Annotated in this window: 418 protein-coding genes, 6 tRNA genes, 3 rRNA genes, 13 pseudogenes and 1 riboswitch (1 of these 441 running past the window's edge); of the genes and pseudogenes, 138 read left to right on the top strand and 302 right to left on the bottom strand. The window is 37.3% G+C overall.

The features are described 5' to 3' along the window. Positions 1-295: 295 nt before the first annotated feature. From ACF3N8_RS05175 to ACF3N8_RS05130, 10 genes are all read right to left on the bottom strand, one after another. On the bottom strand, positions 296-739 hold the full coding sequence (locus tag ACF3N8_RS05175; RefSeq protein ID WP_009384942.1) for a DNA starvation/stationary phase protection protein: 444 nt from the start codon (positions 737-739) through the stop codon (positions 296-298). A gap of 87 nt (positions 740-826) precedes the next feature. Then, positions 827-1,711: a ribokinase gene (gene rbsK / locus ACF3N8_RS05170; RefSeq protein ID WP_026049020.1), complete on the bottom strand. Its 885-nt coding sequence runs from the start codon at positions 1,709-1,711 to the stop codon at positions 827-829. A gap of 19 nt (positions 1,712-1,730) precedes the next feature. Further along, on the bottom strand, positions 1,731-2,123 hold the full coding sequence (locus tag ACF3N8_RS05165; protein WP_238094272.1) for a DUF393 domain-containing protein: 393 nt from the start codon (positions 2,121-2,123) through the stop codon (positions 1,731-1,733). A gap of 588 nt (positions 2,124-2,711) precedes the next feature. Continuing rightward, positions 2,712-4,142 (bottom strand): Na+/H+ antiporter NhaC, encoded by a 1,431-nt coding sequence (gene nhaC, locus ACF3N8_RS05160; RefSeq protein WP_238101103.1) that lies wholly within the window; start codon positions 4,140-4,142, stop codon positions 2,712-2,714. Positions 4,143-4,373: 231 nt separating this feature from the next. Then, positions 4,374-5,744 carry an EVE domain-containing protein gene (locus tag ACF3N8_RS05155; RefSeq protein ID WP_009384946.1) on the bottom strand — a complete coding sequence of 457 codons (1,371 nt, stop codon included), beginning with the start codon at positions 5,742-5,744 and terminating at the stop codon, positions 4,374-4,376. A gap of 76 nt (positions 5,745-5,820) precedes the next feature. Then, entirely contained in the window at positions 5,821-6,801 is a 981-nt protein-coding gene (locus tag ACF3N8_RS05150) for a YeiH family protein (RefSeq protein WP_009384947.1), read from the bottom strand. A gap of 88 nt (positions 6,802-6,889) precedes the next feature. After that, positions 6,890-8,206, bottom strand: a complete 1,317-nt coding sequence (locus ACF3N8_RS05145) for a LysM peptidoglycan-binding domain-containing protein (protein ID WP_238102120.1) — start codon at positions 8,204-8,206, stop codon at positions 6,890-6,892. Between the two features lie 150 nt (positions 8,207-8,356). Beyond that, on the bottom strand, positions 8,357-9,295 hold the full coding sequence (gene manA / locus ACF3N8_RS05140; protein WP_009384951.1) for a mannose-6-phosphate isomerase, class I: 939 nt from the start codon (positions 9,293-9,295) through the stop codon (positions 8,357-8,359). A 369-nt stretch (positions 9,296-9,664) separates the two neighbouring features. Beyond that, a complete protein-coding gene (locus ACF3N8_RS05135; RefSeq protein WP_009384952.1) occupies positions 9,665-10,354 on the bottom strand; it encodes a FadR/GntR family transcriptional regulator in 690 nt (229 codons plus the stop codon). Positions 10,355-10,428: 74 nt separating this feature from the next. Continuing rightward, positions 10,429-11,100 (bottom strand): NAD(P)-binding oxidoreductase, encoded by a 672-nt coding sequence (locus ACF3N8_RS05130; protein ID WP_009384953.1) that lies wholly within the window; start codon positions 11,098-11,100, stop codon positions 10,429-10,431. A gap of 126 nt (positions 11,101-11,226) precedes the next feature. Here ACF3N8_RS05130 and ACF3N8_RS05125 point away from each other — a divergent pair, with 126 nt between their 5' ends. The 3 genes from ACF3N8_RS05125 (at position 11,227) to ACF3N8_RS05115 (ending at position 13,454) form a co-directional block, all read left to right on the top strand. Further along, positions 11,227-11,538: a helix-turn-helix transcriptional regulator gene (locus tag ACF3N8_RS05125; RefSeq protein WP_009384954.1), complete on the top strand. Its 312-nt coding sequence runs from the start codon at positions 11,227-11,229 to the stop codon at positions 11,536-11,538. Beyond that, positions 11,531-12,442, top strand: coding sequence for a cation diffusion facilitator family transporter (locus ACF3N8_RS05120; protein WP_277876249.1), 912 nt, complete (start codon positions 11,531-11,533; stop codon positions 12,440-12,442). The genes ACF3N8_RS05125 and ACF3N8_RS05120 overlap by 8 nt, the downstream gene beginning before the upstream one ends. A gap of 109 nt (positions 12,443-12,551) precedes the next feature. Then, positions 12,552-13,454 (top strand): hypothetical protein, encoded by a 903-nt coding sequence (locus tag ACF3N8_RS05115; protein WP_009384956.1) that lies wholly within the window; start codon positions 12,552-12,554, stop codon positions 13,452-13,454. Positions 13,455-13,655: 201 nt separating this feature from the next. Here the strand turns inward: ACF3N8_RS05115 and ACF3N8_RS05110 are convergent, their stop codons facing one another. The 21 genes from ACF3N8_RS05110 to ACF3N8_RS05010 form a co-directional block, all read right to left on the bottom strand. Beyond that, positions 13,656-14,501, bottom strand: a complete 846-nt coding sequence (locus ACF3N8_RS05110; RefSeq protein WP_238102116.1) for an HAD family hydrolase — start codon at positions 14,499-14,501, stop codon at positions 13,656-13,658. A 209-nt stretch (positions 14,502-14,710) separates the two neighbouring features. Further along, entirely contained in the window at positions 14,711-16,513 is a 1,803-nt protein-coding gene (gene glmS, locus ACF3N8_RS05105; RefSeq protein ID WP_009384958.1) for a glutamine--fructose-6-phosphate transaminase (isomerizing), read from the bottom strand. 517 nt (positions 16,514-17,030) lie between these two features. Continuing rightward, positions 17,031-18,383 carry a phosphoglucosamine mutase gene (glmM, locus tag ACF3N8_RS05100; RefSeq protein WP_392450360.1) on the bottom strand — a complete coding sequence of 451 codons (1,353 nt, stop codon included), beginning with the start codon at positions 18,381-18,383 and terminating at the stop codon, positions 17,031-17,033. Positions 18,384-18,415: 32 nt separating this feature from the next. Next, positions 18,416-19,348: a YbbR-like domain-containing protein gene (locus ACF3N8_RS05095; RefSeq protein WP_238102114.1), complete on the bottom strand. Its 933-nt coding sequence runs from the start codon at positions 19,346-19,348 to the stop codon at positions 18,416-18,418. A gap of 1 nt (position 19,349) precedes the next feature. Beyond that, a complete protein-coding gene (cdaA, locus tag ACF3N8_RS05090; RefSeq protein WP_392450357.1) occupies positions 19,350-20,156 on the bottom strand; it encodes a diadenylate cyclase CdaA in 807 nt (268 codons plus the stop codon). A 120-nt stretch (positions 20,157-20,276) separates the two neighbouring features. Further along, positions 20,277-20,349: transfer RNA gene (locus ACF3N8_RS05085), tRNA-Lys, on the bottom strand. A 4-nt stretch (positions 20,350-20,353) separates the two neighbouring features. Then, positions 20,354-20,428 (bottom strand) — tRNA-Gln (locus ACF3N8_RS05080). A 10-nt stretch (positions 20,429-20,438) separates the two neighbouring features. After that, positions 20,439-20,522: transfer RNA gene (locus tag ACF3N8_RS05075), tRNA-Tyr, on the bottom strand. 21 nt (positions 20,523-20,543) lie between these two features. Further along, positions 20,544-20,619, bottom strand: a tRNA-Val gene (locus tag ACF3N8_RS05070). A gap of 6 nt (positions 20,620-20,625) precedes the next feature. Beyond that, a tRNA-Glu gene (locus tag ACF3N8_RS05065) sits at positions 20,626-20,697 on the bottom strand. A 1-nt stretch (position 20,698) separates the two neighbouring features. Further along, positions 20,699-20,773 (bottom strand) — tRNA-Asn (locus tag ACF3N8_RS05060). Positions 20,774-20,786: 13 nt separating this feature from the next. Continuing rightward, positions 20,787-20,901, bottom strand: a 5S ribosomal RNA gene (gene rrf / locus ACF3N8_RS05055). 116 nt (positions 20,902-21,017) lie between these two features. Continuing rightward, positions 21,018-23,941, bottom strand: a 23S ribosomal RNA gene (locus ACF3N8_RS05050). A 236-nt stretch (positions 23,942-24,177) separates the two neighbouring features. Then, positions 24,178-25,727 (bottom strand): 16S ribosomal RNA (locus tag ACF3N8_RS05045). Together the 16S, 23S and 5S rRNA genes with 6 tRNA genes alongside form the textbook arrangement of a ribosomal RNA operon. 465 nt (positions 25,728-26,192) lie before the next feature. Then, complete coding sequence (locus ACF3N8_RS05040) at positions 26,193-27,257, bottom strand: Mrp/NBP35 family ATP-binding protein (RefSeq protein WP_017176748.1); 1,065 nt, start codon at positions 27,255-27,257, stop codon at positions 26,193-26,195. A 447-nt stretch (positions 27,258-27,704) separates the two neighbouring features. Next, positions 27,705-29,153, bottom strand: a complete 1,449-nt coding sequence (locus tag ACF3N8_RS05035; RefSeq protein ID WP_238100907.1) for an MDR family MFS transporter — start codon at positions 29,151-29,153, stop codon at positions 27,705-27,707. A gap of 76 nt (positions 29,154-29,229) precedes the next feature. Next, positions 29,230-29,694: a SepA family multidrug efflux transporter gene (locus ACF3N8_RS05030; RefSeq protein ID WP_009384825.1), complete on the bottom strand. Its 465-nt coding sequence runs from the start codon at positions 29,692-29,694 to the stop codon at positions 29,230-29,232. Positions 29,695-29,763: 69 nt separating this feature from the next. After that, the gene (gene sdrM / locus ACF3N8_RS05025) at positions 29,764-31,092 is read right to left on the bottom strand and encodes a multidrug efflux MFS transporter SdrM (protein WP_009384828.1); all 1,329 of its coding nucleotides are present in this window, start codon (positions 31,090-31,092) and stop codon (positions 29,764-29,766) included. Between the two features lie 131 nt (positions 31,093-31,223). Further along, complete coding sequence (locus tag ACF3N8_RS05020; protein ID WP_009384830.1) at positions 31,224-31,913, bottom strand: hemolysin III family protein; 690 nt, start codon at positions 31,911-31,913, stop codon at positions 31,224-31,226. Positions 31,914-31,929: 16 nt separating this feature from the next. Further along, positions 31,930-33,117 (bottom strand): UTP--glucose-1-phosphate uridylyltransferase, encoded by a 1,188-nt coding sequence (locus ACF3N8_RS05015; RefSeq protein WP_009384831.1) that lies wholly within the window; start codon positions 33,115-33,117, stop codon positions 31,930-31,932. 92 nt (positions 33,118-33,209) lie between these two features. After that, positions 33,210-33,725 carry a metal-dependent hydrolase gene (locus tag ACF3N8_RS05010; RefSeq protein WP_009384833.1) on the bottom strand — a complete coding sequence of 172 codons (516 nt, stop codon included), beginning with the start codon at positions 33,723-33,725 and terminating at the stop codon, positions 33,210-33,212. 177 nt (positions 33,726-33,902) lie between these two features. Between ACF3N8_RS05010 and ACF3N8_RS05005 the strand changes: the two genes are divergently transcribed. Continuing rightward, positions 33,903-34,163, top strand: a complete 261-nt coding sequence (locus tag ACF3N8_RS05005; protein ID WP_009384835.1) for a hypothetical protein — start codon at positions 33,903-33,905, stop codon at positions 34,161-34,163. A gap of 319 nt (positions 34,164-34,482) precedes the next feature. Here ACF3N8_RS05005 and ACF3N8_RS05000 read toward each other — a convergent pair whose 3' ends face one another. The 6 genes from ACF3N8_RS05000 to ACF3N8_RS04975 form a co-directional block, all read right to left on the bottom strand. Next, complete coding sequence (locus tag ACF3N8_RS05000; RefSeq protein ID WP_009384837.1) at positions 34,483-35,445, bottom strand: iron ABC transporter permease; 963 nt, start codon at positions 35,443-35,445, stop codon at positions 34,483-34,485. Continuing rightward, the gene (locus tag ACF3N8_RS04995; protein WP_026048990.1) at positions 35,442-36,473 is read right to left on the bottom strand and encodes an iron chelate uptake ABC transporter family permease subunit; all 1,032 of its coding nucleotides are present in this window, start codon (positions 36,471-36,473) and stop codon (positions 35,442-35,444) included. Before ACF3N8_RS04995 ends, ACF3N8_RS05000 begins: the two co-directional genes overlap by 4 nt. Before the next feature lie 5 nt (positions 36,474-36,478). Then, positions 36,479-37,465, bottom strand: a complete 987-nt coding sequence (locus ACF3N8_RS04990; RefSeq protein ID WP_238100910.1) for a Fe(3+) dicitrate ABC transporter substrate-binding protein — start codon at positions 37,463-37,465, stop codon at positions 36,479-36,481. Positions 37,466-37,528: 63 nt separating this feature from the next. Next, complete coding sequence (locus ACF3N8_RS04985) at positions 37,529-38,593, bottom strand: alanine racemase (protein ID WP_238102148.1); 1,065 nt, start codon at positions 38,591-38,593, stop codon at positions 37,529-37,531. Position 38,594: 1 nt separating this feature from the next. Further along, the gene (locus tag ACF3N8_RS04980; protein ID WP_009384844.1) at positions 38,595-40,355 is read right to left on the bottom strand and encodes an IucA/IucC family siderophore biosynthesis protein; all 1,761 of its coding nucleotides are present in this window, start codon (positions 40,353-40,355) and stop codon (positions 38,595-38,597) included. After that, on the bottom strand, positions 40,339-41,523 hold the full coding sequence (locus tag ACF3N8_RS04975; RefSeq protein WP_392450352.1) for an MFS transporter: 1,185 nt from the start codon (positions 41,521-41,523) through the stop codon (positions 40,339-40,341). The genes ACF3N8_RS04980 and ACF3N8_RS04975 overlap by 17 nt, the downstream gene beginning before the upstream one ends. 103 nt (positions 41,524-41,626) lie before the next feature. Between ACF3N8_RS04975 and ACF3N8_RS04970 the strand changes: the two genes are divergently transcribed. Beyond that, the gene (locus tag ACF3N8_RS04970; RefSeq protein ID WP_392450351.1) at positions 41,627-43,597 is read left to right on the top strand and encodes an IucA/IucC family protein; all 1,971 of its coding nucleotides are present in this window, start codon (positions 41,627-41,629) and stop codon (positions 43,595-43,597) included. 249 nt (positions 43,598-43,846) lie between these two features. Further along, entirely contained in the window at positions 43,847-44,992 is a 1,146-nt protein-coding gene (locus ACF3N8_RS04965; protein WP_009384850.1) for an MFS transporter, read from the top strand. Positions 44,993-45,225: 233 nt separating this feature from the next. Here ACF3N8_RS04965 and ACF3N8_RS04960 read toward each other — a convergent pair whose 3' ends face one another. Beyond that, positions 45,226-46,749, bottom strand: coding sequence for a BCCT family transporter (locus tag ACF3N8_RS04960; protein ID WP_392450349.1), 1,524 nt, complete (start codon positions 46,747-46,749; stop codon positions 45,226-45,228). Positions 46,750-46,883: 134 nt separating this feature from the next. Between ACF3N8_RS04960 and ACF3N8_RS04955 the strand changes: the two genes are divergently transcribed. Beyond that, positions 46,884-47,876, top strand: a complete 993-nt coding sequence (locus ACF3N8_RS04955) for an MsnO8 family LLM class oxidoreductase (protein ID WP_017176753.1) — start codon at positions 46,884-46,886, stop codon at positions 47,874-47,876. Between the two features lie 122 nt (positions 47,877-47,998). Here the strand turns inward: ACF3N8_RS04955 and ACF3N8_RS04950 are convergent, their stop codons facing one another. The 41 genes and pseudogenes from ACF3N8_RS04950 to ACF3N8_RS04750 form a co-directional block, all read right to left on the bottom strand. After that, on the bottom strand, positions 47,999-49,330 hold the full coding sequence (locus tag ACF3N8_RS04950; protein WP_009384856.1) for an RNA-binding domain-containing protein: 1,332 nt from the start codon (positions 49,328-49,330) through the stop codon (positions 47,999-48,001). A 119-nt stretch (positions 49,331-49,449) separates the two neighbouring features. Further along, positions 49,450-50,223, bottom strand: a pseudogene (locus ACF3N8_RS04945) (ATP-binding protein); the annotation flags it as partial. Between the two features lie 520 nt (positions 50,224-50,743). After that, complete coding sequence (locus ACF3N8_RS04940) at positions 50,744-50,938, bottom strand: hypothetical protein (protein ID WP_009384858.1); 195 nt, start codon at positions 50,936-50,938, stop codon at positions 50,744-50,746. After that, a complete protein-coding gene (locus ACF3N8_RS04935; RefSeq protein WP_238102152.1) occupies positions 50,922-51,758 on the bottom strand; it encodes a hypothetical protein in 837 nt (278 codons plus the stop codon). Before ACF3N8_RS04935 ends, ACF3N8_RS04940 begins: the two co-directional genes overlap by 17 nt. Before the next feature lie 840 nt (positions 51,759-52,598). Next, entirely contained in the window at positions 52,599-52,991 is a 393-nt protein-coding gene (gene rpsI / locus ACF3N8_RS04930; protein ID WP_009382744.1) for a 30S ribosomal protein S9, read from the bottom strand. Positions 52,992-53,010: 19 nt separating this feature from the next. Continuing rightward, a complete protein-coding gene (gene rplM / locus ACF3N8_RS04925; RefSeq protein WP_009382745.1) occupies positions 53,011-53,448 on the bottom strand; it encodes a 50S ribosomal protein L13 in 438 nt (145 codons plus the stop codon). A gap of 213 nt (positions 53,449-53,661) precedes the next feature. Further along, entirely contained in the window at positions 53,662-54,465 is an 804-nt protein-coding gene (truA, locus tag ACF3N8_RS04920; RefSeq protein ID WP_009382747.1) for a tRNA pseudouridine(38-40) synthase TruA, read from the bottom strand. Between the two features lie 3 nt (positions 54,466-54,468). After that, complete coding sequence (locus tag ACF3N8_RS04915) at positions 54,469-55,275, bottom strand: energy-coupling factor transporter transmembrane protein EcfT (RefSeq protein ID WP_009382748.1); 807 nt, start codon at positions 55,273-55,275, stop codon at positions 54,469-54,471. After that, positions 55,265-56,131, bottom strand: a complete 867-nt coding sequence (locus ACF3N8_RS04910; RefSeq protein WP_009382749.1) for an energy-coupling factor transporter ATPase — start codon at positions 56,129-56,131, stop codon at positions 55,265-55,267. The genes ACF3N8_RS04915 and ACF3N8_RS04910 overlap by 11 nt, the downstream gene beginning before the upstream one ends. Continuing rightward, entirely contained in the window at positions 56,128-56,937 is an 810-nt protein-coding gene (locus tag ACF3N8_RS04905; protein ID WP_238102153.1) for an energy-coupling factor transporter ATPase, read from the bottom strand. The genes ACF3N8_RS04910 and ACF3N8_RS04905 overlap by 4 nt, the downstream gene beginning before the upstream one ends. Before the next feature lie 378 nt (positions 56,938-57,315). Then, complete coding sequence (gene rplQ, locus ACF3N8_RS04900) at positions 57,316-57,684, bottom strand: 50S ribosomal protein L17 (protein ID WP_009382752.1); 369 nt, start codon at positions 57,682-57,684, stop codon at positions 57,316-57,318. A gap of 16 nt (positions 57,685-57,700) precedes the next feature. Next, on the bottom strand, positions 57,701-58,645 hold the full coding sequence (locus ACF3N8_RS04895; RefSeq protein ID WP_009382754.1) for a DNA-directed RNA polymerase subunit alpha: 945 nt from the start codon (positions 58,643-58,645) through the stop codon (positions 57,701-57,703). A gap of 75 nt (positions 58,646-58,720) precedes the next feature. Then, on the bottom strand, positions 58,721-59,110 hold the full coding sequence (gene rpsK / locus ACF3N8_RS04890; RefSeq protein ID WP_009382756.1) for a 30S ribosomal protein S11: 390 nt from the start codon (positions 59,108-59,110) through the stop codon (positions 58,721-58,723). Positions 59,111-59,133: 23 nt separating this feature from the next. Beyond that, positions 59,134-59,499 (bottom strand): 30S ribosomal protein S13, encoded by a 366-nt coding sequence (rpsM, locus tag ACF3N8_RS04885; RefSeq protein WP_009382758.1) that lies wholly within the window; start codon positions 59,497-59,499, stop codon positions 59,134-59,136. Positions 59,500-59,521: 22 nt separating this feature from the next. Next, positions 59,522-59,635 (bottom strand): 50S ribosomal protein L36, encoded by a 114-nt coding sequence (gene rpmJ / locus ACF3N8_RS04880; protein ID WP_002482634.1) that lies wholly within the window; start codon positions 59,633-59,635, stop codon positions 59,522-59,524. A 31-nt stretch (positions 59,636-59,666) separates the two neighbouring features. Next, on the bottom strand, positions 59,667-59,885 hold the full coding sequence (gene infA, locus ACF3N8_RS04875; RefSeq protein ID WP_001118443.1) for a translation initiation factor IF-1: 219 nt from the start codon (positions 59,883-59,885) through the stop codon (positions 59,667-59,669). A 217-nt stretch (positions 59,886-60,102) separates the two neighbouring features. Next, positions 60,103-60,753 carry an adenylate kinase gene (locus ACF3N8_RS04870; protein WP_009382762.1) on the bottom strand — a complete coding sequence of 217 codons (651 nt, stop codon included), beginning with the start codon at positions 60,751-60,753 and terminating at the stop codon, positions 60,103-60,105. An 18-nt stretch (positions 60,754-60,771) separates the two neighbouring features. Continuing rightward, positions 60,772-62,067 carry a preprotein translocase subunit SecY gene (gene secY, locus ACF3N8_RS04865; RefSeq protein ID WP_238101687.1) on the bottom strand — a complete coding sequence of 432 codons (1,296 nt, stop codon included), beginning with the start codon at positions 62,065-62,067 and terminating at the stop codon, positions 60,772-60,774. Next, positions 62,067-62,507, bottom strand: coding sequence for a 50S ribosomal protein L15 (gene rplO, locus ACF3N8_RS04860; RefSeq protein WP_009382766.1), 441 nt, complete (start codon positions 62,505-62,507; stop codon positions 62,067-62,069). The genes secY and rplO overlap by 1 nt, the downstream gene beginning before the upstream one ends. 16 nt (positions 62,508-62,523) lie before the next feature. Then, positions 62,524-62,703 carry a 50S ribosomal protein L30 gene (rpmD, locus tag ACF3N8_RS04855; RefSeq protein WP_009382768.1) on the bottom strand — a complete coding sequence of 60 codons (180 nt, stop codon included), beginning with the start codon at positions 62,701-62,703 and terminating at the stop codon, positions 62,524-62,526. 16 nt (positions 62,704-62,719) lie between these two features. Continuing rightward, complete coding sequence (rpsE, locus tag ACF3N8_RS04850; protein ID WP_009382770.1) at positions 62,720-63,220, bottom strand: 30S ribosomal protein S5; 501 nt, start codon at positions 63,218-63,220, stop codon at positions 62,720-62,722. 20 nt (positions 63,221-63,240) lie between these two features. Then, complete coding sequence (rplR, locus tag ACF3N8_RS04845) at positions 63,241-63,603, bottom strand: 50S ribosomal protein L18 (RefSeq protein WP_009382772.1); 363 nt, start codon at positions 63,601-63,603, stop codon at positions 63,241-63,243. A gap of 31 nt (positions 63,604-63,634) precedes the next feature. Further along, complete coding sequence (gene rplF / locus ACF3N8_RS04840; RefSeq protein ID WP_009382774.1) at positions 63,635-64,171, bottom strand: 50S ribosomal protein L6; 537 nt, start codon at positions 64,169-64,171, stop codon at positions 63,635-63,637. Positions 64,172-64,199: 28 nt separating this feature from the next. Beyond that, on the bottom strand, positions 64,200-64,598 hold the full coding sequence (gene rpsH, locus ACF3N8_RS04835) for a 30S ribosomal protein S8 (RefSeq protein ID WP_009382776.1): 399 nt from the start codon (positions 64,596-64,598) through the stop codon (positions 64,200-64,202). 32 nt (positions 64,599-64,630) lie between these two features. Further along, positions 64,631-64,816: a type Z 30S ribosomal protein S14 gene (locus ACF3N8_RS04830; protein WP_009382778.1), complete on the bottom strand. Its 186-nt coding sequence runs from the start codon at positions 64,814-64,816 to the stop codon at positions 64,631-64,633. A gap of 22 nt (positions 64,817-64,838) precedes the next feature. Continuing rightward, a complete protein-coding gene (gene rplE / locus ACF3N8_RS04825; protein WP_017176754.1) occupies positions 64,839-65,378 on the bottom strand; it encodes a 50S ribosomal protein L5 in 540 nt (179 codons plus the stop codon). A 22-nt stretch (positions 65,379-65,400) separates the two neighbouring features. Continuing rightward, positions 65,401-65,721, bottom strand: a complete 321-nt coding sequence (gene rplX, locus ACF3N8_RS04820) for a 50S ribosomal protein L24 (protein ID WP_009382784.1) — start codon at positions 65,719-65,721, stop codon at positions 65,401-65,403. Positions 65,722-65,757: 36 nt separating this feature from the next. Then, on the bottom strand, positions 65,758-66,126 hold the full coding sequence (gene rplN, locus ACF3N8_RS04815; protein WP_009382786.1) for a 50S ribosomal protein L14: 369 nt from the start codon (positions 66,124-66,126) through the stop codon (positions 65,758-65,760). Positions 66,127-66,155: 29 nt separating this feature from the next. Then, positions 66,156-66,419 (bottom strand): 30S ribosomal protein S17, encoded by a 264-nt coding sequence (gene rpsQ, locus ACF3N8_RS04810; protein ID WP_009382788.1) that lies wholly within the window; start codon positions 66,417-66,419, stop codon positions 66,156-66,158. 25 nt (positions 66,420-66,444) lie between these two features. After that, a complete protein-coding gene (gene rpmC, locus ACF3N8_RS04805; protein ID WP_009382790.1) occupies positions 66,445-66,654 on the bottom strand; it encodes a 50S ribosomal protein L29 in 210 nt (69 codons plus the stop codon). Then, a complete protein-coding gene (rplP, locus tag ACF3N8_RS04800; RefSeq protein WP_009382791.1) occupies positions 66,644-67,078 on the bottom strand; it encodes a 50S ribosomal protein L16 in 435 nt (144 codons plus the stop codon). Before rplP ends, rpmC begins: the two co-directional genes overlap by 11 nt. 2 nt (positions 67,079-67,080) lie before the next feature. Continuing rightward, on the bottom strand, positions 67,081-67,734 hold the full coding sequence (gene rpsC, locus ACF3N8_RS04795; RefSeq protein WP_238101689.1) for a 30S ribosomal protein S3: 654 nt from the start codon (positions 67,732-67,734) through the stop codon (positions 67,081-67,083). A 23-nt stretch (positions 67,735-67,757) separates the two neighbouring features. Then, positions 67,758-68,111 carry a 50S ribosomal protein L22 gene (gene rplV / locus ACF3N8_RS04790; RefSeq protein WP_009382794.1) on the bottom strand — a complete coding sequence of 118 codons (354 nt, stop codon included), beginning with the start codon at positions 68,109-68,111 and terminating at the stop codon, positions 67,758-67,760. 28 nt (positions 68,112-68,139) lie between these two features. Further along, positions 68,140-68,418, bottom strand: coding sequence for a 30S ribosomal protein S19 (rpsS, locus tag ACF3N8_RS04785; RefSeq protein WP_009382795.1), 279 nt, complete (start codon positions 68,416-68,418; stop codon positions 68,140-68,142). A 64-nt stretch (positions 68,419-68,482) separates the two neighbouring features. Further along, on the bottom strand, positions 68,483-69,316 hold the full coding sequence (gene rplB / locus ACF3N8_RS04780; RefSeq protein WP_009382796.1) for a 50S ribosomal protein L2: 834 nt from the start codon (positions 69,314-69,316) through the stop codon (positions 68,483-68,485). 29 nt (positions 69,317-69,345) lie between these two features. Beyond that, on the bottom strand, positions 69,346-69,621 hold the full coding sequence (gene rplW, locus ACF3N8_RS04775) for a 50S ribosomal protein L23 (RefSeq protein WP_001829755.1): 276 nt from the start codon (positions 69,619-69,621) through the stop codon (positions 69,346-69,348). Beyond that, complete coding sequence (gene rplD / locus ACF3N8_RS04770; protein ID WP_238094184.1) at positions 69,621-70,244, bottom strand: 50S ribosomal protein L4; 624 nt, start codon at positions 70,242-70,244, stop codon at positions 69,621-69,623. Before rplD ends, rplW begins: the two co-directional genes overlap by 1 nt. 26 nt (positions 70,245-70,270) lie before the next feature. Beyond that, on the bottom strand, positions 70,271-70,933 hold the full coding sequence (gene rplC / locus ACF3N8_RS04765) for a 50S ribosomal protein L3 (protein ID WP_009382801.1): 663 nt from the start codon (positions 70,931-70,933) through the stop codon (positions 70,271-70,273). Positions 70,934-70,960: 27 nt separating this feature from the next. After that, positions 70,961-71,269, bottom strand: a complete 309-nt coding sequence (gene rpsJ / locus ACF3N8_RS04760) for a 30S ribosomal protein S10 (protein WP_001118667.1) — start codon at positions 71,267-71,269, stop codon at positions 70,961-70,963. A gap of 385 nt (positions 71,270-71,654) precedes the next feature. Then, entirely contained in the window at positions 71,655-72,989 is a 1,335-nt protein-coding gene (locus tag ACF3N8_RS04755) for an NCS2 family permease (RefSeq protein WP_238101690.1), read from the bottom strand. Positions 72,990-73,069: 80 nt separating this feature from the next. Further along, positions 73,070-75,205, bottom strand: a complete 2,136-nt coding sequence (locus ACF3N8_RS04750) for a DNA topoisomerase III (RefSeq protein WP_392450338.1) — start codon at positions 75,203-75,205, stop codon at positions 73,070-73,072. A 139-nt stretch (positions 75,206-75,344) separates the two neighbouring features. Between ACF3N8_RS04750 and ACF3N8_RS04745 the strand changes: the two genes are divergently transcribed. From ACF3N8_RS04745 to mspA, 3 genes are all read left to right on the top strand, one after another. Then, positions 75,345-76,223 carry a GNAT family N-acetyltransferase gene (locus ACF3N8_RS04745; protein ID WP_009382805.1) on the top strand — a complete coding sequence of 293 codons (879 nt, stop codon included), beginning with the start codon at positions 75,345-75,347 and terminating at the stop codon, positions 76,221-76,223. A gap of 84 nt (positions 76,224-76,307) precedes the next feature. Then, positions 76,308-76,481 (top strand): SE1832 family protein, encoded by a 174-nt coding sequence (locus ACF3N8_RS04740; protein WP_009382807.1) that lies wholly within the window; start codon positions 76,308-76,310, stop codon positions 76,479-76,481. A 64-nt stretch (positions 76,482-76,545) separates the two neighbouring features. After that, the gene (mspA, locus tag ACF3N8_RS04735; RefSeq protein WP_009382809.1) at positions 76,546-76,866 is read left to right on the top strand and encodes a membrane stabilizing protein MspA; all 321 of its coding nucleotides are present in this window, start codon (positions 76,546-76,548) and stop codon (positions 76,864-76,866) included. A 138-nt stretch (positions 76,867-77,004) separates the two neighbouring features. Here the strand turns inward: mspA and ACF3N8_RS04730 are convergent, their stop codons facing one another. From ACF3N8_RS04730 to ACF3N8_RS04720, 3 genes are all read right to left on the bottom strand, one after another. Further along, positions 77,005-80,622, bottom strand: a complete 3,618-nt coding sequence (locus ACF3N8_RS04730; RefSeq protein ID WP_017176756.1) for an efflux RND transporter permease subunit — start codon at positions 80,620-80,622, stop codon at positions 77,005-77,007. A 95-nt stretch (positions 80,623-80,717) separates the two neighbouring features. Beyond that, positions 80,718-81,968, bottom strand: a complete 1,251-nt coding sequence (locus ACF3N8_RS04725) for a lipid II:glycine glycyltransferase FemX (RefSeq protein WP_009382811.1) — start codon at positions 81,966-81,968, stop codon at positions 80,718-80,720. Positions 81,969-82,311: 343 nt separating this feature from the next. After that, positions 82,312-83,076: a VOC family protein gene (locus ACF3N8_RS04720; protein WP_017176757.1), complete on the bottom strand. Its 765-nt coding sequence runs from the start codon at positions 83,074-83,076 to the stop codon at positions 82,312-82,314. A 170-nt stretch (positions 83,077-83,246) separates the two neighbouring features. Here ACF3N8_RS04720 and ACF3N8_RS04715 point away from each other — a divergent pair, with 170 nt between their 5' ends. Continuing rightward, positions 83,247-83,675 (top strand): MarR family winged helix-turn-helix transcriptional regulator, encoded by a 429-nt coding sequence (locus ACF3N8_RS04715; RefSeq protein ID WP_009382814.1) that lies wholly within the window; start codon positions 83,247-83,249, stop codon positions 83,673-83,675. After that, the gene (locus ACF3N8_RS04710) at positions 83,676-84,860 is read left to right on the top strand and encodes an MFS transporter (RefSeq protein ID WP_009382816.1); all 1,185 of its coding nucleotides are present in this window, start codon (positions 83,676-83,678) and stop codon (positions 84,858-84,860) included. 219 nt (positions 84,861-85,079) lie between these two features. Here the strand turns inward: ACF3N8_RS04710 and ACF3N8_RS04705 are convergent. From ACF3N8_RS04705 to glp, 7 genes and pseudogenes are all read right to left on the bottom strand, one after another. Continuing rightward, positions 85,080-85,424 (bottom strand): annotated as a pseudogene (locus ACF3N8_RS04705) (MarR family transcriptional regulator). 148 nt (positions 85,425-85,572) lie between these two features. Then, positions 85,573-86,598: a GTP 3',8-cyclase MoaA gene (gene moaA / locus ACF3N8_RS04700; protein ID WP_009382820.1), complete on the bottom strand. Its 1,026-nt coding sequence runs from the start codon at positions 86,596-86,598 to the stop codon at positions 85,573-85,575. A gap of 15 nt (positions 86,599-86,613) precedes the next feature. Then, positions 86,614-87,216 carry a molybdenum cofactor guanylyltransferase MobA gene (gene mobA / locus ACF3N8_RS04695; protein ID WP_009382821.1) on the bottom strand — a complete coding sequence of 201 codons (603 nt, stop codon included), beginning with the start codon at positions 87,214-87,216 and terminating at the stop codon, positions 86,614-86,616. Between the two features lie 8 nt (positions 87,217-87,224). After that, complete coding sequence (gene moaD, locus ACF3N8_RS04690; protein WP_009382822.1) at positions 87,225-87,458, bottom strand: molybdopterin converting factor subunit 1; 234 nt, start codon at positions 87,456-87,458, stop codon at positions 87,225-87,227. 2 nt (positions 87,459-87,460) lie between these two features. Then, a complete protein-coding gene (locus ACF3N8_RS04685) occupies positions 87,461-87,910 on the bottom strand; it encodes a molybdenum cofactor biosynthesis protein MoaE (RefSeq protein WP_009382823.1) in 450 nt (149 codons plus the stop codon). A gap of 5 nt (positions 87,911-87,915) precedes the next feature. Next, on the bottom strand, positions 87,916-88,377 hold the full coding sequence (gene mobB, locus ACF3N8_RS04680; protein ID WP_009382824.1) for a molybdopterin-guanine dinucleotide biosynthesis protein B: 462 nt from the start codon (positions 88,375-88,377) through the stop codon (positions 87,916-87,918). Continuing rightward, positions 88,374-89,633 (bottom strand): gephyrin-like molybdotransferase Glp, encoded by a 1,260-nt coding sequence (gene glp / locus ACF3N8_RS04675; RefSeq protein ID WP_009382825.1) that lies wholly within the window; start codon positions 89,631-89,633, stop codon positions 88,374-88,376. Before glp ends, mobB begins: the two co-directional genes overlap by 4 nt. Positions 89,634-89,695: 62 nt before the next feature. Here glp and moaC point away from each other — a divergent pair, with 62 nt between their 5' ends. Then, positions 89,696-90,172: a cyclic pyranopterin monophosphate synthase MoaC gene (gene moaC, locus ACF3N8_RS04670; protein WP_009382826.1), complete on the top strand. Its 477-nt coding sequence runs from the start codon at positions 89,696-89,698 to the stop codon at positions 90,170-90,172. On the opposite strand, the gene ACF3N8_RS04665 is transcribed toward moaC, so the two are convergent. Together ACF3N8_RS04665 and ACF3N8_RS04660 are read right to left on the bottom strand one after the other, a co-directional pair. Further along, positions 90,173-90,673, bottom strand: coding sequence for a molybdenum cofactor biosynthesis protein B (locus ACF3N8_RS04665; protein WP_009382827.1), 501 nt, complete (start codon positions 90,671-90,673; stop codon positions 90,173-90,175). Between the two features lie 10 nt (positions 90,674-90,683). Then, on the bottom strand, positions 90,684-91,688 hold the full coding sequence (locus tag ACF3N8_RS04660) for a ThiF family adenylyltransferase (RefSeq protein ID WP_009382828.1): 1,005 nt from the start codon (positions 91,686-91,688) through the stop codon (positions 90,684-90,686). Positions 91,689-91,906: 218 nt separating this feature from the next. On the opposite strand from ACF3N8_RS04660, the gene cudC reads away from it, so the two are divergent. Further along, positions 91,907-92,464, top strand: a complete 558-nt coding sequence (cudC, locus tag ACF3N8_RS04655) for a choline uptake/conversion transcriptional regulator CudC (protein WP_009382830.1) — start codon at positions 91,907-91,909, stop codon at positions 92,462-92,464. A gap of 534 nt (positions 92,465-92,998) precedes the next feature. Here the strand turns inward: cudC and ACF3N8_RS04650 are convergent. The 6 genes from ACF3N8_RS04650 to ACF3N8_RS04625 are packed head-to-tail and all read right to left on the bottom strand — an operon-like array spanning position 92,999 to position 98,802. Continuing rightward, positions 92,999-93,604, bottom strand: a complete 606-nt coding sequence (locus ACF3N8_RS04650; protein ID WP_009382831.1) for an ATP-binding cassette domain-containing protein — start codon at positions 93,602-93,604, stop codon at positions 92,999-93,001. Continuing rightward, positions 93,605-94,276, bottom strand: coding sequence for a molybdate ABC transporter permease subunit (gene modB / locus ACF3N8_RS04645; RefSeq protein WP_009382832.1), 672 nt, complete (start codon positions 94,274-94,276; stop codon positions 93,605-93,607). 11 nt (positions 94,277-94,287) lie between these two features. Beyond that, positions 94,288-95,046 carry a molybdate ABC transporter substrate-binding protein gene (gene modA / locus ACF3N8_RS04640; protein WP_017176759.1) on the bottom strand — a complete coding sequence of 253 codons (759 nt, stop codon included), beginning with the start codon at positions 95,044-95,046 and terminating at the stop codon, positions 94,288-94,290. A 54-nt stretch (positions 95,047-95,100) separates the two neighbouring features. Then, positions 95,101-96,597: a UDP-glucose--hexose-1-phosphate uridylyltransferase gene (gene galT, locus ACF3N8_RS04635; RefSeq protein WP_009382834.1), complete on the bottom strand. Its 1,497-nt coding sequence runs from the start codon at positions 96,595-96,597 to the stop codon at positions 95,101-95,103. An 18-nt stretch (positions 96,598-96,615) separates the two neighbouring features. Then, complete coding sequence (gene galE / locus ACF3N8_RS04630) at positions 96,616-97,608, bottom strand: UDP-glucose 4-epimerase GalE (protein ID WP_009382835.1); 993 nt, start codon at positions 97,606-97,608, stop codon at positions 96,616-96,618. Positions 97,609-97,623: 15 nt separating this feature from the next. Next, entirely contained in the window at positions 97,624-98,802 is a 1,179-nt protein-coding gene (locus tag ACF3N8_RS04625; RefSeq protein ID WP_009382837.1) for a galactokinase, read from the bottom strand. A gap of 153 nt (positions 98,803-98,955) precedes the next feature. Between ACF3N8_RS04625 and fdhD the strand changes: the two genes are divergently transcribed. After that, positions 98,956-99,750 (top strand): formate dehydrogenase accessory sulfurtransferase FdhD, encoded by a 795-nt coding sequence (gene fdhD, locus ACF3N8_RS04620; RefSeq protein ID WP_009382838.1) that lies wholly within the window; start codon positions 98,956-98,958, stop codon positions 99,748-99,750. Between the two features lie 81 nt (positions 99,751-99,831). Here the strand turns inward: fdhD and ACF3N8_RS04615 are convergent, their stop codons facing one another. From ACF3N8_RS04615 to ACF3N8_RS04600, 4 genes are all read right to left on the bottom strand, one after another. Then, the gene (locus ACF3N8_RS04615; protein WP_017176760.1) at positions 99,832-100,587 is read right to left on the bottom strand and encodes a GNAT family N-acetyltransferase; all 756 of its coding nucleotides are present in this window, start codon (positions 100,585-100,587) and stop codon (positions 99,832-99,834) included. 15 nt (positions 100,588-100,602) lie between these two features. Beyond that, a complete protein-coding gene (locus ACF3N8_RS04610; protein ID WP_009382840.1) occupies positions 100,603-101,157 on the bottom strand; it encodes a biotin transporter BioY in 555 nt (184 codons plus the stop codon). Between the two features lie 1,676 nt (positions 101,158-102,833). After that, positions 102,834-103,208 carry a YbaN family protein gene (locus ACF3N8_RS04605; protein WP_009382841.1) on the bottom strand — a complete coding sequence of 125 codons (375 nt, stop codon included), beginning with the start codon at positions 103,206-103,208 and terminating at the stop codon, positions 102,834-102,836. A 121-nt stretch (positions 103,209-103,329) separates the two neighbouring features. Continuing rightward, positions 103,330-104,475 (bottom strand): acyl-CoA dehydrogenase family protein, encoded by a 1,146-nt coding sequence (locus ACF3N8_RS04600; protein ID WP_009382843.1) that lies wholly within the window; start codon positions 104,473-104,475, stop codon positions 103,330-103,332. A 148-nt stretch (positions 104,476-104,623) separates the two neighbouring features. On the opposite strand from ACF3N8_RS04600, the gene ACF3N8_RS04595 reads away from it, so the two are divergent. The 4 genes from ACF3N8_RS04595 to ACF3N8_RS04580 are packed head-to-tail and all read left to right on the top strand — an operon-like array spanning position 104,624 to position 107,600. Beyond that, complete coding sequence (locus ACF3N8_RS04595; RefSeq protein WP_009382844.1) at positions 104,624-105,361, top strand: amino acid ABC transporter ATP-binding protein; 738 nt, start codon at positions 104,624-104,626, stop codon at positions 105,359-105,361. A gap of 10 nt (positions 105,362-105,371) precedes the next feature. Next, positions 105,372-106,217: a transporter substrate-binding domain-containing protein gene (locus tag ACF3N8_RS04590; RefSeq protein WP_009382845.1), complete on the top strand. Its 846-nt coding sequence runs from the start codon at positions 105,372-105,374 to the stop codon at positions 106,215-106,217. Next, positions 106,214-106,897, top strand: coding sequence for an amino acid ABC transporter permease (locus tag ACF3N8_RS04585; RefSeq protein WP_009382846.1), 684 nt, complete (start codon positions 106,214-106,216; stop codon positions 106,895-106,897). Before ACF3N8_RS04590 ends, ACF3N8_RS04585 begins: the two co-directional genes overlap by 4 nt. Before the next feature lie 10 nt (positions 106,898-106,907). After that, positions 106,908-107,600 carry an amino acid ABC transporter permease gene (locus ACF3N8_RS04580; RefSeq protein WP_238101692.1) on the top strand — a complete coding sequence of 231 codons (693 nt, stop codon included), beginning with the start codon at positions 106,908-106,910 and terminating at the stop codon, positions 107,598-107,600. A 216-nt stretch (positions 107,601-107,816) separates the two neighbouring features. Here the strand turns inward: ACF3N8_RS04580 and ACF3N8_RS04575 are convergent, their stop codons facing one another. The 3 genes from ACF3N8_RS04575 to ACF3N8_RS04565 form a co-directional block, all read right to left on the bottom strand. Then, positions 107,817-108,173 carry a MarR family transcriptional regulator gene (locus tag ACF3N8_RS04575; protein ID WP_009382849.1) on the bottom strand — a complete coding sequence of 119 codons (357 nt, stop codon included), beginning with the start codon at positions 108,171-108,173 and terminating at the stop codon, positions 107,817-107,819. Positions 108,174-108,564: 391 nt separating this feature from the next. Further along, positions 108,565-109,293, bottom strand: a complete 729-nt coding sequence (locus ACF3N8_RS04570) for an accessory regulator Y (protein WP_009382851.1) — start codon at positions 109,291-109,293, stop codon at positions 108,565-108,567. 16 nt (positions 109,294-109,309) lie between these two features. Further along, on the bottom strand, positions 109,310-111,316 hold the full coding sequence (locus tag ACF3N8_RS04565) for a helix-turn-helix domain-containing protein (protein ID WP_238100915.1): 2,007 nt from the start codon (positions 111,314-111,316) through the stop codon (positions 109,310-109,312). 657 nt (positions 111,317-111,973) lie between these two features. On the opposite strand from ACF3N8_RS04565, the gene ACF3N8_RS04560 reads away from it, so the two are divergent. Beyond that, positions 111,974-112,723: a CHAP domain-containing protein gene (locus ACF3N8_RS04560; protein ID WP_392450329.1), complete on the top strand. Its 750-nt coding sequence runs from the start codon at positions 111,974-111,976 to the stop codon at positions 112,721-112,723. A 494-nt stretch (positions 112,724-113,217) separates the two neighbouring features. On the opposite strand, the gene nhaC (ACF3N8_RS04555) is transcribed toward ACF3N8_RS04560, so the two are convergent. Beyond that, positions 113,218-114,615 carry a Na+/H+ antiporter NhaC gene (gene nhaC, locus ACF3N8_RS04555; RefSeq protein WP_009382857.1) on the bottom strand — a complete coding sequence of 466 codons (1,398 nt, stop codon included), beginning with the start codon at positions 114,613-114,615 and terminating at the stop codon, positions 113,218-113,220. 21 nt (positions 114,616-114,636) lie between these two features. Continuing rightward, positions 114,637-115,707: an NAD/NADP-dependent octopine/nopaline dehydrogenase family protein gene (locus ACF3N8_RS04550; RefSeq protein WP_009382858.1), complete on the bottom strand. Its 1,071-nt coding sequence runs from the start codon at positions 115,705-115,707 to the stop codon at positions 114,637-114,639. Positions 115,708-115,936: 229 nt separating this feature from the next. Here ACF3N8_RS04550 and ACF3N8_RS04545 point away from each other — a divergent pair, with 229 nt between their 5' ends. From ACF3N8_RS04545 to ACF3N8_RS04525, 5 genes are all read left to right on the top strand, one after another. Then, entirely contained in the window at positions 115,937-116,296 is a 360-nt protein-coding gene (locus tag ACF3N8_RS04545) for a DUF4870 domain-containing protein (RefSeq protein WP_009382861.1), read from the top strand. A gap of 311 nt (positions 116,297-116,607) precedes the next feature. After that, positions 116,608-117,045: a CHAP domain-containing protein gene (locus tag ACF3N8_RS04540; protein ID WP_009382862.1), complete on the top strand. Its 438-nt coding sequence runs from the start codon at positions 116,608-116,610 to the stop codon at positions 117,043-117,045. Between the two features lie 383 nt (positions 117,046-117,428). Continuing rightward, positions 117,429-117,758, top strand: a complete 330-nt coding sequence (locus tag ACF3N8_RS04535; protein ID WP_009382864.1) for a multidrug efflux SMR transporter — start codon at positions 117,429-117,431, stop codon at positions 117,756-117,758. 1 nt (position 117,759) lies between these two features. After that, on the top strand, positions 117,760-118,074 hold the full coding sequence (locus tag ACF3N8_RS04530; protein WP_009382865.1) for a multidrug efflux SMR transporter: 315 nt from the start codon (positions 117,760-117,762) through the stop codon (positions 118,072-118,074). 63 nt (positions 118,075-118,137) lie between these two features. Continuing rightward, positions 118,138-119,091, top strand: a complete 954-nt coding sequence (locus ACF3N8_RS04525) for a 2-hydroxyacid dehydrogenase family protein (protein ID WP_009382868.1) — start codon at positions 118,138-118,140, stop codon at positions 119,089-119,091. A 66-nt stretch (positions 119,092-119,157) separates the two neighbouring features. Here ACF3N8_RS04525 and ACF3N8_RS04520 read toward each other — a convergent pair whose 3' ends face one another. Together ACF3N8_RS04520 and ACF3N8_RS04515 are read right to left on the bottom strand one after the other, a co-directional pair. Continuing rightward, complete coding sequence (locus ACF3N8_RS04520) at positions 119,158-120,285, bottom strand: FAD-dependent monooxygenase (RefSeq protein ID WP_009382869.1); 1,128 nt, start codon at positions 120,283-120,285, stop codon at positions 119,158-119,160. 149 nt (positions 120,286-120,434) lie between these two features. Next, positions 120,435-121,223, bottom strand: a complete 789-nt coding sequence (locus tag ACF3N8_RS04515; protein ID WP_017176764.1) for an N-acetylglucosaminidase — start codon at positions 121,221-121,223, stop codon at positions 120,435-120,437. A 52-nt stretch (positions 121,224-121,275) separates the two neighbouring features. Here ACF3N8_RS04515 and ACF3N8_RS04510 point away from each other — a divergent pair, with 52 nt between their 5' ends. Continuing rightward, positions 121,276-121,587: a hypothetical protein gene (locus tag ACF3N8_RS04510; RefSeq protein WP_009382872.1), complete on the top strand. Its 312-nt coding sequence runs from the start codon at positions 121,276-121,278 to the stop codon at positions 121,585-121,587. Between the two features lie 252 nt (positions 121,588-121,839). Here the strand turns inward: ACF3N8_RS04510 and ACF3N8_RS04505 are convergent, their stop codons facing one another. The 3 genes from ACF3N8_RS04505 to ACF3N8_RS04495 form a co-directional block, all read right to left on the bottom strand. Then, positions 121,840-122,310: a DUF1641 domain-containing protein gene (locus ACF3N8_RS04505; protein WP_009382873.1), complete on the bottom strand. Its 471-nt coding sequence runs from the start codon at positions 122,308-122,310 to the stop codon at positions 121,840-121,842. Further along, entirely contained in the window at positions 122,310-125,261 is a 2,952-nt protein-coding gene (fdhF, locus tag ACF3N8_RS04500) for a formate dehydrogenase subunit alpha (protein WP_392450326.1), read from the bottom strand. The genes ACF3N8_RS04505 and fdhF overlap by 1 nt, the downstream gene beginning before the upstream one ends. Positions 125,262-125,617: 356 nt before the next feature. Next, positions 125,618-126,271 carry a nitroreductase family protein gene (locus tag ACF3N8_RS04495; RefSeq protein WP_009382874.1) on the bottom strand — a complete coding sequence of 218 codons (654 nt, stop codon included), beginning with the start codon at positions 126,269-126,271 and terminating at the stop codon, positions 125,618-125,620. Between the two features lie 536 nt (positions 126,272-126,807). On the opposite strand from ACF3N8_RS04495, the gene ACF3N8_RS04490 reads away from it, so the two are divergent. Beyond that, on the top strand, positions 126,808-127,083 hold the full coding sequence (locus tag ACF3N8_RS04490) for an AbrB/MazE/SpoVT family DNA-binding domain-containing protein (RefSeq protein ID WP_392450323.1): 276 nt from the start codon (positions 126,808-126,810) through the stop codon (positions 127,081-127,083). Between the two features lie 129 nt (positions 127,084-127,212). Here ACF3N8_RS04490 and ACF3N8_RS04485 read toward each other — a convergent pair whose 3' ends face one another. Together ACF3N8_RS04485 and ACF3N8_RS04480 are read right to left on the bottom strand one after the other, a co-directional pair. After that, positions 127,213-128,163, bottom strand: coding sequence for an LCP family protein (locus ACF3N8_RS04485; RefSeq protein WP_238094161.1), 951 nt, complete (start codon positions 128,161-128,163; stop codon positions 127,213-127,215). Positions 128,164-128,300: 137 nt separating this feature from the next. Next, positions 128,301-129,095, bottom strand: coding sequence for an inositol monophosphatase family protein (locus ACF3N8_RS04480; RefSeq protein ID WP_392450321.1), 795 nt, complete (start codon positions 129,093-129,095; stop codon positions 128,301-128,303). Between the two features lie 402 nt (positions 129,096-129,497). Here ACF3N8_RS04480 and ACF3N8_RS04475 point away from each other — a divergent pair, with 402 nt between their 5' ends. The 6 genes from ACF3N8_RS04475 to ACF3N8_RS04450 all read left to right on the top strand — a co-directional run bounded on the left by ACF3N8_RS04475 (position 129,498) and on the right by ACF3N8_RS04450 (position 134,895). Next, complete coding sequence (locus ACF3N8_RS04475) at positions 129,498-130,178, top strand: YafY family protein (protein WP_009382878.1); 681 nt, start codon at positions 129,498-129,500, stop codon at positions 130,176-130,178. A 70-nt stretch (positions 130,179-130,248) separates the two neighbouring features. Continuing rightward, positions 130,249-130,578 carry a hypothetical protein gene (locus ACF3N8_RS04470; protein WP_238094160.1) on the top strand — a complete coding sequence of 110 codons (330 nt, stop codon included), beginning with the start codon at positions 130,249-130,251 and terminating at the stop codon, positions 130,576-130,578. A 97-nt stretch (positions 130,579-130,675) separates the two neighbouring features. After that, positions 130,676-131,722 carry a MupG family TIM beta-alpha barrel fold protein gene (locus tag ACF3N8_RS04465; protein ID WP_009382880.1) on the top strand — a complete coding sequence of 349 codons (1,047 nt, stop codon included), beginning with the start codon at positions 130,676-130,678 and terminating at the stop codon, positions 131,720-131,722. Next, positions 131,723-132,628: an N-acetylmuramic acid 6-phosphate etherase gene (murQ, locus tag ACF3N8_RS04460; RefSeq protein WP_009382881.1), complete on the top strand. Its 906-nt coding sequence runs from the start codon at positions 131,723-131,725 to the stop codon at positions 132,626-132,628. It abuts the gene before it with no gap. Further along, positions 132,621-134,075, top strand: coding sequence for a PTS transporter subunit EIIC (locus ACF3N8_RS04455; RefSeq protein WP_238101694.1), 1,455 nt, complete (start codon positions 132,621-132,623; stop codon positions 134,073-134,075). The genes murQ and ACF3N8_RS04455 overlap by 8 nt, the downstream gene beginning before the upstream one ends. Beyond that, complete coding sequence (locus tag ACF3N8_RS04450; RefSeq protein WP_238100916.1) at positions 134,065-134,895, top strand: MurR/RpiR family transcriptional regulator; 831 nt, start codon at positions 134,065-134,067, stop codon at positions 134,893-134,895. Before ACF3N8_RS04455 ends, ACF3N8_RS04450 begins: the two co-directional genes overlap by 11 nt. 48 nt (positions 134,896-134,943) lie before the next feature. Here ACF3N8_RS04450 and ACF3N8_RS04445 read toward each other — a convergent pair whose 3' ends face one another. Beyond that, positions 134,944-136,326, bottom strand: coding sequence for an amino acid permease (locus tag ACF3N8_RS04445; RefSeq protein ID WP_017176768.1), 1,383 nt, complete (start codon positions 136,324-136,326; stop codon positions 134,944-134,946). 380 nt (positions 136,327-136,706) lie between these two features. Between ACF3N8_RS04445 and ACF3N8_RS04440 the strand changes: the two genes are divergently transcribed. The 3 genes from ACF3N8_RS04440 to ACF3N8_RS04430 are packed head-to-tail and all read left to right on the top strand — an operon-like array spanning position 136,707 to position 138,124. Next, on the top strand, positions 136,707-137,537 hold the full coding sequence (locus tag ACF3N8_RS04440) for a formate/nitrite transporter family protein (RefSeq protein WP_009382885.1): 831 nt from the start codon (positions 136,707-136,709) through the stop codon (positions 137,535-137,537). Positions 137,538-137,594: 57 nt separating this feature from the next. Then, positions 137,595-137,945, top strand: a complete 351-nt coding sequence (locus tag ACF3N8_RS04435) for a hypothetical protein (RefSeq protein ID WP_009382886.1) — start codon at positions 137,595-137,597, stop codon at positions 137,943-137,945. A 2-nt stretch (positions 137,946-137,947) separates the two neighbouring features. Beyond that, positions 137,948-138,124 carry a hypothetical protein gene (locus ACF3N8_RS04430; protein ID WP_100223787.1) on the top strand — a complete coding sequence of 59 codons (177 nt, stop codon included), beginning with the start codon at positions 137,948-137,950 and terminating at the stop codon, positions 138,122-138,124. 57 nt (positions 138,125-138,181) lie between these two features. Here ACF3N8_RS04430 and ACF3N8_RS04425 read toward each other — a convergent pair whose 3' ends face one another. The 4 genes from ACF3N8_RS04425 to ACF3N8_RS04410 form a co-directional block, all read right to left on the bottom strand. After that, positions 138,182-138,361 (bottom strand): hypothetical protein, encoded by a 180-nt coding sequence (locus tag ACF3N8_RS04425; protein ID WP_026048994.1) that lies wholly within the window; start codon positions 138,359-138,361, stop codon positions 138,182-138,184. 11 nt (positions 138,362-138,372) lie between these two features. Continuing rightward, a complete protein-coding gene (locus ACF3N8_RS04420; protein WP_017176769.1) occupies positions 138,373-139,005 on the bottom strand; it encodes an HAD family phosphatase in 633 nt (210 codons plus the stop codon). Positions 139,006-139,055: 50 nt separating this feature from the next. After that, on the bottom strand, positions 139,056-139,634 hold the full coding sequence (locus ACF3N8_RS04415) for a sugar transferase (RefSeq protein ID WP_392450316.1): 579 nt from the start codon (positions 139,632-139,634) through the stop codon (positions 139,056-139,058). A gap of 84 nt (positions 139,635-139,718) precedes the next feature. Next, positions 139,719-140,657 carry a bile acid:sodium symporter family protein gene (locus tag ACF3N8_RS04410; RefSeq protein ID WP_238101697.1) on the bottom strand — a complete coding sequence of 313 codons (939 nt, stop codon included), beginning with the start codon at positions 140,655-140,657 and terminating at the stop codon, positions 139,719-139,721. Between the two features lie 187 nt (positions 140,658-140,844). On the opposite strand from ACF3N8_RS04410, the gene ACF3N8_RS04405 reads away from it, so the two are divergent. Beyond that, positions 140,845-141,375: a hypothetical protein gene (locus ACF3N8_RS04405; protein ID WP_009382890.1), complete on the top strand. Its 531-nt coding sequence runs from the start codon at positions 140,845-140,847 to the stop codon at positions 141,373-141,375. A 209-nt stretch (positions 141,376-141,584) separates the two neighbouring features. Here ACF3N8_RS04405 and ACF3N8_RS04400 read toward each other — a convergent pair whose 3' ends face one another. The 8 genes from ACF3N8_RS04400 to ACF3N8_RS04365 all read right to left on the bottom strand — a co-directional run bounded on the left by ACF3N8_RS04400 (position 141,585) and on the right by ACF3N8_RS04365 (position 152,568). Next, the gene (locus tag ACF3N8_RS04400; protein WP_017176771.1) at positions 141,585-142,457 is read right to left on the bottom strand and encodes an SDR family oxidoreductase; all 873 of its coding nucleotides are present in this window, start codon (positions 142,455-142,457) and stop codon (positions 141,585-141,587) included. A gap of 18 nt (positions 142,458-142,475) precedes the next feature. Then, a complete protein-coding gene (locus ACF3N8_RS04395; RefSeq protein ID WP_009382892.1) occupies positions 142,476-144,473 on the bottom strand; it encodes a catalase in 1,998 nt (665 codons plus the stop codon). 400 nt (positions 144,474-144,873) lie between these two features. Next, on the bottom strand, positions 144,874-145,359 hold the full coding sequence (locus ACF3N8_RS04390) for an SRPBCC domain-containing protein (protein ID WP_009382893.1): 486 nt from the start codon (positions 145,357-145,359) through the stop codon (positions 144,874-144,876). 85 nt (positions 145,360-145,444) lie between these two features. Then, positions 145,445-146,758: a Na+/H+ antiporter NhaC family protein gene (locus ACF3N8_RS04385; protein WP_238101699.1), complete on the bottom strand. Its 1,314-nt coding sequence runs from the start codon at positions 146,756-146,758 to the stop codon at positions 145,445-145,447. A 69-nt stretch (positions 146,759-146,827) separates the two neighbouring features. Then, a riboswitch (SAM riboswitch) is annotated at positions 146,828-146,923 on the bottom strand. A gap of 121 nt (positions 146,924-147,044) precedes the next feature. Further along, the gene (locus ACF3N8_RS04380; RefSeq protein ID WP_238101700.1) at positions 147,045-148,172 is read right to left on the bottom strand and encodes an amidohydrolase; all 1,128 of its coding nucleotides are present in this window, start codon (positions 148,170-148,172) and stop codon (positions 147,045-147,047) included. A gap of 158 nt (positions 148,173-148,330) precedes the next feature. Beyond that, positions 148,331-149,566: an imidazolonepropionase gene (gene hutI, locus ACF3N8_RS04375; protein WP_009382896.1), complete on the bottom strand. Its 1,236-nt coding sequence runs from the start codon at positions 149,564-149,566 to the stop codon at positions 148,331-148,333. After that, complete coding sequence (hutU, locus tag ACF3N8_RS04370; RefSeq protein ID WP_392450313.1) at positions 149,566-151,230, bottom strand: urocanate hydratase; 1,665 nt, start codon at positions 151,228-151,230, stop codon at positions 149,566-149,568. The genes hutI and hutU overlap by 1 nt, the downstream gene beginning before the upstream one ends. Before the next feature lie 60 nt (positions 151,231-151,290). Next, positions 151,291-152,568: a YjiH family protein gene (locus ACF3N8_RS04365; protein ID WP_009382898.1), complete on the bottom strand. Its 1,278-nt coding sequence runs from the start codon at positions 152,566-152,568 to the stop codon at positions 151,291-151,293. A gap of 235 nt (positions 152,569-152,803) precedes the next feature. Between ACF3N8_RS04365 and ACF3N8_RS04360 the strand changes: the two genes are divergently transcribed. Beyond that, on the top strand, positions 152,804-153,697 hold the full coding sequence (locus ACF3N8_RS04360) for a LysR family transcriptional regulator (protein ID WP_009382899.1): 894 nt from the start codon (positions 152,804-152,806) through the stop codon (positions 153,695-153,697). Here the strand turns inward: ACF3N8_RS04360 and hutG are convergent. Further along, a complete protein-coding gene (gene hutG / locus ACF3N8_RS04355; RefSeq protein ID WP_009382900.1) occupies positions 153,675-154,604 on the bottom strand; it encodes a formimidoylglutamase in 930 nt (309 codons plus the stop codon). The genes ACF3N8_RS04360 and hutG overlap by 23 nt on opposite strands. Before the next feature lie 244 nt (positions 154,605-154,848). Between hutG and ACF3N8_RS04350 the strand changes: the two genes are divergently transcribed. Beyond that, positions 154,849-156,072 carry a CPBP family intramembrane glutamic endopeptidase gene (locus ACF3N8_RS04350; protein ID WP_238101701.1) on the top strand — a complete coding sequence of 408 codons (1,224 nt, stop codon included), beginning with the start codon at positions 154,849-154,851 and terminating at the stop codon, positions 156,070-156,072. A 94-nt stretch (positions 156,073-156,166) separates the two neighbouring features. Here the strand turns inward: ACF3N8_RS04350 and ACF3N8_RS04345 are convergent, their stop codons facing one another. Further along, the gene (locus ACF3N8_RS04345; protein ID WP_235044496.1) at positions 156,167-157,579 is read right to left on the bottom strand and encodes an alpha/beta hydrolase; all 1,413 of its coding nucleotides are present in this window, start codon (positions 157,577-157,579) and stop codon (positions 156,167-156,169) included. Positions 157,580-157,700: 121 nt separating this feature from the next. Beyond that, on the bottom strand, positions 157,701-158,390 hold the full coding sequence (rpiA, locus tag ACF3N8_RS04340; RefSeq protein WP_009382903.1) for a ribose 5-phosphate isomerase A: 690 nt from the start codon (positions 158,388-158,390) through the stop codon (positions 157,701-157,703). Positions 158,391-158,657: 267 nt separating this feature from the next. Here rpiA and ACF3N8_RS04335 point away from each other — a divergent pair, with 267 nt between their 5' ends. The 4 genes from ACF3N8_RS04335 (at position 158,658) to ACF3N8_RS04320 (ending at position 162,298) form a co-directional block, all read left to right on the top strand. Continuing rightward, the gene (locus ACF3N8_RS04335; protein ID WP_009382904.1) at positions 158,658-159,200 is read left to right on the top strand and encodes a hypothetical protein; all 543 of its coding nucleotides are present in this window, start codon (positions 158,658-158,660) and stop codon (positions 159,198-159,200) included. Between the two features lie 511 nt (positions 159,201-159,711). After that, the gene (locus tag ACF3N8_RS04330) at positions 159,712-160,251 is read left to right on the top strand and encodes a hypothetical protein (protein ID WP_009382905.1); all 540 of its coding nucleotides are present in this window, start codon (positions 159,712-159,714) and stop codon (positions 160,249-160,251) included. 105 nt (positions 160,252-160,356) lie between these two features. Continuing rightward, positions 160,357-161,013 carry an MOSC domain-containing protein gene (locus tag ACF3N8_RS04325; RefSeq protein ID WP_392450310.1) on the top strand — a complete coding sequence of 219 codons (657 nt, stop codon included), beginning with the start codon at positions 160,357-160,359 and terminating at the stop codon, positions 161,011-161,013. Positions 161,014-161,305: 292 nt separating this feature from the next. After that, entirely contained in the window at positions 161,306-162,298 is a 993-nt protein-coding gene (locus tag ACF3N8_RS04320; RefSeq protein ID WP_238094148.1) for a hypothetical protein, read from the top strand. Between the two features lie 247 nt (positions 162,299-162,545). Here the strand turns inward: ACF3N8_RS04320 and ACF3N8_RS04315 are convergent, their stop codons facing one another. From ACF3N8_RS04315 to ACF3N8_RS04285, 7 genes are all read right to left on the bottom strand, one after another. Then, entirely contained in the window at positions 162,546-162,872 is a 327-nt protein-coding gene (locus ACF3N8_RS04315; protein WP_009382908.1) for a YnfA family protein, read from the bottom strand. Positions 162,873-162,990: 118 nt separating this feature from the next. Further along, positions 162,991-164,238 carry an ABC transporter permease gene (locus tag ACF3N8_RS04310; protein ID WP_009382909.1) on the bottom strand — a complete coding sequence of 416 codons (1,248 nt, stop codon included), beginning with the start codon at positions 164,236-164,238 and terminating at the stop codon, positions 162,991-162,993. Then, entirely contained in the window at positions 164,231-165,130 is a 900-nt protein-coding gene (locus ACF3N8_RS04305) for an ABC transporter ATP-binding protein (protein WP_009382910.1), read from the bottom strand. Before ACF3N8_RS04305 ends, ACF3N8_RS04310 begins: the two co-directional genes overlap by 8 nt. A 90-nt stretch (positions 165,131-165,220) precedes the next feature. Next, complete coding sequence (locus ACF3N8_RS04300) at positions 165,221-166,615, bottom strand: YfcC family protein (RefSeq protein ID WP_392450308.1); 1,395 nt, start codon at positions 166,613-166,615, stop codon at positions 165,221-165,223. A gap of 135 nt (positions 166,616-166,750) precedes the next feature. Then, positions 166,751-167,020, bottom strand: a complete 270-nt coding sequence (locus ACF3N8_RS04295; RefSeq protein ID WP_009382912.1) for a hypothetical protein — start codon at positions 167,018-167,020, stop codon at positions 166,751-166,753. Then, on the bottom strand, positions 167,017-167,538 hold the full coding sequence (locus ACF3N8_RS04290) for a hypothetical protein (RefSeq protein ID WP_009382913.1): 522 nt from the start codon (positions 167,536-167,538) through the stop codon (positions 167,017-167,019). The genes ACF3N8_RS04295 and ACF3N8_RS04290 overlap by 4 nt, the downstream gene beginning before the upstream one ends. A gap of 1 nt (position 167,539) precedes the next feature. Then, entirely contained in the window at positions 167,540-167,740 is a 201-nt protein-coding gene (locus ACF3N8_RS04285; RefSeq protein WP_017176778.1) for a helix-turn-helix transcriptional regulator, read from the bottom strand. 163 nt (positions 167,741-167,903) lie between these two features. Between ACF3N8_RS04285 and argF the strand changes: the two genes are divergently transcribed. After that, positions 167,904-168,935 carry an ornithine carbamoyltransferase gene (argF, locus tag ACF3N8_RS04280; protein WP_009382915.1) on the top strand — a complete coding sequence of 344 codons (1,032 nt, stop codon included), beginning with the start codon at positions 167,904-167,906 and terminating at the stop codon, positions 168,933-168,935. Positions 168,936-169,005: 70 nt separating this feature from the next. Here the strand turns inward: argF and ACF3N8_RS04275 are convergent, their stop codons facing one another. Further along, positions 169,006-169,524, bottom strand: a complete 519-nt coding sequence (locus tag ACF3N8_RS04275) for a DUF805 domain-containing protein (protein WP_238101703.1) — start codon at positions 169,522-169,524, stop codon at positions 169,006-169,008. Between the two features lie 98 nt (positions 169,525-169,622). Beyond that, positions 169,623-170,258: a DUF805 domain-containing protein gene (locus ACF3N8_RS04270; protein ID WP_392450305.1), complete on the bottom strand. Its 636-nt coding sequence runs from the start codon at positions 170,256-170,258 to the stop codon at positions 169,623-169,625. Between the two features lie 185 nt (positions 170,259-170,443). Here ACF3N8_RS04270 and ACF3N8_RS04265 point away from each other — a divergent pair, with 185 nt between their 5' ends. After that, on the top strand, positions 170,444-171,058 hold the full coding sequence (locus tag ACF3N8_RS04265) for a DNA-3-methyladenine glycosylase (protein ID WP_009382918.1): 615 nt from the start codon (positions 170,444-170,446) through the stop codon (positions 171,056-171,058). A gap of 493 nt (positions 171,059-171,551) precedes the next feature. Here the strand turns inward: ACF3N8_RS04265 and ACF3N8_RS04260 are convergent, their stop codons facing one another. The 5 genes from ACF3N8_RS04260 to ACF3N8_RS04240 all read right to left on the bottom strand — a co-directional run bounded on the left by ACF3N8_RS04260 (position 171,552) and on the right by ACF3N8_RS04240 (position 175,835). Further along, the gene (locus ACF3N8_RS04260; RefSeq protein ID WP_009382919.1) at positions 171,552-172,874 is read right to left on the bottom strand and encodes a Na+/H+ antiporter NhaC family protein; all 1,323 of its coding nucleotides are present in this window, start codon (positions 172,872-172,874) and stop codon (positions 171,552-171,554) included. A gap of 216 nt (positions 172,875-173,090) precedes the next feature. After that, a complete protein-coding gene (locus tag ACF3N8_RS04255) occupies positions 173,091-173,885 on the bottom strand; it encodes a DUF4097 family beta strand repeat-containing protein (RefSeq protein WP_238101704.1) in 795 nt (264 codons plus the stop codon). Next, a complete protein-coding gene (locus tag ACF3N8_RS04250; protein ID WP_009382921.1) occupies positions 173,882-174,442 on the bottom strand; it encodes an HAAS signaling domain-containing protein in 561 nt (186 codons plus the stop codon). The genes ACF3N8_RS04255 and ACF3N8_RS04250 overlap by 4 nt, the downstream gene beginning before the upstream one ends. Further along, entirely contained in the window at positions 174,435-174,758 is a 324-nt protein-coding gene (locus tag ACF3N8_RS04245) for a PadR family transcriptional regulator (RefSeq protein WP_009382922.1), read from the bottom strand. Before ACF3N8_RS04245 ends, ACF3N8_RS04250 begins: the two co-directional genes overlap by 8 nt. A gap of 228 nt (positions 174,759-174,986) precedes the next feature. Continuing rightward, complete coding sequence (locus ACF3N8_RS04240) at positions 174,987-175,835, bottom strand: hypothetical protein (protein WP_017176779.1); 849 nt, start codon at positions 175,833-175,835, stop codon at positions 174,987-174,989. 189 nt (positions 175,836-176,024) lie between these two features. Between ACF3N8_RS04240 and ACF3N8_RS04235 the strand changes: the two genes are divergently transcribed. Both ACF3N8_RS04235 and gltS read left to right on the top strand, forming a co-directional pair. Beyond that, on the top strand, positions 176,025-176,804 hold the full coding sequence (locus ACF3N8_RS04235; protein ID WP_338421141.1) for an AraC family transcriptional regulator: 780 nt from the start codon (positions 176,025-176,027) through the stop codon (positions 176,802-176,804). A gap of 155 nt (positions 176,805-176,959) precedes the next feature. Then, on the top strand, positions 176,960-178,168 hold the full coding sequence (gene gltS, locus ACF3N8_RS04230; RefSeq protein WP_238101705.1) for a sodium/glutamate symporter: 1,209 nt from the start codon (positions 176,960-176,962) through the stop codon (positions 178,166-178,168). A 187-nt stretch (positions 178,169-178,355) separates the two neighbouring features. Here gltS and fni read toward each other — a convergent pair whose 3' ends face one another. From fni to ACF3N8_RS04215, 3 genes are all read right to left on the bottom strand, one after another. Beyond that, positions 178,356-179,393, bottom strand: coding sequence for a type 2 isopentenyl-diphosphate Delta-isomerase (gene fni / locus ACF3N8_RS04225; RefSeq protein ID WP_009382926.1), 1,038 nt, complete (start codon positions 179,391-179,393; stop codon positions 178,356-178,358). 65 nt (positions 179,394-179,458) lie between these two features. Beyond that, positions 179,459-180,685: an Nramp family divalent metal transporter gene (locus ACF3N8_RS04220; protein WP_238094136.1), complete on the bottom strand. Its 1,227-nt coding sequence runs from the start codon at positions 180,683-180,685 to the stop codon at positions 179,459-179,461. A gap of 21 nt (positions 180,686-180,706) precedes the next feature. Further along, entirely contained in the window at positions 180,707-181,648 is a 942-nt protein-coding gene (locus ACF3N8_RS04215; RefSeq protein ID WP_009382928.1) for an agmatinase family protein, read from the bottom strand. Between the two features lie 260 nt (positions 181,649-181,908). Here ACF3N8_RS04215 and ACF3N8_RS04210 point away from each other — a divergent pair, with 260 nt between their 5' ends. After that, positions 181,909-182,781, top strand: a complete 873-nt coding sequence (locus ACF3N8_RS04210; RefSeq protein ID WP_009382929.1) for a thioesterase family protein — start codon at positions 181,909-181,911, stop codon at positions 182,779-182,781. A 226-nt stretch (positions 182,782-183,007) separates the two neighbouring features. Here the strand turns inward: ACF3N8_RS04210 and ACF3N8_RS04205 are convergent, their stop codons facing one another. Together ACF3N8_RS04205 and ACF3N8_RS04200 are read right to left on the bottom strand one after the other, a co-directional pair. Then, the gene (locus tag ACF3N8_RS04205) at positions 183,008-184,045 is read right to left on the bottom strand and encodes a PTS sugar transporter subunit IIC (RefSeq protein WP_017176782.1); all 1,038 of its coding nucleotides are present in this window, start codon (positions 184,043-184,045) and stop codon (positions 183,008-183,010) included. A gap of 272 nt (positions 184,046-184,317) precedes the next feature. Further along, positions 184,318-185,229 carry an alpha/beta hydrolase gene (locus ACF3N8_RS04200; protein WP_327078774.1) on the bottom strand — a complete coding sequence of 304 codons (912 nt, stop codon included), beginning with the start codon at positions 185,227-185,229 and terminating at the stop codon, positions 184,318-184,320. Positions 185,230-185,417: 188 nt separating this feature from the next. On the opposite strand from ACF3N8_RS04200, the gene ACF3N8_RS04195 reads away from it, so the two are divergent. Beyond that, entirely contained in the window at positions 185,418-186,041 is a 624-nt protein-coding gene (locus ACF3N8_RS04195) for a hypothetical protein (protein ID WP_009382932.1), read from the top strand. 22 nt (positions 186,042-186,063) lie between these two features. Then, entirely contained in the window at positions 186,064-186,849 is a 786-nt protein-coding gene (locus ACF3N8_RS04190) for a putative hydro-lyase (protein WP_009382933.1), read from the top strand. Positions 186,850-187,295: 446 nt separating this feature from the next. On the opposite strand, the gene tenA is transcribed toward ACF3N8_RS04190, so the two are convergent. From tenA to ACF3N8_RS04175, 3 genes are all read right to left on the bottom strand, one after another. Then, entirely contained in the window at positions 187,296-187,973 is a 678-nt protein-coding gene (tenA, locus tag ACF3N8_RS04185; protein WP_009382935.1) for a thiaminase II, read from the bottom strand. 643 nt (positions 187,974-188,616) lie between these two features. After that, positions 188,617-190,338 (bottom strand): DHA2 family efflux MFS transporter permease subunit, encoded by a 1,722-nt coding sequence (locus ACF3N8_RS04180; RefSeq protein ID WP_392450304.1) that lies wholly within the window; start codon positions 190,336-190,338, stop codon positions 188,617-188,619. 12 nt (positions 190,339-190,350) lie between these two features. Then, positions 190,351-190,998: an HlyD family secretion protein gene (locus tag ACF3N8_RS04175; protein WP_009382937.1), complete on the bottom strand. Its 648-nt coding sequence runs from the start codon at positions 190,996-190,998 to the stop codon at positions 190,351-190,353. A gap of 126 nt (positions 190,999-191,124) precedes the next feature. On the opposite strand from ACF3N8_RS04175, the gene ACF3N8_RS04170 reads away from it, so the two are divergent. Continuing rightward, a complete protein-coding gene (locus tag ACF3N8_RS04170) occupies positions 191,125-191,676 on the top strand; it encodes a TetR/AcrR family transcriptional regulator (RefSeq protein WP_009382938.1) in 552 nt (183 codons plus the stop codon). A 21-nt stretch (positions 191,677-191,697) separates the two neighbouring features. Here ACF3N8_RS04170 and ACF3N8_RS04165 read toward each other — a convergent pair whose 3' ends face one another. Both ACF3N8_RS04165 and ACF3N8_RS04160 read right to left on the bottom strand, forming a co-directional pair. After that, on the bottom strand, positions 191,698-192,264 hold the full coding sequence (locus ACF3N8_RS04165) for a GNAT family N-acetyltransferase (protein ID WP_009382939.1): 567 nt from the start codon (positions 192,262-192,264) through the stop codon (positions 191,698-191,700). A 149-nt stretch (positions 192,265-192,413) separates the two neighbouring features. After that, positions 192,414-193,520, bottom strand: a complete 1,107-nt coding sequence (locus ACF3N8_RS04160; RefSeq protein ID WP_238101706.1) for a zinc ribbon domain-containing protein — start codon at positions 193,518-193,520, stop codon at positions 192,414-192,416. A gap of 320 nt (positions 193,521-193,840) precedes the next feature. Between ACF3N8_RS04160 and ACF3N8_RS04155 the strand changes: the two genes are divergently transcribed. Beyond that, positions 193,841-196,276, top strand: coding sequence for an MMPL family transporter (locus ACF3N8_RS04155; protein ID WP_238101707.1), 2,436 nt, complete (start codon positions 193,841-193,843; stop codon positions 196,274-196,276). A gap of 142 nt (positions 196,277-196,418) precedes the next feature. Here ACF3N8_RS04155 and ACF3N8_RS04150 read toward each other — a convergent pair whose 3' ends face one another. The 3 genes and pseudogenes from ACF3N8_RS04150 to ACF3N8_RS04140 form a co-directional block, all read right to left on the bottom strand. Beyond that, positions 196,419-197,807, bottom strand: a complete 1,389-nt coding sequence (locus ACF3N8_RS04150; protein ID WP_009382942.1) for an NAD(P)H-binding protein — start codon at positions 197,805-197,807, stop codon at positions 196,419-196,421. Between the two features lie 75 nt (positions 197,808-197,882). After that, positions 197,883-197,990 (bottom strand): annotated as a pseudogene (locus ACF3N8_RS04145) (DUF2188 domain-containing protein); the annotation flags it as partial. A 129-nt stretch (positions 197,991-198,119) separates the two neighbouring features. Beyond that, positions 198,120-198,302 (bottom strand): annotated as a pseudogene (locus ACF3N8_RS04140) (DUF2188 domain-containing protein); the annotation flags it as partial. 368 nt (positions 198,303-198,670) lie between these two features. On the opposite strand from ACF3N8_RS04140, the gene ACF3N8_RS04135 reads away from it, so the two are divergent. Further along, positions 198,671-200,068, top strand: a complete 1,398-nt coding sequence (locus ACF3N8_RS04135) for an NAD(P)H-binding protein (RefSeq protein WP_017176789.1) — start codon at positions 198,671-198,673, stop codon at positions 200,066-200,068. An 18-nt stretch (positions 200,069-200,086) separates the two neighbouring features. On the opposite strand, the gene ACF3N8_RS04130 is transcribed toward ACF3N8_RS04135, so the two are convergent. Continuing rightward, positions 200,087-200,560 (bottom strand): MarR family winged helix-turn-helix transcriptional regulator, encoded by a 474-nt coding sequence (locus tag ACF3N8_RS04130; RefSeq protein WP_017176790.1) that lies wholly within the window; start codon positions 200,558-200,560, stop codon positions 200,087-200,089. A 162-nt stretch (positions 200,561-200,722) separates the two neighbouring features. On the opposite strand from ACF3N8_RS04130, the gene ACF3N8_RS04125 reads away from it, so the two are divergent. Beyond that, complete coding sequence (locus ACF3N8_RS04125) at positions 200,723-201,691, top strand: YdcF family protein (RefSeq protein WP_026048997.1); 969 nt, start codon at positions 200,723-200,725, stop codon at positions 201,689-201,691. Positions 201,692-201,944: 253 nt separating this feature from the next. Here the strand turns inward: ACF3N8_RS04125 and ACF3N8_RS04120 are convergent, their stop codons facing one another. The 3 genes from ACF3N8_RS04120 to ACF3N8_RS04110 all read right to left on the bottom strand — a co-directional run bounded on the left by ACF3N8_RS04120 (position 201,945) and on the right by ACF3N8_RS04110 (position 204,904). Beyond that, positions 201,945-202,964: a PTS transporter subunit IIC gene (locus tag ACF3N8_RS04120; protein WP_017176792.1), complete on the bottom strand. Its 1,020-nt coding sequence runs from the start codon at positions 202,962-202,964 to the stop codon at positions 201,945-201,947. A 222-nt stretch (positions 202,965-203,186) separates the two neighbouring features. Continuing rightward, complete coding sequence (locus ACF3N8_RS04115; protein ID WP_009382948.1) at positions 203,187-203,858, bottom strand: ABC transporter ATP-binding protein; 672 nt, start codon at positions 203,856-203,858, stop codon at positions 203,187-203,189. Then, positions 203,858-204,904: an ABC transporter permease gene (locus ACF3N8_RS04110; protein WP_017176794.1), complete on the bottom strand. Its 1,047-nt coding sequence runs from the start codon at positions 204,902-204,904 to the stop codon at positions 203,858-203,860. The genes ACF3N8_RS04115 and ACF3N8_RS04110 overlap by 1 nt, the downstream gene beginning before the upstream one ends. A 161-nt stretch (positions 204,905-205,065) precedes the next feature. Here ACF3N8_RS04110 and ACF3N8_RS04105 point away from each other — a divergent pair, with 161 nt between their 5' ends. The 5 genes from ACF3N8_RS04105 (at position 205,066) to ACF3N8_RS04085 (ending at position 216,523) form a co-directional block, all read left to right on the top strand. Next, the gene (locus ACF3N8_RS04105; RefSeq protein ID WP_238101708.1) at positions 205,066-205,746 is read left to right on the top strand and encodes a response regulator transcription factor; all 681 of its coding nucleotides are present in this window, start codon (positions 205,066-205,068) and stop codon (positions 205,744-205,746) included. After that, the gene (locus tag ACF3N8_RS04100) at positions 205,739-207,130 is read left to right on the top strand and encodes a HAMP domain-containing sensor histidine kinase (RefSeq protein ID WP_009382951.1); all 1,392 of its coding nucleotides are present in this window, start codon (positions 205,739-205,741) and stop codon (positions 207,128-207,130) included. Before ACF3N8_RS04105 ends, ACF3N8_RS04100 begins: the two co-directional genes overlap by 8 nt. Positions 207,131-207,283: 153 nt before the next feature. Then, positions 207,284-208,618 carry an IS1182 family transposase gene (locus tag ACF3N8_RS04095; RefSeq protein WP_103370597.1) on the top strand — a complete coding sequence of 445 codons (1,335 nt, stop codon included), beginning with the start codon at positions 207,284-207,286 and terminating at the stop codon, positions 208,616-208,618. Between the two features lie 888 nt (positions 208,619-209,506). Next, positions 209,507-213,136: a putative mucin/carbohydrate-binding domain-containing protein gene (locus ACF3N8_RS04090; protein WP_238101709.1), complete on the top strand. Its 3,630-nt coding sequence runs from the start codon at positions 209,507-209,509 to the stop codon at positions 213,134-213,136. A 30-nt stretch (positions 213,137-213,166) separates the two neighbouring features. Beyond that, positions 213,167-216,523, top strand: coding sequence for a G5 domain-containing protein (locus tag ACF3N8_RS04085; RefSeq protein ID WP_238101710.1), 3,357 nt, complete (start codon positions 213,167-213,169; stop codon positions 216,521-216,523). Between the two features lie 44 nt (positions 216,524-216,567). On the opposite strand, the gene mqo is transcribed toward ACF3N8_RS04085, so the two are convergent. Together mqo and ACF3N8_RS04075 are read right to left on the bottom strand one after the other, a co-directional pair. Continuing rightward, positions 216,568-218,070 (bottom strand): malate dehydrogenase (quinone), encoded by a 1,503-nt coding sequence (mqo, locus tag ACF3N8_RS04080; RefSeq protein ID WP_009382953.1) that lies wholly within the window; start codon positions 218,068-218,070, stop codon positions 216,568-216,570. 301 nt (positions 218,071-218,371) lie between these two features. Beyond that, positions 218,372-219,229: a Spi family protease inhibitor gene (locus ACF3N8_RS04075; protein WP_238101711.1), complete on the bottom strand. Its 858-nt coding sequence runs from the start codon at positions 219,227-219,229 to the stop codon at positions 218,372-218,374. Positions 219,230-219,535: 306 nt separating this feature from the next. On the opposite strand from ACF3N8_RS04075, the gene ACF3N8_RS04070 reads away from it, so the two are divergent. Together ACF3N8_RS04070 and ACF3N8_RS04065 are read left to right on the top strand one after the other, a co-directional pair. Next, the gene (locus ACF3N8_RS04070; RefSeq protein WP_009382955.1) at positions 219,536-219,736 is read left to right on the top strand and encodes a twin-arginine translocase TatA/TatE family subunit; all 201 of its coding nucleotides are present in this window, start codon (positions 219,536-219,538) and stop codon (positions 219,734-219,736) included. Then, a complete protein-coding gene (locus ACF3N8_RS04065; protein WP_392450429.1) occupies positions 219,717-220,439 on the top strand; it encodes a twin-arginine translocase subunit TatC in 723 nt (240 codons plus the stop codon). Before ACF3N8_RS04070 ends, ACF3N8_RS04065 begins: the two co-directional genes overlap by 20 nt. A gap of 278 nt (positions 220,440-220,717) precedes the next feature. On the opposite strand, the gene ACF3N8_RS04060 is transcribed toward ACF3N8_RS04065, so the two are convergent. The 3 genes from ACF3N8_RS04060 to efeO are packed head-to-tail and all read right to left on the bottom strand — an operon-like array spanning position 220,718 to position 224,485. After that, on the bottom strand, positions 220,718-222,439 hold the full coding sequence (locus ACF3N8_RS04060) for an FTR1 family protein (protein WP_238101209.1): 1,722 nt from the start codon (positions 222,437-222,439) through the stop codon (positions 220,718-220,720). Then, positions 222,420-223,640, bottom strand: coding sequence for an iron uptake transporter deferrochelatase/peroxidase subunit (gene efeB / locus ACF3N8_RS04055; protein WP_026048999.1), 1,221 nt, complete (start codon positions 223,638-223,640; stop codon positions 222,420-222,422). The genes ACF3N8_RS04060 and efeB overlap by 20 nt, the downstream gene beginning before the upstream one ends. Then, entirely contained in the window at positions 223,637-224,485 is an 849-nt protein-coding gene (efeO, locus tag ACF3N8_RS04050; protein ID WP_238101712.1) for an iron uptake system protein EfeO, read from the bottom strand. Before efeO ends, efeB begins: the two co-directional genes overlap by 4 nt. A gap of 198 nt (positions 224,486-224,683) precedes the next feature. Here efeO and ACF3N8_RS04045 point away from each other — a divergent pair, with 198 nt between their 5' ends. Both ACF3N8_RS04045 and ACF3N8_RS04040 read left to right on the top strand, forming a co-directional pair. Beyond that, positions 224,684-225,679, top strand: coding sequence for an acryloyl-CoA reductase (locus tag ACF3N8_RS04045; protein WP_238101713.1), 996 nt, complete (start codon positions 224,684-224,686; stop codon positions 225,677-225,679). Between the two features lie 174 nt (positions 225,680-225,853). Next, entirely contained in the window at positions 225,854-227,212 is a 1,359-nt protein-coding gene (locus tag ACF3N8_RS04040) for a sugar porter family MFS transporter (RefSeq protein WP_017176802.1), read from the top strand. Positions 227,213-228,294: 1,082 nt separating this feature from the next. Here the strand turns inward: ACF3N8_RS04040 and ACF3N8_RS04035 are convergent. Next, positions 228,295-228,717 carry a DUF2871 domain-containing protein gene (locus ACF3N8_RS04035; RefSeq protein WP_009385799.1) on the bottom strand — a complete coding sequence of 141 codons (423 nt, stop codon included), beginning with the start codon at positions 228,715-228,717 and terminating at the stop codon, positions 228,295-228,297. 189 nt (positions 228,718-228,906) lie between these two features. On the opposite strand from ACF3N8_RS04035, the gene ACF3N8_RS04030 reads away from it, so the two are divergent. Next, positions 228,907-229,281, top strand: a complete 375-nt coding sequence (locus tag ACF3N8_RS04030; RefSeq protein ID WP_009385800.1) for a DUF4870 domain-containing protein — start codon at positions 228,907-228,909, stop codon at positions 229,279-229,281. A gap of 104 nt (positions 229,282-229,385) precedes the next feature. Here ACF3N8_RS04030 and ACF3N8_RS04025 read toward each other — a convergent pair whose 3' ends face one another. Then, positions 229,386-231,059: a Na/Pi cotransporter family protein gene (locus ACF3N8_RS04025; protein WP_238100903.1), complete on the bottom strand. Its 1,674-nt coding sequence runs from the start codon at positions 231,057-231,059 to the stop codon at positions 229,386-229,388. Positions 231,060-231,470: 411 nt separating this feature from the next. On the opposite strand from ACF3N8_RS04025, the gene ACF3N8_RS04020 reads away from it, so the two are divergent. Continuing rightward, entirely contained in the window at positions 231,471-232,409 is a 939-nt protein-coding gene (locus ACF3N8_RS04020; protein ID WP_009385454.1) for a magnesium transporter CorA family protein, read from the top strand. Positions 232,410-232,819: 410 nt separating this feature from the next. On the opposite strand, the gene ACF3N8_RS04015 is transcribed toward ACF3N8_RS04020, so the two are convergent. After that, positions 232,820-233,029: a YozE family protein gene (locus ACF3N8_RS04015; RefSeq protein WP_009385455.1), complete on the bottom strand. Its 210-nt coding sequence runs from the start codon at positions 233,027-233,029 to the stop codon at positions 232,820-232,822. Positions 233,030-233,231: 202 nt separating this feature from the next. Here ACF3N8_RS04015 and ACF3N8_RS04010 point away from each other — a divergent pair, with 202 nt between their 5' ends. Then, on the top strand, positions 233,232-233,582 hold the full coding sequence (locus tag ACF3N8_RS04010) for a DUF4889 domain-containing protein (RefSeq protein WP_238094127.1): 351 nt from the start codon (positions 233,232-233,234) through the stop codon (positions 233,580-233,582). 443 nt (positions 233,583-234,025) lie between these two features. On the opposite strand, the gene ACF3N8_RS04005 is transcribed toward ACF3N8_RS04010, so the two are convergent. The 7 genes and pseudogenes from ACF3N8_RS04005 to ACF3N8_RS03975 all read right to left on the bottom strand — a co-directional run bounded on the left by ACF3N8_RS04005 (position 234,026) and on the right by ACF3N8_RS03975 (position 242,579). Beyond that, complete coding sequence (locus ACF3N8_RS04005; protein WP_017176804.1) at positions 234,026-234,934, bottom strand: hypothetical protein; 909 nt, start codon at positions 234,932-234,934, stop codon at positions 234,026-234,028. 71 nt (positions 234,935-235,005) lie between these two features. After that, a pseudogene (locus ACF3N8_RS04000) lies at positions 235,006-235,897 on the bottom strand (DMT family transporter). Positions 235,898-236,080: 183 nt separating this feature from the next. Further along, the gene (locus tag ACF3N8_RS03995; protein WP_009384071.1) at positions 236,081-237,157 is read right to left on the bottom strand and encodes a M42 family metallopeptidase; all 1,077 of its coding nucleotides are present in this window, start codon (positions 237,155-237,157) and stop codon (positions 236,081-236,083) included. Positions 237,158-237,528: 371 nt separating this feature from the next. Then, positions 237,529-237,885 carry a DUF3139 domain-containing protein gene (locus ACF3N8_RS03990; protein WP_009384072.1) on the bottom strand — a complete coding sequence of 119 codons (357 nt, stop codon included), beginning with the start codon at positions 237,883-237,885 and terminating at the stop codon, positions 237,529-237,531. 188 nt (positions 237,886-238,073) lie between these two features. Then, on the bottom strand, positions 238,074-240,137 hold the full coding sequence (locus tag ACF3N8_RS03985) for an AAA family ATPase (protein ID WP_238101714.1): 2,064 nt from the start codon (positions 240,135-240,137) through the stop codon (positions 238,074-238,076). A gap of 320 nt (positions 240,138-240,457) precedes the next feature. Continuing rightward, a complete protein-coding gene (locus ACF3N8_RS03980; protein ID WP_238101715.1) occupies positions 240,458-241,615 on the bottom strand; it encodes a NarK/NasA family nitrate transporter in 1,158 nt (385 codons plus the stop codon). A 409-nt stretch (positions 241,616-242,024) separates the two neighbouring features. Beyond that, positions 242,025-242,579 carry an XRE family transcriptional regulator gene (locus tag ACF3N8_RS03975; RefSeq protein WP_238094123.1) on the bottom strand — a complete coding sequence of 185 codons (555 nt, stop codon included), beginning with the start codon at positions 242,577-242,579 and terminating at the stop codon, positions 242,025-242,027. Between the two features lie 109 nt (positions 242,580-242,688). Here ACF3N8_RS03975 and ACF3N8_RS03970 point away from each other — a divergent pair, with 109 nt between their 5' ends. Both ACF3N8_RS03970 and ACF3N8_RS03965 read left to right on the top strand, forming a co-directional pair. Next, positions 242,689-242,946 carry a branched chain amino acid aminotransferase gene (locus ACF3N8_RS03970; RefSeq protein WP_009384076.1) on the top strand — a complete coding sequence of 86 codons (258 nt, stop codon included), beginning with the start codon at positions 242,689-242,691 and terminating at the stop codon, positions 242,944-242,946. A 73-nt stretch (positions 242,947-243,019) separates the two neighbouring features. Beyond that, complete coding sequence (locus ACF3N8_RS03965; RefSeq protein WP_238101716.1) at positions 243,020-244,486, top strand: L-lactate permease; 1,467 nt, start codon at positions 243,020-243,022, stop codon at positions 244,484-244,486. 304 nt (positions 244,487-244,790) lie between these two features. Here the strand turns inward: ACF3N8_RS03965 and nreC are convergent, their stop codons facing one another. The 8 genes from nreC to ACF3N8_RS03925 form a co-directional block, all read right to left on the bottom strand. Beyond that, positions 244,791-245,441: a nitrate respiration regulation response regulator NreC gene (gene nreC / locus ACF3N8_RS03960; protein ID WP_392450292.1), complete on the bottom strand. Its 651-nt coding sequence runs from the start codon at positions 245,439-245,441 to the stop codon at positions 244,791-244,793. 3 nt (positions 245,442-245,444) lie between these two features. Then, the gene (locus ACF3N8_RS03955) at positions 245,445-246,494 is read right to left on the bottom strand and encodes a sensor histidine kinase (protein WP_238101717.1); all 1,050 of its coding nucleotides are present in this window, start codon (positions 246,492-246,494) and stop codon (positions 245,445-245,447) included. Beyond that, positions 246,491-246,958: a nitrate respiration regulation accessory nitrate sensor NreA gene (nreA, locus tag ACF3N8_RS03950; RefSeq protein WP_009384081.1), complete on the bottom strand. Its 468-nt coding sequence runs from the start codon at positions 246,956-246,958 to the stop codon at positions 246,491-246,493. The genes ACF3N8_RS03955 and nreA overlap by 4 nt, the downstream gene beginning before the upstream one ends. 16 nt (positions 246,959-246,974) lie before the next feature. Next, positions 246,975-247,652 (bottom strand): respiratory nitrate reductase subunit gamma, encoded by a 678-nt coding sequence (gene narI, locus ACF3N8_RS03945; protein ID WP_009384082.1) that lies wholly within the window; start codon positions 247,650-247,652, stop codon positions 246,975-246,977. After that, positions 247,645-248,220: a nitrate reductase molybdenum cofactor assembly chaperone gene (locus ACF3N8_RS03940; protein ID WP_009384083.1), complete on the bottom strand. Its 576-nt coding sequence runs from the start codon at positions 248,218-248,220 to the stop codon at positions 247,645-247,647. Before ACF3N8_RS03940 ends, narI begins: the two co-directional genes overlap by 8 nt. Next, a complete protein-coding gene (gene narH, locus ACF3N8_RS03935; protein ID WP_009384084.1) occupies positions 248,213-249,766 on the bottom strand; it encodes a nitrate reductase subunit beta in 1,554 nt (517 codons plus the stop codon). The genes ACF3N8_RS03940 and narH overlap by 8 nt, the downstream gene beginning before the upstream one ends. After that, positions 249,756-253,427 carry a nitrate reductase subunit alpha gene (locus ACF3N8_RS03930; RefSeq protein ID WP_392450289.1) on the bottom strand — a complete coding sequence of 1,224 codons (3,672 nt, stop codon included), beginning with the start codon at positions 253,425-253,427 and terminating at the stop codon, positions 249,756-249,758. The genes narH and ACF3N8_RS03930 overlap by 11 nt, the downstream gene beginning before the upstream one ends. Before the next feature lie 421 nt (positions 253,428-253,848). After that, on the bottom strand, positions 253,849-254,736 hold the full coding sequence (locus tag ACF3N8_RS03925) for a nuclease-related domain-containing protein (protein WP_009384086.1): 888 nt from the start codon (positions 254,734-254,736) through the stop codon (positions 253,849-253,851). Positions 254,737-254,940: 204 nt separating this feature from the next. On the opposite strand from ACF3N8_RS03925, the gene ACF3N8_RS03920 reads away from it, so the two are divergent. Further along, positions 254,941-255,708, top strand: a complete 768-nt coding sequence (locus ACF3N8_RS03920) for a TSUP family transporter (protein WP_238100898.1) — start codon at positions 254,941-254,943, stop codon at positions 255,706-255,708. Positions 255,709-255,896: 188 nt separating this feature from the next. Here the strand turns inward: ACF3N8_RS03920 and ACF3N8_RS03915 are convergent, their stop codons facing one another. The 10 genes from ACF3N8_RS03915 to ACF3N8_RS03870 all read right to left on the bottom strand — a co-directional run bounded on the left by ACF3N8_RS03915 (position 255,897) and on the right by ACF3N8_RS03870 (position 263,759). Further along, positions 255,897-256,331: a VOC family protein gene (locus tag ACF3N8_RS03915; protein WP_009384088.1), complete on the bottom strand. Its 435-nt coding sequence runs from the start codon at positions 256,329-256,331 to the stop codon at positions 255,897-255,899. A gap of 70 nt (positions 256,332-256,401) precedes the next feature. Continuing rightward, positions 256,402-257,325, bottom strand: coding sequence for a uroporphyrinogen-III C-methyltransferase (cobA, locus tag ACF3N8_RS03910; RefSeq protein ID WP_009384089.1), 924 nt, complete (start codon positions 257,323-257,325; stop codon positions 256,402-256,404). Further along, positions 257,316-257,621, bottom strand: a complete 306-nt coding sequence (locus ACF3N8_RS03905; protein WP_238100896.1) for a nitrite reductase (NAD(P)H) small subunit — start codon at positions 257,619-257,621, stop codon at positions 257,316-257,318. The genes cobA and ACF3N8_RS03905 overlap by 10 nt, the downstream gene beginning before the upstream one ends. A 10-nt stretch (positions 257,622-257,631) precedes the next feature. After that, positions 257,632-260,037: a nitrite reductase large subunit NirB gene (gene nirB, locus ACF3N8_RS03900; protein ID WP_392450285.1), complete on the bottom strand. Its 2,406-nt coding sequence runs from the start codon at positions 260,035-260,037 to the stop codon at positions 257,632-257,634. A gap of 2 nt (positions 260,038-260,039) precedes the next feature. Next, positions 260,040-260,498, bottom strand: a complete 459-nt coding sequence (locus ACF3N8_RS03895) for a bifunctional precorrin-2 dehydrogenase/sirohydrochlorin ferrochelatase (RefSeq protein WP_009384092.1) — start codon at positions 260,496-260,498, stop codon at positions 260,040-260,042. A gap of 1 nt (position 260,499) precedes the next feature. Next, on the bottom strand, positions 260,500-261,228 hold the full coding sequence (locus ACF3N8_RS03890; protein WP_238100894.1) for a sirohydrochlorin chelatase: 729 nt from the start codon (positions 261,226-261,228) through the stop codon (positions 260,500-260,502). 128 nt (positions 261,229-261,356) lie between these two features. Then, positions 261,357-262,187, bottom strand: coding sequence for a formate/nitrite transporter family protein (locus tag ACF3N8_RS03885; protein ID WP_009384094.1), 831 nt, complete (start codon positions 262,185-262,187; stop codon positions 261,357-261,359). 224 nt (positions 262,188-262,411) lie between these two features. Beyond that, positions 262,412-262,588 carry a hypothetical protein gene (locus tag ACF3N8_RS03880; protein ID WP_009384095.1) on the bottom strand — a complete coding sequence of 59 codons (177 nt, stop codon included), beginning with the start codon at positions 262,586-262,588 and terminating at the stop codon, positions 262,412-262,414. Positions 262,589-262,682: 94 nt separating this feature from the next. After that, positions 262,683-263,156: an SRPBCC domain-containing protein gene (locus ACF3N8_RS03875; RefSeq protein WP_009384096.1), complete on the bottom strand. Its 474-nt coding sequence runs from the start codon at positions 263,154-263,156 to the stop codon at positions 262,683-262,685. Between the two features lie 21 nt (positions 263,157-263,177). Then, complete coding sequence (locus tag ACF3N8_RS03870) at positions 263,178-263,759, bottom strand: helix-hairpin-helix domain-containing protein (protein WP_009384097.1); 582 nt, start codon at positions 263,757-263,759, stop codon at positions 263,178-263,180. 245 nt (positions 263,760-264,004) lie between these two features. Between ACF3N8_RS03870 and ACF3N8_RS03865 the strand changes: the two genes are divergently transcribed. Genes ACF3N8_RS03865 through ACF3N8_RS03855 form a run of 3 tightly spaced genes read left to right on the top strand, consistent with a single transcriptional unit; the run spans position 264,005 to position 265,935 of the window. Then, positions 264,005-264,343 (top strand): PadR family transcriptional regulator, encoded by a 339-nt coding sequence (locus ACF3N8_RS03865; RefSeq protein WP_009384098.1) that lies wholly within the window; start codon positions 264,005-264,007, stop codon positions 264,341-264,343. After that, positions 264,333-265,112, top strand: a complete 780-nt coding sequence (locus ACF3N8_RS03860) for a hypothetical protein (RefSeq protein WP_009384099.1) — start codon at positions 264,333-264,335, stop codon at positions 265,110-265,112. The genes ACF3N8_RS03865 and ACF3N8_RS03860 overlap by 11 nt, the downstream gene beginning before the upstream one ends. After that, complete coding sequence (locus ACF3N8_RS03855; protein WP_238100892.1) at positions 265,102-265,935, top strand: hypothetical protein; 834 nt, start codon at positions 265,102-265,104, stop codon at positions 265,933-265,935. Before ACF3N8_RS03860 ends, ACF3N8_RS03855 begins: the two co-directional genes overlap by 11 nt. A 185-nt stretch (positions 265,936-266,120) precedes the next feature. Here ACF3N8_RS03855 and ACF3N8_RS03850 read toward each other — a convergent pair whose 3' ends face one another. Then, on the bottom strand, positions 266,121-266,675 hold the full coding sequence (locus ACF3N8_RS03850; RefSeq protein ID WP_009384101.1) for a GNAT family N-acetyltransferase: 555 nt from the start codon (positions 266,673-266,675) through the stop codon (positions 266,121-266,123). Positions 266,676-266,906: 231 nt separating this feature from the next. On the opposite strand from ACF3N8_RS03850, the gene ACF3N8_RS03845 reads away from it, so the two are divergent. Beyond that, positions 266,907-268,151 (top strand): aminoacyltransferase, encoded by a 1,245-nt coding sequence (locus tag ACF3N8_RS03845; protein WP_238100891.1) that lies wholly within the window; start codon positions 266,907-266,909, stop codon positions 268,149-268,151. 76 nt (positions 268,152-268,227) lie between these two features. Here the strand turns inward: ACF3N8_RS03845 and ACF3N8_RS03840 are convergent, their stop codons facing one another. The 8 genes from ACF3N8_RS03840 to ACF3N8_RS03805 form a co-directional block, all read right to left on the bottom strand. After that, complete coding sequence (locus tag ACF3N8_RS03840; protein WP_009384103.1) at positions 268,228-269,622, bottom strand: amino acid permease; 1,395 nt, start codon at positions 269,620-269,622, stop codon at positions 268,228-268,230. A 153-nt stretch (positions 269,623-269,775) separates the two neighbouring features. Next, the gene (locus tag ACF3N8_RS03835; protein ID WP_392450281.1) at positions 269,776-270,831 is read right to left on the bottom strand and encodes a PTS transporter subunit IIC; all 1,056 of its coding nucleotides are present in this window, start codon (positions 270,829-270,831) and stop codon (positions 269,776-269,778) included. A gap of 242 nt (positions 270,832-271,073) precedes the next feature. After that, the gene (locus ACF3N8_RS03830; protein ID WP_009384105.1) at positions 271,074-271,733 is read right to left on the bottom strand and encodes an ABC transporter ATP-binding protein; all 660 of its coding nucleotides are present in this window, start codon (positions 271,731-271,733) and stop codon (positions 271,074-271,076) included. 10 nt (positions 271,734-271,743) lie between these two features. Further along, positions 271,744-272,658, bottom strand: coding sequence for an ABC transporter permease (locus ACF3N8_RS03825; protein ID WP_238100890.1), 915 nt, complete (start codon positions 272,656-272,658; stop codon positions 271,744-271,746). Continuing rightward, positions 272,655-273,812, bottom strand: a complete 1,158-nt coding sequence (locus ACF3N8_RS03820; protein ID WP_238100906.1) for an ABC transporter permease — start codon at positions 273,810-273,812, stop codon at positions 272,655-272,657. Before ACF3N8_RS03820 ends, ACF3N8_RS03825 begins: the two co-directional genes overlap by 4 nt. A 31-nt stretch (positions 273,813-273,843) precedes the next feature. Then, positions 273,844-275,355, bottom strand: a complete 1,512-nt coding sequence (locus ACF3N8_RS03815) for a DUF6583 family protein (protein ID WP_238100889.1) — start codon at positions 275,353-275,355, stop codon at positions 273,844-273,846. A gap of 218 nt (positions 275,356-275,573) precedes the next feature. Then, the gene (gene allB, locus ACF3N8_RS03810) at positions 275,574-276,947 is read right to left on the bottom strand and encodes an allantoinase AllB (protein ID WP_009384109.1); all 1,374 of its coding nucleotides are present in this window, start codon (positions 276,945-276,947) and stop codon (positions 275,574-275,576) included. Continuing rightward, positions 276,944-278,323, bottom strand: a complete 1,380-nt coding sequence (locus ACF3N8_RS03805; RefSeq protein WP_009384110.1) for a cytosine permease — start codon at positions 278,321-278,323, stop codon at positions 276,944-276,946. Before ACF3N8_RS03805 ends, allB begins: the two co-directional genes overlap by 4 nt. 315 nt (positions 278,324-278,638) lie before the next feature. On the opposite strand from ACF3N8_RS03805, the gene ACF3N8_RS03800 reads away from it, so the two are divergent. Together ACF3N8_RS03800 and ACF3N8_RS03795 are read left to right on the top strand one after the other, a co-directional pair. Next, positions 278,639-279,022, top strand: a complete 384-nt coding sequence (locus tag ACF3N8_RS03800) for a hypothetical protein (RefSeq protein WP_238094111.1) — start codon at positions 278,639-278,641, stop codon at positions 279,020-279,022. A 107-nt stretch (positions 279,023-279,129) separates the two neighbouring features. Continuing rightward, positions 279,130-279,480, top strand: coding sequence for a hypothetical protein (locus ACF3N8_RS03795; protein ID WP_238094110.1), 351 nt, complete (start codon positions 279,130-279,132; stop codon positions 279,478-279,480). A gap of 271 nt (positions 279,481-279,751) precedes the next feature. Here the strand turns inward: ACF3N8_RS03795 and ACF3N8_RS03790 are convergent, their stop codons facing one another. From ACF3N8_RS03790 to ACF3N8_RS03775, 4 genes are all read right to left on the bottom strand, one after another. Further along, positions 279,752-294,019, bottom strand: coding sequence for an Ig-like domain-containing protein (locus ACF3N8_RS03790; protein WP_392450277.1), 14,268 nt, complete (start codon positions 294,017-294,019; stop codon positions 279,752-279,754). A 277-nt stretch (positions 294,020-294,296) separates the two neighbouring features. After that, positions 294,297-295,202 carry an arginase gene (rocF, locus tag ACF3N8_RS03785; RefSeq protein WP_009384692.1) on the bottom strand — a complete coding sequence of 302 codons (906 nt, stop codon included), beginning with the start codon at positions 295,200-295,202 and terminating at the stop codon, positions 294,297-294,299. A 258-nt stretch (positions 295,203-295,460) separates the two neighbouring features. Then, positions 295,461-296,834, bottom strand: coding sequence for a YjiH family protein (locus ACF3N8_RS03780; protein ID WP_009384694.1), 1,374 nt, complete (start codon positions 296,832-296,834; stop codon positions 295,461-295,463). Positions 296,835-297,095: 261 nt separating this feature from the next. Beyond that, complete coding sequence (locus ACF3N8_RS03775) at positions 297,096-298,226, bottom strand: MFS transporter (RefSeq protein ID WP_238100887.1); 1,131 nt, start codon at positions 298,224-298,226, stop codon at positions 297,096-297,098. A 108-nt stretch (positions 298,227-298,334) separates the two neighbouring features. Here ACF3N8_RS03775 and ACF3N8_RS03770 point away from each other — a divergent pair, with 108 nt between their 5' ends. The 4 genes and pseudogenes from ACF3N8_RS03770 to ACF3N8_RS03755 all read left to right on the top strand — a co-directional run bounded on the left by ACF3N8_RS03770 (position 298,335) and on the right by ACF3N8_RS03755 (position 301,989). After that, on the top strand, positions 298,335-299,162 hold the full coding sequence (locus tag ACF3N8_RS03770) for a LysR family transcriptional regulator (RefSeq protein ID WP_009384698.1): 828 nt from the start codon (positions 298,335-298,337) through the stop codon (positions 299,160-299,162). A 197-nt stretch (positions 299,163-299,359) separates the two neighbouring features. Further along, positions 299,360-300,543: pseudogene (locus tag ACF3N8_RS03765) on the top strand (S8 family serine peptidase). A gap of 87 nt (positions 300,544-300,630) precedes the next feature. Continuing rightward, complete coding sequence (locus ACF3N8_RS03760) at positions 300,631-301,002, top strand: PH domain-containing protein (RefSeq protein WP_009384702.1); 372 nt, start codon at positions 300,631-300,633, stop codon at positions 301,000-301,002. Positions 301,003-301,479: 477 nt separating this feature from the next. Continuing rightward, positions 301,480-301,989, top strand: coding sequence for a GNAT family N-acetyltransferase (locus ACF3N8_RS03755; RefSeq protein WP_009384704.1), 510 nt, complete (start codon positions 301,480-301,482; stop codon positions 301,987-301,989). Positions 301,990-302,832: 843 nt separating this feature from the next. Here ACF3N8_RS03755 and galU read toward each other — a convergent pair. Then, a complete protein-coding gene (galU, locus tag ACF3N8_RS03750; RefSeq protein ID WP_017176662.1) occupies positions 302,833-303,702 on the bottom strand; it encodes a UTP--glucose-1-phosphate uridylyltransferase GalU in 870 nt (289 codons plus the stop codon). 244 nt (positions 303,703-303,946) lie between these two features. Here galU and ACF3N8_RS03745 point away from each other — a divergent pair, with 244 nt between their 5' ends. Continuing rightward, positions 303,947-305,530: a M20/M25/M40 family metallo-hydrolase gene (locus ACF3N8_RS03745; protein WP_238100886.1), complete on the top strand. Its 1,584-nt coding sequence runs from the start codon at positions 303,947-303,949 to the stop codon at positions 305,528-305,530. A gap of 20 nt (positions 305,531-305,550) precedes the next feature. Here ACF3N8_RS03745 and ACF3N8_RS03740 read toward each other — a convergent pair. After that, positions 305,551-308,196, bottom strand: a pseudogene (locus ACF3N8_RS03740) (SdrD B-like domain-containing protein); the annotation flags it as partial. Positions 308,197-308,668: 472 nt separating this feature from the next. Between ACF3N8_RS03740 and ACF3N8_RS03735 the strand changes: the two are divergent. Continuing rightward, positions 308,669-308,926, top strand: coding sequence for a hypothetical protein (locus ACF3N8_RS03735; RefSeq protein ID WP_009384713.1), 258 nt, complete (start codon positions 308,669-308,671; stop codon positions 308,924-308,926). 37 nt (positions 308,927-308,963) lie between these two features. Here the strand turns inward: ACF3N8_RS03735 and sdaAA are convergent, their stop codons facing one another. The 3 genes from sdaAA to ACF3N8_RS03720 are packed head-to-tail and all read right to left on the bottom strand — an operon-like array spanning position 308,964 to position 311,627. Next, the gene (sdaAA, locus tag ACF3N8_RS03730; protein WP_238101736.1) at positions 308,964-309,884 is read right to left on the bottom strand and encodes an L-serine ammonia-lyase, iron-sulfur-dependent, subunit alpha; all 921 of its coding nucleotides are present in this window, start codon (positions 309,882-309,884) and stop codon (positions 308,964-308,966) included. 13 nt (positions 309,885-309,897) lie between these two features. Continuing rightward, on the bottom strand, positions 309,898-310,575 hold the full coding sequence (gene sdaAB / locus ACF3N8_RS03725) for an L-serine ammonia-lyase, iron-sulfur-dependent subunit beta (RefSeq protein ID WP_009384715.1): 678 nt from the start codon (positions 310,573-310,575) through the stop codon (positions 309,898-309,900). 20 nt (positions 310,576-310,595) lie between these two features. Then, entirely contained in the window at positions 310,596-311,627 is a 1,032-nt protein-coding gene (locus tag ACF3N8_RS03720) for a PTS sugar transporter subunit IIC (protein ID WP_009384716.1), read from the bottom strand. Positions 311,628-312,146: 519 nt separating this feature from the next. Between ACF3N8_RS03720 and ACF3N8_RS03715 the strand changes: the two genes are divergently transcribed. Then, complete coding sequence (locus tag ACF3N8_RS03715) at positions 312,147-313,502, top strand: sodium:alanine symporter family protein (protein ID WP_238094085.1); 1,356 nt, start codon at positions 312,147-312,149, stop codon at positions 313,500-313,502. Between the two features lie 432 nt (positions 313,503-313,934). On the opposite strand, the gene ACF3N8_RS03710 is transcribed toward ACF3N8_RS03715, so the two are convergent. The 17 genes and pseudogenes from ACF3N8_RS03710 to ACF3N8_RS03630 all read right to left on the bottom strand — a co-directional run bounded on the left by ACF3N8_RS03710 (position 313,935) and on the right by ACF3N8_RS03630 (position 329,990). Beyond that, positions 313,935-314,708 carry an inositol monophosphatase family protein gene (locus tag ACF3N8_RS03710; protein ID WP_238101737.1) on the bottom strand — a complete coding sequence of 258 codons (774 nt, stop codon included), beginning with the start codon at positions 314,706-314,708 and terminating at the stop codon, positions 313,935-313,937. Between the two features lie 14 nt (positions 314,709-314,722). Further along, positions 314,723-315,223, bottom strand: a complete 501-nt coding sequence (locus ACF3N8_RS03705) for an isoprenylcysteine carboxylmethyltransferase family protein (RefSeq protein WP_238094083.1) — start codon at positions 315,221-315,223, stop codon at positions 314,723-314,725. A 34-nt stretch (positions 315,224-315,257) separates the two neighbouring features. Continuing rightward, positions 315,258-315,851, bottom strand: a complete 594-nt coding sequence (locus ACF3N8_RS03700; RefSeq protein WP_238094082.1) for a YdeI family protein — start codon at positions 315,849-315,851, stop codon at positions 315,258-315,260. Between the two features lie 105 nt (positions 315,852-315,956). Beyond that, on the bottom strand, positions 315,957-316,304 hold the full coding sequence (locus ACF3N8_RS03695; protein WP_009384722.1) for a zinc ribbon domain-containing protein YjdM: 348 nt from the start codon (positions 316,302-316,304) through the stop codon (positions 315,957-315,959). 76 nt (positions 316,305-316,380) lie between these two features. Further along, entirely contained in the window at positions 316,381-317,241 is an 861-nt protein-coding gene (locus ACF3N8_RS03690; RefSeq protein ID WP_238101738.1) for an NAD-dependent epimerase/dehydratase family protein, read from the bottom strand. Next, the gene (locus ACF3N8_RS03685) at positions 317,241-317,798 is read right to left on the bottom strand and encodes a sugar transferase (RefSeq protein ID WP_238094080.1); all 558 of its coding nucleotides are present in this window, start codon (positions 317,796-317,798) and stop codon (positions 317,241-317,243) included. Before ACF3N8_RS03685 ends, ACF3N8_RS03690 begins: the two co-directional genes overlap by 1 nt. A 14-nt stretch (positions 317,799-317,812) precedes the next feature. Beyond that, positions 317,813-319,001, bottom strand: a pseudogene (locus ACF3N8_RS03680) (glycosyltransferase family 4 protein). 25 nt (positions 319,002-319,026) lie between these two features. Next, positions 319,027-320,250 carry a lipopolysaccharide biosynthesis protein gene (locus tag ACF3N8_RS03675; protein ID WP_238101739.1) on the bottom strand — a complete coding sequence of 408 codons (1,224 nt, stop codon included), beginning with the start codon at positions 320,248-320,250 and terminating at the stop codon, positions 319,027-319,029. Then, the gene (locus tag ACF3N8_RS03670) at positions 320,240-321,658 is read right to left on the bottom strand and encodes a capsular biosynthesis protein (protein ID WP_238094077.1); all 1,419 of its coding nucleotides are present in this window, start codon (positions 321,656-321,658) and stop codon (positions 320,240-320,242) included. The genes ACF3N8_RS03675 and ACF3N8_RS03670 overlap by 11 nt, the downstream gene beginning before the upstream one ends. Next, a complete protein-coding gene (locus ACF3N8_RS03665) occupies positions 321,645-322,727 on the bottom strand; it encodes a hypothetical protein (RefSeq protein WP_017176669.1) in 1,083 nt (360 codons plus the stop codon). The genes ACF3N8_RS03670 and ACF3N8_RS03665 overlap by 14 nt, the downstream gene beginning before the upstream one ends. Before the next feature lies 1 nt (position 322,728). Beyond that, positions 322,729-323,853, bottom strand: coding sequence for a non-hydrolyzing UDP-N-acetylglucosamine 2-epimerase (gene wecB, locus ACF3N8_RS03660; protein WP_238101740.1), 1,125 nt, complete (start codon positions 323,851-323,853; stop codon positions 322,729-322,731). A gap of 3 nt (positions 323,854-323,856) precedes the next feature. Next, complete coding sequence (locus ACF3N8_RS03655) at positions 323,857-324,963, bottom strand: NAD-dependent epimerase/dehydratase family protein (RefSeq protein ID WP_009382155.1); 1,107 nt, start codon at positions 324,961-324,963, stop codon at positions 323,857-323,859. 12 nt (positions 324,964-324,975) lie between these two features. Then, positions 324,976-326,004 carry a nucleoside-diphosphate sugar epimerase/dehydratase gene (locus ACF3N8_RS03650; protein ID WP_238094075.1) on the bottom strand — a complete coding sequence of 343 codons (1,029 nt, stop codon included), beginning with the start codon at positions 326,002-326,004 and terminating at the stop codon, positions 324,976-324,978. A 5-nt stretch (positions 326,005-326,009) separates the two neighbouring features. Continuing rightward, positions 326,010-327,788: a polysaccharide biosynthesis protein gene (locus tag ACF3N8_RS03645; RefSeq protein ID WP_392450426.1), complete on the bottom strand. Its 1,779-nt coding sequence runs from the start codon at positions 327,786-327,788 to the stop codon at positions 326,010-326,012. Positions 327,789-327,853: 65 nt separating this feature from the next. Continuing rightward, positions 327,854-328,618 carry a tyrosine-protein phosphatase gene (locus tag ACF3N8_RS03640; RefSeq protein WP_238101743.1) on the bottom strand — a complete coding sequence of 255 codons (765 nt, stop codon included), beginning with the start codon at positions 328,616-328,618 and terminating at the stop codon, positions 327,854-327,856. 5 nt (positions 328,619-328,623) lie between these two features. Then, positions 328,624-329,319, bottom strand: coding sequence for a polysaccharide biosynthesis tyrosine autokinase (locus ACF3N8_RS03635; RefSeq protein ID WP_009382160.1), 696 nt, complete (start codon positions 329,317-329,319; stop codon positions 328,624-328,626). Between the two features lie 11 nt (positions 329,320-329,330). Next, entirely contained in the window at positions 329,331-329,990 is a 660-nt protein-coding gene (locus ACF3N8_RS03630) for a Wzz/FepE/Etk N-terminal domain-containing protein (protein ID WP_009382161.1), read from the bottom strand. Positions 329,991-330,435: 445 nt separating this feature from the next. Here ACF3N8_RS03630 and scdA point away from each other — a divergent pair, with 445 nt between their 5' ends. The 3 genes from scdA to ACF3N8_RS03615 all read left to right on the top strand — a co-directional run bounded on the left by scdA (position 330,436) and on the right by ACF3N8_RS03615 (position 333,646). Then, positions 330,436-331,113, top strand: coding sequence for an iron-sulfur cluster repair di-iron protein ScdA (gene scdA / locus ACF3N8_RS03625; RefSeq protein WP_238101744.1), 678 nt, complete (start codon positions 330,436-330,438; stop codon positions 331,111-331,113). 183 nt (positions 331,114-331,296) lie between these two features. Beyond that, positions 331,297-332,826, top strand: coding sequence for an AbgT family transporter (locus ACF3N8_RS03620; RefSeq protein ID WP_009382163.1), 1,530 nt, complete (start codon positions 331,297-331,299; stop codon positions 332,824-332,826). A gap of 406 nt (positions 332,827-333,232) precedes the next feature. Further along, the gene (locus ACF3N8_RS03615) at positions 333,233-333,646 is read left to right on the top strand and encodes a 6-carboxytetrahydropterin synthase (protein WP_009382164.1); all 414 of its coding nucleotides are present in this window, start codon (positions 333,233-333,235) and stop codon (positions 333,644-333,646) included. A 549-nt stretch (positions 333,647-334,195) separates the two neighbouring features. Here the strand turns inward: ACF3N8_RS03615 and srtA are convergent. From srtA to ACF3N8_RS03590, 5 genes are all read right to left on the bottom strand, one after another. After that, complete coding sequence (gene srtA / locus ACF3N8_RS03610; RefSeq protein WP_009382165.1) at positions 334,196-334,822, bottom strand: class A sortase SrtA; 627 nt, start codon at positions 334,820-334,822, stop codon at positions 334,196-334,198. Positions 334,823-334,954: 132 nt separating this feature from the next. Then, complete coding sequence (locus ACF3N8_RS03605) at positions 334,955-335,533, bottom strand: hypothetical protein (protein ID WP_009382166.1); 579 nt, start codon at positions 335,531-335,533, stop codon at positions 334,955-334,957. Between the two features lie 411 nt (positions 335,534-335,944). Then, positions 335,945-336,640, bottom strand: a complete 696-nt coding sequence (locus ACF3N8_RS03600) for a thioesterase II family protein (RefSeq protein ID WP_392450267.1) — start codon at positions 336,638-336,640, stop codon at positions 335,945-335,947. Next, a complete protein-coding gene (locus ACF3N8_RS03595) occupies positions 336,637-337,371 on the bottom strand; it encodes a 4'-phosphopantetheinyl transferase family protein (RefSeq protein ID WP_392450265.1) in 735 nt (244 codons plus the stop codon). Before ACF3N8_RS03595 ends, ACF3N8_RS03600 begins: the two co-directional genes overlap by 4 nt. Positions 337,372-337,527: 156 nt before the next feature. Beyond that, positions 337,528-338,202 (bottom strand): IS6 family transposase, encoded by a 675-nt coding sequence (locus tag ACF3N8_RS03590; protein WP_002512555.1) that lies wholly within the window; start codon positions 338,200-338,202, stop codon positions 337,528-337,530. Positions 338,203-338,258: 56 nt separating this feature from the next. On the opposite strand from ACF3N8_RS03590, the pseudogene ACF3N8_RS03585 reads away from it, so the two are divergent. Then, positions 338,259-339,476, top strand: a pseudogene (locus ACF3N8_RS03585) (MobA/MobL family protein); the annotation flags it as partial. Positions 339,477-339,764: 288 nt separating this feature from the next. On the opposite strand, the gene ACF3N8_RS03580 reads toward ACF3N8_RS03585, so the two are convergent. The 3 genes from ACF3N8_RS03580 to ACF3N8_RS03570 form a co-directional block, all read right to left on the bottom strand. Beyond that, the gene (locus tag ACF3N8_RS03580) at positions 339,765-339,932 is read right to left on the bottom strand and encodes a hypothetical protein (RefSeq protein WP_176744196.1); all 168 of its coding nucleotides are present in this window, start codon (positions 339,930-339,932) and stop codon (positions 339,765-339,767) included. Between the two features lie 30 nt (positions 339,933-339,962). Beyond that, entirely contained in the window at positions 339,963-340,187 is a 225-nt protein-coding gene (locus ACF3N8_RS03575) for an SHOCT domain-containing protein (protein ID WP_070549436.1), read from the bottom strand. Positions 340,188-340,321: 134 nt separating this feature from the next. Beyond that, positions 340,322-340,522 carry a hypothetical protein gene (locus tag ACF3N8_RS03570; RefSeq protein ID WP_176744197.1) on the bottom strand — a complete coding sequence of 67 codons (201 nt, stop codon included), beginning with the start codon at positions 340,520-340,522 and terminating at the stop codon, positions 340,322-340,324. A gap of 428 nt (positions 340,523-340,950) precedes the next feature. Here ACF3N8_RS03570 and ACF3N8_RS03565 point away from each other — a divergent pair, with 428 nt between their 5' ends. The 3 genes from ACF3N8_RS03565 to ACF3N8_RS03555 all read left to right on the top strand — a co-directional run bounded on the left by ACF3N8_RS03565 (position 340,951) and on the right by ACF3N8_RS03555 (position 342,203). Next, a complete protein-coding gene (locus tag ACF3N8_RS03565) occupies positions 340,951-341,568 on the top strand; it encodes a CadD family cadmium resistance transporter (RefSeq protein WP_001832940.1) in 618 nt (205 codons plus the stop codon). Positions 341,569-341,586: 18 nt separating this feature from the next. Further along, on the top strand, positions 341,587-341,934 hold the full coding sequence (locus tag ACF3N8_RS03560; protein ID WP_002452612.1) for a metalloregulator ArsR/SmtB family transcription factor: 348 nt from the start codon (positions 341,587-341,589) through the stop codon (positions 341,932-341,934). Between the two features lie 167 nt (positions 341,935-342,101). After that, positions 342,102-342,203: a type I toxin-antitoxin system Fst family toxin gene (locus ACF3N8_RS03555; RefSeq protein WP_002497230.1), complete on the top strand. Its 102-nt coding sequence runs from the start codon at positions 342,102-342,104 to the stop codon at positions 342,201-342,203. A gap of 277 nt (positions 342,204-342,480) precedes the next feature. Here the strand turns inward: ACF3N8_RS03555 and ACF3N8_RS03550 are convergent, their stop codons facing one another. The 3 genes from ACF3N8_RS03550 to ACF3N8_RS03540 form a co-directional block, all read right to left on the bottom strand. After that, positions 342,481-343,050, bottom strand: coding sequence for a TetR/AcrR family transcriptional regulator (locus ACF3N8_RS03550; protein ID WP_002449929.1), 570 nt, complete (start codon positions 343,048-343,050; stop codon positions 342,481-342,483). A gap of 348 nt (positions 343,051-343,398) precedes the next feature. Further along, positions 343,399-344,343, bottom strand: a complete 945-nt coding sequence (locus tag ACF3N8_RS03545) for a glycine betaine ABC transporter substrate-binding protein (RefSeq protein ID WP_002454675.1) — start codon at positions 344,341-344,343, stop codon at positions 343,399-343,401. Positions 344,344-344,366: 23 nt separating this feature from the next. Beyond that, entirely contained in the window at positions 344,367-347,006 is a 2,640-nt protein-coding gene (locus ACF3N8_RS03540; protein WP_002449922.1) for an MMPL family transporter, read from the bottom strand. Between the two features lie 640 nt (positions 347,007-347,646). On the opposite strand from ACF3N8_RS03540, the gene ACF3N8_RS03535 reads away from it, so the two are divergent. From ACF3N8_RS03535 to ACF3N8_RS03525, 3 genes are all read left to right on the top strand, one after another. Then, the gene (locus tag ACF3N8_RS03535; RefSeq protein WP_000583528.1) at positions 347,647-348,255 is read left to right on the top strand and encodes a recombinase family protein; all 609 of its coding nucleotides are present in this window, start codon (positions 347,647-347,649) and stop codon (positions 348,253-348,255) included. A gap of 245 nt (positions 348,256-348,500) precedes the next feature. After that, positions 348,501-348,839 (top strand): hypothetical protein, encoded by a 339-nt coding sequence (locus ACF3N8_RS03530; RefSeq protein ID WP_001049146.1) that lies wholly within the window; start codon positions 348,501-348,503, stop codon positions 348,837-348,839. A 4-nt stretch (positions 348,840-348,843) separates the two neighbouring features. Next, positions 348,844-349,029: a helix-turn-helix transcriptional regulator gene (locus tag ACF3N8_RS03525; RefSeq protein WP_000797248.1), complete on the top strand. Its 186-nt coding sequence runs from the start codon at positions 348,844-348,846 to the stop codon at positions 349,027-349,029. Between the two features lie 132 nt (positions 349,030-349,161). On the opposite strand, the gene qacR is transcribed toward ACF3N8_RS03525, so the two are convergent. Beyond that, positions 349,162-349,728, bottom strand: a complete 567-nt coding sequence (gene qacR / locus ACF3N8_RS03520) for a multidrug-binding transcriptional regulator QacR (protein WP_001807342.1) — start codon at positions 349,726-349,728, stop codon at positions 349,162-349,164. A gap of 177 nt (positions 349,729-349,905) precedes the next feature. On the opposite strand from qacR, the gene ACF3N8_RS03515 reads away from it, so the two are divergent. The 6 genes and pseudogenes from ACF3N8_RS03515 (at position 349,906) to ACF3N8_RS03490 (ending at position 353,576) form a co-directional block, all read left to right on the top strand. After that, positions 349,906-351,450: a quaternary ammonium compound efflux MFS transporter QacA gene (locus ACF3N8_RS03515; protein WP_000622776.1), complete on the top strand. Its 1,545-nt coding sequence runs from the start codon at positions 349,906-349,908 to the stop codon at positions 351,448-351,450. Between the two features lie 204 nt (positions 351,451-351,654). Further along, a pseudogene (locus ACF3N8_RS03510) lies at positions 351,655-351,969 on the top strand (hypothetical protein); the annotation flags it as partial. A 56-nt stretch (positions 351,970-352,025) separates the two neighbouring features. Continuing rightward, positions 352,026-352,699 (top strand): IS6 family transposase gene (locus ACF3N8_RS03505; protein ID WP_392450259.1). Its coding sequence is split into 2 segments (ribosomal slippage): positions 352,026-352,269 and positions 352,269-352,699, totalling 675 coding nucleotides; the frame shifts between segments, so codons are not numbered across the junction. Between the two features lie 60 nt (positions 352,700-352,759). Next, positions 352,760-352,957 (top strand): annotated as a pseudogene (locus ACF3N8_RS03500) (cadmium resistance transporter); the annotation flags it as partial. 18 nt (positions 352,958-352,975) lie between these two features. Then, positions 352,976-353,323 (top strand): metalloregulator ArsR/SmtB family transcription factor, encoded by a 348-nt coding sequence (locus ACF3N8_RS03495; RefSeq protein ID WP_002452612.1) that lies wholly within the window; start codon positions 352,976-352,978, stop codon positions 353,321-353,323. Between the two features lie 160 nt (positions 353,324-353,483). After that, a complete protein-coding gene (locus tag ACF3N8_RS03490; protein ID WP_107508515.1) occupies positions 353,484-353,576 on the top strand; it encodes a type I toxin-antitoxin system Fst family toxin in 93 nt (30 codons plus the stop codon). A gap of 287 nt (positions 353,577-353,863) precedes the next feature. Here ACF3N8_RS03490 and ACF3N8_RS03485 read toward each other — a convergent pair whose 3' ends face one another. The 3 genes from ACF3N8_RS03485 to ACF3N8_RS03475 form a co-directional block, all read right to left on the bottom strand. Then, positions 353,864-354,538 carry an IS6 family transposase gene (locus tag ACF3N8_RS03485; RefSeq protein ID WP_002512555.1) on the bottom strand — a complete coding sequence of 225 codons (675 nt, stop codon included), beginning with the start codon at positions 354,536-354,538 and terminating at the stop codon, positions 353,864-353,866. 142 nt (positions 354,539-354,680) lie between these two features. Further along, positions 354,681-354,869 (bottom strand): transposase, encoded by a 189-nt coding sequence (locus ACF3N8_RS03480; protein ID WP_392450424.1) that lies wholly within the window; start codon positions 354,867-354,869, stop codon positions 354,681-354,683. Continuing rightward, on the bottom strand, positions 354,854-355,819 hold the full coding sequence (locus ACF3N8_RS03475) for an ISL3 family transposase (RefSeq protein WP_392450422.1): 966 nt from the start codon (positions 355,817-355,819) through the stop codon (positions 354,854-354,856). The genes ACF3N8_RS03480 and ACF3N8_RS03475 overlap by 16 nt, the downstream gene beginning before the upstream one ends. Positions 355,820-356,187: 368 nt before the next feature. Between ACF3N8_RS03475 and ACF3N8_RS03470 the strand changes: the two are divergent. Then, positions 356,188-356,721 (top strand): annotated as a pseudogene (locus ACF3N8_RS03470) (branched-chain amino acid transport system II carrier protein); the annotation flags it as partial. A gap of 289 nt (positions 356,722-357,010) precedes the next feature. On the opposite strand, the gene ACF3N8_RS03465 reads toward ACF3N8_RS03470, so the two are convergent. Continuing rightward, complete coding sequence (locus tag ACF3N8_RS03465; RefSeq protein WP_238094069.1) at positions 357,011-358,195, bottom strand: MalY/PatB family protein; 1,185 nt, start codon at positions 358,193-358,195, stop codon at positions 357,011-357,013. 305 nt (positions 358,196-358,500) lie between these two features. Next, positions 358,501-359,154, bottom strand: coding sequence for a metal-dependent transcriptional regulator (locus ACF3N8_RS03460; RefSeq protein ID WP_009382171.1), 654 nt, complete (start codon positions 359,152-359,154; stop codon positions 358,501-358,503). A gap of 127 nt (positions 359,155-359,281) precedes the next feature. On the opposite strand from ACF3N8_RS03460, the gene ACF3N8_RS03455 reads away from it, so the two are divergent. Genes ACF3N8_RS03455 through mntC form a run of 3 tightly spaced genes read left to right on the top strand, consistent with a single transcriptional unit; the run spans position 359,282 to position 361,778 of the window. Beyond that, entirely contained in the window at positions 359,282-360,040 is a 759-nt protein-coding gene (locus ACF3N8_RS03455; protein ID WP_009382172.1) for a metal ABC transporter ATP-binding protein, read from the top strand. Then, positions 360,037-360,873 (top strand): metal ABC transporter permease, encoded by an 837-nt coding sequence (locus tag ACF3N8_RS03450; RefSeq protein WP_009382173.1) that lies wholly within the window; start codon positions 360,037-360,039, stop codon positions 360,871-360,873. The genes ACF3N8_RS03455 and ACF3N8_RS03450 overlap by 4 nt, the downstream gene beginning before the upstream one ends. Then, positions 360,870-361,778, top strand: coding sequence for a manganese ABC transporter substrate-binding lipoprotein MntC (mntC, locus tag ACF3N8_RS03445; RefSeq protein WP_009382175.1), 909 nt, complete (start codon positions 360,870-360,872; stop codon positions 361,776-361,778). The genes ACF3N8_RS03450 and mntC overlap by 4 nt, the downstream gene beginning before the upstream one ends. Positions 361,779-361,930: 152 nt before the next feature. On the opposite strand, the gene ACF3N8_RS03440 is transcribed toward mntC, so the two are convergent. The 3 genes from ACF3N8_RS03440 to ACF3N8_RS03430 all read right to left on the bottom strand — a co-directional run bounded on the left by ACF3N8_RS03440 (position 361,931) and on the right by ACF3N8_RS03430 (position 363,456). Then, the gene (locus ACF3N8_RS03440) at positions 361,931-362,605 is read right to left on the bottom strand and encodes a DNA-3-methyladenine glycosylase (RefSeq protein ID WP_238102185.1); all 675 of its coding nucleotides are present in this window, start codon (positions 362,603-362,605) and stop codon (positions 361,931-361,933) included. Position 362,606: 1 nt separating this feature from the next. Next, positions 362,607-362,966 (bottom strand): DUF488 domain-containing protein, encoded by a 360-nt coding sequence (locus tag ACF3N8_RS03435; protein ID WP_009382179.1) that lies wholly within the window; start codon positions 362,964-362,966, stop codon positions 362,607-362,609. A 118-nt stretch (positions 362,967-363,084) separates the two neighbouring features. Then, positions 363,085-363,456, bottom strand: a complete 372-nt coding sequence (locus tag ACF3N8_RS03430) for a hypothetical protein (protein ID WP_392450254.1) — start codon at positions 363,454-363,456, stop codon at positions 363,085-363,087. 564 nt (positions 363,457-364,020) lie between these two features. Here ACF3N8_RS03430 and ACF3N8_RS03425 point away from each other — a divergent pair. From ACF3N8_RS03425 to ACF3N8_RS03415, 3 genes are all read left to right on the top strand, one after another. Further along, positions 364,021-365,397, top strand: a complete 1,377-nt coding sequence (locus tag ACF3N8_RS03425) for a sodium:alanine symporter family protein (RefSeq protein WP_009382183.1) — start codon at positions 364,021-364,023, stop codon at positions 365,395-365,397. Positions 365,398-365,578: 181 nt separating this feature from the next. Then, positions 365,579-366,730, top strand: a complete 1,152-nt coding sequence (locus tag ACF3N8_RS03420; RefSeq protein ID WP_238094064.1) for a dicarboxylate/amino acid:cation symporter — start codon at positions 365,579-365,581, stop codon at positions 366,728-366,730. Positions 366,731-367,137: 407 nt separating this feature from the next. Next, a complete protein-coding gene (locus ACF3N8_RS03415; RefSeq protein ID WP_238094063.1) occupies positions 367,138-368,205 on the top strand; it encodes a hypothetical protein in 1,068 nt (355 codons plus the stop codon). Positions 368,206-368,691: 486 nt separating this feature from the next. Here the strand turns inward: ACF3N8_RS03415 and ACF3N8_RS03410 are convergent, their stop codons facing one another. The 7 genes from ACF3N8_RS03410 to ACF3N8_RS03380 all read right to left on the bottom strand — a co-directional run bounded on the left by ACF3N8_RS03410 (position 368,692) and on the right by ACF3N8_RS03380 (position 374,681). After that, positions 368,692-369,312, bottom strand: a complete 621-nt coding sequence (locus ACF3N8_RS03410; RefSeq protein ID WP_238102183.1) for a hypothetical protein — start codon at positions 369,310-369,312, stop codon at positions 368,692-368,694. Beyond that, a complete protein-coding gene (locus ACF3N8_RS03405; protein ID WP_238102182.1) occupies positions 369,309-370,292 on the bottom strand; it encodes a hypothetical protein in 984 nt (327 codons plus the stop codon). Before ACF3N8_RS03405 ends, ACF3N8_RS03410 begins: the two co-directional genes overlap by 4 nt. Before the next feature lies 1 nt (position 370,293). Then, entirely contained in the window at positions 370,294-371,187 is an 894-nt protein-coding gene (locus ACF3N8_RS03400; RefSeq protein WP_238102181.1) for an ABC transporter ATP-binding protein, read from the bottom strand. Positions 371,188-371,317: 130 nt separating this feature from the next. Beyond that, on the bottom strand, positions 371,318-372,130 hold the full coding sequence (locus ACF3N8_RS03395) for a metallophosphoesterase (RefSeq protein ID WP_392450250.1): 813 nt from the start codon (positions 372,128-372,130) through the stop codon (positions 371,318-371,320). Positions 372,131-372,382: 252 nt separating this feature from the next. Beyond that, positions 372,383-373,054 (bottom strand): DUF5067 domain-containing protein, encoded by a 672-nt coding sequence (locus ACF3N8_RS03390; RefSeq protein WP_009382198.1) that lies wholly within the window; start codon positions 373,052-373,054, stop codon positions 372,383-372,385. Between the two features lie 225 nt (positions 373,055-373,279). Further along, on the bottom strand, positions 373,280-374,158 hold the full coding sequence (locus ACF3N8_RS03385) for an ROK family protein (protein ID WP_009382199.1): 879 nt from the start codon (positions 374,156-374,158) through the stop codon (positions 373,280-373,282). A 22-nt stretch (positions 374,159-374,180) separates the two neighbouring features. Further along, entirely contained in the window at positions 374,181-374,681 is a 501-nt protein-coding gene (locus ACF3N8_RS03380) for a GNAT family N-acetyltransferase (RefSeq protein ID WP_238094060.1), read from the bottom strand. Between the two features lie 118 nt (positions 374,682-374,799). On the opposite strand from ACF3N8_RS03380, the gene ACF3N8_RS03375 reads away from it, so the two are divergent. The 3 genes from ACF3N8_RS03375 to ACF3N8_RS03365 all read left to right on the top strand — a co-directional run bounded on the left by ACF3N8_RS03375 (position 374,800) and on the right by ACF3N8_RS03365 (position 377,421). Then, positions 374,800-375,171 carry a hypothetical protein gene (locus tag ACF3N8_RS03375; RefSeq protein ID WP_009382201.1) on the top strand — a complete coding sequence of 124 codons (372 nt, stop codon included), beginning with the start codon at positions 374,800-374,802 and terminating at the stop codon, positions 375,169-375,171. A gap of 120 nt (positions 375,172-375,291) precedes the next feature. Continuing rightward, the gene (locus ACF3N8_RS03370; RefSeq protein WP_238100869.1) at positions 375,292-376,212 is read left to right on the top strand and encodes a CPBP family intramembrane glutamic endopeptidase; all 921 of its coding nucleotides are present in this window, start codon (positions 375,292-375,294) and stop codon (positions 376,210-376,212) included. A 156-nt stretch (positions 376,213-376,368) separates the two neighbouring features. Then, positions 376,369-377,421, top strand: a complete 1,053-nt coding sequence (locus ACF3N8_RS03365) for a metal ABC transporter solute-binding protein, Zn/Mn family (RefSeq protein WP_009382204.1) — start codon at positions 376,369-376,371, stop codon at positions 377,419-377,421. 182 nt (positions 377,422-377,603) lie between these two features. Here the strand turns inward: ACF3N8_RS03365 and ACF3N8_RS03360 are convergent, their stop codons facing one another. From ACF3N8_RS03360 to ACF3N8_RS03320, 9 genes are all read right to left on the bottom strand, one after another. Then, complete coding sequence (locus ACF3N8_RS03360) at positions 377,604-378,206, bottom strand: short chain dehydrogenase (RefSeq protein ID WP_009382206.1); 603 nt, start codon at positions 378,204-378,206, stop codon at positions 377,604-377,606. 100 nt (positions 378,207-378,306) lie between these two features. Further along, entirely contained in the window at positions 378,307-378,840 is a 534-nt protein-coding gene (locus tag ACF3N8_RS03355; RefSeq protein WP_392450421.1) for a M23 family metallopeptidase, read from the bottom strand. 195 nt (positions 378,841-379,035) lie between these two features. Next, positions 379,036-380,523, bottom strand: a complete 1,488-nt coding sequence (locus ACF3N8_RS03350) for a HAMP domain-containing sensor histidine kinase (protein WP_009382211.1) — start codon at positions 380,521-380,523, stop codon at positions 379,036-379,038. Next, positions 380,523-381,188 (bottom strand): response regulator transcription factor, encoded by a 666-nt coding sequence (locus ACF3N8_RS03345; RefSeq protein ID WP_009382214.1) that lies wholly within the window; start codon positions 381,186-381,188, stop codon positions 380,523-380,525. Before ACF3N8_RS03345 ends, ACF3N8_RS03350 begins: the two co-directional genes overlap by 1 nt. 222 nt (positions 381,189-381,410) lie before the next feature. Further along, positions 381,411-381,998, bottom strand: coding sequence for a hypothetical protein (locus ACF3N8_RS03340; RefSeq protein ID WP_009382215.1), 588 nt, complete (start codon positions 381,996-381,998; stop codon positions 381,411-381,413). Between the two features lie 269 nt (positions 381,999-382,267). Beyond that, positions 382,268-383,827: a BCCT family transporter gene (locus tag ACF3N8_RS03335; RefSeq protein ID WP_009382216.1), complete on the bottom strand. Its 1,560-nt coding sequence runs from the start codon at positions 383,825-383,827 to the stop codon at positions 382,268-382,270. 156 nt (positions 383,828-383,983) lie between these two features. Beyond that, positions 383,984-384,619, bottom strand: a complete 636-nt coding sequence (locus tag ACF3N8_RS03330) for a hypothetical protein (RefSeq protein WP_009382217.1) — start codon at positions 384,617-384,619, stop codon at positions 383,984-383,986. Positions 384,620-384,791: 172 nt separating this feature from the next. After that, complete coding sequence (locus ACF3N8_RS03325; protein ID WP_238094056.1) at positions 384,792-385,379, bottom strand: hypothetical protein; 588 nt, start codon at positions 385,377-385,379, stop codon at positions 384,792-384,794. Further along, positions 385,379-385,750 carry a hypothetical protein gene (locus ACF3N8_RS03320; protein WP_238102023.1) on the bottom strand — a complete coding sequence of 124 codons (372 nt, stop codon included), beginning with the start codon at positions 385,748-385,750 and terminating at the stop codon, positions 385,379-385,381. Before ACF3N8_RS03320 ends, ACF3N8_RS03325 begins: the two co-directional genes overlap by 1 nt. Before the next feature lie 210 nt (positions 385,751-385,960). On the opposite strand from ACF3N8_RS03320, the gene ACF3N8_RS03315 reads away from it, so the two are divergent. Beyond that, complete coding sequence (locus ACF3N8_RS03315; protein WP_238102024.1) at positions 385,961-387,271, top strand: MFS transporter; 1,311 nt, start codon at positions 385,961-385,963, stop codon at positions 387,269-387,271. A 102-nt stretch (positions 387,272-387,373) separates the two neighbouring features. Here ACF3N8_RS03315 and ACF3N8_RS03310 read toward each other — a convergent pair whose 3' ends face one another. The 4 genes from ACF3N8_RS03310 to ACF3N8_RS03295 form a co-directional block, all read right to left on the bottom strand. Continuing rightward, entirely contained in the window at positions 387,374-387,580 is a 207-nt protein-coding gene (locus ACF3N8_RS03310) for a hypothetical protein (protein ID WP_235044491.1), read from the bottom strand. A gap of 197 nt (positions 387,581-387,777) precedes the next feature. After that, on the bottom strand, positions 387,778-387,981 hold the full coding sequence (locus tag ACF3N8_RS03305; protein WP_009382227.1) for a hypothetical protein: 204 nt from the start codon (positions 387,979-387,981) through the stop codon (positions 387,778-387,780). A 158-nt stretch (positions 387,982-388,139) separates the two neighbouring features. After that, the gene (locus tag ACF3N8_RS03300; RefSeq protein WP_009382228.1) at positions 388,140-388,748 is read right to left on the bottom strand and encodes a class I SAM-dependent methyltransferase; all 609 of its coding nucleotides are present in this window, start codon (positions 388,746-388,748) and stop codon (positions 388,140-388,142) included. 12 nt (positions 388,749-388,760) lie between these two features. Further along, positions 388,761-389,966 carry a macrolide family glycosyltransferase gene (locus ACF3N8_RS03295; protein ID WP_238094055.1) on the bottom strand — a complete coding sequence of 402 codons (1,206 nt, stop codon included), beginning with the start codon at positions 389,964-389,966 and terminating at the stop codon, positions 388,761-388,763. Positions 389,967-390,328: 362 nt separating this feature from the next. Here ACF3N8_RS03295 and ACF3N8_RS03290 point away from each other — a divergent pair, with 362 nt between their 5' ends. From ACF3N8_RS03290 to ACF3N8_RS03280, 3 genes are all read left to right on the top strand, one after another. After that, the gene (locus tag ACF3N8_RS03290) at positions 390,329-391,420 is read left to right on the top strand and encodes a Glu/Leu/Phe/Val dehydrogenase (RefSeq protein WP_238102025.1); all 1,092 of its coding nucleotides are present in this window, start codon (positions 390,329-390,331) and stop codon (positions 391,418-391,420) included. 684 nt (positions 391,421-392,104) lie between these two features. Then, complete coding sequence (locus ACF3N8_RS03285; RefSeq protein ID WP_017176675.1) at positions 392,105-392,641, top strand: TetR/AcrR family transcriptional regulator; 537 nt, start codon at positions 392,105-392,107, stop codon at positions 392,639-392,641. Positions 392,642-392,734: 93 nt separating this feature from the next. Then, a complete protein-coding gene (locus ACF3N8_RS03280) occupies positions 392,735-393,625 on the top strand; it encodes a nuclease-related domain-containing protein (protein ID WP_017176676.1) in 891 nt (296 codons plus the stop codon). Between the two features lie 332 nt (positions 393,626-393,957). Here ACF3N8_RS03280 and ACF3N8_RS03275 read toward each other — a convergent pair whose 3' ends face one another. Then, the gene (locus ACF3N8_RS03275; RefSeq protein WP_017176677.1) at positions 393,958-395,547 is read right to left on the bottom strand and encodes an L-lactate permease; all 1,590 of its coding nucleotides are present in this window, start codon (positions 395,545-395,547) and stop codon (positions 393,958-393,960) included. 249 nt (positions 395,548-395,796) lie between these two features. On the opposite strand from ACF3N8_RS03275, the gene ACF3N8_RS03270 reads away from it, so the two are divergent. Next, positions 395,797-396,258, top strand: a complete 462-nt coding sequence (locus ACF3N8_RS03270) for an AP2 domain-containing protein (protein ID WP_009382252.1) — start codon at positions 395,797-395,799, stop codon at positions 396,256-396,258. Positions 396,259-396,341: 83 nt separating this feature from the next. Here ACF3N8_RS03270 and ACF3N8_RS03265 read toward each other — a convergent pair whose 3' ends face one another. From ACF3N8_RS03265 to ACF3N8_RS03230, 8 genes are all read right to left on the bottom strand, one after another. Beyond that, the gene (locus ACF3N8_RS03265; protein ID WP_392450245.1) at positions 396,342-396,938 is read right to left on the bottom strand and encodes a poly-gamma-glutamate hydrolase family protein; all 597 of its coding nucleotides are present in this window, start codon (positions 396,936-396,938) and stop codon (positions 396,342-396,344) included. A 229-nt stretch (positions 396,939-397,167) separates the two neighbouring features. Beyond that, complete coding sequence (locus ACF3N8_RS03260; protein WP_009382255.1) at positions 397,168-398,034, bottom strand: fructosamine kinase family protein; 867 nt, start codon at positions 398,032-398,034, stop codon at positions 397,168-397,170. A gap of 176 nt (positions 398,035-398,210) precedes the next feature. Continuing rightward, positions 398,211-401,075, bottom strand: a complete 2,865-nt coding sequence (locus ACF3N8_RS03255) for a DUF3427 domain-containing protein (protein ID WP_392450243.1) — start codon at positions 401,073-401,075, stop codon at positions 398,211-398,213. 4 nt (positions 401,076-401,079) lie between these two features. Then, positions 401,080-401,472: a (deoxy)nucleoside triphosphate pyrophosphohydrolase gene (locus tag ACF3N8_RS03250; RefSeq protein ID WP_009382257.1), complete on the bottom strand. Its 393-nt coding sequence runs from the start codon at positions 401,470-401,472 to the stop codon at positions 401,080-401,082. A gap of 137 nt (positions 401,473-401,609) precedes the next feature. Beyond that, positions 401,610-401,957: a DoxX family protein gene (locus tag ACF3N8_RS03245; protein WP_009382258.1), complete on the bottom strand. Its 348-nt coding sequence runs from the start codon at positions 401,955-401,957 to the stop codon at positions 401,610-401,612. A gap of 231 nt (positions 401,958-402,188) precedes the next feature. Beyond that, entirely contained in the window at positions 402,189-403,565 is a 1,377-nt protein-coding gene (locus ACF3N8_RS03240) for an MFS transporter (RefSeq protein WP_009382259.1), read from the bottom strand. Between the two features lie 13 nt (positions 403,566-403,578). Continuing rightward, positions 403,579-406,611 carry an NADH-dependent flavin oxidoreductase gene (locus ACF3N8_RS03235; protein WP_238100860.1) on the bottom strand — a complete coding sequence of 1,011 codons (3,033 nt, stop codon included), beginning with the start codon at positions 406,609-406,611 and terminating at the stop codon, positions 403,579-403,581. Between the two features lie 112 nt (positions 406,612-406,723). Continuing rightward, entirely contained in the window at positions 406,724-407,653 is a 930-nt protein-coding gene (locus ACF3N8_RS03230) for an FAD:protein FMN transferase (protein WP_238102030.1), read from the bottom strand. 307 nt (positions 407,654-407,960) lie between these two features. On the opposite strand from ACF3N8_RS03230, the gene ACF3N8_RS03225 reads away from it, so the two are divergent. Beyond that, entirely contained in the window at positions 407,961-409,160 is a 1,200-nt protein-coding gene (locus tag ACF3N8_RS03225) for a multidrug effflux MFS transporter (protein WP_238100859.1), read from the top strand. Between the two features lie 398 nt (positions 409,161-409,558). Here the strand turns inward: ACF3N8_RS03225 and ACF3N8_RS03220 are convergent, their stop codons facing one another. Continuing rightward, the gene (locus ACF3N8_RS03220; RefSeq protein WP_238094047.1) at positions 409,559-410,170 is read right to left on the bottom strand and encodes a YIP1 family protein; all 612 of its coding nucleotides are present in this window, start codon (positions 410,168-410,170) and stop codon (positions 409,559-409,561) included. Positions 410,171-410,393: 223 nt separating this feature from the next. Here ACF3N8_RS03220 and ACF3N8_RS03215 point away from each other — a divergent pair, with 223 nt between their 5' ends. From ACF3N8_RS03215 to ACF3N8_RS03195, 5 genes are all read left to right on the top strand, one after another. Beyond that, positions 410,394-411,560, top strand: a complete 1,167-nt coding sequence (locus ACF3N8_RS03215; RefSeq protein ID WP_238094046.1) for an efflux RND transporter periplasmic adaptor subunit — start codon at positions 410,394-410,396, stop codon at positions 411,558-411,560. Further along, positions 411,557-412,237 (top strand): ABC transporter ATP-binding protein, encoded by a 681-nt coding sequence (locus ACF3N8_RS03210; protein WP_009382269.1) that lies wholly within the window; start codon positions 411,557-411,559, stop codon positions 412,235-412,237. The genes ACF3N8_RS03215 and ACF3N8_RS03210 overlap by 4 nt, the downstream gene beginning before the upstream one ends. Then, complete coding sequence (locus tag ACF3N8_RS03205; protein WP_017176681.1) at positions 412,234-413,409, top strand: ABC transporter permease; 1,176 nt, start codon at positions 412,234-412,236, stop codon at positions 413,407-413,409. Before ACF3N8_RS03210 ends, ACF3N8_RS03205 begins: the two co-directional genes overlap by 4 nt. A 515-nt stretch (positions 413,410-413,924) precedes the next feature. Beyond that, a complete protein-coding gene (locus ACF3N8_RS03200; RefSeq protein WP_009382272.1) occupies positions 413,925-414,167 on the top strand; it encodes a hypothetical protein in 243 nt (80 codons plus the stop codon). Between the two features lie 355 nt (positions 414,168-414,522). Beyond that, complete coding sequence (locus ACF3N8_RS03195) at positions 414,523-414,789, top strand: hypothetical protein (protein ID WP_009382274.1); 267 nt, start codon at positions 414,523-414,525, stop codon at positions 414,787-414,789. Positions 414,790-414,869: 80 nt separating this feature from the next. Here the strand turns inward: ACF3N8_RS03195 and ACF3N8_RS03190 are convergent, their stop codons facing one another. From ACF3N8_RS03190 to ACF3N8_RS03175, 4 genes are all read right to left on the bottom strand, one after another. Next, on the bottom strand, positions 414,870-416,519 hold the full coding sequence (locus ACF3N8_RS03190; RefSeq protein ID WP_009382277.1) for an NAD(P)/FAD-dependent oxidoreductase: 1,650 nt from the start codon (positions 416,517-416,519) through the stop codon (positions 414,870-414,872). A 539-nt stretch (positions 416,520-417,058) separates the two neighbouring features. After that, entirely contained in the window at positions 417,059-418,291 is a 1,233-nt protein-coding gene (locus tag ACF3N8_RS03185) for an acetylornithine deacetylase (protein WP_009382279.1), read from the bottom strand. Positions 418,292-418,508: 217 nt separating this feature from the next. Then, entirely contained in the window at positions 418,509-419,135 is a 627-nt protein-coding gene (locus ACF3N8_RS03180; protein WP_009382281.1) for an ABC-2 transporter permease, read from the bottom strand. Then, complete coding sequence (locus tag ACF3N8_RS03175; protein WP_017176682.1) at positions 419,132-419,986, bottom strand: ABC transporter ATP-binding protein; 855 nt, start codon at positions 419,984-419,986, stop codon at positions 419,132-419,134. The genes ACF3N8_RS03180 and ACF3N8_RS03175 overlap by 4 nt, the downstream gene beginning before the upstream one ends. Positions 419,987-420,424: 438 nt before the next feature. Here ACF3N8_RS03175 and ACF3N8_RS03170 point away from each other — a divergent pair, with 438 nt between their 5' ends. Both ACF3N8_RS03170 and ACF3N8_RS03165 read left to right on the top strand, forming a co-directional pair. After that, positions 420,425-422,380 (top strand): fructose-1,6-bisphosphatase, encoded by a 1,956-nt coding sequence (locus ACF3N8_RS03170; RefSeq protein ID WP_392450237.1) that lies wholly within the window; start codon positions 420,425-420,427, stop codon positions 422,378-422,380. 380 nt (positions 422,381-422,760) lie between these two features. Beyond that, positions 422,761-423,750: a choloylglycine hydrolase family protein gene (locus tag ACF3N8_RS03165; RefSeq protein ID WP_009382286.1), complete on the top strand. Its 990-nt coding sequence runs from the start codon at positions 422,761-422,763 to the stop codon at positions 423,748-423,750. A gap of 492 nt (positions 423,751-424,242) precedes the next feature. Here ACF3N8_RS03165 and ACF3N8_RS03160 read toward each other — a convergent pair whose 3' ends face one another. From ACF3N8_RS03160 to ACF3N8_RS03145, 4 genes are all read right to left on the bottom strand, one after another. Continuing rightward, a complete protein-coding gene (locus ACF3N8_RS03160; protein ID WP_009382287.1) occupies positions 424,243-424,608 on the bottom strand; it encodes a hypothetical protein in 366 nt (121 codons plus the stop codon). 42 nt (positions 424,609-424,650) lie between these two features. Further along, a complete protein-coding gene (locus ACF3N8_RS03155) occupies positions 424,651-426,423 on the bottom strand; it encodes an ABC transporter ATP-binding protein (RefSeq protein ID WP_017176686.1) in 1,773 nt (590 codons plus the stop codon). Next, the gene (locus ACF3N8_RS03150) at positions 426,404-428,197 is read right to left on the bottom strand and encodes an ABC transporter ATP-binding protein (RefSeq protein ID WP_238102035.1); all 1,794 of its coding nucleotides are present in this window, start codon (positions 428,195-428,197) and stop codon (positions 426,404-426,406) included. The genes ACF3N8_RS03155 and ACF3N8_RS03150 overlap by 20 nt, the downstream gene beginning before the upstream one ends. A gap of 355 nt (positions 428,198-428,552) precedes the next feature. Beyond that, positions 428,553-429,425, bottom strand: coding sequence for a nuclease-related domain-containing protein (locus ACF3N8_RS03145; RefSeq protein ID WP_009382290.1), 873 nt, complete (start codon positions 429,423-429,425; stop codon positions 428,553-428,555). 271 nt (positions 429,426-429,696) lie between these two features. On the opposite strand from ACF3N8_RS03145, the gene ACF3N8_RS03140 reads away from it, so the two are divergent. From ACF3N8_RS03140 to ACF3N8_RS03130, 3 genes are all read left to right on the top strand, one after another. After that, positions 429,697-429,951 carry an autorepressor SdpR family transcription factor gene (locus tag ACF3N8_RS03140; protein WP_009382291.1) on the top strand — a complete coding sequence of 85 codons (255 nt, stop codon included), beginning with the start codon at positions 429,697-429,699 and terminating at the stop codon, positions 429,949-429,951. Positions 429,952-429,972: 21 nt separating this feature from the next. Then, positions 429,973-430,608, top strand: coding sequence for an SdpI family protein (locus tag ACF3N8_RS03135; protein WP_238094041.1), 636 nt, complete (start codon positions 429,973-429,975; stop codon positions 430,606-430,608). A 167-nt stretch (positions 430,609-430,775) separates the two neighbouring features. After that, the gene (locus tag ACF3N8_RS03130; RefSeq protein WP_238094040.1) at positions 430,776-431,723 is read left to right on the top strand and encodes a DUF1002 domain-containing protein; all 948 of its coding nucleotides are present in this window, start codon (positions 430,776-430,778) and stop codon (positions 431,721-431,723) included. A 491-nt stretch (positions 431,724-432,214) separates the two neighbouring features. Here ACF3N8_RS03130 and lip read toward each other — a convergent pair whose 3' ends face one another. The 3 genes from lip to ACF3N8_RS03115 all read right to left on the bottom strand — a co-directional run bounded on the left by lip (position 432,215) and on the right by ACF3N8_RS03115 (position 437,359). Next, the gene (gene lip / locus ACF3N8_RS03125; RefSeq protein ID WP_238102036.1) at positions 432,215-433,648 is read right to left on the bottom strand and encodes a YSIRK-targeted triacylglycerol lipase; all 1,434 of its coding nucleotides are present in this window, start codon (positions 433,646-433,648) and stop codon (positions 432,215-432,217) included. A gap of 422 nt (positions 433,649-434,070) precedes the next feature. Continuing rightward, the gene (locus tag ACF3N8_RS03120) at positions 434,071-435,558 is read right to left on the bottom strand and encodes an aldehyde dehydrogenase family protein (RefSeq protein ID WP_238102037.1); all 1,488 of its coding nucleotides are present in this window, start codon (positions 435,556-435,558) and stop codon (positions 434,071-434,073) included. Between the two features lie 157 nt (positions 435,559-435,715). Continuing rightward, the gene (locus ACF3N8_RS03115; protein ID WP_009382296.1) at positions 435,716-437,359 is read right to left on the bottom strand and encodes an alpha-keto acid decarboxylase family protein; all 1,644 of its coding nucleotides are present in this window, start codon (positions 437,357-437,359) and stop codon (positions 435,716-435,718) included. A 203-nt stretch (positions 437,360-437,562) separates the two neighbouring features. On the opposite strand from ACF3N8_RS03115, the gene ACF3N8_RS03110 reads away from it, so the two are divergent. Further along, positions 437,563-437,982, top strand: a complete 420-nt coding sequence (locus ACF3N8_RS03110; RefSeq protein ID WP_009382297.1) for a DUF2871 domain-containing protein — start codon at positions 437,563-437,565, stop codon at positions 437,980-437,982. 486 nt (positions 437,983-438,468) lie between these two features. On the opposite strand, the gene ACF3N8_RS03105 is transcribed toward ACF3N8_RS03110, so the two are convergent. Together ACF3N8_RS03105 and ACF3N8_RS03100 are read right to left on the bottom strand one after the other, a co-directional pair. Beyond that, positions 438,469-438,669 (bottom strand): cold-shock protein, encoded by a 201-nt coding sequence (locus ACF3N8_RS03105; RefSeq protein ID WP_009382298.1) that lies wholly within the window; start codon positions 438,667-438,669, stop codon positions 438,469-438,471. Positions 438,670-438,968: 299 nt separating this feature from the next. Next, entirely contained in the window at positions 438,969-439,595 is a 627-nt protein-coding gene (locus tag ACF3N8_RS03100; protein ID WP_238094038.1) for a metallophosphoesterase, read from the bottom strand. A 283-nt stretch (positions 439,596-439,878) separates the two neighbouring features. On the opposite strand from ACF3N8_RS03100, the gene ACF3N8_RS03095 reads away from it, so the two are divergent. Further along, the gene (locus ACF3N8_RS03095; protein ID WP_238094037.1) at positions 439,879-440,055 is read left to right on the top strand and encodes a hypothetical protein; all 177 of its coding nucleotides are present in this window, start codon (positions 439,879-439,881) and stop codon (positions 440,053-440,055) included. Between the two features lie 68 nt (positions 440,056-440,123). On the opposite strand, the gene ACF3N8_RS03090 is transcribed toward ACF3N8_RS03095, so the two are convergent. Beyond that, on the bottom strand, positions 440,124-440,456 hold the full coding sequence (locus tag ACF3N8_RS03090; protein WP_009382300.1) for an antibiotic biosynthesis monooxygenase: 333 nt from the start codon (positions 440,454-440,456) through the stop codon (positions 440,124-440,126). Positions 440,457-440,668: 212 nt separating this feature from the next. On the opposite strand from ACF3N8_RS03090, the gene ACF3N8_RS03085 reads away from it, so the two are divergent. From ACF3N8_RS03085 to ACF3N8_RS03075, 3 genes are all read left to right on the top strand, one after another. Further along, entirely contained in the window at positions 440,669-441,937 is a 1,269-nt protein-coding gene (locus ACF3N8_RS03085) for a metallophosphoesterase (protein ID WP_392450232.1), read from the top strand. 438 nt (positions 441,938-442,375) lie between these two features. Beyond that, on the top strand, positions 442,376-443,137 hold the full coding sequence (locus tag ACF3N8_RS03080) for a threonine/serine exporter family protein (RefSeq protein WP_009382303.1): 762 nt from the start codon (positions 442,376-442,378) through the stop codon (positions 443,135-443,137). Between the two features lie 13 nt (positions 443,138-443,150). Continuing rightward, positions 443,151-443,615 carry a threonine/serine exporter family protein gene (locus ACF3N8_RS03075; RefSeq protein WP_392450230.1) on the top strand — a complete coding sequence of 155 codons (465 nt, stop codon included), beginning with the start codon at positions 443,151-443,153 and terminating at the stop codon, positions 443,613-443,615. 247 nt (positions 443,616-443,862) lie between these two features. Here the strand turns inward: ACF3N8_RS03075 and panC are convergent, their stop codons facing one another. Further along, a complete protein-coding gene (gene panC / locus ACF3N8_RS03070) occupies positions 443,863-444,705 on the bottom strand; it encodes a pantoate--beta-alanine ligase (protein ID WP_009382305.1) in 843 nt (280 codons plus the stop codon). Beyond that, a complete protein-coding gene (panB, locus tag ACF3N8_RS03065) occupies positions 444,689-445,519 on the bottom strand; it encodes a 3-methyl-2-oxobutanoate hydroxymethyltransferase (RefSeq protein ID WP_017176690.1) in 831 nt (276 codons plus the stop codon). The genes panC and panB overlap by 17 nt, the downstream gene beginning before the upstream one ends. Before the next feature lie 77 nt (positions 445,520-445,596). On the opposite strand from panB, the gene ACF3N8_RS03060 reads away from it, so the two are divergent. Continuing rightward, on the top strand, positions 445,597-446,466 hold the full coding sequence (locus tag ACF3N8_RS03060; protein WP_009382307.1) for an oxidoreductase: 870 nt from the start codon (positions 445,597-445,599) through the stop codon (positions 446,464-446,466). A 379-nt stretch (positions 446,467-446,845) separates the two neighbouring features. Here the strand turns inward: ACF3N8_RS03060 and ACF3N8_RS03055 are convergent, their stop codons facing one another. After that, positions 446,846-447,604, bottom strand: a complete 759-nt coding sequence (locus tag ACF3N8_RS03055; protein WP_009382309.1) for an SGNH/GDSL hydrolase family protein — start codon at positions 447,602-447,604, stop codon at positions 446,846-446,848. A gap of 160 nt (positions 447,605-447,764) precedes the next feature. Beyond that, positions 447,765-448,838 carry an AbrB family transcriptional regulator gene (locus ACF3N8_RS03050; protein WP_238094035.1) on the bottom strand — a complete coding sequence of 358 codons (1,074 nt, stop codon included), beginning with the start codon at positions 448,836-448,838 and terminating at the stop codon, positions 447,765-447,767. 300 nt (positions 448,839-449,138) lie between these two features. Between ACF3N8_RS03050 and ACF3N8_RS03045 the strand changes: the two genes are divergently transcribed. The 6 genes and pseudogenes from ACF3N8_RS03045 to ACF3N8_RS03020 all read left to right on the top strand — a co-directional run bounded on the left by ACF3N8_RS03045 (position 449,139) and on the right by ACF3N8_RS03020 (position 453,608). Further along, positions 449,139-449,531 carry a lactococcin 972 family bacteriocin gene (locus ACF3N8_RS03045; RefSeq protein ID WP_017176693.1) on the top strand — a complete coding sequence of 131 codons (393 nt, stop codon included), beginning with the start codon at positions 449,139-449,141 and terminating at the stop codon, positions 449,529-449,531. A 323-nt stretch (positions 449,532-449,854) separates the two neighbouring features. Next, positions 449,855-450,517 carry a hypothetical protein gene (locus ACF3N8_RS03040; protein ID WP_009382314.1) on the top strand — a complete coding sequence of 221 codons (663 nt, stop codon included), beginning with the start codon at positions 449,855-449,857 and terminating at the stop codon, positions 450,515-450,517. 265 nt (positions 450,518-450,782) lie between these two features. Then, entirely contained in the window at positions 450,783-451,898 is a 1,116-nt protein-coding gene (locus ACF3N8_RS03035) for a hypothetical protein (RefSeq protein WP_142382119.1), read from the top strand. Positions 451,899-451,900: 2 nt separating this feature from the next. Further along, on the top strand, positions 451,901-452,527 hold the full coding sequence (locus ACF3N8_RS03030; protein ID WP_009382316.1) for an ABC transporter ATP-binding protein: 627 nt from the start codon (positions 451,901-451,903) through the stop codon (positions 452,525-452,527). Positions 452,528-452,858: 331 nt separating this feature from the next. Beyond that, positions 452,859-453,218 carry a DUF3147 family protein gene (locus tag ACF3N8_RS03025; protein ID WP_009382317.1) on the top strand — a complete coding sequence of 120 codons (360 nt, stop codon included), beginning with the start codon at positions 452,859-452,861 and terminating at the stop codon, positions 453,216-453,218. Between the two features lie 15 nt (positions 453,219-453,233). Further along, positions 453,234-453,608: pseudogene (locus ACF3N8_RS03020) on the top strand (DUF3147 family protein). A gap of 92 nt (positions 453,609-453,700) precedes the next feature. Here ACF3N8_RS03020 and ACF3N8_RS03015 read toward each other — a convergent pair. The 6 genes from ACF3N8_RS03015 to ACF3N8_RS02990 all read right to left on the bottom strand — a co-directional run bounded on the left by ACF3N8_RS03015 (position 453,701) and on the right by ACF3N8_RS02990 (position 457,934). Next, entirely contained in the window at positions 453,701-454,519 is an 819-nt protein-coding gene (locus ACF3N8_RS03015) for an SDR family oxidoreductase (RefSeq protein WP_009382319.1), read from the bottom strand. 159 nt (positions 454,520-454,678) lie between these two features. Beyond that, positions 454,679-455,287: a DUF4352 domain-containing protein gene (locus tag ACF3N8_RS03010; RefSeq protein ID WP_017176698.1), complete on the bottom strand. Its 609-nt coding sequence runs from the start codon at positions 455,285-455,287 to the stop codon at positions 454,679-454,681. Positions 455,288-455,505: 218 nt separating this feature from the next. Further along, positions 455,506-456,228: a CPBP family intramembrane glutamic endopeptidase gene (locus ACF3N8_RS03005; RefSeq protein ID WP_009382322.1), complete on the bottom strand. Its 723-nt coding sequence runs from the start codon at positions 456,226-456,228 to the stop codon at positions 455,506-455,508. A gap of 15 nt (positions 456,229-456,243) precedes the next feature. Then, positions 456,244-456,957 (bottom strand): DUF3169 family protein, encoded by a 714-nt coding sequence (locus ACF3N8_RS03000; RefSeq protein ID WP_392450225.1) that lies wholly within the window; start codon positions 456,955-456,957, stop codon positions 456,244-456,246. After that, positions 456,954-457,157 carry a helix-turn-helix transcriptional regulator gene (locus ACF3N8_RS02995; RefSeq protein WP_009382325.1) on the bottom strand — a complete coding sequence of 68 codons (204 nt, stop codon included), beginning with the start codon at positions 457,155-457,157 and terminating at the stop codon, positions 456,954-456,956. The genes ACF3N8_RS03000 and ACF3N8_RS02995 overlap by 4 nt, the downstream gene beginning before the upstream one ends. Before the next feature lie 168 nt (positions 457,158-457,325). Further along, positions 457,326-457,934 (bottom strand): N-acetyltransferase, encoded by a 609-nt coding sequence (locus ACF3N8_RS02990; RefSeq protein ID WP_009382327.1) that lies wholly within the window; start codon positions 457,932-457,934, stop codon positions 457,326-457,328. 151 nt (positions 457,935-458,085) lie between these two features. Between ACF3N8_RS02990 and ACF3N8_RS02985 the strand changes: the two genes are divergently transcribed. Beyond that, positions 458,086-460,503 (top strand): heavy metal translocating P-type ATPase, encoded by a 2,418-nt coding sequence (locus ACF3N8_RS02985; protein ID WP_009382328.1) that lies wholly within the window; start codon positions 458,086-458,088, stop codon positions 460,501-460,503. A 463-nt stretch (positions 460,504-460,966) separates the two neighbouring features. Continuing rightward, positions 460,967-461,373, top strand: partial view of an acyltransferase family protein gene (locus tag ACF3N8_RS02980; protein WP_338421029.1) — the beginning only. It continues 1,330 nt past the right edge of the window; the window shows 407 of its 1,737 coding nt (coding positions 1-407); the start codon lies at positions 460,967-460,969; its stop codon lies beyond the right edge, outside the window.

Below are 461,373 nucleotides of genomic sequence, written 5' to 3'. Positions count from 1 at the left end.
CACGTTTTTGAAGTCTTGTAATTTTAGAGGCTGTTGATTTACACGTTTCTGCAGTCTTGTAAATTTGAAGGCCTTTGATTTACACGTTTCTGATTTCTTGTAATAGAAGGTGTAATACTTATGTTTATCACGTTTCTACTTTCTTGATAAACCGACCCCCTGCTCCATCCTAATTTACCGCTACAATACTTAAGCTCAACTGAACTATAGGCATAGCCTATGATTTTCAAAAAACACAAACAATAGAAAAACCTTCATTGAAAGCGCAACTACGCTCAATGAAGGTTTCTTTATTTTATGCTAAATATGATTCTAACATCCAAACGTGTTTATCGATGCTTGTTTGCATACCGATGAACATATCTTCTGAAACGTCATCGCCTGCTTCACCAGCAACTTCAATCGCATGTGATAATTGTTTAGAAATATTCTTAAAGTCTTCCGCTAAGACTTCAACCATTTTTTCAGCAGTTAAATGTTTATCTGCTTCGTCGACAATTGAAAGATCTAAAGCTTCACGAAGCGTGCCTACCGGGTTACCGCCTACAGCTAAAATACGTTCTGCAAGTTCATCTACGTATTGACTTGCTTCATTATATAACTCTTCAAACTTCGTATGAAGTGCGAAGAAGTTCGGTCCTTTAACATACCAATGGAAATTGTGTAATTTAGTATATGCAACAGTCCAGTTTGCTACTTGTTGGTTTAATGCTTCTACTACTTGATTTTGATTAGACATAATTGATTAACTCCTTTGCTACTTTGTAATAGTTATTATATTATAATTATTCTAATCTGTAAACACTAAACACCTATTTATTTATAATTATTCTAATTTAGACAAAGCCTCATCTACGACTTCACGTTCTGGCATACCGCTTTGTGCGCCAACTGCAGTAACCGCATATCCCGCAGCTACATTTGAAAACCGTATCGCTTGCTCTAGCGTTTTATTCTCAGTTAACGCTACCGCTAAAGCACTGTTAAACGTGTCGCCAGCACCAGTCGTATCAACAACATTCACATCGTATGCCGGAATGACTTTTAAACTATAATCCCAATATACCGCACCTTCGTCACCACGCGTTACAATCAACTTCCGAGGTAATTGCTTGAGCGTGATAGATTGTGCATCACAAAATAACTGATCATGTTCATTCTCATTTGGCGTTAAATACGTGACTTTTTCTATCAATTCACGCGGTAGCTCACGAAACGGCGCTGGATTCAAGATAACCTTAAAGTCCTTTTCAGAGGCAAAACGAATCACCGCCTCAACAGTCTCACTTGGAATTTCCTGTTGAATAAGCAGAACGTCCCCCGCTTCAAACCTTTCAAGTTTAGGCAAAACGCTATCTGGAGTCACATGATGATTAGCTGCAGGCACGACAATAATGCGGTTGTCATTGTCAAAGAGGGTAATATGCGCGGTACCGGAATGCGCGTTCTCAATCACATCGATCAAGGAGGTGTCGACGCCGTGATGATTAAAGTTAGCAATAATCTCCTGACCAAAGTCATCATCGCCGACAGCACCAATCATATAAACCTCACCGCCGAGTTTAGCTGCAGCAACCGCTTGATTCGCGCCCTTACCACCAGGCGTCGTGACAAATGACGTCCCAAGTACCGTCTGACCTTGCTCTGGAATTGTATCCGTCTCAACCACAAGGTCCATTGAGGCGCTTCCAACGACTATAATTCGATTCATACGTTTACGACCTTTCTGATTACGCGTTATCTTCAGTGAAAAAAGCGCGCTCTTCTTTAGTAGGTTGGTGCCATTCCGCATGCCACATCTTATCACGGTTATTCGCAAATAAATTATAGCCGAAATCACGAATTGGTTTCGGAATCATCCATAACGCATACCCTAATAATTTAAACGAAGATAATGATTTGATAAGATGCGCAATCGCAGTAGATTTATAATATAAGTGGTCACCTTCTTGCACGATGACACTATTACGATTTTTAGCTTCAGGGTGCTGGTCAAATAAATGCTGTGCAGCGTCACCTTTTAAAGACATGATTTCATAGTGCTTTGGTAAGCCATTCTGAATCAACCAAATAGCGAAATTGTAACAATACACACAATTTTTATCATAATAAATAATTGCCATAGTCCATCACCTTTCAAATTGAGTTTAACTTCATTATACGTTGTCGCCTATAGATGCTCAATCAACTCCTATATACCCTGTTGTGTGATACACAGACACGCTTAGTTTTCTCTTTTTGAAAAGCCCTCTAAGTTTACGGTTTGACAGGGCCGCTTCGAAAGCCTTTGTTCAATCACAATCCCTCCTCTTGAAAAGCTCTCTAAGATAACGCTCTAATTGGGCCACTTAGTTAACCTTTGTTCAATCGCAATCCCTCCTCTTGAAAAGCCCTCTAAGATTACGGTTTGACAGGGGCCACTTCGAAGCCTTCGTTCTATTCCATTTCCCCATCCTGAAAAGCTCTCTAAGAAACCTTAGTTTCTTCTGTTTCATAAAGCTTCAACTTTCTCTTCTTAAGAAGTTTCAATCAGTACGCTCTGACTATGCCACTACGAATTCCCTTGAAAAGTCTCAATTCACCACATTTCGAAAAGACTTTTGAAAAAGCAAGTTATCGCCGCAAAACCTTACCTATCATCGACTCGCGCACAAACCCCTCACTAAACACAAATAAGCTGGAACACGGGCGTGTCCCAACTTCTACATATATTAAGCCATTTTTTGTTCTTCAATAAAATTTGCTTTTTCAGATTCAGTTAATTTAATAATCTTGAAGCCAATGTAACCATAGATGATTGAGATAATTGGCACGAGATAGTTTAGAATCGCGAACGGTGCGTATTCTGCAACACCAACACCTAAAGTAGTCGCTATAAATACACCACATGTATTCCATGGTACAAATACTGACGTTAACGTACCGCCATCTTCAAGTGCACGTGATAAGTTCTTAGGATGTAAGTCATACTTCACAAAAGTCGCTGCGTACATACGTGAAGGTACAATGATTGAAATATATTGTTCTGAACACGTTACGTTCGTACCTACACAAGATACGATAACTGAAGCAATTAAAGAACCTGTGTTCTTCGCAAACTTTAAGATAACTGTAATTAAAGCCTTTAACATACCTGAGTACTCAAGTAGTCCACCGAATGTCATCGCAACAAGCGTTAATGAAATCGTGTAGAACATCGATTCCAGTCCACCACGGTTAAATAATTCATCAACTAATTTATTGCCTGACTCAAGTTTATAACCTGTTTGTAATGCTGTAACCGCTTGTTCTAAGTTATCCCCTTGAACAAAGATTTGCGCAAAGAAGCCTAATATAATACCCACTACAATTGCCGGTATTGCTGGCATCTTAAACATAACTAAGATGATAACGATGATTGGAATCAAGATTAACCAAGGTGATATCGTGAAGGACTTTTCCATGGCACCCATAATCTTATCAATCTTGTCGTTGTTTAAATGATCCTTACCATACACCTGACCAAGCACGAAGAAAGCAATCAAACTGATCACTAACGCTGGAACAGTTGTATAGAACATATGTTTAATGTGGTCGAATAAATCTACGCCAGATAATCCACTCGCTAAGTTCGTCGTATCTGAGAGCGGGCTCATCTTATCACCGAAATATGAACCTGAAATGACTGCTCCAGCAACCATACCTGGTGATAACCCCATACTTAAACCAATACCCATCGAAGCGATACCAACCGTAGCCATTGTAGACCAACTACTACCAATTGCGAGCGCAACGATACCACAAATTAGCACGACCACTGCTAGAAAATATGTAGGCGAAATTAATTTAAGTCCGTAATAAATCATCGAAGCGACAACACCACTACCTATCCATGAACCGATAATTAAACCAACTAATAAAATAATGACGATGGCTGGAAGTGCATGACGGATCCCCTTATACATCATCTCTTCCACTTCATCCCATTTATAGCCGTGGCACATCGCTACAATAATTGCTACAGAAGTACCGATAATTAAAGGCATGTGTGGTGCTTGTTTTAAAACAACTACTGTAAAAAGCATGCATCCGATCATAATCGCTAAAGTTAACAATGCATACCATACATTAATATTCTTTTTCTTAAACTCCAATTTTCCCATCCCCTTGTCTAACTAATATGTTTAGTATAACGATTAAAAGTGTTAAATACAAGATGAATTTTCATAATATTCATATTATTAAGTAAAATTGATGGAAATTAAATCATATTCTGATTGAGTTAAGAATATTATTATAAATATAATCGAATTAGTCCTAATGTTTAGCACTTTCACCCATAAAAAAAATACCTAGCACGTGTTGAAATTTCAACTACGTGCTAGGTATATCTCTTAATGATTAACTTTGATAATACGCGTATATTTTAGAAATTGCTCGGAATACTTAGACTTAATCGTGTCAGCGGAATCGTAAGTCACACCAATAATGTGCCAGTTAGGATTAAAGTGATAGAACGAATCTTTCTGCTTACTCCATTTAACCATCTTTCCAGTTTTGTCATAACGCGGTAACGTCATTTCGTAACCTTCTAAAACATTGATATACGTTTGGAAAATTTCAGGATCAATGCGATCAAATTGATCAATGACTAAAAAGCTACGATCCGTTCTAGGCATTAACTTGGTGATAAAACCTTCTCTATAGTAAAGTGCGCCTGTCTCGTTCGGTAAATAACACCCATATAACATTTCTTCACTGAAATCTTTATGACCTGTCGTAAATACAGGATTCGCTTTCGTCTTCTGAAGTAAAGTTTCAGACGCTTTTAATCCTTCTTCTTTTTTATCAACCATTAATAAGATAAATGGTTTCAACTGGTCATCGTTGTCGTTAGCAAACGCTTGTCTTTGAGAGACTTGAGAGAAGTTCTCTTTGAGACCACCGTTTTCACTCATTTCAAGTATCGCATTGTATTGAGACTTCGTTAAACTAGCGATAGCTTGCTTCGCATTTTCCTGTAAGAAATAAAGATTCTTAAGTTTAGGATGCTTGTTTAAAGCAAATAATGAAATTGGTTCAATATCTTGTTCATAAATCACTTCTATAGCCGTGCTATTCGTGCGACCTTGAATCGGTGGTTTATCATGAATATGAGCACTCACTTCACCAGTTCCAATAACGGATTGATTCGCAAACTTATTATAGAAGATCACTTTATCTCCAATTTCAAGTTGCGTGTAATTGTAGTAGCCGTTACGTTTAATACCGTTAATCGTATGGGTATAAATCGTGTACTTTTCACCTGAAGTGAAGTCATCTGTTTCAGATAAGAAATAGTATTTCGGAATTTGAAGTTGGCCGCTTCCTAAGCCATAAATAATATCAAATTCTTCTTTAGAAATTTTATTAAATAATGTTTCTTTCATATTATTGATTCTAAATTCTAAACGTTCACTGCGTTTAAGATAATCCGCAGAGATACGATAGAATGATTCATTAAATTTAAATTGTACATGTGTCTTATTGGATGCACCTGTTTCAACACGAGTAATTTCACCACAACCTAATAAACAGGCATTTGTTTGAACTTGATAAAAGATCACTTTATCGCCTACTTGAGCTTGTTTAAATGCTCTGTAACCTTGACTCGGATTAAAATGTGCACCTGATTCAAATGTTGTCGTTTGACCTTCAAGTGGTTCATTATGATTAAAGCGATTATAACCACAGTTTAGCCAAAAGTAATTTGTTTCCAAACCCATTGAAATACTCCCTTGTATGTCGTTTTATTCATTCTATTTTACTTATTATAAAGGTTAATGTGAGACACGACAATTGTTAAATCATGCCCATTAAAAATAAACTTAGGAAACTTGTTAATATCACGACAAGCCACGTGACTAAACCAAGCATAATCGGTTTCATACCTGACGCTTTTAACTGTTTAAAGTTCACAGATAAACCAATTCCAGCTAGCGCCATACTGATTAAGAACGTTGCGATCGTTTTAAATACATTGATCCATTCCTCTGAGAAGCCAAACAGCGTACTAATCAATGATGCAAATAAGAAATAAAGTATAAACCAAGGAAAAATCTTCTTAATTGAAACGTTAGACGCTTGTGCCTTTTCACGCTGATACATACGATACGTAAAAAATAGTACAACTGGAATAATCATTAATGTACGCGTCAATTTAACTACTGTGCCGTATGTTAACGCTTCATCGCCGTAATTAGCCGCTGCCGCTACAACACTTGATGTGTCGTTAATAGCCGTACCACTGAAGTAGCCAAACGTCTCTTGTGACATATGAAGTAAATGGCCTAACGGTGGAAAAATAATGACCGCGAGTAAGTTAAAGAGAAATACCGTTGAAATCGCGTACGCAATTTCTTGTTCCTTTGCTTTAATAACTGGACTTGTAGCTGCAATTGCTGAACCCCCACATATTGCAGTACCTACACCTACTAAAATACTTAAATGTTTATCAATATGAAAAGCCTTCATTAAGATGTAAACAGCTAAAAATGCACTTATTAAAGTAATCAGTATAATAGGTAAAGATTTCAAACCAGTTTGACCGATTTGATTAAAACTTAATGTAAAACCGAGACATATAATACTGTAATGAAGAATTTTCTTACTGCTGAATTTAATGCCCTTTTCAAAGGACTTTGGAATACGCATCGTATTATTGATAATAATACCGATGATGATTGCGAATATCGCACTGCCTACTAGAGGTAAAAAGTGTCCTAAAATCGTAGCCAGTATCGCAATTGAAAGTGTTAATAAGATACCTCTCAATTTGTTCATACAAAAACCTCCAATACCGTATAGTTTATCATAAACATATTTCAAAACTGATACATATATCAGAGGTTCTATTTAAATTAAGTTGAATTTAATGAATATATGAATAATTGCCAACTTCACTAGCTGGAATCGTACGTGTCGACATAATGCCAGGTGGGTTATTGAAATTCATTTCTGAAACGACTAAACTACCATCAGCATTGATACGCTCGATGAAGGCTACATGACCCGCCCAACCAGCAGTTGTATGAAGAATCGCACCTACTTCAGGTGTTCCATTAACAAGGAAACCATTTTGACTTGATGCATTCGCCCAGTTATTCGCGTTACCCCAGAACTGACCAATTGTACGACCGATTTCTTGTCGGCGGTTGAATACATGATAAGTACAATTTCCCCAAGCATACGTATTGTTTAAAAATTGACGATTTTGATTCGTAACCGACGTTACAGGCGTTGTGACAACTGGTTGAACAGGAGTAGAAACAGGTGTCGTTTGAACAACAGGTTCTACGTTCGGTTTAACACTAGGTTGTGGTGCTGGTGTTTCAACTTTCGGAACCGCTTCTCGCTTCACTCGAACTTTCTTAATAACCGGCTTCGTCGCAGGTTTTTCTACAACATGCTCAGTAGTTTGAGATTGTACATTTTCAACCTTAACAACAGGTACTTCAGGTTGTTGAACGTTTACGTCTTGACGTTTAACGTATGTCTTCTTAACGATAGGTGCTACTTGAACTTCAGGTTTTACGACCTCAGGTTGAGGTTGAACTTGAGGTGTTTGAACCAGCACGTTTTCAACCTTAGTTTGATCATTTTGACTCACTTTAAGTGCTGCACTTTCTGAAAGTCGTTTACGATTCAGGTAATTCGTTACCGCTTGCTTAAGTGTTAAACGTTTTGGAACTTGCGCTACTTCGACATGGCGTCTTACTTTACGAACTTTCTTAACACCAACTTTAGCTTTTGGGGCTTTTGCAACATGGGTAACTTGAGAAGTTGTTGTCAGACTTAATTGTTGTCCAGGATGAATAAGTGAAGATGATAAGTGATTATTTCTCATAATGTCATGGTAATTCATGTTAAATCTTCTACCGATATCAAATAACGTATCTCCTGCTTTAACGGTATAAACATTTGGTGCATGACTATTTTTATAGACATGTCCATTGTCTTTAGAATGAATGGATGGCACACTCAGATACTGATTGACATAAATTGTATCGCCAGTTAAACCATTCATTTCTTTTAACTTTGCAACAGAAGTATGGTAGCTTTGAGCAATACCCCAAAGTGTGTCTCCCGCTTTAACTTTATAAGATGTAGCAGCTTCTGACTCAGATACAGCTGCTACGCCAGCAATAATTGATGTTGTGAACAATGATGTAAGAACTTTTTGCTTCAAAAGGATAACCTCCATTTTTACTGTATCATCTACACACTCATTATAATATAAAATCACTTTTATATTTGTTACAATTACATTTCATTTTATATACAAATTCTGCACAAAAAAATAGACAAGGCATAAAAAATTGCCTTGCCGACTCAAGAATTATATAAAACTAATGATTAAAGTCAGTTCACCTTCAAAGACATTGTCTAAGTTCTCAGACGTTAAAATAAAGTGATCACCTTTTTTAATATCATTTATAACGCCGTCCGATATCACTTGTCCTTCACCTTCAAGTACAGTTACTAAACAAAACTCTCTCGGCTTCATATAATTTAAAGTGCCACTAATTTCCCATTTAGAAACCGTAAAGAATTCATTGTTTACAAACGTTGTTCGCTTTTGATTCTCAATAATATCCGTTTCAGGAATCACATTAGGACTTTCGTTACCTAGCGTAATCACGTCTTTACTTTTATCAAGATGTAAATCTCGTTTATTACCATCTTTATCAACACGATCATAATCATAAATACGGTAAGTCGTATCAGAAGATTGTTGTGTTTCAAGAATCATAATACCTTCACCAATGCCATGTACCGTACCTGCTGGCACATAGTAAAATTCGCCAGGTTTCACATTAATCTTCTTAAACAATTGATCAAAGTCTTGGTTATCAATCATCTCATTAAGCGATGCCTTATCCGTTGCAGTAGTACCATAAATAATTTCAGCATCTTCTTTAGCATCAATAATATACCAACATTCCGTTTTACCAAATTCACCGTTTTCATGTTCATATGCATAATTATCATCCGGATGCACTTGCACAGATAACTTATCATGCGCATCTAAAATTTTAGTCAATAATGGGAAACGTTTAGATGGGAAATCACCAAATAATTCTCGATGCGACGCCCACACCTCATCTAACGTCTGTCCTTTAAATGGTCCTTGAATAATTTTATTCGCGCCATTAGGTAATGCTGAAATACCCCAACATTCACCCGTATGATCACTCGGAATATCATAATTAAATTGTTTAAGACGGCTACCGCCCCATATGCGCTCTTGGAAGATAGGTTCTAAAAATAAAGGCATAGACTCACTCCAATCTTTATGTAATTTCCATTGCTCTGGTTGTGTCTATTAAATAAAGAAATGTTTCCTTATGTATCATCATATATTACTATGTAAATTTAAATTTTTTATAAAACTTATAAACCGAATACTTCTATTGCGATTGTACCACATTTAAATTTGTTATGAGTAGTTAAATTTAACACGCAACCCTTATATCATGCATCTTTACAAAACCTTAACGTTCACAACTTCTACAAAATAAAACAGGGTACGAGCGTGTAAATCGTCAATGACTTCACGCACTCGCCCCTTTAATATCTAACATTTAATCATTAATTTTTCCTACTTTTCCTTATTGAAAAGCCCTCTAAGATAAACTACCGATTCCTAAATATGCTTTAACAACGTTTCCTTAACATCATTTAAATGCTGCTTCATATGCTTAGATGCAAGCTCAGGATCCCCTTTTAATATCGCTTCAAGTATATCCACATGTTCTTGATATAATTTTTCCTGAGTCTTTTGCTGATGATACATAAACATCTTTCGTGTTTCCATCATCGTGTGTTGCATCAAATCAGAAATATTCTCAAGTAACTCATATAACAGTTTATTATGCGAAGCTTTCGCAATCGATAAGTGAAATTTAAGATCACCTTCTTCACCTGAGTAACCCTTTTGGACAGCCTTCTCCATAATCTTAAGCGCATCTTTCATTTGCTTGATATCAGCCTCAGTGTGTCTAGATGAAGCATAATACGCCGTCGCATATTCAACAACATGACGCAGCTCAAGTAAATCTTCAATATCCTTCCTTGAAAAGTCATCTTGCTGCAACTCAAAAAATGTCGGTTCCTTTTGCTTCACAAAGGTACCATAACCGTGCTTAATCTCAATTAAGCCTATCATACGAAGTGCATTAAGTGCCTCACGAACTGAAGCAACACTCACCCCGTAATTCTGAGATAACGTTTGAATAGATGGTAGTTTATGACCAGGCTCAAGTTCACCTGATTTAATTTGTTTAATAATTACATTCGCGATTTGCTCGTATATTTTTTCGTTAGAAATCTTCATAATTACCTCCGTAAGTTATAGCTATTATATCAAATTTTGGAGGCTTAATTATAAAGGTTTCGTAATTTTATCATTTATGATTCATTAAATTTCGTTAGTGCTTCTTTGATTGGCATATCACCATTTAATACTTGGAATTCTTGGCGCTCAGGTTGTCCAGTCGTAACAATTTCACTAAGCACTTGCGCAACGTTACTTCTAGAAACTTCGCGTTCCACTTGGTCTTCCTTTTCAAAAGGAAATTTAATAAACACTTCGCCAGTGCCGTCTTCGTCTGTTAAAGCACCTGGGTGCACAATAGAATAATTGAGTGATGATTGTTTTAAATACGTATCCGCATAATGTTTCGCAATGGTATATGGTTTAAGCGGTTCATAATCATCGAAAGCTTCACGTCTTGAATCATAAGTTGAAACCATCACATAACGTTTAATATCTGATGCTTCGCTCGCTTTCATCGTTTTCACAGCACCATCTAGATCAACAATAAGCGTTTGGTCGTCTCCAGTACTTCCACCAGAGCCTACTGAAAAGACAACTTGATCATAGTCTTTAAATTTAGACGTCAATGTTTCAATATCATCTTTTTCTACATCTACAAGTGTCGCTGCAATACCCGCTTCTTTAAGTGCTTGAAGTTGTGATTCACTTCTAACACCTGCTGTAAATTGAGCATCTTGTTTCTTTAAAGCATCAACTAATAAGCGACCTACGCCGCCATTAGCGCCTAAAACTAGCGTACGCATCGAATCATTCCTTTCTTTAAGATTGTACAAGTATTCTAAATCAAATGAATACTTATGTCATTTAATTGATTTATGAGATTAATCGTACTATCATATGAATATATTTTCATATGAAAGGATATCAATATGTATCACCACTCACAGATTAAACATGTTTCTAAATTCTTTAAAGTATTAAGCGATGAAAACCGCTTACGCATGATGTTGCTTTTGCTAGAAGAACCATGTAGTGTCGGACACATTTCACATACACTTAAGCTTTCTCAAAGCGCAGTGTCGCATCAATTGAAACTTATGAGAGAACATCATTTAGTGATAGGTAATCGCTCTGGCAAGTCCATGATATACGAGATTTCTGATCACCATGTCAAGACGTTGATTAACCAAACCTTTACGCATCTTAATCATTCTGAGTGGGAGGTTGATGACAATGAGTGAACATCATCACGTTCATACTAATAATAAGAAAGTGCTCGCGTTGTCAGTCATCCTAATCGGTGGCTTTATGATCATAGAGTGTATCGGCGGATTCCTAACAGGCAGTCTCGCCTTATTATCCGACAGTGTTCACATGTTAAGTGATACCGTCTCACTTCTCGTTGCACTTCTTGCATTTATCTTCGCTGAGAAAAAGGCCAATACGGATAAAACGTATGGTTACAAGCGTTTCGAAATTCTCGCTGCGCTGTTCAACGGCGTAACATTGATAATCATTAGTGTCTTTATCATCATCGAAGCAATTAAACGTTTCTTTTATCCACCTGAAATCATGTCTCTTGAGATGTTCTGGATCAGTGTAATTGGTCTCGTGATTAACGTTATCGTTGCGATGTTAATGTTTAAAGGTGGCGATACGAAACATAATATTAATATGAAAGGTGCATTTCTACATGTAATTGGGGACCTCCTCGGCTCTATCGGCGCAATTATTGCAGCACTACTTATCTTTGCTTTCAATGTTGTGATTGCTGATACCATTGCGAGCCTTATCGTAGCGCTATTAATCCTTAGAAGTGGATGGTCGATTACTCAAACAAGTATCAACATTCTAATGGAAGGTACCCCTAAAGAAGTTGGCGTTGAAGCGGTATTTGAAACGATTCTCACATATGAAGAAATTAAAAGTGTACATGACTGTCATGTTTGGAGTATTACGAGTGGCGTCAATGCATTAAGTTGTCATGCTACTGTATCACAAGACTTGAGTACGTCTGAGGGCGAAGCTTTGTTAAATGATATTGAATCATCTTTAAAAGCACTTCATATTCATCACATGACCATTCAGCTCGAAACAATCAATCATCAACATGACGATAATTTCTTATGCACGCACATTCATTGATAATTTCACATTTTATAAATAAGCACTTAATTAGAATACCTATGTTATTGATTTTCAAAAAGTCTTACTTTTGATATTGTATTACTATCACACAAAAGGAGTGCTTATATTGTTTTCATTTCATAAAGCATTTTTGAGAAATGCTAAAAGCGCGATTCCAACATTGATTTTAAGTATTATAATTTTTTCTTTATTAATCGGTTTACTTAAAATGTTATATCAACTCGCCTATCGTGGTGTCGTAATGCCACTCATTTTATTCCCATTAATGATGGGTCAATTAGATCCAGTTAAAATGGTATTAGGCATTATAGGTATCATCATAGCTATATTGATACTTTATACATTAGTCATTGTACCGTTAGTATCCGGACTCACTTATATATTTAAGAAGATAGCCAATGGTGAAAAGCCACACATTAAAGACTTATTTCACGCTTATAAAAAACGCCATTTTGGTAAAATAATCAAATTAGCATTAGCTACGATTTTACCTTTATTAATTGGTTATATTTTATTATATTTATTCCAACAACTACTTACTTTAATCGCTACAAAAGCATTGGTTCCTTTAATTAAAGGTATTTCAAATGATGTAGTAAGTTATATTGTTCAGACAATCATTAATCTAGCATTTATGTTCATTTCATCTATTTTATTAGCATTAATTGCGATATTCTTTATTAATACATTATTGTCATTCTGGAACAATCCAAAAGGCAAAATCATGCAACATTTTAAAGAAGCAATTAAACGCATTAAAAATGGTAAGAAAACATTCATGAAATTCTTAATAGGTGTATTATTAATTTCACTGTTAAACTCAATTTTACAAGGACCTATCTTCGAACTATTACAACTTGCAACAACGAATATTTCTCAAAACGTTGCTAAAATATTAATCACGATATATGGTATCCTCGTTGGTTTAATAACAACACTGTTAAACTACTTAAACCTTGGTGCCATTACACAATACTTTGAACGCTTCGGAGAGAAGATAAAATCATAATTTAAGAATAGGCAGGCTAAGACATGAGTCATGAAATAGTACTTTTAACTTTATTTCATGCAATTTCCAAAACAGCTGACTCCTAGGGGAGTAGCGTGCGTCCTGAGACTACAGGCTCAGGCCACGCCCCAGGAAAGCATGCTGTTGATGGAAATTGAGTAAAATGTCTAGCCTGCTTTTTAAATTGACTTTAAATTAGAATTAAAGTAGATGCTTTTCTAGAAATTTCGCAGCACCGTCTTCGTTATGATCATAGTCTGTCTCATATGACGCAAGGGCTTTTACATGAAGAGGCGCATTCATCATAGCGACCGTAAAATGGCCAAACTCAAACATTGCGCGATCATTGTCACTATCGCCTATCACAAGTGTCTCAGACTGATCGATGTTAAGTTTCTTGATCATTGTTTGAATGCCAGTCCCTTTGTCGATGCCATTTAACATTGTCTCGACATTATGAGGAGATGAGTTTGATATCGATATATTTAAATCTTCTTGCTGTGCTATGACGTCACGAAATTTGTCAATTTGATCAAGCTGAGGTGTAAACATATAAAGTTTTGAAAACGTCGTGTCCGGTAACGTATCCACCCAGTTTACCTGATGTATCAGAGCGTATAAGCGAGATTGCCACTCACTTTCACCGACTCCCTCAGGTTTATCTTGATTGAATAACTGCGTCACAAAATCCTTATCATCATTTAAAATCATACGATTGTCATTAAAAGGGAAAACCTCATAGTAGATGTCATGTGACTGAGCGAGATCAACAATCTTCTGAACTTGCTTTAAATTTAAACCGTGTTGAAAAACGATGTCATCTTGATATCTACCATCTGCGCCATTAGATGAAATAATACCGTCTACTTCAAATTCGCTCGGTACAAGATTCGCGATTTCATTATGTGCACGTCCTGTTGCGATAAAGACATAATAGCCATGCTCTCGAAGCGTCTTTAGCGTCTTAGTCGTATACATGCTAACTTTATTTTCAGTATGTAATAAAGTGCCGTCCATATCTAAAAAGATTGCTTTTACATTATCCATTTTGATCCTCCAAATTATGCATTTCATATAAATTATGTCACGTTTAACATACTTTCACAATAAAACCCATTATAAAAAAGGGCGTGACAGATAAGCGATAACCGCTCATCTTCACGCCCCTATTTCGATAACACGCTAAACATCTATGCGCGTCATGTCATCTAAAGCTTGTATAAATAGTTAGATTTTATAATTAAATTTCTAAGTTATTATTCAACAGTTACTGATTTAGCTAAGTTTCTTGGTTTATCAACATCTAAGTCTCTGTGTAATGCTGCATAGTAAGAAACAAGTTGTAAAGTCACAACAGATACTAGTGGTGTAAGTAATTCGTGTACTTGTGGAATTACGTACGTATCGTCTGCTTTATCTAAACCTTCCATGGAGATAATGCATGGACGTGCACCACGTGCTACAACTTCTTGAACGTTACCACGGATTGAAAGGTTAACGTTTTCTTGAGTTGCAAGCGCAATAACTGGTGTACCATCTTCGATAAGCGCGATTGTACCGTGTTTTAATTCACCACCAGCGAAACCTTCAGCTTGGATGTAAGAAATCTCTTTAAGTTTTAACGCACCTTCTAAACTTACATAATAGTCTAATGTACGACCGATAAAGAATGCATTGCGTGTTGTTTCTAAGAAGTCTTTAGCAATGTCTTCCATCTTAGGCGCATCGTCAACGATAGCTTCAATTGCTGTCGTTACTTTAGCAAGTTCGCGTAGTAAATCTAAGTCAGCTTTGCGACCAAGTTCACGTGCAACAACTTGAGATAAAATTGATAATACAGCGATTTGAGCGGTATAAGCTTTAGTAGATGCTACCGCGATTTCTGGACCAGCATGTAATAATAACGTATGGTCTGCTTCACGAGATAAAGTTGAACCTGCTACGTTTGTAACCGTTAACGCTTTGTGACCAAGTTTTTTCGTTTCTACAAGTACTGCACGGCTGTCTGCAGTTTCACCTGATTGAGAAATAAAGATGAATAATGGCTTTTCAGAAAGAAGTGGCATATTATAAACGAACTCTGAAGAAACGTGTACTTCAGTTGGAACGCCTGCCCAGTTTTCTAAATATTGTTTACCGATTAAACCTGCATGGTAACTTGTACCTGCTGCGATGATGTAGATGCGGTCTGCTTCTTTAACATCTTTAATAATTTCTGGATCAACTTTGAGGTCACCAGCATCGTCTTGATATTCTTGAATAATACGACGCATAACAGCTGGTTGCTCGTGAATTTCTTTAAGCATGTAGTGATCATAAACGCCTTTCTCAGCGTCAGACGCATCGATTTCTGCTACATATGTTTCACGATCTTGAACGTTACCTGATTCATCTTTGATGATCACTTCATCACGTTTAACGATAACTGTTTCTTTATCGTGAATTTCTTTATATTCATTTGTAACTTGTAACATTGCTAACGCATCTGAAGCGATAACGTTGAAGTCATCACCAACACCTACTAATAATGGTGACTTGTTCTTAGCTACATAGATTGTCTCTTCATCTTCATTATCTAAAAGACCTAAAGCGTAAGAACCATTTACAAGTGAGATAACTTTACTGAATGCATCTTCAGTTGATAGCCCTTCATTAGAGAAGTATTCAACTAATTGAACGATTACTTCTGTGTCTGTTTGAGAGATGAAGTTAACATCACTTAAGTATTCGTCACGTAATTCTTCATAGTTTTCGATAACACCATTATGTACTAACGTAAAACGTTTAGTAGCTGATTGATGAGGGTGAGAGTTTTCAAAGCTTGGCACACCGTGAGTCGCCCAACGTGTATGACCAATACCTAAAGTACCATCTACATCATTATCTGTTTCTTTTCTTAATTCTGAGATACGACCTTTTGCTTTGAAGATATGCGTACCTTCATCATTGTTAATTGCGATACCAGCTGAGTCATACCCACGATATTCTAGTTTTTCTAATCCTTTTAAAAGTAACTCTTTAGAGTTCTGTGAACCAATATAACCTACGATTCCGCACATATATAATTTCCTCCATATCAAAATAACGGTGTTTGTACGCATCTTTAAAATTGAGCGACTACGATACGTAAAACATCGTTTAGTTGTATTTTTTATGATGGCTATCTTATTAACTTTGGACATTAAGTTACCTTAATGGTTTAATTAATAAGCTACGAATGAGCCACATCCGGGATAGCATCCGCCGAACTAATTCGATAACTATCCTCCTCGTCTACAAGTTTTAAATATAATTAGCTTTGATTTCTGATATAAACCAAAACCTGACAATAACATTCAACACTTGTTCAGGCGCTTTATAAGACTTATTTCTTCGCTCAATATAGCCAATTGTACAATGGTAATGTATATAAATGCAAACAATATATATTAAAAATTCAGTTAATAGATTTTAAGTAACTTGAGCAGAAGTAAACTTCTTTGAATAGATATTAATAATATTAATTTAAATTTAATTTGTTTTGATATTTCAACTAAAAAAAGCTAAGGTCTTTCAACCTCAGCTTTTAAGTAAGTATTATTTTAAGCCCATTTTGTCATCAACAACAGTAGCAATACGTTGCGCATATTCTTGAGCTTCTTCATCTGTTTTAGCTTCTACCATGACACGTACTAATGGTTCTGTACCAGAAGGTCTTACAAGAATACGACCTTCACCGTTCATATCCGTTTCAACTTCTTCCATAATAGCTTGAACGTCGGCATTATCTGTTACACCATGTTTATCTTCAACTTTAACATTGATTAACGCTTGAGGATATTTCTTCATTTGACTCGCTAATTCACTTAGCTTTTTACCAGAGCGTTTAACGATTGCTGCAAGTTGAACACCTGTTAATAAACCATCACCTGTTGTATTGTGATCCATTAAAACGATGTGGCCAGATTGTTCGCCACCTAGGTTATAATTACCGCGACGCATTTCCTCTACAACGTAACGGTCACCTACTTTAGTTTTGTTAGAAGCGATGCCTTCGTTTTCAAGTGCTTTATAGAAACCTAAGTTACTCATCACTGTTGAAACAATCATGTTATCATTTAACTCTTGATTCTTAGCCATATCTTGACCAAGGATGAACATTATCATGTCACCATCAATAATATTACCCTTTTCATCAACAGCGATTAAGCGGTCTCCATCACCATCAAATGCTAAACCAAAGTCACTCTCAGTTTCGACTACTTTCTCAGCTAATAATTCAGGATGTGTAGAACCTACACCTTCATTGATATTATAGCCATCAGGATTACAACCGATTGTTTCAGTGTCAGCTTCTAAATCACCAAATAAGAATGGTGCTAAAGAAGATGTTGCACCATGAGCGCCGTCTAAAACAATCTTTAAGCCTTCAAGGTTAACATCTACTGTAGACTTTAAGTAACTAATGTATTTTTGAGCACCTTCAAAATAATCAGAATAATGAACAATGTCGTTACCAATTGGACGAGGTAGTTCAGTGTTTTCATCATCTAATAGTGCCTCGATCTCAGCTTCTTGATCGTCTGATAATTTAAATCCATCTGTACCAAAGAATTTAATGCCGTTGTCAGCAACAGGATTATGTGATGCAGAAATCATGATACCTAATTCTGATTCCATCTCTTTAGTAAGGTAAGCAACACCAGGTGTTGAAATAACGCCGAGTCGCATTACTTCTGCGCCGATTGAAACTAATCCAGCAATTAAAGCGGATTCTAGCATCTCACCAGAAACACGCGTGTCACGACCAACTAATACTTGCGGATGTTTTTTACCTTTATTATGTGCTAGAACATAGCCCCCATAACGTCCTAGTTTAAAAGCTAATTCCGGTGTTAACTCTTTATTCGCTACACCTCTAACACCGTCAGTACCATAATATTTACCCATATTACATATCTCCTTTTTCTCTATATAAAACTTTATTTAACTTTTACTTTTGCAAATACCTCTTCAGGAGTAGCTTTTTTTACCCCATCAGGTAGTTTTAATTTAACCTTTTTAGTGTCATCTTTACCTATGTCACTTACATCTACTTCTGCTTTAATTGATTCAAGTGATTGCAACTTATTACGATCACCAAAGACTTCTACTTCTTCTTCATCTAAATCAACATCTTTAATTTCCTTGTTATCTTTTGGTTTACCCGTTAATTCGGGTTCTAATTTTATCTTTTTACTATAAGGTTCAACTTCAACACTTAATTTAACATCTTTTGGTTCAATTATGACATCGAGTTTGTTTAAATTGCGGTCAAAAGCACTTACTTCACCAATATCTGTAGTATTATCACTTACATTAGGTGATTCCTTAAAGTTAGCTTTTAAATATGCAATCTTATCAATTTGATGTTCTCCACCAGTAACTTTGACTGACTTTGGATTAACCTCTTGATGTGAAATTTGATAGTTAGGATTGATATGATTACTACTTACATCTGGTTCTACCTTCATCGTCTTAGAAACACGCTTTTCGATACTTACGTTAGCTGCTTTAGGTTTAACTTTCGCGTTAATGTTCTTGCTTAAGCCTTTAACTTGAAACTCAACACGTTTTTTACCTGGCTTCACTTCAGTTAAGTCGGCAACAACTTTAAAGTCTTGTGTTTTTTCAGCTTGTAAGATTTGTGATTGCGGTCCTGTTACCACTACATCAACCTTCTTAGGTACACCAGATACATAGTAACTTTTATTATTGTATTGTACTTCAGTAGGCACATTACTAATCGTATGTGCCGAATCATTACTTAGTTCATCAGTATTAAACATATTGCCAAAAACGTTATTCACTGAAATAAAGAAGAATACAGCTAATATTAAGGAAACAAAACGTAGTCCCCATTTGCTATCTAGCATATCACTTCACACCTTTCTGTTTAAGGTGCGTACCAAACCAATGTTCAGCAAGCAATTCTTTAAATACATCAACAGATATATCTTTACGTAACTTCCCATCAAAAGTAACAGATATTGTACCTGTTTCTTCTGAAACGATTACGGTAAATGCATCAGATACTTCAGAGATACCAACTGCAGCTCTATGACGCGTACCTAGACTTTTTGCAATTTTAGGGCTATCAGATAGAGGTAAATAACTTGCTGCCGTAACAATTTTCTCGCCCCTTATAATCATTGCGCCATCGTGTAATGGCGTATTTGGAATAAATACATTTGTTAAAAGCTCTTGTGAAATATCGGAGTTCATTGGAATTCCTGTTTCAACATAGTCTTGTAAACCAGTCTCTTTTTCAAAAACGATTAAAGCACCAATACGGCGTTTAGCCATATATTGAATCGCTTTAGTTACATGATCTACAAGTTGATTCTCTTCCTTAGAGTTGGTTTGCGTATAACGCTTAAATAAACTACCTCTACCAAGCTGTTCTAACGCACGTCTAATTTCTGGTTGGAAAATAACAATAACTGCTAAGAACCCCCATTGTAAGACTAAGTCGAACAATCTAGAAGTAGTAGATAACTGTAGCCAATAACTAATTTGCCTACCAATAAGTATAAAAAATATTCCTTTTAATAATTGTATAGCTTTTGTCCCTTTAAAAACGGTGATCAAAAGATATAAAACATACCATACAATTGCTAGGTCAAGGATTTCCGTAATAATATCAATTGTGTCTAAATTTCTGAAAATATTGGAAATCTGCATAGCATCTCCTCCGATAAACTTTTCCCATAAACTATATTATAGCAATCATCACGTTCACTGTCATATAAGAATCTGTAAAGGTATAAAAAAACACTGTATCGATTGATACAGTGTTAAAAGTGAGCCATAGAGGATTCGAACCTCTGACCCTCTGATTAAAAGTCAGATGCTCTACCAACTGAGCTAATGGCTCAAAATGGCTGGGCTAGCTGGATTCGAACCAGCGCGTGACGGAGTCAAAGTCCGTTGCCTTACCGCTTGGCTATAGCCCAATAATATGAATGGTGGAGGGGGGCAGATTCGAACTGCCGAACCCGAAGGAGCGGATTTACAGTCCGCCGCGTTTAGCCACTTCGCTACCCCTCCGTATGTATACGAAAGATAAAATGGTGGAGAATGACGGGTTCGAACCGCCGACCCCCTGCTTGTAAGGCAGATGCTCTCCCAGCTGAGCTAATTCTCCAATTAATGACTCCTACGGGACTCGAACCCGTGTTACCGCCGTGAAAGGGCGGTGTCTTAACCGCTTGACCAAGGAGCCATGGCTCCACAGGTAGGACTCGAACCTACGACCGATCGGTTAACAGCCGATAGCTCTACCACTGAGCTACTGTGGATTAATATTAAATAGCTTGGCAACGTCCTACTCTTGCGGAACGTAAGTCCGACTACCATCGGCGCTAAAGAGCTTAACTTCTGTGTTCGGCATGGGAACTGGTGTGGCCTCTTTGCTATTGTCACCAAACTATTTTTAACTTGTGAGAAGCGTTCATTAAAAAGCTTCAAAAGTTAATGAATGTACATTATACATTCAAAACTAGATAGTAAGTAAATGATAAAACCAAAACAAAACATTTAAAATTGATTAAGTCTTCGATCGATTAGTATTCGTCAGCTCCACGTATCGCTACGCTTCCACCTCGAACCTATTAACCTCATCATCTTTGAGGGATCTTATAACCGAAGTTGGGAAATCTCATCTTGAGGGGGGCTTCATGCTTAGATGCTTTCAGCACTTATCCCGTCCATACATAGCTACCCAGCTATGCCGTTGGCACGACAACTGGTACACCAGAGGTATGTCCATCCCGGTCCTCTCGTACTAAGGACAGCTCCTCTCAAATTTCCTACGCCCACGACGGATAGGGACCGAACTGTCTCACGACGTTCTGAACCCAGCTCGCGTACCGCTTTAATGGGCGAACAGCCCAACCCTTGGGACCGACTACAGCCCCAGGATGCGATGAGCCGACATCGAGGTGCCAAACCTCCCCGTCGATGTGAACTCTTGGGGGAGATAAGCCTGTTATCCCCGGGGTAGCTTTTATCCGTTGAGCGATGGCCCTTCCATGCGGAACCACCGGATCACTAAGTCCGTCTTTCGACCCTGCTCGACTTGTAGGTCTCGCAGTCAAGCTCCCTTATGCCTTTACACTCTATGAATGATTTCCAACCATTCTGAGGGAACCTTTGAGCGCCTCCGTTACACTTTGGGAGGCGACCGCCCCAGTCAAACTGCCCGCCTGACACTGTCTCCCACCATGATAAATGGTGCGGGTTAGAAAGCCAACACAGCTAGGGTAGTATCCCACCAACGCCTCCACGTAAGCTAGCGCTCACGTTTCTAAGGCTCCTACCTATCCTGTACAAGCTGTGCCGAATTTCAATATCAGGCTACAGTAAAGCTCCACGGGGTCTTTCCGTCCTGTCGCGGGTAACCTGCATCTTCACAGGTACTATGATTTCACCGAGTCTCTCGTTGAGACAGTGCCCAAATCGTTACGCCTTTCGTGCGGGTCGGAACTTACCCGACAAGGAATTTCGCTACCTTAGGACCGTTATAGTTACGGCCGCCGTTTACTGGGGCTTCGATTCGTGGCTTCGCAGAAGCTAACCACTCCTCTTAACCTTCCAGCACCGGGCAGGCGTCAGCCCCTATACATCACCTTACGGTTTAGCAGAGACCTGTGTTTTTGATAAACAGTCGCTTGGGCCTATTCACTGCGGCTCTTCCGGGCATACACCCCAAAGAGCACCCCTTCTCCCGAAGTTACGGGGTCATTTTGCCGAGTTCCTTAACGAGAGTTCGCTCGCTCACCTTAGAATTCTCATCTTGACTACCTGTGTCGGTTTGCGGTACGGGCACCAAGTATCTAGCTAGAGGCTTTTCTTGGCAGTGTGAAATCAACGACTCGAGGAAACGTATTTCCTCTCCCCATCACAGCTCAACCTTATGAGTGCCGGATTTGCCTAACACTCAGTCTTACTGCTTGGACGTGCACTCCAACAGCACGCTTCGCCTATCCTACTGCGTCCCCCCATCGCTTAAAACGATAATAGGTGGTACAGGAATATCAACCTGTTATCCATCGCCTACGCCTGTCGGCCTCAGCTTAGGACCCGACTAACCCAGAGCGGACGAGCCTTCCTCTGGAAACCTTAGTCAATCGGTGGACGGGATTCTCACCCGTCTTTCGCTACTCACACCGGCATTCTCACTTCTAAGCGCTCCACATGTCCTTGCGATCATGCTTCACCGCCCTTAGAACGCTCTCCTACCATTGTCCGAAGGACAATCCACAGCTTCGGTAATATGTTTAGCCCCGGTACATTTTCGGCGCAGTGTCACTCGACTAGTGAGCTATTACGCACTCTTTAAATGATGGCTGCTTCTAAGCCAACATCCTAGTTGTCTGGGCAACGCCACATCCTTTTCCACTTAACATATATTTTGGGACCTTAGCTGGTGGTCTGGGCTCTTTCCCTTTCGAACATGGACCTTATCACCCACGTTCTGACTCCCAAGTTAAATTATTTGGCATTCGGAGTTTGTCTGAATTCGGTAACCCGAGAGGGGCCCCTCGTCCAAACAGTGCTCTACCTCCAATAATCATCACTTGAGGCTAGCCCTAAAGCTATTTCGGAGAGAACCAGCTATCTCCAAGTTCGATTGGAATTTCTCCGCTACCCACAGCTCATCCGCTCACTTTTCAACGTAAGTCGGTTCGGCCCTCCATTCAGTGTTACCTGAACTTCAGCCTGGCCATGGGTAGATCACCTGGTTTCGGGTCTACGACCAAATACTATCTCGCCCTATTCAGACTCGCTTTCGCTACGGCTCCACATTTGCTGCTTAACCTTGCATCAGATCGTAACTCGCCGGTTCATTCTACAAAAGGCACGCCATCACCCATTAACGGGCTCTGACTATTTGTAAGCACACGGTTTCAAGTTCTCTTTCACTCCCCTTCCGGGGTACTTTTCACCTTTCCCTCACGGTACTGGTTCACTATCGGTCACTAGAGAGTATTTAGCCTTAGGAGATGGTCCTCCTAGATTCCGACGGAATTTCACGTGCTCCGTCGTACTCAGGATCCACTCAAGAGAGAAAACATTTTCGACTACAGGATTATTACCTTCTTTGATTCATCTTTCCAGATGATTCGTCTAACATTTTCCTTTGTAACTCCGTATAGAGTGTCCTACAACCCCAATAGGCAAGCCTATTGGTTTGGGCTCTTCCCGTTTCGCTCGCCGCTACTCAGGGAATCGATTTTTCTTTCTCTTCCTCCGGGTACTAAGATGTTTCAGTTCTCCGGGTCTGCCTTCTGACATGCTATGAATTCACATGTCGATAACACAACATAACTTGTGCTGGGTTCCCCCATTCGGAAATCTCTGGATCACAGCTTACTTACAGCTCCCCAAAGCATATCGTCGTTAGTAACGTCCTTCATCGGCTTCTAGTGCCAAGGCATCCACCGTGCGCCCTTAATAACTTAATCTGTTATTAATCATGTGTGTTACTGACCATCGGTCAATAACTAGCGATTATTTTTTGAATTCAAGCTTAATTAAACTCTTATTCACTCGGTTTTGCTTGGTAAAATCTATTTTACTTACTTATCTAGTTTTCAATGTACAACTTGAATGTTCTAAAAACATTCAAAACTGAATACAATATGTCACGCTTTCTTGTTTATATTTCAACTTCTTAGAAGTTGTTCCGTTATATCCTTAGAAAGGAGGTGATCCAGCCGCACCTTCCGATACGGCTACCTTGTTACGACTTCACCCCAATCATTTGTCCCACCTTCGACGGCTAGCTCCAAAGGTTACTCCACCGGCTTCGGGTGTTACAAACTCTCGTGGTGTGACGGGCGGTGTGTACAAGACCCGGGAACGTATTCACCGTAGCATGCTGATCTACGATTACTAGCGATTCCAGCTTCATGTAGTCGAGTTGCAGACTACAATCCGAACTGAGAACGGCTTTATGGGATTTGCTTGACCTCGCGGTTTAGCGACCCTTTGTACCGTCCATTGTAGCACGTGTGTAGCCCAAATCATAAGGGGCATGATGATTTGACGTCATCCCCACCTTCCTCCGGTTTGTCACCGGCAGTCAACTTAGAGTGCCCAACTTAATGATGGCAACTAAGCTTAAGGGTTGCGCTCGTTGCGGGACTTAACCCAACATCTCACGACACGAGCTGACGACAACCATGCACCACCTGTCACTTTGTCCCCCGAAGGGGAAAACTCTATCTCTAGAGCGATCAAAGGATGTCAAGATTTGGTAAGGTTCTTCGCGTTGCTTCGAATTAAACCACATGCTCCACCGCTTGTGCGGGTCCCCGTCAATTCCTTTGAGTTTCAATCTTGCGATCGTACTCCCCAGGCGGAGTGCTTAATGCGTTAGCTGCAGCACTAAGGGGCGGAAACCCCCTAACACTTAGCACTCATCGTTTACGGCGTGGACTACCAGGGTATCTAATCCTGTTTGATCCCCACGCTTTCGCACATCAGCGTCAGTTACAGACCAGAAAGTCGCCTTCGCCACTGGTGTTCCTCCATATCTCTGCGCATTTCACCGCTACACATGGAATTCCACTTTCCTCTTCTGCACTCAAGTTCCCCAGTTTCCAATGACCATCCACGGTTGAGCCGTGGGCTTTCACATCAGACTTAAGAAACCGCCTACGCGCGCTTTACGCCCAATAATTCCGGATAACGCTTGCCACCTACGTATTACCGCGGCTGCTGGCACGTAGTTAGCCGTGGCTTTCTGATTAGGTACCGTCAAGGTGCGCATAGTTACCTACGCACTTGTTCTTCCCTAATAACAGAGCTTTACGATCCGAAAACCTTCATCACTCACGCGGCGTTGCTCCGTCAGACTTTCGTCCATTGCGGAAGATTCCCTACTGCTGCCTCCCGTAGGAGTCTGGACCGTGTCTCAGTTCCAGTGTGGCCGATCACCCTCTCAGGTCGGCTACGTATCGTCGCCTTGGTAAGCCATTACCTCACCAACTAGCTAATACGGCGCAGGTCCATCTATAAGTGACAGCAAAACCGCCTTTCAATGTTGAACCATGCGGTTCAACATGTTATCCGGCATTAGCCCCGGTTTCCCGGAGTTATTCCAGTCTTATAGGTAGGTTACCCACGTGTTACTCACCCGTCCGCCGCTAACGTCAAAGGAGCAAGCTCCTCGTCAGTTCGCTCGACTTGCATGTATTAGGCACGCCGCCAGCGTTCATCCTGAGCCAGGATCAAACTCTCCATAAAAATGTTTGTTTGATTGACTCTAAAATTTAAGCAATTGATTGCTTGGTTTGTTGTGTGACTGACTGTCACAACAACGTTTATCAAGAATTAACGTTGACATATTGTCATTCAGTTTTCAATGTTCTTAAGTGATATATATTATATCACATTTACAATTAATTTACAAAATTAATAGCACGTTTATTAATATAATATATATTTAATATTAATGCAAGGGTTAATTTTACACCCTTTATTAAGTGAGTCGTTTGAAAAAAGCGACTTTTATATCGTAACAACTTTGCAATACAAAGTCAATAACTTTTTTAAAACTTATTAAAGCAACTCATTAGCGAGTTATGCTTTCTTTAGCTCACAAGAAATTATTCTATCAGATAATCATAAAAAATCAAGGGCTTATTTTAATTTTTTCAAACTAAAATAAACCCTTGTCTATAACAAAACGATTAACTTGTAATTCAAGCGTTACTTAGTAGTCGCTTTAATCACTTTTTTCGCGATATCTTGATAAATACCACCTAAAGTATCTTGAGGTTGGTAAACAGATGGAGAGAAATCTTTAGGATCCCATGATGGTTGTTCTAATGGCAGTTCTCCTAATAAATCCGTACCAAGTTCTTTTGCTAACTTAGCACCCCCACCTTTACCAAAGACATATTCTTTATTGCCAGTTTCTTTACTTTGGAAGTAAGACATATTTTCAATAACACCAATAATTGAGTGATCTGTATGTCTTGCCATCGCGCCTGCTCTAGCTGCTACAAATGCAGCAGTAGGATGCGGTGTCGTAACGATAATTTCTTTACTTGATGGTAGCATTGTATGAACATCTAGCGCCACATCACCTGTACCTGGAGGTAAATCAAGGATTAAGTAATCTAATTCGCCCCATTTAACTTCTGTGAAGAAGTTTGTAAGCATTTTACCTAACATCGGGCCTCTCCAAATAACTGGAGCGTTTTCTTCAACGAAAAATGCCATTGAGATGACTTTAACGCCATGTCTTGTTACTGGTAGGACTTCTTTTCCTTCAATTTCAGGTTTTTCATCGATACCCATCATATCAGGCACGCTGAACCCGTAAATATCTGCATCGATTAAACCAACATTTTTGCCTTCGCGAGCTAATGAAACAGCTAAGTTAACTGCAACTGTTGATTTACCTACGCCACCTTTACCAGAAGCAATCGCAATAAATTCAACTGGATTGTCTTTTGATAAAAGTCCTTCTATCGTAAGGTTTTCATCTTTAATGTTACCTCTATAGGCTTCAACCTTTTCGGCTGGTAATTCTTCAAAGCGGATACCTACTGTTTTAGCACCGTTCTCTTTAAGTGTATCTACAATCTCCATTTGAAGATCTAATTGTAATTGACCACCTAGTTGCGCCATTGCAACTTTGACACTTACGTGTTCTTTTTCTTCCTTTACGGAAACTTCTAATATACCTTCAGTTTCTTTTAAAGGGACCTCTAGGATTGGATCTTTGATTTCGCCAACAAGCGATTTCACTTGTTCAACTGTTAACACTTTGCAACTCCCCTTTTCATATGTAAATCGTATTTCAATTTTAACAGAATACCCACTATATGACTAAACATTGATTTTTAATTTAATCACCATTTATAAATATATCATAAGTTTTACTCAATCGTGTCATTTATTCCCATGAAAAGCCCTTTGTATCCATATATCTTTTCAAAGCCCTTTGGACCCATACATCTTTTTGAAAGACCTTCAGAACGAATTGTCCTTTATAAACCCTCTTTGAATGATACGCCTTAAAAATAAACGCTTAGTATCAAAGTGTATTTTATAAAAGCCCTTAGTACCGTACCGATATATCTTTTAGAAAATTTATGACCATGATGCTTTTTTACCCAATTAGGCATGTTTGATTGAAAGGGCTTTTCAAAAGGGATAAAAAAAGGCCCCGAATGATTCATCAGTAAAGATCATTCAGGGCTTTAAAGCTTATTAAATTTGACGCGTATTCACATTTGTTTGGTTAGGATCACGGTCTTTAATATAGAACGACATGATGAGACCGATCGTAACAAGTATTGATGTAATAATAAACGCGAGACTAATACCGGAAGAGACCGCTTCACGGTATGCCATGTGTTCTGAGATTTGACCGTTGTGATCGGGCTTTGCTAACTTCATACCAATCGACATGATTGTAACCATAAGTGCTGTACCAATCGAACTTGAAATGATACGCGCTGAGTTCATGATAGCTGTACCATGCGAGATATCTTTACTTTCGAGTGCATTAATACCTGCTGTGTTGAGCGGCATCATGAGTAATGCAATCGAGAACATACGGATACCGTAAATGACAACCAAATACCAGAACGGTGTATAAACATCTAAGAAGATGTGCAAGATGGTTGTTATAGTTAAAATAACGAAACCAGTAATGACGAGTCTACGTGCCCCGTATTTATCAAAAATCTTACCTGTGACGAGTGACATTGCGCCGTTAATAATCGCGCCTGGTAAAATGACGATACCTGAAAGCATGGCTGAAAGTCCTAATGAATTTTGAACGTACATCGGTACGAGTAAGGCTGGACCTACCATAGCTGTAAATACAATGACGGACGTGATTGTCGTAAGCGTGAATGCGCGATTTTTGAAAACGCGCAAGTTTAATAAAGGATTACGTATACGTAATTGTCTTTTCACGAAGATGTAAATAATGATGATACTTATAACGAGTGATATCAGTACGATTGGGTTGAAGAACCCTAAGTTACCGGCACTACTGAATGCATAAAGCATGATACCGAAACCTACAGTTGAATAAACCACTGAGATACGATCAAGTTTAGGGTCTTTGGTTTCACTATAGTTTGTTATAAACAGTGCACCTAGGATATAACAAATTGCGGCTGTAATCACGACCACGAAGAATGGTGTTCGCCAACTGTATTGATCGACTAAAAAGCCTGATAACGTAGGACCTATAGCAGGTGCGAATTGGATAACTAAACCTGCTAGACCCATGGCAAAGCCGCGTTTGTCTCTAGGGAATAGTGTAAATAATGTGAACTGCATGAGAGGCATTAGGACGCCCGCACCCATAGCTTGAATAACGCGCGCTATCATTAAGATTAAAAAGTTAGGTGCAAATGCGGCAATGACTGAACCGAGTAAGAATGCACCCATTGATAAAAGATATAAGGTCTTCGATTTAACTTTATCCATTAAATAAGCTGTAAGTGGAATCATGATACCGTTTACCAGCATAAATCCAGTAACAAGCCATTGCGACGTGTTCTCGTCAACATGCAAGCCTTTCATAATTGCTGGTAGTGCTGTATTGAGTAAAGTCTGGTTGAGTATAGCCACAAACGCACTTAATAACATAACCCCAACGATTAAATTTCGTTGCTTTGTAGAAATGGAATGAGCGTTCATGAAAGTCACCCCTCCGAATGTGTGTCTATAAATATCTATTCTAAGTAATTAAAGTTAGCATATCAAAGTTTTGGCTTTATTTACGTTTGCGATTGAGATTCTCACTATCTGGATAAAAGATTTCCTTGAATATATACAGTAGTCCGGATATGACAAGAATTACCCAAAAGTCGATATCAATGTCTTTATAATGTATATGGATGATAAAGAAAAACATCGTCGTACTCACAACATAGGCAAGTAAATGGAAGGTAAGCCCTTGGAAATAAGGGCTATGAGATAACTTCTTACGAAATGTTTCCATTAAATATTCTATTGAATAAAACACAATATATCCAAATACAATATAACTACCATAATAGTAAAGGTTCTGATAGAAGCCTTTATTAAAGCTAAACTCTGCCAGTTTAAAATAAATCAATATCCTACTTAAACCATACAATCCAAAGCCTAGAAAAGTTAAAAAGATGGCTCCGGAAATCAAAAATATTAAACAGATAATGAGCGTCGCAATTAAATCATGCATATTAAACCTTCTCATTATCATTCTCCTTTTACATTTCACGTGTTCTTAAGTACTTATCATTATACCTTAGTTATATGAATTGGATTAATGTTTTGTATCTAATTTTACAAGTGACCATATCACGATTAAGAAGATGCAGATTAAGATCACTGTAGCCGCGATATTCTGCATGGAAAGTGAAAACAACATTAAAGGTATACCATACACATACCCCATTAGCGTCGAACCAATGGCGTTACCTAAATTTTTTGTCAGAATATATAAAGACATCATACGTTTCATTTGTGATTTCGACGATTCTTCTTGGATGATCACGCTATCTTTCGTATAAACCGTACCAAAACTTGCACCTGATAACGTGAGTATAGCAGCTACGAGTAATGGATAATGCGCTGAGAAGATAAATAGCACAGAACATATAATCATTGTGGTGAAAGCACCTAAATATAAAGCTTTAAGCGTTAACTTCGCCTCAATTTTATTTAATACGAATGTGATGGTCATCCAAGCTAATGAAATTGGGAAGACGGTTAACCCACTTTGAATGGGTGATAACCCTTTATCTTCTTGTAAATAGATCGGCATATACACTGAAAAGCCCATTAAAACAATCGAGAACACAAAGTCTGTAAAGAACGCTAAGTTAATACGCTTTGAAAACTCTTGAACTGGTATAAATGGCGCATGGTGTTTCTGCTCCGTTTTAACTAAGGCGATAAATGTTACTATAAATAGGATAAAACCTAAGATATTAAGCCATAACATACCTGTTGTTAGGATAGCCATAAGTAAGAAACCGATTAATGCGTAAAGTAAAATGATACCTTTATAATCAAGTTTATTCTTAACGATGGTTTCATTTTCAAAATGGTACGTAAATAAAACGATGATAAACGCGATGATTGCGATTGGAATATTAATGTAGAAGAGCCAATGCCATGAAGCGATTTCTAAAATAAAGCCTCCGAGTAAGGGTCCAACTAGACTTGCGACACCCCACATACTGCCAACGACACCCATTACTTTATATCGAAGTGGAATATCAAATGCTAATTTCGGAATGATTTGCGTCAGTGACATGAGTACGCCGGAACCTAGACCCTGGATAAAGCGAGAAAGAATTAAAATCGCAAAGTTAGGACTTAAGCCCGCAAATAAACTACCGAGTGTGAACAAGATCAAACCACCGATTGTGACGTATATAACTTTAGATCTTGAGAAGATTTCACCTATGATAGGTGTCGCTAATACCATGGCGATAAAGTAAACCGCAAAGACTAGCGATATTTGACCTTCAATATGTAAATCTTCTTTCATAGATGGCAACGCTAACGTAATGATTGACGTTTCAATCGCAGCCATAAACATGATGAGTAATAATGAAATAACGATTAATAACGATCTTAACTTCATCATTCATACCCCTAACTTCAAAATTTTACTTAACCTTATGTAGCTTATCATTTTAAAAGTCCTAATAATATAGGAAAATGGTATGATTTTTAAAATCATACCATTTAAACAATTGCTTATTATATTGACGCTTACATGTAATACATGATTGCGATGTAATGAAATGATGAGGCTACAACGATAAATAGGTGCCAAATCATGTGGAAATAGGCACGGTGCTTTTGCGCATAAAACCAAGCACCTATCGTGTATGCGACACCACCTAATAAGATGTATATCAGAAATGCTATCGATGCTTTCTGAATAATAATTGGAATTAGTATGATCGACATCCAACCCATAACCATGTACATCGCCATACTAAATTTAGGGTTCACGTGAGTCGCTAATACCTTGTATAGAATACCAAATATCGTAATACCCCATAATATCGCGAGTACAGTCCAACCGAGCCAGCCACCTATCATAATGACAAGTATAGGTGTGTAAGTGCCGACTATTGAAATGAAAATCATACTGTGATCAATAATCCTTAACACATATTTATGCGTCGTTCTATTCTCCATCGTGTGATAAACCGTGGATGATAAGAACATTAAGAATATACTAATGACATATATTGATAAACATACGGCATGGGCTGTACCGCCATGAAGGTAGCTTTTAACAGCTACGTAAGGTAACAGACATAGGGCTATACATGCAAATACACCATGTGAAACGGAGTTCGCAACTTCTTCACCAAATGATAATTTGACCGTATCTTTAAAGTTTTTACGTTTTACTTTAATTTGCTTTTGTGTATTTACATGTTGTGTCATTCTGTAACACCTCGAATTAGATAATGTTCATGCGTTTTAAGTCATTTGTAGCAGTTTCAACACTATCTTTACCTTCTTTATTCTTAAGCGGACTGAATTCTTCTTCACGAGGTACTTGTAATGTTACGAATGATTTCGCATATTTAAAGATATCGAAATAGAACAATTCAAATTTAAGAGTAGGTTGTTTTACAACACCGAAATCTTCATCAAGTTGTTCTAATTGTTTGACTGCTAAATGATAAGGTAAAGGCTCTTGAACCGCGTCCTTAATGAACGATACTTTAAATGCATGGATACCTATGTTTGCATTATCAAATGAATTAGCAACAGATTCTTCTAATTCTGAGTATTCAAGTACAGTATCTTTGCCATCTTTTTGAACAAGACGTCCAACGCTTTCATTCTCTTTAGGTTTAATAGATTTCGTCGTAACATCTTTATTTTGTTCTGCCGTAAATCCAGCGAATACCGGATCTAGTACTTTGACTAAGACGTTATCGATATTGTTAACGAATAGGAATTCATTGCCATTATCAATAATTTGATCTAATAAACCTGCTTTTTTAAGCGCTTTGAAAATACCACCGTTACCATTAGGTGTTTCCATAATTTCGCCGTCTTTACTTAGAACAAGTTGACCTTCTTCACTTAACGCAACAATACTTTCTTGTTTAAAGAAATGAATATGCGCACTATCATAACCGAAATAGTTTTGTTCTTCAAAGAATTTCTTCGTTTCAATATCATTAATATCACTTGTCATAATGTACCAATCAAGTGTGTAACCTGATTCTTCACGTAGTTGAAGTAATTGTTTCGCTTGAAGTTCAAATAAGCTAACGCCTTCAATCGTAAATGAACCTTTAGGACCTTTATATCCTAAGCGTGTACCTTGACCGCCGGCCATAAGAATAACCGCAAATTTACCTTCTTTAATGGCTTGAAGTCCTTTTTTGTAAAAGTCCTCTTGAGTGGCATCGTCCATTTCAGCTTTAACATCATAAGCTACTTCATTAATTTCAGATACATCATCAATTGTACGTCGATTTACATATACGTCTTGGTATAGCTCTTGAATGCCTTCTAAATCAAGTTCTTCTAATTTATGATGTAACGCATCTTTTTCTTTTTGACTCATCATTTTTTCAAATTCAACTAAATGTTGTTGGTTATATTTTTCTAAATCTTCTACATTTACCATGTATAAACGCCTCCACACTTTTATATGTGATTTTATTGATACCTTAACAAAAGTATCATATCAGAATACTAAATAACAACTATCAGACTATTTTATGAGAAAAAGATATGTTGAATATTCAGATATTGGTGAATATAGTCTTTAAAGAAAATATATAACGTTACAGCTGAAAATGTAGACGCTAAAGATAAGTCCACCGTGCCACCCGTCTTAAATTGAAACGGAAATTTGACCGAAATGGGTATTGGATATAAAAGCTTTACTCCTCTTTTCGTTAACATATCCAATATGATATGCGAACAAATTCCACCAATAATTGGAAAGACATAGTAATTTGGTGTATGTATGAAATTAAGTAAAACATAGATAATCCCCATAAATAAGAGGGAATGCGTAAATGTTCGGTGACCGAACACTGTTCGAATCACAAAACTTAACAGTTTAAATTTACGACCAACCTTGCTACTTGCGTGACAAATGTCTGGTAGTAAGCTCGACAAAGCAGCAAGTGTCATAATAGTTGTTGATACAAAGATGTCTTCTTTAAAATATTGAATACTAAGTGCGCCTACGAACATACCGCAGGCTAAATGTGTTTTTCCTGTCATATCACTTGCTCCTTTACGCTAGAGTATAACATAAAATATACGAACAAGCGAACGTATTTTCGCTTTTAAATAGTATGACATATTTTCATAATATGGTAACACAATTATCTTGAATAGATGCGTAACTATGGGGTATCATAAAAGTATATTCAATATTTATTAAAGGATGTGTCTTTAATGGCAATGACAGTAAAGAAGAACGATAAAGAAGTTCGTATTCAATGGAGAGTAGCTGACATTCGTATCCCTAATGAGGATATTGTTAATGTATCTGAAGACCAAGACATTCACGCAACACCGGACTTAGATGATGAACAAATCTCTCGTATCGGTACTACTTTTGGCAAAACGAATCGTGTAATTATTGATACTAAGGATCATGAATATATTATTTATACTTTAAACGATAAGAAAGTGTATAACGAAGTGACGAAATAGTTATCTAAATAACTTTGGTTGCTCTTACTTTCCTTTAACAGCATGCTTTCCTGTAAAGTCCAACTCGTATTTTTAATACGGTAGCTGGACTTACTAAGAAGCTCAGGCTTCTTTGTTCATGAGAAAGAGCCCCGGCTTCCTTAGCTTGATAATTTGCTTGCGCAAATTTCTGTGCCGGGGCCCCACCCCTAGGAGTCAGCTGTTAGGAAATTAATTTATGTTAAATAATTAGCAACTGAATAAGGCACTTCTTCATAATTTAAGGGTCTGTACAAATACCGACTGTTTCGGATTTGTACAGACCCTTTTTTTAATTGATTTACATTTTTCTTAAGATATATAAGAAATATGGTGCGCCGACGATGGCGATAATAACACCAACAGGTATATCTAGTGGTGGATGGATACCTCTGGCTAAAGCATCCGATACGATAATGAGTAATGCACCGATTAATCCTGACATCGTAACAATATGAATATGACGATGCCCAACAATACCACGTGCAATATGAGGTGCAATTAAGCCTAGGAAACTAAGTCCACCGACAACTGCAATAGATGCACCTGAAAGCATAACAGCAAGTAATAATAAGACCATCTTAATTTGACGTGTTTTAGCACCGAGACCAATAGCAACTTCATCACCTAGATTTAATATATCTAGCTTTTTACTAAAGTAAATGATGAGCGGTACCGTAATAATGAACCATGGCAAGATGGCATATACATAATCCATAGAACGTCCAAACAAGCTACCTGTTAACCAAACAAGCGCGATGTTTGCTTCCATAGGATGACGAATCAGAAGGAATTGTACGATTGCCATCGCAATAGCCCCTATTGCCATACCGATAAGTGCTAACCTTGATCCATTAATACCTTTCCACGAAATTAGAAATGATAATAAGATACTGACGAGTAACGCGCCAATAAACGATGCAACTGGTAACGCAAATAACGGTGCAGCTGGGAATAAGATAATGACGATAACTGCTGTTAAACTGGCACCTTTCGTAATACCGATGACATCAGGTGATGCGAGTGGATTTCGAACGACACCTTGAATCACTGCACCTGATATCGCAATCGCAGCACCAACTATGAATCCAAGTAATAATCGCGGAATGCGATACTCTTTTAAGATAAAACTAGAATTATTAAATAACTCTTGAATCACCTTAACCGGTGACATATAAACGGCACCGAAACCGAGTGATAGTAATGAGAAGATTAATAACAATGTGATGACAACGATATATTTAAACTTTAAGCTATGTGTCATTTTTGCTTCACTCCTCTCATTGTAATACCTAAGAAGTACAACGCTCCGATGAATGAAGTCACGATACCTACAGGTGATTCAAATGGGAAAGCGATAAGACGACTAAGCACATCTGATATTAAGAGTAAATCAGCACCCATAACCATTGATAAAGAGATAATCGTGAAATAGTTATGACTGACGTAATATTTTACAATGTGCGGCACGATTAATCCGATAAACCCAATTGGACCAGCTATCGAAACAGACGTACCTGCTAAAATCACAACTAAAATACCGATTATAATACGAATCACTTTTGTATTTTGACCAAGACCTCTTGATAATTGGTCACCAAGTTCTAAGATCGTGATTTGTCGACTGAAAAGTAACGTGAATATTAAAGCGATTGCCATCCATGGTAAAACGGATAATAATGCTGGCCATTTAATCGTATATAGAGAACCAACGAGCCAGAACATAATATCAAACGTGGCATCTTCATTTAATAAAATAATACCTTGAGTCAAGCTTGAGAAGAATAAATGAATCGTCATACCTGCTAATGCAAGTTTTATTGGAGTCATACCTTTAGTAGTATCAGATAATAAATACACAGCTAAACCACCAAGAAATGCACCAATAAATGCGAACAGTACTTTACCTGTAGCTAGTGACGGTAATAATGTACTGATTAATACAACAACAAATGAGGCACTCGCGTTAACACCGAATATTTGTGGTGAAGCAAGCGGGTTTCGTGTTAATGCTTGCATCAGTACCCCAGCTACAGCTAATGAAGCACCAATACATATACCTGCTAACATTCGAGGCATTCGAACATTATGTATTAAAAAGGTTGATTTATTTTGTGCACCATTTGTAAAGTATTGCCAAAAGTCATTAAACGTAATACTAGAAGAACCAATACTTAAGTTTAAATAAATGGCAACAAAAAGAAAGCACACACTCACAAGAAATGTGAGTGTCGTGCGTCTTTTTTGTTTTATTTCTATTTGATTGTGAATGTGAGGATGTTTCATAATCATTCACCTTACTTTTCTTTTTTAGAGATTTCAACTAACTCTTTCGCAATTTCTTCAGAAGAGATTAAACCTCTGAATTTAGACCATGTTTGACGATCTACAGTATGAACATTGTCGTTTTGAACAGCGTCTAAACGCTTCCAAACTTTGTCTTGTTCCATTTTCTTAAGTGCTGGATCGTCTTCACCTTTAACCATTAAAAACATTCTCTTAGGATTAACTTCAGAAAGTTGTTCTGAATTCATTTGAAGGTATGGTGAATTTAAATATTCAGGTAATTTATCAGATACGTCTTTATTTAACGCTTCTTTAAATCCAAGTTCACGTAAGAATTCACCTACGTATGATTTATCTGAATGCGCATAAACACCTGACTCAGTAACAGTACCTGGAAGGACTGTCTTTTCTTTATCCATTGTAATTTGTTTTTTCAATTTGTCAATTTTAGCTTTGTGGTCTTTTAAGCGTTGTTCAGCTTTGTCTTCTTTAGATAAAGCTTTACCAATTGTTTTGAACGCTTCTAAGTTTTGTTTATAGCCACTATCTAAACTTGGTAACATGATTGTAGGTGCGATTTTGTTTAATTCTTTATAAACGTTCTTATGTCTATTGCTGTCTGCAATAATTAAGTCCGGTTTTGTTTCACTAATCACTTCTAAGTTAGGTTGCTTTCTTGAACCTACAGACTTATAGTCACCTACTTTATCACGAAGCGGTTCGATAATATTTTCTTTCTTACCGTCATCAGCAATACCTACAGGTTTTACACCTAAAGCCACTAATGCATCTACGAAAGAATATTCTAATGCGACAACTTTTTTAGGATTTTTAGGTACTTTAGTTGTACCACCATCGTGCTTGATTTCAACACCTTCTTTAGGTTCTGCTTTTTTAGAGCCACCTTTAGAACCTGAATCACTCACACTTCCGCAAGCTGTAACGAAAGTAAGTAAAAATACTAATGAAATAATACCAATCAATTTCATCTTATTCATTTGTCTATCTCCTTGCTATTATATTTACCTACACTCTTATCTTATTGATAACGATTATCAATGTCAATAGTTATTTTTATTCAGGATTGGACTTTGCTCTAATTGTTCATTTAATAAAGCAAGTCCTCTATCTTTTAAGTAGACTTTATCAATGAGATTCGTATTCATAAGTTGTGCCATCGCTTGATAATCTAGTCCGAACTGAATCGTGTCTCCAACCTGATAACTGTCATCGTGATGTAAATCAACCATGAGATGATCACTTGTCGCGCCAATAATCGAAATATTGTGGTGCAGCGGGTGTATGTGATTCATCCACGTATCTATCGTGCCAATATCTAGAATCGCTTGTAGAAATTGCTGACGTTGTCGATTGATTCTGGGTTTAATTTCTATAATTTGTGCATTTAAAGTTATCGTGTTCTGATACAACGTTTGAATCGGTTTATCAGTATTTGTATCTACACCTCTAAAGAGCGTCTCACCTACACGAAGTTCATTAATGCGGCCTAAATCACCTTGTTCGAGTAATGGTAATACACTCGAATTACCACCTGATATGACCTTCATATGAAGTCCAGTTGCTTGTTCAAGTTGGTCTATAAACTGGTGCATCATTTCAATATCATGCATATCGGCTTGTATAGGGTTAAAGCACATGAAATTAAATGCTAAACCACTAAGTTCGATATGCGACATGCGCTTGATCTCTTCAATATAATGTAACACGTCGTAGGTATGTACACCTTCACGTCCATCTTTCCAGTCTACCATTAACAATATACGATGTTTCTTATTTAATCGCTTAGCAGCTTCATTGAGCTTTTCAATGGTAGATAACTCAGTTTGAATACTCATTTCACAATGTTCAATCGTTTCTTTATATTGAAAAGCATTGGGTGAACGCAACAGAATAAAGGATTGATACGGTTCCTGCTGCTTGATATTAGATAACCTCGATTCAGCAAAATGACTTAAACCAACTTGGTTAAGTGCCTGAATAATTTCTTGATCGCTACCAACACCTTTAACAACAGGCGTGAAATGGATGTGATTCTGTTCAAGTTTCTGCTTGATGACATGTGCATTATATTGAATTTCTGATAGATTTATCGATATATAGGCCATATTAAGTCACCTCTTTTCGTATCGGATTCGCTATATCTACAGTAATGTATTTCTTAACTTTACCTTCCATACGCATATTCATTAGTGCTTTAACCGTTATGACGTCACCGAATAAAATATCACTTAAAGCTTGAGCATGTTGTTGATCAAAGTCGATGGACTGTTCAACGACATCACGAACAATATCAAACAGTGCTTGTTCATTTACATCATCGTACTGACTGAAGTGGTGAATCAATTCCCCAAGCTGATTTTGAATGACAGCATGTTGGAATTTATGAACAACACCCTCAATATCTTCAGATAATAATGAAGTATTCGTAATTTCAATGGAAGGAACACGGTTTTGTAAAGTAGGTAAATGAATTCTTGAACCACCTAAATCCCTAACAATAAACGTCATGTCCCCATTTTGTTGTAAGTTAACGATTGTATTCTGCATATGCGCTTCGAGTGCGATACCGTACGTTTGAATATATGAAATAAGCGGTGGAATTAATGTTTCAGCGTATGTTTGGATAAAGTTTGCGATCGTATCTTTGTTCAGAGCGTCCTCGCACCATTTAATGAAACTATCAACTGTAACCGCTTCGTCAATCGGATTCTCATTCACTAGTGCTGCCGTTACCATAGTAATACCCGCTTCACCAAGATCTGGACGCTTTCTTATGATATAACCTAAGCTTTTCGCGATATCTTCTTCTGCATCCGCGTGTAAGCCGTATGGTTCCATAGCAACTTTTAAATTTGGATAAATATCTAACATGTCTTGGAGTTGATAACTGAGATGCGGCCCGTCTACAGTCGTCACTGTTGATACAGTTCGAATGGCACTCGTCGCTTGAACTTTAACGGGTAACTTCACATGATAAGGCTTTCCAATTAAATCCATCGTTCTGAACGATAGCGTTGCCTTAGAATCAACCGTAAATGGTGTTGGTACTAGTTGTTTCTCTTTTATCCAGTTTGAAAAGGCATCTATAATGACATGCTCATATTGCCAAGGATGCACAAAGACAATATGATAATCTGAAAGTTCTAATTGAAGCGGTTCAAGAAACGTCTCTAGCGGCTTTTTATATTCTGGAAGCACCTGATCTAAAATAAATGATTCATGGCCTTCGATATTCGTTTCGGTCGCTTTATCTTTAGCAATTAACATTAACTTTAAAGGAATAACCTTTTCAAACTCAGGCGCGTAAGCTCTGATTTCATCTTCAGTTAACGGTAATTTCGTCTTAGACAGCGGGTGTGTTGTATGGCCTTCAAACACAAGACTTTCTGAATACGTTAGTGGGTCGAAGTCTGTTGAATGTGCCATGTGTTGTAAGTAGACAAAGAAGTTAATACCCATTGGTAGTTGAGAGAATTTCAGCGTTGACGTAAATAAAGATTTACGATTATAAAAGGATTCATAAGTAAGTTCAAATGCGTCTCGACCATGTTTCAATTCTTTGATAAAACGTTCATTGAATGGAATATCGAATTTGGTTTGTAAGCATAAAATGAAAGCTTCTAGCTGATCAATTTGAATACTTTCATCATCATGCTGATATACAGGCACTGATGTAAAGACATATCGCTTAAACTGAGAACGATAGTTATAGGCTACCTTTAGATGATGTTGTTGATATGAAATGGTAAGCATATGGTCATCATCTCGAATGACCGTTCCCTCTTGATAGATTGATTCTTTTACAAGTGCATTTATAATTCGATAAATCACATTTAAGTTAGCTTGTAATTTAATATCCGCTTTCATGCTTTCGTCCTCCAAGGAATTCTTTATTTCTTAAACTAAAGGTAACCGCGATGATTAATGTGAGCAGTCCCATAATAATAAACGTATACGTGATGCCAATCCATTCTGTAGATAAACTCATAAGTAAACTACCGAGCGGAATCATACCACGGTCCATCATAACGACGCTTAATAATTTACCTCGATTTTCTTTAGATACTTGATTTTGAAAGTAGATGCGATTTGTAGTTCTCGCCCACTGACTAAATAATCCAGCTAAAAAGATACATCCAAATAAAATAATTGGATTCGGAAATACGACCATCATTAAACTGATACCGAATATCGCTGAACTCACATAATAAACAAATGAAGTGTGCACATTTTTAAGTAATTTTGGTAACACTAAAGTTGCCAAGATGCCACCTACAGCGCTAAACGTCATCGCAACACCAAATATTGAAGCACTATCTGGGAAGTTTTTATCAGTTAAAATTGGTAATAATGTGGTATAAGAAAAACCAGTTGCCATTATTAATAATGATGTCACGAAAATGGATCGTGCATTGGCATGATCTTTAAAGTATTGAATCGTATCTTTAAATGAAAATGGATTCTTCTTAGCAATTTCTTTATTAACAGTAAAGCTTAATGGTAAACATAACATCACCGCCGCAAAGTAACAGACTGCTTGGCATAAGAATGCGAGGGTCGCATCATGTGACGCAATAATAACCCCTGAAACTGCCGGTCCAATAGAACGACAGATATTTATAATAAAAGAGTGATAACTCACTGCTTTAGAAACAGGTAACGTAGTGGATAAATCTGGTAATACAGCTTGTCTAACGGGTGTTTCAACTGCACTTAGCGTACCGCGTAAAAATGAATAAATAAGCAGTATGGTCATTGGGACCTTATCCATACTCATACTACAAATAAATAACAATGCGGTAACGACAAGAGACGATGTAATCGTAATCTTAATTAAGTTTCCCCTATTGTGTCGGTCAGCAAGCTTGCCAGCCCAAATACTTAATAGAAGTATGGGGGCGAGTCGAAATAAGTTTATGAGTCCTAGGTAAACTGCATTTTCATAGGTATCAAAGACGTACCAGTTTAATGCAATGTGCCCAATCCAATTCCCTAGGAAAAGGAAAAAGGACCCTGTAAAAAACCATTTTGTCATGTAGTTATCACCTATCTTTTTAATTGATAACGATTCTCATTTTCGCTAATATGGATTATACAAATTTTAAATTAATTTGTAAAACAAATAATCGAGGTGCTTTATGAAAAATATAGACAATCCACAACAAACCGAACAAATTGACGTTTTTGATGAAGAATTACATACATATAACTATTTGAATTCATTTAATGTTCAATGGGCACTTTCTTTTTGTGAACATCTTAAAACGGCTAGAGATAAAATTAACCAACGCTTGATAACGTCTATTTATCGTGAAAATCTCGTTAAAGGTTACGACAATAGTCAGATTAAAGCGACTAAAGATACAGACCTGAACGATCTTGTTTCTCAAGATGATGTATTAATTATAGATTTCCCGAAAAGCGATATTTTACTACATGCGCCCATTAGAGGTGAATTTGCGTTTAACAGAGTGGAAGTAGAGGGACCTTTCTATATACAAAGTAAGGATAATCACCAATTTACACGTGTCCTGCATCCTGAAGTCGTGCTGAACTTTATTCTCACTGAAACGCCAGAACTTAAGAATGATGCGAGTGCACAATTTAGAAGTGATATGGAGAATAGTGTCGCGAACCTCGCGCTTGCTATAAGTTATCGTGACCTTAACTTTAAAGATCAAGATGAGACATTACTCACTATTTTAAAGGCCTCGGAAGATAGTTACCTAAAATCAGAACAATTCGTCTATGAAGGTCACCCGCTTCATCCTGGTGCGAAGTTGCGTAAAGGTATGACTCCAGAAGCAGTTATCAAATATTCATCAGAATTTAATCAACCTATCCCATTAAAGTTTTTACTTGTCAAAGACACACATACGCGTAAACAAACGTATGAACAAAGCTTCAACGACTATGTCTTTAGTATGTTTGATGGCTTGAAAGAGCAGGCACTTGAAGTAATAAGCGAGGATGAGTTGTCACATTATGACGTTATGGTCGTGCACCCTTGGCAGCACGCGCACATCCTTGAAAAGGACTATCAAAGAGAACTCGAACATCACGACATACTTGAAGTACCTTACGAGGTAACGTACTATGCCGGATTATCATTTAGAACATTAATGCCAAAGTACCCTATTACAACGCCTCATATTAAATTATCGACTAACGTGCATATTACAGGTGAAATTCGAACGATGTCTGAACAAACGACGTATAACGGACCACTTGTAACAGAAATTATCAATCAAATCATGGAAGATGAACAAATTTTTCATAACATTAACGCCGAACCAATTAACGAGGTAGCGGGTATACATTTTTATGACAAAGAAGATCAAGGTGAGCATCAGACGATACGAAGCGAGCAGCTCGGTAGTTTATTTAGAGAAAACTTATATCACCAAGTTTCAAAAGATCAACTGCCTATTATCCCTTCAGCACTTGTATCCTATCAACCGAATCAACCTGAAACGCTTATCGTGTCTTTAGTTAAAACCTATCAGAATCAACAAGGTATTGAAGATTATGATAAAGCAAGTATTGAATGGATGCGCACGTATGCCAAACCACTAATTGATATGGTAATTCCGCTATTGATTAAATATGGGATTGCCCTTGAAGCCCACTTACAAAACACGATTGCAGTATTTAATTCGAAAGGGCTTTTAGATAAGATGCTTATTCGTGACTTTGAAGGACTACGTATTGATAGGAAGCAACTCAATGATATGGGATTTGATACGAGTCATTTCCACGAAGCATCACGTATTCTAACTGATAGTAAAACATCGGTATTTAACAAGGCCTTCTACTCAACGATTCAGAATCATCTAGGTGAACTTGTTTTAACGATTGTCGATGAAGTCAATGATAAAAAGGCGCAACAAACATTGGAGTCACAAATTTGGCACGAAATTAGCCAGCAAATTGAAGCGAAATTATCAGAGATTGAGACGCTTGATCCATCCTTCTCAGAGGAACGTTTAACGCAGTTTCGTGAGATCTTCTTTAATGACGTCATTGATTATAAATGCGTAACAACAATGCGTTTAGAGGATCAATCACATGAATATTCGTATGTGAAAGTTGATAATCCGTTAGCTTAGGCTATCTATAAAAATAAGAACTCAGGTCTTGGACACTTGTTCAATCATAGCAAGTGTTCAAGGCCTTTTTTTATGAATAGCTCACGGATGTGCACAGTTGACCTACACCCTTTCCAAAAGAAATCGACTTTATTGAAGCGGTTCGCGGGCGTGGCTTTTCAAGAAGACGTGGCATGTTCGCTATCGCTTTATCATATGGAATATACTACAATATGTTTTGGGACATTCAAGTATAAGGAGATACATAATATGACATTAATGCGTACAATTACCTTTATATTAAGTATCTTTCTCGTTGGAATGGTCGAAATGGTAGTCGCAGGCATCATGAACTTGATGAGCCAAGACTTACATGTATCAGAAGCGCTCATCGGGCAACTCGTAACGATTTACGCGCTCACATTTGCGATTACTGGACCATTTTTAGTCAAAGTTACAGAAAAATATAATCCGAAGACCGTACTTTTATGGACGTTAGGTTTCTTTATCCTAGGTAATTTAATTATTACGATTTCACCAAATTTCTACATCTTAATTATCGGACGTATCTTATCTTCCGCAGCGGCAGCACTGATTGTAGTGAGGATTCTAGCACTCACAGTCGTACTCACTACTCCGAAAAATCGCGGTAAGATGTTAGGTATTGTTTATACCGGGTTTAGCGGTTCGAACGTCTTTGGCGTTCCAATTGGTACCGTTATTGGAGACGCGATTGGTTGGCGCTTCACGTTCCTACTAATCGTCGTCATCAGTATGTTAACGAGTATATTATTACTCATTTACCTTCCCGCAAACCTTAAGACGAAGCCTGAAACAAATCATGAACACGGCACCGTGATTAAATCTAAGTCTGAAATTGCGAAGTATATCTTAATTACATTCTTAGTGTTAACCGCGAACGCTGTAACATACATTTATATTAACCCACTGATTCATTCAGGCGGTCACGATATGAACTTTATTTCACTCAGCTTATTTATTATCGGTATTGCAGGTATTCTCGGAACTGCATTAGGCGGTTTCTTAACAGATAAGTTATCGAGTAAGTTGTGGTTACTCATTGCGATGGTCGGCTTTACGCTTGCGATGATCGGCGTGCACTTTGCGCTCGAAACATCTATCTTGTTAATGATCATCTTCTTCATTTGGCACATCACCGAATGGAGTACGAACCCTGCCGTACAAACTGGGTTGATTCAACAAATTGAAGGCGATTCAAGCCAGGTTATGAGTTGGAACATGTCGAGCTTGAACGCAGGTATCGGCTTTGGTGCGATGCTTGGCGGTTTCGTCGTAACGACATTCGATGTACACACGACCATCTTCGTTTCAACAGCGATAAGTATTCTATCCGTTTTATTAATCCTCTCTTTGAAAAGCCCTAAAAAAGCATAAGTTCATTTATCGAGACGTGTCTACTTCCGAGTAGGCACGTTTTTTCTGCCCTTTCTTGAAAAGCCCTCTAAGCAAACGGCGCGTATCGAATGAAGAATAAGTTTTTTGGGCTCTACGTCAAATTCGGTTGGTGACCTCATTCGAGGTCATTAGCCGAATTTATTATAGAGCCGTTTTTTGTCGCAACTAAAAATAGCAGGAACCTTGTTGAAGATTCCTGCCATTACGATACATTATGATTTATATTTTTCTCGTTTTTGTTTAGAATAGCGCGGTCGTTCTTCATTTAAAGCCCTGAGTAAGGACCACATCATCAGTATAATGATAATTGAGAATGGTAATGCCGCGATAATGAGTAAGTTCTGGATAGCAGTGATACCACCTGTATATAACATAATAAGTCCGAATAAAGCGAGGATAATACCCCACGTGACTTTTACAAGAGAAGATGGTTGAATGTCACCTTTAGAACTTAACATACCGAGTACGTACGTTGCGGAGTCGGCCGATGTGATAAAGAATATCGCGATAACAGCGAGTGTGATGATACTTAGAATCATACCCATCGGTAACTCTTGGAACATCGCGAATGTCGTTGTTTCTGTCGCTTGTTCAGATAGCTTAACGTGTTTTTCCTTCTGAAGATAAAGGGCTGAAGCACCGAATACCGTAAAGAACATGAAACAAACGAGTGATGGTACGAATAATACGCCGACGATAAATTCTTTGATTGTGCGACCTCGTGATACGCGGGCGATAAAGATACCTACGAATGGTGCCCAAGATATCCACCAAGCCCAGTAGAAGATTGTCCAAGAACGTACCCATTTAAGCTTCTCGCCACCGTTAATTGGAATACGTAAACTCATGCCAAAGAAATTCGCAATGTAGTCACCTAACGTATTCGCAAACATGTTTAGGATATATAGTGTCGGGCCTAATAAGAATACGAGAATGAGCACTACGAAGGCAAGGACCATATTAATATTACTTAAGAATTTGATCCCTTTATTAATGCCTGACCATGCGGACCATGTGAAAAAGATTGCCGCGATGACAGTTATGATGAGTTGTACCGTGAAGTTCGAAGGAATATCGAATAAGAACTTCAGACCTTCGTTGATTTGAAGAGCAATAAAGCCAACTGTTGCTGCTACACCGGTAATGGTTGCGATAATCGCTAGAATATCAATGATACTACCGAGTGGACCTTGCATAAGCTTCTTACCGAATAATGGTGTTAACGTTGCACTTACAAGTCCTGGATAACCACGGTGGAAACTAAAATAAGCAAATACTAAAGCAACAATGCCGTATACAGCCCAAGCATGAATTCCCCAATGAAAGAATGAGAATCTTAAGCCGTCGTTGATTGCTTCTTGCGTACCTGCTTTATGTAGTGGCGTCATTTTAAAGGCGTGACTTAATGGTTCAGCTGTCGTCCAGAATACAAGTCCTATACCCATTCCGGCACTGAATAACATCGCAAACCATGAGCCTAGTGAGAACTCTGGTTCTTCGCCTTCCTTTCCTAAAGTGATGGAACTATATCTTGAGAATAGTAAATAGATACAAACGATTAGAATGACTAACATGAGTAGTAGGTAATACCAACTAAAGTTAATCGCGATAAATTCTGTTACTGCAGTGGTACCCTTCTCAAGTTGTTTCGGCATGATGATACCTGCAATAACGAAAATTAAACAAATTAAAGCAGAAATCCAAAACGTAACCGTTAATGATTTCTTCTTCGTCATAATCCATACACGCTCCTTTTCTATATAGGTCACATACCCTTCTGACGCGATATTAAGCCTTTTCACAACCTTTATAACTCGTAGAAATACACTTATCGTGATATGCTTTAAACAACATGTAAAAAGGAGGTCTTATGGTGATATTAAATATACTAGATTATGCGCCAGTGTTTGAAGATCGCACGTCGCGTGAAGCGATCGATCATAGTATTGAACTTTCGAAACATGCGGATACTTTAAAGCTTAAACGCTACTGGTTTGCAGAACATCATAAGGTCTATTCGGTAGGTTCAAGTGCACCTGAAATGTTGATGATGGCTGCATTAGAACAAACGAAACGCATTAAAATCGGTTCAGGTGGCATTATGTTGCCGCACTATAGTCCTTATAAAATTAGTGAAATCTTTAAGACGCTTGAAGCGCGTCATCCAAATCGAACGGACTTAGGTATTGGACGTTCACCGAGCTTTAAGAAGGTGAATCAAGCTTTAAACGAGCATAAGGCACAAACCATTAACTTCTCGCAACAACTGATTGATGTGCAAAAATTCCTAACAGATGATACGGAGACGAAACACCGCTTCAAGCAATTGATTGCAACACCGAAAACTCATACGATGCCTGAGATGTGGTTACTTGGACAAAGTAAAGAAAGTGCAAAGCGTGCTGGTGAACTAGGTCTTTATTTCGCTTCATTCCATTTTAGAAAGCATGACCTAGGCTTACGCCAAACAATTGAAACGTATAAGAAACATTTTAGACTTCATCATCCCGATCGTAAGCCGTGTGCGATGATTGCGACATTTGTGATTGTGAATGAAGATTTAGACAAAGTTAAGGCTTTAGAGGAACCCTTTCACTTATGGTTACAACGTATTAATTATCTAGACCAACCTGAATTTTATCCTTCTATGTCGTATATGGCTGAGCGTGGCTTTTCAAATCGGGAAATTGAGAAAATGAAACAAAATGCAGAACGCGTGGTTACGGGGAATAAGGCGCAGGTTGAAGCGGAACTTAAGGATATGGAACAATTTTATGGCGTTGATGAATTGTTGATCTTGCCGCATATTTATGGTGAGGAGAATCGTTTCGAAGCTTTAAGTTTATTAGATGAGATGATGTAAAGAAAGCATATATCGTGTGTGACAGTGGTCATGACATGGTATATGCTTATTTAGATGTTAGAGGATTTGTATGTAAAATGCATGATTCATATAGCGTCGCAAAAGGAAGTATGTTTCTTCGTTTAAAACTTACTCAAATGCATTTTGAGCTTGTTTACTATTTTGTTTATAGCTCCAAAACGTACATATCCATCATTCTTGAGTAGCGATGATTTAAGATCAGATTTGGTTGTTAGAGTTAATTTAACTCGATCTGGTGTGAAGGACTCTTCTATGACAGGATCTAACCATTGATGTTTATGCCAAACTTGATGAATAAATTCTAAACCATATCCAGCGCGTTCTCCATAGCCAATTAAACCGAACATCCGAGCTAACGTTTGATTTCTAATGTCGCTCGTACCTCCTCGAATAGCCTTTTCAAGGGGGATGCGAAAGACGCCATGATTGATGAATGTAAAGGACGTATCGTTCTTCTCTATAATGATGTTCCCATTCTGGTTGAAATCGGCGTGGATGATTGTATTCAGCAGTGCCTCGCGGATGGCTATGTGAACGTCGGTTTCGAGTTTACGGCTCAAACAATCATCGTTGAGCTGAAATGGAACTGGAAGATTGTCTAATAATTTCGGTGCCACTTTATGAAAGTAATCGAAGAGATTTCCTGACCAATCACCCGTTTGTGAGGTGATACGATTATCCCAGCGTTGGTTAGTACCAATTCTGACATGCTCTCTATAATCCATAAAGTAGTGACTGAATTGAGTTACGATATGGTACTCTTCACCAAACATCAATAAACCTGCCGCAGTAAGTCCCGCTTCATGCGTTTCTTGGTTCTCACGATAACCTCCGATTCTTTTAAGAAACTCCAAATCCGTTAAATCATTCCAAATATGGGTTGGGTTAAGGTTTGTGAATCTTTGACGATAGCGCTTTAAGCTTTCATCGTGAACATGCGTTAAGTTGAAGCCATGGATAATTTGATGGTCACGTACTAAATTCGTTGATTCAGCAATCATCGTATCGATTTCTTGTTTGGTACATCTGTAATCCCCTTCAAAGTTACGGCGGTATGTACCAATATACGGATTAGGATTAATTGAAACCGGCTTTTGTTGTCTAAGGGCACGAGGTACATGAATAATCAATAAAGATTTGCCATTTATTCTTAAAGGATACACATCGTCACTTTGTAAGATATTTAAACTTACGTGACTACTATTGATGTGATCCCAAAATTGTTTCTGTAGCTTAACCACGTCTATACCATCTACATTTTCATAGGATTGATTCACTTCTTTAAGTCCAATGATGATTATACCTCCATTAGAATTCGCAAACGCTGAATACGTTGGCCAAATATCTTTTGGTAAACCACCTAAACCAAGTTTGCATTCTAGTTCCGCACCCTCGCCTCTTTGAATGTACTTTAATAATTGTTTCTTGTTCATCACGGCACCCCCCCTTTTTTGAAAAGTCATTTTAAATATTATAGCATGAAATAAAATAATTATATTATATAAAAGAGGTCTCTAAATGAAAAATCCTCCCTGGAATTTTAAGGGAGGATTTTTCTTAATTTACGTTCCTTAATATTATTTCTAAGAGTCAGACATACTGAATTGTGATATGGCTCAGAATATATGGGTTCATTCATAAAGTTTTCTTTCATAACACTATATATACGTTCTACTCCATTTTTAGATTCTCGATCCCCCTTATTTAAACGAATTGAAGCAGCTAACTTAGGATTGCGAGAATAGCGTTCATCTCTGATATTTGCTAATGAAATAGCGTCTGGAAATGCTCCAGGACTAATAATTTCCAACCTATCATCGAACATTTTTATACGAATATGATCACCAATATTCTCATATTTGCGATGAATGATTGCATTAATCATACCTTCAAACCATGCAAATTCTGGGTACTCAACAAGCGTTACGAATTTACCTTCTTTACCTAAGAACGTGTAGTCACGAAGTTGCGTTTTTATAAATGCTTTAGCTTCTCTAATTGCAGTTGGCAATGCTTTGTCGAAAGTCACATCTTTTACAACATTCAATCGAGCTCCTGACGTTTCTTTCGTTCCCTCATATCTAGTGAAACGAATTAGAGCGCTTGGTAGATAAACACTAATATTATCACTAAATAATAGTAGTCCTACTATAGTTAACTTCCCTTGGCGCATAAAACCTCGTGCTTTTAAAAAATTTTCGGTATTAACATGAGTTCCTAGCAGTTGTTTAAATTCGGCTACACGTTCATAGTTAACATCTTTTATTGAAGACAATTCAACTAGCTCGTCTTCAAAACGTCTTGAACCTCGGTCGTTTTCCATGTTTTGCGCCAAATTATAGTTGACCATACCCATCCCTCGCTAAAGCTTATTAAGATTTATTATAGCACGATTCAAATTTATTTAATGTAAACCATATGTATGCGTTTCCTTATACTTTATAAGAAAACACATATAGTAACAACTGTAGTATGACTTATCAATATACTAGTTATGCGTACACTTAAATTACAACGATAAATCTGATAATACGAAAAAAAACACCTCCCATCCTTCGAGAAGTGCTTAATAATATATTACGTAACACAAATTTTTACGCCTACTAACTCTCAGCAACTTTAGCAGAAATTTAATTTTTTAAAGATTGAGGTTAACTACATGGGGGTTTAGAACCTATTTCTGTGTATAATAGAACTTCGAGCTACACGTTTCTCATATTCAACCTGTTAAAGTTTTTCACTAATTAGCTTCGTAACCATAGTTAAATAGTATTTAATATACTTAATCTTAAAGCTCTTATGGGGTATCACTGTTAATTCATATATTGAGCATTTCTATATAAAATTTACTTTTCATTAAATGAATCATCTACTTTACCTATTGAAAAAATTTTCCATTGAGCAAATCTATTTCTTTTAACAAAAGTTATAAATGTTGCTTCAACCTGTTGAGGCTTGGTTACTACAAAACCATATTCGACTTGTTTTAAAATCGGTAACCAAGCAACATTTTTCTTATAATTATTATTGGATATTATCACTAAACCCCCATTCTTCACCTAATGCTAGGATAAAGTTTTTAGTTTGAATAAAATCTCCCCAATCATTAAGAGTAGGTTTATAAACAAATCTTTTTGCATCTTTATACGAGTCCCTTTCATCCTGGAAAAACTGAAAAAAATCAATTACTAATTTTATTAACTTAAGGTCTTCTTTATCGAAACTATTTTTAAAATTGGACTCATCCATAGCTACTCTTTCACCAATCAAATTTCCCCAATATCCATCTTCAAGTAGATTGTTGTATTTCTCATACTTCTTATCTCTTATAACTATAGCTTTATTAAGAGGCAATTCTTCTATAGAGGCGATATCCATTTTACTATTTATAAAATTAAATAACTCAATAATAATAGTTTCCATTTCTGAAATAAAACCATCTAAAAAATTTATTCTCGAATTATTCGTTGAACTTTGTAATCTCTGTATTCTATCACTATCAGCATGTAGATATAGTCCATAAATAATATCTTCTAGAACTTCAATTTGGTTATACCTGTTCCCCTTTGCATCTACTTGAATAATAGACCCTTCATAAATCTTTTTATATTTATCTTTTAAATTTTGAAGATAATATTTGTCATCCTTATAAATTAGGGATAGTTTATCTATAATTTTTCCTATATGAACATTATCACTCCTAGTAAGATATTTTCTTAAAAGCATAGATTTAACTTTAATGACTATATCAAAACTAACTTGTTGTTTAAGTTCATTAAATAATTTATTAAATTCTAAGTATTCCTGAGTAGTAATAATAAATAAAGAAATTTCATCATATCGCACTGTTCTTTTACTCAATTAGTTCACCTTACTCCTTATGATATATATTTAATAAGATTTTTTCTAAAAAGCTTATTTATATAATATATACTTAACTATGGGTTCTGTCTTTAGATGAGAATGCAGTAATAAAATGGACTATATTAATATCCCTATATCTGAATTATGCAATTTTAACTTGACATGTATAGTACTTTTACTTATTCCAACTAAATTACTATTAGTTTTATGATAAATATTGGATAAGTCAACGATTTTGGTTTTCATACGATTTTTAAAACTATTAACCTTATAATTTTATCCTACTTATCTTCAACTAAAACAATCATTCCATGATCATAAAAGTCAACTCTATTATACTACATAGAAAATTACTACATTCTTCTTAAATTTTCTATGTAGTTTGAGGCTTATTTAGATTTTACTGTTTATCAATAATGTATTTTCCTCTATCTCGGTTAGAAATTGTTTATATAAATTTAGCCTCAATCATAAGACAATAAATTTCACTCTTATATATACAAGCATTATTTAGTTAGGGTAATAATTAGTTTCTAAATATTATGAGCAATTTGGGTGGCAATTACATCAATTTGCTTTACTATCATAGCTACACTTGAGTAAATATATTATTATGAACTATTTAAAGTTAGATTATATTAGGCTCTGCTAAATTTTAAGAAAACAGATATTTTATTATTACATCATTTAAGCTAAGTAAGCATTTAAAAGATAAAAAAGCACTCCTCGGAACTTCCGAGAAGTGCTTTAAACGTATTTTTAATTGAAACACAAATCGCTGACGCAACTTGCGTACCAAATCTGTAAGCGAACAAATTCGCAACAGTTTGGGCAAAATTAACGTTTTGAGAATTGTGGTGAACGACGTGCTTTTTTAAGGCCTGGTTTCTTACGTTCTTTCATACGAGGGTCACGAGTTAATAAACCAGCGCGTTTTAATGAACCTCTGTATTCTGGGTCTGCTTCTAATAATGCACGTGCGATACCGTGACGGATAGCTTGTGCTTGTCCAGTGAAACCACCACCGTGAACGTTAACTAATACGTCATAGTTACCTTTTGTTTCAGTAACTTCGAATGGTTGGTTTAAGTCTAAGATTAATGATTCGAATGGTAAGTAGTCACGTACGTCACGATCGTTTACTTTGATGTTACCTTCACCAGGTACTAAACGTACACGTGCTACTGAGTTTTTACGACGGCCTGTGCCTCTATATTCAACTTGTGCCAATGTAATTTCCTCCTTCTAATTAACCACGTAACTCGTAGTTTTCTGGTTGTTGTGCAGCGTGTGGATGTTCAGCGCCACCATATACAAATAACTTTTTACCTTGTTTGTCGCCTAACTTAGTTCCTGGTAACATACCTTTGATTGAAGTTTCTAATAAACGTTCTGGGTTTGTGCGACGTAATTCACCAGCAGTGATTGATTTTAAACCACCTGGGTGATTTGAGTGACGGTAGTAAATTTTATCTTGTTCTTTATTACCTGTGAATTCGATTTCACCAGCGTTGATGATGATTACGTAGTCTCCGCAATCAACGTGTGGTGTATAAGTTACTTTATTTTTCCCGCGTAAAATAGATGCTACTTCTGATGATAAACGACCTAATGTTTGGCCTTTTGCATCAATAACATACCATTTGCGCTCAATGTTTGATTCATTAGCCATAAATGTTTGACGCATAATATTGTCCTCCTAAATTAAATGAACTCTGTTTAAACTCAAATATCCTTAACGAATTTATGAATACATGATTTTAATTTTAGATTTGTTAACTGTTGTTCGTCCTGCTTATATATCTTGTAACACAATAAGTTTGCCGGGGCTTATCGTGGGGTGATATAAAACAATACCGTCATCTATAGTATAATTTTTAGCCCTTTTTGTCAATGGTATCTAATTATTTTGTGTTGATTTTTTATAATGAATTTCGATGTCTTCACCGTAATCCTGAATCAATGCTTCATCCGAAAGATAGATCTTTTCAAGATAGAGACCTTCGGGCGGAGCAGTATGTGGAACCGCATTACGATCCTTTAATTCAAGCAAACGATTGACATCATTAGGATGACGTTTGCCTTTCCCTACTTCAATGAGAAAGGCCACGATCACACGTACCATATTATATAAGAATCCTGAGCCGGCAATGACGTAATCAAAGCCTTCTTCAGTCTCAATAATCTCACTTCTATAAATCGTACGTTCCTTACTCACGACCTCTGTCTTCTGTGAACAAAAGCCTGTGAAGTCATGCGTACCTATAAAGTGCTTAGCAGCTTCTTGCATCGCTTTAAGGTCTAAATCTTCTTTGACAAATGTCTTTAATCCATATTGAAAAGGATTGATGTGATCTTGGTGATACGTGCGATACCGGTACATTTTGCCTACACAATCATACCTACAATGAAAGTCATCGGATATAATTGTGACATCATTAACATGAATATCGTGAGGTAACGCACTATTCATGGCATACTGCCACTTCTCTTCGGATATATTTAAAGGCGTATCAAAATGAAAATATTGTTCTATCGCATGTACACCACGGTCTGTACGACTTGAAGGGTGAATTCTCACATGTCTTTTATGCATGCGTTTAAGAATCTTTTCAAATTGCTGCTGGATTGTACGGCCTTCATTTTGAATCTGAAAACCCAGATATCCGCCACCGTGGTAACTAATATTGACTAATACACGCATGACTTACACTCCTAAAAATTTTAATACTAAAATTGCGGCTACAATCGGAATGATCGTGAGTAACACGAACGTATCTTTGAGTTGCCACTTTAAGTGACGATAGCTCGTTCGTTCTTTTTTAGAATCATATCCTCGTACTTCCATTGCAATCGCAAGGTCTTCAGCGCGTTGGAAACTTGAAATGAACAATGGAATCAGTAATGGAATAAATGCTTTTAAACGTGTAATGAAATTCCCACTGTTGATGTCTGAACCACGTGACTTTTGCGCAAGTATGATCTTCTCAAGCTCTTCCATTAACGTTGGAATAAATCTTAAGGCAATCGACATCATCATACTAATCGCGTTCACTGGTACTTTGAGTCGTTTAAGCGGCGATAATAAGCGTTCAATAGCATCTGTTAGTGAAATTGGGCTCGTCGTTAACGTTAAGATTGTAGAGACAATTACAACGAATGCTAGACGCAGTACGATATACGTACCTTCAAGTATACCTTGTTGGTAAATTGAAAGGATACCCCATTCAAATAAACGTTTACCGCCTTTAGTTAAGAAAACGTGCATCAAGAACGTAAAGATCAAGAAGACGAAGATAGGCGTTAGGCCTTTTAACAAGAAAGGCAATTTAATGTCAGCAAGCTTCACCATAATCCCAATTACGATCAATACAATAAGGAATTGCGGGAACGAGTGACATAGGAATATCGCTATCATAAACAAGATCGTGAAGATGAGTTTCATTCTTGGGTCTAAACGGTGGATGATCGTATCGTTTGGTAAATATCTACCGATAATCATTTTATCTTTCATGAGAACGTCTCCAATCGTTATACATGTCTACAAACGCCTCTTCAGTTAACGCAATATCCGGAAAGTTCATGTGATATTTCGCCTCAATATCGTACTGAAGCTTCACAACATCAGGTAGATCCAAATGCAGTTTCTGGACTTCCTCAGGGTGTTTAAACAATTCTCGCGGCGTGCACGACTTCACAAGCGTACCACCTTGCATCACTTTAATCTCATCCGCATACTGACTCACTAAGTTCATCTCATGCGACACGAAGATAATCGTCTTCTGTTGTTCTAATTGCAATTGCTTAAAGAACGTCATCAACTGATACTGACTCTTTGGGTCTAAGCCCGCAGTCGGTTCATCCAAGATAATCACGTCTGGATCGCTCGATAACACGGACGCAATCGCTACCTTACGCATCTGACCACCAGATAACTGGAATGGACTCTTTTCCATCACATCCGTTGAAAAGCCCAACGTTCTTAACAAATGCTTTGACTTTTTACGCGCATTTTCAAGATTCATACCAAAGTTCTTAGGACCAAATAACACCTCATGCTCAACCGTATCTTCGAATAGCTGAGACTCAGGGAATTGAAACACCATACCGATATGTTTACGATACGGTTTAATATACTTATCCTTCGTTTTCGCTGTCACTTTCAAATCACCAAGCATAATATACCCTGATGTAGGTTTCAGAAGACCGTTTAATTGCTGAATCAACGTTGATTTACCTGATCCCGTCTTACCTACAATGGCATAAAACTTGCCACTTTCAAAGGTACCTGACACATCTTTAAGAGCTTGGTATTCGTAAGGTGTATGTTGTTGGTACGTATAGGAAACTTGAGAAAGTGTTATATTCATAATCGTTCCACCAACCGTTCATACGTACAATTTTCGATATCAAGATCGAGTAAATCTCGTATACGAAACGTAAAAGGAAGCGTTAAACCTATAGACTTGAGTTGCTCAGCATCTTTGAAAACGTCATTCATCGTACCAACTTGATGCACTTGACCTTGATTCATTACAATGATGCGGTCAGCTTCTAAAGTCTCATTAAGGTCATGCGTAATAGAAATAACCGTCATACCTTCTTCTTCCTTTAGGGTAGATACCAGTTTAAGGATGTCTTGTTTGCCCTCAGGATCTAACATCGCAGTAGACTCGTCTAAGATAATGATATCTGGTTTTAAGGCTAAGATACCTGCTATAGCGACACGCTCTTTCTGGCCGCCTGAGAGGCTCTCAGGTTCATGATAACGTTTATCATACATGCCGACCTTCTTGAGCACATCATCTACTGTAGCACGCATTTCATCATGAGGTACCGCATAATTCTCAAGACCAAAGGCTACGTCGTAAGCGATCGTCGAACCAACAAATTGGTTATCGGGATTCTGAAACACGATACCTACTTGTTCTCGCATAGTTTTGAGTGATGCTTTATCATGTATATCACCATTGATCTTGATAGTACCTTCATTGACAGTTTCGATCCCAACAATAAGTTTCGCAATCGTAGACTTACCTGAACCGTTATGACCAACGATACTCGTCCAACTGCCTTTAGGAACTTCAAAACTCACATCTTTCAATATATGACGCGCATCGCCTTGATAGGAGAACGTTACATTTTCAAATGCGACAGCTGGTTCCGTCCTACACATAAAGGTTTCCCCTTCCTACTTTATACTCACTTCACCATTTTACATGATTCCTTCAAACATGTATATCGCGTGAGTGAAATCATGTCTTTTTCTTTTCACATAGGAAAAGAGAGGTGTTAAAGTTGAAACAACGTTTAACCCGCGCAAGATTGATATTGAAGATGTACGAGCTACTTTAAGACAAATAAAATAGACGTGGGCACGCCAACGCGCCACGTCTCTGAACATAAAAAAGCGCGCACCCCATCACATGAGTTCACGCTTTAAATAGTTATTAAGTTAGATGGGGTACTCTGAGCTAGACAATATTTGTATGTGGCAAACATTATCGTTGCACTCATTTGCTTTATAATGTAGTAGTATGTGTATTTATGAGAATTAAACTAATTCGATGATTACTGATTCTGCACCGTCACCGCGACGTGGACCTACTTTAAGGATACGAGTGTAACCACCTTGACGGTCAGTGTAACGTTCAGCGATTTCGCCGAATAATTTTTGTAATACGCTTTGAGTTGATTCATCTTCGTTTAAGATTTCAACGTCACGTAAAGTTTTAGCTGCTTGACGACGTGAAGCTAAGTCACCTTTTTTACCTAAAGTGATTAATTTATCAACAACACCACGAAGTTCTTTCGCGCGTGCTTCAGTTGTTTCAATACGTTCGTTAACAATTAAAGAAGTTGCTAAGTCACGTAACATTGCTTTACGTTGATCTGAAGTACGACCTAATTTTCTGTAACCCATGAGTTAACCTCCTTTATCAATCTTCTTTTCTAAGACCTAAACCTAAGTCTTCTAATTTATATTTAACTTCTTCTAAAGATTTACGTCCTAAGTTACGGACTTTCCTCATGTCAGCTTCTGATTTATCCGCTAACTCTTGAACTGTATTAATACCAGCTCGTTTTAAGCAGTTATATGAACGTACTGATAAGTCTAATTCTTCAATAGACATTTCAAGTACTTTTTCTTTTTGATCTTCTTCTTTTTCAATCATGATTTCAGCATTTTGCACTTCGTCAGTTAATCCAACAAAGATGTTTAAATGCTCAGTCATAATTTTAGCTGCTAATGAAACTGACTCTTGTGGTGTAATAGAACCGTCAGTCCATACATCTAAAGTAAGCTTATCAAAATCACTGCTTTGTCCTACACGTGTGTTTTCAACTGTATAATTTACGCGTTCAACAGGTGAATAAAGTGAGTCGATTGGAATTACGCCAATTGGTAAATCACTTGTATTATTCTGATCTGCAAGTGCGTAACCTCTACCTTTATTAGCAACTAGACGAACCTTTAAGTGTCCACCTTTTGATACTGTTGCAAGTTTAATCTCAGGATTTAAGATTTCAACATCGCTGTCGTGCATAATATCGCTTGCAGTAACTTCGCCTTCTTCTTTTACATCGATTTCAAGTGTTTTTTCTTCCTCAGAATAAATCTTAAGCGCTAACTTTTTGATATTCATAATGATTGTTGATACATCTTCAACTACATTATCAATTGCTGAGAATTCGTGTAAAACACCCTCAATTTCAATGTATTTAACGGCCGCACCTGGTAATGAAGATAGTAGGATACGACGTAAGGAGTTTCCTAGTGTAGTACCGTAGCCACGTTCAAGTGGTTCAACAACGAACTTACCGAATTTAGCATCATCACTAACTTCAATTGTTTCAATTCTAGGTTTTTCAATTTCAATCATTTATTATTATCCTCCTTAAGTACGTCGACTTGAATTTATACTGTCTTTTCTGCAATTTGTGACAACAACAATATATTATACGCGACGACGTTTTGGTGGACGGCAACCATTGTGAGGTACTGGCGTAACGTCTTTAATCGCAGTTACTTCTAATCCTGCAGATTGTAACGCACGAATCGCTGATTCACGACCTGGACCAGGACCCTTTACAGTTACTTCTACAGATTTTAAACCATGTTCCATTGCTGTTTTAGATGCAGTTTCAGAAGCCATTTGAGCAGCAAATGGAGTTGATTTCTTAGAACCTTTGAAACCTAGTGCACCTGCAGATGACCATGATAATGCATTACCAAATTCATCTGTGATTGTTACGATTGTATTGTTGAATGTTGAACGGATGTGCGCAACACCGTTTTCAATATTCTTTTTCACTTTACGTTTACGTGATACTTGTTTACGTGCCATGAGTTATTTGCCTCCTTTACTTATTATTTTTTCTTGTTAGCTACAGTTTTAACTGGGCCTTTACGCGTACGCGCGTTGTTTTTAGTTTTTTGACCACGAACTGGTAAACCACGACGGTGACGGATACCACGGTAAGATGAGATTTCCATTAAACGTTTGATGTTTAAGTTGTTCTCACGACGTAAGTCACCTTCTACTTTATAACCGTCTACTACTTCACGGATACGTTGTAATTCGTCGTCAGTTAAATCTTTAGTTCTTGTTTCAACTGAAACGTCAGCTTCTTTAACGATTTGTTCAGCTAAAGATTTACCGATACCATAAATGTATGTTAATGAAATAACGATACGTTTGTCACGTGGGACATCAATTCCTGCAATACGTGCCATATTAATTTACACCTCTCTTTTATTAACCTTGTCTTTGTTTATGCTTAGGGTTACTACAAATTACCATTACTTTACCTTTACGTTTAATAACTTTACATTTTTCGCAAATAGGTTTTACTGATGGTCTTACTTTCATTTTTATACCTCCCTATATGTTGGAGTGACGATTATTTATAACGATAAGTGATGCGACCGCGTGTTAAATCGTACGGTGACATTTCCACTGTTACTTTGTCGCCAGGTAGAATACGGATATAATTCATACGAATTTTACCACTTACATGTGCTAAAATCTCATGACCATTTTCCAATTCTACTTTAAACATTGCATTCGGTAAAGTATCTAATACAGTACCTTCAAGTTCAATTACATCTTGTTTAGCCATTGATCATTTCCCCCTTTTATTCGGTAGTATGGATAACATTATCTAGTTATAAACGACCTATTGGTGCTATCTCGTGATCAATCATTCAAATTACATAGACAAACTACGGAAATCATCAATTATCGTTATTGCCTTTTGTCACTCAATTAATATTCGTTGTGCTTAATTAAAATAACATTGTCATTCATGATTCACTTAATCGATAGCGCTCAGTTGCTTATTTAAGTTCTTCTAAGATAGAAATAACATCTTCTGTTACTTCGTTAATATCTTTAGAACCATCAATATCTTTTACAAGGTTTTGCTCTTTGTAAAAGTCTAAAATCGGTTTAGTTTGTTTGATGTTAACTTCTAAACGATTTGCAACTGTTTCAGGGTTATCATCTTCACGTTGATAAAGTTTACCGCCATCATTATCACAGATACCTTCGACTTTTGGAGGATTGAATACAAGATGGTAAGTCTCACCACAAATCTCACAAATACGACGACCTGTAAGACGGTTCATTAATTCTTCTTCTTGAACCTTAATGTTGATGACAGCATCAAGCTCTCTATCAAGTTCTTTTAATATTTTACTTAATGCTTCTGCTTGTTCAATTGTACGAGGAAATCCATCTAATAAAAATCCCTTTTTCGCATCGTCTTCAGAAATACGATCTTTAACGATACCTACAGTAACTTCATCAGGAACAAGTTCACCGCGATCAATGTATGACTTAGCTTCTTTACCAAGCTCAGTCTCTTCTTTGATTGCTTTACGGAACATATCGCCTGTAGAAATGTGAGGGATAGGATACTTTTTAATAATTTCACTCGCTTGAGTTCCTTTACCTGCACCAGGTAACCCCATTAAAATGATATTCATAAATGCCCTCCTACTAAATTATCTTCTTCCAAAGCCTTTATATTCTTTTTGACCTACTTGAGCTTCTAAGCTCTTCATCGTTTCAATTGCAACACCAATTACGATAAGTAAACTTGTACCACCAAGCTGTAAAGATTGAGGTAAATTCATAAGTTTAGTACCTAAGATTGGTAGAATTGAAATCGCTGCTAAGAAGATAGAACCTACAAAAGTCAAACGATAAAGTACTTTAGTGATATATTTTTTAGTTTGCTCTCCTGGACGAATACCAGGTACATAACTGCCTTGTTTTTGAAGGTTTTCTGCCATTTTCTCTGGATTAACTTGTACGAAAGCATAGAAATATGTGAAAGCAATAATAAGAATCACATACACAATCATTCCGACATTATGAGATGGATCTGCATAATCTGAAATCTTTTGTGCCCATGCTGCATCTGGGAAGAACATCGTTAATGTTCTTGGTAACAAGAAGAATGCCATAGCGAAAATGACTGGAATAACCCCAGCAGAGTTTACTTTTAATGGTAAGTACGTTGCATTAGAACCAAGGCGTTGCTGACCAGTTTGTTTCTTTGCATATTGAATTGGTATTTTACGAATCGCTTGTAACACATAAATTGCACCGATTGTTAATAAAATCATACCAAGGATAAGTCCTAGGACTTTTAACCAAGCCATAGACGTATCATCCTGACCTACGAAGGCCTGTTGATAGAATTGAATTAACGATGCAGGTAGTGTAGATAAAATACCAGCAAAGATGATGATTGAGATACCATTACCAACACCATGTTGAGTAATTTGCTCACCTAACCACATTAAAAATGCAGTACCAGTCGTTAATACAATCGCAATGAGTAAATAACTCCAAATTGTATTATCTGTAATTAACTGACCTTTAAGGTAGTTATTGAACTGGAACGACATACCTATAGATTGTATAAATGCAAGTACGATTGCAAAGTAACGTGTTACGTTGTTAATTTTACGACGTCCTACGTCACCTTGTTCAGCCCATTCCTTAAACTTAGGAACGATATCCATTTGAAGTAACTGCATAACAATTGATGCTGTAATGTAAGGCATTATACCCATTGCAAAAATGGAAAAGTTCTTCAAGGCACCGCCACCGAATGTATTCATTAAATCAGTGACACCTTGAGAACCTTGTTTACTATCAAAGGCATCAGGGTTGACACCAGGTGCTGGAATATAAGTACCTAACTTAAAAATAACTAACATTGCGAGAGTAAAAAAGATCTTGTTACGAACTTCTTTAGTTTTAAAGAAGTTCACAAGCGTTCGAAACATTAGATCACCTCGTGAGCTCCGCCTTTCGCTTCGATAGCTTCTTTAGCTGAAGCTGAGAATTTATGAGCCTTTACTGTTAATTTTCTTTCTAATGAACCATTACCTAAAACTTTTACGCCTGATTTTTCATTTTTAACTACGCCTGTTTCGATTAATAATTCAGGTGTAACTTCAGTACCATCTTCAAACTTGTTAAGTTGGTCTAAGTTAACAATAGCATATTCTTTACTGTTAATGTTAGTAAAACCACGTTTAGGGATTCTACGGAATAATGGTAATTGACCACCTTCGAAACCTGGTCTTAATTTACCACCTGAACGTGCTTTTTGACCTTTTTGACCGCGGCCACTTGTTTTACCGTTACCTGTTGCAGCACCACGACCTACGCGGTTACGTACTTTACGTGATCCTTCAGCTGGTTTTAACTCATGTAATTTCATTTCGGCACCTCCTTAATTATTTTTCTTCAACTGATACTAAATGACTTACTTTGTTGATTTGCCCACGAATAGCTGGGTTATCTTCAACAACTACTGTTGAATTCGTCTTTTTTAATCCTAAAGCTTCAACTGTTTTGCGTTGAGTCTCAGGACGACCAATTACGCTACGAGTGAGGGTAATTTGTAATTTAGCCATAACTTATTTTCCCTCCTTAATTATATAGTTCTTCAACTGTTTTTCCACGTAATTTTGCTACGTCTTCAGCATTTTTAAGGTTCTGTAAACCGTTAATAGTAGCGCGAACCATATTAATAGGAGTATTAGAACCTAATGATTTACTTAGAATGTCAGTGATACCTGCTAATTCTAGTACGGCACGAACTGGTCCACCTGCAATAACACCTGTACCAGGCGCTGCTGGTTTCATTAAAACACTTCCTGAACCGAAACGTCCAGTGATAATGTGTGGAGTTGTACCTTCAACACGTGGAACTGTAACTAATTCTTTCTTAGCATCTTCTACTGCTTTTTTGATCGCTTCTGGTACCTCTTGTGCTTTACCAGTACCGAAACCTACACGACCATTTTTGTCACCCACAACTACAAGTGCAGTGAAACGGAAACTACGTCCACCTTTAACAACTTTTGCAACACGGTTAATCGTAACAACGCGTTCTTCGAATTCTTTGTTTTGTTCTTCTCTGCGAGCCATCTTAAGTGTCCCTCCTTTAATTAAAATTGTAATCCATTTTCGCGTGCAGCATTTGCTAATGCTTCAACACGTCCGTGGTATAAGTAACCACCACGATCGAATACGACTTCTGTAATATTCTTTTCAGTTGCTTTTTTAGCAACCATTTCGCCAACTTTAGAAGCTAATTCAACTTTAGTAGCTGATTCACTTGCTACGTCTTTGTCTTGTGTAGAAGCTTGAACTAAAGTAACGCCTTTAATGTCATCAATAATTTGTGCGTAGATGTGCTTGTTTGAACGGTATACGTTTAAACGTGGTTTTTCAGCTGTTCCGTTTAATTTAGAACGAACACGAGCATGTCTTTTTAAACGCACTTTATTCTTATCAATTTTGCTGATCATGTCCATACTCCTTTCTTTAGAAAGTTATTTATTATTTACCAGTTTTACCTTCTTTACGACGAACATATTCGCCTTGGTAACGGATACCTTTACCTTTGTAAGGTTCAGGTGGTCTGATATCACGGATACGAGATGCAGTAGCACCAACTTGTTCCTTAGACACACCAGCTACTTTAACTGTCGTGTTTTTCTCAACTTCGAAGCTAATACCGTCTTCAGCTTTAACTTCTACTGGGTGAGAGTAACCAACGTTTAATACAAGGTTAGTACCTTGCATTTGAGCACGGTAACCTACACCAACAAGTTCAAGTGTTTTTTCAAAACCTTTTGAAACACCTTGTACCATATTGTTAATTAACGCACGAGTTGTACCATGGTTAGTTCTATCTTTAATAGAATCTGATGGTCTTACAACTTCTAATGTGTTTTCTTCTTGTTTATAAGTCATTTCTGGACTAAGTTCTTTTGTTAATTCACCTTTAGGACCTTTAACAGTCACAACGTTTTTATCGATAGTTACTGTAACGTCACTTGGAATTTCAATAATTTTCTTACCGACACGGCTCATGAAATGGCACCTCCTTATTTTCTAATTATTACCAAATGTATGCGATTACTTCGCCACCAATGTTACGTTTTCTTGCTTCTTTATCAGTTAATACACCTTCAGAAGTAGAAACTAATGCAATACCTAAACCGTTAAGTACTTTTGGTACTTCGTCAGCTTTAGCATATACACGTAAACCTGGTTTTGAAATACGTTTTAAGCCTGTGATTACACGTTCATTGTTTTGACCATATTTAAGGAATAAACGAATTACACCTTGCTTATCGTCTTCAACAAATTCAACGTTTTTGATGAAACCTTCGTTTTTAAGGATTTCAGCGATTTCTTTTTTAATATTTGATGCAGGTAACTCTAATTTGTCATGGCGAACCATGTTAGCGTTTCTCACGCGAGTTAACATATCTGCGATTGGATCTGACATTGTCATAATTTGTTGCCTCCTTTCAAACCTTTAATATATTACCAGCTTGCTTTACGTACGCCAGGAATTTGCCCTTTATAAGCTAATTCACGGAAACAAATACGGCAAAGCTTGAATTTACGATATACAGAGTGTGGACGTCCGCAACGTTCACAACGCGTATACTCACGAACTTGGAACTTTTGTTTACGTTGTTGCTTAGCAACCATTGATTTTTTAGCCACTTAATTAGCCTCCTTTTAGAGATTATTTTTGAAATGGCATACCGAATTGTGTTAACAATTCACGAGCTTCCTCGTCAGTGTTAGCAGTTGTTACGATAACGATATCCATTCCGCGTACTTTACTTACTTTATCGTAGTCAATTTCAGGGAAAATTAATTGTTCTTTGATACCTAATGTGTAGTTACCGCGACCGTCGAATGCTTTCTTAGAAACACCTTGGAAGTCACGTACACGTGGTAATGATGCTGAGATTAATTTATCGAAGAATTCATACATTCTTTCGCCGCGAAGTGTTACTTTTGCACCGATTGGCATACCTTCACGTAAACGGAATGTCGCAACTGATTTCTTCGCTTTTGTAACTAAAGGTTTTTGACCAGTGATTGCTTCTAACTCTTCAACAGCGATATCTAACGCTTTAGAGTTTTGAACTGCATCACCAACACCCATGTTTACAACGATTTTTTCAATTTTTGGTACTTGCATTACAGAACTGTAATCAAACGTTTTAACTAAGTTCTGAGTAATTTCAGAGTTGAATTTTTCTTTTAAACGGTTCAAAGTGGATCCTCCTTTCAGCTAATTATTTATTATTAGATTTGATTTCTTCGCCTGATTTTTTAGCGATACGAACTTTTTTACCATCAACAAATTTATAACCAACACGTGTAGGTTCATTTGTTTTAGGGTCTAATAATTGTACGTTAGAAACATGAATTGCTGCTTCTGTTTCTAAGATTCCACCTTCTGGATTTAATTGAGTTGGTTTTTGGTGTTTTTTGATAACGTTAACACCTTCCACAACGACACGGTCATTTTTAGGTTCAGTTGCTACGACTTTACCTGATTTACCTTTGTCTTTACCTGCGATAACTTTTACGTTGTCACCTTTTTTGATATGCATGTGGGCACCTCCTTAAAATGTAAATGTTTATTTAAATTATAGTACTTCTGGTGCTAATGAGATAATCTTCATGTAGTTACCTTCACGTAACTCACGCGCAACTGGTCCAAAGATACGAGTACCACGTGGACCTTTGTCATCACGAATGATTACACATGCATTTTCATCAAATTTAATATAAGATCCGTCTTTACGACGTACGCCTGATTTCGTACGAACAACAACAGCTTTAACAACTTCGCCTTTTTTAACAACGCCACCTGGTGTTGCATTTTTAACTGAACATACAATTACGTCGCCGATGTTAGCTGTTTTACGACCAGATCCACCTAGTACTTTAATAGTAAGTACTTCACGTGCACCAGAGTTGTCTGCTACTTTTAAACGTGTTTCTTGTTGGATCATAAGTTAAACCTCCCTTATCTTTTAAGTGATTAAATAATTACTGATTCTTCAACAATTTCTACTAAACGAAAACGTTTTGTTGCAGATAAAGGACGAGTTTCTTGAATCTTAACGATATCGCCTAATTTAGCTGAATTGTTTTCATCATGTGTTTTGTATTTTTTAGAGTATTTTACGCGTTTACCATATAACTTATGAGTCTTGTATGTTTCAACTAAAACAGTAACAGTTTTGTCCATTTTATCTGAAACTACTCTACCGATATATACTTTACGATCGTTTCTTTCAGTCACTTTAGTAACCTCCTCTTTCAATTAATTATTGATTGGCCTTACTTTCATTAAGTTCTCTTTCACGAGCGACAGTTTTTAGACGTGCGATAGTTTTCTTAACTGTACGTATACGTGCAGTTTCCTCTAATTGACCTGTAGCTAACTGAAAGCGTAGGTTAAAAAGTTCTTCTTTGGAAGATTTGATTTGTTCTTCGATTTCTGAAGTGGTTAAGTCTCTAATTTCCTTAGCTTTCATTTGTTTCACCACCCAATTCTTCACGTTTTACAAACTTCGTTTTAACTGGAAGTTTGTGACTTGCTAAACGTAATGCTTCACGAGCTACTTCTTCATCTACACCGGCAACTTCAAATAAGATTCTGCCTGGTTTTACTACTGCAATCCAACCTTCTACTGAACCTTTACCAGCACCCATACGTACTTCTAAAGGTTTTTGAGTGTAAGGTGTATGAGGGAAAATTTTGATCCATACTTTCCCGCCACGTTTCATGTAACGCGTCATTGCAATACGAGCTGATTCGATTTGACGAGATGTGATCCATGATGTTGTTGTTGATTGTAAACCATACTCACCAAATGCTACATAGTTACCGCCTTTTGAACGACCAGTAGTGTCCGGACGATGTTGACGACGATATTTAACACGTTTTGGTAATAACATTATTATTTTCCTCCTTCACTAGTAGTCTTAGTAGGAAGAACTTCTCCACGATAAATCCATACTTTGATACCTAACTTACCGTAAGTTGTATCTGCTTCAGCATGTGCATAATCGATGTCAGCACGAAGTGTATGAAGTGGAACAGTTCCTTCTGAATAACGTTCAGCACGAGCGATGTCAGCTCCGCCTAAACGACCTGATACTTGAGTTTTAACACCTTTAGCGCCTAACTTCATTGCTCTACCGATTGCTTGTTTTTGAACACGACGGAATGAAGCACGGTTTTCTAATTGGCGTGCGATGTTTTTAGCAACTAAGCGCGCGTTTAAATCAACTTTTTTGATTTCAACAACGTTGATGTGAACACGTTTGTTAGTTAATGAATTTAATTTGTTACGTAATTTTTCGATTTCTGAACCGCCTTTACCGATCACCATACCTGGCTTACCAGTGTGAATAGCGATGTTAATACGGTTAGCAGCACGTTCGATTTCAACATGAGATACTGCTGCGTCTTTTAATGCGTTATCAATGAATTTACGGATTTTTAAATCTTCGTGTAAGTGTACTGAGAAGTCTTTTTCTGCATACCATTTAGCTTCCCAATCACGGATAACTCCGACACGAAGTCCGATAGGATTAATTTTTTGACCCACTGTATTCCCTCCTTAAATATTTATTAAGCTTCTTTAGCTTCTTCGTTACCATCACTTACTACTAAAGTAATGTGACTAGTACGTTTATTGATTGCGCTTGCGCTACCTTGAGCACGTGGGCGGAAACGTTTTAATGTTGGTCCTTCGTTAGCATAAGCTTCTTTAACAACTAATTCATCAGTATTCATACCATAGTTGTGTTCAGCGTTAGCTAAAGCGGACATTAATAATTTTTCTACTACAGGTGATGACGCTTTGTTAGTTAATTTTAAAATAGCCATCGCTTCGCCTGCTTTTTTACCTCTGATTAGGTCTAATACTAATCGAACTTTACGAGGTGCGATTCTTATTGTTCTAGCAACCGCTTTTGCTTCCATTTGAATTTCCTCCTCTTCTGATTAGAAATTATCTTCTAGTTTTTTTGTCGTCAGCTGCATGTCCTTTGAATGTACGAGTTGGAGCGAATTCACCTAATTTGTGACCAACCATATCCTCAGTTACATAAACAGGTACATGTTTACGTCCATCATACACAGCGAATGTGTGCCCAATAAAGTTAGGGAAAATAGTTGAACGACGTGACCATGTTTTGATTACTTGTTTCTTTTCATTACCTTCTTGCGCTTCTACTTTGTTCATTAAATGCGCATCGACGAAAGGTCCCTTTTTAATACTACGAGCCATTGTGGCGCCTCCCTTCTTATTTGGTGCGTGCAGCCGCTAAGCCGCACACATTAATAAGTTTTTATTATTTACGTTTACGTCTACGTACGATAAGTTTATCTGATGATTTCTTACCACGACGAGTTTTCTTACCAAGAGTTGGTTTACCCCATGGTGACATTGGTGATGGAAGACCGATTGGAGCTCTACCTTCACCACCACCGTGTGGGTGATCGTTAGGGTTCATTACAGAACCACGAACTGTAGGACGTTTACCTAACCATCTAGAACGGCCGGCTTTACCAACGTTAACAAGTTCATGTTGAATGTTACCAACTTGACCGATTGTAGCACGGCAAGCTGAAAGAATCATACGTACTTCACCAGAACGAAGTCTTACTAATACGTATTTACCTTCTTTACCAAGTACTTGTGCGCTTGCACCTGCTGAACGTGCTAATTGTCCACCTTTACCTGGTTTTAATTCGATATTGTGGATTACTGTACCTACTGGGATGTTAGAAAGTGGTAATGCGTTACCTACTTTGATATCTGCTTCAGTACCGTTTTGGATTTCTTGTCCTACTTCTAAGTTTTTAGGCGCGATGATATAACGTTTCTCACCATCTGCGTATACTAATAATGCAATATTAGCTGAACGGTTTGGATCGTATTGAATTGATTCAACTTTTGCAGTGATTCCGTCTTTGTTACGTTTGAAGTCGATCACACGATATTTACGTTTGTGACCGCCGCCGTGATGGCGTACTGTTAATTTACCTTGGTTGTTACGTCCCGCTCTTTTCGGTAGCGGTTGTAATAATGACTTTTCAGGCTTTGTAGAAGTAATTTCAGCAAAGTCTAATGTAGTCATATTACGACGACCATTAGTTATTGGCTTATATTTTTTAAGAGCCATTGTCGCTTACCTCCTTATTGGTATATTTATTAGTTAAATAGATCGATTGATCCTTCTTTTAATTTCACGATTGCTTTACGTCTTTTGTTTGTATAGCCTTGGTAACGGCCCATACGTTTTTTCTTAGGTTTATAGTTGATGATGTTTACGCTATCAACTTTTACATCGAAGATTTCTTCAACAGCGATTTTAACTTGTGTCTTGTTAGCACGAGTATCAACATCAAATGTGTATTTATCCTCTGCCATTGCTTCTGATGATTTCTCAGTAATTACGGGGCGCTTAAGAACGTCTCTTGCTTCCATTATCCGAGCACCTCCTCAACTTTTTTCGCAGCTGATTCAGTGATTAAAACACTGTCAGCACTTGTGATATCTAATACGTTTAAACCTTCTGGAGTTGTGATTTGAACGCCTTGGATGTTACGTGCTGATAATTCAACGTTTACATCTTCTGCTTCTGTAACAACTAATACTTTCTTGTTTAAGTCTAAGTTAGTTAAAGTTGTTTTGAATTCTTTTGTTTTAGGTGCTTCTAAGTTAAAGCCATCAACAATTTTGAATTCATTTTCTTGTACTTTGAAAGATAATGCAGAACGTAATGCTAAACGACGCATTTTCTTAGGCATTTTGTACGCATAGCTTCTTGGTGTTGGACCGAATACGATACCACCACCACGCCATTGTGGCGCACGGATTGTACCTTGACGTGCACGTCCTGTACCTTTTTGTCTCCATGGTTTCTTTCCGCCACCACGTACTGCAGAACGGTTTTTAACTGAGTGCGTACCTTGGCGTAAAGAAGCGCGTTGTAAGTTAATTGCTTCGAAAAGCACACTTTCGTTTGGTTCAATTGCAAATACTGCATCGTTTAATTCAACAGAACCTGCTTTAGAACCATCTACTTTTAATACATCATAATTTGCCATTATGTTTTCCTCCTTTCGCCTCGTAATTATTGATTACCTTTTTTGATTGAAGTTTTGATTTCTACTAAACCTTTTTTAGGTCCTGGTACGTTACCTTTAACAAGGATAACTTTATTTTCAGCGTCTACTGATACAACTTCTAAGTTTTGAACAGTTACTGTATTACCACCCATACGGCCTGGTAATTTTTGTCCTTTGAATACTTTAGCTGGGTCAGCTGCCATACCTACAGAACCTGGTGATCTATGGAAATGAGAACCGTGAGCCATTGGTCCACGACCTTGGTTATGACGCTTGATTGCACCTTGGAAACCTTTACCTTTAGAAACGCCTGTTACATCAATAACGTCTCCTGCTTCAAATGTATCTACTGAGACTTCTTGACCTACTTCGTATTCATCAACGTTAATGTTTCTGAATTCACGAATGAAGCGCTTAGGTGCTGATTCAGCTTTTTTAGCGTGACCTTCAGCTGGTTTATTCGCATATTTATTAGATTTGCTATCTTTTTTGTATGCTTGTTTGTCTTCAAAACCGATTTGGATTGCATTGTATCCGTCGATTTCTTCAGTTTTCTTTTGTAATACTACGTTCTCTTTTGCTTCTACTACTGTTACAGGGATTAAGTCACCGTTTTCTCCGAAAACTTGTGTCATCCCGATTTTTCTTCCTAAGATTCCTTTGGTCATCGAAAGTCCACCTCCTAAAATTCTTTATTATAATTTGATTTCGATGTCTACACCAGATGGTAAGTTTAAGCCCATAAGAGCATCAACTGTTTTTGGTGTTGGGTTAACAATATCGATTAAACGTTTATGAGTACGTTGTTCGAATTGTTCACGTGAATCTTTGTACTTATGAACCGCACGAATGATTGTGTAAACTGATTTTTCAGTTGGTAATGGGATTGGACCAGAAACATCTGCTCCTGAACGTTTTGCTGTTTCAACAATCTTTTCTGCTGATTGATCGATTACACGGTGATCATAAGCTTTTAATCTGATACGGATTTTTTGTTTTGCCATAATTTTCCCTCCTTATTCGTCTACTATTTAAGTGATAGACTTCTCCACGAAAACTATCTTACACAACGCCATGGCAAAGCGGCCGGGTGTGTCAGTAACCTTTCGCTTCATCGCTAATTAAAGTCCAACATTAGACATGTTACATGAATTCATTGCATTATGCAAGTGGTTCATCAAACTTTTATATCTTGTCTAACACATACCACATCATTGTACTTTAAATTAAATTAGAGTTCAACCTTAACTAGTGATTTTTTCTACTTTTTGATGATTTTTAATACACTTGTAACACGCATAAACTTTACACATTAATTATATACACGTTGAAAGTATAAAAAAACAGGTCGAGGGTAATTTTTCCCTCAACCTGTTTCTTCTATTAGAATTAACCATGTACAAAGACAAAGTATAAGATAAATAGAAGCATTAAAACATACATAATAGGATGAATCTCTTTATGTCTTTTAGTTATTAACATTGTAATCGGATAGAAAATAAAGCCACACGCAATACCTGTAGCAATTGAGTATGATAATGGCATCATAATAATCGTTACAAATGCCGGTACTGCAATTTCAAATTTTCTCCAATTGATTTCTGATAAGTTACCTGCCATTAGTACACCTACTACAACAAGCGCTGGCGCTGTAACAGCACTTGTAACAATACTCATTAGTGGACTGAAGAATAAAGCAAGTAAGAAACATAACCCTGTTATCACACTCGCAAAACCTGTACGCGCACCTACTGCAACACCTGAAGTTGATTCGATGTAAGACGTTGTTGTTGTCGTACCTATAATAGAACCAATAATTGTAGCAATTGAATCTGAGAATAATGCACGACCTGCACGAGGTAACTTATTATCTTTCATAATATTTGCTTGTGTTGCGACCGCTACGATCGTACCTGCAGTATCGAAGAAGTCGATAAATAAGAACGTTAAGATGACAACTAAGAACTTAATAGAAAATAATTGACTTGGATCGCCAAATGTTTCAAATGCAGCACCGAAAGTAGGCTCAATACTCGGAATTTTACCGACAATACCTGAAGGTGCTTCAATAAGTCCTGTTAATAACCCTAAAATAGCGGTAGCACTCATACCAAGGAATATCGCACCTGGTATTTTACGTGCATATAACACAACGGTAATTGTGATACCAAAGATTGCTAGTAGAACTTGGCCACTCGTTAAATGCCCTAGTGTTACTAATGTAGCATCTTGTTTAACGATAATGCCTGCACCTTGTAAACCTACGAAAGTGATAAATAAACCTATCCCGGCGGTTACCGCCATTTTCATTTCAAAAGGAATCGCATTTATAATGGTCTCCCTTAAGCCAGTGACGGTGAGTATCGCGAATATAATACCGGAACAAAGAACGCCTGTTAAACCCGTTTGCCATGGGATACCCATTGTAAGTACAACTGTAAAAGCGAAGAATGCATTGAGTCCCATACCAGGCGCTAAAGCGATAGGATAATTCGCAAATAACCCCATAAACATACAGCCGATAAATGCCGCTAAAGCTGTCGCTACGAATATCGCGCCTTGATCCATTCTCATACTATCTGGAATGTCTTTAATACCTGCTAAACTTAAAACCTGTGGATTGACTGCTAATATGTACGCCATCGAAAGGAAAGTGGTTAACCCACCTAAAATCTCACGTTTGAAGTTCGTACCATGCTCATCAAAGTGGAAGTATCGTTTCAAAATTAACGCTCCTTTTTATTAAAATACCTAGTTATTCTATAACCAAATGAGACGTTTGGCAATAACCGTAATTAAATTTCTTATAAATCTAATCCCTTAAGCGCATCTTTAAACGGGTTATTCTCAAGCTTTTCTTCCTTCATATACTTACGCATATCTTTCTTTTGAACCTTATCCTTACCTTTACGTTTCAGACGTTGATTCATCTTCTCTTGCGTTTCACTAAATCCACATACACATCGATAAGTAGCGCTCGATCCCTTACCAAATCGCGTTAACTTCTTCTTACAATTTGGACATCTCGCATTTGTCTTTTGCTGAACGTTCTTCTTCGTCTTACAAGAAGGGTCTTGGCACACAAGAGCTTGTCCGTTCTTCGTCTTAATCTTAATCATAAACTTACCACAAGTCGGACATTCAGTTGTCGTTAAATTATCATGCTTGTACGTTGCATCACTTTGCTTAATCTCACTCACAATTTGCTTCGTAAACGACGTCATTTCTTTCATAAAGACATCTTTTTTCAGCTTGCCCTTTTCAATCTGTACAAGTTTATCTTCCCAAGTTGCAGTGAGTACCGGAGACGTTAATTGATGCGGAGCTAAATCTAATATTTGTCTACCCTTTTGCGTAACATAAATGCGGCCGCTTCGATCCTCTATCGCATGCATATTGAACAACTTATCAATAATATCCGCACGCGTCGCAACCGTTCCAATACCGCCCGTTTCCTTCAACACTTTCGCATGACTCTTATCCTTCAAGTCAAAGAACTTCTGAGGATTTTCCATCGCTTTAAGCAGCGTTCCTTCATTAAAGTATGGTGGCGGCGTTGTTTCATGTTGTTGAATCTGTAACGTATCAATTTTAAACGTATCGCCCTCTTTAATGCCCCCCTTTGAAAAGCCCTTTCCTAAATTTTCGTTGTGAATAGCCTTGAATCCTAATTCAACAGGAATTTGATCTTTAAATTTAAACGTCTCTTGACCAACTTTCAACGTCATTTCAGTTTCTTCATATATATACGGTTTTAAAAGCACTTCAAGAAAACGTGTCGCAATGAGCATATAAACTTTAGTTTCACGTGGTGATAATACGTTCATATCAGGTCTAATTTCTGTAGGTACAATGGCATGGTGATCGGAAACCTTGTTATCGTTGATACATTTAAAGTCTCCATTAAAATCAGTACGCGCACGTTGTTTAGCAATATCTTTTAACTCTGTCGCATATAAAGCCTCTACACGTTCTTTAAGCGCGTCCTTCATATCACGCGTAAGATAATTGGAATCCGTTCTCGGATACGTCACAAGCTTATGACGTTCATATAGCGTTTGAAGTGTGTTCAACGTTTCTTTAGCACCCATTTTATATCTTGCATAAGCCGCTTGTTGTAAATCCGTTAAACTAAATAACGCTTGAGGATATGTTTTCTTTTGTTTCTGAGTCACGCGTTCTATCGTACCTGTTTGACCTTTTAAACCTTCAACAAGTGACTCAAGTTTCGTTTTATCAAAGCAGCGTTTCTGCATGTCATATTCAAAGGTTTGATGATTAACCTGAGTTGAGAGTGTATAGTAATGACGCTTTTCAAAATGTTTGATTTCATCTTGGCGCATCTTTACTAACTGAATGGTTGGTGTTTGAACACGTCCTAAAGATAGTTGCGCACCAAACTTAGTAGTTAACGCTCTTGTCGCATTTATGCCTACGATCCAGTCTGCTTCACTTCTTGCAAGGGCGGAAGCATATAGTGATTGATATTGACGTCCATCTTTGAGCTGTTTAAATCCTTGTTTAATCGCTTTAGGTGTAACAGAACTTACCCAAAAGCGTTTAATAGGCTTCTTAACGCCTGCTTTGTCAATAATCAAACGCGCGACTAACTCACCTTCACGACCAGCGTCAGTCGCTATAATAATTTCTTTAACATCTTTACGATGCATCAAATTCTTAATCGTATAAAATTGCTTCTTAGATTTCGGAATTAAAATCGACTTCATGTATTTAGGCAATATAGGTAGATCATTTAACGCCCATTTCTGATAGCGCTTATCATAGTGCTCAGGGTCAGCGTTCGTTACTAAGTGTCCAAACGCCCATGTAATAATGTACTGTTGGTTCTCGATATAACCACCCTTCTCTTGACGCGCGTTTAATGCCTTAGCGATATCTTTACCTACAGAGGGCTTTTCCGCGAGAATTAAAGATTTCATATGGCACTCCTCCTTATAAATGATTGCTTTACGAAATTTTATAACTTTCATATTGTAACACGTTATCTAGGACTGATGCTTTCATTTCCCTAGAAAAATACTTATAATGTAGTAAATGAGACTTGTTAAGGGGGCAATTATGACGATTACTCAAGTTACAGATATTGATCAAGTTGTTGACTTTATCCATCGTGAAAAGGTAGCGCATCAATCTTATACAAATAAACTCCCAGAAGATAAAGAAAGTTTAAAAACATTTATCCAAGTATTATCTAAAGAAATCGATTTGTACGCCCATACATCAGAAGGCGATATTCAAATGATGATGGTGTTAATACCTTATCGAGAAGACCATTTCAAAGTGATTGGTCCGATATTAAAGGATGGTTATACATTAGACCAAGATACATTTAAAGGGCTTTTCAAAGAGATGACCGCGCAATTTAGTAATGAAACGGTGTATTACTTTGCTTATGAAAAGGAAAATCAATGGATTAAGCTACTCATGAAAGGTATCGGCGCATCTTATGTGTTTACGGATTATTATTTATATGCGAATAAGGATGTTGATGCCTCAGACAACCAGCATTTGATTGTTGACTATAAAAAGGCTTATTATAAACATTTTAATCAATTGCACAAGAAAACGTTCTCACCAGATGATATGACGACGGATGAGATATTGGCGTCATTAGATGAACATCATAAGTTATATATGTACATGTCAGAAGGTTTGGTAAAAGGTTACCTCTATCTTGTAATAGATGAAGAGACGCACAATGCGCAGATTAAATATTTCTCGTCTCACTCTGATTATCGTTTAAAAGGTATCGCATTTGATTTAATACGCCACGCGATTCATGTATCGCTAAATGAGTACGATATTCAGCATGTATATTTTAAAATTCGCAGTAAGAATTATCGACTTGTAGAACGCTTTAATGAACTTGGTTTTTATATTGATAAGGCATTTAAGAAGTTTAAACTCATGTCGAGTGACCTTGAAGACGAGCTTTAACATAGCTCTTCGGTTAATGTTACAATTAATTTGTGCGATTTGAATATGATTGATCGTTGAAAATGAAAACAAGGTGGTTTCAAAATGGATTTACATTCACAAATGGAAGAACTTAAAATGGATTATGTACGTTTACAGAATGACCTTGAGAAAAGAGAATCTGTAAATCAAGATATCGATCCGCTTGTACGTCAACTTGAAGCTTTAGAACAAGAAATTGCGGATGTACGTTCAAAAATACGTCAAAAAGAAAGCTAAAATGAACTATGAAGTTTGAATGTCACGTGCTAACATGAGAAGAGATTAGAAAGGACGTCATATCATGCAGTTATATCTTATTATTTTGCCGTTGTTGTATCTCATTGTTAGTTATCTAACGATATTTAGAATGAATAAAAAGATTACTGATATATTACGCATTATCATGAGCATCTTGTTACTCATTACTGTCGTATTGACTTTAATCCAATTTAGCATGAGTGCACTATGGATTGGACTTGTGCTCTTATTACTCATTGGTAATGTAGAAATTACAGCATTTAAAAATCATAAAGGCGACCGTAAAGGTGTAACCATTCTTAATCTCATGACAATAATGGCTACGGTTATATATATTTTATTAGTGATATTCGCCTTAAGATAAGTATTAATTGACCATCGAACGTATCGAGTTCGGTGGTCTTTTTATGTGTCATGTTCGCTAAGTAGTGTTAGGTCTATGATAGTTTTATATATGAAAAACCCCAGTGCCACGTCGGACACTGGGGTTTCTTATTTGCACCTATTTTTTCTTGCCTCTATCTGAACGTTTGTTGATGTTACCGTTCTCATCATAAACAGGACGTTTAGGTTTCTTAGGACGACGCTTACGTTGAGAACGTTTCTTGAACTCTGTAGGCGTTGACTCATGATTATCCACGATTGGATTATCTGTCTTAGGTTCCGCCTTCTTAGGTTCATTGTCAGGAACATCATCACGTTTTACAGATTTATGGTTCGGTGTAAATCGATCTTTATTGAAGTATTTTGTCTTAGGTTTCTTAGCTGTCGGTTCATCTTTAGGTGTTTCTTTAGGCGCTTCATCTTGTTTAGTTCTAGGTTGTTCTGAACGTGTATCTTTATCAGATTTACGGTTCTTATAATTGTCTTTCCAATTATTAAGTTTATCCGTAAATGATGATTTCGTACGATTACCGTTTGAAGCTTGACGATAGTTGTTTGAATCATCGTGGTTGTGTGTATCGTATGAACCACTAGTTGCTACTTTAGGACCTTGTTTCATGTACTTATTCTTTAATGAGAATAGTAATTCATAAATAACTGGTACTACTACAAGTGTTAGTAATGTAGATGATAATAAACCACCGATTACTGTAATTGCTAAACTTTTAGAGATAAGTACTGAACCATCTCCACCAAATAACATTGGTAGTAAAGCACCAATCGTAGCAATTGCTGTCATTAAGATTGGTCGAATACGTGTACCTGCTGCTTCGATAATCGCATCTCTACGATTTAAGCCTTCACGCTCTTTATTAATGATTCTATCTACCAATACGATGGCGTTAGTAACAACGATACCGATTAACATGAGTAAACCAATCATACTTGTTACGGATAACGTTTCGCCTGAGATTAATAAGCCGAATACCACACCAATTATTGTGAATGGTAATGAGAATAAAATTGTGAATGGCGCTAATGCACCTTTGAACGTGAGTACTAATACAAGGTAAACGATAATAATTGCTGCTGCCATAGCGACAAATAATTGTGAAAAGGCATCGCTAATATCTTCGTTTGTACCACCTAGTGAGATATCTACATTTTTAGGTGTTTCAATCTCATCAACTTTCTTCTTAGCAGCACCCGTTACACCACCAACGTCTTTCTCAGTAATTTCTGCTGAAATCGTGCTTGCGTAATCACCGTCATTTTTAACAATCTTACTTGGTGTCTGAGCTTTTTCAAGTTCAGAGATTTGAGATAGTGTAACATCTTTTCCTGTAGGTGAAGGTATTGATGTCTGGTTAAGTTTTTCTTCAGACCAATCTGTGTCTTTAGATTTCTTAATCTTTACGTCAATCTTATTACCGCCATCATCGACTTTAGCAACTTTTTGTTCCGGAATATTTTCATTCATTTGCATTGCAATAGAATTAGCTGATAATCCGAACTGAGCTGCTTTTTCTTGGTCGACTTTAACTTTGTATTGATCGTATGTTTCAGATAAATCTGATTTAACGTTTGCTAAGCCTTCAACATCTTTAACTTTCTTTTCAACTTTATCTACGGTGTCTTTGATTGCATCCCTTGAAGGACCACTTACTTGAACTTCTAATGATTTAGTTGAATTACCGTCACCCATGTCTTGGTTTTTCCAAGTACCATTATGATCAAATTTTTCAATTTCGTCTAAGACTCTTTGAGCCTCATTTTCGAAATCAGGTGTTTTCTTATCATAATCAACTAATAAAGCTGTATTATTTGTTTGACCAGTTGGGTCGTTAGGTGATGGTGCACCAACTGAGTACTGAACGTTTTCTACATGTTTCTTATCGTTCAAGAATTTCTGAGCTTCTTCTGCATTTTTAAGTACTTTTTCTTCAGGTTCACCTGGTTTAGGTTTATAAGATAATGTTAGGACTTTATTATCACCTGCAGATAAGTAACTTGTACCAATTGCGAAGACACCGATGACTGCACTTAGTAAGAGTAATCCTAAACTGATTAGTAATACGCGTTTCTTGTTGTTTAAACATTTTTTCAAGAAGTCTTGATATTTTCTACCAAGGTTTCCAAGTGTCTTTTCATTGCGGTCACGTTTCGCAAGTCCATTCTTGAAGAATGATGAACCTAACGCAGGCACTACCGTTAATGACACAAGTAATGATGCTAATAAACTGAATGCAATCGCAAGTGCGAATGGTTTGAACATTTCACCTACTTGACCAGAAACGAAGATTAAAGGTAAGAATACGACAACTGTAACGATTGTAGATGACATGATTGGTATAAACACTTCTTTAGTAGCATCTACAATGAGGTTATCGCCCTTCATTCGCTCTGTAGGTGAGGACAATCGCCTGTATATGTTTTCGATAACAACAATGGAGTCATCGATAACACGTCCGATTGCTATCGTTAAGGCACCGAGTGTCAGGATGTTGAGTGATACATCGCATAACTTCAATGCAACTAATGCAATCAGGATTGATAACGGAATCGATACAACTGATATTGCTGTTGTACTAATATTTCTTAAGAAGAATAAGATAACAACAATCGCTACGATAGAACCAAGAATTGCTTTTTCAATCATCGTTGTAAGTGAGTCTTGAATTGGTTTTGCTGTATCTCGAACGATTGTAGAGTTTAACTCTGGATGTTTATCTTCAATTTTCTTAATTTCATCTTTAACTTTATTTGCAACTTTAACTGTGTTCGCATCTTCTGATTTTGTGATTTGTACGTTTACCGCATCTTTACCATTTGTCTTAGAAATGGAATCACGTTCATCACCGATGTTAACTTCAGCTAATTCACTTAATGAAACTTTTTGGGCACTTGCTTCACCGCTACCGCCTGATGGGGCTTGGCCGCCTCCAGCGCCGCCTTCACCAGCAGTTGCTGTAGATGGCATTTGCTTAGCCATCGCGACTGGAATTTCTAAGTTTTCAATCTCAGATGGATCGTCAAAACTACCATCCACTATGATTGATTTTTCTTTATCATCAAATTGATATAATCCAAGAGGTGCTTTAGAACTAATTGATTTAATGTAATTACCAACTTGATTTTCATTTAAGCCTACTTCATTTAACTTATCTTTATCAAATTCTAATGTAACTTGCTTAGAAGTTTGACCATCGACTTGTGCTTTTTGAACACCGTCGACTGTTTCTAATTTAGGAACTAACTCTTCTTCGATTGTTTTAGAAACTTTCTTGAGGTCGCCTTCTTTGTTCGTAAAGGAGTGTACTAATACTGGGAGTGAATTCATGTTGAAGCGTGTTATTTCTGGCTCTTCCACACCTTCTCTAAAACTTAACTTCTCTACTTCTTTCTTGAGTTTAGATTCAACATTGTCTAAATCTACGCCTTTTTTGTATTCAACTGTTATGACCGAGGCGTTTTCTAAGGACTCTGACTTTACACTTTTGACATCCGACATGCCTTTTATCGCGTCATCCATCTTATCGCTGACTTCTTCACTAACTGTGTCAGGTGTGGCACCTGGCATTTTAGTTTGAACCGTTAATACAGGTGGTTCTGTATCTGGAAGCATTTCCATTCTAAGCTTTAAACTTGAGTAAACACCGCCCAATAAGATTAATAATGCCATGAGTATTAAAGCGAATTTATTGGAAAGTGAGAACCTTATCATTTTTCGGACCATTAAATTTCCTCCTATTTACTTAATACAAGCACACGATATATGTATACAAAAAGTTGTAATGAGACGCTCTTGAAGCGAAACATTACAACTACGTATTATTTTTTCTTCAATCTTCTTGAAACTTTGATCTTAGCATTCGTAAGCTTCGGCTTCACTTTTTCAATAAGTGCATATAGTGATGGATTTAATACATAATCAAATTCACCGATTTTCTCACTTAAATAAGTGCCCCACGTCTTTTTAAATGCCCATAAACCGTAGTGGTCTGAGTCTTTATCCGGATTATTATCCGTACCACCAAAGTCATACGACGTTGCACCTTTACTACGTGCGTACTGCATCATGTGAAATTGCATATGGTGGTTTGGTAGGAACTCACGGTAATCATTTGAAGATGCACCATATAAATAATATGACTTACGACCTGAGAACATGAGTAGCGCACCCGATAAGAAGATACCTTCAGGATGTTTCTTCTCAAGTGCTTCCATCTCTTCAATCAGTTCGTTCGTTTTACCTAATTTTTGATCAACGTCTTTAATTTTATTCAACGTCTTTTTATCTTGCTTCTTATCTTGAAGTTTCACTTTATCCTTAAGCATTTTATCCTTATCTTGATTTAAATCTTTCAACACAGGTTTAGGCTCTAATTTCACTAGGAAAAGCTCTGCATCGCCATCAGGATGAAGTGCATCATAAATCGTTTCAAAGTAAGAAACATCTCTTGTTAAGAAGCCATCACGTTCCCCAGTAATTTTCATGAGGTTCGCAAAAATAGGTAAGTCTTTACGCTCAGCACGAATCACCTTCGTACCACGCCTTAAACTTAGACGAACCTTAGAACGGTTACGACGCTCAAAGCTTTTAATTAAGTCATCATCAGATTGGTCAATATTCGTAATCATCGTCATACGCGGTTGAATGTAATCTTTAGATAAACCTTCTTTAAAGCCTTTATGTCTGAAACCTAAGTTCTTAAGGTTGCTTAATGCTTCTTGTCCCTTATCAACTTCCACATCAGGATCAATTTTGATTGCATACGCTTTTTCTTTCTTAGCAATCACACGCGTATACTTAAGTAAAGCTTCTAGAGATTCTTTATCACTGTAATCCGTGACGAATCCTCTCGATATGTAACACAACGTAAATGGAAGTTTGGGAATCTTTTTGAAAAGCATTTGTGCAACACCAGTAATTTCCCCTTTACGACCAACAGCTACTCGACGGGAATACCATCCAGTTAACCGCTTCGTTTCAGCCCATTTAGTAAGCTGTAATAGGTCACCATTGGGATGATTTTTAACAAATGCATCGTGTTGTTCATTTGTAATATTCATCTTTTCCATCAATCTTAACTCCTTTTCACTCACATATTTGAATTTCGGGCATAGGTGGTTGCAGTGATTAAACACCTAATGATTAGGAACGAAACATGTTACATGTTTTCATTCTTTAAAAGCCCTCAGTTACTTTACTGGCTACACAATTAAATATTGTTAATATATCTATATATTTGAGCGTACAAAGACGCAATATAAGGCGATTATAAATATTCAGTTAAAACTCTTATAAAATAATAATTTTTAAAGTATATTTAAATCAGCTTTCCTCTTATATTCTAACAACATTTTATTTATTTTCGTAACGATTAACATTATAACATTTATTTAGTCTTAAAATGATTAAAAATTAAGAATTGTAAGGCTCAAATCGGTAATTTCCAGCTCGAACACGAATGAGAAATGGTGCTTCTATATTTTTATCTTTTAAGACAACGGTTGTGATCTTATGAACCTTTGCGTCGGTGATCTCAAATTGGATGCCATCTGCCGTTTCCAATACCGACACATCATCATTCTCGCTGATAAAGGTCATCTTGAACCATTTTTGCCAATTCTTAACAATTTTATCCCGCTCTGGCGATTCTATTTTAATCGCACTTATTGATAGATGTTCTTGAAACTTATCTTCTAAGAGTGCTTGGCGCTCAGACTCAGGCTGATCCCATTGAATAAAGAACGGCAACTTAGAATTAAAGTTTTTATCATTTATGTAAAGCAGTTTCCACGTAATCTTTTGCCCTTTGTTACTTACACGAGACATCTCTAAAGGCCCTGTAACAATTAAACCTTCAGCTAACATTTCTTCCTTTAACTGCTCTATATCATCCGTTCTAAAACAGAGTCGTTTAAACCCTTGAGAGAATGACTCATGAACAAGTGTTGCTGCAAATGAGTGCTTTTGTTCTTCCGTCTTAGAAACTTCTTTTAATTTCTTCATATTATATACATCTAAATACTCTATATATCTCAAGTCGATATGTGACAACACATTATAAGTACCTAGATTTTGGTGCTTACCACCTTTTGTTAAAGCTAAAATATCACCTGGGTAATTAAAATTGTCTAGGTTCTCAATGTGATGAATCACATGATCAAACTGTATGTGTGACATAAAGGCGCCCCCTTTTTAATACCTCAATCATATCAAAAAGTGTTTTGTAACCCCAACAGATGATGTGCTCAACTTAAAAATTATTTTCAAGGTTGCTTCTCGTGCTCAAGAGGTTTAAAATACGATAAGTAATAGTTAGTAAAGCTAACTAATTTCTCTGGAGGTAAATGATGGATTACACACAAGTATTTGATAATTTCACACGTCTTTATAGACCCTATATTAAATATGTCACACCAATTCTAGAGCATTATGACCTACACACAGGACAGTGGTTAGTCCTTAAAGATATTGGTCAGCACGACCAAACGACGCTTGTCGACATTTCAAAACGTCGCTTCATTGAAAAGCCCACTACGCGTAAAATTTTAAAGGCATTAATTGAAAAAGATTATGTATGTATGACTCCTGGAGAAGATAAACGTAAGAAGTTGCTTTCACTTACGTCTGAAGGTCAACATGTACATCATGAGGTTAAAAATCAAATTGCGACGGTTCAAGCTGAACTCATCTCAAAATCTAAATGTAAAGACGGTGAATTAGAAACGGTGGTATCTGTTTTAGACAAACTATATCAGGAACTTAAAGGAGGACTCTAAATGACTATTACTTCAAAGAGAGAGACAATTTGGAGTAAAAATTTCATTATAAACTTTGCAATAAACTTTCTCGTTTACTTATGCATGTACCTACTGATAGTAATCGTAGCTAGCTATGCGTCAAACCACTTTAATGCCTCAGACAGTTTAGCTGGATTAGTATCCGGATTATTTATAGTAGGTTCTTTAATCGGACGATTTATAACTGGTCGTTTTGTTAATAGTCTAGGTCCTAAGAAAATTCTTCTCATTGGACTTATTTTATTAACAATAACGCAGTTTTTTTATTTTATAGATCATTCAATATGGATTTTAATGCTAACGCGTATCGTTAATGGTATTGCTACAGGCGTTGCTACAACAGCAACTGGTTCATTGGCTGCATTTATTGCACCTGATTCAAGAAAAAGTGAAAGCATCAGTTTATTTAGTTTAAGCTTAGTTTTAGGTGCAGCTATAGGCCCATTCTTCGGCTTACTGCTATCTCAAATTTATCCAATACAATTTTTATTTATACTCTGTATCATGTTATGTATGATTAGTTTCGTCTTAGCATGCTTTATTCATCACCATTTCGAAACAACACCTTTAACTCAAGCAGATAAACAAATTCGATTGAATCAATTCATAGCAAAAGAAGCGATACCAGTCGCATTCTTAATGATGTTAATAGGCGTTGGTTATGCCGCGATACTATCCTTTTTACAATTCTTTGCAGAAGAACGTGACTTAGTAACCGCTTCACAGTATTTCTTCATGTTCTATGCGCTAACATCATTATTCGCAAGACCTATAGTTGGTCGACTTATGGATCAGAAGAGTGATAACGTTGTTGCTTATCCATCGTTTATCTTCTTTATCATTAGTTTATTTGTTTTATCAATGTCTCACTCTAGCTTCATGCTATTATTAGCAGGTGCACTTGTGGGTATTGGTTATGGTAATTTATCATCCATCTTCCAAGCTGCTGCTGTGAAATCCGTTTCCCCTATGAAAATGGGGCTTGCTACCTCAACCTATTTCATTGGTTTAGATATCGGCATTGGCTTTGGGCCATATGTTCTTGGATTTTTTACGAACCAAACAGGCTATGGCATGATGTATTTTTATCTCGGTATTTTAGCTATTATAACGATGGTACTTTATTACTTCCTACACGGACGTAAAACTGCAAAGCAATCATAAAATAAGAGACCTTAGACATAAGTCGTGAAATAAAGCATTAACGCTTTATTACAAGCAATTCTCAAAACAGCTGACTCCTAGGGGAATAGCATGAGACCGGAGACTACAGGCTCCGGCCATGCCCCAGGAAAGCATGCTGTTTAAGAGAATTGTATTATTATGTCTTAGGTCCCTTTATTATAGTTAAATAGTTTAAAAATTCAGATAATTTAGCGTGAATTAAACAGCAGTTTGCTCAATGTTCATGAACAAGCGGTCCATAGCTTTTTTCTGCTTCGCATTGAAGTAGTAATAAACTTGGCGCTAATCTGTTTCACATCTAATTTTAGATATCAGTTCTTTCTTATAAATCTTTCTGATGAGTACATCAATCTTACTTGTATCCCAAAGCATTTCGAAATGTAACGTGTCACGAAGTGTTTTACCACTAATACGTGTAGATTCATGAATTTTGTAAAGTACAATAAATTCTTCAATCGTAATTTGAAAATTCGCTTTGAGTCCGTGCTTGAGTTGGCTAAGTAGACGTTCTGATTCAATATACTTACTAATTTTGTTACACATAATGTGTACCCTCCTTGTTGATTCTAAGTTGTGTAGAAAAAGTAGTATTTTACTTTTTTTATATTATATAACATTTTTCTCGAAATTTTAATAGAATATTTAAAAAAAATGATATCGTCTCAAAAGAAACAATATCATTTCTAGGGATTTAACCACCAATATAATTCATATTTATTTTTTTACGTTTACGGTTTTTAACCGTTTGCTCTGTACGCTCGTCAGAATAACGATTATCACGCTTAAACCATAACGATTTTATCTCTTCAAGTAAACCTTCATCTGAAATGCCTGCTCTTAGAGGGCTTTTCAAGTCGAAGCCGTCTACTTCGCTAAATAAACAACCGTAGAATTTACCGTCTGAGGAGATGCGTGCTCTTGTACAAGTTGAACAGAATGAATCTGATACGCTTGTAATTAAACCAAACTTAGCACCTGTGTCGTTATGTTGATAGTATTTGGCTACTTCACCAAAGTATTTCGGCGGAACAGGTGTAATATCGAATTCTTGTTCGATCATATTCAGCATCTCGTCTTTAGATACAACTTTACTGAAGTCCCAACCGTTATCGTTACCGACATCCATAAACTCGATAAAACGAATTGTGACATCCGTGTGCTTAAAGTATTCAACCATAGGTAAAATTTGATGGTCGTTGACGCCCTTTTGAACGACAACATTTACTTTAACTTTAAAGCCAATCGAAACGGCATAATCGATTTGATCGAGAATTGTTGAGGCTTTAATGTTACGGTTATTGATTGCTTGGAAAACTTCATCTTCAATCGCATCTAGACTAACATTAATACGACGTAAGCCTGCGTCATAAAGTTTCTGACCATGCTTCTTTAAAAGTAAACCATTCGTCGTTAAGCCAATATCATTGATACCATCTATTTCAGTTAAACCTTTAATCAATTGATCAAGATCTCGACGTAGTAACGGTTCTCCGCCTGTAATACGAATCTTCTCTACACCAACTTTGGCATAAATGCGCGCAATTCGTATCATTTCTTCAAACGTTAACAGTTCATTCTTAGGTAGAAAGACGAAATCATCACCAAAGATTTCCTTTGGCATACAGTAATCACATCTAAAATTACATCGATCCGTAACAGAAATTCTTAAGTCTCTAATCGGGCGACCTAATTTATCTGTAATTTGTTGTGACGCCATTCTATCTACCCCCCTTTAAGTTAAGTGTGCTTTAAGACGCTCTAAGTCCTTTTGGTAATTAATATTCTGATACCATGGTAGCGCACTGTCAATTGAATGAACGCTCAGCCACTCCGTACGCACATCTTTATACACGTTCTTCACACTTAAATCATTTGATAAAAGTGCTTGTTCAATAACTGGTAATACAGTCGGCTTGTAAAACGCCATTGTTGGAATATTACGGCCATCTTCTTGGAACCCTGCGATATCCAGTCGGTCCTCAATGAGATGTTGAACCATAAATTGATATAACTGACTTATCGCTTTTTTTGTGATGAGTGGTGTATCCACTGACACAACGAAGTACAATTCCTCATCTGGATAAGCCTTCATCGCACTATACATACCAGCAAGCGGCCCTTTGTCTTTATGTTGTTCATCATCCACTACAATTGCATCATGTTCAAATTGATCCTTTAGATGTTCATTCGTACTGATGATAATTTCATTAAACATGTTTGTATCTTCAAGCGTATGAATGATGCTCTTATAAAAAGTTTCGCCTTTAATTTCTGCAAAAGCTTTCGGTGCGCCAAAGCGTGATGACTGACCACCTGCTAAAATTATTGCTTTCATATCTTTCTTTAACCTCCACTAACGGGTGGAATTAATGCAACCACATCGTTAGGTTTTATAATGTCAGTTGGTTTAACGAATTCTTCATTAACAGCTATTTGGAATTCTTTACCTTGAATATTCGGATACGTTTTATATAAATACTCTCTTAGGTATGAAACCGTGATTTCATAATCAAAGTGAAATTCATCTTTGCGACGATTTAATACGTCTTTGATTTCAGCAAAATATAAAATTTCCATAATTATTCGCTCCCCTCTTTCGCATCTTGATACGTACCTTTTGTATGGCCTTGCCATTCTTCGCCATCTTCCCAAATTTCCCTTTTCCAAATCGGCACAATTTCTTTGATACGTTCAATCGCATATTCATTAGCTTGATAAGCATCTTTACGATGCGGCGAAGATACGCTAATAAGTACAGCGATATCTGAAATCTGTAATGGGCCAATACGATGTACAATTGCTGTAATGGTACCTGGCCACCTATCGCTGATTTCATCACCAATTTGTTTCAATTTCTTCTCAGCCATCGGAATGTAACCTTCATATTCTAGATATTCCGTCTTAACACCTTTCGTCCATTCTCTCACGTGGCCTGTAAATACGACTACGGCACCTTGGTGTTCGTTCAAAACGAAGTCACGATATGGCTCTGTTTGAATCGGTGCTTCAACAACTTCAAATTGCTTCATTCAATTCATCCCTTCACCCAATCTAATAACCATGCATCATAATCTTTAAAAGATAATTGACTTTCAGTATTTAATTCATATACGACATGACTTAATTGACTAAGATTATAATATGAATCGTTATTATTATAAAGTATAACTTTATCATATGATGCTTTTTTAAAACCTTCTACAATTACTATATCATATGCAATTGTAATTGAATTTGCGATAATTGCCTCTAAATCAGTGTTATCCGTTCTTGTGACAGTTTGTTGAACTTGATGCCCTTGAACGATGCTTTGATCAGCACCTGCTTCAAAATGTTTCATATGATCGACGCCTTGTTCGAGTGAAATATCGTCACCTTCATGACCATGGTGTTTCACCGTAACAACACGATAGCCTTGTGCTTTTAAAAGCTTGACGCTATGTTCAACAAGTGTCGTCTTACCTGAGTTTTTATAGCCAACAATTTGTAGAATCATAATCTAAACGCTTCTTCATAGCTTGTCGAATCGGTTAAGATGACATGAACTTTATTTCCCTGGTGATAACCGCGTGTGCCACCTGGCAATACCATCATGCAGTTACTATGTGCAATCGCTACAACGGCGCCAGATTTATTAAATCCTGAAGGTTTAACGGTAGCCTCATGCTTCGTTAATGTCACATGTGCACGTACGAAACGTGTAAATGGATTAGCTTTCTTAAAGTCTTCCATTAAAGTTGCTTCAACCACTTGAGGATAAACTTCGTTAGCACCCATCATACGGTAAATGCCTGGTTTAACGAATAATTCAAATCCCGTATAGCAAGCTGATGGATTTCCAGATAACCCAAATAAAAGTTTATTGCCTGCTTTAGCGACGGTAGTCACACTACCAGGACGCATTTGAACCTTATTAAATAGTACGTCCGCATCCATTGCTTTATAAATCTTCGGTAAATAGTCAAAGTCACCTACCGAAACGCCACCTGTCGTAATCACGATATCATGAGATGCGTGCGCTTCTTTAACAACCTCTAAACAAGCTTCGAAATGATCTTCCTGAATTTTATAAACTTTAGCTTCGATGTTAAGCTTGTGCGCTAAAGCGTGAATCATAGGTCCGTTAGAATTACGGATCTTACCATCTTCTAATTCATCATCAATGTCTAGCAACTCACTACCCGTAGCGATAATTGCGATGGATGGACGTTTGTAAACTGGTACCGAACGATACCCATATGTCGCAAGTACGCCTATAGCACCCGCATTAATAAACTGCCCTTTCTTTAAGACGATATCGCCCGTTTGTGTTTCTTCACCTTTACGTGAAATATTTTCGTTTTCGTCGAAGGCTTTTCGTAAGGTAAAACCTGTCTCAGTCTCTACAGTTTGTTCTAACATGACAACGGCATCCACGCCATCAGGAATTTTAGCACCCGTCATAATTCGAATCGCTTCAGATTCACCGAGCGACTTAGACGACACGCTTCCTGCTCCGATGTGGTCGATTACTTTAAAAGCCACACGGTTGTCACCACTTGCTTCAAGCGAATCTTTACTACGAATCGCATAACCATCATATGGTGACTTATCAAATCTAGGTATATCGTATGTTGCGACAATATCTTCAGATAGAATATGACCGTAACTATCATAAATGTCGACTTCCGTTTTAGTTAATTCCTCAGTAGATGATACTACACGCTCTACCGCTTCTGTTACAGAAATCGGCATTCTTTTTTCTACTGGCATGGCATTCACTCCAATCAGGTTATTAGGATATGCTATAATGATTCCAAAAAGGAGGGCTTAACGTGTCTGAATTCACACATATAAACCAACAAGGTCATGCTCAAATGGTTGATGTCTCTGAAAAGACCATCACAAAACGTACTGCTGTTGCAGCTTCAAGCATTCGCGTTAATGAAACCATTTATAATCAAATCGTTGATAATACAAATAAAAAAGGTAACGTGCTTAATACCGCTCAAATTTCAGGTATTATGGCCGCTAAAAATACATCTCAGATCATCCCAATGTGTCACCCATTACCTCTAACAGGTATCGATATATCATATGAATGGGATACAGAACAAGATTACGTTCTAAACATCCAAGCTACTGTAAAGACCACAGGTAAAACGGGTGTTGAAATGGAAGCATTAACTGCTGCTTCTGCTACCGCACTTACCATTTATGATATGTGTAAGGCCGTAGATAAAGGGATGGTCATTGGCGAAACCTACCTCTTACAAAAATCTGGCGGTAAGTCAGGCGACTACCAGCGCTAATCATTTATTAAGCTCATGCACAAGATGTTCAAGTTCTTGGAGTATGAGCTTATTTAATGCTAATTTCACTGCACCAGTTGAACCCGGTAATGATAATATAAGCTTATGTCCGACTGTACCTGCTACAGCACGAGACAACAATGCACGTGTACCGACATCTACGGTATAGCTTAAATATCTAAATAGTTCTCCGAAACCTTCTATTTCTTTATCAAAGAAAGGTGTTACAGACTCAATCGTCACATCTCGTTGTGCGATGCCTGTACCACCTGTCGTAATAATCACATCAATGTCCTCATCTAGCCAAGTTTGAATCTGAGCTTGAATCGCTTCTTTCTCATCTTTAACAATATGATAATGTTGTGGTTCAATCGTAACATCTTTCGTGTTCAATAATTCAATGACTGTTTGACCACCCTTATCAGTCTCTTTCGTTCTTGTATCTGAAACTGTCAATACTGCACATTTAACAGGTCTATCTAACTTCACATTTGTATGCATAAACGTCTCCTTAGCCAAATAATTTATGAATCAGTGTCTGTGCGTTGTTCGGATCTGTTAATCCATGAATTAACATACGTCCGTCTTGGAAACAAACGATACGGTATGATTCAAATTTAAAGCGAACTAAATAACCATTCGTGTGATACTGTATCCCTTTATCCTCGAGATAACCCACTAACGTATCCACTGATAATTGAGGATTATGATATTGCACGGTATCACGACCACATAACGTAGCGTAATGGTGTTTCGCTTCTTTAAGATGCGGATAGCTTGGCTCTGTGCCACACGTCGGACATGATGTTTCTTGCATGCGACTAAATCCAATCACTTGATGCGTCATGTCCCATATATCTCCGAACGTTAACTTCGCTTGAAAAGGCACGCCAGCCAGAATCTTCAACGCATCACGCAGTTGAAAACTCGTCGTCATCGTAACTGCTGGCGCAATAACACCAACTGTGTCACACGTTAAACTAATAGCCGGTATATTCGGTAACATACAGTTAAAGCACGGTGTCTCACCTGGTATAAAGGCCGCTTCAACGTACGTACTTTGAACGACACCGCCGTAGATCCAAGGGATACGATGTTTATATGCGAAATCATTAATCATTAGTCGCGTATCAAAATTATCCGTAGCATCTATAATAAGATCAACTTTTTGTAAGTGCTTTTCAAGGAAGCTAGGCGTCGCGTGCTCGATAAAAGCTTCGATTTCAATATCATGTCTAATTTCGGTAAGTTTCTCCTTAGCCGCTACCACTTTAGGTATGCCATTAGATGCTTGTTCTTCTGTAAACAAGGTTTGTCGTTGTAGATTTGAAGTTTCGATATAGTCGCGATCTACCATGACAATACGCTTAACGCCAGATCTCGTAAGGCCTTCAGCCACGTGCGTACCAAGTGCACCCATTCCGATAATTGCGACACTTTTAGACATAATACGCGCTTGACCTTCTTGATTGATTGCTTTAAATAAAACTTGTCTTGAGTATCTTGATTGATTCAATTGAAAATACCCTCTCTAACCGTCTTTACTTTCATTATAAGCTTCTTCAGCACACCACTCAATATTTAAATTTCTTTTATGAAAAGCCACATCGATATGTCATCCATGTTTTAATATGTTATAAGAAAAGGAAATGGTTAATATTGTAATTTTTGTTAAATACGTAAGATTTTTACTTAACAAAGTGTTATACTAAACGTGCATAGGAGGTGTTCTAGGTGGCAGAATCAAAAACTAATCAAGACCAATTAAACCACGCTAAAGACATTTTCATTAATTCAATCGGTGAAACAATGGATTTATATGGCATCAACCGTAGTGTTGGGAACCTTTACGGTACAATGTTATTTGAGGATAGTATGACACTTGATGAAATGCGTGAACAACTACAAATGAGTAAACCAAGTATGTCTGCAGGCGTTAAGAAATTACAAGAATTTGAAATCGTTAAGCAACAATTTACACGTGGCAGCCGTAAACAACACTTCGTCGCTGAAAAGGATTTCTTTAACTTTTTTACAAATTTCTTTTCACAAAAATGGGAACGTGAAACTAAGATTAATATGATGGCCATAGAGGAAGCATTAGGTATTTTAGATGACGTGATGTCCGATAAAAATACGGATGACGAGACTTTAAAAGAGGCTAAGCATATTTATGATCAATTAGAGTCGTCGAAAGATTACTTTAATTGGCTCGGCAACCTATCCGACGCGATTAAAACAGGCGAAATATTTAAACATTATCCAATTCCAACAGAACATAAAACGAAATAAACGCACAAAAGCTATGAGCTAGGGTAACGCCCTAAACTCATAGCTTTTTTATATTCCATATTCAACTCAGTTCATAACCTCGTTCACATTAAGCGTAATAATATACGCGTTCTTAGATTAGGCTAATGCTCTTATACTTGAATTTTCTTGAACGGAATCAGACTTAGACCACCATAATTTAGAAAAACGATTCTGGAAGCTAGGATTAAAATTTATATTAAAGTTTATTAATTTCCAAACAGCTGACTCCTAGGGGTGGGGTCCCCGGCATATATTAAAGAACAAAGAAGCTCATGCTTCTTTGTAAGTTCAACCAACGAATTGGAGATTCGGGTTGAGCTTTATGCGTAAGCAAATTAACAAGCTAAGGAAGCCGGGGCTTATGCGTGGTACAAAGTAGCATTGCTACTTTGTAAGTCCAACTAACAAACTGAAGTTTGAGTTGGGCTTTACAGGAAAGCATGCTGTTAAAGGAAATTAATAATAAATATTCCTAATACTAAATTAATTAATTTTAATTACGAATTTCCTCGTTCATTCTATCCGTATAATATGATCCGCAAGTCGCTCCGCTTCATAAGATGAATGCGTCACAAATATAATCGGTATCTGCCAAGAGCGATAAATCTCTTGTATCAATTGAATCCCCTCTTCACGACTTTCATCATCTAAGCTTGAAAAAGGTTCATCGAGTAATAGTAGATTAGGCTTAGTACTTAAAGCACGCGCTAAACTCACGCGTTGCTTTTCGCCGCCTGATAACGTATTCGGATAATTTTTTAAAAGGTGACCGATCTTAAGTTTTTGAATGAGTGTTTCTATGTGATCTGACATCGGCGTCATGAACGTTAAATTTTGTCTCACGGTTAAATGAGGAAAGAGTTGATAATCTTGAAAGAGATAACCGATCCCTCTATCTTGAATTTTCGTCGCATGACCTGTTTTTGAGTCTTCGACCAATTGGTCGTTTATTTTTATAAACGTTGATTCCCCTCGTTTCAGACCAGCGATGATATTTAATATCGTTGTCTTACCGACGCCTGACTTACCTTGAAGGGCATAAATATGTGGTTTATCGTCTTCGATTTCAATAGAGATAGGATGTTGATGAATGTGTTTTAAAATTTTAATTTCAAGCATCTAATTCTCCTCTCGAAAACGATCTTTATTTAAGACATTAAGTGTGCCGACGACAGAAATCGAAAATGCGACGAGTATAAGCACATAGAGCCACGCTTGATTTTCACGTCCTTGTTCCACTAAGAAGTACACTTCAAGGGGTAACGTATTTGTGACACCTGGAAGATATCCCGCTACCATTAACGTAGCACCAAATTCTCCGATAGCACGCGCGAAAGCTAACATGACGCCTGCGATAATCGCTCTTTTTTCAAGCGGCAACATGAGTTTAAAGAATATTTTTGACTCACTCGCGCCCATTGTTCTCGCGGTATTTAACATCTTTTCATCAATGGAACGAAACCCTTGGACTGTTTGTTGGTACATTAAAGGGAAACTCACGATGACAGAAGCTAATACGGCTCCTACGACGCTAAATACGACGGAAATATGAAAGGTGCCTTTTAAAATGGAACCAAGCGGCCCTTGCTCACTAAAAACGATAAGCAAGATGTAACCAAGTACAGTCGGCGGTAATACGAGTGGTAAGATAAGAAAGCTCTCAATAATGCGCGCAAAGACGCCTTTCTTACGATATAACCATCTAGCCACTGCAATGCCTAAAACGAACACGATTAAGGTGCTTATTAGCGCTACCTTTAATGAGATTAGAAAGGGTGTGAAGTCAGTCATGTATTAAACTCCTATACGTTAAAATGATACTTTTTAAATATGCGTTTAGCTTCATCTGATTTAAGAAACGTCAACCACTTTTCTGATGCCGTTTTATCTGACACGATGCCTGCTTGGTATACGATATCTCGTTTAATTGGCAAGTTCTCTAACTTCTTGACGTCTTGAATGGCTTTGCCGTCTTGATATAAATCCGTCTCATAAACAATACCTAACTGCGCGTTACCACGCTTTACATAGTTCAATACTTGGCGGACATCTTTCGCAAATACATAGTTCGATTCGTAACGGTCGTATAGCTGATGCTCCTCTAAATACGACTTCGCATACTTACCAGCAGGAACTGTATTCACTTCACCTATTGCGAATCGGTCGTCTTTATCCAAGTCCGAAATCTGCTTGATATCCGCATCCTTATGCGTAATTAAGGCTAATTCATTTCTGGCATAGTTATACGTCTTCGAAACTTTATCCTTGTCTTTTAAAGCCGTAACGTCTTTCTGATTCGCTGACATAAAGACATCTACTGGCGCTCCAGTTTCAATTTGCTTACGTAATGCGCCTGAACCACCATAATTAAAGTCGACTTTGATGTCTGGGTGTTCTTTATTAAAAGCTGTCTTAAGTTCCTTTGAAACATCACTTAAACTCGCGGCAGCTGAAATTTGAAGTGACGACTGGCTATCTTTACTTTGCGTACAACCTGCTAGAACCACAACCATCATCATGATGATGCCAAGTAGACGTTTCATCACAGCTTCCCCTTTCATTTAACAATCAATCCTATTATACACCTTTTTGAAAAGCAACCTGAAAAAGTCTTCTTATTGATGTAAAACGTGTTGAATGAATGCTTCAAATGCTTTTTCGCCTTTCGTATCACGTTTGAACACACCGCAGTCTTGTAAGACCCGCTTAAACTTTCGGCCGACTTCATCTTTAATAATCTGATCGACATTATCTTCCGAAATGGTATAATGCGTCTTCATCCACGTAGCCCAAGCGCGATGAATATCAAGTACGTCATCAGCTTGGTCTAATAAAAAGGCTTTTACAGCTTGTAACTCATCTTTAAGTCTTCCAGGTAAAATGGCAGTACCCATGACTTCGATTAAGCCGATGTTCTCCTTCTTAATATGTTGCACATCAGGATGCGGATGATACATCCCATCTGGATAGGCTTCAGACGTTTGATTATCGCGTAACACAAGGTCCATTTCATATAAGTCGCCGTTAAATCGCGCAATCGGTGTCACGGTATGGTGGCGCTCTCCTGAATCACTAAAGGCCTTGATTTCAACGCTTTCATCTGAATAATGGTTCCACTTATCTCGAACATTATCACAAGCTTCAATGAGTATCTCTTTATCCTTGGCTGATAAACGGATGACGGACATCGGCCAATCTACTACACTCAGCTTAACCCCAGGGTATTTATCAAATGACGTTTCGTAACGCGTTTTGGCTTTTGCCATAGGGAAGGTATGATGACCTGCTTGATAATGGTTATGCGTTAATATCGAACCTCCAACAATTGGTATATCTGCGTTAGAACCAATTGTATAATGAGGAAATTGCTCTATAAATGACATCAGATTCTGGAACGTACGCTTATTAATTTCCATAGGACGATGCGTTTCAGATAAGACAATACTATGTTCTCTGAAGTAAGCGTATGGTGAATATTGGAAGCCCCAAGTGTCACCGTTTAAATTTAAACGAATAATGCGATGGTTGGAACGGGCTGCTTTTAAATTCGTGCCATAATAGCCTTCGTTCTCAAAGCATAAGGCGCACTTTGGATAGTTCGTTTCAGGTTCATGCTTCATCGATGCGATTTGCTTCGCGTCCTTTTCAGGCTTCGATAAATTGATCGTAATCTCAAGTTCACCGTACTCACTATCTACCGTATATTCGATGTTGCGTTGAATCGTTTCTTCTTGAATATAGTGATTCTCATGGCACAATTGATAGAAATACGATGTTGCCGCTTCTGGTGATTCTTGATAACGTTTGTAGAATTCTTGATTCACTTGTGATGGCGCGGGCGTTAGTAAGTCCATAAGTGCTGCTTCAATTTGAGCACGGTCAGAATGACTATCATCCAGTTGATCACGTTCAATCATATTTTGGATCATGGCTTGAACAAGATGTATCGTTTTATCATGACTTTTAAAGGAAATTGAGATTGAATCAAAGTCATCCGCTTTTAAAATATGTAAGATGCGATTATCTAAATAGTACGCATCCTCTGCAGCATAAGCCCCCTGTTCGATCACACGGTTTCTAAATAACTGCACGATATGTGTTGGTTCCGTCATTATTCATGTCTCCTTTAATTATGCGTCTTCATAACCATTTGGATGGTTTTTGTGCCAGTTCCAGGCCGATTTAATGATAGCGTCTATGTGATCATGCTTCGGCTTAAAGTTAAGGTGCGTCGCCGCCTTCTGACTATTTGCGACAAGCTTACTTGGATCACCTGCACGTCTTTCACCGAGTTCCGCTTTAATAGGCTGACCTGTTACACGTCGACTTGCTTCAATAATTTCCTTCACTGAAAAGCCATGACTCGTACCTAAATTAAAGACATCACTTGGATGACCCGCTTCTAAGTAATGATATGCATTGATATGCGCCTCAATGAGATCTTCAACGTGTAAATAATCTCGAATACAGGTACCATCTTCCGTATCATAATCATCACCAAAGATTGTGATATGTTCGCGCTGATGAAGTGCAACTTGTAACACAATTGGTATCAGGTGCGTTTCAGGATGATGGTCCTCACCAATTGAGCCATCATGTATCGCCCCCGCAACGTTGAAATAACGAAGCGCCACATATTTTATATTGTACGTTGCTTCACACCATGACATGATTTTCTCCATCATCCATTTACTCTCACCATAAGGATTCGTCGGCGCTTTCTGGTCATCTTCTTGAATCGGAATGTGCGCTGGCTCACCGTACACTGCGGCTGTTGATGAGAAGATAAGTTTATCAACACCATGTGCATGCATCACTTCTAATAACGACATTAAACCATAGACATTATTATTGAAATACGCTAAGGGCTTTTCAGTCGATTCCCCTACTAAAGAATAGGCGCAGAAATGAAAGACACATGAGATGCCCTCTTTTGAAAAGACCTGTTCTAAAAACGCGCGATCACGAACGTCTCCTTCATAGAACGTTGCTTTAGGATGAATCGCGTCTTTGTGACCTGTTTCTAAATTGTCTACTACGACAACGTCATAGCCTTCATCAATAAGCATGCGAACGGCATGACTTCCGATATAACCTGCACCTCCGGCAACAAGCATTGCCATTTCAATCACTCCAATTTAAGATATCTCAATTATTTTAGCACCATCTGACACATTCACAACGTAGAACGATGGCGGATAGCCAATTTTATTAGTGTAAACCGTCGTAACCGCTTCCTTAAATGTCTCAATATGATCGTGATGCACAAAAGCGATTGCACAACCTACGAACCCACCGCCAGTCATACGCGCACCGATACACCCTTGTTGTTGCTGGGCGGCTTCAGCTAGCGTATCAAGTTCAATGCCCGTCACTTCGAAATCTGATTTTAAAGACGCGTGTGACGCATTAAGTAGTTGTCCATAGGTTTCATAATCCCCTTGATTTAAGGCTTCGCATACCTGTCGCGTACGGTCATTTTCAAGAACAGCATGTCGCGCACGTCTACGTAATACATCATCTTTAATCATGTGTTGATGCTGTTCGAACGTTGCGACATCTAACTCACATAACGCGTTGATATCGCATTCGGATTGTAATTGCTTGAGCGCTTCCTCACATTCACTGCGACGTTCGTTATATTTAGACGTCTTTAATTCACGACTTTTATTAGTATTCATAATCACGAGTTGATACGGTTCAAAGTGCGTCTTGATTTCGTCGTATTTAAGCGTATGCGTATCAAGTAAGAATGCTGTAGAGGCCTTTCCGAAAGCAATTATAAATTGATCCATGATGCCTGAGTTGACACCGATATACGCATTCTCTACACGCTTCCCTATTTGAACCAAGTCCATAAGCGGCATCTCAATCTGAAACATCTCGATCATCAGTCTGCCTACTAACATTTCTAAAGAGGCTGATGAAGAGAGACTCGCGCCATAAGGTAAATTACCTTCGATTAATAGATCAAAGCCGTGGTCCAGCTGAGGTGCAACCTCTTTTAAATAAAGAAGCATCCCCTTAATATAGTTGGCATAATGATCCGCATCCTTATATGAAAGGTCCTCTAAATCAAATGTAATCACGCCACAATCTTTCATATTATTAGAATAAACACGAACAGTACGGTCCATCCTTGGCGCTGCGACACCATACGTCCCGATATCAATCGCCACCGGAAATACATGGCCACCATTGTAATCAATGTGCTCACCAATCAGATTCACTCTCCCCGGTGAAAAGCCACCTATCCTAGCGTCTCGTTTAAATCGTTGTTCAAATTGTGCTACTAAATCTGTCATTTGAATCGTCATAAAGTTCATCTATCCTTATATCTTTAACTTAAATCAGTTCATATGTTACTTATTATAAGTATAAAGTAGTTAGAACGCTTTAATCAAAACATTTTCATTCAAAGATTTAAAGGTATAATATAAATATAAGTTACTTTGAAAGGGTTAGTTGCGATGGATAAAGATTTAAAAACAAATCAACCAATCATTCGTTATAAAAATGGTTCACTGATCGAAACCAATGATTATTACGTAACAGAATTCCCGCTAACAATTGTGGTGAATAAAGAAGAATTCGCAACCGTGTTATGTAGTCCTAATCATTTACGTGAGCTTATAATCGGTTTCCTAGCATCAGAAGGTGTTATTCATCGTCAAAAAGATATCAAAGAAATCCAAATCGATGATAGCAAGGGCTTTGGACGTGTGACACTTAATATTGATATCGACCATTTAAAAAAGCAATCTACGAAACGTATGATTGCATCTTGTTGTGGTAAAAGTCGTGAGTTTTACTTTCAAACGGATATGAACATAGCGAAGACGTCTCAAGCACAATTTACTGTAGCGCCTGAAAAGATTATAGAAATGATGCAACAACTTCAAGACCAAAGTAAGATTTACCAGGCTACAGGTGGCCTTCATAATGCAGCGATTAGTGATGGTGCAGACTTCTTCATACATCGTTCTGATATCGGCCGTCATAACGCTTTAGATAAATTATTTGGTTATTGTATTGAGGCACGTATTCCTGTTAGAGATAAGCTGTTATTATTTAGCGGGCGTATTTCTTCTGAAATTTTAATTAAAGCAGCCAAAATTGGCGTAGGTATGATTCTATCGAAATCCGCACCTACTAACTTAGCTATTAAGCTAGCTCAAGATTTAAACATTACCGCAATTGGTTTCATTCGTGATGATCATTTTAATATTTACAGTCATCCCGAACGCATACAAACGAAATCGTAAGATAAATAAAATAACGTACGGTGGCTTTACGAGAGCCATCGTACGTTTTTTAAATTAAGAAATTGTGGTGAATAGCTTCGCTTAATCATATTCCTTAACGATTTGATATTGAAAGCCTTGATATACATAACCTTGTTGTATGTACATATCTTTAGCGGTATCTTCACCGTCAGCTACGAGTATGATCGGTCTTTCTTGAGCTAGCTCTCCAACAAATTGTTGCATCGTTCGACCGATACCTCGGTTGCGATACGCCTCAATGACACCGAACCCATCTATTTCAACTACTTCATCTGAAATAATGACATTCATAATGCCTACTGGGTTACCTTCATAATACGCAAGTAAACATGTTTCAGGCTGTGTATCAAAGCCATCAATCAGATTTTGTCGCGCTTCTTCCATAAAGCTTTGACCGTAAGGCGCTGAGAACGTATCAAATATTTCGAGATACGCATCTAAATTTTCGCGGTCAACAATCGCGACAGAGACTTGCGGTAGCTTTTCAAAGAGAGAAAGCTCAGAAGCTTCAATGGCATATAATTCGAGTACACCGACCTCAAAGCCAAGTTGATGGAGTTTAGCTTGCAGCGCTTGAGATGGCGCGATGTTCTCTGGAAACATCATGCAGACATGGTGCGCGCCATAAGATATATGCATCTCACGTTGGTCACGTATATCAGCTTGTAATTGCTTGAAATCTGGCATCACATGATAAATCCATTTATTGGTATCGAATGATGCCGGAAACTCGCGATTACGATGAATGGTATAACGGTCGTTATGGATGTGTTCTAAACTATTAATGTTGATGTGCGACATGTGAATACCATCCATCTTAATCACCCCTTCTTAGTCACGCGCCATAAGTTTTTGAAACTGTGGATTCTTATGTAAAGCGACACCGATAATGGTTGCTACGATTGCTTTCACAATATCACCAGGTAAGAACGATAAGCAAGCTAAAACCGTTTTATCGACAGGTAGGTTCGTCACAATGCCCATCACGATACATCCGACAATATCTAGTAATAATACACCGAACGTTAATGTGATGATAAAGACGCGTTTGAAGTCAACTTTCTTAATGACCTTTTCTCTAAAGTAACCTATTAGAAAAGCCACAATCGGATACATTATGATGAAGCCTGCACTTGGGCCGAATAAAATACCAATTGACCCTCGGCCGCCTGGTAGTAGAGGTACGCCGACGATTACAAGTAATAGGAAAATTAGCACGCTTAATGGTCCGAGTGCCATGCCTAAGATGATACCGGCTAAGTAAATACCGATATTTTGTAAGACGATGGGTACTGGCACAAATGGTAGCGGAATCGGAGGAACGAGTCCTAATACAGCGATAATTGCTGCCATTAGCGCTACGTACACTAAATGTTTTGTCTTCATAAATCTTGCCTCCTAAAAAATCATGAAATGATTATATCATAGTTGTTAACCAAAATACATATTTAGTTTACATTTAGTTGAGGTACGCTTGGTTGGTGATCGGGTTTGAGTAATAGGTGGTTGTTCGGTTAGGATGTATTGTTGAAAAGGTACAGCGAGAGATACATGATGAGGCAGTATCGCGTCGGTTTCGATTGCTCATTCCGACGTTATTAGGCTTTTGCGTCGGTTTTGATCGCGCATTCCGACGCTATTCGGCTCTTGCGTCGGTTTCGGTTACTCATTCCGACGCTATTCGAGATTTGCGTCGGTTTCGATTGCGCATTCCGATGTTATTCTGCTTTTGCGTCGGTTTCGATTACTCATTCCGACGTTATTCGGCTTTTGCATCGGTTTCGGTTACTCATTCCGACGCTATTTGAGTTTTGCGTCGGTTTCGATCGCCTATTCCGACGCTATTCGGCTTTAGCATCGGTTTCGATCGCGCATTCCGACGCTATTCGTGTTTTGCGTCGGTTTCGATCGCCCATTCCGACGCTATTTGAGCTTAGCGTCGGTTTCGGTTACTTATTCCGACGCTATTTGCTAAGCAAAATGCTATTTATTAAAATTTAAACTTAAACACTTACAGATTGAATGTATTTTTTACTTCTTACCAACTTGTGGTATCTTAACCAGTTGGCAACGGTTCGCTTAGCGACTTGTGGTACCGCCACTAGTTGGTAACGGCTCGCTTAGCAACTTGTTGCACCTTCACTAGTTGGCAACGGCTCCCTTAGCGACTTGTGACATCTCCACTAGTTGGCAATAGCCCCCTTAGCGACTTGTGACATCTCCACTAGTTGGCAATAGCTCGCTTAGCAACTTGTCGCATCTCCACTAGTTGGTAACTCCGCTTTTAACAACTTGTCGCATCTTCACTAGTTGGCAACGGTTAACTTAGCGACTTGTGACTCCTTCACTAGTTGGTAACGGCCCTCTTAGCAACTTGTCGCATCTCCACTAGTTGGTAACGGCTCGCTTAGCAACTTGTGGTATCCACACTAGTTGGTAAGATTGATTAACATTAATTCATACTGTAACTATTATATCCAAGTGATATGCCCACTTGGCTCTTATTGCTATTTAACAGCCATGTTGACCAACCACTTGGCTCTTATTCCCAATTAGCAGCCATGTCGCGACTCCACTTGGATCTTATTCCCATTTAACAGCCATGCCGACCTACTACTTGGCTCTTACACTCAATTAGCAGCCATGTCGCGACTCCACTTGGCTCTTATTCCCAATTAGCAGCCATGTCGACCAACCACTTGGCTCTTATCCCTGATTTATAGCCATGTCACGACTCCACTTGGCTCTTATTCTTGATTTACAGCCATGTCGACCAACCACTTGGCTCTTACACTCAATTAACAGCCATGTCGCGACTCCACTTGGCTCTTACCCCAATCTACTAAAGCCACTAATATAAAAACGTACAGAATTGACGATATAACATGTACAATTCCCTCAACCACTTATCCAAATCTTGCTTCAAAACCAAGTACCCATTAACCACCCATAAATCATCCAGCATCCACCGTATACCCTCACCACAATTCCGCATAAAAAAATACACCTAACGGCACGTGACCAAAACGTGAGCTAAGTGTAATTCTTTATTATGAAAGCTTTTAATGTCCTTCATCTGGCGGTAACGTTTTAACAAATCTAAATAAGACATAGGTTTGGAGTGTTACCATAATGAGCAAACCGATACGCATCCAAAACATATCTAACATGTATAATGAAAAACCTACTACGATATATAAACTGATTAACAGTTGAATCTTACGCTTCATGGTATATCCCCGTTTTTCTTTAAGATCAAGGACATAAGCTTTATATACTTTTGTTGCGACGAGCCAGTCGTGGAAACGCTTAGAGCTTTTCGCAAAACAGAGCACGGCAACAAGTAGAAATGGCGTCGTCGGAAGCAAAGGTAGGACCGCACCTAAGAATCCTAACGCCACAAATATGCAACCTAATATAACTAATACAACCCGCATGTAAACCTCCTTCGGGCGCAATTACGTAAATCGTACCCATAACGCATTACACGATTTATATCTATTTTACAATGCCCTAAATTAAGTTTACAAGCCTAGCATATTATAATTTGCATATAAATTAGGATAATACTGATTTTGCGATATTTGTATAAGCCATATCTTCCATAGGTGGATTGTGTAAACCAGCTCTAATATCGCGGTAATAACGCTGTAAGGGTCGTTCCATTTCGAGGCTTTTCGCACCAACAATACGCATCGCCATATCGACAACATCAATACCGTTGTTCATCACGACAACTTTACTTGCCGCTGTCTCGTTACGAATATCATCATCAGGACCTAAATATTGATACGCTTCAGCCGTACTGTATAAGAAATGACGCGCGCTCATCAACTTCGTCTCCATCACGCCAATATTCTGTTGAACGGTTGGAATATCCCCAATAACACCTTCAATACTATTAGGCGAATACGTCTTCGCAAAGTCCACGGCATAGTCTCTCGCTGCTTGCGCAATACCTAAATAACTAGATGGAATGTGAAGTAACCAGCCATACTGACCTTTAGGCCCGTCACCTTTAACTTCAACAAAGTAACGCTCAGGCACTTTCACATCTTCTAAAATTAAATCATGACTTTCAGTAGCACGCATGCCAACCATGTTCCAATTATCCGCAATCGAAACGCCTTCAAAGTCTTTAGGCACCATAAAGAATCCAACTGTATTTAGTGCCTCAACATACGCACCTACAATAAAGTGCGTTAAGCGTTTACTCATAGACGTAAACGTTTTAACACCATTTAACATATAGCCATCATCCGTTTTGACAGCATGCGTACCCGGTTTACCACCGCGAGTAGGACTTCCAGTTTCCGCTTCACTCACTGCACGGTTCATTAACGCACCTTGCTTCGTTAACTCTGCTACCTCATCTAATAGGTTTGGATCCCAGTGTCTCTTCTCGAAAAGCTCTCCAATTAAACCAACGTGCCAACCGATTGATAAAGCTGTCGCACCATCGATAGACCCTAAATAATCTTGTAATACCACAAGATCCATGACCGTAGCACCTTCACCGCCGTAAGCTTTAGGTAACGTCATTTTCGTATAACCTTCTTTGATTAACCAATCGATATTTTCATACGGAAAACGCGCATTAATATCATTGTCATGTGCCCTTTGTTCGAAAGTTTCACGAATACCTTCAAACTTTTCAATCCACTTTTTTTGAATATCTGATTGAATTAAAGCAGACTTTTTCATTATATATCACTCCACGATTCTTATTATCCTTAGTGTATAACTCGACATTGAATTTTTCAAGGCTTTAAAACAAATTAATTCCGACTTTACTTATATGAATTAATGTGATAACTTCTTTTTAATCACTATTTTCAAAGGAGTCTCGCGCATGATACACGTTAGGGAATTAAATTCACATTATGACAACAACCATATACTTAAAGATGTTTCATTTGACGTGCCTAAAGGTACGGTCACAACGATTATTGGCCCTAGTGGCTCTGGTAAGACCTCACTACTCAGAACATTAAACGCTTTAAAACTGCCAAGTAGTGGTGAAATTGAAATTAATAACTTTGTCTTCAACGCTTCCAGCAAAATAACTAAAAAAGACGTTACGCAATTACGTGATCATTCTTCAATGGTCTTCCAAAATTACAACCTATTTAAAAATAAAACCGTACTCGAAAACGTTACAGAAGGCTTGATATACGGTCAAAACATGGAGAAACAACAAGCCATCGATACGGCACTACCTCACCTTGAACAAGTTGGTTTAATTGCGCATAAAGATAAATATCCCGCTCAACTATCAGGTGGTCAAAGTCAACGTGTCGGTATCGTACGTGCACTTGCTTTACATAAAAAGATTCTACTCTTAGACGAACCTACCTCATCACTTGATGTGGAATCTATTAAAAGTATTTTAGAACTGATCAAATCAATCGCAAAACAAGGTATCACGATGGTTCTAGTGACCCATGAAATTCAATTTGCGAAACAAATATCAGACCAAATTTTATTTATTGACGATGGTCAAATTATTGAACGCGGTACCCCACAAGCAGTACTTGAAGAAAGCCAGTCACCGCGCGTGAAAAAATTCTTAAATCAAATCAATGAATAGGAGGGTCCCTATGAAACGCATTGTATTGCTATTGATATTCGCCGTCATACTCTCTGGTTGCGGCGCCAACTCAACTCAAAAAGCGACAAAAGATAACCCTAGAACAATCAAAGTTGCTTTATCAGCAGAAGTCAATCCGCCTTACTTTTACACAGATGAACATAACCAATACAAAGGGCTAGATATGGAATACATGAAGATGCTCGAGGAGAAGCTACCTCAATATCGCTTTAAATATGAATTAGGTGAAGAAGAATCGAACTTAGTCGGATTAGGTTCTAAGAAATATGACATGGCGATTAACTGGTTCTTTAAAACAAAGGAACGTGAACAAAAATTCTTATACCAAGATGTCCCTTATAGTTACGCGTTACCAATGCTTGCCGTTCATGAATCAAACCAAGATATTCATCAGCTAAGTGACCTTCATGACAAACGTCTAACGCCTATGTCACCAAGTGGTGGTTTATATTCCATCTTAATGTCGCATAACGCAACACACGATAAGAAGATTAAAATTGATACTTTACAATCACCATCTAACGGCAATAATCTTCAGATGATTGAAGATAAAAGACGAGATGCCATGCTCATCAACTGGAATACGTATAGCGCCGTCCAAAAAGCGATACATACCAAAACTAAAATTGGTGGCATCGTTAAAAAAGAACCGCTTCATATCGTCTATCACAAAGATGAGCAACGTTTACACGATGATATCGATCAAGCAACGAAAGAGCTTCATCAAGAAGGTAAGCTACAAAAGCTATCTCAAAAATACATGAACATAGACGTATTTGAAGATATTGAGACATTGAACGCGAAAAAAGATAAATTGGAGGAGAAAGCACAATGACATTTTTAGAATGGATTGATTTATTCAAACAAATTTTAAGACAACTTCCAATCACACTATTCATATTCGCGTTCGCGCTTGTCTTTTCAATTTTATTCGGGTTCGTACTCGCTTATATACGCATTCAAAACATTAAAGGTCTGTCATTCATCGTAAGAATTTTCCAGTCATTCATTCGAAGCACACCACTCATCTTGCAATTATTCTTAGTTTACTTTGCATTACCACAAGTGTTGCTTCTAATCGGCATCAACATCAATCACTTAGACCGCTTTTGGTTTATCGTGCTCGCATTCTCACTTCATACAAGTGCATACATCGCTGAAATCATGCGCGCCGCATACTTATCCGTAGATTACGGTCAAATTGAAGCGGCGAAAACAGTCGGCATGAAACCTAAGGACATCTTATTACGAATACTGTTGCCACAGGCTTTTAAAAATAGCGTACCGAATATGACGACTCAAACCATAGAATTATTCAAAGATACATCAATCGCATTCACAATCGGTATTATCGACATGATGGGTCAAGTGAACCTTATTATCGGCAACAACTACGGTCTTGGCATGTTAGAAGTTTACGTCGCGATTTCAATCATTTATTGGATCATATGTATCCTCATCCAAGCGACACTTACCGCCATCGATAAAAAATTAGAAATATCAAAAACAAGTTGAGGTGAAATAAATGTCATTCTGGATTCATAGTTTTATAGAAGTCTTTAAAGGATTACCATACACATTACTTATCACATGCGGTGCATTCTTATTAAGCATCATACTCGGCACGATGACCGCTTTATTTCAAATCAAGCGTATCCCTGTCCTACACCAGCTCACGACGGTCTATAACTCTTTCATGAGAAGTACACCTTTAATTGTGCAATTATTCGTGTTCTATTATGGGACGCCAGCTTTCATCATGTGGTTAAACCAAGTCTTCAAGACATCCCTAAATCCAGACAGCGTGCACCCTTTAACTATCGCATTTATCGCATTCTCACTGCACGCAACCGCTTATCTATCCGAAACCATCAAGAGTGGGTTCTACGCAGTGGATAATGCGCAAGTTGAAGCGGGTCTCACAGTCGGACTTAGCCAGCGCGATTTATATCGTCGCATTATCATTCCACAAGCCTTCATGTACGCGTTACCAAACATCGAGAACCAATTCATCATGTTATTAAAGGGAACGTCATTAGCATTCGCCATCCAAATTCCAGAAATCATTGCGAATAGTCATTTAGTCGCGAATGAGGGCTATCGTTTCATCGAAGTTTATAGTATTGCCGCCCTGTTATATTGGGCAATTGCCATCATCATTGAAGCAATATTTAAGAAAGTCGCCCTAACGAAAGGTCGTTTCTTATACGCAAACTAATTTTATTTTTCCCCTCTTTGAAAAGCCCTTCCCTGAATCAGTCTTTAATTTGAAAAAAGCCCAACCCACGAATACTAAAATTCGAGGGTTGGGCTTCTTTACTACGACATTCGCCGTTACGTCTAACATATAACCTACAGGATAGTGAAACAGTACTGAAGAAATACCTAAATTTGAGTGCTAAGACTACTTAAGTAGCGATTAAAGTTTCAAGCCTTACTCAAATACTAAATAAGATTCGATTTGATCAATAATCTTTTTAATCTTTTCACGTTGTGTTTTAGAGATTTCAATAATAACTGTACGCTCATCTTTTAAGTTACGTTTCTTTGATACTAAATTCATATCTTTCAGCTTTTGAAGTGCTTTAGTGATGTAATATGGTTTTAGATTCGCAGCTTTCGTAATTTCTTTCATGTCGTATTTCTTTTTCTCACCATAATATACATATTCTAAAATAAATACTTCTTCATATGTAAGTTGATGTTCCTTCTTAATGGTAGAAAAGATTTGTTTACACGTGTAGCTCAATTGTACTAAATGGGAAATATCATTTACTTTATATGGTTTCACATATATCACTCCTATTGAAATTTCTCCAAGTATTTCATTGAGTTATATATGTCTATCTCTAACTATTAATCACTTGGATATATTTAAAAGTTATTTTTATTTTATAATGCCCCCTTTAATAATTCAATAATTACTTTAATATTTTATTGAATAGCCCACAAATGTTAAAGTCATAATTCACAAAAAGTCTACCAATATGTAATTTATAAACCTTGTAATAGTAAGGAATTTGAAAGGTTGAACGTAATTAATAATTTTGTTTGCAGATTTAGTTACAATTGAAATTTCTTTTCGAAGTAAATACAAAAAAGCAGGTTATTCCGAATAAATAGATACCACATACTGGATTGTCTATAAATTCGATAACCTGCTCATTGTCATTTTCTTCCAATTAAACAACGTGTGAACACATTTCTTTTTCTAAAATAGATGTAAAGATATCACGTAATAAAGGTGCTGCTTCTTCACGAATCGTAAGTTGAACGACGCGTTCGTCTACTGGCGAACGCCCTTTTACAATGATGTCTTTCGTAACAAGTCGTTTCACAATTTTATTGACCTTTACGGTATTACTCTCAAGCTGAATTTTTAACGATTTCACACTCATCGTTAAATCTTCATTCGTCAAAAGCATCGATAAAATAATCATTTCATCTAACGTATATAATTTACGCGCCACACTTTCTTGAATACGCTTCATTCGATTAACGCAATCAAAGTAATAACGAATAGCACCATACGTACTCGTTAACGAAGGATGTTCTTCAAAGACGTGTAATAACATATGTTGATTGATTTCATTTAGAAATTGATGGATACGCTTTTGTTGAGATGCATTCAAATTAATTACGATTTGACGTTCATCTTTATAATAACGCTTCTTATCAAACCAACCATTAGATTGTAAATACGTTAATAGTTGTGTCATTTGCGCGTCATTCCAACCCTCTTGTCTACGGAGTGGTCGAATTTTGATATCTTCATTAACCTCATAATCTGATAAATACGTTAAAATTTTAAGGTGATTAATCGTCATATCGTGTACATCTTTAAGTACACCTTTAATAATCATCGTTTGTTTTGCTATTTTTACGAAATGCTGAATGGACGTTTGCTCCATATTGGCCACCTTTCTTCTATTGAATCGATTTAAATTTATAATGCTGTATCGATTGATGATCAAAATCAATGCTTTTAATCTCATTTTCAATCTGTGTCTGGAAATGGTACTGCTTGGCTATATCAATCATCGTACGGTCATTGTCGTAAACCGACTCTTTGACTAAGTCAGCCGTCTCTTTTGAAAAGTTAATTGTCTTTACATTACAATCTACCTTCCGAAATTTCTCAGAGAATTGGATGATATATTTCATCGATTGATATAAATGTGAAAGCTTCGGAATAATAACAAGCTGTAGTTCTTGCTTATAAGCTGTAATAATATAGTTGTCATGAACGGATAAGATATGCCCTCTTAACTTATGCAACATAAAAATAAGATGCACAAAAAGCGGTAAACTTTCTAAAGTGATTTCTCGTTCACGCGTTACATATCGGTTTTGTTTTTCTCTTTCAATCTCCTTTAATGGAATGGTAAAACCATGAATTTCTGAATAGAAACTCATCAATAATTGAAGTTGTTGTAATTCATCTTCAAAACGTACGATAGGTAAGGCATTCGTATTGAAGATATCTAAAAGAATAACTTGTGAATTCGGTATAAATGAATGAATTTGATAAAACTGTTGTAGATCAACGCAAATATGTTCACAATACGACAAGACGTTAATAAGTGTTTGTTTATCTAATAAATCTGATGAAGTCGTTTGGTAAATAAAAGGAACGTGGTGAAAGTACGCTTCAGCAACTTCTCGGTAACATTTGAGTGCTTGCACTGAAGAATTTGTAAATAAGAAATGAATGTCTAAAGTTTGATATTCATATAAACATTCATATAAACAATCAAAAAATGAGTTCACCATTTTACGATTAAAAACCATATCGTCTGTACTGTTTATTCGTATGACAGGTTGAATTTGCAACTCATTAAAAATATGCATTTGCGATTTCATCCAATATAATTGCTCTTTTGTCGTTTCATAATGATTAAACGTTTCAAACCAATTATCAATAATTATAAAAAGATTAAGCGCGTGCTTTTTTAAATTAATTAACAGGGATTGAACCGACGAATAATTTAAAGATTCGATTTTAAAATCATTAATGAAAAACTTAGGATGCCGCAAAATCTCTCCACGATCAACCGTCTTTATATTGTGAATCAGAGGCTTTGTGGCTGAAACATGATGCCCTGAATTCATCAATAACTGATTAAATTGTTCATCGAATGGAACTAACTCACCGTTATTTACATCCATATCTAAATTCATGATGCCTAATCGAAATTGATTAGGTGTATTTCCATAGGTGCTTTTAAAGTCAGATATAAACTTTGAACTATTTGTGTAACCATGTTCGTAAGCAATGTCGGTTATCTTTTTCTTAGTAGTTAAGACATCATATAAACAGTGTTGTAACCGAACATCTCTGAGAAATTGTGGGAAATTCATTCCGAGCGTATCTTTGATCACTTTTCTAATATGCTGCTCCGTCATCAAAAGTGCCTTTGAAAGCATCGATTGCGTGACCTTTTCACTGTGATGTTGATCAATATAGTTTCGAATTGTATGATATTCCTTATCTTTCTTTAAATCATGTTGTTCAGTGTGAACCAAAGAGATTTCAAATAATATCTTCCAAATAATGCGTTTACAAGTCTCATCATGGGTGTAGGAAATTTGATTTTGATTATCGAACAACTCTTTGAAAAGCGACATGATAGCTTGTTTCAATGTATCATTATCGATTTCTTCAGAGTATATCGTTGTCAGGTTGTATGATAGCTTCTCAATACTTTGAAAAGGAATCTTAAGTACGCACACTACACTATCCGCTTGAAAATCAAGCAAGAATACATCGTGTGGTACGACAACAAAGAATTGATTACGCTTAACATGATAAATATGCTGATTAATTCGGACTGTACCCTTCCCGTGAACGACAAACAACATTGTTATACCAGTTTCTTTCATATAACGTGTTTGTAATGAACGGTAAGCCTTTAAATCGTACATATCTAACATCTTGATACATCTCCTGTTCTCGAAACTTAAAACACCCAAGTAAATTCAATTATCAATGAGCTTAATAAGATTATATAAATATATTTTCTTATTTGATACTCTATTTTCGTAAAATTATAACATATTTTGTATGAGAATGAATAAAAGTTTTTATTAATTTCGGTGAAAATAACAAAATTCCTAAAATTAATGGGAATTAATATGTTAATTGTGTAAATTTCGACATATTCTAATTAGTCGTTATACATAAAATTAATAAAAGCATTCTTTAGCTTTATAGGGTTAATATAGGAAAAATTTGACGGGAATTTTGTTATTTTATACTTTATTAATTTTCTGTAAAATTACAGAAATATTATCGACCTTGTAACCTTTTAGAAATAAATCAAGCGCAATTCCCTTAACCACAACATTATTCGGCCTTTTGACAATTTTTAGTTTTGTTACAAGAAATCCTTTTCTATTAGAAGTAAATTACAAAACATTAACAACTCACACAAGCTAAATATTTTTTGCTAAAGTATTAATCGTTGCGAAAACAAAGCAAAACAAAAATACAAATTGGAAAATAAAAACTTGTCATTGGGACTTTATTATTTTACTTGTCATATGGACTAATAAATTACTTATATAATTACATTTAGGAGGACTTTTAAAATGAACAAAATCGCTACAGCTACAATCGCTACAGCAGGTATCGCTACTTTCGGAATGATGCAAAACGAGGCAGACGCTGCAGAATACAATAACGGAGGATACAATCCAAACGATCCTACATCTTATAGCTATTCTTACACAATCGATAACAATGATGAATACCACTTCGAATGGCAAGGTAACTGGAGCCCAGACCAATTCGATTACGTTACAAATAATTCTCAACAATCATATAATTCATCTAACAATGTAGCATCAGCTAACACTGCTTCAAACGCTACTTCAAACCGTTCAGCAGGTATCTCAGCAGTTTCAGCACCAACTACATCAAGCTATGAAGCACCTGCTTCAAATGCACGTTCTTATAACGCTCAACCAGCTCAATCTTCAAACAATGGTGGCGTTTCAATTTCTAACTACAGTGGTTCATCAGCTAACTTATACACAGCTGGTCAATGTACTTGGTACGTTTACGACCGTGTAGGTGGTAAAATTAGTACATTATGGGGTAACGCTAATAACTGGGGTAGCGCAGCTGCTTCAGAAGGTTTCACAGTTAACAACCAACCACAAGCTGGTTCAATCATGCAATCAACTCAAGGTGCATTCGGTCACGTTGCATACGTTGAAAGCGTAAACAATGACGGTTCAGTAACTGTATCAGAAATGAACTACAATGCAGGTCCATTCGGCGTGAGCACACGTACAATCCCTGCTTCACAAGCTTACAGCTACAACTACATTCACTAAGATTTAAATATATTTAGGGTCGAGGACATAACGAGATGTCCCCGACCCTTTTTTGCGCTTCACATAAAAAATAAGCTTGAGATGGTTCTATCTCAAGCTTAACATCAGAAGGTTTATTTCTTGTAAATGAAATTTCATATAAAATGGAATGCTCACATATCATCATTTAGGTTCATTATATGTATCTCCATCCTTACATGTATCCTCGCTACAAAAACACATGTTAAGGATGAAAACAGATAGATAATAGAAGGACTTTTTAAAATGAAATTATCTACATTAGATAGATGATACCAACAACCCTCATTGCCGCTACTACAATGATTATGTAAGGGCACCGTTATCTATATTCATTATTTATCCGCTTTCACATTTTTAAAACATAATCTTTAAAGTTTATTTATTTTAAAGTAAAAAAGTCTCAATCAAAATCAAATTATAAAAATAAGAACCGTCAACAAATATCTAATTTGTTTAACGGTTCTATAAATGAATTAACTTTCTTTAGATTTCTTTTTAAGACCAAGTCCCGTGTAACCATAGAAAATAGCGATAATAAAGCATAGATAACAAGGGATTGTCCATATGAAGAAGTCCTGGACATCAACGCCAAGTTGTTGTTGATAGTAAATACCGGATGTACCCCACGGAATAAGAGGTAGCACCATGGTACTTGAGTCTTCTAAAGTACGTGATAGATTAGAACGATCTAGGTTCATGTCATCGTACATTTCTTTTAATAAGACACCTACCATAATAATTACAACGGACGCAACACCTGCAGCGAGTACAAGCATTAAGCTAGCTGCAACAGTTACAAGAATTAATTGTGAAGGTCGACGGACATTGCTTGAAATCTTGTTTAGAAGCACGTCTAAACAACCAGCACGTTCAACAATACCTGCGAATGCATATCCACAAAAGATCGTAACGATAATTTGAGTCATACTCATCATACCACCCTGTTCGATCAACTTAATCGTGTCATCTGAGATATGTTGCATATTTGAAGGTAGCATGCCTTTATTAAAACCATCAAACGTCGCTTGAAAACCATTAACAATGTTAAAACCATTATTAAACGTACCAACAATCAACGCTGCTAAACTTGAAATTAACATAGACGGCACAGTTGATATTTTAAAGAGTAAGCATACAATAATGACAATAGCAGGAATCCAAATAAAGAAATTGAGATTATAAATATGCTCAAGATCACTTAGAATCGATTTGATACGTTCAGATTTAATACTACTGCTATGACCTAGACCTACGAAGAACCATATCGCCATACCAATTAATGATGCTGGAATCGTCGTCCACATCAATGATTTAATATGTGAAAAGATATTCACGCGTGTCACTAATGACGCTAAGTTCGTAGTATCTGAAAGCGGAGACATTTTATCACCAAATACAGCACCCGCGATAACAGCACCTGCAGCCATACCTGGTGCAATGTTTAATTGAGTCGCAATAGCCATTAAAGCGATACCTGCTGTAGAAGCTGACCCCCATGCAGTACCTGTTGCGACTGAAGTGATTGCTGAAATAACGAAAGCTGAAATTAAGAAATACGTAGGGTTTAAGAATTTAAGACCATAGTAAATTAAAGCTGGCACAGTGCCTGCATACATCCAAGCCCCTACAATGATACCTACCGTTAAAATGATAAATAACGCTGGCATTGCTGTCTTAAGTCGTTCTGTAATACCCGCTTCAAGATCTTCCCATTTCAAGCCCACACGCCATGCTATAAATGCAGCGTAAGCAGCTGAAATAATTAACAATGCTTGAATCGGTATCTTAAAGATTAAAAATCCGATCGTAACGACAACCATCATGACAAGGATGGTTGATATAGATTCTAATAAAGTTGGCTTTCTCGTCATAAATCAATCCTCCTTATTCAATTAAAGTGATTCGATGTCATCAATTTCTAACGCTTCTAAAGTTAATCCCTCTTCGAAAAAGTCACGTTCTAAAATCGTAGAGGCAATTGTGATAACAGCATCAATGTTCGGCGTACGAACACCTATTGCTTTACCAATACTTGACCATAAAACAAGTCCATAAGCAATATCTTCAGTTAAATAACGATTTTCAACTTGATGTGGTCCTCTTATTTGAGAGAACACAGGACTGTTATTGAATAAGTAACGTAATGATTTATCGTCGTCTTTTCGCTCTAAATAACCACGTTCGATACGCGCTTCTTTAGCCGTTTCTAAGTGGTAACCAAACTTGCGACCGAGTGATAAGCGTTCTTCTTCAATCGCATGTAACAATTTCACTGTATGTTCCGTGATGCCCTCTTCATATAGTGCAAAGTCGCCACTATAATCTATACGCCCTACATTTAATAATGTTGGACCAGGGTGAACTTCAGGATTACCATTTTCTAGATTCGTGCGAAGTAAACTCTCTTCCTTACGAATGGATGGATAAAAACTTTTCACAGTGTTAAAACTTTCATTTAAATCTTTCTTATTATATGTTGAAAAGTAAACTTTCTTAACCTTTAATGATAAATCTACAGTAGCTGTGTCAAAGTTAACACGTGTACCATACGTTAACGTGTTCATTTCAGCAAATTTAGGTTGTGTTTCAATATGATGTTTTTTAAGTACATTCATAAATCGTATAGAGCCCATTGATGCCGCCATATTAAAGACAATTAATTGTGAATCATCAATATAAGGTGCCATGATTTCTGCATAGTACTCAATATGAGAAGAAGGTATGACTAACATGACAACTTCAGCACCTTCTAAAACATGTTCGATATCGTGGCTGACATTCGTGAATGATATAAACGAACTTTCTCCTTCATTATTATAATGAAATCCTCCCAGTGCTTTTGCCTTATCAAATTTCTCAATTGTTTGTTCTCGACAATATAAACTTACATCATGACCTTGATCGGTCATATCAACTGCTGCAGTTACTGCGCCATTACCAGAACCAATAATTGCAATTTTCATATTAATCCCTTCTTTCTACAATTTTAAATTTGGTACTTCTTTTATAAAAAGACACTTCCTAAAAAGATTAACATTATAGAACGTATCTGGAAACTGTTTTTTATAATTATAGAAATCAATCAAATTTCATTCACAGTGCTTTTTATTATATTTTGTGATACCTTTATAGAAACGATATCACTTAAATCATTTAAGAGATTGAATACATCATATTAAGGAGGAAGACATCTTGGACCAACACAATGTCGAGCACGTACAAAGACCTAGACGCTCTCAAGACGACACTTTATTCGCTTCACTCATCTATGTAGGTGGGTTCTTCGCCCCTATCATCGCACCTTTAATCATTTGGTTGATTAAGCGAGACGATTCAACCTTCGTGGATCAAGCTGGGAAGGATTATTTTAATTACATCATTTCATATACGATATGGTCATTTGTCGGTCTTGCACTTTGTCTCATTTTAATTGGCTTCGTGATTTTGCCAATTCTTTCTATAGTGGCTTTTGTTTTCCATATTGTGGCAATTTTCAAGTTAGCAAAAGGAGAGCCATACCTCATTCCGCTATCTTTAAGAATATTCAAATAAGCAAAACGAGATTAAAGGATTGTTACATAAAGTGTAATAATCCTTTTGTTTATTTGATGTAAATAATTTTAAAAAATTGTTTAGGCATGGTCTTTTAGAGCTTGTAATATTTTCTCTAAGAATTCATTGATTATTACAACAAATCATAGTGCGATTTAAATTCAATTACAATGACGTAACATTGCACACAAACCCAAATTTGTCTGTTAGAGTATTGCTTGTCGTTAAAAAAATCGGCAATCGCTACTAAATGATAAAATGTATTTTTTCTTGAATTAGAGATAGATAAAAAATTTGGGAGGACTTTTAAAATGAAAAAATTAATCGCTATTACGTCAATTACTGCTACTATGGGAGCAGCTATGTTAGGTATGAATTCAAACGAAGCAGACGCATCACAAGTTAATTCAATTCAAACTCAATCAAACGCTAATCTTTACACTGCAGGTCAATGTACTTGGTATGTATTCGACCGCGTAGGTGGCACAATTAGTACATTCTGGGGAAACGCTAATAACTGGGATACTGCAGCAGCTCAAGAAGGTTATCAAGTAAACAATAATCCAACACCAGGTTCAATTATGCAATCAAATAACGGTCCATTCGGTCACGTTGCGTATGTTGAGCATGTTAACTATGATGGTTCAATTACTGTATCAGAAATGAACTACGCTGCAGGTCCATTCGCTACTAGTACAAGAACAATCCCAGCAGGCCAAGCAGCAAGTTATAACTACATCCACATTTAATTCAAACGTGGATTTCCATTAAGTAACAATCAAATGCTATATCATCCTATAAATAAAGAGGACTTAAAACATGCGGTAAAACGGTATGTTTTAAGTCCTTTTTTAGATTAGATTAATCTAACCTATTTACATATATCTACTTTGTTTAGGCGTCGTATAACGTTTAAGTGATTGTATTGGATTATAAATGAGTGGTTATCAAAGTATATTCAAGTTATCACTGTTATATGTAGGTAACTAAATGATTTCAAGAAACACATCACAATCCCCAAATGATAATGGTGTTTCTATCTTAGTTCGTAGTATTATAATAGCCGTTATTGATTCTTTTAATCACTTTTGAGAGAATTGGTCTACATATCTTTTAATAAAGGAGCATCTCTATGCAGTGGTTTAAAGTATTTGTAGCTGGTTTTGTAGAGGTCATCTGGGTTACGGGAATCAAATATTCCGATAACCTTATTGAATGGCTGTTAACAGGGATGTTTATCACGTTAAGCTTTTATCTCGTTATATCAGCTTGTAAAACATTACCCGTCGGAACGGTGTACGCAATCTTTGTTGGTATGGGTACACTTGGTACGATTCTCTTTGATTTCTTTTTCACGAACGAACCATTTAACATCACCAAAATGGTACTCATTATCATTTTAATTGTAGGTATCGTGGGTCTTAAACTCACATCTGATGTAGATGATAAGGAGGCGAATTAATATGTACTGGGGATTACTTGTACTCGCTGGTTGCTTTGAAATACTCGGTGTATACTGGCTAAATAAAATCGCTCAATCATCTAACAAGATTTATGTGATATTACTTGGCGTAACGTTCTTTTGTAGCTTTTCAATATTAGCACTCGCGATGAAAGGCATTCCAATGGGTACTGCATACGCTGTTTGGACAGGTATTGGAACAGCAGGCGGTACGATTATAGGTATGATATGGTATAACGAATCGAAAAAGCCTATGCGCATTTTATGTATCTTCTTAATTATAGTTGCCGTTATCGGACTTAAATTAATGTCCTAATATTCATTTAAATTGTGCCATCTTATTAATTTTCTTATACTGAACTAGAAGGATGTGATAAGAATGAAAAAAGTATTTGTTGCTGGTCCTATTCCAGAAATAGCATTAGATTTACTGAAGGAAGATTTTGAGATTGATATGTATGAAGGTGAGGGCATCATTCCTAAAGAGGAATTAAAAGCTGGTGTTAAAGATGCTTTCGCTTTAATTAGTTTATTATCGACAAATGTAGACCAAGAAGTTATTGATAGTGCACCTGAATTAACGTTTATCGCAAACTATGGTGCTGGTTTTAATAATGTAGATGTCGAGTATGCAAGAACTAAAAATATCGATGTAACGAATACGCCTAAAGCGTCAACTAACGCAACAGCTGATTTAACGATGGGCTTACTGTTAAGTGCAGCTCGACGTATCCCTGAAGGCGATCGTTTATGCCGTGGAGAAGGCTTTGATGGCTGGGCACCGTTATTCTTTAGAGGTCGTGAAGTTACTGGTAAAACATTAGGTATTATTGGATTAGGTCAAATTGGTAGCGCCGTAGCAAGACGCGCTAAAGCCTTTGACTTAGATATCTTATACACTGGTCCCCACCAAAAACCTGAAGTTGAACAAGAGTTAGGCGTTAAGTATGTTGAACTTGAAACATTACTTAAACATGCAGACTTTGTAACGATTAATGCGGCTTATAACCCTAAATTACATCACCTCATCGGAAAAGAACAATTAGAACTCATGAAACCTACAAGCTATTTAATTAATGCTGCTCGTGGTCCAATCGTTCATGAGGAAGCTTTAGTAGAAGCACTTCAAAATAAAACAATTGAAGGTGCAGCGCTTGATGTATTCGAATTTGAACCTGAAATTACAGAAGGTTTAAAATCACTTGATAATGTAGTAATCACGCCACATATCGGTAACGCCACATTCGAAGCTCGTGATATGATGGCTAAGATTGTAGCTAAGAATATCATTAAAAAAGCAGACGGAAGAACACCTAAATACATCGTTAACTAATACGAAACGGTTGTTTTATTATAAAAGGCGAAAACAAAGTCCTATCTTTGTTCTCGCCTTATTTTTTTAAGATTCTTTACTTTTATAAATGAACTTTGTTTGATTTGAAATGAGCTTGTTCGGTGTTTTAGCCATTACAGTATCTCGCATTGAAGTCATAAGTTTATTTTGATACTGCGCGATTTTACCAATCTTACGTGATTTTAAGGTAACCTTTTTCGTGTGCTTAACACGTAACTTATTGTAACGGTTTAAAGCATCTTCTAGATGGGGTTGGTCTTTTAAACAATTAGACAATACAATCGCATCTTCCATCGCTTGTCCCGCACCTTGACCCATATTTGGTGTTGTCGCATGTGCAGCATCCCCTAGTAAGACGACACGCCCTTTTACAAACGTCTTAAGCGGTTCTAGATCATAAATATCATGTAATAAGATATTCGTTTCACCTTGTTTATCAAGAAGCTGTCGTACTTCATTTGGATAATGATTGAATAAAGCTTGTAAATGTGGCTTCGCGAATGTTTTATACTTAGGATCATTTTCCTTGGTATTAATTGTTATAAACCAATACGCTTTATCATTTAATAAAGGAACAATGCCTACGCGACCTGTTTTACCCCAATATTCAACACCGGTATGGTTTTCTTTCAATTGAAAATCTTCTACAACGCCTCTGAAGCACGTATAACCTTGATATTTAACCTTATTCTCAAAGCCTAGCGCTTGTCTCATATTAGAACGAATGCCATCAGCACCAATTACTAAATCAAATGTTAACGTGTCACCATGATTGTCAGTAATATCTACTTCTTGCTCCTTTTGATGCACGTTCTTAATTTCACGGTTGAAGTGTATATTTTCTTGTTTTACATAAGTTGCAAGTACGTCTATTAAATCTTGGCGTAACAGCGTCACGTTCGTCGTTTGACCGTCTAATTTAACTTGACTCAGAAGCTTGTTTTGGTCATTTCTCATTTCAAGTTGGTTAAGCACGTGCCCTGCATTTTTAATCCCTTTCGCAAGGTCATGATTACCAAGTTTTTGAAGCACATTACCACCTAAACCAATGCCTGCTCCAATATCTGTAAGACTCCCCTTACGTTCAAAGATGTGAACATCATGAGTTGTATTTGTAAGTAGTGAAGCTAATGTTAAGCCACCTATTCCTGCACCAATAATCGCAATTCTCATTCTGCATACTCCTCAATTCAATATATTAATCTAAGTCTATCACAATTTAAGCGCCATGTTGATTGACGAATTCCCTATTCGTTCATCCACAGTCTCACTTCTTTTCCCATAAGAAAAGCCAAGGCACGTTAACGCCTCAGCTTTAGAATTTAGTGTTTCGTTTCTTTGTAATAGTCCTTTCGGATATGATCTTTCTTAATACCTAACTTCTCATAGGGCTTTTCCATAAAGGAAGCGATGCGGTCACCCCAGTGAATATCACTCGCATATTGATTCTCACCTGGTGATTTAGGATTCCAACGCATTTGATATAACGTCAGTTGCCCTTTATCAAAGTAGTTCTTACGAATGAACTTAGCACCACCAAGGATTGCTTTATCAACCGACGTCCATTCAGCCTTCTTAGAATAGCTAGAACCTGTTTTCAATGCATTAGCATCAAACGCACCGATACCAAAGAAGTTGTAATACGTCTTACCATCAACTTTAATGCCGTTAGCTAACTTGGAATGTCCGTTTCCAGTCTCGTGTAATGCATGGCTAATTAAATAGATGACATTGACTTGATATTTCTCTTGGGCCTTTAAAAAGACATCGCCTTTACCTTTAAAGACACCTTTAGACTTTAAAATATCATCAACTTCTTCTTTATTCATAGGTACTGGTTCTGAAATGTCCATGTAAATGAAATCGGAATCCTTTGAATGAATGGCCATCGCCTGACGCACGTCATTATTAGAAGCATCTTTAAATTTCTGATCCACTTCTTTCGTATGAAGCGCATCGTTGTTCAACTGCTTGTCTAAAGCCTCATCGAACGTATGCGTTTTATCGCTTCGTAAGATATGCGTTTCGTTATAAATTAACAAACCTATAAAGACGATTAGAATCAGCAACAAAAGCCATAATGAGAAACGTTTACGTATTAAATCCGTCATACCCTACCCCCCCTAACCTTGTGATAATGCACTAAACAAGAAGACGATTAAAATGACTACAAATAAAAATGAAAGATTAACAGCTATCTTAAGCCACTTACGATCTCTAAAAATGGTGTTAAATATCGTTAAACTAATTGCTAATGAAATGATGAACATAGCAATGGATAGCTTAAGATATGTCATTATTAAGAAAATGATACCTAATATTAAAAATATATTTGAAATAAATGCCAATATTTTGGTCATTTTTGCACTCATCGATGTTCACTCCTCTAAATTAATCTCTCACACATTTTATCATGAAATCGGTTTATTGAACCTTTATTTACATAAAAAAACAGGCCTGGGACATAAGTCGTAAAATAGAGCATTTAAGCTTTATTTCACACAATTCTCAAAACAGCTGACTCCTAGAGGATGGGGCCCCGACAAAGAAATTTGCGCAAGCAAATTCTCAAGCTAAGGAAGCCGGGGCTCTTTCTCATGAACAAAGAAGCCTGAGCTTCTTTGTAAGTCCAACTACCGTATTGAAAATACGAGTTGGACTTTACAGGAAAGCATGCTGTTTAAGGGAATTGTAGTATTATGTCCCTGACCCGTCATAAGTTTTACTTTATTTCTCGCGTGACATACCTTTTAACATGTTAATAAAGTATGTGATGCTACGGTTCGCTTCTTCGTCACGTAATAAACTCATGAAGCCACCAATTGACGTAGTCTTATTAGGATTCGCTTCATTAGCAACGTGAATACCACGGTTGAATTTATCTAGAATAACTTTTAAGTCTTCAGGATTAAATTCTCCAAGTAATAATGCGAACTGACCAATATTATGAATCATACCAGCATATTGATCTTTATTAAGCTCATTTGCGAACTTATCTAAAATGTAGTAACGTTCGTTAACTGCACCTGTTAAACCATCTAAGATCTTCGCGTCATCAAGTGCTTTAACTAATTTGATTGCTTTAATGATACTGTCTTTATTCTCAGAAATAGCTGTCGTTACTTCATCCACGTGTGCTTCTTTGATTTCAGCTTCGGACTTTTCAATGCGTTTAATTTTAGAGATACGTTCTGCCATTATTTTCTCACCTGATTTCCTGGGAATACATAATCATCACGTTCCCATTTTTTCTGAACTTGGACACCAAGTTGCGGTATACGTTCTTTCAATCTAAAGTTCGTTGGATTGATAGGTGATTTACCTTTCTTACGTAACACTTCAATCTTACAACTTGTACGTTTGTATGATGGTGTATGTGTATCAGGATCTGTATCGCCGTTAGTAAGAATATTAATCGCACCAACGTTATCATTTTCCATACTGTTACTGTTTAATGGAATGTAAATTTGCTTACCTTGAACACGTTTTGAAATGTGGACAATACCTGTTGTTTGACCTGAATCGGATGTCATTCGGATTTTAGCACCTTCATGAATATCGCGTTCTTTCGCAAGTTCAGGTGAAATTTCAACGAATGCTTCAGGCATCTTGTATTTAAGGCCTGGTACTTTGTATGTCATATTACCTTCGTGGAAGTGTTCTAACACACGACCATTGTTAACATGAATATCGTACTCTTCATTCGTTTTATAGAAATTATCGAAATCTAATGGATAGAATTTCGCTTTCTTATCTTCAAAGTTAAAGCCATCTAAGTATAAAACTGGTGAGTCAGTTCCATCTTCAGCAACAGGCCATTGTAAACTTTTGTAGTTTTCAAGACGTTCATAATTAATACCGCTGAACATTGGTGCTAAGCTAGAAGCTTCATCCATGATTTCACTTGGGTGACTATAATTCCAGTCAAAGCCCATTGCTTTAGCAATCATTTGTGTAATTTGCCAGTCAGGTTTTGAATCGCCTAAAGGTTCAAGTGCTTGATATAAACGTTGAACACGACGTTCCGTATTCGTAAATGTACCTTCTTTTTCTAAGGCAGGACTTGCAGGTAATACAACGTCCGCGAATTCAGCTGTAAACGTTAAGAACTCATCTTGAACAACTAAGAAGTCAAGCATTCTAAGTGCTTCTTGAACGTAGTTGATATTTGAGTCAACAATACCTGTATCTTCACCTAAGATAAATAGTGATTCAATTGTACCGTCGTGGATACCATCCATCATTTGATGGTTATCGCGTCCAGCTTTACTTGGAAGCGTTACGCCCCATGCTTTTTCATAGCGTGCACGAACGGCATCATCTTCAACACCTTCGTACGCTGGGAACTTATCAGGCATACTACCATAGTCACTACAGCCTTGAACGTTGTTATGACCACGTAATGGGTAAGCACCTGTACCTTCACGCATATAGTTACCAGTTGCTAATAGCAGATTAGAAATTGCTGTACTTGTGTCACTACCAACGTCTTGTTGCGTAACACCCATAGCCCAACAAATCGCAACTTTATCAGTTTGTGCGATTTCGTGCGCTAAAGCAATTAATCGCTCTTTATTAATACCTGTTGTTTCTTCAGCAAATTCCATTGTAAATGGAGCTAAAGATTCGTAATACGCATCAAAGTCGTTTACCCATTCATCGATGAAGTCTTTCTTATGAAGATCATTATCAATCAGATATTTCGTAATCGCTGATAACCACACAAGGTCTGTACCTGGTTTTGGTGAATAGAATGCATCAGCACGTTCTGCCATTTCATGACGACGAATATCAAATACATATAATTTTTGGCCGAATAATTTATGAGAACGTTTAATTCTTGATGCAATAACAGGATGTGCTTCTGCAGTATTCGTACCAATTGTAATAACCATATCCGCTTTACCAATATCCTCGATAGAACCTGAGTCACCGCCGTGACCTACCGTTCTGAAAAGCCCTTTCGTTGCAGGTGCTTGGCAATAACGTGAACAGTTATCAATGTTATTTGTACCGATAACTTGACGTGCAAGTTTTTGCATTAAGTAAGATTCTTCGTTTGTGGCTTTTGAAGATGAAATAAATGCTAAACCATCTGCACCTTTACGTTCTTTAATTTCAGTAAATTTATCCGCAATTACTTTGATTGCTTCTTCCCATTCAACTTCTTCAAATTGATCGTTACGACGTACAAGTGGTTTTGTTAAGCGCTCTTCAGCGTTCACATAATCCCAACCGAATTTACCTTTAACACATGAAGAAATTTTGTTTGCTGGTGATTCGTGTTGAGGTTCAACTTTAAGAATTTCACGGTCTTTTGTCCAAACATTAAATGAACAACCAACCCCACAATATGTACATACTGTCTTCGTCTTCTTAATACGTTGATCGCGCATCTTAGCTTCTGAATCTGAAACTGCGAATAATGGACCGTAGCCTGTTTCAGCTTTCTTAGTTAAATCAATCATTGAAGCAAGTGAACCTGGCTCAAGGTCTGTCATATAACCTGCATTACCTTCCATATTATTCTCAAGTAAGGCGTTACATGGACATACAGTTACACATTGACCACAAGCAACACATGATGACTCATTAATTGATACATCGTTGTCCCAAATAACACGTGGACGCTCACGTTCCCAATCAATCATCAGTGTTTCGTTAACTTGAACGTCTTGACATACTTCTACACAACGTCCACATAGAATACATTGGTCAGGGTCGTATCTATAGAATGGACCGTGGTCTACTTCATAACCTTTAGTCTTCCATTCGTATGTTTGATGCTCAAGTCCAAATTCGTCCATTGTGTTGTGGATTTCACAGCTACCATTGTTATAGTCACACACCGTACAGTATAGTTGGTGCTTTTCTAGGATGCGGTCTAGCGCTTCCTTTTGACTCGCTTTAACTAAATCGCCTGTCGTCTTAACATCCATAGGACCATTAATTGTAGTACCACACGCACGCTTGATTTCCCCATCAATCATAACCGTACATGTATCACACGTTTCAATTGGACCTAATGATTCGTTATAACAAATCGAAGGAACAAACGTGTTTTGAGCTTTAATAAACTCAAGCAAGTTCGTGCCTTGATCCGCAAGATATTCCTTACCATCTATCGTTACAACAATATGCTCTTGCATAGTATCCCCCCTATATAATTCCTCTTCGCTGCCCTTAAATTTTAAAGTGTTACCTTCATTTTATACTCTTTTTCGTTAAAAGTTAACCAATTGTGTACCATTTCCATAAATATTTTATTAATTGAAAATGAATATCAATACCATTTGGATAGTTGATGTAATGCGATTTTTATGTATAAATTTCGTTTTTTATTTATTGAAATATTCTATATTTTAATTTTAAAACAACACTTATTGTTAACAATTTAGTTTATTGTTCAGGTCCTCTTGAAAAGCCCTTTGAATCTAAAGTCCTTTTCATAAAAAAAAAGCTATAAAGCAAGCTGAGTTAAAGCATGCCTTATAGCGAATATAACTTAAATATGCCCGTCTTTATTCTCGCCGTTAAAAGATACAACTTGATCTAAAGGTAAACGCGTTGTGCCTGTTGGCGCTTTGTTACCTTTACCAATGGCGATACATAAAGCTGGTTTATAACGCTTGTTATCAATACCAAGGGCTTCTAAGATTTCATTGTGTTGAAAGCCGCCAATTGGATTTGAATCGTATCCAAAGGCTTTAACCGCTAACATTAATTGCATTGCGGCAAGGTTAGCATCGTTAAGTGCTTGTTGTTCAATTTCACTGTCTGTCCAAGTACTGTAGTATTTCTCAATCTTTTCTTTCTTCACATCAGCGTCTTCTTGCGCCATGTAGCCAGCTGCAACCATTGAATCATAAATCGCATCCTTATAAGGGATATGCTCGCGATCCCCAACTACAATAATGAATTGTGAAGACGTTTCGAGTTGATGTGTATTAACGGTTACATAAGGTTTAATTTTAGCTTTAACAGCATCGTCTTCAACGATGATAAAACGCCATGGTTGTAAGTTGAACGATGATGGTGCTTTAGTTGCTAAGCTTAATATCTCATTTAACGTATCATGAGGAATTTTCACGTTTGGGTCGAACGATTTAACAGTGTGACGTGAATCTATAATAGACTTAAGGTTTTCAATATCAGCCATAATACGCCTCCTATCAAGAATTTTATCTCTTTAAATATACCAAATGGTAAATGACCATTCGAATGATATGTTTATGATATCATGAGCTATGAGCACAGGTACATATAAAACTGTATTTAAATGAATAAAAATACAATATACAGGCAACTAAATGTATGTTTATTCATAAAATATATAACAAAAAATTTCATTCACATTTGAGTATTATTTTTTAAGTATAAGAGCGTGTACGATTACCATTTATTTACATTGACCCTAATTGTCGGAAAATATAGAATATTGCGAATATAAAATGTTTTTCACGATTTACAATAATTTCCAAATACTAAAAACCCCGTAATATAGGGGTTTGAGGGGTTGTGTTTTTAACAGTAATTTACATTTTAGATTGTATACAATTAATTATTAACTAAATGTATAAAGAGTAATTTTATTTCTGTAATAAAATATACTATAATAAGCAAATAGTTGTTTATTGATTAAAGATAGATAGCGACTTTAAACATACACAAATCAATATTATGGAGTGAGTTCGAATGAAAACAGCAGGTATTGTTCGCAAAGTAGACCCCTTAGGCCGTATTGTCATTCCAAAGGAAATACGTTCTGTATTAGACATAAAGGTTAAAGACCCTATTGAAATATTCATCCAAGACGATACAGTCATGTTAAGAAAATATTCTGATGATAATGCGTGCATGATTACTGGAGAAACAAGTGATAACACTTATAAGATTGCGAACGGAAAAATCACTTTAAGCCAAAAAGGGGCAGAACAATTATTAACTGAGCTTGAAGATATATTAAAATAATAAGCAGAAATCATTTAACTAGTCTCGAAGCAAATAACGCCATTAGATTGTTATGTTTAAAAGCAGTCACAACCAATAAATATAAAACCCTTTAGATTTTGTCGCTAAAATCTAAAGGGTTTTTAGGTATTAAATATTCAAGTTTTCTCGATAAGCGCGTGTCAGTTCTGATTTTTGATTCTCATCAGGTACGAAATAATAAACGCCATCGTCTTGAACACTTCCTGAGCCTTCAAGTTGATGTTTATTTACAGTTTCATCTGCATGTTTGTAATTTTTAATAATTGTATTAAGCTGGCCTAGAGTTAAGTCAGTTTCTACATTTTTCTCAAGTTGCTCAATGATCGTATTGAGACGTGTGATAGACTTAACATCTGTAAGTTTTGAAGCTAAACCTTGGAGTACAATTTGTTGACGTTGTTGACGGCCGAAATCGCCGCCTGAACCATCTTCCTTACGACTTCTAATAAAGTTCATAGCTTCTTCACCATTTAAATGAACTTTTTCTCCTTGGTTAAATTGCGTGCCTTTTACATTAAACGTCGCATTACTAACAACATCCACGCCATCTAAAGCATCTATCGTTTCTTTAAGACCATCCATATCAACCGATGCGTAATGGTCAATTGGAACATTCATCAATTTCTCTACAGACTCAATAGCCATCTTAGGGCCACCATAGGCATAAGCATGATTAATCTTCTCAGTCGTATTATTACCTACAATTTCAGCTTGCGTATCTCTTGGAATACTAATCATTTCTGTCGTTTTAGTTTGAGGATTAATCGAAAGAATCATAATTGAATCACTTCTCTCCCCTGCCCCTTGCGCATCTCGAGTCGTATTTGAATCTACACCAAATAAAGCAATTGAAATAGGCTGACTCTTATTAATATCTACTTTGTTATCTCTTAAACTTGATTTATCTCGATCAAGCGGGTGGTGAATCGCACCACTTAAAGACATCGCTTTTATGCATATAAAAATGAGTAATGCCGCAAATAAAAGCCCTACAATTCCACCTATTATCAACAATAGTTTCTTAAGTGGATGTCGTTTTTTCTCATAAGAACGTCTCAAATTATTCACTCCTCAACTAACGCTTCGTTAAATTGTCGCTTGATATATATTATATATTGAACTCATTCAATTTAATATAATTCTTTAGACCTATTACATGATACAACTTTTAGAGAAATGTTTAAATTAAATAAAACTTATCTTCTGTAACCAGGAGATTGATTTAACAATGCTAACATGTCTTCGTGACAACCAGGGTTACTAATGATGAACGCGCCACCTTTAGTATAATCAATCTCTTCATTATCAAGCGTCGTCATTTTAAGACCTAATAACTCAGCGAAAAGATGTTGAGCAGCAATATCCCACGCAGATGGGTTAGTATTTACATGTGCACCGAATTGACCATTTATAACACGTACAGAGTCTAGACCACAAGATCCAATAAAGCGAAATCCGAAGCTTGCATCGAACAATCGTCTTGTTGTCTCTTCAGGCATAACTTCTGCATTAAACGAAATAACTGCGTCTTTCAACGGTAGTGGTTCTGGAGGCGTAATGCGCTTATTATTTACATATGCACCTGAATCACGAATGGCTTTATAGATTTTATATCTTGGATAATCGTAAATATAAGAAAGCATTGGCTTACCATCGATAAAGTAGCCTAAAATAACGCAGAAGTCATCGTTTTGCTTAACAAGGTTAGCAGTACCATCGATAGGATCCATAATCCATACATGGCCTTCTTTACCATCTATTTCAGAATTATCCTTTTCCTCACCAATTAGTTTATGATGATCGAATGATTGTTCTAAAAATGATTGGAATGAACTTTGTAATGTCTTATCAACATTCGTCACAAGATCAAAACGGTTGTTTTTAGTGTCCGTATCCATTTGATTCATTAAACTCGGAATTTGCGTATCTAAATCTCTTAACCACGCTCTAACCATCTCATCAATTTCAAGTAAAGCTTCATGAGTTACCATAATAATCACTCCACAATTTATTTTATATTATTCACGTCAAAATATTTTTAAATCATCTATAAAATTATCATTAGTTTCACGTTTAGTAAATGTATTTACACAATTAAAAAAACCGACTAGATACTACTAGTCGGCTAGAAAGGAAAGTAAGTAATAAATATTGAAGATGTTAAAACTAGAATTTAGCACAAGTATAAACTCAATCATGCTATAACACTATTATAGCTACCCCTTTGTTTGAAGTTTAATAATGCCTTCCCCTAGTCACTATAAATACTATAACACAATTCATTTCATAATGTAAGCGTTTTCTTAACTTTTTTTAGAAAATAAACAAAATTTATAATCTTCCCTTTATATGGTATAATACCAGTAATGACACGTATTTGGAGGGTGAATGTCATGACTAAAGCAGAACGTCAAAATCGTTTATTAGAATGTATTAAGGATAATCATCACATTTCAGCCAATACGCTTGCTGAGAAACTCGGCGTTTCTAAGCGTACCATTCTTCGTGACATTCAAGACCTTGAAGACAAAGGCGTTCAAATCCTTGCTCACCAAGGTAAACATGGTGGTTATCAAATTACAAATGATACGGACAAATATGTATTAAGTATGACTGAACGAGAGATCACGACGTTGTTTTTGCTTTTAAATGAGAGCCTCACGTATACAAATTTGCCTTATCAGTATGAAATCCAAAGCATCTTAAAGAAGTGTCTCAACTTGCCTCAAACACACTTGCGCCGCGTGCTTAAGAAATTGGATCATTATATCCGCTTCAACGACCAACACATCCAACCACTACCTTCAATTTTCAATGATATCCTGATTTATAGTAGCGAACGCAATGTCATGTCTGTAGAATTCACCACTTCTGAAAAGCCACGCTCTGAAAACGTCATCTTTATAGGGATGGTCTGTGAAAATGGCTCATGGCATGTTATTTGCTATGTAATCGGTACTGGTCACACGATGCCTATCCTTATTAATGACATTCAAGATATTTCTTATTCATTCCACAAATCAATACAAACGAGCGACATCACATTAGACAATTACCAAACCTTCTACGAATAATATAGAGACTTCATTTCAAACCTCCTTTTATATCCGCAATGATAATCACCTCTAAGAAAGGTTGATGACTATGAAACCTCATCACTTAACAACTCAAGATATCCATGCTCAATTCATAACGATATATCAGCTTGCTCAATCTTTCGACCTTTATTGCTTTAAAGACCGCGCAAAGTCATTAGAAATAGCCGCTGAGCTCAACCAACTTGTAGCGATGCACTATCATAATCTTGAAGAAGCTATAGCCATACCACCCCACCATATCGCCTCTATATACAAACAAGCTTTATCTAACCTCCATCATGCTAACTTACAATTTATCTCTGAAGGCAACCAACACCTCGTTAACGACGAATATATTAAAGTTATACTGCATATGTTGAACATTTTACAAATGTAAAATTGTTACATATTTAGAACTTTAAATAAAACTAAATTGTAAAATTATTTCATATTAGGTATACTTCATGTAAACGATTACATGAGGAGGTTTTATTATGCTTGGTTTCTCAATCTATTTTAGCCATGAACCAAATTACGATTATGAGAAATCCTTACTTGATATGGGCTATAAGACGATTTTTACGTCAATTCAAATACCTGAAGAAGAACAAAAGGACCCTCTTGATATGTTGGAACATAGACTAAACAAGCTTAGTTCAGAATCCCTTAACATTATTGTAGATGCTAATCCTGAAGTAATTAATGACCAACTGTTTAACTTAATGTCTAAATATCCTTCACTTCAATTAATCATTCGAATTGACCATAGTGTGTCTTTAGAACTCGTTAAAGAATGTGTTTCAAATAATGTAAAAGTATGTCTAAATGCTAGTACGATTTCTCAAGAGGATTTAAAGCAATTTCATGAAGCAAAAATACCAAAATCACAAATGATATACTGCCATAATTATTATCCACGTCCCGAAACAGGTTTAAGTCAATCACATGTGCTAAAACAAAATCAACTAATAAGATCATTTGATAATGAAGCTACTATATATGGTTTTATACCTGGTACTTCATTTCGCGGACCTATTCATAAAGGTTTACCAACTTTAGAATCAGCTCGTGGTACCACAGTCATAGATGCATCATATCAACTTTTAGATAGTGGCGTTAATCATATCATCGTAGGTGATCACTATATTAGCTTATTTGAAGCTAGTCGCCTGTATAAAGCAATCATGAATCAGCACTTTGAGTTACCGCTCAAGTGGTTTAATGACTCATATCAAACAGAGTTATTCAAACGACATACCAATAGGCCAGATGTTGCTGAACAAGTAATTCGTTCCATGCATTCTAGAACAGAGTGTCAAAGAACAATACCAATAGAAGAAAATTTAGACCGTCCTGAAGGGACTATCACTATTGATAATAAACTCTATGGTCGCTATGAAGGCGAAGTTCAAATCACAAAAGTTAACCTACCTAAAACGGATTCTGTAAACGTCGTTGCTCAAATCGATTCTACTTACATTAAAGAACTCAAGTATATAAAAGGTAATCATACGTTTGAGTTTGTGAAAGGAGAAGAATAAATGACCTCAAAAATAACTGAATCACGTAATCAAGCTTCTACGAATTTAGACCGAATGGATATTGAAACTGCTTTAAAACTAATGAACCAGGAAGATCAAAAGGTACCAAGAGCAATTGAGGAAATCATTCCAAAACTAACACCCTTAATTGAAGAAACTATAAAAATTTTCAATGAAGGAGGACGTATTATATATGTTGGTGCAGGAACTAGCGGTCGATTAGGTGTACTTGATGCTGCAGAATGTATACCAACGTTTAATACAAAGAAAGGTGATGTCATTGGTTTAATAGCAGGAGGTGAACGCGCAATGACTGAAGCTGTTGAAGGCGCTGAAGATAATGAATCAAAGGCTATAGAAGATTTAAAGCAAATTCATTTGTCTTCTAAAGATATCGTCATAGGTATAGCCGCAAGCGGTAGCACACCATATGTAGTCGGTGGTTTAAAGTACGCATCCTCATTAGGTACTAAAACAGGATCAATATCATGTAATTTAAATACTCCAATAAGCAGCCTCAGTGATTATCCTGTCGAAGTAGACGTAGGTCCAGAGGTGCTAACAGGATCGACGCGTTTAAAAGCTGGCACTAGTCAAAAACTCATCCTAAATATGATTTCTACAATAACAATGGTTGGCGTTGGTAAAGTTTACGGCAATTTAATGGTAGATTTAAAACCTACTAATCAAAAACTTGTTAATCGCTCTATTCAAATGATTAAAGAAGTTTGTAATCTATCTGAACATGAAAGCAAATCACTTTTTGAAGAATCAGGAAGACAAGTGAAAGTAGCAATAGTCATGTCATTAATGACTGTTTCAAGAGAAAAAGCAATCGAGTTACTTAACCTTCATCAAGGTAAAATACAATCAATTATTCAAGAGAGTGTGATTAAAAATGAATAAAGAAGAAAAACTTGCTAAAGATATTCTACATGCTGTTGGATCCTTGGATAACGTACAAAACGTCATTCACTGCATGACACGCGTACGTCTAAAAATAAAAGACAATAATAAAGTTGATTATGATCAATTAAAAGCGATAGACGGGGTCATGGGCGTAGTTGAAGACGACCGTCTACAAGTGGTTGTTGGACCTGGCACAAGTAACAAAGTTGCTAATGTTATTAGTAAGATGAGTGGTGTTGATTTAGGAGAGGATATACCTTCTAATAATAAGCAACGTGTAGAAGATGAAGCTCAAAAAAACAAATCTAATTTTCAAAAGCATAAACAAAAGCCGCTTCAACGATTCTTTAAAGTTATCGCTAATATTTTCATCCCTCTCATTCCAGCATTCGTTGGTGCTGGTCTCATAGGTGGTATAAGCGCTTTATTAACAAACTTAGTTACTGCTGAAGTTATTGGCGGAGCGTTTATAACACAGTTAATATTAATTTTTGATTTAATCAAGAATGGTATGCTGGCTTATCTTGCAATTTTTGTAGGAATAAACGCTGCTAAGCAATTTGGGGCTACACCAGGATTAGGCGGCGTTATTGGAGGAACAACTTTATTAACAGGTCTCACTGAAGATAAGACGCTGACAAACATTTTTACTGGAGATTCATTATTACCCGGCCAAGGTGGTATTATAGGTGTTCTTTTAGCAGTTTGGTTGCTTAGCCTTATCGAAAAGCGACTGCACAAGGTTATACCTAACGCAATCGATATCATTGTTACACCTACCCTATCTTTACTATTCATAGGACTTTTAACAGTATTTCTAATTATGCCTATAGCTGGTTTTATTTCAAATGGTCTTGTGGGCGTTATCAACACGATTATTGATACTGGTGGTATGTTTAGCGGATTTATTATAGGTGCTTTTTTCCTACCATTGGTTATGTTTGGATTACATCACATGTTCACGCCTATTCACATAGAAATGATTAATCATTCAGGTCAAACATTTTTACTTCCAATAGCTGCCATGGCAGGCGCTGGTCAAGTAGGTGCTGCATTAGCATTATGGGTTAAGTGTCGTAAAAATAAAGAAATTAGAAATATGATCAAGGGAGCACTCCCGGTTGGCTTTTTAGGTATAGGGGAGCCATTAATATATGGTGTTACACTTCCCCTTGGACGACCATTTATCACCGCTTGTATAGGTGGTGGCATAGGAGGAGCTGTAATCGGAGGTATTGGTCATATAGGCGCTTATGCAATTGGACCAAGTGGTGTATCTTTAATTCCCTTAATTGCTGATGCAAAATACCTTGGTTATATAATAGGTTTACTTGCTGCTTATTTAGGTGGCTTTGTAGCAACGTACTTATTCGGTACTACTAAAGAAATGGTAAAGCCTAACAATGTTGGTGATGTTAAAAATGAGTATATTAATGAAACTTGATTCTGAAATGCCATATTTATCTAAAAGTGAAAAGACTTTAGCAACTTTCATTCTCAACAATCCTAATAAGGTAATTACAATGAGTATACAAATGCTTGCTGAAAGCACCAATGTAAGTACAGCAACAATTGTACGTCTATGTCGCAAACTAAATTTAAGTGGATTTCAAAGTTTCAAAATAGAACTTTCTAAATACATCTCTATAGACAACCATAGCTTAAACCCCGAGCTAAGGCAGAATGAATCAATTGCTGGTATTAAGAATAAAACCATTTCGCGTATTAACTTCGCTACCAATGAAGCAAGTTCTAGCTTAAACAATGAATCTATTGAACAACTATGCGACCTAATAGAAGAAGCTAATAGAATCATAGTTTATGGCATAGGTGCCTCTCATGTCGTAGCTATGGACATGTATCAAAAATTTAGTCGCTTAGGTATTCATATTCAATGCATTGAGGATACGCATTTGATAGCAAGTATCTTATCAAGCTTAGAAGATAAGGATTGTTTTATATCATTGTCTAATTCTGGTGAGAATGGTGAACATATAAAGCTCATCAACTTGGCACGAGAACACGGCGTTAAAACTGTAGGAATAACTAATCATCGATCTAACCCAATAGCCGAACTTACAGATATTCAACTCATACATGGTCGTAATGATGAAAGAGAATTAAGAATGGCTGCAACAACGTCTCTAGTTTCTCAACTATATACAATCGATATTATATATTATAGATACATTGCTAAAAATTATAATAAAGCTTTAAACCAATTAACTCTATCAAAGTCAACAGTAGATTCCTATAAGAAATAAATAAAAAAACGTGAGACTGAAAGCATTCAATCTCACGTTTTTATGATATTAGATTTGATCTTTTTTGCTTTGTTTATGGTAGCCTCTTAAGAAATAGTAAATAGCCATAAATCCTAAGAATAATACACCGATAAGTAATGGAATTCGTGTATCTACGTTAATAATCATGCCAACTAAGACAAGTAACAAGAAACCAATAGTTAAATAGTTTGTTACTGGTGCTCCTGGCATTTTAAATGGATGACCATCCACTTTTTCAGGATATCTCTTTCTGAAGCGAATATGACTGAATAAAATCATAAACCATGGAATCATACCTGGTAAAATAGAAGCACTATATACATAAACGAAAATATTTTTTGACTCAGGAATTATTAAAGGTAATACAATATTTAAAATTACACCAACAAAGATACCTAGTGAAACAGCTAATACAGCGAATAGCGGCACGCCATTTTTCATAACTTTTAGGAAAATCTTAGGCATTTGTCCATATTGCGCTAATGTAAAGATCATACGACTTGAACTAAAGATACCTGAGTTACAACCTGACATAGCTGCAGTGATTACAACAAAGTTAATTAAAGCAGCAGCGATTGTTACACCAACTTTGGCAAATGTTGCTACGAATGGGCTTCCTAAGTTACCTAGCTCATCCCAAGGATAAACAGTTACGATTACAAAAATAGCCCCAATATAGAAGATTAAAATTCTCCAGATAACACCATTAACAGCTGCTTTAATGTTCTTTTGAGGATCTTTTGTTTCACCAGCTGTAATACCGATTAATTCAACACCTTGATACGAACCGATTACAATTGATAATGCAAAGAAGAAACCAACCCATCCGTTCGGGAAGAATCCGCCATGTGCATAAAGGTTCGTTAATCCAAGTGGTTGGCCAACGCCTAAACCGAAGAAAATAATACCAAAGCCTGCAATAATCATTAAGACAATCGTAACGATTTTAATCATAGCAAACCAAAATTCGAATTCACCAAATGCTTTTACAGAAACTGCGTTAGCAGCAAATAATATTATAATTACGATGATACCAGGTATCCAAGAAGGTAACTCTGGCCACCAGAACTTTAAATATTGTCCAACTGCGATTACTTCACTCATACCGACGACAATCCATTGGAATATGTTACTCCACGCAGTCACATAGCCCGCAACTGGATGAATATAATCACTCGCAAAACTCGCAAATGAACCAGTTGTTGGATTTAAATAAATCATCTCACCCATCGCACGCATAATTAAAAATAAGAATATACCTGCAATTAAGTAAGCAAAAATTACTGAAGGCCCAGTCCATTTAATTGTGCTTGAAGCACCCATGAATAGACCTACCCCAATTGTTCCACCAAGTGCAATCATCTGCATCTGACGTGCACTTAGTCCCCTTTTTAATTCGTTATCATTCATGTTTCATCCCATCTCCTAATACATCTAATTAACGGATAAACGTATTATACTACAATTTATCTTTAATTGTAGAAAGATTTTAAAAATTTTTATAATTTAGTTACTACCTTAAATAATCAATCCCTTTTATACGTTGACATTTAGGAGATAATTTCAAAATATCTATATACTTATAACTCATACCTATTAACGCTTCAACCCTTTAAATGATTGCATTTGTTTTAACAGAAATGTATACGCTTTCACTAATTTAAATCATTTCTCTAATATATAATTTTGACATATATGCGACACAATATTGTAATAACTTCTTATTGTGAATTAATTCACAATACTATATAATTTATTCGTATGATGTTTCGTATGGAGGAAAGAAAGTTATGAATGAGAAAAATGTAAGATGGGATAAAATCTTTTACGGTAAGGATTGGGTGAATCAAATCGTAGACACGATAAAGACGAAGGACATTCTTCAAGGTGTTTACTTTAAACGCTATATACTAAGAGCTATTATGGCAGGCTTTATTATTAGCATCATAACCGTATTTGTGCTCGCGATTAAGATGTCGCTTATATCAGACATACCCCTTGGTGTGGTTAACATCATCGCGGCAATTGCCTTTAGTTTCGCTTTAGTTATGATATTATTTACAAACTCAGAATTATTAACGAGTAACTTTATGTATTTCACAGTTGGATTGTACTATCGACTGATTAAACCAACTCGCGTCGCTAAAATCTTCTTACTATGCTTTGTAGGTAACGTGGTAGGTGCTATATTATTATTCACCTTAATGCTAGGTACAGATGTTGTAACGCCAGATATGAAAGCCGAACTCGTACACATCATCGATCATAAAAGTGTCGACAGTTCTTTCATGTCTATATTAATTAAAGCAATATTCGCAAACTTCTTCATCAATATTTCCTTAGTCATCGCCATGCAAATACATGACATCTTCGCCAAAATGTTTGTGATGATGTTTGGCGTCGCGATATTCGCATTTATGGGATATGAGCATGTCGTGTATGATTCATGTTTATTTATCGCCGGACTCTTGTTCGATCCACTAGCACTATCACCGCTTCACCTTGTTAAGAATATCATTGCGGCTGGCATAGGCAATTATATTGGTGGCGGATTAATTATTGGGCTTTTCTACGCGTATCTTAATGACCATCATCAATTTGATAAGGAACGTCTCAATTAAGCCACATTAACAAATGTGATATACTTCAATCAGATTCTATTGAAGGAGTTCAAATTAATGAAGCACATTCTTATGAGATCAATACGAGTGGGTATTTTATTTGGCATACTCTTCTTCGTTTTAAATTATTTTGCTGATTCCAATCACAATATGCCAAGGCTAATTGGCTTATCTTTACTTGCAACGCTTACATTCATGGTATTAAACTTTATCGTATTTTGGTCACTTAGAGACGAAAGAACGAAGATTAAATTCGGTATTACTATACCGATAGCAATCCTAATCGGACTTATTCTAGGCGGTTTAATCTTACAAAGTATTAAAGTCGGTCTTGTAGCTGGCGTTATACTTGGCATTATCGCTGGGGTCGTTTGGGTCCTTCTCGATAAAAGGAACGTGAATAAATAACCATGACAAATGCAATTATTATCATTATTATTATCTTATTGATTCTAAATTTAATACCGAATATGATCATGATTAAGAAATTTTCTAAAGAACCTAATAGCAACCGCTTCAAGATGATTGCACTTGTAGATGGTTTATTACTGATACTCTTAGTCCTCGTCTTCATAATATTTAATTAAAGATGAAACGCGTACTACTGTCTATCCCACAGTAATACGCGTTTTTTATGTAATCTCTTATAACAGGAACTTATATACAACATACGCAATCATTAAATATAATGCGAGTCCTAGCAGAAACGACAATAAATGAACCTTCATAGGTATGTGCTTATGTCGTTTAGGCCCGATACCTAGATTCCAAATGGCTATAATCACCGGGCCTACTATAAAGAATAGAATCGCTTTTATGGACATGCGTTAACGCCTCACTTTTCGAAGATCTGAATCATTTCTTCAGTTGATACTTCCTTACCCACTAATGCCACGCTTGAAAAGTCATCTTGCTGAGACATCTCATTTGTGTTCACAATACAATCTAAACCAGCCATAGTCGCTGCTTTAGCGCCATTAAGTGAATCTTCAATGGCTAAGCAATGACTTGGACTATAATTTAATGCTTGCACAGCCTTTAAATATAAATCGGGCTCTGGTTTCACTGCTTCTACATCTTCACGGCCTATAATGACATTGAATAAATCTTTTATTTCGAGCCTTTCCAAAATGGGTGTGATATCAGATCGATAACTACTCGTTGCGATCGCCATAGGAACGTTACGCTTTTGTAAATAGTCGATAAATCCTTCAACCGCTTCACGAACGGGTAATTGGTGGCTTGTACCAAGTTGTTCTTGAAAGAGCAATTTCGTCATGTTAGTTCCTAACATAAAGCGGAGACGGGAATATACGTCGTCACCTGAACCGCCAATGGACTGACGATACCCTTCCTTTGTTAAAGGTGTTTCGCCAGCTATCTTAAGGTATTTATTAATCGTCTCAAAAATATAAGTTTCAGTATCAATTATCGTACCGTCGAAATCGAATACGACTGCTTTATACATTGTAAAAACCCCCTACTTGTATTCTAAGTAGAGGGTCTTTCAATGTCCAATTATAATAATTTAACTAAGCGTTGTGATAAACGTGCAGGTAGTTCCTTTTGCTTTTGAACCATTTTGTAAATTGTAAAGCAGTCTAACATGAATGATTGCTCTTTAATGTAATATGATTCAAGTTTCAAACGTTGATCTTCTGTTAAATGCGGTCCGCCGACCGTGTGTGAAAAGTTAATTAAACCAGGTTTGACTTGATTTAATTCATAAAGCTTGCGCTTAGAGATTAGTTGATATTGATTAAACTGTGCAGATTTAGGTCCTACAAATGACATCTCACCACTCAAAATATTAAAAAGTTGTGGTAATTCATCCATTGATGATGCACGTAAAAGTGTTCCTGAACGCGTCGTATACTTAGCTGGTGTTAGGTTTTCACGCGGTACAATCGGCGCATTGATGTGCATTGTTCTAAATTTGAATGCGTTGAAATAGGTATCACCTTTACCTGTTCGGCTTTGAATATAAAGCGCAGGTCCATCTGATTCGCGTCTTATTACCAAAGCTATAAGCAACATGAACGGGCCTAAAATAATTAAGCCAACAAGTGAGGACAAAATATCAAATGCTCGTTTCATAACTCACCTCTACAAAATTATAAGTTCTTATATACTATTATAACGTAAAAAATAGTAGGAACGTATCAATACGATTATATTCGATTAAGTTTCTGTCTTTTTAATATTGTGTTTAGAGCGACCCCACCAGTTAGCAAGAATTGGCCCTGTTATACAGTGGATGAAACTGAATACAGCACCTGGTATAGCGGCTAATGGGTTGAAATGTAACGTAGCAAGTGTCGTTGCTAAACCTGAATTCTGCATACCAACTTCAATGGAAACCGTCCTTGAATCTTGATTGTTAAGTTTAAATATATTTCCTAGGAAATAGCCTAATAAATATCCAAGAACATTGTGTAAGAACACAGCTAAGAAAATAATAGCACCAACTTCAAATAATTTATCGCGACTAGATGCAACTACAATTGCAAGAATAAGTGAAATCGCAAATACTGAGACGATTGGTAATAATATCTCCGTAACGTGCTTGATGTTCTTAGAGAGCTTTTGCACAAGAAGACCAAGAATGATAGGAATGATAATCACTTGTGCGACCGTCTTAAACATGCTTAGGAATGAAACTTGTAGCGTTTCGTGCATAAAGACGTACATAAGTAATGGCGTTAACAACGGCGCGAGTAGTGTTGAAATACTTGTGATTGTGACTGATAAAGATACGTTAGCTTTAGCAAGATAACTGATCACGTTACTAGCTGTGCCGCCCGGTGAACACCCTACTAACATCACGCCTATAGCTAAGTCTGCAGGCAATTGAAAGATTAAAATAAGTAACCATGCGATAAGTGGCATGATCGTATATTGTAGGAAGACGCCGATTAAGACAGCTTTAGGTGCTGTTATGACATATTTAAAGTCATCTGGTTTAATGGTAAGACCCATACTAAACATGATTAACCCGAGTAAATACGGGATGAAACTACTTAATTCTGTATAGAAGTTTGGGAATGTGAAGCCGAGTATTGCGGCGATTAACATCCATATTACAAACGTTTGTGTCACGAATTGACTAACTCTAGACATATAAGCACCTCTTTTATTTTAATTTTCTGAATATTATCATTTTACATGCAATTACACGTCTTCTCAATACGAATTCAGAAATTTAACACTTCGTCCCAAAGTCTGAGTGATTTATATCATATGGAGTGGTACAATATGCTTACAAACTACTTTAAGTTCATATAATAAATATGAAAGAGGAATATATATGATGATAGATAAATATGACACTTTTTTAATTAATATTAAAGGTCTTCATTCCCGCCGCACTCGCTTTCGATTAAATAAAACGCTGAAGATGATGCACTTAATACACCAGCCTCAATTTAGTTTAAATAAATATCAATCTCATACTGTATTAGAAGTACAGATTCCAAAGCAGCAACTACCCTATTTAATTAGCTACTTAAGCTTTCATAACTATGAAATTTTTCAAATCCTTCGTGAAAAGGATCATAAGGGTTTAATCAATCCTGATCATACATTTAAATCTCCTAAACGATTTGAAATCGGTATTTTAGGCATCCAAGACGCCTACATTAAAGATAAAGCAATCGATATCCTTAACTATTTCCAACATCATCATGATTTACAATACCTGATTAATGAACGTACGATTTCTGTTCAGTGTCAGACAGACATTTATGTATCATTGATTCAAACTTTGGCTACACAACATTTAGATATTAACCAAGCTAACTTTTTAAAGCGTTCGTTAGCACATTCTAAGATTTCGTAATTTAGAACAACGCTTAAATTTAGATCGTGTTAAAATATAATATTTATGGACAATGGCGCTTACGGGCGATAAGAGAGGTTTTAACTTTTTAAGAAATTCCGCTCGTAAGTGCCTTTTTAAGTTGCACTAATACCCAACAGCACAAAAAGAAACCAGGCTAGGACATTTCATAAAAATTCGTCCAAGCCTGGTTTTTATTTTCTAACAAATTAAGACGTGATATAGTCGCCACCATTTACGTGAATCACTTGACCTGTGATATATGAAGCATCGCTTGAAGCTAAGAACACATATGAAGGTGCAAGTTCTACAGGTTGACCACGGCGTTTCATAGGCGTATCGCCACCTTGGTTTTCAACCTTTTCAGCGTCAAATGTAGCTGGAATTAAAGGTGTATAGATTGGTCCAGGGGCAACCGCGTTTACGTGGATGCCCTTTTCCATAAGGCTTGTCGCAAGAGAACGTGTAAATGACACGATCGCACCTTTAGTCGCTGAGTAATCGATTAAGTGCGCTGAACCACGATAAGCAGTAACACTTGTAGTGTTTACGATACTGTCGCCTCGTTTCATATGAGGCACTGCTGCTTGTGATAAGAACATCATGCCATAAATGTTCGTTTCGAATGTCGCTTTAACTTGCGCTTGTGAAATATCTTCAAAGTTATCTTTAGGGAACTGAACACCACCGTTATTCACTAAGATGTTAAGTCCGCCAAATTCATTCACTACTTTATCAACAAGCATTTTAGATTCGTCAGCTTTACGTAAGTCATGTGCGTAAGCTTTTGCTTTAACACCTAACTCTTCTAAACGTTTAACCGTATTCTCAGCATCAATATGCTCGTTTAAGTAGCCAATTGCAACATCTGCGCCCTCTTTTGCGAAAAGGATTGCAACGGCACGACCAATACCAGAATCACCACCGGTAATTAAGGCAACTTTACCTTTTAACTTACCGGCAGCTTTATATGAATCATCTTCAGTAATTGGAAGTGGATCCATATCTTTCTCTGAGCCTGGTTGTGTATCTTGCGTATAACCTTTAATTTGTTCATGAAATTTTAAAAAGTCGTTTGTCATAGTTAGTATGGCCTCCTATTAAACTTCACGATCCCAATAACGTACTTCTTTGAATTGCTCTACAATTGCATTCGCTTCATTTGAAACAAATACACCTGGTTGTGTTACGTCAACTTTGTCACTGTTAAGGTTAGCTTTAGCAGTTTCAGTTAATACAAGTGGTTTGCAGTGAACAAAGCTTTGTTCCATAAAGAACTCTGCTTCTTTAGATAATGGTGTATCATCAGATAACGTTACTAAGCTATCAAATAATACTGGGTGAACAGTATCGAACGTTTCAGTGATACCGAATGATTCAGTGATGTGTTTAGGTTTATGAGAAATAAACGCATAGTTTAATTTGTTGTTAGCTGCTGTTTTCGCATAAGCTTTTAACGTTTCTTCGTCTACTTCACCATCTACTACAATCGCTACTGAATGACCTGGTAATGGACGTTCAAATTTTTCTAATGTTAATTGACTATCAGATTTATCTGAACGTACTTCTTCGTTCACTTCAGGAACTTCAACGCCAATATTTTCAGCAACGCGTTCAGCTAATTTACGGTCTACTTTGTTTAATTGGTTTACTGCGTTTTGTTTAACTTCTACTTTTTCACATTTACCTAATTCGAATGAAAAGCCATCTACTGTGTGGTCGAATTCATGTGGTTTTAAACTATTTAAATATAACTTAGCTTGGCTATAGTAATCTTTAAAGCTTTCGCTACGTTTTTGAATTTTATGCGCATCGATTTTTTCTTGGTAATGAGCGAAGCCACCTTCTGATTGCGGTGTTGTATGAGGATCATTGTTGTTAATCGCATTCTTATGGTACGCCGTTTGACCACGGTGTACGTTCATTTGATGCATACCGTCACGTTGGTTGTTATGAACCGGTGCTACTGAACGGTTGATTGGAATTTGATGAAAGTTAGGTCCACCAAGACGTGAAATTTGAGTATCTGTGTAAGAGAATAAACGTCCTTGTAATAATGGGTCATTAGTAAAGTCTAAACCTGGAACAATATGACCTGGGTGGAATGCCACTTGTTCAGTTTCAGCAAATACATTATCAACGTTACGGTTTAAAGTCATTTTACCTACTTTTTTAACTGGCACTTCGTCTTCTGGCCAAATCTTAGTAGGGTCTAAAATATCAAAGTCAAATTTAAATTCATCTTCTTCAGGTAAAATTTGAAGACCTAATTCCCAAGCTGGGTAATCACCTTTCGCAATTGATTCATAAAGGTCTTTTCTATGGAAGTCGATATCTTTACCGCAAACAATTTGCGCTTCATCCCATACCATAGATTCTAACCCGTGCACAGGTTTCCAATGGAATTTCACGAAATGTGCTTTACCTTCTTTGTTTACTAAACGGAATGTATGCACACCAAAACCTTCGATTTGACGAATATTCTTAGGAATACCACGGTCACTCATAGCCCACATAGCTGTATGTGTTGATTCAGGATTTTGTGCAAAGAAATCCCAGAAAGTATCGTGAGCTGAACCACCTTGAGGCATTTCGTTATGTGGCTCTGGTTTAACAGCATGAATTAAATCAGGGAACTTAATAGCGTCTTGAATAAAGAATACTGGAATGTTGTTACCTACTAAGTCAAATACACCTTGGTCAGTATAGAATTTAGTCGCGAAACCACGTACGTCACGAACTGCGTCTGGAGAACCTTTTGACCCTTGAACTGTTGAGATACGTACGAATACTGGTGTCTTTTTAGACGTATCTGTTAAGAAGTCCGCATACGTATATTCAGATAAGTCTTCATATAATTCGAATTCACCATGTGCGCCGAAACCACGTGCGTGCACGATACGTTCAGGAATACGTTCATGGTCGAAATGCGTCATTTTTTCTCTGAAATGGAAATCTTCAAGAAGTGTAGGACCACGTTCACCAGCGCGTAGTGAATTTTCATCTTCGCTTACTTTAAGACCTTGGTTCGTCGTCATTGCTTTACCGTCATTATTTACAATATCTTTTTCTAAATCTTGTTCTTTTTTGTTAACCACAGTAAATCCTCCCTTTAGATATATGTAGATATACTTCCTATTTACCACTTCCGAAACATTAAAAACGCTACAAGCAAATTACTACCAATTATTGTAATAATATGTCATGGATGAAATATGTTACATAGCAATAATCATTATTTACATCATCTCCGTGGCGCCCCTCCTTGAAAAGCCCTATAGCACCACAAACGTTTTTTAGATAGCTACGCCCTATCACCAAAAGAAAAACCGACACGCATACGTGTCGGTCATCTCAGTCATTGATTCAATTTGTTCTTAATGAAATACGATTCGTAAGAGTAAGATAATTTCCTAACAGCTGACTCCTAGGGGAGTAGCGTGAGTCCGGAGACTACAGGCTCCGGCCACGCCCCAGGAAAGCATGCTGTTAAGGAAATTATTCGTCGTCTTCTTCAATTACTTGTTGTAGTTTATCAAACATCATTTCAAATCCATGCACAGTGGAATCATGATATTCCTTTTTCTTTTGCTTGTATTCAAGACGTGTTAAACGACGCTCCTTAGGAATATCACTTTGATATCTAAATGTCATTTGGCAAATGCCAGGTTCACGTTCCTCAAAGTAAAGTTCAATTAAATCTTCAACATCACTTAAATGCGGCATACCCATTGTCATGACAATGTGTTGATCAGGAATAAGTACTTGGTATGTACCAACTACACGTAATTCCTTTTGATTTTTAGCATCAATAATTTCGTAAGTTCCACCTTCTACAGGGTCATTGTCGAGCTTTTGATTCGTTCTTGGCGTTGTTAAGAACCACTGACGCAATAATTCAGGGTGGAGCCAAGCTTGATATAGTGTTTCAGGCGAAACTTTCATTAAACGAACAATTTCAATTTGCACTGTTTCTTCTTGCATTAGCTTTACACATCCATTCTTCGTCTATCATACTTGTTAATATATATTCTAACGTATAATACACAAAGTCAAAAACTATATGGTCTTAATTTTCGTTATGAGCGGCTTTTCGTTTAGATTTAAGAACTGGTAAACCAAGTATAATCGCGACAACACCACTAATTCCAAGAATGAATGGGTAGAACGAGTAAGGAATTAGCATTACTGGTGAAATACTTGCGACACCAGCTGCTGCAATAACTTGCGGACTATACGGTAAGAACCCTTGGAAACAACTACCAAAGATATCTAAGATACTTGCCGACTTTCTTGGATCAATGTCGTACTTGTCGGCAATCCTTTTCGCAAGAGGACCGGCCATTAAGATTGAAATCGTATTATTCGCTGTTGAAATATCAGCAACACTGACAAGGCCAGCAATACCAAGTTCTGCACCGCGTCTCGACTTAACCTTGGCATTCACAAATTCAAGCAACCATCTAATACCGCCATTGAACTCGATAATCGAAATTAAACCACCGATTAAGAGCGCGATAATCGCCGTGTCTTCCATACCAATGACACCTTCAGAGGCTGCCTTTAAAAAGCCCTTCCAATCAAACGAGCCATCTATAAATCCAATAATGCCTGATAAGAGCGTACCAGATAACAGCACAATCACGACATTAACACCGATTAAAGCCAAAATAAGTACTAATAAATAAGGTATCACTTTCACTAAATTAAAATCATATGACTTAGATTGATCGAGTGTAATACCATGCGTCAGGATCCATAAAAGCACCATTGTCAAAATGGCACCAGGTAATACAATCCTAAAGTTCACCTTAAACTTATCCTTCATTTGCGTCTTCTGAGTACGTACAGCAGCGATCGTTGTATCTGAAATCATAGATAAGTTATCACCAAACATCGCACCACCTACTACAGTTGCCATCACAAGTGCGCTTGATACATCCGTTGCTTGGCTAATTCCAAATCCAACTGGTGCAATCGCTGCAACAGTACCTACGGACGTTCCCATTGAGATTGAAATAAACATACAAATTAAGAATAACCCTACGAGTAATAAATTAGTGGGAATCAAAGATAAACCTAAGTTAACAGTTGACTCAACGCCTCCCATCTCTTCTGTCACCTTTGAAAAGGCACCTGCGAGTAAGAAGATAAATACCATTAGAATGATATTAGAATGTCCTGCACCTTTCGTAAAGACGTCGACCTTTTTACTAAAGGACGTTTTATGGTTCATAAATAATGCAATTACTACAGCAATCATAATCGAAATATTTAAAGGCATCGTGCTAAAGTTACCAGTGATAATGCCTACTCCGATAAATAACGTTACAAATATTAATAAAGGCAATAAGCCCCATACATTTCCCTTTTCCTTTGTCATATCATCACTTCCTTAAAATAAAAACCTTTCTTCTTTAATATGTGAAAAAGAAGAAAGGTTGAATTTAACTTCTTATCTTCAGCATATTGCTTCTGGAATTGGCACACGCATCACCATGTTGCCGAAGTTTCGTAGGGCCAGTCCCTCCACTTCTCTTGATAAGATCTATATAAGATTTTTGAATTTGTGCTCGAGTTAATAACTCATTTTAGCATTGGTAAAACATTTAATCAATACATGATTTAAATTTAATTCTTAATTAAATATATTTGGTACACTTAATCAATCAACTTTCCTGATTAAGTAACCGCTTCGCTAATGTCACGAAATAGTCCGGTACTTTTTCTAGAATACCTTCATCTGGATCATATTTCGGATGATGCAACTGATACTCACTTTCTGAGCCAATCATAACGAACACACCTGGATAGTGCTTCGTAAAGCCAGAAAAATCTTCGCCAATTGTGAGTGGTTCATCAAAAATTGTTACGTCATATCCAGTTTCTTTTGCCACTTCAATCGATTGTTCAGTAAGTTTATAATCATTGTACACAGCACCAGGTAAATGAGTATAGGTTGTCTTGATATCGACATCAAACATGGTTTCTAAGCCAGTCGCAATGTCTTTTAATCGTTTTTCAACATAGCTTTGAACCTTCTTATCAAAGGTTCTCACGGTACCTTGTACATAAGCAGTCTCTGGAATGACATTCCATGTTTTACCACTTGTCACTTCACCTATAGATACAACAGCGCGATCAAACGCTGAAACATTGCGACTTACTATAGATTGTATGCTTGTAATTAACTGACCTAAAACGATTGAAGGATCGTTACCATCTTCCGGTCGCGCTGCGTGCGCGCCTTTTCCAGTGATTTCAAACTCGAAACGATCAACATTAGATGTTAAGATACCTGATTTCACTCCGAATTCACCGACTTTTAAAGAAGGATAATTGTGAAAACCAAGTATCGCCTCGCAACCTTCTAACACATTCGCCTTAACCATGTCTGTAGCACCATGACCAAGTTCTTCTGCTGGTTGAAAGACAAATCTCACACTCCCTTGAAGTTCATCCTCAATGCGCTTTAACTTAACTGCAGCACTTAGCACGCTCGCCATATGAATGTCGTGACCACATGCATGCATCACGTCATCATATTTAGATCTAAAGGTGTTAAACACTTCCTCATGAATAGGTAAGGCATCGATGTCTGAACGTATGGCAATCATGCGATCCCCTGAACCAACTTCAGCAACAACACCCGTCTCAAGGTCAAAATCTAATATCTTGATGTCGAACTTTTTAAGGATCTTCTTAATGTTTTTAGTCGTACGATATTCTTCATCAGAAAGTTCTGGATAGCGATGAAACATCCGTCTCCATTCAATCGTTTGTTCATAGTCATACATGATATCGACTCCCCTGTTATTTAAAAATACGCCTAACGAAAACTATAGTGCTATGATAACACAATTTTTAGAATTTTGTGATAACATAGCGTAAAAAAGATTATAAAAATACCCCAACACTTATCTAAAGCGTTGGGGTATAGCATTTAGTCAATGCTTTATTTTAAAGATAAGTCACGATCTACGATAACTTTACCGTCTTTGATAACTTTATCTACATGGTTAACACCATATTTGTACGTAACGAATTCGTGGTTAGGTGCGTTCCAAAGCACGATATTCGCTTTGTCACCTTCGTTAATAGTACCTGCATCAACGTTGATTGCTTTAGCAGCGTTAACTGTTACAGCATTCCAAATTTCGTTTGGTGATAATTTAAGTTTTAATGCTGCGATAGCCATAACCATTTGTAAGTTGTTAGTTACACAACTACCTGGGTTGTAGTCTGTAGCGATTGCAATTGCACCGTCGTTTTCTAACATACCACGTGCATCTGCATATTCTTCTTTACCAAGGTAGAATGTTGTACCTGGTAATAATACAGCTACAGTTTCGCTATCTTTAAGTTTTTTCTTATCTTCGTCACTTGAAGCAACTAAGTGGTCAGCAGAAATTGCATCTTCATCAATTGCAAGTCCTAAACCACCTAATGGGTCGATTTCGTCAGCGTGGATTTTCACGTCGAAACCATGTTTCTTAGCTTCTTGCATATAACGCTTAGATTCTTCGATTGAGAATACGCCTGTTTCGCAGAAGATATCAGCGAAGTCTGCATATTCTTTAACTTCAGGTAATAAATTAATCATTTCTTCTAAGAATGCTTCGTTTGATTCAGCATCTTTAGGTACAGCGTGTGGTCCAAGGAAAGTGTGACGCATATCTAGGTTATACTTTTCAGCTAAACGATTTGAAACTTTAAGTTGTTTTAATTCGTTTTCTTTATCTAAGCCATAACCACTTTTACTTTCAACAGCTAACACACCATGGTGAATCATTGTTAATAAGTCATGTTCTGCTTTTTCGAATAGTTCATCTTCAGATGCTTTACGTGTAGATTCTACTGTAGAAAGGATGCCGCCACCTTGTTCAAGGATTTCTAAATATGAAGCACCTTGGCGTTTTAAGCTCATTTCGTGTTCACGAGAACCACCGTGAATTAAGTGTGTATGCGCATCTACTAAAGATGGTGATACAACTTTACCAGTAGCGTCGATTGTTTCTTCAGCTTCGTACTCTTCTGTATGCGGACCAGCATAAACGATTTTACCGTCCTTAACGACAACTGTACCGTTCTCAACAATTTCTAATTCATCAAGTGCTTTACCTTTTAAAGGTTTGTCAGTCTTCTTAGGTAATACAAGCTCCTTAATGTTTTGAATAACTAAATCGTTCATTACTTATCACCTTTCTCTGTAATCATTGGAATATGAACACCTTTTTCTTTTGCTACTTCTTTAGCGATGTCATAACCTGCATCAGCATGTCTTACTACTCCCATACCCGGATCTGTAGTTAATACACGTTCTAAGCGTTTTTCAGCTTTTTCTGAACCGTCAGCTACAACTACCATACCAGCATGAAGTGAGTAACCCATACCTACACCGCCACCGTGGTGGAATGAAATCCATGAACCACCTGCAGCTGTGTTGATTAAAGCGTTAAGTACTGCCCAGTCACCTACAGCGTCAGAACCATCTTGCATACCTTCAGTTTCACGGTTAGGACTTGCTACTGAACCTGAATCTAAGTGGTCACGGCCGATAACGATAGGTGCTGAAATTTCTCCGTCGCGCACTAATTTATTAAGTGCTACACCCATTTTCGCACGTTCACCATAACCTAACCAAGCAATACGAGATGGTAAACCTTGGAATGAGATTTTTTCTTGAGCTAAGTCTAACCAACGATTAAGTTTTTCATTTTCAGGGAATAATTTACGCATTTCTTCGTCTGCACGTTCGATATCCTTAGGATCACCGCTTAATGCAGCGAAACGGAAAGGTCCTTTACCTTCACAGAATAATGGACGGATGTATGCAGGAACGAAACCTGGGAAATCAAATGCGTTTTCTAAACCTTCGTTATGCGCTACTTGACGAATGTTATTACCATAGTCGAATGCAATGGCACCTTTTTCTTGGAATTCTAACATTTGTTCAACGTGTCTACGCATAGAAGCGTTCGCTTTTTTAACGTATTCTTGTGGATCGTCTTCACGTAATTTTTTCGCTTCTTCTAAAGAATAACCATGTGGAACATAACCATTTAATGGGTCATGTGCACTAGTTTGGTCAGTGATGATATCCACTTTAAAGTCATCACGTTTAAGTAAATCTTCATATACATCTACTGCGTTAGCAACTAAACCAATTGATAAAGCTTTGCCTTCATCACGAGCTTCTGTAGCTAATTTAATTGCTTCTTCTAAATCGCTTGTTTTAACGTCGCAATATCGTGTTTCAATACGTTTGTCGATACGTGTTTCATCAACATCAATACCGATAACAACACCGCCGTTCATTGTTACAGCTAGTGGTTGCGCACCACCCATGCCGCCTAAACCAGCAGTTAATGTAATTGTGCCGCTTAAGTCTTCATCAAAATGTTGTCTAGCAAGCTCAGCAAATGTTTCGAAAGTACCTTGTACGATACCTTGTGAACCAATGTAAATCCAGCTACCAGCTGTCATTTGGCCGTACATCATTAAACCTTTTTTATCTAATTCGTTGAAGTGATCCCAGTTAGCCCAATGTGGAACTAATACTGAGTTTGATAATAAAACACGTGGTGCTTCATCATGAGTTTTAAATACAGCTACTGGCTTACCTGATTGAACTAACATTGTTTCGTCTTTTTCTAAATTACGAAGTGTTTCAACGATAGCATCGAAGCTTTCCCAGTTACGCGCTGCTTTACCAATTCCACCGTAAACAACTAGGTCTTCTGGACGTTCAGCAACTTCAGGATCTAAGTTGTTATATAACATACGTAAGACTGCTTCTTGTTCCCAGCCTTTACATTCGATTTCTAAACCTTTTTTTGCTTGAATATTTCTCATTTCCATCTCTCCTTAAACTGAATTAAATAAATCTATTATTTTAAAAGGTACATTCATGTGTTACCCAAAAATAAGTAATGCTATTGGTAATGTGATTAATAAAGTTAAAATAACGCGTTCAAACCATATCACAACAAGCTTCCATACCGAGATTTTAATGTCCGTTGACATAATAACTGGTACAACACTTGAGAAAAAGATAATGGCAGATACGCTCATCACACCTACTGTGAAACGAATTGCTAAATCGGCACTACCTGCAACCGCCGCAGGTAATAACATTTCAATGATTGAAAGCGTTGCTGCTTGAGATAAAGTTGATACATCATCAATCGGAAAGAACATTAAGAACGGGTAGAAAATATAAGAGATATACTTAATAATCGGTGTGTATTCAGCGATTACTAACCCTAAGAAACCAATTGACATGATTGATGGGATAATTGCAATTGTCATAACAACACCATCTTTTAAATTGGTTTTAACGTTCTCCCATAAAGATGCACTGTTTTTAACTGCGATTTTAGCTTCTTCCCATGCTTCTTTAAGTAAAGACATGTCTTGTTTTATTTCCTTTTGATAAGGTACGTTGTCGTATGTGCTTGTTGATTCAAATCTGATTGGAGGGATATGTACTGTAATTGCTGTTACTACGAATGTGATAACGAGCGTTAACCAAAAATATAAATTCCAATGTTCTAAGATTCCGAGTGTCTCTGCAACAATAATCATAAATGTAGCTGAAACCGTTGAAAATCCTGTCGCAATAATGACTGCTTCCTTGTGGTTATAGTGACCTTCTTTATATACTCTATTCGTAATAAGTAAACCAATTGAATAGCTTCCAACGAAGGACGCTACAGCATCTACTGCAGATTTACCAGGCGTCTTAAAGACTGGTCGCATAAATGGACGACATAAAACACCGATAAATTCGAGTAGGCCATAACCTACAAGTAGTGATAAGAATATTGCCCCTACAGGAATTAATACACCAAGCGGTAGCGCTAGCTTTTCAAATAGGAAAGGTCCTATCTTAGGATTTAAAACAAATCCAGGCCCTACCTTAAACACGACCATAAATCCGATGATTACCCCTAAGATTTTGAAGAATGTAAATATCTTCTCGGTAGTCGTTTTCTTCCATTGACCTGTTACGATTGGATAAATAGCACCAAGTATTAAAAGTAATAAAATATAGTACGGTAATACCGGCCCTACTGTATTCCTGATCAACGTAACTAAGTGATCAATTAAGATTGAGTTCTTTCCACCTATTTCCATAGGAACAAAGAAGAATAAGATACCTATAAAACTATATACAAAAAATTTCCACATGTACTTAATACACCCCTTTGTGTTAAGTACCATCCCACTTCCTTCTCTATTATAATATGATAAAATATAGCTAACTAATATAAATAAACTAATTATTTATAGGTTAAGTCTATTAACACCCCTAAAAACCTATAGTTTAGGGATTTTAAAAACGCATTAAAACGCCTGTATTTATTGGAATTTTTGAAATTGACAGATAATTGGAACGATATTTTGATAATAGGAGTAAAGATATATGAAGATCATTCAACTGGAATACTTTATCGCAATCGTGAAATATAATAGTTTTACTAAAGCTGCGCAGTTTCTACATATTAGTCAGCCTTCTTTAACTGCAACAATTAAGAAGATGGAAGAAGATTTAGGCTATGAATTGCTCACGCGTTCAACGAAAGCAATCAAAATTACAGAAAAAGGGATTCAATTTTACAACTATGCGACTGAACTCGTGCAAGAATATCATCAAACTTTAGAAAAGATGCACGACCTTAACTTTAGCCATGACCCTAAAATTAAAATGTCTATCTTAGAATCGACGAGCCGTTGGGTACCATTAGTCATTCATAAACATCGTCAATCATTCCCTGATCAACATTACCAAATATCAGAAGTTTTAGACCCAGAAATAACAATTCAGCAATTACTCAAGTTTGATATTCATATCGGATTAACGAATGACCAAATTAAGCACGAAGATATCACATCTATCCCGTTATATGAAGAAGATTATGTCATCGTGATGCCAGAAGATAAATTTCCTAACCAACGTTCAATTTCAATCAAGAATTTGCCACTCATTTTGCCAAATAAGCAATACCGTGTCAGAAAGCACTTAAATGATTACTTTAAACGACTTAATATCCGCGCGAACATTGTCATGGAAGTCGATCGCTTTGAAGCAGCAACGAACTTTGTTCATCAACATTTAGGATATGCCGTTATCCCGCGTGTCTACTATCAATCGTTTAACACAAGCAAACTGAAGACTTTACGCATGCGTCCAAACCTAAAGCGTACAATTTACATTAATTACCTCAAAAAAAGAAAGCACTCTGAACAAGTGCTTTCCTTAGTTAATCTATGTCGTGAGTATTGGGACATGAAATCTAATACATCACATGATGCATAATGTTCGCAATTAATTTAGCTGTACGATTATCTACATCATATGTTGGATTCATTTCAGCAATACTCATTGTATTTACTTTGTCTGACGCCGTAATACGTTTTGCTAATTCAAGAACAATATTTGGCGTTAAACCTAGAACTGCAGGTGCACTAACGCCTGGTGCGTATGCACTGTCAATAACATCCATGCAAAGTGTAAATAATACAATGTCATGATTTTGCATGAATAATTCAATTTTATCTTTAATTGGTGGCGCGATTTGGCCTTGTAATTCATCAGCTGTCACAAATTCAGTGTTCGTTTCCTCAGCATAGTCGAATAATCCTTGCGTGTTACCACTTTGTTGGATACCTAATACAAAGTAATCCGCATTATCGTCGTTATCGAGAATTTGTCTAAAGCAAGTACCTGATGTCGAATGCTTTTCTTTACGGTTATCGAAATGCGCATCGATATTAATGAAACCAATTGATGCATCAGGGTTCGCTTTACGTGCACCAAGATACTGTGCGTAAGCGATATCGTGGCCACCGCCAATTAAGAACGTGAAATTATTATGCGCCATTGATTTCTCAACGTAATCTGCATACTCTTTTTGCGTATCAATTAATTCATCGCGATCATGATACACATTACCATAGTCAGTAACTGTTTTTTTATCTAGGATTGGCAATCCTGAAAAGGCCTTTCGAATCGCGTCAGGACCTTCTTTAGCGCCAACGCGCCCCTTATTTAATTCAACACCTTTATCAATCGCGTAACCTAATATACCAATACCATCTTCTTTGTGATCTTCTGCCGCGTTGATATCTTCAAAGTTCACTGTTTGGAATAATCTGAAATGACGTTCTTCTGTTTCACTATCTAAACGCCCATTCCAAAGTTTTGATTCTGCTTGTTGATACATTACCTAACATCCTCCCTTTATTTAAGCCCTCAGATTAAGTATAAATGGTGACGATATTTAAAATCAAATACGCCATACGCGCACCTTTGGCACTTTATAAAGAACACCATTTTTTCAATCTGGTTGTTATTTTATTACATTTCAATGATAATTACCCATAACTAATTTATTTACAAACATTTCGTCGTTATAATATCATTATGCGATTATAATATATTGCATTTAGAGATTTGGAGGATTTACTATGACTAAAAAGCGCATCTCAGGCTTTCAATGGGCTATGACAATATTTGTCTTTTTCGTAATAACGTTTGGACTTCCACTTATTTTAAAAGACTTTCAAGACCTTATTACGACAAAGAAATTCGTATTTAGTATACTGTCATTCGCACCATTTATTGCTTCATTAATATGTATATTAGTATTCAAACATAAGCGCATTCAACTTGGTGATTTAAAATTAGGTATTAACTTGAAAGTAATTGAACGCCTATTACTCGCGATTTTACTACCTCTAATCATATTTATTATCGGAATGGTCTTATCTAATACATATGCAGATAGTTTTATTTTATTACAAGCAAAGGACTTATCCGTACCTTTATGGCAATTATTCCTAGGCCAACTTGCGACAGCCTTTTTACTAGAATTTGGTTTTCGTTCTTATTTACAACATATCGTTGAACAAAAGGTTTATACTTTTATCGCTTCGATTATCGTCGGTGTGATATACGCACTTTGGTTTACTGTGACGTCATTTGGTTTAACATTTGCGATGTACAATTTCTTATTTTACTTCGCCTTTTCATTAATTGCCGGTGAATTAATTCGTGATACGAAAGGTCGTACGATCTATATTGCGACAGTATTCCATACGTTAATGGCAATTGGACAAATTTTCTTCTTTAGTGAAGAAACAGGCGAATTATTCTCAATCAAGCTTTTAAGTTTAACAACCTTAGCTGGTGCTTTAATTTACATTATCATTAATATGCTTATAAGGCTTTTCAAATATGGTAAAAATAAAGCGAAACAAAGACGTGCTAGAGGTTCTTATGATGAAAGTTTAAATACGGATTACCAACATAAACGTACGTATGATACCGATGAACTTGATGAAACGGACCGTTACGATTACTCAAACCGTCGCTCGGAAGCACACTATCAAGACAGATATGATAAACGTGAGGAACCTCAACATGCGTATCATGAACGTTATGACGAAACTCACGATCGTGATCCTGCTCAAGATGACTTCCAAGCCCAAACGCATGATAGTTGGCAACAAGACGATATTTCAGATCGAGATGAACGTAAACTCAATCAAGACCTCGATGAGAAATTTAACGAGCGTCGTCCATATTCTTCAAAGGTTACTCAAGACCAACATCCTGAAGTAGATGCGCAACCTGAAACATCAAAGAAAAGTAAGTTAAGAAGACGTCGTCCATTTAGAAACAAGCGATAAGATGAAACAAGCCCTAGTACTAAGCACTTTAACCTTTAAGGTAAGTGACCTAGACTAGGGCTTATTTTTGTGTATTCAATTTGAAACGCAGCGTTTATTGGGCTCGTTCACGCTTTTCTTCGCGTTGTTTATTTTTCTTCGTATTTAAGCTATCAATCGAATTCAAGAATTCTAATTTCTTCTTCGTAAAGGTCTGTGTTTCTTTGGAATCAATATCCCCCATAAAACCATGACCTGCTCGGCCTTCATCTATGTCAGGTATATAAATATCTGCCTTAACATCATTTTGACTGAGTGACACAAAGTAATCTTTAGATTGGTCTGAGAAGGAACCAAAGTTACCATCTGATAAAAATGTTGGTGGAAAGTCTTCATTAATATATTCAATAAGATTCAATTTCTTATTTAATTTAGAACGATACACAACAAGCGGTTGGTCAACGTAGGCACTAAAGTATTGACCAAACATATAATCATTGAGTATATTTTCGCGATCCGTTTTGTGATTGCGTACTGGGTCTAACATCGGTACCTCTAAAACTTGTGCTTTGATATTATCTAAAGAAATGACTGGCTTAACTTTAACCATCTTCGCGTATTCAGGATTCGCTTGAATCGTAACGAATTCCGCTGCAAGTTGGCCACCAGCACTACCACCAGACATCACGATTTTATCCGTACCTATGCCGTAGCCTTTACCATAGTCCTTTAAGAAGGAAATTGCATCGGACACTTGTTGAACTTGAACAGGATGATGGTACTGCGGTGCAAGTGGATAGTTGATCGTTACAACGTTATAACCTGCATCAACCATCTTCTTATATTGATACAATAAGTTACTATCATTCGTCTCAGAATGCGGGTCACCTTCCATCTTATCCCCAGCAACCCAGCCGCCACCATGGATGTAAAAGAACGTTGGTCTATCAGGATCGACCTTCCCGTTTTTTGTCATAATATCCATGTAACTACGCGGTTTATCCGAATCATATTGAACATCGCTAATTAATTTATATTTACCATTAATAACTGAGATGCTCTCTTCAGCTTGAATATAGTTCTTCTCACCCATAATTTTCTGCGTCACAATACTAAAGATTTGCGAGTTGAAGCTCCCCGCGAAAAGCAATATCGTCGCAAGTGAAACAATCGCAAATACAATACCTTTCGACGTTTCTTCGATAACAAACCTTAATTTACCACGTTCATTTTTCTGAATGAAAAGACCAAAAATTAATAAACCGAATGCGATAAACATTAGGGTGACTTGTGACAACACCCAAAATGCAATGTGGTTCGTAACAATCCAAACTACGTCCGTAAACGTAAAAAAGATAATCGCTAAAATTAAGGCGTTTCGAACACGCTTAGACATCAACCCTCTCATCATGTACATACCGAGTTGTAAGACAATGATGGTAATGATACCTAACGTGAGATGCTTGTTGATTAGAAATTGGTGAGCCGCAATGAGTAATATGAGAAGTAATCCAAAAGACCGAGACATCGTGTTGACTCTTGAATTCATAAGACTTTGCTCCTAACATACATTAAGGTTGAGTGTGACGCACTTACTTGGATGCTTCGAACATCATAATTTATTTGTGATATACCCTTATTATTTTCGATTAATTACTTTCCTTAAATACTTCCTCAACACCATTTTCTGTACCATAAATGACTTGAGTTGCACAGTCGATAAAGTATCCTGTTTCAAGAACTCCTGTTAAATGAATTAAATATTCGTGTAATGCTTTAGGATCAATCTTTTCAGAGAGAGCAAGGTCAAGAATATAATTACCATTATCCGTCACAAAAGGTTCTCCATCTTGTTCACGGCGTTCAGGCGTCACGCCTTCATATGAAGCGATATGTCTTTGAACGTGCACCCAGTTAAATGGATCGACTTCAACTGGTAATTTAAATGTTTCTCCAAGGTAATTAACGCGTTTACGTTCATCAACAAGTACGATAAATTGGTCAGCCATTTCATCGATAACTTTCTCTCTGAATAAAGCGCCACCACCACCTTTTATAAGGTTTAAGTCAGGGTCAACTTCGTCAGCACCATCGATCGCAAGGTCTATATGCGTCACGTCGTTCACTTCTTTAATCGGAATATTTAAACTTTCGGCTTGTGCTTTCGTTTGTTTAGACGTACAGACACCTGTTACATAAATGGACTGCTCTTGTAATGCTGCAATTTTAGGTACTAACAATTCAATCGTACTTCCCGTTCCGATACCTAAAACCATACCATCTTTAATATATTTGACCGCTTCATCGCACGTCATTTCCTTTAAAGCATTAACATCCATCTTGAAATCCTCCTCATACGATTCTTTATAAACTTATTGTACATCACTCAAGCGTAGTTATATAGTGTTATTGTAAATAAGCGTAATACCATTCATTTATAATTTAAATACTTTTTATAATAAGTAAATTTTATCACTTTTTGAAAAGTCATTAATTATATGTATTAAGAATTTAGTCGTTTTAGATGGTAAAACTGTTGTAATATTTGTAACGTTACTGTAATGTAATACCCGTAAGCTAAATATAGTTAAAGGGGTTAAGATAATATGAAAAAGATGATTAAAGTTGTCGCAGCCACTGGAATTGCATTTAGTTCACTTTTCGCAACTGGAATGACGTTTAACAATGACGCTCACGCTCAAGACACGCAATCAGTTACACCTTGGTATGAATATAATGGTAATGCTGGTAATAACGCTGGATTCCTTGTAGACCAAGACTTCGTTCGCGCAGTTAAATATAATAACGTAACACTTAATGGTTATAAGTTAAATTTAGGAGCATATAACGTAGAAGAAACTTCTAGTAAATTTGATTCTAAATACGATCAACAATTCTTATTCTTTGATAAGGATAAACGCCCGGATGGAACTACTATCGTACTAGATGAAGGTCAATTAACTAAGAAAGACGTTTTTAAAGCCTACGGTACTAACTATGAATTTACACCTGCCTACCATACTCCTGATGGCGACGCATATAAAGTAAATGGAACATATACTTACAATTTAAATGGTAATAATGTATCATTCCGTATTACTAATGGAAACGTTGAAGTTGTTGGCTTAGGATCTACTGCCTGGGTTTAATACATTTGTCTTTGAGAGGCTGGGACATAAGTCGTTAAATAGAGCAATTAAGCTTTATTCCCTACAATTCTCAAAATAGCTGACTCAGAGGGCGGGGCCCCAGCACGGAAATTTGCGTAAGCAAATTATCAAGCTATGCAAGCTGGGGCTTGAGCATGGTACAAAGTAGCTATGCTACTTTGTAAGTCCAACTCACGTATTGAAAAGACGTGTTGGGCTTTAGAGACTACAGGCTCCGGCCATGCCCCAGCTGTTTAAGGGAATTGTAGTATAATGTCCCAGCCTCTCTTTTAAAAATAGCTATTTAATCCAACTAGTAAGTTGCATACTTTCACATCATTTAATATAAATCAAAAAGTTTCATATAAGTTAAAGTTATAGCTATTAGGAATAATAATAACAAAAATTATGCTAATATTCACAATATTCAGAGTATATGAGTTGTACTTTTACTTATAGTTTTGTAATCTTTTAAGTGTAAGCTAAATAAAATTAAAGGGGTTAAAATACTATGAAAAAATTAACAAAAATAGTCGCAGCCACTGGAATTACGTTTAGTACTTTACTTGCTTCTGGGGTGGGAATTTCACAAGAGGCACAAGCTCAAGAAGAAGAGGCCGTAACGCCTTGGTATGAATATAATGGTTATGTTGAAAACAATGCTAGTTTTGTTGTAGATCCTGACTTTGTACGCGCAGCGAAATATAACAACATTACTTTTAATGGATATAAAGTTAACTTACAAGATGCAGAGTCAGACGGAAATATAGTGAGTAAGCAAGTATATGACCAAGATTTTGCATTTGTGGATGAAGACAATCGACCTGATAAAACAACGTTCAGAGTGGCACCAGGTCAACTTACGAAAGAAGATATTATTAACGCATATGGTGAAGATTATGAATTCCACCCTGACAATCCAGGTCCAGGAGGAGAAATTTCTAAAGATAATGGTGATTATGCCTATAATTTTAATGGTAATCAAATTAAATTTGCAGTACTTGACGGGGAAGTCACTATAGTTGGTTTAGGTCATGTAGGTTGGGCATAAGTTTAATGTATAAGAGCGGGACTCTGGTCTCGCTCTTTTTTTAATACTGAAATTTATCTGGCGTAATGATACGATACTAGTAATTAAACGTCCGGAGGTAATCGTATGAACTATCAAATTATCGCCATTTCTACTGGTAAAATCAACGAAGTGCCCTATGGTCAAGATAAGGCAATGTCGTCTGCCATTATGAAAAAGCCTATTCAACAATCAATGTTTTTATCAAAGACAGGGTTCGTTGAAGACGAACAGCAATATCATAGTCATGGTGGTCCAGATAAAGATGTGTGTATTTTTAGTAAACATAACTATCACATGTGGCAAGCGGATATCGATCCTATGCCTGAATATGCGATGTTTGGTGAGAACTTAACTATTGAAAAAATCGATGAATCTGATCTTTACTTTGGTAACCAATACCAACTTGGAGAGGCTATTATCGAAGTTTCTGAGATTCGTGAACCTTGTTGGAAAATTCAAAGCTTGTACGGTGTCAAAGACTTAGTCAAACGCATGTCTCAAACTGGTAAAACGGGTTGCTATATGCGTGTTATTCAAGAAGGACATGTTAAGCCTGATGATCATATGAAATTGGTTAAAGAAGCTGAACCTGCTACACGTTTATCAATAGCAGATATAAATGATGTCTTTTATGTCGACCGTAAGAATATCGTGAAATTAGAGTATGCGCTTAGAAATCCGTATATTACGGATGAACGTCGTCAAACTTTGGAAAAGCGCCTAGCGAAGGCTAAAAAGTAGACGATTAGAGGTACGTAAGGCTTCCTTATTACATTGTTTACTTCAGTCTTTGTAACATGGCTTCCTTATTACATTGTTTACTTCAGTCTTTGTAACAACCTCAATTTCCTAAATCCCTATAATCTAAAATCACTTCCTAAAACCTTCTTAAGCGCCTCTTTCTCAAAGGGCTTTTCAAGAGGTGTAATAAAAATAGAAATAAGATAATTAATTTGATAAAACCTTTTAAATATTATGTTATTATAAAAAATAGCTTCACCTTAAAATTAAAATATGATAAAGGAGACCATTCATGAAAAGACTCATACTGTTGTTAAGCACATTATTTATCTTTACGACTGCGTGTGACGGCGGAACTGAAAGTAAGCAATCTGATAAAGACGAGAATCAGAAACAAAGCGAACCTAAAAGTGAAGAAAAATCGAAAGACAAAGCGACAGAAGAATCAAAATCATCTAAGTCATCTGAAGATAATAAGGAAGCTAAAACTGAAGAAACGTCGAAATCAGACGAAACTAAAGAATCAGAGAAGGCATCTGAATCAGATCAAGCAACTGAATCAAAAGCTGCTGACGACAAGAAAAAAGATCAAGGCGTAAGTAACTTATCGCCTGCTCAGAAAGCTGCGCTCGTGTTCTCAGCCGATGAAGCATCAGAATTTACATTATCGAAAAGAGAAATTCTTACAGGTATCTTCGAACAACATTACTCGAATCCACCTGAAAAGAAACAACTTTATAAATTACATTTAATTAAAATGAACCCAATACCTGGAGCGCCGAAGGATATGAAATTCTATACGGTGTACCCACCTAAAAAGCCTTTCGCTACGAAGATTGGTATTGGAAAGGATAAAGCTTTTATCGCTGGCTCACAAAGCCCGGGCTCATATCAAGAATTATTGAAAAATGGTAAAGAACTTGATTTAAATCAGTTATATCAAGATAATAAACAATTAAAATCATTTAATGAATTAGCTCAAAAAGTAGAATTTAGTAACCAAAACCCTCTCGAAAATGAACAAACTGCAGAAAAATATAAGGCTGAAGAAAGTACAGCAACAATGACACGTGCGCGCACTCAAGTTTATGACATGATTAATAAATTCGAAGGCAAGCCTATCGATACGGAAAAATACATCTGGGATAATGTTAAGTGGCATAACGGCATCACGAGTTGGACGGTAAACTACCGTGATCAAAACCTTGAAATTGTGGGTACATACAAAAAAGAAGAAGGTAAGCCAATCGTGAAATTAGACGCTCAAGGTAATAAAATTAAATAGAATGAAATATTGCAACTATCAAAAGTCATAGCATTAACACTGCTATATTAAGCATTTCCCTTAAACAGCATGCTTTCCTGGGGCGTGGCTGGAGCCTGTAGTCTCCAGACGCACGCTACTCCCCTAGGAGTCAGCTGTTAAGGGAAATTTTTTGTATCAAATTAATTAATCAAATTTATTTTGTCTCGATTCTTTAATTTTACACCCGTAACATAAATTACGCCAACGCACAATCAACCTTAACGACTTAACCTCGATGTGGTAATACCATAATTAGCACCCCAACGATACAAACTACGGCACCAATCACATCAAATTTATCGGGAACTTCCTTATCAACGACGAATCCCCAAATTAAACTCATGACGATGAATACGCCGCCATAAGCTGCATAAACACGTCCAAACGTCGGATATACTTGCATCGTTGCAACAACACCATACAATATCAGCAGTATACCGCCACCTAAACCGAACAACATACTTTGTTCTTCGCGTAGCCATAACCAGATGAGGTAACCGCCACCTATTTCACATAATCCAGCCAATATAAATACCGCGATTGGATAAATCACTGACATCTTTGTCACCTCCTGAAAAGCCCTTTAAATATCTTACCATTATAATAAGAAAAACTGCCTGCACATTCATGCAAACAGTTTCTCACGTTCAAATAACAAATGACGCAATCACTTATGCGTTTTTATTTTTCCAAAGTCTCTTAATTGAAGCAAATAAACCTTTATCAAATGATAATACAGCGTCTTTATACACTTTCATCGTTAAGAACATTAAGACGGCAATCGTAATGAGTGAAATAATCATACCGACTAAAACATGCCAAAACGGTGTATCTGGACTCGAGCTTCTTAAGAACATGACATACGGCGAGAATAACGGTATAAAGCTTGTAATCTTTGCAATAAGAGAGTTCGGTGTTGCTAGGTTGAACATTACAATGTAGAAAGCCCCTACTTGAATTAACGTCATCGGCGCAATCGCTTGACCAACATCCTCAATACGAGCCGTCATTGCACCAAGCATTGCTGCTAAGAATATGAAACTGATGATACCTAAGATAAAGAATATAACACCATAAATCATGACTTTAACGGCATCCGGACCAACTTTAAGATCAAGTGTTTCAAACAGGCTACTTAAGTCAAACACGAAGTAACTAAATACCATCGTAGCTACGATAAGCAGTAGTTGTGTAAACGCGACCGCTATAATCGCGAGTATCTTCGATAGCACATGCGCAATTGGAGACACACTCGTTATAACCATTTCGATAACACGTGACGTCTTCTCATTAGCTACTTCCATACCGATTTGGCTCGCATAATTGATAATGATAAAGAACATTAAGAACACGATGACATAGACAAATCCAGTGATAAAGAAAGATTCACTCGAATCACGTTCAGTTTCTTTATCATCTTCTGAAACCTTGAGATCATCTACCTGGCTTTGAGATAACAACTTCTGCATTTTATCAGGTTTGATATTTAAACTTTGGCTCATACGTTGTTGTTGGAACGTCGTTAAGATGCCTTGTAATTTCGCCTTATCGCCTGGATCTGCGTTTTGGCGCCCTACAATCGTTCCTTTCAACGCGTGATCTTTTGTTTCTTCAATAATATATGCCGTATCTAAATCCTTATCTTTAACTTTCTCTTTAGCCGCTTCAGCTGAGTTCACATACTGAATTTTAGCATTGTCATCAATCTTTTCTTCAGCTGCCTTAAGTTGTTTGTATAGATCTTTATCTTGCGTAACAATACCTACTTCGCCCATACCCGGGTTAAATGCTTTAATGATTTTATCAATATTTGCACCTACCAAAATTAACACCATCATTAATAACGTCATCAAGACGAACGACTTCGTTTTAATCTTTTTAATGTAAGTGAGTTTAAATGTCGCGAGAAACTTACTCATGAACCTCACCTACTTTCTGAATAAAGATGTCAGTGAGCGATGGTTCGATAACTTGGAAACGTTTCACATAGCCCTTCGCTACGACCGCTTGGAAGACCTGCTCCGCTACCGCTTCGTCTTCAATAAGCACCTCTGTAACACGTTTACTTTGTGAAAGGTCCACAACTCCAGGCAACGCTTCTAAATCCTCATATGTATGTTCGCCTTCAATCACAATCTTTTTATGACCAAAATCATTTTTAACGTCCTTAATCGAACCTGATACAACTAATTGACCTTTATTAATAATCGCAACATCGTCACATAACTCTTCAACATGATCCATACGATGCGAACTAAAGATAATCGTCGTCCCCGCTTCATTCAATTCAATGACCGCCTTTTTTAAAAGCTCTACGTTAACTGGGTCAAGTCCGCTAAACGGCTCATCCAAAATAAGTAATTCTGGTTTATGAATTAAGCTTGCCAGCAATTGAATCTTTTGTTGGTTACCTTTAGATAACGCTTCGATTTTCTTCGTACGATGTTCCGTCACTTCAAAGCGTTCAAGCCATACGTCTAAAGCTTTTTTAATTTCCTTTTTAGGCATACCTTTAAGCGTAGCTAGATACACCAACTCTTCTTCAACGGTATGTTTTGTATGAAGTCCTCTTTCTTCAGGTAAGTAACCTATTGAATCATATAAGTGTTTATCTACTTTCTGTCCCTTATAAGTTACTTTACCGTACGTAGGTTTTAACAATCCAAGAATCATTCTAAACGTCGTTGTCTTACCAGCACCATTACGTCCTAAGAAACCAAGCATGCGACCTTCAGATAATTCGAATGAAATATCATCAACAGCATTAAAGTCCCCAAACGTTTTCGAGATACTTTGAACAGATAACGTCATGCATATACACTCCTTACTTTAATTGCATTACTCTTAGTATATAATAATTGAGGACTTTTTAGTTAAAAGAATATAAATTTTACTTTAAAATTAATAACCAATTAACAATGCTATTGTCATACCTAATCCACAAATTACGACCCAACCTAGGATAATACGCCAAGCAAATTTCAGCCATTCTACATATGAAATACCGGCAACGGCTAACGCCCCCATAAGTACTGCCGATGTTGGGAATAAACTATTACTAATCGCATCACCATATTGGAAAGCGAGAACGGTAATTTGTCGATTGATGTCGAGAATATCTGAAATCGGTACCATTAATGGCATCGTCGTCAAAGCTTGACCCGAACCTGAAGGAATAAAGAAATTAAGCATAAATTGCAAGATAAACATCGCAAGTACCGTTACTGCGCCAGGTAAATTTTCAAGAAGTGACGTCATACCAAACACAATCGTGTCGATAATCTTACCATTCTCAAGTATCACAACAATACCTTTCGCAAATCCTACGATCATCGCACCATACAACACGGACTTCATACCTTCAATTAATGCATCAAACGTACCATTAAAGCCAAGGCCACCGACAAATCCTGCGATAATACCTGCTAATAAAAAGTTCGCACTCATTTCGTTGAACGTCCAACCGTAGTTAAAGATACCAAATACGTTCACGACAATGGCCGCTACAAGTATCAGTAAACTCAGTAATTGCCTCACTGAGAAGTGAATTTTATCTACCATTTGTTGAGACTGTGCTTCAGGTGTTTGTTCAAGGTGATAAACATAACTCTTCATCTTATCCTTTTTAATGCGTTTCGCATATATCATGACATAAAGAATCGCCGCAGACACGATAAAGAGATAAATAATTGAACGCAGTCCCCAACCTGAGAACATCGGAATTTCCGCAACCTTTTGTGCCACACCGACCGTAAACTGATTCAACATCCCCCCAATAAATCCGCTTGATGCACCAAGTATCACCATCGCAGCACCCGTTAACGCGTCATAGCCAAGTGCGCGCGCAATTATAATACCGATTGGCACAAAGATAATGGTCTCCTCCGCCAACCCAATTGAAAAGCCCAGCACAGAAAACAACAACATCGTGAGCGGAATCATTAACACTTTAGATTTACCTAAAGAACGCATCGCTTTATTAACACCCGCTTCAATAGCACCAGTACGGTGGACAATGCCGAATGCGCCCCCTACTAAAAAGATGTAAAATACAATATCCGCTCCTGAAATTAAACCTTCAGGAATCGAACGAAACATATCTATGCCTGGTACGGCTTGCTGATCTACGTGTTGGTAAGAACCTGGCACTACTTTCGTTTGATCCCCTTCCTTAACACGGTCGTAGGTGCCTGCAGGTATCACGTACGTTAGCACGACAGATAAGGCGATAACCATGAGCAGTAACGCGTATGTGTGAGGCGTTTTGAGCTGAAACTTCTTATCTTTTTTCTCCATAAATTTTCCCCTTTAAGCTTTTACCTTATCTTACAAAAATTGTTAGAATATTTCAAAAACTAATTTCATTTAACCTTTCCCTTTTTCAAAATAAAAAATCCGGCAAAGATTGTACTTTACCGGATAACTAAGTATTTATTCTTTCTTTAGGGATATGCCATTTCGATAGAACAATATACGAATGGTTACATATGAACCTAACAATAATAGGATTAAAATGATTGGCATTACAATACTTTGATGTAGAATAAGTTGTAATGCTAAATCAAGTACTGCCGTAAGGAGCACACTATAAAATAGAATGAGATACGTAATCGTTTTGAGTTTAAATAATTTCAAACGTTCAAGTTCATCACGTTTGTCATTTTCAAGAAGTGAGTTGTAAACAAAATCTATGATCTTCATGCCTCAACACCACCAATTCCATCAGCATCTACTTTGACTTGTTTACGCAGTTGTTTAGTTGATGAATACGCTAAAGGTAGGTAAAAGATTACAAAGGATCCGGTTATTTGAATAAAAGCATTCCATACATTCACCTTTAAAGTAAACATCATAATCATCATTGATATAACCATAAATAGATAAACCAAGACACCACCGATAATACTGATACGTTTACGACGTTGAATATATGCTTCTTTCTCCGCTTCACTCGCCACAACTTTCTTACGTTGTGTCACAAAGTCACTATGAATTGCCGCTCGTGCGCCTACTATAAAGAAGATTACTGTTAATAGAATCGGCGTGAGTGACATTGTTGCTGTCGCAATCGATGTGATAACTGAGATATACCACACTATAAATAAAGCCACTACTAACAACGTTTCAACGAATCCAATTATCTTCGTGCCCATAGTACGTTGATATTCATCTAGTCCCGATTGATCTTTCGTAAAATCACTTAAACGATAGCTCGCCATATTAATCACCTTCTAAAAATAAGTCGTCTAAAGTTACATTAAGTGTCTTCGCGATGTTTATACACAAATTTAATGATGGATTATACTTATCATTTTCAATTAAGTTAATCGTTTGTCTAGAGACACCTATTCGTTTCGCTAGTTCTAACTGAGAGAGGCCGCGCGCGCCTCGATACTTTTTCACATGGTTAACCTGTTTCAAAATGCCACCTCTTCAAATGTCACATATATGTTACATGTACAATATATATGACATCTGATAGACTGTCAACTTTCGTTCGTAATTGTATATTAATACTTGATTTAGAATATTTAGTCGTTTATACTCTATATAAATTCAAACTGGTATTATTGGAGTGGATATTATGACAACTTACACAACTTCATTACACCAACTTAATCAATTTAAAGGTAAAAGCTTTTTAAAAACGATGGATTATACAGGTGATGAACTACTAACTTTAATTGACTTTTCAATGGAGTTAAAAGATAAAAAGCAACGACACATTCCGCATCGTTATCTTGAAGGTAAAAACATCGCGCTTATCTTTCAGAAACCTTCGACGCGTACACGTTGTGCGTTCACTGTTGCCGCGCGAGACATGGGTGCTTTCCCACAATTTCTCGGTGAAAAGGATTTACAACTTGGTACGAAAGAATCGGCTGAAGATACGGCTAAAGTGCTTGGAAGAATGTTCGACGGTATTGAGTATCGTGGCTTTAAACAATCAGACGTTGAGGATTTAGCGCAACATTCAGGTGTTCCCGTGTGGAACGGTTTAACGGATGATTGGCATCCGACTCAAATGTTAGCTGACTTTATGACCCTTAAAGAAAAGCTCGGTGCATTGAAAGGCAAAACGCTCACTTACGTGGGAGATAGTCGAAACAACGTTGCGCATTCATTATTAATTGCGGGCAGTCTGCTCGGTGTCAACATTCATATTGCTGCACCTACTGCTTTACAACCTAAAGCTTCCGTTGTGGAAAAGGCCAAAAGCTTTGCGAGCGAATCTGGAAGTCATATCCTTATTACAGACGATATCGAGGAAGCAGTTCAAGGTACTGACGCGTTGTACACTGACGTCTGGGTGTCTATGGGTGAGGATGAATCCGTAGTTGCAGAGCGTATTGAACTACTTAAACCATATCAAGTGAACCAATCTATGATAGATCAAACGAAGAATCCAGATGTGCTCTTCTTACACTGCCTTCCTGCTTGTCACGATTTGAAAAGCGAAATGGGCGAAGCCTTCTATGAAAAGTTTGGTATGAAGGAACTTGAAGTCACAGATGAGGTTTTTAGAAGTAAACATTCAGTCGTCTTCGATCAAGCAGAGAACCGTCTGCATACGATAAAATCAGTCATGGCTGCGACACTTGGAGATATTTATTAAAATTGCATATTTTATGAATAAAAATTAGGCGAACTCTCGATGTGTTGAGTTCGCCTTTTTTAATTGAAGCTTAAAACCCGAAATCTTCTTTAGGATTTGGACCGTACTTGTTAGGACCCTTTTGCGATTTATATATCGCGACAATAAAGATAGCTATCGTAAGCAGCCAATATAGGTTACTTAGAATTAATCCAAATGCACCACTTAAATAATCAAAATTTGGTGTACTGAGTGCAGTAACTGCTTTTTCAATTTGTGTAAAACCAAATCCTGACGATAATTCTATGAAGAACCCGAAGAACCTTGCTATTAAAGATATAATGAGTATCATAATTGGAATAGTCATCGACCAACCTACATCATGAAAGCGTCGCACACTAAGTGTGAACGCCGGAATTGTTAAGAAAATGAATATGAGTGAGATTATAAACTCTAAAATTCTGTCGTTCATAGAATTAAATGACATTTCGGAAACTAAAATAGAAATACCAGTTAACGCAATTGTAAACAATATCGCCCATATGACCATGTACCAAAATTCACTTCGAGAACTTCTACCTTTAATGTTGAAGTAGTTTTTGAAAAACAATACAAGTGCTTCAAAAAATCCTATATCTCTTTCGATTTTAAGCGCCTCCTTGATGGAATTATTAAAAGTGGCTCGATAATTTTCAAGCCACTTAAGAATTAGTAATGATATTTGTCTTGATTATTTTCGTGGGGCTTTTCAGAAGAAGCATCACCATGAAAACGATCGTTTAAATCACGCTGGTTGTCACTATAGCCATCACCGTCATAGCGATTGTCGTAATGATTGATTGCTTTCGGATTAGGACCGTATTTGTTCGTGCCTTTCTTAGAATCAAGAATCGTCACGACGAGAGAGAAAATGCTAAGTACGAAACTTAGTAAACCAAACACCATCATGAAAATCGCGAGACCGATTGGAAAATTTTCAGGCGTATAATTTTTCTCTATAACGACTTGAACGACGTTTGTTCCTACGCCGACAAGAAAATTAAATATAAACAACCCGATTGGCACCCAAGTTGGAAATCCTACATCATGGAATCGTCGAACTAATAATGCTAAGTTCGGTATAAAAGACCCTAATGTGAATAGTCCCCAAATGATTCCCATTAGAATTCCTAATATCGGATTAATAATGAAACTAATAATTGTAACGAACATAAAAGCGATATGTATAATGATAAACCATAGTGCGACATACCAATACTCGCTTCGACGACTTCTTCCTCTAAAATTAAAATAGTTCGTCCAAAATAATTTAAACGCTTCTAAAAACCCTACGTCCTTCTTCATAAAGTCTCTCCTTCTTTTTAAAAATTTCTGTAATTTTGAAATATAAGTACATCGTATCATATAACTAAAAAATTAAAACACTTTTATAATTAATTATAATTTTAGATTGTTTAATAAAGCAATGATATCAGTATTTAAGTCCATTTAAATTAATGATAAAGTTATTCTAACAAGGAGTGAACGTCATGGATTTTATTGAAAGAGACACTGAAACGATAGCTAAGGACTTACTGGGCCTTAAGATTATTTATATCGATCCTGAATCAGGCACGAGATTTAGCGGTTTTATTGTTGAGACAGAAGCGTATCTCGGGACGATTGACCGCGCGTCGCATAGTTACAACGGTCGCCGAACACCGCGAGTCGAGTCGCTATATCGTAAAGGCGGCACAATTTATGCGCATGTGATGCATACACATTTACTTATCAATTTCGTAGCTCAAGACGAAGATGTACCTCATGGTATATTGATCCGTGGAATTGAACCTGATGAAGGTGTTGAAGAGATGTCGTTGAATCGAAATAAGACAGGCTATGATATCACAAATGGTCCAGGTAAATTGACGAAAGCTATGAACATCAAGCAAAGTTTAGATGGCACGCCAATCAATGCCGGCCCATTTTATATAGATGAAGAAAACCGTCGATATCCTAAAGAAATCGTAGCTGATGCTCGAATTGGCATTCCTAATAAAGGTGAATGGACGGATAAACCGCTTCGTTTCACCGTTAAAGGGAACCCTTATGTCTCACGTCGTCCGAAACGCGATATGATCGACGCCAAAGATACTTGGAAATAGATGTATGAGACGCTGACCACCATATTCCTTTACTTCACTTTCTGAAAAGCCCTTTAGTGAAACTTTGAATGGTGGATGAGACTTGATAACGGATCGCTCATCAAGTTTCAATGGCTCTGAGACTCGATCACGGCTCGCTCATCAAGTTTCAAATGGCCTGAGACTTGATTACGGATTCACCATCAAGTTTCAAATGCCCTGAGACTTGATTACGGATTCACCATCAAGTTTCAAACACCCTGAGACTTGATTACGGATTCACCATCAAGTTTCAAAGGCTCTGAGACTTGATTACGGATTCACCATCAAGTTTCAAACACCCTGAGACTTGATTACGGATTCACCATCAAGTTTCAAAGGCTCTGAGACTTGATTACGGATTCACCATCAAGTTTCAAATCACTCAAATGCGCCCTCCTACAAAATTCAATGCCAACACCTCACTACCCACAAAAAAAGTGGAACCCACTCTAGCAGGTTCCACTTTTTATACTTACTTATTTTCCTTTTTGCGAAGTAAACCAAACTGGATGGTTATAATCGCACATATCATCAATACTAAAGGATAGAAAGAGTATTGAAGTACTTCTAAATATGAAACTTTACCATATTGTTCAACCATTAACATGCCGCTATCATGCGGTAACAACATCAAAGCACTTGCCGCAAAGATATCAAGTAGACTTGCCATTCGCTTCGGTGGCACTTTGTACTCCTGACCGATTTCTTTTGCAATAGGTGCAGAAATAATAATCGCAAGCACATTATGAACAAGTGACGCGGATAGAATACCTGCCATGAAACTGATGACGTATTCAGCACTCTTACGATTTCGGGCCTTAGATTTCATAGTCTTGATGACCCAATCAATACCGCCGTAATAACGGATTAAGGCTACTAAACCAGAAACTAAGAATGCGACTAAGAAGATTGGAAACATACTTTCCATACCTTTACCAAGCGCACTCGTCCATTGGAAGAAATCAAGCTTACCTTCAGCAATTCCGATAATCCCCGTCATCACAATACCGATCATGAGTACAAGAATAACGTCCAGACCAAAAACTGCTGCTACCAACACAAATAGATACGGTAACACATCTAAGAAATTGAAACTTAAGTCACCTTTAATATTACCAGTACCGCCAACTACCGCATAAATGATAAAGGTAATTATTGCTGCAGGTAGCGCAATCAGAAAGTTCATTCTAAACTTATCTTTCATCTTCGCGCCAACACCATTCGTCGCAGCAATCGTCGTATCCGAAATAATCGATAAGTTATCGCCGAAGTATGCACCTGCTATTACCGCAGCACCTGCAGCTGCAACATTTAAATCAGCAGCCTGTGCGACACTAACACCTACAGGAATAAAGGCTGCTTGGGCGCCAGTCGACGTACCTAGTGTTAACGCGGCGAAACCACTAATAATGAATATCCCTGGAATAATCAAGCTCGCTGGAATCACTGATAATCCCATGTTCACCATGGCATCCTTACCACCCATTTCACCAGCGGCAGTCGAGAACGCGCCAGCTAATAACAGGATTAATCCAAGTTGCACAATGCCTGAGTTACCAGCATTCTCTGTAAATACCTTAACCTTTTTAGTAAAAGGCGTCTTAATGTCATAACATAACCAGGCGATTGCAATACCTATAAATATCGCGACATATCTAGGCAATTTGTCAAAAGCATCTTCACTACCCATTATCGTAAAAAACAACCCTACGCCAATGTAAAGCACTAAAAAAATCACTAACGGAAGTAACGCTAAAGCACCATACTGTTTTTTACTGCGTAATTCGTTAGACATTTTCATTTCTCCTATTCATATTATTACTATCAGAATTATACATTTTTTTAGATATAATACAAGGTTCTTGTTTAATTCCAATTATTGAAAATATATTTTTAAAGTTCTAAAAACTTTAATATTTATTTTCGCTCCCCCTTGAAAAGCCCTTATAAAGCGTTACTTCCCGTTGATTAAACTAAAAAAGTGAGGCGCTCACGCCTCACTCCATCAACCTTATTTAATTCGAATTTCGCCTGTATCGGCTACTAATTTAAATAGATACTTTCCGTCACCACTACGTCTATCTTTAAGCGCATCATTTTCAAAGGAAACATCGCCAACACCGGAACGCGCATCAAATTGTGTATTTTGAGGTAATTCATCATACGTAATATCGATTTCACCTGTATCCGTTTCTGCACTCGCATAAATATCAGGTGTCATATCTTCTATACGAATTGTACCTGTGTTCGTATAAGTGTCTAAGCGTGTGTAAGTCGTTTTCTTAGAAATAAAGTCGCCAGTATCGATATGAATTAAAGAATTTCCTAATTTATTGTGTTCTGATGTCACACGGCCTGAATCAACATCTATTTCAGACATTTTAGATCGAATGCCTTTAATCTTAACGTCACCCGAATCTGACTCTAGCTTAAGTTTCTCCAATTCTGTTTCTGGAACAGTAACGATAACTTTGTTGCGATTAGTTTTACCAAAGATGTCAAATTCTACATGGAAGCTTGAATCTTCTTCTACCTTCAACGTTTTATCTTCAACTTTTGTGCTAAATTTCGTAACCTTATCATTAAGCATGGTTTCAACCTTAAAGCGATCGCCTTTTCTTATCTCAACATCTGCAGAGATCGTATCAATATCTAACCCATGAATCGGTTCATCGAACGATTTACTTTTCTTCTTAGTGACGCCATGATCTTCACTCATTTTCTTCACTTCATAGAACGTCAAAGCTCCGAATACAACAGTGATGATAAGTCCTATGATTAATAGTATCTTTAAATATTTTCTCATGCCTTCGTACTCCTTTTAAACTGATCAATATTCCACTTCAAGTATCGAACACATAGTTTAATAAATGATTTAATAGCTTTAATCGCGATCACTAGGAATATAAGCCCTATGCCAAACATCGTTAGAGAAACGTAGACTTCTAAAGGCATAAGATTGTTAAAGCCATCCGTAGCTCCCTTTAATATCATAAATAATGGCGCGGTTACAAAGCCTACACTCATCGATGCAATCGTAAACAATATACCGACGATAAACATAAACGGTATCGTAATCACGAAAAAGTTCAGCACGCCTAGTCCGATCGTCGCGATAATTGCTTTTCCGACATCACCAACCTTACCACTTTCATGTGCGCGTTCGACAGCCATAGATGCATTCATTTCTTTAGCAATATCTTTAGGGTGACCAAGTTCTTCCGAGATCTGTGCTTCAGACTTACCATCCCGCATCCCATCTAAGAAATGTATATGATATTCATCGATTATGTCGTTCTTTTCATCTTCACTGATATGCTTTAAATGATTTCGTAATGTGGCTAAATAAGCCTCTTTATTCATTCGCGTTTGCCTCCTTTATGAAAATGTCTACAATCTCAATAAATGATTCCCATTCAACTAAACGTGCTTCTAAACGCTCGCGTCCCTTTTCTGTAAGGTCGTAGTATTTTCGTTGAGGACCTTCAGATGACGGTTGGTAATAAGTTTGTAACACGTCGTCTTTAACGAGACGCCTTAAAAGTGGGTACACCGTTCCTTCAGCAATCGTCATATGTCGCCCGATTGACTGAACAAGCGAATACCCATATTGAGGCTCATTTTTGATGATTAATAACACAATTAATTCTAAAGCGCCTTTCTTATATTGAATATTCAATCGTTACACCTCGTTTTCCGGTACTGTGTATTACCAAGTACTCAAATAGAATATAGCACATCACTATTATACATTGCAAGGTACTGGTTAATATTTAATACACAGATTTTTATCATTGCACATAAATACACCTCATCATCGTGGTCGGCAATACCTTTCAAAGCTTTCCTATTTCCACTTTAAAAGCCCTCTGCCCTACCCTTAATGACAAGGTGTATATCGAATTATTTATAATTTAATGACAAATTCTTGTTTAATATATTCAGTTTCAGACTCTATAATACATACATAGAAGTGTTCTGTTTCAGGAGTCATTACAATTGGATGCGTGATACGGAGTTGAATTGGTTTATCGTAGTCTAATTCTTGCGTAAGGAGCGTGTTACCCTTAGGATCCATAATCATACAGTTTAAGTATGGTCGCCCTTCTACATCTAAACATTTGAAAGTTACTTCAGCTTGATTCGAATTAATGACTTTAATGTCTAGATCAAAATCATCTAAGCGTTCTACCTCTCTTTTCATTATGAAAGCTTCCACGTTCGATATCGCTAAATTCGAGGCAGCTATACCTGGGTGCATGACTAAAGTTAGCTCATTATCAAAAGCACTAATCACTTCAGATACTTCATAATGCTTGGTCGAACTATCATAACCACTCGTATCAATATAATGGTGATTCAGCATTACCGTAGTAAATGGTGCTAATTGACGTAACGTAAGATGGTAATCTTTAACCGCTTCATAATCTTTCATATTAAATCTCGTCTTAAATACAGTCGTCGTTGGATAATCATTTAGAAGTTGTTCAAAAGAAGTATGTTCATGTTCGCTGATTGGGATATGTTCTAATTTTAGCGTGTCGTTAATTTGTGTAGTTAATAGAAGTTGTTCAAGTAAGTTTTTAGGATCTTCATAAATGGATGTTTTCCAATTGTCTTTTAAATAAGTAATTGTAGAAACATCAGGCAATTCTTTAAGAAATTCTTCCGGTGTTGCATAAACGTGATAATCATTTTGTCGATGCAACATTTTAACATGTGTTGGTAGTTTATATTTATTTATATCTTGCTTCACGATTTGTTCCCCCGTTTATATCTTTCTATAAAACAAACTTTCAACGATTTGAATTTATCACAATTTTATTATTTAAAATATTACTTCATCGACCAAAAATATGGTAAAATGTTTCCATTAAATACTTTAGGGGTTTAAAGCATGCAAGTACTATGGAAGAAGTTCAAGAAAGATAATTATTAAGCTCAAATAGATGAATGTGGCATTGAGATCGGAACACCTCATGTCGATTACACCTACAAAGTAAAACGACAAGCAGTCTTACATTATATCTCAAAGGGTTCCGGTACAATTCATTACGAAGACCAAGTTTATCATCTTAAAGCAGGCGACTTATTTCTATTAAAGAAGGATATTAACGTATCCTATTATCCGTCGCCGACTAACCCTTGGACATACTACTGGGTTGGTTTTAGTGGCAAGCAAGTCCGTTCTTATCTCTCACGTTCAACTGTAAACGAAGACTATGTGATTCAAGACACAGATACCAAGACGCTTTCTCATATCATATTCAATATGTTTGATATTGCGAGGTCTTATAATCCAATACTTTCAGACGATATTCGACTCATGCGTCACCTATACGACCTGCTCTATCATCTTCAACTTCAATTCCCGAAACCAATTGAAGATATTAAACCTGAATCGTATTCCACCTTAGAAAAAGCACTAAACTACATTCATAATCACTATATGGATGGCATTACCATTCATGACATCACAGAGCACGTGAATTTAAGTCGTAGCTATCTCTATAAACTTTTTAAGAACAACTTAGACGAATCACCTCAATATTACTTAATACACCTCAGAATGTACAAAGCTTCCCAACTACTACTTCATACCAACAAACCGATTAATACAATTGCGCGTGAAATTGGTTATCATGATGCGCTCATGTTCTCAAAAGCATTCAAAAAACACTTTAGTATGAGTGCTTCTCAATATCGCAAAAGCCATCGTGACTAATTATTTAAATATTCTAATAATTTAAAACGTTATGTATATAGTAAAAATACAATTGTGCAGTTCGAAAAATATGTGGAATCACTTATAATTTTTCTGTATAATATAATACATTGGCCATGAAAGCCCTTTCTAAATTAAATCTAGGGGGAAAATAGATGATAGAATTAAACAATCTTACAACTTTGTTTCTAGCTTGTCTCATGCTTTTAATTGGTCAAGCTATTGTAAACAAAGTTAACATATTCAGGCGTCTTTGTATTCCATCACCGGTTATTGGTGGATTAATATTCGCTATCTTAGTCGCAATCTTACAGTCAACAGGAATTGTGAACATTAAACTTGATTCGAAGTTTTTCCAAAACTTCCTCATGATCGCCTTCTTCACTACAATTGGACTAGGTGCATCATTTAAATTATTACGTCTCGGTGGAAAGGTCCTTTTAATCTATTGGTTATTATGTGGTATTCTTGCCATCATGCAAAACGTGATTGGAGTATCACTTGCCAAAGTAATGAACTTAGATCCACTACTTGGTTTAACAGCTGGTACCATGTCAATGGAAGGTGGACATGGTAACGCTGCGGCATATGGTCAAACCGTGCAAGAACTAGGCGTTGATTCTGCTTTAACTGCTGCTTTAGCTGCAGCTACATTAGGTCTTGTTGCAGGTGGTTTAATAGGGGGACCAGTCGTACGTTTCTTAATCAAAAAGCACAACTTAGAACCAGCTAAAACTGAAAATACTTCGAAAGATTACAGTCAACTCGACTTCAATAAAAAGTTACACAATCGTTTTACATTCTCAGAAGTGTTCTTTATTCAATTAACGATCATTTCATTCTGTATGGCATTAGGAACATACTTAGCTGAACAATTCAGTGAAGCTACAGGCCAAAACGTACCTGTATACGTTGGTGCCATGTTCATTGCCGTAATTGTGCGTAACATTAGTGAATTTACTGGGCTTAATATCGTGGACCTTAAAATTAATGATCGTATCGGAGATATCTCATTAAACATCTTCTTATCACTCGCTTTAATGAGTATTAAACTTGTAGAAATCTATAGTTTAGCATTACCGTTAACTGTAATTGTTATCGTTCAAATTATTTTCGTTGTGTTATTCTCAGTATTCGTCGTATTCTTCTTACTCGGCAGAAACTATGATGCTGCAGTAATGATTGGTGGCTTTATTGGTCACGGTCTTGGTGCGACTCCTAACGCAATGGCAAACTTAGAAGCCATCACGAAACGTTTTGGTAACTCTCCAAAAGCATACTTAGTTGTACCTATTGTTGGTGCGTTCTTAGTAGACTTACTTGGTGTACCAATTATCACAGGCTTCATCAACATCTTTAAATAGTTCTAATATCAACAATAAAAAGGCTAGGACAATTGTCATGAAATGAGCTTAATTGCTTAATTTCATACAATTCCTAAACAGCTGACTCCTAGGGGAGTAGCGTGACACCAGAGACTACAGGCTCTGGCCACGCCCCAGGAAAGCATGCTGTTTATAGGAATTGTTAAAAAGTCCTAGCCTATTTTTTTTATATTCCTCGTTGTGTTATCCAATTCATTACATAAGGATCCATCACATATTGAGCATCTTTCAACGCTTCTAAATCACCTTTATCAAGCAATACAGCTATCTTTTTCATATGATGATAAAATGTTTCTAAATAGTTAATCGTCTCGTCGACGCCATATTGTTCTACATATTCTAATATTGGTCGTGACATGCCTACTGCCGTAGCACCAAGTGTCAACGCTTTAATCGCATCTAAAGGGTTTCTAATACCACCGCTCGCAAACACAGTTATATCATCTTGAAAGGCTTTTGTTTCAAGTAAACTGATTAAAGTTGATTGACCCCAGTCTGACATATATGCCATGTCCTTCAGTGGTCGACGTTCATTTTCAATGAGGGCAAAGTTCGTGCCACCACGTCCACTCACGTCTACATGTTTAATGCCGAGTGATTGAATGCGCGATAATGTTTCATGACTCATACCAAAGCCAACTTCTTTAATAATAACAGGAACATCGATCTCACTTTGAATAGATTCAATATGTGTCATCCATTCAACAAAGTCACGACTACCTTCTGGCATAACGAGCTCTTGAAGCGTATTCACATGGATTTGAAGGGCATCCGCTTCTAACATTTCTACTGCACGTTTCGCACCATCTAAAGATACATCTGCGCCAACGTTACTCATTACAAGTCCTTTAGGATGATTGTGTCTTACAATCTCAAAGGTATCTTTGAGCGATTCATCTTTAAGCGCTGCATGCGTTGAACCGACAGCCATCGGGATATCTAAGGTATGTGCCACTTGAGAGAGTTTGTCGTTAATCGACTTCGTCCAACGACTACCCCCTGTCATCGCATTGATATATAAAGGTTTCTTCCCTTTCATAAAGGACCTATTTACCAACAAATCTACATCTTCTAAATTGATATGCGAGATTGAATGATGTACAAATCGCATATATTCAAAATCTGATTGTACGTTCTGATGTTGCGACATCGCGAGTTTCACATGTTCATCTTTACGCATTTCCCTTTGACGAAACGAATCCATGCTTATAACCTCCAACATAATGATATGTTGACTATATCACATTTTCAAAATGAAACCAGATGTAATTATCCCGTCACAAATGTTTTTATCGCATCAAACATACTATAGCAACCTAGAAAACATACAGTTAAGACAACTAGGAAGCCTAGAATATTTAAAACTGTGCCATTTTTAAACTTACCCATCATACCTTTCTTATTAATAATGACATAAATTAAAATGGCAATGAGTGGTAATATCATGCCGTTTAACGCTTGAGCTATCAATAATACTTCCAATGGTTCGAAGCCTAGAGCTGACGTAATAATACCAATCATGATGATAATAGCGAAGACAATTTTATACTTCGTATTCTTCATGCCACCTTTCCAACCCATGCAACTACTAATCGTAGTCGCGGCACCCATTGGCGAGGCAATTGCTGAAGATAATCCTGCCGCAAATAAACCGATACTAATCATGACTGGCGCAAAATCACCCATAATCGGCTTTAAAGGTTCTGCGAGCTGTACCACGCTCGTCACTTTTTTACCATCGATTAACGCGCCTGCTAGAATTAAAATCGATGCTGAAATCAAACCGCCCACAGTAATTGATAGGATCGTATCGAGTCGAGCAGCTTTTAAATCACGCGTACCGTCAAAACGTTCATGTACTGAATTTGCGTGAATAAAGAAATTGTACGGTACTACCGTTGTTCCAATAAGTGCAATCATCGTAAGTACCGAACCATTTGGCAGAGAAGGTAAGAACGCGCCTTTTAAAACAGCACCAAAGTCGGGTTGCACAATGAATACCGTCGTTATGAAGATGATACCCATGATGACTACAAGTAAAAGCATCATCTTCTCAACAAGATGATAACTTCCGCTAATACCAATCGCTAAAATAATCAAGCCAATTACAGGCGCAACCGCATTCTCAGGAATGTTGAATAAGTACGATGCACCAAGCGATGTACCTAACAAATCACCACTGATATAGGCGGCGCAACCAAGTGTCACTGCAATCATTGAGAACCATACTGCACCGAACTTTAGAATATGATGGTGAAATAAATCTTGAATGGCTTCACCAAGTCCTTCGTTCGTCACTAAACTAATTCTGACAATCATTTCTTGTAAGATAATTGTTGCGATAATTGAAAAGATCACTGTCCATAACAAACTATAACCAAACGAGGCACCACCTTGTGTCATCGTTGTTACAGTACCTGGACCTATAAATGAAGCTGTTACAATCATACCTGGTCCTAGGATTTTTAACTTTTTAATCCCCTTTTCTTTTTCCATAAAGACCATCCCCTATGATGTTCAAACTTTATTCAGATATTTCGCATGACCGGCTAAGACGTATAAGACAACCGTCGAGACAAAGTGCGCGCTATTCTGGTTCGGATCTTGCATCGGATACACTTCGACAAAGTCCATACCTACAAGACCTAACTGCGCAAATTCATACACGAGCGTTAAGAGCTCATAACTTGTTAAACCATTGCCATCAACTGGTCCCCCTGGGTTAAAAGCAAAGTCGAGCACGTCACTACAAATGGTTAAATACACTACGTCAACATCTTTAGACGCTTGTTTATAGATATCTCGCGCATAGGCTTTTAGGTCATCTTGTGCTTTAATATCATTAATCGTAATTGTCGTTGCACCATTCTCTTTCGCATAGCGCCCTGTATCTGGCTTATTACGAGGGCCATGAATGCCGGTATGCATAATACTTTCGTTCACAATGCCCTCTGTTTCATAGAGACGCATAAATGGAGTATTACGTGCGAAACGTTCATCCTCATGAATAGGCATATTGTCATAATGCGCGTCTAAATGAATAATACCGACCTTTTGATTCGTAGAAGTGAGTCCCTTTAAGATTGGATACGTTACGCCATGATCGCCACCGAAGCCGACTAAGAATTTACCTGTTTGCCATAGTTTCGTCGCAAAGCGTTCGATCTCGTTGACAGTCGCTTCGACATCATGAGGTACAGTAGAAACATCCCCTACATCACCGATTGATAGATGTTCAAAGACATCGATGTGGTCGAGTTCAGGTAAGTAGCCACTATAACGCGCTGAGGACAACCGAATTTGTTTCGGCCCAAGTTCACAACCCGTGTAATCACCCCATGTACAAGGTCCTTCGAATGGCACGCCATACACGAGCACATCCGTGTTGTAGTCGTCAGTTTGACTAAGATTGTCACCCCCTAAGAAACATGGTGTATTACCATAGATATTCTTTTTCATGTATAAAATCCCCTTTTTAAAAGTAATTTGTAACTTTTGGTTCATTATATATCTATTTCAAATCACAATCAATGATAAATCAGAATATTCAAAATTTACCGTAAATTTAAAAGCATTTTATTCTGTGCTTTAAATGCTTTTGATTATTGATTTCATTAAATGATTAAATTTAATTTACTTTTCGAAAGGAACTCGCGTTATACAAGGCATTGAAGTCATGATAAAATTTCTTTAAACAGTTTACGAAGGAGGTCGTCGACATGAACGCACCACTGTCATATCAAGGTGAGGTTATTGAGGATTGGATTGACCGCAATAATCATATGAACGATGCGGAATACAACCGCGTCTTTAGTGAAACGGTAAACGACTTTAACAACGATATGGGATTAACGAACGCATATCGAAACGCGCACGCTTACACGGTATTCACGCTCGAATTACATACGACTTACATTAAAGAAATTACGTTAGGTGAGCAATTTGACATACGTGTCCTACTCATTGATTTGGATGAGAAGCGTACACACCTATTCCTAGAAATGTATAACACGTCTCAAGAAATCGTTGCGACACATGAAGTTATGATGATGGGGATTAGTCGTAAGACGCGTAAGCCAGAACCTTTCCCTAAAGCGATCATGGACAACTTCAAGGCTTATAGCGAGGCGCAACCTAAGTTAAATCCGCATCAATCTTTAGGTCATTTAATTCACATCCCTGAAAAGTCCTTTAAGACCAAACAAGCTCAATTAACTCAAACGCATCTTCAAAGTCGCTTACTTGATTTAAAAGATGACCTTAAGGTGAAACTTATAACTTTCAATGATCAGAAACAGTTATATGTAAGTGGTCCGGTTACTGAACGCATTCATCAGTCATTTGATCTAGCGACACTACAAGGTGAACAAAATATGATTGAAAAATTAGAAGGACTTTTAGCGGAGATGGATGATGAGGAAGCGTTAGACGAAGCGATAATGAAGTTATTTCACATTAACAAGCGTCAGCTAAAGTTGGTAGAAATGCAAGCGCGACAACACATACAGGATCCCGACAGTTTGGCAGGTTTATTGAATGAAACATACCGTATCCACGGTTATTTAAATATTTTAACTCAAATTACCGAATAAGCTAAAAAGGTCCTGAGGGGGCGTAGATAAGCTATGAAAAAGTACATGAAAAGAGCATAAAAGCTTTATGTATTACAATTCCCTAAACAGCTGACTCCTGTGGGAATAGCATGAGACCGGAGACTACAGGCTCCGGCCATGCCCTAGGAAAGCATGCTGTTTAAGGGAATTGTTTGTTAAACCTAGTTCGTCTAAATTATCCCACAGGACCTTTAATCTATGTTATTTATGCTTCTTTAGTTGTCTTTTCTTTTTGCTGCATTTGTTGTTTTGTAATAATTGGATAGTTCTTGAACATGAGACTGCCTAAGAAGCCCCATATTAAGCCAATAATAGCCATCGCTACGCCATAGATAATGACTTTTCCTGGAGAATTAAAACCAAACATGACAAGAAAACCGGCTATAGGTGTTGCAGTACCCGTCGCGTCGTTCACCATACCACTGAGCGCTATCACGATGCCCGCTGTTGCCCCACCTAAGAAATTCGTTACGTAAACCGGTATTGGGTTGGCAGAAACGATGTCTGCTTGTGATAATGGTTCAATACTAACAGATATCGTTGATTTACGATCACCAAGCTTTAATCTGTGGAACAACAATCCATTCATGAATGATGAACTGAAAGCTGCCATCGCACCGATTGCCATTGGTACGCCTGTCAAACTGAGTAGCGCAGTTAAAGCCATGGAACTGAGTGGTGCCGTTCCTACTACAGTGATGACGCCACCTAGAATGATACCCATAATGATTGGATTGACATCCGTACTACTTTGAATTATAGTCCCGATTCTATGTAGAGAACCATCAACTAACGGTGTCACCCCTGCCGCAATTAAACGTGTGAGTGGCGCTATCACGATGATCGAAACGATCAGGTCTACACCGTCTGGTAAACGTTTCTCAGCGTATTTCATCACGAAGCCTATCAAATACCCTGCGAAGAATCCTGGCAATAAATCTAAGCCTGCACAAGACGTGGCGATAACAAATGCATACACCGGTGACACGCCTATTGCTAGAGCGACAAGTCCAGCTGCTGCGACGCCTCCAAGACCGCCTGCACCGCTTCCTAAATCTTCAAGAAATTTAATGCCAAATATTTCGCCACCTACATATTTCTGGAATGCTTCTACTAAGAACGTTGCGATTGCTGCGTTCGCAAGTGCCCCCATTGCTTTCATACCTTTAGGCGCTTTATACGTAAAAATGGTAAAGACGAGTAATACCAAGATTAAGAATAAAGTCCCAAGTAAAATATCCATAATATCCCCCTTTGATTGATATAAAGTCTGTTAGCACACGATGGTCTCAGATAAGTCCCCCTTGTTTTGAAAAGTCCTTTGAAATATCAAAATATTGCGACATTTGAATTCGCATTTCTTTTAATTATCGAGATTTCTAAAGGGCTAACACACTTAATCATTACAGATGTTAATTTAAATAATTTCACATTTAAATACATCTGTATAAATCTAGTGTACTAAAAATTAGACTGAATTACACAGTTTCGTGTAAATCAGTCTATAAATATTAGTTATAATGTTTTTTTAATTTGTTTAATGACTTTACGTGAGTCAGTAATTGGATACAATGGAAAACTATGAATCATTTTAGGGTATTCATAATACTGGAATGATTGGTTTAAATCCATGCATACATCCTGTAACTTTTTATAATCTGGTAAGTTAATTTCTTCAGAACCTGCAAATAAATAAATCGGTGGTAGTCCTTCAAATTGACCGTTTAATGGCGATAAAATCGGGTCGTCTAGTTTTAGGCCTTTTCCAAAACGGCTCGATAATGATTGAATACCGAATCGTGACACAACAGGATCTCGATCTTGAAGAGACTCTGTTATTGCTGGGTTTGCCATCGTCGCATCAAGCCATGGTGAAATCAGGTAAAGTTTGTGTGGTAAAGGCTTGTTCTCTTTCATAAGTTGTTGTGTTAATGACAACGCCATCGTACCGCCTGAGGAATCACCCATAATGATTATGTTGTCCGCTCCAACTTGATCGACTAAATCGAAATACAACGCTTTAATCGCGTCGTACGTTTCTTGATAATGAAAGTCTGGTAACTTAGGATAAATCGGCATCACGATGTCATGTAGCGTGTTGTATGCAAGTTTATCCATAAAGCGCCAGTGGAACACGGATGGTTGCAACGCATAGAAACCACCTGGAATATATAGGATTTTCTTTTGCACATGGTGGCCGAAGTTAAATCTAAAGACTTGCATGTCTTTAAATGAATCTTTATCTAGATTTGATTTAACGTTAATTGAATCCGGTTGTTTATGCTTAAGACGATTTTTGTCTTTACAAACGTTTAAAAAGGCATCAACGTCATATTCACTTGTATAACGCATTTGACGATGACGTGATAAATATTTTTCAATCATCTTATTGATAACTCTACGCTTTATCAATTGTTCATCACTCACTTTGTTTTTTAGCTTATTATTATCATCATAAACGTTTTTTACAAAAAATTAAAGATTAGATGTGTTCATTCATCTATACCATTCTTGTCGATTTTCTAAATATTCCAATCGTAAATTGTCATAAATCATTTTAAACTTGAGAAAAAGCTTAGTATAATGAAACGTAATATGAATGAAAGGAGTCCCTCATGAAATCAAACGTCCAACCGCACCATAATTTCGATGCGGCTTTTGACCAAGAGATCCATAGAGGTCGCTATGGTAAGAAACGTCGCTCTTGGATGAGTATGATCTTATCGCTATTATCTTTAATATTAATGGTAGTTGCTGGATTCAGTATGTTTAAAGATCATTTATTTAAACTGAACGTACTTGGCAAGAAGATTAACCTTGAATCGCTACAAAGTTTAGCCAACAACGTACATCAGCAGTTAAATATAGATATTAATCATGCTGAGCAATATGTTCAATTTTTAGTATATGGTATTTATGCATTTTTAATTGCTTGTTTATTAAGTATCATTTTACATATCATTACACTTATTTTTAATCGAACAGCGATTAAAATTATCAATTTATTCTTAACTTTAATTACGGTTATTATTCCGGTTGCTTTAATTTTCATTTCAAAAGAAGCAGCTAAACGCATTTCAGACGGTATTTCACAATTTTATATTACAGTTAAACCTGAAGAAGTTATTGTTCCGGATGATGCCATATTTAATGCGATCATATTAACTGGTAGTAGTTTAATCTTATTACTCGTTAACTTATTCTTTAGAAATAAACCACCTATTTATAAACGTAAATAGCTTTTTAAGGGGAGGGCTTTTTATGCATTTAAAAGACAAAGCACCGAAGGAAATTCGAGAACTTATTAGAAGTAACCAACTTAGACAACATACGAGTGGTATGGCTGACGGTTTTATTCAAGCAAATGTCGTGATATTACCTGAGAAATATGCGTATGACTTCTTGAAATTTTGTTTAAGAAATCCTAAAACTTGCCCGTTAATAGATGTTTCTGAAACGGGTGAAACTTCTTTTCCTATATATGGTAAGGATGCGGATATTAGAACGGATGTCGGTGAGTACTACGTGTATCACGACGGCGTTCGAACGGATGTTGTCGAAGATATCAAGGATATTTATACGGATGACATGGTGAGCTTTCTGATCGGTTGTAGTTTCACATTTGAGCATGCGCTATTAAAGTCTGGCATTCCTTTAAGACATTTAGAGGAAGGTCATAATGTGCCGATGTATATGACATCGATTCCAACGACTGAAAGTGGCTTGTTTAACGGACCTGTAACAGTAAGCATGCGTCCGATGACAATGGAACAAGTCATTAAGGCAACTGAAATTACCACTAACTTTAAGGATGTTCACGGCGCGCCGATTCACATCGGTGATCCTAGTGCAATCGGTATCAAGGATATCTCTAAGCCTGATTTCGGTGAACCCGTAGAAATACGTGATGGCGAAGTGCCCGTATTCTGGGGTTGCGGGGTAACACCGCAATCAGTAGGTCTTAGTGCGAAACCTGAGTTAATGATTACGCACGCGCCAGGTTACATGTTTATCACAGATGTTAAAGAAACTGAAATATTATATTAACGAAAAAAGGTTGGGCATATTATAGCAATTCTCTTAAACAGCATGCTTTCCTGGGGCATGGCCGGAGCCTGTAGTCTCCTAAAGCCCAACTCGTATTTTCAATACGATAGTTGGACTTACAAAGAAGCTCAGGCTTCTTTGTTCATGAGGAAGAGCCCCGGCTTGCATAGCTTGTTATTTTGCTACGCAAATTTCTTTGCCGGGGCCCCGCCCTCTGAGTCAGCTGTTTTGAGAATTGTATGAAATAAAGCTTAAACGCTCTATTTCACAACTTATGTCCCAACCTTTTTTGGTTTGTAATATGAAATTTGACCGATTTGGTTATAAAGTGCTTTTAAATAATGGGCTTAAGTCCCTACCTAGTTATATAAGGCTTTTCAAGGATAAGCATGAAACCCCGCCTAAAACTATAGGGCTTTTCAAAGATGGGCAAGAAACCCATCAAATTATTTAGTCGGAACTGGCCAAGTTTCCATGTTTTCAGCCATGTCCCAGAACATGTACTCGAAGTAACTTGTGCGCACGATGATGTCTTCAAGCTCTTGAAGTTGCGCCTCAGTCTTGCCTTCAGCCGCACGGTTCATAAGCTCGATGCAATCCTCTTTGAACTGCGTGAACTCGTCAGATGCGTACATCTTAACCCATTCGCCGTAAAGTTCATGATCACGAGCGCCTTCGATTTCATCTAGTTTCAATCCAATATAATTGTAACTCCACGTACACGTTAAGACCGCAGCAATCACGTTCTCGATTCCGCCGCGCTGCGCTAAATTCAACATATAACTTGTGTAAGCACTTGTCGTCGCAGCAGGCTTCGTGTCCTCTAGCATTTCAGGTTCGATACCAAATTTCTGCGCGTATTGACGATGTAAATCCATCTCAATGTTAAGCGTCCCATGCACAAGCTCACTGTACGTCGTCATCATCGATAAATCCGTAGACTTCTGAACCCCAATCGCGAACAGGCGCGCATACTCGATTAAATAAATATAATCTTGCTTCATCCAATGCATAAATTTCTCTTTATCAAGCGTCCCATCGCCAATCCCTTTCACGAAAGGATGCTCAAGGTAAGACGCCCAAATTGGTTCCACTCGTTTAAAAACGCGATCCGTAAATGCCATGTTAGATACCCCCGTAAATTAATATAACTGTCATTTAAGTATATCACGATGTGAAATTCTTAATCATTTGAAAAGCCCTTTGGGATTACGGGGTGTTGTATAAAGGCGGGCCATGTTACATTGTTTACCCCAGTCATTGTAATAAGGAAAATTTTCGTAACCGAAAATTTCTCATTATTTAAATCGATCGAGTAAGTATTGATTTAGATTTCGAAATGGTCACGGGGCCGTTATGCGATTGTTTTATTTTTCTTTCGCACAACGGCCCCCTTATGCGATTGTTTTATTTTTCTTTCGCGTAACGGCCCCCTTATGCGATTGTTTTTACTTTCTTTCGCACAACGGCCCCCTTATGCGATTGTTTTTACTTTCTTTCGCACAATGGCCCCCTTATGCGATTGTTTCAATTTTCTTTCGCACAATGGCCCCCTTATGCGATTGTTTCAAATTTCTTTAGTCTAACGAACACCCTTCGATACACAATTCCCTTAAATGGTCGCAATTCCCTTAAAGGAATTGCATCCTTTTTAACCAAAAATTCTACGTCATCCCCTCCCTCCAACGAAAGCAGAAAAAAGCACAACACGATGATGCTGTAGTCCCCTAAACTACATAAGCATCTGTGTTGTGCTTTAAAATTTATCTATTCATGAGAAATATAGTGTGATTTGCCTTTTAAAAAGAGACTTAAAACTAAGGCAATAAAGCTTAACGCGGTTGCGACCCAGAATGCACTATTGATGCCGTGTACTGACGCTAATTTCATAACGTATTCTATCAGCACGTTGGTACCTTGTTCTTGGCCACCCATACCTTCAGCTAGTTCGCGTAATCGATCTTGTATCATAGAATTTGTTTTATCGAGATCTTGTGCGTAAGTTGCTTGGTATTGAGTAGTTTGTTGCGTCATTACGGTAACTAAGATTGCTGTACCGATAGAACCACCTAGTTGACGTAACGTGTTAACTAAGGCGTTACCATGTGGAATTAGGCGTTGTGGTAAAGCGTTCATACCTGCAGTCATAATCGGCATCATGATAAAGCTCATACCGAATGAGCGAATCACATAAATAAGCACGATTTGGCTATACGGTGTATCCATGTTCAGTTTGGTTAACTCCCATGTACCGTAAGTCATGATCGCAAGGCCTACTATCGCAAGTGGTTTGATACCAATCATATCTAGTAATTTACCAGCGATAGGACCCATTAAGCCCATCACAAGTGCACCAGGTAGCAGAAGTAAACCTGAATCTAATGCACTGAAACCTCTTAAGTTTTGGAGGTAAATTGGTAGTAATAACATACCACCGAATAAACTCATCATTGTAATAATGTTAATTGTTGACGTAAGTGTGTAACCAGAATATTTTAGTACTTCAAAGTTCAACATTGGAGCACGCATAGACATTTCTCTAAATACGAATAAAATCGTGAAGATAATACCAATGATAAATGTCACGATAATTTTGATTGAGCCCCAACCGTCATTTCCGGCTTCACTAAACCCGTATAATAAAGCACCAAAGCCGAGCGTACTAAATATGATGCCTAAAATATCGGCTTTAGGATTTGTCGTTTCTTGATAAACTTTAAACCAAATATAACCAAGTAGTAACGCGATTAAACCTACGATAAACATACCGTAGAACATAATATTCCAGTGGTAATTTTCAACGATATAACCTGATAGCGTCGGACCGATGGCTGGTGCTAAAATCATTGCTACACCAAGTAAGCCCATTGCGGCACCACGACGTTCAGGTGGAAATATTGTCATAAATACGTTCGTACCAAGTGGCATTAATACACCAGCACCAATCGCTTGTAAGACACGGCCGACCATCATAATAGGGAAACTACCGGCTAGGCCACAAACGAGTGAACCGAGTGTAAATAATGTCATCGCAACTAAGAAGAGTTTGCGGTACGTATATTTATTGAATAAAAAGGCACTAATTGGAATTAAGATACCATTTACCAACATAAATCCTGTCATTAACCACTGACCTGTTGAGTTTGAAATACTGAAATCATTAATCATTACAGGTAATGCAGTATTTAATAACGTTTGGTTTAAGATCGCAATGAACATACCGAAGATCATAGCGACAAGAATTTGCCATTTCGAAATGCCTTTTCCGAAAGTGAAGGCTGCCGCTTTAGATTTAGCACTTTCATTTACAGATTCATCTTCCGAGTCATCTATGCTAAACGATTTGTTGTAATCGTCGTTTGTACGCTTCGTATTATGAGAAGTTTGCTTAGCTTTCTTCTTCTTACCGTTCTTGATTAAAAGAAAGTTAAGTCCAGCAATTAAGAGTAACGCCACTATGACGTATAAAATGACGATGGTCATATTCATACGATGACCCCCTTAATTTTTATGAATGCGTACTTCAGCATTCATCCCCGGAACTACGTGATCTTCTGGTAATGAATCAAGTTCAATTTTTACTGGAACGACTTGAGAAACTTTAGTATAGTTACCATCACTATTAGATGAAGGCATAAGTGAGAAGCTTGATGCTGTTGCCTTACCAACGCGTTTAACTTCACCATTTACTGTAGATTTTTGACCATCAATTGTAACATCTACATCTTGGCCTTCTTCAACGTCTTTAATACTATTTTCATCTACATTTGCAGTAATATATAAATCATCTAAGTTATATGCATAAGCGAAAGGCTTACCTGCTTGTACCATGCTACCTTCTTTAGCTTCGGATTTAACGATAGTTCCTTTATTTGGCATTTTAATCTCATTCTTTTGAGGTGAACCATCTTTACCTTGTCCCATTACTTCTGCAACTTTATCATCTTTATCAAAAGTCTTGTTCTCTTCTAACTCTGTTGATTTCACTTGACCAGGTGTCGGACTAGAAATCTTCATTTGCTCGCCATCGACTTTCGCATTATCTGTCTTCACAAAATTCGTTGCTTCACTATAAAAGTGAAATCCAACAATACCGATAATTGCTAATAATGCAATCGTGACGATATTTGCGATAATTAACTTCTTCATCGATTTAACCTCCTAAAGTAAATTTACTTTATAAATTATAAAAGGTTACTTTATGAATTAAAACCAACAATTCAAATGAATGTGTTGGAATTAGATTTCTAGTATAATGAGTAACGGTGAATAGATATGAAAAAACAAGCTCGTAAACGTATTATCCATAACATGGTTGTATTACTTGAGACATATCCTATGGATGACATTACAATTAAAATGATATGTGCGTATAGCGATATTAACCGCTCTACGTTCTATGCCTATTTCGAAGATAAATATGAACTTGTGAATACCATCAAGAACATACATCTTGATCGTTATCGTAAATTAATGAGATTCGTATATTTTAACTTCGATATTTTTAGAAACAATCCGGACAAGGTCACGCAGTTATATCGCATTGTGTTTAAATATTTAAAGCGATACCAAACCTTTTTCAAAGCAATCATTGTCACGCACCCGAACGAAGCCTTGATTCGCTCTTATATGAAACTATCACATCGCGGTTATCATAAAATTCTAAGTGACCTAACGAATATTAAGCATGTCGACTATCAGGTTCAATTTAATTTAGGTGGTCAAATGGCCATTATTTATACTTGGCTAAAAAATGATACGAAAGAATCACCTGAAGAAATGGCGCAATTACTTTATCAACGCTTAACAACCCGTAAGCCAAATTAAAAGCACCCCAGTTTCTACTAATCACTGGGATGCTTGACGTTTAAAGTAGTCTTCTCGCGTTAAACTACGTATACAATAGTCAACAACGTTACCTTTAACTTTGACGTAACTTGGTAGTACACCTCTATACCGCATATTTAACCGCTTCAAGACACGTTCTGACGCCGTATTATTGACGTCATGGAACGCATGCATTTCATTAAGGTTCAAGACTTCAAATCCGAGCTCTAATAATTTAGAAGCCGCTTCGTGCATGTAACCTAAACCGGTGTATGCTTTGTTTAGGACGTAGCCAAGTTCGCCCGTAGCATTCTCCGCGTCTACGCGTATATCGATAGCACCTATGACGCGTGCGTTACTTTTAAGTTCCAAGGCATATTTACCTAAAGGTGCCCCCATGTAGTACGCTGCGATGGTATGTCGACTATCTTCAACCGATGTATGTCTTTCGAAAGTGACAAACCGTGCTGTTTCATCATCGCTCGCATACGTATATAAATCTTCCGCATCACTTAACTTAAACGGGCGTAGCTTTAAGCGATCGGTTTCTAAAACAATATGTTCTGCAAGTTTAAGTTCAACTGACATCGTGCTCCCCCTTTTTAACAGTTATTAAAATTAAATATAAGTGAAATGTTCTGAATTTTCAATCTTTTAACTTCATTATCTATGAAAAGACCTTAAGATTTAAAAGTGCATTTAAACATGACTTCTAAAACTTAAGGCCTTCAATCATTCTATGAGAATAATTCTTTTAATTTATGCGTTAAACTATTCTTCTCTTTTTCTTCTTTTTCTTTCTTTTCAACATATTGATTAATTTCATCTTGATCAAAGTCTAAAGTTATCGATGTCTTTTTCTCGAGCTGGGCTTTTCTTAAACTAACCGTTTCGGTCTTAAATTGCTTATCCTTAGCTTTACCAATCGCTGAAATTTTTATCTCATGATTTAACGGATAAGGACCGTACAGTTTATCCGCATCATACTCTTGTTCTTTATCATTTATCGTTACTTTTACAGATTTATCTTTAATCTTATCTGCGTGATTCAACTTAATATCTAAATTTGCTTCCTTAAATTCTTCTTGAACAGGAATTGTGTCGGCTTCGCCATCGTTATAATCGAATTTAAGCTTTCCTTTAAACGTACCTTTATCTGTCTCACGCTTTGCCTCGAGTTCATACTCACCTGGAATATAGTTACCAAGAACAATTTGTTCATTTGCCTTACCTACGACAGTCTTCGTCTTCCCATCATTGTGGAAATGATACGTTGAATCTTCCTCAGGTTTTACAACCGCTTGTTTCGTAGGCGCTCGGAAGCTTAAGTTATCAAATAAAAAGTAACGACGTCCGTTCTTACTAATACGTAAGACTTTATGATCTTTAACTTTTGGTGACGTGACAAAGTAAGCCACACTTTTATTGTTATCAAGCTTGTCAATCGTGCTATATACGTCTTCTTTATAATTTTCGATACCAACACGTTCTTTAATATATTTCGCATAGGCTTTTGCTTCTTCTTTACTAACCTTTGATTCTTTAGTACTTAAAATGTAGGACAATCTTTGCGTGTCGTTATGTTCAATTGAATTAATTAACGTCTTCGCTTGAGCTTTTGGTGAATTAAAATTACTCAATAAAATAAATAGTATAAGTAATAAAATGAGAATGAATAAACCGATACCAAGTGGAATGATTTTTTTAATAGAAGGTTTTTTGGATGTATATTTTTGTCTTCGGTTAAAATCATCTTGATTTTGTTCTACATCAACACGTTTCCCACAATATGTACATAATAGTTGGTCGTCTTTTAATGGTTCATTACAATATGGACACTTCATCATTACACCTCTTTTCATGACTGATACTTCGAAGCAATTTGTATACTTTTAAACCTTTATAATGATGACGGTTTATGTTCAAAATTTCAATCATACTTATGTTGGATATTGAATATAGGACAATATATTTTTATTTACACAATATAATTATACCACGTTTTCATCTTAAACTTTTTTTAAAATAAATGACATACCCTTGATAAAAATAACACGATATTTACACAGAATCCGACTTGAGTCCTAATTTCTGAAATATAGTTGACACATATCAACTAATATTGTAAAGTTTCTATATCAGTTTTTATAAAGGGAGGAAAAGTATGAAGACGATACTCAAATTCAGATGGGTCATTTCACTTATCGTTGTCGTTCTAATTGCATGTTCGCTCATCTTTGCGCCCAACCTATCAGACCTTGCGAACCAACAAGGTGAAGTTAAGCCATCCAAAGATATGACTTCGCAACAATATAAAGAAGTCTTAAAAGATGCAGGTGCCAAAGTAAACAGTAATAGTGCAATCATAGAGTTAAAAGAACCACTCTCTAAAGACAATAAACAAGATATCCGAGATTACGTCAAAGATATGGAAGACATTAAGGAAGTTGATAACGTTCTATCACCCCTTGAGAATAAAGACACCGAAGATGCACTCGTGTCAGATGATAAAAAGACTATCATGATTCCTTACAAAACAAATGATTCTAAAGATGAGACTTTAGCAGCTAAGAAAAAAGTGCAACAACTTAACCAAGACTTTAAAAAGGTACATCTCACTGGAGATACAATCATTCACGATGATATTACTCAAATTACAAATGATGGACTTAAGAAGACAGAAATTATAACCGTTATTCTTATACTCGCGATACTATTTGCGGTATTCAGATCTGTAACAACACCGTTTATACCACTATTTATCGTAGGTTTATCTTACGCTTTTGCGAAAGCGGTACTCGCATTACTCATTGAATACTTTAACTTTCCAGTATCGATTTATATTCAACCATTCCTAGTCGCCTTACTATTTGGTATAGGAACGGACTATTGTATTCTCATACTCAATCGATACAAAGAAGAGTTACCTAAACACAATTCAGTAAACGACGCTGTAGCGCATACGTTTAATAGAGGCGGAAGAACGATATTAATTTGCGCAGCAACGGTATTAGTCGGTTTCTCAGCCCTATTCTTTGTAAAATTCTCACTATTCCGTTCAGCGGTTGGTATTGCGATTGGTGTTATTTGCTTAATTATCGTGATGTTCACGATTATGCCGCTCATTATGTCGTTACTCGGTACTAAAACATTCTGGCCAAATAAAAATAAACAAAATCATAAAGATAATAAACTATGGGGTCGCCTTGGTAACTTCACAACTAAGAGACCATTCATCACATTGGTTATCGTCTTAGCAGTAAGCTTACCATTCGTATTGTTCGCTCCTAACAAGATTTCTTACAACAATACACATGAAGTAAGCGACGATGTAGCTTCCATCAAAGCATTAAACATTGTTAAAGATAAGTTCGGCATGGGTAAATCCTTCCCACTTCAAATCGCAATTAAAGACGATGATAAGCTAACAACGAAAAAAGGCGTTAATGACTTAGAAATTCTATCTAAAAACATTGAAGATGTTGACGGTGTTAAGAAAGTAAGCACCATTACACGACCTTCAGGCGATCCAGTTAAAGAACTCACTGCAACATATCAACTTAACGAGATGAAGAAAGGTCTTAATAAAACAAATAATGGTGTTACCAAAGTCAATGACGGCTTAGGTAAGATGAATGAACAAATGAGCCAAGCTCAATCAAGCCCTCAGTCTGGTAACCCTCAAGCCCAAGCTCAGCAACTCTCACAAGGTCTACAAAAATCTCAAGATGGTTTAGATAAGGTCGATAAAGGCCAAACTAAGATTTCTGACCGTCTTAGTGACATGTCTCAAGACGAATCCATGAACCAATCTGGTATGTATATCACTGACGACATGTTAAAAAATAAAGACCTTAATAAAGCAATCGATATGTACAGCGAAGATGATGGTAAGATTCTAAAACTCGACATCGAACTTGAAGACGATCCATTTTCAAAAGAGGCCATCCAAACAGTCAAGAATGTTAAACACGAAGTCAGCACTGTAACAGACTCAGGTTCATTTAAAGACAGTCGCTTTGAATATGGTGGCGTGTCATCTCAAAACAACGACCTTCAACAAATGGTCAACAACGATATGAACAAAGCGATATTCTTAATCATCTCATTCTTATTTGTGATACTTGTCATATTCAAGCGCTCAATCATTATGCCAGCCTATATGGTAGCGTCAATTCTACTCACGTACTATATGGCAATGGGTGTATCAAATATTATCTTTGATACATTTATCGATAAAAGTGGTCTATTGTATGTCGTACCATTCTTTAGCTTCGTCGTACTCATGGCGCTCGGTATCGACTACGCGATATTCTTACTCGATCGCTTCAATGAAGAAGTTAAAGCAAACGGCATCAACAACGCGTTACTTGTTTCAATGAAGAAGATGGGTACAGTAATTATGACTGCATGTATCATTTTAATTGGTACCGTCGCAGCACTTTACGCATCAGGAGCGCTTACACTAATGCAAATTGCGACAGTCGTTATCATAGGTTTAATCCTTTATAACATCCTGATGTTGCCATTATTCATTCCAGCACTCGTGACAACATTTGGTAAAGCAAACTGGTGGCCATTCAAGTATAAAGACAATTAATATGGTGCGTTAGAGACGTTTCCCTTTAATCCTCCTTGAAAAGCCCTATCGATAAAAAAATTGAAAATAGCCATAAAAAAACAGGTCTGAGATTCTACGACATTCTCAGGCCTGTTATTTTTATATATAAAGAAAATTTAAATTAAGCAAGACTTAAACGTTGAAGCGGTTTGAAGCGGATAATCTTGTTATAAAATTTAACGATTAACATGAAGTATAAATAGAATTTCTTGTACGATAATTGATAAACCGCTAATGGTAAAGTTGGGTATACTTCTTCAAGCACCATTAACACTTCATCTTTATCCATAATACGTCTAAACGTTAAGACAGCTTCGCCGCCATCGTCAGATACAGCGTGTTCGCCACCTTTTAAACGATACTCAAGATAACGATTTTCTTCATTTTCGTCACTTTTCGTTACATGTAATAAAGTTTTATTCGTAAACGGAATTTTAACCGAAAACTGATTAGAATCAAATGACATCATATTTGAAGACATAGACATTGCTTTCATTGTAATGAAATAACGGTCTGCCACTTTTGATAAAGGTTCATTTTCAGGTAATTGAACACGTTGAATAATTTTATTTCCGCTGATGTTGTCATAAGCTTTCTTACGGTTCATTTCTTTCTCACCATCATACGCAGATTTAACACTTTCCTCAAAGCTAATTTTACCGTAAGAAATTGAGTCCACTGTATTTTCAGGAGAGCGTTCCATATCGTGAACTAAACTTTCCATAAGAGGGTACACCATTTCTTTATTTTCACCTGTGATCAAGCTCACCCAGAACTTAGATAACCATACAGGTACGATTGGTAAATCAAACATAAAGATACGTTTGTTTAGAACCTTCGCCGTCTTTGTAAAAAGGTCTTTATATGTCATGTGGTCTTGGCCACCGATATCAATCGATTCGTTCTTAGAAGGGAAACGTTTTGTAAGTTTCGTTAAACCACTAATTACGTCCTCGATAGAAACAGGTAGCATCTTATGGTAAGCCCATTTTGGTAAAGGTAATACCGGTAAACGTTCAACAAGTTTCTTTAAGATTGGGTATGAACTACCTTTAACACCAACGATTAAACCAGCTCTTAATGTAGAAACTGGTACGCCATATGAACCTAAAATTTCTTCACATTCTAATCGGCTTCTTAAGTGTGGTGATAAGTTACCATCTTTCGGGATTAAACCACTCATGTAAATAATATGTTTAACGCCATTCGCCTTAGCTGCTTTCGCAAAGTTATCAGCTAATATTGCATCCATATCTTCAAAGTTAGCTATCGTGTTACTTGAGCTAGGCATCATTGAGTGTACAAGATAAACTGCGATGTCAACCCCTTCCATAACGCGGTTAATATCATCATACGAGAATAAATCCGCGCTTTTCCAAGTGACATTGTCTGAATCCTCTTTGTTTTTAGTATTACGGGTAATCGCTACGATTTCATTATCATCTTTAAGCGATTTTAATAAGTTACCGCCTATATAGCCTGAAGCGCCTGTCAATAATATCTTTGACATCCCTATCCCTCCTTAAAAGTCATAAAACTACAAAAAGCTGTTCCGAAGAACAGCTTTAAAGGTAATCGATGATTATTTGCTAGACTTGCTTCCGCCTTTTTCACCGATTTCTTTGTAGAATTCTTTACTATGGTTCTCAGCAGTAGCTTCGCCGCCTTTTTTACCTGCTTCTTCATAGCTCATTTTGCTATCGTTTGAGTTATTGTTGTTGTTTGAAGAATTGTTTGAGTTATTGTTATTATTGTTGTTAGAGTTATTATTGTTGTTGTTATTAGTGTTATTAGTTGAATTGCTTGGGTTGTAGTCATATTCGTTGTCTACATTCCCATCTTTGTTATATACAGTTAATTTACTGTTGTTGTTTTCAGCGTGTTGTTTAGCTTTATCAACCGCTTCTTGTTTGTTGTCATGTTTACTTGTTGCTTGTTCGTTACCTTCTGAAGTGATTACCCATTCGTCGTTTTCATGTTTTACATAAAAATTACTTTTAGCCATTATAAATTCCTCCTAAAGGTTATTTAGTGCCTTGCATTTGTTAAACTGTTACCACCTTACAATAAATGTAAACAGACATTTTTTTAATTCCTCACACCCCTTTCGTGTAAAATGTATGTTATAAAAGGATTTTAGCGACAAAATATTTTTTTCGCTAAATTCGTAACATATACTTTAGCTAGGGCATTTTTAATTTTTTTAAATTATTTTTTAGTATTATCTAAAAGCATTCCAATAAATAAATTCCTTTTAATAAAATAAAAAAAGCTTACAGTTTGAGAACGTTATCATAGGGAAGTTAACAAGTAAGTGACTTTATAAGAGATGTTCAACTATTTTTCATTTCTTTTAAAAAAGGGGGTATGTACGTGGCTAAAATATTATTAACTGAACCTGAAACGCAGCTCGGTTATTTATTACTACAGAAGTTAAAACAAGATTATGAAGTACTCGCGATCACTAACGATGTACCTCTTAGACCAGATGAAGAAAATGTGAAGTGGGTTCAAGCGGACTTATTTTCACTTAGAGAAGCAAATCAAGTCTTAAAAGATATCGATATCGGCATTTATCTCGTGCACTCAATGACACCTAATGCACGCTTAACGCAAGCGAATTTCCAAGATATGGACGCGATGCTCGCTGACAATTTCGCCAGAGCAAGTAAGCGAAATGGTGTTAAACACATCGTTTATCTTAGCGGATTAATGCCGAAGCATAAGATTTTGTCTAAACATTTAGATAGTCGTCGAGAATGCGAGAAGATACTTGGTTCATACGGTATTCCTGTGACAGCCCTTAGAACGGGTATTATCGTCGGTTCGAATGAAACATCATATTCAATCCTAGAAAATATTGTGAAACGTATGCCGATTATCCCGTTACCTAAATATGCACATAATAAGACACTCCCAGTCGCTATGGAAGATGTCATTGACGCATTGAATACAATTGTTAATAGAGAAGCAGACGCCCACAAGATTATCGATATTGGCGTTAAACATCACTACACGTATAAAGAATTATTTAAAATAACAGCACAAATTTTAAAGAAGAAGCGTATTATGTTCGACATGCCGATTATTCCGTTATGGCTATCTAAATTTGTGATTTCTAATATAGTACCTAACGACAAAGCAACCGTTTATCCGTTAATGGATAGTTTAATTCACGATATGACACGTCGTCCTGAGCATACGGAATACCCACTGTCTTACGGAAAGTTAGATTTAATAAGCAGTATTATGAAAACGACTTCTTACCAAATTAAGAAAGTCGATCTAGTGAAAAGGGAAGCACCAAAAGGTGTCAAATCAATTCAAAGGTTTGAAATTCCAACAACGTATACCATGGACGACATCGCTTTAAACTATGGTCGTTATTTACACGCTGTTACGTTATCAATTGTAGATAGTACGATTGAAGAAGATTGCTTTACGATTCGTATACCATTTCTAAACATTCCTATTATTGTGATGGCTAAGGACGTTGAACATTCAAGTCCTGATCGTGTTCTGTACTATATTAAAGGTGGTAAGCTCGCGAATAAAAAAGGTATTGGTAATGCCCGTTTAGAATTTAGACGCATTCTTGATTCAAATGAAGTCATTATTGCGTTACAAGAATTTGAACCCTCACTACCATGGTATGTTTATAAGTATACTCAAGCACTCGTGCATAAAATTGTGATGGATTTATATCGCATTTATCTAAATCATTGGGTCAACAAACATGTTGAAACTCAAACGAAAACCTTGGACACTTAACATATTGTCCAAGGTTTTTTATTTATGTTGCGCATAATTATTTACGTATTCATTGAGGCGATCATCAACTATTTCAAGCACTTGTCTCACGTGATCCACTTCTTCAATAGATAAATCCGAAAGCATTGTTTGTGCTAAATCAGATATAACTGTTTTTGAGTGTTCGACATACGAACGCCCTTTTTCAGTTAACGTAATATACTTATATCGCTTATCTTCTAATGGTCCGTCACTCGTCCATTTCACCATATCTAAATTAATTAATTTTTTTATGCGTCTACTTACAGCTGCCTTATTAACCCCTTGAAACTCAGTGATTTCAGTTAGCGTTAAGGGCTTTTCATACGCTAACAAAGAGATAACGTGAGATTGCTCAGCTGAGATTTGGTAATCAGCGCGAATCGATTGTAGAATTTTGGTCTCAAATGCGTGGATATCATTAATAAATTTACCTAGAAAGTCAATGTGATTCTTAATTTGTTCTTGCGACACGTTGTGACACCTCACTTTTACTCCGAATGTTTAATTTAATTTTACCATTATATTGACTTTATTAAAAAGATTCTTTTCCTAAATGATTAGATTAACCTTTTAAGTTGCACGTTTCGTTAAAGTCCTCTAAATTAAAATTATAACGCGTAAATGAGGGGTTGTATGGCTATATTTCAAATCGCTTGTACGATAATCATGCTTGTGTTGATGGTAACTTTGATGTTTCAATCGCACCGATTTATGAATAATCATACGTACATTTCAACAATTATCTTAGGAATGTGTGTAATTTGCACATATGCTTTCACCTTAAACATACCACTACTCATTGCGGTAGTGACTGCGGTTGCGTTTCTAGGCTCCCTTTTAAAAAGCCCTACCGTCATAAAATCAGAACATGGTCGTGTGATGATTTTTAGAATCATAATGAGATATAGTATGTATCTTTCATTTATTATCGGTTGTCAGATGTTAGTACATCTTAATATATTCATCATAAGTCCACTTTTGAACTGGCTTAGTTATATTGTGATAAGCGCGCTTTTCGCATTTTCAATCTATACATTATGGGTGACGTTCTACTTATATCAACCTTTGAAATGTCGCGTCAAAGCCGTACTTATTTTAGGCGCAGGTATTTATACCGAAACAATTCCGCCCCTTTTGAAAAGCCGCTTAGATCGAGCGTTACAAATCTATCAAAATCAAAACCCTAAACCTAAATTAATTGTGAGTGGCGGTCAAGGCCCAGACGAACCTATTGCCGAAGCACTTGCGATGAAGCGCTATTTAATGAATCAAGGTGTTCCAGTTGAAGCGATTATCACGGAAGCTGAGTCGACTAACACTTATACCAATATGAAATTCAGTAAGCCATATTTAGATCCCTATATTCACGATCATCAACACATACTTTGTGTCACAAGTCATTTTCACATTGCACGCGCTCTAAGACTTGCGGAAAAACAACGCATACCTTTGATTGGTATAGGCAGCCAAACGCCTTACCACTTTTTAGACTATGCGATGATACGTGATTTCTTAGGCTTAATGTATCAATACCGCTTGTTACTGACAGTCTACTTTGCGACATTATTCATACTTTCTTTTATAAAACATCTCCTGTTTTAGAAAGTCTTTAATATTAAATAATACTATAATAAAAAGTTGTTTGTGGTTCTATTTAATTTCCTAAACAGCATGCTTTCCTGGGGCGTGGCTGGAGCCTGTAGTCTCCAGACTCACTCTACTCCCCTAGGAGTCAGCTGTTAGGAAATTAATATTATGGTGCTATTCAAGAACCTACTATATAAAAAGACCCGAGATACGTTTTCTAACGTCTCGGGTCTCGTTTTATTTAGGATTATTTTAACTAAAACGCTACTTATTTCTCAGAGGCTTTTCCTACATGAATACGCTGATCACCTGCATTAATAAGCCCTTTCTTAGACATAAATGTATAAATAACATAACTTAACACAGCTGGTAAAGCGACATAGAAAACGATAATCAACAACCAGGTTTCAATCGTTCCGCCCATGACTTTCACTGTCATAATCGGACCAACTAGACCACTCGTACCCATTCCAGCTCCTGCAGCATTATTCATCATTGGGAAGAATAGCGTCATGATCGGCGCCACTATCGCACTCGCTAATGTCGGTGGCACAATGATAAACGGGTGTTTGATAATATTCGGCACTTGAAGCATGCTTGTCCCGATGCCTAGTGACACGAGCCCACTAATACCATTATCTTTATAACTTGTAACTGCGAAGCCGACCATTTGAGCTGCACAACCTATCGTAGCTGCGCCAGCCGCTAAACCTGATAAATCAAGCATCAGTGCGAGTGCAGCACTCGATATAGGTGCTGTTAGACATAAACCAAAGATTACGGCGATTAAGATGCCCATAATAAATGGCTGTTGTTCAGTTGCCATGATAATCACATTCCCTAAAGACTTCATAAGTGAACTTAAAATAGGCCCGACAAATTTCGCAATTAAACCACCGATTATAAGCGTAAGAAATGGCGTTAAAATAATATCAATCTTTGTCTTACCTGCAAAGAAACGACTTAATTCTACAGTAACTAACGTCGCGATGTAAGCACCAACTGGCCCGCCTTTAAATGTATCGTAACCAAGTGTACCAACGATAATACTTGAAAAGATGACGAGCGGACTAGCGCCTAGACCATACGCAATCGCCCCACCTATAGCAGCCCCAGCAAACTTCATCGCAACTTTACCAATTTCGCTTAAGAACGTGATGTCTATCGCTTGAATTAACGTTTGGCTGCCAATTGTGTCCATAATCAAGCCGATAATAAGCGAGCTGAAGAGCCCTAGAGCCATGAAGTTCAACCCATCTATAAACCATCGATTTAAAACTTTTTTCATCATGATCCCCCTTGTGTCTATATTAAGAATCTCGATAATTATAACATAATATTGTAATCCAGTTTTTGCAATTTAAAAAAGCAACCCCTGTGGGCTCAGGGATTGCATAATGGAAAACATTTATTATTTTTATATGGGTATAATTTAACTTGTCTTTTAATCGGTTTTTTAAAAGTATTATTTCTTATTATTCTTGGTAATTTTAATATGGGCTTACTTATATTACTCAGAAAGAATTTTACCGTCTGATAATTCGATAACACGGTCTGCGTAATCAAATAGACGTTGATCATGTGTAACCATGATTCCAATTGAATTTTGTTTTTTAACTTGGTCTTTAATCATTTCTACAACTTCAATTGCACGACTCGCATCTAAGCTTGCTGTTGGTTCGTCGGCTAAGATAAGGTATGGGTGGTTCATCCAAGCACGCATAATTGCTACACGTTGCTTTTCACCACCAGATAAACTTTTTGGATAAACGTTCATACGGTGATCCATGCCGATTTGAGTTAATAATGATTTCGCACGCGTTTGTGCTTCTTTCTTAGACATACCTGCTTCTTGTCCAACGACTACTAGTTGGTCGATGACTTTTAAATAAGGTAATAAGTGTGATGCTTGGAAAATGAAACCAATGCTATTTAAACGCATGTTTGTTAAAGCACCTTGTGACTGACTTAAATAGGCCTTGTCATCTAATAACACATCACCTGAAGTAGGTGTCATTAATCCACCTAGGATAGATAATAGTGTTGACTTACCTGAACCGGAAGCACCGTTAAGTACTACAAGTTCACCTTCGTTAATTGTAAAGTCAATACCTTTTAATACGTCTGTCTTAGCTTCGCCTGTTCCAAATGACTTTTTAAGATTTTGAACTACTAAACTCATTAATTTGCACCTCCGATTGCTTCGATTGCATCAATCTTGAATACGCGGATGATTGATAATAATGCACCAATAATTGCCACTACGATAAAGATTAAGAATACGCCACCCATGATTAATGGTGTGATGTGGAATGGCATTGTGATTGGCATAATTGCTGATAATCCTAAGATGATGAGTAATGAAATAACAGTACCTAACACTGTGATAAATACGATTTGCATTAATAATGTCATTAATAAATGAGATGTTTTAATACCAATTGCTTTTAAGATACCAATTTCTGATGTTTTTTGAATTGTCATAACATAGAAGAATGCTGTTAATACGATTGCTGTAATGATGAATAAGCTTGCGATCATCATTGTTAATGGTGCTTGTTCTGCTTGGTAACTTGGAATTGCGTCTGTTAAATCTTTCTTGCTTACAACGTGTACGCCGTCGATGTCTTTAACTTTATCAACGTCGCCGTTTTTAACTGGATACATAGATGTTTGAACTGGTTTGATGTCATCCATCATGTCTTCACTTAATAAACCTACTGAGCTGTGTGAGTACATTGCGTCATTAAAGAAACCACTTACTTTTAATGTTTTATCAGCGTCTTTTAATTTAACTTCGTCGCCGATTTCAACGCCTTCTGCTTTAATTTTCTTATTTAATACAACTTCGTTTTTCTCTTTTGGATAGTCACCAGATTCTAAACTTGGACGTTCATTATCTGGTAATGATACGAACATCACATCTTCTTTAAAATCACCTTTTGACAGTGCCTGCATTGTTGACTTCATTGGCTTGCCGCCGATTTCATCTTCAATTTTCTTTTGTTGTTCTGGTGTAATCTTAGACTTTGTTAACTGATCTTCTGAATCATCATGTACGATGAACTTCTCCGATTTAAATTCGTCGATCATTGAGATGTTCTCTCTACCTAACCCTTGTGCTAAACCTGAAATAAATAAAACCATTGTTGCAAGTAAAATAACAATGAGTGTAATTAACATATACTTAAACTTATAGAACTTTAATTCTTTTAAAGCAAGTTTCATATTACTTTCGCTCCCTTTCCTTTTTTTATTGTATCTACACTATATAGTCGCTATGTGAACTGAATATGAACTCATGTCATAAAGTTTCATCTCATATCAAAATTTGTCATTCACTTTTCACAACGTCTATAATGGAATCAATGAGGTAAAGGAGGGACGACATGCCAGTTACATGTTTAATTGTGGATGATGATCCTCAAATTTTAAGATATGTTCAAACCAATATTGAAAAGGAGCATTTTATAGCCGTTACGAAACCAAGTGGCGAAGATGCACTTTCTTACCTTGAATCTAAAGATGTCGACATCGCGATCGTCGATATTATGATGCATGGTATGAACGGGTTTGAATTATGCCAAACTTTAAAAAACGATTATGAATTACCTGTCATTATGTTAACTGCACGTGATGCCTTAACGGATAAAGAACGTGCCTTTCTAGCAGGAACAGATGATTATGTCACAAAGCCTTTTGAAGTAAAGGAATTAATATTTAGAATTAAGGCCGTATTAAATAGATATAATATCAACCATAAACAAGTGCTTGAAGTCGGTGATTTAGTCATTGATGAACCGCAGCTCGAGATTAAAGCACATGGTAAGACGATGATCTTACCGAACAAAGAGTTCATGCTCATTAACATATTATCTGCGCATCCGAATCAAGTGTTTAGTCGTGAGGACCTGATTGAAACGATATGGGGTTTTGATTATGAAGGTGATGAACGTACTGTCGATGTTCATATTAAACGACTACGTAAACGTTTATCTAAATTAGAATCAAATGTTTCGATTAAAACGGTTCGCGGACTCGGGTACAAGGTGGTAACGTCTGATGTTTAAATCTTTGTACACACGCATCGCGCTCTACACGATAACCGTAATGATTATAAGCGCGTTATCAAGTTTTATATTAGCGAACATTTATTATCATTTTGATTTAAAGGAAAAGAATGACGCCAAAGTCATGGACACGTTGAAGGATTCGAAGCAGTATTTCGGTCGAGAAGAATCTCATGACTTACAACATTACTTCGAACATCTTGGCGATATGAACTATCAAGTGTATACAGTTGATGAACATGGTCAGTCGAGTTCTTATGGTGAACCCTTTAGGAAAATGAATCTAAGTGACGACGATATTAACCAAGTTCTTAATGGCAAGGATTATCATGGTATTAAAGAACGACCGTTTAATATTTTTATCACGGGATTCTTTGATAATGAATCGCGAAATACGGTAGGCACTACCTTTTCAACAAAGGATGGTAAGATTGCGGTGTTTGTAAGACCTGATATTGGTCATGCATTCGGTGAATTCCGTATCTTTCTTATCGTGTTATTAATATTATTGATTGCGATTTCAATTCTGTTGGTTATTGCGTCGACTTATACGATTGTGAAGCCGATTAAACAGCTTAAGTATGCGACAACGCGTCTTATGAACGGCGACTTTAATACACCGATTGAAATTACGCGTAAGGATGAACTTGGTACGCTGCAACAACGCTTTGAAACCATGCGTCTGTCGTTACAACAACTTGATGCGATGCGTCAGCACTTCGTTCAAAATGTGTCGCATGAAATTAAGACGCCGCTGACACATATACATCAACAGTTAGACCTTATGCAAAATGAGAATGACCAGAAGAAAAAAGAGGAACATATTAAAAACATCTATAATATTACGAATCGTTTGAGCGATTTAACGAGACAACTCTTGTTATTATCTGAAATTGATAACGGTGAACATCTCGAATTTAAAGACAGCATCAATCTGAAACATTTAATTCAGTCGATTGTAAGACATGAAAATTATCAAGTTGAGATAAAGTCACTCGTCATTATGTATGATTTAGACCATTTACGTATGCGAGGTAACTATCGTCTGATTTACCAAGCGCTTCAAAATATTATTTCGAACGCAATTAAATATACAGAGCCGTACGGTATTATTGAGGTAAATTTAAAGCGTGAAGAGAATTATATTGTCTGTGAAATTACCGATGACGGTAAAGGTATGACGCAAGAAACGCGGGACCATATCTTTGACCGTTTCTATAAACAAAGTGAGTATAAGGAAAGTAATGGTCTCGGTCTTCCAATTTCAAAATCCATTATCGACCTGCATCATGGTACTATTAATGTAGAAAGTGAAATTGGTGAAGGTACTACGTTTACGATTAAACTACCGTACAATGCGAATGACGAACATACTATTGAATGATGTTTAAATGAGGAGCGACTGCTTTGGGCAGTCGTCAGACTGTCGACAAAGTCCTACGGACTTGTCGGCATTTTTTATTTTTCAATATTTTACATAACAACCTGTTTGCCCATTTCTAGTATAATAATAATAATAAGATATTGAGGTGATAGTATGCTAAATAAATCTTCCAATAACAGAGAACAATTTGAAATGATTTCAATATCTCAGTTAGTTCCTGATGATCACTTGTTACGTAAAGTTGAAAAAGTCTTAGATCTTAACTTTGTTTATGATTTAGTGAAAGATAAATACTGCTTAGATAATGGCAGACCTTCTATAGACCCTGTAATTCTAGTAAAAATCCTTCTAATTCAAAAATTATTCGGTATTAAATCTATGAGACAAACTATAAAAGAAATTCACACTAATGTAGCGTACCGATGGTACTTAGGTTATGGATTCTTTGATAAAGTCCCTCATTTCGGTACTTTTAGCAAAAACTATACCCGCCGATTTTATGATAATAAGGTATTTGAAGAAATCTTCCAACACATCTTAGAAATTGCTTTTGAAAATGATCTTATTAATACCGAGCAAATTTTTATCGATTCAACTCATATTAAAGCCAATGCCAATAAAAATAAATATATTAAGAAAGTTGTTCAAATTGAAGCCAAAGCATACCAAAAAGAATTGGATGATGAAGTAAATCTTCTAAGAAAAGCCGATGGAAAAAAGCCTATAAAAAAGAAAAAGGAAGTGAAAACTAAATATATAAAAGAAAGTAAAACTGATCCAGAGTCTGGTTATTATGTGAAGAGCGAGAGAGAAAAGCAATTTGCCTATTCGCTACATGCATGTGTCGATAGACACGGCTTCATTTTAGATTCACATGTCACTCCAGGAAATGTCCATGATAGTACACAATTGAAACCTATGATAGAAAGAATGGAGAAATTAGGTTTAAAGGCGAGATATGTAGCAGTTGATTCTGGTTATAAGACTCCAGCTAACGCACACTATCTTATTGAAAAATTAATGATACCCGTGATGCCGTATACTCGGCCAAAAGGAAAAGAAGGTTTCTTCAAAAATCGCGATTTCATCTACGATGAATATTATGATAGTTATATTTGTCCTAATGATGAGTTTTTAACTTACAAAAGAACTATGCCCACTGGACACAGACTATATATGTCAAGTTCTGACACATGTCGTGAATGCCCATTATTGAGTAAATGTACCGAAAATAAACAGTTTCAAAAACAAATCCAAAGGCATGTATGGCAAGATGATTTGGATATAGTTGAAGACTTAAGGTTTATGGATTCAATTAAAAAAATATATAAAATGAGAAGCCAAACAATAGAAAGACGATTTGGTGATGCTAAAGAGCAACATGGTATGAGATGGACACGTTTTCGAGGTTTAGGAAAGGTGACAATGGATACGATGTTTACTTGTGCTGCGATGAATTTGAAAAAAGTAGCTACGTGGCTTACATAAGAGTCCGTGAGGACTTCTATTTTAAAGAATTTTATACATATTTTCGAAAAAATCATAAAAAAACAAACTACCGTTACACTTTTTATATGCTATAACGATAGTTTGTCTACAGTCTGGCGACTGCTTTGGGCAGTCGTTTCTTTTTTTATTGGAAATTGGAGATATTGCGGGTCGTTGGTTTACATGTTTTTAGAGTCTGGTAAATTCAAAGCTGTTTCGTTTACACGTTTCTGTTTTCTTGTAATTTTAAAGCCCTTTCGTTTACACGTTTCTGTTTTCTTGTAATTTTAAAGCCCTTTCGTTTACACGTTTCTGAAGTCTTGTAAAATTAAAGCCGTTTGGTTTACACGTTTCTGTTTTCTTGTAAATTCAAAGCCGTTTCATTTACACGTTTCTGTTTTCTTGTAATTTTAAAGCCCTTTCGTTTACACGTTTCTAAAGTCTTGTAAAATTAAAGCCGTTTGGTTTACACGTTTCTGTTTTCTTGTAAATTCAAAGCCGTTTCATTTACACGTTTCTGAAGTCTTGTAAATTTGAAGCCGTTTCGTTTACACGTTTCTGTTTTCTTGTAAATTTAAAGCCGTTTCGTTTACACGTTTCTGAAGTCTTGTAAATCTAGAGCCGTTTCGTTTACACGTTTCTGTTTTCTTGTAAATCTAGAGCCGTTTGGTTTACACGTTTCCGAAGTCTTGTAAATTCAAACCCTCTTTCTCCTACACGTCCTACTTATCTTGTAAATCCCCCACTAGCGGTACGTGGATCTAAAGGGCTTTTCAAAGAGGGAGAAAATAAGAAACTTTAAACCCACAAAAAAATTCAGTGACTTTCTATTAATATTGTAATAAACTTAGTTTGATATTATATATAGTAATTAAAGGAGTTGGCTTTATGCAACCTTATAAACATAAAACGATTGCCATCACAACGAGTACGATTATTACGGGAATTATTTATACTGGCGTTTATAATCAGACGGCTCAAGCAAGTGAGACGGTGCCGAGTACGAGTGCCGATACGAACCAAGCTTCGAGCACGACGCCTATCTCGAACGACACGACTACTACAATAGAAGAAACAGGACCAGTTACGGTCGAATCTTTAAACAATCTCGATCTGCCTACAGCGTCAACAAACGTTGATAATCCTGCTACTGAAAGCGCGATTGATGCTTCGAATGTCGCATCGAATATCCCTACCACTTCTGAAAATAGGGGCTCTACGCCTACCGCTTCACAAGGCTATACGGAAACGAATCAAGCGATGACAACTTCGACGGCGCCGAGTACGGCTACACGTTCTACACACGACGCAACTACAACGTCGACACCTGCACCGCGTAGAACGGCGCGTAGTGTAGTATCGGATCCAGTAGACGCGACATTAACATCGAACGCGGCAAGTTCCACTAACACAACTAGCGGTTCAAATAATACGGCGCCAACGTCCACGACTAACACGACTAACGCGACGTCGTCTCTTAACAACACGGCTACAGCGACACGTTCAACGACAGCTACGACAACACCTACAACGACGCCGACAACGAACACGACGACACCAGCGCCTACGCCGGTCGCACCACCGACGCCTGAAATTCATACGGTCAAGGTAGATGTAGCTGATGATTGGCCAAGTACGCGTCTTGTATCTGTTACAAGAGGTACACTTCACATACGTCAGAACCTTGGTTACGTTGTCCCAGCTAATACGAACGTGTACGTGCGTTCTACTAAAGTTGTGCCTGGTAAATCTTTACAGCTTGACTTAATCGCGCACGGTAACAAAGAAGATAAAAGTTTAACGTTCTCGTTAAATAATCAATGGCACCATTTTAATGCGCCAGCGAATGCAGCTCTGTTCTTAAGAACGCCACACGACCCTAACTTAGATGCTAGTATTGAGTACTATATCGAGAACGACAATAAAATTCCTATGCCGCACTACTACTATGGTGGCGATAAAGCGCAGTTTGACCAAGAATGGGAAAGATCTCAGGCGCCTTTTGCATTAGTGGAATCGGAAGACGTTAAAATTTTAGTACCATTACTTGACCGTGAGTTTGTTAAAAACTTAGCACCAAGTGACCCTACGTCAAGCGCCAACGCTTTTGATCAAAATTTAGATTACTATAAGAACATCCTTACGAAGTACGATGAGTGGCTCGGTCTTGATAACTCGAATGAATTTCATAGAGATAACAAGCAACAATATTTCGTGCGTCCTGATAAGACAGGTTACGGCGTTGCTTACTATAGTACATACTATGCTGGAACGAACAGTACACACGTGACGCCTTACTTTCAAAAAGGATGGCTCGTTCTACATGAAGTTGGTCATGGATATGACGGATTCATTACGAAGACAATTGCTGCACGTGACATCGGTTTAATCGAAGTTTGGAATAATATTTTCGCGAACCTTTATGTATCGACAGTCGACCGAACGCATGCGGATTGGTTATATCATGGTGATCAGAATGGTTACCAAGCCCGTGAATTAGCTACGTGGCAAGCTGCTAATGGTAATTATACTTACACGGACATGGGCCTACCGCAACGACTTAACGTGATGGCGACACTCGTTCGTGGTACGGGTGTTCAAGGCTTTATTGATTTCAACAAATCACTACGTGAGAATGCGAGTACCGTACGCGTTACTGCGCTTAATGACACGATTGCAGAGAATTGGGGCGGTGTATCTAACTACAACATCGTGCCTTACCTTGAAATGTATGGTATTTACATCAATGACCATGTAAGAGAACGTATCTTTTCAAAGAATCACTCCATCCTTCATCACTTGGCCCTTATGGTAAAAGACCCGTCCGAAAGAGAACGCATTCGTCAAGAACATCAGATGAAGACCGTTTACGATCTCATTTCGACTGAAGCTATCAGTTCAAGTGGTATTACGGGAAGTAATACCGTTACACTTAACTTAAACGGACACACTTTAAGAGATGACGCCGTCGTACATTTAATGGATAAAAATCGTATCGTCGCAACAGCACCGGTCGTGAATCAAACGGCTACTTTCACGAACGTACCTGTTGGTGCTTATAAAATTAGTGCACCTTTCAGTGAGACAGGTGCACTACCTAAGACAAATGTCATCATCGTAAGCGACCAAGATAGTACGCCTGTCACACTCGATTATCCAGCATTAGATGAACATATGTTTAGTAATAAAGAGGAAGTCCTATTGAAAGGGTTAAGTGACCTCACGTTCGCGTCTATGATTTATGACCCTAGCAACAAGACGCTTGAAATAGATGATCGCTTAAGAAAGCCGCATGATTACTATGGTTTAGGTAAATACGCGTCTATCCGCGTTAAATCCCCAGATGGCACAATTAAGTATGAGCGTGATTTCATTGGTAACGTTGAGCGTAAAGGCATGACGCGTCTCACTACGTTAAATATCGAACACGGTGATTTAATTGAGATTTATCACGCTGAACCGGGAAGCCGATTTGCGGTGGTTGATTATGAATCAAGAACCGAAGTGCCACGTTTAGATAGTAGTAAGAAGAATACGACTTACGTCATGACGGAGTACGGTTTAGAAGTTCCTGGTAAGCCCGCACCATTCCCGCGTGTTTACCAAAGTATTGAACAAGAATTAAATCAACTGAGAGCGGATATGGCGGCTCATCCTGAGAATGACTATCGTAAACAAACTGCGGCTATATATCACGATCTTCAGTACTTTGAACCTGAAGTAAGAAACGTCTTAATTGAAACGTACAAAGACGCCTTCGTCAATGTTGAACTTATCGAGGATCTTAAAAAACCTGTTGTGACTAACCCTGAGAACGATGTGATTTATGCAGGTGAGCGTACATTGACACTTGAAGGTACACCTGGTTCTACGATTACCGTGACGATTGAAGATACCCAAACGTCTTATACAGCTGTCGTTGGTGATAATGGTATTGCGACGATTGAAACGGACTCTAATTTGAACCTTGCGCGTAATGTGATTGTGACCGCTTCAAAAGACAATCAAACGACACCGCCTAAAACGTATGAAGTAAAACCAGTTGTGTTAACGAGTGCGACGACAGAGCTGTTCCCGAATACGGATAAAATCAACTTAACCGGTACACCTGGTACAACGTTACAAGCCTATAAAATTGGTTTAGACGGCTCACGCACATTACTCAATACGTTTAAAGTTCCTGAAAGCACGGCAGAAACGACAGATTTTGAATTTCCTTTTACAGCACCACTAAATCCTGGCGAATCAATCTACATCACTGCTGGTAATAATATGGGTGATGACTTTTTAGCTGATGTGGTAAGTATTGTATCGAACACGGGTGACATACATGATAACGAACTCTATAGCGGTTCTGATCCGATTACTGTATTGACGAAACCGAATACGACTGTATCGTTGCTTGATCAGAGTAACCAAGTCATAGGTACCGCTACGTCAAACGCAGATGGCACGGTTACGATTACACCTACACGACCACTCGTGACAAATGAGGACGTTTACTTTAGTACAGGCTAAGGCGACGCTGCGCCAACTTATCTCTATACGGTGCATGCGAATCCGATTACGACGTCGACTGAAGTTCTGCCTTTCGATAGCGTTTATCAAGCACATCCTAATTTAGATGAGGCAACTGGTAATGAAACAGTGTTAACTGAAGGTGCGAACGGTGAACGCGTGACTGAAACAAATACTAAACTTCAAACGACTAGAGTTGTGAGCGAGACTGCCCCTACTTCAAAGGTCATTGGCGTAGACAACGTTCGTGTTACTGAAACTACAGTACCTTTCATAACACGTTACGAAGGCAATCATGATACGTTGATTACCGCACCAGAGGTCGTACGTGAAGCGGGCGCGAACGGTTTAACAACGACAACAGAAACGTATGTCGTTGACCCAAGTACTGGTGCTTTGAGTGCTCCATCATCATCGACAACTACAGTAGACCCGACGACGAAAGTCATCGAAGTGGGTACGAAAGAAGTCATTGAAACGGAGATTCCATATGCGACAATACGACGCTACAATGCGAATTTAAATGTTGGTGCTGAACAGGTAGTAACTGAAGGCACAGTTGGTACGTTAACGACAACACGTATCTATGACGTGAACCCGAATACGGGCGAACGTATTAACCCGACAGATCAAACTACTGAAGTTGCGCCGGTTGAGCGCGTTGTTGAATACGGTCCAAGTGCTTTTGACACGAGATACGAAGCAATGCCGAATGAGGACGCAGCTACAGGTGCGACGACTGTCGTGACGCCTGGTCAGAACGGAGACTTACAAGATTCTGATACATCAAACGACCCTGTGATTGAAGTGATTGGTGTCGATAACGTTGCTGTAGTGGTGACTGACGTACCATTCAACACGGTATACCAAGCAGACGACGCACGTTTGATTACAGAAGAAGATATCGTGTCTCAAGAAGGCGCGAATGGTTCTACCACTGAAAAGACCATTTATGATGTAGACCCTGCAACTGGCTCTTTAACGAATCCAAATGTTACTACGACAAATGTAAGTGCCTCAGACAAAATCGTGTTAGTCGGCACGAAAGAAGTTATCGTTACGGACGTGCCTTTTGCGACAATACGACGCTACAATGCGAATTTAAATGTTGGTGCTGAACAGGTAGTAACTGAAGGCACAGTTGGTACGTTAACGTCAACACGTATCTATGACGTGAACCCAAATACAGGCGAACGTATTAACCCGACAGATCAAACTACTGAGGTTGCGCCGGTTAATCGTGTTGTTGAGTACGGTCCAAGTGCTTTTGACACGAGATACGAAGCAATGCCAAATGAGGACGCGGCTACAGGTGCGACGACTGTAATAACGCCTGGTCAGAACGGCGACTTACAAGATTCTGATACATCAAATGATCCTGTTCCTGAAGTGATTGGTGTCGATAATATAGCCGTTGTGATGACGGACGTGCCTTTCAATACGGTATACCAAGCAGACGACGCACGTTTAATAACTGAGGAAAACGTCGTGTCTCAAGAAGGTGCGAATGGTTCTACCATTGAAAAGACCATTTACGATGTAGATCCTGCAACAGGTTCTTTAACGAATCCTAATGTTACTACGACAAATGTAAGTGCCACAGACAAAATCGTGTTAGTCGGCACGAAAGAAGTTATTGTTACGGACGTGCCTTTTACAACAGTGAGACGCTACAACGCGAATTTAGATGTTGGTGCTGAGCAGGTAGTAATTGAAGGTACGGTTGGTACGTTAACTACAACACGACTTTACGACGTAAATCCGAATACGGGCGAACGTATTAACCCAACAGAACAAACTTCTGAGGTCGCGCCGGTCGATCGTGTCGTAGAGTACGGCCCAAGTGCTTTTGACACAAGATACGAAGCATTACCAAATGAAGATGAAAAAGTCGGTTCAACGACGATTATTCAAGCAGGGCAAAATGGAGATGCACAAGACAGCGATGCTTCAAACGACCCTATCGTTCAAATCATTGGCGTTGATAACCAAAGTCAAGTTACAGCAACGTTGAAATTCAATACAGTGTATGAAGCAGACACATCAAAACTTATCACTGAACCTGATTTAGTAAAACAACAAGGTGTAGATGGAAGTACAACAACTATCACGACGTATGATGTGAACGCTGACACAGGTGAATTATCGAACCCTACTGTTCAAACACACACCGTTGATGCAGTTGATCACATTGTGGTTGTTGGCGCTAAAGAAGTCCATGTCACTGAAATACCATTTAAAACGGAACGTAGAGTGAACAAGCAATTAGCTGAGGGCGTTGAACAAGTTGTTCAAGAAGGACGTGTAGGCTCAGTTGTAGAAACCGTGATTTATCAAGTAGACCCTCGTACGGGTGCACGTACAGAAGCAACACGTTCATCAAAACAAACAGATGCCATTGATCGCATCGTTGAATACGGCGAAGCGGTCGTGAAACCTGAAGTAGTTGAACCTAACGTACCTTTAGAGACAGAAAAGCCTGCAGAGGAAAGTAAGCCTGATGCGCCAGTTGAAGCGGAAAAACCTGGTGAAGATGTTACGCCTGAAGCTCAAGTGGAAACGAATCAGCCGAGTGAAGAAGTGAAGCCAGAGGTACCAGGTGAAGCAGAACAACCTACTGAAGCGGGTAAACCTGAGAAGCCTGTTGAAGAACCAGCGAAACCTGAAGTTCCAGTTGAGGAAAGTAAACCATCTGAGACAGTCCAACCGGAAGTACCTGTTAAAACTGAGAAACCATCTGAAGACGTAACGCCAGAGGCTCCGGGTGAAACAGAAAAACCTTCAGAACAAGTGAAACCTGAAGATCCAGCTAAAAATAATCAACCGACTGAGGAAACAAAACCTGAGGCAAATGGTAATACTGAGCAACCAACTGAAGCGGAAACGCCAGATCAACCTAAAGAAGATATCTCTACAACTGAAAAGCCGTCTGAAACAGGTACACCAGAGCAACCTACAAAACCTGAAACACCGAAAGATAAAGTTGAGGTTGAACAGCCTAAAGAACCACAACAACCTATCGTAGACTTAACAAAACCTGATGAAGAGACTGAAGAGACTGAGATCCCTTCTACCGTTAAACCAAATATGTGTGAAACAAAGACGCCATTAAAACCAGTCATCACGCAAACTGGATTAACGCAAGAAGATACGACTTCAAATCTTGTACACCCTAAAGCGAAATTTGTTAGCCCTACTTTTAATCAGGTAACGCATCTAACTTACAATAAAGAACATGTATCTTTCAGCAACAAACATATCAAGAATAATCAAGAAAGTTTACCTGAAACTGGTCAAACTCAATCAGATAAGACGACGTTATGGTCTCTATTAGCCTTTGTTTTAGGTATAACGTTTATCAAATCTCGACGTAAACGTCGTCAATAACACAAAAATCCCGAGTACAAACTGTACCCGGGATTTTCTTAAATTTAGCTTAATAATGTACCGCCTTCGCTTAAACGTAGGCTCTTAGAAATACGTTCGTTAATTTCGTTAAATAAATCTTCGTCCGTTGCAAGGTCTTTTCCATATGAAGGAACCATTTCTTTAATCTTATCTTCCCACATATCGTGTTCTTCTTTGAAGCAACGTTTAATGATGTCTAACATAACTGAAACGGCTGTTGACGCACCTGGTGATGCACCAAGTAACGCAGCTAATGTACCGTCGTCAGAAGTGATAACTTCTGTACCGAATTGTAACGTACCTTTACCTTTTTCTTCAGTGTCCTTGATAACTTGAACACGTTGACCAGCAACGCATACTTCCCAATCTTCGCCTTTAGCATTAGGAATAAATTCACGAAGGTCATTGATACGCTCTTCTTGAGATAACATCAATTGTTGTATTAAATATTTCGTTAGACCCATTTCTTTCGCGCCCGCAGCTAACATTGTCGCTACGTTGTCTTTGTTTACAGATTTAATTAAGTCTAAGTTTGAACCTGTTTTTAAGAATTTTGGTGAGAAACCAGCAAACGGTCCGAATAATAATGATTGTTCGCCATCAATATATCTTGTATCTAAGTGAGGTACTGACATCGGCGGTGCCCCAACTTTAGCTTTACCATATACTTTAGCGTGATGTTGTTCGATAACATCTTTATTTTTACAAACAAGGAATAAACCACTAACTGGGAAGCCACCCACGTGTTTAGACTGTTCGATTCCTGTCTTTTGTAGAAGTGGTAAGCTTGCGCCACCTGCTCCGATAAATACGAATTTAGATTCATACACGATTGTTTGGTTAGACACGATGTCTTTAACCTTAACCATCCATGTACCATCTTGTTGTTGTTTAATATCTTTAACTTCATGTTGGTAATCAACTGAAACGTTTTGTTTCTTTAAGTGATTTAATAATTTAGTTGTTAATGCACCAAAGTTTACATCTGTACCTGATTGATCTCTAGTCGCAGCAACGGGTTTACGTGACTTACGACCTTCCATCATTAATGGAATCCATTCTTTTAAACGATCTTTGTCATCTGTGAAGTCCATCCCTTTGAATAATGGATTATCTTTTAAAGCGTTTACGCGCTCTTTTAAGAATTCAACATTTAATACACCTTCAACAAAGCTCATGTGTGGCACTGTTCTAATAAAGCTTTCTGGCTGATCAATGTAGCCTTTTTCCACTAGAAAAGCCCAATACTGTTTAGATAATTGGAATTGTTCATTAATTTTGATTGCTTTAGAAATATCTAACGTGCCATCTTTCTTCTTAGATGTGTAGTTTAATTCACATAATGCCGAGTGACCTGTTCCCGCGTTATTCCATACATTAGAACTTTCTTGAGCAGCTTCTGATAGCCTTTCAAAAACGCGAATCTCCATATTTGGCGATAGTTCTTTTAATAATGTTCCTAATGTTCCGCTCATGATGCCACCACCGATTAAGATGACATCTGTTTTGTTATGTATTGTATTCATAACAAATACAGTACCCCCTTCTTGTACATTAAACAGATACAATTAATTTCGTATCATATGCATTAATTAAAACTATATCGATAAAATACTTATTCACTTCTAATTATAAACTTAATCTCACATTTAAAAAAGGGATTTAGATATATAAGATGTGTGTTTTTACACTTACTACGTGTAGTGCTTCGAATATGACATCTTTTAATTAACGATATTGTATTTAAAGGGCTTTTCCCCATGAAAAATGAGAGGCAATTAAATTGCCCCTCATGATAAGCGTTTAGAACGATGATGTTCTAATCAATTATTGAACTGAATAAGCTGGGTCTAATACGCGTGCAGTACCTTGTTGGTCAATTGAAACGATTGAGTAAGTACCGTCTTGGTTGTTGAAGCTAAATACATAGCTATACGCGTTTTCTTGACCTTGGATGCTGTAGTCGTTGTAAACTTTATTTTGACCTACAGCTGCTTGAGCTTTGTTTAATGAGTTTTGGAAGTTAGGTAATGTTTTTAACGCTTGGTTTTCGTCTACAGTGTTACCTGTGATGCTACCTGAAACAGGTTGAGCTTGTTGGCTGCTAAATGGTGCTACATAAGCACGCTTTGTCGCCATAGCGTTTTCATCAGCTACTGCGTATTGTTGAGATTGAGCGTTAGCTTGCTGCGCTTGAGACTGTTGGTTTGCTTGTGCTTGTTGGTTTGCTTGTGCATCTTGACCTGAACCAGCTTGGCTACCTGCTGCCGCGCCACCTGCTGCTGCACCGCTAGCTGCTTGTGAACCATTGCTACCATTTGATGATGAATTAGAACTTGAATCTGAGCTAGAGCTTGAGTCGCTATCTTCTTTTGAAGATGAGCTTGAATCACTTGAATCGCTTGAAGATTCGCCAGATTTACCTTCAGAATCTTTGCTCGATGAATCACTTGATTTACTATCTGAACCTTCGCCAGATGATTTTTCTGAGTCTTTGCTTGATTCGCTGTCTTTGCTATCTTTGCTGTCCTTGCTATCCTCTTTAGAAGCGTCACCTTTTGAATCTTTGCTTTCCTTATTTTCCGTTTTGTTGCCTTCTTCTTTCTTGTCTTTACCTTCTTCACCATTGTTACATGCTGCTAAAGCTAAAGATAATGTTAAAAAACCTACTAGTACTTTTTTCATATTTACATACCTCCATGATTTTTTAAGACGTGATTACATGCAAGTCATTATGTATATGTTTTAAAAACCTTGCATCATAACCAACTTGTTTGCCATTCTATAATATCTTGCGCCATTTCGCCATTACACCGATTAAACTTTACATTCTTTTAAAAAGCCATTTATATTTTTAACGTTTAAACAAGTATATTGTAATATTAATGACAAAATTTGGTATCTAGGTTACTTTAATTTCCCATTATTTAAATGTAAAAACATCTTAAGCGTGGTAATATATATTTAAATCACCTTTAAGGAGTTAAGACTATGAACATAACATCACTGAACTTAGGCATCACTAGTCCGACAAGCCTTATCTTAATTTGTATTGTCGCATTAATTATCTTCGGCCCGAAAAAGCTACCTCAATTTGGACGCGCTATTGGTAATACGATACGTGAACTACGTCAAGCTACAGAAAAAGACACTTCAGATATAGACGAAACGGATTCAAATCCCAAAAGATAATCTCTATTTAACGATTTATCAGCACCTAGATGAATTACGTACAGTTCTCATTAGAGTAGCTTTAGCGTTTTTAGTCATCTTCGTCATAATATTTTTGACATCAAGACTATGGCTACATAAACTTATCAAACTTTTGCTTTGGAATACGCATGTTCATTTGAATACTTTCTCATTAAACGAGATAATCGTAACTTACCTTTTAATACTTATAAGTCTATCATTCATTGTAATATTTCCATATGCAACCCTACTCTTCTGGCGTTTTATCTCACCCGGTTTAAAACCCTCCGAAAGAAACACAATAATGATTAAATCAGCTCAAAGCATCAGCTCGTTTTTAGGCGGTATTTTACTTAATTATTTCATCTTATATCCGCAAATATTTAATTGGGGCCTTAGCATAGCAAGTCTTTTAGGTACAAAGCCAATATGGGGGATACAAGCATATCTATTAAATTTACTTTATTTGAGTTTGTTAACTGGATTACTATTTCAAATTCCGTTGATCACGCATTTTTTAGTAAAAATAGACGTATTATCACGTAACGATCTGAGTTCGCAACGTAAATATGTTTACTTTGTATGTTTGATTCTAAGTAGCTTATTTGCGCCACCTGATCTCGTAATGCATCTATCGTTCTTTATAATCATGATTACTTTGTACGAAATGACGATATTTTACATAAAAATAAAAGAGTCTTAGACATAAGTAGTGAAATAGAGCATTTAAGCTTTATTTGATACAATTTCCAAAACAGCTGACTCCTAGGGGTGGGGTCCCCGGCACAGAAATTTGCGCAAGCAAATTATCAAGCTAAGCAAGCCGGGGCTTAAGCGTGGTACAAAGTAGCATTGCTACTTTGTAAGTCCAACTAACAAACTGAAAGTTTGAGTTGGGCTTTAGAGACTACAGGCTCCAGCCACGCCCCAGGAAAGCATGCTGTTTAAGGGAATTGTAGTATTATGTCTAAGACCCTTTATTTAAGAATCTAACTTCCTTTGATGAACAAAGACGTATGCTAATGTAATCAAGATAAAAATGAGTTGAACTGATACAACTTCTACAGTAGGAAATAAGCCTAAAGTTGATATAGTAGGTAATGATTCTATTACGTGTTTCGGAATAAAGTTTAGTATTTGAAGTTGGTAAATGCTTACACCTATCATCTTAAAAGCGAGTACTAACATAAGTATGCTTAAAACTCTAAATACGTATCGAATCGGTATCCATTTAATTAAAAATCTATAAGCAATTGAGAAACCTACTAAAACTAAGAGCCCTAATATAATTCCTAAAACCAATTGCTTTGATGAAATATGACCAATCATACCTAAATAAAATACGATTGTTTCTACGCCTTCTCTTAACACACTCATACAACCGATGACACCGAACAACCACAACTTGTTGTGGTCTAATGCTTGTTGATTGAGATTGTTGATTAGAATTTCCCATTGCTTCCTTGATGCATGACGATGTAACCAAATACCGACAATAAACATTAAGATTACAGCAATTAATCCTATAAAGGCCTCTAAACTCTCTCTTAAGATCCCGCTATTTTGAAAAGCACTTATCAATACATAAGCGCCAATTAGGCTAAGTAACAGACCGATAACGCTACCAGAATACAGAAGAACGGTACCTTTTCTCGAGTTCAAAGTTCGCGTTATCGAGCTTAAAGACATCACAATGATAATGACTTCTACACCCTCACGCAGTAAAACAAGAGACACATCAATATAACTATACTCAGAATGATGAACGACTTTTTGAATATCTTTATAAAGAGTCGACAGATCTTTTTTAACCGACTCATGGTTATCTGAATTTAAAACGACCGCAAATCTAGGTATATCCGCTTCAATTTGCGTATAAAGCCCTTGGTCTTTAGTGCGAATGTCACCTTCTACATAGGGCCATATTCGCATAAATTGATTTAAGTTGCTTTTCGCTTTAGTAACTTGATGCTTCTCAATATGCTTGATTGCTCCATCGAGCTCTTCCAATAAAGTTTGAGTTGTGTACGTATTATTTTTACTTTGAGAAGGACGACTAAGTTCTACATCCCGCACATCCGATATGATGTCGTCGTATAAAGCTAACACATTCTTAGTTTCAGGTTTGCCACCCTCAACTAATCGTCTCATTTCAAAAAGTTTAATCTCAATTTGACCATATTTTTCGATATTTTTATCTCTGATATACCTTTCATATTTAGTCCAAATACGATTTAATTCAGAATTGGCTTTCTTTAACCCTTCTTCATCATTAATATCTAGACTTTGTGTAAAAGCTTTCTTATGCATTTCTAAATTGCTTTGTAATTGACCAATCTTTACATCGTGGTTATCTGACTCACTTTTAGCGCTAGTTTGTTCCAATTCCAGAAGTATCTTCGTGATGTTGGTTAACGTTTCATTTTGTTCGGTTGTACTTGAATCTACGTTAAGTGCTTTCAAAGTCTCTTGAAGTTTTTTATGGGCTTTTAAATCAGGATCTTTATTAATGGCGGCTTTAATGTCGTTAAAGGCATCGTCCACCTTTGATCGCGTCGTTGAATCATCTATGACTACTCTTGCTTCAGTTATCTTAATGTAAATCTCTTGATAATTTGAAGCTGATTGAACTTCAAATAGATTTAAACTTAGAAACATCAAACATAAGATCAAGCTTATCGTTCTAATGCCATAACGTTTCACCCAGTATCCCTCCTTTCGGGACACCTGGTAACATTAAGAATAAACCAGAACCTCGATGTGTAATGTACTCATTTAAATTATCTTGATGACCTAAACGATTCTGAATGTCTATGAATTGTTGCGGCGTTCTTTGGAAACTAATGAATAATAGACCACTATCAATCGAGCCCGTTATGGGACTTAAACCATTTGCATAAGAATATGAGCGTCTGAGAATCTTTTGCTTACTTTCCTTAGCGAGTCGAATATGTGCATCTTGAGGAATAACATATTCACCTTTTTGAGTCTTTAAGTCTAAGTCAGGTGTATCAAATTCGTCTTTCTTACCTAAAGGTGCACCGCTTTCTCTATAGCGTCCAAATGTATTTTCTTGTTCTTCTAACGCTGTACGATCCCAAGTTTCAAGATGCATTTGAATACGTCTCAACACCATATACGTCCCATTTTTGAATGGTCCTGTTGGTATAAAGACGTGTTTGTTGTACGCGTGTTGATCCTTAGGGTTCACAGTACCGTCCTTAAACGCCATTAGATTTCGAGGTGTTTCATTACCTTTTTGAGAAACGAACCCTGTTTCACCCCAATGTATTTGGACGAGGTGCCTAAATGGTCGTATTAAATTGCGTATCGCATGAAAGCACACTTGTAAATCGTTGCTACAAGCTTGAATAAGGATATCCCCACCTGTATATGCACGATCGAGTTGATCCTTTGGAAAATGGGGTAAGTCAACGAATGCATCAGGAATTTTATCTTTCACTTTTAACTTAATTAATGCATCACGACTTAGTCCAAATGTAAGCGTTAATTGAGCTGTGTTAAGACCAATGGTTTCACCAGTATCATCAGGTGGCACAAACTTGTATTGCTTTGAGCTACCGATTCGCTGCCCTGACATGAGCTTATTAGACATTTGAGTCCATGCTTTAAGCATACTTTGGACATCTTCAGCATTATATCGCTTTAAATTCAAAACTATTATATAAGCATGTGATTGTTGAGGGGTAATAATGCCAGTTTGATACTTTCCGTAGAAAGCATATCGATCGGCTTTTTTATCTTTTGGCGAATTATGATAAGCATGAGACAGGGCTTGCCCGATGCCACTTGAACTGATAACAAGACCTGCCCCGCCAATACCTAGCATCTTAAGAAACGACCTTCTACTATAAGTCCGCTCTAGTTTCTCATTTTTACTCATGTTAAAACGACCGCCATCTTACTGAGCGGTTCACCTAATCCATTTACAGCTTCACCCAATAATTTCGTTTCTTCCTTAGTTAGGGTTGTGTAGCTAACATAACCACCATCTTCAGTTTCGTATTTCTTAAGCAATTGATTCACATTGTCGAATTCTTTAGCGATACTGGAACTTAAAGTCTTGTCTTTCTTATCTAAAAGTGGTTTAAACAATTGATAGATTTTCTCAGCACCTTCAATATTAGCTTTGAAATCATATAAGTCTGTGTGTGAATAGATTTCTTCTTCTCCAGTTATTTTAGTAGTCGAAACTTCATTTAATAAGTCTATCGAACCTTGAAGCATGAGTTTCGGCGTCATGTCAACGGTCTCAACTTTAGCACGTAATTCTTTCGTGTCTTGAAGTAATTGATCGGCTACTTTGTCCATGCCATCTAAGTTTTTATCTTTGAAAAGCGCTTTCTCAATCTTATGATATCCTGACCAAGAATCCGCTTTGTTTTCTTCTTTTAGATCAGCTAAGCGTGCATCAATCTTTGGATCTAAGTCTCCAAAAACTTCAGCAACAGGTTCCGAACGTTCGAAATGCATGCGTACTTTCGGATACAGTGCCTTAGCTTTTTCTGTATCCCCTTGTTTAACGGCATTTGTGAATTCTGTAGTACCTTTTAGAAAAGCATCCATTTCCTTGATCGTAAATGTTTTATATTGTGACGTGATAGCCATCATATCTTTATTTACTTTAGGCGCTTCGGGCTTCTCTTCTTTTTTCTCTGCTTCTTTAGTGTTTTGGCATGCTGCTAGCAACAACGTGGATGTTAATAACAATGATGTAAGTTTCTTCATGTTGCACCTCTAATTGATAATTGTTATCAATTATTATATCACTGTATTTTCATTTAAGTAAACGTTATTATAAAATATTTATTAAATTTTAGTACCTCTCCTTGCCCCCATTTTCAAAAAGGCACATAAATGTCACAATTCAATCCGGGTATTACATGAATATAATAGTTATTAAACAAGCGAAGGAGTGACGTAATCATGAAAGATACATTTAAAGCTTATGAACTTACTGCACAAGATGACAAGGCAACTGGCGCTTTCAAGACGATGACGATAGACGATTTACCTGAAGGCGACGTTTTAATAGATGTACATTACTCAAGCATTAACTTTAAAGATGCGCTCGCGACGAACCCGCGTAGTAAAGTGATTAAAGATTATCCAATTATCCCTGGTATCGATGCGGCTGGTGTGGTAGCACAGTCTAACCATCCTTCCTTTGAAGAAGGCGATGAAGTCGTCGTAACGGGGTATGAATTAGGCGTTAGTCATGATGGCGGCTTTAGTGAATATGTGCGCGTACCCGGTGACTGGGCTGTGAAAGTACCTAAGGATTTAACGCTCGAAGAAGCCATGGTCTTTGGTACGGCTGGATTTACGGCTGCTTTATCTATTCAACGTTTAGAAGATAGCGGTATTGCGGTTGATAAAGGACCTGTGCTTGTACGTGGGACTTCTGGTGGTGTAGGTTCGCTCGCGTTAATGATGTTAAGTGAACTTGGTTACAAGGTTACAGCGAGTACGAGTCATGATGAACTTAAGGACGATATGAAGAAATTTGGCGCTAAAGACGTAATTAGCCGTATTACCTCTGACTCTTCGAAACCTTTAGAAAAAGGCGTTTGGCAAGGTGTAATCGATCCTGTAGGCGGTGAAACGCTTGGTGAAGTGATTAAGACAGTGAAACCAAATGGCGGTATTGCTTTAAGTGGTAATGCGAGCGGCGCTAAATTTGAATCGACTGTATTACCGTTTATCTTAAGAGGTATTAAGTTACTCGGTATCGATTCTGTGTATTGTGACATGAAGATGCGTGAACGTTTATGGAGACGTTTAGCCACAGACTTAAAGCCTGAGTTCTTACACGATATTAAGACGGTCGTGCCTTTTGAAGAATTGGAAAGTGGTTTAGAGAAGTTGAAAGACCATAAAGTATACGGTCGCATGGTAGTGAAAATGCCTAATAAATCGTAATTTCAAAAATTGGATGGTTTTAACCATGTGGCTTTTCAAAAAATCAATCTTAATCATTAATCGTGAATATTTATTTTTAGAAATGACATTAATTGTTAACAAAATAGCAATTTACATGAATGAAATGTAAGCGTATACTTATTTGCGTAGCATAGAATTAGGAGGAAATTCTTCATGAATAAAAACACAAATAAGACGCTGATTTTCTTTCTAGGTGCACTCGGGGGATTACTTTATGGTTACGATACTGGTGTAATCTCTGGCGCATTATTATTTATTAATAATGACATTCCTTTAACAAGCAATACTGAAGGACTCGTAGTTTCATCTATGTTAGTCGGCGCAATAATTGGTTCAGGATTTAGTGGACCGCTTTCGGATAGATTGGGACGACGAAAACTCGTATTTATTATTTCGATTATATTTATCCTAGGTGCGCTAACTCTAGCATTGTCACCTAGCCTATTCTTCTTAGTATTAGGACGATTTATTTTAGGTTTAGCAGTCGGTGGTTCAACAGCTATCGTGCCGGTTTATTTATCAGAAATGGCACCAACTGAAGCACGTGGCTCTTTAAGTTCGTTAAACCAATTAATGATTACGATCGGTATTTTATCCGCTTACCTCGTCAACTATGCCTTCGCGCCTATTGAAGGTTGGAGATGGATGGTAGGTCTTGCAATTGTTCCATCATTAATTCTCATGATTGGTGTGTACTTCATGCCAGAGAGTCCGCGTTGGCTTCTAGAGCATCGTAGTGAAGCGAGTGCGCGTCGCGTTATGGAAAAGACTTTTAAAAAATCAGAAATTGACACTGAGATTGAAAACATGAAAGAGATTAACCGCGTTTCAGCAAGTACATGGAACGTCTTAAAATCTTCATGGATTCGTCCGACATTAATTATTGGCTGTGCGTTCGCACTCTTACAACAGTTAGTCGGCATTAACGCAATTATCTATTACGCACCGAAAATTTTATCTAAAGCTGGACTTGGTGATTCAACGTCTATCTTAGGTACGGTTGGTATCGGTACGGTTAACGTGCTTGTAACGATCGTGGCAATCTTTATTGTAGATAAAATCGACCGTAAGAAGTTATTAATGATCGGTAATATCGGTATGGTGGCGTCATTATTAACGATGGCTATCTTAATTTGGACAATCGGTATTACGTCATCAGCATGGATCATCATCGCATGCTTAACATTATTTATCATCTTCTTCGGTGCAACTTGGGGACCAATTTTATGGGTTATGTTACCAGAACTATTCCCAATGCGTGCCCGTGGTGCTGCGACAGGTATCGCCGCGTTAGCGTTATCAATCGGTAGTTTATTAGTCGCACAGTTCTTCCCTAAATTAACTGAAGTATTAAGCATTGAATATGTATTCTTAATCTTTGCGGTAATCGGTATCGTGGCATTCTTCTTCGTTATGAAATACCTACCTGAAACACGCGGTAGAAGTTTAGAAGAAATCGAAGCAGACTTACGTTCACGTACAAGCGCTACTTCAGCTAAGCATGTCGAATAATTCTAAATGAGCAATCCTGTTAAGTCAGGGTTGCTTTTTTATTTTTTGGAAAATGGGGGCTGTATGGCGAGGGGGTGATAGAGCGCTTGCCGACTTGTGCTGTCGTCACAAGTTGGCAACGGTCCTCTTAGCGACTTGTGGTATCGCCACTAGTTGGCAACGGTCCTCTTAGCAACTTGTGATTTCGTCACTAGTTGGCAACGGGGCCTTTAGCGACTTGTGGTTTCCTCACTAGTTGGCAACGGGGCCTTTAGCAACTTGTGGTTTTCTCACTAGTTGGCAACGGGGGCTTTAGCAACTTGTGGTGTCGTCACTAGTTGGCAACGGCTCGCTTAGCAACTTGTCGTTTCGTCACTAGTTGGCAACAGCTCTCTTAGCAACTTGTGGTATCGCCACTAGTTGGCTACGGGGCTTTTAGCGACTTGTGGTATCTTCACTAGTTGGCTACGGGGCTTTTAGCGACTTGTAGTTTCCTCACTAGTTGCTAAGAGATAATAACACTAATTCATACTGTAACTATTATATCCATGTGATATACCCACATGGATATAATTGCTAATTTAGAGCCATGTCGTGATTCCACTTGGCTCTTATTCCCGATTTAGAGCCATGTCGCGATTCCACTTGGCTCTTATTCCCGATTTAGAGCCATGTCGCGATTCCACTTGGCTCTTATTCCCGATTTAGAGCCATGTCGCAGTTCCACTTGGCTCTTATTCTTGTTTTACAGCCATGTCGCGACTTCACTTGGCTCTTATTTCTGTTTTACAGCCATGTCGCAGTTCCACTTGGCTCTTATTCACGATTTAGAGCCATGTCGCGATCTCACTTGGCTCTTATTACCGTTTTAGAGCCATGTCGCGATCTCACTTGGCTCTTACGGACCACTAAACACCCTACCTGCATCTGCCCCCATTTTCAAAAAGGCGTATGAAAAATGTGATTAGGCATTAATTCCTATAATTACCAACATTCTCAAAAAAGAAGATAAAAACTTTAATAGACAACTACACACACATTTACAAAAGAAGTATATAAAAAAAGTGACCCGGACGACAATTCCGGATCACGATCATCATGAATTATTTAGCTTTGTTACGAGGGTTCTTGATAATTGCTTGGCGTAGTAGGAAGAATAGCACGATAAATGCACCAGTTAGCGCGATGTGACCGAGGCCTGAAATGCCTGATAGTGCAGGGTTCTTCTCGTTACCTAAAACTGTGTTGATACCATTCGCGAATTGCATCGCGATTGTTGTTAGGACGCCAATGTTGTAAATGTAATAGAACCAGTTGAAGAGCGTGTAGCTGCTTAGCTTAAATAAATGTTCAATTGGAATCAGCATTAGGAACATGAACATGCCTAGCGTAAGTAAATGTGTATGGACGATGCTTAATTGTGAATCGCCAGTAAAGTGATGTGCCACTGTGAATTCTCTATAGAAAAAGCCACTGAATAAACCTAGCATTGTATATGTAAAAAATGCATAAAGAATACGTTTCATCTTAAGTCCTCCCTTTTTCCTTAAGTATAAAATAACATCCCTTTAAATAAAATAGCGTTTTCGTGACAATTTTATGTTTGACAATCTCTAATAATCAGATTTTATTAATTATTCCTTAACTGTTTCTTTTTTTCTAGAATTATGTGTAAAATGGCATTATGCAATTTGAAAAATAACGGAGGAATTATTATGGATCACCAATCAGAAACGAATTACCAGAATGATCGATTATTGTCAGCTCTAAGTTACTTTAGTGTTTTCTTTGCACCTTTAATTATTCCGATTATTGTTTTATTCCTAGCGACGAAAGCTGTTAAAGGGCACGCATTAAGAGCGTTACTATATCATTTAATCCCAGCTATATTAATGGGTATTTCATACATTGGCTTTATTATCGCTATTGCAGCTACTGGCGACAGTAATAGTGGCGGTGGCTTTATCATCTTTATGCTTGTCCTACTTGGCTTAAGCTGCCTAGTTGGTCTTGTGTTCTTTATCATCAATATCGTAATGGGTATTAAAGTACTTATTAACGACCAAACGTTATATAAATATAGTAAATAAAACAGAGTTGAAGCCTGAGGTAACACGTCGTTGCCCCAGGCTTTCTTAATGGACTTTTCCAAATGAAAAAAGGCGCCAACTTAATGGCGCCCTTTCTTAAAATCTTATTTAGATTCTTGTTCTTGAACTTCTTTAACTTCTTCGTCAGTTGGTTCTGGTGTATCTTCTAGTACCATTACTGATTCAGAAATGTTACGTGAGTTATAACCGATACGTTCAATTACTGTGATTGTATCTACATATAATAAACCACCGTCTGTTGAACATTCACCACGGTTTAAACGACGAATGTGATTACGTCTTAAGTCGTGTTCTAGGTCGTAAGCTTCTTTACTGCGTTGTACAACTTCATCACGTTCTACATCGTCATATACGTCGATTGTATCAATGGCTTTCTTGTAAGAATATTTAACGTGGTCGAATAAACGATCGACACCGCGTTGCGCGTCGTCTGTGATTTTGATATTATTACGTTTTTGACGTCTACGTTGTTCTAAATATTCACGTGCTAATTCGTTAACTTGTAAGATCGATTTATTGATATCGAACATTACTGATAAACGTTCACCATCTGTAGTTGATAAATCTCGTGTTGAAATACGTACTAAGTAATGACGGATGCTGTCGCCAATTGTATCAACTGCTTGATACTTTTGAACGATGTCTTTTTCTTTTGCAGGGTCTTTAGTAGATAAGTCATCTAAGATAGAACCAACTAGCACACCCATGTTTTGAACTTCTTTTTGTGATTGTTGTAGTGCCATACCAGGTGCACGGTAAGCAAGGTTACGGTCAAGATGTTTTGGTTGGTAAGCTTCTGTAACGTCTTTACCTGGAATAATTTTAGTTACTAACCATGCTAATGCGAATACGAACGGTAATTGAATAATTGTGTTTGTAACGTTGAATGTACCGTGTGCAAAAGCAATTGTTAATTCTGGACTTAAGTGTAAGATCTTTTGAACCCATTGCATAAACATTGTAAACAATGGAAGGATTAACATGAATAAGAATACACCAATTAAGTTGAATAATACGTGTACAGCTGCTGCACGTTTAGCTGCTAATGAACCAGCTAACGCTGCTAATACGGCAGTGATTGTTGTACCAATGTTGTCACCGAATAATACTGGAATAGCTGCATGAATATCTAACATGCCGCTTTCGAAGAATTTCTGTAAAATACCGATTGTCGCACTTGAACTTTGTACTAAAGCAGTAAGACCTGTACCAACTGCTACCCCTAGTAATGGATGGTCTGACATGCTTAACATTAAATCCTTGAAGCCGTCTAATTTCGCTAATGGTTTCACGGCATCACCCATGAGTTTTAAACCATAGAATAATGAACCAAAACCAAAGATAATACGACCGATGTTGTTAACTTTTCTTTTCGCAAAGAAGAAGATTAATAATGCACCTAATGCAATTAAAGGTAATGCATAATCTTCTAATTTAATACCAATTAAGAAAGCAGTTACGGTTGTACCGATGTTTGCCCCCATGATAACACCGATTGCTTGACGCAATGTCATGAAACCAGCACTAACAAGGCCGATTGTGATTGCTGTCGTACCAGAACTACTTTGAATTAAAATTGTTACTAACATACCTGCTAAAACACCTAATACAGGATTAGATGTGAAGATATTTAAGATGTTACGTAAGCGATCACCTGCTGCTGACTGTAAACCATCACCCATTTGTTTAAGACCGAATAAAAATATACCCAGTCCACCTAGAAACGTAAAAATTGTTTCAGTTACTGAAAGCTCCATTCGTCCTACCTCACTTCTTTTATAAATTACTAGTTAATTATCTCTAAACATTGTTAACTCTATGTTAAGAAAATATAAAGTTTTCATTTTTTATGTTTATTTAGTTGAATTTTGTTAAATTATGTTAATTTTGTGTAAAAGCGCTGCCGCGCGTGGCTTTTAAAGTAAAAAATGAAACGAATTTAGCCTTTTTCGAAAATAATTTGAATTTAGAAAAATTACAATGACATTAATGTTATCGCTTTCAAGTTAGCTATGCTAACTAAATCACCTTTGTTACCACGTGATTGGACTTTTAAAGTAATAGGGTTAAATTACAATTTAACCTTGTGAAAAAGCACATTCAATCGTATAATCAATGAGTTATTAAAAGTAAATTGTTGTGCATTTACTTTAGAAAGGACTCAGAATATGATTCAAGCATATAAAAATGATGATAACTTAAATATTTGTGAAGTTTCAGATTGGCATGAAAGTCAGTGGCTTAATGTTGTACAACCTTCTCGTGAAGAAATTGAAACATTAACGCGTACCTTCAATATCCCTTTGGACTTTATTGAGGATCCACTGGACAGTGAAGAAAGTGGTCGTACAGAATATGATTCTGACTCAGGTCACTCACTGATTATCATTGACTTCCCAATCGTTAACGACAGTAAGCGAAAAGTAATGTCATTTACCACCACCCCAATCGGTATCATACTTTCAAAGAATCAAATAATCACGATATGCTCGGAAAAATATGACTTTCTAGAGTATCTCAAGCAGCAACCTTTAAACCTTAAGTTTAGAAGTCAGTTTGCGATTAAGTTACTCCTTGATATCGCAACGCAATATAACCGAAATTTAAGGTTATTAAATAAATCTCGAATTCGTACGGAAAGAAGTTTAAAACGCGGCATTACCAATAAGCATCTGTATGATCTTATGGAAATTGAGAAGAGTTTACTTTATTTCTTTGCCGCTTTAAATACGAATTCACTTGTATTTAAAAACCTTTTCAAATTACCAGCGATTAAGCGCTTTGAAGAAGATCAAGAATTGCTTGAAGACTTGCATGTTGAACATAAGCAATCACTAGATACGACTGAACTCTACATTAGTATTCTAGAAAGTATCACGTCATCTTATACATCACTATTATCGAATGAAATGAATACCATCATGAAAACACTAACGCTTTTCACGGTGTTCTTAACGTTGCCGACGCTTGTGTTCAGTTTCTTTGGTATGAATGTGCAACTACCAATAAGTACTGACAGTCCTGTGTCCTGGCTCATGATTATCGGAATTTCACTTATCCTAATCTGTGTAACAGGTATCTTTTTGTGGCGAAAGAATAAAATTTAAAATAATAATGTTTGGATATCAAAGCTTTATAAGGCTTGGTATCCTTTTTTATTAACTACTATATAAGCCTACCTAAATTATATAATATAATTATTAGTAAGTGTTGACTTAATAGAAGTTATAATACATTTTAACCTAAAATAATGATATGCAATCCATATTTTCGACAAAATTAACCTAATTTTTATAATTTAAACTCAACTTAATGTTAAATTAAATACAATTAATTGACATTTAGAAATTTAATATTTAGTAATAGTTTTGGAATTCTCATTAAAAGCATTTAAGAGGGTATACTAAAAAGGAAACGCGTGCTCATACTTTTTTATAAAGAAAGTGCGTGTTATAAATAAGTGCGAGCACTTGTAACTGAATATTCAGAATATTAATCTGAGAATAAATGAGTTTTCTTACGCAGTAAGGTGAAAAACTTGAATGGCACGTTTAAGACTTTCAATTGAACAGTTTGAATCAGAAGGCTTGTCTTGCATATAAGCTAAAATATCTTCAGTGTTATTCATATCTTGAGGGAAGTTCTTATCGTTATAAATAACTGTGGCAACTTGACCTAAAGGCGTTTCGTCTCCAATATAGCGTTCCATATATTTATAAAAGCTCATTACAATCACCTCTTTTTTGATGTTAATTCTACCATAGCATTTTTATACCTAAAAAAATACTCTTTTTCCAAAAAATATGCAAAAAATATATAATTTGTACACATTTAACATTTTTCATACAAGCTTGATAATAATAACATTTGCTTTTACAAACTATTTCGTATATAACTGAAGTTAACCGCTTTAAGAAAGGTTCGATTAGATGAAGAATAATAAAAAGAATAATAAAATGATTGGTATTGTATCAATTATTGCGTTATTGCTCGTTACAATTGGTTTAACGGTGTTGCTTTTAACGATGAAGCCAGTAGATACGTATTACGGTTATATGAAAGATGATCATACGGCTGAAAAGATCGTGAGCGAAAAATCGCATAAAGTAACTGAAAATGTAGATGTTAAGCCTAAAGGCGATTTCAAACCTCAAAAAGGTGATTTTGTACGACTTTCTTCGCCAGATGAAGGTAAAACATTTACTAAAGGTAAAGTGGTCGAGCACGATGATATTCCGCACGGTCTAATGATGAAGATTCACGATATGCCTGGACACTAATATAAAACCTCGCATTGCTTACATGTAAATGACATGTATTCAATGCGAGGTTCTTTTTTTATAAGGAAATTAATAGATGATAAAAGAATGTTTTAAAAGCTAAAAAAGTGAGTCATAGTACAAGCATTCATGATTAATTTCCTAACAGCTGACTCAGAGGCCAGGGCCCCGGCACATCTTAAAGAACAAAGAAGCTCATGCTTCTTTGTAAGTTCAACCAACGAATTGAAAATTCGGGTTGAGCTTTATGCGCTAGCAAATTAACAAGCTAAGGAAGCCGGGGCTTAAGCGTGGTACAAAGTAGCATTGCTACTTTGTAAGTCCAACTAACAAACTGAAAGTTTGAGTTGGGCTTTAGAGACTACAGGCTCCAGCCACGCCCCAGGAAAGCATGCTGTTAAAGGAAATTAATAGAAACCCTACCTAAAAACTTCAAATCACTTTTATCGCATAATCGAACGAGACATTCTTGAAATGGTATGGCGTTCGCCACGAATCGCGATACTTAGCGCCATAATATTTGAAGCAGGCGCTAAACCGCCATACCCAGCATCACCGATATGTTGCATGTCTATACCTAAAATTTTATTTCGAATCGCAATCTCTCTTACAGTCGCCGGGTCCGAACTTTCCTGTGACGTACCGATTGTACTCATCACTTGCCTATCATGATAATGCGCGAGTTGAACAACCTCATCAATCATTTGATCATTAACCCCATATACCGTCCCTACTGCTGGAACTAGGATGACATCCGCTTCGTGCTTAATAAGGGCTTTTACTAAATCCAAATCTACAACGGGTTCCTTCACACCTGAACCATGCATCTTACCAGCGAACACTAAACCATCAAAGCTCGTTTTCGCCATCTTAACCGCTTCTTTAATCTTGTCATTCGATACGCCTGTCGAAGGATTCCCCGTGAACGTAACGAAATCAAAGCCTAACTTTGACGCAAGCTCTAAATTATGTTCCGTCGCAATACGGCCATTTGCAATCGCATGACGCGACTCAACCATGTCCGCATCAATATCTACCGGTTCGAGATTTAATCCGACGGGACACCCAATCAGTTTCTTAAGCGATTTAATCACATTCTGGTTACTGTTCAAATGTTCAGGCATGCCCTCTATAAAGCATTGATACACATCAAACTTATTTAAAAGCACTAAATCAGCACCATGCGCACGTGCAATTTCGGCGTTGGTTACATCGTGTATAATGGGTTGGTCCGTAACAATATTTTCACTCAGAACAACGCGACCTTCACAAGCTTTAATACTTTGCAACAACGTTTCTTTAGACATCGACGTGATTTCAGAGGCATTCGCACTTATCAATCGTTTAACCATGACAGGCCTACCTTTCAAATATTAATGATATTTCACCTTCATTGTACAACACCCCGTCATAAAACTCGACCTCATTTACTGTCAGCTATTGAGAGATAAACGACCATCATTATGATGCAAAGTACGCCGACCATTTGGAAGATACCAAATGAAACATGTAACCAAAGTACCGATGTTAAGATTGCCATCAGTGGTTCGATTGTCCCAAGTAACCCTGCTTCTTGTGGCGATATGTAATTCAAACTTTCAATATAAAACCAGAACGCAATCATCGTTCCGAAGACAATCGAAATCATAAAACAAATAATGGTCATCATCGACCAACTTAAATAATCCATGTGCCATGGTGGATATATAAAGCTTAGTCCAATGCCACCAATTAGCATCGCCCATCCAACAACGCTTAACGACCCGTAACGGAACTGGATAAATCGTGTAAAACGCGAGCGCAATCGCTGATATTAGTCCCCAAATGATAGCAGGCATTGGTACCGATAAGTTATCAAGCTGCCCGTTCGTTAATAGTAGGAACGTACCACTTAACGCGAGAAGTATCGCGATGGCCTCCTTACGCTTAAAGGTCGCTTTCTTACGCATAACATAATATAAAATGATGACGATAGGTCCTAAATATTGAAGAAGCGTAGCAACCGCTGCGTTCCCATGCTTGATTGCAGTCATGAACGTAAACTGAACGCCAAGCATACCAAGTAACCCGTAAATTAAGATTTTAACGACCGACGACTTGTGCGACCATATGTACATCATACTTCTACCATTAATAAAATAAGACACGATGAGTAATAACACGCCTGAGAGTATCAACCGTATCGCAACGAACTCGCCTACAGGTAGGTGCGCCTTCTGGAAAAGCCACTGCGTAACCGTACCACCGACACCCCAACATGTAGCCCCTATGATAACGAGTAAGTAGCCAAACCAACGTTTATCAGTTTGCACCATGTAACTCACCCCTTAATAATATTTTTATTAAATTGTGTGACGATTTCATTTACTTTATCATGACTATTCATCAAAAGGCAATATGACCGTAAATAAAAAAAACGGAACTGAAGTCGCGATCGACTTCAAATTCCGTCTAAAGTAAAGCGTTCCATTGTATAGGGCTTTTCAAAAAGAAAGCAATTACCATTTAATAGATTCAACTTTATCGTCGTCTAAACCTTTCACGATTTCAGTTACGAGTTTAACCGCGTTCAGATAGTCATCCTTATGAATCACTGAAACGTTAGAGTGCATGTAACGTAAAGGAATGCCGATTGAAATTGTTGGCGCACCTTCGTTAGCTAAATGCATGCTACCAGCGTCAGTACCGCCGCCTGGAATGCTATCCCATTGCACATTAATGCCTTTATCTTTCGCAACTTCTTTAATATACTTTCTGAAACCATAGTGACCGATATTTGTCGCATCAAGTAATAGAACGAGCGGTCCATCGCCTAACTTACCGTTGTGGTGTTCGTTATATAAACCTGGTGTATCGTAAGCAACACCCACGTCAACTGCGATTGCTAAGTCAGGTTTAATCTTGTTTGCCGCAACTTTCGCACCTCTTAAACCAACCTCTTCTTGCACATTCGCACCTGAAACTAAGTTGATGTTGATGTCCTCATCTTTTAAAGCTTCCATAACATCTACTGAAAGCGCGCATCCGAATCTATTATCAAAAGCCTTTGCACAAAGGTAGTTATCATTCGCGAGCGTTTCGAACTCTGAATAAGGCGTAATCATGTTACCAAGCTCGATACCTAACGCTTCAACTTCTTTCTTATCTTTAACACCTAAATCGATGTACATATCTTTAATTTCAACAGGCTTCTTACGCTCTTCTGGCGTTAAGATGTGTGGTGGTTTCGTACCAATAACACCACGGTATGTTTTACCTTCGTCAGTAGTTATGGTTAACTTTTGAGAAAGCATGACTTGGTTCCACCAACCACCAACTGGCGTAAACTTGATGTAACCATTATCTTCAATATAAGTTACCATGAATCCAATTTCATCTAGGTGACCGGCTAACATAAGTGTCTTAGAGCCGTTCGTCGCGTTTTTCTTCCCGAAAATGCCCCCTAAGTTATCTTCGATCAGTTCGTCACTATAAGGTTCAAGTAACGACTTCATTTCCTTCTTAACGTTGTATTCATGTCCAGCAATACCGTTAAGATCAGTTAATTGTTTTAATAATTGAGTTGTTTTATCCAATTTAAATTTCCCCCTTTAATAGTCTCAAATACATTTTAACATTAAATTAATTTGAATATTACAAATTTGATTTTTATTCATTTTATATATAAAAGCGTTAAAGTGTTGAAATAATTAAAAAGTGAGGTTGATTGGGTTGAGAGTATACCGTGGAGATGGCGTCATTTGGGGTACGAGGACGAGGGGCGTTGTTGGGAACTATATGCGATGTGACTTAGATACGTGCAGCACTACTTAACGTTAGCAACATTTAAAAAGCCCCGAATGAACGTTTAATCATTCGGAGCTCTAATTCAGAATCGCTTGTGCCGCTAACGACACGGGTGTAACTAATTTAAATGCCTCGCTTGTAACGCTACGATATCTAAGCGCTAATCTTTTTTCTTATATTCTTGGCTAAAGAAGTTACGCTTAGCATCTTTTTTACTCTTCTTAGTCTTTTTATCAAAACCTTGAGAATAAATACCTTTTTTCATTTTTATTGGTTGTACGATATACGTAAGGTTTGGTTCATCTTTATATTGAATCTCTTTAAAGAAGATACCTTTTCTAGCATCATATTCACTTTTTTCACTCTTAATATCTTTATCCCAACCCTTGTCTTTAACAAAGGAGTCTATAAAGGCTAGGTTCTGATGCTTTTGATAACCTTTGAATCCAAAGAACCCTAACCCGCATAATATAAAAATAAGAATAAGAATGATGATGAGTTTCCAATATTTTTTCATAATTTTATCATCCTTTAATATCTACTCAATTTATCATATTTTACCATACGCTTCCTATCGTAACACGAATCTTTGTCGCCAGGTTTTATATACGTTCATACGTCACAAAACTTTCAAAATCAATTTAAGTGCTTTATGTAAAAAGGTTGGGCCATCGTCCTGTCACGATGACCCAACCTAGTCAATCTTTATTCACCATGTACGATAATTTCATCATTGTCTACATCGATTTTGATGTCTTTTACGTCTGAATGATCTAAATAGTAATCTGTAATTCTATCACGTACGTTACGTTCTACGACGCGACGTAACGGTCTTGCGCCTAACTTTTCATCATAGCCTTTTTCAATTAACCATGCTTTTGCATCTTTTGAAACTTCTAAAGAAATATCTTTTTTATCTAATGTGATTTGTACATCATCTAATAATAAATCTAAAATTTCATGTAGGCTATCTTTATTTAAATGATTAAATTCGACGATTGCGTTGAAACGGTTTAAGAATTCAGGACGGAAGTAGTTGTTTAATTTGTCCATGATATCTCCTTCATCATCCTTATCATATCCGAATCCTGCGTTAGACGTTGCGATAATAATCGTGTTCTTAAAGTTGACGATATTACCTTGTCCATCTGTTAAGTTACCATCATCCATAACTTGAAGTAATAGCGTTAAGACTTGAGGATTCGCTTTTTCAATTTCATCTAACAGAATAATTGAGTAAGGATTGCGACGTACTTTTTCTGTAAGTGTATTGGAATTATCATCATAACCCACATAACCTGCAGTCGTACCGATCATTTTAGAAACCGCAGTTTGGTCCATGTACTCACTCATGTCTAAGCGAATCATCGCGTTCTTGTTACCGAATAAATCAATCGCAAGTTGTTTTGCAAGTTCAGTTTTACCTACACCAGTTGGACCTGTAAATAAGAAACTACCAATTGGTCGATTACCCTCATCAAAGCCTGCACGATTACGACGAATAGCGCGAGATACAGCTTCAACAGCATCATCTTGTCCGATAATTTTAGTTTTTAAGCGTTTAGAAATATTCTTTAAATGTTCAATATCAGATGCATCCATTTGAGAAACTGGAATACCAGTTAAGCGCTCTACAGAATCAGATACGTCTGATACAGTTGCTACTTTAGTTTCACTTTGTACATCTTGATTTAATTGTTCATTTAAAGATTTAATTTCTTTTTGGAGACGATCTGCCTCTTGATATTGTTCATCTTTAACCGCTTTTTCTTTTTCTAATTCTTTCTCTTTTATCGTATTTTCAATTTCTACTTTATTCATTACGGGATGTTGTGCTGAAATGTGAGCTGCAGTGATGTCTAATACATCGATGGCTTTATCTGGGAGTAAGCGTTGAGGAATAAATTGAACCGATAAATCTACGCACGCTTTTAGAACGTCATCTGGAAGTTTCACTTGATGGTGTTCTTCGAATTTATCGCGGATGCCTTCTAAAATTTTGATTGTGTCTTTTGAAGATGGCTCTTTAACATGCACTTCATTAAAGCGTCTTGATAAGGCAGCATCTTTTAAGATGTTGTTTCGATATTCATCTTGCGTTGTCGCACCAATTAGCGCGATTTCACCGCGACTTAACGCTGGTTTAAGAATATCGGATAAACCTTTACTACCTGAGTCAGAACCCGTGCTTCCAGAACCAATAATTTGGTGAATCTCGTCAAAGAAGAGAATCACATTCCCTTTTTCTTTGATATCATCTACAAGTTTTTGCACATTTTCTTCAAAAGCCCCGCGGTATTGCGTACCTGCTTCAAGGGAAGAGATATCAACTGCATAAATTTCTTTATCTTTAATGGAAATTGGTACGTTACCTTTCACAATCTCGTTCGCTAGTCCTTCAACGATTGCAGTTTTACCGACACCAGCTTCACCTACGAGCATTGGATTGTTTTTCGTTCTACGACTTAAAACTTTTGCAGTATCTTGGATTTCTTTGTCACGTCCAATCACTGGATCGAGTAAACCATCTCGAGCTTCTTGTGTTAAATTACGTCCGTGTTTCGCTAAGAAACTATCATCTTGTTGACTTGGTTGTTCTTTCAAAGCAGTAGGCGCACCGTCTTGTCCTTGTCTCATAGCTTGAAGCTCTGCTTCTGAAACTTCTTGACCATTAATATAATATTTTCTTGTACTATTTGAATCATTCATACCTTGCATCATTTGTCTAAAAATTGCATCAAAATCATTACCAAAAAAGTTGTTATTCATACAATTTCACCTCATTAATATTTAGTTGTAGTCGCAACGTCAAAGCGTTGCTCGAGTAAGTCAGTTTCATTTCTTTCAGGATCTTTTATGCCTTACTAACTGACTACATGTCTTATTATATACCATTGGTCAAAGATAGTCAAGGTCAAATATTAACTTTTCTTCACCTTTTGAAAAGTCCTTTAAAACCTGTCGTAACAGTACTTATAGGGCTTTTCATAAAGAAGAAATGATAAAATTAATCAAAAAAGGTCAAACTAACGTCAAAAAAAAAGTTTATCTCTCCTATTCAAAGAGATAAACTTTGACCTTAGTGTATATTAAGCATGCGTAAGTTTCTTAGAATGATGCCACATTGTTACGAGCGCGATTAAACCAAAGATCGCAAGCAAGATAAACGCGAAGTGGCTTGTACCTGTTGCACTTGTCACAGCTGAGATAACAAGTGGTGGGAAGAATCCTCCTAAGCCACCCATCATCGACACGATACCATTGGCAACGCCTGCTTCTTTAGAGAAGTAAGATGGTACGAGTTTGAAGATTAAACCGTTACCAATACCAGCACAAGCGCTGATCACTAAACAACCGATTGTAAATAATAGAATGCCGTTTGAGAAACCAAGCACAAATGCGCCTGCAATCATGAGTACAATCATAAACATTAATACTTTAACAGCGTTGAATTTATCACCTAAGATACCGCCAATTGGGCGTAGTAACGTCGCAATCGCGATGAAGATACCTGTACGGATACCTGCGTCGACTTTGTCGATTGAATAATGTTCAACTAAATAGTTTGGTAGGAATAAACCGAATGCTACGAAAGCACCAAATGTAATAAAGTACCAGAAACTTAAATAGTATAAACGATAATTTTTCATTAATATTTTAGATTGAGCTACTAATGGCACTTTGACTTTCTTTTCTTTGCCGTCACCGAAGATAAACATGAGTAACGCGAATATTGCCATTACAAGTAAGTAACTACGTACAGTGTTTTGCCAACCAATAGCGCCTGCAATAGGTGGCGCTAGGAATGCTGAAACGGCAGTACCTAAGTTCCCCATGCCGTAGATACCGTTCGCAAGACCTACTTTTTCTTTAGGGAAATATTTAGGTAACGATGTAACCCCTACTGAGAAGATGGCGCCCCCAACTCCAAGGAAGAAGCCTGCAATCATTAACATCGTCGGTGAAGTCGCTTGGCTTAAGAAGAATATCGGCACAAGCAACACGATGAAGCTCGAGAAGAACACCCATTTAGCACCTATGATGTTCGTTAAATATCCAAATGGAACACGTAACACTGACCCCAGGATAACTGGAATCGCTAATATAATCGATAATTGTCCACTTGTGATTTTAAAATCTTGGGAGATAAATGGCATCAGTGGCGCGATAATCGTCCAAGCCATGAATCCCGCTACTAAACTTAACGTTTGTAGAGTTAACTGTAAGCTCCCGTTTGACTTATTCATTTTGATTTCACCCTTTAACATGAGATTTTTCGAGTCGTACATGATTTATGATCCAACCATGTTCACGACTTTTAATTCATCTTCATTGTAAGGTGTTTGTGAATTTTTGAACATAAGGATAAACCCTATAGGGTGCTAGGTATTTCCCTGTACTTGTGAATTATTTCTCATGATTGTGGGTGCTATAGGCTGCTCCCTTCCCTCTTCTTGAAAATGGGGGTTCAAGTAGTCGTATGATTGAAGTTAAAATATGTAAAAAATCATTTCGATCAAAAACGAGAATTATTAAACTTCTTAAAGATATCTTTTACCTCAGTTTTATTAAACGGGATATAAGCTCAGTATAAAAATTTTTAATGATGATTCTAATTATGAGCTCATTTATAACCACCTTTATACCCTTTATTATTTAATTAGACGAATCTATAACTAATATATATTCACAAAGATCTTCATTATTATTAATAAATTGATGGCCTACATGAGCCTCAAAGTAAAATGAGTCCCCTTTTGAAAGATAATACCTTTGAACGTCATTATTTTCACTTAATTCCACAGTAATTTCGCCTGTTAAAATATAAATATATTCTTTCACTCCAAAAGTGTGTGCGGGAAAAAGTCCAGTTGCAGAATTGGAAGGTAGCTTATTAAAGATAAATTCAATATTTGACCCTACATTTGGAGATAATAATTTTCTCTCAAAACTGTTTTCAGGGTCAACATATTTTAAATGGTTATTTGCTTTAATTTTTACGACTCTGTTTGCTTCCAATTCTCCTAATAACTCTGAAATGGTAGTATCTAACCCTTTAGCAATTTGAGCAGCTACTTTAATAGTAGGTTGTTTTTCACACCTTTCAATTTTAGATAACATTGCTCTACTTACACCAGTTTTCTTCGAAAGCGCTTCCAATGAATAGCCTTTACTAACTCTTTTGTTTCTAACATTTTCATGAAACTGCATATATAGTTCTCCTATAGTAGAAATTTTTCTTGTATTGTAACTATTAATTAAGTATACTTAACCTAATTCTACTATAGTAGAAACTTGAAATCAAAAAGGGGGGAGGGATATGGAAAATGTGATTTTCATTGATGAAAAATTTTTTACTAAAGAATACGCTAAAATTAGCGTTTATGATCATGGACTTTTATATGGATATGGAGTGTATGAAGGAAATAGGTGCTATTCGAAAAACATTTTTCAACTAAATGAACAAATTGAAAGACTTTATAAGTCAGCTAAGATAATAGACTTAATATTTGTTTATACTATGGCTATCTCAACACGTAGTGAACAAAGGCTTGAATTATATATCAACACCTCCTAACCGTATGATTTTTTCAATAGTAGCTAATGCAAAATCAATCATAAACGATATAAATAACTAAGTAGGTGATGATATGATTCATTTGATCTTAGCCTTATTACCTTTAGTCATTGTTCTAGCTTGTCTTTTAATATTAAAATTTTCAGCTCTTAAAACTGGAATAATAACATTTACAATTTTAGCTATTTTAGTTTTAATTAATACTCCCTATCAAATCACATTCTATAAAGTAGTTGAATCCTCTGTAAACGGGATTTTGATATCAAGTATAGCAGCATATGTAATATTCTTCGGAGTACTACTTTTTCACTTAATGAATGAATCTGGAAAAATACAAGACATTTCTACTCAAATTAAACTTTTAACTAATGACCAAGTACTTCAAGTAATAATATTAGTTGTATGTATTTCACCTCTTATAGAATCAACAAGCGGTTTTGGTACAGCATTTTTAGTAATTACTCCTATTTTAATGTCACTAGAAATTAATCACTATAAAGCAGCTTGTATAGGAATTTTAAGTTTATTAGCTGTTCCGTGGGGGGCTTTAGCTACCGGTACTGTTATTGGGACTGAAATAGTCAATCTCGACTTAAAGCATGTAGGGTTTTTGACTTCAATATTAACCGTTCCATCAATATTATACTTTTTAGGACTATGTATCTATATACTCGGAGGCTCTACTTTATTAAAAAACAATATATATAAAATACTAATATATACCTTAATTTTTTCGTTATCTAATATTTTCTTCAATTTTTTTATTAGTGTAGAACTTGCTGGGGTTCTAAGTTCTTTATTAACACTAGTAATTGGCATAACTCATATAAACATTCAAAATGGAAGAACTAATAAATCCTTTAATGCACTAATCAAATTATTAAGCCCTTATATTTTCTTAACTATTTTAGTTCTAATTTCACGTACCATACCTATTTTTGAAACCTTTTTAAAAAATCATTTTGTAATATCTATTGAAAAATTTAACTTTAGACTATTACTTTTACATTCTCCAGGGTTTTGGCTTATTATAACTTGTATTTACACTATAATTAAATTTAAAATAAATGCACACATTATTTTTAAGTCATTGCATAAAACTTTGAATCAATGGGGAATTTTTGTAATTTCAACTACACTTTTTATTTCAATGGCTGAAATTATGGATACCTCTGGAATGATAACTACTATTTCAAACGGAATTAATAATGTCGGTAAATATTTTATTGTAATTTCAGGCATTATAGGTAGTGTTGGAGGTTTTTTAACAGGTAGTAACACTGGAGCTAATGCTATGTTCATGAAGTTACAGATCCATACTGCGAGAGAGTTAAATCTATCAACGAGCTTAATCGCTGGATTACAAAATGCATCTGCTTCTAATTCAACTATGAGTACACCTTCTCGTATATTATTAGCAGCTAATTTATGCGACATTAAAGAACATGAAAGCAAATTACAAAGAGAATTCATAAAGATAACCGCTTTTTCAACACTAACTTTAATAGTAGTGTCTTTTTTAATAATTACCTTTATCTAAAATATTTTAATTTATGTAGGTTAGCTAAAAAGGTCATTACATCAATCAATATAATTTTTATTCTCATATTATTAAACTTAAAATATTAAATTTTATTGCTACATTGCTTGGTTGTTGACTCGCCATTAAGTTTCAAGCTATCACGACAACCTCTCTCCGGCCTCTACCACATCTATCCCACCGCCGTCCACCTACTCATACCTCAGTAAAATTCCCTTCCTCCAAATCACTAACACGTTTTCGCCCACCTTCAAACCACAATAAAAAAGCACTCGCAATGAGTGCTTACATCTTAGCTATCCAATTAAAAATCAAGTAACTTCTTCTTCAAGGCATATTCCACAAGCTCAGGCTTCGATTTCAAGTTCAACTTATCCATGATACGCGTTTTATGCGCTTCCACCGTTTTAACAGAAACAAATAACTTATTCGCAATATCTTTATTACCGTACCCTTTCGCGATCAACGGCAAGATTTCAAGTTCACGCTTCGTTAAAATCTTGAACGGATCATTTGAATAATCGTCCTTTTGACTCGTATACACAAATTCGTTCACTAAAGACGTTGTCATCTTAGGATCAATAAACGTCTCACCCTTATGAACCGTACGCACGGCACTTACAAGCTGTTCATCAGGTGCATTTTTCAAGATATAACCGCGCGCACCGCTTCTAAGCACATGGAATAAGTATTCTTCATCATCATACATCGTCAGTATTAGAATTTTAGTTGACGGAAAACTATCAGTAATCTTGCTCGTAGCAATTAAACCGGATTCACCAGGTGGCATACTTAAATCCATAATTAACACGTCAGGTTGGTGCTCCATCACTTTCTGATACGCTTCAACGCCATCAGCGGCCGTCGCCACAACCTCCATATCTTCCTGGAAATTAAGTATCATCGAAAACCCTGTCCTAACTACCGCATGATCATCCGCAATTACAATTTTCACAATCTATTCTCCTAACTTATCCGTAATCGGTACAACGAGTGTGACAATCGTTCCCTTTCCAATTTCTGTCTCAATATCTAATTGGCCATTCACGAGTTCAGCTCGTTCGTTCATCCCATATAAACCAAGTCCACTACCTTTTGGTTTCTCCGTCCTTGAAAAGCCATTCCCTCTATCGGCTACTTCAGCGATCAACTTTTCACTTTCAAGATGTACATTCACATCAATCACATCGACCCCTGCGTATTTTAAAGCATTAAATATCGCTTCTTGCACAACACGATAGACGACTGTTTCAATCTCATTATTAAATCTTGCACTTTCTAGGTTACCATGATAGTGAATTTCAAGACCATAGTTCGATTCAATCTGCTTAAAATACGTCTTAAACGCTGCCTCTAAACCTAGATCATCTAATGAAGACGGTCTTAATTCCGTTGATAGATTACGTATATCATCAATTAACTTACTCATTAGTCCCTCAATACGCTTCGAATCATTAATTAACGCATCCATTTGGTCCTGATACTTCAAAAGCCTTAACTCAACAGCAACGTTGAGTAGCTCTTGTACAACACCGTCATGTAAATCACGTGAAATACGCTTACGTTCATTTTCCTGAGCGAGTAACGTTTTCTTAATCATTTCCTGCTGATAACGTTTTTCCTGACGTTCAATTTGTGGTAACACATTTTGAAGCGTAAATGCCTTGATGCCCTTTTCCGCATCAATCGTCTGATACGTTGCAGTAAAAGGTTCAATCTTATTCTGAGTTGTTCGCATAAATACTTGAAAGCTCGTGTTGTCCATCGATTCTGCTTCTAAAAAGCAATTTTGACAAGAACGTAAGGCATGTTCGTTTGAATACCCTTCACAACGATTACACACAGCATGCGTAACACCGCTATAGTCATTTTCCTCAGAGATAACGTGCTTCGCCGCTTCATTCATTTCAAGCACATTACCCTCACGATCTAAGAAGATAATCATTTCACGCGTTTGTTTATAATATTGATCTAATAGCTGATTCAAACTTGTATTATCCGTCGTCATAACACACCTCGATCTTTACAAGAATAAGCGCCTATGCCAGTGCGAAGTTTGTCGATTTCGCCATAATGAGGCAAATGATTGCCCTCACGTTGACCGTATAAAAGCACACCACAAACTTTATTTTCAAACCACAAAGGAAGCACTACAACTGCCGTGAGTGCTTCGCTTACAAGAATTGGGTAGTTAAATAATTGGTTACTAAATAAACTTTCTGAAACATCCGGTACGATGAATTCTTTGCCTGTCTTCATTACATTACCGGCTAAACCTTTACCGTTACGCAGAATAATACGCTTGTATCGGTCGTTGATATTGCCTGACACATAACGCCATTTTATAACGGGTACGCCATCTACATCATTATTATCAGGTAGCGCAATACCAGCAAAGTCAAATTGATATTTCTCTCTATATTCATCTAATTGCTGTTGATAATCATGTTGTAAAAAGCAATTTGGGTTCATTGTCCTAGCCTCCACTTCAAGCTTTGTGTTTACGGTAAATAATATAACTACGTGTACCATAGTTCACAGGTACACTCCATACATGGACTAAACGCGTGAAAGGCCAAAATGCCGTAATTAAGAAACCTAAAAGCATGTGTAATTTAAATGACCATGGTACTGTAGCCATTAAACTAGCATCTGGACTAAATGTAAATAAACCTCTAAACCAAACAGAAATCGTCGAACGATAATCAAAGTCTGGTACTGTTGCATTTGTCACAAGAGTTGCATAACAACCCATAAATACAATGATTAATAATAAAATATTTACAAATATATCCGATAGTGAGCTTAAACGTCTCACATTTTGAATCGTAATACGACGCATCGTAAGTAATAACATACCGATTAATGTTATTATACCAAATAAACTTCCGATATACACAGCGCCAATATGATACATGTGATCATTTACGCCAACACTGCGTAACCATGATGCTGGTATAAATAGACCTACGAAATGTCCCGCTGCTACAGGTACAATTCCTAAGTGAAATAGGATACTGCCCCATTTAAGTTGTTTCTTTTCAATAAATTCACTCGATTTAGCTGTCCATGAAAATTGATCATATTTAAATCGTGCGATATGACCAATAATAAATATCGCGATTGCGAGATATGGGAAGATAACCCATAAAAATTGATTAATCACGGCCTGACACCTCACTTTGATGTTCAATACATTGTTTAAGTGTTTCTCTTAACCCTTTAATTAAGTAGTAGTACGGATTTTGCTTCTCCTTAAGATAAGTCATAATCGGATACGTGCCATCTTCAACGATCATTACGAGTAAGTGCGCATTCTCTTGAGCACGCTTATCGCCATCGAAGTTTGCTGCATACAAAAATTCTAAGATTAGCGGCAGATAATCCGATAGTTCTTGGTCAACCATTTGAAGACCGAACATTTCATATAGAACCTTTAATTTCGCAAGCATTTGACCGCGCTCTTTTTGCGTATCAAATTTGTTAAAAGTCATGTGAAGCGTCGCCTTCTTATTAAAATCAAACGTCTCTGTATATAACGTTTTCATTTCAGAGAGACTGCGTTCATTTACAGCCTCTCGATATTGTTTAATCCAAGGTGTAGCTGGGTGCGATGCATCAAAAATTTGATCGACTGTCTTTGGATGGAACGTTAACTTTTCGGGAAAGTTCAGTTGCTGACTCATAAAACCAAATGTATCTTTATAGTGTTTTAACGTCGATAAATTAATCACGGAAGATGCCTCCGTAGAAGTTGTCGTTATAAATTTCTTGTCCTGATTTTCCTGCTGCTACTGGAACGCCGCAACCATCACAATCTGCCCCGAAGTGTTCGCCGCCATAACCTTGGCTACCTTGTGCACGATACGTATCCATATACGCTTCTTTGTGAGACGTTGGGATTACAAAGCGATCTTCGTATTTCGCAATCGCAAGTAGTCGATACATATCCTTTGTTTGTCGTTCTGTTAAACCTAATCGAGCTAAACGGTCTGTGTCATAAGGTTTACCAGTTGTTTGCGCTCTCATATAACCACGCATCATCGCCATTCTTTGAAGTGCTGTCTTAACCGGTCTTGTATCCCCTGCTGTTAATAGGTTCGCAAGGTATTCAATTGGTAAACGCATTTCTTCGATAGCTGGGAAGATTGCATCTGGGTTGTTAATTGAATCTTTACCTTCAAAGTAGTTCATGATTGGGCTTAATGGTGGGCAATACCAAACCATTGGCATTGTACGGTATTCAGGGTGTAATGGGAACGCAAGCTTGTACTCAATCGCAAGTTTGTAGATTGGAGAGTTTTGAGCCGCTTCAATCCATTCCATTGAAATACCATCTTTCTCTGCTTGTTCAATGACATCTTCATCAAAAGGATCTAAGAAAAGGTCTAATTGCTTTTCGTAAAGATCTTGTTCATTTTCAGCAGAAGCCGCCTCTTGAACACGGTCCGCATCATATAAAAGCACACCTAAGTAACGCATACGACCAGTACATGTTTCAGAACACACTGTTGGAAGACCTGCTTCAACACGTGGGAAACAGAATGTACATTTCTCAGCTTTATTCGTTTTCCAGTTGAAGTAAACCTTTTTATAAGGACAACCTGTCATACAGTAACGCCATCCACGACATGCATCTTGGTCTACAAGTACGATACCGTCTTCGTCGCGTTTATACATCGCGCCTGATGGACATGACGCCACACAACTAGGGTTCAGACAGTGTTCACATAAACGTGGTAAGTACATCATGAACGTTTGGTCGAAGTTGAATTTAATTTCTTCTTCGATTTTTTGGATGTTTGGATCCATAGGTCCTGTTACATGTCCACCTGCAAGGTCATCCTCCCAGTTAGGACCCCATTCAAGATTTAATTTATCTCCTGAGATAAGTGATTCAGCACGCGCTACAGGTGAGTGATTACCATGTTTTTTCGTAGTTAAGTTCTCGTAGTTATACGTCCATGGCTCATAGTAATCTTTAATGACTGGCATATCAGGATTGTAGAAAATTTTACCGAGTGCAATCTTAGATAAACGACTACCAGATTTAAGTTCTAACTTGCCTTTTTTATTGAGGTGCCAACCACCTTTATATTTCTCTTGGTCTTCCCATCGTTTTGGATAACCGATACCTGGTTTCGTTTCAACGTTGTTAAACCACATATATTCTGCACCTGGACGGTTTGTCCAAGTATTCTTACATGTAATACTACATGTGTGACATCCGATACATTTATCTAAGTTAAGTACCATTGCTACTTGTGCTTTAATCTTCAAGCCAGTCAACCCCTTTCATTTTTCTAACTGCAACGTAAACATCACGTTGGTTCCCTATTGGTCCATAGTAGTTAAAGCCGTAACTAATTTGTGCATATCCCCCAACAAGTTGTGTCGGCTTTAAGTGAATTCTAGTTGGTGCGTTATGTGAACCACCACGTGTATCTGTAATTTCAGAACCTGGTGTTTGAATGTGTTTGTCTTGTGCGTGGTACATGAACATCGTACCTTTAGGCATACGGTGTGATACGACTGCACGTGCCGTTACAACACCATTTCGGTTATATACTTCTAACCAATCGTTATCCGCAATATCATGTTTCGCTGCGTCTTCGTTTGAAATCCAAACGGTTGGACCACCACGGAATAGCGTTAACATATGTTGGTTATCTTGGTATGTTGAGTGAATATTCCATTTACCATGTGGCGTTAGATATCTAAGTACTAATGTATCCATGCCGCCTTTAACTTTTTTATCTTTCGTTCCGAATACCATTGGCGGTAATGTCGGTTTGTAAACTGGTAAACTTTCACCGAACTGTTGGAATACTTCGTGATCGATATAGTAACTTTGACGACCTGTTAAAGTTCTGAATGGAACGAGTCGTTCGATGTTTGTCGTAAATGGTGAATAACGACGACCAAGTTTGTTTGAACCTGGGAATACGGCCGTAGGAATAACTTCACGCGGTTGTGCTGTAATATTTAAGAATGTAATCTTCTCTGAAGCACGTTCGCTTGAAATATCCTTTAATTCCATGCCAGTTTGATTTTCTAAATCATCGTATGATTTTTGTGATACGCGGCCGTTTGTCGCTGACGAAATATTGAGTATCGCATCTGCTACGCGGCGTGCCGTATCGATTCGTGGTTTTTGTGACTTAACTGTATCGTCTTCCCAAGTACCTACCATACTCTTTAATTCATCGTATTGTTCTTTTACTGAAAAGCTCACACCGTGAGCGCCGACTTTACCTTTTTCAAGGAGTGGTCCAAGTGAAACGAATTTATCGTAGATTTGCGTGTAATCACGTTCTACAATTGCGAAACCTGGCATTGTTTTACCTGGAACGGCTTCAACTTCGCCTTTAGTCCAGTCTTTGACTTTTCCTAAAGGTGTCGCGATTTCTTGGGCTGTATCATGCGCAAGCGCCGTTGTCACAACGTCTTTGTAAGTTCCAGTCAAATGGACTTTTGCCATATCGGAGAAAGTCTTCGCTAACGTTCTATAAATATCCCAGTCCGAACGTGACTCCCAAAGTGGATCGATTGCCGGATTGAATGGGTGTACGAATGGGTGCATGTCTGTTGATGACAGGTCGTGTTTTTCGTACCAAGTTGCTGCTGGAAGTACGATGTCTGCGTATAAAGGCGTCGCTGTCATTCTGAAATCTAAAGCGACAAGTAAGTCTAACTTACCTTCTGTGTCTTCACGCCATACGATTTCTTCTGGCTTATCTTGTTCGTTTGGTTCAGCGAGTAATCCTGATTTCGTACCGAGTAAGTGTTTCATGAAGTACTCTTGACCTTTAGCTGAACTTGAAATTAAGTTTGAGCGCCATACGAATAGTGTCTTCGGATGGTTTTTGCGAAGGTCTGGATCTTCAACTGCAAATTTTGTTTTGCGAGATTTAACAGACTCTATTGCATGTTTAAGTACGGCTTCGTTTGAGTTATCGCCTTGTTCTTTCGCTTCTTCGCCAAATAGTAAACTGTTTTTATCGAATTGTGGATACGATGGTAACCAACCTAGTCGAGCAGCCGTAACGTTGTAGTCAGCCGGGTGCTGGTGCTTGATGTCTTTTGCTAAAGGAGACTTAAGCTTATCGACACCAGACTCTTCGTATTTCCATTGGTCAGTTGCGAAGTAGTACCAACTTGTTGCGTTTTGAAGTCTTGGGACTGGCTGCCAATCTTTGGCAAAAGCAACTGTGCTCCAACCTTCGATAGGACGACATTTCTCTTGACCTACATAGTGCGCCCAGCCACCACCGTTAACACCTTGGCAACCACATAGCATTACGAGGTTAAGGATTGAACGGTAGATTGTGTCTGAGTTGAACCAGTGGTTGATACCTGCGCCCATGATAATCATTGAGCGTCCGTCAGTGTCGATTGCATTCTGAGCGAATTCTAGACCTACTTGCGTTACGAGTTCAGGTTTAACGCCTGTAACTGATTGTTGCCAAGCTGGTGTGTAAAGTGATTCAGCGTCGTCGAAACCTTTAGCTTCTAATCGGTGGTTGAAACGTTTCACACCGTACTGACTCGCCATAAGGTCGAATGTTGTCGCGATATATGTTGTTTCGCCGTTTTGTAATGTGACTTTGCGAACTGGAATTGGGCGTTTAAAGACACCGTTTCCTTCATTGTCGAAGTACGGGAATTGGATTTCTACGATGTCGTATGTGTCGTTAGCGATTGTCATAGATGGGTCGATTTGTTGACCGTCTTCAGTTTCGAGTTTTAAGTTCCATTTCTTGCCTTCTTCCCAACGTTGACCCATTGTACCGTTTGGAACGACAAGATTATTTGTAAGGTTGTCTAGTACAACCGGTTTCCATTCGCCTTTTTCTGTAGCGTGGCCAAGGTCACTTGCACGAAGGAAACGACCTGCTTTAAGACCGTTCTCGTCTTCGTCTAACATGATGACGAATGGCATGTCTGTATATTGTTTAGCATAGTTGATGAACATTTCTGATGGTTCATCGATGTAATATTTCTGTAGAATAACGTGCGTCATTGCTTGTGCTACTGCAGCGTCTGTACCAGGGTTAGGTGCGATCCAGTCGTCTGCGAATTTAACGTTTTCTGCATAGTCTGGTGCTACTGACACAACTTTTGTACCTTTGTAACGTACTTCTGTCATGAAGTGTGCGTCTGGTGTACGTGTTAGTGGTACGTTTGAACCCCACATCATGATATAAGCCGCGTTGTACCAGTCACTTGATTCTGGTACGTCAGTTTGTTCACCCCAAATTTGTGGTGAAGCAGGTGGTAGGTCGGCATACCAATCGTAGAAGCTGAGCATTTCGCCACCTAATAAGTTGATAAAACGTGCACCAGAAGCGTAACTAATCATAGACATCGCTGGAATTGGTGTGAATCCTGCGATACGGTCTGGGCCGTCCTTTTTAATTGTGTAAATCAGTTGAGCTGCGATAAGTTTAGAGATTTCTTTCCATGATACGCGGATATGACCGCCTTTTCCTCGAGCAGACTTATAAATTTTAGCTTTGTCTGGATCTTCAACTATTGAAGCCCAAGCTTTGATAGGATCTTGGTGTTCGTCCATTGCTGCTGTCCATAAATCCCATAATTTTCCACGAACGTATGGGAACTTAACTCGGAGCGGACTATATTCATACCAAGAGAATGACGCTCCACGCGGACAACCTCTAGGTTCAAATTCAGACATATCAGGTCCACAACTTGGGTAGTCAATTTGTTGGTTCTCCCAAGTGATTACACCATTCTTAACGAATACTTTCCATGAGCAAGAGCCCGTACAGTTAACACCATGTGTTGTACGAACTACTTTGTCGTGGCTCCAACGCTCACGATACATTTTCTCCCATTCACGACTTTTATTTTCCAAAACAGACCAATCACCATTAAACTTTTCCGTAGGTTTAAAGAAATTCAATCCAAATTTAACCATCAATAATCCTCCCTTAATATCGTCCCGTAATTCATACTATGATTGTACAATTTTTCACAAGGCATAGATATTAGGGAATAACCTATATAGATGTTGGAAAACCCTTATTCTTTGAAATTATGATGTGGTAGATGGAAGTGCGGAGGTGAGAGTTGGGGATAGGGTGTTGATGGGGGGAGTGCTGGGATAAGAGCCATGTCATGGCTTCACTTGGCTCTTACAAGCAATTTAGAGCCATGTCATGGCTTCACTTGGCTCTTACAAGCAATTTAGAGCCATGTCACCTCTTCACTTGGCTCTTACAAGCGATTTAGAGCCATGTCACCTCTTCACTTGGCTCTTACAAGCAATTTAGAGCCATGTGACCTCTCAACTTGGCTCTTACATACGATCTACAGCCAACACGCTTACCCATCGCTCACTAAATAAAATACTTTTTATTACGAACACCTTTATATATGAAGAAATCATTACTAATCCTTCTAACAGTATTAAAGCTCGCCCCTTCACACCAGGCCATAGCTTCTTTCAAAGTGAAACCGTCGTCCTTAATATAGTAAAGCTCCTTCAAATGCTCATAATACACGTCACGCTTAATAAAGTTAGAACCACAACGCGTACATCTTACAGTTTTCTTATGAGGTACAGGTTCTATGAATCCAATTTCCTTACAACAACTACAACGCAAACCGGTCCTAGCCTGATCCAGACCATAAGGCTTTTCAAAATTTAAACGGTGGGTTAAATCTATCTGCTGGGTACGTATCTTATCCAATATAATTTGATCTTTCGAGGTAAAACGCTGAGGAAATAAAGTAGGAATTTTGTGAAGTTCGGTCGGCAATAAGGTAAACCCGCGGTGCGGTATACCTCCGCTCAAAGTAAACGTCGGATTCGTATACACTACGTAAGCACTGACCGACATACTCAAGCCCGCTCGCTTCAGTACCATCTTAAGCTCGTTCACCTGCTTCAACAATTGTACATGCGGCGCCGCAAACCTAAAGCCTTTAGCCGACTCGAGCGCATCGCCGTCGTACTTGTAATCGCCACTATAATGCTTCACTTCAAATATCATCGCCTGCTTTCCGTTAATCACCAGAAAGTCGATCTCCAAAGGGTGCATTTGATTAAAGTACAAATTGCGCCCATACACAATCCGGTCGACCGCTTTCAAGTGCTTTTCAAAGAGGGACTCACCCTCCAAACCGACCTTAATATTCTTAATCTTACTCGCAGTTTTAGAATCCACATCACATCTGCCATCAATCGCTAACCAGTACGCATTCATCATTTCGTTGATGTTCATATCTTGTTGCTCCTCTTCATTAAATTTCTTTAACTATATCACCTTTCAATGCCCACGCCCACCATACTTTAAAAGCCACATACAATTACTCAGAAACTGCGCAAATTCCATTTCCAAATGAATAAAATTGCAGACGAAATCTACCCCGCACCAACCTAAAACCTATGATATATTAGGTATAAATCATTTGAAGGAGTTGGAATTATGGACTTAGACATGATTATCATCATCATACTATTCGGGTTTCTATCCGCATTTATCGATTCAGTAGTTGGCGGCGGTGGACTCATCTCAATTCCAGCCCTACTCGCAATCGGCTTACATCCCGCTACGGCCCTCGGAACAAACAAACTCGCAAGTTCATTCGGATCGCTCACATCAGCCATCACATTCATTCGCGCGCGGAAAGTCGACTTACATATCGTCAAAAAATTATTTCCGCTATCATTCATAGGTTCGGTCTTCGGGGCACTCATCGCAACCCGCATACCGCCCGAACTCTTGAAACCGCTCGTCATTATCATGCTGTTTCTCGTATTAATCTACACGCTCGTTAAGAAAGAATGGGGAGAAACTTCCACCTATCAGAAACTCCCTCCTAAGAAAGCCATCATCTTCGCGGCCTTCGTCTTCATCATCGGCATGTATGACGGATTCCTAGGCGGAGGTACAGGTAGCTTCTTCTTATTCCTATTATTAATAGTAGGTTTTGACTTCCTTAAAGCAGCGGGTAACGCCAAAGTTATTAACTTCGCAAGTAACGTCGGCGCGATTATTCTCTTCGCGTGCTTACAACACGTTGACTATAAAGTAGGACTCATTATGGGTATCTCAATGATCGCAGGTAGCTTCGCCGGTAGCCAATTCGCGATTCGTAAAGGCGTATCATACGTCAAATCCCTGTTCATCGGCGTCACACTCATATTGCTTCTAAAGAACGTGTACGACTATGTTACGAAGCACTTTTTGTAGATTTATCGAAAACCATTACTTTCACAACTTTACGCGTCGCACGTATTTCATTCTCAAGCGCGACTCAACATCATATATAACACCTTAATCACTTAAACGCTTTCAAAACGTTTATGAAACCAAACAAAACCCCTCGACATTACGCAAATGTTGAGGGGTTTATTCTATATCATGATTTATAAAGCAAATTATTTTTGACCGTGGAACATCCAACGAATATTATATTTATCGATTAGTGTACCCATAGCGCCGCCCCAGAATTGTTTTTCTAACGGCATTTCAACTTTCACAGTAGAATCTTGAGAAATGTGATCGAATAATGTTTTCATATCCTCAAATTCCTTCTCGTCTGAAACACTGAAATCAATCATTAATGAAATGGCATGGTTAATATTAGTTTCATGATTTCCGAAACTATCTGAAGCCATTAATTTCACACCGGCGATTGTAAATTCTGAGTGCATCGTTTTATTAGCGGCTTCTTCTTTTGATACGCCAAATTGTTCAGCTTGTGCTTCGCCTACAGGTAAACGGTTAATGTCAGTCGCTTTAAATACAGTTTCGTAATATTCTAATGCTTCTTTAGTATTTTCAAATGCGATGTAAGGATGTAATTGTTTCACTTTCTAAAGACCTCCAAATAGATGATATCTAATATTACCCACCTTAGTTTAAACTAATCTACTTATTTGCTTAAACTTTTATAAAATCATCAAAGTGTGTCTCTTCAATAATCTCCCTTTGAAAAGCCCTCTGAGATGGATGACGCGTTTCAGCCTCGTCTACCTCAATAAAACACTCATATCCGTCGTCATATAAATCTAAAGCTTTAGTCATCGCATCATCATACATACCTTTAATTAGAAAACGCTTTTTAATAATATGTTGCTTTTCCAAAATGGAAGTCGTTACATCACCCACGATAATAACAGCCGGACCAGCTACGTCTACGTTCGCCACTTGATCCGCGATATTCGACACCGTGCCCTCGACTTTAAACTCGTTAAAACGCGTCGCATTGAAGATCACAACAACGTTATAATCCACTTTAGCTTGCGTCATAATAAAGTCCATGAGCTTCGGCAAACGCTTCACGCCCATATAAATCGCGAGCGTGCCACCATCTAACAACGATGTGATATCAATATCGCGTTCCATTGAGTCTTTAAAATGTCCGGTCGTAAACGTAATACTTGTCGCAACGTTACGCTCTGTTAAACCAACGCCATATGACGCTACCGCCGCTGACGCCGACGTGATACCGGGCACGATTTCATACGCAATACCTTCCGCTTCTAAAGCCTCTACCTCATCCTTTACACGACCGAAAATCGCAGGGTCGCCACCTTTCAAACGAACCACATGCTTGTGATTAAAAGCAGCTTCAACCAATAGCGCATTAATCTTTTCTTGCTTCACCTGCTTGCCGTAAGGTATTTTACCAACGTTGATTAATTCAGCTTCAGGTTTCGCAAACTGAATGATAAAAGGGTTTACCAGACGATCGTACAAGATAATATCTGCACGCTTAATGACACGCTCGGCTTTTCGAGAAAGTAAATCAGGATGACCAGGGCCCGCACCTACTAACGATACAAAGCCTTTAGTTATACACATACAAATACGTCACCATCCACGATTTCAACCGGATACGTTGCGACACAACCTGTATCTGGCGCTTGAACTTCACCTGTGTTAAAATCAATCTTTTGATCGTGTAATGGACAATATACATAGTCACCGCTCACCGTACCTTCAGATAAAGGCCCTTGCTTATGTGGACACACATTATGAACCGCTTTAATGTCACCGTTCTCAGTTAAAAACAACCCGATTTCAGTACCTTTAACGATAACTTTCTTACCAATTAAAGGTGTCATTTCATCTAATGTCGTAACTTTAATTTTCTCCATTATCTTACCCTCACACTTTCTCTACTTCGAAGATTTTTTGATCAGAAGATGCATTCACAATTTCATTCCAAGGTTCCGCCTCAACCGCTTTCTTCGCAATCATAATACGGTCATATAGCTCGTCCTGTTTCTCAGGATCTAAAACAACGTCACGAACGTGCTCAAAGCCCATACGTTTTAACCAAGGCGCTGTACGTTCCGCATAAATACCAGTCTCACGATAATATTGCATGTACGCACCACATAATTTAATCACATCATCTTCAGTCGGCACTGTTGTTAAAAGCGTCGCCGCAACAACGTCCGTACCACCGTTACCACCAACAAAGATTTGGAAGCCATTTTCAACACCAATGACACCAAAATCTTTAACACCTGATTCTACGCAACTTCTTGGACAACCTGAAACACCCATTTTAAATTTATGCGGTGTATCAATATATTCAAACGTTGATTCAAGTCGAATACCAAGTTTCGTCGTATACTGCGTACCAAAACGGCAGAATTCCTTACCGACACAACTTTTCACAGAACGGGTCTTCTTCGCATAAGCAGACGCAGATCGCATACCAAGGTCGCGCCATACATGCGGTAAGTCTTCCTTCTTAATGCCATATAAACCAATACGTTGAGAACCTGTCACTTTAACAAGTGGCACATTGTATTTCTTCGCAACTTCACCTAATCGGATTAATTGGTCAGGGTTCGTCACGCCACCTTTCATTTGAGGAATGACAGAGAACGTACCGTCGTTTTGAATATTGGCATGGTAACGTTCGTTCGCAAAGCGTGACGCTTTCTCGTCCTCATGTTCAGTAGGATGAATCATATTTAAATAGTAATTAATCGCTGGACGACACTTCGGACAACCGCCCTTATCATTAAAGTCTAAGACGTGGCGTACTTCTTTAGACGTCTTAAGACCTTTCTCACGAATCGCCGCTACGATTTCATCACGGCTTAAATCTGTACACGCACAAATACCTGTTGCCTTACTTTCAACAAAGCCGTCACCAAGCGTAAACGCAAGTAAGTCACCAATCTGACCTTTACACTTACCGCAAGAGTTACCTGCTTTTGTACATTTCGTAACTTCATCTACAGATGTCAGACCTTCATCTTGAATTGCTTTAACGATTTGGCCTTTTGAAATACCATTGCAACCACAAATCGTTTCATCGTCATCCATCGTTTCAACACTAATTGCATCTACTTCACCAGCTTTATGAAGTAACGATACAAGCGTGTATTCTTCAATTGTGTCGCCTTTCTTCATCATATTATAGAAACGGTTACCTTCTTCAGTATCACCGTATAATACAGCACCTACAATATGTTTATCTTCTACAAAGATCTTTTTATATACTTTATCGACACTATTAAATACTTCAATACCATGAATATTTTCAGTTTCATAAATTTTACCGGCACTAAATAAGTCACAGCCCGAGACTTTTAAAGAAGTAAACGTTGTCGAACCTTGGTAACCTTCCGTCGCGCGACCTGTAATATGGTCCGCTAAAACCTTACCTTGATCGTATAACGGTGCAACTAAGCCATAAACTTTCGAACGGTGCTCACAACATTCACCAACCGCATAAATATCATCGTCACTCGTCTTCATAAAGTCGTCAACAACGATACCGCGACCTATTTCAAGACCCGACGCACGTGCAGCTTTTGTTACAGGACGAATACCAACCGCCATCACAACCATATCCGTTTCTAAAACTTGACCGTCAGATAAAAGCACCGCTTCAACATGCGAATCACCAATAATTTCCTGCGTATTCGCTTGTAGCTTAAACTTCATACCTTGCGCTTCTAAATCAAGCTTCAACAGCTCACCAGCCTTACGGTCAAGCTGCATTTCCATAAGCCATTCACCTAAATGCAACACCGTCACGTCCATACCTTGATCAAGTAAACCACGCGCACACTCTAAACCAAGTAATCCCCCACCGATTACAATCGCTTTACGCTTCGTTTGCGCCATTTCAATCATGCGTTTCGTATCATCAATCGTACGCCAGCCCATAACGCCTTGAAGTCTCGAACCGTCTACAGGTAGAATAAACGCCTCAGAACCTGTCGCAATAATACATTTATCATACGTCACTGCTTGACCTTTCGAAGTCACGACCTGCTTACGTTCACGGTCAATTTCAACCACCGGGTCATCCGTAATTAAGTGAATATTGTTCGATGCGTACCAGTCGTACGGATTCATAATCGTTTCTTCAATCGTCATTTTATTCTGAAGTATATTCGATAACATGATGCGGTTATAGTTTGGATAAGGTTCTTTACCGATCACCGTAATATCGAACATATCCGGTTCACGTTCAATAATTTCCTCGATCGTTCTAATCCCAGCCATACCATTACCAATCATAAGTAATTTCGTCTTTGCCATTTTTACAGTTTATCCTCCTTGTAAGTCCCGTCTAAATACGTTTCAATCGCTTGAGAAAGTGCTTTAACACGTTCGTAATCCGAGCCATTCGAACCAATATTGATCGTTATGCCATCATATTCAATCGTTTTCATATCATAGAAATCTGATTGCGTACGGTCTCCCGTATGATTCACAAGTTGTTGCGCCGTACAATCACGACGAATTTGGTCATTTAATTCATGATCATTTGTCGCAATGTACACAATATCAGCCGCTTCAATATCCGATTTCTCATAGGGCTTTTCAATGAGTGAGACGTTAGGTGCCTTCAATCTTTGAAAAGCCACATCGAATGACGGACTCACGACATCAATCGTTACCGCCTCTCGAACGAGCTTCGATACCTTTCGAAATCCGATACGACCGCCCCCGACGACAACAATATGTTTACCTTGAATTTGAAGTTGAATGGGATACATGTCAGTACTCCTTTAACGTTTGATAACGCGAAATAATAATGTCACGTAACATTGAATCCAAATTAAGTGAAGGTCTGATGTGAAGTGTTGATGAAAGTGCCAAACTTTCGAGCTTACGTTTAATCTTGTTGACGAGGTAGCCGTCATATAGAAATAACGGCACGACGATTAAATCTGTATAGCGTTCGGCAATGTCAGGCAAATAAGTCTCAAAGGCCTTGTTGCCATAAAGCATATACGCGTAAGCATCTTCATCAAGTGACAATTGTTCGCACAACGTCTCAAGTTCATAGTCTGGTCGCTGAAATTTAAAGCTACCGTGCGCAATGACAACGACAGCCGTGCGTCGCTCCGAAACGGTATCCCTCATTTGGATACGCGCATCTCGTACGCGCTTCTCAACGATGTCGACCATATCAGGATGCGTGCCAAGCGGTAACGACCATTTGAAAGAAATATCGTCATAACGCGCTTTAAAAGCGTCCATAATTTCAGGAATGTCCACCGAATAATGCAAGGCAGTAAAGAGTAATAAAGGTATTAAATTAAAGTCACGTTCCCCACGCGCAACGTGTCTGTCAATCACTTGTTCCAAGCTCGACGTTTCACTTTCTAGAAAAGCCACTTCGAAATCAAGCGTATCTTCAGCTAAAAGCGCATGAATAAACGTTTTTAAAGCATCATTTTGCGGACCCTTTCGCATACCATGAACAACAAGAATCGTTTGCAATTCAAATCACCTCTTCACTTATATTGTACGTCAAAATGACATAAATTTGTGATATTTTTCACATTAACATTCAAAAATAGGGTTTTCCCCTACCTATTAAGTAAGTGAAAACCCTAATAAGATTTACGTTATTTTTTAAGCTTGAATGTATCACGTGAACCGTTCACAAATGCATACATAAGACCGATTAAAATACCCCCACCGATATAGTTACCAATGTATGCAAAGACAATATTTTTAAGTACACCTAACCAATTCAATGCATCAATGTTATAGAACAACATACCTACAAATAAACCTGCATTGTATACAACGTGTTCAAACGCCATAAACACGAAGATTACAACACCGATTGAAATAAAAAATGCTTTCATTAAACCTTCTTTAAATTGAAGTGAAATAAAAATACCAATATTAATGAAAAAGTTCGCAAAGATACCTTTAACTAAAATCGTTTGCCACGTCGACTCTACAGTCTTACTCGTAACGGTCTTCGTCAACGCTTCAAGCATCTCAGGCGTCATAATATTCGACCACACCATCATGCCGAAGAACACGAAGGCACCTAAAATATTTCCGATAAAGCAGACCGTAAATAACCATAGCGCGCTCTTCAAGTTGATCGTTCTAAAGAACAAAGCCACCGTGACGAACATAAAGTTACTTGTTAACAACTCCGAATGCGTGAGCACGATAAATACTAAACCTAAACTGAACGCAAACGCGCCCATTAAATTAACGACGCCCGGCAGACTGCCCGCAAATTGCGTTTTAATTCCCAGCATAAAAATCGTACAGATTGCGAGTAAGAACCCTGACATCATCGCTTTCACAAGATATCTCGAGAACGATTTGTACAACATCGTTTCTTTCATTGCGACAGATCCGACGATGCCCTCGACCGTTTCTCGCGTTGAAAATGAATCGGCAACTGTCTTATTCGGTTTTTGAATCCCCATTTTACCTACACCCTTCTTTCTACTTGTAATAAATCTTTATTCGTATACATATTATAATAAGTCAATGTTTATTGACTAGAACTTTTTTGAAATTAAAATCTTCGAGTGTTGTTCAAATATCTATTTCACCCAGCAATTTCACACTTAATCGCATATTTCCCATTTAGAAAAAGCCCTATGCAATCACGTTTTCATGCATAGGACGCTTACATTGATATTGCGCATTAACCGCGCTTTTGTTGTTTCATTACTTTTAAACCAGCCGCAAAAATACCATATCCTAAAGTTGTATAAAGGAAGAAGCTTTTAAATAATTGCTTAGAAAAGCCTTCACTGATAAGCGCTGGTACGAATGTACTTAAACTATATAGTCCAAGTACCTTTAAATAACGTTTATTCATCACAAGCACCTCTTTTCAAAGCCTATTATAACGCTCTTGATGCACAAAAGTTGTGACGAATTTCTTAAAATCCTTTTCAAGGAGGCAAACGCATCTACGCTTTAGCCAGTAATCGATCTAAATTATTCCAAGTCGAATGCATACCTTGTTCGACGCCCATGTCGACAAGTTGTTTCGCCGTAGCAGCATCTTTCAAAGTCGTCGTCGAAACGAGGCGCGTCTTACCGTCTCCCGCATCATGAAACTCTAGCGCAACTTTCATCGGTGGCATATCTGGATTAATTTCACCCTTCTCATTCGCGAAGTAATCACGATATACAAGCTGATTTGGACGCTCCAACGTCTCATAAATCGATACACCATAACTCGTGATATCGTCGCCAAACATACCATAATGCACGTGGCCATTCGGTTTCGGATCAAACGCTTTGACTGTTGTCGTCCAACCCTCAGGATGGAACCAAGCCTCAAATTGATCTTGAGTGACATAGGCATCATACACCTTCGAAGGTACCGCATCGAAAGTGCGTTCTATCTTAATTTGATTATCTTCTCGTTTAAAACTCATAACGATCATCCCCTCTATAATTTAAATAACATATGACGTAATGTCTTGAATCTTGGCGTCTTTCTTGTGCCCTTCAAATTCGAAGAAGCTTGCGAAATAAATGGTCGCATCAGAAGTCGTTAACACGCCATGTGCAGACGCCAGTTTACCATGGGTCAATATCGACGTAATTTCAAGCGACTTAACATCCTGCTTGTTGTCCTTCAATGCTTTGATGAACGCCGCCTTGCCAGATAATTCTAAGTCACCAGGTACGTGCCACGTTAGTGAATCGCTGAGTAAGGCGTCTAGTTTATCCTCGTCACATGCAGCCGATGCGATCAAATACGCTTTGATTGTGCGTGCTTTAGGCGCATTGTCGCACGACAGGTCTGCCACAACTTCGAAGGGCGCGTCTTTATTTGAATCCGATTCTTGGTGCTTCAATGAAAGGTTCACCTCGTCCAAAGCTTCCTTCAATATGCGTACTGCTTTTGGACCTACACCATGTAAGTCGAGTAGAGCCGCTTCATCATGTTCTGCGACTGCCTCTAACGTTTCAATGCCCGCTTTATGTAATGCTTGCGTCGCCGGTTTGCCAATTTTAGGTAATGCGTGTCCCATCCACATCCTCCTTATTTTCATTTCGTTATGCCTTAATAAAGCTACTTTCAGAATAACACAAGCACCTTTTTATACAATTTTCTATAAATAAATTTCAATTTATTTTATTTCGATTTCTTCTTGAAAAGCCCTTAAAAGACCGCCACATCAACTTTAAAATCCATCTAACTTATATTATAAGATAGTTGACAAATCGTGAGAATAGTACTACCTTATATTATAAGATAGTTAAAGCAGGTGATGACTTGTCAATCTCTAAACAAATGATGAAAGGTTTACTTGACGGGGCAATTTTAGGCCTCATTGCTCAAGGTGAAACCTATGGCTATGAAATACTCGAAAAACTCAATAACTTAAACTTTCCTGAAATAAGCGATGGCAGTATTTATCCCGTGCTCCTTCGCTTGAGTAAGAAAGGTTACATTCAGTCAGAAACGAAAAAGTCCACTTCAGGCGGACCTAAACGTAAATATTACACCATTACTGATTTAGGTCTCGAAGAACTTACCGTATTCAGAGAAAAATGGAAGCAACTTAACTTTGGAATGAATAATGTGATAAGAGGTGATGATGATGCTAAGTGAAAAATCAGAAAAATTTCTACGCGAATTACGTATTGAACTCTTGTACCGAGGCAAAAAAGACGAAGAAGTCTACGAAATTGAGGATGAATTACGCGACCATTTGATACACGCTGAAGAAAACGGTGATTCCGTGGATAATATCACAGGCGGCTCACCAAAAGCTTATATCAAATCGATTTCAAATGAAATGTCGTTTGATAGAACTGTTATCAAATCGCTCATTGGTGGATTATTCGTTGCAATCGGTTTCTTTATAATCTCACCTTTAATCGAAGGTCATTTCACGCTTACGATTGGTAATATCTTGACGTCCGTCGTATCGATGCTTGTATCGCTTTTATTATTTCTCATAGCAATCAAGTGGATGGTAGTTAAGTTAGGCAACCAAAACTATAACCAACTTATGTTAATACTCGGGGCTGGTACTGTCGCAGTAGTCATCCATGCTATCGGAGCTCGAATATCCAATTCATATCCCATTATGACACTTTTTAGTCTAAGTCCGTCACTTAGTTTAACTATAGGTATCACAATCTTTGCATTACTTTTAATTGGCACAGCAATAACGAAATCATGGGTCTTATTCTTTATGGTACTAATTTCAACACTTCCTGAACTTTTAGCTAAGTTATTTACAGGAAAAACTGGTTCTGAATCAGATTTTATTTTCTTTACAGTTAGCCTGTTTATAATATTTGTCTTTATCACAATCCTAGTTAGCTTTTATAGAAATTGGAACAAAATTGAGGTGAATAATGATGAAAAATAAATATCATGCGAACGGCGATATCGTATTAAGCGACAAGTCAGAGAAGTTCTTAAGAGAGCTACGCGTTGAATTGATGTATCGCGGAAAGAAAGATGAAACGATTTTCGAAATTGAAGATGAACTACGAGATCATTTATATCACGCGGAACAAAACGGAGAATCCGTCGACAACATTACTGGCGGATCCCCAAAAGCTTATATTGATTCCATTTCCAAGGAAATACCTTTTGATAAAAGTTTATATAAAATCCTAGGTTTAGCAGTAATAATGGTTATTATGCTAACAGTTTTACCGGAATTATTAGATAGCACTTTCGTCGTAACGCTAGGTGGCATATTTTTTAACACTATTTTCTTTTTAATAGGTTTAGCAATTCTATTAGCGTTTATAAAGCTTTTCGCAATCAAGTTCGGTGAAATTAAGAAAAGAATGTACGCCTATTCCTTATTAGTAGGAGCTATTAGCTTTGGTTGTTACTTATTAGGTGCCTTTTTAGCAAGAAAATTTCCTATAATGACAGTTTACAAACCTAGCGAACGCGCTTCATTTATTATCGGTCTATGCTTACTAACTATCATGGTCATATTTTTAGTTTTAACGAAACAATGGATCTATTTAGTACTCATTGCAATTGTAACCGCACCATTCTTTATCACATCAGTATTTATAGACGGTAATGGCAAAGATACAACATTTATGGTAGTAAGCTTCTTTATCTTCATAGCATTTCAATGGATCTTAATCGGTTACTTTATCTATCAGCAAGTTAAAGAATATAAAGCTGATAAACGACGAAAGGCCGAATTAAATAAAGAAGATTAATTATATAAGAAGCATTTGCGATAATATTCGTGAATGCTTCTTTTCTTTTTGAAAATGCCTTTAAGATAGCTTAAGAACTTATCGTAAATATATTAATTTCAGTTGAATATTTTAAAGAATCGAGTTGTAACGGTTTCACTCCTCCATTCCGACGCAAACTGCCCATATACCACCTAAACCTCTTTCTACAAACCCTTCATTGCCGACCACTCTTTTCGAAGTATCCCCATTTTAATCGAATCATAATACAAGCCGTTAACTAGGCGCGCCTCACGTAACCGCCCCTCTAGCACCATACCGCAACGTTCAGCTAGTTTCATCATGCGCGTATTACCCGACCACGTCGAAATACTAATCCTATGGGCGCTTGTATTTTCAAAGAGGTAATCGATCCAGAGCTTAAACACGTACCGACCAATCCCCTGCTCCCAGTAATCAGGATCATAGATCACAATACCGATTTCAAGCCATTTCGAAGACGTATCCTCATAATGACAACCGACCATACCTATTACACGGTCCAGATGTTTAATCGCAAACGCGCTTCTAACATTTCCTTCAATATACCGTGACTTTTCAAAGGATTTAATATAAGTATGAAAGGTCATTAAAGGCTCTTTAATATAAGGACCGTTCCACTTCTTAGCCGCTTGAAGCGGTTCTTCATACTTCCAATAATATAAAGCTTTCATCTCGTCGAAACCAATTTCACTTAACGAAATACCATCCTGAATTGTCATCATCCTCGCCACCTAACGCGCTCATTTAATCACATTAAGTATAACACTTCTTTAATTTTAAATATTTAATTTTCAAAAGATGTAATTTAATCCGTTATATTTTGTCATGAAAATGATTTCATTTTGTAATCAAATTCTAGTACATTTAACCTTTTATCACATAAGTGTATAGACTATAATTAAATTAAATATTTGTGTTATACGATACGATCAGAGAAGGAGGTTTACCCTTTGAAATTCTGCAAGTTAGAGGCGGATGAATATAGTCAATTTTTACAACAGACCAATAAACATTTCGCGCAATCTCGTATTCACTATGATTACTTAAAGAACCATAATCTTGAAGTTCATCTTCTCGGCGTCAAAAGCCACGATGGCACCATTATCGCTGCAGGGCTTTTCACAGCGACGCGCGCACTTAAATATTTCAAATACTTCTATAGCCAAAGAGGGCCTATGATGGACTATTCGGATGTAAAACTTGTAAGGTTCTTCTTTAAATCGCTTAATGCCTATTTGAAAAAGCAACGCGCACTTTATACGAGAATCGATCCGTATCAACTTGAGAATATACGCACATCACATGGCGAAATAACGCATTCATTCGACAATCGCGCTTGGGCGCACACAATTCGAAAGCTTGGTTATAAGCACCAAGGTTACACGGTCGGTTACTCCGAGACGAGTCAAATTCGTTGGTTATCGGTCCTCGATTTAAAAGGCAAGCACGAACACGAACTGCTTGACGATATGGATTACCAAACGAGACGTAATATCAAGAAAACTTATGAAATGGGCGTACAAGTTCGTACGCTTTCATATGACGAAACGGATATCTTCTATCGATTATTTAAAGCTGCTGAAACAAAGCACGGCTTTAAGTTTCGTTCAAAAGATTATTTCTTAAAACTTCAAGATATATTTGAAGACCAGATTAAGATGAAACTTGCCTATATCGATTTAAATCATTATCTTGAGTCACTTCAACGTCGCTTTACCATTCTAAAAATCGAATATAACGATGTTGTTGAGGCGCTAGATGAATTACCGAATTCTAAACGAAATAAAGTGAAGTTCCAACAAGTACGTCAACAATACGAGAGTGTTAAACGTAAGATTCATAATACCGAGCGTTTACGAGAGCGTGAAGGAGATATATTACATCTTGCTGCGGCTATTTACATAGATAATGGCGATGAACTTTATTACTTTTCAAGCGGGTCGAACCCGAGATACAACGCCTATATGGGCGCTTACCGCTTACAATGGGAAATGATTCAATATGCATTAAGACAGGGCCTACCAAGATTTAACTTCTACGGCATTACGGGTGATTTCGATGAAGATGCTGATGATGTCGGCGTACAATACTTTAAGAAAGGGTTCAACGCTCATGTTGAAGAATATGTAGGCGACTTTATCAAAGTACATCGTCCTATCCTCTACCACCTCATGAAAATGAAAACCAAACACTAACACAAAACTACCTGCAATTTTTCATTTTGCAGGTAGTTTTTATATGATATTCATTCTCCTAAATGGATGTGAGACGTTAAGATGCATCTTTCAATTTAGAATGTTTCACGGAATATGTGAAGTAAATGACTGCACCGATGAGTAACCATACTAAGAAGCGTAACCATGTGAGTGGATTTAAGTTGAGAATTAAGAATCCACAGAACAAGACCGCTAGAATCGGTACTACAGGAACCATTGGACACTTAAAGGCACGATTTAAATGAGGCTCTGTTTTACGTAATACGATAACTGAGATCGCTACTAGAATGAAGGCACTCAACGTACCAATATTAACGAGTTCAGCAAGTTGTGTTAAAGGAATAAATGCACCTAACACAGCTGAAATTAAACCGAAGATCCATGTAGAAACAAATGGCGTACCGAACTTAGGATTTACCTTCTGGAATATGTTAGGGATTAAGCCGTCACGTGACATCGCAAACATGATACGTGTTTGACCATATAACATTACTAGCATAACCGTTGTCATACCAAGGATTGCACCTACATCTATAACACCTGAAACCCAGTTTTGCCCCGCTACCTTTAAGACAGCAGAAACAGGATGATCGATGTAACGTTCAAATTCTAGAAATGGTACAACGCCTGTCATAATACCTGATACGATGATATACAATACTGTACAAATACCTAATGAGAACAGAATTCCTTTAGGCAAATTCTTTTCAGGTTGAATCGTTTCCTCAGCACTTGAAGCTACCGCATCAAAACCTATAAACGCGAAGAACACCGTTGCTGCAGCGGTAAAGACGCCTTGGAAACCGTATGGCATAAATGGTGACCACTGCGCAGGCTTCACGTAAAAGATAGCGACTGCGATGAACAAGAGGATAACGGAAACTTTAACCACTACCATAATGTTGTTCACGCGCTTCGTTTCTTTAATACCGATTGATATCAGTAACGTGATGAGCATAATGATTACGAACGCAGGTAAATTAAATAGTGTAAATTCACCGTCAGGGTTTGTACCAGGTGCACCTGTAAACATTGTTGGTAAATGCATACCGAAACCATCTAATAACGATTGAAAGTAACCTGACCAACCTACTGAAACACTACTTACTGCAAGTAGATATTCAAGGATCAAGTCCCAACCGATTATAAACGCGACGATCTCACCTAACGTTGCATAAGCGTACGTGTATGCCGAACCTGCGACAGGAACCATAGAAGCAAATTCTGCGTAACATAATGCGGCAAAGCAACATGCTAAAGCTGCAATAACGAACGAAACCATTAAAGCTGGTCCTGCCGTTAACGCACCTGTACCTGTTAATACAAAAATACCCGTACCAATAATGGCACCGATACCAAGCATCGTTAAATCAAACGCATTCAACGCTTTCTTCAATGTTGAGGGTCGTTGTGCTAATTGTTGAAAATTCTTCTTTCGTAGTAAATTCATGATGTCTTCCTCCTACCATTAGCATGCCATTATTATACATGAAATTTATAAAAGTGTATGTAGTTTTATTAATTTTTCTATTAAATTTTTATTTAAAATAAAATGCGTGCCCGAGACGTCTAAACGCCTCAAGCACGCATTTTAAATTTCTTGCTAGTCTTCATCTTCAAGTTCATATCTAAATATTTTATTCGGATAGACTTTTAACACATGGCATAGTATCAAGTGAACAAGGTACGAAATCACGCCAGGAAAGACGAAATACGTAAATCCAATCGTAAGCAGGTTCATCATCATTGAACCATCAATGTATTTCATCGCGTTTACCGGACCTACTAGTCCCATAAAACCAAATCCTGCTGTTTCTTTGTTACCTTCAATGCCAATAAAACTACCCATCATGCCTGTTAATGCCGCAGATAATGCTATCGGCAACATTATGATTGGATGCTTAATCATATTAGGCATCATCATCTTCATACCACCTAAAATAAGCGCAATTGGAATACCGATTTTATTTACGCGAATCGCACCAATCGCTAACATCCATGAACAAGCCGTAATACCTAAACTTGCGGCACCTGCTGCATGCCCAGATATACCAATTGCCATCGCAATCGCAACAGACGATATTGGCGATGCAATTAAGATACCGAATATAATTGCAACAAGCATGCACATAATTACAGGTTGTAAGCTTGTTAAACTATTAACGACATTACCAATCGCACTTGTAATTAATTTAACGAAAGGTAACGTCATTAACCCGATTAAACCAACACCTGTCGCAACGAACGTCGGCATTAGAATCATCGTTAAACTTCCTAATTTATTACCAATTAAATGTATTACAAACACTGCAATTCCAGCAGTCAAAGTGGCATTAATGATGTCACCTACACCTTCTAAAGTTGCAGTTTTACCATCCATTTTAATAATACCGCTACCAATAAAGGCTGCCGCACTTACTGTAGCAGCTTGCAACGCATGGAATTTATACTGCGTCGCAATGAGTGCACCAACAAGTAAAGGAACCGTGAATTGAATACCTAAAATACATTCGTGTACGATCTTGAATACGGGATGAAAACTTGCTAGAAATTTAAATAACTCGCCAAGTATTGCATTTGGTATTAAACCAACTACAATAGCTATAGCCATACCATGGAGCACTCGGTTCAAGTGCTTGTTAAAGTTAATTGATTTCATATATTTTCTCCTTGAAAAAAGTTATGCCTAAATATATCACATAAACAAATTCATAAAAATACATTTATAAATAGTCACAAAATTAATATTATTTTAAATAGAAACTAAATAAGGGTTAAAATCCTTTAGTTATCACATTATTTAAAAAATAAAACTTAAATTTTCAAAGCAAAAATATAAGAAAAGAGTAAAATTTAGAACTGAATCTAAAAATTACTCTTGTTTCAAATTTAATAATTCATTTAACAATTTTCGTATACAAATCCTTGTTTATGCAAAACTGTCTCATAAAATGGATTGTTACCAATTAACTTAATCTTATCCGCAAGTGCTTCAACTTCATCGATATGATGTGTCGTTAATATAATCAAACATGTTTCCTTTAATTCATTTAACAAGCGATGGATATCATACCTCGATTTTAAATCAATACCTTCAGTTGGTTCGTCTAATATGAGCACCTTTGGATTACCAAGTAAACCAATTAAAATATTTACTTTCCGCTTCGTACCACCAGATAATTGGGATACGCGTACGCGTCGCTCCTTTAAATGCATGGTTTCGCAAAAGCCATCTATCACATCATCTGAAACAGGATGTTGATTCAGCGATTTAAAGAACGCAATATTTTCATCAACCGTCAGATGATCAAATAGCGCTATGTCTTGCGGTATATAGCCAATTAATTTTTGAATGTCCTTTTGTCTTAATGGCCGACCATCATATAAAATGTCACCGCTATCTTTAGTTTCAAGCGCTGCAATCATGCGTAACAATGTCGACTTACCGGCCCCATTTTCACCAAGTAACACAGTTAACGTGGAATCATGAAAGGTTGTATTCAAATCTTTAAAAATCGTTTTTCGTTTATACGTTTTAGATACATGTCGAATTTCTATCATCATTTCTCACCTACAATTGAATCATTAACCAAATCAAACCAACGATACATGCATATACAAAAGCCATAAAAATACGATGACTTAATGTCCGAACTATAAATATTAATACACTAAGGCCAAATTCATAAATTAAAATCATACCAAAACTGATGACATAAAACCATATACTTACATTAAATTGAAATACTATCATGGTAAGGAAACATACGCTCATAACAATCAACGACATGATTAATGTATATAAGAAATGTAATTTCAAGCGTGTACCTTTAAACATATACATGCGACTTAGCGCCAATGGTTGGTTTAACCGGTGATACAACACAACTTGAAGACTACTTACTAGTGTCAACAACGTCATCACAATACCCGCTTCAATATGCGTCGACGAATGTTTATGTGCCGTTTCATGCTCTAAAATTGGTGTAGGCATACGTTCCTTTAACGTCTGTTTAATATCAGATTCTGATACATCTTCCTCCTCTAAATGTAGCGCTAAGATGTATGGCGCCTCAGTTTGATATAACGATTGACTTATGAGCTCAATCCCAAGTTTACCTATAAAACCTTCAGCCGCATAAATCGGTAGTGCTTCCTTTAAATCTTGCTCTTTAATCAGGCTATCGAAATCCTCTGGAATTTGGACGACTACGACCGCTTCTTTACGCGAAACAATCACCTTTAAGTCACGCTCAGCCTTATCAACTTGCTTAACGTTTAAAACCTTTGATGTCTTAATATGATCCACAAACGCTTGAGACACTTCAGTTTGGTTTAAGTCTTGAACCCCTATAGGAATTTGTACGACCTGATTTAAACGCGAACTCAACATGTGCATGATAATCACCGCCGACACTAAGATGGCGATAAATAAGATATGTGCTTTCACTGAATGAAAGGTAAGTAACTTTAAAATTGCTTTCATCGTAAATACCTCCACACATATACGCCACACGTGCTCACACCAAGCAACCCTATTACACAAACAAATGCTATTGGCGTATCAATCAAGTAATTGTGTAATAATAGCTCTAGAAATTGTTCATTCACATATTGAAACGGCAGGTATTGAAGCACGCCACCTACAGTATCTTTCAAATAAACAAAAGGTATCGTAGCGCCAGATAATACAACTATGCAAATCATTAAACTTACCTTTATAATCATTTTCACAAAAGCACGCTCGATTAATTCAATCAGCATAAACAACATATATAACAACAATATGTTGTAGCTTACTAAAACAATTAAAGGTCCTAAGTTATAACCTTCATATGCGACATCCATACCATTCACAATTAATACCAATCCGATAATCGCCCAGATTAACGTATATATCGCCGCAATCGTTACGTTCACAAAGATGATCTTCTCTTTCGCGAAGTGATACATTGCCATACGATCTTGTAGCGCTTGCGATTGATTCATGTTCAATATCGACACCATCGTCGACATAAGTATAAACATAGATACGACGAACAAGGACACTGTATAATATTGCGCAGTATCATACAGTTCAATGCTTTCTAATTCAAAGGCACCCTTTTGATTGAGTCCTTTAACCAACAAATCCATCAACATCTGGGTCAAATCCTCATCATTGTCAGACGTGCTCAAATCTTGATACGCAAGTCCGCCGCCCATCATCATCATAAACCGTTGATACACTGAATCCGTAACACTATAAATCATCTTGGCATCTAAAGAAGACTTATCGTACGTATGGACGGTTATGGGCAAGTCGCCATCTTCCGCGAAACGCGCCATCATATCTCGTTCAAACACCACATAACCCTTGATTCGCTTCGCCTCCAAAGCACGCTCAGCCTCATCTTGTGTCATCTCTATAATCTTTGAATGCTTGCCCAAGTGTGCCGTTTCCGTAATTTGCTTCGAAATCATCTGCGTTTCCTCAGCATCATCCAAATTCACAACCCCGATATCAAATCGCTTGTCGTCTTGCTTAACTGATTGAATCGCGAAGGATGACGTTAACAACACTAGGAAAAGCCCTAAAATATAAACAATTAAATACCACTTCTTTAATAAAAAAGAGTGGTAAATGAAAAACAAACGCATTGTTTTCACTTTTTACCACTCCTTTAGCTATCTATTTATCTTCTGCTTTTTCAATAATGTCTCCAGCGATTTTAGTAAAATTTTCTTCAATCTCTGATAAAATATCTTCTTTTTCAGATTCTGAAATACCGTTTAAGTTCTTAGCACCTTTTGTATCGAACTTCACTTTTTCTTTAAGTTTCGTTTCATCTTTGACGTTAACGCCTACTTGAGAACCATCCATGTCTGAACTAAAGTTGCTATTCGTCTTCATCGAATTGTTCTTAAGATCCGTTTGACGCTCACTCTTGAAATCTAATACGAATTGATCTAAGTCGACAGATACTTTAACCGTACCTTCATCACTTGTTTTATCGCCGTCATGGCTATTTTCGTTCTTAAATTCTAACTTAGACTCGATATCTGAACCATCCACACGAATCGTATAGTCATCCTTCACAGTTTCAGAAGGTTTACCTTTAGATTCACCTTTAATTTCAATTTCAAATGTACCATCGTTATATTTCGTTTCGTCACCGAACTTATAGTCGACGCGTAACTTGTCATCTTCGATTTTACTTGTTCCATGTAAACGAAGCGTTGTGTCATCTTGCGTTAATTTTAAGTCACGTTTCACAACTTGTTCGTCCTCAACGTAAATCACTGAGTTAACTTTCGGATACTCTGACGCTTTTTTATCTTTAGCTTCTTTAATCATATCTTTTAAAGACTTATCGAAATCTTTGTCATTTTGTGCGTTCGCAAGTACCTCTTTAAGCTCTTTATCTTTTTTCGCTTCTTCTAATACGTACACAATTGTTTCTTTAACTTCTTTATTAGAAAGCTTCATCGTTAACTTATCAAGTTCTTTTTCTTCTCCAAAGATATCAACCTTTTCTTTTTCTTTTGAAAAGTTATCATCATCAAGCTTATTGATGAGTTTTTCTTGGTACTTTTTATCTACTTTTTTAACATCTTCACGAGAAACCGTTTGCCCTAAAATCGTATTTAAGTTTAATGAATCATTGTTAAGTTCTCCAGCTTGTGTTTCATCGATAGATTCACCTAATAATTCTTCATATGTATCTTTAATTTTATCGTTAGGAACTTTGAATATATCGTCAAAAAGTGGCGATTTGAAATATTGATTATCCGCATCAGCGTCCCACTCAAACGTACCAACTTTACTATCAGCAACAGTTGGTGTTAACGCAATTTGTGACTTCTTATCTTTTGAATCATGCGCTACCACTGTTTCAAGCTTCGTCGCATCTACCACAGATTTAGGTAATTCTAATGAATCTATTACATCATCTGATAAATCTAAACTAAATGATGTCTTACTTTGATACGAATTATCATTCATTTCTTCCATAAATTTAAATTCATTATCATAACGTTTTTCTAAATAATCGTTAAATTTTTCCATTGTCTTTTGTTCACTTAACAAGTAGCTGTTCTTAGGCGAGTTTACTTTTGAAAAGAATGCAAATAAACTACCGCCACCTACTACTAAAAGCAGTGCTAAAACAACCCCAATGATGATCTTTGCTTTTTTCGACATGATGTCACCCCTTAATAATTAGATGTATACATCATATCAAATTTCGAAGTACTTTTGTACTACGCTTATTAAATAAATTCATTAATATTAAACATCACTTAAAAATATTTATATTAAAGCTTAAAATATGAGTTAGTTTTTCTTTAGAAATAAAAAAGAACTTAAGAATGAGCTGAGGCACTTGCCTCAACCGTCTTCCTAAGTTCTCCATTAAACCTTTAGGGCTTTTCAAATAAAAATGTACCAAGCTTACGTGACGCCACGCCGCCATCAATATCGTATACCGTCTCGCCTCTTAAAATGGTGCGAACGACACGAGCGCCTATGTGCATCCCGACGTATGGACTCATTGGATTACGGTATTCCAAATCGTCCTCGGATAAAGTGTAACCTTGGTTCGGATCAATCATCACAAAATCCGCATCCTTACCAACTTCGATAGTTCCTTTATCACTCAGATTAAATTTAGCAGCAGGGTGCTTCGCGATCACTTCTTGAAAGCGTACCAACGACATGCCACGTTTATTGACCGCTTCATCAAAGAGTATATCAACATCATTTTGCAGACCACTAATGCCGCCCCATGCCTTAAATGCATTGTCCGTATCCTTAAGATCAGGTGTACATGGTGAATGGTCTGACGTCACGAAGGAAATGTCCCCGTTAATTAAATCTTTGAAAAGCGCTTCACGTTGGTCGGCTTCACGAATCGGAGGTGCACTCTTCGCAACAGGTCCGAGCGCGTTCAACATGCTTTTAGCGAAGTATAAATAATGCGTACACGTTTCACACGTGATATCGACACCATCTCGACGCGCAGCAACGACCGCTTCAACGCCTTCATGACACGCAACATGCACGATGTGAACCGGGCACCCTGTCTCTTTCGCAAACAGGATCACTTTTCGTATCGCTTCTACCTCAGCAATAACTGGTCGTGAATCAACATAGTCGGTCATCGATGTTTTACCTTCATTTAAATAGCGTTCTTGCAACTTATCCGTAATAGCCGCATTCTCCGCATGAACAAGTAGCGTCTTACCCGTCGCTTTAACCTGCTTCATGCCCTCGTATAAACTATAGTCGTCCACATTCATAAAGTCACCCTCAATCGAAGGGTCGCCACATGTCGCTAAGAAGCATTTAAACCCAACAACGCCATCTTCATGTTGTTCCTGAATGCCACCATTTAAATTGTATGGCACAACGCCACCGTAACTCGCGACATCAACCGTCAATTTACCTTCACCTGATTTAAGTTTCGTCATAAACGATGCGTGGTCTGTTGTCGCAGGAATCTGATTTAGCGGCATCTCGATAAACGTTGTAACACCGCCTTTTGCGGCTGCTCTCGTACCAGTTTCATAGCCTTCCCATAAATCTCTGACGCCGCCACCTGGTTCACTAATATGGACGTGCGCATCTACCATGCCTGGTGACACAATCAAACCTTTAGCATCAATAATTCGTCCAAACTGCGCAATATCGTCTCCAATTTCAACGATTTTACCATTTTCTACATTAATATTCGTAACTTTAGCTTGATTCGGTAACAATACCGTTCCATTTATAATCGATAAACGATTCGTCATAGACTTGAGTCCTCCTTTTTCCTTTTGAAAAGACACATCGTATAAATCACTGAACTTACAACTAAACCTAACAAGAGTTGATAAGATTTTAAAGCTTCGAACAGCGGCACAAATCCTATTAAAGAACTGAATATACCAATAATAACAGAGGTAAGGGCTCGCTTTTCATAATGAGGCACGCGCTTATGAGTAGAAAGTCGCCCCTTTAAAAAACGTATAGTATCGATAACGAGAATACTGACGACAGGACCTAAGAACGCACCAATAATATTTAAAAACGTGAAGATACTTTGGCTATGTGCCATCATTTTCCAAGGCATAATGAGTAAGCAAACTAGGCTTGCCACGATTACGCCTGTACGATACGACAACTTATGCTTAGTGAGCGCTTTAAGTTGGTAAGCCGTTGGAATAATATTACTCGTAACATTCGTTGAAAGCGTCGTTAAAATGAGCACGCCTATTGCGAGATATTTGACGCTTTGATGATCCCAGGCTTGAATAATATCAATGAGTTGCCACTCGCTATGATTAAGGTAAACCGAACCACCAATTAGAATCGTTAAGCTCGCAAATGCGAACAACACGTGAGCCGTTAGAATACCTACAAATTGACCTATGATTTGGCCTTTTGATGAAGTGGCATGTTGGGTGAAGTCGGACACACTTGAAATCGGCGCAATCCAAACGCTCAACATCGCATTCAAAATGATGCATAAACTTACAAATAACGTTTGGTGATGTTCTAAGCCACTGTCGTAACGATAACTCATAATCGTATCGAAGCCACCTGAAGCTGAAAGTGCCCAAACACTCATACTTACAAACGTGATTAAGACGAGCACAGGAATCCACATCGTAATCTTATTTAACGCGCGTTCGCCACCGTAACCAACGCCGATATTGATAAGCCAGAATAGAAGAAATGCTATCCAAAGCGATCCATTCATACCTAAAAATGAAACGTCAGCGAGCGGTCGCATGATACTTGGCAGCATATCCTTAAGAATTAAGTTTAAGGCTTCAGCGCCTGCATAGATTTGAAGACCATACCACATGATGCTTACGATAATGCCACGTAATATCCCGGGAAATAATGCCCCCTTTTGACCAAAGGACATTTGAAGTTGTTGTGAAAAGTCGAGCTGCCTGTGACTCCCCATGATACCGTTAAGTGTTAAGAAACACGCGATGAATAGCGCACTTAACATAATAGAAATGAATATCATTAACGGTGAGATACCCAATGCGAGAAAGCCACCTACCATCGCGTAGTTAGGAATATTGTGTACCGCACCCATCCATATCGTAAAGTAATTAAATGGTGTCATTTTATGAGCATGATGATCGTGATTAAAATCTTTGAATCGTCGCATATGAGATCATCCCTTATATTAATATTCGAATTATTGTGATGTATTACTAGAAAATGACAACTAAAATTAAAATTATAAATTAAGTATATATTGATATAATGAGCTTTTAAACAAGAATGTCACAAAATTTTTTGTGCATGTATATTAAATATAACAATAATGTTTCATTTCATTAATCACTTTGAAATAAATGATATAACGTTTTTACCATGGTGTAACCTATGAAAACTCTTCAGGTGTTATAGTTATCATTAACATCATAAATATGACCTCAATGAACAAAGAGATATAAAATTTCAAGGAGGACTTAGTACTATGAAAAAGTTATTATTTGCAACAACTGCAACAATCGGAATTCTAGCAACAGGTGTTACAGCGAATACCCAATTAGAAGCAGCTGAAACGCAATCAAACGCGGCTACACAACAACAAGGTGTAGATCAAACTAGTACAGTGCATGATCGCTTCATTAAAGCAGGCGGCACAGAAGCAATGTGGCAAAACATTGTACTGCCAGAATCTGGAGGCGACCCTAATGCAGTAAGTCCTCAAGGCTACAAAGGTTTAGGTCAAACTAAAGAAGCTTGGGGTACGGGAACAGTTGAAGAACAAACTAAAGGCATGATTAATTACGCTAAAGAACGCTATGGTTCAATCGATGCTGCTGTTCAATTCCGTATCGCTAATGGTTGGTGGTAAGCCAACCGTACCGTTCTAGGTACGTATTCTAAGAGGAAGGTTGTGATGTATGAAGCACTCATAACTTCCTCTTTATTTTGATTTATTTAAGAAAAGGAGTATAATTCATGACTAAATTTGCATGGCTCAGAATTGTATCTGTATCTTTTGCAAGCGTGGTTATACTTATGCTTTTTCGAACTTGTACGTTCCCATTTAATCATGGCGAAGTCTTTTTCCAGTTTGGCGATATCTACATTTTAGAGACAGTAATCGTTTTATCTTTAATTCTTACGTATCTTTTTGAAAAAACATATGTTGCAAAACGTAAACTCTCACAAAAGCAATACATCTATAGAGTATTGATGCTGATGTGCTTACTTATTATTTCAGTTGATGGTATCGCACATTTAAATGAGATTGTGGATGGGTTTACGAGAGGCTTTCAATCATTCAGATATAATCCATTTCTAGACTAAAAAGCACACCCTATTTAAAGAAAATAAGGTGTGCTTTTAGTATGCAAAATTTTATATATGCTTGGGAGAATGGTGAAATAAAGAAACTGGTAGCTTAATTATAAACAATTCCCAAAACAGCTGGCCCCTACGACGGGGCCCGGCTACCCTTACGAACAAAGAAGTTTGAGCTTCTTTATAAGTTCAACCAACGAATTTGTAATTCGAGTTGTGCTTTACAGGAAAGCATGCTGTTTAAGGGGAATTGTATTTAGATCATAAGCTTGTTAACTTATTTTTCTTCTTCTGTTTCTTCTTCTTCGTCTTTACGACGTCTGTAAGCTAGGATGAAGAATCCTAGTGCTGCAATCATCGTACCGCCGATTAATCCTGCTCTATTCAGATTAGAAATACCTGTTTCAGGTAGTGCTTCTAATGCTTCTTTTGCTTTTTCAGAAGCCGTGCTTCCTTTATCAGTTTGTTGCGAAGTTTCACGAGCCGTAATTTGTTGTCCTTCACCTTGTTTAATGCTTGATTGATGCATATCAGATGTAGAACCTCTTTCATTTGATGCTGTTACTAAGATTGTATCAGTTGGTTCTAAGTTCATGTCCTCTGGAATATGAGCGTGCCATTGACCATTTTCATCTGCTTTCGTAGTTGTCGTCGTCACATTAGGATACGTGATACGGATAATTTGTCCTGGTTCACTAGTACCTGTTACTTCACCTTTTTCAACATCGATAGGGTTTACTTGAGGTGGATTTATGACAGGTTGTGCTTCTTGATCCGTCACAGTTGATGTGACTGCCTTAGATGGATTGTACGCTGTGTCGATTGATACTACTTTGATTGTATCTTGACCTTCAAGCTTAACATCACGAGGCACTTCAACTACCCATTCTCCATTTTGATCCACTGTTGTCGTTACTTCTTCACCGTTTGGTAAATTCACTTTGATCGTCGTATTAGGTTCGCCTGTTCCAGAAATTGTGTCATCTCCGATAAATACATCATCAACGTGCGGTCTTGCCGGTTTTGTAAGGTCCGTTACTGTAACCTCTGCTTTGTCAGAAGTGTTATGCGCTTGATCAGTAGCTGTTACCACTAATGTTTCATCACCTGTAAGTTCGATGTGTGGTGGTACTTGAACCTCAAAGCTACCATCTTGGTTCACTGTTGTTGAGCTTGTTGTTTCGTCAGGAAAAGCCACTGTAATAGTCGAACCTGGTTCTGCATGTCCAGTAATAACTGCATCTGATTCATTAACCGGATTCACAGTTGGCTTTTCAGGAGGTGTAACATCTTTAACCGTTGTAGATGCTTCCTCAGAATCATTACCGTCTTGGTCAGTTGCATGAACATGAATGATTTCATTTCCAATTAACACAACATCTTCAGGTATTTTAACTTCATAATTACCTTCTTCATTTGTTGTCGTCGTAACCGTGCTACCATTCGGGAATGTCACTGTTACGGTTGAACCTGGTTCTGCTGTACCTACAACAGTTGTATCTTCGCTCGTTACTGGATTCACAGTCGGTACTGAAGGTGCTGTTGTATCGGTAACTGTTGTTGTCGCATTGTCTGATTGATTATTTCCTTTATCTGTAATTGAAACTTCTAATGTTTCGCCACCAGTTAGGTCAACATGTTCAGGGATTGGAATAACATAATTGCCGTTCTCATCTGTAGTCGTTGAAGCTGTCGTACCATCTGGGAACACTACCGTCACTGTCGTACCTGGCTCTGCAGTACCTGTAACTTGAGTATCTTCACTTGTTACAGGATTAATCGTTGGTGCTTCAGGTGCTGTCTTATCGACTACAGTAGTCGTAGCTGTTTCAGATTGATTACCATCTTTATCTGTAGCTGTAACGCTGATTGTTTCGCTACCTTCTAAGTCAGTGCCTTCAGGAATATCAATGACGTAGTTTCCATTCTCATCAGTTGTCGTCGTGCTTGTAGTACCGTCTGGGAATGTCACAGTAACTGTTGAGCCTGGCTCAGTTGTTCCTGTAATTTGTGAATCTTCACTTGTTATTGGATTAACTGTTGGCGTCTCAGGTGACGTTTTGTCTGAAACGGTTACAGTAGATGTTTCTGATTGATTGTTAGACGTATCAGTCGCTGTAACTGGTAGTGTTTCACCACCTGTTAAGTCAACAGTTGGTGGAATTTCAATGACATAGTTACCATTGTCGTCCGTTGTGGCTGTTCCTGTTGTGCCATCAGGGAACGTTACCGTTACTGTTGATCCTGGTTCAGCTGTACCTGTAATTTGAGTATCTTCACTATTTACTGGGTTAATCGTTGGTGCATCAGGTGCTGTTTGGTCTGTAACTGTAATAATGGCTTCATCTGAACTATAACCATTCTTATCAGTTGAAATGACCGGAAGCACTTCTCCACCTTCAAGGTCTTTTGCTGGAGGAATAGAGATGACATAGTGTCCTGTCTCATCAGTCTCTCCTGTAGCAATGCTGCCATCTGGGAATGTCACTGTTACGGTTGAGCCCGGTTCTGCTGTACCTGTGATTTGTGTATCTTCACTTGTTATAGGGTCAATTGTAGGAACGCTCGGCTTAGTCGTATCTGTAACTGTTGTCGTTGTTTCGTTTGATTCATTGCCTGAAGCGTCAGTAACTTTGACTGGTAACGTTTCGCCGCCAATAAGGTCAATACCTTCAGGAATAGATACTACGTAAGAACCGTCTTCATTAACGATGCTTGTGGAAGTACTACCATCAGGGAACGTCACTGTTACAGTGCTTCCTGGCTCGGCTGTACCTGTAATTTCAGTAGCATCACTTGTAACTGGGTCAACGATTGGTGCTTCAGGAACAGTAGTATCAGATACTGTAACATTTGATTGTTCTGACGCATTATCGTCTTTATCTGTTGCTACAACTTCTAAATGCTCGTTGCCTACTAAATCAATTGTTTCAGGAATCGCAATTGTGTAATTGCCATCTTCGTCCGTAATTCCTGTTGAAATACTGCCGTCTGGGAACGTTACCGTTACTGTTGAGCCCGGTTCAGCTTCACCTTTAATCTCAGTACTTTCGCTTGTTACTGGATAAACAACTGGTGCGTTAGGTGCTGTAGTGTCCGTAACTGTTGTAGCAGCTTCTTCTGACGTGTTTCCTGTTTGATCTGTAGCAGTTACTGGTAAAATTTCGCCACCTGTAAGGTCTACATTTGACGGAATGTCTACTACGTAGTTACCTTCTCCATCTGTAATCGCTGTTGATGTTGTACCGTCTGGGAATGTCACGGTTACTGTAGATCCTGGTTCCGCTGTTCCTGTGATTTGAGCGTCATCACTTGTTACTTCATTGATAGTAGGTACTGTCGGTGCCGTTGTGTCTTGAACATTAATTGTAGCTTCATTAGACGTGTTATTGTCTTTGTCAGTTGCCTGTACAACTAATGTTTCATCGCCTGTTAAGTCCACATTTGATGGAATTTCTACGACGTAGTTACCGTTTTCGTCTGCCGTGCCTGATGATGTTGATCCATCTGGGAACGTTACCGTAACTGTTGAACCTGGTTCCGCTGTTCCTGTTACTTGTGCATCTTCACTTGTTACTGGGTTCACAGTCGGCACTGTTGGTGCTGTTGTATCTGTTACTGTCGTTGTTGCTTGTTCTGATTCATTACCGTCTTTATCTGTTGATGTGATTGGTAATGTCTCGCCACCTGTTAGGTCTACGTTTGATGGAATTTCAACTACATAGTTACCATTTTCATCGGCTGTACCTGTTGAAGTCGTACCATCTGGGAACGTTACCGTTACATTGCTTCCTGGCTCTGCTGTACCTGTAACTTGAGTGCCTTCGCTTGTTACTGGGTTCACAGTTGGTACTGTTGGTGCTGTTGTATCCGTTACTGTCGTTGACGCTTGTTCGGATTCATTACCGTCTTTATCTGTTGATGTGATTGGTAATGTTTCGCCACCTGTTAAATCAACATTTGATGGAATTTCTACTACATAGTTACCGTCCTCATCTGCCGTTCCTGTCGCGGTAGAACCGTCTGGGAACGTTACCGTTACCGTTGATCCTGGTTCTGCAGTTCCTGTTACTTGCGTATCTTCACTAGTGACAGGATTTACAGTCGGTACTGTTGGTGCTGAGATATCTGTTACTGTTGTTGTCGCTTGTTCGGATTCATTGCCAGCTTCATCTGTAGCAGTGATAGGTAACGTTTCGCCACCTGTTAGGTCTACGTTTGATGGGATTTCTACTACATAGTTACCGTTTTCATCGGCTATACCAGTTGACGTCGTACCGTCTGGGAACGTCACCGTTACTGTGCTTCCTGGTTCCGCTGTACCTGTAACTGTAGTGTCCTCACTCGTTACCGGATTGATAATTGGCGCACTTGGTTGCGTCGTATCCTCAACTTCAACACTCGCATCATCAGAAACATTGCCTGATTGATCAGTTACATCTACAACTAAAACTTCATTGCCGATTAGATCGACTTCATTCGGTATAGCTACAACGTAATGACCATTTTCATCAGTTACGCCAGTTGATGTTGATCCATCTGGGAATGTTACCGTCACGGTGCTTCCTGGTTCTGCTGTTCCTGTTACTGTAGTGTCCTCACTTGTTACAGGATTTACAGTCGGCACTGTTGGTGCTGTTGTATCAGTAATCGTTGTTGTCGCTTGTTCGGATTCATTACCATCTTTATCTGTTGACGTAATTGGTAACGTTTCGCCACCTGTTAAGTCCACATTTGATGGGATATCTACAACATAGTTACCGTTTTCATCGGCTGTACCTGTTGAAGTCGTACCATCTGGGAACGTTACCGTTACATTGCTTCCTGGCTCTGCTGTACCTGTAACTTGAGTATCTTCACTCGTTACAGGATTTACAGTCGGTACTGTTGGTGCTGTTGCATCAGTAACCGTTGTTGTTGCTTGTTCGGATTCATTACCATCTTTATCAGTTGATGTGATTGGTAATGTCTCGCCACCTGTTAAGTCCACATTTGATGGGATATCTACAACATAGTTACCATTTTCATCAGCCGTTCCTGTTGAAGTCGTACCATCTGGGAATGTCACCGTTACAGTGCTTCCTGGTTCTGCTGTTCCTGTTACTTGCGTATCTTCACTCGTCACTGGATTAACAGTCGGTACAGAAGGCGCCGTAGTATCTGTAACCGTAGTCGTCATTTCAGTAGATTGATTATCAGCCTCATCTTTAGCCGTAACTGGGATTTTTTCGCCGCCTTCAAAATCAACAGTTGTTGGAATGTCAATAACATAATTACCATTCTCGTCTGCAATCGTTGTAGAAGTCGTACCATCTGGGAATGTTACTGTCACTGTTGAACCTGGCTCTGCTTGACCTGTAATCGTAGCATCTTCACTTGTTACAGGATTGATTGTTGGTGCACTTGGAGGTGTTACATCTTCTACAGTTGTCGATGATTCTGTTGAAGCATTACCTGTTTCATCCGTAGCATTCACAACAATATTTTCGCCGCCTACAAGTTCCACATTTTCAGGAATGGCAATCGTATAATTACCTTCAGGGTCAGCTAATCCAGTAGATACGCTGCCATCAGGGAATGTCACCGTCACTGTTGAACCTGGCTCAGCCGTTCCAGTCACAGTTGAATCTTCGCTTGTTACTGGATTAACAACAGGCGCTAATGGTGGTGTTGTATCCTCTACCGTTGTCACTGCTTCACCTGATTCATTACCATCTTTATCTGTTGATGTGATTGGTAATGTTTCACCGCCTACTAAATCAACACTAGATGGAATGTGAATGACATATTGGCCACTTTCATCTGTAGTCGCAGTTGATGTCGTACCATCTGGGAACGTTACGGTTACCGTACTTCCTGGTTCCGCTGTACCTGTAATCGTAGCATCCTCACTCGTTACTGGGTTAATTGATGGTGTTTCAGGTGCTGTCGTGTCAACTACTGTCGTACTAGCTTCTTGAGAAGCGTTACCTGAATCGTCTGTAGAAACAATTGGTAACGTTTCACCGCCTGTTAAATCTACACCTTCTGGAATCACAATTACATAGGCACCGTTTTCATCCGTGATACCTGTTGACGTTGTACCGTCTGGGAATGTAACCGTCACCGTGCTTCCTGGCTCGGCTTGACCTGTAATTGTTGTATCATCACTTGATACAGGGTTGATTGTAGGTGTAACTGGCGCTGTTGTATCCGTAACAGTCGTTGTCGTTTCATTTGAAGCATTACCTGAGTCATCTGTTGCAATGATTGGTAGCACTTCGCCACCTACAAGATCCACACCTTCAGGAATTGTAATTGTGTAGTTACCTTCAGCATCTGTAATTGCTGAACCTGTCGTACCGTCTTCAAACATTACGGTTACCGTACTTCCTGGTTCCGCTGTACCTGTAATCGTAGTATCTTCGCTTGTTACAGGATTAATTGTAGGTGCGACTGGTGGTGTAACATCTTGTACAGTAGTTGTTGCTTGCGCTGACGTATTACCAGCTTTATCTTCAGTCGTTACTACAACTGGTTCATTGCCTGTTAAGTCTTGGTCAGTTGGAATTGCAACAACATAATTACCGTTTTCATCCGCAACGCCAGTTGAAGTAGAACCATCTGGGAATGTAACCGTTACTGTACTTCCTGGTTCTGCTTGACCAGTGATTGTCGTATCTTCACTTGTGACAGGATTTACAGTCGGTGCATCTGGTGCCGTCGCATCTGAAACTGTTGTTGTCGCTTGTTCAGAGGTGTTGCCATCGTTATCTGTTGATGTGATTGGTAGTGTTTCACCACCTGTTAAGTCCACATTTGATGGGATATCTACAACGTAGTTACCGTTTTCATCAACCGTACCTGTCGTTGTTGAACCATCTGGGAACGTTACCGTTACAGTACTTCCTGGTTCCGCTGTACCTGTGATTTGCGTATCTTCACTTGTGACAGGATTTACAGTTGGCACGTTTGGCGCTGTTGAATCCGTTACAGTAGTTGTAGTTTCCGTTGACGTATTATCAGATGCATCCGTCGCAGTTACAGTTAATGTTTCATCACCTGTTAAGTCGATGTTTTCAGGGATGTCTAATACGTAATCACCATTGTCATTAGCAGTCACAGTGCTCGTAGTTCCATTAGGAAAAGCAATTGTAACTGTCGTATTCGGTTCTGCAGTTCCTGATATTTGCGTATCCTCGCTCGTAACAGGATTTACTGTAGGTGCTAATGGTGGTGTTTGGTCTGCCACATCTGTTGATGCTTGTTCAGACGTATTACCATTCGAATCAGAAGCTGTTACATTTAATGTCTCGCCTCCGATTAAATCCAATTGCTCAGGAATATCAACAACATAATGACCGTTCTCATCTGCAGTCGCTGTAGACGTAATGCCGTTAGGGAATTCAACTGTAACAGTTGAACCTGGCTCTGCTTGACCTGTTATAACAATATCCTCGCTTGTAACTGGGTTAACGACCGGTGCGTCTGGCGCTGTTACATCTTCTACTGTCGTAGATGACGCTTCAGATTGATTATTATTTTGATCCGTAGCTGTAATTGGAAGCACTTCGCCGCCTGTTAAATCTACACCTTCTGGAATCGCAATCGTATAATCACCGTTCGCATCTACTATAGCAGTCGAAATACTGCCATCTGGGAATGTCACTGTAACCGTACTACCAGCTTCTGCAACACCTGAAATATATCCATCTTCACTTGTAACAGGATTAATTGTTGGTGCATTAGGTGCTGACGTATCTTCAACCGTAGTTGTTGCTTCACCTGATTCATTACCTGCTTTATCTGTCGCAGTTACCGGTAAAACTTCGCCACCTGTTAAATCAACACTTTCTGGAATACTAATCACAAATTGACCTTCGTCATTCGCTACCCCAGTTCCAGTTGTACCGTCTGGGAATGATACTGTAACGGTTGAACCTGGCTCTGCAATACCTGTAATATTCGTATCTTCACTTGTTACAGGGTTCACAACAGGTGTCTCTGGTGTTGTCGCGTCTGTAACAGTAGTTGTAACGTCACCTGACGCATTGCCCGCTTCATCTGTAGACGTAACTACAAGTACTTCGTCTCCAACTAAGTCAATTGTTTCTGGGATAGGCATTGTATAAGAACCATCTTCATTCACTGTCGTAGTTGACGATGAACCATCTGGGAACGTAATCGTAACTGTTGATCCAGGTTCACCTGTACCAATAATTTCTGAATCCTCACTTGTAACTGGGAATACAGTTGGTGTTGTAGGTGCCGTCATATCCGTTACGATAACTTCTGATGTTTGAGATTGATTACCTTGTCCATCTGTAGCTGTTACAGGTAACACTTCGCCACCGATTAAATCAACTGTGTTTGGAACGACGATTGTATAATTACCTTCAGCGTCCGCTATTGTTGATCCCGTTGTACCATCTTCAAATGTAACTGTAACTGTAGCACCCGGTTCCGCAATACCTGTAAGTACCGTATCTTCACTTGAGATAGGGTTCACTACTGGCGCTTCAGGAGGTGTCGTATCTTGAACAGTTGTAGTAGCTTCACTTGATGCATTACCTGATGCGTCAGTAGCCATTACTGGAAGTGTTTCGCCACCCACTAGGTCGATATTCTCAGGAATCGCAATTGTGTAATTACCTTCAGCATCTGTTAATCCAGTTGATACGCTGCCATCTGGGAACGTGACCGTTACAGTCGAACCTGGTTCCGCATTACCAGTAATGAACGTATCATCACTTGTTACAGGTTGAATTGAAGGTACGCTTGGTGCTGTAACGTCTGAAACAGTCGTTGTCGTAACACCTGATTCATTACCAGCTTTATCTGTAGCACTCACTGGTAACACTTCGCCACCAGTTAAATCTACTGTATCTGGAACTTCAATAATATACTGTCCTGTCTCATCAGCAATACCCGTACCAGTCACACCATCAGGGAACGTAACCGTAACCGTGCTTCCTGGTTCAGCTTGACCAGTAATCACAATATCATTACTATCTACTGCGTCTACTACTGGTGCTTCAGGAGGTGTTACATCTGAAACTGTTACACTCGCTTCATTAGAAGTATTGCCCGCTTCATCCGTAGACGTCACAACTAAGCTTTCGCCGCCTACTAAATCTTGTGACTCTGGAATCGCAACTTCATAATGACCTGAATCATCTGTTACAACTGTGCTGATACTTCCATCTGGGAACGTCACAGAAACTGTACTATTAGGTTCTGCAGTACCTGATAACGTTGTATCTTCACTTGAGATTGGGTTCACTGTTGGTGTTTCAGGATTCGTTGCATCAGAAACTGTAGTCGTCACAACGCCTGATTCATTACCTGCTTTGTCCGTACTTGTAACCGGAAGCACCTCGTTACCTTGTAAATCAACACCTTCTGGAATTACGACTGTGTATGAACCATCTTCAGTCGTCGTAGCTGTAGATGTCGTACCGTTAGGGAACGTCACAGTTACAGTTGATCCTGGTTCTGCTTGCCCTGTAATAGTCGTATCTTCACTCGTTACAGGATTGACGACTGGCGTATCTGGTGCCGTTACATCTGTTACTTGAGCAGTTGATTGAGCTGAGTCATTACCTGCTTCGTCAGTTGAGATAACATTTATTGTTTCTCCCCCTGAAAAGTCCTGTGAGTCAGGTATCGCAATTACATAGTGTCCTGATTCATCTGTTAAGCCAGTAGACGTTGATCCATCTGGGAACGTTACCGTTACAGTTGATCCTGGTTCTGCTTGCCCTGTAATAGTCGTATCTTCACTTGTTACAGGGTCAACAACCGGTGCATCTGGAGCTGTTACATCCGATACAGTCGTTGATGTTGATGGTGACGTATTGCCAGCTTGGTCAGTAGCTGTAATCGGTAATGTTTCACCGCCTGTTAAATCGATATCAGCTGGAATTTCAATACTATAGTTACCTTCATTATCTGCGACATCAGTAGATGTTGAACCATCTGGGAAGTTTACAATGACAGTTGATCCTGGTTCTGCTTGACCAGTAATCGCTGTATCTTCACTTGTCACTTGGTTCACTACTGGGGCTTTTGGTGCAGAAGTATCTTGAACTGTTGTAGAAGCTTCACCTGAAACATTACCTGCTTCATCTGTGGCTTTTACAGAAATATTCTCGCCACCGATTAAGTCTTGACTTTCAGGAATCGCAACCACATAGTTACCATCTGCATCAGACACTGCCGTTGAAGTTGAACCATCTGGGAACGTTACCGTAACTGTTGAACCTGGTTCACTTGTACCAATAATTGTGGCATCTTCACTTGTTACAGGTCCTACAGTTGGTGCTTCAGGCATTGTTGTATCTGTAACAGTTGTAGCCGTTTCTTCTGATTCATTACCTGCTTGGTCAGTAGACGTTGCAGAAATCGTTTCACCACCTTGAAGGTTAACTGAATCAGGAATTTCACTTGTGTAATTACCATTTTCATCAGTTGAAACAGTCGTAATGGAACCATCCGGATACGTAATTGTGACAGTACTATTTGGTTCAGCCATACCTGTTACAGATGTATCTTCACTTGTAACAGGATTAATAACAGGTGCACTTGGTGCTGTTACATCTGAAACTGTTACAGGATTTGAAGGTTGACCTGTATGATTATCTAAAGTCGCTGTAGACGTAATCACGGTACCAGCAGCTAAAGGTTCATTTAACTGAACAACACCTGATGTACCATCTTCAGGAATAACTGTTGTTCCAATAATTGAGCCATCACTTGCCTTAACAGTGACTGTTGAACCTGGGTGACCTTCAACAGTAATTGTTGTGTCTTGGTCATTTACAGGACTAATTTCAGTTTGTAATGCCGTTTCATAATTAATGATTTCAAACGTGTTAACTTCAGGATTCGCATAGCTTGGAGACACAATTTGAACGTGATATTGACCTTCTGGTGATGACGGGATTGTAACATTGAAAGTTCCGTCCGCATTCACTGTAGATGTACCGATGACCTTTTGATTTTGATCAACAATGTTAACCGTTTGCGTCTCGTTAAGGTTAGGTGCTAACGGAACAGTACCTTTAACTACCGTATCACCAACCGCCATGTTCGGTACTTCAGGAATACCAACTAATGGTGATGTTTGATAATTTTTAACTTCATCGCCATCATTTTTACCATCATTATCCGTATCCGTCACACTTGGGTTAGTATGAGTTACTTTGTTTTCATACGAATCTAACAGACCATCTTGGTCAGCATCTTGTAAGAATAACGTTGAGTTACCGTACGTATTATTGATAACGCCGCCATTTTTGTCTGCTAAATAACCACTGAAGTTGAAATCTTCTTTAATATCAGACGTACCAATAATTAGGTTACCATTTTCATCATATTGGCCATCCTTCGTTAAAATGTTGTTGATGTCTTGATTTAATACAACAACCATACGAATACCTACAGACTCTGGTGTAGAGTTATTAAACTTGATTAATTTATTCATATCAGCATCTGTAATCGAACCTGTTCCATCCGCATTAAGTTTTAAGTCAGCTACTTTATTCGCTGGGTAATAATTCTGGTCAAAGCCTGTTACACCTTGGAAATCCAGTCTGTGTAACTCTACATGGTCGATGTAAGGAATTAAATCTGGGTCAATCATGTAGTTATAAGAGAATTGCTTCGTACCAGTACCTGTATTCGCTGACAAGTTATAGTCAAAGATACCATTTTTCATGATTGTTTGGTCAACGATAAAGCCACCATTGTTACCAATTGTATCTTCATATTTAACACTACCGTTACTTGCTTTAAATTGATTATTAAGTGTAGTACTTGTAGACGTCGGTAAGTTCGCAACGTAATTGTCTTTTGTTACAAAGTAACCTGACGTATCAGCCGTCTTAATAATCGTATTTGTTTCAGAGTCACGTACATAAATTCTGTAATCTAATTTATCTAACGTTACATCCGTACTATTCACGATATTGCCAACCGTGTCGTCTAAATAAATTTTACCGCCTGTTGCCGTATAAGGTTTCAGAATTTCAGCGCCACCAAATAAACCGTTATTCGCACGGATAAAGTTAACTTCCCACGTATCCGTTAAATTACCATCAGCATCTTTAAGACGTGTGAATTCACGTTGTTCATTCTGGTTAGCAGAGTTAACAGTAATGCGCGTAACGTGATCCGCAATAACAGGGTCTAATTGTAAATCGACTTTATAACGGTCACCTGAATTTGAACCTGTCATGTAGTCGTGAATTTCAAATGGAATGGTATTACCCTTTAAAACTTGATCACTCGTTAATGGTTGCGGGTCAAACATAATTGTTTGGAACGTATAGTTCTCTGAGTATGGTAAGTCAGCTGTTGTAGTCGTTGTATTCGCATCAACTGCCGCAACACCTGCGTACGTCATTGTCGACATTGAGCGTACTGTCGTTTTCGGTAATTGATTTGATTCAATATCATCCGATACAGTTTTTAATACCGCTTGATCAACAGCAGCTTGAATTTCTTCAGTTGAAGCAGTGTTTAAGTCAACTGATGGGTCGATGTTCGATTGAACTTCAGCCGCTTCAGCTTCATTTAAATTAGATGTTAAATAGTCATTTACCGCTTCTGTCTTAGAGTCTGAAGTCTCAAGTGCTTCTGTAAGGTCCGCCTTGTTCGCATCAACTGTAGCTGGATCTACCGTGTTATCTGAAGTGCTCGCTTCGCTTGTCGCATCCACTTCTTTAACAGTGTTCATTGATTCAACAACAGGTGCCGCTTCTGTTTGTGGTTCTTCATTTGAAGCTACAGCATCCGTATTAACTGACGTTTCTTCAGTCTGAGGTGCTGATTCTGAAGTAATTGCGCTCGATTCCGTCACGTCTTCATTAGATGGTGTTGTCGTTGCTTCCTCTTGAAAAGCACTATCGTTAGACGTTGGCGTTTCAGTTGTTTCAGTTTTTTCACTTGAAGCTGTTTGGTCTTCAGTTGAAGCTTGCGTGTCGGTACTTGTTTCTGAAGTCGTTGTTTCAGTAGACGCTTTATCTTCAACTTGAGACGTATCTTCTGATTGAGACGTTTCAGTAGTTGATGCAAGAGATTCAGTTGACGTTGTCTCTTCTACTTGTGTTGTATCTTCAGACTGGGTAGAGGCATCTGCTGATTCCTTAGAAGTCGTTTCTATTTTTTCACCCGTCGTTTGTGACGTTTCAGAAACCATTGAATCTGTTGAAGCTTTCTCATCAGTAGTTACGTTCGTAGCTTCTGATTGCGCCTTAACGTCTTCACTAGATGCTTGACTAGTTTCTGGTTCCTCACTTACAAGTTGTGCTTGAGGTGTCTCTTCAACTTGATATTCAGTTTCGTTAGTTGAAGAAGTGTCTGCATTTTCTGAATTTTGAGTTTGTTCACTTTGTTTAGAATCTGTAGTCATCGCTTCAGTCACTACTACTTCTGAAGTATCCTCAGTATCACGAGGCGATTCAGTAAACGTTGATGCTTCAGTTGTACTTTCTTGTGTTGGTTCAGTAGACGTTGAATCAGCCGTTTGAGCTTCATTAGTCTTATCAGATGTTTCTGATTGCGCTGTATCTGCTTCGTTTGTAGCTTGAGACGCTTCAGTTGTTTCAGGTGACTCACTCACTAATTGCGCTTGAGGTGTCTCTTCAACTTTAGAATCTGTTTCAGATTGAGGTTTTTCAGATGCTTCAGTTACACTTACGGTATTTGATTCTTGTGATTCAGTTTCAGTTGATGATGGACTTGTCGCTTCATCGCTAGTTTCAGTCGTTGATTCTTTAGATGCTTCATTAGTCGCATCAGTTGTCGATGTTTCTTCAGTTTGTGCTGGTTGTGTGATTTCTTCAGTGCTTGAAGGTTCTTCGCTTATAATCGTAGGTTCTGGTTCTATTGAAACGTCTTTAGATTCAGTTTCAGTTGAAGTAGTGTCGTCTTGATTAGTAGTATTTTGAGAAGTTGTAGATTGATCATCAGTAGTTGGTGGTGTAATTTCATTTTCAGTTGTAGAAGGTTCACTAGCTTTAGCTTCAGACTCTGTAGATGTCTCAGAAGTGCTATCACTAGATGTTGTTTCAGTAGGTTGTGTAATTTCTTCAGTTTGAGATGGTTCATCACTTACAATTTCTGTTTCAGGTTCAGTAGAACTTGGTGGCGTTGTTTCATCAGCCGCAACTGTTTCCTCGGCAGTTGTAGTTTCGGTTGCCGTCGCATCTGTAGTCGTATTGGCTTCAGCTGATTCTACTGCTTTATCAGGTGTCTCGATTGTCACACCTTCAAGTTCGATATTTGGATTGTCATTATTCTGAATAACTGTTTCAACTGGTGCTTCAGTAGGTGCGACAACTGGTGTTTCAGTACTTGTTTCTGGAGGTTTATCGCCATCTCCTACATCAGCTTTATTTTCCCCTTGCGACGTTAAAGGACTTTCTGCTGCTTCTGCTTGCTTATCAATACTAAATAGTAATGTAGCCCCTAGCATAATTGACGCAGTTCCCATAGAGAACTTACGTATAGAGTAATGGTTAACTTTCTTAGGTAAAACACGGTTCTTCTTACTTTTTTTCATTCTATCTCCCCTGACCCAAATAGATTTATTATTACTATACACTTATTTAAAAGATTCAATCATCGCTGTTTTTATTTGTTTGAATATTTAGAATTATACTAGTCTTAAACTTTTAGATAAAGCAATAAATTAGGTTAGGATTTTATTATAATTTACTAATACCAAATTTGTCTATAACTAAATTTTTCAAAATACAAAAAGTCTACCTCATAAAGAGATAGACTTCATATATACCAAGCGTTAGCACATTATAAATTTTTTAAGAAATATTGATATTTTACAGTAAAGTTTCACCAAAGAATGACCCTAAAAGCAACACTGCTTGTTCAGCCGTTCGGTTCTCATAATCAATAAGCGGATTTACTTCTACTAAATCCATTGAAGTAATTACGTCTGCTTCATGTAATAACTCTAATGCATAGTGACTTTCGCGATATGTAATACCGCCAGGAACTTTAGTACCTGTACCAGGTGTTTCAACTGGATCTAGCGCATCCACGTCTAAAGATAAGTGAATGCCATCTGTTTTGTCTTTTAAATAAGAAACACTTTCTTCAATCACAGCTTTGATACCCATCTTATCGATATCTTTCATCGTGTACGTGCGAACATTGTGTTTCTTAATATATTGTCGCTCACCATAATCAAGGTCACGCATACCAATTAACACAATGTTCTCAGGCTTCACTTTCGCACCATTGAAATTCACATTCGCAAGCCCTTCATCACCTTCACCTAGCAACATACGTAAAGGCATACCGTGCACATTACCACTCGGAGAATCTTCAGGTACGTTTAAATCACCGTGCGCATCATACCAAATGATGCCTAAATTTGAATAATGTTCCGCAACGCCTGAAATAGAGCCGATTGCGATCGAATGGTCTCCACCGAGAATGAGTGGAAACTTATCATTTTTAATTGTTTCAGAAACGGATGTCGCGAGCGCATTCGATACTGACAGAATTTCTTCATAGTTTTGAAGCCCTTCTTGTTGAGAATGAAACTTGTCTAAATCAAGAAATGGCATTTCAATATTACCTTTATCGACAACATCAAGTCCGATACGCTTTAAACGCGGTATCAAACCTGCATATCGTATCGCATCCGGTCCAAAGTTCACCCCTAATTTCTTCTGACCAAATGTCGATGGTGCACCAATGATTTCAATTTGTTTCGTCATTACATTTACCCCTTTGTCAAAATATTGAAATAATTCAGTTTATAACTTATCCCTTTGAAAAGCCCTAAAATAAAGACCCAGAACACAATCGTTCCAGGTCAATAACTTTAGCTTTTATATAAGTAATCATACGCGTTTAATACAATTTCTTAAACACTTAGACTACGACTTATATTTAAAAGAGATATCAACCTTACTATTATTTTCAAGGAATTAAATCAGAATATCAAGTTTAAATATAAAACATTACTTATTATATTAAAAAATTAAATGCGCAATGAGTACAATAATCGGTAATGTAATAATTGTACGAATTAAGAAAATCACAAATAATTTACCAATACTTACTGGTATCTTCGAACCTAAAATAACGCCACCAACTTCAGATAAGTAAATCAACTGGCTGACACTTAATGCGCCGATTACAAAGCGTGTTAAATCACTTGATACATCTTGGATGAGAATTGAAGGTAGGAACATATCCGCAAATCCAATAATCATTGCTTCAGAAGCATCTTTCGCTTCAGGCACTTGAAGTAAGTCTAAGATTGGTATGAAAGGCATACCTACAATTTGGAACACCGGCGTGTACGTTGAAATAATTGTAGCAAGCGTTCCGATAGCCATCACGACTGGTAAAATAACGAACCACATATCGATTACAGTTTTGAACCCTGAAATAAAGAATGATTTTAAATCAGGTGCCTTGATACCTTGTTCAACAGCTTGTTCATATCCATAACGTATCGGCGACATCCCTTTAGGTAATCGTTCTTGATTAGAAGTATTCTTTTCACCTGTAACATACGTATCCGACACTTTGTTTAAAGGCCAAATTCTCGGCATAATGAACGCTGCAACTAAACAAGATGCGATTACAGTTAAGTAGAATAAAAAGAATTTATCCATTAAACCTACCGTATCTGCGATTACAATCGCGAACGTTAACGATACAACACTGAATGTTGTTGCGATAACCGTCGCTTCACGTCTTGTGTAGAAACCTTGTTCATATTGTTTACTTGTGATGATAACCCCTACCGTACCATCACCGATAAACGAAGCTAAATTATCTACAGTTGAACGTCCTGGTAACGTAAACAACGGTCTCATGATTGGTCTAAATATTGGTCCTAATAGTTCAAGTAATCCGTATTCCATTAATAATGGTAGAAACAGGGCAGCAAAGAAGAATACTGCGACAAGTGTCGGTAATAAATCGTTAAACACAAGCGCACCTGTATCTCCTGAATACACCATTTTAGATCCGACTTTCAGATACGTCATCCATGCGAATACAACCGCAAGAATTCGGATAATTAACCACCCTGGATGTAATTTAAATGTACTTTCGATTAAGCTATCTGGTTTCACTTTGTGCTTCAATACCGTTGAGAAAAGTATTGATAAGATACCTGAAATCGTGATAATCGCTACGATCAAGATAGGCATCGCGTCCCCTAATAAATCCTTTAACTTTCCTGCTAAGAAGGCAACAGGTAAAGTCGTTTCAGTTTTACCTTCATCATTCGTCGTAGGTACTGGCACTAAGAATAGGATAATACCAATCAAAGACATTAATATAAACTTGAGACGTCCCTTATTTTTCTCTTTTTGTGTATAAGTTGTCATCATTCCACCTCAATTCTCTTAAATATTTGAGTTAGTCACTCATCTAGTGTTTTTATATTTATACAATACTCATAATTATTACACATTTTACATCACTTGAAAAGCCCTTTTAATAAATCAATCATTTTAATTTAGAAATGATAAAACCTTTTAGTTGTACGTGTTTTCACTAACTTATTACCGCGCTAAAAGACTAAAATAGGCAATGACCTCGATCAAGAGATCATTGCCTATATTCATTTAATATGCATAAATATTAAATTAAGCCTTTCGAGAAAGGTATATTTGCATGGTTATCGTAAATAATAGTATGCATAATGCATAAATCGGTAAATAAGCAGCTTGATGGATGAAGTAGAGCATAACACCTCCTAATAAAGCTCCTAAAGCACTCCCTAAATAATTCATTGAATTGTTCAATGCGATAGCAGTCTTGTGATGCTTGATAGGCATTTTCAAGATGATGCTTTGTTGCGGGGCTTGAGATGCCCAACCTGCTAATCCCCATAAAAAGAAACTTACATATGCGATATATGGCCACAGTGGTACGACGATTAACAATGCTATGGAAATAAATAATATACCAATTACGAATACTTGAAGTCTTTTCACACGGGATGAACGATCGATTAAGTAACCTATCCCAAAGCTACCTATAAGACCACCGAGTCCCCATACCATCAAGAGTAGCTTCATGTGACCTTGCATCGAGTAAGATTGAAGTATTGAGGCTGAGTACGTGTATAACCCGAGACTCGCCATACCCATCGTTAACGTGACTGCTAGAACACATAGGACGGACGATGATTTTAAGACATTTAAATGGTCGAGTATCGAAGTCTGCGCATGACCCTCAAGCTTAGGAAAGAAACTGATACAAACTAAACTTACTAAAGCAATAAATGTTATTATCATGAAAGCGATGCGCCAATTAAAGACATCCGCGATCATCATACCAAATGGAACACCGAGCACCGTTCCGACACTCATGCCACCGATTAATGTCGCGACAACTTTACCTTTATGCTTAGCCTGAGCGAACTGACTTCCAGTGTGAATCGCTTCAGGTACGTACATACCTGCACCTATACCTGCCAAGCCACGACTTAATACGTAAACCCAAATTAAATTTGAAAAACTTGTCGAAATATTTGCTATGATGAACGTAATTAAAGCAATCATGAGTAACGTCTTATGACTCAATTTACTAAATATTGCCGCGCTTAATGGCGCCGAACACGCAAAACACAACGTGAATATGGTAACACCCTGCCCGATTAAACTTTCATTCACCTGAAACGATTGACTCATGCTTGGTATTAAACCTGCAATAATATACGCATCCATGCCGAGCGCAAACATACCTATTGCGAGCACAATAATCTTACGCATTCGAATTCCTCCTTAAATATGACTAGTTCCAACATAGCGTGTGGTACTTAACTAAGGAATATCGAATCGTTTAACGGGGGTTTAACTATTATTTAAGGAGTGATAAAAGTGGACATTGATGCGATACGTTCGTTTATAGATGTATCTCAAACTAATAGCCTGTCGAAGTCATCTTTAAGACTTAATATGACAACGCCAGCACTCAGTAAACGCATCAAACTCATTGAGGCACATTTCGATACCGTCTTATTTAACCGTTCATCTAAAGGAATATTTTTAAACGAGGATGGCAAACGCGTGCTTGAATCATTTCAAGTCATTCAACATGAACTAGATGAGCTACAACAGGCGCTCAAAACTGCATCGTGGTCACGCATTAGAATCGGCGTCCTACCAAGCTTCTCATTATATTATATGACGCAATTCTTAAATTTAGACCAGCTTCAACAACTTGATATCGCGATTGAGAATAATTCATTTACCCTCAAGGAAAAGCTCAACCAGGGGGCATACGACGCTATCGTGGGGGATTTAAGCCTTTTTGAAAAGGGACAATATGTACATGAAACACTTTACAAAGAACCTTTTACGCTCGTGCTTTCAAAGACACATCCTTTAAATAAAACTGCAATAAAAGATTTAAGTTCACTTAAAAATTATAACTTGTTATTACTTGAACCGCCGTGCGACACGTTTAATTATTTAAGCCATCATTTTAAAATGGATGCGACCAATATACATTATTATAGAAGCTTTGAATCAATGCTTACGAAGCTGATTACAAGTCACGCGATAAGTATCGTGCCTCATTCTTATACAAACACAACTTATCGAAACCTTTCATATTTAAAGTTAAATCATCATAAGCGTCATATCGGTATTGTAAGTTCGAACTTTGAAACTTTACGTCGTCTCAAACAAATTACACATGAGTAAATAACCTTTAAATTTATTTTATAACCATTTTTTAAAAATTAATTATTTTTGTAAAATAGTGATTTTTACACAGAATTAACAAAAACCCCTAAATATAAAATTTATTATAAAATTAAATATTCGTATTGTTTCTTTTTCTAAAATAACCTATATTAATACATGTACCTTAAAAAATAGAATAGAAATGGGGTCTTTTAATGAAGAAAGTATTATTTGCGACAGTTGCAATGTTCGTAACGTTATTACTTGTTAGCACAAGTGCTTTTGCTAAAAGTAATGACAACAGCAAGAACGACAAAAAAGCATCTGATGAAACGTACATCGTGAAATTTGATGGACCAGCTGGCAATGGTTTATTAAAAGCTAACGGTCTTTCTAAAGAAGATATCAAACATAAGTTTGATTACGACAACGTGTATCAACTTAAATTATCTGACAAGAAAGCGAAACAACTTAAGAAACATCCTCACGTTGAATTCGTTGAAAAGAACAAAACTGCTAAAGTTGATCCTATGAAAGGTAAATCATCAGGTAGCGGTATGTCAGCTCAACGTATTCCTTACGGTTTACAAAACATCCACGCACCTCAAGTACATAATCAAGGTGTAACTGGTAAAGGCGTAGATGTAGCAGTTGTAGACTCTGGTGTAGACGCTAGTCACGAAGATTTAAATGTAGTTAATTCTTTCTCAGCATTTAACGGCGGCGCTAATGGCGACCCATCATACGACGGTGTAGGACACGGTACGCATGTTGCGGGTACAATCGCTGCTAAAGACAACGGCTATGGAGTTGTAGGTGTAGCACCAGATGCTAATATTCACTCAGCTAAAGTTTTAGATAGCCAAGGTTATGGTGACTACGTAACAATCGGTCGCGGTATCGAATAGGCTGTTCAAAACAACGTAGACGTTATCAACCTTTCATTATATGTAGGTCAAGATTCTCAATTCATCCGTGACGTAACCCGTTACGCTAACAATAACGGTATCGCAGTTATCGCTGCTTCAGGTAACTATGGTAACCCTCAAGGTACAGGCGATAACATCAAATTACCTGGTCGTTATGAACAAGTTATGTCAGTAGCGGCAAGTGACCGTAACAACTCCGTGCACCATTCTCATGTACAGGTCCAGCTAACGAAATCACAGCTCCTGGTGTAGACACATTATCTACTACACCTAACAACACTTATGGTGCTATGAGCGGTACTTCAATGGCTTCACCACACATCGCTGGTGTAGCAGCATTAATCGAACAAAAATATCCAAACGAAACAACTTACCAACACCGTGCACGCATGAACAAAACTGCAGAACCACTTGGTAACCCTTGGTGGTACGGTAATGGTTTAGTTCAAGCAGATAGAGCAGTAAGCTAATCGAGCTTAAATCAAGCAAGTATGGAACACTTTAGTTGCATACTTGCTTATTTTTTGACATACTTTTAACAAAAGGAGTGATCATATATGGGTTTATTCGATGAACTACTCGGTAGCGCGAGTGAAATGCATCCCGGCGACGTTGAACAAGAATTTGGTGACTTTCTTATAGAGAATGAGCACGTTGAAAAGACCTTTAAGCTACTGCGCGACTTACTCATTTTCACCAACAAACGCCTGTTAATTATTGATAAACAAGGTTTTAGTGGTAAGAAGATGGAACTTCGCACAGTTCCTTATAGTTCAATTAAGTCCTTTTCAGTGGAGAATGCGGGACGCTTTGACATCGACGCAGAATTAAAACTATATGTCGCTGCAGCACCACCGTTAGCTTTCCTACTTGATAAGAAGACTGATATCAAGCATCTAAATGCGATTCTTTCAAATGCAATCTTATAAAGTTTATTGAGTTGAAGCTTATGTAACATTTAAGCTTCAACTTTTTTTATTTCTTGAAAATGGGGGTAAGAAAAGGTATGGCTTTTCAAGGGGAGTCACTGGCAAGCTAAGCGATGTGAGTTAGTATGGGTGAAAGTGTATTGGGTTATGTATGATTTCGCGCGGGTGCATGTTATTAGCAAGATTACAATTCGACCGACGCAAGGTTAGATTTAGCATGAGAATAAGCGATATAAACAATCGTTCCAAGGCAGGATTATCACGAGAATAAGCGATATAAACAAACATTCTAAGGCTTGATTTAACATGAAAATAAGCGATATAAATGATTTGAATTCAAGCGTTACAACACTTGATATCATGCGGTTGCATGCGATTTACATATATCCCACGAAAGGTCTAGACCATATCTTTTTAAAAATTTCTAATTTTTGTATATAGTGACAATGTACTACGTTAAAAAAGGAGTGTAAGATTATGATCGAAACAAAACATCTTAATTTGATACAACCTTCTGTAAAGTATAACGAGGATTTATTTAACATTCATTCAAATCCCGTCGCAACAAAATACACCCCTCAAAATATTCATAGCCAGTCCGATGAAACCAAAGAAATGATTGGTTTATGGCAAGAACATTGGTCTAAACATGGCTACGGTTATTTCATGATAATTGAAAAAGAAGAAGACAAATGCATCGGCGCTTGTGGCATCGGTCATAAAGAAGTCGAAGGCGAAACATTCTTAAATGTGTTCTTCCGCTTACACCCCGACTATACCGGCAAAGGTTATAGTAAAGAAGCACTGAGCGCCGTATTGAAATGGGAACAAGAAAAATTACAGTTGAACCGTCGTTTACTCGTACGTACCGACGTTGAGAACATTGCAGCTATCAAATTAGCTGAATGGTTAGAACTCGAGTACAAACCCGAGTGGGACAACAAAGAAGTTGAAGGCGACAGATTCTTCTTATCTAAAAAGCAATGAACATATACAAACACCCGATATCACTGGGTAAGTTAAGGACTAAGTGTCTAATAGACTTACTTTAAGCGATATCGGGTGAAATTTTTAGGTTTGACTTATGTTGTTCAAAATATTTTAAGTGAGGATATACAGTTTATGATATATAGTCGCCATGTTACATTGTTTGCGTCAGTCTTTGTAACATGCGCTCCTTATTACATTGTTTGCTTCAGTCTTTGTAACATGGCTTCCTTGTTACATTGTTTACCTCTGTCTTTGTAACATGGCTTCCTTATTACATTGTTTAACTCTGTCTTTGTAATAAGGAAAATTTTCGAAACCGAAAATTTCTCATTATTTAAATCGTTCGAGTAAGTATTTATTTAGACTTATATACGGTAACGGGGTCGTTATGCGATTGTTTTATTTTTCTTTCGCGTAACGGCGTCCTTATGCGATTGTTTTTATTTTCTTTCGCACAACGGCCTCCTTATGCGATTGTTTCATTTTTCTTTCGCGTAACGGACCCCTTATGCGATTGTTTTTATTTTCTTTCGCACAACGGCCGCTACCCGGCTGTTTTATATACTGCTATAACAATGTAAACCAACTTCAGCATCCGAAATTGCCCGTACCACCTATACCAACCCTTATACCTTCTGCTCAATTCTCAAATAGGTAACTTGAAGCTCAAAGCTTCAAGCTCCTTCTTTAATTGCTCGAATGAAATATTGAAGCCCCAATGGCTTCAAGCCCCCTCTTTAAATCTTCGATCGGAAACTTGAAGCGCCGTCGCTTCAAGCACCACTTCTAAACATAAAAATAGAACCTTGAAGCACGCATGCTTCAAGGCTCTTATCTCAATTATTCATCTAGTAATGATTTCATGTATGAACGAACTTCGTCTTTCATTTTAGGGTCTTTTAATGCGAAGTCTAAAGTTGTTTTAACGAAGCCAATTTTTTCACCGACGTCATAACGTTTGCCGTCGAATTGGTAAGCGTAAACTTGTTCTTCTTGGTTTAGTGCTTCAATCGCATCTGTTAATTGGATTTCGCCGCCTGCACCAATACGGTGTTCAGCTAAGTAGTCGAAGATGCGTGGTGATAAGACATAGCGACCCATAATTGCTAGGTTAGAAGGTTCTGTACCTGGTTCCGGTTTCTCAACGAATTGGTTAACTTCGTATAAACCTTCTTTTTGGTCTTTCGGGTCAACGATACCATAGCGATGTGTCTTTTCACGCGGGACCTCTTGAACGCCAATTACAGATTTACCAGTATGTTCGTATTGTTCAATTAATTGTTTGATCGCAGGTTTCTCAGAAACGACGATGTCATCTCCTAATAACACTGCAAAAGGCTCGTCGCCAATAAATTGACGTGCAATCCAAATTGCGTGACCTAGCCCTTTCTGAACTTTCTGACGTACATAAAAGATATTCGCAAGTTCAGAAGAATACTGTACCTTCTTAAGTATGTCTTCTTTCCCTTTCGCTTTTAAGTTCATTTCAAGTTCTGTTTGAATGTCAAAATGATCCTCAATCGCTCTCTTATGTTTACCAGTAACAATAATAATGTCTTCAATTCCTGCGTCTGCCGCTTCTTCAACAATATATTGAATCGTTGGCGTATCAAGGATTGGTAACATTTCTTTAGGCATTGCTTTTGTTGCCGGTAAGAAACGTGTGCCAAGTCCTGCAGCAGGTATAATTGCTTTCGTTACACGAGTCATACACTTTCCTCCATTTAATAACAACTAATTTCATTTTATATGAAACAACCGTTTAAAGACAACTAAAGTTATTTATTTCTTTGAAAATTAAAATAATTATATGAAATATTTCTTTAACTTTAAGTCAGAATACAACTCATCATTGAAAAGTTTAGTAAAAAAGTATATATTTTAAAATAGTGAGAATTTTCTAAATAGTTTACAATATATGTAAACCTTCATTAACTACCAAGGAGTGAAAGACATGACAGCATTATGGCAAACGCCTGAAGATCGTTATGATTTACTGCAACGCCTAATCAATCATCAATCTGTTACATTTTCAGAAGGTGAACAATCATTTCCTTATCTTGTAAGAGACTTGATGATGAAGCTCGATTATTTTAAAGAACGTCAACATCAAATCACTTTAGAACCAGCCGATGACGCACGTCATAGCGTCCTCGTTCATTATAAAGCACCTACTTCGAAACAAACGATTGTACTCATTAGCCATTTTGATACAGTAGGTGTCGAAGATTTCGGCACAACCGAATCACGCGCATTCGACAGTGCTGACTTGGAAGGGCTTTTCAAGGAGGAACCAACACTACTGAACCAAGAAAGTTTGAAGGACTTTGAGAGCGGTGATTACATCTTTGGCCGTGGTGTGATGGATATGAAGGCCGGGCTGATGTTACATATGTCACTCATTGAAAAGGCCATTAGAGAAGCATGGGATGTTAATTTAGTCCTTGTTACGGTGCCTGATGAGGAAGTCAATTCGCTCGGTATGCGTACGGCGGTTAAGGCTTTACGACGTATTAAAGAGGCACATGACCTCGAGATTAAATTACATTTAAACGGCGAACCAACGTTCCAGCAGGCGTCAGATGACAATAGCCATTATGCGTACACAGGTACGATTGGTAAGTTAATGCCAGCGGTACTGTGCTACGGGCGCGAAACGCATGTCGGCAACCCGCTAAACGGCGTGAGTTCGAACTTCATGTTTAGCTTTGTGAATCAGGAGATGGAGTACAATACGGCCTTTCAAGAGGAATTTGAAGGCGAAGTAACGCCACTTCCTCTGTCGTTGATGAATACGAATCTTAAGCATCATTACGACGTTCAAACGCCGTTTCGAACAATTGGACTCTATAATGTATTCACGTTTAAGGAAACGCCTGAGACGGTATACGCGAAGTTCCAAGAGATTGTGAAGAAAGCCGCAAAGTATTGTGAAGCGCGTTATCAAGACATCATGGCTCAAGCGAATTATGATATGCCAGTCGCTATCAAAGTCCTTTCTTATAAGGAGCTTAAGGCATATGCGACTGAAAAACTCGGTGCCGACGCCGTAAATGCTATTATCGACGAATGCTTGAAAGCACAATCTGAAACGCATATGCAGTCGATTCATCTTGTAGACACACTGATGCACCGTTGTCGTGAAATCGGACCTGCGATGGTCACATTCTTCGCACCGCCTTATTACCCGTCAGTGAATACGTCGTATAACGATGAAGTCGAAAGTATCTTAGAAACCATTCGCACGACGTCAGCTGAAAGATTTAATCGCGAAAGTAAGCGTCTGCACTACTTCAACGGTATTTGCGATTTAAGTTACGTGCGCAAAGATGCCTCATTAGAAGACATCGATACCTTCGTCGACCAAACACCGGTTTACAATTATTCTTATGTAATTGCAGCCGATGATATTGAAGCAATTTCTGCGCCTGTCTTGAACTGCGGTCCTATCGGTAAGGATGCCCACAAGATTTCAGAGCGCTTGCATAAAGAAAGCGCTTTTAACGAGTTGCCCGTCATACTAGAATCAATCGTGTAATCATTCGCATTATTGATTGTTATCTCTACACTTGATCCGTCTGAATCTAGGGCATCATCACCATTATTCACAACTGTTGCTTCGTAACCTTCCGGTGTTTTGAAGTTTACTGTGTAATTTCCATTTTCTAAACCTGTGAAGTTGTATTTACCTTCATCGTTTGTTGTTGTTGTCTCAGTCGTACCGTCTGGTTTTGTAAGAGTAACTTCTACTCCTGAGATTCCTTTTTCATTACTATTTTGAATACCATCATTGTTACTATCTTCCCATACATAGTCACCTAATTCATATTTCGCTGGATCTTTAGGTGTTTCTACAACAGGTTTTACATATCCTGAATCAATTGTGTAATCATTCGCATTATTGATTGTTACCTCTACACTTGATCCGTCTGAATCTAGGGCATCGTCACCATTATTCACAACTGTTGCTTCGTAACCTTCCGGTGTTTTGAAGTTTACTGTGTAATTTCCATTTTCTAAACCTGTGAAGTTGTATTTACCTTCATCGTTTGTTGTTGTTGTCTCAGTCGTACCGTCTGGTTTTGTAAGAGTAACTTCTACTCCTGAGATTCCTTTTTCATTACTATTTTGGATACCATCTTTATTGCTATCTTCCCAAACGAAATCACCTAAGTTGTATCGTTTATTTACGCCATCTGCGTTACCTTCATTTCCAGTAACAATTGTTGTATTATCCCAGAAATACGATCCTCTATTACCATATACGTCTGAAGATTCAAGAATAGATCTCAACTTTAAAGGATTACCAGATTCATCATATTTACTTGTTACTTTGATAATGTACGGTTGGCTAATATTTCCAAGCTCTACTATAGCTCTGTCTTGCCCATCTTGATAAATATTAAGATTATTTGAAACATTTTCATAATTAGACTCGTCTACGTAATAACTTTCTGTTAATTTATCAGTAGGATCTACGTAAAACACTTGAATGTCAGTCACGTCAGTGTTTATTTGACCACTACTTGTACTAGGATCATCTAGATAGCCTTGAAGAATAACGTTGGCATTATAAAGTTCATTGTCTTGGGGATTTACATAAATATATTGAGTATAATCATTAGAGCCACTTTCGTAGTCAACGTCTGTTATCATAGAAGTTATACTTTGAACACCATTACCTTGTGCAACATCACCAAAATTGACTTCTAACGTTTCGTTTAAAGATTCTCCTGCAATATTATAATTTAAATTATATATACCACTGTCTTGAGTATTTTTGCGATCAATAAATTGTGATAAAGAAAATGAACCAGTTACTTCTGATTTGTTATTAACATAGTCTGTGAATGTGTAAGTAAGTTCTTTAGTCTCTGTATTGTATACTCCATCAGCTACCTTATAACCCTCAGAGTTTACTAACTCCATGATTTGCTCATTGTTAAGTTTACTATAATCAGCATCACCATCTATGGAAACATTTTCATCAATTTTTACAGTGAAATAATCTCCACCTTTTACAGGGCCTAAAGTTTTAAAAGAACTTTCTAACTTAAAATTACCACTATTATTTGGCTCGATATAATTTTGTGTTATCGAAGCGCTAGTAACTTGAATTATGTCGTTAACATTAGAACCTGTGGTCGCTGATAAACCTGCTAAATAATTATCAGTTGTATTGCTCATATTGTATGTTGTTGCGACGTTTCTAGGCGCAATCGCAGGTGTAGCAACAGGCGCTTCAGGACTATTAGCCATAGCTATTAATGCAGCAGCTTGAATTGCTTCTTCAATTTCAGCATCTGTAGCATTCGCGTAGTCTACATTTAAGTTTTCTTTAACAGCTTTAGCTGTTTCAACATCGTAACTTGAATCAATGTAGTTATTAACGAAAGCTTCTTTGTTATCAGTAGTAGCTAAAGATTCTTTAGCTTCTGGTGCTGATACTGTAGAACGTGTAGCAGTTTTAGTTGAAGCTGGTTCTTCAGTTGATGATACTACTGAGTTTGTAGTTGGTTCTGAAGTTGCAGCTCTTTCAGCAGTTGCTGGCTGTTCAGTTGAAACTTCTTCTGTACTAGGTTTCTTTTCTGTTGAAGATTGCTCAGTTGAAACTTCTTCTGTACTTGCTTTTTCTTCTGTTGGTTGCTCAGTTGAAACTTCTTTAGTACTTGCTTTTTCTTCTGTTGAAGGTTGCTCAGTTGAAACTTCTTCTGTACTTGCTTTTTCTTCTGTTGAAGGTTGCTCAGTTGAAACTTCTTCTGTACTAGCTTTCTCTTCTGTTGAAGGTTGCTCAGTTGAAACTTCTTCTGTACTTGCTTTTTCTTCTGTTGGTTGCTCAGTTGAAACTTCTTCTGTACTAGCTTTCTCTTCTGTTGAAGGTTGTTCTGTTGAAACCTTCTCAGTGCTTGCTACTTCTGTTGTAGCGGCCTCTTCTGTACTTGGTTGTTCTGTAGAAGCCTCAGTTGTAGTGTTTTCCACAGTTGCAGGTTCTTCTGTTGATGTAGGTGTTTCAGCCGAAGATGCGTCTTTGTTCGACTCTTCAATTGACACTGCCTCCGCAGCTTTAGCATCTTGTCCTGCTCCGAATAATAGAGTAGCACCGACAATAATTGAAGCAGTTCCTACTGAAAATTTTCTAATTGAGTATTTGTTTAACTGATTTGGTAAGTAATTCTTATTTCCATTTCTTTTCAATTTAGACATTAATTTACCTCCATTTTTTTATAACAACATTATCTTTATGTATATGTTGTTTTGCACTATATATTTTACTGTATACCTCTTTAAATGTAACTATTTTTCATGAAAATTAATATTACATTTTGATTACAACATTATTTATATTAAAACTATATTTTACAAAAGTTTATAGTTTCAAATAATGTTATAGCAATCTTGTTACTTATATTTTTTTCAATTTATTCAATAAAATGACACACAATGATAAGAATTTGTCTACATTTATTTTCTAAATATTTTGATAGAATGAAGTTGGGTTACAAAGGAACCCTCCCACGTCCCTATACGTCTAATATGGATACCTATCATTAAAGAAACAGGCACGTTTATACGACTCCTATATAAACGTGCCGCTCTTTTATTTTTCAGAAAATTTAAAAATTTACTTGCTTGTTTTATAAATAAACTATAGAATGATGCTAAGGGGATGAGGGGTATGATTAAACAACTCGCTTTTATATTTTTAGCATTTGTCGTCAATACGACATTAACGGTATATTTAACGACCGAAGGATCATCATTAAACTTATTACTTAAATCTATGTCAGTCAGTTTGATGATTTTCTTTATCGTTTATTACGTCAAATTAAATATTGAGCTGCGTAAAAAGGAGTCTGAAGAGGAAACTCAAAGAGAGACGATTACCCGAGTAACGCGTAAAGCACATAAAAAAGACAGTGATGCACTCGAATGAGTCACATCACTGTCTTTATTTTATATCGTTACTTCTATTAAGAATGTGTTTCTACTGGGTCTTTTTCTTGTGATTCTTCTTTCTTATCACCAAAGATTTTAGCTTTGATTGCTTCACCAGTTGGCGTACCAGCTAAGCCACCAATACCTGTTTCACGTAATGACGCTGGTAAGTTACGGCCAATTTTGTCCATAGCCATGATAACTTCATCAACAGGAATTTTACTTTCAACACCAGCTAACGCTAAGTCAGCTGAGATAAGACCATTACCTGAACCGATTGCATTACGCATTACACATGGAATTTCAACTAAACCTGCAACTGGGTCACATACTAAACCTAATAAGTTACTTAAGCTAATTGCTAAAGCGTGACCAGCTTGGTCAGGTGTACCGCCAAATGTTTGAACCGCTGCAGCTGATGCGATTGCTGAAGCTGTACCAACTTCAGCTTGGCAACCACCAGTAGCACCTGCAACACTGGCATTATTCGCGATAACCATACCGCATAAAGAAGATGCAAATAAAAATTCAATCATTTGTTCATTTGTTAAACCGTGTGTTTGTTCTAACTTAAATAATACACCTGGGATTGTGCCTGATGAACCAGCAGTTGGTGTCGCACAAATGATACCCATAGCTGCGTTAACTTCGTTAGTAGCTACAGCACCTTTAACTGCTTCGATCATTTCATTACCTGATAATGCGTGGTTATTTTCTAAATATTTTTGAACACGGATGGCATCTTGTCCTGTATAACCAGTAACACTCTTAACGCCCTCTCCTGTTGTACCTTTTTCTACAGCATCACGCATAACATCTAAGTTCTTTTGCATAAGACCAATTACGTCTTCGCGAGACATTTGTCTCATGCCCATTTCATGTTGAATCATGATTTCAGCAAAAGTCATATTGTGTTTATTCGCATACTCAATAATTTCTTGAATTGAATCAAACATTGAAATCTCTCCTTTATTGAATATAAGAGAAATGTAATCTCGAATATTTTTCTTTAATCTTATTTAATAAGTCTTCTGATATACCTTTGTTCAAATGAAGTGCTAGTAAACATTTATCTTTGTTCATTGTTTTAATTTCTTCATTAATATCAATATTGTTTTCAATTAAATCGTTAATTAAGTGGTTAACTGATGAGATATCACTTTTACCATCTACTACTAATAATGGTGGAGTGTGATTTAAAAGAATACAGCTTTGGTTAACGTGGATACTCTTAATCTTGATGATACCGCCACCGATTGAGATACCGTTAACTTCTACGTGACGATCACCAGCATCAATTTTAATTAATGCACAGTTAGGATGTTCACCTAAGCTTGTACCTTTTTCTTCGATGATTTCGATTGGAATATTTTTCTCTTCTGCGATATCAAATGAATGTTTGATACGTTCATCGTAAGTACTAAATCCTAATAATCCACCAATGATAGCTAGGTCAGTTCCGTGACCTTGATGTGTCTCTGCGAATGATTCGTAGTAATGAATTGTAATTGATTCAGGCTCAGCGTCAAGAACTGCTAAAGCAGATTGACCGATTTTTACAGCGCCTGCTGTATGAGAACTTGATGGTCCCATCATAACTGGGCCGATAATGTCAAAAGCACTTTGATAGTTTTTTGTACGTGCCATTTATAAACACTCCCATAAAATTAATTTGTTTGTTTCTTAAAATGAGGCATTTTTAAGTTAAAGTTGAAATTCATTTTTTGCATACCTTTTGAAATAATGAAAGCTAGTACTAAGCTTGTAATAGCCACAATAACAATTGTGATAATAGATGTCACGGCATTGTTGAAACCAAATAATACGATTGCACCTGCAATAGGTGTTGCCATGCCTGTCACACCAACGACTAAACCAAATGCTGTTACGATACATGCGTTAACCATACCGATGATTGCATTCGCACCGTAAAGCTGAATTGGATACTTCGCAATTAAGTCAATTTGAGTTAATGGTTCAATTGCTACAGCAAAAGCCTTTGAAGGATTACCAATTTTTAAGTTCTTGAACATAACGAAGTTTACGAATGAGCTACCCATACAACATAATGCACCGATTGCCATTGGTACGCCTGTTAAACCAAGTAAGCTTGTAAATACCATTGAGCTTAGTGGTGTCATACCAACTACCGGGATGATAGCACCTAACACGATTGCAAGGACGTAAGGGTTAGCGTCACCTACAGATGTTACGGCTGTACCGATTTGTTTTAAGACAGCTGTTACACTTGGAGCGATTAATGTCGCGATACCAAATGCTAATGCTGGACCAACTAAGATTACTACGATTAAGTCGATACCTTCTGGAAGTTTCTTCTCTAAGAATTTAATTAAGAATGCAACTAAGTAAGCTGCTACGAAAGCTGGTAACAATTTGAAATCATGAAGTACTAAACCGATAATAACTGCGAACACTGGCGATACTTTCATGTTTAAACATGTTAGAATACCAACAGCAATACCGCTTAGACTTCCTGCTAAGTCACCTAAAGTTTGGAAAAATTCGATGTGGAACACGCCACCTATCGCATAGCTTAAGAACGCTTGGGGTAAAAACGTTGCACAAGCTGCACCAGATAATGCCTGTAAACTAACTTTTCCGTTTGGAGCGAAATTTAGGAACAAAGTCATAGCGAGTAACACTAGAATTAATGTTCCAATTCCTAATATAATATTCATTTTTTACTTACCTCTTTTCTAGACCTCTTTTCTTTTCTTTACCACTCATAGTGTACAACTAAATGAAAGCGCTGACAAATGAGCTCTGTGTATAAAAATACACTTTATTAAATTTAAATTCACACTTTTAACATTGAATTTACAATTTGTGAAATCGTTTAACGCGTTAAAGCGTGTCATCACTGAATACTGCCAAACTTTATCACAATAAAGCGGTGATGTAAATATGTAAAAAAATAAATTATGACGATTTTTTGAATAACCCGTTTTTGCAATTATTCACTATTTTTCGATATTTTCCGAAAATTTGGATAAATAGAATTTTACTTAAAATAAGCATTTTTATTTAAAAAGAATATTGGTATAATAGTTGATAATACAACTTGAACGTGTAATTTTATCACTTTAATTCTTTAAAAAAATAATTACATATATTTAATAAAGGGGATATATATGTAAATCACGATTCAAAGGGAGAAATTTTCAAGTTGTGATTTAAATGATAAAGGGGTCATCAACATGGAGAAAATCGTAGCTTTTTCAGATTGGTTGTGGGGCTACCCACTTGTTTCATTGTTGCTACTCGCAAGTTTGTTTACAACCATCTATTTAGGGTTCATCCAATTTAGGCATTTCCCTACTATTATGAAGCAAACTTTCGGAAGCATTAACAAGACGCCTAAAGGTGAAGGTACCATCACACCAAGGCAAGCATTAACATCCGCACTATCATCAACAGTTGGTGCGGCAAATATCATCGGTGTACCTACCGCGATCATGATGGGTGGACCAGGTGCCGTCTTCTGGATGATCGTCATCGCCTTCTTAGGTATGGCACTTAAATATAGCGAGAACGTACTCGGTATTCATTACCGTGAGAAGAACAAGAGAGGCGAATTCGTCGGCGGTCCGACACATTATATGAAGAAAGGCTTCAAGAACAAGTCAGTCGGTAAAGTCTTCGCCTCTATCTTCGCATTCGCGTTAATGATCGAAATCATTCCAAGTATCATGGTACAAGGGAACTCAGCTTCAGGTACCGTGAGTGACACATTTAACGTAGACGCTGGCATCGTAAGTATCATCATCGCTGTAATCGCAGCACTCGTTGTATTCGGCGGCGTTAAACGTATCGCGACATTCACAGAATTCCTCGTGCCCATCATGGTAGGCCTCTACCTCATCCTAGGTTTCGTCATTATTATCATGAACATCGCACACTTACCTGGTATTGTGGCCCTCATCTTTGAAAAGGCCTTTAGACCAGACGCGGCAATTGGAGGTAGTTTCGGTGCAGCACTAGCGGCTACAATTCGCTGGGGATTCGCACGTGGTATTTATTCAAACGAAGCAGGTTTAGGTACCTCACCTATCGCACACGCTGCAGCTAAGACCGACCACCCTGTACGCCAAGCATTCTGGGGTATCAGTGAAATCATCGTAGATACAATTGTCATCTGTAGTACAACAGCTTTCGTCGTACTTGTATCAGACGTATGGAAAGAAAGTGACGCTAAAGAGAATTCAGCAGCACTTACTGCACGAGCATATGAACACGCTTTTGGTGGTATCGGTAGTTCGATTGTATCGATTTCAATGATATTCTTCGTGTTCTCAACTGTTATCGTTATTATCTATTATGGAACACGTATGGCGGAGTTCTTGTTCGGTATGACAGCTGGTGCAATTATGAAACTCGTTTACCTTGCTTCAATTATTATTGGTGGCTATGGTGTAGGTACTGAGTTATGGAAATTACTCGATTTAGCATTAGCAATCGTTTTAATTCCAAACATTATCGCCGTCCTCATCTTAGCACCACAAGTTAAACGTCTTACAAAAGACTTCTTCGATCGTAAACTTCATCATGATTAATAAATGAACGCGTGCTTTCAATGAGCACGCGTTTACTTTTTATATAATAATGGTGAAACGTGTTACACACGTTTCTTCAACTTTGATTCTGAGAAATAGACGAAATTACACATGCCTTGAAACTTGATTACGATTTCACCATCAAGTTTCAAACGCTCTGTGGCGTGATTAATGTTTCGCCATCAAGTTTCAAACATCTGTTATAACAGGTTTAATCAATACTTACGTTATTTTCGTAAACTACTTCTTATTTATTTCCTAAAAGGATAGCAGTTTTCCAAAAACTGCTTCCTATTAAACCTTTTCATAAATTAATGCTACCGTATTACACAGTCTCATTAACACCGAGCTATAGCATTACCTACTCTACATATCCAATATAATTACAAATTAAAAAGACGTGATATGCCTCGACAATCACGCCTTACCTTATTACTCATTAATTAACTTGATCACATCATCAAATACATCTGGATGCGCAAATACCGCACCTTTCACATGATTCAAATCAATCGGATTTCCTTTTAAATCAGAAATTACTAAACCAAGTTGTTCGGCATACAATAGCTGCGTACTCATATCCCAAACATTCGCATAGAAATCGATACTCGCTCCAATTTGCCCGTTTATAATCTTCATCGCACCAATACCGCCTGCACCTTCGTATCGAAAGCCAAACGATGCTTGAATGAGCTTTTCAGTGAGGAGACCGCCGGCAGGCTCAGGATCGAATGATATTAATGAATCCGCTAATGATGGTAATAAGGGCGTCTTGATTTCAGTACCATTCACTGTTGGCACTTCGCCATCAACTGCTTTATAGAATTTCTGGTTTACGAAATCGTAATGATAGGCTAATGACGGCTTGCCATCGATAAATAAACTTAACACAAGACAGTAGTCATCCTGTTGTTTAACAAGATTTGTCGTGCCGTCAATCGGGTCGATAATCCAAACGTACCCTTGATTCATGTCGATGCCTGAATTATCTTTCTCTTCACCTACGATTTGATGACCTGGAAAGTGTTCATCGATTAACGCTTCGAAATCACGTTGGATATCTTCATCGAGACTTGTCACGAGATCTGTAGGACTTAACTTAATCCCCACTTCAAACGTTTCCATCTTCTTGGCTACAAAATCAGGTAGTTCCAAGATCCATTGTGACATGATACCATCTATTTCAAGCAAATTGCGGTTCGCCATCAATACCGACTCCTTTATAAACTTTCTTGTAACATTGTATTCTCGTCTTTAATTCGAAACCACATGTAAAATACATACGGAATCATAATCAATACATTAAAATATGTTTGCGAAATGAACATAATCCCTAATACTTCAAGTGGTGTCACGATAAAGTACTCAGGGTGTCGTATGAACTTGTACACCCCGTCCGTTACACGCATCTCACTCGGCACCTTAAACAAGCGCAATGCCCATGTTTCATGTAACATGTACCAAATATAAAACCATAAACTATAAGCTATCGTGATAAGCACGAGCCCTATCACAACGTTCATCGTATATGACGGTTTTACAATAAGCGTCATCGCAATCGTACATAAATAATAAATATGACAAATGAGTTCAAGCTTCATCGACGTTTCAATTTTAAGTTCCTCTAAACCGTGCTGCTTTAATGCTCTGGCATGCCACTCAGACACACCTAACATAAATAAGCGCATTACATATAATAATACAATAATCCAAGTTATCATGATGTTCACCTCTCGTTGTAGTTGGATTTAAATCTTATTTATCGTTCATACCTTTACCATCTAGAATATGATCGTAGTACTTTTCAAGACGTGATTTCTGCGTCGCCTCACGCTTCGCACCACCAATAAATAGTGCATACGCACGTTGACGTCCTGGTGTTAAACCTTTAAACGCCGCTTCAAAGTCTTCGTCTTCTTTAATGGCCTCAAGCAATACTTCAGGGAAATCTTCCTCAGACATGCCCTTCTTCTCAACCTTTAAACCTTTCTTCTCAACTTCAATAGCCGCTTCAACATACTTTGAAATCTCATCAAAGACTGCCTTCACGTCTTCAACACTCGTAAAGCGCATTTGACGCGCAGATTGCACATGCTTCGTTTGTTGAATTAACAATTGCTTCTTATCATCAATTAACGCACCCTTATGGAAAAGCAACGCACAATAATCATTAAATCCATGAATCAATACAATATTCTTACCATCTAATGTATAACAAGGATGGTTCCACTTAACATCCTCATCTAGATCACACTTTAAAATCGCTTCACGCAATAATTTAAATTCCTCATGCCATTTCTCTTCGTTCTCAATATAGGCATCTACTTTAGGATTTAATTCCTTCGCCATGAACAATATCCCCCTTTAACTTAACTTAATTATAACGAAACGCACCCAAACTTCATATAAAAAAAGAGACCCAAGTTTAAATTCAACTCAAGGTCTCTAACTTCATTATAACTTTTTCACAAACTCAGATTTTAAACCGACTTGGCCAACGCCCGGTACCTTACAATCGATGTCGTGACCATCATCAGGATCCACAAGTTTAATACCTTTAACTTTCGTACCTTGTTTAATGACAGAAGACGCACCTTTAATCTTTAAGTCTTTAATTACAGATACATCATCGCCATCATTTAATACATTGCCGTTCGCATCTTTAATCAGCGCGGCTTCTTGTTCTTCCTTAAGTGAATCCTCCGTCCATTCATATGCGCACATCGGACATACGTACGCGGCACCATCCTCATAAGTATATTCAGAATCACACTTCGGACAATTTGGTAAAGTTGCTGCCATTGTTCTCCTCCATCAATCTAATTTAGTTATTAATAATGTACCATAAATTTTTATCGCTTTCTTTTATTTTTTAGAATTAGCGAATCGTTTTTTTAAGCGCGTCACCGAAATCAATAAACCCTTTACGATAATCTTGCGGTTTATCAATATTCTGTGCATAAACTAAATTACCATAAACTTTCTTAAGCATTGGTACTTTATTAATCATCTTGAAAAGCCCTTTAGAAACAGGGAACGTTTTCAGTTGCTTACCTTTTAACATGCGGATATCGTGAATCGTTTCAGTCGTCGACATATATGAAAAGTCCTGTGGGTGAAAGATGCCACTAGCTTGTTCGTGCACGAGTGTCTCTACAAAGTGAGTTAAGTTATCTATATGAATGACACTACGGTGATTATGAATATTAGGAAATAAAGAGCTAAAACGTGCTATCTTTTCAAGTTTAGCGAAATTACCTGGTGCATCTTTGCCATATACCATAGGAGGTCTTACGATGCTCACCTTAAAACGATTTGTCTCAACTTGTTTTAAATAATCTTCAGCATAACCCTTAGAAATACCATATGCAGTCTGAGGGTTAGTAGGCGTAGTTTTAGTGATAATCGTTTCATAGCCAACCCCACCAAGTAATCCAAAAATATTCATAGTGCTAAAGAATATAAATTGAGATACGCCATCTTGTTTAGCCTTATTAGCAATCTTGCGCGTTAAATGATAATTGATATTCATGTAATCAAGCATGGAAGCATTCTTTAGGTTGTTATGCACGATAGCAGCCGTATGAATAATAACGTCAAAGCCTTTAAAACTCTGTGCTAAGTAAGTAGGCGACTTAACATCTAAACGCTTAACATCATATCCTAAATCATTAAAATGTTTTTCTAATGCACAACCAATGTAACCCTTAGTACCAGTAATTAAAATGCGTTTAGCCATTAGTGAGAAACCCCTTCTGAAGTCAATGTATTACGTATTGTCTTATATATGATGAACATATCTAGCATAAAGGATTGATTATCAATGTAGTATTTATCATACATGACCTTTTGATCGTCATTATTGTCATCACGCCCCATAACTTGAGCTAACCCTGTTAAACCTGGCTTAACTTTATGCACACCTACTTTAGTTCGCTTTTCAATAAGCTCATATTGATTATATAAAGCAGGTCGTGGTCCAACTACAGACATTTCACCTTTTAGGATATTAAATAATTGCGGAAGTTCATCTATTGAAGTTTTACGTATGAACTTACCTGATTTAGTTATATAAAGGCTAGGATCTATTTTGTCAGTAGCAACATTAGGTGTATCTACCTTCATTGAACGAAACTTATAAATTTCGAAAATTTGGTTGTTAAGACCTGGTCGCTTTTGCTTAAAAATAATAGGTCCTTTCGATTCAAGTTTTATAAATACCGAAGTAATTAACAAAATTGGAGAGAATACGATAATTGCATAAGACGTACTCAAGATATCAAATAATCGCTTCATCCATTTTTTCCCCCTTACTTTAAATATTGGTAATAACGTGCTGTCCCTTTTTCACGCGTGTAATGCTTTTCATAAAGTTCATATGCCTTAGTTCCCATTTGTTTAAGCTTTTCACGGCTCGTTAAATCAATGAACTTCAGCATTTGGGTAGCGGCATCATTTGGTATATGAACACCCGCTTGATTTTCTTCAATTTGTTGTACGATGTCTGTTGAAGCATCCATTATCGTGATTAACGGTTTTTTAGCAGCAAGATAACCATAAATCTTACTTGGTACACCTAATCCAATACCTTCTTTAATAAGGGAGACAATAGCCGCATCAGAAATTTTTAATACATCTGAATAATCCGTACCAGTTAATAAATCATATAACCGAACGTTTTCAATTTGATGACGTTCGATAAAGTCTTTAACAGCTTGATACTTCAATCGTGAGTACATTCCTGTTTTGTTGATTGAGCTTTAAGAAATCTAGGATAGTATCCATGTCTTGTAACTGTCCCATATTACCGCTATATAAAAGTATCTTGTCGTACTGCTCACGAAGCATTTGGAACTCTTGATTATAAACTATTTCGTCTTTAAGTCCTTTATTATCGTACCAGTTAGGTGTAATACGAATCGTTTCAGGTTTCTGACTTATTTTTTGACTCAATAAATAATTTTTCATCTCAGAACCTAGTACAAAAACATTTGATGCGTTCTGATATACATGTTTATTAATATAAGTCATCAACCGATCAATCATACTACCAGGTTTGGTAGCTCCAGTCTTAATCGCATTATCTGGCGCAATATCATATACCACAAAAGAATACTTTTTTTTAAAAAGACGATAAAGCACATCAGGTATCAAAGGTAATATAGGCGGATTCGAATATACGAGAATATGATCATACTTCAGCATCCGTGGTGTCTCTAGACAAAATCGTATAAACAATGAGAAGAAATTAAGGATACGCCCTATTTTAGATTTATTATTGAAGGTGAAATACTTTAAGCGTTTGATACGAATACCTTTAAACAATTCCTTGTAAGGAACACGTCTTGATTTACTGTATTCACTTGGGTATCCACAAATTACATCAACCTTCATTTGATTACTAATTAAATCTTCTGCTAATTGAGTTGGTAATGTTGCTGAAGAGACATATTCCGGATAAAAATACTGACACAAAATAAGTAGACGTTTTTGTTTCATAGATAATCTCCTATTATAAAAGAAGTTATATGGCCTTCTTAGATTTTTTAAATATATAAATATAAAATGTTATAAATGAAACAGTTACAGTTAATGAATTCAACCATACAAAACTTTGAAAATCTAATCCCAAGATGTAACTAATTAAGCTAGAAACTATCGTTAAACCAAGCGTCCCTCCTTGGAATATCAAGTCTATATGTTGCTTATTTATAACGATGTTAGCTAATGATATTGTAGAGACGATTAGTCTTGTCACATATAGAGTTACAAATGGTATGAATAATATTGTTACCTCTAACCAATCGCGACCTAAGAATAATAAAACTACCTCTTCTTTTAATAAAAGTAATGGTCCATATGCTATTAAACCAAGGAAAAATAACCCTAGAGAGAATTTAAGCAATACCGGTCTAAAGTTATTAAATTTATAATAATCTTCACTAGCTTTTTGCATAAAGATTTTTGATAACCCCATACCTGCGACTACTATAGGAACATTAAGTATTCTTGTTGCCATACCATAAATGCCAACGTCCTTTGTTGAATACATTAGTCCTATTATAAAAACAGTTACACTAAACGTTAAGCTATTAATGATTATAGAAGGGGGAGAGTAAAATAATTGATTAGAATGTAATTTAAACACTTTTTTCAAATATCTAATATTCTTGTTTAATTTAAAGTGCTTTTTAAATTCTTTAAAACCTATTATAATCCCAGCTAAATAAGATAAAGTGAAGCCTAGAATCAGACCTAAACTATTATGAGTTAACCAACCAAATGCTATTTGGACAATGACCATAAGTAAAGTTCTAGTGATATTAATAATGCTAATATGAAAATACTTTTTATTTAGATTAAGATAACTCGTAAAAATGTTAGTTAAACTAACGAAAACTAGTAAAAGCACAAAAGAAATTATTTCTAGATAATATCCCTTTAATACTATTGAACCAACTACCCCAGCTAGGATAGTAAATATTATTATAATAAGGCTTATCATTATTGAAATTTGAGCTATTGCGTTTGCCTTTTTAGTAGTCTTAGAATTTATAATAAGCAAATCAAATCTAGCGTTTATTACAGGTATAAATATTAAAGCTAGATAATTAAATAAGGTAAATATACCAAATTGTTCTGGGGAATAAATTCTAGATATTATTGGCACACTAAAGATCAATACTATTTGTGCTATAGCACTTGATATAACTAATAAAAAAGAGTCTTTTAAAAACTTATTCTTCATAAAAATCACCTTTAATCGATTTAGTAAGAATAAGAGAACCACTTAACTTTCTTAATAGGTAACTTACTATAACCACAGCTCCAAAAACTCCAATTACCATAGTTGCGTGACTTAGTAGTTGGGGTGTATTAGAGAATGTACTAAAAGTGAATCTCATTAATACATAGTAAGATATAAATTTTATTTCTAAGTACTTATTTAAGTTGGCAATATATTCAACTAAAGCTATTAAGAAAATATTTAAAATAATTATTATTCCGAAGCCATAGCCAAATATCGAAAAACCATAAGCACTACTTGATATCAAGTGACCCGTCATTTGTTCATTGTCATACATCAACAAATTAAATCTCTGGCTTAGTAGCAGATAATTTTCGTTAATAAAAAAATTAAGTCCAAAAATCGATCGAATTATATCTAGGACAAAGTCTACAAAAGTCACATCAAAGTATTGACTATATTTGATAAAAGATCCTATATTATGTGGTCCATAAAAATATGATTGTAAAGTGTCGACAAATTTTAGTTGACCTAATGAATTTGATGATAAAGCTTGTTGATACGAAGCATATTTAAAAATATAAAGTTCCTTATATAAAGTGACACCTATAAATACTAAACCACCTATAGATATAAGTATTTTATTAATTATCTTACTGTGCTTTTTAAATAGCAGAGTTATTATACCTACTATAGCTAGCAACGTATAAATTTGGTAACTTCTTCTTTCGCCAACTATTATAGAAATATTAATACTAGCTAACAGTAAAGGTATAACTAAGTATTTAATATTAGGATTTATAACGTACTTTTTATAATTCTTAAAGCTAAATAATAAAAATAATAGTATCATCGCAAATTGAAAAAACATTCTTAGTAGCACGATATAGGAGGGTAGCTGTTCACTTTCTCGTCCAGATTGAGTTGTTTTAATAAAAATGAATGATAAACCTTCTTTAATCCCAGGTACTACTGATAGAATTCCAATAGCAATGATTATAAATAAGCTATAGAAAACTTTAGAGCCTAATAAGTTTACATCTTCAAGTCGATTTTTCTTTACTTTTATTAAATTTGATAATATTAAGATAGTTAAAGCACCAATTACATACTCTATCCCCATTAAGGTATAACCTTGGTTAATAACGGAGTATCCTAAAGGTAGATTATCTACTTTGTCATCTTTAGTTAAAGTTATTAGAAATGGAATGTTAACTAGCCTAATAAATCCTAATAATTCATAAGAAACTTTTAGAACAATGAAGTTATCTTTAGGGGTGAAATTCAAAATACTTAAACTTAATAAATACATTAGCGGCAAAGCTAAAGTATAATTGATATCTACAATTACTTGAATTATCAATGCTAGTATAGTTAGTAAGTAAAGTAGTAATTTATAAACCTTCATCTTCCACCACCTTTTTTAACTCGTCGTATAATCGTGTATTTCGATTCTCGATTTCTTTTATTTCTTTTTCAACCTTATGATTTACTATTTGATATAGTTTTTGAGAATACCAATCCCAAATTTCGTCTCCGAGCTTGTCATTCTCAAGATTCACATCAAACCCTAAACTTAAATCATGTGCTTTCTTACTCGTAAATGTATTTGGCGAGGTTAAAATAGGCTTTCTTAAGTATATTGCATAGTAAAGACGAATTGATAAAGCAGTATCTAATGCTATATCATTATTGCCATAAACGTTGTTTAAAATATCAGTTTCATCAAGTAGTCTCGGTGTCTCTTCAATTGGGAAACCACCAAGAAATTTTACGTTATTAATATCATTCTCTTTAGCAAATTGAGCTAACCTCTCAGATCCTGTACCAAAATATTGCAGTACAAAACGATCATCATTTTTCAATTTCATTAATAAATTCTCGTGTACGTTAAAAAATCTATTGTTACCGATAAATGAAATTCTTAAAGGTTTTTCACGTTTAAAATTACGCTCAATTCGGGCTTCGCTAATTATATTGTGATTAGCACTATAAATAACAAAGTATTTATTTGATTTAGGTAAAAAAGTTTTAAAACCTTCCGAAGATAAAGTTACAAATTTACTTTTATCAATAAGCCTCTTGAGTAAGAATTTAATGATTGGATTCTTTTCATGAAAGTAATCTCTTATATTAATGATGTACTTTCCTTCGTATTTGCGCTTTAAAATCTTACTGAAAAGATGTGCGGTATAACTTCCCCATACTATTACGAAGTCGTAATCATTGGCTTCAAGTAGTTTTAGTACTTTATTTTTATAACCTAAATAAGTTTTAATTTTTCTTAGTTTCGACCAATCAGGGTCTATTTGAATGTTAAATTTATATCTTCGTACACCTTCAACGTACTCATCTACGCCATGTTTATCCGCATAAATAAGGTCAACCTGATGCTTATTTAAATCTATATTCTCTAAATAATGTGATATTAAAGTCATGTGTTTAACGTTTACAGAACTTAAAATTGCTATTCTCACATCATTTCCTCCACACTACGTTATTAATGATTGGTGTATAACTTTGGATAATCTTCACGACTTTTTGAGATACGTTTGTATCTTTGTAATCCACAGCATCTACCATTGGTGCATCATTGTTTACCATTGAACGCGCTAACTCTACAGATTGAAGTAAACCTCCGTACTCGATGCCACCCACAATTACAGTACCTTTATCTAACACTTCTGGTCGTTCAATTGACGTACGGATTAATACACCTGGGAACTTTAGAATTGAAGACTCTTCAGACAAAGTGCCACTATCAGATAACACGACGAAAGCATTTTTCTGTAGCGCATTATAATCAAAGAAGCCAAACGGTTTCATCTGGCGTACTAGCGGATGAAATGTAAAGTTACGTTCTTCAATCTTCTTCCAACTTCTAGGGTGGGTTGAATAAATAACTGGCATTTGGTACTTTTCAGCTATATCATTAATCGCATTCATTAACGAATTAAAGTTGGCTTCATTATCAATATTTTCCTCACGATGTGCAGAAACTAGAATATAGTTGCACTTTTCGACATCAAGTTTACTTAAGACATCACTGTTTTCAATCTTATGCGCATACGTTTCAAGTACCTCACGCATAGGTGAACCTGTCACAAAGATATGTTCTTTTCTGAAACCTTCATCAAGCAAATAACGTCGACTATGTTCTGTGTACGGTAAATTCACATCACTCACATGGTCAACAATCTTACGGTTAATTTCTTCTGGCACATTCTGATCAAAGCAACGGTTACCCGCTTCCATATGAAAGATAGGAATCTTAAGACGCTTAGCCGCTACAGCCGACAGACAACTATTCGTATCTCCTAAAATAAGTAGCGCATCTGGATTCACTTCGCTTAAAACCTCATACGATTTCGCGATAATATTCCCCATCGTATCACCTAAGTGAGTACCAACTGCCTCTAAAAAGTAATCCGGTTCACGAAGTTCGAGTTCTTCAAAGAACACCTCATTTAACGTGTAGTCATAGTTTTGACCCGTATGTACAATTGTTTGGTCAAAATAAGCATCACAAGCTTTAATCGTACTTGATAAACGAATAATCTCAGGTCTCGTACCAACAATAGTCATTAATTTTAATTTACTCATTTTCTAAACCTCCAAGTAATACGTGTCTGGATTCTCAGGATCAAAGATTTCATTCACCCACATAATCGTAACCATATCCGTATCGCCTAGGTTCTCAATATTATGTGTGTAACCAACTGGAATATCTACAACTTCAAGCTTGTCTCCTGAAACAAAGTACTCGTGCACAGCATCTTCATCTGGCTTACGAAATCGAATCACGCCTTTTCCTGAAACAACCAAGAACTTCTCATTCTTTGTATGATGCCAATGGTTCCCTTTAGTAATGCCTGGTTTCGAAATATTTACAGAAACTTGGCCATGTTTCTTAGTCTTAAGGAACTCAGTAAATGATCCGCGTTCATCCGTATGCATCGTTAAAGGATAACTGAAATCATCTTCAGGTAAATAACTTAAATACGTGCTATATAAAGCCTTTTGAAAGGGTTTATTTAAATTCGGCACTCTTAAAGTTTGGCGACTTTCCTTAAATTTATAGAGTAAATCACGAATATCACCTAAACGCTCTAAGTGCACATTAGGCACGGTTGGCTTACCCCCTTCAAGATTAGGAAAGCCTTCTATCGCACGAATAAATTCATGAATGACATCATCAATATAGTTCAGCGACAACGCAACATTCGGGTCATTAACCTGAATATCAAGGTCACGCGCAATATTGTGACAGAACGTCGCGATTACAGAGTTATAATTCGGACGACACCATTTTCCAAATAAGTTAGGTAAACGATAAATGTATACCTCATTCCCATATCTCTTTGAAAAGTCACGTAACACCGCTTCGCCTTCCGCTTTACTTTGACCATACGGATTGTCCTTCGAAGCTTGTATCGATGACGACATAATGATAGTTGGCGCTTTATCATTATCTTTAACAATTTCAAGATAAGATGTAAGTAAATCAACATTTCCTGCTTTAAATTCAGCATCATGTTCAGGACGATTAACACCAGCTAAATGCACGATTGTATCCGCTTCAAGTAAATGTTGACGTACATCTGCTTCAGACGTATGTCTCGTAATAGGAAGTACTTCATATTTTTGATGTTTCAGTTCTTGAATTAAGTTCTTACCAACGAATCCATTTGCACCAGTAACAGCTATTTTCATGAATGGGGCCTCCTAATTAATTTGTGAAACCTTTTCTTTTAATGCTTCTTTTACATAAGGAAGTGTTAATAACTTCTCTTTAATTGCTTCAATTGATAGACGTTCTGTATTATCGGACGTATATTCGTATGCTTCTGTTATGTTTTTACTACCGTCTTCAAAGTATTTATCGTAATTTAAATCTCTAGCATCAGCTGGTACACGATAATAACCACCCATGTCTTCAGCATTCGCATATTCTTCACGCGTTAATAACGTTTCAGCTTTCTTCTCACCATGACGTGTCCCAATAATCACGATGTCATTGTCTGCTTCAAACAACTCAAGTAACGCTTGTGCTAAGTCACCAATTGTAGAAGCAGGTGCTTTTTGAACCATAATGTCTCCAGTTTCAGCATGCTTAAATGCATGAACCACAAGTTCAACTGCTTCTTCTAAACTCATTAAAAAGCGTGTCATAGTAGGATCGGTAATTGTTAGTGGTTCGTTATTTCTAATTTTATCGACGAATAATGGAATCACCGATCCTCTTGAGGCCATAACATTGCCGTAACGTGTTCCACAGATTAATGTTTCATCACTATTAACATTACGACTCTTTGCGACAAAGACCTTCTCCATCATCGCTTTAGAAACCCCCATCGCATTGATTGGATAGGCTGCTTTATCAGTCGATAAGCAAATGACTTTCTTAACACCCTCTTGAATCGCCGCTTCAACAACGTTTTCAGTTCCTAAGACATTTGTTTTAATTGCTTCAATCGGGAAGAATTCGCATGATGGTACTTGCTTAAGTGCCGCAGCGTGAAAGACGTAATCAACCCCACGCATCGCCGTATCAACACTATGTCTGTCACGCACATCCCCAATATAAAATTTAATTTTTGGATTGTTATAAAGTTTACGCATATCATCTTGTTTCTTTTCATCTCGTGAAAAGATACGTATTTCGCTAATATCTGAATCAAGGAATCGTTCCATAACAGCGTTCCCAAACGACCCTGTACCTCCAGTAATTAACAATGTTTTTCCTTTAAACATAACCATCACCCATTGATTTTATTATTGTAGTTCGTGAATCGAATTAACTCTTCTTTGTTGAAGCTTGTGATGAGTTTATCGATCATTTCGTTCACTTCTTTGCTATCGAGTTCGCGTACTTTACCGCGATAGATTTTTTTATAGACTTGTTCTGGATGTACTTCATCTTTGTTAAGCAACTCTTCAAAGAGCTTTTCACCGGGGCGCACACCAGTAAAGACGATATCGATTTCATCTTCTTTGTAACCACTTAATCGAATAAGGTTCTTCGCAAGGTCAACAATCTTAACAGGTTCACCCATATCGAGCACGAATACTTCGCCGCCTGTCGCGAGTGCACCTGCTTGAAGTACGAGGCGGGATGCTTCAGGAATTGTCATAAAGTAGCGTGTCATTTCGGGATGTGTCACGGTCACTGGACCGCCTGCTTCGATTTGCTTCTTGAAAAGTGGTATCACAGAGCCTCTCGAACCGAATACATTACCGAATCTAACGGCTACAAAGTCTGTATTATAGTTGTCGCTATTCATACCTTGAATGACCATTTCGGCAACACGTTTCGAAGCACCCATGACGTTCGGCGGGTTAACAGCCTTATCAGTCGAAATCATGACGAACTTATTCACGTTCGCATAAGCCGCCGCTTCGGCAGTATTTCGTGTACCGATGATGTTGTTCTTGATGGCTTCCATTGGGTTACCTTCCATAAGTGGTACATGTTTATGCGCTGCCGCATGATAGACGTTGTACGGTTTGTGCTGCATCATGATTTCTTTCATTCTGACTTTGTCTTGAACATCTGCGATAACTGGCACAATTTCAATCGCATCTTTATAAAGTTTCGTAAGTTCGCTATGGATGTGATAAATACTCGTCTCACCGTGACCGAGTAATAAAATTTTACTTGGCATGAACTTACAAACTTGGCGACAGATTTCAGAACCAATCGAGCCACCTGCGCCTGTTACGAGGATTGTCTTACCTTTAAGCTCGTTTGAAATCATATCCATATCAAGTTCCACAGGGTCACGACCTAATAGATCTTCAACTTCAACCTTTTTCAATTGGTTAACTTCAACATCCCCGGACATTACATTTTCAATATTTGGCATTTTGAACACTTCGACATCTAAACCTTCGACAAGTGCGTTGATATCTCTGAGTCTCTTTTGAGTTAGCGTTGGAATCGCAATGATGATTTTCTTGATTCTAAACTTTTGTACGAGCTCTGGAATATCATCAATGAAACCTTCTACTTTAACACCATCTACAATCGTCATCTTCTGCTTTCTAGGGTCATCATCAACGACAAGTGCAGGTTCCATGCCCATGTACGGCGTTGAAATCATCTGTTTGATTAAGATCGAGCCACCTCGCCCGGCACCAACGACTAATGTCGATTTCTTATTGATATCTTTATTGATAAAGGTTCTTCTATAAAGTCGCCATGACAAACGTGACCCACCGATTAAGATAAGATGCATCATCCAAGTGATGAAATAAAGTCTTATGAAAGTTGGATGATTGGAGAACAGTGTCATGATAGCCATAGTTAATACAACTGAACTCGTAACAGACTTCACAATCAGCATTAATTCACTCACACTCGCGTACTCCCATGCGCGATGATATAAGTTAAAGATATTCGCAAATAGATGATGTAAGAGTAGTAAGCATATCGATGAGATAACTAAGAAATTAAAAGAGTAAATTTTAAAAAATGGTTCTAAAATGAAATAACTTAAAAATATTGAAAATGTAACGATGAATGAGTCAACAAGCATGAGTAATATAAACCGTTGTTTTGTTGTCAAAAACTGCACGTTACATCCCCTCTTTTCGCTTTACATTAAAATAATTTAAACCACTTTTTCTTCTTCGGTAAAAAGGGTTGTGATTTAAAAATCGGTTCGTTCGTTATAATATGGTTCGCATTATCGATCAGCATGTTTATCGTTTCTTGATGGTCCTTTAACTTAACGTCCTTTTCCAAATGACCAAGTTGAAACGGACGTATCGCGGCATCATGTGCGTCAGATGCGATGAAATGCATTAGGTTACAATTCATCATTTGAATGGAAATCTTACGCACGTGTTTACCGAAATTTCCCAATAATGAACTTGCGGTAATTTGGCTTAAGGCACCTTGATTGATAAGGTCATACAGGACGCTTAAATCGTTCGCGATTTCCTTATTACGTTCTGGGTGCGCGATAATCGGCGTGAAACCTTTGTTGAGTAGCTCATAGAAGATACGACTGGTTGCGCTCGGTACATATGATATTGGTAATTCAATCAATATGTATCGTGATGTATTCAATCCCTTTATCTCTTCAAATTCAATCTCTTGAAATATTCTATCGCTAATTCGAATTTCCTGACCTGGATAAATACGGACTCCTAGTTGTTTTATAGTCAAGTTTTGATTCAGTTTTAATGTAGTTTGCGACACCGACTTGTAAGTATTGTTATACTTACGATGCAGATGATGAGGTGTCGCGATAATATCTGTAATCCCTTGGTCACGGGCTTGCTTTAATAGAGTTATTGTATCTTCTAGCGAATTTGGACCATCATCACAAGCCATTAAAATATGATTATGCATATCTATCATTGTTATCAATCCTCGCCGTAGTATGAGTAGCCTGCGTTTTGAGCTTTAGAAACTTTAGCATTGTTGAGTACCGCACCGATGACTTTACCATTAGCTTTTTTAACAAGATTCATAGCCTTTCTAACATGATCACGGTTGTTCATTTCGGCGTCAATTACAAATAATACGTTCCGTGCTACTTCAGTGAAAAGCTGTGCATCCGTTACACTTAATACAGGTGGTGTATCAATAATAATCATGTCGAATGTTTCATTTAGTAAATTAATTAATGTTTCAAGTTTAACCGATCCGATAAGTTCTGATGGATTAGGTGGGATTGGGCCTGATGGTAAAATGAATAAGTTTTCAACCATTGTCGATTCGATGACTTCCTCAGGTTCATGTTGATTTATAAGCACATTGGATAAACCTTTTTGGTTTTGAACGCCGAAAATATAATGCTGAGTTGGTTTACGCATATCACCATCAAGTACTAAAGTCTTGAATCCTGCTTGTGCATAAGTTACAGCTATATTTGATGACATCGTGGATTTACCTGATGAAGGACGTTCCGATGTTATTACTAAAGTACTAATTGCCTTATCGGATGCCGAGAACATTATGTTAGTACGTATGCCCCTAAATCTCTCACTCATCACTGACTTACGATTCGTGTGCGCAATAAGAGTTTTCATACCACCTCTTGTTGGTGATTTCCTCATTTCTTTTCACCTCATTTAAACTTTTGAATTACACCTAAAACTGGAATATCGAGGTATGATTCAATCTCTTCTTCTGACTTAAGTCGTTTATCGAATAATGCATTGAGTAAAATGTATATGCTTGCGATGATTAAGCCAATAATTAATGAAATCGCCGTATTCACCATGATTCTTGGTGACACCTTGTCAGCTTCATCTGCCTTAGAAAGTACCGTTACGTTATTTACGTTCATGATGTTAGGTACTTCTTTCGTAAAGACTTTAGCAATTGTATTCGCGAGTTGCTCTGAGTCTTTTCGATCGCCGCTTTTAACTGTGATATTTAAAACTTGAGATTCTGCTGAATTACTCACATTTAACATTGAAGCGATTTCTTCTTGGTCATATGATTTATGCTTTTTCGACACTTCTTGTAAAATTCTTGGACTTTTAATAATTTCTGAGTATGTATTCACAAGCTGTAAGTTACTTTGAACTTCCTGGAATTTAAACTCTTCAGATGTTTCGTTTTGCGCAACAAGTATTTGTGTACTCGCTTCGTATTTAGGTTTCATCACAAATACGGTTAGTAATAAACCGAGTAGCAATGTCACGAGAGGAATAATGATTAATAGCTTAAGATTTTTCTTAAGAAGTGCGAATAGTTTCGTTAGGTCAATCGTGTTCTCCATCTTTGAAGCGCACCACCTTTCTTATTTAATTTTCTAAATAGATGTAGTTTAAGACATTATTAAGATATAACTATAAATATGGTTTTGTATAAAACACTAAATTACACTACTTTTTATTTATAATTATATACTTTATAGTGTTATATTAACAGAATTTTTGTGCGTGTCTATGCATAGTAATTAAATTTATTTAGTTTTAACCAACTTATAATAATTTGATAAATTTATCTTTACATTTCTGAAATAATTGAATTATAGTTTTATTTTATATGGGATTAGAAGTTGAATTTATATGTTAGAAAATCTTATCCACATATTAGTCACAACTTTGTGACGATTTATCAACACTCAATATTATGAATCTTTAAATTACTTAAATTGTCATATAATGAAGATGTATTTTACAAAATCTATTTATATGACGTAAGTAAGGGAGACGGTTTAAATGCTTGATAAGTCAATGTTAGTAGCTGATGCGGTGACTAAGTATCCGAAGACAGCTGACGTATTTAGAAAGTATGGTATAGACTTTTGTTGTGGAGGTAAGATCTCGATTGAAGAAGCTGTTCACAACCATAAACGTGTGGACTTATCCACAATTATGAACGAACTTGAAGCAGTTTCTGAGGACAAACAAGATGGTATCCAAGCTTCGGATTTAAATGTGCGTTCTTTAGTTCAATATATTCAAACGCATTTCCATGAACCTTTAAAGGAAGAATTTAAGCAACTTACGCCGTATGTAACTAAGTTAGCGCGCGTACATGGGTCTAATCATCCTAACCTTCTAGAGTTAAAAGACGTTTACGATGCTTTTAAAGAAGCGATGTTAACGCACACTGACGAAGAGGATCATGTATCGTTTCCAAAGCTAGTAGCGTATTCTGAAGGTGAAAGTGTAGCAGATATTAATGAAACGATTCAGTTGCTTGTTGATGACCATACGAATGCTGGACTAAAGCTCGTTGAAATGCGTAAATTAACAGGTGGCTTTGTACCGCCACTAGAAGCGTGTGGCACGTGGCGATTAGTCTATAATCGTCTTCAAACGTTAGAAAAGGATACGCACGAACATGTACATTTAGAAAATCATGTCCTTTTCGAAAAGGTAAATCAATTATAAAAAGTAATTAAAGAGCTACAATGACTTGCATAGCGGGTTGTTGTGGCTTTTACTATATGGGAAGCGAATTTAGTTATAGTTTCAAGTTATAATTAGGTGTCTCATCGCACAATTATTGTTTTCTAAATATTCCTAAAATTTGTTATACTTACTTCAACTTTGCAATTAGTTGGGGGTCGTATGATGATACGAAAAAAGCAATCTTTCTTTAACCGGTTTTTAAACTTTGTTGAAAAGTCAGGGAATAAATTACCTGATCCGAGTATGTTGTTCTTTATCATGTGTGTCGCACTCGCAACAATTACGTGGATTGTGTCGCTATTTAATGTAGCAGTGGAACATCCAGGGACACATAAAATGGTACATGTAAAAAGTATCTTTAGTCGCGACGGGCTTGCGATGATATTGAATGACGCGATTAAGAATTTTGCAGAATTTCCAGCGTTAGGTCTCGTGTTAGCTGTGATGATTGGTATCGGGGTAGCTGAACGAACGGGCTACTTTGATAAGTTTATGATTCTCGTTGTGAATAAGGCACCGACGAAGGTCATTATACCGACAATCATCTTTATGGGGATTATGGGGAATGCGGCAGGTGATGCGGCACCGATTATTTTACCGCCACTTGCAGCATTAGTGTTTATTAAGCTTGGCTACCATCCGATTGCAGGACTGACGATGGCTTATGCATCGGCGTTGGGTGGCTTTGCGGCGAACTTGTTGATTGGTATGAATGATGCGCTTGTGTATGCATTTACGCGACCGGCGACGAATATCATTGATAAGGACATGCCGTTGAACGTTGCGATGAACTGGTATTTCGTAGCAGCAAGTGTCGCGATGCTTGTGCCAGTGATTTACTTTGTGACGACGAAAATTGTCATTCCGCGACTTGGTACATATGATAAGAGTAAGCTTAAAGCGGATAAGGATGAAACGTCTTCTACTGTGTCGCCTCAAGAACGAAAGGCGCTTCGAATCGCGAATTTAAGTTTCTTAGCCTTTATCGTACTTGTTGCGTTACTTGCGATTCCAGAGAGTAGCTTTTTAAGAAATGCGAAGACGGGCAGTATCTTGAATGACTCACCTTTGATTAACGGCGTTGGGATCATTATTCTTCTCGCCTTCTTACTACCGGGTTTGATTTATGGGATTATGACGAAATCGATTCGAAACTCTAAGGACCTTGGTAAGATGCTAGGTGAATCGATGTCGACGATGGGCACGTTTATCGTGATTGTCTTCTTCGCGGCGCAACTACTTGCCTTCTTAGAGTGGAGTAATCTTGGTGTTATTATCGCGGTTAAAGGGGCTGCTTTACTTCAGAATCAAAGTGGTATTGTATTGATACTTGGCATTATCTTCCTAGGTGGTCTTATTAACATGATTATCGGTAGTGCTTCAGCAAAATGGGGTATTCTCGCGCCTATCTTTGTTCCAATGTTATTGATACTCGGTTATCACCCTGCGTTTACGCAAATGATGTACCGCGTGGGTGATTCGATTACAAACCCGATTACACCGATGATGCCGTACCTACCACTGCTGCTTTCTTACGCGAAAGAGTACGATCCTAAGATGAAACTTGGTTCGTTGATTGCGAGTCTCATGCCTTATACGTTATTCTTAGCAATATTCTGGCCATTATTTATGATTGTGTGGTATCTGCTTGGTATTCCGATGGGACCAGGTGGACCGATACACGCGAAATAGTGTAGGGATTTTCAACTCAATTTCCTTAAACAGCATGCTTTCCTGGGGCGTGGCCAGAGCCTGTAGTCTCTGGACTCACGCTACTCCCCTAGGAGTCAGCTGTTTTGGAAATTGTGTGACGTAAAGCTTACAAGCTTTGTATTGCGACTTAAGTATCGGACAGGTCTGCTATAATACCAATCGATGGCGACGTTAATGAAGGTTTTAATGAATTAACTGTGAGGAGAACTTTTGGAACACTAGATTTTAAGACTTTAATATAGGGGACTTAGGGAACCCTACAGTTTTAAAGTAGTTAAAGACTTAAATGTGGGGAACAGTTTTTGAGAAACTGCTTTCCTTTTTGAAAAGAAATAGCGTAAATATAACCAAACATATGTAAAATGATAAGGAGATGTAGACCCCGATGTCACGTTTAGATGGTATTAAAGCGCCGAGTCAGTTCGAGATTCACGCCGAACCTGTTACAGTCGAGCAGCATTTTACATTCCACGCCGACAACCGTATCTTCTTCAGCGACACGGCTTATAAAGATTTATTTCATCATGAATATACGTTTGTGCTTTCTTTAAAAGCCCTTACAAGCAAGCTAGGCATTGCCGTAGACTTTCATGAAATAGACCGGATTTACCGTGACTATCTTGAACCGAAGTTAAACGACGTTTGTTTAAATACGACTTTACCTGAAATGAATACGACCGTAGAAAATATAGGCTACTGGATTCGTGAACAATTCAAGCAATACTTACCAGACGGCGTTGGAATCGAACAACTAACGATTTATGAAACACCAAAGCACGCCGTCATTCTAAAGGGATAAGATGAAGACAAGTCACCACGCAACGCGCCCCCGCAAAAGCTATAATGTGTTAAGCGGCTTTTGCGGGTAGTGTTGCGGGCCGGTGACTTGTTTCTGTTTGGGTTCAATCGGTTTGAAGTGCGACCGTGGTTGCACTTCATTCCTTTGATGGGGAGTGGATACGGTGAGATAATCATGTACGATTTTGAGTATGCTTAATTTATCGGAATTGTACATGCTTATCTCGTCATTGTTGTACGTTTAAACTAGCATGTTCGCTCTTTGGTTTACATGTTTCTAAAGTCTTGTAAATCAAACACCCCTTCGTATACACGTTTCTGAAGTCTTGTAAATCAAACGCCCTTTCGTTTACACGTTTCTGAAGTCTTGTAAATCAAACGCCCCTTCGTTTACACGTTTCTGAAGTCTTGTAAATCAAACGCCCTTTCGTTTACACGTTTCTGAAGTCTTGTAAATCAAACACCTTTTCATTTACACGTTTCTGAAGTCTTGTAAATCAAACCAAAAAAGTAACCCCTAGCACGCCACAACGCACTAGGGGTTCTTTATTTAAGCGACCTTTTCAGCGACATATATCGTACGGTCTAACCATTCACCTGTATTTGGATCAAAGTTATCGCACGTAATTAAAGTCAATCGGTCTTTTTGATTTTGTTGTTCGTCTAAAACAGAAACTTCAGTGGGCGGTACGTTACGAATCGACGTAATTTTATATTTACGCTTATCATTACCGACAGTGAAGCTTACGTCACTGCCCTTCTTCACTTTACCTTTTAGATTCGTAAACTGGTAATCTTTCAAGCTATAGTCAGTATGACCGGCAATTGAGATATTCTGATCGCTCAACGATTCCTCTTCCTCCGCAAAGCTTACACCACGCTTCAACTGCTCTGGCGTCGCAGGTCCAGGGTAAACGGGCTCTTTAATCTTCGCATCAGGTATCTCTAAATACCCTGCCATCTTAGATTTATCTTTAGGGATTTCAGCCTTGTCTTTCTGACTTTCACCATTCTTATTTTTATCGCTCTTATTCGCGTCATTATATTCTTCAATCTTCTTATCATTTTCCTGGTCTTTAAAGAAATCATCAATCTTTGGTTTAAAGAACAAGAACACCGCGATTAAGATACATATCACACCGAGAACTGGCAACAATCGGTTCATTAGGTTTTTCATGGTACAACGACTCCTACTTTCGTTCGCTATTAATTTCCTTCATCAAAAGCAACGTCACTTCTTATAATTGTTCAGTTAATTATAAATGCTTTTTTATCTTAAAGCAAAATTAAATGGACTTAAACATAAACCTTAGTCGAAGAAATCGAAGTCGAAGCCGCCGCCACCTGATTTCTTACGTCTATGTTCTTGGAATTCAAAGAAGCCTTGGAATAATAAAATAAGCATCATTGGATTGTATGTACCATCAGTAATATGGATATCGTGACCTGAAGCGATTTTAAAGCGCTCTGATTTAGTCGTCATGATCACGCGACCAGAATGGTCTTTTGCTTTAACGGAACGAGAAATGAAACCTGATTCTAGCGTAATGGCATCGCCTTGAACGCCTTTGAACACCATACGTGGTTTAAGTGCCATCTGCGTTGAAAAGACACCAATCTTACGACCATTCTTCTCAACATCCCATACCGTTGAAAATGGCGTCTTAATACGTCCTTCAATCGAACCTTCTTGTGTGATCGTGTAAATATTCTTGCCATCCTCTATCTTAAAATTATGTTTTTGACGTCCCATGAAAGACATAACTTGTTGCGTACCTGAAGTATAGAATAAACTCATTTGATAAACAGGTCGATTGCTTTCATCAAATACATCGATTACTTCTGTAGAAGCATCAAAGAAATTTTCTTTAAAATGATAACGTCCCATACATACACCTCATTTAAGAATTGATAATTTTATATTATAAGTATGACACAGATACCCTTTCTTGCCTAATAACTAACCTACAAGGTTGTGTTCAATTAAAATTTTGATACTAAATTGCAATTCCCTAAAACAGCATGCTTTCCTGTAAAGCCCAACTCAAACTTTCAGTTTGTTAGTTGGACTTACAAAGTAGCATAGCTACTTTGTACCACGCTTAACCCCCGGCTTGCATAGCTTGTTAATTTGCTTGCGCAAATTTCTTTGCCGGGGCCCCGCCCTCTGAGTCAGCTGTTTTGGAATTGATTAAGACAATTTATTAGCCGCTTATAGATATTTAAGTCGCGTTCCTTCAAGTCTAACCATTAAAAAAGGATAAGCCCACTTCCCATGAGCTTATCCGCTTCGTTGATATTAACTTAACGCATGTTGATGAATCACTTCTGCGATGGCTTTAGGTTCATTGTGTAAGAAGAAATGACCGCCATCGAAATATTCGATCGTTACTTTTCCTGAGAAGTAAGCTTCCCATTTAGACAACGTTTCAGAATCGATATCGTCTTCACCTGACATAATGACCGCATCTAAGTCAATCTCGTCATCATGAGGCTTATCTGAATACGCATCGATTGCTTCAAAGTCAGCGCGCAGTGACGGGCTTACAAGCTGCCATAGTTCATCATTTTCAAGGACTGCCTCAGGTGTACCGCCCTTATCTTTAATGAACGTCTTGAACGCATCTTGATCCATATCTTTCACACCTTCAGGTTCACCGCGATAACCAATCGGTTCACTCGCTGCTAGGAATAAACGCTTTGGCAACGTCATGCCCGCTTCCTTAAGTTTAAAGTACGTCTCATAAGCAAGAATCGTCCCTAAACTGTAGCCTAGAATATCATAATCACCGACATTTAAATCCTTAATTTGAGCTACGACTTCATTTACCATATCTTCAATAGAAATTAGTGGTGATTCAGTAAATCGTGACCCTTTACCAGGAAGTTCGATGGTCTTCAGTTCTATATCGTCTTGCACGTGTGCTTTTAAATCATTATAGATGGATGCACTACCACCTGCGTAAGGTAGGCATATTAGTTGTCGTTTACTCATACATGCTCCTTCGTCTTATGGAAGTGATTCATAATAGTATCCATTGATATATGATTAACATGGTAAGGTCGCACTTCGTTCTTACTATGATGTCTTACCACGCGACTCAACGCGTAGTTTGTATTTAATGGAAAAGTACCATGGTTCACATTAATCTTTTCAGTTGGAAATGTCTCATAATCCGTTAATTCATATCCAATACCTTCTCTATGTATAAAAAATGAATCTAAATTACGATATAAACCAGTTCCAATATATTTTAAATAACTTTCTTTAATCGTCCAAATTTCATAGAATCTATCATATTGTTTCATCATCTCGGCTGCATTATAAATGTATCGTTTCTCACATGAATTAAAAAATGCTTCTGCTAATGATAAATCAATGGGTGCTTTATGTTCGATATCAATACCAACTGGGTAAGAATCGACAATACAAATAATCCATTCATGTGAATGAGATCGATTTGCGTAAACATTCATAGGTGAACTTAAACATGGTTTCCCGTATTCATTTTCATATTGAACAACTTCGTCGATATCACATTCCGCATAATTTGCCACACTATATTTGAAAAGCAGTGCAGATAATAGCTTCGTGACATACATTTCTCGCGTCTTCATTCGAGAAACATTCTTTTGTTCAGTAGGATTTAAGCTCGCATATAAACCATCTAATTCATCATTTTCTAAGGTGAAGTCAACTTTTAATGCATATAATTGATACGGCACTGTATCACATCCCCTACTACGAAATTTAATAAAAAAGGAGAAGACACGATTGAAACGATTTCTATCTTTCAATCTCACTTAGACTTAGGCAATCAGGTTCTGTTGCAAAGTCAGAAAAAATATAACTAATTATCATTTTAACATGGTAGTATTCCCTTAACTGGCCAACATGTGATTAATTTCGTAGCACGGCGAAAATCCGTAGATCTGAAGAGACCTACGGTTCTTTTTATATAGACCATAAATACATTCAATACCTTTGAGTGTATTCTTTGCTGTATTGACGCTTTGATATCTCGTCTTTCTCACTTTAATATGACGGTGATCCTGCTCAATGAGGTTATTAAGATATTTAGATGTACAATGACAGTCGGGATTAAGTTTAAAATCTTTAATCAACTTAGACATTGCCACCTTCGTCGAAGGTGCCTGGTCTGTAATTATCATTTGAGGTTTACCAAATTGTTTAATAAGTCGCTTAATAAACGCATATGCTGAATGATTATCTCGTTTCTTACGTAACCAAATATCCAATGTATGACCATCTGCATCAATGGCACGATATAAATAGCACCATTTTCCTTTTATTTTAATGTATGTCTCATCAACGCGCCATTTATAATAAGCTTTTTTATGCTTTTTCTTCCAAATTTGATACAAAATAGGAGCATATTCTTGAACCCAACGGTAGATCGTTGAATGATGAACGTTAACGCCGCGTTCTCTTAGTATTTCAGATATATCACGATAACTAAGCGCGTATCTTAAGTAATAGCCAACGGCTACAGTTATTACATCTTTATTAAATTGCTTATATCTAAAATAATTCATAGAGAACGCTCCTTTTTTGTTAAAATTATACTATAAAATTAACTTTGCAACAGAACCAAAAAAATGAACAAAAACGCTGTGAAAAAGAAGGTATCGAGTACCAACCCGTTACTTATTACGGACAGAAAAATGAAGAGATTAGACGATATAATCGTGGTGAAGTATCAGAAGTATATAGTGATAAAGAGAGAGAACAAGCACAAAATGCAATTAGATTACTTGTTCAAAATGCTAACGATCAAGTAAGTAAAAATGAACAGAGTTATTCTGTTTTATTTGATAGATATCAACATGAAGTTGGCTATTCAGAGGCTAAGGAAACCATTAAAAATACGTTTGATAGTGCGTCTAGCTTTGGTCGTAAAATTCAAAATGACTTACTTAAAAATGAAATTAAGAGATGTCAATTAAAATTTTATGCAGATAATTATGATACTAATTATCAATTTAGAAGAGAAGTTGAAAACAAAGGATATAGTCAACAAGAGTTTATTAATACAGTTAAATCTAACTTTAAAGCGTTACTCAATGAAAAGAATAAGTTAGAAAAAAGAGAAGAAAAACGTAAAGAAATTTATCAATCAGCGAAAGACGTATATCTTACTGAAAGTGGGAAAAATAATCTAATTGTTCAGCAAATGTACCCTAAATCTCATCATCGTTTTAGTAATGATGAGAAAGCATTTATCGTTGATGAAGCACAAAAAGGTAATTTTATAAAAGCGACAAATGTTCAATATCTATTCAAACAAAATAGCCATATTCCTACTGATGTATTGTTAGAAGATACTTATAAAAAAGCAAGTAAGGATATTTTCTTTAGTGAGAGAAGCCTTAAAAACTTAGAAAAAGATAGCTTTGAATATAACGTTGAGTTGCAATTCATTAAAGAAAAAGAGAAAGAAATTGAACGTTATAAAGAAGATATTGATAATGATTTAAGAATAGATATAGGCGATAGAAACTTTGAAAAAGTAAAAGATCAAACCCCTAATGAGAAAGTTCAATTACTCATTAAACTTGAGAAATATAATCATGTCGATCGAGAAGACATTATCGAAAAACATATTTATCAAGTTGCTAGAAATGATCATGACAATCATCTTGAACATGAGTATGAACAATCTAATCATATTCATTTACCAACGATAAATGCAAGTGACTTCCTTATGTACTATGCGAACGAAACTGAAAAACAAAACAATATTAATCATAAGAAAAAGAAGAAGAAAGATAATCAAAAACAAGAGAGAAATAACCAAATGAGAAGATAGTAGGCCGATGAAATGATACAAAGTTCATTCTTTAGTAATAAGAAAATGAATCCAATGTGATACATTGACTTTACCCTTATTACTACATGGGGCGTTCTAAAATGAACATGCCCGAAATGAATATGGAGCAAATGCAACAAATGATGATGGAACAACAAATTAAACAAAAACTAGGCTACTTATCCCCTGTAAAATACAGAGAATTAGCAGCCTAGAACATAGTGTTTTTATTAAGTTCCCATTTTAAGGGTTCAGTGCCTTGTAGTTATTGTGTTTTTATATACTTTACTACTTATTTTCGTTGTTATCACCAAAGGTCTGCATGAAGTTCATGCATTCATTCATCATATTATCCATTCTCTGGTCATAATCAGAACCTTGGGTAAAACCAGTTTGTCCAATGACGATTAAACCAGCTAGTACAAACGACAGCACTAAAGGTAACTTCTTTTTCATCGCTTATTTCCCCTTTCATTCAAAGTATCCCTAATCTTTTTTTAACACTTTCTTTAATTTTTCATATTCATCTTCATTAATTTCCCCTTGAGCCAGCCTTTTCTTTAAAATTTGTAAAGAATCATCTGATCTTACACCTTTTGGTTTTTCTGAAGCTTTTGCAATTAATATATATACACCATAAAATAACAAGCCAAGAATGATAATCCAAAAAATCATGCCAATGAACCCCATTCCGCCCATCATATGTCCCATACAATTTGTCAATCCTTTCCTTCTTTCTCGTTTTACAATTATACCATAGGGGGGTATTAGTATTCCAAAAAAGTGTTTTTAATATTAGTAGCAGAAGGCAATTCATTGTACCGCAAAATGGCCCGATTATTGAACTATTTTTTAATAAAATAATTCCTACGTTCCCAATTCCATAAAGCAATAATACTAAAAGCTTCCTCACCTGCTTTTTCCTCATCATCTGTCATATAATCTGTATCTTTTATTGGATATTTTGCCGTTTCATCAACGGGAGATTGAATATCTGACTTATGCTTATTTTTTGGTTTCACAATTTTTGAGCGTAATATTTTCATGGGAACGCTCCAAATCAATATCTTTATTTGGCTCATATTTGCGTTTTAAGAACTTATGTATGTTTTTAGGTTAAAAAACTATATGATTTATACCTAATTCTTTAAAATACCCTCTTAAAATACAAAATAGATATATTGGATATATAAATAAAAAAGCTACTAGCAAAAAACTAGTAGCTTAAACCTCAGTTAAATTTTGATGTAGTATTAAATTTTATATCTGTGCTATAACAACAATTACTTAAAACTAAGATAAAATCGACGAATGTCGACACATCATGATCTATTAAGTCGACCATTCGACAAGTTTTGGGATTGTTAAGGGTTCCGAGGCTCAACGTCAATAAAGCAATTGGAATAAAGCACCTATGATTATTTAAAAAATAAGTTATAATAAATTCAAAAATATTTTTGAATGAGGTGTAATTATGATTCAGACTATTGTAACTGCTGCTATTCTTTATATTGCGACAGCATTAGACTTATTAGTGATTTTATTAATGTTCTTTGCTAGAGCAAAGACTAGGAAAGAATATCGAGATATTTATATTGGTCAATATGTAGGATCTGTGGCATTGATTGTCATAAGTTTATTCTTTGCCTTTGTCTTAAATTATGTTCCTGAAAAATGGATATTAGGATTATTAGGGTTAATACCGATTTATTTAGGAATTAAAGTGGCTATTTATGGTGATAGTGACGGAGAAGAGAGAGCTAAAAAAGAATTGAATGAAAAAGGATTGTCTAAATTAGTTGGTACGATTGCAATTGTTACGATAGCAAGTTGTGGTGCTGATAATATCGGTTTATTTGTTCCCTATTTTGTGACATTAAGTGTTACTAATTTATTAATTACTTTGTTTGTCTTTTTAATTTTAATTTTCTTCTTGGTATTTACTGCACAAAAATTAGCTAATATTCCAGGAGTTGGAGAAATTGTTGAGAAATTTGGTCGTTGGATTATGGCTGTTATTTATATAGCTTTAGGTTTATTTATCATTATAGAAAATGACACTATTCAAACAATTTTAGGATTTATATTTTAATTTAGGGTGTGATTTTATATGAGCTATGAAAATGCTTGTGATGTGATCTGTGTACATGAGGATAAAGTTAACAATGCTTTAAGTTTTTTAGAAGATGATAAATCTAAGAAATTACTTAACATTTTAGAGAAAATTTGTGATGAGAAAAAATTGAAAATCATATTATCTTTGATTAAAGAAGATGAGTTGTGTGTTTGTGATATTTCTTTGATATTGAAAATGAGTATTGCTTCAACTTCACATCATTTAAGACTTTTATATAAAAATGAGGTGCTTGATTTTTATAAAGATGGAAAGATGGCATATTATTTTATTAAAGACGATGAAATAAGAGAGTTTTTCTCTAAAAATCAGAAGGGTTTTTGAAACGAGTGAAACGAGTTTCTTCTTGTCTTGATACTATAAAAATAAGCAAAGATATAACATAAAATGACTTATCGGAAGTTAGCTATTATCACATATTCAAAGATGATATAATATAAAAGTCGCCTATCTCTCAGGCGTCAATATAGACGTAGAGAGGAGGTGTAATTATGCTTGATAACTTTGTTCACATCATGACCACAGCAGCGAGTGGTTGTATCGTCGCATTATTTGCGCATTGGCTACGCAATCGCAACGATAAGAAAAAATAGGCGACTATAGTCACACCTAAAAATCCCCTCACTACTTCCGATAGTGAGGGGATTGGTGTATTATGCTTAATAACTTTGTTAAGTAGATTATAACACTGGTTAGTAGAGGAATGCAACAGAACCATATTTAATATGATTAATATAGGTATTTGGCCAATGGTCATTCTAGCATTATTAATCATAGCTAATAGTATTTTTATGGTTTACAAGACAGTAGACGTTAAAAAACGCAAATGACAAAAAAGCAATCTCACTCTTAATTTATGTGAGATTGCTTTTATTTATCATAATAATATAATGACGTTTCAAGCACATTATTTAATGTTACAAACACTTCTTCAACTGTATAGTTATAGTCATTTTCTACCCAACGTCGTAGTACTTCTATTACGCCACTACTGTAAAAATCAGCTACAATTTCAGGATGTTTACTTTCTCTAATCTTTTGCGCTAAGGGGCCACGCTTACGAGTTGAATTATTTAACATCATTTCGCGACCCACATTCGTTAAACTTCTAAATACATCTGCCTGTCGAGACGAAACTAATAGATGCTTAAAAATCTTTTTATTATTACAAATGTAATAAATAAAGTCTTCAAATGATTCAGAGGTTGTAATGTCTGCTGATGTGTCACCTTTAGCTATAATTTGTTGTGCAATAAAGTCAGGTAAAGTGTAGAGTAATTCATATTTATCTTGGAAGTATCTATAGAACGTACTGCGGTTGATTTCTGCAATATCACATATTTTTTGAACCGTGATTTCATCAAAATGATAATCATGTAAAAGTATAAACACTGTTTCATGAATATGTTTAATCATACGCTTTTGATTTGCTGACGGCATTATCTGATTCTCCTATTTATTTAATCTAGTCAGATAGCCTGACGTAATAAGAGTAATTTATCACAATAAAGTTGATTTTTCCAAACATAACAACTGATACTACGTTTAAATTTGTTTATAAAAAAAGAGTAAATAAGTTATTTGAAACGTTTAATACTATAAGAGCGATATAAAAAAGTAGGAGCGAAACTGAGTTTAGTTTCACTCCCTCGCAATATAGCTACGATTGAGAAGAGTTTGTCTTAAGCGCCTTCTCAACTTGGTTTGCTACTGTAAATTTGCATTATGAGTTTTAAATATGCTACACCAAACGAGCATATTCTTTATTTGTCTATCTTAACTTTGTAATTAGTTAGTCTCAATATCTTCTAACCATTCATCTACTTTATTATCATTATCATCCACATAGTCTTTAGCTACTTGTTCTGGATTTTTGTTATCAACAAAGATTTTTTTAGCTAATTTGTCTTCGTCAGATTTACTCCAATCATCTGCCATACGTGTTGCAATTGTGTATGCAGCTGGATGTGCCTCTTTAAAGTTTTTGTTAAATACTAAGTCAATATGTTGATTATTATTACCATAAATGTTGTCAGGATCTTTCAACATTTTAACGTCTAATTCTTTAGAGAACCAACTAGGTTCCATTGATGTGAAGACGATAGGTTCTTGTTGTTTAAAAGCAGATTGAATTTTCTTGAATTGGTCTTGGTCAGAACTTTCTTTCAAGCTATATTTATCCAAGTTGTCACTATCAAGTTCATCTTTAGTTTCTTGCATAACGCCATTACGTGCGTCTGTGCCTTGAATTGTCCAATCTACAGATTTTCCGAAGTCACTGTTTTTTAAGTCACTAATTGAGTCGACATCTTGCACGTACTTAGGTACGGCTAAACCTACTTTTGCGTTATCAATTAAATGTTTATCATCATAAATTGTTAATTTACTTTTGAACTTATCGTAGTAACTTTTATCAGTAGTAGGGAAGATACCTGATGCATGGAATGAATCAGAATTCTCTGATACAGCAGTATATAACGGGCCACTTGCTGTTACTGGTGTAGTTGTTACATCATAACCTGCTTTTTTCAATACTTCTGCTATAACTAGTGAACGTGGTGTTGAATTATCACTCGCGATATAAGGTATTTCGATTTCTTTATTACCAAGTGATGTTTGACTATCGTCTGATGAACCACTACCGCTACCACTATTACCACAAGCACTTAGCACTATAGCTAAGGCTAGTGTGGCTAGTAGTCCTAAGAATTTCGAACTACGTCGTTTTAACATAACGTGTTTCCTCCTTTTTAATATTAGTCTCTAAGTTCGTCATCATGACGATGTTGAGATGATCGGTTATATCTATCGTAAACACCTTTGTTGTTTTCACGAGCGTATAACATTAATGCTTTGAATAATACATCTTGATCAATATTGCTATCAGTTAATTCTTTGTATAAGTTTGTTGTTTTATCGAAATTTGAATCATGATAATCATCGTTTCTATCGTAATTGTCTTGATAGTGTCGATCATTATAATTACGCTCATCATGATGAGTATGGTCGCCATCTTGAGTATAAAGTGATTCATAGTCGATATCATCACGTTGATTATCATAATGATGTTGGCGATGATGCTGGTCATGATGATTATCTAAATGCACAGAACGGTTATAATCTTCGTCATTATAATTGCGATTGTGGTTACGTTTGTCATTTTGATAAACATAGTTATCTTTGTCTTGTCTAGCGTATTCATTATTTTTATCGTTGACATGACCTTTTTCAGAAGATGTGTCGTGATGATTATCTTCTTCTAAAGCTTTACCTTCAACGTCAATGTTTGGCAATACTGCACCTAACCATTTAGGAAGGTACCATGAAGCTTTACCAAAGAGTTTCGTCAATGCTGGAATTAATGTCATACGTACGACGAATGCGTCGAATAACACACCGAAACCTAATGCGATACCCATTGACTTAATTGCACTGTCATCTTGGAAGACGAATGCGATGAATACACTGAACATAATAAGTGCAGCAGCTACGATAACAGGTCCACTTTCTTTGATACCTACACGGATTGAATGATCATTGTCGCCAGTCTTACTGTATTCTTCATGTACACGTGTCATTAAGAAGAGCTCGTAGTCGATGGCAAGTCCGAATAACAATCCAATTGTGACTACTGGAAGGAATGCGAGTAATGGTCCTGTGTTTTCAATACCAAATAAGCTACCCATAAAGCCATGTTGAATGACTAATGTTGTGAAACCTAATGTAGCCATTAATGAAAGGATAAAGCCTAGTACTGCTTTTAATGGAACTAAGATTGAACGGAACACAATCATTAATAAGACGAATGCTAATACAACGATAACGCCTGCAAATACTGGAATAGCGTTGTTTAGTTTTTCTGACATATCGATGTTAATAACACTTTGTCCTGAAATTTCAGTGTCATAGTCATATTTTTCTTGCGCTTGGCTATGATAATCACGTAAATCATATACTAGATTTTCTGTTGACTGTGAGTTCGGTCCTTTTTCAGGAATGATTGTGAATAATGCGTAATTGTTGTTGTCAGTTAGTTGTGCTTTTGAAACTGTATCAACATTATCAATGTCTTCTACATCACTACGCATATTATTTAAGTCACGTTCGATAGTGCTTTTACTTCCACCATCTTTTGTATTTACTAACATGACAATTTGTCCGTTATAACCTTCGCCAAAATTATCTGAGATCAATTTATAAGCTTTGTATTCTGATGAGTCAGTTGGTTTTAAACTATCATCTGGAATACCTAAACGCATGCCACTGACTGGTATAGCAGCTAAAATTAAAATAATTAAACTTACAATAACAGCGATAACTGGCTTACCAACAATAAATTTTGCCCAAGGATGATCTTTAGGGTCTTTACTTTTAGATGGTTTATCTTTAATTTTAATACTTTTATGGAAGATACTGATTAGGGCAGGTAATAGTGTTAATGCTGCTAATACTGCAAATAACACACTAATCGCTGAAGCAAATCCCATAACCGATAAGAAGTCGATTCCTACAAGTGATAAACCACAAACAGCAATCATAACTGTAAGACCAGCGAATATTACAGCACTACCTGCTGTACCCACTGCTGTTGCGATAGCTTCTACAGTATCGACACCTTTTTTCTTAAGTTCTTTAAATCTAAATAGAATAAAGAGTGAGTAGTCAATACCAACAGCTAAACCTATCATTACAGCTAGTGTAAGCGTGAAGTTTGGAATATCAAAGATATATGTTAATAATGCGATGATACCAACACTTGAACCTAAACCGATGATTGCACTAATAATTGGCATACCAGCTGCGATAAGTGAACCAAAGGTAATAAGTAAGATTACGAATGCTACGACGATACCGACAATTTCTGATGTACCACCAATTTCAGCATTCATAGAGCTACCTTGAGCTTTTTCAATTTGCACATTGTGGTTGTCAGTTACATCTTTTAATTCTTTGTCGATGATATGTTTAGAAGAATCTTTTAATCCAGTTTGTGGAACTACATAACTTACGTTAGCGATAGCGGTATCGCCTTCATCGTTAACTTGTCCACTGTCATATGGATTAGAGATATTTTGGATATAATCATCATTTTGTCTGATATTGTCTAAAGCATCTTCAATATCTTTCTTCGTATCTTTATTATTGAGTCCATCATTCTTATTAGAATGGAAGACTATTTTCATCGAGGCTTTCTCACTGTCCTGATGAAATTCTTTACTAATTTTATCGTTTGTGTCTAATGACTTAAGGCCGTTCATAGTGATGTCACTGTCAAACTTCGGTGAGTTTATCATTAATGGCGTGATAATGACACCTAGTATAACAAGCCATCCTATAACACTTAGCCATTTGTTCTTAGCTATAAATTTTCCTAGTTTGTATAATAGCTTTGCCAAGACATTTCCCCCTATTTCATTAATTTATATCGCTTAAAGTATGGGTAGTATGTTGATGATTTGTGAGCAATTACATTAAACCGATACCTCAAATTAAGCATATTTAAAATGTTACATTTGATAATGTAACAAGTTATACCCACGTTCGGGTACCATTAAAAGTTTTAAGTCGTTGGAAAATGCAACACTTTGGAAAAAATGTTGGTGAAAATAGTGTGTATTAAGGGAATATATAAGAAAACAGGTAACCTCGTGATGATGGTATACCTGAAAATAATTTGGTACGTAGACTTACGATGTAGTTAGTTCATTAAATAAAACAGGAGAAGTAATGCGTCTATTAAGACAAAAATTACGCCAGGAATATAAATTTTTGGTTCTGTTGCAAAGTTAAAAATCATGTAATATTTATACTAAAAAACGAAAAATAATTAATACTAACAAAACTCTTTAAATGTACTCCTTTTCTCATTTATTAGGTGAATATTTCTAATATAACAAGTAAAGTGACACAAAAAAGTAAAAAATATTTATCTATATGTCTACTTGTGGTACACCCTAACCATACAAAAAGAATTGTTGAAATTATAACAATTAAAACGTATGATTAGGGTGTATATTTATTATGGAGTGAAGATGAATGATTATAGGTTATGCGAGAGTATCATCGATAGATCAAAATTTAGAAAGACAATTGGATAATTTAAAGACGTTTGGTGTGGAGAAAATCTTTACAGAGAAACAGTCGGGAAAGTCAGTGGAAAATAGACCTGTATTTCAAGAAGCACTCAATTTTGTCAGAATGGGAGATCGATTCGTTGTGGAATCTATTGATCGTTTAGGACGTAACTATGATGAAATTATTGAAACTGTGAATTATTTAAAAGAAAAAGACGTTCAGTTAATGATTACCAGCTTACCTATGATGAATGAAGTAATTGGCAATCCATTACTGGATAAGTTTATGAAAGATTTAATCATTCAAATATTAGCAATGGTTTCAGAACAAGAGAGAAATGAAAGTAAACGTCGACAAGCGCAAGGGATTCAAGTTGCGAAGGAAAAAGGCGTATATAAAGGGCGCCCTTTACTTTATTCACCAAATGCTAAAGACCCACAGAAACGTGTTATTTATCATCGCGTGGTGGAAATGTTAGAAGAAGGCAAAGCGATTAGTAAGATTGCGAAAGAAGTTAATATCACAAGACAAACAGTTTATAGAATTAAACATGATAAGGGATTATCTTGATAAATTGATTGTCAATGCAAATGAGCGTCTCTCACAGTGTCTCAAATTCCATAACATATTATTGAATTGAGATTTTAATAATTATACAAGAAAAAAGAGTACGAGTTCGCAGCTTTCTATATAGTAATTGTTTTACTAATAAGGTGTTTTAAAATATATTATAATGTAAAAAGTATTTGACATTTGTATCAAAAATATTTACACTCATAAATGTCAAATACTTTTTACATTTATGAGGTGTTATAATGAATTTAATTCCTTTTATTATTATTTTAATTTTTTCTTGTTTATGGACGGCTATAACTAACAAATATTTACCTTCAGAAACATTAGATAAAAAAGGACAACAAGATCGATACGATGAAAGACAACGTAAAATGTTTATTGAAATACTGGCTAAAAGTTTTATTTGGATTGTATATTGTATGTTATTTACACTAGTGCTTAAATTTACAGGTTTGTCACCAAGTATTGAAGGATCTTGGTTTTCTCAATATCCAGAAATTTTCTTTATAATTGTAGCACTATTTCTTATGCTGTTTAATTACTATACTACAAATAAAAAATATACATCTAAAGGTTAAATTAATGAAAAATAGAATTAGAGAATATAGAAAACAAAAAGGAATTTCTCAAGAAACTTTAAGTAAAGAATTAAAAGTGTCTAGGCAAACTATTAATGCAATAGAAAACAATAAATATGATCCTACATTGACATTAGCATTTAAGTTGGCAAGATTGTTTGATACAACTGTGGATGAATTATTTTCTTAACCATTCATTTATCACAAAAAGAGAGTGCGAATTCGCACTCTCTTTTTGTGTAGTAGTACTATTAAATTTTGTCTCAATAACGAACGTAATTTAGAAATAATATTTATTGGTATTTCAAGAATATATATATAATTATTTACTAAGTCCATTTAAAAAAATTTGAGAGAACTTGTTCATAAGTTTAATTCTTTCATTAATATTTTGTTCATGTGTAAAGGTAACAATTCCATTAACAGCGTTTGCTGCTATTTTACTAACAGCATTAACATCATTAATACACCATTCGCCATTTAAATTACCCTCCTTAAAAATTACATGATAAGCATCTATATATTTGTTTTCTAATTTATTCATTTTTTCATTAATGCTATTAGTTTTATAATATTCAGTGTAAAATTCAATTATTGCGTTTTGAAGTGGATAATAGTATTCGGTTGTTAAAGATAGTTCATTATATAAATAAAATTTTTCTCTATTAGTTTTACATTTGATTTGTTCCTTTTTCCACTGTTCTTGCCATTTAGATTCTTCTATATTTAAAATTTCTAAAAATAGATTTTCTTTTGTTTTAAAGTGATAATAAAGATTCCCTTTACTACTTTCTGATAATTTAACAATTTCTCCAGTAGTAGTGGCATTATATCCATTTTTTATAAATAATTCCTTTGCGACACCTAGTATTTTATCTTTCAAGTTCATCACGCCTTTAATGAGTATTAAGTACTATCAATGATAGCACAAAAAATTCAAAGAATAATTGTATAACACAATACAGCCATTTAAATTTCGCAAGATTTTTTGTTGTAATATGTAAAAAAATAGATTATAATCCTTATAGACCGATCGCACGGTCTATAAGGGTTGGAGGGAACTTAAATGATTTCATTTTTTACAAAAACTACTGATATGATGACATCAAAAAAAAGATGGACTGCACTAGTAGTATTAGCTGTTAGTTTGTTTGTTGTTACAATGGATATGACAATATTAATTATGGCTTTACCGGAATTAGTAAGAGAGTTAGAGCCTTCTGGTACCCAACAGTTATGGATAGTTGATATATACTCTCTTGTTTTAGCTGGCTTTATAATTCCATTGAGTGCCTTTGCTGATAAATGGGGAAGAAAAAAAGCATTATTAACTGGATTTGCTTTATTTGGCCTCGTTTCATTAGCTATATTTTTCGCAGAAAGTGCAGAGTTCGTAATAGCTATTCGATTTTTACTTGGTATTGCAGGTGCTTTAATAATGCCAACTACTCTTTCAATGATAAGAGTAATTTTTGAAAACCCTAAAGAAAGGGCCACTGCATTAGCTGTATGGTCAATCGCTTCATCGATAGGTGCTGTTTTTGGACCAATTATCGGAGGAGCTTTACTTGAGCAATTTTCATGGCACTCGGCATTTTTAATTAATGTACCGTTTGCGATAATAGCAGTTGTAGCAGGTTTATTTTTATTACCAGAGTCTAAGTTATCAAAAGAAAAGTCTCACTCGTGGGATATTCCTTCTACAATTTTATCAATTGCAGGCATGATTGGACTGGTATGGAGTATCAAAGAATTTTCAAAAGAAGGACTAGCAGATATTATTCCATGGGTTGTAATAGTATTAGCAATTACCATGATAGTGATATTTGTTAAACGTAATTTATCAAGTTCTGATCCAATGTTAGACGTAAGACTTTTTAAAAAGAGATCATTTTCAGCTGGTACAATTGCTGCATTTATGACAATGTTTGCAATGGCATCTGTTTTGTTATTAGCTTCACAATGGTTACAGGTTGTGGAAGAACTTTCTCCTTTTAAAGCTGGCTTATACCTATTACCTATGGCAATAGGAGATATGGTGTTTGCACCAATTGCACCCGGATTAGCGGCGCGATTTGGACCGAAAATAGTGTTACCTTCCGGAATTGGAATTGCAGCCATTGGCATGTTTATTATGTATTTCTTTGGTCATCCATTATCATATTCTACAATGGCTTTAGCATTAATTTTAGTTGGAGCTGGTATGGCTTCACTAGCAGTTGCATCTGCTCTAATAATGTTAGAAACACCTACATCAAAAGCAGGTAATGCAGCTGCTGTTGAAGAGTCTATGTATGACCTTGGAAATGTTTTTGGTGTAGCAGTACTTGGTAGCCTATCTTCTATGCTTTATCGTGTATTTTTAGATATTTCATCTTTTTCATCAAAAGGTATAGTTGGAGATTTAGCTCATGTAGCTGAAGAATCTGTAGTGGGCGCTGTCGAAGTAGCTAAAGCTACGGGGATAAAACAGCTTGCAAACGAGGCTGTAACATCATTTAATGATGCTTTTGTAGCAACTGCTTTAGTAGGTGGGATTATCATGATTATCATTTCAATAGTTGTCTATTTGTTAATTCCCAAATCACTTGATATAACTAAACAAAAATAGTACTAAACATATATTTTTAGATATTGTAGATTAGTTTATTTTTAAAATTAGTAATAGTTAAAAAGTAGAACCATTAATTTTAAATGGTTCTACTTTTTTATTATTAAGTAAAATTATAAAAGACAATTTCTTAAATTAATAATATGATATACCTATATCTAATAATTTATTAGTATTAATAAACCTTGAAAGGATGATTAACTGATGAATAGAGCAGATATTTTTAAAATATTTGATGTAGAACTTAATATAACTATATTTTTAGGAGCACTAGTAGCAACTTTCATCTATTTTATAAGTTACATGAACAATGTAAATGAATTAATTACATTATGCTTAACATTAGCTTTTCCTGCATATTTATTAAAAATTAGCAGATCGTTCGAGGTTATTTTATTAGAGGAAAAAATAAAAAATAGTAAAATCAAAATCTGTGACAAAGATAGAATTGAACGAGAGATACTGGTGAAAAAGAACCTAATAGATGAACTATTGTTTCCTAATAGAGTTATTAAAAAAGGTTCTGTTGCAAAGTTGAATTTATAGTATAATTTTAACAAAAAGGAGTCTTCTGTATGAACTATTTCAGATATAAACAATTTAACAAGGATGTTATCACTGTAGCCGTTGGCTACTATCTAAGAGATGCATTGAGTTATCGTGATATATCTGAAATGTTAAGGGAACGTGGTGTAAACGTTCATCATTCAACGGTCTACCGTTGGGTTCAAGAATATGCCCCAATTTTGTATCAAATTTGGAAGAAAAAGCATAAAAAAGCTTATTACAAATGGCGTATTGATGAGACGTACATCAAAATAAAGGAAAATGGAGCTATTTATATCGTGCTATCGATGCAGAGGGGCATACATTAGATATTTGGTTGCGTAAGCAACGAGATAATCATGCAGCATATGCGTTTATCAAACGTCTCATTAAACAATTTGGTAAACCTCAAAAGGTGATTACAGATCAGGCACCTTCAACGAAGGTCGCTATGGCTAAAGTCATTAAAACGTTTAAACTGAATCCTAACTGTCATTGCACATCCAAATATCTGAATAACCTCATTGAGCAAGATCACCGTCATATTAAAGTAAGAAAGACAAGATATCAAAGTATCAATACGGCAAAAAATACTTTAAAAGGTATTGAATGTATTTACGGTCTATATAAAAAGAACCGCAGGTCTCTTCAGATCTACGGATTTTCGCCATGCCATGAAATCAGCATCATGCTAACAAGTTAACACAAAGTATTATTTTAAAATTGAGCTCAGACATTTATTTTTCAACTTTGCAACAGAACCTTAATTACTTTGTTTGTCTTTTTAATTTTAATTTTCTTCTTGGTATTTACTGCACAAAAATTATCTAATATTCCAGGAGTTGGAGAAATTGTTGAGAAATTTAGTCGTTGGATTATGGCTGTTATTTATATAGCTTTAGGTTTATTTATTATTATTGAAAATGATACTATTCAAACAATTTTAGGATTTATATTTTAATTTAGGGTGCGATTTTATATGAGTTATGAAAATGCTTGTGATGTGATCTGTGTACATGAGGATAAAGTTAACAATGCTTTAAGTTTTTTAGAAGATGATAAATCTAAGAAATTACTTAATATTTTAGAAAAAATTTGTGATGAGAAAAAATTGAAAATCATATTGTCTTTGATTAAAGAAGATGAGTTGTGTGTTTGTGATATTTCTTTGATATTGAAAATGAGTATTGCTTCAACTTCACATCATTTAAGACTTTTATATAAAAATGAGGTGCTTGATTTTTATAAAGATGGAAAGATGGCATATTATTTTATTAAAGACGATGAAATAAGAGAGTTTTTCTCTAAAAATCAGAAGGGTTTTTGAAACGAGTTTCTTCTTGTCTTGATACTATAAAAGTAAGCAAAGATATAACATAAAATGACTTATCGGAAGTTATCTGTAACTTACCCATTACAGATGATATAATATACAGGTCGCCTATCTCTCAGGCGTCAATTTAGACGCAGAGAGGAGGTGCATTACTTTGCTAATCATTTTCGTTCACATCATATCACCAGTCATCAGTGGCTGTGCTGTTGCGTATTATACTTATTGGCTTAGTAAACGCAACAAATAATTAATGAGCGACTTTATAAGCCAGCATCGAAAAAATCCCCACACTATTGCAGTAGTGTGGGGATTAGTGCATTAATTGTTAATCATTTTCGTTATTTAAATTATAACATTACCTATTGAAGGATTGCAAAGTTATGAGAAATAATGATTAAGAAAAGAAGATATCTAAATACTTTTAATTGGTTCTGTTGCAAAGTTAGAAAAAGTGTAGCTAATCAGCATTTTATGGTTCTGTTGCAAAGTCAGAAAAAATATAACTAATTATCATTTTAACATGGTAGTATTCCCTTAACTGGCCAACATGTGATTAATTTCGTAGCACGGCGAAAATCCGTAGATCTGAAGAGACCTACGGTTCTTTTTATATAGACCATAAATACATTCAATACCTTTGAGTGTATTCTTTGCTGTATTGACGCTTTGATATCTCGTCTTTCTCACTTTAATATGACGGTGATCCTGCTCAATGAGGTTATTAAGATATTTAGATGTACAATGACAGTCGGGATTAAGTTTAAAATCTTTAATCAACTTAGACATTGCCACCTTCGTCGAAGGTGCCTGGTCTGTAATTATCATTTGAGGTTTACCAAATTGTTTAATAAGTCGCTTAATAAACGCATATGCTGAATGATTATCTCGTTTCTTACGTAACCAAATATCCAATGTATGACCATCTGCATCAATGGCACGATATAAATAGCACCATTTTCCTTTTATTTTAATGTATGTCTCATCAACGCGCCATTTATAATAAGCTTTTTTATGCTTTTTCTTCCAAATTTGATACAAAATAGGAGCATATTCTTGAACCCAACGGTAGATCGTTGAATGATGAACGTTAACGCCGCGTTCTCTTAGTATTTCAGATATATCACGATAACTAAGCGCGTATCTTAAGTAATAGCCAACGGCTACAGTTATTACATCTTTATTAAATTGCTTATATCTAAAATAATTCAGGCTCTACGTCAAATTCGGTTGGTAAAACCGTAGACGAATGATTTGCTTTTCGCTTTCCTGTGGCGCTCGTTGGGAGCTAAAGCTTCGCTTGGATCTCCCTTACTCACAGAGCCACGGGAGTCTTCAAGCAATCATTCTACACCTATGCTACTTCATGCATAGGTGTTTTTCTTTGTCTAAGTTTATATAAGCGTGACATGAGTAATATTCTGTCTCTAAAGTTTGCGTAATTTCTATAACCATAAGCATTTCTTTTAAGTAATTTTATTTTATTATTTATGCCTTCAATCGGACCGTTAGTTATCATAGGGTGATTTAAAGTATTACATATGAAGGGTAATACTTCATAAATGATCGCAGTACTCTCATTAAACCTTCTGAAATGTGGTTTTGACGAGATTTATACAGTACTGATCGAAATAAATCAATATCATTATGCTTCAATGCCAGTATTAATTCTTGTCCTATCTCGTAAGTGTTATTGAGCGTATTATCGTTAGATAATAAGTACGAAACGATGTCTTTTTCAGTAATTAAAGTTTTGAATAATCGATGATATTTATAGTTTATAGCGTTAAGATTTAGCTTAGGTTTTAAAAGTAGTTTCCAATACCGTTTATATTTATTGTAAAGTGGGCGCCTATTACGTCTAGCTTGATTCATGACTTTAACTCGGGTACGGTTAATCTCACGATTAATTGCCTGAACGATATGAAATCTATCAATAATAACTAAAGCATTAGGGAAAACATCTGATATTAGATCCATGTATGGTTCATACATATCTATACATACTGTCTTAACGCGCTTTCTTGCGTAAAGATCAAACTTCATGAAGTAGTTTTTGAGGTTAAACTTTCTTCTATCACTGACAATGTCAATAATTTGATGAGAAGTACTGTCACAATAGATGAAACTCATTGAAGCATCAACATTTTTAACGCTTTTGAACTCATCCATCATAATGTGCTCAGGCAAATGCGAACCTACTTTATGTCTAATTTCATCAACGGTTTGTTTAATGATTCGAACCACCGTAGGTGATGATACACAACAAGATTCGGCAACAGATTTAATGGAACGTACTTCTCTAACTTTGTCAGCTATAAACATTTTCAAGTTGTTAGATAAGCAACAATACTTATCTACTATAGATGTTTCAGCTACAAAAGTTCGATTACAATTGTGACACAAATAGCGTTGCTTCTTTAATTCTAGTAGACATGGAAACCCACTTAGGCGTGGTAATTTAACATTAATTACTCGAAATCCATGCTTTATAATAGTGCGTTGATGATTAGTGATACCACAGTGTTGACACTTATCAGCTTTGGAAGAAGAACCCCATAAAGCATTATATAGATTCTTCCTTTTATTTCTTTTTCATCAGTCTTTTCCTCGATGACTAAATTTGGTTCTTTCAATCTTAAGAGTTCTGTTATAAAATTATTCACAGGCGCATTATCTCCTTTTTGTTAGTTTGGTCACTTACAATTATAGAGATAAATGCGTTCTTTTAGTACAAAAAATAATTCGGCTAATGACCTCGAATGAGGTCACCAACCGAATTTATTATAGAGCCATAATTCATAGAGAACGCTCCTTTTTTGTTAAAATTATACTATAAAATTAACTTTGCAACAGAACCCTTATTAACGTACAACTCATTACGTGTGTTTGGTCGCTTTGGCGATGTTATCTTCGCAACAACTGTTATTTTAGCTTGTCTTACAACATGTATCGGCTTAGTTAATGCATGTAGTGCCTTTGCGAAAAAGTACATTCCAAATATGTCTTATAAATTGTTCGTATTGGTCTTTTCAATTGTAGGTTTCTTATTTACAACACTTGGATTAGATATGATCTTAAAAATCGCAGTACCATTACTAACATTTATCTATCCAGTATCAATTGTACTCGTGCTCGTATCATTCGTGAACATGTGGTTTAAAGAACGTTTCAGATGGACGTATACGCTCGCAATGATTCCGACACTACTTATTTCAATTCTACAAATACTGAATAGCTTTAAGTTACTTTCAGGTGGTTTAAAATCATTCTTTGAAATGTTGCCATTTGCGAAATTAGATTTAGCTTGGACAATTCCGTTCCTAGTTTGCGCAATCATCGGCTTTATTATCGATAAACTACTTGAAAATAAACACAAAAAAGCGACAAACTAAATTTAAATCGGCATAACGCCATTAATAAACCCAAATGATAAAAAATAAAGCAATCCTCTTAAACAGCATGCTTTCCTGTAAAGCCCAACTCAAACTTAAGTTTGTTAGTTGGGCTTACAAAGTAGCTTAGCTACTTTGATCAACGGTATAGCCCCGGCTTGCATAGCTTGATAATTTGCTTACGCAAATTTCAGTGCCGGGTCCCCGCCCCTAGGAGTCAGCTGTTAGGGAATTGCTTTTTTTATAGCTTATTTAAGTGCTCTAATTTCAATGGCTCAATTGGGTGTTTTTATATTAAATGGTTGTTGTGAAGTGTGTTGTAGATGTTATCCATAGCTTCTTTGATCATAGCTCGTGGTGAGGCTAAATTCATACGCATATAGCCTTCACCACTTTTACCGAACCAACTACCGCCATCTAAAGCGACTTTAGCTTCGTGATAAATATAATCTTGAAGTGCTTTGTCGGAAATGCCTAGTTCCGTAAAGTCCATCCAAAGTAAATATGTTGCTTGATGGTTGATAAGCTTAACCTTAGGCATATGTTTCTGAACGTAATCATGAACGAATTCCAAATTGCCTTTTAAATATGAAAGCAATGCTTCTAACCATGCTTCACCATGTTCGTATGCAGCAATGGTACCTACTATCGCAAACGGATTTGGTTGGCCTATCGCGATTCGGGACTGCATCTCTTGAAATTGTAATCTTAATTGTTCGTTTGGAATTACGACGTGTGACATTTGTAGCCCTGCAAGGTTAAATGTCTTTGAAGGTGCCATAAAAAGCACCACGTTATCCTCATAGGACTTTTCAAGGCGAGGTAAAATATGATGTTGATTAGGCTTAAATACAAGATCATTATGGATTTCGTCGGCTAGTACGAGGACGTTGTGTTTGATACATAAATCCATCATCTTGCGTAGTTCATCCTCGCGCCACACGCGGCTCACGGGGTTGTGAGGTGAACAGAGTATAAAGAGTTTCGTCTTATCGTCTTTCACTTTGCGCTCGAAATCATCAAAGTCGATGACATACTCAGATTCTTGACGTACTAAATCGTTCGACACAACTTGACGGCCGTTATTCTCAATCGCCATTCTGAACGGATAATACACGGGCTCTTGAATTAAGACAGCGTCACCCGGTTTCGTGAAAGTTTGAACCGCAAGATTAATTGCTGGCACGACACCAGGCATGTTGAGAATCCAATTTAGGTGGATATTATAGTCAAAGCGGTCTTTAACCCAACGTTTAAAGGCCATATTATGCTTATTTGAGCCACTATAACCATATATACCGTGCTCGCTCATCTCTTGAACGGCTTTCTGAATGTGTGAATCGACATGGAAGTCCATGTCGGCTACCCATAGAGGAATCATGTCGCGTTCTCCAAAGTTTGCTTCTAATACATCTTTCGACCATTTCACAGCGTTCATGCCACTGCGGTCGATGCGTTCATCAAAATTTACCATTTCCTTCATCCCTTTCAAAACGTTTGTCTTACAATATAGAATTACTTATTAATATTTAAAATAAGTCATATAATTAATTTCCTTAACAGCATGCTTTCCTGGGGCGTGGCCGGAGCCTGTAGTCTCCGGTCTCACGCTACTCCCCTAGGAGTCAGCTGTTTGGAAATTAGCTTTAAACTTTTTGAACTTTAATAAATCCCTAGACACTAATAATAGATGTCTCAATTATAATTTTATTTAACTTAACGAGATATCTTTATTTCCAAAATTAAAAAACAGAAAAAGGTTGGCTGTACCTTCTCCTGTTACGCTTCATATGGTTCGACGTATATTTGATCTGCGTTGAGGTAACTTAAATGAATCGTTTTATCATCTGATTTCAGTTCGACAATTTGATTCGTTGCGTCTTTATTTATGATTTCAACACTTTCACCAATCGTAATGTCTTTGTTTCTTAGATATACGAGTAAGTTTGTATGGTCTCGCACACGTTTGATCATGACTTTATCCCCTGCTTCAAAGGATAATAATGGTGTTGTATAAATCTCCTCAAATGTATCATTGCGTGGGATAACACCACCGTGCGGGCACGTTTCAGGCTCACCGAGTAATTGATCTAAGCGTTCTACGAATTTTTCTGAAACACGATGTTCCAGTACTTCCGCTTCTTCATGAACCTCTTCCCAATTATATTTCAACACTTCGATTAGGAATAATTCAATCAATCGATGTCGCTTAATCACATCTAAAGTATATGTTAACCCCTTCTCGGATAACTTAACACCCTTATAAGGTTTAGTTTCAACATACCCCGCTTTTAAAAGTCGGTTCACCATCTCACTAACTGAAGGTGGTTTGATATTTAAATACTGCGATAAAACTTTATTAGACACGTACGTGTTCATCCCATTGTTATAAAGTATGGCCTTTAGGTAATCCTCATTTTCCTCAGTTAACATTCCTATCACCTTTTCGATTTGACTCACCATCATTATAGCATGAAATATCTTGACAAGTTAAAAAGTTAAGATTATCATAAAATAAAATTAGGTTAACCTAAAAATATTTATAGGAGGTGTTAATAACGTGCTCGAAATTAAAAATCTACATTTGTTTTTAGGCAATCGCCACGTCCTTCAAAACATCAATTTAGCGTTACCCATTAACGGTGACATTATAGGTGTTATGGGACCTAATGGCGCAGGTAAGTCCTCATTACTGAAATCAATAACGAAGACATTCAAAGCTTCAGGTCAAATCACGATTAACGACCAACCCATTCACAAGCATTTGAAGAAGCTTTCATACATTCCTCAGAAATCTCAACTTGATTTAGACTTCCCCATCAACGTAGAGAAAGTCATTCTATCGGGATGTTTCAAGCATACAGGTTGGTTTAGAAAGATTTCGCATTACGACAAAGGCCGTTATATCAAACTGATTAAAGACTTAGAACTCTACGATTTAAGACATCGTCAAATTAAGGCCTTAAGTGGCGGTCAACTACAACGTGTACTCGTTGCACGCGCATTGATGTCTCAAAGCGACGTGTACTTACTGGATGAACCATTTACTGGCATCGATTTTCATAGTGAGGCTGTCATTTTCAAACAGATTGAGAAATTGAAACAAGAAGGTAAATTAGTCATTATCGTACACCACGATATCCAATCAGCTCGCGACTACTTCGACAAAGTGATTCTAATCAATCAAGACATTATCGCGTTTGGTGAGACTCAAGATGTCTTAACTGACATGCATATCAATCGCACGTTTAATCAAGCATCCCGAGCAAAAGCCCATCAAGGCCTCGCTTTTCAAAGAAAGGAAGTTACGCAACCATGATGGATTTCTTTCAACATATCTTTGAATACCGTTTCTTAAACCGTGCATTACTGATCGCAATATGTGTTGGCGTTGTATGTGGTGTCGTAGGTTCTGTAATTATATTAAGGGGACTCGCATTAATGAGTGACGCGATGAGCCATGCCGTACTACCAGGTGTTGCCTTGTCTTACCTCTTTCAAGTACCTATCCTAGTCGGTTCTCTTGTAACCGGTATGTTATCAAGCTTATTAATCGGGTTCTTCCAAGACCAATCTAAGACAAAGAAAGATGCGGCTATTGGGATATGTTTCACGGCGTTTCTCGCGACCGGTATTATTCTGATCAGCTTAATTCAAAGTACAACTGACTTATATCACATCTTATTCGGTAATATTTTAGCTATCACAAACGAAGTTTTCTGGACAACCATTATCGTAAGTGTGATGGTGTTACTCTTAATCATTATCTTTTATAGACCGCTCATGCTTTCAACATTCGACGCAGAGTTCAGTCGCTTAAGTGGGTTAAATACAACATTTATCCACTACTTTATCATTTTACTCCTTGCATTAGTTACAATCGCGAGTATTCAAACAGTCGGCATCATTTTAGTGGTCGCAATGCTCATTACGCCAGCTTCAACAGCGTATTTATTCGCGAAACACTTACACACGATGATGATATTCGCTACGCTATTCAGTACGATTAGCGCAATCGTCGGCATATATCTCAGCTACATTTATAATTTACCGAGCGGTGCCTGTATCGTACTTTGCGCGTTTAGTTTATATATCATCACATTTTTCATTCAATATTTAAGACCATTCTTTAGAAAAGAGGCGACATCATGAAGCGTATCCTATCGATTATCATAGTCTTTATTATCCTTCTAAGTGGGTGCGGAAAGGAAGGCAGTCACAAGCTTAATATCGTGACGACAAACTCAATATTATATGACATGACACACAACATTGTCGGTGACCATGCCGAAATACACAGTATCGTCCCGGTTGGTCAAGACCCACATGAGTATGAAATTAAACCTAAGGATGTAGAGGCCATTCAGAACGCTGATATCATCTTGTATAACGGTTTAAACCTTGAAACTGGTAATGGCTGGTTTGAAAAGGCACTTAAACAAGCAGGCAAAGATTTAGATGACGATTCAGTCGTGAAAGTTTCTAAACATGTGAAACCCATTTATCTCAAGCACCATGCGACAGCGGAACAACAACCTGACCCTCACGCTTGGTTAAGCTTAGAAAATGGTATTCAATATGTAAAAAACATTCAAGATGCGGTCGTCAAGCATGATCAATCTAACAAAGACAGCTATCAAAAAGATGGCGACCAATACATTCAAAAGTTAGAAAAACTCAATCAATCGAGTCATCAAAAATTTGAAGATATTCCTAAATCTAAACGTCATATGATTACAAGTGAAGGTGCATTTAAATACTTTTCAAAACAATATCAAATTAACTCAGGATATATTTGGGAGATTAATACGGAAAAGCAAGGAACCCCTAAACAAATGAAAGACGCGATTAAATTCGTTAAAGATAACAATCTTAAACATTTATTACTTGAAACAAGTGTCGATGCGAAAAGTATGAAGGCACTAGGTGAGGAAACACATGCGACAATCTATGGAGAAGTTTATACAGATTCAATAGGTAAGAAAGGGTCTAAAGGTGACTCCTACTATAAAATGATGCAGTCAAATATCGATACCATTCATAGTAGTATGAAGTAGACAACACGCGCTAAAAAATTAGCTTTCCAATTACATAACGTAATTCTAATGCCAGATTATGTTGTTGCGCGAAAAGCAGATGCATTAAATTATCCTCCAAAACTATGAAAAGTCGAGCCTGAGGTCCCCATACCCTTATGGCTCGACATTTTTTATAAATTCCTATTTTCAATGGCTTCATCTAAATCTCGATATTTGAGTAGATCTAAACTTAACGTTTCCCATAAATAAAATGAAGCATAGGAAAGATAAGGCGACCAAAGCGCCTTTTTCTCTTTCAATACACGTTTACGTGAGTCTCTATCTACCTGATAAAGCCACTCTACTACACGTTGTAACGCTACATCGTCAACCGCTAGTATATTCGGCCTTCTAAGCGTAAAGATGAGATACATTTCAGCAGTCCACTTACCAATACCTTTCACTTGCGTTAATTGTTTAAGTACCGTTTGATCATCGAGACTATCTAACCTTTCAAGATCTAATTCGCCTGATTGGATACATCTAATTAAATCTCGTGTGTACTTTACTTTGGCACGAGATAAGCCCACATCTAGTAAAGCTTCGTCAGATAATTGAGCAACTTTATCTACTGTAAAGTCGTGGCCCGTTAATTCTACAACACGACTAAATACAGCTTCCGCGGCTGGAAAGGATATTTGTTGGCCAACGATAGATCGCACTAACGACTTAAAATAATAAGGACGTATATCAATTTCAATATCGCCTAAATGTGTGATGAGCTTTTTTAATGTGGCATCTTTTTCAATAAGCGCTTGTACGGGCGCCTCTGATATCTTAATTACCGCCTTTTCATAAACTGTCATCCTAATCCAATCCTTTTTCGAGCGCCTCTTTTAATATCACAACATGGTTGTATGTTTCATCTTTAGCAGCATAAACAAGCCAAGTCGTCTCTTTAGCTTCAGCTTCAATTTCTTTAAGTTGGTCAAATGCCTCACGTTGTTCACCTGTCTGAAGTTCTTCTAAATATTTTTCCTTAAAGGTATCGATTTTCTCAGGGTCGTGATCGAACCATTGTCTTAATGATTTTGTAGGCCCTACTTCTTTAAGCCAATAATCAAGTTCTGCTTTTTCTTTTGATACACCACGCGGCCAAACACGGTCGACAAACACGCGTACGCCCTTTTCATTATCGTTGTATACTCGAATCATGTTAAATGCCATCCTATCACCTCATGACACCTTTACCCTATTTTCCACACGAAAAAAGCCGGGACAAAGCCCGGCTCTTTATATAAGTATGTTGTTTTTATATGAATTACGTACCTATGCTAGTCGGAAATTATTTTTCTTCAGATGAAGAAGATGAAGAACCTGACTCTTCAGATGAAGAACCTGAACCTGATTCCTCAGATGAAGAACCTGAACCTGATTCTTCTGATGAAGAACCTTCCTCAGTTGACTCTTCTGATGAAGAACCTTCTTCAGTTGATTCTTCTGAAGATGAACCTTCTTCAGTTGACTCTTCTGAAGATGAACCTTCTTCAGTTGATTCTTCTGAAGATGAACCTGAACCAGATTCTTCAGAAGATTTGTCAGATGAACCTGACTCTTCAGATTTTTTCTCTTCTTTTTTGTCTCCACTACCTGAATCTTGACCACAAGCACCTAGTACGATACTTGCTGCTGCGAATAATGCTAAAAACTTTTTCAAAACAATACAACTCCTTGTTATATATAATTTGGATATTGCACTTGTAAGATAGCACATGTTTGTAGCTTTGAAACTGTTTTTTACAATATCCAAACAATAGTTTATAGAGAGTTTTCATAATAAATCTAAGATTAATGTTTTTAGTTTTTTATTAATATTTCGAAAATACTTACTTCAAATTCTAACGAATTAAATTAATTATCTTAATTTTACATTTACATTAGTAATATCCAAATTCTTTCATTTACATGCTGTTTAATATATCAAAAGTAATCACGGAATTTTTAATCCATAATTCAAACTGTAAAGAAATAAAGAGGTTGAATTTTCTGTAATTTTTATACTTAAGATGTTATTTACCTTTAGGTGTTCTTTTTACATAAATTAATGTTTAATATGAATATATATTCTAAAATGATTTGCCAATTGCGTTCATTTCATAATAGAATTGTTTTTGTAAACACAAATTTAGGGTAATATAAAAATTTGAATAGACTTTTTTCACAAAACTACATATCTAGTTTTTTAAAAGTACTCAAATGACTAGAAATTGGAGGGGATTAAGTGTTTGAGTTCTTAAATAAAATCAATGATATTTTGTGGGGGGCCCCTAGTTTAATATTATTGACAGGTACAGGTTTATTTTTCACTTTACTTTTGAAAGGTTTACAGTTCACGAAACTGTTACACGCATTCAAACTCGCGTTTATGCCGTCAAAACCTTCTAAGGATGAACAAGGTGACATCAGTAACTTTAAAACCTTGATGACATCTTTAGCCGGTATGATTGGTAATGGTAACATTGCAGGGGTAGCAACCGCCATTACACTCGGTGGACCAGGCGCAATCTTTTGGATGTGGGTTGTTGGTTTACTCGGTATGACCACAAAATACGCCGAAGCATTACTTGCGATGAAATATCGTGAGAAGAATCCGAACGGCGAATATTCAAGTGGACCAATGTATTACATAGAAAAAGGACTCGGTTCTAAATACAAATTCTTAGCAATCGCATTCGCAATCTTCGGTGCTTTTGCAGCATTAGGAATTGGTAACAGTGTTCAATCTAATACCATTGCTGATGTGATGACACATAGCTTTAATATTAATGGATTTATAACTGGTATTGTACTTGTTATCTTAATTTCATTAATTATCTTTGGCGGTATCCAAAGAATTAGTAGTGTTGCAGGCGTATTCGTTCCGGTAATGGCCATTTTATACATAGGTGCATCATTACTTATCTTAGTGTTAAACTTCGACCAAATCATTCCAGCATTTGGATTAATATTTAAATATGCATTTACACCTGTTTCAGCTTTAGGTGGCTTTTCAGGGATTGTAGTGATGCAAGCCATTCAAAATGGTGTTTCAAAGGGGATCTTTTCAAACGAAGCTGGTCTTGGTACGGTTGCTTTAATCGCAGGTAACGCGAAGACGAATCAACCTGTCGTTCAAGCGCTTGTAGCGATGACAGGTACATTCATCGTAACGATTGTTGTATGTACGATGACTGCCCTAGTTCTACTTGTAACAGGGTACTGGGATCCAACAGGCGGTCTCATTTCAGGCGTTGAACATAGTAAAGATATCGAAGCTGGTGCTTTAACAAGTGCCGCATTCGGTCATTCATTAGGCGTAATCGGTGAATACATCGTTTCGTTCTCGGTTATCTTCTTCGGTTTCTCAACAATCATCGCTTGGTTCGTGTATGGCAGTAAATGTTTAGAATATTTACTTGGCGTGAAAAGCGTGATGTTCTACGGTATCGTGTACGTATTATTTACATTCATCGGTACAGTAGCTAAACTTGAAACAGTTTGGGTATTCGCTGATATCGCGAACGCGTTAATGATGATTCCGAACTTAATCGGTTTATTATTACTTTATAAAGTCATTAAACGTGAAACTGAGAAATATTTTAAACCTTCTATTGATTAATTCATATCAGAAGTCGACCATGGTGCTTATTTGAGCACTGTGGTCTTTTTTTATTTTTGAAAAGTCCATTAAATACTTTATGCAAAATGTAGAATGCTCTTTTATAACATTGTTTAAGTATGGTACAATATTGAAAATGTTTAATTTTTGAAAATTGTGTTTATTTCGGGGAGGGTAACAATTGAAACTTGTTATTAAATTATTATTAGGGATTGCTTTAGGTATTGTAATTGGTTTAATTGACATCGACTTTGTTACAAAAGCTATCGTGACATTCAAGTCAATTTTCGACCAAATCATTGGCTATATCATTCCACTTATCATTTTCTTTTTCATTGCAGCAGGGATTACGTCACTTGGACAAGGGTCAGGTAAACTTGTTGGACTTACAGTAGGTGCTGCTTATACATCTACAATCATCGCAGGTTTACTTGCTTTAACAGTTGCTTATAACGTGATGCCTTTTATCGCGAAAAAAGGCGCAGTTCCAGGTGAACCTGAAGAAATCAAACCTTTCTTCACATTCGAATTTGATCCACTTATGGGTGTTCTAACTGCATTAATCACAGCTTTCTTAGTTGGTATTATTGCTGCCAGTTTAAATAGCCCTACTGTCATTAAATTAATTGATGAAGGTCAAAAAATCGTTGAAGTCGCGATTTATAAAATTATCATTCCATTCTTACCATTCTATATCGCAAGTATCTTCACAGAACTTGCTGCACAAGGTACGGTATTCAACATTGTTAAAATCTTCGGTCTCGTTTTAATCTTAGCAATCGCACTTCACTGGGTATGGTTAATTATTCTTTATACAATTGCGGGAACATTGAACAAACGTAATCCGTTCAGTATGATTAAAAACATGATTCCAGCCTACTTTACTGCCGTTGGTACAATGAGTAGTGCTGCTACAATTCCAGTAACGCTTGAACAAACGAAGAAGAACAAAGTTACAGGTTCTATCGCTGACTTTGCGATTCCGCTTCTTGCGACGATTCACTTATCGGGGTCAACGATTACATTAGTAAGTTGTTCAATTGCGGCGATGATCGTACTTCCAGGTATGTCATTACCTGCTATTCCAACTATGATTGGTTTTATCTTTATGTTAGGTATTATCATGATTGCGGCTCCTGGTGTTCCAGGTGGTTCTGTAATGGCAGCGAGTGGTATCCTAGGCTCTATCTTAGGCTTTAACGAATCAGCTATTGGTTTAATGATTGCGCTTTACATGGCTCAAGATAGCTTTGGTACAGCGACTAACATTACAGGTGACGGTGCAATTACAGCAATCGTTGATAAACTCGGCTTTAAAAACAAATCAGCTTAAGAAATGTCAGCTGTCAACCTATAGCCTTAATAACAATTCCTTTAACAGCATGCTCTCCTGGGGCGTGGCCTGAGCCTATAGTCTCAGGACGCACGCTACTCCCCTAGGAGTCAGCTGTTATGGAATTGTTAAAGATAAATTGCTTTAACTTATTTTATAAATTTCAAATCTGATATGTATGAAGTTATAGAAGTTTATAATGGGCTTTTCAAGAAGTAAATTTAATAGTAATAATTAGAGGACGAAGCATATTTAAAAATATGTTCCGTCCTTTTATTTTTGACATTTATTTATATTCAAAAGATAATAAATGTATATTACCATAAACATATTTTCGAAAAGTTTCAAATTTTACAAAAATTTGTAGTTCGTTTATAGTTAACTTGTAGTACAAGGGGGGAGATAAGATGAAGAAGATCCTATTAATTGGGAGTGCCTTCATCGGAGTTATAGTGGGTGCAGGCTTTGCATCAGGACAAGAAATCTTACAGTATTTCACGAGTTTTGGGCTTATTGGTACTTTAGGGGCAATTCTTTCCACAGCGTTATTTGCTTACATAGGTATGATGTTAGTATGGCTTGGTAGCCGTGAACAAACGAACTCGCATATAACTGTAATCGAAAAGATTACAGGTCATTCTACTATAGGAAAAATCATCGCGTTTATTATAGATGCTGTTTTATTATTCACGTTATTTGGCACAGGTGTTGTAATGCTAGCCGGTGCAGGTTCTAACTTAAATCAACAATTTGGTATTCCAACCATTATTGGTACACTCTTAATGACACTTTTAGTGATTATTTGCGGTATGTTTAATGTTGATGGTGTTGTAAAAATTATCGGTAATATCACACCATTCTTAATCGTATTTATTATTGGTATCGCAATTTATAGCTTTTTCAATGCTGACGGTTCACTTTCTACATTAAATGATATTTCAAGTTCTAAGAAGACGACGTTACCGAACTGGATTATTGCGGGTATCAATTATGCGTCATTCAATACGTCATTAGGTGCGTCGATGTCGATTGTGATTGGTGGTTCTGTAAAAGACCCTAAAACAGCTGCAAAAGGTGGTCTCTTAGGCGGATTGATGCTTGGTGGTTTAATTCTACTCAGTCACTTTGCTATCTTTTCTAAGATTAAAGAAGTTGGTGATCTTGAATTACCAACATTAGGTATTGTGAACCACATTTCACCGATTCTCGGTATCATAATGGCTATTGTAATCTTCGGTATGATATTCAATACAGCGTTGGGTATGTTCTATTCATTTACGGCACGCTTTAAAGATGTAGGTTCAAAGTCATTTAAAATCATTTATATTATTTCAATAATTGTCGGTTTAATTGTAAGTTTCGTAGGCTTTACGGATTTAGTTGCTTTCTTCTATCCATTAATTGGTTATTTAGGAATCGTACTCATTGGTGCTCTAATTTATGCGCCATTTAAATTAAAACGACAAAAGTCATAAAAGATTTAGTAGCACATTTTAATTTCCTTATAGCATGTTTGAATAAATAGTCTATATAATTATTGAGAACACGTTAGTTAGACTTAAAAGATGAGATACAAGTTATTATAAGGAATAAATAGCTTTATTAATGGCAATTCCATATACAGCTGACTCAGAGGACGGGTCCCCGGCACTTACAAAAGAACAAAGAAGCTAATGCTTCTTTGTAAGTTCAACCAACGAATTGGAAATTCGGGTTGAGCTTTATACGCAAGCAAATTAACAAGCTATGCAAGCCGGGGCTTTATATTTTAATGAACGAAGAAGCCCTAGCTTCTTCGTAAGTTCAACTAACAAATTGAAAATTCGAGTTGAACTTTACAGGAAAGCATGCTGTAGATGGAATTCTAATCAATTTTCCATAATAAATAAGGTCTTATACCAAGTAAGGGTTACGCCCCCTATCTTTGGTATAAGACCTTTTTAAATGCGTTCACTTTCTTACTAGGCTTTTAAATCGCGACGCTTATACACGAGCGCACCTATCACTATGAGTGCAAGTGCGATACCTATCATTACGAGACTTTCTGTAACGTTGAACGTATCTTTAACAGGATAGTTGCTCATATAAGACGTTAGGATAAACGGTTCCATCCAATCTGCAACTGAAATCAATTCACCGAGATAACTAGCCACAAATGTGAAGATGTGAATGGCCCAAATGAATTTAATCAGACTTGGTTTGAGACCCAACAGACAAGCAGCAACGCTAATAAATAGCGCTGTAATTGGATAGTAATTCAAGCCTGCTTTAAGGAATAAGTCAAAGTCTAAACTGTCATCTAATGTGAAACTTTGAGCTAACCAAATACCTAATGCATACATCACAATGAGTAAGGCATTTAAAATCAAGCTTGTTAATAGTGTTGTTATAAATAAACGTAGGCGTTGCTTACCAGTGATATAAACTAACGTTAACTGCCCTTTATGTTCTTGGCGATACAAGCTTTGAATTAAAATGATCGGATAAATGGCGCTAATTAACGTTAATACAATCGCTATAAATGGTATGAAGTTCTTGATAATTTCTTGCGTCGAACCGCCACCTAAGATTTGTTTGATCATTGGATTGTCGTCTGCAAAATCTTTAAGATCGCCAATATTGAACCATAACTCGCACCGAGTACGAACATCGCGACTAACCAAATGATCATCGTTAACCCGAATTGTTTCACGATTAATCCTGGGAAATGGGCTAACCATCTCGGTGCACGTTCGCGTCCTTTAGGCTCACCGAATATCGCAGCACCGACGTCACGTGTTTGACGACCAAGTACGGTTAAACCAAATAGCACTAAAGTGAGCACTGAAATGATGAGAACTGGCGTTAAGTCATTCTCACCATATGGGAAGATTTGGTATAGTAACCCGATTGGTGACCATAAACTAAGGTCGTCGTTTTGTATATCCGTAATCGCTCTGAATAAATAAAAGACTATGACAAGACCGATTGCCCAGCGGATGACTTGTTCAGAGTTCTTGAAGACTTGGGACAGACATGCTGTTAAGAATACGAAGAACATACCGCATAATGCGAGTGACAAGCCGTAAAAGAGATTCCCTTCGAAATCTAAACCTTCTACATTCATGAGTTGTATCGCGAGTGTGGTTAAAGCACCGAGTAACAGGTTGTAAACGACTATATACAAGCTGTAACCGAGCACAATAGCTAAGCGTCCAACGTTACGACTATGAATGAGCTCCGCAAAACCATTCTCTTCATCTTTCTTTAAATCTTTAACGACCATCAGAACGTTTAATATGGCGATAATGATTAATGTCGTCATCAACATCTCATGAACAAAGAGATTTCCGATGGTATATTTACCACTTGATGCAGGTCCTATCATCGCTGTAATAGACGGGTTCGTCATCGTTTCCTTTAAAGCGTCTCGCTTACTTTGATCAGGATACACTTCGTACAAGGACTTTGCCATAAGCGCTGACATTAGTGCGAAACTTAGCGATACGATCAACATGTAGAGCCGTTTCTTTCTCAAATACATGAGGAACATTTTAAACCATGCATGGCATAAACGTTTCATACTACTCCATCTCACTATCTTTTTGATAGTGTTTCATGAACAATGTTTCAAGTGATGGTGGTGCAATTTGAATATCTTGAATGTGATGTTGGTTAATACGTTGTAAGATAGCTTGCGTATGTTGATGACCAACTTGGAATGTATAACGCGAGCCATCTCGTTCAAATTGGTGGACACCCGCTTCATCCTTTAAATACGTTAAGTCATCTTGTGACTCCACCGTATAAAGATGATATGTCAGATGTCGCATGTCATTTAAGGTACCCGTTTCAATAACAGTACCATCTTTAATAATTGAGATACGATCGCATAAATGTTCGACTTCACTTAAGATGTGACTGGACAAGAGCACACATTTATTGGCATGTTTAAGCTCTAAGACACATTCCTGGAATTCATGTTCCATAAGCGGGTCTAAGCCAGAAGTTGGTTCATCAAAGATATATAACATTGCGTCGATACTTAACGCACTGATGATACCAATTTTCTGTAAGTTCCCTTTTGAATAGTTCTTACATTTTTTCTTAGGATCGAAGTGGAAACGTTCCATTAAAGCTTCTTTACGACCTGGTATTTCATTACCATTGAGTCGAATTAAGAAATCAATCATTTCGCCACCTGTAAAGTTCGGCCACACATTGACGTCACCCGGAATGTACGAAATTCGTGACATATCTTCAGAGGTTAACTGTTTCATAGGTTTATCAAATATTGATACATCGCCTGAGGTTTGATGGATAATGCCTAGAATAATCTTAATCGTAGTCGACTTCCCAGCACCATTAGGTCCGATGAATCCAAGGATTTCACCTTCGTTAACGTCGAGGTTCACGTCTTTAAGCGCACTGAACTTTCCAAATTTCTTCGTAATTGATGATAATTGTAAAACGCTCATCCTATCCCTCCTATCTCTAACTTGACTACATTATAGCAGAGCGGAATAAGATATTGTTAAATATACTTTATTTTATTAACTAATTAATTTTCTACATTTAAATTTTTATTAGATTTCTTTTTTAAAAGCCCTATATTTGAATCATTTGTATCGCGTCTATCATTTCTTTTTTAATGTCTGGTGTACGCCATTCTCTTGGATAACCTAAACAAGGACATATGTAGGTACGTGCAGGTGATTGAAGTCTTTTCCTGAAGTGGACATGACCCATAACGCTATACGGGATGTTGTAAGTATCGTAGAGGTCGTCGATGTCAGTCGTACCTAAGAAGGCGTTGAAATAATCGAAGATACGATGTGGTAGTGGTACGACAAAGTCAGGATGGGTCACCATATGTGTGATTAAGATGACTTTACGATCACCGACGCGCTTGATATCTCGCTCAATGTCTTTCGCGAATTGACGCGAGACTTCGATATCTGACTCATGCCAATCGATATGCTTCTTATCTTGCCAAGTCGCGCCTAAAAATTTCTTTCGAGAAAGACGGTCTAAATCAAATTGGTCGCTCGCAAAGGCGTAGTTATACCAACCACAATGACCGACTATCGCCCACTCGTCATTGATAATGAAAGGCTCGTCGATTAGGCATTTCGGCTTAGATTTAAAGTAATTTAAGATGGACGTCGTATCTGGTGCCTCAGCATCCATATCCCAAAGATCGTGGTTCCCAGGAACTAAGAGCGTTTGAACGGCCGTTTGATATTGAACGCGTTGCACGAATTCATATGAGTAGGCATGATGGTTGGATATGTCTCCCGCAATAATAAATAAGTCGATTTCAGAGTGTTTAATGATATCGACAAGCATCGCCTCATATTCGCTTGGTGTCACATCTTTATTGCGATCGATATGTAAATCTGAAATAATTCCGATATTCATAGAAACAGCCTTTCTCATTTTATTTCACGAACGATTTATCACTTATTTAAATGAATTGCACAAAATTACATAATGAAACATACATCTATAATTGTAATAAGCACGATAATTCTATTATAAGACTTACAACGGCTTAATGGGTGTAACGATATTTCGACGATTTCACGTATTGGTTTATTGCAATAGAAAAAGCCCTACAAAGTATATGCGTTTTACATAGACTTTATAAGACTTTAAAGACATTAGTTTTTCTTATTTTGAAACTTCTTTAATGTTAATTTTCTTTTGACCAACGCTATCGCCATAGTTTTCGATGTCTTGAGCTTTTAATAAGATTGGTCCTTCAATATCTTCAAGTTTGTAAACTGCTACACCTTTAGCAGTACCACCTTTTTTGATATTGTTTGATTCATTTTTAGTGTATTTATTGTATTTCTCTTCAGTTTCAGTGTCGAAGTGAGATATATCTAAGCGGTTTTCAACATCTTTCTGATCTTCTACAACTTCAAACGCTCTCATGAAAGCCGTCATCGGTGATAATTCATCTTCAGCATCTTTATTCGTTACAGAATAGAAGATTGCGACTTGTTCACCGTCGTACTCGCTTTCAGTTAATTTAACTTCTTCAATTTTTAAGTCAAATTCTTCACTCTTAAATTGATTATTTTTAAAAGTCACGTCAGATTTTTCTTTGTCATCGTCTTTTTTAGCTGTGATAGAATCGTCATCGTCTTCAGATTTTGAATCGTCTTTAGCGTCATCTTTTGAATCATCAGAGTTTGTTTCTTCTTTGTTGTTAGACGTATCATCTGTTTTAGCTTCTTCTTTAGTTTCCTCTGTAGAATCGTCTTTTGACTCTCCTGAATTGCCACATGCACCTAATACTAAGAAAGCTGATGCACATAAGAATAATAATTTTTTCATATTCGTACCTCTTCCCTGGTTAGTAATTTAGATAAAATATGTAAAATATAATATCAATTTAGATATCACTAAACTTAATTTATCAATATACGATTACAAAATCAACATAATTTTACTACTTACTTTAATTTATTTTTAAAATGGAAGTACTTATAAATATAATTGATTTATTTTTCTCAATAAAAAAGAACGCGTGCATCGACGCGTTCAGGAATAGTTGCTTATTCAGCTTTTTAGTAAGGCTGCAGCAAGTGCGAAGTTGCCATATGTCGCAGATTTATTATCCTGATATGCAGGCATTTTAATGTAGCGCTTTAAATCTTCAACTTGTAAGTAGTCTTGCATCATGTCCTTAAATTGAGATCTCACCTTTTCTAAAAAGGCCTCACTTACGACGCCACCGCCGAATACAATCGCATTAGGACGTAAGATTAACGTTTGTTGCATCACAATTTGCGCTACATAATAAGCTAAGATATCCCACACTGGATGACTGATAGGAACGTCCTTTCCTGATTGATTTAAACGTGCTTCAAAGGTAGGACCTGAAACAAGACCTTCTAAACAGTCATTATGATACGGACAAATACCTTTGAAATCAGTGTCTTTCGGATGACGCTTTACATGAACGTGCCCCATCTCAGGATGACCAGCGCCGCCTAATATATGACCATTGACAACTGCGCCGCCACCGACGCCTGTACCAATTGTATAGTAGACAAGACTATTAATTTGACGACCTTGTGATAACTCATGTTGATATTCACCATATGCCGAACCGTTCACATCCGTTGTGAAGTACATTGGAATATCCATGTCGGCTTTAAGTCGGCCTAACAAATCGGTATGCTGCCACTTGAGTTTAGGTGTTGATGTAATGTAACCATATTTAGGATGGGTTGTGTTGATTTCGATAGGTCCAAATGAAGCAACACTTAGGGCCTTTACATCAGGATATTGTTTAAAAAATGAAGTGACTTGCGCGAGGGTTTCATCTGGTGTCGTCGTTGGTATCACGATTTCTTCAATAATGTTGAGGTCCGAATCACCGACAGCACATACGAATTTAGTACCACCAGCCTCAATACTTCCAAGTTGTACCATTGTCATTCTCCTTTTCATTCATTTATATATGCGATAGTTTAAAGCGATAACATGTTTCTTTAACTTTAGTTGTACCTATTGTATCACTGTGTTCATGGTGCCATATACCACCCATGTTTTCATAGAATTGCGTTGTTGGGTTTTCTGACAGCACATAAATGATAACTTCTTGGTAACCATCTTCAATGAAGCAATTGAATAATTGCTTTAATAAAGCACGTCCGTACCCCTTGCCTTGAGAAGATGGTAAAACGTAAAACGCGTATACCTCTGCGATATGAGTTTGTTGCGGATTATCTCGGTTTATACCACCATTGATAAATCCTACGACGTTATCGTTGTTATCAGTAGCAACGTAAACATGTGACTTCGGAATAACCTGCTCCCATAAGCTTTCTTTATCCTTTGTAGACATTGCATCTAGGTACGATTGATCGATAAGACCACAGTAGGTATCCTTCCAAGTTTCGACGTGAATACGAGCTATATTAGATACATCATTGAGTGTAGCTTGTCTAATCATAATAAACACTCCCTATATATAATTTTATTAAAATTATTTTAAAATTACGAAAATCTAAACTTGAAACATATAAAATATGATAGAGTTGTAACATACTCATTAATTTGGAGGTATACATATGGAACAACAATATCAACATCAAAATCAGTACCAACAAAACCGCCCTACTAGCCGAGTAGCTGAAATGGTTCTTGGCATTTTAGGTAGTATCTTTGGTATTATCGGCGGCATCATTGCAATAATGATTGGTAGCTTATCAGAGGGGTTAGAAACTGGATCAGGTGGTACTGTCCTAGGTTTAGGTGTCGCAGTTATTATTACATGTATCATTACATTAATCTTAAGTTGTATCATCAATAAGAAACGCGTACTTATTGGTATCCTACTTATCGTTGGCGGTATCCTAAACGTTGTTTTAATTAGTGTATTCGGTATTTTATCAGGTATTTTAATTTTAGTAGCCGGTATCATTACACTAATCCGCAAATAAATACTTACTTAAATGGAACATGAGTGACGCTTTGAAGGCGCACCGTGTTCCATATTTTTATTCATATTTAAAGCTATCACTGGTATAATAATGTTAATTTACACCAAAGGAGTCAACATCATGATTAAATTAAACGATAGCATCGAATCAACCCAGTTTTCATATAGAGGCACATTTTGGCTTACAATCCTTTATGCCTTCTTAATTTTCTTCATTATAACACCCGAACTCTTTAACTGGTTGCACCACTTACCTTCTTTCTTTTTAGACGAAGAAGCTTTCGAATCATTACTAACGCTACTATATGATAGCGGCTATGGCATGCCTCTAGATATGCTTATCTTCTTTATTATAACGATTCTACTACTCTTATTCACAAATAAATTCATTGAACAACGTACACTTCACTCTATTGGCATCTATAAAAAAGGATTTCTCAAATTCTACATTTTAGGCGCTTTATTCGGTACGTGCCTAATTCTAACGATATTCGCTGTTATTTTCGTTGGAAAAGGCTATGAAGTTTCATTTAACGACAACTTCAAAGTAAATGTCATTCTAGCATTCTTGGTAGCTTATATATTCCAAAGCTTCGCTGAAGAATTATTATTTAGAGGGTTTATTATGAACGCGATAGCTGGTCAAAAAGGGGTTACGCTTGGAATCATTATAAACTCGATTTTATTTGTAGCATTCCATCTTCAAAATCCAGGCTTGGACATCTTGCCTATAATTAATCTATTTATCTTCGGTATTATTTTCTCTCTATTATTCTACATGACGAATAGCATATGGTTTGTGGCAGGCGTCCATTGTTTATGGAATTTTATGTTAGGACCAATCCTTGGTATTCAAGTTAGTGGAATTCCGATTGAAGAATCATTATTGCTAACTGTGACTGATCAGACTAACGCCATCTTTAATGGTGATAATTTTGGATTAGAGGGTAGTATTGTAACTACTGGCGTCGGATTAATCGTCGTTATTGTCATTATCATCGTTATGGCAATCAAACGACGCTTTGTTAAACATACTTTTTAATAGGTCCGGCAGTCTTACGTAAGACAAACTTCAGACTGCCCGCTTGTAGTTGGTTTAAAATCTTAAAATAAATATTTTATTAAAATGGCTTTTCATTTAAGAAAAATAGGTATATAATTATAAATCGTAAACATTACTATTTAAGGAGTGGCAAATTTGAAGAGATCATTTATTAGTATCATTGGTGTTATCGCATTAGCGCTCTTACTCGTAGCTTGCGGCAATTCAAACTCTAATGATAAAAAGAAAGATAAGCTAAATGTAAAGACGACGATTTATCCTTTAACGAGCCTCGTTGAGCAAATCGGTGGCGAGCATGTAGAAGTAGAATCTGTATACCCTGAAGGTGCGGATTTACATACGTACGACCCATCTCAAAAAGACATCTTAGACGTAAATAAATCAGATTTATTTGTGTATACAGGCGACACATTAGACCCTGTTGCGAAAAAAATTGCTAAATCGATTAAAGAAGAAGATAAAAAACTTTCTATTGAAAAAGGACTATCTAAAGATATGTTAATGGAAGGACATCACCATCATCATGGTGAAGAAGGTCACGACCATGGACACCACGAAGACGCACTTAAAGAAGACGAGCACGAGCATGAGCATGGCGAAGAAGGTCATAAGGAAGAAGAACATGAACATGGTCATGACGAAGGTCATCACGGCCACAGCCATGGTCAATATGACCCACACATTTGGTTAGATCCTGTAATCGCACAATCTATGGCAAAAGAAGTTAAAGATGAATTAGTTAAGAAAGACCCAGACAATAAAGCTGACTATGAGAAAAACTTTAAGAAAGTCGACAAAGATTTAAAAGCTTTAGATGAAGACTTAAAAGCTAAGACAAAGGATCATAAAGGTGAAACAGTATTCATTTCTCACGATTCAATTGGTTACTTAGCTAAACGTTACGGCTTTAAGCAACAAGGTATTCAAAGTATGAATAAAGAAGACCCTACTCAAAAAGACTTAGTGAAAATCGTTAAAGAAATTAATGATTCAGATGCGAAATATGTGTTATATGAAGAAAATATTTCTACGAAGATTACGGATGTCATTCGTAAAGATACCGACGCTAAGCCACTTAAGTTTAACAACATGGAAGCAATCACTAAGAAGCAAAGTAAAGACCAAACATATCAGTCATTTATGAAAGAAAACGTTAAGAATTTAAGTAAGGCATTAGAAAACAAATAATCGAATAATCACATAATTTTAGCCCGTTCCTCTTTCAAGGACGGGCTATTTTTTATCTTCTAACTCATACAACGCGTTTTCTTTGCCGGGGCCCCGCCCTCTGAGTCAGCTGTTTTGAGGATTGTATGAAATAAAGCTTAACTGCTTTATTTCATTGGTTTAGTCCTAAGCTCTTTTTTACATTAATAAACTTTATATGTTTGACCAGTCTGCTTTCCTTCAACACTTTTAACATATGCATTTGCAACTTCTGATACTTTTCTTGGATTGAATCCTTTGAAAAAGTCACCATATTTATCTAATGCTTCTTCAACTACATTAGGACTCACATTATTAATCCTTAAACCATTTTGCAACTCTATAGCTGCCGAAGTAACAAACCCCGCTATGCCACCATTAGCCATAGCAGCAGAACTTCCTAATTCAATAGGATCATCCATCATGATTCCTGAAGTTAAAGTAAAACTACCGTTATGATTAAGGTAATGCTGCCCAATTAGCACAAGATTGATTTGCCCTAATAACTTACTATTAATAGCAACTTGGTTATCTTCTACCGTCATTTCTTTTAAAGATTGAAATGTAGCAGCACCAGTTGCACTTACTACCGCATCAATGTTTTTGATGTCGTTATACATTTGTTTTATATCATTAACTTTAGTTATATCGATTTGATAATCACCTGATGATAAACCTACTTCGATAACATCATGATTGAGTTCTTTTAATTTCTGTGACACTTCTTTTCCAATTGTACCTGATGCTCCAATTACAACAACTTTCATATAAATACCCCCTGTTAATCTATATGAAGTGTTTCATATATCTTAAATGTATACTGATATTTTGCTCATAATTTTAGCCCGTTCCTCTTTCAAGGACGGGCTATTTTTTATCTTCTAACTCATACAACGCGTTTTCTTTGTTGGGCTTTTCCTCAATATAAGGCTTTGGATCAAAGGCATACTTATTACCAACGCCGCCTTTCATTCTTTGGAAGTGTAAATGCGGTCCTGTCGTTTGTCTACCTGAATTCCCAGACAAAGCGATGATGTCACCTTTCTTAACGTGGTCACCTGTCTGAACTTTAATCTTATCGAGATGCATGTACCACTCGTGATACGTACCGTTTGCCTCACTAATCTGAAGCACGTTCCCACCTAGTTTGTCTTTAAACACACGCGTTACCGTTCCATCTTCAACTGCTTTAACTTTAGTACCAATCGGCAAATCATAATCTATGCCATAATGTTTATCCTTGCCATCAAATTTCAGACCGTATGCATAGGTACCAAACCCATGAGTTTTACGACTACTATCAAATATCTTCGGCATATTCTCTTGATATTTACCATTAAAGATTGCCTTCTTAATTTGATTGAAATTTAGCGTAATGATCGCAATCGTTATAAAGACCATGATTAAAGGTTTAAATACTTTTAAGAAATCCTTCAATTTAAACGCCCTTTCACGCTAGCTTTAACCTATTCTTAAATACACGCCTATTTAGTGTAAGTTTATGCTTTACGCAATTATTCTTCAAACTTTTCACATTTTATATATAAAAAGAGCTAAACTTTATCGTTTAGCTCTCGTTAAATATAACATTAAATTCTATTCAATGGCTGACTTTAGTGTGATTTTAAAGTGAACGCCTCTTTCGGTCTCAATATTTTCAAAGTGCCCGTCATGAAATTTTACGGCATCTAAAATGACTGAAAACCCTAATCCATGATTCTCATGGTTCACTTTAGTCGTCTTATTTTCTGTAGAAGCAAGTTCGAAATCTTTTATTCCTTTTCCATCATCATAATAATGTAACTGAATGCCATGTTCCATTTCGAAAAGCTCTATTTTGATATACGGATGTTTAATATTATGTTCAATACTATTTTCGATGAGGTTCATTAGCATACGCTCAATATAGAGTTGGTTACCGTAGAAATGCATATCAGACGTATGATTGACCACTTCGATTTGATCGTACTGAATGGTAGTCGTGATACGATTAATCGTTTCTTCAATCGAAAACTTCTCCTTATGTTTTGCCATCTGACTTGTTTCAGATTTAAAGTTTTCATTTAGACTCTCGATTAAACCATTCATGTATTCAGCTTTTTTAATAATCAGGTCATTGTATTGGGGCAGCATTTCTGGTTTAACCGTTAATATTTTTGCGTAGCCATATATAGATGTAAGCGGTGATTTTAAATCATGAGACATTTGTCCTAACCACTTTTGCTTATAATAGTTAATCTGGCTACGGTACATACTATCTTGAACAAGCTTTTGATTTAGCTCAGTAATTGAATAATCGAGTTCGCGATATAACTTCTTAGAGCGACGTGATATCGTCTTATTCCCAGGTTTATAAAGCTTACCTTCTGACAAGTTCTCAATCCAAGCAAGGTAGTATTTTAACGGTTTCGACAGTTTAAGTGAGATTAAAAATGCGATTAAACTTGCCAAAAGTATATTAATAACTAGGGCTCCAACGAGAGTTAAAATCATTATCTTATATGCTTTCATTTCGTTTGGTTTATTTGAAGATATAGGGCCAGTTGAATTATCTTTAAATTCGAAAGGAGTATAAAGCTCATTAGAATGAAACTTAATTTTATTATTTTCTAAATATATTTTTTCAGGATTATAGCTACGTATATATAAGCTTTTAATGATACGTGTCGTATCAAGTTCTCTTAAGTTTTTAACTTTAACTGGTTTCGCCTTTTTACTTATAATGACACCATTCACATTCTTCTTCCATGGCATGATTCGAGTTGAATGATAACGTGTCGCAATTCTCTCCTTAAGTTGTCTTCCTTTTTTGGGATATAGCTCCTTACCTTTATCATTGATAAGATAAAACTCAAGATTCTCTTCCCTTAGATTATCTTTAAAATCTTTAGAAATTTGATAAGCACCATCTTTTTTATCTACATTAAACTCAAAGTACATTTCATCTATAATCTCAATATTGTCGCTTTGACTATAGACAATTTGGAAAAGCAAAATAAAAAATACGACTACTGAAAGTATAACTGTAGTAATGAAAAAAAGCGCCAAATACTTAATGAACGTCCATGTGAGTCGTTTATTCATTATGACAAGCTCCTATAAATATAGCCCTTACCTCTTACAGTTTGAATAAGTTCAGGCGTTCTTGGATTTTGTTCTACCTTTTTCCTTAATGTACGAATATGTACCATAAGTGTATTGTCATCGAGGGCCGTATGGTACCCCCAAACATGTTCATACAGTTGTTCTTTAGACAGAATTTGATTCTGATTTACAATAAAATAATGTAACAACTCGTACTCACGATATGTTAAATAAACCTTCTCCTCATTGTTATAAACTTCAGTCGTATCTAAATTAACCGTTAAATGTTGGTTACGATGTAAGGTCTTCTTTTTAATATGTGCTTTAACACGGTAGGACAACTCCAAAGGATCAAAAGGCTTTTTCACATAATCAATCGCACCATGTTCGAACCCTTTATAAACGTCGAGTTCTGTGTCCTTAGCGGACACAACGATTATTTTAGTTTCGGTTGATTTAATATATTTAATTAATTCGTAACCACTTTCAGATTTCAAATTAATATCTAATAAAATCACATCATAATAGTAAGTTTCAAGCATCTCTTTACCACTTGAAATATCGTCGGCAGTATGAACTTCTCCAATTTCTTTAGAAGTTAAAGCTATTTTAATTAATTCCTGAATATCTAAATCATCTTCAATAATTAATACTTTAGAATTCATCATGTCACCTCAATATTAATTCTACATATAAATATAGATAATTGATATTGGAGAATGTAGATTTAAGATAGTTTTAAGATAGATATAAATACGAATTAAATGCGTTATAATAAAGTATCCTATGAGGTGATATAAATGAAACGAACTGAATTAAATATCGTCATTTGGAATTTAATTATGTAAAAGAAGCTAGGAAGATTCCTAGCTTCTTCTGTATTTCTATTAACCTTGATAAAAGCTATCTTCATGCTCGTGATCAAGTACATCTTGGTCTGCTTGATAACCATTTAGTCTTGAGTTAAGGATGTTTGAAGCAAGTAAATAATATTGATGGTCTGTGATGATACCGACATTTTTCTGGTCTCTTAAAACATGCAGGTTATAAACGACATCTAAACGGCGTTGAGGCGGATCAAATGCTTTACGCTCACTTTCATTTAAATTAATCTTGTATTCGTTCTGGCCGGGTTGGACCTTTCCAATGGTTTGAAAAACCCAATCGTCCTTACCTAAAGGCATCGTACCTTCTTTAACGCGACCGTTCTTGTACACTTTATACATACGATCTTTGCCAGCACCATACTTATAAACTGTTCTTAACTTATAATAGTGACCTTTCTCTTCAATGCTTAGATAACGGTAATCGTCTTTAAGATTTTGGCCAGTAGTTTGCTTAACCGCTTGTTCTGCAGTGTCAACGACTTGAACGTCATCTACTTTTTCAGCTGCACTTGCATCTGTGTTGACGCCTAATACTAAGGCACTCCCTAGGATAACTGAAGAAATAGAATACTTAGCTACTTTTTTCATAATCATTACCCCTTTTAATTTACTTTTCACAATGCAACGGTTCCAAATTTAATAACAAGAGATTATGCGATTGACAAAGATGCGTATAACTCCCCTAACTCTTTTCTCAGCAAAAGTAACAAAAACATTTCCAAAATGTTACAAAGAGATTACAACTCAATTGTAACAAATATCACTAATAATGCAAAAATATTTATTTAAATAAATTATTTATACTTTAAAGCGTAAAAAAACACAGTGCCGTAAAGACACTGTGCACTTATATCGTATTAATGATCGCGTTGATAAGCTTGATATTCCTGCATACGCTTTTTATTAGGTTTTATCGTGAGGCCAAGGAATTTACGTTCCTCGTTCGCATCCTTGTAAAAGGCTATCGCCATAAAAATGATAACAATACTAAATGGTAGTGCTGAGATGATGGCTGCAGATTGTAGCGCTGCGAGTCCTGTCTCACCACCAGCAAGTAATAATACATATGCGATTGCAGAAAGCATCACACCCCATACAATTTTAACGAATCCTGAAGGTGTTAAACGACCGAATGACGTCTGCATACCAAGTACGAAAGTAGCTGAGTCAGCAGATGTGATAAAGAATGATGCGATTAATAATAGCGCGACCATTGATAATAAGAAACCTATCGGTAATTCATTAAAGATACCAAATAGCTGCGTTTCAGGCTTCATTTTTAAAATCTTTTCATGACTTTGACCTACTTTGAGACCTGTCATACCGAAGACGCTAAACCAAATAATACTGATTACAGTTGGTACGAGTAAGACTGCTGAAATGAATTCGCGGATTGAGCGCCCTTTTGAAATACGGGCGATAAAGATACCCACGAATGGACTCCAACTTAGCCACCAACCCCAATAATAGATTGTCCAAGTTTGTAACCATTTGTGCTTTTGCTCATTTAAAGGTGCAACATCAAAACTATTGAAAATCAGTGAGTTGAGATAGTTACCTGCAGAACTAGTCATCATATTAAGAATGAAGATTGTAGGGCCTAGAATAAGTAAAGCTAGGCAAAGAATGCCTGCTAGCCCCATATTCAAGTTACTTAAGTATTGAATACCTTTACTTAAACCACTCCAAGCACTATATAAGAACAATACAGTTACTACTAAGATAATGATACCTTGAACGGCTTTATTATTCGGTACGTCAAATAGATAATTTAGACCACCGTTAATTTGCATCGCACCTACTCCTAGCGAAACCGCGACACCGATGATCGTCGCAAATACAGCGAGTACGTCGACGATGATGCCTGGAATTCCGTCTACGTGTTTGCCTAGAACTGGGCGTAATGTTTTAGATATTAAGCCTACTTCGCCTTTTCTAAATTGAGAATAAGCTAGAGATAACGCAACGATGCCATAAACTGCCCATGGATGGAAGCCGTAATGAAATAGCGTCGCTCTTAAGCTATCTTTAAGTGCTTCTTTAGTTTCAGGGTCGGCAGTCGACGGAGATAAGTAATGTGAAATCGGTTCTGATGAGCCGTAGAACACTAAACCGATACCCATACCGGCACTAAATAACATTGCTAGCCATGACACTGTTCTAAATTCTGGCTTATCATCAGGTTTACCTAATTTCAGCTTTCCGATTGGACTGAAAATCAGAAAGATGCATAAAAATAAAATACCTGTAAAAACAAGCATGTAATACCAACCGAATGTTTCTGTAATCCAAGCACCGATATCGCCTGAAACTTGTCCAAATTGATCAGGGAAAATGGCACCTAAAAGTACAAGTATACCTACGATAGAAGAGGCATACGTAAAAACATTGGAAAACGATTTTTCTTTATTAGCCATGTGTTCGATCCTTTCTAAAATGTTTTTAGACCGCTACACATACTATCACAGTAGCTAAATAAGTCAACGAACACTAAAATTAATATTTAATTATAAAAATTTTAATTAGATTTAGCTACGAAAAGTTTCGGTTGTTATATTTCTCAACTAAGTTATTTAGTAACTCTCTTCGTCATACTCAGCTTCATTTTCTTCCATTCTATCTTGTCTTATTTGCTCTCGTTCCTCAGAAGTCGCATTACTCCATTCAATTTGACCGTTTACCCACGCTTCATGAGCAGCCTGTTCTTCTGGAGTGCGATGGTTCTCCGAATTATTTTCTTCATGCATGTCGTAGATAGATTTTTCTTCACCGTTTTCAACTCTTAAGGAGCTTTCATAAGCTTTTATAGCTGGTCCTTCCATAACATTACCTTGAGGTATTACTCCATTAGCTACCGCGGAGTTATACGCGTGGATTTTTTCAATCTCACTATAGTTACCACTATTAAGTACACTAACTAATGTATTTCGATCAGTTATGTTATTCACATTAACTTGAATACTTGTGTTTTGATTATTGGTATTTGTTGTTTGATTATTAATATTCTCATTTACTTCAGTACTTTTAGCTTCTTGAGTTTTTGCTTCATTTTCATCCTGAGTCTCCTTCTTTTTCTTATCCTTAGTTTCCTTTTGATCCTTTTTCTTTTTTTCCTCACTTGTCTTCTTTTCATCGTCTTTTTTATCTTCATGACCACATGATGTTAAGACAATTAAACTAGCTAGACTTAAGACTATTAACCTTTTCACTTATAGAACCCCTCTTTCACTTCTAAATATAAATCATGACAAGTTTTCATTAATTCATATTTTATAATAATTTGTAACACTTAAAATATTATAAATCATAAAGTCTTAAAATAGTATAACTTTCTAACAAAACAAAAACCGTTAGTCCTACTAACGGTTTGATTTATAGCTTCTATTTTACTTTCTGCAATTTACCATTTGCGTATTTAACTTTCTCGCCGTTTTGAACCATATCGTACTCTTTCTTTGTCACGACTACGAGGTGCTCTTTGCCTTTTTTATCTTTAATCTCCACGGTATAGAGTTTTTCTTTGGGCTTTTTATGACGGAGTAATAGTGCTCTTTGTTGATCAAGGTTATGGTGACCAGACAATAACATCCAGTACATTAATGAATTGTTGTAAAACATTGTTGACTGACGTTGCTTCATTAGCGATGATCTGAAATCGTACATAAAAGGCGGTGGTGCCATTGAACTACCAGATGAATGATGGCGTTTCTTCATACCAGATTTTAAGCTTGATTGTCGTGATGCTAGACTTGCTTGTCTACTCGCTTGGCGACTGGCTTGGACGCTTGTGCGAACGGAACGTGCACTCGAACTTGCTGAACTTCGTGCACCGCCAGAACTACTAGATGCACTACTACTGCTGCTTGAACTTGAACCGCCTGATGATCCACCTTTCGCATCAACATAAGGCGTTAATGTGCCTAATATCAAGAGCGAACTTAAGCAACTATATAATAATTTTTTCTTCATTATTTATCTTTCACTTCGCTTTTACCCGTCACTTCACCTTCGATTTCATTGCCTGAATATGTCATGTAAGGTGTGCGATAGACGTGGTATTTCTTACCATCTTTAACCACATATGGTTTCGCATTTTCGTCTTTTAGGATATGTTCATATAATTTCTTGCTTGATGTAGTAAAATGTTTAACTTTGCCGTCTTTTTTATAACCGATTTCAACGCGTAACTCGTCTTTATCTCCATTAGATAATTGCTCGAAGTAAACTAAGTCATATTTAGATTTTTTAACCGCTTCTTTATCAGGTTCTTTCTCTTCACTTGCTGAACAAGCACCTAATAATAACATACTTGCCAAGGTTAACGTAATAAGTTTCTTCATATGTAAGTGCCTCCTAAGAAATTATATTTTTAATATATCATATATATTTAAAGACGCACATTTACATTATAAATTAGTTCTCGTGATATAAATTTATTTATTAATTTATTTAAAAGCTCTAATAAGGTTGTTTATGCAATTTAAAGCGTTAAGATTAATAATAAGTATAACTTTTTGGCTTTTAAAAAAGAAGAATAAAGGGGGATTGTGATGCAACGAGACGTCAATTACGTTAATTCTGCATCAGCAAAACGAAAAGTTATCATAACTTCTATGGGGAATGCACTCGAATGGTTTGACTTCGCGCTCTACGCGCAATTAGCGGTCTACATAAGTGCAAACTTCTTCCCAAACACAGGTGGGAGTGAAAATTTACTTTATACATTCGGAACGTTTGCGCTCGCGTTTTTAGTCAGACCAATTGGCGCAATCGTCTTTGGTGCAATCGGTGATAAATTCGGGCGTAAAATTGTGCTAACCACCACAATCTCAATCATGGCATTATCGACCTTACTACTTGGAGTATTACCGACCTACCATCAAATCGGTATCTTCGCTCCTATCTTACTACTCTTAGTTAGGATGGCACAGTCCTTTTCAACGGGTGGCGAATACAGTGGCGCGATGACGTATATTGTTGAGAGTTCGCCTGATAAGAAACGTGGACGTCTAGCCAGTGGTCTTGAAATGGGAACGATGGTTGGTAATGCGTTCGCAGCGATTCTAGTTGCTATTCTGTCATTCAACTTATCGACAGAACAGATGGAGGCCTTTGGTTGGCGCATACCATTTATCTTGGCGGCACCGTTTGGCTTAATGGTCTTCTATCTAAGAACGAAGCTCGATGAAACACCAACGTTTAAACATCATGTTGATCAGAAGACGCAAAGCTTATTCAAGGCGTTGAAGAATTATAAGAAAGAAGCGTTTGTCATGTTAATAGCCGTGGCAGTTCTGAACGTCAACAATTACATGTTCCTAACTTATCTGCCTTCATTCCTGAAGAATGACTTATCCATGTCAGATCAATCTTCAACGATTATTAATGCGATTTCGTTATTATTAATTATTCCATTTATATTTATCTTTGGTTATTTAAGTGATAAATATAATAATAAACGCTTACTTGTAATAGGCTTTATATTGTACATTTTATTAGCGATTCCGACCGTATTTGTACTCAATATGGGTAATGTGGTTAGCGTATTTATCGCAGTTATGGTGTATGCGATCATGCTGTCCATCTTCGTAGGTATAATGCCGTCTACACTACCTGCAATTACGCACACGAACGTGCGTATGAAATTTCTTTCTATTATATATAATGTCGCGACGGCTATATTTGGGGGCGCAACACCGTTTATCCTGACACTGTTAGGCTCCCTTGAAAATGGTAAGTATGCGCCAGCGATATTCCTTATTATCACAAACGTTATCGGACTCGTGGTATTCATATTTATGTTTAAACCAACTTCAAATAAACCTTTAAAAGGTTCAAAGCCAAATGTCGAAAAGACATAAAAAATAAGGATGAAACCATGCGGGATAACCGCTTGCATTTCATCCTTTTTATGTTGGTTGCTTGGATACATGCACTGAATTAACAAGATTATGAATTACGTGTTACTTTCGAGCCTTTCTTTTAGTGACTTCATAAAGAATCCCAAATAAGATGACAAAGAAGAGTAAAATTAATGGTAAGAATGGGATGTCATCAACTAATGGCCAATTCAAATTCATCTTAAATACAAAATTAGCGATGTATTTGATACAAAGTATAACGAGCAGCGTCACACTTAATTGAAATAAGAAACCAAATAATCTAGGCATGAATTTCACTATTATCCTCCTCATTCGTGTAGAAATAGCGTTTAAAGTTTCATGAATTTTGATAATATAAATTTTAAAAATAAATTCAACAATTCTTATGTTATATAAATATGTCATGAAACTCAAATTTATTACGACACATTTGGACTAATTCTACCGTTCAAACATATTAAGTATCGCCTATAAATAATGGGAGTCTAATTAAATATACCAGCTAAAACGATTAATGATATTGCACAAATTAAAGTTAGTACGCCAAAGGTCAAGATATATTTTTGATAACTTTTATGTTTTCGTTGACTTAATGGCCACATGATTTGGTACAGACCAAAAACGATTGTAGCGATTCCGAATACAATGAAGCCTATTCCAAGAACGAAACCTAAGATACTTAAAACCATAAAGAACGCCTCCCTTAAAATGTGTCATTCAAGGCAAGCGTAGCATTAAGTTTACGAAATTCATATTTATAGGATTGTAAGTTTACACCGATTTGTCTCATTAGTCGCGTGTTAGCGCATTTTTCACGATTAAACAGAAATTTGTTTCACGTGTAACATTATCGCGTAATTCTCGCGACAAATACTTCCGCATCTTCTTTTACAAATATCTTTTCACCTTTATAAAAGACATTTCGACCTTCGTATTTTAAATCAGCTTTATCACATAATACTTGAAGCGTTTCCTCTGTAAAGCCGTTAGTGACTTTCGGATGCGTCACGCGTTCATTTTTATCGAAATCAACAATATATATCGCACCATCTTCCTTTAACATGTTGCGTAATTGCTTGAGTAATGTCACTTTATCCGTAACGTGTAGTAGAACGAGCGATAAAATAATGATATCAGCTTTAGGTAGCGATGCGTCACTCGTATCTTTAGTCACATCGATATGCATTGAGTCAACGTTTTTTAAATCCTCAGTTTCAATTTTCGATGTCGCGACGTCTATCATTTCCCGAGAAGCATCCATGATTGTAATATGTTTAAATAAATCGATAAGTTGAAGTGACACGAGCCCTGTGCCACCGCCATAATCTATAAGCGTTTGCTCATGGTCAGCTTCAATATGGTTTCTTAATTCTGAGGCAATGATGTTCGCGAGCGCCACACGTTCGGGTACATCGTATTTATTTGCTAAGTTTTTAAATACGTCTTCGTTGGACATTATGAATCCCCTTTACTGTTTAATCTTTTGTGCTTGTTTAAAATTTCGGATCGTTTCTTTAACCACTTCTAAGTCGCAATGAGTTGCGCTTACTTGTTCAAGCGCTTGTTGGTATTGGGCCTTTTCTTCAAGAATGGCATTAACGTGTGACTTAATGTCATCGACTGTAACGGTACTTGAGTTCAATTTCACACCTAACCCTAAGTCCTCAAGTTGTTTCGACACGAATGGTTGGTCGGCACTTTGCGGAAATGCGAGCATCGGCACGTGCGCCATTATCGCTTCATTGGTACTATTCATCCCAGCATGCGTCATAAACACATCAGCCTGCTTAAGTATAGCCTTTTGTGGCACATAATTTCTAACGATAAATTGATCACTCAGATGTTCGAAGTCGGCCACATCGTTCGTGTTACCAATGGACATGATAACCGTAACGTCGAGGTCCTTAAGCGCCTCGATACATTGGTTAAAGAACGCCATGTTTTCATTAAATACCGTTCCGAGTGAGATATAAATGATTGGTTTCGATTGATCAATATCATCCATAAACGTGTCATCTTGATTGGCTTCAGACGTTCTAGGTCCAATAAATGTAAATGCGTCGTCGTGATACGCGTGATTTTCAAATTGGAAGCCTTTAAGCACGGCACTGATATGCATATTTCCCGGGTTATTCATGATTTCATAGCGCTTCGACAGTTCAAGACCCATAGCGTTGTTAAGTTCACCAATCAGTTCATTAAAGCGCTCGTCTTCATAGGTTTTATCCGCTACGGGAACTGTCTTACTAATGAGCTTAATCTTATCATCAAAGTCTGCTTCAGTTTCGGCGAACGATGAAACAAGTGAAATGAGAGGCAATTGAAGTTTTTGAGCCATCGCATAGCCGCCACTGAACATGGAATCCGCGACGATGTAATCGAACGTTTTACCTTCAATATTCGCTAATATCTTCGGTAAAGCAAGTGTATACATCTTAACGAGACCATTTATCACGCTAAATAAATTTTCACGGCGTTCACTTAAGAATGTTTCAAGCATCGTCTCCGATGAGAGCGTGTTGATGTTTGCGCCAGTTGCTTTAAATTTATCTTCATAGCCATCACCAACGTAAGCTGTAACATTCTCGCCCATATCAACAAGCGTTTTGACAATTGGTAGTGATGGATTCACGTGCCCTTCTGGTCCGATATTAATAAATAATACGTCTGCCATTTTTTAAAAGCCTCCTAAGATTTCTTCTTTTCAAAAGTAACATAAGAAATAATACGCGTTAGAATGAACTGCTTAATAAAATTAAAGTTCAAATCGTTTTAAAGACAAATTTTATTGTTATAATTTTCAATCAATAATCTGAGCCCATATATGACACCTAATTGAAAAATTATCTCAATATTATCATTTATTAAAACACTTTAAATCGCTTTCACATTACTGTTTTAAAGGATTTTCTTTTTTGACATAACGTATTCTTTAATTATAAAGTATATATTGTAGGACTTTTCAAAAGTATATGATTAACAAACGAATAAATCTTTATACTTCTATAATACAAACAATTGGGAGGCGTACGAAACATGATTTTTGAAAAAATGGAACAATACGATTATGAACAATTAGTATTCTGCCATGATAAAACAAGTGGCTTAAAAGCAATTATTTGTATCCACGATTCAACATTAGGACCTGCACTTGGTGGTTGTCGTTTCTGGAATTATGAAACAGAAGAAGAAGCGATTGAAGACGTTATGCGTTTAGCTAAAGGTATGACTTACAAAAACGCAGCAGCTGGTCTTAACCTTGGCGGTGCTAAAACAGTTGTTATGGGTGACCCTAAGAAAGATAAATCAGAAGCTTTCTTCCGTGCTTTAGGTCGCTATATCAATAGTTTAGATGGTCGTTATATCACAGCTGAAGACGTGAATACGACTGTTGAAGACATGGACTTCATCTATCAAGAAACGCCTTATGTAACTGGTATCAGTGAATCATACGGTTCAAGTGGTAACCCAAGTCCTAAGACAGCACTTGGTGTATTCTACGCAATGAAACGTACTGCGAAAGAAGCATTCGGTACTGACGACTTAGAAGGTAAAACAGTTTCAGTACAAGGTTTAGGTAACGTTGCTTACACATTATGTGAGTACTTACACGAAGCAGGTGCTAAACTTGTTGTTACAGATATCAATGATGAAGCGGTAGAACGTGTTGTAAATGATTTCAATGCTGAAAAAGTTGGCGTTGACGACATCTACAGTGTAGAAGCTGACATTTTCGCACCATGTGCGTTAGGTGCAATCCTAAACGACGACACTATCCCTCAATTAGAAGTTAAAGCAGTATGCGGTAGTTCAAACAACCAATTATTAGATACTGAAAAACACGGTAAAATGTTAGAAGACAAAGGTATCGTTTATGCACCAGACTTCGTTGTAAACGCAGGCGGTGTAATTAACGTTGCTGACGAACTTCAAGGTTATAACGAAGATCGTGCGATTGCTAAAGTTAAAGGTATCTACAATCAAATGGATAAAATCTTTAACATTGCTAAAGAACAAGACATCTTACCAGTAAGTGCAGCTGAGCACTTAGCTGAAAAACGTATTAAAGATATGATGGTTGTTCATAGTAAATTCTCTGCTAAATCAAATAACCAAATCAACCGCTAATTTAGGGTGATTTAGATAGTTATTGTGAGCGTGTGATGGTGCGGTTGATGCGCACCTAGCTTGTTCGCTAAAATTTGGTACACCTCCGAATGAATTTCGGAGGTGTTTTTATTATGGGTTGAAGGTGAGACTTGATCACGGTTTCGTCATCAAGTTTCAATAGCCCTGAGACTTGATTAAGTTTTGCTCATCAAGTTTCAACAGCCCTGAGACTTGATTACGGTTTCGTCATCAAGTTTCAACAGCCCCGAGACTTGATTACGGTTTCGTCATCAAGTTTCAACAGCCCCGAGACTTGATTACGGTTTCGTCATCAAGTTTCAACAGCCCCGAGACTTGATTACGGTTTCGTCATCAAGTTTCAACAGCCCTCAGACTTGATTACGGTTTCGTCATCAAGTTTCAACAGCCCTCAGACTTGATTACGGTTTCGTCATCAAGTTTCAATTAACTCCTAACGCTAACACGGATTTACAACCGAGTTACGAATTCCGTCCACTCTAATATTGTCAAAATATTCCAAAAATATTACAATCAACTTTCAAAGATATTACTCAACTTGTGTTTTAAATCGCAAATGGTAGAATAACTACAAATGATTTTTGACTGATGAAATCATTTTAAGCACTGTATCATCACCATATTACACATAATTTCAAATTATGCATTAATAGGAGAGATTCTTTGGACAGACGAATGATTAAAACACAGAATGCTTTAAAAACAAGTTTACTTAAATTGCTAGAAAGAGATACAATTGAAGCAATTACAGTTACCGATATTTGTGAACGCTCAAATATTGTTAGGCGTACGTTTTATGCCCATTATACCGATAAATTTGAACTCGTTGAACATATTATGGATGACTATATCAATGATTTTATTGAAATCTGTAAATATCGCGAATCGCCTGACTTTGAAGCGGGTACGATAAGATGGTTTAAATTTCTCAACCAAAATAAGTTGGTATTTAGAGTTTTCTTTAATAGTTCAATATCTTCCATATTCTTAAAAAAGTTCGAATATAATGTTAAAAAGGAAATCTTTAGTAAGTTAAAAAGTGAATATAAAGATCATCCAATTTTAAAAGAAAAGACGTTGCTTGTATTTTTAACGTCAGCGATCTTGGGTGTTATGTACGATTATTGTACGCATAATAACAAGAACTATAAGCGTAAGGCACAAGAGGTTGTCATTCTTATGGAGCCGTATCTTGAGTAAGCGATTACCAACTTAAATCATTTTCATTGATATATCATTCACAAATTATTTTATGTTATTATTAAATTAATTAATGTGAAATGAGTTGGTACCATGAACGACTACAACCCTAATAAATATTGGCTCGCTATTGAAAACCGGTGCGCGCCTAATAAAGAGATAGCCCTCAAAATCAAACAGCTAAAACTTGGAATTGAGGGCGAGCGTCTCTTTTATGAATCCTTTTTGCAAGACAAAGAAATACTATACCTCCACAATGCTTACTACAACACTTACAACCCCCTTGAAATCGATTATCTCATCGTCAATAACTATAACGTCTACCTTTTCGAGATAAAAAATTACACTGGTGATTATTATGCTAAAGATCATGCAATGCGGACCGCAACTGAATTTGAAATTCCTAATCCGTATTCGCAACTTATCAAGCAAAAGAATGAAATTAAGCGATTACTTTCTTCTAAGCAAATTCATTATGACCTCAAAGCTTACATTGTTTACACAAACCCTACTTTCACCCTTCACGGTGATTTACCTAACCGTAGCACTTACCTGCTTCCTACAGAACTTCATAAAATTTCATCATTCTTCGGACCTTCCTCTGAAAAGGATTTTAAAGTTTATCACTTTTTAAAAGCCCAACAAATTGACTATTTCTCCCATTATCAACCTACACGACCATATAAGTTTAACGAATTACAACCTGGCCTTAAATGTATACATTGTGGTACTCTCGATCCAATTATTTATAAAAGTAGGTATCGCAACTTTACATGTAAGTTTTGTTGTAAAAAATTCGATATTAATGAGGCTATCCTTAGTAGCTTAAAAGATTTATACCATATAACTGGGAAGCCATTCACATTCAAACAAGCTCAATACTGGTGCAAAGATATACTCGAATGGAAATTAAGACATATATGCAAACGACACTTCGATTATTCAGGTACGAATTTGCTCAATTTTAAGCTCAAGGGTTCATAATATGGATTTGAAACTTGATTAGAATTTCACCATCAAGTTTCAAACGGTCTGAGACTTGATTAAAATTTCCTCATCAAGTTTCAAAGGCTCTGAGACTTGATTAAAATTTCGTCATCAAGTTTCAAGCAGTCTGAGACTTGATGACGGTTTCCTCATCAAGTTTCAGTGCCCTTAACATCACCTACCGTGATAACTTCAAGCACCCATATCTCTAAAACCAAAAAAGGAAGCGTCTCGCATCATACGAGACGCCTCCTATTCATCTTATAATTCTCTAGAACCAAATAAACAAGGCGTCTCGCACCAAGCGAGACGCCTTTTCATAATGAAAATTAAAGAATAAATGTCATGAAGATAAAGCCGCTAATACCTACAATTAAGCAATAGAACATTGCTGGTCCTAATGTCTTACGGATAACGCTACCTTCTTTACCTTCCATACCAACAACTGCACAAGCGGCTACTACGTTATGGATACAAATCATATTTCCGACTGCACCACCGATAACTTGTAACGCGAGTACAACGTTCGTGTTCATACCAATTGCTTCTGCAATATTATATTGAACTTCCGCAAACGTTAACGTCGATACTGTCGCACTACCTGTGATAAATGAACCAAGGGCACCTAAGAATGGTGAAATAAATACCCAGTTGTCACCAAATGCTTGTACCATACCATTCGCGATGTATTTCGGCATACTTAATAGTTCATTCGCATTAATACCTGAGTTACTAAAAACATGTACCATCGCAAGTGTAGCCGTTAACGTGATACCTGTTGTTTTAATCGTTTTCAAGGCATCTAAACTTGCTGTCGTGAATACACTAAATGACTTACGTTGAATAAATACGGCGCAAATTGCAGCTAACGCTAAAATCGTTCCAGGTGAGTACAAGATCGCCCATCCTGAAGAAATCTTTTCAAAGCCGAGAATCTGATTCCATGATAAATCAATTGCAGTTAACGTGAAGGCCTTTAACTGAGGCACCACGCGTGTTAATAATAATAACGCTACTACAATTAAGTATGGAGACCAAGCTGCAAATAAGTTCATATCGGACTTTGTCGTCTTACGCTTGAACGAGTCGTCTAGAACATCAAGCCATACTTTCTTAGGAATTAAGAAGTTAAATTTCGCAGTTAACACAGCTACGATAATACCTGTTAACGACGCTAAAATTGAAACGAATTCTGGACCAAAGACATGCGCGTATAGCAACGCTGAAGATGAATACACGATACCGATTAATAACGTCCAAGGTAAGATTTCAAGAATCGACTTCAGTTTGTCCTTCTTACCAAAGAACAATACCATTGTTAACACCATGATTGATGGCACTAACATACCTGTTACTAAGTCGATTAATGTAATCGTCGCACCTGTATCAAAGAACAATGTGCGGTCCGCATGCTTTAACGTACTCAAACCAACGATTACTGGTGTCCCTACTGCACCAAAAGACACAGATGTACTATCCGCAATCAAGGCAGCAGTTACGGCTGTTAAAGGTCTGAACCCAAGTGCTAACATTAACGGCGCTGTAACCATTGCTGGCGTACCGAAACCTGCCGCACCTTCAATTAATGATCCAAATAAGAATCCTACAATAATCACAAGTACACGCATATCGTCTGAGATACTTTGGAAACCTTGGTTAATTCGGTCCACTGCACCAGTACCTCTTAATGTATTTAATAATACCAACGCACCAAATAAGATCAGTAAGATCGTTAATGTCTTATGTGTACCTTGTAAAATAGATGCTAAAACGGCTTTCGTTTCTATTCCCCAAACGAAAAGACCTAGCGTTGTCACTACGATTGCACTGATAATCATCCCTTTTAAAGCAGACATACGTAGAACAACTAAAAATAAGAACGGCACGATGACCGCACTTAATGCTACGAGCATCATCATATAAACCAACCCCTCACACCTTAAGGCATTCATATAATTGATTAAGTCATCTGATGACCTTATCTCTATTATAGTAATCGTTTTCATTACGAATTTCAACAAAATTTTGAATTATACAAATTCACCTAAACAGATTTGAAAAATCAGATTTACACGCTTATAAAGGTATTGTAAAATATAAAATGATATTTAAAATGTTTCGTTTATTACGTAGTTCGCCTTTAAGAAATGAATGTGAGGTCATGATTCGTGGTTAAAAAAGTATATGTAAGAAATATTGATGATTATATATTAGTAGATGATCAAGATTATGAACGTGTTAATGCGTTTCTTTGGCATATTACATATGCACATCAAACGAGACGCTGTTTGGCTTTTATAGAAGGGAAAAAGGTGGCACTGCCGAAGTACATAACTGGTGTTAACCACGCTTATCAAAAGGAGAAGAACCTCGACTTCACGCGCCAAAACATTGGTATCGACGCACATAAATACCGTTATCGCCAACCACAGAAGAATAGCTCATGCCCATATAAAGGTGTGTCCTACCACAAATCGACGGCCTGCTCGAAGAAGTATCGCGCCATGATTTCGCTTGGTGACCGCCAAGTCTTTCTAGGTTATTTCGAGACGGATAAGGAAGCCGCACACGCTTATAACCAAGCCGTTGTGAAATATTGGAACGGCAATGGTTACATGAACGACATATAAAATCCCCACGCCTTGAAGTCTACCTCCTGACACCATCTAGTCAGAAGCGACCTCACTTACGCGTGGGGAAATTCATATATCAATTATTGTGTGATACCGCGATCTACCGCTTGAACAAACTTATCCATCTCTTCTGTATAATTTTGCGCATTACTTCGCGCAGAGCGACTTAAGTCGCCATCTTTGAAGAACGTCTTGACCGTGTCACTTGATAGCTCCAGTTGCACGCCAGCACCCTTTTGATTGCGATTCACAATATTATCAAGGTTCGTACCAGCTATGCCGTCCGTACCAGCAGCTACACGAAATCCTTGAGCCTCGAGCTCGTCTTTAATCTTCGCCTGCAAGTCTTTGTCTAAACCACCAATATAAACGTCATATTCAGACTGCTTCGTCTTATGAATCGACACCGTCTTATTCGAAGTCTTTACCATCTCTAACGCTTTTGGCTCATCGAAATGTGACGACGTAACGTGTAGTTCACTATTATCAGATGCGCGCATACCTTTGAACGTATAATAACTTGAGATCGTGTTACTCGCGATGCGCTTCGCAACCTCTGACGTACCAGGCTCAATACCTCCACCATGTGGCGCCATAACTAACGATTTACGACCTTCATTTAGCGTCTCAATCACCCAGTCCTCACCTTTAGTCGTTTCTGTCATTAGATCCGTCATCGAATCATATGTATCCTACGCATGCGCTGTACCATGTGGCATCATAAGCGACATAGATAGTACACCTACTGCACATAATCCCGTGATACGTCCAACTAATCTCTTCGTATTCATCGTTACCTCACCTTTACATATAAATTTAATCGTACATCTTTAGCATACCTAAATGATATAAATGACATATAAATTTATTCATAATATTTATTAACCTTTTGAAAAGGCCTTTTAACTAAGCATTCGCACTTTCTAAGATTTTAGACATCGAACGATTCACACCATGACGATACATATCGCCGAACTTCACAAGATGCACAAGCAACAACCAGAGCGCATAGAACTCAATACGCAATTCAGCGCCCTCATCAAGCGGATACGCCGCATGATAAGCCTCATAGAAATCTTGAGAGAAACCACCAAACACCTTCGTCGCACCTAAATCAAACTCACGATCACCATAAAGCGGTGCAGGATCAAATAGCGCCGGCTGACCATTCGTCAAGAACATATAATTGCCACTCCATAAATCCCCGTGCAACAACGACGGCTCAGACTCATGCGCCTTCAATTCATCAACCATAATTTCACGAACCGCTTCATACTGCTTCACATCTTCCTCCTTGAAAAGCCCTTTCGATACAAGGATGTCACGCAAATGATCCATACGCTTTTCAATGAATAACTCAGACCACGTGTCCGTCCACGTATTATCAAACGAAATATCGCCACCTTCGTATGGTAAATCATAGCCAAACTTCGTTTCATTAAGACGATATTGATGAAGTTTCGCAACAAGATGACCCAGTGCACGTTGGTCACCCTCATAACTTTCATCTAAGAAAGTAAGTAGAAGATATGCATTCCCTTCTATCTCACCAGACTCAATCACACGAGGAGCCGTAACATCAGCCTTCTCAAAGTCCTTCAAACCTTGAATCTCAGCCGCATAAAAATCAACCGTACGATTAGGCTGTACCAGCAAGAAATACGTCTCATGCGTCGACTCAATACGGAACGCCTCATTGACAGAACCGCCACCAACAGCCGTTACATGTACTATCGGATCAATCGGAAGTTGTTCAAACCATGCATCATTCATAACATAGCCTCCTAAAAAAGTTGATATATGTATACACCCGTTGTAACAAAAAGTTTGGGTGAAAGCTATTGAAAGGGTATAGGTAACAATTATTTAAAAAATTAGGAATTAGTCTAGATTTTATTCACAAAAATAAGGCTAGAACGAGCAAGTTCTAACCTCACAAAAGTTTTTTATTAAGTTTGAACAATGTATCTATAAATGTCATCTCTAACAGGTGTTTCTAAACCTAATCGCATTGTTACTACACTTTTACCATTAGGCATATGGTCTTCTTCAGCACTTCCGTCAATGACATTCGCTTTTCCTAGGTAATAATATTCCATACCTTCAGCACTTTCTTTTTTTACGAAAAGATAAATTAGTGAATTCGATTCCTTATGATTTAATATAGGTTGCACTTCACTAGATGTTAATTTTCTAGGTGATCTTGTGAACCATTTCATTTCATCTTGGCTTAGAAAACGATCTTCGTATTGAGTATTTTCACTAATATCATCTTCTTTATGATAATTAATAAAAATTGGACAAGTTTGATACTTCATCTTGTAGCCGTTTACAACTCCTGATTCATCACTTTTCCAATTAAGTATTTTGATTACATCTTTTCGCGTATATTTTTTATATAATTCTAACTCAGAACTTGAATTATGATAATTTATGTTCTTAAACATACTAACTTTCATAATATCTTCAAATAACAGATTAAACGGGGGTTTTTTCATGGCTTCCACTAAAGTTTTACTTACTCGTATCTTTTCACCATTAGTCTCAATTAGTGGCTTACCATAAGTCTTTTCAATATCATTTTTGAAATAAGAAAAATCAAAAATCCTTAGTGCCGTGTCTACATCACTTAAAGTAATTGTATTACGCTTTGTTCTTACATCTTCTAGAAGTTCTTCTTGGTTTTTTGACGATCTAACTAATGATTGTAATACTAAGTAATCTACATCACGAATACCCGACATAATTTCACGTGACAGCATCGTAAGATTTTTAGATTCATTACTTGTTAGGACGTTATCCATACATTTTACATAGCGTAGAAATTCATAGTAGTTTTTAAAGTTATCTAGGATGACATTGGGATCTATAGAATGCTGTTCAACGAAATCCATCAACATAGGCGTTCGACCTAAACGTTCTTTTAATTTATTAAAAGCATTTTTAATTACGAGTTTTCCATTTAATGAAACTTTGTTTAAAGACTCAAATATTTTGGTCTTAGCAACTGCCTCAAAATTAATTGTAGACACGCCATCTAACACAGTATTATCCGTTAGAAACTTACGATAATTATCCTTATTTTGTGACTGATCGCCTGACAGAGCAATAGGTATTAAATAGTTATTATCATAGTTACCAATAAAGTCTATCACCGTTACGTAATCTTTATTCGTACTCTTACGTAGCCCTCGCCCAAGTTGCTGAATAAATATAATACTAGATTTAGTTGCTCTTAACATAATAACTTGATTAACTTCTGGAATGTCGATGCCCTCGTTAAAAAGGTCCACAGTTATAATATAGTTAATAACGCCGTCCTTTAATTGCTGCATTACTTCATCTCGATAAACCTGAGAATCTTCACCTGACAAAGCAACCGTTGGAACGTTTAGTGAAGTTAGTTTTGTTGCTAGCTCTTTAGCCTCTGACACATTGTTAACAAATATAAGTCCCTTTAGAACATCACCTGAATAGCCATAGTAATGTGTTTTTTCAAGTATATAGTGTACCCTTTCATCTGAAGCTAATTTTTGTAGTGCTTTAGGGTCATCCTCTTCAACTTCATCCTTCACATATTCCGTTACGCCAAAATAATGAAAAGGACATAAAATTTCGCTTTCAAGCGCTTTTTGAAGACGTATTTCATAAGCAATGTTGTAATCAAACATTTCAAATATATTACGTTCGTCAGTTCTCTCAGGTGTAGCAGTCATACCTAATAAGAACTTAGGTTTGAAATAATTATATACACGTAAATATGATCTAGCTGCAGAACGATGGGCTTCATCAAAAATAACGTAATCAAAATGATTTTCACTAAACTTTTTATATACATCAGGTTTAGAAATTGTTTGAACCGTAGCAAACACATATTTTGCATCTATTTTCTTATTCTTACCTGTTAGCAAGCCAAATTCGTTATCATCTTCAAATGGAAGTACTTTTTTAAATTCTTCGATTGCTTTTTTCAAAATTCCTTCGTTGTGTACAATAAACAACGTTCTTTCTGGTTGATAGGCTCTAACATCTAAAGCACATAATATTGTTTTACCGGTACCAGTTGCAGAAATGATTAATGCTTTGTCTGCTTTCTTATCTCTTAAATTCCTTAATGAATTGAGAGCTTCTTCCTGCATGATATTGGGAACGATTTCTTTCGATATCGTTAATTTTTTCTCAGCTTCCTTTTGAATTTCAACAATTTGCTTGAAATCTTTGACCTTTTGATATTGAAATGTTTCTTCATAAGTTTTAATCCATTCTTCATTTAAAATAAAACTATCATTCCATAATTTTTCAAATTGCTGTTTAACATGATAAATGAGATCTCCGTTTTTATGAGTTGATAAAAATAAGTTTTGTTCATAGTTCTGTTTAAGTGCATCTGATGTAAGATTAGAACTACCCACAATCAATGTAGAATAATTTTCGTGGTCAAAGATATAGCCTTTAGCATGAAATCCTTTTATATCAGTTAAACGAACATCTATATTATCAAGCTTCAATAATTCTCTAAACATTTTTGGGCTATTAAAGCCGAGATAATTTGATGTTAATATTCTTCCTTTTACGCCTTTTTGATTTAGGTCGTATAAGTGAGATTTTAAACTAGCTAAACCACTTTCCGTGATGAATGCTACAGAAATCGTAAATTCACGACATTTATGTAGTTCATCTATAATGGTAGATAATACATTTTCTTTTTTATTATTAATAAGTAACTTAGGTGCAAAGTTGCCTTGGTGTGAAATGGAACGATCTATAAAACCTTTTTGTAATGATTGATTAAAGTCCTTGATCAGCTTTTCCATTTTATTAACCCTCTTTTGCAAGAATATCAACAGCTGGTATATCTGCAGGTGCCCATTCTAATTGGTGTAATTCATTAGCCGCTAACCACTTAATTTCTTTATGTTCTGTTAAAGTAGGTAGTGTTTTATTTAAAACACAACGATATGTAGTTAGTTCAATGATCCCGAAATCGTATTCGTATGTAGTAGTTGTAACTTTGTCTTTAACTTCTAAGTCGCACTTCATTTCCTCTTTAATTTCTCTTTTAAGTGCTTCGACATCTGTTTCATCTTTTTCGATCTTACCACCTGGAAATTCCCACATGAGTGGTAAAGACATAGACTCACTTCTTTGAGCACATAAGATTTTGTTATCAGAAAAGATTACTGCTCCTACAACTTTAATTACCTTTTTCACGTGTAACACCTCTTAGTATTTGTTCTTTATTATATTTTATCAAATAAAAGCTAATGAGTAGAAAAATTTAATTCTCTAAAGTAAAAACTTATAAAATAAAACCTAGGATTTCTCCTAGGTTCAGTTTCTTTTAATATTTATTTTTCGTCGTTTTCGAATAATAGCCAGAAGTTAATTAAACTAATACCAAATGAAGGGATACATCTTAGGATAGAGTCTTTTGCTAGGAAGATGTGTGATAGTGACGCTACGATCATTGTGCCTAAGATGAGTAGGTTAGCAAGGTAACCGAAGACACGTTTCCATAAACCTACGATAAGTCCAATGGCACCTAGTAATTCAAATACTCCTGTCAATTTACTGAAACCATCTGGATAGCCGAAGTCATCGAAGTCTTGATCCATGTTCCCCTTCATTAAATTGAAACTTACTATCACGAAGAAAAACGCGACAATACTTTGTACAATTTTGGCTGCTTTTGACATGTAATACCTCCTCCGAATCAAATTTATTATATATGCATTAGTTTACTTCTAACCTATTTTTTAAAATTTTATACCTGTTTTTGACAAATTTTGGTTACATAAGTACCTAAATTTCTTTCAAGGCAATTTAAACAAGAGCCAAAAATTTAACGATTTGGCTTTTCAAGGAGAAAAAAGAGCTGGGACTATATTAAGTCCCAACTCCGTGTCAAAATTTAAGTCTCTATATATTCACGTTTCTACATTTGATTTAGGAATGACGCTAAACGCCACGATAAAGGCAGTGAGTACCATGAAGGCACCAACAAGTAGTGCTATCGTTGCTGCTACGTGCGGTGTTTGTGTCGCTGCGAGTGTCGCATATACGGTTGTCACAACGGCGATACCGAATGCAGCGCCAAGAGTCGATGTCATCTTAATGATACCTGATGCCATGCCGACCTTTTCAGAAGGGGCATTAGAAACTGCAGTTGATAAGGCTGGTGTCGCGAAGAAACCGAGTCCTAGTCCAATGAGTGAGAAGCCTACAAGCGCTACGGCGTAATACGCAATGCTCGGTAAGAAGTTCAGCGCGAGTAATGAAATGCCGACGCAAATGGCTATTGGACCGACCATTAAAGGTACTTGCGGCCCTTTCTTCTGCATGTAACGTTCGCCGACACGAATCATCACTAAACTACCGATCATATAAGGTATTGTGATGAGGCCAGCTTGTGCGCCAGTTAGGTGTAAACCGTCTTGTGCGAAGATGTTAAATAACGCGAGTGAACCGATTACGGTATTCACAAGCAAGTTCGCAATCGTAGTACCAATATACACCTTGTTTGAGAATAAGCTAAAGTCGATGAATGGATGTTTCTGCCTTTGTTCAAAGATGTAAAACAGGATCAATGTAATGATGAAGATGGCATCGAGCGTTAGGATAATTGGGTTAAGCCATCCGAATTTAGAACCTTGTGTAATGACAATATTAATACTAATCATCATCACGACGAAGATAAAGATACCCATTACATCAAACTTTTTATGCTTACTTGATTCATCTTTAGATTCAGGGATGTCTTTTAACATCAGCATCGCGATCACGGCGAAGATGATTGAGAGCACGAAGATGAATCGCCAGTTCAGATACGTTGCGATGGTGCCTGCGAAGAGTGAGGCGAGCCCTGTACCACCGTATGATCCGAATGACCAGTAACTCAGTGCTTTCTGTCTTTCCTCACCTGAAAAGAACTGATTGATTAACGCGATGGTTGACGGTAATAAACATGCTGCTGAGAGTCCTTGGAAGACACGACCTGCAAGTAATAATGCAGGTATGTTCGTAAGGATGACGCATGCTGAACCGATAATGCTGAGTATGAGACCGATTTGCGCGATTTTTACGCGGCCGAGTTTGTCTGATAAACCACCTGCGACGACGATAAAGACGCCTGTTAATAAGGAGGTCAGACTGACGGCTATGTTCACGACGCTCATGTCAATGTTGTAATCTTTCTGAACGTGTGGCGCGATATTGAGTAACGATTGCGCAAAGAGCCAATACGTGAGTATCCCTAGAATAATACCAATGATGAGTTGTTTACCTTTACGAAAGTTTGCTGTCATCAGATATCACGTCCTATTCTTCAATGACTGGATTTTGTGAAGCGGTTTGTGCTGCAATGCGTCCAAATGTGAAGATGTCAGCTAACGCGTTACCACCTAAGCGGTTACCTGCGTGAATACCACCTGCAACTTCACCAGATGCATATAAACCTTCAATGACTTGGTCATCGATATTGAGTACTTGTGCACGTTCGTTGATGCTTAAGCCACCCATCGTATGGTGAACGGCTGGTTTACGTGGTGTTGCGTAGAACGGTGCTTTCTCAATTTTTAAGTCGAAGGCATTTTTATCGAACGCGTCGTCATGACCTTGGTCGACGAAGCGGTTATATGCTTTGATCGTTTCGACGAGCGCCGCTTCAGGCATGCCTAATTTCTGTGCAAGTTCTTCAAGCGTGTCTGCTTTAACTAACGTGCCATCGTCTAGCTCGTTTTGAATTTTCTCTTCAGATGTGTTCATTGCGAGCGCTTTAATGTTTTCGTCCGCAATCATGTAGAACATGCCGTCTCTTTGGTTAAGTGCCGCTTTCGATAACACGTCACGACTTTCAAATTCGTTCACGAAACGCTTACCTTCTTTGTTGACGAAGACGAAGTTAGATGGCGTTACAACGAGTCCTGTAAATAACGCACCTGTCTTCGGATCTGAGATTGGCATCATTTGTGAAAAGCCCATGCCAACCAGTTTCGCACCTGCCTGTGTACCTAATCGTATACCGTCACCTTTTATCGCTGGTGAGTTCGTTGTTTTAATATCATCAGGAATGTTATCCCAATACGTGTTGTATTGTTGTAGCATCTTCGTATTCGCACCAAAGCCACCAGTCGCTAAGATGACACCATGACGTGCATAAATTTTAACTTTGGCACCGTTTGTTCTACGTGCCTCTACACCTACAACTTTGTTGTCTTCTACGATAAGCTTTTCAGCAGTCGTTTCTGTGTATATACGGCCGTTATTGGCTTTTACAAAACCGCTCAACGTTTCAACGTATTCAAGACCTTGAGATTTCATCGGTTTATGACCGCGGCGCCATAGAGCACCTACAGGCATATCCACGAATGAACGGTCGAAGTGTACACCTTTGTCTGTCAGCCAGTTTACTGATTCTAATACGTTGTCAGTAAGCGTCTTAACAAGGTTGTATTGACCGATAATCTCTTTACCGTGTTTGTCGGTACGTTTACCACCTAGGTATGTTTGAATACGGTGTAACTCAACTGAGTCAAAGAGATAAGCTTTATCGTCATTTGTTTCTTCAAGATACGCTTTGATTTGTGCTTTAAGTTTTCTAAAGTCTTCGATGTAAGCGTCATCGATTTCAGATTCGTCAGTTTCGATTAAATGGCTTAATGTTTCGCGTTCACCTGATAATGCGTGGAAACTGTTCTGCCATTTCGGTTCTGGCGCGTTAACTTGTCCACCTGTACGGATTGTATTACCACCGATTGCTGGGAATTTCTCAAGCATTGTCACCGTTTTACCACAATCAATTGCGGTTGCGGCTGCACTTAGTCCTGCACCACCTGTACCGATAACGACCATGTCTGTTGTTTCTTCGATGACTTCATTAGACCATTTCACGACAGGTTTTGGACGTGCACGTAAGACATCTGGGTTCTCACCTGCAAGTTCAATCGCATCGGCAATACCGTCGATAATACCTTGGCTCGTTACAGTTGCGCCAGAGATTACGTCTACGTTTAATGTTTGGCCATCAATAATATCTTGAGGTAAGCGTTCAAATACTGGGTTCGCGATACCTTCAGATTCACCGCTGTCGTCTACATGAACGCTTAAGATACGGTCTTTAGAAAGTTCGACTTTCATCGGTAAATTACCATTGTGACCTTTCGCAAATACGTTGTACGTACCAGGTTTAAATTCAACTTTTTTATTCTGTAGTTTCTTAAGTCGTTCATATTTACGATGTTCTTCTTCTTTATCTAGAATCATGAAGTCCATGATCTTCCATAATGGTGAAGGTAGATGTAAGATACGTTGGTCGTGAATATCAACGAATTCTTCAATCTTTTCATGTCGTTTAATCTTCTCAACCCAGTCAGGTTCTACAAGGTAAGCTTTACCAACACTGAATAGGTCATAGCCTAGAGATAATGCTTCTTCAGCGTGTTCACGTTGTGAAATACTACCTACACCCATGAGTGGGATAGATGCTAATTTATCACTTTGAAGCTTTAAGTACTTATTAATTAAAGATTCAGTATCTTCTTGATTTACGATAGATGTACGTTTGTAGCTGTTTGCTGAGATGTGGAAGTAGTCTGGGTCGTACTCTGCTAACGTGTTTAAAAGGAACATTGTGTCTTCGAATCGAATACCAGGCTCTTCAATTTCTTCCGGTGAAAAACGGTAACCAATGATAAAGTCTTTAGCGTTATGTGCTTTCGCGACTTCTTGTACTTGTTTCAGTACTTCTACAGGGAATTTCGTACGATTCTCACGAGTGCCACCCCATTCGTCTTGACGACGGTTAGAGTGTGGTGAGAAGAATTGTTGAATTAAATACGTGTTAGCACCATGAATTTCAACGCCGTCAAAGCCTGCTTCGATTGCACGACGCGTCGCTTCTTTAAAGTAATCAATCATTTGTTCAATTTGATGCGTCGTCATTTCTCGCGGCACGGATGCGTCTGGTCTTAAGGCTGCGACTGGGCTTGCTGAAATTGGCGTTTCGCCTGCGTTTAACCTAGGATTCGCCATACGACCAGCGTGATAAATTTGCAAGATAGCCTTAGAGCCCTTTTCCTTGATGGCAGAGGCTAATCGTTTTAAACCTACAATTTTATCGTCTGTGTCGATACCGATGGCGCCTGGGAACCCACGTCCATGATCTTCAATAAAACAACTTTCGACGATAAGTGCTGCGGCATCGCCTGATCGGAATCTATAGTAATCGACCATTTCGGATGTGACACTACCGTCAAAGTAGCCCGCTTGAATTGTCATAGGTGCCATGAATACTCTGTTTTTTAGTTTCGCACCAGAGTTAAGTGTGATTTCATCGAATATGTGTTTCGTCATTCTTACTTCCTCCAAGTTTGTTTTAGGGGTATAGCGTTAAAGCTTGGTTGCGTGTTATTTTTGTGATTTTTTTCACAAATATACCTAAAAAATATATGCCCACTTGAGCACGTTACTTAAATATGGTTACGTTTTGCCGTATACGAGAACTGCACTTGATTTCATTGTTCCTTTTAATGATCACTCCCTCGATACCTTCAACCTGATTAAGCATTTCAATATTTTGGTCTGCATGGCCGAAGCTACAAATGGTCGACCAAATTTCACCATCAATCGAACGGTCCGAAATAATCGTCACGCTTTGTATATCGTTTTCAACGGGGTAGCCTGTCTGACTATCAAGGATGTGGTGATAAATGCGATCACCCTTTTTGAAAAAGCGTTCGTAAATCCCTGATGTAACGACGGATTGCTGTGTAACGTCTACTTTCGCGATGGGACGTCCACTCTGATGAAAGGGGTCTCGAATACCGACGCCAAACGTTTGATTTTGGTCCTGGTTCTGGTTGATTGTGATGACGTTGCCACCGAGATTAATGATACCTTTAGTGACGCCATTCTGAGTGAACAGTTGTTGTAATTCATCTGCGAAGTATCCTTTAACAATCGCACCTAGGTCAAGTTCCATACCTGGTTGCTTGAGGTACACTTCTTGGGTCTCGTCGTTTAGCACCATGTCATTCGGGTTAATTCGTGTAAGGGCTTTGTCTATGTTGCTTTGAGATGGTACATTCGCGCCTTCGAAGCCGATTTTCCAAAGTTTAACTAAAGGACCAATCAGGACATTCATCTTCTGGTTCGATGATAGACTGACGTGATGCGCATGCTTGATCATCTGATATAACTCCGCGTTCACTTTGACGGGTGACAGACCTGCTTGATGTTTAATCGCCATAAGCTCCGACGTTTCAGCGTTCGCACTAAATCGATGTTCCCATTCTTTGATTTTAGCTTCCGCCTTTTTGAAAAGCCCAGCCGATTCTTGATGTTCAATTGAAAGACTGATGAGCGTTCCCATAGCTTTGATTTCATGTGTGTTCAAAGTTATTATCTCCTTCACTATCTCATCCACCTTTAATATAGCACACTGAATTATATTTTAAGTTATTTTATTTGATGTTTTAATAAATTGATAAAAAGATGCCACATATAAGTCATTAATTTTTCATAATTGATTAATTAGAGAATTTGTTTTGTTGATTAAACTAATTTAAATAGTGAGGTTGAATGTTGTATTTTGGGGTGGTACTTTAGTTTACAAATGTTTATACTGTATAAGTAACTTTTCAAATATAAAATATAGACAAATTAAAAGATATATTTCATTCATTTAATTGGAGGTTCACACCATGAATTCAAAGACAGATCAAAAGATTAATTTCTCCATATTTATTATTTTACTCGGCGTTATGACAACGTTTGGACCTTTACTATCCGACCTCTATACCCCTTCGTTACCGGGTGTCGCAGAAGATTTAAATACGTCCGCTTCAAGCGTTCAGTTATCGTTATCTATTGCGATGATTGGTATTGCGCTCGGTCAATTTATCTTTGGTCCCTTATCTGATAAATATGGTAAGAAGTTATCGACTTTAGGTCTTATGTTGGTCTTTATCTTAAGTTCGATTGGCTGCATGTTCGCACACAACATTACATTATTAATTGTGTTCCGCTTCATCCAAGGACTTATGGGTGGTGGTGCGATTGTCATCGCGCGTGCCACTGCAGGTAACTTATATAATGGTAAGAAGTTGGCTAAATTTTTAGCGATATTAATGGTGATTAATGGAATTCTAACGATCATTATTCCATTAATTTCAGGGCTCTTGTTAAGTTATTCAACTTGGCGTTCAATCTTTACCCTACTCGCGATCATTGGTGTTGTATTAATGATTGTGGCCTTTTTCTCTATGAAAAGCGACCGCGATGACGTGAAGGCGTCGCCGATTTCCTTTAAAGAAGTGATTGAAGACTTCGGCCGCCTGTTAAAGACGAAACGCTATATGGTGCCGTTACTCATTCAAAGTATTACGTACATCATGCTATTTAGCTATGCATCGAGCGCGCCGTTTATTACACAAACGATTTATCATTTATCGCCGCAACAATATAGTATCTTTATGACAGTCATCGGCATCGGACTTATTATTTCGAGTCAGACTGCTGGTAAACTGGTTGATTATTTCGACCGCGGTAATATTATATTTGGGATGTTCGGGCTACAAGTCCTAGGTGGCATTCTCGTGATTATCGCGCTCCTTATGCATCTACCAGTATGGGTTTATATGATTTCCGTCTTCTTTACGGTCGTTCCCGTTGCGGGCGTTGGCCCATTGGCCTTTTCAATTGCGATGGAAGAACGAACTGGCGGTAGTGGTAACGCGGCTAGCCTACTTGGTTTAACCCAGTTTATTATCGGGAGTATCATTGCGCCGCTTGCAGGTATTATGGGCGCAAGCAACGTATGGCCTTATGTGACAATTATTTCCATAACAATCGTATTAATCTTCATCATTTCTTTCCTCAGCAAAAAGACCTTTAAAGCATAAAACAAACTGTGAAGTTCCCCCTTTCGAGCGGGTGAGCTTCACAGTTTTTTTGTTGGTTTGGGTTTATAGGTTGAGGCAGTTACATTGGCATAAGCAGTTTTAGTTTTAAAGGCGGATGCAGTTTTTGAGAAACTGCTTGAATATTGCATAAGAATAGAGTTAAGGTCGGACTTCACGATTCTGAGACTTGATTAGAAATCCGTAATCAAGTCTCAGGTCGTTTGAAACGTGATGGTGAAACCGTAATCAAGTCTCAGAGTGCTTGAAACTTGATGACGAAACCGTAATCAAGTCTCAGAGCGTTTGAAACTTGATGGCGAAATGCTCATCAAGTTTCAACCTATTAGATATAAGAAAAACACCCTCGTTGTTGTAACGAGGGTGTTCATTTTAAAAGATTAACCGCCTAAACCGCCTAGCATGCCTAATAGAACGCTTATAACAAAGAATACTAAACCGAAGATAGTAGCGGCTTTACCACTCATACCGATAACTTTGTAAATGACTAAGCCGAATAGATAAGATTGTAATAAAGTCTGTAAGCTGAGTGCTTTTAAGATATTATTTCCTGGGTCAAAGATATTTAAGCTTGAGATGTTTACGTCTTGCGGATCTAATCCAAAGATAAGTTGAATTAAGTTAATGATTAATGAAAAAGCTGTTGAGATAACTAAGAATAATAGCGTCGCTGCGAAAAGGCTACGTTTTTTAGCTTGTGAACGAACGATACTTGCGATAATTAGAAAGATAAGCCAATAGATTAAGATACTAAATAATAAACCAAATACAGCCCCGACGATTGCGCTAATTTTTAAGAAATCTTCATTAATAGTTCCTTCAGTACCTGGTTGTGACATTTTCTCTAATGCTTTACCAAAGTCTGTTGCTTGAATGGATAAGAATACGGATATTGCTGCGAGAACGATGTACGTTAAAAGCTTGAGTGGCCACTTAGGATTTTCACGACATTGACCGAATTCATGACCGAGCACTAGTTTTTCATCTTTCATTTACAAAATCCTTTCAATTTTAATAATTTATGATACCTTTATTATGTTATCATTCATCTTATAGAATATAATATCTGAATTTAATTGGAGATGGTTAATTCACTATTTATTATACTAATAATTTATATTATTTATCAAATTGCAATATTTGACTTTTTGATGTGATAATTAATTATAAAAAAATTTTAAACATTCATTATATAGAAATAGGAGTGGGTTGAATTTGAAAAACAAATTATTCTGGATTATTAGTGCGATTGTCATTGTGTTACTGATTATCGTGGCTTTTATAGTGAAACAAACGAGTGACAGCAATAAAAGTAAGAAGGAAAATGAGTATCAAACATACAAAGTTGAAAATGAAGCACCTTTAAGTGTTTCTGGTAAATCATCACCAAATAAAATTAAAACGTACAATAATAATGAACAATTTGGAAAAGTATCTAACATCAATGTTAAAGACGGACAAAAAGTAAGTGAAGGCGAAACGTTACTTTCTTACGATGGTTCAGGTGAGAAACGTCAACAACTACAAGAAAGTGTAGACCAAGCATCTCAAGCCGTTGAACAAACACGTCAACAAATGAGCGACGCGAAAGGTTCTGAACAAGAGAAATTACAAAAAGAATTAGAAAAGCAACAACAAGAACAACAAAAAGCACAGAAACAACTATCTCAATACGATGAACAAATGAACCAAAGTCAAACAGCTGAATTCTCAGGTAAGGTTGAAGTAGTAGATGGTGCTAATGCTGAAAGTGGTAAGCCTGTCTTAAAATTAATCGCTGACAAACCTGAAATTGAAACTGAACTTTCTGAGTTTGATGTTACTAAAGTTGATGAAGGTGACAAAGTTAACATCAAAGTAAACAGTACTGGTGAAAAAGGTAAAGGTGAAATTAAACAAGTTTCAGAATTACCTACAAGCTATGAAGAACAAGGACAAAGTGCTGGTGGCGCGAGTCAAATGGCTCAAGCTCAAGGCGGACAAGCTGCAGGCGGTGAATCTGAAGGTGGCGAAGCTGGCGGTGTTGAAGCACAAGGTGCATCTCAAGCTTCTAACCCAGTATCAAGCGCACCAACTGGTGGTTCTGGTGAATCATCTAAATATAAAGTGACTATTGGTAACTTAAGCATTCCAGTTCGTGCTGGTTTCTCTGTTGAAGGTGAAATTCCATTAGATACAGTTAAGATTCCTAAATCAGTATTAACTAAGAACAACGAAGTTTATGTCGTAGATAAGAACAACAAAGTTAAGAAGAAGAAACTTGAAATTCAAAAACGTAACGGAGAAATCTTCGTTAAGAAAGGACTTAAAACTGGCGAAAAAGTTTTAAAGAACCCTAAAAAGTCTTTAAAAGATGGCGATAAAGTTGAGGTGTCTTCATGATAAAACTCATCGATGTCAATCGCTCCTTTAAAAACGGCAACGAAGAAAACCACATTCTAAAAGACATTAATTTATCCATCAAAGCGGGAGAATTTATCGCGATTATGGGACCTTCGGGTTCTGGTAAAAGTACGCTCATCAATATCTTAGGATTTATTGATCGTGGGTACGAAGGTGGATACCTTTTCAATGATAAGAATTATAAAAATACATCAGATAATAAACTATCTGAAATTAGAAATAAAACAGTGGGATTTGTATTCCAAAACTTTAAGTTAATTCAAAACAACACGATTTTAGAAAATGTTAGTATTCCCCTACTTTACCGTGGATTAACTGGGTCTGACCGTAAAGACCGCGTTATGTCTATCCTTGATAAAGTTGGGTTAAAAGGTAAAGAACAATTAGTTCCAAATAAATTATCAGGTGGTCAACAACAGCGTGTCGCAATTGCGCGTGCTGTTGTGAATGAACCGAAGTTCATCATTGCCGATGAGCCTACAGGTGCGCTTGATTCTAAGACATCTGAAGATATTATGGATTTATTCGTTGAACTGAATCGTGACCAAAAGACAACGATGATTCTTGTTACACATGATCCTAAGGTAGCTGAAAAAGCTGACCGTGTGATTCATATTCTTGATGGTCGCATTCAAAGAGAAGAGGTGCTATCATGAGTAACTTTATGAATATCCTCTCTGTCTCAATGAAATCGATAATGAAGAATAAGCGACGTAATATTTTCACAATGATTGGTATCGTTATCGGAATTGCAGCCGTAATTACCATCATGTCTTTAGGTGAAGGTTTTAAACAATCTTCACAAAAGGAATTTGAAAGCTCTGGTGCATCTAAGGATTCAGCTTTAATCATGTACAATACGATGGATCAAGGTAAGGGTAGTAATCCTTTTGATGAACAAACCCAACAAGTTGCGAAACAAGTTGAGGGTGTAAAGGACGTTAAGATTAAGGAAAACGACCAAGAAGGTTACAGCGCTAAAATGACGAACCCTCAAAAGCAAGGTGACATCACGATTAAGAAGAAAGATAATCTTAAAAAGACCGAAAAAGGTGAGGGCTTTTCAAAGGAAGACAACGAATTATTTAAAAAGGTTGTAACTGTTGATACGAGTCTTGCGGAAGATGCCTTTAACGGCGACGCTATCGGTAAGAATTTATTTATCGATGGCCAAGGCTTCAAGATTGTTGGTGTGACGGCGAAGGATCAAATGGCTGAAAACGGTGTAAACATGCCGAAGAAGACGTTTGACCGTTACTTACCGAACTTACAGCAAAATACGTCTCAACTTGAAGTGAAGATTAAGGACGGCAGTGAGAAGAAAGAAGTTGCTAAGAAAGTTGAAGAAGAACTCAATAAGAAAGGTGCTGGCGCAGGCTCTGGTCAGTATTCATTCACGGATATGCAACAAATGATGAAGCAGTTTAATAAGATATTTGATTCAATTACGGCATTCGTTGCCGCGGTTGCAGGTATTTCGTTATTCATCGCGGGTATCGGTGTTATGAATGTGATGTATATTTCAGTAGCTGAGCGTACTGAGGAGATTGCGATTCGCCGAGCATTTGGTGCGAAAGCGCGTGATATTGAGCTTCAATTCTTAGTTGAGAGTATCGTGCTATGTCTGATTGGTGGTATTATCGGTTTAATTCTCGGTATTATCTTCGCTAAATTGGTAGAAGTTCTGACGCCAGAATTTATTAAGAGTGCGGTTACGTTAACTTCTGTTCTGATTGCGGTTGGCGTATCGACGCTGATTGGTATTGTGTTCGGTTGGATTCCAGCGAGAGCCGCTGCTAAGAAAGAGTTAATTGATATTATTAAATAAGTTTAGAAGGATTTAGACAGTAACTGAATATCTATGATTGCTTGGAGAGCTGATGGCGCCGGCGACGGTATGGCGGATACGGTGTTAAACGGCCGGTGCGTCTGCATACTTAAATGCGCGCGACGTCATAACGCGGACTAAGTAATACAGGTATTGAGTTGGGTTGTATCGTGATGAAAGTTCACGACAACCCGGTCTAAATCCTTTTTTTATTACATATTGAACAGATTAATTAGGTGATATATACATGCTCACCTCGTAATTTAAATATTATTTTGCTTAAAGTTCAATTTTCAAACAGCTGACTCCTAGGGGTGGGGCCCCGGCACAGAAATTTGCGCTAGCAAATTATCAAGCTATGCAAGCTGGGGCTTTCAAAATTATGAGCAAAGAAGCTCTAGCTTCTTTGTAAGTTCAACTAATGAATTAAAATTCGAGTTGAGCTTTACAGGAAAGCATGCCGTTTAAGGAAATTGAAGTCATAGATCTAAATTTAAAATTTGGAGGTTTTGGACGTGAAGCGATTTTTAAAGGCATCAGGCAATGGCTTTTTTATTATCATCGGAAGCTATATTCTTCTTTTCATTATGGATTTCTTAAATCTGGAGGCTAAGGATACTAAAGTATTACGCATGTTGAGTGACATTGGTATCGTTCACTTATTTAAAGAGCCTTTATTTAATGGGCTTTTCACATTGATGATTGTAATCTCAATCGGCGTATTCATTCAAAATTTAATCGGTAAAGATGAGGATTAGTATGTCAGGAGAAGTTTTGTCATTTTCTAAAATATATGATATTTAAATATATAAATAATCAATAATTAGGTGATTTAAATGTCTCCACATACTATCTATGTAATCTTTAATGTTATTTGTGCTATAGCTTTAATATTGACCCTTTTCAAATTAAGTTTGCGTGTATTTTGCAGCGTTCTCATAATTCATTCCATAGGCGCGTTCATCTACAGATACTTCTTCAACCATGAATCTCTTGGCCACGCTATATTGTATTCAATTGAGCTTTTGCCGTTGGTCATTCTAGGATTTTATTTATGGAAGCGCGCTCAGCGTAAGAAGCAAACGTCGCAATCTCATAATAAAGGATGATTTCATGACGCCTTATAACTTTATGCTCGGTGTTACGATTCTTATGATCGTGATTATGATTATATTCTTATTTAAGTTACGTTTTTTACACATCGCTTGGTTATTAACCATTCATAGCATCATTTTATTTCTTGCACGTTTCTTTTGGGAAAAGCAAGATCTTTGGAAAGCACTTTTCGATTCGTTCGATATATTCCCGTTCCTCATCTTCGCATATTACATTTGGAAGCACTATGACCGTAAGAAAGACAATAAGGAATCCGAGTCTTAAACACAAATAAACCTGAGTGATTTTGTGGCCATAGAGCCATCTTTTCACTCAGGTTTTTTTATATCAACGCTCATGCTTGTTTACGGGCGCAGCTGATTCAAGTAATTTTCAATTTCGCTTATTTCGGTAACCTCTGTCGCTAATCCAATATAGCCATCCGGTCTCACAATAAGTACTGTCCCGTTATAGATTTTTTGTTTACTAAGGTCTTTTGACCAAGGGAAATAATGCACATTCATCTCATATAAATCCGCAATTTCATCGATTTCGGGCACGTTTTGACCGAACACGAGGAACTGCCATGCTACGTTCTGAAGAGGTTCGAACGTATCTATTTGAAGTCGATTGATCCATGGCAAACGGTCACCACCCTTGAACCTTCCGACCTCCCCTTTACTCAACTTACTCTTCCGATAATTGATTTCAGTTTGAGAAATACGCTTAAAGAACGCGCGTTTCATCTTTTGGCTTTTCGCTAAGAGAGGCGCAAGTTTAGGCATGATAAACAAGCGCAACAACTTACTATGAATCATCATCGTGAACATCTTATCCGTCGTCTTCACTAATTTCTTCGCAAAAGCCCTACGCTCAGTATCGTATGTTTCAAGGAGTTCGGGGTTGAGCTTGTCCTGTAAGACGCCGCTCAACTTCCAAGCTAAATTAAAGGCATCGATTATGCCAGTGTTCATACCTTGGCCGCCTGCTGGACTGTGAATATGTCCGGCATCGCCAAGTATAAAGGTACGCTTGGTCTTGAAGGTATCGGCCACGCGATGGTGAATCTTGTACGGCGCGTACCAGTTCACTTTACTGATGTCGAAGGCATAAATGTCTTTGACAAACGGAATGAGTGGTTCGAATGTTTCAGGCGCCTTACCTTCGAAGGATTTCGGTATGACACCAATCAGGCGCATACTATTCTCATTACGAACGCGCATCGCGATGCAGAAATGATTACCTTTGAAACCGATGTTTAAGTCATCAAGCATTTGGTCGGTTTCGACATCTGCCACGAAGAAACGCTCTTCGTATGTACCACCTGGGAAGTTGATGTTTTGCGATTTACGTACGACGCTGTGGGCACCGTCGCAACCGCAGACGTATTTGAAGGACTGCGTTTCTGTTTGGTCGTTCGGCGTCGATTCACTATCATGATGGTTGATACTTGGGGATGTATGGTCTGATGGTGTTTCAGTTTGTGCAGAATCAGATGACGTAACGTCTGAATGGGCTTTGTTGTTGGTTGAAGGTTCTTGGTTTCGGGATTCTGAAGTAGCTGTGTTTGTGTTATTGGTCCTTTCAAAAGTGACCTCGACGTGATCATCATATTCCTTAACGTCCGTTACGGTCGTTTGCCACTCGACTTGAATGCCGCGCTCGTTCAGAAGGTTCACGAGCGTCTTCTCATGGACGTCTTGTGCAAGACTGAGTGCGAACGGATAAGGGCTTATGCCGTGGCCGATGTCGTTGAAGTCGACCCTCGCGACGTGCTTGTTGGACTTGTACATGTTGAGCCCTTTGATTGGGAAACCTTTGCTAATGATTTCTTGGTCGATGCCGTACTGCTGGTAAGCTTCGAGCGTTCGAGCCTGTACGACGATTGCGCGTGATTCTTGAGCTGGGCCACTCGCTTGTTCGACAATGCGAAACGGCGTCCCTTGTTCGTGAAGTGCGAGTGCAAGAGCAAGACCTGTAGGCCCAGCACCTATGATGAGTACCTCTGCTTTCATATAAGTCACTCCTTGTAAGGTTAAGTTGGTTATTAAGTGGCGGTAGGCTTGGTTGGTGTGGCTACGAATTGTGCATTGGTGCAGTATGTTGGCATAGGTATTTGCGAGCGTTCATATGGTTGTAAGCAATTTCGTGTGGTTTATGCTAATTTCATGCAGTTTTTGAAAAATTTAGTCCATGTTACATTGTTTGACTCTAACTTTGTAACATGGCTTCCTTGTTACATTGTTTGCCTCAGTCTTTGTAATATGGGCTTCTTGTTACATTGTTTACCTCTATCTTTGTAACATGGAAAATTTTCGTAATCGAAAATTTCTCATTATTTGAAATTTAGGTGTAAATTTTGATTTAGATTTCTATATGGTAATAGGGGCGTTATGCGATTGTTTCAATTTTCTTTCGCATAACGGGGCCGACCGTTACTCTCGACAACACAAAGTATCGCCGACTAACCGCTAATTCAAGAAAGCAAGCGCCGGACCGAAAGCAATTACACGTCTAGAGAGCCCGACGCCCACATTCCTCAATCCACTAACACCTACTTAACCGGCGCTTGGTACCATCTTTTCAAGAATCCATATAGTACCTGTTCAAACGATTCTAAGTCTTTGATTTCGATTTTTTCGTCGACGCTATGGGCTTCTGTTAATTTACCTGGTCCGAATAAAATGGTAGGAACGCCGAAGTCTTCTAACCAACCACCATCAGTCACTGTCGTACTCATGCCTGAAGGTAGTTTGTCGCCGTGGACTTCTTTGTACACGTCTTCAAGAAGTGCGTATCCTTGATGGGCTTTTGGCAAGGTGAAACTAGGAAAGATTTCGCCCTTGTCTTCGATCATGGACGTGCCGCCCCACTCGAATTTGAGCGGGTTCTCGCGTAACCAAATGTCCGCTTCGGCCATCTTATTCAAGTGGTCTTCGATTTCGCGAACGACATCGTTATAATGCTCGTTCGGCAGGTAGTGAACGGTAAACCACAGCTTACATTCGTCGGCAATAAATGCGGGATGACGGCCACCTTCGATATAGGCAGGGTTGATTGTTGTCGAACCACTCGGCATATCGGGGTACGACTTCATGACCGCCCAGTGTTGTTCGAGTTCGCGCAGGCTCGCAATGACCTTCGTCATCTTCTCAATCGCGCTCGCGCCGAAGAGACCACCGCCCGCGTGAACCATTTGTTGACGGGCACCGTCGTGAATCGTCGTCTTACTTTGAACGGTAACCCAGCCCGTAATGACGCCGCCTTGACCGAGTGCCATCTGTTCACTCGTATCAAGCACAAGTCCGAGGTCCGCTTTAGGCCCGTGCTCACATGCGACCTTCGTGCCTGCTTCACCTACTTCTTCACCGACAACGGATTGCACGATGATGTCGCCTTTAGGACGTAGCCCTTCTTCTTGAAGCTTCTCAAGCGTATACAGTAGCGTCGCAAAGCCACCTTTCATGTCACTAACACCGCGTCCGTATAGATAGTCGTCCACCTGAGTCACCTCAAACGGTGGGTACTGCCACTCGCGGTCGTCGCCTACATTCGCGACATCGACATGACCGTTTATAATCAGTTTCGGTGCGTCTGAATCCGTACCTTTCAGGATCGCGTTAATCACACTGTCGTTCTCATATAGTGGAATTCGCGTTGTTTCAAATCCTAGGTCTTTCAATAGCGCTTCAATTTCATCTTGGAGTGGGTCGGTATTTCGTGCTGGCGGGCTTTCGGTATTGTATTTAACTAGTAGTTCAAGTAAATCTAAATGACGTTTTTCCATAATTATCCCCCTTAATTTGTTATCGTTCGTTTCGTGTGTTACTCCTTCTATTCCCGAATTTCTTCATATTTAAAAAGTACGAGACACAATTACGTATCCCGTGCTTTGTTTGGCACCTTTTTGAAAAGTACTTTAGAAAAGTATTTAGTTGAAAAGTCAGCCCGTAACTCGATAGGGCTTTTCAAGGAGGGGCAAGGGTCATAACGAATGTTGTCGATTATAAATCCTTGTTCATAAATGATTTGGTTGCGATGGCGTACCCAATGTATGCAACAACAATACCAAGGAGGAGTAGGATGACTCTTGAGTAAAAGAATGCCAGTGTGTCAGGTAATTTCAGAACTGTTGTAAAGAAAATCATCGGCGCAATCGTCAGAAACAGGATGAATAGTACGCACAATAGAATCGTCACGATTTGTGCGCCTTTCGAATCGCTTGCGCCCTTCTTAATAATAACGGCCAATATGACTGACATGTTCAAAGCGAAGCCAATTCCAAAGATACCGTTTGAAAATGCCTTCAACGCGCTATGATGGATGATTAACGTCATGATTGACGCAAATATCGTAATAGCTAGACTAATAGCTAAGAACGTGGCATAAACTGATTGTACGTATGCTTTACGTGAAACGGGTGTTGTTGAAAGAAATTGAACCCAACCGCTCGTTTCATCTTGTCGGATGCTTTCGATTAACACTGTAGTCGGTAAAATATAGATAATCATACCGGAATTTAGATGTGGATCATTAAATAAATTAATTATGGTAACAAAGCATGACAATACAAAGAACAGGGTCAAACGACCTTTCATCATGTCGATTTGATTAAGCATTAAACCTTTCATACTAATTTACCTCGCATTAGAATTTTTGTGACATCATCAATCGTTTGGATGTTTGAAACGTCTACGCCTTCAACGTTAATAGGTTCAGTGAGCACGAGTTTAACGCTACCCTTTCGTTCGTGATAGGCGTAAACGGCCGACTTCGGAATTGAACTTAAATCATCAAGCGTTGTTTCACCAATAAAGTATTTCTCGTAAAGGTCTTGTTTCGACACTGTCAATTGAACGTTTCCATTTCTTAAAAAGACCAGTGTGTCGGCAATCTTCTCAATATCTTCTGACATGTGTGACGAAATTAGAATTCCGTTACCGCGGTCGACGTACGTTTCTAGATGTTCTAAAATTTCCTCTTTACTCGTGACGTCGATACCTGCCGTCGCCTCATCTAAAATAAGAAGTTCACTTCTGTGTGACAGCGCAACGGCGAGCGTTAATTTCATTGACATACCGCGTGAGAACTTCTTAAGCTGACGATCTTTCGGTAGGTTAAAGTACTCGAGGTATGACTTGTATGTATCGCTTTCCCATTGGTCGTATATACGGTTAAAGTAGCGACTTAGCTCAAGCGCCGTTAATTTCTCGGGAAATTTCATCGTATCGAATACAACGCCGATTTGATTTCGGTGTTTCGACATTTCGCTATCAACCAATTGGTCTTTAAACCAAATTTCACCTGCCGTTTTAATCGTTGTGCCGACAACTGTCTTCATTGACGTTGATTTACCACAGCCATTACGGCCGATGAGCGCGACTACTTCGCCTCTATGTATATTGAAATTAATATCTCGTAATTGGAATTCTGAGTCTTCAAATCTTTTACTAAGATTTTTTACTTCAAGCAAGTTTTCCATACATTCACTCCTTTTCATTTATTTAGGTGGTGTCGTAAATTCGAAGGTTCGAGTTTGACGTAATCCCTAACAGCTTGTGCCTATTGGGGGCCGGTCCCCTAATCTCAAGTTCAGCCTACGAATGGAAAATTGGGTCGCACTCTTATATGAAATTAAGCTCTCAACACTTCATCACTCCGCGAATTCATCAACATCCCTCAATATATAATTATTTTATTAAAAGTAAATTATATTCAATTAAACTATATCATTAATCACGCATAATTATTACCTTTAAAAAGAATTTATTACAAATTCTAAACATTTCCGCGCGAGCCATCGTAAAGCCCTACTTTTAAATAAGCTTCTACTTAAAAAATGCTATGAAATCATGCTATGATGAATGTAACCGCTTTAAATAATTTGATAAAAATTAAAATTTTACAGGTGAGTGAAAAAATGAGTATGACGAGTGAAAGAGAATTAAAGAATAAGTATTTAGATTTATTGGAACAAAAGTACAATCATGAAGAAGAGCTTGCCACAGAAATTATTAATTTAGAATCTGTCTTAGAGTTACCTAAGGGTACAGAACACTTTGTAAGTGACTTGCATGGTGAGTATGAATCATTCCAACATGTGCTAAGAAATGGTTCGGGAAATGTACGTGTTAAGATTAATGACCTTTTCAAAGATGAATTAACGAACAATGAAATTAGTGAGCTTGCAGCGCTCGTATATTATCCGGAAGAGAAGTTAATGCATGTGAAGAATCAATTTGATAATCGTGATGAGCTGAACGAATGGTACAAAGTCACAATTAATCGCTTAATTAAATTAATTGGCTATTGTGCGTCGAAGTATACGCGTGCGAAGCTTAAGAAGGCGTTACCTAAGCGCTATGTGTACATCGTTGAGGAGCTATTATACAAGCGCCATGAGTACAACAATAAGAAGTCCTATTATCAAACGATCTTAAATCAAGTGATTGAGTTAGAACAATCTGACGACTTAATTATTGGGCTATCTTATTCGGTACAACGCCTTGTAGTCGACCATTTACATGTGGTTGGTGACATTTATGACCGTGGCCCACACCCTGAGAAGATTATGGAGACGTTAACAAAGTATCATTCTCTTGATATTCAATGGGGTAACCACGACGTGCTTTGGATGGGTGCGTACGCGGGGTCTAAGGTATGTCTTGCGAACTTGTTACGTATTTGTGCGCGTTATGACAACCTTGACATTATCGAGGATGCTTATGGTATCAACCTGCGTCCACTTTTAACACTCGCTGAAAAGTACTACGACGATAACCCTGCATTCCGTCCTAAGAAGAATGCTGAGAAACATATTAATGAATTAGAGAAGATTCAAATTACGAAGATGCATCAAGCGATTGCGATGATTCAATTTAAGCTTGAAATGCCAATTATTAAACGTCGTCCGACATTTGAAATGGAAGAGCGTCTCGTTCTTGAAAAGACCGACTATGATAATCAAACGCTGAATATGAATGGTACGGTTTATGATTTAGAGAACACGTGCTTCCAAACGGTAGACCCTGAAGACCCTGCGAAGCTTTTAGATGAGGAAGCTGAAGTGATGGATAAAATCTTGCTTTCTTTCCAAAAATCTGAAAAGCTACGCCGTCATATGATGTTACTCCTTCAAAAAGGTAACTTATACTTACGTTACAACGGCAATTTACTGATTCATGGCTGTATCCCAGTTGATGAAAATGGTGATATGGAAGCGATGGAAATTGAAGGTAAGTCTTATAGCGGTCGCGAGTTGCTCGACCAATTTGAATATTATGTGCGTAAGGCTTTTGAAGATAAAGAAGTGACAGACGATATCGCGACGGACTTAGTTTGGTACTTATGGACAGGTAAATATTCATCATTATTTGGTAAACGTGCGATGACGACGTTCGAACGTTACTTTATTTCTGACAAAGCATCTCATAAGGAAGAGAAGAACCCGTATTACCACTTACGTGAGAACGCGGACATGTGCCGTAAGTTATTGAATGACTTCGGTTTAGATCCTGAAAACGGCCATATTATCAATGGTCACACGCCTGTTAAAGAGATTAAGGGTGAGGACCCAATTAAAGCTGACGGCAAGATGTTAGTCATTGATGGTGGCTTTTCAAAGGCATATCAATCAACAACAGGTATCGCGGGTTACACACTATTGTACAACTCTTATGGCATGCAGTTAGTGGCGCATCAACATTTCAATACGAAGGAGAAAGTGTTGCACGATGGTGACGATGAGTTGTCAACGCGCCGTGTGGTTGATGAAGAGTTAGAGCGTAAGAAGATTCGCGATACGAATAAAGGTAAGGCAATTCAGGAAGACATCGACATCTTAAAAGAATTGCTACACGACCGTTATTTAAAGTAAGATAATGATGTAAGTAGTCTTAGTTCGAGGGCTGCGTGCTAAGTTGTATGTAAGACGATTGCGGAATTAAGTTTTCTTCAAGGTGGATTGACGTTTTGCCACCTTTGAAAAGCCCTATGCTTGAACTTTCATAAATGCATATTGTACGGAAGTGAACCCTAGATGACGTGTGTTGTCGGCGGTTCACTTCTTTTATCAAGGTGAGGAGGAACTTTAGATAACGGATGTTGTCGACGTTCAACTCTTTTATCAAATTAAGGGGGAACTCTAGATAACGGATGTTGTCAGCGGTTCACTTCTTTTAACAAATTAAGGGGGAACTATTGATGACGTGTGTTGTCGACGTTCGCTTCTTTTAACAAATTAAGGGGGAACTCTAAATGTGTACAGGATTTTCGTATTTGTTCAAGAGCAATACTAATTTATTAGGACGTACAATGGACTTCGCATTTGGTTTACAAGGGAAGCCGACTGTTGTGCAGCGCGGTTATGAATTTGATTCTATGACAGGCTATAATGAAAAGCTTGATTATGGCTTTTTAGGGACTGGCGTTTTAATGGACCGCGCGTTATTTGCAGACGGCGTGAACGAACACGGCTTATCGATTTCCGTGCATTACTTTACTAAGGAAGCGACGTACTCTGAGGAAAGTATTCCGAACAAGATTAATATTACGGCGGAAGAAGTGATTCTTTGGGTACTTGGCTTTAACAAAGGTATCGAGGACCTTAAGCGTAATGCGACGAACGTGAATATTGTAGATTACAAGAATCAAATTATCGATAAAGTTGTACCGCTTCACTTTATTGTTACGGACCCAAGTGGCCAAACGATTGTCATCGAGCCGACGAACGGTAATTTAGTGATTAAGGATAACCCGCTTCACGTGTTGACGAACAATCCAAACTTAGATTGGCATATGCGTAACGTGAAGAGCTATTGTGCCTTTTCACCGATGCATCCGAAAAAGGGTTCATTAGGAGAAGCCTTTGATTACGATCTTGGTAACGGGGCTGGGACACATGGTTTACCGGGTGGTTATACTGCTGCGGAGCGTTTTGTAAAAGTCGCGTACTTAACTCATAATATGGAAAATACTGAAGACGACAATGTTAACTTAGCGAATACATTTAAAATCTTAGAGACGATGAGTGTACCGCGTGGGGCCGTTCTTGAACAAGATACAGGTGAGTACCACTTCACGCAGTATGTGGCTGTGATGGATACAACGAATCGCGCGTTCTATTTCAAGCCGTATTTTAGTAGTGAAATCACGGCCGTAAAGCTTACGGAAGAACTTCTAAATAAAGACGAACCTACTACATTCGAACCCGTAGACGACTTTAAATTTCATATGATGAACGACTAAATTTAAATGTGGGTGCGTCTGGAAGTGTGCCAGACGCTTCCTTTATGGGATTAAATAAGGAAATGCTAGATACGCGATGGGCGCATCTAGCATTTTTCATTGTTCGGGTTGATGAGTTATGGGCGGTTGTAGGAAGTACGGGTCGAGGGACCGTTATGCGATTGTTTTTATTTTCTTTCGCATAACAGCCCCCTTATGCGATTGTTTTTATTTTCTTTCGCATAACGGCCGCCTTATGCGATTGTTTCAAATTTCTTTCGCACAACGGCCGCTCTATGCGATTGTTTCTAATTTCTTTCGCACAACGGCCGCCTTATGCGATTGTTTCTAATTTCTTTCGCACAACGGCCGCCTTATGCGATTGTTTTAAATTTCTTTCGCACAACAGCCCCCTTATGCGATTGTTTCAAATTTCTTTCGCACAACGGACTCCCGCATCAGGTCCGTTACCGATACCGGCCTTATCCACTTTCTACTTACCCCTCTTACAACCTATCCTCTTTTATGCATTTGATTCATATATGATCGGTACTCATCGATGGTAAAAACCTTATCCCTAGGCTTAATCCCGTAATCTTCAATGAAGATACCGTCACGTTTTTTCACATAGGGCACGACGGTTGCTTTAAATTTAACGCGTTTTCCTATTAGACTCTTAAATCGCTTATAGTACTTATTACGCTCATATAGCCAAATATGGTCGATTCTTTCACCTCCAATATGCACCTTCGTCATTAGAATTCTAACGTTAGGTTCAAATGTCTCCTGTATATTAAATTGACTTTGATAAAACACTTTATTAACAGTAGCTGTGACAGTAATGTTCTTATTTCGAAAAGGTTGTAAACTTTCTCTCATAATATTCAATCCTTTCACGCTCTTAAATATCGTCCTTAATCCCTAACCATTCTGCAATAAATACATTTTATGATAAATGCCGCCTTGCTTAATCAATGATTCGTGGTTACCGCGTTCTACAATCTCCCCGCGATTAAGCACTAGAATATGATCGGCATTTTGAATGGTCGATAGTCTATGCGCTATAGCGATGGTCGTACGGCCCCTACGCATTTTATCGAGGGCCAGTTGAATCTGCTCTTCAGTTTCTGAGTCGATATTCGCCGTAGCTTCATCAAGTATCAAGATTTTCGGGTCCATAGCCATCGTTCTCGCGAAAGCTAAGAGTTGGCGTTCCCCGCTTGAAAAGGCAGCCCCTTTTTCGACTACTTTAAAGTCATATTGACCTGGCAAAGCTTCGATAAATTTATCTGCTTGGACAAATTCAGCTGCTGCCTTCACTTGTTGAAAGGTCATCTTAGGATGGTACAACTTAATATTAGATGCGACAGTACCGTAAAAGATAAAAGCATCCTGCAGTACTAAACCGATGCGACGTTTCAGTTCTTGTTTAGGGATGGCTTTTATCGAATGACCATCGATCGTAATATCTCCTTGGTCAAACTCGTAAAAACGCATAAACAAATTAACAATTGAACTCTTACCAGATCCTGTGTGACCAACTAGCGCAACGGTTTCACCTTGATTTACTTTAAAGGAAATGTTCCTTAATACATCGCGACTACCGTCATAACTGAACGTCACGTTTTTAAATTCGATGACGCCGTCAGTAATCGCGTAATCGGGGTTGGGCTTTTGCTTGGGTTCTAACGTGTCATCGTCAATTAACTTAAACACGCGACTCCCTGCTACAAGTGCACGCTGGAGGATGCTCAAATTCTGACTCACCTGGTTTATCGGTTCGATGAAATTCTGCATATATTGTAGGAACGCGTACACAAGACCAGCTGTAATCACGTGGTTGAAACTGAACACGCCGTAGTACCCTAGAATGAGCACCATCGAAATAATTGAAATCAATGAAATCGCTGGGCGTAAGAGTAGGCCATCTAGACGAATCGTTTTCATGTTAAAGCCATAATGTTCGTCATTCGTACGCTCAAACGCCCTGTGCAAGCGCTTTTCCTGATTGAAAGCCTGGATAATCTTCATGCCTTCGATCGATTCCGCAAGTTTCGCATTCAACATCGACAGTCGATGTCTCGCCTCTGAAAAGTAAATTGAGGCATACTTTCGATAAATGGCTAACGTTAAAATAATGATTGGAATGAAGATGAGTGAGATAAACGCGAGCTTCACGTCCAGCACAAACATCATTGTGTAACTCGCGATTACCATGAACACGGCCGTTATCGCCGTTGAAAAGACATAAATAAACATGTCGACAATTGCTTCGGTATCATTTGTAAGACGTGAAACGACACTACCGCCTGGAACTTTGTCGAAGTAACGCATACCGAGTCGACCGATTTTACTGAAGGCATCAATGCGTAGTTGTTGGATAACCTTAAGCGCGAGATATTCAAAGTAATACGTTTGAAGGTAAGCCGTTACTGCGCCGCCGATTTCAGCAAGGATAAAGATGCCGATGAGCAATGTGATTTCGTTCGGTGGAAAGTGGTCCTGCGTTAAATATTGATCGATGAAAATCTTGACCAAGAACGGTGACGCCATCATGCAGGCAGTCGAAATCGCAAGCATGATGAACGCGAGAATAATCATGCGTTTATGCGGCGACGTGTAAGCAAGTAATCGCTTTAAGACGCGTCCTTGCTCCTTTGCAGATAAGTTTATATTATGATCTTGTTGTTCCATCATGCTCACCTCCTTGCACAAGGTCGTCTAAGTCGTGCGTTAAAGATGCCTGTAACGCTTGTGCTTGGTACGTTTCGTAGTACCAACCTGCTTCTGCCATTAAGGTTTCATGCGTACCGCGCTCGATGATTCGCCCTTCATCCATCACGATAATGAGGTCCGCATGACTAATCGCACTCATGCGATGCGCGGTAATGATATTCGTCTTACCTTTACGCTCGTCGTGTAAGTTGTTCAGAATGCGTGATTCCGTTTCCGCATCAACTGCCGACAATGAGTCATCAAGAATCAGTACATCTGGATCTGTAATGAGTGCGCGGGCGATTGAGATACGTTGTTTCTGACCGCCAGAAAGCGAGACACCGCGCTCCCCGATAACTGTTTCATAGCCATCTGTGAACTGCGTGATATCGTCATGAATCGCACTTAGACGACTCGCCGCTTCGATGTGCGCTTGATCAATGTCCGGATTACTAAACGCAATGTTCTCGCGAATCGTCGTCGAGAATAGGAAATGATCTTGTGGCACGTAGCCGAACTTCGAACGTAATTTCGAAAGTTGATAGTCGCGAAGAGGTCGTTCGCCGTAAGTGATGTCACCCGGTTTCTCGGTATCAAATTCCCTCAGCAACAACCGTATGAGCGTACTCTTTCCTGACCCCGTTCGACCGACGATGCCAATCGTCGCCCCTTCTTCTACTTGAAAGCGGATATCTTTGAGTAAGGGCTTTTCATCACCCGGGTAATAAAATTGGTCAATATCATACGTAATCGTTCCTTGTGGCACCGCCTCCGTTTGAAAAGCCACGTCGATATCGCTCTCAGTGTTAAGGATCTCTTCAATACGTTCGTACGATGCGCGACCCTTTTGCACAATGTTAAAGAAGAACCCGAGCGCAAGTAGCGGCCAAATCATCATACTGAGATACGTCGTGAAGGTTACAAGCTGGCCGATCGTGATTTCGTCGTTGAAGACCATATGCGCGCCAAAGTATAACGACAGAAAGTAACTCGCGCCTACGACCAGCATAATTGTTGGGTCGAAAAATGCGTCGATCTTCGTCACACGGATATTTCGTTGAACGACATCGTTACTAAGTTTAACGAAGTCTTCGTGATCTTCATTCTCGTAACCGAACGACTTCGTCACTTTAATACCTGCGATACTTTCTTGAGCCTTGTCATTCAATTGGCTAAAGGCCTCTTGTGCCTTTCTAAAGGACGCATTGAGTAACTTACCGAGGTAACTCGTGATAATTACCATGAGTGGTAGTGGGATGATGGCGATCAGCATGAGCTTCGGACTAACGGTAACCGCCATTGAAATGAGAATCATACCGCCCATGACCATAGCGTCGACAATTGTAAAGACGCCGGGCCCCGCAGTCTGTTGCACCGCGTTAATATCATTTGTCGCATGCGCCATTAAGTCCCCTGTACGTCTTCTTTGGAAAAATGGCGGACTCATGGAGGTATATTTCTTGTAGAGCCGCGCGCGTAAGGTCCGCCCGAGGTTAAAGCTAGCTCCGAAAATGAAAATTCTAAATAAATATCTAAAACCGTATGTAAGGATACCCGTCGCGAGCAGTACCGCGAGTAGTAGCGTTAGTTTCTCGGGCGTTAACGTCTTAGTCGTAAGCGCGTCGATAACCCGCCCGATGATCTGCGGAGGTACGAGCTGCAAGAGCGCTATGAATACGAGCATCGTAATCCCGATTGCATACCGTTTCCACTCCATCTTGAAAAACCAACCTAATTTCTTAAAAACGATCATTCCGTCACCTCCTAGGAAAACTGTAGGTAAACGTTTTGTTGGGTTTGATACCGTTATAGGTGTATTCCGGTCGTTTACCATGAGTCTGTAAGTATAAGTTTACCACAATTTTCAGTTTTTTCAGATAATAGGTGGATGATGAAGGGGACGGTGACTCGTTATGCGATTGTTTTTATTTTCTTTCGCATAACGGGGCCCTTATGCGATTGTTTTATTTTTCTTTCGCATAATGAGGCCCTTATGCGATTGTTTTATTTTTCTTTCGCGTAACGAGGTCCTTATGCGATTGTTTTATTTTTCTTTCGCGTAACGAGGTCCTTATGCGATTGTTTTTATTTTCTTTCGCATAACGAATCTAGAGACTATATAAAGTATTGCGGCTCTTATGAAATTTATAGTTTTTCTTTAATAATACTCTGATAGTAGTATCATCTCCTTCTCCTAACCAGCTCTGTGCTTCTTTAGCCGTAAAGGGTTCGCCTTTTAAATAGTAAAGTTCATTTATGTTATACAAATACAGGTCTGCCCGGCGAAGTCGCGAATGACAGAACGTGCAGTCGACGTATTTCTTACGACGGCCGACGTAAATGTGCCCGACTTTCTTACAGCCCGGGCATTTAATTCCTGGTTTAACTCCTGTATACTTAATGGGCTTTTGCGAAAGTGGATAATGCCCCAGACTATGCGACTGTAATAAATCACGTGTTTGAAAGTCTTTCGTGATGGGCCTTTTGAAAAGGGAAGGAATCTTGTGAAGTTCGGTTGGAAGTAAAATGTGATCGCGGTTCGGTATAGAACCGGTCAAAGTGAAGTTCGGGTTCGTGAAGACAAGGTGTGCGGACATTGGTAAATTGAGGCTCTCTTGTTGCAGAAGTTGTCGCAACGCGTTCGATTGCTTGGTTAATTGAGACAGCGGGTTCGGGATTCTAAAATCACTGGACGACCGTAAGTCCCCGCCTTCAAAGGTGTAATCACCAATAAAATGCTTGATTTCAAATAGTAAAAGTTGGTTGCGGTTGATGATGAGGAAGTCGATTTCTAGCGGATGATATGGATTGAAGTAAAAATTCTGTAGGTACGGTATACGAGGATGCACGGGTAATTGCTTCTGGAAAATGGCTTCACCCTCAAGACCCGCCTTAACCTTAGCAATCTTACTTTCGATCTCGAAATCGTCAACTCGCCCCTCTAAAGACAGCCAATACTGACTCGAGTGAAATGGCGCCATGGCGTCAGCTCCTTTACTTTAATTAAGCTTACTATAGCACCACCGCTCCCATTTGAAAAGCCCAATAGTTGTAATATGACACTTTCTCAAATACTGCATCACTACCCTTACAGAAAAATAAAATTTGACAATTCTCGAATTTCATTTTAACATTTAAGTAAATACTTAAATGATTAATTGTTCTCTTACTAAACACAAAACCCTTTAATAATTTAAGTATCTATAAACCTCATGACTAAACACTTAATTAACGAGATAGGAATGGTGAAAAATGCGCGATATTTTCAAAGCATTATCCGACCCAACAAGGCGAGGTATACTTGAACTTTTAAAAGAACAAAAGTTAACCGTAAGTGAAATTGCAGAGCACTTTGACATGAGTACGGCAAGTGTCTCCCAGCATCTAAAAATTCTTAAATTTAACGACCTCATCTATGCAGAACGAAAAGGTAAGTATATTTACTACCACTTGAACTTGTCAGTTTTTGAGGAACTGATCACTTGGGTAAGCAAATTCAACAATTAAGTAAGAAAGAAGGAAATTAACATGAAACTTAAACATTCAAAAATCGGTATTGTTTTCATTGTGTTAACATTAGTAGCTTGGTTAATTGCTTTACCATTTCTACCAACTGATGTGCCAATGCAATATACAAGCGATGATCAAGTTAATTGGAAAGCTCACAAATTTCTAGCGCCATTATTTTTCCTAGGACTAGCACTTTTAACGTATTTGATTGCTGCGACGAAAGGTCATTCAGAAACACGTAAAAATTCGCATGAGAATTTCACAAGTCTAAATAACTTTTTCCATGCGCTCGGTCCAATTATCGCATTCGTTATTTCAATTGTAGTAATCTTCAACGCACTCGGTTTCAATATTTCAGTAAAATTATTTGCCCTACTCCTTGTAGGCTGTCTATTAATCATCATTGGCAACCTGCTTCAAAAGATTCCTCAAAACAAAATTATGGGTATTCGTAACAAATGGACTCTTAAAAATGAACGCGTATGGAAGAAAACACAGCGCTTTAGCTCACGACTATATATCATCATCGGTGTCTTATTCGTCATTTCCGCGTTCTTACCTGCCGCAATAGTAGGTATTTCATCAATCGTACTAATTCTAATTCTAGTCGCTGCGCCAATGTTATATTCGTACAAATTGTCACACTCGTCATAACGCATCCACGCATGCGCCCATTCTCCCCTACGTCCAAGCGCTTAATTATAAATGCGTCTTTAGGATGATGTAAATTTTATAAAATAAGGTATGATTAAGATAATCAATTAATACTCATTCATATAATTGTATACAACAATTTGAAATGACAGAATGGAGAGAATCGTATGTATAAAAAATGGATGACAAGTGGTTTAGTAGCTGCAATGTTGCTTGTACCAACGGCTGGCGTTGCGTCGGCAGAAGAGTTGAAGGAAGATATTTTCGTGCACGGTGCTGACTTAAATCAGTCACAACTGAACGAAACGAAATCGAAATTAAACGTTAAAGATAATACGAAAACTTACAATGTAACGACGTCGGATGTCGCGAAATACACGGGTAACCAAAACTTAGCTTATATTCACTCAAGCGTGACGATTCATCCGAAATCTTTTCGAAAAGGCATATCTGTAGAAATCACGACGCCTGAGAATATTACGAAAGTGACGAAAGCACAATATACAAACGCTGCAATCACAGCCGGTATTCAAAACGCCGACATTAAAATCGCGAGCGTCGACCAAGTAACTGGTGAAGGTGCTCTTTCAGGTATCTACAAGGCATACGAAGCTGAAGGCCACACGCTTGATATGAACGATATTCAAAATTCTCAATCTGAATTAAATCAATTATCGAATATCAGTCAACAAAACCAAGGTCAAAACGGTTATTCTGACGAAGCCTTAAACCATGCCGTTGCCGATATGAAACGTGAAATCGCGCAAGAAGTTCAGAAGAATCAGAACGTGTCGAATACAACGATTACAAATATCGTGAACACACACCTTGAGAACAATGGCCTGATCAACATTCTGAGCGACAATCAAATCAATCAGATCATCAACATTATGAATAATGTCGCAAATTCGAAAGCGATTACTGAAGATCCTAAAGCCTTCGAACAGCAAGCCAAGGATTTAACTGAACAAATTAAGAAATCATCTGGTGACCTCTTAGAAAAAGCCAAGTCACTAGATTCACAAGAAAATCGTAATTTATTACAACAAATCTGGGATGCTATCGTGAACTTCTTCAATAGCATTTGGAACTTTATTACGTCATTCTTTAAGTAATTAAAGAACATAAACCCTTTTATACTGAAAAATTGATTTGAAATGAACCACCTAGAATAGCGGACTCCTAGGGGTGGGCCCCGGCATATATTAAAGAACAAAGAAGCTCATGCTTCTTTGTAAGTTCAACCAACGAATTGGAAATTCGGGTTGAGCTTTATGCGTAAGCAAATTATCAAGCTAAGGAAGCCGGGGCTTAAGCGTGGTACAAAGTAGCATTGCTACTTTGTAAGTCCAACTAACGTATTGAAAATACGAGTTGGGCTTTACAGGAAAGCATACTATTCTAGGTGATTTTTAAATTTTTAAAAGTCCTTTTCCAAAAATATAAAAAAAATAAAATCCCCTTAATAACATGTAACATTCATTCAAAACGATTTAGCACGATCATTAGCTTCAGAATTCAATGTGTAGCCCATACATTTGTCGTAAGCTTCGCTAAATCACTAATTAAAGAATGTAATCATCATGTGTTAAGGGGATTTCTTATATTATGATTCTTTCTCTGTTTGCATTAAGTTGTGAACGATTCCTTCATAGAAATCTTTCAATTCTTCATTCGAACGGTCTTTATCTAAAGCATCTTGACCTGTGAAGTCTGTATGATCAAAGCCTTGCATACTAGGCGTCACTTGCCAAATACCTTTTATCGGTGCATCAGGCGCTTCCACATTTTTAAACGCTTCGTCGCTCGGATGTAGCGCTGAAATTACAGACACTAAGCCATCACTTGGGCGCCAAGCTTTATCTTGATATCTACCGATAATATTACCAGTCAGACGGTGACCAATGTTCACACTCGGATCCACACGATGATTACCAAGCGGACCTTCATGCGTCGCTAAACCATTAAATGTACGATAGTAAATGTTAGGGTTAAGTGTCGTCTTCTGATTCAACTTCTCAGCACCCTCGCGTGTTAAATCATAAAGCGCTGTATCATTCGTCTTCCAAATCGGACTCTTGTCCGCACGTTTAGAATATTGAATGTAGTTCTCACCTTCACGTTGTTCAAGACCCCATTGCTTAAGTCCGAAGTCTAACTTAGAGTTACGATGGCCTTCGAATTTCGCCATTTCATATAATAAATGCTTAATAACGTCTTTATTACCTACTTCATCTGAAACAACGGTGCCGTCGTGAGGCGTCGCAATCGTTGTAATTGATTTAACCATTTTGTCATGGTTACCTTCAAATAAAGGGCTAATTGGTTTACCCGTCTTTTCATGGAAGGTACGCTCCTCAGGACTACCGTGACGCAGATACTCTTCAAGGAGACGAATCGTTTGGCCACCCATACTATGTCCTACAAGATGCACTTTCTGACCAGGTTTCCAGTTCGGGTACACGCCTTTATACGTTTTACCAAATCGCGCGTGACCATACTTCTTAGCATGCGCCGCACCATAATCCACGCGACCACCTTTAATGTAGTAATACAGCTCAACAGCGCGGTCGTGGTTACTACCAAATGCACTGATACTCGCCTCGTGCACTTCATAACCTTCATGACCTAAATCATGCGCAAGCTTATACTTGTTGCCGCCCCAATAATTCATATTCATTGGTGCGTTATCGCCCACAAATCCTGAAAAGCCATGCACGAATATGAATGGATCTTTGTTCTTAAACTTACGCTCAAGGCCAATATTGCCGCCAGTTGATTCAATCGGTTTCTCGGCATTATCTTCAATATCTTGCATTGGAAGTTGACCGGGCTTGTCACTCGGTTTTAACGGCACAAAGTCCGTTGCGATGCCGTCTTGAGTCACCGTTTCAGATGATGAACTCTGAGCTACATCTTGTTCCGCTGCATGTGTGTCGACCGTCGATGATAAAAATAAGCTCGATGATAAAACAGTTGCAGATGCGCCAAATAAACATTTTTTTAACCATTTCTTTTGAAAAGTACTTTTAATTTTCATCACTCTAATCTCCAATCTACATATAATAGCCAGTTGCTAATCCGACAATTACGATACGTTTATTATTCATTATTAAAATAATAAACTTTAGTTTGATTACTTTAAATTATTTATCCACTAAATAATTTAATTTAATATTAGCAACGATTGTTAACTTAGAGTGATATATTGCGTATATTATAGTAAATAATGCACGACTGTTGTGATAACTTACTTAGTGATAACATTTAGGCATTCTAAACTGTTTGGATTAGCGTGTTTAAACAAGTTAAAAATGCGAACATATCTCATCTCTTTACATAACCACTTTAAAAACAGACTAGACCATTGATACAATTCCTTAAATCTCCCCATAAAAAAACTACCAACAAAGCCAATACTTTGTTGGTAGCATATCTATTAACTAAGCGCTAGTGGTTAACTTAGAATAAACCTTTTGTTGTGTTGCTTGTATCGATATAAATGTTTTTAACTTGTTGATAGTTCTTGATAGCGTCTTTGTAAGTTTCACGGCCGATACCTGATTTCTTGTAACCGCCGAATGGAGCGCCTTCAGGTACTTGGTTGTAAGTGTTAATCCATACACGGCCTGTTCTTACGTTCTTAGCAATGTTTAACGCACGGTTGATATCTGTTGAGAATACACCGCCAGCTAAGCCGTATTCAGAGTCGTTCGCAATTTTGATTGCTTCTTCATCATCTTTAATTTTAATAACTGTTAATACAGGACCGAAGATTTCTTCTTGAGCAAGTTTGTTGTCGTTGCTGTCTACTTCGATAATTGTTGGTTCGAAGAAATGACCTTTATCTAAGCCATTGTCAGTGATGCGGTTACCACCAGTTACGATGTTTGCACCTGATTCTTTAGCATAGTCAATGTAGCTTTGGATTTTATCAATTTGAGCTTTACCAGTTTGACTACCCATAGTCGTTTCCATGTCAGTTGGGTCACCAACTTTGATGTTTTCAAACGCTTCTTTTAAGCGAGACATAACGTCATCATATACATCTTCGTGTAATAATAAGCGTGAACCAGCACTGCAAACTTCACCTTGGTTGAATAAGATACCTAATTGAATACCTTCAATTGCAACGTCCATGTTTGCATCATCTAAAATGATGTTGGCACTCTTACCACCAAGTTCTAATGTTGCTGGTACGATACGTTTCGCACCTGCTTCAGCTACACCGTAACCAACGTCAGTAGAACCAGTGAATGATAATTTATCCACGTCTTCGTGATTGAAGATCGCGTCACCTGATTCAGAACCTTTACCAGTTACAACGTTTACAACACCTTTTGGTAATACTTCTTGGAAGATTTTAGCAAGTTCTAATAAACTTACTGGTGTTGATGAAGATGGTTGGATAACAACAGTGTTACCTGCTGCTAAAGCTGGACCTAATTTCCAAGCAGCTAATAACATTGGGAAGTTCCATGCTACTACTGCACCAACTACACCAATTGGTTCATGACGGATGATACTCATTGTGTGTTCATCCATGTCATTTACTGAACCTTCGTCAGTGTCTAATACACTTGCGAAATAGTTATAGTGTCTAGCTGCGAATGGAATATCAATCATTGAAGATTCGCGTAAAGCTTTACCAGTATTGATTGTTTCAGCCATTGCTAATTTATCTTTATTTTCAAGGATTTTTTGAGAGATTTCTTGTAACATTTGAACACGTTCAGTTTTAGGTTTCTTACTCCATTCAGGGAATGCAGCGCGTGCAGCTTTAACCGCTTCGTCTACATCCTCTTTACCAGCACGTGCAATTTTAGTAATAACTTCGCTTGTTGCTGGACTTGTAACTTCTAGTGTTTCGTTAGACTTACTTGGTACAAATTCACCGTTGATAAACATGCCATAGCTTTCTTGGATATAATCTTTAACATTTACTGCCATATCGTTCCAACCTCCATTAATTTGTATTTCAAGCGTTATCTATCTTTAATATTTGTATACTTATTTTCCTTTTCGAAAAGAGAGATCCTAAAGCGTCCGCAATCTCTCTTTCAATTCTATTCTAAATCGACAACACGCTTCCATCAAAAGTTGTGCTTTAGTCGTTAAGCGCGGCGAATGCCTTACTAATCTTTTCAAGTTTCTCAGGTGCATCTTGTTTCGCCATCTTGATTTCAGCTAAATGCATATAATCGCCTTTCGCATTAATTGCTTCGAACATGCGTTTTAAGTCGTTTGTTGACTCAACATCATGAACTTTAACTTGGTCTTTAGCACCAAACACTTCTGGAAGTTTCTTGTAATCCCACATTGGAATATCGTTGTAAGGTGCTGTTTCACCATGAATCTTACGTTCAACTGTGTAACCGTCATTGTTAATAACGAACAGCACTGGTTTGATTCCTTCTTTAATCATTGTTGAAATATCTTGAACTGTTAATTGAAGTGAACCATCACCAATTAGAAGTAAGTTACGGCGACCTTCGTCAGCAATTTGAGAACCTAATGTTGCTGGAAGTGTGTAACCGATAGAACCCCATAATGGTTGACCAATGAACGTATTATCTTTAGTTAAGCGTAAGCTATACGCACCAAAGAATGATGTACCTTGGTCTGCAAGGATAACGTCATCTTGACCGACGAAGTCTTTTAACATTCTGAAATAGTTTTCTTGCGTTAATGGTTCGTCGTTTAATGGCGCTTCACCTTCAATTGTAGGTTCGAATTCTGGGAAGTCATTGTCATTCTTGTAATCCATATCGTTTAAGCCTCTTAAGATATCAGGTAAACGAATGTCTGTTACTTTCTCATCACCGCATTTGAAATCGTGGTGATTTAACATAATCACTTCATCAAATTCGAATTCATAAGAGAAACCTGCAGTTGCAGAGTCTGTTAATTTTGCACCGATGTTAAGAATTGCATCACTGTTGTCAACGTACTCTCTTAGGTTAGGTTCTGCAACACTACCATCATACATACCAATGTAGTAGTCGCTTTCTTCATTAAAAGCCCCTTTACCTAGAGATAATTGCGCAACAGGAATTTGTTTCTCTTCAGCGAATTTGAGTAATTCATCATGAAGATCAAAGCTGTTAATCTCATGACCAGTTAAGATAACCGGTTTAGAAGCGTTTTCTAACTTGGCTTTTACCATATCGATATATTTAGAAACATCTTGTGCTTCTGGTAGTTGTGGTTTGAACGTTTCTTCAACTTCAATTTCTGATAACGCAACATCAATTGGTAAATGAAGATGAACAGGACGTTTCTCAGCGAGCGCCGCATTGATTAAACGCGGAATTTCAGTTGTCGCATTGTCAGTTGTGATATAGCCTTGATCTGTCGTAATTTCTTTGAACATTTTACGATAACTATCAAAGATACCTTCACCTAGTGAATGGTGTACATAGTTTCCAGCTTGTTCAGAAGCAGTTGTAGGCGCACCTGTGATTGCGATAACTGGCACGCGTTCTGCATATGAACCTGCGATACCGTTCACCGCACTGAGTTCACCTACACCAAAAGTCGTTACAAGTGCACTTAAACCTTTCATTCGTGCATAACCGTCAGCTGCGTAACTACCGTTAAGTTCATTTGTGTTGCCAACCCATTCTACTTTGTCGTGGCTAATAATATCGTCTAAGAATGCAAGATTGAAGTCACCTGGAACACCAAAGATCTTCTCTACATCCATTTCACTTAAGCAATCCATTAAATATTGTCCGACACGTCTTTTCAATGTATACACTCCTTTTATAGATTTTTAAGCTTTAAAATGTATTTAAATCATAATCATTAAAAAATCACTTTTATAAGCATTTTCCCTAATTCAAGGTTAAAGAAACATATTGAGAAATGCATGAAATCTGCCTATAGTTCACATTGAGTTCACAAAGAGTGGATATAGTACGAGTATAGAAAAAGAAAACGGAGGTATGATTTATGTTAAAGAAATTCGCATTTAGTTCAGCATTTTATACTGTCCTAGGCTTACTAGCAGGATTATTTTATAGAGAATTCTCAAAAGGTGAAAACTTCGAAGGTTATTCACAATTAAACGTTACACACGTTCACTTACTTGTACTTGGTACCGTGATGTTCTTAATCTTTTTACTACTTGAAAAGGTCTTCAAGTTATCTAAGCATAGTAAAGGTGCTACAAAAGCATTCTTCTGGATTTATCATTTAGGCTTACTTGTAACAGTAGCAATGCAATTTGTTAACGGCATTATGACAATGAAAGGATTAGAAGCAAGTCCAGCAATCGCAGGTATTTCCGGTTTAGGACACATCTTCTTATCACTTGCATTTATCTTCTTCTTCGTAAGCCTATTTAAATCATTAAAACATGATAAACAATAAAACTAATGAGGATTCGAGCCTTATGTGATGTTAAAGTCACATAAGGTTTTTTGTTTGAAACAGTGGTTTTATTAGAAATTCTTCTGGTTTTAAGTTAATATTTCTATTGAGTCACTTATAGTCACCTCTACAATTTTTCTTGGCCGATTACATTGTTTTAAAGTGAGCTATAAATGACTCTTTTTTATTGCATTATAAATTGGGGTTTAACGATTTCGATAAAGCTTTTGAAGTTTCGAGATCTTGAGACTTGATGACGGTTTACTCATCAAGTTTGAAACGCCCTGAGACTTGATTACGGTTTACTCATCACGTTTCAGACACCCTGAGACTTGATGGCGGTTTACTCATCAAGTTTCAACTCGCACCCCTACCTCTAAAACAACCCGTACCTTCAACCATCCCCCATTTTCAAAAATAAAAAAGTGAAGCAAGGTCAGAAACCCGCTTCACTATAATTTATATAAATAATGACGTATTGTTGATTTAGTTAGCGACTACATTAGTAGCTTGGTCACCGCGTTGGCCTTCTGTAATTTCGAATGCCACGGCTTGACCTTCTTCTAGAGTTTTGTAACCTTCACCGGCAATACCTGAGAAGTGAACGAAGATGTCGCCACCATTATCTTTTTCGATGAAGCCAAAACCTTTGTCTGCGTTAAACCATTTTACTGTACCGTTATTCATATAGAATACCTCCATGTGCTTTTGCACGAATATTTGTAATAAATTCATAATATAAAAAAGAGGATATTCTAAAAATACACTACGATTAAAAACATGAGCTTTTATTACTGATTTCAACTATACACCCTAAATTGATAAATGTATACATTTATTTACAAATTCACGTACTTTTCTTTTAAAAGGAGGGGCCTAACCGCACACAAAATTCCTACTTTCTTCTATTTAAAATAGCGTCACAACACTGTTTCAGGTGAGCACCAATCGACTTGAAAAATGCTCGAACTCGAAATCAATTTATTTTACTTTGCTGGCGTCGGAATTTGAATTGAAGTCGCTTTAACTTTGTTCTTCTTCGACACAGGTACGGTATACTGTTTCTTATTCGTCAAATCCACCAACGATAAATAATGACCTTTCCCAGCGCCTGTATCTAAAGCAAGGGAATGCTTCGTCACATGAACGTCCCCTTTATCACACCCGTAATGATACGTAGGAACATGGCCGTGAATCATAAATAGCGAACCTTTATAATATGTATCAATATTCTTTTTCTTATAACCTGTCACCTCAAGCGGCGACTGTTTTTTCAAAGATTTATCCTTATTAATACCCGCATGCACAAACAAGTACGGCCCAATTTTCTCCATTGTTGGCAACGAACATAAGAACGTGTGCCAAGCCGCCTTCTTTTTATCTTTAGATTTCATCCACTTAATTTCGTGGTTACCAAGTAGTGCCACGGCACCCTTTTTCTTTAAACGCTTCACAATTTTCAAAGTCCCAAACGAATCCTTACCATTGTTCACATAGTCACCAACGAGCACGAGCTTATCTTTCTTCGGGTTATACTTCGCCTCTTCTAACAGCGTTAACAATTTCTCACCATATCCATGAATATCTGAAGATACTAAAACGCGTTTCTTCATGACAGTCAACCTTCCTAATCCATCTTGATGCTTATAATCACTTTCTTTTTTTAAAAGCAAATTAATTAAAGTTATTTTATCACATTAAATTTTCCAATTGAATAGAATAAATATTTAATTTTTATTAAGATTAGAATCAAAAAGCAGTTAACTGTAAGCGCTTAAACACTCAGAATTTTGATAATTGTCAAAAATATTTAAGCATAAAGTAAGTAAAATCGGTTATATGTATAAGGTAAGAGCATTTAGATTTCTTACTTAAATCCAAGGGGGTTACAATTACATGTTTATTGAAACATTCAAAGGCGACATTTCTCGTAGTCCAAATTTACTAGACGAAGAGGTTAATGCCTTTACTGCACAAGATCACGTAGAACCAATCGAAATCCAAACAAACAGTTCAGCTTTCGATGGTAGCGTTTATTACGTGGTAACTGTCATTTACAATGAAAAGAAATAACTGCATATAAATAAAAATCGGGTTAAAGGTATATTTCTTTACTAAGATTCACACCTTTAACCCCTTTTTTATGTCAAGGATTCCTTCATATAATGATAACCGATTTCATAACCGTGCACGCTGTTTTTAATAATCGGACTCTTACTATCCTCACTCTGATGTCTCACATTTTTATGTGCCGCTTTAAAAACATCTGACTTAAGCCAATTTTTAAAGCAAGCTTCGCATTCCCAAATCGTTAAAATCTTAACTTCATCATGCGAATCGAGTTCTAACGTTTTCGTCACAAACATTCCTTTAAATCCTTCAACTGTTTCTATGCCTTGTCGCTTTTCAAAGCGTTTAATAATACCATCCGCACTGCCTTTGTCTAATTGTAAGCGATTCTCCGCCATATACATAGATGTCTCACCTCGGTGTCATTTTATATTACACTTTAAATATACGATAATTGAGAATTGTTATCAATTATTTTTGCGACTATTACACTAAATATCTTTTAGATTTTTAAACATAAATCATTAGAAATTAATACGCCCTCAACTTTTATGTGCTACGTTAACCTTAGTCAACGTTTAAATGACTTGATAATCTACATAGAGGAGCGACGTTTATGAAGAAAGTGAGATTAAGTTTAGCGGTACTCATGATGCTTGGTCTTGTTCTTACAATCATAACCCCTTTCGCAAAAGCCAATGATCATCAGTATCCGCAACTTACAGTAGGTAAAGACAAAAGCGAACGCAATTTTACTTGGTACCATCAAAGTGATGCACAAGGTTATATTCAAATAGCAGAGTCGAATGACGCAAAGGACTTTTCACAAGGGAAGACGATTAAAGGTGAAACCCACCAAGGCAGCAACGCTGGTCCGAATTATACGCAGGTGACGATGCCTGACCTTAAGCAGAACACGACGTACATGTATCGTTATTATAATGGCGAGAACGGTGAGAAGTCGGAGGTCCGTCACTTTGAAACGCATGATGATGGGAATACGAGTTTCATTGCAGTGGCTGACCCGCAGCTCGGTGCCTCTGGAGACCTTGGTTCTGACATTCAAGGATGGCAACATACGTTGAGCCAAATGCCTAAATTAAATGACTCGCCGAACTTTCTACTGAGTCTTGGCGACCAGGTGAATTGGCCGGACGACGAGGATGCTTATGCTGGTTTCATTGAGCAAAAGGACATGGAAAAATATGCGCTTGCACCAACTGTTGGTAACCATGATGCTTTAAACCGTACGTATTCTGAGCATTTCAAAGTGTCGAATAAACTTGAACATGGTCAAACACCTGCAGGTTCAAATTATTTCTTTGTGCAAAATCATACACTTTTCATTAATTTAAATGTTGAAAGCACAAATTATCGCGAACATGAAGCAACGATTCAGAAAGCACTTGAAGCAACCAAAGACCAAGATATTAAATGGAAAGTTGCCGTTTATCATCGCGGTCCATTCTCAGCAGGAAAGCATTCGAACACGCTAGCGACGAAAGACCGCCGCCAACATTTAGCACCGATGATGAATAAATATGGCATGGATTTAGTACTGAACGGCCATGATCATTCGTATGCGCGTAGCCACGTGATGAATGGTACTAACCCTGATGTGAAGTGGGATGAAAACGGTGACGCACCGTCGAATTATCAAGATCCTGAAGGACCGATTTACATCACGATGAATTCTGCGAGCGGCAGTAAGTTCTATGATTTAGTCGACAATCACGATTACTTAGCTAAGCGCGATCAAAGCGAGAAGCCGTCGTTCACGCGCGTTGACATCGACGATCAAGCTTTAAAAGTGAAGTCATACTTTGTTCCTGAAGGCGACCAACCTTTAGGTGAACCAATGGATGAAGTTACTATTCAAAAATAATGTTAAATAAGGAGCGGAACGCTTGGTGGCGTTCCGTTTCTTTATTGGAAGTGGGCTGGCGGTAAGGGATAGGGTAATGTCGGGTGGGCCCGGTTGGTTGAAACTTGATTAGGTTCTCGCCATCAAGTTTCAACAGCCTTGAGACTTGATTAAGGATCGCTCATCAAGTTTCAAACGCCCTGAGACTTGATTACGGTTTCGCCATCAAGTTTCAACAGCCTTGAGACTTGATTAGGTTTTCGCCATCAAGTTTCAAACGCCAGACGTACCACATCAGTCCTTAAAACGCTCACCAAACGGACGACCTGCAACCGACTAGCTACCGAACCTCAACTGTCCCTATTCCCTAAACCCCATAAATGTATCAAATTTAAGACAATTTCCATTTCTTATGTTTTAAAAACATTTTAAGTGGTCTTTTTTAAAAGGAGGGCGCATATGCAACAACACAAACGACATCCAGATCCTGAGCTTGTGATAGATGTCATCTTGAAGGCAAGTCGAATCTTACTTGATTCAGGAGCTGAGACGACGCGTGTTGAGGAAACGATGTTCTACATATCTCGCGCGATGGGCTATCACCAAAGTCAAGGCTACGTCGTGAGTAACATGATTAACTTCTCACTTGAACACGGTCGCGACTCACGTATCCTAAGAATCGACGCTAACGGTACCGATCTTACGAAGATTCACCAAGTTAATGCGATTTCGCGTAAAATTTGTCACCATACATTATCGCTCGAGGAAGCCCACAGAGAACTTAAACGTATAGAGAAGAATAACATTCCTTATAAGTTCTCGACGGCAATCTTCTTTGCGGCAGTCATCTCATTCTGCTTCTTATTCTTACAAGGCGGTACATGGGCTGACGTTATCACAGCTGTCGTCGCTGGTACAATCGGTTTCATTGTTACTGAGAGTATTAAGAAACATTTCTTAATTCTATTCATTCCGGACTTTTTAGGTGCAGCTGCAGTCGGTATCATCACGTACCTTGGTCATAAACTGACGCCAGGAACCGATATCATGCCGGTGCTTATCGCAGGTATCATGCCGATTGTGCCGGGTGTCTTAATCACAACAGCTATTCAAGACTTGCTTGGTAGTCATATGATTATGTTTACAGCAAAAGCACTTCAAGCACTCGTTATCAGTTTCGCAATCGGTTCAGGCATTGCGATCCCATTATTCTTAAATTAAAGGAGGGAAACTCATGTCAATCCTAATTGTCATTGTCTTAAGTTTCATCGCGTCATTATCATTTATTTTCATTTTCAATGCGCCAAAAAGACTTGCCATACCGTCTGGCTTAGCAGGATGTTGTGGTTTCCTTGTGTCATATATTCTAGACACTTATTTCCACTGGGATCCAATGTACGCTAAATTCGTAGCTGGCCTGACTTTAGGCATTATCAGTCAAATTCTCGTACGCTTTTACAAAACACCGGTTATCAACTTCTTAGTTACAGGCATCATTCCGCTCGTTCCAGGTGCCATTTTGTCAAAAGCCACTGAGAAGCTATTCTCACTTGATTTCGCACAAGCGATTAATACATTTATTCATGGTATGTTAATTGCTGGCGCTATCGCATTAGGCTTAATTATCGCGAACACGATTGCACGTGTACTTCGCTTTAACTTATTACTTAATCGTGAAGACCGCCCAGAGTCTTACTAATACAAATAACGCCCGTAAGTGTTCAACCGCACTTACGGGCTTTTTTAATTCAAAATATATTAGATTGTAGCAAGTTTTAAAGGTATTTAACTCTTAATCATACGTTAATACTTCGTTTAAAAAATACCAATGCTTTAATTTTCTAATAGCGGACTCTAGGGGAGTAGCGTGAGTCTGGAGACTACAGGCTCCAGCCACGCCCCAGGAAAGCATGCTATTAAGGAAATTAAAGTGCTTTTTTCATGGGTTAGATAATGATATTGTCGATTAAACGAGCTTTACTAAACTTAACAGCTAGCGAGATAAATACACGATCCTCAATGTGCTCAACCTTCTCAAGCTCGGGATAACGATAAATCTCAACTTCAACAACATCGCCTGAAACATGTTCTTCTAAATACGTCGTAATGTAGTCAATAATTACGTCCGCACGCGTTTCACCCGCTTCAATCTCAGCCTTCGCTTTTAATAACGATTGATGGAGATGTGGCGCTTCCTGTCGTTCTTCTGCCGTCAAATAGACGTTACGCGAGCTCTTCGCTAGACCATCTGACTCACGAATAATATCCACGCCGCGAATCTCGACAGGATGATTGAACTCCTGAACCATCTTTTCAACGATAGCTAATTGCTGGGCATCTTTCTTACCGAAATACGCTCGCGTAGGGTTCACGATATTAAATAATTTATTGACGACCGTGACCACCCCTTCGAAATGCCCGGGTCTCAGACGTCCCTCTAACACAGATGACATCGATTTAATCGAAATTAGCATTTCGCGTTCGCTTGGATACATGTCTGAAACAGATGGATAAAAGACATAGTCCACACCTGCAGAGGCTGCTTGTTCTAAATCCGCTTCAATATCTCTCGGATATGACTCGAAATCCTCATTCGGCCCAAATTGTAATGGATTCACGAACACGCTTGCGACACTGAGGTCATTTTCCTTATGTGCCATACGCATCATTGTTAAATGACCATCGTGAAGCGCACCCATTGTTGGTGTGAAACCAATCGTAAGACCTTGGCTACGCTTTTCAAGCATTAACGCTTGCATCTCCTTAACTGATTTAATACATGTTGTCATAACGTTCACGCTCCCCTTCTTCCATACGCGCCTTAAATGAATGCTGAGGCTCTGGAAATGCTTTATGCTTCACGTCTTCGTGATACTGACGCAGTGCCTCGACGCCGTTTGAAAAGTCACCATAGCGTTTCACGAACTTCGGCTTGAAATCAACACCATAATTTAAGACATCGTGATACACCAACACTTGTCCATCCGTATCCGGCCCAGCGCCAATCCCAATCACAGGAATACGCAATTGCTCGGTTATAAAAGCCGCAACATCTTGAGGTACCGCTTCAAGCACTAACATAACTGCACCATCATCTTCCATGCGCTTCGCCTCATCAATTAATTTACGTCTTGTCGCCTCAGACTGACCTTGAACTTTAAAACCTGTAAGTCCTACACTTTGCGGCGTCAAACCTAAGTGACCGACAATTGGTATGCCGATTTCCTGACACCCTTTGATAAAGTCACTTGTGTGTGCACCTTCAACTTTAAGCGCATTAGCATGTGTCGCTTGATACAGTTTGACCGCACGTTCGATAGCTACGTTTGTATCTCGCGCTACTGCGCCAAATGGCATGTCTACAACCATAAATGTATCTGGCGCGCCACGTCTCACTGCTTTACCATGATGTATCATGTCGTCTAAAGTTACAGAGACTGTGTCGTCATACCCTAAAACCGTCATGCCAAGCGAATCCCCTACTAGCACAATATCAATACCTGCTGCTTCTGCTTGTTTCGCACTCGGATAATCGTACGCCGTTAACATTGATATTTTTTCGAAATCATTTTTAAATCGATAAAAATCTTTTAGAAACTTCAATTGAATCCCCTATCTTTATATTCGTAATTAATTTATAATTTAATTATCATTTTAACACTGAAAGGTGATTATCTCATATGAAAACGTTTGCAGTGATTGGACCTGGTGCAGTGGGTACAACGATTGCGAAAGCAATACAAGATTCAGGGCTAGACTTGACGCTTTATGGTCGCGAAGACAAGAACGTGATCTTAGAGGACTTTTCAAGTGGGGAAGAAACGAGGCTACGTGTGAAGGCATTGAATCAAGCTACGGAACACGTTGATGTTATATTTATCGCTGTTAAGGCGCCGCAACTTCAAAGCGTGCTCGACGATTTGCCACGGCTCTGTCATCAGGATACGTGCGTCGTTCTGTGCCAGAATGGTATGGGGCAGCTTAAGCATCTCAGCTCGTACAACGCGTACCATGCCGTGATTTATATTAGTGGTCAGAAATCAGGTGATCACATCACGCACTATAGGGATTACGATATTCATGTTCAGAACACGAAGACCACTTCCCATTTAAAAGCCACGTTGCAACACAGTGCGCTTAACGTTCATTTAAGTGATGATGTAGCGCGTAAACAGTGGTATAAGCTACTCGTTAATATTGGCATTAACTCTGTTACGGCGTACTACGCGGAACCCGCTTCCGTGCTTAAGAACAAGGAAGCATATCACATGACGAAAGCTTTGATTCAAGAAGGATTCAATGTTGCAGTGGCGCAAGGAATCGACTTTGAAGACACTATCATGACTAAAATCATGCGGATTTACGAGGGGTACCCAGATGAAATGGGCACAAGCATGTACTATGACATCATAAATAAAAGACCTCTAGAGCTAGAGGTCATACATGGTTACGTGCGTCGCGTCGCTCATATTAACGAAGTTTCGACACCGACGCTCAATAAGGTTTATCATGATTTGAAAGATACTGAAAAACGTTACTTGGAGGTATAAATCTTGGATAATGAAACACTATATAAGAGCGTTATAAACATATTGTTAGTTTTAACTATAATAAATTTTGTTAATTTACTTCTAAACCCGAACGAATCTATAAAAGTTACGATTTCGCTAATCATTTTCGTACTAATCATTTTACTAGCGGTTGGTTCATTCATATATGTTCGAATGAAGTCGTGATGTCAGACGTTTTTAGGCATAATGTAATAGAAAAGTAGGATCGCGATGAGTACAAACATCACGATTTTAATACCCATTATAATTGTTAAAAGTGATCCCGGCACAAAACTTTGGACAAGTAGTGCTGGGATCATTAATATGATTAAAGTGATGATTAACACCCTAAACCACTTTGACATCACATCCACCATCCCTATTGATCAAAGTATTTTAAAAGATATTTCACAAAAATTGGCGTGTAAATATAGCGATACCCTTTAAACGTAGGATGCGCATCATCAGCCATCATCGTTTTGTCTTTCTTCGCCATTTTATTCGCACGTTTATGATGCTTGATATCGATAATGTCGAAGCCCCACTTATCACTTAGACGGTAAAGCGTCTCGATTAAATATTCATAGTAAGGGTCGCTTTGTCGTAAGCATGTACAAAAGATGAGCTTACAATCCCATCTGTTATAAATATACGCGATAATATACTCAATCGCCCCGATCGTCGTTTCAACGTCGAAGTCTTGAATGTGTTTCGATTCGATAATTTCCCCTAAATGTCTATCAAATCGACCGTCATTCGTTGATAACTGACACACGAAGGCATCAAGATGCTTCACGTCTTTGAAGTCATCTCGAAGTCGCATCACATAACTTTTACCGTATCGACTCGCAACGTTACCTGAGAGCGTCGTCCCAGACTTCGCGGACTTATGCGTATTCACGCCGTACTCTTCCCTTAAATACTCTACAAATGACTGTCCGCGCGATACTGCCCCGTAGGTTACTGAAGATCCTAAGAAGGCAATCTCCTTGTGAGATAAAGCTGTTTCACGTCTAAATTTCTTGTTCGGTCTGAACTTGTATCGATTCCCTTTTCGAATACGATTCGTATTTTTTAAAAGAACAACCGCTTGTTTAACAAGCTTCACGTTTTGGCCAATCCTCTTTGAGACTGTCACAAATCTCTCCCCCTGATGAATGCACTTTTATCATTAAAATGTTTATTAACACATTCAATATTATCAAATTAATTCCTAGATAACAAAGATGTTAAACATTGTGAAAACGTGCGTTTGAGGGCTTTTCAAAATGATAAATAATCATGAAATGATTTAAAAATTATTCCTTCTTAACGAATAAATGAATTAAAGGTGCGATTATAAATAAGATAAAGAAGATTCTAAAGATGTGGTAACTTGAAATCATTGCGACGTCGGCATGTGTTGCGATTGCGATAATCACGATTTGTGTCATGCCACCTGGTGCCGCACTTAAGAAGAGTTGGTTGATACCATGTTCGCTGAAGATGTTGATGATAAATACGAGCACCACCGACACGAGAATGAGTGTAATATTTTGAAAAGCAATTGCGATGGCGATGCGCCCATGAAGTTGATTGAGTAATTCTGAAATTTGTTTACCTATACGCACCATGTAGAAGATTTGTGCAAGCGCCATTAACCAATTATCGACGGTGAAATTGATATCTGTAATGAGGTTCCAAACCATCATCACGACAATTGGCGCAAGTAGATAGCGCGTTGGGAATTTGATCTTCTTCATGATGTAGTACGTGATCGCGATACCAATGCCTATAATGATAAGTTGAGGTAGGTTGATGACTTCTGTAAGCGGTTTGATGTCTGGTTGACTGGATGCCTCGCCACTTGGTTCCTTGAAGAAAAAGGACAATAGCGGTACTAGGACGACGACGAATAACATACGAGATGTTTGAGTAAGTCCGACGACTAAAATATCCGCACGTTTATTCTCCTCAGCCATCATAAGCATTTGACTGATGCCACCAGGTACGACGCTTAAAATCGCCGTTTCAAAATTCACTTTGCCGATTCGTTTGAAGCCTATTGCGATGATGAAAGCTGATAATATAATTAAAAGTGAAACGAGTACGATGAGGATTAAATCGTTTTGGATGTCTTTTAGAACCCTTTTGGTAAAAGTCGTGCCAATTTCGAGCCCTAAAATAATGAGCCCTAAGTTACTGAGCCAGTTAGGCCATTTGCTGAGATCGAGTTTAAAGATTTTAATGCAAATGATGCTGGCGATGATAGGCCCGAACATCCATGGAAGCATGATATGAAGCCCGTTTAGAATGCCTCCTATTAAAAGAGATAATATGATAACAATCATGATGTTTAAATATTGTTTAAGCGCGTTGCTTTTTATAGACATACTTCCCTCCTCTAAAAAGACTAATGAGAGGCTAGCATAACATCTAAAGGTTAATTTAATATAAAGATTTAATTTAAAAATATGTAATTTAATTGAAAATTAGAAATAATTTAGAGGGAATAAAAGATGAGGATTGGTGTTGCTACATTAGATTACTTAGATAGCATTATCTTTTCATAAAAGTTTTATATATTATTTTATTTAAGTTTTGTGAATGATATTGATTTTAAATTTTAACGATGGTAATTTTTATTTGGTAAATGTTTTATTTACTAAATATTTTATAGGAGTTGTAGCTTTATGAAAAAACAATTTATTTTAGCATCTGTTGTTACTCTTGGTGTAACCAGCTTAGGCTTAATGGGTCACGCTAACGCTGATTCATCTAAATTAAACGGTGGATCTGAGAACGTAAATCATTATCACGGTTTAAAATCTTCTAATACATATGATGATAAGGCGTCTATACAATCAATTCAGCAAGGTAAAAAATCAGGCGGTTATTGGGTTCGCGGAACTACAAGCAAAAATGTTAAATCTAAATATAAACACTACACTCATAAAGGTCACGCTTCAGTAATCAATGGTAAAGGTGATACAAGAAGTGGTGGTTGGAAAGCAATCGGAGTATGGTCTAGCGCAGTACTTAAAAAAACAAAACACGGTAATAAAGCTTTTTATGACCATACTTAAATTAACTTATAACTAAGTAAGGGGCTGGGACAAAAATCGTGAAATAGAGCATTTAAGCTTTATTTCATACAATTCTCAAAACAGCTGACTCAGAGGGCGGGGCCCCGGCAAAGAAATTTGCGTAGCAAATTAACAAGCTATGCAAGCCGGGGCTCTTTATTATGATCAAAGAAGCCTGAGCTTCTTTGTAAGTCCAACTACCGTATTAAAAATACGAGTTGGACTTTAGAAGACTACAGGATCCGGCCATGCCCCAGGAAAGCATGCTGTTAGAGAGAATTGTAGTAATATGTCCCAGCCCCTTCAATGAAAGGTATTCATTTATGAAGAAAATCATCACTTTTTTACTTATTTCTCTAACTTTAATGGTGAGTTTAGTCGTCACCAATATTGCTAAAGAGACATCCCTTTACAACTTAATTATGAAAGACCACGATAAGTTCGTATACAACAATCCTGGACGTGAACTGAAGCATACCCAACATGCCACAATATATTTTAACGAGGTTACAAAAAAGCATAACGTTGGATTAACCAAAGTAACTTATCTTAATAATCATCGTATATTGTTGAACACTAACGAATCACGATTGTTAAAATTACGAGATCAGAATCACAATATTCACCTATTTGATCGTACATTACATATTGAAGTTCAAGATTTGAAATCAACACAACATTTCTCACCAGTCGGTACATACTTTATAAATGGCACCACAAATGATAAGAAACAAGTTTTAGCGCTTATTAATCAAAATGTCGGTGACACAATCAATGAAGACAGTGAACATTTACTTTCATATTTAACTTTAGATCAATATACATTATCGCTTTTAGGTTTGTTAACTTTACTTTTAGTTATTGTTTTATGTCATTACTTACAAAGAAATAAAGCGCATTTCAAAACTTTATCGGACCTTGGTTATTCAATTAAAGACTTACTTAAATACACTTTTAGAGATTTAAAAACCACGCTTATTATATAATGTTTTATTATCAATCATTATCACGATTTTAGCTTATTTCATCATTTATAAAGATACACATTTCATATACATATTTCTAATCGTGATGGCGACAATATTTGTCACTCTATGTTCTTTTTACCTTATTATTATTTTCAATTTGATTATATTTAATAGAAACTCTTATACCAATCATTTCAAAATGAATGTCCATTTAGTGATTTATAGTTATATACTTTTAACTATTGTGATGGCCATATTTTTCACTACATCTGTACATGCTGTTATGGCACATCGTCATGAGATAGCAACTAAAAGTGATACTTTTGACAGTTGGCGCAACACCAGAAATACATATCAACCTAATGTACAGGACAATGGTGTTACATATGATAAGGATTTAGAAATGATGCGCGATCGTAAGCTTGAGGACCTTTTCAAGAGTGAAGATAATCCAGGTTTCTTAATTGATACGGAGAATTTTACAGGTGAAAATGAAAACGACCCGCTATATGCGATGAATGAAATTGAGAATAGAGATATAGAGCCAGATGGTAAAACAATCACCGTCGACCGTAATTATTTAAAACGTCACCATATTATAGCTCAGGATGGTCTAGATGTTCTAAACCTATTGAAGTATGATTCTAAAACACGTAATCTCTTAGTTCCTTCTAAATTTAAAAAGTATGAAAAGACCATTATTCATAACTTTAAAGATGATTTTAAATTTAAGCGTACTTTAAAAGACAATTATAAAAAAGATCAAACACCTGTGCGAATCAATATAATCTATGTGAAAAACAGCTCACAATACCCTACTTATAACAAGGACATTGGCGGAAATGATAATAAAATTAAAGCTCCAATAGCCATTGTAGAAACATGGAATACGCATATACGTAATTACCAACATTACATTACAGAGAGCTACTTTTTCGAAAGTCATAGACACAATCCTTTTAACAGTCTTAGTCCATTGTTAAATCAATTTGATTTAAAAGACGATATTAAAACGATTGAATCTGTGTATAACACTAAAGTTGACGATGTGAACGCAGCTCAACGAGAATTGATTAAATATGTTGCGCTCGCATGCCTAACCTTAACTGCACTAATGATTTCTATTATAACTGCGATTCATCTTTACTTTGCCAATTGTAAGTATGCGATATTTCTCAAATATAATTTAGGTTACAGTTTTTTAAGAACTCATTCAAAAGCCATCTTACTTATTCTTGCATTTAATACTTTTATGCTTTTCACTTTGTTGAGTAAGTATGTATTATTAAGCTTCTTAATCTTTATTGGAATGCTTATCTTAGAACTAATTCTGATTATGATTGAATTTATCATTTTAAATAAAAAGAACCAGAACGAAATTTTGAAAGGAAAGGCATAACCATGATTGAATTAACTTATGTTTCAAAGTCATTTAAAGATCATGAAATATTTAAAAATATTCATTTGAAAATTAATAAGGGCGACTTTGTCGTGCTTCGCGGCAAAAGCGGTCAAGGGAAATCGACATTGCTTAATATCATGAGCTTATTAGAACCACCTACTCAAGGTCAGGTCTCTTATTATGACTCGCCTATTAAAACCGCTTCACAAATTAGAAAACTGAAGCGAAAAGACATTGCTTATGTTTATCAAAACTACGGTTTACTGGAAAATAAGACTGTCTTCGAAAACCTTCTATTACCGTTAAATATTTCAAAGAAAGATACACCAAAAATAAAACAAGCACTTCAAGATGTTGGTCTTTCACAAGATTTATTACACAGGAAAGTATTTACGTGTAGCGGCGGCGAACAACAACGCGTTGCGATTGCAAGAGCGATACTTAAGAATCCATCTATCATATTCGCAGACGAACCTACGGGTAATTTAGACGAAAAGAATGCGAAAGATATCGTAGAATTGTTTATAGTTTTAAATGCTAAAGGCGTTACAATCGTCATGGCTACTCATAGCGAACGATTTTTTGATATAGGTACAAGACTGATTGATCTCGATTCTTTTGCTTAAATGTCAACCTATATAAGCCTAACCATACAAAATTCCCCTTTAGTTATGACAACTAAAGGGAAAGATTGGTGGTTAGTGTGATTCATATCGACTTATTTTCAAAGTAACATAATAAATCGTGCAATACAAAATGCGATTGTGTGACTAATAGAATCCGTTCCGCTTATTCGCTATACCATTTATTTCGTAAAGCATTCTATATTGTATTCCAAGGGCTTTTCAAAAAGATAAATGAATTAAATCATATAAATTATCAATATATAAACTTCACATAATATTTAAAGTATACGGGTATCTTACATATACATACAGGTTTAAAGAGGTGTATATGATGTCAGATATATCATTAATCGGCGTTATCTTGCGCTTCGTCATCGGTGGCCTCGCCGTCTTACTAGCCTCTTACCTCGCGGGAAAAATTGGCGGTAAATTCGGGGGCATCATCGCTACGATGCCGGCAGTTTACTTAGCAGCTGTCGTAGCGCTCGCAATAGATCATCACGGTGAAGAACTCGTTCAAATGTCCATACACATGAGTACGGGTGCCATCGTCGGAATTGTGGCATGTATCCTAAGTGTGTTCTTATCAGTTTATGTCATCAGGAAGTGGGGACACCACGTGGGACTCATCTTTACAATCGCAAGTTGGCTCGTTTTAGCAACGCTCATATTTATGGTTACGCATTTATAAAGAGGTGTTACGAATATGAAATTAAATCTCATCAAATTTTTAGTCGGCGGTTTAACCGTCGTGCTAACATATTTACTTTCGAAAGTGATTCCAGTCAAAGCATAAGGCGGTATCTTCGCAGCGTTCCCAGCAGTTTTCTTAATTTCGATGTATGTTGCAGGCCTGCAATACGGTCGCGCTATGGCGATGCACGTAAGTAAGGGCGCGATATTTGGAATGATTGGCGTCTTATGTAGCATGCTTGCGACGTGGGGTATGCTTGCGACAACGCATATGTGGTTACTCAGCATCGTTGTCGGCTTTATCGTGTGGTTTATCAGTGCTTTCTTATTATTCGAAATCGGCGAAAAGTTCTTTAGACATAAGCATACGCATCATTATAAACATTAAAAGAGACTATGACAGTCTGATATGTGCCTTCAAGATGGGTTATTGAGCCCCCTGAAGAAGCATGTCTCTCGCGTCATAGCCTCTTTTTTTATTTATTGAATTGAGTTTTTCCAACTGTCGTCTGTCAACATGTCACCAGGCCAAGTGTACGCCATCACACCGCCGTCAATTCGGATTGTTTCACCTGTAATAAATGAACTATCGTCTGACGCTAGAAATGCGACAAGTTTACCAACTTCTTCTGGCTTACCTAAACGACCTAGAGGTGTTACCCATTTCTGTGTATCTCGGAATGCGCGACCACCTTTGTCATCATTAGTACCAGCTAAATTATCTACTAGAGGTGTTTCAATCGTTCCTGGATTGATTGCATTGCAACGGATATTTTCACGTCCATATTCAATCGCAGTAGAACGTGTTAAGTTCACGACACCAGCTTTAGCGGCATTGTAACCGGCACGATTTAAGTCAGCCGCTTCACCTGAAAATGACGCTGTGTTCACGATTGAACCGCCATTTTCAAGCATGAGTGGGATGAAGAATTTCGTCATAAAGAACGTTCCGCGTAAGTCTACGTTTAAGATCTTGTCGAAAGTTTCAACCTCGTATTCGTGGATGCGACCACCCTTAATATCAATGCCCGCATTGTTGAAAAGCACATCAATCTTACCGTATTCAGATTTGATTTTGTCTGCGAGGTCTTCTATAGCTTTCTCGTCAGCAATATCTAAGTGATAGCCTTTAGCTTTGTATCCTGCATCATTGATGTCTTGTACTGTTTGGTCTAACTTTTCTGAAACGTCGAATGCGAGTACTTCTGCACCTTCTGATGCCATTTGAAAAGCCGAAGCACGCCCTATTCCAGTAGCCGCGCCTGATACGATCGCGACCTTGCCTTCTAATCTCTTCATGCTTAACACTCCTTTTAATTAATATCTAGTTAGTATTATACATTGCTTTGTAAAGGCGATAAAAGATTCCGTTCAGGACTAATAATATAAGAAAAGCTAAGACAATTTTGCAATCTAGGAAATCCTCCCAACATTAACAAAATGTCTTAGCTCATTAAATTATTGAGGATTTACCTCGTAAACGTAACGTTTATTAGAAAATGACATTAATGGTTGAAATTCAAGTTCAATCTTTTTAGGGTTGCCGTTAATAGCGAAACCTTCTGAACCACTAATTGAGCGACCTGGAGATAGGGAATCTATTAATGAATCATTAATAGGATAAGTTTTAACTTGCTTTCCATCAGCGTACACTTTGACATCTGAGCCTACTGGGATTTCTTCATCAGAACCATTTTTTATTGTCATATCTACTTTAAGTACTTTGTCAGCTTCAACTTCAGCAAATTCATTACGTTCATCAGTATATGTAGCTCCATCTAACGTAAATTCAATATCATCTACTTCTGTAGTCTCTCCTACTTTTTTAACTTTGGTGTCCTTATCCTTATCTAAAGTACCTTCTTCATTAACGCTTTTATCTACTTCATTAACTACACTATTAGTGCATGCTCCAAATAAGATACCTAGTATGATAAGTAATCCTAAACACCCACCACAACCAAACAACCATTTCTTTTTGGATTTTGATTTTTGTTGTTTTTTGTAATCTTCAAATTCTTGTTGCTGTTTTTTTAGTTGTTCTTCATATTTACTTTCATTATCCATTATTTAACCCTCCAAAATATTATGTTTATTTTACCGCATCTATTTATTTAATTTAATGGTTTTATATAAATTTATATATTTTAGATTATCCAGAAGATGTAAACTTTATAGTTATAAATATTAAAGTTTATATATGCAGTTTTAAAATACAAAATTTCACATCGCAATATCTTAAATAAAAAAACGCCACGTTAACAACGCGGCACTTTTATCACATTTTACATAAGATTTGTCATAGAGACGCCATTTAAGTACATTATAAATAGCATTGATGCTGGCAATAAGTTATTAATCATATGCAAAATCATTGAAGCTAAAATATTTTCAGTTTTTCTATAAATAATAATTAATAGCGCTCCTAAAGAAGCATAGATGATAAGCGAAAGAATATCTGAAGGCATATGGAATGAACCGAACACTAATGAAGTAATCACTAACGGTAATATGAAACTACCATACTTGAATACTTTATTGTAAAAAATCCCTCTAAATGCTAATTCCTCTAAGATTGGCGTTATAAAACTGAGCGTTAAAACAAAGAGCAACATAGCTATCATAGAAGTATTTTGGTAATCAAATCCCATTATAGCTTGATCGTTCTTAGTCATCTTTTCACCAAGTAAAGATATACGTAGTACCGTTAATCCATACATTAGCGCTCTAGCAAAAATTGCGAATAGAATGATAAGACCAATCGTTTTAAGGGTAAGTTTCTTTATCCCGTGTCCTGAATACTTTTTATACTTACGGTACATAAACCAAATTAAAGTTAAATCTATGCAAAGTATAAGTAATGTTAGAAGTATCGTGCCCCATAGCGGCAAGTTTTTATCTGATGTAACTAAAAATGACGATAAAGTCATAGGTATTATAGCCAGTAAAATAAAGCCAATTACTTTTAATATTCTTAGTAAAATATGTTCTTTTTGTGCTTTATTCATATTTTCAACCTCTTCCTAGTAGTAATAAACTTTAATTTTTTTGTAATAATAAGAAATATTAACAATGTATAATACACAAAATAGTACTGATGAAATTCCAATATCATTAAAACCAAATGCAGCGGCTGCGGCACATATCATTGCAAACATTAAGAAAATAGAGAGGTTATATTGAAATAATTTATAAATAGCATTAAACATGATATAACGCTCTCCTTCATCAAAATTATTTAACAAAGTATTAACTGGATTGCTATCTGATAATTTTGGGAAGCGCTTATCTACTTTATGAATTTGTGCATTATAAATGTAACTAAATATCGTTGCGATCATTAATGTAATAAAAGCAATAAAGAACATACGTCCAGAATCTTTCATAAAAAGTGCTAAAATAGAAATGTTTAACAAAGCTAATATATTAATGACATGTATTAAAATTGATGTTCTGTAAATTTGTTTACCTCTCATTAAGTCATAATCATCTTCAAATCCATCATCTTCATTTTCCATCAATTGATTATATGTCTTTGCCTTATTTAAGCGTTTTAACATTAATAAACCTAAAATTATAACTAAAATTACTGCTATACCATTGATAATATTACCTGAGACCCAGTTAAGAAATTTGGGTATGCCTTCGTCAATAAGTAAGCCAATTAAACCTCCGATTATACCTCCTATTATCAGCGAAAGTATGATAAATGGAATACTATTTCTTCTCTTTTTCACAGTTCTTCCTCCTCGAAAATAAATATGTCTTCAATACGTTCATTAAAAATATTTGCGATTTTAGCTGCCGTATGTACTGACGGCATAAATTCGTTTCGTTCGATCATTGAAATCGTCTGCCTTGAAACTTTAACTTTTTTAGCAAGTTTGGTCTGATTATAGCCATCACGTGCTCTAAGCTCTTTAATTCGGTTACGCATACGCTATCCCCTTTCTGCACTTAATACGTTAATACAACTTCGCAGTTTTGTAAAGTATACTTGTCAAAAAGTTATGTTCACTTGTCAAAATGATAACTTTAATTATCAATTTAAACTCTAAAAAAAGCCTGACACCAACGTGTCAGACTCATCTATCAAGACCTATTTTCAAACCAACTGTTTACGCATGCGATATAAATGAAACGGCGCTTTATCAATATCGCCAACGATTTTATACCCCATCTTTTCATAGAGTTTGCGCGCTTCATGATTATCTTTTTTGACGGTAAGTGAACATGTATCAAACCCTTCGTTTAAGGCGTAATCTTCTGTAGCTTTAAGTAGAGCTGTACCAGATCCTGTACCTTGGTGCTCAGGCAACACAGCTAACATACTTACATGATACTCGCCTTTGTATCCTTCTTTCATCGTGATTAGAGACTTTATGCTTTTAAAATTCTGAACTAATAACGAAATGGCGCCAAGTCCTTTCAATTTCAAAATTTGAAGCACGGTTTGTCCCATTGTAGCGTCCATCTTTGACACAGGATAACATGTCACAATACCTGTTACGTTATCGCCCTTTTTCGCTACTAAAGAATATTCGTGACTAAATCGGTTGCCGGGCTTTTTCCAAAGTTGTTGCATGAGGTATTCGATTTTGTGCTTTTCAGAGGTGCCTAAGAATGCTTCACACATATCTCCAATTGCTAAATAGTTAACGCGTCCACCAAGTGTATAATCTTTACTTGCTCTCTCTATCGAAACGTTCGCCAATCTGATTCCTCCTATGCGGTTTTCATAACGTTATTCTATACCCGGATTTCTAATTATAAACAGCAAGGTCGAAATACCCATATAGGGTATGTTAAAATAGATTTAAATGAAACTTGCTTTTCTATATGGCTTTTCAAGAAGGAGGGATTGTGTGACACAAAAAGAACTTAATTTGAATGTTACAGGCATGACATGTGCGGCGTGTGCGAATCGTGTTGAAAAGGGCTTGAATAAGACGGACGGAGTGTCTGAAGCGAATGTGAACTTTGCGCTCGAACGGGCTACCGTTAAGTATGATCCTGATGTGACTTCGATTAGCGCCTTTCATGACAAGATCAAGAAGCTCGGCTACGATTTACAAACGACCGACGCGTCCTTTGATATAGAAGATATGACGTGTGCGGCGTGTGCGAATCGCATTGAGAAAGGAATTCAAAAGGCGGACGGTATCGTTTCAGCGAATGTGAATTTCTCACTTGAGAAACTGAATGTTACGTATCTTGAAGGTACGACGGGGCCTGATGACTTTAAAACTATCGTGGATAAACTTGGTTATAAGTTGATAATGGATCAGACGAATGATGAGAAACAGAACCATAAGCAAGATGAAATTAAACGCCAAACGATGAAATTTATTGCGGCCTTAATCTTAACCTTGCCACTACTTTGGACGATGGTGGCGCACTTTAGTTTCTTAAACTTTATACCACTACCTGATTTCCTCATGAATCCTTTCGTGCAACTTATCTTCGCGACGCCAGTTCAGTTTATTATTGGTGGTGCGTTTTACGTCGGCGCCTTTAAAGCGTTACGTAATAAGAGCGCGAATATGGATGTGCTTGTTGCACTAGGTACGAGTGCCGCCTATTTCTATAGTATTTATCAGACGGTTAAATGGATTAAAGATGGGATGACGGGACACCCTGAACTCTACTTTGAAGCGTCGGCAGTGATTATCACGTTAATCTTGTTAGGTAAACTATTCGAAGCGCGTGCTAAAGGTAAGACGAGTGCCGCGATTGAGAAGTTACTTCAACTTAAGGCTAAGACAGCCCGTGTCGAACGTGATGGCGAGGTCGTTGAAATAGCAGTAGATGACGTTGTTTCAGGTGATGTTGTACTCGTGCGCCCCGGTGAAAAGGTCCCTGTCGACGGTACCATTATTGAAGGTAAATCGGCATTGGATGAATCCATGATTACGGGCGAAAGCATGCCGGTTGAAAAAAATTCTGGCGATAACGTAATTGGCGCAACAGTTAATAAGAACGGCGCTTTAAAAGTTCGTGCTACGAATGTTGGTAAGGACACGGCGTTATCTCAAATTATTAAGATGGTTGAGGAAGCACAAGGTTCTAAAGCAGACGTTCAACGCTTAGCGGACAAAATTTCAGGCATATTCGTACCTGTCGTTGTAGGTATTGCGTTACTTACGTTTCTAATTTGGATTGTGTTTGTAGATCCAGGTCACTTTGAGCACGCTTTAATTCCAACGATTTCAATTCTCGTTATCGCATGTCCATGTGCGCTAGGTTTAGCGACACCTACGTCTATAATGGCTGGTTCAGGACGTGCCGCTGAGATGGGATTACTGTTTAAAGGTGGCGAACATTTAGGGCGTACGCGAGACGTCGACACGGTCGTGTTAGATAAGACGGGTACCGTGACGCAAGGTGAACCGACATTAACGGATGTCGAAGTAGCGAACGGCTTTAGTGCGTCGGACGTTTTAACTTACGTTAGTAGTGCCGAACGTGAGTCTGAACATCCACTTGCGACGGCGATTGTACGATATGCTGAATCAAATGATGTTGAATTGCAGGACGTACGTGAATTTGAGGCGGTACCTGGTTATGGTATTAAAGCTATTGTGAACGGTAAATCGGTTTATGTAGGTACGCGACAACTCATGGCGAAATATGAAATTGAAAGTGATGAAATGGAATCGCGTATTCAAGAACTTGAAGCATCTGGTAAAACTGCGATGCTTGTTGGTGTTGAAGGTAAGTTAGCTGGCGTTGTAGCAGTATCCGATGTTGTGAAGCCGACGTCGAAAGAGGCGATTGAGCGCTTACACGATTTAGGCATCGAAGTACTCATGTTAACTGGTGATAACAAACGTACGGCAGACGCGATTGGTCGCGAAGTCGGTATTGACCACGTCATCGCCGAAGTACTTCCTGATGATAAACGTGCTCAGGTCGAAGTACTTGAGCAGAAAGGTAAACGCGTCGCAATGGTTGGTGATGGTATTAACGATGCACCTGCCCTTGCCGAAGCTACGATTGGCATGGCGATGGGTACTGGTACTGACATTGCGATTGAAGCCGCAGACATCACATTGATGCGTGGAGATCTGAATAGTGTTCCTGATGCGATACTCATGAGTCGTAAGACAATGCGTAACATTAAAGAGAATCTGTTCTTCGCATTTATTTACAATTCTATTGGTATTCCAATTGCAGCATTAGGTTTACTTGCACCATGGGTTGCAGGTGCTGCGATGGCGTTCAGTTCCGTATCCGTTGTGTTAAACGCGTTACGCTTACAACGTGTAAAATTGAATAAATAGTTTTATGGGTCCAAGCTTATCTTGGTGGTAAGTCTTGGGCCTTTTATTATTGTCACAAATTGTCATTTTACACTGACGGCATACTACTGGCACACAAGCGTCAGTCTTCCCCTTTTTTGAAAAGCCCTTTCAAACCAACGGATTTCGTATCATTCACCCAATCCTAGTGATTAGAATTTAAAGCTCCTAACTACATGTCTTATCTATAATTCTAGCCTTCTATTTTTAAAAATATCATAAAATTGACACTTATATTTTTGAAATTCCTATCCGATGTATGATTATAATATAATGTATTATAAGGAAATTAGGCATAATTTCCTTTTTATTTAAATACACGAATTAATTATTGACTTCTTTTAAATTATGTGAAAATATTTGATTATGTTGTAGTACTTTTAAAAAAATAAATAAATATGGAGTGTTAATCTTGAGGTTAAACAGATTACATAAAGCTAGGTATATGCCTGGCCTCGACGGGCTTCGTGCTATTGCAGTTCTTGGCATCATTATTTACCACTTAAATAAACAGTGGTTAACAGGTGGTTTCCTAGGCGTTGACACTTTCTTCGTTATATCCGGGTACCTCATTACGAGTTTACTTTTAAATGAGTACAACAAAAACGGTACCATTGATCTAAAGCGTTTTTGGATTAAACGGATAAAACGATTGTTCCCAGCCGTCTTCTTTATGATTGGCGTCGTACTCGTTTACACACTCTTTTTCGAACCCGATTCGATCGTAAACTTTAAGAATGATGCGATTGCTTCAATCTTTTACGTAACGAACTGGTGGTTCATTTTTGATAATGTAAGCTACTTCGACCAATTCGAGATGAAACCATTCATGCACTTGTGGTCACTCGCGAT

It is taken from the genome of Staphylococcus massiliensis, from assembly GCF_043186315.1.
GTDB classification, from domain to species: Bacteria; Bacillota; Bacilli; order Staphylococcales; family Staphylococcaceae; genus Staphylococcus; species Staphylococcus massiliensis.
This window is presented reverse-complemented; position numbering and strand designations above follow the sequence as displayed.

Coding starts and splice junctions, on each gene's coding strand:
- ACF3N8_RS04390 (WP_009382893.1), bottom strand. CDS start 145,359: ATGCAAGAAGAAACAGTGCAAATTGAAATTGTTCGTTTAATGAAAGTT.
- rplD (WP_238094184.1), bottom strand. CDS start 70,244: ATGGCAAATTATGATGTATTAAAAGTAGATGGTTCTAAAGCAGGTTCT.
- ACF3N8_RS03620 (WP_009382163.1), top strand. CDS start 331,297: ATGATACGAAAAAAGCAATCTTTCTTTAACCGGTTTTTAAACTTTGTT.
- ACF3N8_RS03980 (WP_238101715.1), bottom strand. CDS start 241,615: ATGAATAAGTCAAACGGGAGCTTACAGTTAACTCTACAAACGTTAAGT.
- ACF3N8_RS03195 (WP_009382274.1), top strand. CDS start 414,523: ATGACGCCTTATAACTTTATGCTCGGTGTTACGATTCTTATGATCGTG.
- ACF3N8_RS05095 (WP_238102114.1), bottom strand. CDS start 19,348: ATGCTAGATAGCAAATGGGGACTACGTTTTGTTTCCTTAATATTAGCT.
- rpsK (WP_009382756.1), bottom strand. CDS start 59,110: ATGGCACGTAAACAAGTATCACGTAAACGTAAAGTGAAAAAGAATATT.
- ACF3N8_RS05175 (WP_009384942.1), bottom strand. CDS start 739: ATGTCTAATCAAAATCAAGTAGTAGAAGCATTAAACCAACAAGTAGCA.
- ACF3N8_RS03180 (WP_009382281.1), bottom strand. CDS start 419,135: ATGAAAGGTTTAATGCTTAATCAAATCGACATGATGAAAGGTCGTTTG.
- ACF3N8_RS03380 (WP_238094060.1), bottom strand. CDS start 374,681: ATGATTAGACAAGCTACACTCAATGATGTATCTAATATAGCTCGTATT.
- ACF3N8_RS03955 (WP_238101717.1), bottom strand. CDS start 246,494: ATGACGACGGATAATACAAGTTTGAATCAGCTATTAGATCAATATTAT.
- ACF3N8_RS03105 (WP_009382298.1), bottom strand. CDS start 438,669: ATGAATAACGGTACAGTAAAATGGTTTAACGCAGACAAAGGTTTTGGC.
- ACF3N8_RS03820 (WP_238100906.1), bottom strand. CDS start 273,812: ATGCGTTTGTTTTTCATTTACCACTCTTTTTTATTAAAGAAGTGGTAT.
- rpmC (WP_009382790.1), bottom strand. CDS start 66,654: ATGAAAGCTAAGGAAATTAGAGACTTAACCACTTCAGAAATCGAAGAA.
- ACF3N8_RS04380 (WP_238101700.1), bottom strand. CDS start 148,172: ATGTATGACTATGAACAAACGATTGAATGGAGACGGATGTTTCATCGC.
- lip (WP_238102036.1), bottom strand. CDS start 433,648: ATGAAAATTAAAAGTACTTTTCAAAAGAAATGGTTAAAAAAATGTTTA.
- ACF3N8_RS04740 (WP_009382807.1), top strand. CDS start 76,308: ATGGATTTACATTCACAAATGGAAGAACTTAAAATGGATTATGTACGT.
- ACF3N8_RS05030 (WP_009384825.1), bottom strand. CDS start 29,694: ATGAGAAGGTTTAATATGCATGATTTAATTGCGACGCTCATTATCTGT.
- ACF3N8_RS03860 (WP_009384099.1), top strand. CDS start 264,333: ATGCTAAGTGAAAAATCAGAAAAATTTCTACGCGAATTACGTATTGAA.
- ACF3N8_RS04290 (WP_009382913.1), bottom strand. CDS start 167,538: ATGGCGAGCTATCGTTTAAGTGATTTTACGAAAGATCAATCGGGACTA.
- rpsH (WP_009382776.1), bottom strand. CDS start 64,598: ATGACAATGTCAGATCCAATCGCAGATATGTTAACTCGCGTGAGAAAC.
- ACF3N8_RS03760 (WP_009384702.1), top strand. CDS start 300,631: ATGGGTTTATTCGATGAACTACTCGGTAGCGCGAGTGAAATGCATCCC.
- ACF3N8_RS04410 (WP_238101697.1), bottom strand. CDS start 140,657: ATGTCTAGAGTTAGTCAATTCGTGACACAAACGTTTGTAATATGGATG.
- ACF3N8_RS03875 (WP_009384096.1), bottom strand. CDS start 263,156: ATGAGTTTTAAACGAGAAGATAATCAAATTAAGATAGAACGCACTTTC.
- ACF3N8_RS04170 (WP_009382938.1), top strand. CDS start 191,125: ATGAAAAAACAAGCTCGTAAACGTATTATCCATAACATGGTTGTATTA.
- ACF3N8_RS03735 (WP_009384713.1), top strand. CDS start 308,669: ATGATTAAACAACTCGCTTTTATATTTTTAGCATTTGTCGTCAATACG.
- rbsK (WP_026049020.1), bottom strand. CDS start 1,711: ATGAATCGAATTATAGTCGTTGGAAGCGCCTCAATGGACCTTGTGGTT.
- ACF3N8_RS05000 (WP_009384837.1), bottom strand. CDS start 35,445: ATGACACATAGCTTAAAGTTTAAATATATCGTTGTCATCACATTGTTA.
- ACF3N8_RS04035 (WP_009385799.1), bottom strand. CDS start 228,717: ATGAAACGTATTCTTTATGCATTTTTTACATATACAATGCTAGGTTTA.
- ACF3N8_RS04730 (WP_017176756.1), bottom strand. CDS start 80,622: ATGGTCCGAAAAATGATAAGGTTCTCACTTTCCAATAAATTCGCTTTA.
- ACF3N8_RS03275 (WP_017176677.1), bottom strand. CDS start 395,547: ATGATGATGCTCGTAGCATTAAGTGCGGTCATCGTGCCGTTCTTATTT.
- ACF3N8_RS03550 (WP_002449929.1), bottom strand. CDS start 343,050: ATGCCGTCAGCAAATCAAAAGCGTATGATTAAACATATTCATGAAACA.
- ACF3N8_RS03835 (WP_392450281.1), bottom strand. CDS start 270,831: ATGAAATCAATTAACTTTAACAAGCACTTGAACCGAGTGCTCCATGGT.
- ACF3N8_RS03060 (WP_009382307.1), top strand. CDS start 445,597: ATGAAAACGTTTGCAGTGATTGGACCTGGTGCAGTGGGTACAACGATT.
- rpsE (WP_009382770.1), bottom strand. CDS start 63,220: ATGGCTCGCAGAGAAGAACAAAACAAAGAATTCGAAGAACGCGTTGTT.
- ACF3N8_RS03985 (WP_238101714.1), bottom strand. CDS start 240,137: ATGAATAACAACTTTTTTGGTAATGATTTTGATGCAATTTTTAGACAA.
- ACF3N8_RS03790 (WP_392450277.1), bottom strand. CDS start 294,019: ATGAAAAAAAGTAAGAAGAACCGTGTTTTACCTAAGAAAGTTAACCAT.
- ACF3N8_RS03045 (WP_017176693.1), top strand. CDS start 449,139: ATGAAAAAACAATTTATTTTAGCATCTGTTGTTACTCTTGGTGTAACC.
- ACF3N8_RS03965 (WP_238101716.1), top strand. CDS start 243,020: ATGATTCATTTGATCTTAGCCTTATTACCTTTAGTCATTGTTCTAGCT.
- ACF3N8_RS03340 (WP_009382215.1), bottom strand. CDS start 381,998: ATGAAAAAAGTAGCTAAGTATTCTATTTCTTCAGTTATCCTAGGGAGT.
- ACF3N8_RS04180 (WP_392450304.1), bottom strand. CDS start 190,338: ATGAATATGACCATCGTCATTTTATACGTCATAGTGGCGTTACTCTTA.
- ACF3N8_RS03410 (WP_238102183.1), bottom strand. CDS start 369,312: ATGATCAAACAAATCTTAGGTGGCGGTTCGACGCAAGAAATTATCAAG.
- ACF3N8_RS04665 (WP_009382827.1), bottom strand. CDS start 90,673: ATGCATACAAATGTGAAGTTAGATAGACCTGTTAAATGTGCAGTATTG.
- ACF3N8_RS04305 (WP_009382910.1), bottom strand. CDS start 165,130: ATGACGTTATCTGTTCAAAGTATCTCGAAAACGTTTGGGGACTTTAAT.
- ACF3N8_RS04295 (WP_009382912.1), bottom strand. CDS start 167,020: ATGAAGATCATAGATTTTGTTTACAACTCACTTCTTGAAAATGACAAA.
- hutG (WP_009382900.1), bottom strand. CDS start 154,604: ATGTATCAACAAGCAGAATCAAAACTTTGGAATGGGCGTTTAGATAGT.
- ACF3N8_RS04560 (WP_392450329.1), top strand. CDS start 111,974: ATGAACAAAATCGCTACAGCTACAATCGCTACAGCAGGTATCGCTACT.
- ACF3N8_RS03930 (WP_392450289.1), bottom strand. CDS start 253,427: ATGGTTAAATTTGGATTGAATTTCTTTAAACCTACGGAAAAGTTTAAT.
- ACF3N8_RS04360 (WP_009382899.1), top strand. CDS start 152,804: ATGAAGATCATTCAACTGGAATACTTTATCGCAATCGTGAAATATAAT.
- tenA (WP_009382935.1), bottom strand. CDS start 187,973: ATGGCATTTACGGATCGCGTTTTTAAACGAGTGGAACCAATTTGGGCG.
- ACF3N8_RS03395 (WP_392450250.1), bottom strand. CDS start 372,130: ATGAATATCGGAATTATTTCAGATTTACATATCGATCGCAATAAAGAT.
- ACF3N8_RS03415 (WP_238094063.1), top strand. CDS start 367,138: ATGAAGAAGATCCTATTAATTGGGAGTGCCTTCATCGGAGTTATAGTG.
- ACF3N8_RS03080 (WP_009382303.1), top strand. CDS start 442,376: ATGCAACAACACAAACGACATCCAGATCCTGAGCTTGTGATAGATGTC.
- ACF3N8_RS04625 (WP_009382837.1), bottom strand. CDS start 98,802: ATGACGATTCAAATGACAGATTTAGTAGCACAATTTGAACAACGATTT.
- ACF3N8_RS04250 (WP_009382921.1), bottom strand. CDS start 174,442: ATGAATAAAGAGGCTTATTTAGCCACATTACGAAATCATTTAAAGCAT.
- ACF3N8_RS05120 (WP_277876249.1), top strand. CDS start 11,531: ATGAGTGAACATCATCACGTTCATACTAATAATAAGAAAGTGCTCGCG.
- ACF3N8_RS04300 (WP_392450308.1), bottom strand. CDS start 166,615: ATGGAGAAAAAAGATAAGAAGTTTCAGCTCAAAACGCCTCACACATAC.
- ACF3N8_RS03050 (WP_238094035.1), bottom strand. CDS start 448,838: ATGTCTATAAAAAGCAACGCGCTTAAACAATATTTAAACATCATGATT.
- ACF3N8_RS04580 (WP_238101692.1), top strand. CDS start 106,908: ATGTCATTCTGGATTCATAGTTTTATAGAAGTCTTTAAAGGATTACCA.
- mqo (WP_009382953.1), bottom strand. CDS start 218,070: ATGAATACAATACATAACAAAACAGATGTCATCTTAATCGGTGGTGGC.
- ACF3N8_RS03145 (WP_009382290.1), bottom strand. CDS start 429,425: ATGGCGCCATTTCACTCGAGTCAGTATTGGCTGTCTTTAGAGGGGCGA.
- ACF3N8_RS03840 (WP_009384103.1), bottom strand. CDS start 269,622: ATGAATTTACTACGAAAGAAGAATTTTCAACAATTAGCACAACGACCC.
- ACF3N8_RS03495 (WP_002452612.1), top strand. CDS start 352,976: ATGAGTTATGAAAATGCTTGTGATGTGATCTGTGTACATGAGGATAAA.
- nhaC (WP_009382857.1), bottom strand. CDS start 114,615: ATGACGAGAAAGCCAACTTTATTAGAATCTATATCAACCATCCTTGTC.
- ACF3N8_RS03580 (WP_176744196.1), bottom strand. CDS start 339,932: ATGAAAAAGAAGTTACCTTTAGTGCTGTCGTTTGTACTAGCTGGTTTA.
- ACF3N8_RS04255 (WP_238101704.1), bottom strand. CDS start 173,885: ATGAGAAAATATTTAAAGATACTATTAATCATAGGACTTATCATCACT.
- ACF3N8_RS04400 (WP_017176771.1), bottom strand. CDS start 142,457: ATGACAAACGACTTTTTAAAATTTCATGAACAAATTAAAGGTTATACG.
- ACF3N8_RS04650 (WP_009382831.1), bottom strand. CDS start 93,604: ATGCTTGAAATTAAAATTTTAAAACACATTCATCAACATCCTATCTCT.
- rplQ (WP_009382752.1), bottom strand. CDS start 57,684: ATGGGTTACAGAAAATTAGGTCGTACTTCAGATCAACGTAAAGCAATG.
- ACF3N8_RS04115 (WP_009382948.1), bottom strand. CDS start 203,858: ATGAGTTTAGTAGTTCAAAATCTTAAAAAGTCATTTGGAACAGGCGAA.
- panC (WP_009382305.1), bottom strand. CDS start 444,705: ATGACAACATGTATTAAATCAGTTAAGGAGATGCAAGCGTTAATGCTT.
- ACF3N8_RS03565 (WP_001832940.1), top strand. CDS start 340,951: ATGATTCAGACTATTGTAACTGCTGCTATTCTTTATATTGCGACAGCA.
- ACF3N8_RS04530 (WP_009382865.1), top strand. CDS start 117,760: ATGTACTGGGGATTACTTGTACTCGCTGGTTGCTTTGAAATACTCGGT.
- ACF3N8_RS04420 (WP_017176769.1), bottom strand. CDS start 139,005: ATGTATAAAGCAGTCGTATTCGATTTCGACGGTACGATAATTGATACT.
- ACF3N8_RS04465 (WP_009382880.1), top strand. CDS start 130,676: ATGCTTGGTTTCTCAATCTATTTTAGCCATGAACCAAATTACGATTAT.
- ACF3N8_RS04110 (WP_017176794.1), bottom strand. CDS start 204,904: ATGAAACTTGCTTTAAAAGAATTAAAGTTCTATAAGTTTAAGTATATG.
- ACF3N8_RS03030 (WP_009382316.1), top strand. CDS start 451,901: ATGATTGAATTAACTTATGTTTCAAAGTCATTTAAAGATCATGAAATA.
- ACF3N8_RS04090 (WP_238101709.1), top strand. CDS start 209,507: ATGCAACCTTATAAACATAAAACGATTGCCATCACAACGAGTACGATT.
- ACF3N8_RS03085 (WP_392450232.1), top strand. CDS start 440,669: ATGAAGAAAGTGAGATTAAGTTTAGCGGTACTCATGATGCTTGGTCTT.
- gltS (WP_238101705.1), top strand. CDS start 176,960: ATGATAGAATTAAACAATCTTACAACTTTGTTTCTAGCTTGTCTCATG.
- ACF3N8_RS04425 (WP_026048994.1), bottom strand. CDS start 138,361: ATGTCCATAAAAGCGATTCTATTCTTTATAGTAGGCCCGGTGATTATA.
- ACF3N8_RS03245 (WP_009382258.1), bottom strand. CDS start 401,957: ATGTCAAAAGCAGCCAAAATTGTACAAAGTATTGTCGCGTTTTTCTTC.
- ACF3N8_RS03345 (WP_009382214.1), bottom strand. CDS start 381,188: ATGAATTCTAAAGTATTAATTATTGAAGATGATTTAGATATTCAGGAA.
- ACF3N8_RS04165 (WP_009382939.1), bottom strand. CDS start 192,264: ATGTCAGTTGAACTTAAACTTGCAGAACATATTGTTTTAGAAACCGAT.
- ACF3N8_RS04710 (WP_009382816.1), top strand. CDS start 83,676: ATGACTATTACTTCAAAGAGAGAGACAATTTGGAGTAAAAATTTCATT.
- ACF3N8_RS04525 (WP_009382868.1), top strand. CDS start 118,138: ATGAAAAAAGTATTTGTTGCTGGTCCTATTCCAGAAATAGCATTAGAT.
- fdhF (WP_392450326.1), bottom strand. CDS start 125,261: ATGCAAGAGCATATTGTTGTAACGATAGATGGTAAGGAATATCTTGCG.
- rplN (WP_009382786.1), bottom strand. CDS start 66,126: ATGATCCAACAAGAAACACGTTTAAAAGTAGCAGACAACTCTGGTGCA.
- wecB (WP_238101740.1), bottom strand. CDS start 323,853: ATGAGTAAATTAAAATTAATGACTATTGTTGGTACGAGACCTGAGATT.
- ACF3N8_RS03325 (WP_238094056.1), bottom strand. CDS start 385,379: ATGAAGAAAAAATTATTATATAGTTGCTTAAGTTCGCTCTTGATATTA.
- ACF3N8_RS04125 (WP_026048997.1), top strand. CDS start 200,723: ATGGCTATATTTCAAATCGCTTGTACGATAATCATGCTTGTGTTGATG.
- ACF3N8_RS04950 (WP_009384856.1), bottom strand. CDS start 49,330: ATGAACAAGAAACAATTATTAAAGTACATTCAAAGAGGCGAGGGTGCG.
- ACF3N8_RS04430 (WP_100223787.1), top strand. CDS start 137,948: ATGACAAATGCAATTATTATCATTATTATTATCTTATTGATTCTAAAT.
- ACF3N8_RS03700 (WP_238094082.1), bottom strand. CDS start 315,851: ATGGCGAAGGAATTAAATCCTAAAGTAGATGCCTATATTGAGAACGAA.
- hutU (WP_392450313.1), bottom strand. CDS start 151,230: ATGAGAAATATTCAAGCAAAAAAAGGTTTAGAAATCGAATGTAAAGGC.
- ACF3N8_RS03975 (WP_238094123.1), bottom strand. CDS start 242,579: ATGCAGTTTCATGAAAATGTTAGAAACAAAAGAGTTAGTAAAGGCTAT.
- ACF3N8_RS04330 (WP_009382905.1), top strand. CDS start 159,712: ATGAAAAAATTAACAAAAATAGTCGCAGCCACTGGAATTACGTTTAGT.
- ACF3N8_RS03570 (WP_176744197.1), bottom strand. CDS start 340,522: ATGAAAATATTACGCTCAAAAATTGTGAAACCAAAAAATAAGCATAAG.
- ACF3N8_RS04405 (WP_009382890.1), top strand. CDS start 140,845: ATGATGATAGATAAATATGACACTTTTTTAATTAATATTAAAGGTCTT.
- ACF3N8_RS03210 (WP_009382269.1), top strand. CDS start 411,557: ATGATAAAACTCATCGATGTCAATCGCTCCTTTAAAAACGGCAACGAA.
- ACF3N8_RS04955 (WP_017176753.1), top strand. CDS start 46,884: ATGGTGATATTAAATATACTAGATTATGCGCCAGTGTTTGAAGATCGC.
- rplR (WP_009382772.1), bottom strand. CDS start 63,603: ATGATCAGCAAAATTGATAAGAATAAAGTGCGTTTAAAAAGACATGCT.
- ACF3N8_RS04095 (WP_103370597.1), top strand. CDS start 207,284: ATGCTAAATAAATCTTCCAATAACAGAGAACAATTTGAAATGATTTCA.
- ACF3N8_RS04610 (WP_009382840.1), bottom strand. CDS start 101,157: ATGAAGACAAAACATTTAGTGTACGTAGCGCTAATGGCAGCAATTATC.
- ACF3N8_RS05130 (WP_009384953.1), bottom strand. CDS start 11,100: ATGCGTACGCTAGTTTTAGGCGCTAATGGCGGCGTAGGTCGCTTATTA.
- ACF3N8_RS03870 (WP_009384097.1), bottom strand. CDS start 263,759: ATGGGACACGCATTACCTAAAATTGGCAAACCGGCGACGCAAGCATTA.
- ACF3N8_RS04590 (WP_009382845.1), top strand. CDS start 105,372: ATGAAACGCATTGTATTGCTATTGATATTCGCCGTCATACTCTCTGGT.
- ACF3N8_RS04870 (WP_009382762.1), bottom strand. CDS start 60,753: ATGAATATCATTTTAATGGGGTTACCTGGTGCAGGTAAAGGAACTCAA.
- ACF3N8_RS03635 (WP_009382160.1), bottom strand. CDS start 329,319: ATGAGGAAATCACCAACAAGAGGTGGTATGAAAACTCTTATTGCGCAC.
- ACF3N8_RS03310 (WP_235044491.1), bottom strand. CDS start 387,580: ATGCCTAGATTATTTGGTTTCTTATTTCAATTAAGTGTGACGCTGCTC.
- ACF3N8_RS03815 (WP_238100889.1), bottom strand. CDS start 275,355: ATGTCGAAAAAAGCAAAGATCATCATTGGGGTTGTTTTAGCACTGCTT.
- ACF3N8_RS03120 (WP_238102037.1), bottom strand. CDS start 435,558: ATGGCAGTAAATGTTAAAGATTATATCCAAGAAAGCTATGGCATGTTT.
- ACF3N8_RS04345 (WP_235044496.1), bottom strand. CDS start 157,579: ATGTCTCGGTCTTTTGGATTACTTCTCATATTACTCATTGCGGCTCAC.
- rpmD (WP_009382768.1), bottom strand. CDS start 62,703: ATGGCTAAATTACAAATTACCCTCACTCGTAGCGTAATTGGTCGTCCT.
- qacR (WP_001807342.1), bottom strand. CDS start 349,728: ATGAACTTGAAAGATAAAATACTAGGTGTCGCAAAGGAATTATTTATA.
- ACF3N8_RS03905 (WP_238100896.1), bottom strand. CDS start 257,621: ATGGAGAAAATTAAAGTTACGACATTAGATGAAATGACACCTTTAATT.
- ACF3N8_RS03885 (WP_009384094.1), bottom strand. CDS start 262,187: ATGGGGATTCAAAAACCGAATAAGACAGTTGCCGATTCATTTTCAACG.
- ACF3N8_RS04195 (WP_009382932.1), top strand. CDS start 185,418: ATGAAATCAAACGTCCAACCGCACCATAATTTCGATGCGGCTTTTGAC.
- rpsM (WP_009382758.1), bottom strand. CDS start 59,499: ATGGCACGTATTGCAGGAATTGATGTCCCACGTGACAAACGTATCGTT.
- ACF3N8_RS04015 (WP_009385455.1), bottom strand. CDS start 233,029: ATGAGCTTTTATAAATATATGGAACGCTATATTGGAGACGAAACGCCT.
- ACF3N8_RS04260 (WP_009382919.1), bottom strand. CDS start 172,874: ATGTCTAACGAATTACGCAGTAAAAAACAGTATGGTGCTTTAGCGTTA.
- rplM (WP_009382745.1), bottom strand. CDS start 53,448: ATGCGTCAAACATTTATGGCTAATGAATCAAACATTGAGCGCAAATGG.
- ACF3N8_RS03630 (WP_009382161.1), bottom strand. CDS start 329,990: ATGGAGAACACGATTGACCTAACGAAACTATTCGCACTTCTTAAGAAA.
- ACF3N8_RS03170 (WP_392450237.1), top strand. CDS start 420,425: ATGAGTATGACGAGTGAAAGAGAATTAAAGAATAAGTATTTAGATTTA.
- ACF3N8_RS04495 (WP_009382874.1), bottom strand. CDS start 126,271: ATGGCTGATATTGAAAACCTTAAGTCTATTATAGATTCACGTCACACT.
- ACF3N8_RS03265 (WP_392450245.1), bottom strand. CDS start 396,938: ATGACGGATCTAATGACAGAAACGACTAAAGGTGAGGACTGGGTGATT.
- ACF3N8_RS03655 (WP_009382155.1), bottom strand. CDS start 324,963: ATGAAAATAGCTGTTACTGGTGCAAATGGATTCGTTGGTAAGAACTTA.
- ACF3N8_RS04155 (WP_238101707.1), top strand. CDS start 193,841: ATGAAGACGATACTCAAATTCAGATGGGTCATTTCACTTATCGTTGTC.
- ACF3N8_RS04005 (WP_017176804.1), bottom strand. CDS start 234,934: ATGGTTAAACGATTGATAAGTGCGAATGCCTCTGAAATCACGTCGATG.
- secY (WP_238101687.1), bottom strand. CDS start 62,067: ATGTTTCGAACGCTTGTGAACTTCTTTAAAACTAAAGAAGTTCGTAAC.
- ACF3N8_RS03010 (WP_017176698.1), bottom strand. CDS start 455,287: ATGGATAATGAAAGTAAATATGAAGAACAACTAAAAAAACAGCAACAA.
- ACF3N8_RS03460 (WP_009382171.1), bottom strand. CDS start 359,154: ATGTTAACTGAGGAAAATGAGGATTACCTAAAGGCCATACTTTATAAC.
- ACF3N8_RS05010 (WP_009384833.1), bottom strand. CDS start 33,725: ATGACAGGAAAAACACATTTAGCCTGCGGTATGTTCGTAGGCGCACTT.
- murQ (WP_009382881.1), top strand. CDS start 131,723: ATGACCTCAAAAATAACTGAATCACGTAATCAAGCTTCTACGAATTTA.
- ACF3N8_RS03240 (WP_009382259.1), bottom strand. CDS start 403,565: ATGACAGCAAACTTTCGTAAAGGTAAACAACTCATCATTGGTATTATT.
- ACF3N8_RS03645 (WP_392450426.1), bottom strand. CDS start 327,788: ATGCTTGTTGACTCATTCATCGTTACATTTTCAATATTTTTAAGTTAT.
- ACF3N8_RS03535 (WP_000583528.1), top strand. CDS start 347,647: ATGATTATAGGTTATGCGAGAGTATCATCGATAGATCAAAATTTAGAA.
- allB (WP_009384109.1), bottom strand. CDS start 276,947: ATGACGAATCGTTTATCGATTATAAATGGAACGGTATTGTTACCGAAT.
- ACF3N8_RS04190 (WP_009382933.1), top strand. CDS start 186,064: ATGCATTTAAAAGACAAAGCACCGAAGGAAATTCGAGAACTTATTAGA.
- ACF3N8_RS04270 (WP_392450305.1), bottom strand. CDS start 170,258: ATGAAGAAGGACGTAGGGTTTTTAGAAGCGTTTAAATTATTTTGGACG.
- ACF3N8_RS03235 (WP_238100860.1), bottom strand. CDS start 406,611: ATGACGAAACACATATTCGATGAAATCACACTTAACTCTGGTGCGAAA.
- infA (WP_001118443.1), bottom strand. CDS start 59,885: ATGGCTAAACAAGATGTAATTGAACTTGAAGGTACTGTATTAGATACT.
- ACF3N8_RS03320 (WP_238102023.1), bottom strand. CDS start 385,750: ATGAAGAAACTTATTACGTTAACCTTGGCAAGTATGTTATTATTAGGT.
- modA (WP_017176759.1), bottom strand. CDS start 95,046: ATGAAAGGGGAAGCTGTGATGAAACGTCTACTTGGCATCATCATGATG.
- ACF3N8_RS03970 (WP_009384076.1), top strand. CDS start 242,689: ATGGAAAATGTGATTTTCATTGATGAAAAATTTTTTACTAAAGAATAC.
- ACF3N8_RS05165 (WP_238094272.1), bottom strand. CDS start 2,123: ATGGCAATTATTTATTATGATAAAAATTGTGTGTATTGTTACAATTTC.
- ACF3N8_RS03390 (WP_009382198.1), bottom strand. CDS start 373,054: ATGAAAAAATTATTATTCTTATGTGCATCAGCTTTCTTAGTATTAGGT.
- fdhD (WP_009382838.1), top strand. CDS start 98,956: ATGGATAAAGATTTAAAAACAAATCAACCAATCATTCGTTATAAAAAT.
- ACF3N8_RS03190 (WP_009382277.1), bottom strand. CDS start 416,519: ATGAAAGCAGAGGTACTCATCATAGGTGCTGGGCCTACAGGTCTTGCT.
- ACF3N8_RS02995 (WP_009382325.1), bottom strand. CDS start 457,157: ATGCGTAACCGAATTAAAGAGCTTAGAGCACGTGATGGCTATAATCAG.
- ACF3N8_RS04535 (WP_009382864.1), top strand. CDS start 117,429: ATGCAGTGGTTTAAAGTATTTGTAGCTGGTTTTGTAGAGGTCATCTGG.
- ACF3N8_RS03685 (WP_238094080.1), bottom strand. CDS start 317,798: ATGAAGCGATTATTTGATATCTTGAGTACGTCTTATGCAATTATCGTA.
- ACF3N8_RS03140 (WP_009382291.1), top strand. CDS start 429,697: ATGCGCGATATTTTCAAAGCATTATCCGACCCAACAAGGCGAGGTATA.
- ACF3N8_RS04365 (WP_009382898.1), bottom strand. CDS start 152,568: ATGTGGAAATTTTTTGTATATAGTTTTATAGGTATCTTATTCTTCTTT.
- nreA (WP_009384081.1), bottom strand. CDS start 246,958: ATGAACCCAAATTGCTTTTTACAACATGATTATCAACAGCAATTAGAT.
- ACF3N8_RS04160 (WP_238101706.1), bottom strand. CDS start 193,520: ATGAAGTGTCCATATTGTAATGAACCATTAAAAGACGACCAACTATTA.
- mntC (WP_009382175.1), top strand. CDS start 360,870: ATGAAGCGTATCCTATCGATTATCATAGTCTTTATTATCCTTCTAAGT.
- ACF3N8_RS04515 (WP_017176764.1), bottom strand. CDS start 121,223: ATGACGGATTTAATACGTAAACGTTTCTCATTATGGCTTTTGTTGCTG.
- ACF3N8_RS04520 (WP_009382869.1), bottom strand. CDS start 120,285: ATGAGAATTGCGATTATTGGTGCAGGAATAGGTGGCTTAACATTAGCT.
- ACF3N8_RS04100 (WP_009382951.1), top strand. CDS start 205,739: ATGTTTAAATCTTTGTACACACGCATCGCGCTCTACACGATAACCGTA.
- ACF3N8_RS04915 (WP_009382748.1), bottom strand. CDS start 55,275: ATGAAAGATAAAATGATTATCGGTAGATATTTACCAAACGATACGATC.
- ACF3N8_RS03615 (WP_009382164.1), top strand. CDS start 333,233: ATGTCACGTTTAGATGGTATTAAAGCGCCGAGTCAGTTCGAGATTCAC.
- ACF3N8_RS04605 (WP_009382841.1), bottom strand. CDS start 103,208: ATGCGGGTTGTATTAGTTATATTAGGTTGCATATTTGTGGCGTTAGGA.
- ACF3N8_RS04210 (WP_009382929.1), top strand. CDS start 181,909: ATGAACGCACCACTGTCATATCAAGGTGAGGTTATTGAGGATTGGATT.
- truA (WP_009382747.1), bottom strand. CDS start 54,465: ATGCGTGTATTAGTCAATATTAGTTACCACGGTGGCGGATATCTGGGT.
- ACF3N8_RS03575 (WP_070549436.1), bottom strand. CDS start 340,187: ATGGGACATATGATGGGCGGAATGGGGTTCATTGGCATGATTTTTTGG.
- ACF3N8_RS03440 (WP_238102185.1), bottom strand. CDS start 362,605: ATGACAGTTTATGAAAAGGCGGTAATTAAGATATCAGAGGCGCCCGTA.
- ACF3N8_RS04565 (WP_238100915.1), bottom strand. CDS start 111,316: ATGTTAGATATGTACGATTTAAAGGCTTACCGTTCATTACAAACACGT.
- modB (WP_009382832.1), bottom strand. CDS start 94,276: ATGACTGACTTCACACCCTTTCTAATCTCATTAAAGGTAGCGCTAATA.
- rplF (WP_009382774.1), bottom strand. CDS start 64,171: ATGAGCCGTGTCGGTAAGAAAATTATTGAAATTCCAAGTGACGTTACA.
- ACF3N8_RS03710 (WP_238101737.1), bottom strand. CDS start 314,708: ATGGCGAACCGCAATTTGCTTGAAATAGATGGTATCATGTCACAATGG.
- ACF3N8_RS03855 (WP_238100892.1), top strand. CDS start 265,102: ATGAAAAATAAATATCATGCGAACGGCGATATCGTATTAAGCGACAAG.
- ACF3N8_RS03825 (WP_238100890.1), bottom strand. CDS start 272,658: ATGAAAGCAATTTTAAAGTTACTTACCTTTCATTCAGTGAAAGCACAT.
- ACF3N8_RS04335 (WP_009382904.1), top strand. CDS start 158,658: ATGAAAAAGATGATTAAAGTTGTCGCAGCCACTGGAATTGCATTTAGT.
- moaA (WP_009382820.1), bottom strand. CDS start 86,598: ATGGCGTCACAACAAATTACAGATAAATTAGGTCGCCCGATTAGAGAC.
- ACF3N8_RS04910 (WP_009382749.1), bottom strand. CDS start 56,131: ATGAATATAACACTTTCTCAAGTTTCCTATACGTACCAACAACATACA.
- ACF3N8_RS03185 (WP_009382279.1), bottom strand. CDS start 418,291: ATGGAAAAACGTCATTTAGATTTACTTGAACTACTAGTTAAATACAAT.
- ACF3N8_RS03545 (WP_002454675.1), bottom strand. CDS start 344,343: ATGTTAAAACGACGTAGTTCGAAATTCTTAGGACTACTAGCCACACTA.
- ACF3N8_RS04895 (WP_009382754.1), bottom strand. CDS start 58,645: ATGATTGAAATTGAAAAACCTAGAATTGAAACAATTGAAGTTAGTGAT.
- ACF3N8_RS03295 (WP_238094055.1), bottom strand. CDS start 389,966: ATGGCAGACGTATTATTTATTAATATCGGACCAGAAGGGCACGTGAAT.
- argF (WP_009382915.1), top strand. CDS start 167,904: ATGACAACTTACACAACTTCATTACACCAACTTAATCAATTTAAAGGT.
- ACF3N8_RS04750 (WP_392450338.1), bottom strand. CDS start 75,205: ATGAAATCTTTAATTCTCGCGGAAAAGCCCTCTGTAGGTAAAGATATC.
- ACF3N8_RS03005 (WP_009382322.1), bottom strand. CDS start 456,228: ATGAATAAAGCACAAAAAGAACATATTTTACTAAGAATATTAAAAGTA.
- efeO (WP_238101712.1), bottom strand. CDS start 224,485: ATGAAGAAACTTACATCATTGTTATTAACATCCACGTTGTTGCTAGCA.
- ACF3N8_RS03040 (WP_009382314.1), top strand. CDS start 449,855: ATGAAGAAAATCATCACTTTTTTACTTATTTCTCTAACTTTAATGGTG.
- ACF3N8_RS04045 (WP_238101713.1), top strand. CDS start 224,684: ATGAAAGATACATTTAAAGCTTATGAACTTACTGCACAAGATGACAAG.
- rocF (WP_009384692.1), bottom strand. CDS start 295,202: ATGACGAAACAAATTGAAATCATTGGTGCACCATCGACATTTGGTCAG.
- ACF3N8_RS03135 (WP_238094041.1), top strand. CDS start 429,973: ATGAAACTTAAACATTCAAAAATCGGTATTGTTTTCATTGTGTTAACA.
- mobA (WP_009382821.1), bottom strand. CDS start 87,216: ATGAAAGCAATAATTTTAGCAGGTGGTCAGTCATCACGCTTTGGCGCA.
- glmS (WP_009384958.1), bottom strand. CDS start 16,513: ATGTGCGGAATCGTAGGTTATATTGGTTCACAGAACTCTAAAGAGTTA.
- ACF3N8_RS03925 (WP_009384086.1), bottom strand. CDS start 254,736: ATGAACATCAACGAAATGATGAATGCGTACTGGTTAGCGATTGATGGC.
- cobA (WP_009384089.1), bottom strand. CDS start 257,325: ATGTGTATAACTAAAGGCTTTGTATCGTTAGTAGGTGCGGGCCCTGGT.
- ACF3N8_RS03650 (WP_238094075.1), bottom strand. CDS start 326,004: ATGTTTAAAGGAAAAACATTGTTAATTACTGGAGGTACAGGGTCGTTT.
- manA (WP_009384951.1), bottom strand. CDS start 9,295: ATGCCTTTATTTTTAGAACCTATCTTCCAAGAGCGCATATGGGGCGGT.
- sdaAA (WP_238101736.1), bottom strand. CDS start 309,884: ATGTTTGATTCAATTCAAGAAATTATTGAGTATGCGAATAAACACAAT.
- hutI (WP_009382896.1), bottom strand. CDS start 149,566: ATGAACGATTTAGTTATTCAAAACATTAAGGAGCTTGTATTACCTAAG.
- ACF3N8_RS03155 (WP_017176686.1), bottom strand. CDS start 426,423: ATGGAACAACAAGATCATAATATAAACTTATCTGCAAAGGAGCAAGGA.
- ACF3N8_RS04570 (WP_009382851.1), bottom strand. CDS start 109,293: ATGGAGCAAACGTCCATTCAGCATTTCGTAAAAATAGCAAAACAAACG.
- ACF3N8_RS04615 (WP_017176760.1), bottom strand. CDS start 100,587: ATGGATGGTATTCACATGTCGCACATCAACATTAATAGTTTAGAACAC.
- ACF3N8_RS04745 (WP_009382805.1), top strand. CDS start 75,345: ATGACGATTACTCAAGTTACAGATATTGATCAAGTTGTTGACTTTATC.
- ACF3N8_RS04310 (WP_009382909.1), bottom strand. CDS start 164,238: ATGAGTAAGTTTCTCGCGACATTTAAACTCACTTACATTAAAAAGATT.
- rplB (WP_009382796.1), bottom strand. CDS start 69,316: ATGGCTCTTAAAAAATATAAGCCAATAACTAATGGTCGTCGTAATATG.
- fni (WP_009382926.1), bottom strand. CDS start 179,393: ATGGATTCGTTTCGTCAAAGGGAAATGCGTAAAGATGAACATGTGAAA.
- ACF3N8_RS05005 (WP_009384835.1), top strand. CDS start 33,903: ATGGCAATGACAGTAAAGAAGAACGATAAAGAAGTTCGTATTCAATGG.
- rplW (WP_001829755.1), bottom strand. CDS start 69,621: ATGGAAGCAAGAGACGTTCTTAAGCGCCCCGTAATTACTGAGAAATCA.
- mspA (WP_009382809.1), top strand. CDS start 76,546: ATGCAGTTATATCTTATTATTTTGCCGTTGTTGTATCTCATTGTTAGT.
- rpmJ (WP_002482634.1), bottom strand. CDS start 59,635: ATGAAAGTAAGACCATCAGTAAAACCTATTTGCGAAAAATGTAAAGTT.
- sdaAB (WP_009384715.1), bottom strand. CDS start 310,575: ATGGCACGTACAAAAAACTATCAAAGTGCTTTTGACATTATCGGCCCA.
- ACF3N8_RS04990 (WP_238100910.1), bottom strand. CDS start 37,465: ATGAATAAGATGAAATTGATTGGTATTATTTCATTAGTATTTTTACTT.
- ACF3N8_RS03375 (WP_009382201.1), top strand. CDS start 374,800: ATGGAACAACAATATCAACATCAAAATCAGTACCAACAAAACCGCCCT.
- ACF3N8_RS03990 (WP_009384072.1), bottom strand. CDS start 237,885: ATGAAAAAATATTGGAAACTCATCATCATTCTTATTCTTATTTTTATA.
- ACF3N8_RS03335 (WP_009382216.1), bottom strand. CDS start 383,827: ATGGCTAATAAAGAAAAATCGTTTTCCAATGTTTTTACGTATGCCTCT.
- ACF3N8_RS04350 (WP_238101701.1), top strand. CDS start 154,849: ATGACTAAAAAGCGCATCTCAGGCTTTCAATGGGCTATGACAATATTT.
- ACF3N8_RS03880 (WP_009384095.1), bottom strand. CDS start 262,588: ATGAATAAACGTTATTTAAAGGTACTTGGACTATATAGTTTAAGTACA.
- ACF3N8_RS03290 (WP_238102025.1), top strand. CDS start 390,329: ATGATTTTTGAAAAAATGGAACAATACGATTATGAACAATTAGTATTC.
- ACF3N8_RS04505 (WP_009382873.1), bottom strand. CDS start 122,310: ATGGCAGAACGTATCTCTAAAATTAAACGCATTGAAAAGTCCGAAGCT.
- ACF3N8_RS03530 (WP_001049146.1), top strand. CDS start 348,501: ATGAATTTAATTCCTTTTATTATTATTTTAATTTTTTCTTGTTTATGG.
- ACF3N8_RS03745 (WP_238100886.1), top strand. CDS start 303,947: ATGACAGCATTATGGCAAACGCCTGAAGATCGTTATGATTTACTGCAA.
- ACF3N8_RS03690 (WP_238101738.1), bottom strand. CDS start 317,241: ATGGCTAAACGCATTTTAATTACTGGTACTAAGGGTTACATTGGTTGT.
- ACF3N8_RS04480 (WP_392450321.1), bottom strand. CDS start 129,095: ATGGTAACTCATGAAGCTTTACTTGAAATTGATGAGATGGTTAGAGCG.
- ACF3N8_RS04075 (WP_238101711.1), bottom strand. CDS start 219,229: ATGAAAAAAGTACTAGTAGGTTTTTTAACATTATCTTTAGCTTTAGCA.
- ACF3N8_RS03780 (WP_009384694.1), bottom strand. CDS start 296,834: ATGACAACTTATACACAAAAAGAGAAAAATAAGGGACGTCTCAAGTTT.
- ACF3N8_RS03015 (WP_009382319.1), bottom strand. CDS start 454,519: ATGAAGAGATTAGAAGGCAAGGTCGCGATCGTATCAGGCGCGGCTACT.
- ACF3N8_RS03640 (WP_238101743.1), bottom strand. CDS start 328,618: ATGATAGATATGCATAATCATATTTTAATGGCTTGTGATGATGGTCCA.
- ACF3N8_RS03850 (WP_009384101.1), bottom strand. CDS start 266,675: ATGACAATTCAGGATGGTATTTCGTTAAGTGAAATTGGTTTCGACGAG.
- ACF3N8_RS03025 (WP_009382317.1), top strand. CDS start 452,859: ATGTCAGATATATCATTAATCGGCGTTATCTTGCGCTTCGTCATCGGT.
- rpsS (WP_009382795.1), bottom strand. CDS start 68,418: ATGGCTCGTAGTATTAAAAAGGGACCTTTCGTCGATGCGCATTTAATG.
- nhaC (WP_238101103.1), bottom strand. CDS start 4,142: ATGGGAAAATTGGAGTTTAAGAAAAAGAATATTAATGTATGGTATGCA.
- ACF3N8_RS03090 (WP_009382300.1), bottom strand. CDS start 440,456: ATGTATATGGCGGAGAATCGCTTACAATTAGACAAAGGCAGTGCGGAT.
- ACF3N8_RS03370 (WP_238100869.1), top strand. CDS start 375,292: ATGATTAAATTAAACGATAGCATCGAATCAACCCAGTTTTCATATAGA.
- ACF3N8_RS04040 (WP_017176802.1), top strand. CDS start 225,854: ATGAATAAAAACACAAATAAGACGCTGATTTTCTTTCTAGGTGCACTC.
- ACF3N8_RS04175 (WP_009382937.1), bottom strand. CDS start 190,998: ATGAAGAAGTTAATTATCGCAAATATCGTCACGATTGCATTATTAGCA.
- ACF3N8_RS05125 (WP_009384954.1), top strand. CDS start 11,227: ATGTATCACCACTCACAGATTAAACATGTTTCTAAATTCTTTAAAGTA.
- ACF3N8_RS05150 (WP_009384947.1), bottom strand. CDS start 6,801: ATGAACAAATTGAGAGGTATCTTATTAACACTTTCAATTGCGATACTG.
- ACF3N8_RS04265 (WP_009382918.1), top strand. CDS start 170,444: ATGGATTTTATTGAAAGAGACACTGAAACGATAGCTAAGGACTTACTG.
- ACF3N8_RS03525 (WP_000797248.1), top strand. CDS start 348,844: ATGAAAAATAGAATTAGAGAATATAGAAAACAAAAAGGAATTTCTCAA.
- ACF3N8_RS03555 (WP_002497230.1), top strand. CDS start 342,102: ATGCTTGATAACTTTGTTCACATCATGACCACAGCAGCGAGTGGTTGT.
- ACF3N8_RS03175 (WP_017176682.1), bottom strand. CDS start 419,986: ATGGAAAACTTGCTTGAAGTAAAAAATCTTAGTAAAAGATTTGAAGAC.
- ACF3N8_RS03515 (WP_000622776.1), top strand. CDS start 349,906: ATGATTTCATTTTTTACAAAAACTACTGATATGATGACATCAAAAAAA.
- ACF3N8_RS03260 (WP_009382255.1), bottom strand. CDS start 398,034: ATGAATGATGCATGGTTTGAACAACTTCCGATTGATCCGATAGTACAT.
- ACF3N8_RS04150 (WP_009382942.1), bottom strand. CDS start 197,807: ATGTCAAAGATATTATTGACAGGCGCTTCAGGCTATATAGGCGGTAAC.
- ACF3N8_RS04325 (WP_392450310.1), top strand. CDS start 160,357: ATGAACTATCAAATTATCGCCATTTCTACTGGTAAAATCAACGAAGTG.
- galE (WP_009382835.1), bottom strand. CDS start 97,608: ATGGCAATGCTTGTTGCCGGAGGTGCAGGTTATATCGGAAGTCATGCC.
- rpiA (WP_009382903.1), bottom strand. CDS start 158,390: ATGGATGTTAATGCTTTAAAGGAAATGACGTGCGATGAAGCGGTCAAA.
- ACF3N8_RS04070 (WP_009382955.1), top strand. CDS start 219,536: ATGAACATAACATCACTGAACTTAGGCATCACTAGTCCGACAAGCCTT.
- ACF3N8_RS04715 (WP_009382814.1), top strand. CDS start 83,247: ATGGATTACACACAAGTATTTGATAATTTCACACGTCTTTATAGACCC.
- ACF3N8_RS03035 (WP_142382119.1), top strand. CDS start 450,783: ATGGCACATCGTCATGAGATAGCAACTAAAAGTGATACTTTTGACAGT.
- ACF3N8_RS03695 (WP_009384722.1), bottom strand. CDS start 316,304: ATGGCAGCAACTTTACCAAATTGTCCGAAGTGTGATTCTGAATATACT.
- rplP (WP_009382791.1), bottom strand. CDS start 67,078: ATGTTATTACCAAAACGTGTTAAATATCGTCGTCAACATCGTCCGGAC.
- ACF3N8_RS03300 (WP_009382228.1), bottom strand. CDS start 388,748: ATGTCCAACGAAGACGTATTTAAAAACTTAGCAAATAAATACGATGTA.
- ACF3N8_RS04030 (WP_009385800.1), top strand. CDS start 228,907: ATGGATCACCAATCAGAAACGAATTACCAGAATGATCGATTATTGTCA.
- ACF3N8_RS03220 (WP_238094047.1), bottom strand. CDS start 410,170: ATGAAAGATGAAAAACTAGTGCTCGGTCATGAATTCGGTCAATGTCGT.
- ACF3N8_RS03775 (WP_238100887.1), bottom strand. CDS start 298,226: ATGCGTAAGATTATTGTGCTCGCAATAGGTATGTTTGCGCTCGGCATG.
- ACF3N8_RS03400 (WP_238102181.1), bottom strand. CDS start 371,187: ATGAGCGTTTTACAATTATCATCAATTACGAAGAAATTTGGAAAGTTC.
- mobB (WP_009382824.1), bottom strand. CDS start 88,377: ATGATTCTACAAATTGTTGGCTATAAAAACTCAGGTAAGACGACACTT.
- efeB (WP_026048999.1), bottom strand. CDS start 223,640: ATGAGTAAAAATGAGAAACTAGAGCGGACTTATAGTAGAAGGTCGTTT.
- ACF3N8_RS04965 (WP_009384850.1), top strand. CDS start 43,847: ATGACATTAATGCGTACAATTACCTTTATATTAAGTATCTTTCTCGTT.
- ACF3N8_RS04445 (WP_017176768.1), bottom strand. CDS start 136,326: ATGAATGATAACGAATTAAAAAGGGGACTAAGTGCACGTCAGATGCAG.
- ACF3N8_RS03605 (WP_009382166.1), bottom strand. CDS start 335,533: ATGGGACGTTATCATTTTAAAGAAAATTTCTTTGATGCTTCTACAGAA.
- ACF3N8_RS03280 (WP_017176676.1), top strand. CDS start 392,735: ATGAACGACTACAACCCTAATAAATATTGGCTCGCTATTGAAAACCGG.
- rpsJ (WP_001118667.1), bottom strand. CDS start 71,269: ATGGCAAAACAAAAAATCCGTATCAGATTAAAAGCTTATGATCACCGT.
- glmM (WP_392450360.1), bottom strand. CDS start 18,383: ATGGGTAAATATTATGGTACTGACGGTGTTAGAGGTGTAGCGAATAAA.
- ACF3N8_RS03720 (WP_009384716.1), bottom strand. CDS start 311,627: ATGAATATTATATTAGGAATTGGAACATTAATTCTAGTGTTACTCGCT.
- rplX (WP_009382784.1), bottom strand. CDS start 65,721: ATGCATATCAAAAAAGGTGACAACGTAAAAGTTATCGCAGGTAAAGAC.
- ACF3N8_RS03670 (WP_238094077.1), bottom strand. CDS start 321,658: ATGAAGGTTTATAAATTACTACTTTACTTACTAACTATACTAGCATTG.
- ACF3N8_RS03225 (WP_238100859.1), top strand. CDS start 407,961: ATGAATTCAAAGACAGATCAAAAGATTAATTTCTCCATATTTATTATT.
- ACF3N8_RS03110 (WP_009382297.1), top strand. CDS start 437,563: ATGTTAAAGAAATTCGCATTTAGTTCAGCATTTTATACTGTCCTAGGC.
- ACF3N8_RS05155 (WP_009384946.1), bottom strand. CDS start 5,744: ATGGGTTTGGAAACAAATTACTTTTGGCTAAACTGTGGTTATAATCGC.
- ACF3N8_RS04020 (WP_009385454.1), top strand. CDS start 231,471: ATGATTCAAGCATATAAAAATGATGATAACTTAAATATTTGTGAAGTT.
- ACF3N8_RS04470 (WP_238094160.1), top strand. CDS start 130,249: ATGAAACCTCATCACTTAACAACTCAAGATATCCATGCTCAATTCATA.
- ACF3N8_RS03795 (WP_238094110.1), top strand. CDS start 279,130: ATGACTAAATTTGCATGGCTCAGAATTGTATCTGTATCTTTTGCAAGC.
- ACF3N8_RS03360 (WP_009382206.1), bottom strand. CDS start 378,206: ATGAAAGTTGTTGTAATTGGAGCATCAGGTACAATTGGAAAAGAAGTG.
- ACF3N8_RS03205 (WP_017176681.1), top strand. CDS start 412,234: ATGAGTAACTTTATGAATATCCTCTCTGTCTCAATGAAATCGATAATG.
- ACF3N8_RS03450 (WP_009382173.1), top strand. CDS start 360,037: ATGATGGATTTCTTTCAACATATCTTTGAATACCGTTTCTTAAACCGT.
- ACF3N8_RS03800 (WP_238094111.1), top strand. CDS start 278,639: ATGAAAAAGTTATTATTTGCAACAACTGCAACAATCGGAATTCTAGCA.
- ACF3N8_RS04025 (WP_238100903.1), bottom strand. CDS start 231,059: ATGGAGCTTTCAGTAACTGAAACAATTTTTACGTTTCTAGGTGGACTG.
- ACF3N8_RS04415 (WP_392450316.1), bottom strand. CDS start 139,634: ATGAAACGAGCATTTGATATTTTGTCCTCACTTGTTGGCTTAATTATT.
- ACF3N8_RS03100 (WP_238094038.1), bottom strand. CDS start 439,595: ATGAAGAAACGCGTTTTAGTATCTTCAGATATTCATGGATATGGTGAG.
- ACF3N8_RS03895 (WP_009384092.1), bottom strand. CDS start 260,498: ATGTATCCCATTCAACTTCAAATTCAAGGTAAACATATTGTTGTCGTC.
- nirB (WP_392450285.1), bottom strand. CDS start 260,037: ATGGCAAAGACGAAATTACTTATGATTGGTAATGGTATGGCTGGGATT.
- ACF3N8_RS03920 (WP_238100898.1), top strand. CDS start 254,941: ATGGACTTAGACATGATTATCATCATCATACTATTCGGGTTTCTATCC.
- ACF3N8_RS03160 (WP_009382287.1), bottom strand. CDS start 424,608: ATGAGAGAAAGTTTACAACCTTTTCGAAATAAGAACATTACTGTCACA.
- rplV (WP_009382794.1), bottom strand. CDS start 68,111: ATGGAAGCAAAAGCGGTTGCTAGAACAATAAGAATCGCACCTCGTAAA.
- ACF3N8_RS04725 (WP_009382811.1), bottom strand. CDS start 81,968: ATGGAAAAGATGAATATTACAAATGAACAACACGATGCATTTGTTAAA.
- ACF3N8_RS03150 (WP_238102035.1), bottom strand. CDS start 428,197: ATGATCGTTTTTAAGAAATTAGGTTGGTTTTTCAAGATGGAGTGGAAA.
- ACF3N8_RS03715 (WP_238094085.1), top strand. CDS start 312,147: ATGGAGAAAATCGTAGCTTTTTCAGATTGGTTGTGGGGCTACCCACTT.
- ACF3N8_RS04970 (WP_392450351.1), top strand. CDS start 41,627: ATGAAAAATATAGACAATCCACAACAAACCGAACAAATTGACGTTTTT.
- ACF3N8_RS04105 (WP_238101708.1), top strand. CDS start 205,066: ATGCCAGTTACATGTTTAATTGTGGATGATGATCCTCAAATTTTAAGA.
- ACF3N8_RS03465 (WP_238094069.1), bottom strand. CDS start 358,195: ATGGTAAATTTTGATGAACGCATCGACCGCAGTGGCATGAACGCTGTG.
- srtA (WP_009382165.1), bottom strand. CDS start 334,822: ATGAAAAACCTAATGAACCGATTGTTGCCAGTTCTCGGTGTGATATGT.
- ACF3N8_RS04975 (WP_392450352.1), bottom strand. CDS start 41,523: ATGACAAAATGGTTTTTTACAGGGTCCTTTTTCCTTTTCCTAGGGAAT.
- ACF3N8_RS03255 (WP_392450243.1), bottom strand. CDS start 401,075: ATGGAAAAGCTGATCAAGGACTTTAATCAATCATTACAAAAAGGTTTT.
- ACF3N8_RS03805 (WP_009384110.1), bottom strand. CDS start 278,323: ATGCGACGATTCAAAGATTTTAATCACGATCATCATGCTCATAAAATG.
- ACF3N8_RS04455 (WP_238101694.1), top strand. CDS start 132,621: ATGAATAAAGAAGAAAAACTTGCTAAAGATATTCTACATGCTGTTGGA.
- ACF3N8_RS04905 (WP_238102153.1), bottom strand. CDS start 56,937: ATGTGTAGGACGGAACCAGCTGTCGCATTTGAAAATGTAACGTTCTCC.
- ACF3N8_RS03315 (WP_238102024.1), top strand. CDS start 385,961: ATGCAACGAGACGTCAATTACGTTAATTCTGCATCAGCAAAACGAAAA.
- glp (WP_009382825.1), bottom strand. CDS start 89,633: ATGCCAGTAGAAAAAAGAATGCCGATTTCTGTAACAGAAGCGGTAGAG.
- ACF3N8_RS03095 (WP_238094037.1), top strand. CDS start 439,879: ATGTTTATTGAAACATTCAAAGGCGACATTTCTCGTAGTCCAAATTTA.
- ACF3N8_RS03560 (WP_002452612.1), top strand. CDS start 341,587: ATGAGCTATGAAAATGCTTGTGATGTGATCTGTGTACATGAGGATAAA.
- ACF3N8_RS04385 (WP_238101699.1), bottom strand. CDS start 146,758: ATGACAAAGGAAAAGGGAAATGTATGGGGCTTATTGCCTTTATTAATA.
- ACF3N8_RS04550 (WP_009382858.1), bottom strand. CDS start 115,707: ATGAAAATTGCAATTATTGGTTCTGGTAATGGCGCAGTAACTGCAGCA.
- galT (WP_009382834.1), bottom strand. CDS start 96,597: ATGACGGAACCAACACATATCGTGCAGTTATTTAGAAACCGTGTGATC.
- ACF3N8_RS03130 (WP_238094040.1), top strand. CDS start 430,776: ATGTATAAAAAATGGATGACAAGTGGTTTAGTAGCTGCAATGTTGCTT.
- ACF3N8_RS03165 (WP_009382286.1), top strand. CDS start 422,761: ATGTGTACAGGATTTTCGTATTTGTTCAAGAGCAATACTAATTTATTA.
- rplO (WP_009382766.1), bottom strand. CDS start 62,507: ATGAAATTACATGAGTTAAAACCAGCTGAAGGATCACGTAAAGTACGT.
- ACF3N8_RS05135 (WP_009384952.1), bottom strand. CDS start 10,354: ATGAAGATTTCTAACGAAAAAATATACGAGCAAATCGCGAATGTAATT.
- ACF3N8_RS03355 (WP_392450421.1), bottom strand. CDS start 378,840: ATGGTCTTTATAACGATTGCGATCATTACGCTAAATTTCAATCAAATT.
- ACF3N8_RS03305 (WP_009382227.1), bottom strand. CDS start 387,981: ATGGTTTTAAGTATCTTAGGTTTCGTTCTTGGAATAGGCTTCATTGTA.
- ACF3N8_RS04220 (WP_238094136.1), bottom strand. CDS start 180,685: ATGGAAAAAGAAAAGGGGATTAAAAAGTTAAAAATCCTAGGACCAGGT.
- ACF3N8_RS05020 (WP_009384830.1), bottom strand. CDS start 31,913: ATGACACAACATGTAAATACACAAAAGCAAATTAAAGTAAAACGTAAA.
- galU (WP_017176662.1), bottom strand. CDS start 303,702: ATGACTCGTGTAACGAAAGCAATTATACCTGCTGCAGGACTTGGCACA.
- ACF3N8_RS04685 (WP_009382823.1), bottom strand. CDS start 87,910: ATGAAGCAATTTGAAGTTGTTGAAGCACCGATTCAAACAGAGCCATAT.
- ACF3N8_RS05110 (WP_238102116.1), bottom strand. CDS start 14,501: ATGGATAATGTAAAAGCAATCTTTTTAGATATGGACGGCACTTTATTA.
- ACF3N8_RS04720 (WP_017176757.1), bottom strand. CDS start 83,076: ATGTCACACATACAGTTTGATCATGTGATTCATCACATTGAGAACCTA.
- ACF3N8_RS04440 (WP_009382885.1), top strand. CDS start 136,707: ATGAATGAGAAAAATGTAAGATGGGATAAAATCTTTTACGGTAAGGAT.
- ACF3N8_RS03590 (WP_002512555.1), bottom strand. CDS start 338,202: ATGAATTATTTTAGATATAAGCAATTTAATAAAGATGTAATAACTGTA.
- ACF3N8_RS03755 (WP_009384704.1), top strand. CDS start 301,480: ATGATCGAAACAAAACATCTTAATTTGATACAACCTTCTGTAAAGTAT.
- ACF3N8_RS03435 (WP_009382179.1), bottom strand. CDS start 362,966: ATGGCATTTAACATGATTCGAGTATACAACGATAATGAAAAGGGCGTA.
- ACF3N8_RS03705 (WP_238094083.1), bottom strand. CDS start 315,223: ATGATAACTTGGATTATTGTATTATTATATGTAATGCGCTTATTTATG.
- scdA (WP_238101744.1), top strand. CDS start 330,436: ATGCTTGATAAGTCAATGTTAGTAGCTGATGCGGTGACTAAGTATCCG.
- cdaA (WP_392450357.1), bottom strand. CDS start 20,156: ATGCAGATTTCCAATATTTTCAGAAATTTAGACACAATTGATATTATT.
- ACF3N8_RS04595 (WP_009382844.1), top strand. CDS start 104,624: ATGATACACGTTAGGGAATTAAATTCACATTATGACAACAACCATATA.
- ACF3N8_RS03830 (WP_009384105.1), bottom strand. CDS start 271,733: ATGATAGAAATTCGACATGTATCTAAAACGTATAAACGAAAAACGATT.
- ACF3N8_RS04600 (WP_009382843.1), bottom strand. CDS start 104,475: ATGAAAAAGTCTGCTTTAATTCAATCAGATATTCAAAAAAAGTGGATT.
- ACF3N8_RS04435 (WP_009382886.1), top strand. CDS start 137,595: ATGAAGCACATTCTTATGAGATCAATACGAGTGGGTATTTTATTTGGC.
- ACF3N8_RS04985 (WP_238102148.1), bottom strand. CDS start 38,593: ATGGCCTATATATCGATAAATCTATCAGAAATTCAATATAATGCACAT.
- ACF3N8_RS04320 (WP_238094148.1), top strand. CDS start 161,306: ATGAAAAGACTCATACTGTTGTTAAGCACATTATTTATCTTTACGACT.
- ACF3N8_RS04010 (WP_238094127.1), top strand. CDS start 233,232: ATGAAGAATAATAAAAAGAATAATAAAATGATTGGTATTGTATCAATT.
- rplC (WP_009382801.1), bottom strand. CDS start 70,933: ATGACCAAAGGAATCTTAGGAAGAAAAATCGGGATGACACAAGTTTTC.
- ACF3N8_RS03350 (WP_009382211.1), bottom strand. CDS start 380,523: ATGAATAAACGACTCACATGGACGTTCATTAAGTATTTGGCGCTTTTT.
- ACF3N8_RS04490 (WP_392450323.1), top strand. CDS start 126,808: ATGAAAACAGCAGGTATTGTTCGCAAAGTAGACCCCTTAGGCCGTATT.
- ACF3N8_RS04995 (WP_026048990.1), bottom strand. CDS start 36,473: ATGATTATGAAACATCCTCACATTCACAATCAAATAGAAATAAAACAA.
- ACF3N8_RS04960 (WP_392450349.1), bottom strand. CDS start 46,749: ATGACGAAGAAGAAATCATTAACGGTTACGTTTTGGATTTCTGCTTTA.
- ACF3N8_RS04475 (WP_009382878.1), top strand. CDS start 129,498: ATGACTAAAGCAGAACGTCAAAATCGTTTATTAGAATGTATTAAGGAT.
- ACF3N8_RS04585 (WP_009382846.1), top strand. CDS start 106,214: ATGACATTTTTAGAATGGATTGATTTATTCAAACAAATTTTAAGACAA.
- moaD (WP_009382822.1), bottom strand. CDS start 87,458: ATGGAAATTTTATATTTTGCTGAAATCAAAGACGTATTAAATCGTCGC.
- ACF3N8_RS04450 (WP_238100916.1), top strand. CDS start 134,065: ATGAAACTTGATTCTGAAATGCCATATTTATCTAAAAGTGAAAAGACT.
- ACF3N8_RS04120 (WP_017176792.1), bottom strand. CDS start 202,964: ATGAAAAAAGTTTTAAATCGATGGTTTATAGATGGGTTGAACTTCATG.
- ACF3N8_RS04215 (WP_009382928.1), bottom strand. CDS start 181,648: ATGAAAAAGAATATCTATGGTAATACACCATGTTTCTTAGGGGGTGAC.
- ACF3N8_RS03075 (WP_392450230.1), top strand. CDS start 443,151: ATGTCAATCCTAATTGTCATTGTCTTAAGTTTCATCGCGTCATTATCA.
- ACF3N8_RS04980 (WP_009384844.1), bottom strand. CDS start 40,355: ATGAAAGCGGATATTAAATTACAAGCTAACTTAAATGTGATTTATCGA.
- ACF3N8_RS05015 (WP_009384831.1), bottom strand. CDS start 33,117: ATGGTAAATGTAGAAGATTTAGAAAAATATAACCAACAACATTTAGTT.
- ACF3N8_RS04205 (WP_017176782.1), bottom strand. CDS start 184,045: ATGGATATTTTACTTGGGACTTTATTCTTAATCTTGGTATTACTCGTC.
- ACF3N8_RS03385 (WP_009382199.1), bottom strand. CDS start 374,158: ATGGTACAACTTGGAAGTATTGAGGCTGGTGGTACTAAATTCGTATGT.
- ACF3N8_RS03675 (WP_238101739.1), bottom strand. CDS start 320,250: ATGAAGAATAAGTTTTTAAAAGACTCTTTTTTATTAGTTATATCAAGT.
- ACF3N8_RS04540 (WP_009382862.1), top strand. CDS start 116,608: ATGAAAAAATTAATCGCTATTACGTCAATTACTGCTACTATGGGAGCA.
- ACF3N8_RS03600 (WP_392450267.1), bottom strand. CDS start 336,640: ATGAGTAAACGACAACTAATATGCCTACCTTACGCAGGTGGTAGTGCA.
- sdrM (WP_009384828.1), bottom strand. CDS start 31,092: ATGAAGTTAAGATCGTTATTAATCGTTATTTCATTATTACTCATCATG.
- ACF3N8_RS05035 (WP_238100907.1), bottom strand. CDS start 29,153: ATGAACGCTCATTCCATTTCTACAAAGCAACGAAATTTAATCGTTGGG.
- ACF3N8_RS04510 (WP_009382872.1), top strand. CDS start 121,276: ATGACTACAAATAAAAATGAAAGATTAACAGCTATCTTAAGCCACTTA.
- ACF3N8_RS03405 (WP_238102182.1), bottom strand. CDS start 370,292: ATGAAACGTTTATGCCATGCATGGTTTAAAATGTTCCTCATGTATTTG.